Source organism: Rhizobium sp. CB2179 (assembly GCF_057653455.1).
Genome location: NZ_JBYGKR010000002.1, coordinates 1 through 456925, shown reverse-complemented (window position 1 = coordinate 456925; position 456925 = coordinate 1). Strand labels below are relative to the sequence as shown.

Sequence of the window (456925 nt, the reverse complement as noted above, 5' to 3'; positions counted from 1 at the left end):
GGAGATCGAGTGAAAGCTCCAGCCGATCGGCCTCCTCGGCGTCGATATTGAGGCCGATATCATAGGTCTTGGCGAGAACAGCCAGCGCCTTGACCTTCGGCAGCAGCTCGCTCATCACCCGGCCGGCCTGCGACCTCACGTAACGGGGATGCAGGGCCGAAAGCTTGATCGAAATGCCCGGGCCGTCATAGATGCCGCGTCCGTCCGACGCCTTGCCGATGGCGTGGATCGCCTTTTCGTAATCCCGGTAATAACGCTCGGCATCGGCGCCCGTCGTGGCCGCCTCGCCCAGCATGTCGTAGGAATAACGGAAGCCGCGCGCTTCCAGCGGCCGGGCGCGTTTCAGCGCCTCTGCGATCGTTTCACCGGTGACGAACTGCTCGCCCATCATGCGCATCGCCATATCGACGCCGCGACGGATGACCGGTTCGCCGGCGCGCGCGATCAGCCGCGTCAGCGCTGCCGAAAGGCTTCGGTCGTTGACCGTCGAGGTGAGTTTGCCGGTAACGACGAGCCCCCAGGTTGCGGCATTGACGAACATGGATTTACCGCCGCCGATGTGGGAGGTCCAGTTGCCCTCGGCGATCTTGTCGCGGATCAGCGCGTCCCGGGTTTCGGTATCGGGAATACGCAGCAGCGCTTCGGCGAGACACATCAGCGCCACGCCTTCCTGGCTGGAGAGCGAATATTCCTGCACCAGCCCTTCGACACCGGTCCCCTTGTGCTTGGCGCGCAACGCCTCGATCAGGCTGCGGGCCGTGCTGCGAATGTCATAGCGTTTTGCCTCGGAGACGCGCGCTGCCGCAACGAGCGGCGGCAGGCATTCGGTTTCCGGCCGGCGATAGGCAGCCGTAATGGCCTGGCGAAGTTCGGATTGCGGTCGGATCGGTGGGGCAAAGCCGGAAAACGGCGCGCCGTCGGTCGGATTATTGCAGGGGGCGGGGTCGATCGCTGCGTTCAACATGAAAGTACCTATCAATCGATATCTGGTTTAACGGATGAACGAGATGCCGGGCTCGTCGTCCCACTGATCATCGTCCGTGCAGGCGGGGCCGGAATATTCCGTCTCTCGCAACGGGCGGGCATCCGGTCTGTCGCGCTTGAGGGTGAGCGCCGCGGCCACGGCTCTGATCGCAAGCGGCCGGTAGTGAGCGAGCAGGTCCGGCGCCCGATCGTCATCCGCTTCTTTGTTGTGCATGAATGATCCCCGTTTTGAGCGCGGCGCCGATACCGATTTCAGCACTCTTCTGCCCGGCCCACAATCTACCACAGCCTCAAATCGCGATCTCACTTGATTTCAGCCATTTACAGGCTGTATGAACTTATTAATTCACACTTGAGAGGTCAAATGGCCGCTGAAACCGACATCTTTAGTGAATTGGACCAGTTCGACAGAAAGATCCTCGCTGCACTCGCCGAGGACGGAAGGCTGTCGATCACCGATCTGGCCGCGCGTGTCGGATTGTCGAAGACACCGTGCCAGATCCGCTTCAAAAGGTTGATCAGCGACGGATATATCGAAGGCTTCAAGGCCATCCTCAATCCGTCGAAAATGCAGCTCGACCATATTGCTTTCGTCGAGGTGAAGCTTTCCGATACCCGCGAGGACGCGCTGAAGAGCTTCAACGATGCCATCAAGAAGATCAGCGAAGTCGAAGAGTGCCATATGATCGCCGGCAGGTTCGACTATCTGCTGAAGATCCGCACCCGCGATATCGGCCGCTACCGCCGCGTCCTCGGCGAGCGCATCTCGACGCTGCCTCACGTTGCCAGCACATCGACGAATGTCGCAATGGAAACGATCAAGGAAGGCTGGGACAAGTCCGGTTCGAGTTTTTCGTGAATGTGATCATTCCGATCGTTCCGAGCATTCGCATGAAGCACTGGCTAAAGCGGTGCGGCAAGGATAGCAATCGACCCACAGGCAGTTCAGCCATCTCTGGCTTTCCGACCGCGTGTGCTCGGTTTCACCGGCACACTCTTGCCGTACTCATTCCACCATGCCGTCAAGGCTTCCATGGTGGGACCGAGGCCCCGCGCTTTTTGCGTGATCTCATATTCGACGCGCGGAGGAACCTCCGCAAAGATGGTGCGGGACACGAGGCCGTCTGCTTCGAGCTCGCGGAGCTGCGCCGTCAGCATGTGTTGGGTGATGCCGGGAATAGCCTTTCTCAGTTCGCCAAACCGGTGGACCCGCTGATGGAGCAGCCACATGATTTCCAGCTTCCATTTGCCGGAGAGCAGCGCGAATGCGCGACGCATCTCCTCATGCATATTGATTTCGCCATCGGCCATAGTCTGGTTTTCCATACTAGCTGCAAGTAATTCATCCTACTTGCAAAGATAGACCTTAGACGACATTTTCCATCCGTGCATCAGGGGGGCGAGTAAAAGGAGCGCCTCTCACATAGAAACCGACAGACTCGACGAGAGGAATGTTGCTGCGTGGGCAGCGACAGGGATGAGCTTATGCTTGAATTTTACGGATACTGGATCAGCACGGCACTTCTATCCGCGCTCTACCTCGCTTCAGCCTACATGTATGCCACAAAGAAACAGTGGGTTCGCGAGGCGCTGACGGAACTCGGATACAGCGCGAACAACCTCGTTCCGTTCATGATCATTGTTAAGGTCGTCGGCCCGATCGCGATCCTTTCGCGCGTCAGCGTGCCACTCAGCGATCTCGCCTATGCCGGCATCTTCTTTCACCTGCTGCTGTCGGGCCTCGCGCATATCGGCGTTCGAAAACCTGTCGGCGCGCTGCCGGCGGCGATCGGCCTGGCGCTGCTGATCGCCTCGTTCATGACGCAGAACGACGCTCGCAACGTCCCTTCGCCTTACGTCCAGGCTGCCGCCCTCTGACGCCTCGACGATTCCCAAGCCTTATCAAATGGAGATACACATGGGTCGACTCAATGGAAAAGTTGCCGTTATCACTGGCGCAAGCCGCGGCATTGGCCGCGCCACCGCAAAGCTGTTTGCGGCCGAAGGCGCGAAGGTCGCAATTCTTTCGCGGACATCCGAAGGCGTCGAACGCGTTGTCGATGATATCGCCGAAGCGGGCGGCACCGCCCTCGGCGTCGTCTGCGACGTCGGTGAAGCCGATCAGATCACGGCCGCGGTGGACAAGGTTGTCGCAACATATGGCCGCATCGACATTCTGGTGAACAATGCTTTCGATGGTTCTGCGGTCTCGTCGTCGGTCATCGACCTTTCGGTCGAGCAACTGCAACGGAACTTCGACACCGGGCCGATCGCGTATCTGCGTTTCATGCAGGCTTGTTATGCTCACCTGAGAGAAGGCGGAGACGGGCGGATCATCAATTTCGGTTCGATGGCCGGCACCGTGGGGTTGGCTGGTTACGCTCCGTACAACATGGCCAAGGAGGCGGTACGTGCGCTGACTCGCACGGCGGCACGCGAATGGGGTGCCGACAACATCACCGTGAACAACGTTCTGCCGATCGCGGACACCTGGGGCGCCGAGAAAAAGGATATCCCTCCCCCGACGAATGCGCTCGCTCGTTTCGGCTCGCCGGAAGACGACATTGCCCCGGTGGTGCTGTTCCTGGCCAGCAAGGATTCCCAATTCATTACGGGATACAGCCTTACCCCCGACGGCGGCGCAATCATCGACAGCGCCCGGTAACAGCCCTCGGCAACCTTCGATAAGCAAGGGGCGCAGCGTGCTGCGCCCCGTTGTCCGGCAGAGCTTCCCGACATGAGTGTTGGTTACCGATGCCGGTAGCGAAAAGCTTCGACGAAGGCCGAGAAAGCAGGGGATGGATGGCGCCGGCTGGGGTAATAGAGATGATATCCTTGGAATGTTGGCGCCCAATCCGCGAGCACTTCGTTCAGTTGACCGCTGTCACAATATTGCCGGACGAGGTCTCTCGGCACATAAGACAGCCCGGCGCCATCGAGAGCGGCATTGATCGCCGGCCCTATGTTGCTCATCACGAGCTGGCCTTCCACACGTACGCTGAACTCGCGGCCATCCTTTTCAAACTCCCAGGCATAGAGAGCGCCTGACGTCGGGAGACGCAGGTTGACGCAATTGTGGTCCGTCAAGTCATGCGGGGTCGAAGGCACGGTGCGGGCCGCAAAATATCCGGGTGATCCGACCACGGCGTAAGAGATATCGGGTCCAATGCGAACGGCCACCATGTCGCGCGCAATCGCTTCGCCGAGCCGCACGCCGGCATCGAATTGGCGCTCCACGATATTTGTGAAACCGTTGTCGACGATGAGTTCCACGGTGATATCGGGGCATTCCCGTAAAAATGCCGGCAGCCTCGAACGGAAGACCAGCTCCACGGCGTCATCGGGACATACGAGGCGGACTGTGCCCGAAGGCTTGTCGCGCAGCGCCCTGAGGGCACCGATCCCGGCAGCGATACTCTCGAAATGCGGCTGGATAGTTTCCACCAGGCGCGCACCAGCTGCCGTGGGAGCCACGTCACGCGTCGTGCGGGAGAGAAGCCGGACGCCGAGCCGCGCCTCGAGCGCGCTGATCGTATGGCTCAACGCCGAGCGAGTGACTCCCAACTTTGACGCAGCGCGCGTGAAACTCCGCTCTTGAGCCACCTCCAGAAACGCACGCATTTCCGTGAACTCGTCGCGCCGCATTGTTGAATCTCCTTCATCACGATGTTCAGATTATAGCTTCTAGTCGCGCAAAACCAGTCCGGCTATCTATCTGGCAACGGACAGGAGAACATGAATGACCGTCGAGTTGACATTGAATGAGACCTCACTGACGGCCGACACGGCGACCTCGTGGTCTGCTGTGACCTGTCTCTCGCTTCTCACTTTCCTTCTGGTGGGGTTGGAGTTTCTCCCTGTGAGCCTTCTGACCCCGATCGCCAGGGACCTCTCGGTGTCAGAGGGGCAGGCCGGATTGGCGATCACCGTGTCGGGGGGCTTCGCGGTTATCACCAGCCTTTTCGGCAACGCCTTCCTGGCGAAGATCGACCGGAAGTCTGTCGTCTTGCTTTATACGGCGGTTCTTGTTGTATCGAGCTTGGCGGTTGCCCTCGCACCCAACTTCCTTGTCTTTCTCGTCGGGCGGTCCCTGGTCGGCGTTTCGATCGGCGGCTTCTGGTCGCTGTCGACGGCTATTCTGGCACGCCTGACTTCAGACCGTGACCTGCCCAAGGCCATTGCGCTTCTTCAAGGTGGCACCGCATTCGCCCTCGTCCTTGCCGCGCCGCTCGGCAGTTTTCTTGGCGGGTTGATCGGATGGCGCGGAACCTTCTTCATCACGGTACCGATCGGAATTGCCGCGCTCGTCTGGCAACTGGTCGTCCTGCCGAGGATGCCGGCGACGTCAACCGTCTCGGTGGCCAGAATATTCGGGCTGCTGCGCAATCGCACATTCGCGATTGGAATGGCGGCGACCGCTCTCGCCTTCATCGGCCAGAACGCGCTGTCTATTTATCTTCGCCCGTTCCTCGAAGGCGTCACAGGACTGGAATTGAATGTTCTGTCCATGGTGCTTCTCGGCCTCGGTGTCGGCGGACTGGCTGGAACCTCCGTCATTGGCTTCGTCGCCCGGCGCCACCTCCTCTCCGTTCTCGTAGGCCTGCCGGCTGCTCTTTCGGTCCTTGCCCTGCTGCTGATCGCTCTCGGGCCGTTCGCGGCGGTTACCGCATCCCTGCTTGTCATGTGGGGATTTTTCTCGACGCCGATTCCGGTCGCCTGGAATACCTGGATGGCCGCTATCGTTCCCGGTGAATTGGAAGCGGCGGGTGGACTGCAGGTGGCCCTGATCCAACTTGCCATTGCCGGCGGCGCGTTGGCTGGCGGCATGCTGTTCGACACCGCGGGATGGTGGAGCACCTTCCTTCTGGCCGCCTGCCTTCTTGCCGGTTCGGCTGTCCTTGCCGCGCTCGCCGGTCGCCGTTCCTGAACCTTCAGAACCTCAAAACAGGAGATCATCATGTCCCAAGGAATCGAAAACAAAGTGGTCGTCATTACCGGGGCAAGCAGCGGGCTTGGCGAAGCCACCGCCCGTCACCTTGCCGAGCGCGGCGCTTCCGTCGTCCTCGGCGCGCGGCGTGGCGACCGCGTCGCTGCGCTGGCCGAGGAGCTGGCCGCCAAAGGCTATAGAGCCAAGGCAGTCCAAACCGACGTCACGGACCAACTTCAGGTCAAGACGCTCGTCGACACCGCCGTCAACACGTTTGGCCGCATCGACGTGATGCTGAACAACGCCGGCCTGATGCCACTTGCGCCGCTCGAACGGCTCAAAGTTGACGAGTGGGATCGCATGATCGACGTCAACATCAAAGGGGTGCTCTACGGCATCGCAGCAGCGCTTCCCCACATGAAAGCGCAGAAGTCGGGGCACATCATCAACGTGTCCTCCGTCTACGGTCACGTGGTCGATCCGGGTGCCGCCGTCTACTGCGCGACGAAATTTGCCGTGCGTGCCCTCTCGGAAGGGCTGCGGAAGGAAGTGAAGCCATTCAACATCCGCACCACGATCATTTCACCCGGCGCAGTGAGCACCGAACTCCTCGAACATATCAGCGAAAAGGACATCCAGGCGGGCACCAGGGAGTTCGTCAGCAAGATCGCCATCAGCGCGGACACGTTCGCCCGAACGGTCGCCTTCGCGGTGAACGAACCAGACGATGTCGACATCAACGAAATCCTGTTTCGACCCACGGCTCAACTTGTCTGACGCGAGGCGCGCTATCTCGATGACATCCAAGTTCATGAGCCGTCGCGCGGTGCTGGGCGGAACCTTGGCGGCCGCCGCTCTCCCTCTCGTGGCGCAAGGGCAGGACGAGCGTGGCCCGGCGGATCCCGAGGCGACAGACGTCAGGATCAGGATAGGCTTCAACAAGCTAACCCTGACCGCGACACTCTTCGACAATCCGACGGCGCGCGATCTTGCTGCCATGCTGCCCCTAAACCTCAAGATCGAGGACTACAGCTGGAACGAAAAGATCGTCCATCTGCCGCGCAAGCTGACCGAAGAAGGCAGCAGTGCTTTCGGAAACGAGCAGCCGGGCGACCTTTGCTACTTCAAACCGTGGGGTAACCTGGCCCTGTTCTACGCAGATTACCGCTGGGACGGACTGATCCGGCTCGGCCGCGTCGACAATGGCTTCGAGCCGTTGCTGGTGCGCGGCGAGTATCCGGTCCGCATAGAACGCATCTGACAAGGGCTTTATGGCCGGAGATATGAATTCGCCTTCCTCCCAAGCATGAAAGAACCCCACAGACGATAAATTTCCAGAACCAGAAAGCCGCGGCCGGCTTAAGCCGGCAGTGGCGACGCGGCGCCTCCGTCTATTTGATGATCTCGACGCAGAAATCTATAAAGGCCCTGACCTTAGCCGGAACATGCTGACGCGAGGGATAGAAGGCGTAGAGCGGGAATGTCTCGTCCGACCAGTCGGGAAAGAGGTTCACGAGCTGCCCATTGTTCAGATAATCCGCCATCCCGAGTGAGAAGACCTGCGCGATGCCTATCCCCGCAAGGCAGGTCGCCAAGGTCGTGCCGGCATCGTTGACTAAAATGCGGCTGCGGGTCTCGATCGAGACGACCTCTTCACCCCACCGAAGCTCCCATTCGAAAGGCCTTGCAGTCAGCGGGTCCTGGAACTGGATACAGGTATGCTCGCTCAAATCCTGTGGACGGCTCGGCCGACCATGTCGCTCGATATAAGCGGGAGCCGCAATCGTGATCACGCGCGTCCGCATCAACAGGCGCGAAATAAGCGACCTCTGTGCAGGCTCGCCAAAGCGCACCGCGACGTCCATGCCATCAGCAACGAGATCGCCGATCTCGTTGCGAGTGATGATCTCGATCTGGATATCCGGGTAACGATCGAGGAAGGCGCCGAGCCGCGGGCCGAGCACAAGGCGTGAGAAGTATGGGTCGACATTGACGCGCAGTCGGCCACGCGCCGCCTGTCTGGCGCCAACAGCTGTCTGCGCAGCCTCTTCGATGCCGCTCAAGAGTGGGGCCACCTGTTCGTAGAACCGCGCGCCGTCATCGGTCAGCCGCATCCTGCGTGTTGTCCGGTCTAGCAGCCGCAGACCGATCCGTCCCTCCAGTCGGGAAATGGCGCGGCTGACACCCGACGCCGATAGTCCCATTAGCTCCGCCGCCCGGGCGAAACTTCCGCTCTCGATAACGGCGGCCAGTACGCTCACGCCATTCAATAATCGTCCGTCAAACATCGCGCATCCGTGATTTTTAGTCACTAATCATGTGACAGAAGCGCGCTTCAGTCAAATGCTGCCAAAGGACATGATCAGCATAACAAACCGCCAACCTGCTGGCGGTGGAGGCAGCAAAGGAGTCTAACCATGTTTGTGATCACCGGAGTAACAGGCCAAGTCGGAGGCATTGTCGCCGCGCGTCTGCTGAAGGCGGGGGTGCCGATACGCGCCGTCGCGCGCAATGCGGAGAAAGCAGCGGAATGGAAGGACAAAGGCGCGGAACTGGCCTTGGCCGAGATGACCGACGCCGACGCGCTCACCAAGGCTTTCACCGGCGCCGACGGCGTCTTTCTGCTGATCCCGCCGACCTTCGATCCGACCCCCGGCTTTATGGAAGTGCGCGCTGTCATTGCCGCCCTGAAGACCGCGCTTCTTTCGTCTCGTCCTGCCAAGGTCGTTTGCCTCTCCACCATCGGCGCGCAGGCCAGAGAACCTAACCTCTTGAGCCAGCTCGGTCTCGTCGAACAGAAGTTATCTGCCTTGCCAATGCCGATCGCCTTTCTGCGTGCCGGCTGGTTCATGGAGAACACGGCCTGGGATATCGCGCCGGCGCGCGAGACCTGTGTCCTCTCGAGTTTCCTGCAGCCGCTCGATCAGCCCTATCCGATGGTTTCTGTCTTCGACGTCGGAGCCAAGGCGGCAGAACTGCTGCAGCACGAGTGGGTGGGCAAGCAGGTCGTCGAGTTGATGGGGCCAGAGGGCGTCACGCCCAACGATATCGCCGCTGTCTTATCGTCCATCCTCGGCAAACCCGTCCGGGCGGAGCCGGTCGCCCGCGACACCTGGGAGCAGATTTTCACCGATCAGGGCATGCAGAACCCCCTCCCGCGGATACGTATGATCGATGGCTTCAACGAAGGCTGGATCCGGTTCGAGGGCGAGCCGGTGAAGGGCACGACCACACTGGACACAGCCATGGGCCGTCTGATTTGCCCCGGCCGATAAACAGCTGAAAGGCCGTGGCGGAGAGCAGCCACGCCCTTTCTCATGCAGCCTCTGATAGGGTCGACCCCGAATTTTGAACTCAGGGACTACCCGAAGACTACCGGATTGGACGGTAGACATGCGGCCTACTGCGGTTTTTGAATTTCACAGTAGACAATGCTGCGGTTTGAGCCGGGCCAAACAGACACCTTCACATCCGCCCCGGTCACGCTTTCACTGGCGATCAAGCCCATCTCTTGTTCCGACCGCAACAGCAGCGCCCAGTTCATAAAGGTCTCCATATAGCCATCGACGTCCGTCTCCGGAGAGAAGTTGGCGAATAGGAATGTGCCGCCAGGCTTCAGCATGCTGACGCACTTCTTGGTCAGCCTTACGGCTACCGCATCTGGCAAATAGTCATAGAGACCCGCGGCATAAACGAAATCGAACATTCCCAGCGCATGCCTTCCACCGAGCAGGGATTTGACCGACCCGTTCACCGCCTCGACGGACGTCCCGGCGAAATCGCGGGCGACGGTTCCAACGCTCATCGGGTCTTGATCCAAAGCGACCCAGCGTCTGATCGCGCCGGCGCCGAGAGCGCCCGACAAGGGGCCCTCACGAAGATGCCCGGCGGCGATGGCGAGGACTTCGGTGGAACCAGGCCGGGCCGAAGCGATTTCGTCAACGCGGCGAGCCAGAATGTCTCGACGCTCCCTCACCGCGACGGATGACGAAGCATTTCGAGTGTAGGCGTAGATCGAGCGTCCCAAATTGCTCGCCGATGCGACGGCGTCCTCGATTTCAGGTCGGCCGTAGATGAAGTCGAGAAGGCGTGCGTCGCCAGAATAGCCGCGCGGTTTTTCGAACGACCAGCGGGTCAGTGGATCTTGATGAAGATAGTGAGCAACCGGATGAGATTGCGCGATCGGAACGATGACGTCCCACACCTCCGGATGATAGCGCCGCCGTATCTGATGCAAGGCTTCGGCAAGACGCTCGATGATCGCATGGGGGGGGACGCCGGATTTGAACTGACGGGTCGACACGTCAAGGCTGAGGGCAAGCTCGGCTCTGGCAACGATCAGTTGACCGGGATCTGGGGCAGCAACCCTCCTTGCGATCCGACGAATTTCGCCGGGCGCAACAAGACTTTCACCGTCCAAGACCAGGCTTTGTGCCATTTCGAGACCCCCTTGATATAGCGTTAAGCATAATCAACCTCGAAATAGGATGCGACTAGAATCCACACGGGATAAGGGTAATTCTACTCTTGCGGGTCAGATGCTACCCCTCTAACAAAGCTAAGCAATAAGACAAACCGGTTGCAGGTTGCCGAACGCGATTTTGGAGGGCGCCGAAGTATGGCTTACTTTTCAACATACTTTAGATGGTTGTCAGGCCGGGGTTATTGCATGATCGCGCCTTACGCTAATGTCCAGCACGACGAATCCACCGCCAGCTTTTCATTCGCCGAGGCCCTCAAATCTCTGAAAACTGAAAATGATGCTGTCCGAAGGCGGAGCTCACGGCATGGTCTTTGGATCGCCGTTGCCGTTTATGTGGCCTTCGCACTTCCCGACCGATGGCTGATCCCCGATGTCGCCCCTGTGACGATCGCCGCGCGATTCGTCGTTGCAACGATCGCGCTGCTGGTTTTCGAGACCCTGCGCCTGGCAAACGCGAAAACCGTCTGGCTTGACATCACATGTGCCACTGCACTTCTTGTGGGCTATGTGGGCTGGCTTTACCCGGCGATTGCCACTCGCGACGTCACCGCCATGTCATACTACATGATATTCGGCGCCATCTTCATGATGGGCGCCAACCTGTTTTTCAGTTTCCCGTTTCGGCTTTCGGTGATCACCTCGGGCCTCGTTCTATGCGCATTTTTCATTGCGATCGTGGAATTTTTTCCTTCAAGCGAGACCTACAAACTTGCCTTCGGGATGTTCTACATTTCGTGTTTTGTCTTCACGTCTTTCGTCAATTGGCGATTGAACGTGGAGCGTCGAAACGTGTTGCTGAACGCGGCGGAAGCTCGCCATCAGCATTGGGAAGCGTCCGAGCGCGGAAGGTCACTGCTCGAGCTTTCACATACCGACTACCTGACAGGCATAGGCAACAGACGCGCCCTGGATCGGAGGCTCGACGAATGCTGGGCCGCCTGGAAAGACGAACGCCGCGACTTCTCCGTGTTCCTCATCGACGTCGACTTTTTCAAACGCTTCAATGATCGCTACGGACATCAGGAAGGAGACCGATGCCTGACTGTCATCGCCAATGCGCTGAAGGCGGTTGTCGGGTCGTCGGATGGCATGATCGGCAGGTATGGTGGCGAGGAATTTATCGTGGTCCTGCCGGCTGCCCTTCCCAAGTTCGCGATGACTCTCGCCGAGAAGATCAGAATGGAAGTCGAGTCTTTGGCGATTGCTCACGACGAGCGACCAGATGATATGTCGACTGTAACCGTCAGCATCGGCGTCGCCTTCACCCGCGAGAAAGTTGGAGAGAAAGTTGAACGAATAGTCCGTGAAGCCGACCTCGCTCTCTACAATGCCAAAGCAAGTGGCCGAAACTGCATTCGCAGTTTCGATCCGTTTTTGCCTCGCCCCGACGACCATGCTGGCAAACTCGTTCCGCTGCTGGCGGCCGCCATCGATCGCAAACTGGTCTCGCTCGTGTACCAACCGATCTTCGACGTGACGAACGGGAAAGCAAGAGCTGTCGAGGCTTTGATGCGCCTCAGGATGCCGGACGGCACCGCGGTCTCGCCGAAGACATTCATTCCGGTTGCAGAACGAAGTGGCGCTATCCTCGAACTGGGCAGGTGGGCGATCGAGACGGCATGCCGGGATATACTGATGACCGATCGCATGGCGACTGTCAGCGTCAACGTGTCGCCGATACAACTGCGTTCCCCCGGCTTTGCTGCCAGTGTCGCTGATATCCTTGATCGGTGCGGGGTTTGCGGGTCGCGACTAGCCTTGGAAGTCACCGAGGGCCTGGACATGGATATGCAGTCGGAGGTGCTTAAATGCATTACCGATCTGCGGGCACTCGGCGTCGAGATCTGGCTTGACGACTTCGGCTGCGGTTTCGCGGGCCTTTCTTGGCTGAGGGCGATCGAGTTTCAGACGGTCAAAGTCGATAGAACCTTCCTGCACGACTGCTCGAACCCACGCGGTTTGACGATGCTTCAGGACATGATTGCTCTCATCCGCAATCGCGGGAATACGATCCTGGTGGAAGGCGTCGAAACTGCAGCACAATTTTCCCTTCTCAAGGATCTTCGCATCGACCGCGTCCAGGGCTTTCATATGGGAATGCCGGTTAGCGCTGAACTTCTGAACGCGGCATAACGCGACCTCACGGTTGCCAGATGGCTCAGCGCGTTGCCGATGATCGGTGCGTGGCGCATGACGCCTCTGCAAATCGCGAATTCGGCCGCCCACACGGCAAACCGCTATGAGCGCTTGTGATCGCATCGGTCGCCGGGAGGCCGGACCCCATTTCAACGAGGGCTGCGCCGCCATTGTCGGAAGTCTTGCTTTTGGAAGGATCAGGCCGTCTGATGCAGCGAGGCAATGGATCGCTGAGTCAGACGAATATTCTGCGGTTGAACCCGGGAATGAGGAGCAGAATGGATCACGTCAATAGCCCGCAATCGTCAGTGAGCGAAGAGAAGGAAGCGCGCAGGCTTCAATACCTGACCTGGGAACACATTGCGTCGGACCTCCGTCATCCCACTCACCTCGCCCGCAAGGCGGAACTCAGGCGATCATGCAGTGCGGAGCTGGCCGAGACGTCCTACATCGCTGAACATGCCGCAATCTTCACCGAAAGCCTGACGATGGGCGAGCGGTCCTGGATCGCCGGGCACGCGCTCGTTCGCGGCCATGTGATCCTCGGCGACGATTGCACCATCAATCCCTATGCCTGTGTTTCCGGCACGGTGACGTGCGGTCATGGCGTGCGGATTGCTTCGCATGCATCGATCGTCGGCTTCAATCATGGCTTCGACGATCCGACCGTTCCTATACACCGCCAGGGCGTCGTCAGCATCGGCGTCGTGATCGGCGACGATGTCTGGATCGGCGCAAATTGCGTGATCCTCGATGGCGCCACGATTGGAAACGGCGCGGTGATCGCCGCCGGCGCTGTGGTCACGGGGGACATTCCCGCCATGGCGATTGCCGGTGGCGTGCCGGCCCGGGTGCTGCGGAGCCGAGGCTCGGCGCCGAAGAAATCCGGCACTGGCGACATCGAAGATCAATTGGTCAGGCTCGGCCGGAAAGCGCAGGACCAATGGCCGGACATTCTGGCACACTGGAAAACGCAAGGGTCCTATGAATCGCTGGAAGCAGACGGCATCCGCAGACCAGCGATCCGGCATCTCTGCGATGCAATCGAGATCGCTGCCGGCTTCGGCCACCTGCCGCCCGATCTCGATGCGGCGGAGACCGTCGAGCGTCTCCAAGGTCTTCAGGACCGAGAGACCGGCCTTTTCCCGGAAAGACATTCGCGCATGCATGGCAAGGCGCTGAGGGATGATCCAACGGCGCTCTATAACGTCCTTGCGGTTGGCTATGCACTTGAACTGCTTGGTTCAGGTCCGCGCCAGCCGGTCCATGCAGTCGAGCTCGAGGCCGGGGAACTGGATGAATGGCTGAGCGCCCTGCCCTGGTCGACCCGGGCATGGCACGCCGGAAGCGTGGCCGATGCGATCGGAACTGCCATGTACTTCAATGCGAAGTATTTCGGCATCAGGCATTCACGGCAGGCGCTCTTCGAATGGCTAAGCCGCAATGCCAACAGCGTTTCGGGGTTGTGGGGTGAACCGACCGCGGCGGAAGGATGGCTTCAACCGGTGAACGGCTTTTATCGCCTGACGCGCGGCACCTACGCCCAGTTCGGCGTGGCACTTCCCCACCCGCACGCCTCACTCGAAACGGTTCATCTCAACTATCGCAACCACAAGGGCTTCGTTGCCGCAAAATACAATGCGTGCAACCTGCTCGATACGATTCATCCTCTGCTGCTGATTGCCCGGCAGACCGACTACAGACGGGCCGACGGCGAGGCGATCGCCCGCAAGGTCATCTCAAGGGCGCTGGATAGATGGCGGGATGGCGAAGGATTCCCGTTTGCCGATGGTGGTGAACCGAGCTTGCAGGGGACGGAAATGTGGCTTTCCGTCATTCACCTGGCGGCCGATTTTCTGGGACTGGCAGATCGCTTCGCCTTCGTCCCGAAAGGCGTTCACCGGACGGCAACCGTCGGGCTGGGTTTGTGACCACGCTTCGATCACCCGTGCAATGATGCCGTCAGCCAGGCGGCGGCAAGGTCGCGTGCGTTGCTTCGCTTGGCTTTGACGGGCACGATCACGTTGTAGCGATCTTCCGCCGCAAGCTCGCCGCCGTCGACCTGCACCAGGGTTCCATCCTCCAGAAAGGTCCCCACCAGCATGCGCCATCCCAAGGCAATCCCTTGGCCTGCGCGCGCGGCTGCGATGGTTTCGGTATAGTGGTTGAACCGAAGCGACGGCTTTATCTCGAGGTTGGCGCCGGTGAGCGAAAACCACTGCGCCCAGCTATACCAGGAACGATCGAGAACGTCCGTTTCGATGAATTCGTCGGCGGAGCCGAGCGGACCATTTCCGCGACGCTTGAGATGGTCGGGAGAGCAGACGGGGCAGATGACGTCGCCGTGCGAGGCGATGACGGTGCTATCGCTGAAGGGAGGCACACCATATCGAATTGCCACGTCGACTTCTCCGTCATCGAGAGCGATCGGGCTGTCCTGGGATATCACCCGCACCAGGATGCCTGGGTTCGCACGGCGAAACTCGGCCAGCCGCGGCAGCAGCCAAAAAGAAGAGAATGCAACGGTCGCCCCTATGGTCAACACGTCCTGGCTGCGCGACTGGAGTGCTTCCACGCTCTCAGCAATATCGGCAAAGCTCTTGGCCAGCGTGGCTCCGAGGTTGATGCATGCTGCCGTCGGCTCGATCGCTCGATGCTTGCGCACGAATAGGGGCTGGCCGAATTCCTCCTCCAGCAATGCAATCTGCCTGCTGACCGCCGCCTGGGTGACACCCAATTCGGTCGCAGCCGTGGTGAAGCTCTTCTTTCTGAGCACCGCCTCCAGGGTCACCAGTGCCGTCAGCGACGGGATCCGTCTTCTAAAGTGCATCACAGAACCCTTCATCGCATGATAAAAACTTATGCGAACCTAATTTTTTATGCCGTTGAAACATCGGAACTGCAAGGGCAATCTGGGGAAACTCTCGCATAAGAGGTTCTGATGCTAAACAAGCTCCCATCTTCCATTTCTGCCCTTCTCGACGCTCGTGCCAACGGTCACTCCCTGCCGGCCGGCCTTTACGTCAGGGAAGACGTGTTCGAAGCAGACATCGACGTCTTCTTCCACAATCACTGGATCTGTGTCGGTCTCGATTGCGATGTTCCCGAACCCGGTGACGCCACGGTGATCGATATCGGCAAGACGAGCCTGATCCTTCTGCGTGACGACGACGGAGAAATTCGCGTCCTGCACAATGTCTGCCGCCATCGCGGCTCCCGCCTTCTCGATCCGGGCAAGACGATCGTTTCAAAACTCGTCTGTCCCTATCACACATGGACATACGAACTGACGGGTGAGCTCAGCTACGCGCCTCACATGGGCAAGGACTTCGACAAGGAGTGCCGGAGCCTCAAGCCCGTCACGTTCAAGTCGATCGGCGGGCTGATTTATGTCTGTCTCTCCGACAATCCGCCCGAGGACATTGCTATCCTCGAACAGGCCGTGACTGAGCGCCTCGCCCCCTACGACATCCGCAACGCAAAGGTTGCCTTCCAAACGGATGTCATCGAGGATGGCAACTGGAAGCTGACGATGGAAAACAATCGCGAATGCTACCATTGCTCCGCGAACCATCCGGAGCTTTGCGTCTCCTTCGTCGATCTCGACTTCGGCTTCGACCCCGAGACGCTGAGCCCGGAGGATCGCGAACAGGCCGAGGAGCATTTCAGGCTGTATGAAGAGCGCACAAACGCGTGGGAGTCCGACGGCTTTCCCTCGGCGGCCGTCGAGCAGCTCGCCGACTGCGCCACCAACTTCCGCACCCAGCGGCTGATCATCGCAGGCGCCGGCGAATCCCAGACCCACGACGCCACCGCCGCGTCCTCCAAGCTTCTTGGGCATATGACCCGCAAGGATCTCGGCGACACGCATCTTTGGGGCCACAACAGCTGGAACCACTTCATGGGCGACCATGCCGTGGTGGCAACCGTCATCCCGCTCTCCGCAGGCAAGACGCTTGTGAGAACCAAGTGGCTGGTCCACAAGGACGCCGTCGAAGGCGTGGACTACGATCTCGACAAGCTGACGGATGTCTGGGTCGCGACGACGGACCAGGACGCCGATCTCGTCGCGCGCTCCCATGCAGGCACTCTCGACCCGGCCTATCAGCCTGGCCCCTACTCCCGCTTTTCCGAGACGAACCTCGACAAGTTCGCAAGCTGGTACATCGATCGGATGCGCGCCCATGGATACTAGGAGCCCGCAGATGCCCGTAGCCAGGGCCGCCCTTCACGACGTCTGGAATCCCGAGGAGGACGACGCGCTCATCTGCCTCGACGTCCAGCAGGAAACCCACGACGTCAAGACATTCACCTTCGCATCGCGCGAAGGCAAGCGGTTCGCGTTCAAGGCCGGGCAGTATTTTCTGTTCGACCTGGAACATAGTGGAGACGCTGAAAACAGGTGCTACAGCATCTCCTCCTCGCCGCATCGGACAAACGCCTTCTCCGTGACGGTGAAGCGCGTTCCCGGCGGAAAGATCTCCAACTGGCTTCATGACACCCTGGTTCCCGGCGCGACCGTCAAGGCGAACGGGCCGCTCGGCCACTTTGTCAGGCCCGAGACGTCGGGACGCAAGCTTCTGCTTTTGTCCGGCGGCTCCGGCATTACCCCCGTCATGTCCATTCTGCGGGAGATCGCCGACAGTTGCGAACCCGCCGACGTCGTCTTCATGCACGCCGGCCGGACGCCACAGGATCTGATCTTTCGTGACGAACTCGCCTGCATCGCCCGCAGGCTGAAAGGCCTTCGCCTCCATTTCCTCCCGGAGACCGTGGCCGGCGAGCCGTCCTGGCCCGGTCTGACCGGTCGCATTTCGAAAGATTATATGCGGTTGGCAGTTCCCGATATCGCCGAGCGAACCGTGATGTGCTGCGGCCCCGCCCCGTTCATGGCCGCCGCGCGCGGCATTGCCGCCGAGCTCGGCGTCGCCGCCTCAAACTACCTGGAGGAAAGCTTCGACGCGGCGGTCATCGACGAAGCCGAGATCCCCGCGGTTCAGGAGGCAGCTGCGAGGGTCTTTCAGGTCACCTTCTCGAAACAGGCCCGCAGCATCGAGGTAACAGGCGACCAGAGCGTGCTCTCTTGTGCCAAGAAGTCAGGCGTCAGGATCCCGTCGTCCTGTGCGAATGGCGTCTGCGGCACCTGCAAGTCGAAGCTTACGTCAGGCACGGTCGACATGAACCACAATGGCGGAATTCGTCAGAGGGAAATCGACGCCGGCTTCTTTCTGCCCTGCTGCTCCAAGCCGCTCAGCGATCTCCTCATCGAGCGCTGAGCGCCCGGTACGCCGCGTCATTCACCGACAACAGGGGCTCACTGAAATGTTGCGAGAGGAAAGCGATTCCGCCGAGTTGGCCGGCCCGGCAGTCTTCAAGGATGAGCGAAAGCAGGCATATCTCAATCCTGAGGGAGCGGATCGGCCTCTTATCAGTCCTTTGCCGGCCACGACACTCGATCGGGCTCGCCGCTATCGTCTGGGACGCCTGCGCACGAAGATGCGCGAATGGGATTGCGGCGCCCTGCTTCTCTACGATCCCGTCAACATCCGATATGCCTTCGATTCATCGAATATGAGCATCTGGACGATGCACAACGCCTCGCGCTACGCTCTGATCCTGGCCGATGGTCCGGCGATACTTTTCGAATTCGAAGGCGCCGAACACGTCAATGTCGGGCTTCCCGGCATCGACGAGATCCGGCCGGCGAAATCCTGGATATTCTTCACATCAGGCAACCTTATAGAACCCCGCCTGAAAGCCTGGACGGACGAGGTCGCGGACCTCGTGAGCCGCAATGGCGGCAACAAGCGCGTGGCCGTGGACAGGCTCGAACCCGCCGGGGCGTTCGAATTGCGGGAACGCGGCTTCACGCTCCTGGACGGTCAGGAACTGGCCGAGCGGGCGCGATCCATCAAGAGCACTGAGGAAATCGAGCTGATGAGATGGACGATCCGTGTCTGCGAAGCGGGCATGGCGCGGATGTACGAGGTGTCCGAGCCCGGCCGCACCGAAAGAGAGATCTGGGCCGAGCTTCACTTCGAAAACGCGCGCAGTGGCGGCGAGTGGCTCGAGACCAAGCTCTTGACCGCGGGCCCGAGAACAAACCCCTGGTATCAGGAATGTTCGGACTACGTGGTCAAACGCGGGGAGATGATATCCTTCGACACCGATATGATCGGACCATACGGCTATTGCGCCGATCTCTCGCGATCGTGGACAGCGGGACACGTCGCGATGAACGCCAGGCAGAAGGAACTCTACGCCGCTGCCAGGGATCAGATCGTGCACAATCTCGCAATCCTGAAACCCGGCATGACCTTTGCGGAGTTCAACGCGCTGTCGTGGCGGATTCCGGAGAAATACCAGCCTTATCGATACACGCTTGCTCTGCACGGAACCGGAATGGCGGACGAATGGCCGGGGATCCTTCTGCATCCGGATTTCGACCCCGATTTCAGCGGCATCATCGAGGAGGGCATGGTGCTTAACGTCGAAAGCCTGATTGCCGAAGCCGGATCCGAGAGCATCAAGCTGGAAACTCAGGCTCTGATCACGGCAAGGGGAGCGGAGCGGCTGGACACATTTCCGTGGGAAGAGATCTGAATAGGCCTAGAGCATGATGCCGAAAAGTGTGAGCGGTTTTCGGACGACATCATGCTCTAACTATTTAATGTAGAACAGGATTCAGCTTTTAGGCCGACCCCGCCTAAAATCATCCTGTTCTAGTGCGCTCTCGAAGCGGCTGCGCGATGCTGCGACGGCGTTTGCCCGAATGTGCGCTTGAAGGTTCTGGTGAACTGCGAGGCGTTTTCAAAGCCGACATCCAGCGCGATCTCGATCATTGGCGCCTTCGACTGGGCAAGGATCGATTTTGCCCGCTCCATGCGAACACGATTATAGGCCTTGGCGGGAGACATTCCCGTCTTGTCGATGAAGATCCTCTCCAGTTGGCGCCGTGACAGCCCAACCGTCGCGGCAAGCTTCTGAATTGAGATGCTGCCGTCGACGAACTGTTCCATCGTAATCATTGCCGCCTTGACGCGGGCGTCGTCATAGTCGTCGTAGAGCGGACGCCGGGGCTGTATATCCGCTGAAGTTCGGGCCTTTTCGATCTGAAGGACCTCCAGCGCGTTTCGTTCGGCGTCGCGGCTGATGCATTTCCTGACCAGCAACGCCGCCATGTCGGCCGAACTGCTGCCGCCTGCGCAGGATCCGCGCTGGCGATCGAGATTGAAGAGCCGATCGGAACGAACGCTGAGGTCGGGAAACCGCTCCCGAAACTCCTTGTAGTGCAGCCAGCTCACACAGCATTCGTGCCGTTTCATCAGGCCTGCCGCAGCAAGAATGAACGACCCCGTGCACACGCCGATCAGCGGCACCTTCTTGGCGTCCGCCTGCTTGAGAAAAGCGATGGTCTCCTGGTCGACAGGGTTTTCCACCGTCAGAAGGCCGCCGACGACCACGATGTAATCGAACTTCGACGGATCGACGAAATCGGACGTCGGAGCGACCTGGACACCGCAGCTCGCGGTGATCAGGTGCCGCGTGCTGCCGATCACCTGCCAGTCGGCAAGGACCCTTCCGGAACGATCCTGCTCGTCGCTGGCAAGCCGTAGCGTGTCCACGAAGAGCGCGAAAGCGGACAGCGTGAAGGATCGCGCAAGAACGAAGCCGACCTTGAGCCGGCCAGCCGACTTCGCGGCGTCGTCTGCCTGTCGATGCTGCTCGGGTCGCATAGTCATCTCCTCGCCGCTCTTACCGCACCGCCCGTCTTTTCAGACGAAAACGCGCTCATCGGATCTGAAAGCCATGCGCTAGCGGATCCCGATCGTCAACGAAAATGGTGTTGTGCCCGATGACGCGTGCCCAGCCTCCGATGCTTGGAAGAATACCGCTATAGGGCCCAATGCGTGCCTCGGCTTCGACCCGGCCCTCGAAGACGGTTCCGATCAGGCTTTCATGCCGGTATCTCGACCCGACGGTAAGCCGTCCCTTCCCATAGAGCTGGGCCATGCGGGCGGAAGTGCCGGTGCCGCCCGGCGAGCGATCGATGGCCTTGTCGCCATAGAAGACCGCGCAACGTCCATCCGAAGTGTCGTTGACGGGGCGATCACACCAGATGGCGTGATGCACGCCGCGGATCCTGGCGTCGTCGGGATGAATGGGATCGCAGATATCGGCAAGTGCTGACCTGAGCTTCTGGCTGCAACCGACGATGTCGGATGCGGTCATGCCGTCGAGCCCGCTCCAATTGTCTTGCGGTTCGATGACCGCATAATAGTTGCCGCCATAGGAGATGTCGACGCGCAGACGGCCCATTCCCGGCACGTCGACGTCGACATCAGCCTCATGAAGATAGCTCGCAACGTTGTGGAGACGAACGGATTCGACATATCCGCCCTTCTCCTCATAAGTGACGTCGACCCTTCCTGCAGGCGTCTCGATGGCAACCCGGCCGGGCTCCCGCGGCTTGACGATCCCCTCCTCGATCGCGGCGGTCACGGTGCCGATGGTGCCGGCGCCGCACATCGGCAGGCAGCCGCTCACCTCGATGAAAAGCACGGCGAAATCGCAATCTTCCCGATAGGCCGGATAAATGATCGCGCCTGACATGATGTCGTGCCCCCTTGGCTCGAACATCAGCGCCTGGCGCACCCAGTCATGGTCCCGGACAAAAATCTCCCGACGCTCACCGATCGGCGCATGCGGAAGCAGCGGACCGCCACCGGCGACGAGGCGGACGGGATTGCCGCAGGTATGCGCATCGATACAGAAGAAGCTGTTTCTCATCTTTTCATGTCCTTGCTCATCCTGCCTTCCGTGGCCTGTCACGGTCGAGCAGGCCGCGGGAAAGCCGGTCGAGCAGAAGGGCGACAGCAACGATCGCCAGGCCCGCCCGCAGGCCAAGCCCCATCTCCATGCGCGTCAGACCGCGCGTCACCTCGGCGCCGAGACCGCCGGCGCCGACGAGCCCGGCCAATACGACCATCGCCAGGGACAGAAGGATGCATTGGTTGAGCCCAACCAGGAGCGTCTGCCTGGCCAAGGGGATCTCGATCTTCCAAAGCACCGAGCTGGGAGGCGCGCCGATGGCGCTGCCGAGTTCCACAAATTCTCTCGGTATCTGGTTGAACGCCAGCGTGGTCAGGCGGAGCATCGGCGGAATGCCATAAACGATGGTGGCGATGATTGCCGGCACGCGTCCAAGGCTGAAGATCATCACCGCAGGAATGAGATAGACCCACGGCGGCACGGTCTGCATCACGTCGAGAACCGGGCGAACCATTGCCTCCAATGTCTTGTGGCGCGAGCACAGGACGCCGACCGGGAAGGCGATAAGCACGGAGATCAGAACCGCGACAGTGACCAGGGAGAGGGTCTGCATCGATGCCGTCCACAGTCCCATGAGGAGACAGAACCCCAGGCAAAGCCCCGCGAGGATCGCGGCGCGCAGACCGACGGCGACGAATGCCAGGACGACGACGATCGCGATAAGCCCATAGGGCGGCACGAACAGGAGGAGCGCCTCGAATCCGGAAAGAACCGCTTCGATCAGATAGCTGATCGCCGCAAACAGCGGATGCAGGTTGGTGTTGAGCCAATCGACTGACGGCGCCAGGAAAGCGCCGGGCGAAAACTGCAGGATGGATGGGTTCATGACTTCCTCCCCGTTCCCCAGCGAGCCGCGCTCTGGGTTATCCGGTCAAGCACCATGGTCAGTACCACGATGGCGATCGCTCCGTTGATAGAGGTCGCGATGTCGAGCGTTCTGATCGCGCCATAGATCGTTTCGCCAAGCCCGCCGGAGCCAACGATGCCGGCGATGACGACCATGCCGAAGGCCATCATCAGGCTCTGGTTTATGCCTGCCATGATGCTCGGCAGCGCAAAGGGAAGGCGGATCTTGAAAAACATCTTCGCCGGCGTCATCCCGAGCGCCTCTCCAAGTTCGATGAACTCCTTGGGCGTCATCCGGATACCGAGAGACGTCAGGCGGATCGCCGGCGGCACGGCGACGATCACCGTCGCGATCAGTGCCGTCGCCGGTCCGTAGCCGAGCAGGGCGATCGCCGGCAGCAGATAGATGTATGGCGGAAGCGTCTGGATAAGATCCAGGCCGGGCTCCATGAATCGATCGAGGGCGGGGAAAAATCCGGCGGCAATACCGATTGGGATCCCGATCGCCAGGGCGAGTGCGGTTGCGGTCAATACCAGCGCCAGCGTGCTCATCGTCTCTGGCCAGAGGCCCATGGAAAAACAAAGCGCCAGTGCTGCGCCGCTCAGCAGAGCGAACCAGACATTGACCAACCGCCAGCCGATGAGCGCCACGATCAGCGCGACCAGGTAGAAAGGCGGAAGCTGCAGGAGCCAGAGGATCCCGTCATAGAGCCCTTCGAGAAGCTGTCTGATAGAATCGAAAAGGAATTCGCCATTGTCGCTCACCCACTCGAGCGCGGCGTCCGTCCATTCGTCAAAAAGATCGGTGAAGCCTGAACTATCCATGTCAATCAGCTCCAGTTGTGGGACGCCGGCGTGAGATCGTGGGTGGAGGTTCCCTTGACGCCCATCAGCAGGCTGCGTGGCGTCACCACGCCGACGATCTGATCATTGTCGACGACCGCGATGGCATCGCGCTCCGACTGCATCGTCAATGTGATGAGTTCGTCGATATCAGCGTCCGGCGTCGTGCGCGCCAGCGACGCGATGTCGGAATGCGGCGCGCTCTGCTGGAATTCTGCGACGCTGCGCATGACGGAATGCGCCTTGATCAGATGAAGGCGGGATATGCCGGCGACGAATTCGGCGACATAGGCATCCGCCGGGTTGAGGATGATTTCCTCGGCCGTGCCGGTCTGGATGATGACGCCGTCCTTCATGATCGCAATGCGATCGCCGATCCGGATCGCCTCGTCGAGATCATGGGTAATGAAGACCGCGGACTTGCCCAAGGCTTTCGTCAGCTGCCGGAATTCGTCCTGAAGTTGACGTCGAATGAGTGGATCAAGAGCGCTGAACGGCTCATCCATCAGGATGATCTCGGGGTCGGAAGCAAGCGCGCGGGCCAGCCCGACGCGTTGCTGCATACCGCCGGACAGCTCGTTCGGATATCGGCTCACCCAGTCGGCGAGGCCGACCTTCTCGAGCGCTGCAACGGCGGTCTTGTTTCGCTCCGGCTTGGCAATTCCCTGAACCTCGAGGCCGAAGGCCGCATTTTCGAGGACCGTCCGATGCGGCAACAGAGCGACGCTTTGAAACACCATGCCGATGTTCCTGGCGCGCATCTGCCGGAGATCGACCGGCGACAGGGCGGCGAGGTCGCGTCCCTTGACGAGGACCTTGCCCGAGCTCGGCGTGATCAGCTTGTTGAGAAGGCGGATGAGCGTCGATTTTCCGCTTCCCGACAAGCCCATGATGCAGAAGATTTCGCCGCGCCGGACCTCAATGCTCGCGTCGGACACGCCGACGACGCAGTTGAACTCCTTCAGGACCTCTTTTTTGCCGAGGCCGCGCTCCTTGATCGACTTCATTGCCGCAGCGGACTTGTCACCGAAGACTTTCCAAAGGGATTGGCAGTCGATCAGGACGTCATTGATATCGGCATTTACGGTTTTCATAGCGATCCCCATCGAGCCATTCAGCGCTGGCTTCTTCATTAGGTTTCAGGGTGGCCGCCCGACGGATCGGACGGCCACGACGCGTTTAGTTCTTCTTGATGTTTTCCCAGCGCTTGATCAGGTCGGCATGCGCGCCGATCCAATCCTGCACGGCCTGGTCCATGGTCTTGCCTTCATTGACTGCGCCGTTGATGGCGGTGATGTCGGCAATCGGCACGTAGACACTGGCCATCACTTCACGCGCATGCGGGTTCTCTGCGGAGAAGCCCTTATGGCCGATCCAGTAATAGCTCTGCGGCGGCGGGAATACGCCCTTCGGATCCTTGAGGTACTTGACCTCATACTTCTGGACCATCCAGGACGGCTCCCAGATCGTCACCGCAATCCACTCCTTGCGGTCATAGGCGGACTTCAGCGCCGCCGTCATCGCGGCGGTGCTGCCCTCGACGAGCTGGAGCTTGAGACCGTAGTCCTTGACCGCGTTCGAAGTATCGCGCATCAGGCCGGCGCCCGGTTCGATACCGATGATCTTGCCGCTGAACTTGTCGGCGTTTTCGTTGAGCTGTTCCAGCGAGTCGATCGGGACATATTTAGGAACCGCGACGCCCTGATAGAGGCCGTGCGAAACGGGTGAGATCTTCTCGAGCCGGTTCTTGTTCTTGTCCCAGTAGTCTTGCGCAACATAGTCCGTCTGCGAGGTGAGGACCTGGATGTCACCCTTGGCGAGAGCGGCATAGGCGATGCCCCATTCGGAGAACTCGGTGACCTTGACCGTATAGCCGGCGTCTTCGAGAACCTTCTTGGTGATACCGGTGATGGGCGTCAGGTCCTCCCACGACATCGTGCCCATGGTGATCGTCTTTTCTTCCGCGCGAGCAGGAAGGATGCTGACCCCGATCATCGCAGCAGCGCAGAGCGCCTTCCACAAAGTCTTCATTGTTCTTACTCCTGTTTTTCGTTCCCATTGTCATTGAAGTCTGCGAGCGGGCAGTCTTCATATTGCGCGGCGAGAGATCATCCCTCGCGGCCTGCACGCAATTCCTGAAAGCGGATAACCGAATTGACCCCCAGCCACGCAAAGGGCTCGGGAGGTAATTTGCTCGGTTCCGGCTGGTTCCTGTATCGGTCGAGTTCGGGGCTACCCGCGCCGGCAGCCAGATCGGCCGCCATCATCCCTGCGAGCGTGCTCTTGACAGTGCCGAGGCCATTCTCGCAGCAGGCGGAAAAAAGCCCCTCTTCGACCTCGCCGAATGCCGGCACATGGTTTCTGCTGAGGCAGAGAGCACCCGCCCAGCTATATTCCATCGCCAGGCTTTCCAGTCCGGGAAAGCGCGCGTCGAATGACCGGCGCTGCTCGGCCGCCACGCCGGCGACCCGCTTCTCCGACACCTGGAGGCTCGGGTCGTAGGTGAACCTCGTCCTGATGACGATTCTCGAACGACCATCGGTGGTGATCTTTCGCACCGTCGCTCCCATCGGGTCTGCCGGCAGCAGCGCCCAGCGATCTGCGCCGGTGACATCGCCGCCGAACTCATTCTGGGAAAAGGCTGATGTCATCGACGCGTAGGTGAAGATGTGCATCAGCCGTCCGCGAAAATGGCCGAAGCTTTGAATATGGCCGTTCACGCCCAGAATGACCTTCGGCGCGGAAACAGATCCGCGGCCGGATTTCGCCTTCCAGGACCTGCCCTCGCGCGAAAGCTCCAGCACCGGCGAGTGCTCGTGGATGGCGACCTTTGAGCTAAGTCCGCGCGCCAGGCCGCGGATATAGTCGGCCGGCTGGATCATCACGGCGCCTGGCGTATAGAGCCCTCCGCGATAATAGCGCGAGCCGGTCATCTCCCGCATCTGATCGGCATCGAGAACGCGATGCTCCTCGCCAATCTTTTCGAGCGACTTCCTGTAGTTGTCGTTAAGCCCGAGCCCCCGCTCGGAGGCGGCCGCATTCACCTTGCCCGACGGATCGAAGGTTTCCCTGGACAAGCCGTATTCCGCCGCGACATCGGCTGCGAAGGAAATCGCCAGACGGTTCTGCCTGATCTCGTCCTTGGTCGCCTCTTCGTCGGCCACCGAATATTCGCCTGAGGACAGATTGTGCGGCACGTCGATCATGAAGCCGGAATTCCTCCCGGCCGGTCCCTTGGCGACTTCGCGAGCCTCGAGGACAACGATCTTGTCCTCAGGGCGCAGTTGCGAAAGGCGGCGCGCCGCCGACAAGCCGGCAAACCCCCCGCCGACGATTAGCCAGTCCGCGGTCATGTCGTGCTCAAGCGCTGTTGCGGGAAAGGCGCGTTCGCTGATCGCCTCCCATCCCGAAACGCCGGTGTCGATCGGCAAGCGCTTGATCACATGGCGGGTCATCGGATGGTCTCGTCGACAGAGCGTTCCGAGACATCGATCCAGATGGTCTTGAGTTCGCAGTAGTTGTCATGGGCAAAGACCGACTTGTCGCGGCCGCCGAAGCCGGACTCCTTGTAGCCGCCGAACGGCGTGCTGGCGTCGCCTTCTCCGAAGCAGTTGACGGTGACGACGCCGGCGCGGATCTCGCGCGCAAGCTTGATGGCGTTCCTCAGGCTGCCGGTATAGACGGACGCTGTCAGACCGTAATTCGTGTCATTGGCAAGAGCGATTGCTTCGGCAAGCGAATTGAAGGTGGTCACCGAAAGCACCGGCCCGAAGATCTCTTCCTGGAAAAGACGGCTGGCAGGCGTCACACCCTCGACCACTGTCGGTTCGATGAAGATGCCGCCATGCGTTTCACCACCGTGGGTGACCGTCAGCTTCTCCTTCCTGGCGTCGTCGAGGAAGGATTTCACCTTCTCGAAATGGGCCTTGCTGACAAGCGCGCCGATGCGGTTTGCGGGATCGAGCGGATCGCCCGTCTTCCATTCGCGCATATAGGCGCCGATGCGCTTCAGCAGTTCGTCCTTGACCTTGGAATGAACGATCAGACGCGACGTGGCCGAGCAGTTCTCGCCCATATTCCAGAAGGCGCCGTTGACAACCTGCTCGGCAACGAGGTCCAGGTCTTCGGCATCGTCGAGAACGACGGCGGGGTTCTTGCCGCCGCATTCGAGCACGACGCGCTTGAGGTTCGAGTCCGCTGCATAGCGCAGGAAGCGGCGGCCGGTGGGCGTCGATCCGGTGAAGGCCACCATATCGACATCCATGTGCATGCCGATCGGTTCGCCGACCTCTTTGCCGCCGCCGGTCACGACATTGAACACGCCGGCTGGAATGCCCGCTTCATGGGCAAACTCGGCGACGCGCAGCGTGGTGAGCGTCGTCTGCTCCGCAGGCTTGACGATCACCGAGCAGCCGGCAGCAAGCGCCGGGCCGATCTTCCAGGCCAGCATCAAAAGCGGAAAATTCCACGGAAGCACGCATCCGACGACGCCGACCGGCTCACGCACGATCATCGTCAGTGCGTTGGCGCCGACAGGCGCGGTGTTGTCATAAAGCTTGTCGATCAGTTCGGCGTGCCAACGGATCGTGTGAATGGTATCGGGAACATCAACCGTCTGGCATTCGCCGACCGGCTTGCCGCTATCGAGGCTCTCCATGACGGCGAGCTCGTGACGATTATCCTCGAGCAGCCTGGCGAGCTTGAGGAGCACCGCCTTGCGTTCACCTGGCGAACGCAGCCGCCAGCGGCCGTCGTCGAAGGCTTGCTTTGCCTTGGCGACGGCGGCGTCGACATCGGTGGCGTCGCATGCGGCGATCTCGGCGAGAACCTCGCCCGTCACGGGATTCGTCGAGGTGAATGTCTGCCCGGAATTGGCCGGACGAAATGCGCCGTCGATGAAGGCATTCGCTGGAAACTGAAGGCCGGCCGCGATCGCCTTGTATTCGGAGGCGGTCAAGGGTTCATGCATGATTTGCTCCCGAGGTGATCTGGGCGACCGTGCGCTTCAACGTGGCGACGACGGTCTGAAGGGTTCGCTTTTCTTCGGAGTTGAGCGGACGCAGCGGCGCGCGGACCGATCCGACATTCAGCCCGATCAATTCGCATCCGTGCTTGATCGATTGAACGAACTTCCCGCATTCCAGGAAATCCATGAGCGGCAGCATCGCCATCATGATCGCGCGGCCCTTGTCGAAATTCTTTTCGAGCACGCAGGCCTCATAGAGGGCGACATGTTCGCGCGGGAGGAAATTGGAGCCGGCGCAGACCCAGCTCTTCGCGCCCCAGGCGAAGAATTCCAGCGCCTGGTCGTCCCAGCCGCAGGACAGCGCAATATGCGGAAATTTCCGGGCAAGCAGGTGCAGATTGCCCATGTCGCCGGAGCTTTCCTTGATGGCGATCACGTTCCTGGACTTGCCGAGGCGGGAGAAATACTCCTCGCCCATCATCACGCCCATGCGGGCCGGATAGTTGTAGAGCATGATCGGCAGGTTCGCCGCGCGGTCGACGGTCAGGGCGTGGACCGCATTCTCGCGTTCGGTCGGCAGCGCGTATGGCGGTGAGGACACCAGGATCGCGTCCGCGCCGATTTCCTTGGCCGCCTTTGCGTATTCGACCGAATCTTCGGTCCGCGTGGCGCCGGTTCCGATAATGAGCGGCAGCCGCGTGCCGATGACGTCCCTCGCATAGGCGGCGAGCTCGAAACGCTCCTGGCTGCTCTGGGCGTAGTACTCGCCCGTCGAGCCGCCGACGATGATGCCGTGGACGCCCGCCTCGATCAGCGATTCGAGCACGGCGGCAAATCCAGCCCTGTCGATCTGACCATTTTGGTCGAGCGGCGTCACCGCCGGCGTATAGATCCCCTCAAACTTCACGACGATTTCTCCAGTAATTGCGTGGCGGGGCCGCCGAGGAAGGCGTCCGCCTTGAGGCCTTGCGGGGCGATGAACATTTCCATGTTCTCGCGGGACAATTCCCAGTGTTCGAAGACGAGGTCGACGACGGCATTTTCGTCGTGAGCGCCGAGCGCATCGATGAAGCTGTCATGATGGCCGACGGCCACTTGAAGCCGCCGCTTCATGTCCTCGTTCCTCGGCCGGAAGAAGGTGTGGCCGATGCGCGCGTGGTCGATGAGCAGCCGGCCGAGACTCGGCTGCAGATAGACGTTGCCCGACATTTCGCCGAAGATTTCGTGAAAGCGATTGTTCTCGAGGACCATCGCCAGAGCGTCCATGTTCTCGCTGGCGGAGCGGAACCGCTCCTGGGTCTGCTTCAGGTCTGAAAGCTGAGTAGGCTTGAAGTTCTGCACGGCGAGACGGCCGATCGCCGCGTAGATCATCGGCGCAACAAGAAAGAAATTTCGCAGGGTGGAGTGGTTCATCGGGATGACCCGCGCGCCCCTGTTCTCGCGGATGTCGATATAGCCCTCACCGGCAAGGCGACGGAATATGTCGCGGACCGGCGTCCGGGAGAGGCCGTATTTTTCGCTCAAACTGGCCTCGTCCAGATCGGCATCCGGATCCAGCTCCATCGTCAGAATCTGCCGTTTCAGATCTTCGTAGAGATTGCTCTTCGGTGTCTTCGCCATCGTCGCTCTCCGGCCGCTGGTTGCTCTACGCCGTGAAGATGGCACGCCTCCCGCGGCGAGTCAACAATTGTGTACTCTGCGTACACAATAAGTATTTCTTAAATACACAATGATGCCGAGCAAAGCGTCCTGGGTGCGCGTCAGGCGTCATTTCAAAGCGCTGTTTCAAGGATCGCCGTTGCGCGGCGGCGGCCAACGCGAAGTTTCCCAAGCGGATTATGGTGGCAAGGTCTCTGAGGATTTCTGTGCAATCGAGGCTGATGCGGTTTTTATGCGCATCAACCCTGATCATCAGGCGTCGGAAGCCTGGCCGCCGGAAGGCCGGTGCACGGCATCACGGAGTATCTCGATATCCGGATAGCGGCGGTTTTGTCGGGGAGCGCCGGCTCGGCGTTCCCCGAGCATTTCCGCTTTCTCTCAAGTCACGGAAATGCTCTCTTTTGTTTTTACGCAATCCCGGACGCAAAACCGCTGCGCACTTTTGCTGGGAATTGCTTTAGCCAATCACGCAGCCAGGACGCCGCTCTTCTTGGCCATCCAGGTTGCGATGTAGTCCATCAGGCCAGGGTTTAGGCAATCGTAAGGCTCGAGGCCGGACGTCCTCAACTGCGCCCTGACGGCATCCATCTTCGCGGGGTCGAAGCCGCTTTCGATGATCGACGACACGAAGGCCGCAAAGCCCGGCTTCGTCCAGCCACTTTCCTGAAAACGTTCCGGATGGACGAACGACAATCCCTGGAACGGATGTTCGCGCACGACCGGCCCATACATATGCACGCCGCATTCCTTGCAGGCGTGGCGCTGGATCAAGGCGGTGGAATCGACGACGGCGAGCTTGTCGCCATTCTCCTGAACTTCGACGCTTTCGGTCGGCGCAACTGCCACCACTGAAAAGACAAAGCCCTCGGGCTTCCAGCACTTCGTGCAGCCGCAGGCATGATTATGGGCGATGTCGCTCTTGATCCTGACCTTCACGGGGTTGCTGGCGCACTTGCAGACGAGCGTCCCGCCTGCGAAAGCTGCGTCAGTCGCCCGAAAGCCTGAATCCACTGCCGGATGTATGGCTATGCTGGTCATGGGTTTCTCCTCCCCTTCTGGGCCGTTTGCGATATGCCCGGCCAAGCTCTGCAATCAGTCTCCCAATCTCCGCGCGTGCCAGCGCAGATGGTCTTCCATGAATGTCGAAATGAAGAAGTAGGAGTGGCCGTAGCCTTCCTGCATGCGAAGCCGCAGGCTGATGCCAGCCGTCTCGCAGGCTTGCCTGAGCTCTTCGGGGCGCAATCCATCCTCCAGGAAGCTATCCGCCGTGCCCTGATCGACGAGGAATTCCGGGAACCGGTGCCCGTCTTCGATCAGCGAGCAGGCATCATATGCCCGCCAGGCCGTCTCATCCGATCCGAGGTATTTCTGGAATGCCGGCTTTGACCAGCCGGAGACCGAGGGATGGCTGATCGGCGCAAAAGCCGAGCAGCTGCCGAAGCGTCCGGGGTTCTTGAGCGCAATCGTGATCGCGCCGTGTCCGCCCATCGAGTGACCGAAGATGCCCTGTCGGTCCATGTCGACCGGAAACTCGGCCGCGATAAGCTTGGGCAATTCATCGACGACGTAGCTGTACATCCGATAGTTCTGTGCGAATGGCGGCTCGGTGGCGTCGAGATAGAAGCCGGCACCCTTGCCGAACTGCCAATTGCCAGGTTCGTCCGGGACGGCATCGCCCCGCGGACTGGTATCGGGGCAGACAATGATCATGCCGAGTTCTGCGGCAAGACGCCGATACTCTCCCTTTTCCATGACGTTCGCATGGGTGCAGGTCAGACCGGAAAGGTACCATAGAACCGGCAGCTTGCGTGCTTTGGCCTGCGGCGGCAGGAAGACCGCAAAGGTCATGTCGCAGTCGCAGGCGTCCGAGCGGTGGAGGTAAACGCCCTGGGTGCCGCCATGACAATTTTCGGTCGAGATCGTCTTCATGGCTCAGTACACGACCACGCCGCGGATGCTTTCGCCCTTGTGCATCAGCTCGAAACCCTTGTTGATGTCTTCGAGCGGCATGGTGTGGGTGATCATCGGATCGATCTGGATCTTGCCCTGCATGTACCAGTCGACGATCTTCGGCACATCGGTGCGCCCGCGCGCGCCGCCGAAGGCGGTGCCCATCCAGTTGCGGCCGGTGACCAGCTGGAACGGACGGGTGGAGATTTCCTGGCCGGCGCCGGCAACGCCGATGATAATCGACTTGCCCCAGCCGCGGTGCGAGGCTTCCAGCGCCTGACGCATCACCTTGGTGTTGCCGGTGCAGTCGAAGGTGTAGTCGGCCCCGCCGATCAGGTCGCCGTGGCGCTTGGTCAGGTTGACGAGATAGGGCACGATGTCGTCGCCGACCTCCTTTGGATTGACGAAGTGGGTCATGCCGAACTTTTCGCCCCATGCCTTGCGGTCAGGGTTGATATCGACGCCGATGATCATGTCAGCACCGGCAAGACGCAGACCCTGCAGCACGTTGAGGCCAATGCCGCCGAGGCCGAAGACGATCGCCGTCGCGCCCATCTCCACCTTGGCGGTGTTGATGACCGCACCGATGCCGGTGGTGACACCGCAGCCGATGTAGCAGATCTTGTCGAACGGCGCGTCGGGATTGACCTTGGCAAGGGCGATCTCCGGCAGCACGGTGAAGTTCGAAAAGGTCGAGCAGCCCATATAGTGGTGGATCTTGTCCTTGCCGATCGAGAAGCGCGAGGTGCCGTCCGGCATCACGCCCTGGCCCTGGGTTGATCGAATCGAGGTGCAGAGATTGGTCTTGCGCGAGGTGCAGGAATAGCACTCGCGGCATTCCGGCGTGTAGAGCGGAATGACATGGTCGCCCTTCTTTACCGAGGTGACGCCTGGACCGACATCGACGACGATGCCGGCGCCTTCATGGCCGAGGATCGCCGGGAAGAGGCCTTCCGGATCGGCGCCCGACAAAGTGAAATCATCGGTGTGGCAGATGCCGGTCGCCTTGACCTCCACCAGCACTTCGCCGGCCCGCGGCCCTTCCAGTTGCACGGTCATCACTTCGAGCGGTTTTCCTGCCTGAACGGCAACGGCGGCGCGAACGTCCATTTTGATATCCTTCCTCTTAAATTGAATTCTGATGCTTACATATTCGAAGGGGCCGGCTTCTCACCGATTTGCTGCTGCGTCACAGCCGAGATATCATGCTCTCGCCTTCGCGCTTTTCATTCATCTCAGGCTCATTGTCGCCAAGGGCCTATCACCTCTCCCGCTCAACCTGGCACCAGACCGCCAGCAGCGGCCGGGCTGTGCATCTTATCGCGAAGGATTCGCCGGCGTCATTCGCAAAGACCGTACCGATATCGGCAGAGAACCACTGGGAATCGCCAAGGCGGATTTCACCCGGCGAAAGCAGAATGAAGGCGCGGGGCTGCGTCTGAACATGATCGGGAAATCTTGTATAGCGATCCATATAGATCACGCCGACCCTGAGATCGGCGCGTTCCTCCATGCCGCCGGGACCGACCAAGACTGCATGGGAGTGCGTATTGCCAAAATTCAGGCTTGCGAACGGACCGGAGCGGCCGCGTCTCCAGAGCAGCTTATCGGCGAGACTCTGGAACTGGCCGGCGATCGCCTCGTATTTCCGTCCCGATTTTGCAAGATGGCCGACGGCGTCATCCAGCCCGTTGGGCGCGCCGGGAAGAGGCCCGCCCTCCGGACGCACCTTGCCGGTCTTGAGCAGTTTCTGGAGGACCTTGCCCGCGACGAAACTGGCGACGGCAGGGGCCTCGGCCGACAACATCAGCCCGCCGACATCATTGAGGAATTCCTGCAGCGGCCGAGAGCGTCTTTCCCTCCCGATGTCGTGCAGCCGTATGTATGCCGGCTTTTCGTCATCGTTCAGAAGAAGGTCGGCACCAGGTTTGATTGGACGTCCCACGACGCGCGCCACGTTCGGTCTCCCCCGCTAGAGCGCCTTTTGCAATTCCGGCAAGACATCGAAGAGATCGGCGACCAATCCGTAGTCGGCGACCTGGAAGATCGGCGCCTCCTCGTCCTTGTTGATGGCGACGATCACCTTCGAATCCTTCATCCCTGCCAGATGCTGAATGGCGCCTGAAATGCCGCAGGCGATATAGAGCTGCGGCGCCACCACCTTGCCGGTCTGACCGACCTGCCAGTCGTTCGGCGCATAACCGGCATCGACGGCCGCACGGCTTGCACCGACGGCAGCACCGAGCTTGTCGGCAAGCGGCAGGATGACCTCCCTGAACTTTTCCGCCGAGCCGAGCGCCCGGCCGCCGGAAATGATGATCTTCGCCGAGGTCAGTTCCGGACGGTCGGAGGCCGACAGCGCGTCCCTGACAAAGGTCGAAAGCCCCGGATCGGAAACCGCCGGAATTGCTTCGACGGTCGCCGAACCACCCTCCGGTGCGGAGGCGAAGGATGCGGTGCGCACGGTGATCACCTTCTTGGCATCGCTTGCCTGCACCGTCTGGATGGCGTTGCCGGCATAGATCGGCCGCTTGAAGGTATCTGACGAGATCACCTCGATGATCTCGGAGACCTGGGCGACGTCGAGAAGAGCGGCGACGCGCGGCAGAACATTCTTGCCGACCGAGGTGGCCGCAGACAGGATCGTGTCGTAGCTGCCAGCCAGCGAGACGATCAGATCGGCCAGCGGTTCGGCCAGATTGTTGGCGAGTTCGTCGCTTTCGGCCAGCAGCACCTTGGAGACGCCGGCAAGCTTGGCGGCGGCATCGGCAGCAGCCTTGGCAGCTTTGCCGGCAACGAGAATGTGGATATCGCTTGCCTGTTCCTTGGCGATCTTGGATGCTGCCGTCAGCGCCTTGGCGGTCTGATCGGACAGGCTGGCATTGTCGTGGTCAGCCAGAAGAAGAATGGTCATGATGATGGCTCCTGTTCCAGGCTGATTACAGCACGCCGGCTTCGTTTTTAAGCTTGTCGATCAGTTCGGCGACCGACTTGACCTTGACGCCGGCCTTGCGGCCCGACGGCTCCTCGGTCTTCAACACCTTGAGGCGCGGCGTGGTCGAGATGCCGAAGTCGCTTGGCGTCTTCTTGTCGAGCGGCTTCTTCTTCGCCTTCATGATATTAGGCAACGAGGCATAACGCGGTTCGTTCAAGCGCAGATCTGATGTGATCACCGCCGGCAGCTTGATCTCGATCGTCTGCAGGCCGCCATCGACTTCACGGGTCACCTGAGCCTTGCCATCACCGATCTCGATCTTCGAGGCGAACGTTGCCTGGGCGGTTCCCATCAGCGCTGCCAGCATCTGGCCGGTCTGGTTGCTGTCGTCGTCGATCGCCTGCTTGCCAACGATGATCAGCCCCGGCTGTTCGGCATCGGCGACAGCCTTCAAGATCTTGGCGACAGTGAGCGGCTCGATCTGATCGTCGGTCTCGACCAGGATCGCCCGGTCGGCGCCCATGGCAAGTGCTGTGCGCAGCGTCTCCTCGGCCTTAACAGGACCGATCGAAACGACCACCACTTCCTCGGCCTTGCCGGCTTCCTTCAGCCGCAGCGCTTCTTCCACCGAGATCTCGTCGAACGGGTTCATCGACATCTTCACATTGGCAAGCTCGACACCCGTGCCGTCCGGCTTCACCCGGATCTTCACGTTGTAGTCGACAACCCGTTTGACTGGCACGAGAATTTTCATGGGCACCCCCCCTTTATTTCCAAACTGCTGGCCGTTCGGCAAGTAATGCCCAGAAGGCGAAGAGCGGCGTGTCGAGCGACCTCATGGCATGCTTGATGTCGGGGACATTGTAGAAGGATCCGCCGATACCAGGCGAAAACCAGTCCCCTTCCCCCTGCTGGAACTCTCCCTCGGAAAGCACGAGATAGACTTCCTCGGGCGCATGATCATGATCCGGATAGCGCACGTGAGGCGCCATCAACGTCACACCGATCCACAGGTCGCTCCGCTCTTCCAATCCTCCCGGGCCGATAATCATGGCATTGGCATGCTCATCAACAAAGTTGTCGCTGGCCGTGTGGTCATACTTGGTGCGCTGACGCCATTCAAGCTTTGGCTCGATGCCTTTGAACCCGTCGATCAATCGCGTCAGCGAAGGATAGGCCGTATCGATCGAGAGCGCCACATCAAGCTGAGCGCAAACCGGCAATCGGCTTCCCTCCCCCACGCGCGCAGCCCCCGGGCGCTCCAGCGCCGCAAAAATCTGACGGATCGAGCGGCGGGCTTCCGGGGCCTTGGCGAACTCGTCGAAAGCCACGAAAGCCGCATCGAGGAAAATCTGCAGGCTTTCCTTGCGTGAACTCATGTCATCACCTCCGGAGACGATCGGCGGGCAAGCGGCCCGCGCTTGCGATCAGATATCTTTTGCGATGCGCAACCCGTCATAGACGGCGGCATGGGTGTTGCGTGCGGCGACCGCATCGCCGATCCGGAACAACTGGAACTTGCCATCAGGATTGCGAATGACGGACTGAGGTTCTCCGGAAAGAAGCTGATCATGCGACATTTCGCCGAGATTGCTCGAGCTGGGTTTCAGCTCGAAATAGAGATCATCGAGCGGAATGGTCCCATGATTGACGACGATCTGGTCGAAGCTCTGCTGCCTGGCGATCCCGCCGTAATCGCTGCCGACATGGGCGACGAGCTGGTTGCCGCTCTTCTCGACGGCTTCCAGACGGTAGGTGACGGTGAAGGTCACGTCATGCTTCTGCAGAGAGCGCATATAGGGCACCAGGTTCATGGCCATGACCTCGGGCGCGAAGGACCGGTCCGGCGTCATGATCTCGACCTTTGCGCCTGCCTTGGCAAGAAACTCTGCCGCCTGCAGGCCGGCATGGTCGCCGGCGTCGTCGAAGATCAGCACATTGGTTCCAGGCTTCACGTCGCCGGAGATGATGTCCCATGACGAGACCACCAGCTCGTTGCCGCTGGCGAGAACCTCGGTATGCGGCAAGCCGCCTGTCGCGATGATGACGACATCGGCATTCTCGGCCTCGATGGTATCGGCTTCCGCCCAGGTGTTGAAGTGGAAGGTGACGTCGTATTTCTCGCACTGGCTCATGCGCCAGTCGATGATGCTGATCATCTCCCTGCGGCGCTCGCTCTGGGCGGTGAGCCGGATCTGGCCGCCGGGATTGTTCGCCGCTTCGAAAACCACGACCTGGTGGCCGCGTTCTCCAGCGACGCGCGCCGCTTCCAGACCGGCCGGGCCGGCGCCGACGATGACGACCTTTTTCTTGGCGTCGGCCTTCGCCACGATATGCGGCATGGTCAGTTCGCGGCCGGTGGCGGCATTGTGGATACAGAAGGCGGCCCCGCCCTGGTAGATGCGATCGAGACAGTAATTGGCGCCGACGCAGGGACGAATATCGTCTTCCCGCTTTTCGATGATCTTGCGGACGATGTGCGGGTCGGTCATGTGGGCGCGGGTCATGCCGATCATGTCGACCTTGCCGGAGGCAATCGCGTGGCGCGCGGTGGCAACGTCAGGGATTTTCGCCGCATGGAAGGTCGGAAAATCGGTCGCGGCGCGAATTTCGCCAGCAAAATCGAGATGCGGTGAATTCGCCATGCCCTGGATCGGAATCACGTCGGTGAGACCCGCATCGGTATCGATGTGGCCGCGGATCACATTGAGGTAATCGATGAGGCCGCTTGCCTTCAGGCGCTTGGAGATTTCGATGCCGTCTCCCTTGCCGGTGCCGCCTGGAAGACATTCATCGGCGGTGTAGCGCACGCCCAGAATGAAGTCGTTCCCCACCCTTTGCCGGATCGCCTTGAAGACGTCGAGACAGAAGCGCAAACGATTATCGAGCGAGCCGCCATAGGGACCGTCGAGTTCGTTGGTGAGCGGCGACGTGAACTGGTCGATCAGATGGCCGTAGGCTTCCAGTTCGACACCGTCCATGCCGCCAGCCTTCATGCGCTCCGCAGCGTCGGCGAAATCCTTGATGATGCGCTCAATGTCCCAATCTTCCATCTTCTTCGGGAAGGAGCGGTGGGAAGCCTCGCGATGATGCGACGGCGCCACGACCGGCAGCCAGTCGCCCTTGTCCCAGCGCGTGCGCCGGCCGAGATGGGTGAGCTGGATCATGATCGCCGCACCCTCTTCATGCACAGCATCGGTCATTTCCCTGATCCAGGGTACGATCTCGTCCTTATAGGCGAGCAGGTTGTTGAAGACCGGCGGGCTGTCCCTCGAAACCGCAGCCGAGCCGGCCGTCATCGTCAAGGCCACGCCCCCCTTTGCCCGCTCCACCGTATAGGCGCGATACCTCTCCTTCGGCATGCCGTCTTCCGGATAGGCCGGCTCGTGGGAGGTCACGATGATACGGTTGCGCAGCGTCAGATGCTTGAGCTGATAGGGCTGAAGAAGGGGATCGTTCGACATGGGCCGTGGTTCCGGATTAAAACATCGGAGGGGACGCTAAGCATAATGTACATATGTGTCAACATTGAAAACAACTGGGTCGTTACTTTTGACACAGATGTACATTTTTCTTGTGCGCCGCTTGATAATTTGATAGGAGATCATCCATGGATCAGGCTTTGAATGACACTGGCTGGCGCGGATCACAGGAGGGATGGCTGGAAGCAGCTTACCACTCGCTGCTGGATTCCGGCGTGGATTCGGTGAAAATTCTGCCGCTGGCGAAGAAGCTCAACCTCTCGCGCACGAGCTTCTACTGGTTCTTCAAGGACCGGGAGGAACTGCTGGCCGGGCTCGTGGCGCGGTGGCGCGATAAAAACACCGGCAATATCATCAAGCAGTCCGAAGCCTACGCGGAATCGCTTGCCGAGGCGATGCTCAACGTCTTCGATTGCTGGCTCAACAATGAGCTGTTCGACGCCAGGTTCGAATTCGCCGTGCGCAGCTGGGCGCTGCAGTCCGACGAGATCCTCGCCGAGGTCCGGCAAGCCGATCAGCTTCGACTGGAAGCCCTCAAGCTGATGTTTATCCGGTTCGGGCTACCAGAAGCGACATCGGATGTCCGAGCGCGAACAACTTACCTCGTGCAGATCGGATATATCTCCATGCAAGCTAGGGAGGAACTCGCCGTCCGCATGAAACGGATTCCCGAATATATCGCGATCTACACCGGTGAAGTGCCGCAACAGAGGGAGCTCGATCGCTTCTTCTCGCGGCATGGCTACAGGCCGGGTTAGGGAAGGACGGGATGAGCGTTTCCTTGAGGATCGGTATCATTGGCGGCGGCGGCTGGCTGGGCGGAGCAATCGCCGACTCGATCCTTGATGCCGCCCTAGTCGAACCTCGAAATCTCTCCCTCTCCTATCGCAGTGAGCAGCCGCGCCGTTTCCCGAATTCTTTCTTGACCACCGACAATCAGGCGCTTGCCGACCGCTCGGACGTGATCGTTCTTTCCGTCCGTCCTGATGACTGGCGTGCTCTTGATGTCGATGCCGGCGGCAAGCTGGTCATCTCGGTCATGGCGGGCATCCGCCTGGACGCACTTTCCGAGTGCCACAACACCGGTCGCGTCGTCCGCGCTCTGCCGAACGCCGCTGCCGAAGTCGCCAAGTCCTATACGCCGTGGATTGGCGCGAGCGATGTCACCGAAGACGACCGGGCGCTCGTCCGCGCGATTTTTCAGGCATGCGGATCTGAGGACGAGGTCGCAAGGGAAAGCGACATCGATTACCTCACTGGCCTTTCCGGGTCTGGACCGGCCTTCCCGGCGCTGCTCGCCGCCGCCATGATGCGCGACGCCGTCGCTAATGGCCTGCCGGCGGAGATTGCGCGCCGCGCCGTCAACACGGTGATCACGGGCGCCGGCCGCCTGTTGGAGCGCCAAGACGAATCTCCTGACGATGTCGTTCAAACCTTTCTTGGCTATCGCGGCACCACTGCGGCGGCCATCGAAGGCATGCGCGCTGCGGGGTTCGACGCTTCGGTTGCGGAGGGACTATCGGCAGCATTCAAGAAATCGGTGAGTATGGGAGACGCTTCCTGACAACCGTTGGAGTGGGTCCTGCGGCGCCCCGCTCAGCAAAACCGGCCGCTAAACAGAGGGAACGAGAATGAAAAAACTACTCGCATCGACATGTCTGACGTTCGGCCTGATCGGCGGGGCGTCTTTCGCCAGCGCCGCCGAATGCGGCACGGTGACCATCGCCAGCATGAACTGGCAGAGTGCAGAGGTTCTCTCCAACCTCGACAAGTTCATCCTGAACGAAGGTTATGGCTGTGATGCCGAAATCACCGTCGGCGATACCGTACCGACGATTACCTCGATGGCCGAAAAGGGCCAGCCTGATATCGCGCCGGAAGCCTGGATCGACCTGCTGCCCGACGTCGTCAAGAAGGGAACGGATGAAGGCCGGATCGTCCAGGTCGGCTCTCCCTTGCCCGATGGCGGCGTCCAGGGCTGGTGGATTCCCAAATATCTGGCCGACGCTCATCCCGACATCAAGACTATCGGCGACGTGCTGAAGCATCCGGAACTCTTCCCCGCTCCTGAGGATGCGAAGAAGGGCGCCATCTATAACGGTCCGCAGGGCTGGGGCGGCACCGTGGTGACCACGCAGCTCTACAAGGCCTTTGAAGCCGATAAGGCCGGCTTCACCCTCGTCGATACCGGTTCTGCTGCCGGCCTCGATGGTTCGATCTCCAAGGCTTACGAACGCAAGGAAGGCTGGGCCGGCTATTACTGGGCACCGACCGCGCTGCTCGGCAAGTATGAAATGGTCAAGCTCGAAGCCGGCGTGCCGAACGACGCCGCCGAATGGAAGCGCTGCAACACCGTCGCCGATTGCCCCGATCCGAAGCCGAACGCATGGCCGGTCGACAAAATCGTCACCCTCGTTGCAAAGCCTTTTTCGGAAAAGGCCGGGCCGGAGGTCATGGACTACCTGACGAAGCGCTCCTGGAGCAACGACACGGTCAACAAGCTGATGGCGTGGATGACCGACAACCAGGCGACCGGCGAGGACGGTGCCAAGCACTTCCTCAAAGAAAACAAGGACCTGTGGACCAAGTGGGTCTCGCCTGAGGCAGCCACGAAGATCGAAGCTGCTCTTTAACGCCGACTACTGCGGTGCGCTTGATGCGCACCGCCTCTCGCTGCCGATAAAATCAAAAAGACTGCCACGGCTCTTTGAAGAAAAAGGGGAACCGAATGGAATGGTTTTATAAATTCCCGCATATGGATGACGATGCCCTTCGCAATCTGAAGAAGGCGATCGATGACGGTTTTCGCGCATTTACCCGCAGCTATGGCGACGCGATCGAAAGCCTCTTCTCCCCGCTGCAGCATTTCCTGATCGCCGCCGACCGCTTCATGACGCAGACGCCGTGGCCGATCATTACGGCAATCATCCTTGTCATCGCATGGTTTGGAAGCCGCAGCCTGAAGATCGTCCTCGGCTGTCTCGTCACACTGCTGTTGATCGGCTATTTCGACATGTGGGACGATACGATGCGGACGGTCTCGATGATCTTCGTCTGTACCGTGCTCTCCATCGCCATCGGCATTCCGATGGGGATATTGATGGCGCGTTCCGACCGGCTGCAGCGCGTTATCAATCCGATCCTCGACGTCATGCAGACGATGCCGAGCTTCGTCTACCTGATCCCTGTCGTCATGCTGCTCGGCATCGGCAAGGTGCCGGGACTGATCGCCGTCGTCATCTACGCCATCCCGCCGATGATAAGGCTGACCGACCTCGGTATCCGCCTGGTCGACAAGGACGTGCTCGAGGCAGCCGATGCGTTCGGAACGTCGAGCTCGCAGAAGCTGTTCAAGGTCCAGCTGCCGCTGGCGCTTCCCACCATCATGGCCGGCATCAACCAGACCATCATGATGGCGCTCGCCATGGTCGTCGTCGCTTCGATGATCGGCGTCCAGGGCCTTGGCCAGCCCGTTCTGAAGGCAATCGCCAACCAGTACTTCACCCTGGGTATTTTCAACGGCCTTGCCATCGTCGGCATTGCCATCATTTTCGACCGGGTCAGCCAGGCTTATGGCAAGCGGCTCCAGAAGCATCGGGAGATCGTCCATGGCTGATCATCGTTTCGGCGGCATCAAGATCCGCCATCTCTACAAGATCTTCGGTCCCAATCCCGGCGCTCATGTCGATGCTGTCCAAAAGGGATTGTCGAAGACCGAGCTCAACGAAAAGCACGGCCACGTGCTCGGCCTGAAAGATATCAATGTCGAGATACCCTCGGGCCGCATCCAGGTCATCATGGGCCTTTCGGGTTCGGGCAAATCGACGCTCATCCGCCACATCAACCGTCTGATCGATCCAACCGCCGGCGAAGTGCTTGTCGACGGCGTCGATGTGGTGAAAATGAACGAGACCGAATTGCGGACGTTTCGGCGCCACCAGACGGCAATGGTGTTTCAGAAGTTCGCGCTTCTGCCGCACCGGAATGTTCTCGACAACACTATCTTCGGCCGCGAAGTGCAGGGCATGGAGCGCTCGAAAGCCGTTGACGTCGCCATGGGCTGGCTGGAGCGGGTCGGCCTGAAGGGCTTCGAGAGCAAATATCCCAACCAGCTGTCGGGCGGCATGCAGCAGCGCGTCGGGCTGGCACGCGCCCTCTCGAACGATGCGCCGGTTCTGCTGATGGACGAGGCCTATTCGGCGCTCGACCCTTTGATCCGCACCGATATGCAGTCGGTCCTTCTCGACATTCAGAAGGAGATCAAGAAGACCATCGTCTTCATCACCCATGATCTCGATGAGGCCCTTCGGCTGGGCGACCAGATTGCGATCCTGCGCGATGGCGAAGTCATCCAGCAGGGCACCAGCCAGGACATCGTTCTGCGTCCGGCAGACGCCTACATCGCCAACTTCGTCAAGGAGGTCAATCGAGGCCGGGTCATCCAGGTCGATGCCATCATGACATCCCTGCATTCCGGCGCGGTCCCAGGTGGATTGACGATCGCATCAGGCACGACCGTCGAAGACGCCGTCCGGATTCTGGCATCGGAGGCGCACGACGATGCCAGGGTGGTTTCACCATCCGGGGAAGCATTGGGGCTTGTCACCTTCCGCCAGCTCGCGGGCGCGATGGTGAACTCGCACGAGGTGGCTCCCCGACGCGACAGTGCCCTCTCGGTCGCACTTTGACGCTCCAAATGCGGCCGTCTTTCTGGTTCGTTGGCGACGCCGATATCGGGCGCGTCGCCATCGCAGGAGCCTGGAAGTCAGCCGCCTGACGCTTGGGGATCACCATGTCGAAGCTCTTCCCGCGTCTGTTTTCGCCGATCGGCCTGCGCGGACACACCTTGCGCAACAGGATCGTCTTCGGAGCGCATACGGCAAACATGGCGAGCGACGGTGTACCCGGCGAACGCCACGTCGCCTATTATGCCGAGCGCGCGATCGGTGGCGCCGCGATGATCGTGGTCGAACCGATGCCGGTGCATCCCGCGGCCGTGCTGACGCGCGGAAATTTTCTTCCCGGCGACGACAGCGTGATCCCTCACTTCAGCAAGGTCACGACCGCGATCAAGGAAAACGGCGCGGTCGCGATCCAGCAGCTCTACCATGTCGGCGCGCATGGGGATTCCGACAATTCATACCACCCGCATTGGTCTCCTTCCGGCTTGCCCAGTTATCACGACAGCGATGGCTCGCATTCCATGAGCGAGGCTGAGATTTGGGAAACCATCGACGGCTTCGTGCAGGCGGCGCGGCGCTGTCGCGAGGCCGGTTTCGATGGCGTCGAAGTCTGGGCGGCCTATCTCGGCCTGATCGAGCAGTTCTGGACGCCTTGGTCGAACCGGCGAGAGGATCAATGGGGTGGTTCGCTGGAGAACCGGACCCGCTTCTCGCGGGAAATCATCAGCCGCATCCGGGCAGTGTGCGGTCAGGATTTCATCATCGGGCTTGCGATCAGCGATGAGCCCGATCATAGCGTTGCGCTGACGCGGGACGAGCTTGCCGAGATCGTCGCTCTCCATGACGAACTCGGTCTCGTCGACTATGTGACCTGCGGTTCGGGCGGCTATCTCGACTTCCACAAGCTGATGCCGACATTCCTCTACCAGGAGAAGCTCGGCGCCGAGCTTGCCGCAACGATCAGGCGATCCGTCAAACATGCGCTCGTCATTGCCGAAAGCCATATCAGAACGCCGGAGAACGGCGAAACCGTTCTTGGAGAAGGAGCGGCGGACCTTGTCTCGATCGTGCGCGGCCAGATTGCCGATCCGCATCTGGCTCGAAAAGCCGGCGAGGACCGCCCCGACGATGTTCGTGGCTGCATTTCGTGCAACCAGATGTGCTGGGGCCGGCGTTCGCGCGATTATTGGATAAGCTGCCTCATCAACCCATCGGCCGGACGGGAATATCAATGGGGCGGCGACCGCTTCGCACCGGCCGGCCAGCCGAGGACGGTGCTCGTCGTCGGCGCCGGGCCTGCTGGCCTGGAAGCCGCCCGCGCCGCCGCCGAAAGGGGCCACCGGGTCATCCTCGCGGAAGCATCCAGCCGGCTCGGCGGCAATTTCCTGCTCGCCGGCATGCAGCCTCGCCGGGCGCAGATCCTCGACCTCATCGGCTGGTACGAGCGGCAGCTGACGAAGCTCGGTGTCGATATCCGGCTCAACTCTTATGTCGAGGCATCGGATGTCGAGGCCATCGGCGCAGACGCCGTCATCCTGGCAACGGGTTCCTATTCACCCGAAACCGGCTTCCAGAAGGCTCTGCCCTCAGTTGCGACGCTGCCCGGTATCGAAAAAGGAAACGTCTTCACCGTCGAGGCCGTCATGGCGCGGCAGTCAAGGCCGGGGAAGAGAGTTCTGCTGCTGGACGAGGGCGGCGGCTGGCGCGGCTGCGGAACCGCCTGGAAGCTCGCCGAAGATGGGCACCTGGTGACGATGCTCTCGCCCGACCCGTTCATCGGCAAAGAGCTTCAGCGCACCACCGCCGACGTCCCGCTGCGCCGGACGTTGAAGACGCTGGGCGTCAAATGGCTTCTGGAGGTCAGCGTGCTGGAATGGCACGGTAATGGCGTCACCCTGCTGGATCACGATACCGGCGAGCGTTTCTTCGAGGAAGGCGACAGCCTGGTGCTCGCCACCACCAATGCGGCAGCAAATTGGTTGGGCGATGAAATGCGTTCAAACGATCGTCAGGTGGTGGAGATCGGGGACTGCGCTGCGCCGCGCCAGGCGCCTTATGCCTTCTATGAGGGCAGACGAGCGGCATTGGCGCTGTGATGGCCGGGCAGAAGATGAGAATGCCGATCGACGAGCTCCGCCAACTGGCGCTCGAAGCCTGTCTCGCCTGCGGCGGCAGCCCGGCCATGGCGAAGGCGCTTGTCGATGCAACGCTCTCGGCCGCCTGCTTCGGGCGCACTGAGCTCGGTTTTCCGCATTTCGTCGATTATCTCACCAGCCTGCGCGACGGGCGGATCAATGGCGACGCCAAGCCCCGCTTCAACCATGTGCTGCCGGCCCTGATCCAGGCCGATGCGGACGGCGGCATAGCGCAGCTCGGGTTTGATCTCATTTACGACGACTTCGTAAAGTGCGTGAAAACCTTCGGCATCTCAGTCCTTACGCAAAGAAACAGCTATACCGCCGGGGAATTGGGATACTACGTCCGGCGCCTCGCTCAGGACGGGTTGATATCCATCGCCGCTGCCAACGGACCGGCCTTGATGGCCGCCGCCGAGGGCGGCGAGCGCGTCTACTGCACCAATCCGCTCGCTTTCGGCGTGCCCATGCCGGAACCCTTGCCGCCTGTCGTCATCGACCAGGCGACGAGTGCGACGGCGTTCATAACGCTTGCCGAGGCGGCAAAGGCGCAATTGCCGATCGCTCACGGCATGGCCATCGACGAAACCGGCGCCATCACCACCGATCCTGTTAAGGCGATGCTCGGTGCTCTCCTGCCCTTCGGCGGTTACAAGGGCGGCAATATCGCCCTTATCGTCGAGATGCTTTCGGCGGGTCTTTCCGGGGCCGCGTGGTCGCTCGATGCCGGCCACTTTCTCTCGGGCGAGCACCCGGTGAATGCGGGAATGACGGTGATCGCGCTCTTTCCCGCGGCTGCGGATTCGGATTTCCCGGAGCGCGTCAAGACCCAATTGGAACGGCTGCGTTCCAAGGGAGTCCGTATCCCCGGAGACAGAGCGATGCCCGCGAGCGTCGCGGAAACCGATCATCTTGACGTCGACATAGGCGTGTTGGAAACGATCCGTCGCTTTTGCCTTCAGTGATAAAATCATTGTTCAACTGAAAGAACCAGATGCATCGCGCCCGGCGGCATCACGCCGGCTTTCATTGCGCGCAACAGGCGGCTTCAGCGGGACCGGTTCATGTACATTTTGCGCAAGATCAGTCCAGACTGCGTCACGAAAAGCCGGTTGGCCGACAATATCGGGGCCAGACAATTGCTCCATAGCTAAGGAACAGTAAGATGAAACCCGACCAAGGCCATGATGGTTTGCGGTCTAAAAGCCAAACCCATCCATCCCATGACCCCCAAAAGGATGGAAGGGATCGTACATACGCACTCCATCCCGTGCGTATGCCTGCATGCCTGTCTGCCTGCCGAAGGCCATCTTTAAGCGGTCCACTAAGAACCTTCGGCAGGCGACTGCGCATTCGCAAGAAAATGATGCCTTGCCGGCCGGCGTATCCCACTCCCGATGGGCTGCCGTATTGCGCAGGTGGAAACCGCGCGGCTTGCGCAGGCGCGCATTGTAATTTTCGAAGCCTGGAATGGTCGCCTCGATATGATCGCGGATACGATCGTGGTCGTCGGCAAGCTCTGCCCAGTCGACCACGGCGGAGCCGACCGTCGCCTGTGCAATGCCGCCAATGATGGCGACTTCCGAGAGGAGATGCGGCGAGGCCGGACGATTGATGCCGGCAGACCCATGCACCATGCTCATCGAATCCTCGACGCTTATAAGCTGGGAGTTGCCCGCCGCGTTCAGATCCATCTCAGTGCGTCCGAGGCACGGCAGGATGAAGGCCACCTCGCCGGGCATGAGATGCGAATGGTTGGGCTTGGTGGCGATGTGCACCGTCAGCTTCAGCCGCCGCAACGCCTTTTCAACGAGCGCGCTGTCGGGCGTTGCGCGGGCAAAATTGCCGCCAAGCCCGATGAAGGCCTCGGCCGAGCCATCGAGCATCGCGCCGATCGCGGCAAGGACATTGTGACCATGTTCGCGAGGAACGGTGAAGCGGAAATGCTTCTCCAGCGCATCGAGGAAATCGTCCGCCGGCTTTTCGTTGATACCGACGGTGCGGTCGCCCTGCACGTTGGAATGGCCGCGAACCGGGCAAAGGCCTGCCCCCGGCCGGCCGATATTGCCGCGCAGGAACATGAAGTTGGCGATCTCGCGGATCGTCGCCACGGAATGCAGATGCTGGGTCACGCCCATCGCCCAGGTGCAGATGACCCGCTCGGCGCTGATATAGACATCGGCTGCCCGTTCGATCTCCTGCCGGCTCAGTCCCGACTGGTCCTCGATCTCAGCCCAGTTGGTCGCCTCGACCGCTGCCCGGTATTCTGCAAAACCAGCGCAGTGTTCGACAAGAAATGCATGGTCGAGAACGGAGGGCAGACCGGCTTCGACGGCTGCGTCTTCCGCGGCCAGCACGGCCTTTGCCATCCCGCGCACCGCGGCCATGTCGCCGCCGAGCTGCGGTTGCAGATAAAGGCTGGCGATATCGGTCGAACCGCCGCGCAGCATCTCGACCTTGTCCTGCGGGTCGGAGAAGCGTTCCAGGCCGCGTTCGCGGACGGGATTGAAGACGACCACGCGCGCGCCGCGGATCGCCGCCCGGCGCAAATCGCCGAGCATCCTCGGATGGTTGGTGCCCGGGTTCTGCCCGATCACGAAGATCGCATCGGCCTCTTCGAAATCCTCCAGCAGCACGGTACCCTTGCCGACACCGACCGCCTGGCGCATGGCGATGCCGCTCGCCTCGTGGCACATGTTGGAGCAGTCGGGAAAATTGTTGGTGCCGTAGACGCGCACGAACAGCTGGTACAGGAAGGCGGCCTCGTTGCTCGCCCGGCCCGACGTGTAGAATTCCACCCGGTTGGGGCTATCGAACCCCCTCAGGATGCTGCCGATCTCGGCAAAGGCATCCGCCCACGCGACCGGCAGGTAACGGTCGCTCGCCGCATCGTAGCGCATCGGATGCGTGAGGCGGCCATTGAGTTCCAGTTCATAGTCCGTCAACTGGCGAAGCTGCGATACAGTCCTTTCCGCGAAGAAGGCGGGCGTGGCCCGTTTCTCCGTCGCCTCCCAGGCGACGGCCTTTACGCCGTTCTCGCAGAATTCGAACGACGATCCGTGCTCCGGATCGCCCCAGGCGCAGCCCGGGCAATCGAATCCATCCGGCTGGTTCGCCTTCAGCATCGTCCGCGCCCCTGAAATCGGCATGCCGCTTTGCAGCAAGCGCTTGCCGCAGCTCTTCAAAGCGCCCCAGCCCCCGGCTGCTGCCGACTTCTTACCAATGAATTTTGTGTCCATGCGCCCTGTATTGTCGAAGCGGGGAAAACATCAAGGGCGCACGCGCGATGGCTCGATAGGAAAAACCTATCAAGGATTCAATCTAACCAACGTCCTTGATGGCGTGCCGCTCCTCGGGCGAATGTGCCAGGATGCGATTGCGGCCTTGAGTCTTGGCGTCGTAGAGCGCGGCATCGGCCTCGCTCAGGAGGCGGTTCGGGTTGATCCTCAAGGTGGCTCCCGTCGCACAGGATATGCCGATGCTGGCGGTCACCCGGCCGAATTCGCTGCCAGTATGAACGATATTCTCCTGGCTTAGGAGACGCGCGAACTGTTCGGCAACGATCATCGCCCCCTTCGCACTGGTCGCAGGCAGCAGAACCACGAATTCCTCTCCGCCGTAGCGTGCGACGATGTCGGCCGGGCGGCTTACGGACTGGCGAAGACACCTGCTGACGACACGCAGGCACTGGTCTCCGGCGGGATGACCATAGGTGTCGTTATAGGCCTTGAAGCGGTCGATATCGACCATCAGAAGGCTGAGCGGCGTGTTTTTCCTGGCGCTGCCTGCGGTCTCGCGGGCGAAAGCCTCGTCGAAGGCCCGGCGGTTGACCATGCCGGTGAGCCCATCGGTCTCGGCGAGGGACTTCAGCTGCTCCGCCGACAGCCTGAGGGCGATTTCCGCCTGCTTGGTCGCCGTGATGTCGGAGACAACGGCCATCGCTGTGCCGTCTTCCGCTAACCTGGTCCGGATGCTTCGCCAGTCGCCGTTGTGAAGCTGAACCTCTTCGTCCTTGTTGCTGTGCAACGTAGCACTGACGGACCTGATCCACTCTTCGCGATCAGCGTCCGGGATGCCCGTGCGCTCGCCAGTTTCGGCAACGCGGCGAAGGATGTCGCTGATATGAGCGCCAACCACGCGGGCGTCTCCGGATAGCGGAAAGGCGGCGCGATACTGGTCATTGCAAAAAACGAGAAAACCCTTGCTGTCGTACATGGCGATGCCATCGGACATGCCGGCCATCGCATGTGACAGCAGGTTCTTGCTCTTGCGCAATTCCCGCTCTAGAGCAGTCCGCTCCGTCACGTCACGCGTGACGCCGGCCAGGCCGATCACCCGTCCCTGCCTATCCTTCAGCGGCACCTTGGAGGCGAGCAGGTATCTGTCTTCGATACGCTCGACGGAGTCGATCAGGGGCACCCCGGTGTCCATGACCTGCTGTTCGAGATAATAAAATTCTTCGGCGCGCGGCCGCGAGATAAGATTGAAATCCGACAATCCGGTCATCTCCGCCGTGGTTCTGAAACGAAAAAGGCGGATCATATTTTCATTGACGGTGATGAACCGGCTGTTTCGGTCCTTCACGTAGAGATAATCGGGCGACTGCGAAAATGCGGTCACCAGGATGCTTCGCTCCAGCTCCCATTGTTGCGTCTTCAACAGAACGAAACCACACAGCACCGTCGCCAGGCAGTTCAATACCGTCATCGGCAGACCGATGATGGCCAATACGCGGGCGTGGACCAGGGTGGGAAGCACCGCCATCAAAACAATAAGTGCGCCGCCGAGCGCGAGGCTCAGCAGCGCAACGTCTATGAGCTCGGGAGATCTCTTGCGGATCCAGACGTTGGCAGCCAGGCCGATACCGGTCGCGACAGCAATTGCGATCAGACCGTCGATCATTGCCGCGCCGCCGACCCAGAAGCGGAAGACTATCGCCAGCGACGCCGCAAAGGCGGCCGCGATCGGTCCGCCGAACATGCCCGCCAAAGCAAGCGGCGAAAAGCGGATGTCGATATAAATGCCGGGATTGACTTCGACGGCCAGCAATATGGAGCCGATGGAGGCGCCGCCGGCTATGATTCCGAAGGCGATTTTTTCCTGTGTGACCGAACGACGCTGAAATTGGATCGAGAAATGCGCCCAGAGCGAAATCGCCAGGCACACGAATGACAGGTTGCCACCGAATTGCGTCCAGATGCCATTCACTGCGTTGGATCCACCTTCCAATACATGTACCGAACCAATCATAGGGCAACACTGGTTTGAGCTTCGTTAAATCAAAGACCTATCAAGCCATATTCCTTCGCTGACGCGTCTCCCGGCCGGTCGGCAGCAATGCGATGACAGGAAAGCAGGCGTCCGCCCCGACGATTAGGTATGGGCAGAGAGGCCCGCTGCCAGATTTGGCAACATCTATGGAAAGGTCATGCTCCAGCACGGCAAGAGACATCATGTCCGCAACGCCCTGCGGTTCAACGCCTAGCAGCCGCGGCATAAGGCATATTTAACGACAGCATCGTCTGCGTCGGGACACATATCCCAATGACACAATATAGCGTTATCAGGATAAGCCTGCGCAATCGGGCCATTCGTTGCAAGCAGCCATCCCATGCCGCCAGCAGCCGCGGCTGCCGACGGCATCGTCCAACGCTTCTTCGACTACTTGCAGATCGCCGCCGCCAAGAAGCCACGCATCGCATCGCCATAGGGCGGCCGCATCATGTATTCCGCTTCCACCATCCTGCTCTGGTGATAGACGGCGCGCGGATGCGAGAAGGCGAGGAAGCCGAATTTGCCGTGATAGGAACCCATGCCCGAATGGCCGACGCCGCCGAAGGGCAGGCCTTCCGCCGTGACGTGGCTCATGCAGTCGTTGACCGTCACCCCGCCGGAGGTCGTATTGTCGAGAACGCGGGCCTCCTCCTGCTGATCCTGGCTGAAGTAATAGAGAGCGAGCGGGCGCGGCCTGGCATTGATGCGATCGATGACGTCGGCGATATCGCGATAGGGAAGGACCGGCAGCACCGGTCCAAAGATTTCTTCCTGCAGCACGCGCATCTCTTCCGTGGGATCGAGTATTAAGGTCGGAGGCATGCGGTGGGCCGATTGCTGGGAGAAATTCTCTGCCGCCGGGTTGATCTCGACGATCCTCGCGCCCTTGGCCCTGGCATCGTCGATCAGGCCCTGGATGCGGGCGTGATGGCGAGCATTGACGATCGAGGTGTAGTCAGGATTTTCCTTCAGCGCCGGATACATCGCGCCGACCGCCGCGACCGCGTGGCCGGCAAAGGCTTCGACGCTTTCCTCGGGCACATAGACATGGTCCGGCGCAAGGCAGATCTGGCCGGCGTTCAGCGTCTTGACGGTCATGACCCGGCGCGCCGCGTCGCCGAGATCGGCCGAGCGGCCGACGATGACGGGCGACTTTCCGCCGAGCTCCAGCGTCAGCGGCGTCAGGTTTTCCGCCGCCGCGCGCATGACATGATGGGCGACCGCGGTTCCGCCGGTGAAGATCAGGTGGTCGAAGGCAAGTGATGTAAAGGCCGTGCCCGTCGCCGGTCCGCCCTGAACGACTGATATTTCCGTTTCGTCGAAGGCCCCGGCAATGAGTTCCGCCATCAATTCGGCCGAAGCCGGCGTCACCTCCGACGGCTTGATCATGGCGCGATTGCCGGCGGCGAGAATGCCGGCAAGCGGCGCGAGGGCGAGCTGATAAGGGAAATTCCACGGGCTCAGGATCCCGACAATCCCCTTCGGCTGATATACCACTTCGGCCACGGCGTCCGGGAACAATGCCTCGTGCTGCTCGGGCTTCAGCCATTCGACAAGATGGGCCTTGGCATATTTGAGCGAACCGACGCAGGTGAAGACATCGAGAAGCAGGCTCGCCTCGACGCTGCGGCTGCCGAAATCCTCCGACAGGGCAGCGGCGATTGCATCCTTATGATCGACAAGAAGGGCGATGACGCGGTCGATGCGATCGATGCGGGTGTCGATGCCCGGCGGGCCATCCCTCAGGAACGACGCCCTTTGCCGGCCAAGCAGCGCCTTCATGACATCGGGGCTGGTATCGGTGGCGATTGGGGTGACGGTGTTCATTGTTTCCTCCCTTGAACGATGTCAGACGGCCGGCTGACGCACGACCGGTTTCAGCACGATGCCCTTCTCCGCATCCTCCACCGCCTGGTTGATGTCGGCGAAATCATAGAAGGTGATGAGCCTGTCGAACGGGAAGCGGCCCTGCCGATGCAGGTCGATCAACAACGGGATCAGCACGTCGGGATTGGAATCGCCCTCGACGATGCCGCGGACCCGGCGCCCGCCCGACAGGATATGGGTGAGGTCGAGCGTCAGCGTTGAGCCATGGGGCGAGGCCCCGACAATGCCGCAGGTGCCGCGCGGCGCCAGCACCCGCACGCACTGGTCGATGACGGCGGGCACGCCGGAGGCATCGATCGAATAATCGACGCCGGCGCCGGTCAGCGCCATGATCGCGGCGACCGCGTCGCTCGCCTTGCCGTTGACGATGTCGGTCGCGCCGAGTTCCGCCGCAAGTGCCAGCCGCGTCTCGTTGACGTCGACGGCGATGATCCGTGACGCGCCGACGATCCGCGCCGCCATCACGGCGGCAAGACCGACGGAGCCCATGCCGAAAACCGCGAGCACCTTTCCCGGTTCGATCTTCAGCGCGTTCATGACCGCACCGGCGCCGGTCTGGATGCCGCAGGCGAGCGGCCCGAGCAGCGCTAGGTTCGCTTCCTTCGGCACTTTCACGATATTGCGTTCATGGCACAGTGCGTGGCTGGCAAAGGAGGATTGCCCGAAAATATTACCGTGAACCCGCTCTCCCTCGCATGAGAGCCCGCTCGAACCATCGGCGCGCGCACCGAAGAAGTTGCGCGGGAAGAATTCGTGGCAATAGCTCTCCTCGTGATCGTTGCAGCTCGGGCAATGACCGCAGGAATTGAAGGTCATGACCACATGATCGCCGGGCTTGACCTTGGCAACGCCCGGCCCGACACGCTCGACGATGCCGGCGCCCTCATGACCGAGCACGACCGGCTGCGGCACCGGCAGGTGCTGGTCACGCATGACGATATCGGTGTGGCAAACCCCTGTTGCCACGACGCGAACCAGGATCTCACCCTCGCGCGGCTCCTCCAGATCGAGCCTTTCCAGCGAAAACGGCGTATGGGGCGCACGCGCCACCGCGGCATGGATCTTCATTGCTTTCCTCCTCCAGATGATCGGCTCCCAAACGGCCCGGCATGTCGGGCCTGTCCTCAGCGGCCGCGCTTGTAGGCGCCGAGCCCCGGCTGATAGGTCTTGTCGTCGAGGAACTGCTTCAGCCCCTCGTCACGCCCCTTGGTCTTGTCGAGAAACAGCATCTGCTCCAGCTTGGCGTAGATGTAATCGTCGGCGAGATCCCATGGCAGGTTGCGCACGCGCTTGTAGGTGTCCTTGGCGGCCTTCAGCGTCACCGGGTTCTTTTCGAGCAGGCTGGCGCAGATCTTGCGGACCCGGGTTTCCAGCTCCGCCAGCGGCACGGCCTCGTTGACGAGACCCATTTCCGCGGCCTTGCGCCCGCCGAACAGTTCGCCGGTCATGATGTAATAGAGAGCGTCGCGATGGCGCATCACTTCGGCGACCGCACGGGTGACGTTGCCGCCTGGCAGAATGCCCCAGTTGATTTCCGAGAGGCCGAAATTCGCCTCCTCGGCGGCGATGGCGAGATCGCAGGAAACCAGCGGCGTGAAGGCGCCGCCGAAGCACCAGCCGTTGACCATGGCGATCGTCGGCTTTTCGAAATACATCAGCCGGCCCCACCAGTTGCCGGACTGGCGCCGCGCCTTCAGCGTGACGTCACGCGGCTTGTCGTCATTGTCGCGGAAATATTCCTTCAGATCCATGCCGGCCGACCAGGATTCGCCGGCGCCGCGCAGGACGAGGACGCCGCAACGCTCGTCGCCCTCGAGCTCGTCAAGCACTTCGAGCATCCTGATATTCAGGGCCGGGTTCATCGCATTGCGCTTTTCCGGACGGTTGAGGGTCACGAAGGCGATGCCGCTGTCGAATTCGACCAGAACCGGCGATTTGTCTTCAGTCATGAGGTTACTCCATGGGTTTCGGCGTGAATGCCGGGGGCCGCGTCACAGGGCCTGTCGTTGAAGGGTTTCGTCAAAATGGAACTGGCGCAGGACATATTTCTGCACCTTGCCGGAGGCGGTGCGGGGAATGGCCTCGACGAAGAGGATGCGCGCCGGACGCTTGAAGGCGGCGAGCCTTGCCGCGCAATGGCGGGCGATCTCATCGCCCGTTGCCACGGCACCCGGCCGCAGCACGACATAGGCGAGGCCGCATTCGCCCCACCGGATGTCGGGAATGCCGACGACCGCGGCATCGAGGATAGCGGGATGACTTGCGAGTGCGGCTTCGACCTCGGCGGGATAAACATTCTCGCCGCCGCTGATGTACATGTCCTTCAGCCGGTCGACGATGCGATAAAAGCCGTTCGCTTCGCGTCGGCCGAGATCGCCGGTGCGGTACCAGCCCTCGGTGAAGGCGGCAGCGGTTTCCTGAGGCTTGTTCCAGTAGCCCGGCGTCACCGCCGGCCCGCGCAGCCAGAGTTCACCGGTCTCGCCGTCGTCAACTTCCCGGCCGTCCTCGCCGACGATGCGAATGTCGAGCAAGGGTGCCGGAAGACCGACGCTGCCGGGATTGTCCTGCACGGCGCGCCGGTCGATCGGTACGTGCAGCACCGTTCCGGCCTCGCTCATGCCGTAACCGTTGACCAGCGCAACGCCGTCGTCGAGATAGCTTTCAATCAGCGCCTGCGTCAGCGGCGCGCCGCCGACGAAGAGCGCATGCAGGCCGGCGAGCGCCGCGGCGCTGTAGGCGGGATCATTGCGCAAGGCGAGCGCGATCTGCGGCACCGCGAAATAATGGGTGACGGCACGCTGCCGGTCGGCAAGGGCTGCGAGTGTGCGCGCCGGCGTGAAGCGGTCGGAGACAACAAGCGTGCCGCCCAGCATCAATGTGGTGCGCGCGACGGCAATCAGCCCGATCGTGTGGAAGAACGGCAGGTCGCACATGGCGACGGATCCCGGCCCGATCTCTCCGACGACGGAAAAATTAATGGCGGCAAAAAAAGCGTTGCGGCGGGTGATGACGACGCCCTTCGGCTGTCCCGTCGTGCCCGAGGTGTAGAGAAGGACGCAGGCTCCATCGGCATCGGCGGACACCGGCGCGGCCGGAAGGCTCGCCTCGATCCGCGCGGCGAGACCGGCCGGGCCGTCGGCCGTCAATATCACTGCCATCTGAGCATCGGCTCCCGCAAGGCTGGCGACGGTTGCCGCAAACTCCTCGTCGTGAACGAGCAGAGCCGGGGCGCAATCGGCAAGGATCGGCCGAAGCTCGGCGGCGTTGAGGCGCCAGTTGAGCGGCACGTAGATGGCGCCGGCACGCTGGCAGGCAAAGGCAAGCACGATCGAATCCATCGAGTTGCGCGCCAGCAAGGCGACACGCGCCCCGTCGCGGCGCGCTCCGAGCACATCGCTGAGGAGGCCGGCGCAGCGGGCGATCCGCGTATCGAGCTCGGCATAGCTGAGCTGCCGGTCGGTGGCGATCTCGAACAGAGCCGGACGGTCCGGTGCGACGCGGGCGCGGTAAAGGATCGGATCATCCGTCACCAGTCCGCAATCCGCCGACGAAGCCATCCCGGAAAAGGAATGCGCCATTTCTCCTCCCATGCCCACCGCTCCCCGCAACAGGCATTCAAATTTGTATGCAACACATACTAATATCTTTTTTCTGTGATGCAAGAGGCGTTCAGCGCAAATCCGATCGTTCGAAGGGGCACAGGGAAATCCGCGGCGCTGATATTGACTAACCTGCTGATTTTGATGGTTATGACCCTGGATGAGGCGAGAACGAACGATGAGCACAAAACCACCGCAGGACGACTTCGACGGCGAAGATGCGCCCGCGACACCGGGCCTCGACGTCGGCCGGCTTGGCGATCTGCTGGGATTTCACCTGCGCATGGCGCATGTCGCAATCTATCGCAACTTCGCCGAAACCATGGAGGAGCTGGCGCTGACGCAGAAGCAGCTGGCGGTGATGGAACTCGTCGCCGGCAATCCGGGCGCATCGCAGATCGACCTTGCCAATACGCTCGGCACCGACCGGGCGACAATGATGGCCCTCGTCAACCGGCTGGCAGCCCGCGACCTGATCGAGCGCCGCCCCTCCGCGGCCGACCGCCGCCGCCAGGAACTTCATCTGACGAAGGCGGGACACGCAATGCTCGCCCAGGCGCGTGCGCTGATCGATAGGCACGAGCAGCGTTTCATCGAGCTGTTTTCGCGCGACGAACTGGATGCGCTACTGGCGGCACTGAAGCGGATATACAAGGGGAACTGAAACCCGCCTTCGCTCGGGAAACAAGCTGCATCCAAGCCTTTAGATTTCTATTGGGTAACCCTCGTGTTATGATCCCCATCCTGGCGTCGTCCGCCGTGGGTCCTGCACACGGAGACTTGTCTCATGAGCGAAGTGGACGTACTTTTTGCCTCCCTGCGACAGGCGGCTGACCCGCAGACGGTCGAGTGCATCGAAAAGGTCGTCACGCATGGCTCGGATCGCGAGCTCAACCGCATCAATGCGCTTGCTTTCGCCGATAAGCACGATCTCGATCAAGAGAAAACCATCGCCGCGTTTCTGCATGCAGCCCGGATAGGCGCATTCGAGATGACCTGGAATGTGCTTTGCCCGGGATGCGGCGGCGTTCTCGACAGCGGCGCAACCCTCAAAACCGTCGTCCACGAGACGTATCATTGCGCGCTCTGCGCGGCCGGATACGAGCCGACTCTCGACGAGATGGTCGAGGTCACGTTCACGGTCAGTCCGCGCGTGCGCAGGATTGCCGGTCACGATCCCGATCGGTTGCCGCCGCTCGAGTACTACCGCCAGATCTTCTTCAGCTCCGGCGTCGACCTGCCTGACGATCTCGAAGCGAGGTTTTCGCGCATCCAGCTGGAGATGATCGAGTTGGCTCCGGGCGAGAAGGCTTTCGTCTCCCTGCAGCTGCCGGCGCAATTCGTCATCATCTTCGATCCGGTGACACACTCGGCGCAGTTCCTCGACGTGCAGGGTGAGCCCACCGACGAACGTCAAAACCTCTCGATGATCATCAGTCGGACGCATGCGCTGAACGAAACGCTGACCCTGCGTCCTGGCTCGCTGCGGCTCACCCTCGAGAACCACACCGATCGCAGGGTGGTGCCGAATGTCTGCATCGCAGGCGACGAGCTGCACGACCTCTTGGGCCGCAGGCGGCCTTTCCTGACAGCCAAGCGTCTGCTGACGAACCAGAGCTTCCGCGACATCTATCGGACCGACACGCTCGACGTCGACCAGCGCCTCAAGATCACCAGCCTGACTTTCCTCTTCACCGATTTGAGGGGCTCGACCGCGCTTTACGAGCGCGTCGGAGATCTTGCCGCTTTCGATCTGGTGCGCGCACATTTCCGGGTTCTTCACGAGATCGTCGCCACAGAGGCCGGAGCGGTCGTCAAGACCATAGGCGATGCCGTGATGGCGACCTTCCCGAGCCCGGACCGCGCGGTGGCGGCGGCACTCAAGATGCGGGAGGCAATGCTTCGGTTAAATGCCGAACACGGCAGCGACGATCTTCTGCTGAAGATCGGCATCCATGAGGGACCATGCCTCGCAGTCAACCTGAACGACCGGCAGGACTACTTCGGCCAGACCGTCAATATCGCCTCCCGCGTCCAGGGCCTTGCCGATCCCAATGTGATCATGACGACGGAGGCGATCGTCGACGATGCCCAAGTTTCAGTGATCCTGCGCGACAGCGGCATCACATCGGCCTCCCGGATGGCGGAGCTTCAGGGCATCGGGCGCGAGGTCAGGATTTTTGCGCTGTCGTGAGCTTGGTCTTCTCTTCGACGTCAAGTGAACTTGAGCAATTTCCGCAAACGGCTGGAAGCGGGGGCAATAAGTCTTCGGCAGCTTCGCGCCTTCAAGTCGGTCGCGGTAGTTTACTGGGCTTTTCCCCGAAAGCAGACATCCGTCTCGTCCGACAGCCCTGGGCCGACAGCGGATAAGTGACCCTGGCTAGAAAGCGCCAAAAACGCTCATCGTCTCAGAGTACTATTCCATTGCTTGACAGGATGCTGACAATCACGCTCAGCGGCTCGTCAGCAGTGGTGTGCAATCCTGTCCGTCTTCAAACATGGATGGAGGAAAGCCAATGTCGACCCCGTTGCAAAAGTTTCTCATAGTGTCTGCAGCCATGATATCCGTGACTGCAATTCCCGCCGTTCTGACCGCAGACAATGCCTTCTCGTCCGCCGCCTATGCGCGCGGTGGCAGCGATGGTTCAGGTGGCGATGACCACGGTGGCGGCAGTGGCAGCGGTAATTCCGGCGGTGACGATCAAGGCGGCCGCAGCGGCGGCGACAAGTCCGGCAACGGCGATCATGGTCATCGTGGCGGCCAGGACGACTCGGCGGATGATCGTGGCGGCCAAAGCGGAGGTGATGATGACCATGGCCGAAAGCATGGACGCGATCACGCCGAGGATGGCAAAAATGGGAACCAGCCGCGCGAAAACAGGTTGCGTCCGGGAGTTGTCCTTAGTGTTTCGCGCGAGAGCCTCGCAGGGCTTCTGAACGGATCGTTGGTTGCCGTTGACCAGCTCGGCAGGCGTCTTGAAATCGAACTCGAAAACGAGCACGGCACCAACGTCGTGAAGGCCGAGGTCCATCGATCCGATGCCGTTCGCAAGCCCGGGCCGATCACGAACGTCAAAGTCGTCGCCCCTTGAGGCGGCGACATGATCAGGCTCGCTGATCGCACTAAACTCCGCCCGCCCCCGCCAGAGTTTAGTTGCTTGTGCCGCCTCGATTATATGTTCACACTGGCAGGCCAGTGAAACCGGGCTGACCATGGCTTCGATCCGCTTTCTATTGTTGGTTCTTTCAATGGCGGCAACGATCGCAGTTGCCGGCATTTCGCTTGCGACGAATGCAACCGCCCATGACGGCGCAAGCTCCTCTAGCAGCGGATCCAGCGGTAGTGGGTCTTCAAATTCGGGGCGCGGCGGAGGAGACGACCACGGGGGAGACGATCGCAGCGGACACGGAGGTGGTGAGGACGATGGCGGGGGCGACGACGGCGGTGGCCAGCAGGGCGACAACCGGGGACGCGGCGGCTCTGACGATTCCGACTACGTCCGCGATGCGGTGAAAGATGGTCGAATTCTTTCGCTCAAATCGGTTCTGCAAAAGATCGAGGCCAAGCGCTACGGCAAGGTGATCGATGTCAGCGTCCGTCGTTTCTTCTTTCGCGACGTCTATCAACTGAAAATCCGCGACGGCACGGGCGCCATTCGGACTTTACGCGTTGACGCGAAGCGGGGCACGCTTCTGGGAGACAATTGAAACAATGCGGATCCTCCTCGCGGAAGATGACAGCGGCATTGCCGGTCACGTCGCCTCCAGTCTGGAGCGTGAAGGATATCGAGTGGATGTGCTTTCGACGGGGCCGGAGGTTTGGGAGCAAGGCGAGACCGAGGATTATGCCGCTATTGTCCTGGACCTTGGATTGCCGGGGTTGGATGGCCTGTCGATTTTGAAGCGTTGGCGCAGCACGGGAGTTGAGACCCCCGTCCTCGTGTTGACCGCGCGTGGATCCTGGATGGAACGCGTCGACGGCTTCGATGCGGGCGCGGACGACTATCTGCCCAAGCCATTCCGAACCGAAGAGCTATCAGCGCGTTTGCGTGCCTTGCTGCGTCGGTCGAGAAAGAACAAGGCCGGCACGAAATCGGCCAACCGGTTCACGCTGGACGAACAGTCCAGGCGGATAACCTTCGACGGGCGCGAACTCGACCTCACTCCTCTCGAGTATCGCATGATGTCCTTGTTCATCGATAATCCCGACGTCGTCTTGAGCCCGATAGAACTGGCCAGCCAGGTACAAGGTCGTGACGACGATGCTGCGAAGAACGCAGTCGAAGCGATGATCGCCCGCCTGCGCAAGAAGACCGACAGCGAGGCGATCGAAACCCGCAGAGGATTCGGCTACGTGCTTCCGGGGAAACGGCCATGATCACATCGCTGCGCTTCAGGCTTGCGGCCGGCGCAGTTGTCGCCGTCGCCGTCGCTTTGGCGCTCGTCTGGCTTGTGCTTGGCCACCTTTTCGAGGAATATTTGGAGGACCAGTATACGCATGAAATGGCCGCCGTGGCCGATGCGCTCGGTGCGCGGCTCGTTGTCGACCAAGGGCTGCTTGCCCTAACCAGCAAGCCTCCCGACCCTCGTTTCGAGAATCCAATAGGTGGGCGCTACTGGCAGATTTCTCCGGCCGGCGATCAGCCTCCAATTCGTTCGCGCTCCCTGTGGGACGAACAACTCTCGCAAGATGCCTTCGCCAAGGAGCTTTATTGCGGTTTCCTTCAGGCCGAGGGTCCCGACGGCAGCCCTATTCTGGTGTCGATCAAGGACATGTCGATCGGCGAGGGCACAAATAAAAGGCAATTCAAAGTATATGCGGCTTTCTCCAAGGAGGAAATGGAAGCGGCACTTGAGACCTACCATCGCCCACTCAGATTGATGTTGCTGGCAACGGGGTTGCTTCTGTTGCTCGCAGCCTTTCTGCAGGGATTGATCGGCTTGAAACCCCTCGCCCGTCTCCAGCGGGAGGTGGCTGATGTTCGAGCCGGCCGCAGAGCCCATATCACCGCGAAAGGACCGAGCGAGGTCAATCCGCTCGTGAACGAGATCAATCTTCTGCTTAATGAGCGCGAAACCGCCGTAGAGCGCGCGCGAGCACGCGCAAGCGACCTGGCCCATGGATTGAAGACGCCGCTGACAGTCCTTTCCCATCTGGTCGAAGGGCTGCCGCAGGACCGGCGCGATACCGCCTTAAAGCAAATCGAACTCGTTCGCCAACGCGCAGATCGCCAGTTACAGGCCGCGAGAATGGGGGTGGAGCAAATGGCGACCACCTCCGTGCTTGGGATCGCCGGAAAGCTGGTCAACGTCCTTTCGCCGATGACCGACAGCAAGGGGATCGATTGGACCATCGATATCGACTCGGGAATGACCGTTCAGGCAGATCCGGCCGATGTTGCGGAGGCGATCGGCAATATCCTGGACAACGCCGTGCGATTCGCACACCGGCGAATATCGCTTTCCGCCTCGAACGACGGACAGAGGGTGATCGTTCGTATCGGCGACGATGGACCCGGCGTCGACACAAGGCAGCACAAGAGCATGCTGAAGCGCGGTGAGACGGATGCGGATTTCGGTCATGGCCTCGGCCTGGCGATATCAAGCGATATCGCTGCAGCCTATGGAGGTGAACTGAAGTTCGGGCAATCGCCTCTTGGCGGTTTGGAGGCTAGGTTGAGCTTGCCGGCACGAAGCCTTGAGACGGCCGGCTAGGTCCGTCACCCGCCCTAATCCGCTTTGGGCCGATCTCCGATCTAACCCAACAGGTTGAACGTCCGCTGTAATCTTGCCGCTGCTGAAGGCTGCTGGTCCGCTGTCGGCCCAAATCGGTCAATCCTTCACGCCGGGGCAACAACTGCTCCTGGCGCATTGCAGTCCTACTGCGGCTTGGGATTCCGGCAGCATGATGTGTGACTCAAGATTGGCAAGCTATTACTTTGATCAATGCCTGAGCCTAGGGCCAGTCGGCATAGCCCGAGGACAGCATGCTGTTTTCCGAACCGGCCGAAGCGCGGGCGATCTCGCGGTAGCCGGCGGGTGAAAGTCCGGTCTTGCGCTTGAAGAAATGGCTGAAATAGGTCGGGTCGCGAAAGCCGAGGCTGTCGGAGATTTCCTGGATATTGCGGGCTGATCGCTCCAATCTGAGCTTTGCCTCCTGCACCACGCGCTCATGCAGGAGCTGGATCGGCGAGCGGCCGAGCGCCCTTTGGCAGGTGGAATGCAGCCGGTCGGCCGTGACGCCCAGCTCCGCGGCATAATCGCTGATCGGCCGGTGCTGGCGGAAGCCGGCCTCGACCAGTTGCCGATATCTCTGCAGGATCGATCCCACTTCGCCCTGCCCGCGCTGCTCGTTTCTTTCGCTATCGGAACCGCGCCAAAGCGCCATCAGGATGAGCCTGATATAGGCGGATGCGACCATCCAGGAGGAGCGGGAGGGATCGCCGAGTTCCCGCACGAAGCCGGAGATCAGCGGACTGATTTCGGTAACCGTCAAGGGATCCAGTGCCTCGACCAGCTTGCGCTGTTCGGTGAAGATGCGCAGCGAATAGGATTCCACCTTGTCGCCGATCGCATCGACCATGATCTGCGGCGAAGCGCCGACCAGATGAGCCGCGGTTCCGGCTGATATCGACAGGTCGCATCGCGCCTGTGGCGGCAGGAAGGCAAGCAGCGGCCCGTGCAGCGGCCGATGTTCGCCATTGTCGAAGTGAAGTTCCCCACTCCCCTCGCCGAGCAGAAGGAAATGGTGGAAATCGGCATACAGTCCTTTTTGGAAACGGATGCGCCGGTGCGACAGTGACGGCCCGTGCCACTCGCCCCTGGCATAGTGATGAATCCCTCCGTCCGTTGCCAACGCTTTTCCTCCATTCCCGCATCAAACAATGCTGATATCACCGGATAATTACAATATTAACCCAATAAATCGCATTCCATCCGTGCCAGATCGGCGTAACCTTTTCTCCATCAGCCTTTGGGAGGAGGCACTTCAACAGATGCAGGAACGGTCAGGCGGCCCTCGTGGCGCCGCGTCCGCTCGTTTTCTCCCATGGCAACAATGCGAGCGTCATCACGTGGAAGCAACGCGTGGGGAATGGTGGAACGGTGTTTTCGGCAAAGCTGATGATCAACAACGAGGCGATGGATGCTTCCGAAGGGGGCACCTTCGAACGCAGCGATCCGTTGACCGGCGATGTCGCAACGATCGCCTCGGCAGGATCCGTTACCGACATGACGAGGGCAGCCAATGCGGCAGCAGCGGCCTTTCCGAACTGGTCGCAGACCGGCCCGGGCGAACGACGCAGGCTCCTGAATGCCGCCGCCGACATCCTGGAGGCCCGCACCCCCGAACTCGTTGCCGCCATGACCGGCGAAACCGGCGCCACCGCGCAATGGGCGGCGATCAATTGCGGGCTCGGCGCGGATATTCTTCGCGAGGCTGCGGCGATGACCACGCAAATATCCGGCGAGATCATTCCCTCCGCCATTCCGGGAAGCCTTGCCATGGCGGTCCGCCAGCCGGCAGGCGTCTGCGTCGGCATTGCCCCCTGGAATGCGCCAATTATCCTAGGCACCCGCGCCGTCGCCATGCCGCTTGCCTGCGGCAACACCGTCGTCCTCAAGGCGTCAGAACTTTGCCCGAAGACCCATGGCCTGATCGGCGACATCCTGTGTGATGCCGGCTTTCCGCGCGGCGTCGTCAATGTCGTCTCCAATGCGCCGAGCGATGCCGCCGCCGTCGTCGATGCGCTGATTGCCCATCCGGCCGTGCGCCGCATCAACTTCACCGGCTCCACCCGCGTCGGCAGGATCATTGCCGAATCCGCGGCAAGGCATCTCAAGCGCTGCCTGCTCGAACTCGGCGGCAAGGCGCCGTTCGTCGTCCTTGCCGATGCCGATATCGATGAGGCGGTGCGTGCGGCGGCCTTCGGCGCCTTCATGAACCAGGGCCAGATCTGCATGTCCACCGAGCGGATCATCCTCATGGACGAGATCGCCGACGGCTTCGTCGGCAAATTCCGGACGAAAGCCGCAACCCTCGTCGCCGGCAATCCCAAGGACGGCAACACGCCGCTCGGCACGCTGATCAACACTGAGGCCATCAGGCGTGTCCGGTCGCTCGTCGATGATGCCCTGCAAAAGGGCGCTGTCCTCGTCTGCGGCGGCCAGGTCAACGGCACGCTGATGGACGCGACCGTCATCGATCACGTGACGCCTGCCATGCGCATCTACCGCGAGGAGAGCTTCGGGCCGGTCGCGGCGATCGTCCGGGTCGGCAGCGTCGACGAGGCCGTCACGGTTGCCAACGACAACGAATACGGGCTGTCGGCCGCCGTTTTCAGCGCCGACGTCAATGCAGCGCTTGCCGTTGCCATGCGGCTCGAATCCGGCATCTGCCACATCAACGAGGCGACCGTTTCCGACGAGCCGCAAATGCCGTTCGGCGGCGTCAAATCAAGCGGCTACGGCCGCTTCGGCGGCAAGGCCGCGATCGACGAATTCACCGAGCTCAGATGGATCACCATGGCCTCGGGAAAACGGCACTACCCGATCTGAATTGAGATCGGCCGACATGAACAATGGGAACGGGCTGGGAGGCCCGATCAAGAGGGAGGAATGATTTCATGAACGGCATTTTCCGCGACGGCAAATTCAACGCGGCATCGCTGAGCCGCCGCTCTTTCATCGCATCGACCGTGGCGGGTGGTGCGGCGCTGGCGCTTTCCGGCCGCACGGCCTTTGCTCAAAGCGGTGATACGTTGAAGGTCGGCTTCATCAGCCCGCGCACCGGCCCTCTCGGCGGCTTCGGTGAGACGGACGGCTACGTGCTCGAACTGGCGCGCAAGGCGCTGGCGAACGGCCTGCAGGCGGGCGGCAAGACTTGGAAGGTTGAGATCCTCGACCAGGACACCCAATCCGATCCCTCGCGCGCCGGCCAGCTGGCGAAGGACCTGATCAACAACCAGGCGATCGACCTGATGCTTGCCGTCTCGACGCCCGAAACCATCAATCCCGTGGCTGACGCATGCGAAGCAGCCGGCATTCCCTGCCTCTCGACGGTCATGCCCTGGGAAGCCTGGTATTTCGGCCGCGGCGCCAAGCCGGGCGCGCCCTCGCCGTTCAAGTGGACCTATCATTTCGGCTTCGGTGTCGAAGAGTTCCACAAGGCCTATGTTTCGCAGTGGAACCTGATCGAGACCAACAAGAAGGTCGGCGTCATGTATCCGAACGACGCCGACGGCAATGCGATCCGCACCCATCTGGCGCCGGCGCTCGCCAAGGCCGGCTTCACCATCGTCGATCCCGGAGCCTATGAAACCGGAACCACCGACTTTACCGCGCAGATCGCTCTCTTCAGGCAGGAGGGCGTGGAGATCTTCAACTCGTTCCCGATCCCGCCCGACTTCGCCGCCTTCTGGCGTCAGGCCGCGCAGCAGGGCCTCACCCAGCAGATCAAGATCTGCCAGATCGCCAAGACCGGCCTGTTTCCGTCCGACATCGAGGCGCTCGGCGACCTCGGCCTGAACATCGGCAGCGCCGCCTACTGGCACAAGGCCTTCCCCTATAAATCCACGCTGACCGGCGTCTCCGGAACCGAACTCGCCGACGGCTATGAAACGGCAAGCGGCAAGCAGTGGACGCAGCAGCTCGGCGCCAGCCTTGCGCTTCTCGACGCCGGCTTCGATGCGCTGAAGGCGAGCACCGACGTCAAGAGCAAGGAGGCTGTGGCCAAGGCGATCAGCACGCTGAAGACCACGACCATCACCGGCAAGGTCGACTTCACCAGCGGCCCCGTCGCCAACGTCTCTCCCGGACCGATCATCGGCACGCAATGGGTGAAAGCGCCGGAGGGCTCGAAGTTCGCGCTCGACTATGTCGTCACCGAAAACGCCACCGACCCCAATGTCCCGGTCGGCGCCAAGCTCACCGCCTATAACGGGTAACTCACAGTGCTGCAGCGGGAAGCTCAAACACGGCCGGGGGGAGCCTTTCTCTCGGCCAAGGGGATCCACAAGCGGTTCGGCGCGCTGGTGGTGCTGGAGAATCTTGATTTTTCCATGGGCGATGGCGAGGCGATCGGCATTGTCGGGCCGAACGGCGCCGGCAAGACGACCCTGCTCAGCGTGCTCGCCGGCGCCTTCCCGCCGAGTGAGGGAAGCATCACCTTCGACGGCATCGACGTCACGCGCCGGACGGCGGCGGAACGCTGCCGCTCCGGGCTCGTCCGGACCCATCAGATTCCCAAGCCTTTCGGCGGCATGACCACCTTCGAAAATGTCTTCGTCGCCGCATCGCACGGCAATGCCGCAAGCCGCGACGAGGCCTATGAGCGCGTGGTGGATTCGCTTTCGCTCTGCGGCATGCTTGGAGTCGCCAACCGCCCGGCCGACACGCTTGGCCTGCTCGATCGCAAACGGCTGGAGCTTGCCCGTGCGCTTGCCACGCAGCCAAGGTTGATGCTGCTCGACGAGATCGGCGGCGGCCTGACCGATGGCGAGGCGAGCGAACTCGTCGAAACCATCCTCGAATTGCGCCGCCGCGGCATCGGCATCGTCTGGATCGAGCATATCGTTCATATCCTCCTGCAGGTGGCGGAGCGGCTGATCTGCATGGACGCCGGCAGGATCATCGCCGATGGCGAACCGAAAACGGTCATGAGCGATGCGGAGGTGGTCAAGGCCTATCTCGGAGGGACACCTGCATGAGCCTTCTCTCCATCCGCGACCTCGACGTCCGCCACGGCCTGCTTCAGGCGGTGCGCGGCGTCAGCTTCGATCTTGCCAGGGGCGAGGTGCTGGCGCTGGTCGGCGCAAATGGCGCCGGCAAGACGACGCTGCTCAGATCGATCGCCGGCGCTCATCTGCCATTCTCCGGCCGCGTCCTTCTCGACGACGAAGATCTGGCCGCCGTCCCCTCCCACAAACGGATCGCCAAGGGCATCGCCCTCGTTCCGGAAGGCCGGCGCCTGTTTTCGCAGATGACGGTGGAGGAAAACCTGCTTCTCGGAAAGAGCTCCGGCCGCAAGGGCGAGTGGAACATCGACCGGGTCCTCGACGCCTTCCCGAACCTGAAACCGCGCCGTCACGCCAAGACGGGACATCTCTCAGGCGGAGAACAGCAGGCGACCGCCATCGGCCGGGCGCTGATGAGCAATCCCGATATTCTTCTCCTGGACGAGGTCTCGCTCGGGCTTTCGCCTCTGGTCGTCGACCGCGTCTACGTCCAGCTGCACGCCTTGCTCACCTCGGGAACGACCATCGTGCTCGTCGAGCAGGATCTCGCCCGCGCCATGAGCGTCGCAAGCCGTGTCATCTGCATGCTGGAAGGACGCATCGTCCTCGACCGGCCGGCTGCGGCCGTCACGCGCGAGCACGTCACCCAGGCCTATTTCGGATTGCACCGGGCAGCCGGCGAAAGGAGCGCATCGTGATCAACACCCTGCTCCAGGGCATTCTGCTCGGCGGCTACTACGCCGTCATCGCCTGCGGCCTGTCCTTCATGTTCTCAGTGATGCGGATCATCAATCTCGCGCATGGCAGCCTCGCGGTCGCAGCCGCTTACGGGTTGTGGCTGCTGGCCGCCAAAGCCGGCATTTTACCTTTCGCCGGCCTGCTGATCGTGCTGCCCATCATGGCGGCGGCCGGCTGGCTGTTGCAGCGCTTCATTCTGGAGCGCAGCGCCCGCGGCGGCACGCTCCTGCCGATTCTCACGACCTTCGGCTTGTCGATCGTCATCGACAACCTGCTGTTCGAGCAGTTCGGCGCCGACACCCGCTCGCTCGCGCCCTTCATCGGCAACCTGTCCTATGCCTCCTGGCAACTGCCGGGCCACATCTACGTCGGCAAGCTTGCCGTCCTGATGATGGTGACGGCAGTCCTCGTTCTCGGCGGGCTGCAGTTCTTCCTGAGCCGCTTTGCGCTTGGCCGCGCGATCCGCGCCACGGCGGAAGATCCCGATACGGCGGGGCTGGTCGGCATCGATGCCCGCAGGGTAAACGCCGTTGCCACCGCGATCACCATGGTCACGGTCGGCATCGCCGGTGCTTTTCTCGGGATGCGGGCAACTTTCAGCGCCTATTCCGGCGGCCCGCAGCTTCTCTTCGCCTTCGAGGCGGCCGTCATCGGCGGAGCGGGATCGTTATGGGGCACACTTGCCGGCGGCATCGTTCTCGGTCTTGCCCAATCGCTCGGCGCGCAGTTGCATCCGCAAGGCTTCCTGATCGGCGGCCATGCCGTGTTCCTGCTGGTGCTTTTCGTCAGGCTATCCCGGTTCGGCATGCCGGTTCTCGACAAATTCGGCGCCTCTCTCAAACTGCGCATCCGTCTCCGGAGCCCGACATGAGCCCCAACGCGACCCTTGCCTCCACCGGAATATCGATTGAGCGCTGGACGAAGTCGTCGCGGGTGGCGCTCGGCTGCATGGCCGCGGTGCTCGCCCTGCTGATGTTTGCCCCCGTTGTCCTCGGCGCCGGCGCGATCGACCGGATGACGGCCCTGTTCATCTACGTGATCCTTGCCGCCATGTGGAATGCCCTTGCCGGTTTCGGCGGGCTGGTCTCGGTCGGCCAGCAGGTGTTCTTCGGCCTCGGCGCCTATTTCACCATCCGCCTGGCGGATGCGGGGCTCAATCCCTTCGTCTCGCTCTTTGCCGCCGCGGTCGTGACCGGCGCGCTGTCGATACCGCTTTCGCTGTTCATGCTGCGCCTGAAGGGCGGCGAGTTCGCAATCGGCATGTGGGTGATAGCGGAACTCGCCCACCTGCTCGTCAACCTCGACCGGCTAATCCAGGGGGAAACCGGCACCTCGCTGATCTCGCTCAACGTCTATGATGGCGCGACGCGGCGGGCAACGATCTACTGGCTCGCCTTGATAGCCATGGCCGCCCTGCTCGGTGCTCTCTTTATCCTGATGCGCAGCCGCGCCGGTGCGGCCATGCAGGCGATCCGCGACAATGAGGAGGCGGCAACCTCGGTCGGCGTGCGGGTGATCGCGACCAAGAGGCTGCTCTTCGTGCTCGCCGCCTTCGGCATCGCCGTCGCTGGAGGCCTGTGGCTGGCGACCGCCACGACCTTCCAGCCGAAGACCTATTTCAGCGTCCAATGGACGGCCTACATGATCTTCATGGTGCTGGTCGGCGGGATCGGCAAGTTCGAAGGCGCGATCCTCGGCGCCATCCTGTTCTTCGTGATCGAGACCGTCTTCGGTTCAGCCGGCGTCTGGTACCTGATCGGCCTCGGCGCCACCGCCCTGATTTTCTCGCTCTACCTGCCGCGCGGCCTTTGGGGCGAAATCGAGCGCCGCTTCGATTTTCAACTTCTGCCGGTCGGCTACCGGCTGAAATTGCCGGGTCCGCATAAAATCAAATGGGAAGAATGAGCCGGCTTGTTTCCGGACTCTCTTGCGAAAGGTGACCTTCATGCTTTTTGGTAAAACAATCCTGGTGACCGGCGTCGCTTCCGGCATCGGCGCCCGCACGGCGGCGCTGGCCGGCCAGATGGGCGCTGAGGTCATCGGCGTCGATGTGCGCGAGCCAGCGGGTGGAAGTGCCGCCTTTATCAAGGGCGATCTGTCCATGGCATCAGGCGTTGCCGAGATCGTCGCGCAGCTTCCGGTGCGCCTCGATGCGCTCGCCAATGTCGCCGGCCTTTCCGGCAACACCGGCGTCGTCTCGACGCTCGCCGTCAATTTCTACGGCCTCCGCGCCCTGTCCGAAGCCGTGGCACCCCGCCTGCGCGAAGGCGGCGCCATCGTCAACGTCGCCTCGATCGCCGGCTACGGCTGGCGCGCCAACCTCGAGCGGGCAAAGTCGCTGTCATCAATCGAAGGCTTTCCCGAGGTGGCGGCGGTTGTCGCCGAACACGGCCTCAAGGACGAGGAAGGCTACCCGCTCTCCAAGGAGCTGCTGCTGCTCTGGACCATGCGGGCAGCCCATCAGCCGCTGTTCAAAAACCGCGGCATCCGGGTCAATGCGGTCAGCCCCGGACCGGTGGAAACGCCGATCCTCAAGCAGTTCCGCGCCGTGCTCGGCGACGCCAAAGTCGATAGCGACATCACCCGCGTCGGCCGCGCCGGCACATCCGCCGATATTGCGCCGCCGGTGCTCTTCCTCTGCTCGGATGGCGCACGCTGGATCAACGGCGCCAACATTGCCGTCGACGGCGGCCTCGAAGCTTCCATCAACGCCGAAGTCCTCGGCTTCTAGTTCTTGTCCCCTGGAGACCTCCGATGAATATTTCCCTCCTCATAAACGGCGCCGACCGCGCGGCCTCCGGCGGCCGGACCTTTGATCGCATCGATCCCTTCACCGAGAAGCTCGCAAGCCGCGCCGCCGCGGCAAGCCTGGAGGATGCGGCCGCTGCCGTCGAAGCCGCCGCCGCTGCCTTCGGCGCCTGGTCGAAGACCGGCCCCGGCCAGCGCCGCGCGATCCTGATGAAGGCTGCCGATATCATGGATTCCAAAGTCGGCGAGTTTACCCGGCTGATGATCGAGGAGACCGGCTCAACCGCACCCTGGGCCGGCTTCAATGTCATGCTCGCCGCCAACATCCTGCGCGAGGCCGGCGCCATGACGACGCAGATATCAGGCGAAATCATCCCTTCCGACAAACCCGGCACGCTCGCCATGGGTGTTCGCCAGGCCGCCGGCGTCTGCCTGGCGATCGCTCCCTGGAACGCGCCGGTCATTCTCGCCACCCGCGCCATCGCCATGCCGATCGCCTGCGGCAATACCCTCGTGCTCAAGGCATCCGAACAATGCCCCGGCACGCACCGGCTGATTGCCACAGTGCTGACCGAAGCCGGCCTGCCGGCCGGCGTCATCAACGTCCTCACCAACGCGCCGGAAGATGCGCCCGAGATCGTCGCCGCGCTGATTGCCCATCCGGCCGTCAAGCGCGTGAACTTCACCGGGTCGACCAAGGTCGGCAAGATCATCGCCGAGACCTGCGGCAGGTATCTCAAACCCGCCCTTCTTGAGCTCGGCGGCAAGGCGCCGCTTGTTATCCTCGACGACGCCGATATCGACGGTGCCGTCAACGCCGCCATTTTCGGCGCCTTCATGCATCAGGGCCAGATCTGCATGTCGACGGAGCGGATCATCGTCGACGAGACGATCGCCGATCAGTTCGTCGCCAAACTGGCCGCCCGCGCCAGCCAGCTGCCGGCCGGCGACCCACGTGGCCATGTCGTTCTCGGCTCGTTGATCAGCCTCGATGCGGCGAAGAAAATGGAGGAGCTGATTGCCGATGCGACGGCCAAGGGGGCAAAACTCGTGGCCGGCGGCAAGCGCTCCGGCACCGTGGTCGAGGCGACGCTGCTCGATCACGTCACGCCCGAGATGCGAGTCTATGCGGAAGAATCCTTCGGCCCCGTGAAGCCGATCATTCGCGTTACCAGTGAGGAAGAAGCCATCCGCATCGCCAACGACACCGAATACGGCCTGTCATCCGCCGTCTTCAGCCGCAATGTCCAGCGGGCAATGGCGGTTGCGGCGCGGATCGAATCCGGCATCTGCCACATCAATGGCCCGACGGTAAACGACGAGGCGCAAATGCCCTTCGGCGGCGTCAAGGGCAGCGGCTACGGCCGCTTCGGCGGCAAGGCGGCGATCGCCGAATTCACCGACCTGCGCTGGATCACGGTCGAGGATTCCGCCCAGCACTATCCCTTCTGACCTCGACAGCGGCGAAGGGCAGATCGCGCCAATTCAAGCGATAGAGCGTCCTGTCGGACACGCGGCGCTCTATCGCAGTTGTCCCGGTCATTGCGGCCATCACCTGCCTGGACCACCACCCTCTTACTCATCGCGCTTCAGATCTTTGGGAACGATATATTTCGAACCGTCGTAACGCAGCCGGTGTTTGCCAATCGTCGTTTTATCTTCGCTCTGGCAATCACCATCCTTTCCGACCGTTGCAACGGAAGTGGTCGTTTTTTCGGCTACGACTATATCGGCAAACACGCCTTTTGCTGGTGAACCCATTGAAAGCGTGCGCGTGGTTTCATTAAACTCGCCGGCACAGGCGGTATCCCATTCTCCGTGGTTCTCGCTGACGACAATATTGTCGAGAACCGGCTTCAGCCCATCAGGGTCGACTGAGAAGAGCCATAAGGTCGTTTCGCCGAATGGATTGGCGCGCGAACTGCCTTCCAGCGTAACACGCAATCCAAAAGCCGTTTTCCGAGGAGCGAGTTGATACCGTGCGGTATCGAAGGCGACGCTTTCTACATGAATGGCATCGTCGGACATAAGTCCCTGAAGACGCAGGCGCTGCTTTACATGAAGATTGGTGCTGTCGACCACGAGCAGTTCGATGTCCCCCTCGTTTTCCGAATCCGACTGCTCTGTCATCAAGGGGACAGCAACAAGCGTCAGTTGCGGTTGAGCTGGCCAGATCCGGCAAATCACCCGACGCGGATCGCCGTCGACATTGTCGTCTGTTGGCAATGTGATGGTTGCGCCCCCAAACAGAAAAGCGTCGTCGGCGTTGTTGGCACCCGGATAGGCAAGACGGATGATGTCTGAGGCGCGGCCGGCGCATTCGTTCTGGCCCGCCGATGCCGCTGGAGCGCTGACAGCAACGCCGAGTCCGATCAGAACGATCAGTTCGAAGAATGAAGCGCGGGCGTTCGAAAGCTGCGTCAATGCAAATCCCTCCGCAAAGCCACAGGCATATTCGAAACGTGACATTTGGCAATATTGGGAGAATCGAAAAATATCAGCGGCCAAGGACCGAAGAGCATCAGTTGGCCGCGACAATGCTACAGCAATCGGAGGCGTTCATCTGTGGCCGACCGACAACCTATATTCCTAAGTTGAGTGCGATGGCTGCCTGTGCACGCACCCGATCGAGCCGCGGGCTCGAGCCTGGAACCAAAACCCTGTCACGCGTATTCGTCTAGATTGGTTTTCGAACTTATGTCGGGTGGACAAATGTCCTTGCACCTCAAACGAATCTACGAGCCGAAAGACGACAAGGACGGCACGCGCATCCTGATCGATCGGCTATGGCCGCGCGGGTTGAGCAAGAAGGATGCGGCAGTCGATATCTGGCTGAAGGATATTGCGCCAAGCCCGGCGCTGCGCCGTTGGTTTGGCCATGATCCCGCCAAATGGACCGAGTTCCAGCGCCGGTATCGGGACGAGCTGGAAAAGAACCCGTCCACCGTCGAGGAGCTGAAACGCCAGATCGGACAAGCGGAGGCAACACTTCTCTACGCTGCGAAAGACCTGCACCACAATCACGCCATCGTGCTTCAGCGCTTCCTCGGCAAAGACTGACGCGTCGGTGACCGACGCCGACGACACGCGGCCTCTCCGTGTCCGAAATTTCCGGGAACCTTTTCGCTCGATCTGCATCCAATGTTCGCTTCCCAAGGCGCATCACCGTTGCTGCCGGAAGACATTCGGCCACGACACAAGGGAGACAGATCATGTTGAAACGAATTCTCGGCGCCACCCTGATGGCGGCCTCACTCGGCACCGCTTCGATCGCCGCCGATGCCAAGCCGACCGATCCTCAGATCGCCCACATCGCCTATACGGCGGGGCAGATCGATGTCACCGCGGCAGAGCAGGCTTTGAAGAAGAGCAAGAATGCCGACGTCATAGCATTCGCCAAAACCATGGAGCGCGACCACAAGGCCGTCAATGACAAGGCGCTCGCCCTCGTCAAGAAGCTGAAGGTGACGCCCGAAGACAACGCAGTCAGCCAGTCCCTGTCGACACAGGCGACCAAGGAACTGACGACGCTGGAGGCGCTCGACGGCGCGGCGTTTGACAAGGCCTATGTCGAAAACGAAGTCGCCTATCACAAGTCGGTCAACGACGCGCTTGCCAACACCTTGATCCCGTCGGCTGAGAATAAAGAGCTCAAGTCGCTGCTGGAAACGGGCCTGACGCTATTCAAGGAGCACCAGATGCATGCCGAGCATCTGGCTTCCATGATCAAATAGGCTTGAGGAATGGGCTCGCTGATGAAATCGCTACGGCTCCCGCTGCTGTCTGCACTGCTTTGGGCGGGCAACGGGGTTGCCTCGGCGGCCGACTATCAGATCACCATCACCGGCATGAAATTCGGCTCGCCGCCTGCCGAGCTGCGTGTCGGCGATGTGATCGTCTGGCGAAACGATGATATATTCCGGCACACGGCAACCGCTCGCGACAAGAGCTTCGATATCGACCTGCCGCCGAAATCGGAAGCCCGCATGACGGTCGCCCAGGCGGGAGCGGTCGATTTTTATTGTCGCTTTCATCCCGCCATGACGGGCAAGCTGGACGTCCGGCCATAGGCCGGGCTCCAATCGAAAGACAGGCGAGCGGGGCGGAGGACTCCCTATGACAGCCATTCCAGTTACGGCCGAGCGACACCGGCAGCAGATGTCGATACTGTCCGACACCGATCTCGTGCTCTTGGCAAAAGCAGGCGACGAGCCCGCCATCCGCGCCATCGTTCAACGTCACAATCAGCGCCTGTTCCGGACGGCGCGCGCCGTCATCCGCAATGATGCGGAGGCGGAAGACGTCGTCCAGGCCGCCTACATCAAGGCATTCACCAGTCTGGCGACATTCCGGGGCGAGGCACAGCTTTCGACATGGCTGACCCGCATTACGCTCAACGAGGCGCTCAGCCGTGTGCGGGCCCGAAAGAACACCACCGGGCTTGAGGAAATCGACATGCAGACGACGGCGCCGGGTGGCGAAGTGTTACAGTTTCCGTCTTCCTTGTCCGCAACTGATCCGGAAACCGAGCTGTCCAGGAGCCAGGCGCGGCATCTCCTCGAAAACGCGGTCGACGGGCTCCCGGACGATTTTCGCGCCGTGTTCGTGCTGCGGGATGTCGAAGGCATGAGCACGGAGGAGGCCGCCTCTTACCTCGGCATAAGACCGGAAACGGCCAAGACCCGGCTGCATCGGGCGCGCAAGATGATGCGCCAGTCGATCGAAAAACAGCTCTCCGGCGCATTCTTGGCCCTCTTCCCGTTCGACGGCGTCCGTTGCGCCTTCATGGCCGACCGCGTCATCGCCGCCCTTGGCAACGGGATGTCATGATGTCTCGCACTATTGACGGGAGAAATCCTCCGGCCTTGAGTGTCTCGAGCTCTGCCCGCTTCGTCGGTCAGGTCTCCGGCGCAAGAGCAGTGGAAATTAGAAGAGCATGCTGCCGAACGTGCGGATCTCCGCTTGGACAGCTAAGGCTGTTGAACGATGACGCTGGAGAGGTCGCGGATGAGGGCCGGGCGTGTGCCCACTTCCGGCCGCACGTATGCGATCCGCTCAGCGTGAAAGGCCATGCGATGTCGTTCCGCGCCTATCCATAATTCGCAGACATATACAATTTGCGCAGGAAATAGCGCGGCGGCGGCCATTTTGTGGCGGAAAACACAGTAATTAACAGAGACTTAAGCAATCCGGATACTTCTTGCATATTAGTATGACTTATTTGACGGTGGTCTTTTTGCGCTCGGGTCTTTCATATTCACTTGCTCGGGTCTTCAAAACCCTTCGTGGTCTCGGTAGGGACAGGGGCGGCAATGTCGCGATCGTCGTTGCCCTCACCCTGGTGCCGATGATCGTCGCAGTCGGCGCGAGCTTTGACTACATCAGGACCTACAATGTCCGCCAGAGGATGCAGAGCGACCTGGACACGGCGCTGATCGCCGCAGTCAAAGAGATCGATACCGACGACGCCGTCGCTCTCAAGCAAAAGGTTTCCGACTGGTTCCACGCGCAGGTGGAAAACAGCTATACGCTTGGCGACATCAACATTGACACGTCAAACCATAAGATCACGGCGACGGCCAGCGGCACGGTTCCGACGACGCTGATGAGGATCGCCAACATCAACACCGTTCCCGTCAGCGTGGCAAGCGCCGTCAAGGGGCCGGCCACCTCCTATCTCAATGTCTATATTGTTATCGACACTTCCCCGTCGATGCTTCTGGCAGCAACAACGGCCGGCCAGGCGACCATGTATTCCGGCATCGGCTGCCAGTTCGCCTGCCACACGGGCGACGCGCACAAAATCGGCAACAAGACATACAACAACAACTATGAATACAGCACGGCCAAGAACATAAAGCTGCGCGCCGATGTCGCCGGCGACGCCGTCAAGGACGTGCTCGCCTTGATCGATACGTCCGACAGCAATCATCAACGCATCAAGGTCGGATTATATAGCCTCGGCGATACCCTTACGGAAGTTCTGGCCCCGACGCTCAGCACGGACACGGCGCGCAACCGCCTCGCGGACGCAAGCTACGGCCTCACCAGCGCGACCTCGAAGGCAGCCACCTATTTCGACGTCTCCCTGACAACGCTCAAGCAGAAAGTCGGCACGGGCGGGGACGGGACGGCCTCGAACTCGCCGCTCAAGCTGGTTCTCCTGCTGACGGACGGCGTCCAATCGCAGCGCGAATGGGTGACCGACAAGGTCACATGGTCGAACAACAAGGCAATTTCCGGGACATACTGGAACAAGGTGGCGCCGCTCAATCCAGCCTGGTGCGCCTACCTCAAAAACCAGTCCGCCACGATGGCGGTGCTCTATACCGAATACCTGCCGCTCACGTCGGATTGGGGCTACAACGCAACCGTCGGTTCGACCATGGCCAGCGCCAACTGGAATGGTACCTATGGTGGCATCATGCAAAGTGGCGTGTCGACCAGCATCACGAGACGGGATTACATCCCCTATGCGCTTTCCGACTGCGCATCGTCCAAGAGCCTGTTCCTATCAGCATCGTCATCGACCGAGATCACCGCAGGCCTGTCGGCGCTTTTCACCCAATATCTCGCATCCGTCCGGTTGACCCAATGAGGCGAGGGAAACGCTTCGCATCGTTGCGCCGCCTGTTCGGCGATCGCAAAGGGGTCGCTGCGATCGAATTTGCGATCCTGGCTCTGCCGCTCTTCATCATGATATTCGGCATTATCGAAGTGTCGCTGATGTTCTTCGTCAACTCGGCGCTGGACGCGTCCGTGCACAAGATCTCCCGAATGATCCGCACCGGCGAGGTTGCATCCTCCAAGATCACGCTGGCCGATTTCAAGACCAGAATCTGCAACGACATGCTTCTGTCGTTCAGCTGCTCCAGCGGTCTGCTGGTCAAGGTGATCGTGCTTTCCGACCTCTCGTCGGCCGCCAGCACCGACCCCATCGACGACAGCGGCAATCTCACGGTCACCGAGACCTATGACATCGGCAAAGGCAGCGATTACATCCTGGTTCAGACGTTCCTGCCATGGACAGCCGTCGTCAATTTCTTCAGCCTTTCGAGCGCCAAGCTTTCCGACGGCCGCTACCTGCTCGGATCTTCCGTTCTGTTCCGCAACGAGCCTTTCTGAGATGATCATGAAACGGAGCCTGTCCTTCATCCGCTTCGCCCGATCCCGCACCCGTCATCTCGTGCGCGACCGGTCAGCGGCTTCGGGTGTGGAATTCGCGCTGGTGTTGCCGATCCTGGTGATGCTCCTGTTCGGCACCGTCGATCTCGGCCATGCGCTCACGGTCAGCCGAAAGATAGACGAGATTGCCTCCTCCACAGGCGACATGATTTCACAGCAGGGCTCCTGGACGAAGTCCGACGTCGCCAAGCTTCTCTCTGGCGCCAGCTTCATCCTGCAGCCCTATGAGACGACAGGGCTGACGATCACCGTCGCGGTGGACGATATCGCCAAGAGCGGCAGCGCGACGGTCAACTGGTCTGCAGCACTCAACACCTCCGCCCTTAACTCCGGCGCGGCGAGTACAATCGAGGTCCCCTCGGAAATCCAGGATGATGGCGTGCAGGTGGTGCTGACCAGGGTGCAGTACACATTGACGACGCCGGTCTCGGCGTTCTTTTCAAACTTCACCGGGCAGAATGGCTACAGCTTCGATCGCCATTACTTCAATCGCCCGAGGGTCGGCGACAAGATCACTTACAAATAAGCCCCAGGCTTGTCGCAATCGCCTGGAGGCCCCACAGCTGCGACTATCATTATAGTCCTCCACGATTGATCGTCTCCAGGTCCGGCATATCGCCACCGCGTTCGACCGGCCCTTTCCAACCACGGCTTCCGCTCATCCGGCCGCAGAACCGCATGACCCCCGGATGTGACTTAGACGGCATTGACCCGGTCCCTGTCGGGTGCATAGTCGCGGGGTACTGGCTTGAAGGTGGCAACGGTCGCCTTTGTCGTGTTGTAGGCGATGTGGCTTGGCCGATGTCGCGTTGGGCCCGCTGCGGGCTGCGGAGTAATCAAATGAAAATCGACAGTATCGGCTTCGTCGGAACCGGCGCAATTACCGAGGCCATGGTTCGCGGCCTTCTGACTGAGCCGGCCTATGCCTCCGAAATTCACGTTTCTCCACGAAGCGCTCACATCGCCGCGACGCTGGCAGAAGAATTCGCCGCCGTCAGAATTGCCAAGGACAATCAGGACGTCGTCGAACGCAGCGACATGGTGTTCCTGGCGATACGGCCGCAGGTCGCCGAGGAGGTCGTGCGCGCGCTATCGTTCAGGGATGGCCAAATGGTCGTCAGCCTCGTTGCGGCGACGGAGCGCCAGGCCCTCTCCGAATGGATTGGCGCCGACGTGCATCTGGTGCAGGCGATCCCCCTGCCCTTCGTCGCCGGCCGGCAAGGCGTCACCGCCATCTATCCGCCTGATACCGCCGTCGCGGCGCTTTTCGACACGCTCGGAACGGCCGTCCAATGCCAGTCCAGAAAGGAATATGATCTTCTCGCGGCAGCGAGCGCAATGATGTCGACCTATTTCGGCATCATGGAGCAAGTTGCCGTCTGGCTGGAAAGAAGCGGCCTCGAAAAGGCGAAGGGACAGGCCTACATTGCGCCGCTCTTTGCAAGCCTCGCGCAGAAAGCGAACAGCCCCGGCAATGAACCGTTCAGCGCGCTGAGCCGCGAATTCGCGACCAAGGGAGGACTGAACGAGCAGGTTCTTTCAGACTTCGAGAAGAAGGGCGGCCTTGCCGCGCTCACCGCTGCCCTCGACGGTGTGCTTGCCCGCATCGAGGGCAAGAACTAGAACGTCGGCGGCGTGCAGGCGCTGATGACCTCGCAGGGCACCGGTCCGACGCAGCGGAAGCGGTGCGGGCGCCTGCTTTCGAAATAGTAGGCGTCACCCGCTCCAAGGATACGCCGTTCGTCGTCGACCGTCACCTCGAGCCTTCCAGAGAGCACGATCCCGCCCTCCTCCCCCTCGTGAACAAGCGGAACCTTTCCGGTATCGGCGCCCGGCTGGTAACATTCCTTGAGTATTTGCAGGCTGCGCCCGAACAGGTTTTCTCCAATCTGCCTGTAGGAAATGGCGCCCTTGCCGATCTCCACCAACTCCTCGGCCGCATAGAAGGCCTTCCTTGGACGCTCGGGCTCGAAGGCGAAGAATTCCGCCAGGCCGATGGGGATACCGTCCAGAATTCGCTTCAAAGCCCCGACCGACGGGTTGGAGGCGTTCGATTCGATCAGCGAGATCGTCGAGTTCGGCACGCCGGTGCGCTTGGCGAGCTCACGCTGGGAAAGCTTATGGGCGATGCGGAGATAGCGAAGGCGGCTGCCGATATCGACGGACATGATGCCACCCGTTTGTGTTGTCCAGAATATCTAAAATTTATGTTCCAATCCATTGAATTTCAATAGCTTGCATCAACAAAGAAAAGGACTTGTTTGAAATGGAGAAATTGCCATTCTCGGCGCCATCCCAAAGGAGGCCAGGATGGACCAGCTCAGCAAAACGAACGCGCCCGTACTCGAAAATTTCTGGATGCCGTTCACCGCGAACAGGCAATTCAAGGCCACGCCGCGGCTACTCGCAGCCGCAGAGGGCATGTACTACACCGACATCGATGGACATCAGGTGCTTGACGGCACGGCCGGGCTCTGGTGCTGCAACGCCGGCCACGGCCGCAAGAAGATCGCCCAAGCCGTCGAGCGACAGCTTGCAACCCTCGACTACGCACCGACCTTTCAGATGGGGCATCCGATCGCCTTCGACTTCGCTGCAAAACTGGCTGCGAACGCGCCGGGCGGTCCTGACGCCAAGCTCGACAGGATCTTCTTCACCGGCTCAGGCTCGGAATCGGTCGATACGGCGCTCAAGATCGCCATCGCCTATCAGCGGGCGATCGGCCAGGGCACCCGCACACGGATCATCGGGCGCGAGAAGGGATATCATGGCGTCGGGTTCGGCGGCATTTCTGTCGGCGGTCTCGTCAACAACCGGCGGGTCTTCCCGCAAATACCGGCCGACCATATGCGCCACACGCTCGACATCGGGCGCAATGCGTTTTCAAAGGGCCTCCCCGCCCACGGCGTCGAACTGGCGGACGATCTCGAGCGCCTGGTGCAGTTGCACGGCGCCGAGACCATCGCGGCTGTCATCGTCGAGCCGATGTCGGGATCAGCAGGCGTCGTCTTGCCTGCAAAGGGCTATCTGGAGAAGCTGCGCGCAACCGCCGACAAGCACGGGATTTTGCTGATCTTCGACGAGGTCATCACCGGCTTCGGGCGTCTCGGCACCCCTTTTGCGACCGACTACTTCGACGTCGTGCCCGACCTGATCACCACGGCAAAAGGCATCACCAACGGCACGATCCCGATGGGCGCGGTCTTTGCCAGCCGCAAGGTCTATGACGGCCTGATGGTCGGACCGGAAAATGCGATCGAACTCTTCCATGGCTATACCTATTCCGGCCATCCGGTCGCCTGCGCAGCCGGGCTCGCTACGCTCGAGATATACGAGGAAGAAGGCTTGCTGACGCGCGCATCCGAGCTCGCCGAATACTGGCAGGAGGCCCTTCATTCGCTGAATGGCCTGCCTCACGTCGTCGACATCCGCAATCTCGGACTGGTCGGCGCGGTCGAACTAGCTCCTCGTGAAGGAGCGCCGGGAACCCGCGCTTACGAAATCTTCGTCGACTGCTTCGAAAAGGGCCTGCTGATCCGGGTGACCGGCGACATCATCGCGCTTTCTCCGCCGCTTATCATCGAGAAAGACCAGATCGACACGATCGTCTCGATGCTCGGCGATGCCTTGAAGCGCGCAGCATAGATCCGCATCCGACGTGGTGTTCCCGTCGGCGATCGGACGTCTGGTCCATCGTCGACGAGCCATCCGGCACGCCGAGATAGAGCTCAGCGCTTCAAGGTCTGTGACGGCAATTGGCCGAAACGCTTCCTGTATTCGGCAGCAAATCGCCCCAGATGCGTAAACCCCCATCTGAGCGCGACATCGGCGACGACCTGCTTCCCGTCGGACCCGAGCAAATCTCGATGGGCGGCGGCCATCCGAAGGTCATGCAGGTAGGACATCGGGGTCGTATCCCTGAACTGCCGGAAACCCTGTTGCAAAGTCCGAACGCTGACCTTGGCTGCCATCGCGATATCGTTGAGCGAAATCGGCTCGGCGATGTGTTCCTGCATGAAGTCGATTGCCCACTTCACATGGCGTGGGGCCGGCGCCGGAGCAGTGAGCGCAAGCTCGTTCGAATAACGATTGGGGCAGGTCTCCAGAAGCAGATAGATCGCCGCGTCGCAGAGCGAGCCGGCAGCCAGCGGCGACCGCTGCAGCGGTCCGTTCCCGCTGAGGCCGCGATGGAGGCTCGAGACAATTTGCTGCAATACAAGCCCCGGACCGGTCGTCAGATCGATGTGCGGATGAAAGTCGACGTCGCCGCTGATCGTTCTGTCGAACATATGCGTGAGGTGGCTGGTGATCTTGGCCTGATCGACGAACAGGCCAAAATGACGGCGGGGGCCGAACAGGCGAGCACCCGCGGCACGACCTGCCTCAAGGATCGTGCCACGGGCGGGAACAGAATATATTTGCTCCCGCATGCCCTCGAAGGATGCGTTCCCTGTCATCGGTAGAAAAACGATCATCCTGTCGCTGGGCGCTTCCCGCCTGATCAGGATTGTGCCTTCGTAGGTACAGTCGGCGACGGTTACCTCTTCTCCGACGGTGACGAAATTGCAGTGGTATGCAATCGGCATATTGCCTTCCGCCGCAACCTTGATCGGGGAGTTTGGCGTCGACAATATTTCCGAGAGCGCATCCGGGTCCGTTCCACTGTGCGCCGTTTCCCGAAACAACATGCTCTGCATCGCCAGCTGTTGGGCGAGGCTGCCATCGTTATGTATATAAGAATTAACGGACATTCGTGACCTCGAAAGGCGATGTACACAAGTGATAATGGATTTGCGCAATCATGTTCGTCTCTTTTTTGCGTTGCCGGGCGGTGTCAACCGTAGCGGCTGATTGCGAGATCTCTCACGTCGATTTCCGGCTGGCCGCCGCTAACGAGATCGCCGATGAGCCGGGCCGAACCGGTGCTCATGGTCCAGCCGAGCGTGCCGTGACCGGTATTGAGGAAGAGGCCGGCGACCTTGGTCGCGCCGATGACCGGCGTGCCATCAGGCGTCATCGGGCGCAGGCCGGACCAGAAGGAGGCCTTGGAAACATCGCCGCCGGGGAAGAGATCGGTGACCGAATGTTCCAGTGTGCTGCGGCGAGCCAGGCCGAGATCGTTGGTGTAGCCCGATATTTCGGCCATGCCGCCGACGCGAATACGGTCACCGAGCCGGGTGATCGCGATCTTGTAGGTCTCGTCCATGACGGTCGATTCCGGCGCGCGTGACGCATCGGTGATCGGGATGGTGAGCGAATAGCCCTTGACGGGATAGACGGGCAGCCTGATGCCGAGCGGTTTCAGCAGCAGCGGCGAATAGCTGCCGAGCGCAACCACCACAGCCTCCGCGCTCATCCGCTCACGATCGGTGATGACCCCGCGCACCCGGCCGGCCTCGACATCCAGTGCCTTGATCGTCGTTCCGTAAACGAAGCGGACACCGAGGGCCTCGGCCTTAGCGGTCAGCGCATTGGTGAACTTGAAGCAGTCACCGGTTTCGTCCTTCGGCGTCAGCAGACCACCGACAATCTTGTCGCGCACATGTTTCAGCGCCGGCTCGAAGCGGATGCAGCCGTCCCGGTCCAGCACCTCATAGGGAATGCCATCGGCAGCCAGCGCCTTGACATCCTTTGCCGAGGCCTCGAGCTGCTGCTGCGTGCGGAACAGCTGCAGGGTCCCCTGCATGCGTTCATCATAGGCGATGCCGGTCTCGGCGCGAAGATCGGCCAGCGCGATGCGGCTGTAATCGGCAAGGCGCAGCATGCGGCTCTTGTTGATCGCGTAGCGCTCGGAGGTGCAGTTTGACAGCATCCTGGCCATCCAGGAAAGCATGGCCATATCGAGTTTCGGTCGCAGGACGAGCGGCGCATGTTTCATGAACAGCCACTTCATGGCCTTCATGGGAATGCCGGGTGCCGCCCATGGCGAGCAATAGCCGAAGGAGACTTCGCCGGCATTGGCAAAGCTCGTCTCCAGCGCCGGACCAGGCTGCCGGTCGGCGACCGTGACCTCATGGCCAGCCTTGGCCAGTTGATAAGCGGATGTGACGCCGACGATGCCGGCTCCTAGAACGATGACCTTCATGATGTCCCCAATGATGGAGCCGCCGGCTCTCAGCGATATTGCCTGTCGTAACGATCGCCCAGGCCCGTTAGGATTTCGTAAGAAATGGTGCCGGCATCACGGGCGATGTCCTCGAGCGTCTGATGGCGGCCAAGCACCTCGACGAGACTGCCGAAGGTCAGCGCGCCTTCGGGCAGTGCCGATATGTCGACGGTCGCGCTGTCCATCGACACGCGGCCGACGATCGGCAGGCGGATGCCCTTGAAATAGACGGCGCCGCGGTCGCTGAGGCAACGCGGCAGGCCATCGGCATAGCCGGCGGCAATAGTGGCGAGACGCGTTTCCCGTTGCGTCACATGCGCGCCGCCATAGCCGACCTTTGCACCCGCCGGCACGGTGCGCGTCTGCACGACGGCGACATCAAGGCTGACGACCGGTTCCATCGGGTTCTTCTCGCCGGCGTTCGGAGCGCCGCCATAAAGTGCGATGCCGGGACGGGCGAGCACGCCGTGATAGGCGTCGCCCAGGAAAACGCCGCCGGAATTGGCGAAGGAAATATCGAAGCCGGGAAATTCGTCGGCGATGCGGGACATCTCGGCAAACTGCTCGCCGTTCTGTTCGCTGTCCATGTCATCGGCCGACGCCAGATGGCTCATGATGAACAGGATTTCGACGTTGCTGCCGTCGCGAAGAGCCGCCGCCAGCTCTGCACGCTCTTCCCGGGGAAAACCGAGCCGCGACATGCCGGTGTCGAATTGCAGGACAGCAGGCAGGCAGCGCTTCAGAATGCGCGCAGCTGCCGACCATTGCCGCCACTGCGCCAGCGAATTGAGAACCGGGACAATGCCCATCTCGGCGCAGGCGATCTCGTTACCCGGCTGCAAACCGTTCAGCACGAAAATCTGGGCGTCATGCGCAAGGGCCGGCCGGAGCCTCAAGGCCTCGACGAACTGGGCGACGAAGAAATGCCTGCAACCTTCACTGTAAAGCGTTCTTCCGACCCGCTCGGCGCCAAGGCCATAGGCGTCGGCCTTGACGACGGCGCCGGCGCGCACCGGCGCCAGCATCGATACGAGCTTGCGATAGTTACGACCAAGGGCGGCAAGATCGATCGTCAGATAGCCGGTGGCTCCCTGCGTGGTCGTCGCAATGCGTGTGCGGGAAACCAAAATATCGCTATCCATGTCCACCCCTTTTCGATCTCAGGAGTTTATGAAAGAATGAGCGAAATTGCTGGTCATTCAGCAATTTATTATTGCATGGTTTGCCTATTATTCGCATAATCAATCGAAATTTGGAATGATCCGCCATGCCCGCACTCGACGCGATCGATCGCAACATCCTGAGACTGCTGCGTCTCGATGCCCGCATGAGCAATGCCAAGCTCGCCGCCGAGATCGGTCTTTCTCCCTCGGCCTGCCTCAGGCGCATCAAGATCATGGAAAAATCAGGCGTGATCCGCGGCTATACGGTGCTGGTCGACACCGGCAATGCGGATGAGATGATCGCCGTGATCATCAACATCACTCTCGAACGACAAACGGAGGACTATCTCGACCGCCTCGAGGCGGCGGTCCGCCGGCATCCCGAGATCCGGGAATGTTTTCTGATGACGGGCGGCTCGGACTATCTGCTGCGCGTGGAGGTTGCCAATGCCGGCGAGTTCGAGCGGATTCACAAGGAGATCCTGTCGACCTTGCCCGGTGTCCTCAGGATTCATTCCAGCTTCTCGATCCGCAATGTTCTGGCGACGCGCACGCGAGGCAGGCGCTGAACCGCGATCATCGAACCTATATCAATTCGAGTGCCGTAGCCTTGGCGACCGCGCGGTTTTATTCTCACTCAAAATCCGGGCGACTACCGCGCCAGCGTCTGCCTGATGCCGGTAATCCCGCGGCGCAGGAAGGGATCGCTGTGGATATAGAAGAACTGAACACCCTTCTCAAGCCAATGAGGCAGTTCATCGGCGGTGGCCAGCGTGCCTGCAACCTTGCCTGCTGCGCGGATCTTGTCGACCGCGACCGCGACCTTCGCCATGACCGCTTCAGGACGCGGCTCGCCGAAGGGCGGGGCCGGCGGATAGCCCATATTCTGCGAGAGATCGCCAGGTCCGATGAAGAAGACGTCTATGCCGTCGACCTTCAACATCTCATCGAGATTGTCGATGGCATCCACCGTCTCGATCATCGCCACCACCAGGCGCTTGTCGAAGTCGGACGGAAGTGCGTAGCGGACGGCATCGACGACGGCGCGCGCCTGTTTGGCCGTATCCACCATCGGGACCATGATGCCGTCAGCTCCCGCATTCAGATACCTGATGATGACCGGGCGTTCGTGCGAATGCGGCCGGACGATCGCCGCTCCGCCGACGGAACGGACGATCTGTGCAGTCATGCGCACATCGTCGAAGCTCCAGGTTCCGTGTTCGCAGTCGACGAAGACGGAATCGGCGCCGAGTTCCACCAGTCGGGCTGCCAGCCCCGACGAGGAGTGGTGCGGCGTATACATGGTGATCGCCTCGCCGGCCAACAGCCGGGCGCGCAATTTGGCTCCGTTCATCAATATCCTCCCAGTTCTATTTTTTCGGCATATCCGGCGTATCGGCCGGCGCTCCGACCCAACGCGCAATTTCGATGTCGGCCGACGTGTCCCGCATAAATGTCGGGCAGATGTGAAGTTCGGGGATCACCGCGCTCTTATTCAGACTGGCGCAGAGGACGATCGCACGGGCGACGTCATGAGGATCCATCATGACCGCACGCTCCTCCTGCAGAGGAGGTCGCGCGCGATTATCCATGATCGGCGTATTGGTCTCGCCGGGCAGGATCGTCGTCGCCCGGATCCCCTGATTGCGATAGGTGTTGTGCAGGAAGCTCATGAAGTTCTTCACGCCGGCCTTGGCCGCACCATAGGCCGCGCCACCGAGCAGGTTGGGGTTGATCACCGCGAGCGACGAGACCGTGATGATCGTTCCCTCACCGCGCGCGATCATGTCGGGAAGGACCGCCTGGGTCAGGTTGAAGACGGCCGTCAGATTGACGTTGATGGTGGAGGTCCACTCGGCCTCGCTCAGAAAACGCGCGTTCAGCACCTTGCTGGCGCTGCCGGCATTGTTCACCAGGATGTCGACGGGTCCGACGCTATCCTTGATCCACGTCACGGCCGCAAAGATCTCTTCACGCGTCTCGATATCGAGCGCGCGCGTGACGGCCTTGCCATTAGCCTCTTCGATCAAGGCCGCCACCTCGCGCAGCGGCTCGATCCGCCGTCCGGTCAGCACGACGGTGGCGCCGTCCTTTGCCAGCAGCAGGGCGGTTTCGCGACCGATGCCGGAGCCGGCTCCCGTTACCAGAGCGATTTTTCCTTGAAGAAGTCCCATGGTTTTCCCCTATTCGGCCGCAGCAGCGAGCGGGCCAGAATAGCCGTAAATTTCCTTCGCAGCCTTCGCCGTGATCAGGTTTTCGGAAAGATCCTGCTCGATGAGTGCAGGCGAACGATCGCTCGCAGGTCCCCAACCGCCGCCGCCTGGCGTCTCGACCTCGAGCCGCTGGCCGGTCTTCAGGACCACCTTGCCCTTCGGGAACTGGGGCTTGCCGTCCTTCATGACCTTTCCTGCCGATCCGCTCTGACCTTCGACGACGCCGAAGCAGGGATGGCGAACACGCTCGGAAGCGAGGTAGATGTTCATCGGGTTCTTGCCGAGGTTCCGAAGCACGACACGCTGGCCGAGACCGCCGCGATGCTTGCCGGCTCCGCCGGAGTCGGCGATCAGTTCCTTGCGCTCCGTCAAGACGGGCACGGTAACCTCGAACATCTCGATGGCCGTCACCTTGCAGTTCGAGGGGAAACTCAGCGTGTCCAGACCGTCGAGCTCCGCGCGCGCGCCTTGCCCGCCATGGAAATTCTGGACCGAGCCATATTGGGTGCCGTCATTGCGCTGACCAACGCAATTGGCAGCCCAGATCGGCGCGCCGCCGCTGTCGCCCATGACCTTCTCGGGCACCACGCCTTCGAGCGCCTTGAAGATCAGCGAAGGAATGACGTGCCCGATCAGGTTTCGCGAATTGCCCGCCGTCCAGTGCTGCGGATTGAGGATGCAGCCGAGCGGAGCCTCGTCGGTGATCGGGACGATGCAGCCTTCGTTGTTCGGCGTCTCGGGGTCGAGCAGGCACTTCAGGGCATAGACGGAATGGGCATAGCGATAATTCGTCCGGCAGTTGATCGAGTGCAGAACCTGGTCGGAGGTGCCGGTGTAGTCGACGTGGATCGAGTCGTCCTTGATGATGACCGAAGCCTTCAACGCCACGTCGACATCGTAACCGTCCAGCAGAACCTCGGCCGCGTAAGCGCCGTTCGGCCATTCCCGGATCGCCTTGCGGGTCTGCGCTTCAGAGCGGGAATGAATGGCGGTTGCCAGGCCTTCGACGTCATCCAGACCGTATTCGTCCAGGAATTTGACGAGTTCGCGGCCCATGACGTTGTTGGCAGCGATCATCGATTCGAGGTCGCCGCGCACTTCGGTCGGAAGACGGACCGACGCTTCGATGATGTCGAAGACGTCCTGGTTCGGAACGCCGGCCTTCAGCAGCTTGATAATCGGGAAGCGGATGCCTTCCTCATAGATATCGCTCGCTTCGGAATGCAGAGGGGCGCCACCGATATCGGGGAGATGGGCGATGGACCCGGCATAGGCGACGACCTTGCCGTTCTTGAAGATCGGCGTGATCATCGTGACATCGGGAAGATGGCCCGTGCCGATCTCCGGATCGTTGGTCGCCAGCACGTCGCCTTCTTCGAGCTTGTCGGCCGGGAACTTCGGCAGGAAATAGTTCTGGGCCGCGGCCGGAAGCGAGGTGATAAAGACCGGGATCGACCAGGTGCATTGCGCCAGCGCCCGCCCCTTGCTGTCCAGCAGGACGGTGACGTAATCGTGGTTCTCGCGGACGATCGGCGAGAAAGCCGTCTTGCCGAGGACGTTGTCGGCCTGGTCTGCAATGAAGATCAGGCGGTTCCACATGACCTGAAGGTTGATCGGGTCGTTGAAATCGGTGGCGGGTTTCGACATCTGAGTACCCCTTAGCGAATGTTGATCACGAGGTTGCCATGGGCATCCACATGGAAGGCGCCGCTTGGCCCGACGACCGCAGTCGATTCACGCTGCTCGACGATTGCCGGACCCTTGACCTCTTCGCCGACGGGAAGCTTGTAATGGTCGTAGACCGCAGTCTCGGTAAAGCCGCCGATCTCCTGGAAATAAACCTTGCGGCTGCCCTTCTTCGCGTCGGCAACGACGGTCTCGTGCGGCCGCGTGACCTGATCCTTTTCACCGCCGGCGCGCAGGCGCCAGGTGATGACCTCCAGCGGCGCGGCAACGGTACGGCCGAACAGTTCGCGGTACAGCTTGAAGAAGTTGCCGCGGAGCTCACTGAGGAATTCCTCCTTCGGCAGGCTCCGGTCAGGCAGAACCACGGTGATCTCATGGCCCTGGCCGACATGGCGCATGTCGACGGTGTAGCGGTTGCTGATCGTATCCTTCGGGACGCCCGCCGCCGACACGACTTCGGCGCCCTGGGCCGAGAGCTCGTCCAGCAGGCGGTTCATGGCGTCCATATTCCAGGCGTCGAGTGCCATCGGATGGCTTGCGGACAGATCGACCGCCACGGGAGCGATCAACAGGCCGATCGCCGAGCTCACGCCTGCACCGGTCGGGCAGATGATGCGGGAAATGCCGAGCTTGTGGGCGATGCCATAGGCGTGGACCGGACCGGCGCCGCCGAATGCGACCATGGGCAGTGAACGGGGGTCGACGCCGAGATCGGTCGCATGCATGGCGGCCGCCTTGCTCATGGATTCGTTGACGAGGTCATGGATGCCCCATGCGCAGCGTTCGACCGAGACCTCGAGCGAGGCGGCAAGTTTGGCCATCGCCTCGTGGGCGGCTTCCTTGGAAACTTTGAACGAGCCGCCGACGAAGGATTCGGTGCCCATATATCCGAGCAGGATGTCAGCATCCGTGACGGTCGGCTCGGTACCGCCGCGCTGGTAGGCCGCCGGTCCGGGCATCGCGCCTGCGGAGTGCGGGCCGACGTCGAGCAGACCGAGAGAGTTTTTGGCCGCAATCGAGCCGCCGCCCGCGCCGATCTCGATCATCTGGATCGACTGGATCTTCAGCGGGAAACCGGATCCCTTGCGGAAGCGCTGATAATGGGCGACTTCGAGATCGGTGCCGACATTCGGCTCACCGTCGGGGATCAGGCAAAGCTTCGCGGTCGTACCGCCCATGTCGAAGGACAATACACTCGCCTCACCGGCCGTGCGGCCGAACTCGGCAGCGGCGACGGCGCCGGCCGCCGGACCCGACTCGATCAGGCGTACCGGCAGTTCTGCAGCACGCCGGCTCGGCACCAGCCCGCCCGACGAAGTCATCCAGAGGACCTGCCGATCGATGCCCTTCGCAGCGAACTCACGCTGGAGATGTGCGACGTGGCCGGCCATCTGCGGCCTGGTATAGGCGTTGACAACCGTCGTCGACGCGCGATCGAACTCGCGCATCTCAGGGCAGACTTCTGAGGAGAGCGAGACGAAGATGTCAGGGTCTTCCTCGCGCAGCAGTGCTGCGACGCGCTGCTCGTGCTGCGGATATTTGTAGGCATGGAGAAGGCAGACGGCGACGGAGCGGATGCCCTTCTCCTTCAGTCGGCCGGCAATGTCGCGAACCGTCTCTTCCTCGAGCTCGGTCACGACAGAACCGTCGGCCGCGATACGCTCCTTGGCGCCGAAGCTGTTTGCACGGGTAACCAACGGGTCGGGATATTTGATGTTCAGGTCGTAGAGGTCGTAGCGTCCTTCGTTGCGGATACGCAGCATGTCCTGAAAGCCGTCGGTGGTGACGAACCCGGTCTCGACACCCTTGCGCTCGAGAACCGCGTTGGTGACGACGGTGGTGGCGCCCAGCACCTGCAGGTTCTCGATGGCGATGTTGCCCGCGAATTTTTCCAACAATTCGGACACACCCTGCACGACTGCTTCTGCAGGGTTCTTCGGCGTGCTCAGGACCTTGTGAAGGTGAAGGTCGCCCTTGTCGTCCAGGAGCGCGAAGTCGGTAAAGGTACCGCCCGTGTCGAAAGCCAGTTTTGCCATGTTGTCCTCGAAGCGACTGTTCGGCGCGGCAGGCGCCGCTATGCGGATCCGATGCCCGGACCCGGTGTCTGCTTGGAGGTTAGGGGAATGCCCGGCGCATTGGCTAACACAACTACCGTCTGCCGCTATAGGGTTTGCTTATGGCGGAGCGGAGAGACGCCGTCGGACTGCCGTTGCGAGGATCGGCCGTCGGCTAGGCTGGCCTGATTCCGGGATGGTGACTGCTCATGAGCTTGCCCACGACATCGAGGAGAACCGACCGCGCAGCGATGGCCGGTTCCGACAAAGGAAGATGATCGGCGACGCAGAGCGACACGGTCGCGTCGATCACCGGCTTCGTCAGCGCCCTTACCTGCGCGCCCGAAAAGATCGCTGTCTCGGTGACCACCGAAGCCGGCAGAATGGTTGATCCAAGCCCATCGAGGACCGCCGCGCTGAGGGCCGGAACGGATTCGATTTCCGAGACGACATCAGGGGTGGCTCTGGCTCTCGCCAGGGCATCGTCGATCAACCGCCTGAGCAGATGTGCCTTGCTGGGAAGAAGCAGCGGGATGTCCTGGAGGGCAGAAAGGGGAAGCGGCGCGCTGCTATCCCCGGGGAGTTCGATGCCCGGCGGCGAGACCAGGAACATTTCCTCGCGAAACAATGGCTGCAGGGTGACGCCCTTGATCGGGGCAGCGGCATAGATCAGCGCCATATCCATCTTGCCCGTCATGATCAGTTCGCTGAGGATCTGGCCGAAACTGTCATTGATGTGGACGACGATGTGGGGATGCCTCGCCTTCATCTCCTTCAGGATCGGCAGCGACAAGGCGCTTGACGAGGAATAGGTCGCAAGCCCGATCGAGACGCGGCCCGCCACCGACTTGGCGGACTGATCGATGTCGACCTGCGCCTGCTCGATCTGCTTCAACATCAATTGTGCGTGCCGATAGAGGATCAGCCCGGCCTCGGTCGGCGTAATGCCGACATTGCTGCGGATGAGGAGCTTGTGCTTGAAATGCGCCTCGAGAGCGGCAATCTGCTGCGACAGCGCCGGCTGGGCCGTCCGCAGAAGGCTTGCCGCTCGCGATACGCTGCCCGTATCGACGATCTTGACGAAGCTCTTCAGTTTTCGGAAATCGACGCTCATGGCCACCGGCTTCTTGTTTCACGAAAAAACGTAAAGCCTGCGGCCGGTGGGGCGCAAGTCCCACCGGCCTCTTTGCAGTCAATACAGGTCGGCAACGGCCCGTTCGATGCGATCGCATGCTTGCGTGATCACCTCCATCGACGTCGCGATCGAGAGGCGGAAATGCGGCGATATCCCGTAGGCGGCACCTTGCAGCGCCGCGACCCCGACGCCATCCAACAAATAAAGCACGAAATCGAGGTCGGTCTCGATTGTCTTTCCCTCGGGCGTCTTTTTGCCGATGACACCGGCGCAGTTCGGAAACAGATAGAAAGCGCCGTCAGGTACGAGACAGGAGAGGCCGGGCACGGCATTGAGCCGTGAGCACGCATAATCACGGCGCTCCTTGTAGACCTTCACGCTTTCCGAAACGAATGACTGGTCAGAAGACAGCGCATGGGCAGCAGCTGCCTGACTGACCGACGACGGGCAGGACGACATCTGCGACTGCAGCTTGTTAATGGCCGCAATCAGGGCGGCCGGACCCGCCGCGTAGCCGAGACGCCATCCGGTCATGGCGTAGGACTTTGAGACGCCATTGGTGAGCAGAACACGCTCCTTCAGTTCCGGGACGGCGGCAACCAGCGTCGTCATCGGCTCGTCCTTGAACCAGACCTGGTCGTAGATATCGTCGGAGAGCACGAAGACGTGGGGATGGCGCAGCAGCACCTTACCGAGGGCTTCGAGTTCGCTCCTGTCATATGCCGCGCCCGTCGGATTGGACGGCGCGTTGAGAACCAGCCACAAGGTCTTCGGCGTGATCGCTTTTTCCAATGCTTCCGGCGTGAGTTTGAAGCCTGCTTCCTGCGGGCATTCGACGATGACCGGCTTGCCTTCGTTGGCGATGACCATATCGGGATAGGAAACCCAGTATGGTGCGGGAATGATCACCTCTGCGTCGTTTTCCACGCTCGCCATCAGCGCCAGGAACAGAATCTGCTTGGCGCCACCGCCGACGCAGATTTCGTTGTCCGCGTAGCTGAGGCCGAGCCGGCGCTTGATATCGCCGATGATTGCCTTGCGCAGCGCCGGCGTGCCGTTGACGGCGGTATATTTCGTTTCGCCCCTGTCGATGGCTGCGTGCGCCGCGGCCTTGATGTTATCCGGCGTGTCGAAGTCCGGCTCGCCGACCGTCAGGTCGACGATATCGCGGCCGGCCGCCTTCAGTTCGCGAGCCCGGGCTGCCGCAGCCGTGCTTGGCGAAACCTTGATTCTGGACACACGCGATGCAGGCACGAAAGTGCTCATTGAGATTTCCTCGATTGTGATTCCTTGAGAGACGGGATCGCCTCAGTGGACGGCTTCGGTTTCGCCGCGCATCTTCCCGGTCAGGAACAGTTCGCCGAGTTCGTCATGGGTGATGTCTTTCGGCAGGCCGTCCCAGATGACTTTGCCAAGTCTCAGGATGACCGCGCGCTCCGCCACTTCCATGGCTTTCTTGGTGTTCTGTTCCACCAGCAGGATCGTCATGCCATCTGCGTGAAGGCGAAGTAGCTCGTCGAACACGATACCGATCGCAGCCGGCGACAGCCCGACGGAAGGCTCGTCGACCAACAGCACCTTCGGCCGCTGCAGCACCGCCATCGCCACTTCGAGCAGTTGCTGCTCGCCTCCGGACATATTGCCGGCGAGCGTCGCACGGCGTTTCTTGAGGATCGGAAAGAGGTCGTAGACGTAATCGCGGTCGGCCTTCACCTTGGCGTCGCGGAGGGTATAGGCGGCCATCTGAAGATTTTCATCGACACTCATGACGGGGAAGTTGCAGCGCCCCTGAGGCACGAAGGAAATCCCCTCGCCCAGAATGGATCTCGACTTGCTGCCGGCGATATTCTTGCCGCGCCAGTCGATGCTTCCCTGCTTGATGGTGGTCATGCCGTAGAGCGTCTTGAGAAGAGTGGACTTGCCCGCCCCGTTCGGCCCCATGAGCGCCACGAACTGTCCGGCGGGCACATCGAGATCGACGCCGTTCAGGATGTCCAGATTGCCGTAACCTGCGCGCAGGTCGCGGATCAAAAGTTGCGAGTTACCCTCCAAGATAGGCCTCCCTGACACGCTGATCCTGAATGATGTCGCCCGGCAAGCCTTCGACGAGCTTGGCTCCCTGGTCGAGCACGATGACGCGCTGGCAGATGCTCGTGACGACATCGATATTGTGTTCGATCACCAGGAAGCTCACGCCGAGCGACTTGTTGGCATAGAGGATGGTGTCGACGACGCGTTCGATGATCTTCGGATTGATGCCGGCCATCGGCTCATCCAGCAGGATGAGCCTCGGTTCGGGCATCAACATGGAGGCGAACTGGATGAGCTTCTGCTGCCCGCCCGACAGATTGCCTGCCGGCTGATGGCGCACATCCCAAAGACCCGCCATCTTGATCAGGTCGCGGGCTCGCTCCCGGAGACCACCGACGCGCTGCCGGGACATCTTCCCGAGACCGAAGGTCGAGGCGATGGACGGGAAGGTGAACATCTGACCGGCGATAACCAGGTTCTCCTCGACATCGAGCGACCGGAAAGTGACGGTCTTCTGGAAAGACCGCAGCATGCGGCCTTCCCTGGCGATGCGGTTCAAGGACCAGCCGGTGATATCCTGTCCGTCAAGGACGACCTTGCCGGTGTCCGGCTTTGCAAGGCCGGTGCTGCAATCGAAGAAGGTCGACTTGCCGGAGCCGTTCGGTCCGATCAGGCCTGCGATCTCACCTCGGTCGATGTGAATGCTGACATCGTTGACGGCCTTCACCGCACCGTAGGATTTGCTGAGGTTCTTGATCTCGAGAAGGGGAAGATGGCTGGTCATTTCGCGCCTCCGATCGCATTCCAGAAACGATTGATCAGCGGCGCGCAGCCTTTCTTGAACCAGAAGACGAGGACGAGAAGGCAGACGCCATAGGCAATCATGCGCAATTCGGGAGTGATGCGCAGCGCCTCAGTCAGCCCGACGAAGAGCAGGCTTCCGAAGACGGTGCCGGAAATCATCCCCGCCCCGCCTCCGAGCACGATGATCAGCATCGTCGTCGAATAGTACATCTGGAAGGTCAGCGGGCTGACGACCGTCAGGTAATATGCGTAGAGACAACCGCCGACCCCGGCAAACACCGCGCTGATCATGAAGACGATCAGCTTGTAGTGCCAGGTGGGAACGCCGAGAGATTCGGCGAGCGTTTCATTCTCACGGATCGCCACCATATTGCGCCCGGCCGGCGAGCGGACGATTGCCCAGACGGCGATGGTGGCAAGCGTCCCGATAATCAGCGCAAGATAGTAGAAGTTTGTCGTACCGGACACCGTGAACGAAAGCGGCCCCAGTTCGAAGTATGGTTTGGGAATGCTCGATAGGCCCATGTCGCCGCGGGTGAGCGAGATCCAGTTCTTGGCGATGGCCTGGCCGATGATCACGAAGCCCAAAGTGCACATCACGAAGGACGTCGAGCGCAGACGCAAGGCGGGAATGCCGAGCGGAACAGCAAGAGCTCCTGAGACGGCGCCTGCGGCGATGAGATTGACGTAGAACGGCGTTCCGTAGGTGACGGCGAGAAGACCTGCCGTATAGGCGCCGATACCGAAGAACGCGGCCTGGGCCAATGACAGAAGACCGGTATACCCTACAAGCAGATTGAGCCCGTGTGCCGGAAGCATGAAAATCAGGGCGATGATCAGGGAATGGGTGATGTAACGGCTGCCGATGAACGGCGCGGCGAGTGCCAGGACGACCAGGACTGCGGCGAGCGGTATGCGAAGGTCGCGCCTGCGTGCCTGTTGAGCGGTTTCCGTCAGAGACATGTCGAGTCCTCGGTAGGCGGGCGCAGCGGCTAGAAGCGCGCCTGCGTCGAAAAGAGGCCATGCGGTCGCCACATCAGCATCAGGATCAGTGTGGCGAAGCCGACGGTGTCGCGGAATTGCAGGCCGACATACGTCGCGACCAGGCTCTCGGCAACGCCAAGGATCATCGCCGCGACGAAAGTGCCGCGCACATTCCCCAAACCGCCCATGATAATGATCGGCAGCGTCTTGAACGTGATCAGCTCGCCCATGCCGCCATAGACGCTGACATTGACCGGCGCCGTCAGAACACCTGAAAGTGCTGCGAGGGCCGCCCCCAGCATGAAGGTTCGAAGCACCACCTGCGGCACATCGATGCCGACGACGCTGCAGCATTCGACGTTCTGGGAAACCGCGCGCATCGCCATTCCGAGGCGGGTGTAGCTGACCATCAGTTCGAGGCCGATGAACACCAAAAGGCAGACGACGAGAATGAGAATGCGCTGCTGGGCCAGACTGAAGCCCAGGATGGAAACCGGTTCGATATAGCCTCCGGCGAAGAACTTGTAGCCTCCGCCGAAGACAAGAATGATGGTGTTCTGCAGGATAAGCGCGATGCCGAGGGTGGCGAGCACGCCCGACTCCGCGGGCGCGCCGACCATCCGGCGCATGACGAGTTGCCCGACCACATAGGCAACGGCGACTGTCGCAAGAACGCCCACGACAATCGACGCTTCATAGGACAGGCCGAGATAGTCGATCGAAAACCAGGCCCCGAACGTGCCGAGCATGTAATACTCGCCGTGAGCAAAATTGATGGCTCTCAGCACCCCGAAAATCATGGTCATGCCGACGGCGACGATGGCGTAAACGGAACCCGTGACAATTCCATTCACAGATTGCTCAACTATGGTCGAGAGCATGGGCGTACTCCTCCCGGCAGATTAGTTGGCAGGATATTGAATGTCCGCCGTATATGCACCCTTGATGCTCGGCTTGCCGTTCTCGATCTGCAGCAGGATCATCGGCAGGCGGGCCTGGTTGTGGTCGTCGAAGGTAACCTCGCCAACCGGGCTCTTATATTTGATCTTCGAAAGTGCGTCGCGAACCTTCACCTTATCAGCGCTGCCGGCCTGCTTGATCGCGGCAGCGAGGAGATTGACGGTATCCCAGTGAACATAGGCGTGGTTATTCGGGGCTTCGTTGTAGGTGGCCGTGAACTTCTCGACGAAAGCCTTGCTTTCGGGCGAGTCGAACTGCGGAAGCCATGCGGCGGCTTCGACGGCGCCCTCAAGCGCCGACGGCGCTGATTTGATGGTCTTTTCCGTGTTGAACTCGCCATTGCCGATCAGCGTGACCTTGCCGGCTATTCCGAGTTCGATCATCTGGCGGGCGATGATGGGCGTCGTATCGGCGAGGCCGTACATGATGATCGCCTGGGCGCCATTGTCGCGGATCTTGGCGAGAACGCTGCGGAAGTCGACTTCGCCTTCCTTGTAGTAGTCTTCGCTGAGGATCTCTCCCTTGAAATCAGGCAGGTACTTCTTTGTAAAGGTGATCGCCGAGCGGCCATAGTCGCTGTCGACCGAGAGCACGGCGAACTTGGTGAAACCGCGCTGCTCTGCAGCATATTTGGCGACGATCAGCGCCCGGTTTTCATCTGTCGGATAGTTGCGATAGGTCCACTTGAAGCCGCCGACACCGGCCCGGTAGGTGATCTTCGGATTGGATGAGGCCGCATTCAGCAGGAGAACTTCGGCATCTTCCGCGACGGGCTGGATAGCGAGCGTCACCGAGCTGGAAACATCGCCGATGATGAAGTCGACGCCATCCTGGTCGATCAGACGACGGGCAGCCGAAACGCCTTCGACCGGCGTACCCTGGCTGTCGGCGTTGAGGAGTTCGATTTTCATCCCGTCGATGCCGCCGGCATCATTGATGTCTTTGACGGCGAGTTCGGCTCCATGCATCGAAAATGCGCCGTAGCGCGCATTCGGGCCGCTCATCGGCGCAACAAGTCCGAGTTTGATCGTCCCGTCCGCGGCCAGCGCGATCGCCGGCAGGCCGGAGACGGTCACGGCCAGCGAAAGGACCGCGGTAGAAATGAAAAGTGCTCTGCGGCTTACGGTAAGTTTCATGTTCCCACTCCATGTTCTCGGGTGCAAACGCTTGGGCATATGGCCCAGCGTAGTCCTGACCGCTTTCCGCGGTTCTTATCGCATCAGCCCAGCGCTGACACCGTCACAGTAGGTTCAGGGAAGTGTCGCTGGCCAACACAACTCCACTCTGCCGCTATAGCGTTTATTTATAGCCAAGCGATCGATTAGGTATTGCGGGAACGGTTCGCCGTCCCGGCCGGACGAGCCGTCAGGCGATAATGACGATGTCATCCCTCATCACTCGGATCCTGCGCTCCACTCGCGATAAGCGAGATGGATCTTTGCTCCGATCGTCGTGAAAGGCTGCGGCGGCAATGCCGTCGGGGCAGCCAGGCGCGCGTAGACGCGGCCGAGTTCGGAATCATGTCCGAGCGCCAGCTCCGCAGCCGCGATCCCTGATGCTGTCGAGTTCGACGCTCCAAGGCCGTTGCAGCCGCATGCCGCGAATACGCCACGTTCGATCTCGCCGAATGCCGGAACATGATTGCGTGTGAGCGCCATCGCACCGGCCCAGCGATGCTGCATCCCGACGCCGCCAAGGGTGGGGAAGCGTTTGGAGAACTTGCCGTCGTGGAGGCGGCCGGCTCGCCGGATCGCGGCGTCGCTGACTGCGATGCTCGGACTATAGCTGTAGCGCGAGCGTACCAGGATTCGGTCGCCGGTGCCGGTGCTGATGCGGCGGACAGTTGTTCCCATCGGCAGGGCGGGCGTGGCGGCCCACTTCCGTTCTCCACCGAGGCGCGAGGGGTCGAACGCCTCGGTGAGGGAGGCATAAGTGAATACATGGAGCAGACGCCCACGGAAGAAGCCGAAGCTCTCCGCATGTCCGTTGTTTGCCATGATGATCTTTGCCGCCTGCACGGAACCCTGCGGCGTCTTGGCGAGCCATCCTGTACCGGAGCGCTCGAACGAGAGCGCCGGCGTCCGCTCGTAAAGGGTGACTGGCTCCTTCAGGCAGTCTGCGACCCCGCGAATGTAGGCGGCGGGCTGCACGATGATCGTGCCGGGCATGAACAGACCGGAGGTGTAAACCGGCGATCCCGTTACTGCCTCGATCTCCCCGGCGCTCAGGAGCCGATGGTCTTCGCCCATGTTCGTGAGCTGCTGCGCATAGTCATCGAGGTGCTTGTCGCCTTCCGCGCTAATGGCGACACTGTATCGGCCACAGGGATCGAACACCTCCTTGCCCCAGCCATTTTCGGTCGCCATCTCGGTCGCCAGAGCGATGGCCGAGCGCTGAATGAGCACGGATTGCCTGAACCTCGCCTCCGACTCTCCGCTGAAATCGTCGGACGAGACCTCGTGCGGCAGGTCGATGATGAAGCCCGAATTCGCGGCCGCAGGCCCCTCGCCGACAATGCCCGCTTCCAGCACCGCGACCCGCGCGGTCGGGTCCAGGCGTGAGATGCGCCGCGCCGCGGAAAGGCCGGCGAAACCACCGCCGATGATCGCGACGTCGGCAATGACCGGTCCGGTCAGCGCCGGCCGTGGCGTACGGGGCGCAAGCATGGCCACCCAGCCCGAAACGCCTGCGCGTTTCGGCAGCCTGGAAGCGACGAAGACATTCCTTGCGGCCTGGGTCACGTCAGATCGCTTCCCGCTCCATGAGCGTTTCGAGGGAGCGGCGAATGGCCGGAAGCTTTTCTGGGGCAAGCCCGCGCAGCGGTTTTCGCGGAACGCCGGCCCCGTAGCCCATCAGATCTGCCGCCGCATAGACGGACTGCACGTAATCGCCTTCCCAGATCAGCCCCATAGACGGCTCCAAGATTTTCCAGAGCGCGCGAACCTCGTCCCACTTGTGCTCGGCGGCGGCCTCGACGAGGGCGACGCAGGTTTTCGGAGCGAAGTTCGCCCCACCCCAGATCAGGCCGTCGCATCCGGCATAGAGCGCATAGGGAACGAGAGGGTCAGCGCCGTTCATGACGAAACGGCCGGTGCGGATAAGTGCTGCCTGCTTTCCAAGATCGCCGCTGCTGTCCTTGACGGCACAAAAGCCGGGGATTTCGCTCAGCTTGTCGAGAAGTTCGGGCGTGACGGCGACGCCGACCGCCTGGGGAACGTTGTAGCCAATCACCGGAAGACCGGCCTTTGCAACCTCGCTGTAGAAATCGACGATGCCTAGGTCGTCGGTCGGCCCTTCGAAGAAGGGCGGTAGAACCATCACGCCTTCGGCGCCGGCGTCGCGCGCGCGGATCGTGCGTTCGACGACGTCTTCCACCAGAAGCGCGGAGGTCTGCGCAATCACCTTCGCCCGGCCATTGACGATCTGCGCTCCGCGCCGGATCAGCTCCTCGGATTCCTCCTTGGAAAGATAGACGTGCATGCCGGTGCCGGAGCTGAACAGGAAGCACCTGACGCCTGCTGAGAGATAGCGCTCGACATTGTATTCGAGCCTGCCGTAGTCGATGCGTCCGGCATCGTCGAACGGCGTGGTAATGGCAAGATTCAGGCCTGGAAACTGGAAGTCAGACATTCGTTTGGTGTCCTGCGTTAGGCTGCCGAAGGGTCGAGCCAAAGGTCCTAGAGGGTCGGCGTCTCCAGACCCTCCGGGGCCGCGTACATGGCCATGTTTCGTCGTGAAAGCTCGAGGTGAAGCCGCGCCAGTTCTCCGGCTGCGTCGGGATTGCGATTCCCGATGGCTTCGATCATCTCATCATGTTGTTGCGTGGCGAGCTCGAGTTCTTCCTGCATGCGAGGCGTGTTCGGGTGCTTGTAGAAAACCTTGCCGATGCGCGCATGGTCGATCTGCAGTCGCCGCAGGCTCGGAACCAGATAGACGTTGTGCGCCATCTCACCGATCTGGCGGTGGAACTGGTCGTTGTAGAAGACGCGCCCTTCGACGTCGCAATTGTCGACGGCCTTTCGAAATGATTGCTGAACCTGCTTCAGCACGTCGAGCTGCCCGCGAGTTCCGTTCTCGGCCGCCAGCTTGCTGGCGGTGATGTAGATCATCGGCGCAAGAAGGAAGAAGTCATGCAGCGACTGGTAGCTCATCGAACTGACGCGCGCAGCACGGTTGGCTTCCAGCTCGATATAGCCTTCGCCAGCCATCTGTCGCATCAGCTCGCGAACCGGCGGTCGGGACAACCCAAACTCCTCGCTCAGCGCCACTTCGTCCAACACCGCACCCGGCGGCAGTTCCATCGTCAGGATGCGTCTGCGAAGCGTCAGGCTTAGATTCGTTTTACGGTCGGGGTTGCCGACCTCGGAGATAATTTCATGGTCCATCTCATAATCCTTTTGGAAGACATTATGTAGACATAAGATAGACGTCAAGAATTTCTTGAGACTTCGAAATCGGTTCCTCTCGCCGACTGAGCGATAGAGCAGTTTCAGGGGAGTGAGGTTACTGCTTCACGTTGAAGCGAATGCTGCGTCGGCCGGGCGGATTCGATTGTTCATCGCCCCGCCGCGCAGGTGTCACTTCCGCAACGCGCTCTAAAAGGTGAGTTGCACCTTGCAGGCGGCTGCGCGATCGCCGGCGAGCGTGAAGGCTGCGGTGGCTTGTTCGAGCGACAGGCTGTGGCTGATGATCGGCCGCACATCGATCTTGCGGCTGGAAATCAGCTCGACGGCAGTACCGAACTCCTCGTGGAAGCGCTGCGTTCCGTGGAGTTGAAGCTCCTTGCCGACGATGGCGTTGAGAGGGATCCGGACGTCTCCCGTGACGCCGACCTGCACGATCGTTCCGCGCGGCCTGATGACGGCAATCGCGCCGCGGATGGCCGGGGCGGCGGCCGAGCATTCGAAGACGAGATCGAAATGGCCCTTTCCCGCCTCATATTCTGCAAGCGCCTGGGCATTCTTGGAAACATTGATCGTGCGGCTGGCGCCCATCGCTTTGGCCCGGTCCAGCGCCGCATCCGCGAGATCGGTCACTACGATCTCATCTGCGCCGAAATAACTGGCGACAGCAACCATCAGGGCGCCGATCGGGCCGGCTCCGGTAATGAGGACGCGTTTGCCGGCAATGTCCCCTGCGCGTGATGCCGCGTGCAGGCAGACGGAGAGCGGCTCGCTGCAGGCCGCTTCCGCCGCAGTTGTCGCAACTCCGACCGCAAAGCATTGCTTGGCCGGCACCACCAGCCATTCCCGGAACATGCCCTGCTCATGCGGAAGGCGCATCGCACTGCCCATGAAGCGCATTTCCAGGCAGTGGATCGGCATATTGTTCTCACAATATTCGCAATGCCCGCAGGGCTGGCTGGGATTGACCGCCACCAGCGTCCCGGCCTTCAGGTCGACCCCTTCGCCCGCTTGGCTCACAATCCCCGAGGCCTCGTGGCCGGGTATGATCGGCTCGCGAACCCGGACTGGGCCGAAACCGCCGTCCTGATAATAATGCAGGTCGGAGCCGCAAATCCCTGCGGCCGCCATTTTGAGAAGCACCTCGCCGGGACCAGGGGCCGCAAGCGTATCGGTCTCGATCCTCAGATCGCCCTTTTGGTAAAGCCGTGCCACACGTGTGTGCATCGTGTCCATCCTATCTCAACAGTCCAAGCTGCTGCGGCAGCCAGAGCGATATGGCGGGCACGAAGGTGATCAGGATCAGCGCCAGGAAGAGCGGCACCAGCCAGGGCAGGATCGCCATGGTCGTACGTTCGACGGAGAGTTTCGCAACCCTCGACAGTACGAAAAGCACCATGCCGAGCGGCGGGTGTAACAGGCCGATCATCAGGTTCAGCGTCATGATGAGACCGAACTGGACCGGATCGATCCCGAATTTCAGGACGATCGGCAGAAGGATCGGCACCAGGATGGTAATGGCCGCGATCGTATCCAGGAAGCAGCCGACGAAGAGCATCAGCAGGTTCACGAGGATCAGGAAAACCCATTTATTGTCGGTGATCGACAGGATCGCATCGGAGAGCAACTGGGCCGCCTGGCTCACCGTCAGCAACCATGCGAAGACCGATGCCGCAGTGACGATGAAGAGAACGGATGCCGTCGTCTCGATCGTATCGAAGCTCGCCTTGGCAAGCGTCGAGGGCGTCATCGTGCGGTAACGCACCAGACCGAGAAACAGAGACCAGAGGACAGCCGCAACCGCTGCCTCCGTCGGCGTGAACCAGCCCATCGTCATGCCGCCGATCAGGATGACGGGCGTCATCAGCGCCATGACGGCGGAAAAGCGGAAATACCAGTCGAGGGCAAGAAGCAGGGCAAGGGCAATGCCCGCCGCAACATTCATCGATACGCCCGCCTGCATCAGCAGATAGATGGCCAGCGGCACCGCCAGGACGACGACGATTTCCATCCCCGCCGACAGCAGCTGTCTGACATCAAATGGCGCGTCGGAGCCCCAGCGCTTCCAATAGGCAAAGGCGGCGACGGTGATCATCATCAGGAGCGTCATGACAATGCCGGGCAGGATGCCCGCCATGAAAAGAGCGCCGATCGAGACGTTCGCCATCATGCCGTAAATCACGAAAGGCAGCGACGGCGGGAAGATCGGGCCAAGCGTTGCCGAAGCCGCCGTCACGCCGACCGCGGCCTCGACCGGATAGCCATGATCCTTCATTGCCTTGATCTCGATCGTGCCGATACCGGCCGCATCGGCAAGCGCCGTGCCAGACATGCCCGAGAAGATCACGGAACCGATGATGTTAACCTGCGCCAGACCGCCCTTCATCCAGCCGACGAGAGCGACGGCAAAGGAATAGATGCGGCCGGTGACGCCGGCCGAGTTCATCAGATTGCCCGCCAGGATGAAGAAGGGCACGGCGAGCAGCGGGAAGCTTTCGACGCCGGCGATCATGCGCTGGGCGACGATGATATCGGGCGCCACGTCGTAAAGGACGATGTAGAGCACGGATGCGACGGCCATCGAGATGGCAACGGGCACCCCGACCAGCATCAGCACCAGAAACGAGCCAAGAAGCAGTAGCATCAGATCAATCCTCGACGGTCTGGAATTCTTCGGGGCGCTCCAAAACGGAGTAGCCGCGGCGCATATTGGCGATGAAGACGACGATCGCGCGGATCAGCATCAGCACGAAGGCGATGAGAACGCTGTAGAAAACGACGTTGCGCGGCAGGTCGACGGTGACCATCTGCTCGTCCGCGACGATATCGACGTAACGCCACATCAGGTGGCAGCCATAGGCGAAGAAGCCGATGCGAACGATATCGACGAAAGTGGCGAGCACGCGTGCCAGACCTGCCGGCATATAGTGATAGAACACATCCACCTGGATATGCCGCGAGGTGCGCACGCACATGACGGAACCGAGAAAGACGACGCCGATCAGGCAGTTGATCGCAATCTCCTCGGTCCAGGCGTAGCTGTCGTTCAGCACATAGCGCGTGAAGAACTGCAGGAAGACGCAGCCGGCCATCAGCCAGAAGACGCTCAGCGTGATCCAGTCTTCAATGGCGTAGTCCGAGACGTTTGCGGTCGGCGCGTGCCCTTCGAACTCGTGACCGATTTCTTCGGCCGTGATTTGCGTATGAATTTCTTGCGACATGATCGGCCCTGTTCCAGTTCGGAATGAAGGAGCGCGGCGCCTGCAGCAACCAACGTGTTACTGCATCCTTGCGCGTCTGAAAGACGCGCGGCGCTGTAAGGCGCCGCGCCGCGTGGGTTTACTGGATCGCGCGGATTGCTTCCCAATCGGCCTTCTCGTAGCCGAAATCCTCGAACTTGACCTTTTCCATCACGGTCTTTTCGAAATCGGCCTTGTCGACCTCGGCGACATTCAACCCTTTTTCCTTGAAGGTCGCGATGAGGCTGTTTTCCTTGCCGGCGATTGTCTTGCTCGTACGCTCGGCGGCCTCCTGCATGACCTCGCCGAAGATCTTCTTGTCCTCGTCGGAAAGGCTCGCCCACCGCGTCTTCGAGACTACGGTGTTGAGGTGATCGACGATGTGGCCGGTGAGGATGATGTTCTTCTGGACTTCGTAGAACTTCTTCGCCTCGATCGTCGTCAGCGGATTTTCCTGCGCCTCGACCGTACCGTTCTGCAAAGCGAGATAGACCTCGGCAAAGGCGATCGGCGTGGTGTTGGCGCCACAGGCGCGCGGCATGGCGAGATAGGCCGGAACGTCAGGCACGCGGATTTTCAAGCCCTGCATATCGGCGCATTTGGTGATCGGCTTGTTTGATGTCGTATGGCGCGTGCCGTAATAGCTGACGGCCGCGATGTGGTTGCCGGTCTTGTCTTCATAGCCTTTGGCAAGACGCTTGAAGACATCGCTCTTGGTATAGGCGATCAGGTGATCGGGACCGCGGAAAATGTAGGGGAAGTAAGTCACGCCGATCGGCTTGTAGTCTCGCGCCGCGAAGCTCGATCCCGAGATGATGATGTCGACGGTCCCTAGCTTGAGGCCCTGGTTGATGTCGGCTTCCTTGCCCAGCTGCGACGCCGGATAGACCTCGATCTTATAGCGCCCGTCTGTGCGCTTGTTGATCTCTTCTGCGGCCCATACGGAATCCGTGTGGAAGGGCTCTGACGTTTCATAGACATGAGCCCATTTCAGCACTGTCTGGGCCTGTGCGATCGCGCTGCTCGCCATGATTACGGCTGCAGTGCAAAGTATCGTTGCCAGTCTGCTTTTCATTGCTCTCTCCTCCCGAGCTTGGGTTAAGTCTTGGCAGTTCCTTTCGGCGGCCGCTTGTTGCGTCCGCGCTCCTCTTCCCCCGAGAACTCCTCCCCGAAGCTTTCGGAAAACCTCTTCTGTGACATGGTCAGATGGGCGCGCATGGCAGCCTTGGCGCCGGCGGCATCGCCGGCGGCGATCGCGTCGCGAATGGCCCGGTGCTCATCCAGAGCGCTGCGCCATGTCGTCGGCCCCTCGAAGTGGCTAGCGAGCCTTGCGAAATAAGGCGTCATGCGCATGTCGAACATCTCGCCCGTCACGCGGATCAATGTCGCATTCCCAATGATGGCGGCAATGCCGGTGTGGAAGGCGCGATCGGCATCGAGCACTGCGATTGCATCGTTAACCACACCACCCATGCGCGTCAGAGCTTCATCGAGCAGAGCGATATCGTCCGGCTTGGCGCGACCGGCCGCTTCTTCGGCGATGGCGCATTCGATGAGGGCCCGCGCCTGGAGCAGTTCGAAAGGCCCCTCCACTGGCTCGCGCTCGGCCCCAGCGACGGTCGCAGCATGCTGGCGCACCACATAAATGCCGGATCCCATGCGGATATTGACGAGGCCTTCGACCTCCAGGACGATCAGCGCCTCGCGGACGGTCGGGCGCGAAACCGACAGTTGCTCCGCCAGATCGCGCTCGGCCGGCAGCCGCTGGCCGACGGCAAGCTCACCGCTGGCGATCATCATACGAATCTGATCCGCGACCTGCCGATACAGGCGCCGTGATTCAACAGGCGAAAACATCGTGGCCTCCCTAGGCGGCTTCTCCTCAAGCGCGCAGCTGGTCAATTGGCCTGACCAATTAAGTTATAGGTAGCATCCCTTGGGTTGTGCGTCAATCCGCCGCATAACTGGAAAAAGATTGTTTATCCAAAGGCAGAGCACCTTGTTCTCGCCGACGAGGGGCAAGCCCCGATCGCTACTGGTGCAAAGCCTGAGGACGGCGGCAAATATACGACCAATCGACGAACGACAGGTCGGTTAACTAGAAATCCAAGGGCGCCAGCCTCCATACGACGTCGGTGGCCGCCGAGTGTGGCTCGAGAATGCTGTCCAGAAAAAGAAAGCTCCGGATCCGCCAGCTGCGATAGATTTTTCGCTTTTGAACGGTCGTATCGCACTGCTCGCGTCGTTTGGCGAGAGCACGCCGTCTCCCAGCCGCGAGCGCCATGAAGTCTGCTCGGCGATGCCGAAATTTTGAACCCGGGGTGGCCGATTGCAAGGCATTTGACCCACCGTGCCTCTTTTGCACGCGGTTCGCCGACCGGGTTTTGTACGCAATCGCACGCGTCGAGAAATTCCTTTAGCAGATGCTAAAGTCTCACCTACGGTAATCCAGCTGGGGGTCACTGGTATGGATCAATATTCCTTCCCGAGCGACGAGGATGAAATCCATCGCCACATCGTCGAGAGCGCGCTCGACTATGCGATCTTTGCCATGGATCTCGATGGCACTGTGGCGACGTGGAGTGCCGGTGCGGAAAACCTCTTCGGCTATTCGGCATCCGAGATGATCGGACAGAATGGGGTCATCATCTTTTCATTCGAGGATCAACTCGCCGGAGCGCCGCTCAAAGAGAAGCGGCTTGCGCTGACCACCGGCCGCGCCGACGACAATCGGTGGCACGTCAGAAAAGACGGCAGCATGTTCTGGGCGTCAGGGCTGATGATGCCGCTTCGCAACGACGTGGGTGGGATCTACGGCCTGGCGAAAATCGTCCGGGACCGGACCCTGACGCTTCAGCAGGACGAAGCGTTGCGCGCCAGCGAGGAACGCCTCCAGCTTATTCTTAAAAGCGCGATCGATTACGCGATCTTTTCCTTTGATCAAGATGGGCGGATCATCAGTTGGAACACCGGGGCTTGCCGCATCTTTGGATATCTGGAAGATGAGATTCTCGGTCAAGACGCACGCATTCTCTTCGTACCGGAAGACCGCACCGAGGGCCATGTGGCGCTTGACCGCGAGATGGAGACGGCGCTTGAGCGCGGCCGGGCTGAAAACGAACGATTTCATTTGCGTAAGGATGGATCCACGTTCTGGGGCAGCGGATTGACCATGCCGCTGCGCGCCCATCATCAAAGAGCCGGCTATCTCAAGGTACTTCGGGATGACACCGAGCGTCATTTTGCAGATGAGCACCAGCAAATCATGCTGCGCGAGATGAGCCATCGTGTCAAAAACAGCCTGACACTGGTCACCGCCATGCTTTCGATGCAGGCCCGCTCGGCTGAACAGCAGGAGGTGGGAGAGGCTTTGCGCGATGCCGAAGCGCGCGTCGGCACCATTGCCGAGGTACACGATCAATTGTGGCGCCAACCGAACATCGAAACGGTGGAACTGGCGGATTTTCTGTCAAGCCTGTGTCTGCGCCTGCAGCAGGCGGCATCAAAGCACACGGTTTCGGTCGACGCGGATGCGTGCGTTATCGATGCAGACCGGGCAATCCAGCTTGCCCTTCTCGTCAACGAACTGGTGACGAACGCCTTCAAGCACGCTTATTCCGATATTTCAGGCACTGTCACCGTCAGTGCGCGCGCCACCGCCGACGAAATCCGCCTTGAAATCGCCGATGATGGAAAAGGTTTCCCGGACGGATTTTCCGTCTCTAAAAATGACGGCAAGAGCTTGGGCATGAAGGTCGTGCGCGTTCTGGTGCAGCAGTTGAGGGCCGAGCTTCACATCGAGAATCGGCGGCCCGGCGCGAGTTTTCTGATCCGTCTGCCCCGGAATCCCTGACAGATTTCCCGGGCAGCCCGCAAGTTTTGTCAAAACCGCACAAAGCGCCTTCCAAATATGGATATGGCTGCTGTTTTGACGCATAAGCTGGTCATTACCGCGATCTCATAGCTGCCGGTATGAGCGCGGGCTCCCTCCCGCTGGAGAGGGGTCATGCCCGCACAGGATCAGCGTATTGTTCATAACTTGCTGTTGAAGGCTTTGCCTGCGGAGGCCTTTGACCTGCTGGCCGCCGATGCCCAAGCCGTCGAGCTGCCGTTGAGACATGTGCTGGTCGAGTCAGACCAGCCGAACGAACATGTCTGTTTCGTCGAAAGTGGTCTGGCATCGATGGTGGCGACGAACGCCGAAGACGAAGCCGTCGAGGTCGGACATATCGGATTTGAGGGCATGGCAGGACTGCATGTTGTTCTGAAGACGAATACGACACCCAATCGGACCTTCATGCAGGTCGCGGGATCCGGCCTGCTGGTCTCCGTCGAGACCTTCGGGCGGGTGCTCGCAGCGTTTCCTGCCGTCAACGATCTGTTCCTCCAATATATGCATTGCTGTGATATACAACTGGCTCAGTCGGCTCTCGCCAACGGGCGCTACAACATGCATGAGCGGCTCGCCCGCTGGCTGTTGATGTGTCACGATCGGCTGAATGGCAACGACCTGCCGCTCACGCATGAATTTCTGGCGCTGATGCTCGGCGTACGACGCTCGGGCGTGACGAACGAACTGCATGTCATCGAAGGAATGAGAGCCATTAGGTCGACCCGCGCCAACGTCAAGGTTCTCGACCGAGAAAGGCTGGAGGAGATCGCCGCCGGAAGCTACGGCATTCCGGAACGGGAATACGAGCGCTTGATCGGACTGCCGATCCGGCGTTCCGCTAGAGCATGAAGCCGAAAAGTGTGGGCGGTTTTCGGACGACATCAATTTAGAACAGGATGTCTTAGTCGGAGCTTCTGATCGTCTCTGACGAAAAGCATAGTCAGAAAAACGGTTCCCTGTTCGTCACCGATGTGTATCTTTCTCGCCGACATGTCTTTTCCCGCAAGCACTGCTGGCTCATCAGCGCTCTCGCATCTTGCACGGCTTGTTGCCTTGCGTCCTCGATCGTCGCCAGTTCGGTGCCTTCCCAGACGGCAGGCGTCGAAGTTCCTGAAACGATGACTTTGGTCTGCTCCTTAGAAAAGGACCAGTTCGCCACTCAACGGCACCAATAGTTGTCCTCTCGCCCCCTTTTGGCCGGCGCCGGATGAATTGGGGGGTCTGGCGGCGCATTTTTAATAACCGGTGTTGGGCCTTGCATGGACGGCATCGCTGGAGTTTTTCAAGTCCAAATGCATACGATATCGGACAAACACGTCGCTTTCATCCGATCCGGCACGTTTCGCGTTGGTGAATCATGCCATCGAGAAAAGAGGGCTAGCGGCCTGAAGCCGTCGTGCCGGCAGCGGTCCTGCCCGACGGACGTGCTTTGCTGAAGTTCGGCCACGCAAAACCCCCGAGGTCGGATGTCCAACTTTCGGGGGTCAGGTCACGATGGGAATTTTCGTGAGGAAGCCGATCAATTGTTGTGAGCCGCGCAGGCTTCATCCATCGGGGTGGCGTTGCTCGTACCGCCCTGTGTCTGAAGATTGGCAGAGTTATTGACCGGATTGGGGCACTTGGTCTTATCCATCTTCATCGTGCCGCTGGTCGTGGAATTCGTCGTGGTGGAATCCGTTGCCATCGGCTTTTTAGTCTTCGTGTCGCTAGTGGCGCCGCCACCCTGATCGGCTTGATTCTTGTCGATCGTTGCGCCGGCCGGCGCTGGGTTGGACTGGGCGAAAGCGGATGTGGCCATCCCGATAGCGAAGAGGGAAGCTGCTACAAGTTTCATGCGCATTGTGATGTCCTCCTTGGGGATCTTTGCGTGCTTGACCCATTCACAACCTCGTTCTTTGATCATTGTTCCGCTGCGGCCGATAAATGCACTGCCGCGTCCGACAGCCGCGACGCGGTCAACAATCGAGGTCTTTTAAGCAGGAGGATGAGCACCCATTGCTCACAAGGTAATCGGCGATTATTTCGCGTAAAGCGCCCGCGACCGCTCAAGATGCTTGAGCAGCGCCGTTTCCGAGCCATCCACATCGTTTGCTTCAAGGCGGTCGACGATCTCGTCGTGTTCGGCGAGCGTGAATTTTTCCTTGCCGGTCCAGATCAGCATCTCGGTATGATATTCCTTCAGCCAGGCAAGCATTGCTTCGCTGACGGCAATGTAGATCGGGTTGCCTGATATCTGCGCGATGCGGGTGTGAAACTCCATGTCGGCGTCGATGAACTCTTCGGCCCGGCCAAGTGACATTCGCTGGCGTTCGATGATGTTCCTGAGGTCGGCGATATCGCTTGCCGAGGACCGCTGCGCGGCCTCGCGCGCCATGCCCCGCTCGAAGAAGATGCGCGCGCTCTTCAAATATTCCAGCGAGTCCGACGATTGCGACAGCATGATCTTGGCGGTGAGATCGACCTGGCGGAATATCGATTTTGCCGTCAGCCGGAGAACCTTGGCCCGCTCGCCATGTGAAATGCTGACCAGACCTTTGTTGGCGAGGGATTGCATGGCCTCCCTGATCGCCGGCCGGCCGACGCCGAAGCGTTCCATCAGCACCCGCTCGGAAGGCATTTCGTCGCCGGGCTGGAGCTCGCCCGAGGTAATCATTCGCTCAAGTCGATCAAACACTTCGTCAGAGAGTTTCCGGCGGACGATTTGTTCGAGGGGCTGGGTCATCATATCTCGCTGGCTCAAATGTTTCCTCCTAACAGTTTCCGGGTCGAGAACAAAGCTGTCGGCGAAAATTTGCGGATCCGAAGATTCTACTTTTCATGAGTTGGAATACTCATTATACCAGATCACAAGTTGACGCCATGGTAATCTGCGTGGCGAGAGGAGCAACCGTCCGTTTCATGATAATTACCCTGACCTACCGTATCGAAACGCCCGGCAGCGTCGAGGCGATGGCGGAAAAGATCGCGAGCGACCAGTCGACCGGCACCTTCGTTCCCGTCCCCGGCGAGACCGAAGAGCTGAAATCGCGTGTCGCCGCCCGTGTGCTCGCGATCCGTCCGCTCGAAGGCGCCAGTCATCCGACTTGGCCCGAGGTCGGCCCCGGCACGCCGCTTCATCGCGCCGATGTCGACATCGCCTTTCCGCTGGACGCGATCGGGACAGACCTTGCGGCATTGATGACCATTGCAATCGGCGGCGTCTACTCCATCAAGGGCATGACCGGCATCCGCATCGTCGATATGAAGCTCCCCGACGCCTTCAAAAGCGCGCATCCGGGACCGCAGTTCGGCATCCCCGGAAGCCGCCGCCTCACCGGCGTCGAAGGCCGGCCCATCATCGGAACGATCGTCAAGCCGGCGCTTGGTCTCAGACCGCACGAAACGGCGGAACTCGTCGGCGAGCTGATCTCATCCGGCGTAGACTTCATCAAGGATGACGAAAAACTGATGAGCCCGGCCTATTCCCCGCTCAAGGACCGCGTTGCGGCGATCATGCCGCGCATTCTCGATCACGAGCAGAAGACCGGCAAGAAGGTCATGTATGCCTTCGGCATCTCGCATGCCGACCCCGACGAGATGATGCGCAACCACGACATCGTCGCCAAGGCCGCCGGCAACTGCGCCGTCGTCAACATCAACTCGATCGGCTTCGGCGGCATGAGCTTTCTGCGCAAGCGCTCCAATCTGGTGCTGCACGCGCATCGAAACGGTTGGGACGTGCTGACGCGCGACCCGGGCGCCGGCATGGACTTCAAGGTCTATCAGCAATTCTGGCGGCTGCTCGGGGTCGACCAGTTTCAGATCAACGGTATCAGCGTCAAATATTGGGAACCGGACGACAGTTTCGTCTCGTCCTTCAAGGCCGTCAGCACGCCGCTGTTTAATGCCTCCGATTGCCCGCTTCCGGTTGCCGGCTCGGGTCAGTGGGGAGGACAAGCGCCTGAGACCTACAAGCGGACCGGCCGGACAGTTGATCTTCTCTATCTCTGCGGCGGCGGCATCGTCAGCCACCCCGGCGGCCCGGCGGCCGGCGTTCGGGCCGTGCAGCAGGCTTGGCAGGCCGCGGTCGCGGACATCCCGTTGGAGACCTACGCGAAAGATCATCCGGAGCTCGCCGCTTCGATTGCCAAATTCAGCGACGGCAAGGGCGCATGACCGCGATGGATGGACCTCTCGTCAGTTATTACGGGGATGACTTTACCGGCTCCACCGATGTCATGGAGGCATTGGCATCGAACGGCGTGTCGACCGTGCTCTTCCTCGACATTCCCACGCCGGAACTGCTTGCGCGCTTCAGGGATTGCCGCGCAATCGGCGTTGCCGGGACAAGCCGAAGCGAGACCCCCGCATGGATGCAAGAGCACCTTGCGCGCGCTTTCGAGTGGCTGAATTCGCTCGGCGCTGACATCTGCCACTACAAGGTCTGCTCGACCTTCGATTCCAGCCCCGAAATCGGCAATATCGGCAAGGCGATCGAAATCGGCCGATCGGTATTCGGGCAATCCGTGGTGCCGGTCATCGTCGGCGCGCCGCAACTGAAGCGCTACACGGCATTCGGCAATCTCTTTGCAGCTTACCAGGGCCGGATCTTTCGCATCGACCGCCATCCCGTCATGAGCCGCCATCCGGTGACCCCGATGGACGAGGCGGACCTTGCGGTGCACCTGTCGAAGCAGACCCGCCTTCCCGTCCTGCTCGCCGATCTCGTCGCCATCACCGCGCCGGACGCCGATGCGCGGATCGACGAACTGGCGTCGGCTTCAGAAGGGATCCTGCTCATCGATGTCGACTCCGAGGCGACGCAGGAGGCCGCGGGTCGACAGTTGCTTCGTGCCACCGGCCGTTCGGGAAGCTTTGTCGCCGGCTCCTCGGGGGTCGAATATGCCCTGCTCAGCGCGTGGCGGCGGAGCGGCTTCATCGGCAACAGCGGCGCCGAGTTTCCCGATATCGGCCCGGTTGATCGCCTCGCCGTCGTCTCGGGCAGCGTATCGCCAACGACCGAGCGCCAGATCCGGACGGCTGTCGACAACGGCTTCGAGAGTATCGCGCTCGATCCGCTTGCACTGGTCTCGGAGCATGGCGAAGGCGCGGTGGATGCAGCGGTCGAGGCCGGCATCCAGATGCTCCGGCAAGGCAAGAGCGTCATCCTTTATACCGCGCTTGGCCCGTGCGCAGACCGCGGCGCCGACATCGACAGGGTTCCGGGCGCGCGTCATCGGCTCGGCAGCGCGCTCGGCACGATCTTGCGCCGCCTGATCGAGAGCGAAGGACTTTCACGTGCGGTCGTCGCCGGCGGCGACACGTCCAGTCACGCCCTCAGGCAGTTGAAGATCGACGCCCTGACGACGCTTCTTCCGCTGCCCCAGACGCCGGGTTCTCCGCTTTGCCTTGCGCATGGCGACCATCAGCCGACCAACGGCCTGCAGATCGCGCTTAAAGGCGGCCAGGTCGGGACGGACGAGTATTTCGTCCAGATCCGCGACGGAAGGAAGCACTGATGGTTTCCCGAGGTTTCATCGATCAAACGCGCGATCGACCGGCTTCACGCAAAAAACGTGGATCCTAGCACATTAGTAGTGATATGGTGATTGACTCATCATACCAGTATGTGATCCTATTGAGAACGGAAAAGGTGAGGAAAACATGACTAAGATTGCCCTCTTCGGCGCAGGCGGGAAAATGGGATACCGGCTTGCCAAAAATCTCAAAGGCTCGCGTTTCGAGGTCCGCCATATCGAGGTGAGCGACGCAGGCAAGACCCGTTTGAAGAACGATCTCGGTGTCGATTGCGTGCCCGTCGATGTCGGGCTCGACGGCGCTGAGGTGGTGATCCTTGCCGTGCCGGACACGGCAATCGGCAAAGTCGCGGCAGGCATCGTCGACAAGCTCACTTCAGGTACCATGGTGATCGCGCTGGACGCTGCGGCTCCCTTTGCCGGCCACCTGCCGAAGCGCGACGATCTTACCTATTTCGTCACCCATCCCTGCCATCCGCCGATCTTCAATGACGAGACGGACATGCAGGCGAAGAAGGACCACTTCGGCGGCCTCTTCGCCAAGCAGCATATCGTCTCGGCGCTGATGCAGGGTCCGGAAAGCGCCTACGCGCTCGGCGAGGAAATCGCCAAGCTGATCTGGGCCCCGGTCATGCGCTCGCACCGAGTCACGGTCGATCAGCTTGCCATGCTCGAACCGGGCTTGTCGGAAACCGTCTGCGCATCGCTGCTCGTCGTCATGCGGCAGGCCATGGACGAATGCGTGGCACGCGGCGTGCCGGAACAGGCCGCCCGCGACTTCCTGCTCGGCCATATGAACGTGCTCGGCGCGGTCATCTTCAAGGAAGTCGACGGCGTGTTCTCGGATGCCTGCAACAAGGCGATCGAGTTCGGCATCCCGGCGCTGATGCGCGACGACTGGAAAAAGGTATTCGAACCACAGGAGATCGCCGAAAGCATCCGGCGCATCACGTGAACCGGCTTGGGGAGGCAAGCCCTCCCCTCAACCGCCCCAGGGAGAAGGGGCTTCATTCACAACAGGGAGGAAAATATGAAACTGACGCGCAGACTGACACTTGCAGCTTTTGCCGGCGCACTGGCGCTTGGAACGGCTCTTCCGGCCTTTTCGGCCGATCTCATCGCCATCATCACGCCGGCGCATGACAATCCCTTCTTCAAGGCCGAAGCCGTCGGCGCCGAAGCCAAGGCGAAGGAGCTCGGCTACGAGACGCTGCTCATGACGCATGACGACGACGCCAACAAGCAGTCCGAAATGATCGACACGGCGATCGGCCGCGGCGCCAAGGCGATCATCCTCGACAATGCCGGAGCCGACGCCTCCGTCGCAGCCGTCAAGAAGGCGAAGGATGCAGGCATCCCCTCCTTCCTGATCGACCGCGAAATCAACGCGACCGGCGTTGCCGTCGCCCAGATCGTCTCGAACAACTATCAGGGCGCCCAGCTCGGGGCGCAGGAATTCGTCAAGCTGATGGGCGAGAAAGGCAATTACGTCGAGCTGGTGGGCAAGGAGTCCGACACCAATGCCGGCATCCGCTCGCAAGGCTATCACGACGTCATCGACGACTATCCGGACCTGAAGTCCGTCGCCAAGCAGTCGGCCAACTGGAGCCAGACGGAAGCCTATTCAAAGATGGAAACCATCCTCCAGGCAAATCCCGACATCAAGGGCGTCATTTCAGGCAATGACACCATGGCCATGGGCGCCATCGCCGCGCTGCAGGCGGCCGGCCGCAAGGACGTGATCGTCGTCGGCTTCGACGGTTCCAACGACGTGCGCGACTCCATCAAGTCGGGCGGCATCAAGGCAACGGTCCTGCAGCCCGCCTATGCGCAGGCTCAGCTGGCGGTGGAACAGGCAGATGCATACATAAAGAACAAGACGACGCCAAAGGAAGAGAAGCAGTTGATGGATTGCGTTCTCATCAACGCCGACAATGCCGGCAAGCTCGAAACCTTCGCCCTGACGAACTGATCAGCCGCGAATTGCGGAGGGCGCAGCGCTGCGCCCTCCGCAATGCATTTTGCAAGACGTCGAGGTTTAAAGCATGTTGAGAATGAAGGGCGCCCTGCTCGCTGCCGTCGTGGCGGCCGCCTTGCCCGGTTGCAAGATCATCAAGACGCCGACGGCTGAGGAAAAGGCTGCGGCAGCGGCCAAGACCGCCTTCGATCCGAATGCAAAGGTCGAGGCGATCTGGCAGTCCGAGGCAGTGCCCTATTTCGAAAAGCGCGCCGGCGACCTCAAGGACGTCATGCAACTGGCCACCTCCAGCCCCGACGCCGCCGGCGAGAAATACGGCAATCCCCGCAAGCAGAGCAGCTCGCCATGGACCTATGCGGTGAAGATCACCGGCAAGGTTGTCGCGGCCGATACGGCCTCGCGCGCGGCAACACTCGATGTCGACGCAGATGGCGACGGCAAGGCCGACGCCAAGGTGCAAATCGGGCCAGCGCTGCGCGGCACGGCGCTGCGCGACACGCTGGAGTTCGTCAATTTCAACGAATTCAAGAACCAGATCGAGTGGGCGCAGTTCGGCAAAGCCTTCAACGAGAAGGCCGATACGGCCTTTCTGTCAGCCATCCCGCGCGAAGGCCTCGCCGGCAAGACGGTGACCGCGATCGGCGCGTTTCCGCTGCCGAAGAGCGGCGAGCTGCCGCTCATAACACCTTCGGAACTGAAGGTCGGCCCATGACCACAGGAGAGGCAGAAAAGGACGACATCATCCTGCGCCTCGACGACGTGTCGAAGGTCTATTCTGGCATCGTCGCCGTCAAGCGCGCCAATCTCGAGCTGCGCCGCGGTGCAGTGAACGTCCTCGTCGGCGAAAACGGTGCGGGCAAGTCGACGTTGATGAAGATCATCGCCGGTGTCGAGCGTCCGACGCTCGGCCGCATCATCCTCGATGGCAAGCCCGTATCCTTCGACAGCCCGGCGCACGCGCAGGCGAATGGCATCGGCATGATCTTCCAGGAACTCAATCTCTTCGCCAACATGTCTGTCGCCGAGAATATCTTCACCACGCGTGAGATCACCCGTGGCATCCTCGGCATCGATCACAAGGCGCAGGTGCAAAAGGCCAATGCATTTTTGAAGCGTCTGGATGCCGGGATCGAGGCGGATGCGATGGTCGAGGATTTGCCGATCGGCCAGCAGCAGCTCGTCGAAATCGCCAAGGCGATGTCGTTGAATGCCCGTATCCTGATAATGGACGAGCCGACGTCGGCGCTTTCGGCGGCCGAAGTCGAGATCCTGTTCAAGGTGATCGCGGAACTGAAGGCCCAGGGTGTGGCGATCGTCTATATCTCGCACCGGCTCGAGGAGTTGATGCGGATCGGCGACTACATCACGGTGCTGCGTGACGGCCAGGTCACCGGCGAAGCGATGGTCCGCGATATCGACACGCGCTGGATCGTGCGTTCCATGATCGGCTCGGATGCCAAGGATTTTGCAAAGTCCGTGGACCACGCCGTCGGAGCCGAGGTCTTTCGCGCCGAAAACATCAGCCTGCCGCGGCCGACGGGTGGGCTTTCGGTCAACGATGTCTCCCTGTCGGTCAGGGCGGGCGAAATCCTCGGCATCTACGGCCTGATGGGTGCCGGGCGCAGCGAATTCTTCGAATGCGTGATCGGCCGTCACACACACTCGACCGGCAAGATCTTCATCGACGGCAAGCAGGTTCGTGCCCGCGACACTACGCGGCGCATCCGCCGCGGCCTTGCGCTCATTCCGGAAGACCGGCAGCGCGAAGGTCTGGTCCAGGTGCTTTCCATCGCCTCCAATCTGACACTGGCGAGCCTCGGCCGCTTCACCCGGCTCTTTCACATCGACAGGGGGGCGGAGAAAAATGCCGTTCGCGATGCAATCCGCGATCTCTCGATCAAGGCGCCGAATCCGGATTTCGAGGTGACCTCGATGTCCGGCGGCAATCAGCAGAAGGTCGTCATCGGTAAGGCATTGATGACCAATCCGAAAGTGCTTCTAATGGACGAGCCGAGCCGCGGCATCGATGTCGGCGCCAAGGCCGACGTCTTTCGCACCATGCGGCGGCTGGCGGCCAATGGGCTTGCCATTCTGTTTTCGACTTCCGACCTCGAGGAGGTCATGGCGCTTTCCGATCGCATCGCGGTCTTGAGCAACGGCCAGCTGGTCGCCGTCTTCGACCGCAACGAGGCGACGGAAGAAGCCATTATCGCGGCTTCGGCCAAGGGACACGGACATCAAGGGAAACTCGCGTCATGATGGCGGCAACATCAACCACTCTTGCGCCGAAGGGCGCCAACGGCTCGGCGCTTCTGACGCTGATGAAGCTCAGGACGTTCATCGCTCTGTTCGCCGTCATCATCTTCTTTGCGATCTTCGCGCCGAACTTCACCTCGACGGCGAACATGATCCTGATGTCGAAGCACGTGGCGCTGAACGCCTTCCTGGCCATGGGCATGACCTTCGTCATCATCACCGGCGGCATCGATCTCTCAGTCGGATCGATCGTCGGGCTTTGCGGCATGGTCGCCGGCGGCCTGATCCTTTACGGCATCGAATTGCCGATCGGCTACACCATCTTTTTCAACCTCTTCGAGATCGTGCTGATCACCTTGTCGATCGGCCTGCTCATCGGTCTGATCAACGGCCTGCTGATCACCAAGCTCAACGTTGCGCCCTTCATCGCCACGCTCGGCACACTCTATATCGCCCGCGGCCTCGCTTTGCTGTCGTCGGACGGCCAGACCTTTCCGAACCTTGTCGGCCGACCTGAATATGCGACGACCGGCTTCGATTTCTTCGGCGCGGGACGCATTCTCGGCCTGCCGGTATCGATCTGGATTCTGATCGTGCTTGCGCTGCTGGCCGCCTATGTCGCACGCTCGACGCCGATTGGCCGTCACATCTTCGCCGTCGGCGGCAATGAACGGGCCGCGCGCATGTCCGGTATCCGGGTCGATGTCGTGAAGATCTTCGTCTACATGTTCTCCGGACTGTGCGCCGCAATCGTCGGCGTCGTCATCTCGTCGGAACTGATGGCAGCCCATCCGGCAACCGGCGAAAGCTTCGAACTCAATGCGATTGCGGCAGCCGTGCTCGGCGGCACCTCGATGTCGGGCGGTCGCGGCACGATCGGCGGCACGATCATCGGCGCCTTCGTCATCGGCATCCTCTCCGACGGATTGGTGATGATGGGCGTCTCCTCCTTCTGGCAGATGGTCATCAAGGGCCTGGTCATCATCATCGCCGTCGTGGTCGATCAGGCGCAGCGCCGCCTGCAGCAGCGCGTCACCCTCATGCAGATGGCAAAGGCAGGTTGAGATGACGGAATTGAAAGGGGCTTTGATCGGTTGCGGTTTCTTTGCGGTCAACCAGCTGCATGCCTGGAACGACGTTCGAGGTGCCGGCATCGTCGCGATCTGCGACCGCGACCCGGAACGGCTGAAGATCGTCGGCGATCAGTTCGGCATCGCTCGCCGCTATGGCGATTCCGAGGCATTGTTCGCCGATGGCGGTTTTGATTTCGTCGACATTGCCACGACCGTCCAAAGCCATCGTTTTCTCGTCGAAATGGCGGCTCGGAACAAGGTGCCGTCCATCTGCCAGAAGCCGTTCGCCAAGACCTTGTCGGACGCGAAGGCGATGGTCGAGGCGTGTCGCAATGCCGGCATACCGCTGATGGTGCACGAGAACTTTCGCTGGCAGACGCCGATCCAGGCGGTGCGCAAGGCGCTGGAGACCGATGCCATCGGCACGCCCTTCTGGGGCCGCTTCTCCTTCCGTTCGGCCTACGACGTCTTTTCCGGCCAACCCTATTTGGCCGAGGGCGAACGGTTCATCATTGAAGACCTCGGCATCCATACGCTCGATATCGCCCGCTATATCCTTGGCGACGTTCGCTCGCTCACGGCCCGCACCAAGCGGGTCAATCCCAGAATCAAGGGCGAGGATGTCGCGACCATTCTGCTCGATCACGAAAACGGCGCCACGTCGGTCGTCGACGTCAGCTACGCCACCAGGCTTTCCAGGGAGCCGTTCCCCGAGACCTTGATCGAGCTCGACGGTTCTGAAGGCACGATCCGCCTGACCCAGGGTTACGGCCTCGAAATCACCAACGCCAGGGGCACCACCACCACTGACGTATCGCCGAAGTTGTTGTCATGGGCCTCGCGGCCCTGGCACAACATCCAGGAGAGCGTCCACGCGATCCAGCAGCATTGGGTCGATCAGCTGGAGCGCGGCGCGGAACATTCGACGTCAGGGGCCGACAATCTGAAAACTTTTGCGCTCGTCGAGGCCGCCTATGACAGTGCGGCCAGGGGACAGACGATCGATGTCGGAGCGATGCTGCGATGAAAGTCGATGCGTTCCAGCTCTACGGCACCCGCCTCGTTGAAACGCCGCCGGTTCGGCTGAGAGCCGGAAAACTGGAAGCCGATCTCGCCAATGGCAACCTCCGCACCATCCGCTACGATGGGACCGAGGTGCTGCGAGCGATCTCCTACCTCGTTCGCGACCCGGACTGGGGCACCTACAGCCCTGTAATTGTTGATCTCCGCATCGAGCAGAGTGACAATCGTTTCGCGGTCGCCTATCGAGCCCGCTGCGAGGGACCTGATGACACGAGGCTTGTCATTGACGTTCGCATCACCGGAAGCGCGGACCGGCTCGACTTCGAGGCCGAAGCCATCACAGAGACCGGCTTCGAGACCAATCGCTGCGGCTTCTGCATCCTGCATCCGATCGTCGGCGTAGCGGGTTCACCGGCGACGGTCGAACATGTCGACGGCCGGATAGTGGCAACCCGGTTTCCCGATGTCATCGAGCCCTGGCAGCCTTTCAAGGACATGCGCGCCATCACTCATGCGATCATGCCTGACGTTCAGGCGGAATGCCGGATGGAGGGCGACACCTTTGAAATGGAAGACCAAAGGAACTGGTCGGACGCATCCTATAAGACATATGTCAGGCCGCTCGCCCTGCCCTGGCCATACCAGATTGCCGCCAATCAGCCCGTTCGGCAAAAGACGTCGCTTGTTATCAGGGATATCGGCGGTTCGACACGGCATCCTCCAGCTGCGGCGTCAGGCGGCGCCATAAAACTCGAACTCGGGGCGCGAACCAGCACCATGCCTGATATCGGCGTGATTGTTACGCCCGAGGAAGCCGATGCGACCCTCTCGGCAAAGTCCGTGCTGTCGGAAATCGCTCCCCAGGAACTGCTCTTCCATTTCGACCCCAGTGCCGGACACGGCGTCGACGCGCTCACGCAGTTCGCCATGCTCGCCGCGGCCCATCGCGGCCGCTCGACGCTGGAGATCGCCCTTCCCTGCACATCGTCGCCGTCAAGCGAGGTGGCCGAAATCGCCCACCAGATGCGGCTGGCGGAATTCAGGCCGGATGCGATCATGATCTCGCCTTCGGTTGACCGGCAGTCGACGCCGCCCGGCAGCACATGGCCGGAATGCCCGCCTTTGGATGAAGTCTATACCGCCGCTCGCGCCGCCTTTCCCGGCATTCGCATCGGCGGGGGTATGCTGAGCTATTTCACCGAGCTCAACCGGAAGCGCGTCCCGGATGGACAGCTCGACTTCGTCAGCCACTGCACCAATCCAATCGTGCATGCCGCCGACGATCTTAGCGTCATGCAGACATTGGAAGCGCTGCCCTTCATCACACGGTCGGTGCGTGCGATCTACGGTGACAGACCCTACCGGATCGGCCCGTCGACGATCCCGATGCGACAGAATCCCTATGGCAGCCGCACGATGGATAATCCGTCGGGCGCACGCGTTCCCATGGCCAACCGCGACCCGCGTCACAATGGACGCTTCGCGGAGGCCTTCGCGCTCGGCTACGCGATACGGGTGCTGGATGCCGATCTGGAATGCCTGACGCTCTCGGCCTTGTCAGGCCCGTTCGGGTTGATCGCCGGTCCAGCCGAACCGACCGAGCAAGGCGGGCGGCGCCCGCTGTTCAACACAGTGCGGACATTGTCTCGATTGGCTGGCGCATCCTGGCAGGCATGCGTCTCCTCCTCGCCCTCCGAGGTGCTGTCTTTCGTTGCACGCGATGCTGCAGGCGCCAGGCTTCACGTCGTCAATCTGACGGGCGAAGAACGAAAGGTCGATTGCGGCGCATGCCGGCCGGCAGATTCGGGCAAAGAGTTGCTGCTCGCGCCGTTTGCGACCGTCGTCCTGCAACTGGCGGATTGACCTCCGGCGCTGCAGCCGCATTTATGCAGGCGGAGCTCGCACTGGGAGGACAGCGTGAAGACGAAGAAGCTTATCAATGCCGGCGCAGATGCCGTCGATGAAATGCTGCAAGGGGTGTTGGCGGCGCATCCGCGCCACCTCTACGCAGTGGGGGACATGCCCCGGGCGATCATTGCCAGAAACGGGCCACGCAAGGGCAAGGTCGGCTTGGTCATCGGCGGCGGATCCGGGCACGAACCGACATTTCTGGGGTTTGTCGGCAAGGGGCTGGCGGACGCGGCCGCGATCGGCAACGTCTTCGCCTCGCCACCGCCCGATCCGATCATCGCCTGCGCCAAGGCGGTCGATGGCGGCACCGGCGTCCTATTCATGTATGGCAATTATGCCGGCGACGTGATGAACTTCGACATGGCTGCCGAGATGCTGGCACTTGACGAGATCGAGGTCCGCACCGTGCTTACCACGGATGACGTGGCGTCCGCGCCTGCCGATCAGCGGGACAGGCGACGGGGCGTGGCGGGCAACGTCTTCATCTTCAAGTCCGCCGGCGCAGCCTGCGATCTTCTCTACTCGTTTGACGATGTCGAGCGTGTCGCCCGCCATGCCAATGCGCGAACCTACACGATGGGCGTCGCGCTTTCCCCCTGTTCGCTGCCCCAGACCCTCCGGCCAAACTTCCTGATCGGCGAAGGGGAGATGGAGATCGGAATGGGCATTCATGGAGAGCCTGGCGTGGCGCGTGAGCCGCTGAGGCCGGCCGACGCGGTGACCGACGAACTCATGGACAGCATTCTTCGCGAAATGAAAGCAGACCGGGGCGATCGTGTCGCCGTGCTCGTCAATTCGCTGGGTTCGACCCCGATGATGGAACTCTACATCATGATGCGGCGCGTGAAGTCCCGGCTCGACGATGCCGGGCTCGTTATCCATACATCGCTCGTCGGAAACTACTGCACCTCTCTCGAAATGGCCGGCGCGTCGATTACGGTCATGCATCTCGACGACGAGCTTCAGCGATTGATCGACCACCCCTGTGATTGCGCGATGTTTGTGAGGTAATCGATGACGTTTACGACCGAAGACCTTCAGCGCATGTTTGCCGGGATTGCCGAGGATATTGCGGCGGAGAGCGACCATCTCTGCGCGTTGGACGGCGCCATCGGCGATGGAGATCACGGCCTTGCCATGGATGCAGGCTGCCAGGCCGCAGCGAAAGCGGTCGGCGAACTCGACGCCGGGATTGCCCCGACAACCGCATTCAACGTCGGGGCTAAGGCATTCCTGAATGCGGTCGGCGCTTCGTCCGGCCCGCTATATGCCACGGCCTTCATGCGCGCCGGAGCAGCCGCCAAAGACAAGCAGACATTGAGCGATGACGATTTCCTGCGTGTCTTTGCGGCAATGGCGCAGGGAATCCAGGAACGCGGAAAGGCCGAACCCGGTGAAAAGACGATGGTTGACGCCTGGAAACCCGCGGCCGACGCAGCACTCGATGCCTGGCAGTCGGGAAAGCCCCTCCCCCAATGCTTCGAGGCGGCCGAGCGGGCAGCGCGGTCAGGCTGTGAAACGACCAGCAAGATGACGGCGACCAAGGGACGGGCTTCGCGATTGGGGGACCGCGTGATCGGGCACATCGATCCCGGCGCCGCGTCCGCCGTCATCATCATCGCCGCGATGGCCAAATTTGCTCAGCATCACGATGGTTAGCTCATCATACCAGTTGACATGTCAATGACTATCTGCAACAAGGGGCCCGGCTTTACAAGAGGAGGACGGTAATGCTGACCCTTTCTGCGAAATTGAAGACTGCGAGCATCGTTGCGATCGCCGTGGCGTCACTATCGGCCACGCCGGTTCTTGCGGAAGACATCACGCTTTGGACCCTCAACTTCGACAACAATGCCGCCAACACGGCTCTGAAAAAGGTGGCGACGGACTTCGAAGCGGCAAACCCCGGAACGCATGTCGAGATCGTTCAGCGCGCCGTCGACGAGCATAAGACCGCCTTGCGCGTCGCTGCTGGCTCCGACAAGGGACCTGACATTTATTTCAGCTGGGCGGGCCTCGGCCTCGGCGGCGAGTATGTGAAGGCCGGTCTGTCCCTGCCCCTCGACAAATACTATGCCGAGTATAAGTGGAGCGACGAATTGTTGCCCTCGGCAGCAGCTTTCGCGGACCTCTATCCCGGCGGCAAGCATGGCGTCCCCTTCACCTTCAAGGGTGAGGCCGTCTATTACAACAAGAAGCTTTTCGAACAGGCCGGCATCAAGGAAGAGCCCAAGACCTACGAGGAATTCCTTGCCGCGGCCGATAAGCTGAAGGCCGCAGGCATCCCCGCCTTCACCTTCGGCGGCACGGTCAACTGGCACGTCATGCGTCTCATGGACGTCATCCTTGAAACGAAGTGCGGTGCTGAAAAGCACGATGCGCTGAAGGCGATGACGCTGGACTGGACCAAGGAACCCTGCGCGACGGATTCATTCGCGGAGTTTGCGAAGTGGACGAAGGACTATACGCTGCAGCCGTTCATGGGCATCGACAACAAACAGTCCTACAGCCTCTTCACCGCGGGTCGTGCAGCGATGATGCTCGAAGGCGACTGGCTGGTCAGCCAGCTTAACGGCTCCGGCGCCAATCTCGACGACTACGGGATTTTCCCCTTCCCGACCAACACCGATCGTCTCTACGGTTTCGCCGAGTACAACTACATCAGCACCAAGAGCAAGAGCCCTGATGTAGCGGCGAAGTTCCTCGACTACTTCCTCTCGACGAAGGTCCAGCAGGACCTGCTCGGCCAGCTGAGTTCAACCTCCGTCAACAAGAACGTCCAATATGCCAACCAGAAGCCGCTCGAGGCGGAATGGCTGGGGATCTTCCAGAAATACGGCAAGGTCTACATGAACGGCGACCAGGCGTTCCCGCTCGACGTCACGACGGAGTACTTCCGGGTCATCAACGATGTTGCTTCCGGCAACACCGAGCCGGCCGATGCGGCCAAGCAGTTGCAGAGCTTTATCGCAAGCCGAACCTGATTCCTCCCGAGGTGCCAGTCGATCGACCCAGCTGTCGATCGACCGGCACATTCTTTCATCAGCTGGCAGCCACTTCACTGCCAGGAGGAAAGCATGTCACTTCGACAATCGACACATGATCCGCGCGTCCAAGCGCTCATCCTACTCGTGCCAGCCCTGGCGATCTATGCCGTCTTTGCCCTCTATCCGATGCTCAATGTCGTCATCCTGAGCTTCCAGAAATGGAACGGGCTGGACCCGCAGCGGCAATTTGTAGGGCTTGCAAACTACTCGGCGATTTTCACGAAGGATCCGGTCTTCTGGGTTGCGTTCCGCAATACCGTGATCTGGACCTTGATGAGCCTGATCTTCCCGCCGATGATCGGACTGCTGCTGGCGCTGAGCCTCAATCAGAAGATATTCGGCCGAAATGGCCTCAGGGCCATCTTCTATCTGCCTGTTATCATCGCGCCGATTGCCGTCGCCACCATGTGGAAGTGGATGTACGATCCGTTCTTCGGCCTTTTCAGCCAGTTGCTCACCTCGTGGGGCATGCAGGGCTGGATCAATGACTGGCTGGGCAACAGGGATATCGCCCTTTATTCGGTCTTCGTCGCCTATCTCTGGCAGACGGTCGGCTTCTCGATGGTCCTGTTTCTGGCGGGCCTGCAGAATGTCTCTCAGACGCTTGTCGAGGCAGCGCGCATCGATGGCGCCGGCCGCTGGAAGGTGTTCAAGCATGTGACATTGCCGGCCTTGCGCCCGACGATCACGATCGTTCTCGTTCTTTCCGTCATCTCCTCCCTGAAGGCTTTCGACATCGTCTACGGCCTGACGGGTGGCGGACCGGCGCAGTCTACCCAGATGCTGGCGCTCTGGGCGTTCACGCAGGCGATGCAGATCTTCGATTTCGGACGAGGTGCGGCGATTTCGGTCGTGCTGCTGCTGATCACCATGGCCGTCGTCATTCCCTATCTGAAATGGACCCAGAAGCACGAGGAGGTTGAGTCGTGACAGCAGTACCGACCGACCAGACCGCAGTGCATTTGCAGGTCGAACCATCATCGATGAAGCGGGATCCCATTCTGATCGGTCTCTGGATCACGCTTGTTATCGTGGCGCTCGTCTGGGTCGCGCCATTCGTCTTCATCGTCTTCACCTCCTTGAAGACGCCGGCGGCGGTGACCGGCACGGGCGCCTTCGTGCCGCCAACCGAGCTGGCTTTCGAAAACTACAGCGCTGCATGGAGCCGCGGCAACTTCGCAAACTCCTTCTTCAACAGCGTCATCATAACGGTCATCAAGGTGCCGCTCGGGCTGTTCCTTTCGGCGATGGCAGCCTATGCCCTTGCCAAGATCAAGCTGAAGATCACCAAGGCCCTGCTGCTGCTTGTCGTGTTCGGCACGATGATCCCCTTCCAGGTGATGCTTGCGCCGCTCTTTACCCTGGTGAATTCACTCGGCCTGATCGACACCTACCCCGGCGTCATCCTTCCCTACATCGCCTTCGGCGTTCCCTATCAGGTTTTCATCCTGCACGGTTTCTTCAAGAGCATTCCCAAGGAGCTGTCGGAAGCAGCACTGATCGACGGTGCAAGCCACTTCATCATCTTCAGACGGATCTTTCTGCCGGTGTGCCTGCCCGTGCTCGCCGCACTGCTCATCCTCGACTTCGTCTCCACCTGGAACGAATTCGCCATGGCGCTGGTGCTGCTCCAGGACCAGCACATGTGGACCTTACCGCTCGGCCTGATGTCGTTTCAGGGGCAGTTCTCGAGCAATTACGGCCAGCTCAATGCCGCCATTGTGATGACCGTCCTGCCGGCGACGATCGTCTATCTCATCTTCCAGCGTTACTTCGTCTCTGGCCTGACCTCCGGCGCCGTCAAAGGCTAGGGCCACGAAAAGCATTCCACGAGGAGAATATTCTATGTCTGATGCAACGGTCGAAAAATGGGGCGTGTTCGAGGCCTCCTTTGATGGACCCTCCAGTGGCAATCCCTATCTCGACGTGGCATTCGATGCCGTGTTCACCCATAAGAGCCGCGCAGTCCGCGTGCCGGGCTTCTATGACGGCAACGGAACTTACCGCATCCGCTTCATGCCGGACATCGAAGGCGAATGGTCGTTTCTGACCCGTTCCAGGACTGCTGCACTCGACGGCAAGACCGGCGCATTGACTGCGACCGAGCCTTCGGCCGGCAATCACGGCCCGGTTCGCGTGCGCAACAAATTCCACTTCGCCTATGCCGACGGCACCCCGTTCCTGTCCTTCGGGACGACCTGCTACGCCTGGACGCACCAGCCGCTCGACATGCAGAAGCAGACCCTCGAAACCCTCAAGAAGGCCCGCTTCAACAAGATGCGGATGGGCGTGTTTCCGAAGGATTATCCCTACAACGTCAACGAGCCGCTGCACGCCTGCTTCGAACGCGGAGCGGACGGAAAGGAAGACTTCGATCGTCCGAACCCCGCCTCGTTCCGGCACTTCGAGAAGCAGGTCGCAGCGCTCTGCCAGCTGGGGATCGAAGCCGATATCATCATTTTCCACCCCTACGACCGGTGGGGCTATGCCGACATGTCGGCGAAGCAGGATTTTCGCTATGTCGAGTATCTGGCCGCTCGTCTCGCTGCCTACCGGAATGTCTGGTGGTCGCTTGCCAATGAATATGATTTCCTCATCGATACGAAGCCGATGGAGCAGTGGGATCGCTACTTCCACATCCTGGAGGAAAACGACCCCTACCAGCACCTGCGCTCCATCCATAACGGCGACGTGACGGCGAATTTCGATCATCGCAAGCCATGGGTCACGCACACCTGCATTCAAAACCCTGACGTCAAGCGGACCCAGGAATGGCGCGATGCCTACGGCAAGCCTGTCGTCAACGACGAGCCGGAATATGAGGGCGACATCCTGCAGTCATGGGGCAACCTCAATGCGCAGGAACTCGTGCATCGCTTCTGGATCACCATGGCGCGTGGCGGCTATGCCGGTCATGGGGAAACCTATTCTCATCCCGAGGACCTGATCTGGTGGGCCAAGGGCGGGGAACTGCGCGGCGAAGCGTGGAAGCGCATCGCCTTCCTCCGCGACCTCCTGGAAGCCGATGTCAAGCACGGCCTCGAGCCGCTCGGCATCATCGGTGAGTGGCCCTGGTCCCGCGTGTCGGGCGCGCGCGACGGCGACGGCGATTTCCGTTTGATCTATTTCGGCGAGCATCAGCCGGTGATCTGGTCGACGGGCCTGCCGGTCGATAGCGATGACTACGATGTCGATCTCATCGACACCTGGGAGATGACGATCACGCCGGTCGAAAAGGTGGCGGCTCCCGTTCCGCATCCGACGCGCCATGGCTCGGTCGTGCGCGGCGGCAAGCCGGACGCGGCCTTCGGCGTGAAAATTCCGCGCAAGCCATTCCAGGCGCTGCGTGTGCGCAGGAAACGTTGAAGGATAGATCCATGTCTGGCTTGAGCATCAGAAACGTCAAGAAATCCTTCGGCACGGTCGACATCATTCATGGTGTCGACGTCGAGATCGCCGACGGTGAATTTACCATTCTCGTCGGCCCCTCCGGCTGCGGCAAGTCGACATTGCTGCGCATGATTGCCGGGCTCGAGGATATCACCGCCGGCCAGATCAGCATCGATGGTCGGGTCGTGAACAATCTGCAGCCGAAGGATCGCGATATCGCGATGGTCTTCCAGAACTATGCATTGTACCCGCAGATGACGGTCTCCCAGAACATGGGATTTGCGCTCGAGCTCGCCGGGGTCAAGCGGCCGGAAATCGAACAGAAGGTCGGTGAGGCTGCAGCAATTCTCGGATTGCAGCCGCTTCTCGATCGAAAGCCGGCGCAGCTGTCGGGCGGACAGCGGCAGCGCGTCGCCATGGGCCGCGCCATTGTTCGAGATCCGAAAGTCTTTCTCTTCGACGAGCCGCTCTCCAATCTGGATGCGAAACTGCGGGTGAAGATGAGGGCGGAGATCAAGGCTCTGCACCAGCGCCTGAAGACGACGATCGTTTACGTCACCCATGACCAGATCGAGGCCATGACCATGGCTGACAAGATCGTCGTGCTCCACGGCGGTCGGGTCGAACAGATCGGCAGCCCGCTCGAACTCTACGACCGACCGCGCAATATCTTTGTCGCCGGCTTCCTCGGTTCCCCCGCGATGAATTTTCTCGAGGGAACTCTTGAGGGCGCAGGCAACCCGGTATTGTCGCTGCCGGGTGGGTCACGCGTAACGCTTTCGCGGGCTCCAGCCAATGCCGCCAACAGACCGCTGACGCTGGGCATTCGCCCCGAAGACATCACCTTCGGTGGCGAAAACGGTGTGGATGCCGTGGTCAAGGTGGTCGAACCCACGGGATCGGAAACCCATGTCGCCGTGGAGCTCGAAGGCAGGGAACTGACATGGGTCGTTCGCGAACGTGTCGAGCTGGTGCCGGAACAGCCGGTGAAGCTTTCTTTCGAAACGGCCAAGGTTCACTTCTTCGACCGGCAGACGCAGCAGCGCCTGAACGCCTGAAGACGAAAGGCCTGGAGCAAGTCCGTCGAACGCGGAACCGGAATGTGACGGCATGCGGAGTTCTTGATCACTCCTCGCCTTCGCAGCGAATTGGCGACTTGTAATCTCTGATCTCGCCGATAGGCTGTACCTCCAAAACGAGGTAGCCAAGGCATGCACATTCGAAGAGCCGTCTCCGCCGACGCGGAGGAGCTGAGCAGTCTCTTGAACGAAATCATTCTTGCCGGCGGAACAACCGCACTCGAGACGCCGCTTTCGGCTGCCGAGTTCGCGGACTGGTTCATCGACGGCGAGTTTCCTCTGACCTGCCATGTTGCCGAGCGCGATCAGTCGCTTGTCGGCTTTCAGTCGCTGAGCTTATACGGCGATCCGCCGAAAGGCTTCGCCGACATCGCAACCTTTGCCCGCTTGAACCCAAGAACCCCCGGCGTTGGCAGCGCTCTCTTCCCCGCAACCCGAGCCGCAGCGGAAGAATTCGGGCTCGAATTCATCAATGCCACCATTCGCGCCGACAATTTCAGCGGCCTTGGCTATTACGCAAAGATGGGCTTCGAGACATATGACCGGTTGGTCCAGGTTCCGCTTCAGGACGGGACGTCGGTCGATAGGATCAAGAAGCGTTTCAGAGTAGGCGCCAGACACCACACGATACCCGACGCCTGAAACGTGTTCGACTGCGCTGAGGCCACACTTTAATGTACGGCGATGCAGTTAAATTTTGCGGCTAGCGGAATGTCAACCATATGAAGTAAAGCCGTAATTTTCACTAATGGAACAGAATTGCCATTTAACTTCCGTCATGAGTTCTCGTCCCCATTGGTCAAGCAGTCGGGGATAGAGATGGATTTGGAGCCGGAGGACGTAAAAGAGGAGCAGATCAAAGCCATACCCGGAGATTTGCCGATGCCGACTGCGCTGTTCACGGCCGACGAACTGGCGGTGATCCGCCGCGCTTACGCCCATCAGGTAGTGGCAACTGCCGCAACGACGAACCCGCGGATCGAAGCTGCCTTTGCCACCGTCCCGCGCGAGAACTTCCTCGGTGCGCCTCCATGGCAGATCGCCAATCTGGGGCGCGGATCGCCCCCTCCCCTCCTCCGACTTGGTTCTGGCCTATCAGGACGTACTGTTCGCCCTGCAGTCCGAAAAGGGCGTCAACAATGGAAGCCCGTCACTGCATGCCCGACTCTTGGCGGAACTGGACGTGCAGATCGGCAGCGATCGCATCGTCCATGTCGGTGCCGGCACCGGCTATTACAGCGCCATTCTGGCAGAGTTGGTCGGCACTTCCGGTCATGTCCATGCCGTCGATATGGATCCTGATCTGGCTGCCCACGCACAAGCAGCGCTTGCTGATCGGGCCAATGTTAGCGTCGTTAACGCCGACGGCAGTCAATGGCCACAGCACGCGGTGGATGCGATCTATGTGAATTTCGCCGTCGCGCGGCCCGCGGAACCCTGGATCGAAAGGCTGCGGCCCGGAGGGCGCCTGGTGTTGCCACTTGGCGTACCGCGCCAGGACCGACCGCCGAAAAGCGGCCGTCATGCGTCCCATGGTGCTGCTCTTCGTATCGAGCGCGGCGATTGTGGATTTGCGGCGCGTTGGATCGGCACAGCTTATTTCGTCTGCGCCAACGGTGGATTGACAACCGACGATAACGAGATCGACGCGCTGACCGCCGCCTTCAAGCGCGGCGGCATCGAGTTCGTCAAAAGCCTGCTCTGGAAGACGGAGCCGCGGATAGGGCGTTGCTGGCATATCGGCGACCAATGGGCGCTCTGCTATGACGACGTCTGAACCATCACGGCCAATTCCGCAAGACCGCCCGCCCCATCTCCGCAGGGAACCAGAGCGACGTAGCGCGCCGCGGCGGCGCGATCCGCTGGCCGCACTTCTGACCGACGACGTCGCAACGCCAAACATCCGGAGCAAAGGGCTTGGGCGGCAACACGCCCAGGGCGCCGAGCTCGGATCTGGTTATCTCGAGCTTAGTGCAGCCTCGCCGCCGGCATCCTACCCCTGCCCCGCACGAAAAGCCTATTGTCGAAATTTGCCGCCTGCCATCTGTGAGATCGGATCAAGCGCGCCAGGACCCGAGCGGCTGCCCATGCCGGCCGAGATCCAGACGAAATTGATGGCCGCGGCATGCTGAAATGCAGTGGCCAGCGCGCGCCGAATACGGCGCGTAGACAGCCGACGTGATTGACTCTAATACGCTGGCGCAACCTAACCGAGGCATCCGGCGCCTTCTCTTGGATGGCGACGCTCAGACTGACGGTGAAGATCAGCAAGTGGCCGCGATTGAGCCGGTCGGGTTGTGACGTATGACTTGCTCACCCACGATCTCAGGAGACAGCCCCTCGTGGCTCCCTTGTTGGAGGCAATACTGCGGGCACGACGCAAATCGGTGAAGCGGATACCCCCCGCCTCCCTGATCGCGGCACGTCTCACCAGGACCAGATCGACACCCATGGAAAGTGAGGATGCGCTGTCTGTCAGGCGGCGGATTGCCAGAACGACAAAAGCCCGGCGCGGGAGAGGTGCGCCGGGCTTCGATAGTGACCGACAGCCTGGGAGGAGGAGTGCTGTCCGTCGGACCGAAGCGGCTCGGAGGGGTTAAGCGCTTCAGTCCATCACGAGGTAGTGCCGCAATGCGGCAAATTCAAGCCTGGCGGCCACGCGGATATCGCAGACGAATCGGTTAGGCACTATAACCTTCCCTCGCAGGCGATAGGGCCAGGCGAGGGGTTGTCCGCGGACAACTTGCTGAGCAGCAACCCGGGCGAAGGGAGCTCTCCCGCTTTCAGCAAAGAGAAACTCCCGCTCGAAGTAGTAGTTGATGAGGGCAGCGGGGATCGTACCGCGCGTACGCCGGCAGGCGGACATGCGAGGGAAAACCCCTCACAAAAAGCCCTGGGCTTGCCCTGCCCGGCGCCTTTCACCGATCAAGAGCGTGGCGCTTATCTCCAGCTGACCGACAGCCGAACTGCGCGAGATATCGACCAAGCCGGCCGCCGGCATTGCCGCCGCCGTCATCAATCCCCGCCTGGTGCGCGACTTCGCCAGGGCCAGCCGTCGCTTGGCCAAAACTGTCCAGGAAGACGCCCGCGTCATCCTCCACTTCGCCAGAGCGATGCGGCCGGCACCGATCCCCCACTTCGACGACTGCGGCTCGCGCTTGCTGCGCGTGTCACCCGCCGCCGCCAGCTCATCGACATGGCGGTCGCCCAGAAGAGCCGCCTGGAACATCCGCCTGAGGCCGTCGCAGTGCTGATGGCGAGACCTTCGCCGCCCACAAGGCCGAGCTCGCCCGAGTCCATGCCGCCACCGCTGGGCATCGAGGCCGAGGCCGACATGGCCGAACGCCGTAATCTGCTGTTGACCGTGCCGGCCATTGGCGAGGTCAGTGCCGCTGTGCTCATCGCCGAACTGCCCATACTCGGCGCAATCGACGACAAGCAGCTCGCCGCCCTCGTCGGTGTTGCAACGATGGCTCACGACAGCGGCACCTGGACAACGCCATTTCGCCGGCGGCCGCGCCACTGTCCGATGCGCCCTCTATATGGCAACGCACTCGGCCAACCGTTGCAACCCGGTCATCAAGACCTTCCACAACAGGCTGCGCGACGCGGGCAAACCGCCCAAGGTCGCCATGCGAAAGCTCATCATCTTGATCAACACCATTCTTAGAAGGAAGACGAACCCCATCGAACCAGCCCAACAACACGGTTGCTGAGGCGCACCGCAGAGGCCCCGAAGGACGGGGCTGGCCGCCGCCGCGCCAACACGATCCACCCAGGGATTGCGACCGAAGCCCAGCCTTTGCCAAAAACTTCACCGAGCGACGGGCGACGGGCGAGCTCAATTACTGTCGCGTCAATAAGACACAATAGCAGCAAGGATGACGCCGCCACGGCCGCCTGCCATCCTTGCTGCGGATCCCTTCCGGTGAGCGCAGCTGCTGCGCCAGCAATCCGCGGTCTCGTTTCATGGGCGGGGCTCTGCTCCTCCTTAGACAGCGAGCGGCCTCTTGGTATTGCGGACCTGTCGGCACACCCACGAAGTTCTTCAGAACTCTTGGAGCGAATATGCCCACGCCTGCCCGGTAAGGCGTATGAGCCCGTTGCTCCAATGCCCGACAGAGCCATCGGGGCAGCCATAATGCCACAAGCGCATCCACCAGCAGGGCGGCATCAGAGATATTTTCACGACCGCTCAAATTCAGTTACTACGGAGATTGGTCCATGTGCAAACGACTTGACGGCTACCATGCTGATCATCCTGTTGTCCGCGGACAACGGCACGATAGGCAACACCCAACCGACAGCTAGGGTTCACGGATTCGCTCGGGCCGCGGGGTCGGCTGCCCATCGAAGGCTCGCTGTGATACGCGGTCGGCTCTTCATGCAATCGAGCAGAGAGTTTTATACGGTAGGGGAGGGCCGCCGATCATGCAGGATCCGAAGCCCAGGCCGAAGCCTTCGGGCGATCAGCCCATTGCGAACGGGTAATTGCTTGTCGACTGGCCGTCCGTCGGCGCGGGCGACACCGCGGCGACTGCAGCCGGACTGTTAGCGCCGTAAAGCGAGTATATGTGGGAACGCTAGCGTCCGGTCCGTTCCGTCCTGGAATAGACAACCGCGGCGCCCGTCGTCGATGCCCGTTACCTGATGACGTGCAGCCCCTCGCTCTCAGCAATGCGGAAGACCTGCGTTGGTCCTGACCGATATGTCAGGAGCCGATCCTGCGCATTTGAGTGGGACGCTGGAGATGCCCAGCGATCAACTGCCGGAGGAAGCGCCTTCAGTGGCGGGGGGGGGAGGGGCCGCCGATGGCACATAGCGCCAGGGTGCGGCTGGCCGACGTCTGGAGCAGCGCGCATGATGCCTCCGCCCCCTTGACGGGCAGTTGCTTTCGCGTGCCAACTTGGTCGACTGCGACGCGCGTTCTGCCGGTTGCTGAGACGCCATCAAGCAACCACCATCGAGATCGCGTCCGCAGGCGGGCAGTACCTCGGTCTCGCGACGCATTATGAGGCGCGCCCAGAGAAGGCAACGGTTTGCAGGGCGAACCCAGTATTTGCCCGTTGATAACGTAAACGGCTATTGCAGGCGATTGTCACCAGCGCTATTGTTTTATCGGGCTTGCTGCACAACGCATCGGCTTCACGGTCCGGTCGCTGACAGGCGCCGGCATCAGATAGCAACAGGTGCAACTGAGGCCCAAGTCGCACTCCTTATACGAGCTGCGCACCAATTTGCCGCCTCGCGGCCGCCAAGCCGGCCTATCGGTAAACGCGTTGAAGCGACTCCCTGCCATGGAGTAACGAAACTAAAGTCCAGCATCGCTTCCATATCAGGGAGCAGCCTCAGCAATATCAACGACTTATACTTTTTGAAACTACTTCGGATTTGTGGCTTTCGGCGATACCGAGCTCGGCCGTGGTGGAGTTTGACGAGCTGTCAACCGCTTCCAACTCCCAGCTGCCTGACCCGCCTGTGAAACGGACTGACCTCGGCGCCGGCCTAAATGTCCGCAAGAAAGCAACGGCTTGCATCCTTTAGCGGCACCCGGCGTTATCTCCGCACCAGACCGGAGATCATCCTCATGCCTGATGTGTTTCACCCCAAGAGATTCTCCATCGCGGCGGCTTTGATGGCCGCAGCGATTGGTGCACTTGTCTTGATGCAGGCACCCGAGCGCAGGGCGGTCGCCCCGCCTGAGCATACCAACCGCGCAGGTGACGATCGTGGCCGTAGCGCCAGCACGCCCGAGGCTATCCCCTTCAGCGGCCTTCGCGACGTGTTCTGGCGCGTCTTCCACGAGGTCCTCGCCGACCGGGTCACGCTGATTGCCGCGGGCGTGACTTTCTATCTGCTGCTGGCGCTCTTCCCAGCCATGGCGGCTTTGGTATCACTCTACGGGCTGGTTGCAGATCCGACCACCATATCCGAACATCTTCGCGAATTGGCCGGCCTCATGCCATCAGGCGCGTTCGATCTTATTGCCAACCAAATCAAAGAGCTCGTCGGCCGGCGTGATGCTACGCTCGGCGTGACCTTCTTCGTCGGTCTCGGCATCGCTCTTTGGAGCACGCATAGCGGCACGCTGGCGATCTTTGACGCGATGAACGTCGCCTATGAGGAAGAGGAGAAGCGGGGTCTTATCCGGTTGAACCTGATAGGCCTCTGCTTCACCTTGTGCGCGATGCTTTTGACGGTTGTCATGGTGGTGCTTGTCGGGGTCATGCCTGTTATCCTCTCCTATCTCTGGCTCGATCAATTCAAGGAGCACATGGCCCTTCTCATGCGATGGCCGCTGCTTCTGCTGGTCGTCGCGGCGGCCGTTACATCGGTCTACCGCTTCGGTCCCAGCCGCGAGCCTGCCAAGCTCCGCTGGATGACGTGGGGCGCGGTTCTGACCACGATCGCCTGGGCCGCCATGTCCCTCGGCTTTTCCTTCTATCTGGATCATTTCGCCAACTACAATGCGACATACGGCACGCTCGGCGCGCTGATCGGCTTTCTCATCTGGATCTGGCTTTCCGTGGTCATTCTAATCGTTGGAGGAGAACTGAACGCCGAACTGGAGCATCAGACTGCGAAGGACACGACGACGGGAGCGCCGCTGCCGATGGGAGCACGCGGCGCCTATGTCGCTGATACTCTCGGCGAGACCAGGAGTTGACCGCGATGATTGCTCCTCTCGTATGGTTTTGATGTATTCTGACATTTCTGCAGTCCCGACACAGGAGACGATGATGACCGCGCCGCATCCTTCCAAAACCCATATCGGCAATCATGCCCTGCATCCCGAAACACAGATGCTGAACTACGGCTACGATCCGGAACTCTCGGAAGGGGCGGTAAAGCCGCCGGTGTTCCTCACATCCACCTTCGTGTTCAAGACGGCCGAGGATGGCCGCGACTTCTTCGATTACGTGTCGGGCCGCCGCGAGCCGCCAGAGGGGAAGGGGGCGGGCCTCGTCTACTCGCGCTTCAACCATCCAAACAGCGAGATCGTCGAAGACAGGCTCGCCGTCTACGAACGAACGGAAAGCGGCGTGCTGTTTTCATCCGGCATGGCGGCGATCGCCACCACTCTGCTCGCCTTCGTCCGGCCGGGGGATGCGATCCTGCATTCGCAGCCGCTCTACGGGGGAACGGAAACTTTACTGGCGAAGACTTTTCTGAACCTCGGCGCCGCCGCCGTCGGGTTCGCCGACGGCGTCAGCGAGGGATCGGTGCAGAAGGCGGCGGCGGAGGCGATGGCCAAGGGCCGCGTCTCCGTCATCCTGATCGAGACGCCTGCCAATCCGACCAACGGCCTGGTCGATGTCGCGATGATCCGACGCGTTGCCGACATGATCGGTGCAAGACAGGGCCATATGCCGATCATCGTCTGCGACAACACCCTGCTCGGACCGGTCTTCCAGCGGCCGATCGAGCACGGCGCCGATATCTCGCTCTATTCGCTGACGAAATATGTCGGTGGTCATTCCGATCTGATCGCCGGCGCCGTTCTTGGTCGCAAGGCGGTGATCAAGCAGATCAAGGCCCTTCGCGGCGCGATCGGCACGCAGCTCGATCCGCATTCCTGCTGGATGCTCGGTCGTTCGCTGGAAACGCTGCAGCTGCGCATGGAGCGGGCAAACAGCAACGCGCGTACCGTGGCCGATTATCTGCGCGATCACCCGAAGGTCGAGAAGGTTCACTACCTGCCTTACCACGATCCGGACTCGCCGGCCGGCCGGACCTTCATCGCGCAATGCACCGGCGCGGGTTCCACCTTCTCTTTCGATATCCGCGGCGGTCAGCCCGCCTCGTTCAAATTCCTGAATGCGCTGCAGATCTTCAAGCTCGCGGTCAGCCTCGGCGGCACGGAATCGCTTGCGAGCCATCCGGCTGCCATGACGCATTCCGGCGTGCCCGCGGATGTCCGCCAGCGCATCGGCGTTCTGGAATCGACGATCCGCCTTTCGATCGGTATCGAGCATCCGGACGATCTGATCGCCGACCTGGAACTAGCGCTGCAGGCGGCCTGAGACACGCCGGGGAAATCGATGCCCGGCGACGCCGGGCATCGGGCATGGGGTCACTTGTCGTCGATCGTCAGTTCCGTCTCGTCGGTATCCAGCACGAACACCGCAAGCAGGCGCGCCGGCTTTGTCTTGCTGGCGTTTTTGCTGACGCTGTGATGATCGCCGGGAAATTCGGGAAAACTTTCGCCGGCCTTGTAAACCTTCTCTGGCCCGTCATTCACCTTGCTGGTGATCGCACCTTCGAGAACGGTGGCATAGATGAAGGCCGATGCCGGGTGCGTATGGCCGGGCGAGGAACCGCCCGGCGCATATTCGACGAGCACCCCCCGCATGCTCTTGCCGGGAACATTCGGAAGCTTCTGGTCGAAAACGACGCTTACCTTCGCGTCGCCGCCTGCGGCGTGAGCCTGAGTGCCGGCGGCAAGGACAATGGCGAGCGCCGCCGCCGAGATCATTTTTCTGAGCATGTCGGGTCTCCTGCGTTGATGGGAATGGGTCGGGCGCCCGGTATCAGGCGCTCTTTTTCTGGGGCGGCTGCCGGCTCAGCCAATCGTCGAAATGAATCTGGCCAAGCCGCGCCTTGGCCCCGGTCACGAGCGAATTATCCTCGAGTTCCACGCCGAAGTAGCGGGCGTGCGGATCCGCCACCACTTGCCGCGGATCGTTCGTCGCCTTGAAGAGACGCGTGACGATTTCGGTGAGTCGGACTTTCTCCGGCCCGCCGATCTCGATCGTACCGTTCACAGGCGTGCCGAGCGCCACCTCGGCCATGAAGTCGGCGACGTCGTCCGAGGCGATCGGCTGCACATAGGCAGGCGACAGATGCACGGTCTGGCCGACGGTACCCGACTGGGCGATGCCAGCCATGAATTCATGGAACTGGGTGGAGTGCACGATGGTATAGGGTATGCCGGAGCTCTTGATCAGCTCTTCCTGGGCCATCTTGGCGCGCATGTAGCCGCTGCCCTGCAGCCGCTCCATGCCGGCAATCGACAACGCGATATGATGCTTCACGCCGGCGGCGGCCCCTGCCTTGAGCAGATTGCGGCCCGACGTCTTGAAGAATTCCAGGACGGCCTTGTCCTCGAACGAGGGCGAGTTTGCGAGATCGAGCACCACCTGCGCCCCGGCGAGTGCTTCCGCCACGCCTTTGCCGGTGATCGTGTCCACACCCGAGTTCGGCGAAGCCGCCAACAACTCGTGCCCCTTGTTGCGCAATCTTTCCACGGTCTTTGAGCCGATGAGGCCAGTGCCGCCGATAACGACGATTTTCATGGGTAGTCTCCTTGTCCTTTACGAGAAATGTCCTCTGGTGACCTGAAGGTGAGCAGGCAACTGCTCGGCATGCCCCCGCGCCCTCGATGAGCGAAGCGACTTCATCGGGACCGTCGCCGGTGCGGCCGGTTGAAACCGATGGGCAGGAGAATGCGCCGGATCGCGGCCCCAAACTATTCTTCCTCAGTCGCTGTCACCCTATGCGAAGGCAGTAGAGAAGCTGGCTCTGCGGTCGAGGAATCCGGCCAAAATGGAGGAACATCACGTCGACAGGCATCGGCCTGACCTACCCTTGGGGCAGATGGCCGACCCGGAAAGCAAGGCGTATTCACTGGCCTGCAAGCCGAGGCTTGCGTCATCAATCCTCTCACAATGGAGATAAGAATGATCAAGCGTTTGAACTTCATGGCCCATAGAAGCAGCGGCATCGACGGCCTCGTGGCCGTTGAAGGCTGGATTGCCAAAAGCTTCGATCCGAAATTGCTCGAACTCGTCAAAGTCCGCGTTTCCCAGATGAATGGATGCGCTCACTGCCTGCACATGCACCGCCACGACGCGCTGAAGCTCGGGGAAACGGATGATCGGCTGCTGCTTTTGAACGCGTGGCCGGAGTCGCAGCTCTTCACCACTCGGGAGCGGGCCGCGCTTGCCTGGGCTGAGGCTCTCACTCAGATCGCGAAAAGCCATGCGCCGGATGATGTTTATGAAGAGGCGCACGCCAACTTCTCGGATGACGAGTTCGTGGCCCTTTCGATCGGTGTTGCGATGATCAACGCCTGGAACAGGCTGGCGATCGGATTTCGGCTTCAGCATCCGGCAGATCACAAACGCGTCGCCGCCTGACGGTCTGCGCCTTCGCCGGGTCAGGAAAGCTGAGTAGCCTCGAACATGGCGGTCAGCCCGATGCCTCCGCCGATTCCGATCATGGCCAAGGCAGTGGCGCCGGGCGCCCCGACTTCCCCGGTGTTGCGGATCAGCTGGCTGTACAGCCTGGTAACAAGGATTGCGCCGGAGGCCCCGAACGGATGGCCCAAGGCAATTGCTCCGCCGTTCCTGTTGATCGTGTCGGCCGGAATATCGAGCTGATCCAGCGATGCCAGAACCTGGGCCGCGAAGGCCTCGTTGAATTCGATGGCATCGATGTCGGAGAGCGAAAGCCCGGGCTGACGCTGCAGCAGCTTCCTGGTCGAAGCGACCGGGCCGATGCCGAGCAGATTGGGGTCTACGCCGGCAGCAGCGCTGTCGATGAAGGCAAGGCCCTTTTCGATGCCCATGCTCCTTGCCATCCCGCGGCTCATGACCAGCACCAGGCAGGCGCCGTCGTTCAGCGGGCAGGCATTGCCTGCTGTGACCGATCCATCGGCCAGGAAGACCGGCCGGAGGTTTGCGAGCGCCTCAAGAGAGGTGGAGGCGCGTGGGCATTCGTCCCGTTCGATCGGCCCGTGGCCGGTGGAAATCTCGACGATCTCGGGGCGAAAGATGCCTGCCTCGGCCGCCGCTACGGCGAGCCTATGGCTGCGCAGGGCAAATTCATCCTGTCTCTGGCGCGATATGCCGAACTGACGCGCGACGTTCTCGGCGGCAATTCCCATTTCCGGATCGCCGATCGTTTCAGGCGAAAACCGGGCGCGCCCGTAAAATCGCGGCGGCATCCCGTTCGCCTTTGGTCTTTCGACGCGCCATGGCGCGGTGCTGACGCTCTCGACGCCGCCAGCGAGAAAACACGCGCCGGCTTTCGCCTGGATCAAGCGGGCCGCCATGATGATCGCTTCCAGGCCCGAGCCGCATTGCCGGTCGATCGCAACACCCGGAACCGACATGGGCAGACCTGCTGTGAGCGCTGCCAGCCGCGCGATGTTTCCACCGCCGCCGGCGGCATTGCCCACCAGAACGTCGTCTATCGTGTCGGGTGCAATTCCCGTTTCCAAAAGGATCCGATGCATGATCGGCGCAAGCAAGTCTTCCGCCGCGACAGTCGCAAGCGATCCGAAAGCCCTACCGATCGGCGACCGGTAGGCGGCAACCACGACTGGCTGCCAATCCTCGTCAGGCTGAAAGGCGTAGGACAAGATTGTCTCCAGAAACCACGGCCCGCTCCACTTGCCCCCTCGAGATCTTCCCGCTGCTCGTCATCGGCCAGGACCTTATATGGTAGAATTGCTTGGGGATCTTGTACTTCCCGAGTATCTGCGCGCAATGATCGGCCAGGATTTTCGGGTCTATCGTCTCTCCCGAGACGACGGCGACGATCCGCTGGCCGAAATAGGCGTCCGGCAGCCCGAAGACAACGGCATCCTCTACCCCGGGGCAGGCTTTGAGCGCGCTCTCGACTTCGGCGGGATAAACGTTGTTGCCGCCTGATATCATCATGCCGCCGGCCCTGCCGATCACCCGCAGCATGCCATCGGCATCGAGTTCGCCGAGATCTCCGACCGTCGCTCCGGCTTTTGTGACCCGGAAAGCCTGACCGTCGTCGCCCCAAAGATATCCATCCGCGATCAGGTCGCTGTCGACAAAGATGGTTCCCGCCACATCGGTCCCGACGTCGTTTTCATCGGGGTCGCGAATGGAAATTCCCACGCCGGGATAGGCTTGCCCCACCCGCTCGATCGGAAAATCGATCTCGCTCCCGACAAGGGTCGAGACGGTCATGAATCCAATCTCGGACGCCCCGTAATATTCCCGGATACGCGCCTTCGGAAACAGGCGACGCATGGATTCGACCCCGTTCCTGTCAAGCTTTGCGCCGGCGGTGAGGACGTCGCGCAGGGAGGTCAGAGCGGGTTCGCCTGCCCACGCCCTTGCGATGCCGGCTATATGGGTGGGTACAGCGATTAGCCGTTCGACTTGCCAGGAGGAGAGCGTGCGTGCCACCGCGCCCGGATCCCATTTCCGGACTGAATGAAAGGTCCCCCCGGCATCAAGAGCTTCGACCAATGCATAAAGCGCCAGGCCATGAGCCAAGGCTCCCGGGCACATTGTCGACGGCGCGTCTTCGAGCTCGAAAACGACGCGTCCCCGATCGAGGCTCCGGCGCCACTGCTCCCGCGAGCGATAATAGGCCTTCGGCTCGGCGGTGGTCCCCGAGGTGAAGCCGATCAGAAAGATCTTGTCGGTATCGGCCGGCAGCTCGGCTTCACCTCCCGCCGCGGCGAGCTCGAAAGCCTCCGTTCCGGCGGGGACCACGGGAATGCCGAATCTCCGGGCAATTTCAGCGCTCGGCCCGGCATCGTCGTCGACAATCAGAACGTCAGGCGCCAGGCGCTCGATGATGCGTTCGATCCTTTCTGCCGGCATCAGCGGGTCGATGACCGCGCAGGCATTCGGGAAAGCGGTGGCCGCCGCAAAATACTCGGCAAAGCCGATATGATTGCCAAGGCTGAGGGCGGCAAGCTTCTCCACGCCGGGCAGATTGAGCATGCGGCGGTTCGAGCGGGGCAGATCCCGGAGAAACCGATAGATTGCCTTGGCGCGCAAATAGAGCTCGCCATAGCTGAGCGAATGCCCGTCGATCACCAGCGCCGGCTTGTCCGGTGTCTCCGTTGCATGTCGAAGAAGCTGCGCATGGATCGGCATGGACACCCGCTGGTTTGAACGATCGGCAATCAGCCGGGAGACAGAGCGGCTCTGGTCGCATCGGGAATCGGCGTCGGGCGGCTGTCGGAGAGGCCGACGCAGACCCAGACGAATTGCGCCGATGCGCAATGGGCGCCATCGCGCTGGCGAAAGAGTTCTATGGCAAAGGACAGGCTCGTGCGCCCGATCTTCTCCACGTCCACCTTTGCCTCGACGACATCGTCGAGATCAATCGGGCTGTGAAAGGTGATCTCCGCCTTCTTCACGTGATAGGCAACGCCGGAGGAAATGTGACGGAAATGGCTGAGAATTTGCCGTTGCCGCAGAAACTCGACGACCGCATCCTCGCAATAATCGAGATAACGGGAGTTGTGGACGTGACCATAGATGTCGATGTCTCGCATCGAGACCCGGAACGATGCTAAAGGCCTGTCGTCAACGCTCATTCGATCACCGAAATTCGACGGGGTGATCTAACCGCAGTGTGTGGGGGATGCAATGCAATATCAGGCGGTCGTGCGAAAATTCGGCCCGGCTCAGGATGTCGTCGAGCTCGAGCAGGCTGCGCTGCCGCCGCTGGCGCGCGACCAGGTGAGGGTGCGCCTGCTGGCGCGGGCGATCAATCCGTCCGATATCATCACCATCTCGGGAGCCTATAGCGGACGCACGACATTGCCTTTCGTTCCCGGCTTCGAAGCGTTCGGCGTGGTCGAACAATGCGGTGAAGAGGTTCATGGGCTTTCGCCGGGAACACGCGTGCTGCCGGTGCGTAGCGCCGGCGGCTGGCAGGAATTCAAGGATACCGATCCCGGCTGGTGCCTGCGTGTTCCTGACGAGCTCACCGACTTCGAAGCTGCGACGAGCTACGTCAATCCGATGACGGCCTGGTTGATGCTGCATGCCAAGATCGGGCTGAGGCCGGGCATGCGCATCGCTATCAATGCCGCCGCCTCTTCGATCGGAGCGATATTGATCGGTCTCGCCAACGCCGCAGGCGTGGAGCCGGTCGCCATCGTCCGTAGCGAGGGATCGCTTGAGCGCCTGCGCGGCCGGGTCGAGGCTATCATCATCGATAGAGAGGAAAGCGATCTGGTTGCCGGGCTTGCCGGCCGACACGGGCTAGACGCGGTGCTCGATTGCGTCGGAGGAGCGCGCGCCACAATCCTCGCCGATGCGCTGCGGGCGGGCGGACGCTTCTTGCACTACGGTCTGCTCTCTGGGCAGAGCATCCCGAACTCATTCTGGGCGACCCATCCCGATATTTCCTTTTCCTATGTTCACCTCCGGGAATGGGTTCATTCCGAAGCTATGGACGACGTGCAGCACGCCTATTCCAAGGTCGCGGCGCACATCGTTTCGAAGGTCATCGAGACCGAGATCCGGGAGGTGTTTCCTTTGGAAAGTGTCCGGCAAGCCCTGCAGTCCGCTCTTCCCTTCCGAACGGGCGGCAAGGTTCTGCTCGCCTGACGAACGCGGTCATTAGGCGTTATCGTGTCGTTGCCGCGCGCTAGTGATTGCCGGGTGGTTCTGCTCGGCCCATCCGATCAGGGTTTTCATGGGGATGAGGAAGGATTGCCCGAGTTCCGTCAGCTCATATTCCACGCGAGGCGGGACCTGCGGATAGACGGTGCGCCGCACGAAGCCGTCCTGCTCCAGATGCCTCAACGTCTTGGAGAGCATCTGCTTCGAGATGTCTCCGATTTCGCGCAGCAACTCGTTGAAGCGTTTCTTTCCGTCTTCCAGTGCCTCGAGGGTCAGCAGGCTCCATTGATCGCCGATACGATCGAGCACACCTCTGATCGGGCATCCTGCCACGGGCTGTTGTTTCGGCTCGTCCGTTTCCTTGAGCATGCTTACCTCGGTCATCGTCGGCTGACCTCGCCACCAAAATCTGCCTTCTTGCTCGGCATGTCGAGGTTTCATAAACCAGCTCTCATAGTCTGCTTTCTAGACTAGATCGCGACCATACCAAGGAGCTTGATGCATGACATTCGGGAAATCGCTTTTTGCACTCGTCATTTTGGCAGGCGTCGCCGCGCCGGCCGGCGCTTTTGCTGAATCGGCCTCGCGGGATTTGAAGGTCGAGGAAGCCAACCGGAAGCTGGTGGTGGAGTTCTACGACCGGTTCTTCAACAAGCACGATATCGCGGCTGCCGCCGTCGTCGCCGACGACTACCGGCAGCACAATCCTCATGTTCCCGACGGAAAGAAGCCTTTGATTTCCTTCTTCAGCGGCTTCTTCAAGGACAATGCCCAGTCGCGGGCCGAGATCGTCCGCAGCGCCGCCGATGGCGATCTGGTCTGGTTGCATGTGCGCGCGACCAACGGCGCAGACGATCCTGGCCAGGCGATCGTCGATATTTTCCGCGTCAAGGACGGCAAGATCGTCGAGCACTGGGACGTGATCCAGGCCGTTCCGAATGAGGCGGCAAACAAGAATACGATGTTCTGAGTTGGGTGGTGCCGGCTTCCGAGCTGGCCCGATTATCGGCGCTGCACGCTCGGTTCCCCGTCTTTCTCGTTGCGGCGTCCAGAACGGGCATCATCAGATCGAGAAGAACGAGATCGACAGGATGTTCGCGAAAGAGCCGCAAGGCCTCGCGCGGCTCGGTGGTGCTGATCAGCGCCGTAAAACCTTCGCGTTTGAGAATGCGCTCCAGCAGCGAGACATTGGGGGGCTCGTCGTCGACGATCAGGATCGTCGATCGGCGCACGATATCGGTGGAATCTGTCATGGACCCGATATTTCGTTGAAGCGATGCCGAACTGATATCAAGCCGCGCGGCCAAATCAAAGGCGATGCCTACGGCGGGCTTCCATCGCAACCGGTCTTGCCTCCACCACTGCAGGCGCGCGCAAGATCGACGTGGAAAGTGGCGCCGCCTTCCCCGTTGCTGAAGCCGAGCGTTCCGCCCATGGCGTCGATCAGATGTTTCGACAGCCCGAGCCCGAGACCGGTTCGATCCTGGCTGATCCGTTCCGCTCCCAGCCGATCGAACGGGGTGAAAAGCCGGGCGACGCGTTTGGCCGGAATCCGGGACCGGTATCGCTGACCTCGATACGGATACGGCCGCCATCCATCGCGCGGTGGCTGACGGTTACCCTTCCCTGGGGGCGATTGCTTGGCGCTGCGGTCACTTTCTTGCCGAACAGCAGCAGGACGGGCTCGAATATGACGAAAGAGAGGGCATGCACGGCACACCCTCTCCCTGTTCTGCGCAAGCCCTGAGTAGTCCGCGCCGGAAGCTTTGACGGCCGAGCGGGATCGGGAGTAGCATCCATACGACAGCGGCAAGGTGGTCAAGCGGCCGGTCCCGTGGAGATGCAATGATGAAGCACAAACCTTTCCTCTTGACGTTCGCGGCGCTGGCAATTGGTGTCGCGTGTCCAATTTGTGACGCCGTCGCTGCAGCTCAGCCTATTTTCTGGAACGCTTTACGGCCGGCCGATCAGCCCAAGGAGACAGTTCCGCTGTCGGGCAAGGCGGTGAGCAGCCCACAGGGCGAAACACTCGCCTGGCATGAAGAGGAGCATCCGATCGAATTGACGGGCTTCGTTCTGCCGATCGACCAGGATGGCGATCTTGTTTACGAATTCATGCTGGTGCCTTGGTCCGGAGCCTGCAGTCACATGCCGTCCCCTCCGCCCAACCAACTGGTTCGTGTCGTTCCCGAAGAGCCTTTGCATCTGGCAAGAATGTACGAGACCGTCACCGTGACGGGTAACCTGCGGCCCGGCCTGGATCAGGCGCAATTCTTCATGATCGACGGTGACCGCGTCCTCACCTACGGCTACAGCATAAGCCATGCCCAGGTAGCGACGGCAACGGCGACGACTGATCCCGATCTGCTGTCACTTTCGCCTTTCGGCATTCTGCCTCGCTAAAAGCCCAGAGACGGTGTCGCGATCGGGGCACACTCCTCATTCCCTTCCTCGGGTCAAGCCCTGGGCTTGCCCCGAGGGACTTCACGGGAATCCAGCCACCGCGCGTCTGCGCGGTGAATGAACCTTATCAAAGCAAGAAGTCTCCTGCGCCCAATGACTTGGACGCGCTGGATCCCTGTGACATCACTCGGGCAAAGCACTGAGGGCACAGGGATGACGGAGGAGGGGTAGTCGCCGCCCAATCGAGCATCAGGCGTGCCGAGAACTGGACGGTCGGGCGGTAGGTCCGGTCTCCGATGAAAAAATGCCCGGGCGCAGCCGAAACTGCCCCCGGGCGAAATGCTGTAGATCAGACGAGATCGAAACGATCGGCGCTCATAACCTTGGTCCAGGCCGCGACGAAGTCCCTCACGAACTTCTCCTTGGTATCGGCCTGGCCGTAGACTTCGGCAAAGGCGCGAAGCTGCGAGTGCGAGCCGAAGATCAGGTCGACGCGGGTGCCGGTCCACTTGGCGGCGCCAGTCTTGCGGTCGCGGCCTTCATAGACGCCTTCCTTGCCGGCGAGGGGAACCCACTGCGTGCCCATGTCGAGCAGGTTGACGAAGAAGTCGTTCGTCAACGTCTCGGGACGCGAAGTGAAGACGCCATGCTCGGGCGCGCCGGCCTTCAGCACACGCAGGCCGCCGACGAGGACGGTCATTTCCGGTCCGGTCAGCGTCAGCAACTGGGCGCGGTCGACGAGCGCTTCTTCCGGCTTCATGAACTGATGGCGCTTGCCGTTCACATAGTTGCGGAAGCCGTCGATGCGCGGCTCGAGCGCTGCGAAGGAATGCGCGTCGGTCTGGGCTTCGGAAGCATCCGTGCGGCCCGGCGTGAAGGGCACGCTGACAGCGTTGCCGCCCGCTGCCGCCGCCTTCTCGACGCCGGCTGCACCGGCGAGAACGATCAGGTCGGCGAGCGAGATCTTCTTGGCCCCGGTCTGAACTGCGTTGAAGTCCCTCTGGATGCCTTCGAGAACGCCGATGACTTTGGCGAGCTGGGCTGGCTGGTTGGCGTCCCAGTCTTTCTGCGGGGCAAGGCGGATGCGCGCGCCGTTGGCGCCGCCACGCTTGTCGGAGCCGCGGAAGGTCGAGGCCGACGCCCAGGCGGTCGAGACGAGTTCCTGCACCGTGAGGCCGGTGGCGAGAACCTTTTCCTTCAGGTCGGCAATGTCCTTGTCGTCGACAAGCGGGTGGTCGACGGCCGGGATCACATCCTGCCAGATCAGGTCTTCGGCCGGAACTTCCGGGCCGAGGTAGCGCACCTTCGGTCCCATGTCGCGGTGGGTCAGCTTGAACCAGGCGCGGGCGAAAGCGTCGGCGAACTGGTCGGGATTTTCGAGGAAGCGGCGCGAAATCTTCTCGTAAACAGGATCGAAACGCAGCGCGAGGTCGCTGGTCAGCATGGTCGGCAGGTGCCTCTTCGAGGCGTCGTAGGCATCCGGAATGGAGGCTTCAGCGTTCTTGGCCTGCCACTGATGCGCGCCGCCCGGGCTCTTGGTCAGCTCCCATTCGAAAGCGAACAGGTTTTCGAAGAAGTAGTTGCTCCACTGGGTCGGCGTCTGGGTCCAGGTCACTTCGAGGCCGCTGCCGATGGCATCGCGACCGACGCCGGTGTTAAACTTGCTGGTCCAGCCCAGACCCTGAGCTTCGAGCTCGCCGCCTTCCGGGTCGACACCGACAAACGACGGATCGCCAGCGCCATGGGTCTTGCCGAAGGTATGCCCGCCGGCGATCAGCGCCACGGTTTCTTCGTCGTTCATCGCCATACGGGCGAAGGTTTCGCGGATGTCGCGGGCGGATGCCAGCGGATCCGGGGTGCCGTTCGGGCCTTCCGGGTTGACATAGATAAGGCCCATCTGCACGGCGCCAAGCGGCTCTGCCAGTTCGCGTTCGCCACTGTAGCGTTCGTCACCCAGCCAGGTTCCCTCAGGACCCCAGTAAAGTTCTTCCGGCTCCCAGACGTCGGCGCGGCCGCCGGCGAAACCGAAGGTCTTGAAACCCATGGATTCGAGCGCGACGTTGCCGGTGAGGATCAACAGGTCAGCCCAGGAGATGCGGTTGCCGTATTTCTGCTTGATAGGCCACAGCAGGCGGCGAGCCTTGTCGAGGTTCACGTTGTCCGGCCAGCTGTTGAGTGGCGCAAAACGCTGCTGGCCAGCCCCGGCGCCGCCGCGGCCATCGGTGATGCGGTATGTGCCGGCGCTGTGCCAGGCCATGCGGATGAACAGGCCGCCATAGTGACCGAAATCGGCCGGCCACCAATCCTGCGAATCCGTCATCAACGCGTGAAGATCCTTCTTCAGGCCGTCGAGATCGAGCTTCTTGAACTCCTCCGCATAGTCGAAGGCTTGGCCGAGCGGGTCGGCGCGGCCGGAATTGTGGTGAAGAATCTGCACGTTCAACTGGTCTGGCCACCAGTCGCGGTTGGATCGGCTGCTGCGAGGCGTATTGCCGTGTGGCACAGGACATTTGCCTGCGCTGTCAGTGGGGTTGTCCATGATCGTCTCCTTCATTGCTTGATCTCTCTGCGCGTAAAAAAGATGAGCCGAGCTGGCGCCCCACTCTCCCCTTGCAGTCTTCATATCGGAAGCATGTAATAAATTTAAGTTGGATTTACTGATCGTTGCGATAAGTTGAACTTATGAAGAACCTTACCCTGAAACAGCTACGTTATTTTGAAGCACTGGCTAGAGATGGCCGCTTCCGACGTGCCGCCGACGCCTGTGCGATCTCCCAGCCGGCATTGTCAATGCAGATCAAAGAACTTGAGCAAGAGTTGGGCGGTGAGCTTTTTGAGCGCAACGCGCGTGAGGTGAAGCTGACCGCCTTCGGCCAAAGCGTCGCACTCAGGATCCGCGATATCCTGCGTGGCGTCGACGAACTGGCGGATCTGGCGCGTGCCGCGCGCGATCCTTTCCTGACGCGGCTGCGCATCGGCATCATCCCGACGATTGCGCCCTATCTGCTGCCAGCGATCATCAACGATCTGAACAGGAGCTTTGCCGGCATCCAGATCGAGGTGCGCGAGACGCAGACGTCGAAGCTGGTTCACGAGCTGGCGCAAGGCCAGCTGGACACGGCAATCGTTGCCTTGCCGGTATCCGAGCCCTCGCTGACCGAGCTCGAGCTCTTCCAGGAAGAATTCGTGCTGGTCCGGCGGCCCGAAGACGAGGGCAAGCCGGTGCCCGAACGCGAGGCGCTGCGCGAAATGCGGTTGCTGCTGCTTGAGGAAGGCCATTGCTTTCGCGATCAGGCCTTGTCGTTCTGCAAGATAGGGCCGGCCCGCCCCCGGGAGGTCATGGAAGGCAGCTCTTTATCCACCTTGGTTCAGATGGTCAGCGCCGGTATCGGCATCACCTTGATCCCGGAGATGGCCGTTCCCCTCGAAACGCGCTCGGCGCATGTTTCGATTTCGCGCTTCCAATCTCCGCAGCCGTCGCGAACGATCGGGATGATCTGGCGCCATTCGACGCCTATGGCCAAGCAGCTCGTGCAGGTTTCCGAGGCGGTTCGCCGGTCAGCCGACAGCATGCGCGAACAGTATATCGCGCGGTGATGGAGCTCACATCGCCTCGTCTCAGGATCGCCGTTTGAACGTATGCTCCGCTGCCGGAAACTGTCGCGACCGGACCTCTTCGGCATAAGCGGCGGCGGCGGCCGAAATCCTCTTGCCGAGTTCGTCGTAGCGCTTGACGAAGCGCGGGGTGAAATCGTTGAAGAGACCCAGAATGTCGTCGGAAACCAGAACCTGACCGTCGCAGGCGGAAGAAGCGCCGATACCGATGGTCGGGACGTGCATGGCGGCCGTCACCTCGCGGGCGAGCGGCTCCACCGTGCCCTCGATGACGACGGCAAAGGCGCCCGAGCCGCCGATGGCGTGGGCGTCACGGCGGATCTTCGACGTCTCGTGTTCGGAATGGCCGACGGACCGATAACCGCCTGCAGTCTGAACCTGCTGCGGCATCAGGCCTATATGGCCCATGACCGGGATCCCCCGCTTGGTCAGAAAGGCGATGGTCTCGGCCATCTCCTCGCCCCCTTCCAGCTTGACCGCATCGCAGCCGGTTTCCTGCAGGATGCGCACTGCGTTGCGGAAGGCGATCTCCTTCGATTCCTGATAACTGCCGAACGGCATGTCGACGACGACGCAGGCCTTGCCGACGCCGCGCATCACCGCCTTGCCGTGTGCGATCATCATATTGAGCGTGACGCCGATGGTGCTTTCCATGCCGTAGAGCACCATGCCGAGCGAATCCCCGACCAGCAGGAGGTCGCAATGCTCATCGAGCAGCCGCGCCATGGGCGTCGTATAGGCGGTCAGGCAGACGATCGGCTTGCCGCCTTTCATAGCTGAGATGCGCACTGGTGTAAGGCGCTTCTGAATTCCGGCCGTGCTCATCGGGTCACTCCCTTTCCCGGCAAGCTCCGCCCGCCGATAACCCTGTTGTTCCCGATCACTCGGTTGTCACCAACAACTCGGTTGTCACTGACGACCCTGTTGTCGAGAAGCCGTGTCGAGCCGAGCCGAACGAAAAGCGCCACGACGACAGGCTCTGCGATCGACGTGACCGGCTGCAGCGTCGAGGCATCCCTGACGGCGACGACCTCGGGCTTTGCCAGAGGCTCGCGGCTAAGAAACGCCGTGAGCTTTGCCTCGAGTTCCACCGGATCGGTCAAGCCGCCGGCGACCAGGCGCTCGGCCTCGTCAAGGGTCTGAGGGACGATCACCGCGGCACGCCGCTCCGCATCGCTGAGATAGACGTTGCGCGACGACAATGCGAGGCCGTCGCTATCCCTGACCGTCGGCACCGATATCACGCGCACCGGCAAGGCCAGATCGTCCACCATGCGCTTGATGATGACGACCTGCTGGTAATCCTTCTCTCCGAAATAGGCGGTCTGCGGCTGCACAATGTTGAAAAGCTTGCAGACGACAGTGGCGACGCCGGCAAAATGCCCCGGCCGCACCGCTCCTTCGAGTGCGCGCCCGAGATCGGGAACGTCGACGACAGCAAGCATCGGGCGGGGATACATGTCCTCGACGCCAGGTGAAAAAAGGAAATTGACGCCGGCTTGCCTCAGCATGGCGGCGTCGCGTTCCAGATCGCGTGGATATCTGCTGAGATCTTCCGCCGGGCCGAACTGCAGCGGATTGACGAAAATCGAGACGACGACGATGTCGTTCTCGGCGCGAGCGCGCGAGACCAGCTCCATATGACCGGCATGGAGATAGCCCATCGTCGGAACAAGGCCGACGGTCCGCCCCTGCCGCTTCAGCGCATCGAGCGTGTGGCGCAGCTCGTCAATGCTCGAGAAAACCCGCATACATCCTCCCTGGGCCGGTCACTCCATCTTGGGCGCGGATAAGAAGTGTAATCGATGCGGCAGGTCAATGCATATTCCGTGATAAAAACGATTAGATGAAACGCCAACCGATGACACCGGGCCATATCGGCCCCGGGGAGCGGCTTTTTGCCACCAGGCTCCTGTTCCGCGTCTCACCTGCTTGCAGTGGAACCGACGATGTGCGACTTCCGTTGCTCGCCCCTGTCCGTCAAGATACCATCACAGTCGGTCGCTATGGACGTAACATGGAGGACGCATGGACAAGCCCTGGAAGATCAGCCGCGGACCGATTGCGGCAACCGAGCTCGACGTGGAGAAGGCAAACGCGATCAACACGCTGTTGATCCGGCCGGTAGGCGTCCTTCCTGCCAAGGCGGGAGATCCGGTCCTGCCTTTTGCCGTCGGCCTTTTCAACGAACTCCGCCCGCTCCTGAAGCCCGATGCCGGCGTCACGACGCTCAGGCGGGCGACCGCGGCCTACGTCCACGGCCGGCGCTACTATTTCGCCAGCGCCCAGCCGGATTCCATGCGCCATGACCTTGACGGTGAACCCGTCGAACCACTGTCGCCCGAAGACCGGCTGGTCGCGCAAAACCGCTTCCTGAGCCTCAAGCAGGCTACCGGCAAAGCCGACGCGCCCGAGCAGACAGCACCGGTTCCCGCTCCGCTGTTGAGCAAAAGCGAACAGATCCGCGCAGCCCTCCTCGGCAAAAGGAACGCCGTCAGCTAGAGCCGGCTGACGGCTTTCTCATAGCAGTGTTCTATAGCGTTTCCATTTGGGGTCGGGGGCGCGGAAAACGCGCCCCCGGCTGGCGCCGGCCGAAGGGGAGGGGCAATCGGCCGGGTCAGTTCAACGGGGCTTCGCCTGATGTGATCCGCTGCTCGTTTCCGGCAAACAGGTGAACCGCATCATGGATTGGTGCAATCCTCAGCACCTCGCCGGGGGCGGCCCTGATCCGTTCCCTGAAGACACAGGTCAGCGTCTGCGTCCCCAGCCGGACGATGACGAGCGTTTCCGAACCCGTGGGCTCGACGACCACCGTCGTTACCTCGATGCCGCCTGGGTCCAACCGGATATGTTCGGGGCGAATGCCGTAGATCGCGGCATCTGCCGGACGGCGCTCACTCGGCAGGAGTAGGCCGTCGGCGGTTCGAAACCCATCTTCCGTCATGTTGCCGCTGATGAAATTCATCGCCGGGGAGCCGATGAAGCCGGCGACGAAAAGGTTGTTCGGACGATCGTACAATTCCAACGGAGAACCCGACTGCTCGATCAGCCCGTCCTTCATGACGACGATCTTGTCGGCCATGGTCATGGCTTCGATCTGGTCGTGGGTGACATAGATGGTGGTCGTCTGCAGCCGTTGATGCAATTCCTTGATCTCCGAGCGCATCTGCACCCTGAGCTTGGCGTCGAGGTTCGACAGGGGTTCATCGAAGAGGAAGACGGCCGGGTCGCGCACGATTGCCCGCCCCATCGCCACACGCTGTCTCTGGCCGCCCGACAGTTGCTTGGGGTATCTCTCCAATAGACTTTCGAGACCGAGGATCTTCGCGGCGTTGCCGACCCGCTGATCGATCTCCGTGCGCGGCATTCGTTTCAGCCGCAACGAAAACCCCATGTTCTTGGCAACGGTCATGTGCGGATAGAGCGCATAATTCTGGAACACCATCGCGATGTCCCGATCCTTGGGGGCAAGCTCGTTGACGATATGCTTGCCGATCTGGATCTGCCCCGAGGTGATACCCTCGAGGCCCGCGATCATTCTCAGAAGCGTGGATTTGCCACAGCCGGAGGGACCGACCAGAACGACGAACTCGCCGTCGCCGATATCGACCGAGACGCCTTTTATGGCTTTGAACGCGCCGTAATCCTTGCGCGCATTGTTGACCGAAACATGGGCCATTGCCGTCCTCCCGAAATCGCTGTCAAAGTCCGCTCAGGACATTTCTCAAATAATCAAGACCGAGGCGCTCGCCGTCTTTGCGGGCGGCTAAGTCCCTGCCCGGCCAGCCATAGGCGGCATCCTCGTGTTCGATCGACAACGTGCCGTCGAAACCACCCCCGCGGGCCTGGCGCAGGAACCTCGGCCAATCGATGAGGCCGAGCCCTGGCAGCTTGTATTGCCACCAGCCCTTGCCGTGATAGCCGACAGCCTGCAGGCTCTCCTTATCGATTGCCGTGTCCTTGGCATGAAGAATGGCGATGCGATCTTTCACGGCCTCCATCGCCTGATAGGGATCGACGCCAATGCGAATGAGGTGCGAGGGATCGAATTCCAGGCCGAAGCGCGGGTCCCTGATCCGCTGAAAAAGCTCCTGCCATCCTTTGGGTGTCGTTCCGATGAAATTATCCTTCGGACCCGGCCAGTTCTCGATTGCGAAGGTGAGGCCATAGGACTGTGTCTTGGCGATCAGCCCGTTGGCGAAATCGGCGAAGTCATCATAATTGGCTTCGTCGCTTGCCGTGTCGTCCCGGCCCGGGAAGATCACGAAGATCGGGACGCCCGCTTCACCGATCGCGCCGGCAAATTCGGCAGTCCTTTCGCGAAGTGCCTCGCGTTTTACGCGGTCAGCATCGAGCTGATTGCCGAAATAGGTGATCGACGACACGAAGAGGTTGCGGCTGCGTGCGAGCGCGACGGCGGCCTCCACGCGATCCGGCGTCTTGATATGGCCGCCGACATCGATTTCGATGGCGTCGAAACCGGCCGATGCGGCGAAATCCACCACTTCCTCGAAGGGGCGATCGTTGAATGTCGAAGTGTAAAAGCCGATCTTCACCAAAATCCTCCCATCTTCACTATAATCCGTAGGCCTTGCCGGCCGTTTCAACTGTTCAGGCGATCCATGTTCTTGAGTGGCGAACGTGTGCGTTGCGCAGCGTCCGCCGATGCGAGCATGAGGGCTGCTGCCATCGGCATGACCGCCGCCCCCATGGCCGAGGCATCCTCTCCGAGCGAGGCGCGATGAAGCGAGGGCAGGTTGGTGTCCTCGGCATCGAGATGCTCGTGCACATAGCGCAGCAATTCGTCGACGATGCGGATCGGCAATCGGCCGCCGACCAGGACGGCGTCGGGGTCGACGACCATGCCGATATGCTTGACGGCGACAGCCAGATGCGCGCTCATTTCCTTCAGCCACTGCGACACGAGGCGCTTGCCGTGCGCATCCAGCGTCAGGAGATCGTGGGGAACACTCACCTCGACGCCGTGTTTCGCAAGGAAATCATAGAGGAAGAACAGCGAGAATATCTCGCCGAGAAGCTGGACCTTATGGGCCTTCCCGTCCCCGCCATCGGCAATCGGCAGCCAGCCAATTTCGCCGCTGAGGCCCATGGCGCCACGATGACCGTTGCCGTCGAGCACGAGGCCGCCACCCGGGCATGGATTGATGGCGATGTAGAAGAAGCTGCTGCTTTCAGCACCCAGTCCATAATCGAGTTCGGCAAGGGCTGCGGCATTCGCTTCGTTTTCGATGAAGACGGGATGCTGCGTCAGGTTCTCAAGTGCGGCGCGCACGTCGAATGCTGTCCATTCCTGATAGGCCTTGGGCTTGCCGAGAAGCGAAATCTCGCCAAGCCAATCCGGCATCGCCAGACCGATGCCGGCGAGGCGCGCGTCGTCGATGAGCCGGCTGCGCTGGAAATGCGAAATCGCATCGGCCGTGAGCTGCAGGAATTCCGCCGGCAGAATGAAGCGTTTCTCGTGATGCACGCGGGCGCGGACGTTGCCGACGGCATCGACGGCCAGGATCGTCAGATGGTCGCGATCGATGTTGATGCCGATGGCAAAGCAGGCATCCGGATTGATTTCGAGTTCAATCGCCGGCTGACCTCTCAGCCCATGCCGCCGGCGGGCCTCCATGATCAGGCCCTCATCGAGGAGACGATCGACGATCCGGGCGATCGCCGGTTTGGTAAAACCCGTCCGCCTGGCGATTTCGGCGCGCGAAATCGGCGCCTGGCGATGAATACAGCGCAGAACGATAGCCCTGTTGTGCTCACCTGCATCTTCGACATTGGCGCCGGTCAGATCCGGGGACAGCCTGGCGCCGAGTGTCTGGTTCATGCCCGAAATCCTTCCTTGCGCATAGCCTGAACCGCTCGTCATCCCTTGACCGCGCCGCTGGTCATCGCACCGAGGATCAGCCGCTGGAGCGACAGGAAGGCGACGATCGCCGGAACGACCGCGATCAGGCAGGCGGCGGCAAGCAGTTGGATGGACGAGTCGGTTTGCATGCCGCGGAAGTTAAAGATCCCGACGCCGATCGGCATCAGATCATTTTTCGTGAGCAACAGAAAAGGCACCAGAAATTGCGACCAGCCGGCAATCACAGTGATGATGAAGACAGAGGCGATGCCCGGCGCCGATAATGGCAGAATGATGCGCCAGAACACCGAAAATCGATTGCAGCCATCGATCATGGCCGCTTCGTCGAGGCTGCGCGGGATGCCGTCGACCGAACTTTTCAGAAGCCAGGTCGCCAGCGGAACGCCAAGCGCGATATAGACCATGACGACGGCAAAATGCGTATCCAGCAGGCCGAGGCGGTTCATGTAGCGGTAGAGCGGCACCATGATGACAAGCGGCGAGATCATCTGGAAAAGCAGCAGCCCCATCATCGACACGCCCTTGCCTCGGAACTGAAAGCGGGAAAAAGCGTATGCCGCGGGCAGTGCGACGATCAGGACGCCCAGTCCGCTAAGGGCGGCAAGCTTGAGGCCGTTCCAGAGATAGATCGGAAAGTAGCTGTTGTTCAAAACGGTGATGAAATTGTCGATGGTGGGATTGTTTGGAATATATCGCGCCGCGCCGCGATAGATCTCGCGCTTGTCACGCATCGCCATCGACAGGAGATAGGTGAGGGGGCCAGCGAAGAACACGAACATTACCAGCATGAACAGATAACTCATGGCATCGCCGAGCCGCGTTCCGGTCCGTCCGTTCATTGCTCTTCCTCCTTCGGCAGGAACGACGCATAGATAAAGGCGAGCCCGAGGCTGATGATCAGCATGAGCACGGAGAGCACGCTGCCGCCGGACAGGTCGTAGTTTCTAAAGACGATATTGAAGACGTAGAGTGAGATGACCTCGGTCGCGCGCCCCGGACCGCCGCCTGTCAGCGTGATGATCGCATCGAAGGTATTCACCGTCTGGATCGTAATGAGGATCATGTTGACGAGGATTGCCGCGCGCAGTTGCGGTAGCGTGACGAAGAAAAACTGCTGCGATGCCGTCGCGCCGTCGACCTCCGCCGCTTCATAGAGCGAGGGATCGATCGACTTCAGCGCCGCATACATGACGACCATCGAAAATGCTGTGCCGCGCCATATGTTGGAGATGAGGGTGGACCACGGTGCGATTGCGGGGTCCGAGAGCCAGGCGACAACAGGCATGTGCATCAACCTGAGAATGCTGTTCAGCGCGCCATAAGGCGCTTCGGAAAAGAGCATCTGCCAGATGATGCCGCCGGCAATTCCGGGAACGACCCAGGCAACCAGCGCCGTCGTCCTCAAAATGGTGGTGCCGAACAGGCCGCGTTTTTCACCGCGGATGACCACGACGGCGACCGCAAGACCTAAAATCTGCTGGCCGATGACGCTGCCGCCGACGAAGATCAGGGTCGCCCATAAAATGTCGGGCAGCTGCGGCGAGCTCAACGCATTGGTGATCGACCCCAGCGTATAATCCTGATTGTCGCCGATCAGCGTGGCATTGGTGAATGAAAGCCTGAAAACGTCGATGACGGGGTAAAGGTAGAAGATGCCGATGACGACGATCACGGGCATGATCCAGGGCAGGGGCGCACCGGCGAAACGGCGCATGAACGTTCTGCTTTGAGGCGGGCTGTCAGCCTCGATGGCAATGGGGCTCATTGGCTTCTCTGTGCGGGGTTTCGCAATGTCGACGGCGCCTGGCGGGCAGGCGCCGTCACGGTCGGAAGCACTAGAGACGCTTGTAGGCCTCCAGCGCCGCGTTGAAGGCGGCATTCAACGCGTCTTCCGGCTTTTTGGTCCCCGAGAGCACGTCGCCCATCATGATCTGGATCTGGTTGGAGATTTCGGGATAGATCGGCACACCCGGGCGTGCCTGTCCGTCGACCAGAGCCTTGGCGAAGGTCTTGTTGGCTTCGGTAGAGAAGACCTCATATTTGTCGAACAGCGACTTCCTGGTCGGCAACTGCTGCTGCAGCGCGTTTGCCGGCCCCATATAAACCTCGCGGGCGAGGTTGGCGCACATCTCGACCTTATCCTTGTCCTTACTGAAGGAGGCGATCGTCCAACCGCCGGTGCCGGTCGAACGCTGATCGGCGCTGGGGCCGGGGATCGGCGAGAATGTCCAGTTGTTGAACTCGTCCTCGTCGAGCGTGGCCTTCAACTGCGCATATTGCCAGTTGCCGCCGATGAAGAGAGCCGTCGTCGCCGCGGCGGCCGCAGCATTCAAATCGTCATAATTCGCGATCGTGCTGACGCGCTTGGGCGCGGCACCCGAATCGACGAGATCCTTGAAATAATTCAGGGCTTTCAGGAATTTCTCCTTGTTCTCGCCTTCGCCGAATACCGGCTTGCCTGAATCGTCGACAAGCTTGCCGCCCAGCGCCCAATAATTCGCGAGCCAGTCGAACGTCGTGCCTTCCCAGCGCCCGCCATTGAAGAGGACACCTTCCATGCCCTCCTTGGTGGAGGCGAGCGCGGCCTTTTTCAGGTCGTCCCATGTCTGCGGCGCGTCCGCAACGATCGACTTGTTGCGGTAGAGCACACGAAGATCGGTATCCCACCACCAAGCGCGGACCGTCTGGTCCTTATCGGTGATGCCGCTGCGGATGAAGGGGAACAGGTCATCCACTTCCTCCTTCGAAAAATACGGCGTGAAGTCCGCAAGAACTTTATTGACCATGAACTGCGAGAGGACGAAGGAGTCGACAGCGGCGCAGTCAGGCGCGTTGCCGGCCTTGGCCTGCTCCAGCATCTTGGCCTGTTCGGTGCCGATGTCCGAGGACATGAATTGCATCTGCAATTTCCAGTCCGGATGCTTCTTGATGAAATCGACGAAGAGCTTCTGATAGCCCTCGGCGATCGCCGGATCCGAATTGTTGGGACTGTCGTTCGTCAAGCGGACGACGAGGGATTTGGGCGCATCGGCAAGGCCGATCCTGTCCTTCGTGGCAAGTTCCTGGGCAAATGACGTAGATGCTGAAAATAACATGGTGCTCAGCGCAAATGCGCTGACGGTGGCGCTCTTCATGATGGGTCTCCTCCCCATTTTGAACGGATACAGCCTGGCGGTCAGTTGACCTCTCCTCATTTCCGTGCTGCATTAATTAGATTAAGTTACTTTGATTTGATGTCAAGCCACAGCTTGTAAGGCCAGACCTGGGAGGTTGAGATGCTGGCGACAATCAACAGCAGCTAGCGCACCGTTCCGGAAAATCGAGATCGATTTCCGGAAAAGGATATGCGCCGTGAAAGTGATGGAGCGTCCCGCCGCACGCGCGGCGCATCCACCGCAATTTTCCTGAAGAAGAGCACGAGGCAATCGCGGATGGCTGCGATGGCGCGAGTGCGGTTTTGCCCGGCTGAACTGCCGCGGGAAGTTAATTCCATGGAGGATAAGATGCGTCTACTCATTCTCGGTACCGGCGGCATGGCCAACCAGCATGCCGCCAACTTCAAGGCGATTGAAGGTGTCAGCGTCGTGGGCGGCGTCGATGTCGTCCCGGAAAGGCTCGCGGCCTTTTGCACCGAACATGGCATCGCCAACCATTTCACGACCCTTGAGGAAGCTCTCGCCTGGGGCGAGTTCGACGCTGTCGCAAATGTCACGCCGGACCGCATTCACCACCCGACGACGCTACAGGCGATCGCAGCCGGCAAGCACGTCTTCTGTGAGAAACCGCTCGCCACCGATGCGATCAAGGCCATGGAGATGACCGAGGCCATCGAGCGATCGGGCAAGGTCGGCATGGTCAATTTCACCTATCGCAATTCGCCCGCCCTTCAGAAGGGCCGGCAGATGGTGCTCGCCGGCGAAATCGGGCAAGTGCGCCATGTCGAGGCGTCGCATCTGCAAAGCTGGCTGGTCGGTCGGCATTGGGGCGACTGGAAGAGCGAAAGCAAATGGCTGTGGCGGCTGAGCAAGAAGCATGGATCCAACGGCGCGCTCGGTGATATCGGAATTCACATCGTCGATTTCGCATCATACGGTTCAGGCCTTGACGTTGCTCATGTCTTCGCGCGGCTGAAGACCTTCGACAAGACGCCAGGACACAAGATCGGCGAATATGATCTCGATGCGAATGACAGTTTTACGATGAATGTCGATTTCACTGGCGGGGCAATCGGCACGATCCAGGCGACGCGCACGGCGGCCGGACAGATGGATCAGTTGCGCCTCAGGGTCTATGGCGAAACCGGCTCGATCGAGATGATCTACGACACCGGAAAATCGACGCTTCGCGCCTGTCTTGGCGAGGACGTGCACACGGCGACCTGGCGTGACGTCCCCTTCGATCCGGTCGAGACGAACTACCAGCGTTTCGTCCAGGCAGTGCGGGCGGGCAGGACCCAGGAACCCTCGTTCCGGCGGGCGGCCAATATCCAGAAAGTCCTGGACAAAGCGCTGGCCTCCGATCTCAGCCACGCCGATGAAGCGCTCGCCTGAGGCAACATGCGTCAAGCCGAGGCAGGCGGCAGCAGCAAAGTGTTGAGGAAGGGGAGGAGAGCGGCACCGAGCGCAACGCCGCCGCCGCTGAAGCTCGCAGGTTTCATCGGAGAAATCCAGGGCGTCAGTAACGGTCTCGTCGAGGTGTCGCGCCGCTCGATGGAAAGCTGATGGATCAGCGCTTCGATCACGCCCTGCGGCAGATCGCTGCCGATCATGACGACGCTCGGGGCGAGGAAACCGGCCATGGCGATGATCGGGTCGAGCAGATGGCCAGCGGCTTCCCGTATCCATTGCGACAGTAGCGGCGAGGAGATTTCCTCGCCCTTCAGCAGGCTAGTGAACGCCTGGTCGCCGATCCGTGATCGCAGGGATTCGAAACCGACGACGGTATTGAGCTGGACATTGTCGGGACCGGTCAACATTTCGCCGATGCTGCCCGCCCGGCCATGCACGCCGGAATAGGGAATACCGCGAATGAGAAAGCCGGCCTGAACGTCGTCGTCGATGATGATCATCGCAAGTCCGCCTTCCCTGCCGGAGCTTCCGATCGTGCGCTCGGCGAGAAGGCTCGCCGTACACTCGTTCTCGACATAGGGACGCGCGATCGTCGACATCGCGGCGATCTGATCGCTTTGATCCTCCGTCCAGTCGTTGGCGGCGATGCCGAGCCCGATGATCGGCAACGCGGCGTGGCGATCGACCATATCCCTGACGGCCGCATGCACCAGACCGACTTTGTCAGCGGGGTCCAGCTCGATATAGACCCGGTCATGGACCTGACCACTCAAATCGATGAGTACGGCCTCGCCACGCCTTTGGCGAAGCTTGACGCCGATCGAGAAAGCACCTTCCGGACGCAAGGCAAACTCGGTGGCGGTGGCCCCTCCGCCAAGGCCATTGCGACGGTTGGAGGTGATAAGCTTTTCCTCGGCCAATCGGCGGAGAATATTGGTAATGCCAGGGCCGGTCAGGCCGCTATGACGCCCAAGCTCCATCCGGGTCAGCGGGCCATGACGGCGGATCGCCTCCAGAATGACGCGAATATTCCGGTCGGCGATTTCACCAGACCGCAGACCAACCATTTTGGTGCGCGGGGCGCCCATGTCCGGGGTTTGAAGCCGACGCGGCCCTGACCGAAGATACCGCATGACTGTCTTTCCTAGAGCACCACCTCGGTTGTGTACTTCATCCGCGGGCTATGGGAAAGCCGGGCTTGGCAGCCGCCTTATGCAGCGTCAGACCGGAAACTACACGGCAATCGGAGCTTCACTCTATCGGTCGTTAATAGCTGCAAGGATGATCGTTGCCAAACCCATCGCGGCAGGCAGGTCTGAGCGAATAGTCGGCGCCGGTATATCCAACCGAGCCGGTCTGCATCGAGTCATTCGAGCTCGTCGTGCAGGATGACGACGATACCGCAACCACGATGACGGCTGTCGCGGTTATCAGCAATTTTTTGCGGACTTGAAGCATCCCACCCTCCCCAGCACTGCCTGAAATCTGCCATATCAGCGCAATACTCGGTCAAATAGGGCCGACCGGGGTTTCGATAACTGTTGTTGTCGATCAAGATCTCGTTATTCCGTGAAGGCCCAAGCGTTTCATTCAATAGCTCATCTTGCGCCAGCACAGCAGCGTTTCGCATCCCTTTCCAGCACCCGCGTTGAAGCGGACGATGAGATTTCCAGGTAATCGGGGTTGATATTCGCGTATCCGCGACGGGTTCCACAAACAGTTCCGCCATCGGCGAAAATCTCGACGATTCCGCAATCATGAAACAGACGAAGGTCCTTTCCGTCGGCAAGCTCCGCCACGTAATGGATCGAGCCGTCGTCCTGGGCGAGCCGGATCGAGAGAATACCTCCAGCGACGCAGACCTCGAAGGCAAGTTCGCCGCCCTGCGTTGCAACGACCTTGCTGCCTTCCAGGGCTCCGGAAAGGCGAATTTCAATGGGTGCCATTGGTAGCGAGAATTTGCCGCATTGTTTCTCGACGATAGGGTCAGCGGCAAAGTGATCGTCGACTTCGATCGTCGGCAGCATGCGCAGCCTCTTCCCGTCCTCACTCAAACTTAGAACACGTGGTAGGGACATCTCTCCGGAATAGGCTGAGCCCTCGGGCCTGCGATATTCCCAATTGAAAAGCCAGGCAAAGGCGATCTGGCGCCCTCCCGCTTCGAAACTCTGCATCGCATAATAATCGGTGCCGAAATCCAGCAATTGCATTTCCGGCATGTCGGCCACGAAGCAGTCGTCTATAAACTCGCCGATCAGGGCATAAAGGAGATTGTGGCGCCGTGTTCGTGGCTCGACATGGCCAACAAAACCCATCACCAGAACCCACTTTTCCTCCAGCCGAAAGAAATCCGGGCATTCAACCGCACGCGCGCCTTCCTGGCGGAAATTAGCCGGTGCACGGTAGAGCGGCCTGAGATATTGCCAATCGAGGCCATCGGCGGAGCCAAACAACAACACTGCGGGATCGCCTTCGATCGATGCGCCGAGTATCATGCGATAGGCGTTGGCTGCGTCATCCCACCAAACCTTTGGATCGCGGAAATCGTGCTCGACCCCATCGGGACGCTCTTCCAACACCGTCACAATGCCTTCTGCCTTGATCATCCTCCGATCCGGGCGCGCTATTTTCTGAATTTCCCGATAGCCCTCGAAAAGGTCATAGGCAGGCAGGCGCTCGGTGTAAAAGAACATCAAACTTCCATCTCGATCCCGAAAGGCGTTGCCGGAGAATGCGCCCCCTGTGGCGCCGAGACGCCACAGGTTCTGTTCTGGATGCAGAAATACCGGCATGTGAAGCCAATTGACCAGATCGCGGCTGGTCGCATGTCCCCAGTGCATCGGTCCCCAATCACTGCCGCTCGGATGGAATTGATAAAAAAGGTGCCATAGCTCGTCGATCTTGCAGAGACCTACGGGGTCGTTCATCCAATGCCGGATTGGCGAGAAATGAAGCGCAGGACGATCCGGATCGGACCGAAGCCAATTTTCAATTTCCGCGCCGGTGCGTTGAAGGATCCCTTTTTGCGAGAATTCAAACACTGTTATACCGGTCTCGTGCACGGTTTGAGGCTGATATCCATAGGCCCACAGAACAGCGTCCGGCGCATTGGTGACAATGGTGACCTCGCAAGCTTCCCTGTGGTGATATTTGAAAAACTCCGGATCGATGGCAAATGACCGAACCTGCCAAACCGTTTTCCCGTCAATGTCGATACGAAAAAAGCCGTCGCCCGCGGCCCAAAATTCCAAGTGGTATCCCGAGGGTAGGAACAGGTTTTGCTGCATCAACGGGCCATCTTGCCGGTCCATTTGGTTCGCCATGAACACAACTCCGAATAGTCACTGGATTTTCGACCGACGGCCTAACTATGTTCGGTCTAGTGAAACTCTGCCGACGATTGCCCGGGAACTGGAGTGCCCCTGAAAGCATTCACTGTTCTGTCCATCTCGACCTGTTCGACACGGCCTGAATCTAGAACTGTATTCCGCACCGAACCCCTTTGCACCCGTACTGCCGTTACCTCGAGCGCCTTCAAATTGTCCGTTGAAAGCAATGCGCCCACTTGCGTTGAAAAACACGCGCTGTTTGGTGCGTCGTTGATTTGCGACATTTCGGTTGTGGCCACGATGTGATTATTGGCGATGTAGTTCCCGCTGCCGGAAACGACATTGATGATCACAGGCTTTGCGGCGAGAGGCTTGATATATTGAGTATCGATCGTTTCTGAAATGTGGTTGGCGATGACCGAATTATTGCTGCCCTCAATGCGCAAAAGTCCGAACAGGTCATCCAGGCCGTTATCGTACTTCTGCATGGGCGCCCACGGCTCGCGATCCCGCAGGAAGTGATTTGAGGAAACCAGGTTTTCGCAGCAATTCGCAGCAAAAACCAGCATTCCGGGATAGAAGGAATGGAATCTGTTTCCTGTGATCGAGGAACGCACGACGCCGGAAAAATAGACGCTGCTGGCACCTCGGGGGAAGACGTTGTTTGAAGAGACCAGGATGCCGCCGTAATTTTCAGCGTAGACGGAATTTCCCCTATATCCGGCTCCGACAAAATTATTCGCTATCCTCGAGGCCTGGCCCATACCTTTCAATTCGATACAGTTGCCGCACTCTGCAATGAAATTATTGTCTATTGCCAGCGCATCCGCGTCATGAACAGTCACGCCATGTTCCAGATAGATAAGGCCCATCCCCGTTATTCGGAATGAGTCATTGGCGCTGCCCACATAGATTCCCGTTTTGCCATTCCTGTAGGTATTTTCCGCATCATTCTGCCCCGAACCGTCGTCCATGAAGTGCAGGCCATCAATGCAAAAATCGGCAAACTCCACAGAGCTTATGCGAGGATTGCCGGTGCGCTTGACGTAGAACGCGGCTCCGGCGGCCTCGCTGTCGGCGGCGTCCGGAGACATGTCCACACATACGCGACTTCCGCCCGGCCACACTTCGCGCCACTGTGCCAGTTCGTCAGCAGGTGTGTTGAAACGGATGCTCGAAGACGTAAAGCCATGTCCCGAGCCGACAATCTTCAGATAACTCAGGTCTATCACGACCTGGGTGACAAGACGATAATCGCCTGGCGGTATATAGATCACTGCTCCAGGCTTTCCGCCGTCATTCTGGTCGGGAACCGCTTGCCTGCTTTTAATATCCGCAATGATGCTATTGATGACCGATCCAATGTCCTCATAGGGGTTGCCTGAGGGATATTGTGTTACGTCGTAAAAGTTTTCACTTACCATGGTTCATGTCTCCGCGGCCATTTCCTACGCTACAGCGAGAGTAGACCGGTGTTCTTGATTGGCTTGTCGTGCGAAAGCCGCCTGGGGTTATGCGTTCAATCGGCTCTCTTGTTCGAGTTTGGAGCAGGATCCTGCGCACCATCACCAGATGCTGGTGCGGCTGTCCGGTTCAAAGAAATGGAGTTCGTCGGCATCGACAGCGATGCGCGCGATGTCACCTGCGCGGACTGTGCTCTTCGGAGAAAAGCGGGCTACAGCAGCCTTTTCGTTGCCGATGTCGGCGACGGCGTCCGGGTCGCCGGCATCCACCCGGGTGGCGTCGATATTCAGATGCACCATGGATTCAGAACCTAGCGCCTCGACAAGAGTAACCGGGGCCGAGATCTCGGCCGAAGAGGGCCGGATTGCGGCGTCGTTCATATGCTCGGGCCGGATACCGACAATGACCTGACGGTTGGACGCACCTTTGAGCGAGGGGCGGCCTTCGAAAACCCGGTCGGGGATTTCTAGGCTGTTGCTGCCCAGGGTCAGCGTCCTCCCATTCAGAACGGCCTCGTACAAATTCATCGAGGGCGATCCGATAAAGGCGGCGACAAAGACATTGTCAGGACGATTGTACAGGTTTTGCGGTGTGTCGACTTGCTGCAGCACACCGCCTTTCATGACAGCGACGCGGTCACCCATCGTCATCGCCTCGACCTGGTCGTGGGTCACGTAAATCGTCGTGACATTCAGTTTTCTCTGGAGACTGGCGATCTCGGCGCGCATCTGCACGCGCAGCTTGGCATCGAGGTTCGACAACGGTTCATCCATCAGGAAGGCCGCTGGTTTGCGGACGATCGCCCGTCCCATGGCGACACGCTGACGCTGGCCTCCTGAAAGGAGTGCCGGCCTGCGGTCGAGCAAAGTCGTCAGTTCGAGGATGCGGGCGGCTTCGTCTACGCGGCTGGCAATCTCGGTCTTCGGCAGGCCTGCCATCAGCAAGGGGAAGGCAATGTTCTCCCGCACTGTCTTGTGCGGGTAGAGCGCATAGGACTGAAAGACCATGGCGATGTCGCGATCCTTGGGATCGACATCGTTGACTAACCTGTCACCGATTTTGAGTTCACCGCTCGTAATGCTCTCCAGGCCAGCGATCATCCTGAGCGCCGTCGATTTCCCACATCCGGACGGGCCGACGAAAACCATGAACTCGCCATCCCTGATGTCGAAGCTCAGATCGTGCAGAGCGTGAAAGCTGTTTCCATAGACCTTGTTGATATTGCGCAGTTCTATGCCGGCCATGCCTTTGCCTCCCTCATCCCTTCACAGCGCCGAAAGTCAGGCCGCCGACGATTTGTTTTTGCAGTGCGAGCGTTACGATGATGACCGGCAGCGAGTAGAGGACGGCTGCGGCGGTCATCGCCCCCCAGGCAAGCCCGTAGACCGAATTGTATTCGGCGATGACGATCGGCGCCGTTTTGGTCGCCTCCGATGTCAACAGCAGCGCGTAGAGGAACTCGTTCCAGCTTGTAATGAAGGTAAAGAGCGCGGTGACCGCTATCCCCCCTGTCATGACCGGAAGCACGATCTTTCGAAATGCCTGGAATCGCGTGCAGCCATCCATGCGCGCCGCTTCTTCGAGCTCCTTCGGTATGCCCTCGAAGAACGCGGACATGAGCAGCAGTGCCAGTGGTACCGCAGCCGACGTGTGAGCGAGCACCAGGCCTGGAATGGTATCGAGCAGACCCAGAGACTTCAAAAGCTGGAACAGCGGCACTCCGAGCGCCACCGACGGCACCATGCGTGTCACCAGGGCGAAGAGCAGGAAAATGGTGGTGATCCGGCGCCGGTACTGCGTGGCAACGTAAGCGGCAGGCACGGCCACCGAAAGCGAGAGAGCCGTCGTCAGCACCGCGACGGTGAGGGAATTGACGAAGGCTCTCGGCAAAGTGGAGGATCGCAGCACTTCGCGGAAGTTCTCGAACGACACAACGGCCGGAAAGAAGCTTGGCGGGATCTGTTGGACATCAGCCGCGGGCTTGATGGAGGTCATCAGGAGATAGATGTAAGGCAGCGCGTAGGATAGCACCAACACGAGGGCTGCCGCGTTGATCAGGATTCCGCTGAGATTGGGGCGGGGAGCTCTACGCATGGACCGGCCTCCATATCTTCCAATAGGCGACTGCCGCCAAAAGCATCATGACGATGAGGAACAATGTTCCTGACGCGGAAGCCTCGCCGAGATCGCCGAACCGAACCATGCGCTGGTAGATGTTCATCGAGAACACTTCAGAAGCGTGACTGGGACCACCCTGCGTCTGTATCCAGATCAGGTCGAATGTCTTTGCAGCATCCACGCCCCGCACGATCACCACGACGGCGATCACCGGCCGCATGAGGGGAAGGGTGACATGCCAAAAGCGCTTGAGCGCATTCGCCCCGTCGATCCGCGCTGCCTCCAGCAGGTCTTTTGGGATGTTCGTCAGCCCGGCATAGGACACAAGGGCGACAAAGGAAGTCGTCAGCCAGATGTCGGCAAAGGAAACAGAATAGATGACGATATCTTCGCTGGACAACCATGCGATCGCGTCTGGTTCGCTTATCAGACCCAAACGGACGAGCCCGTAGTTCAGGATGCCGATATTGCCGACGAGCAGAAATCGCCAAAGTAGACCCGCGACGATGGGCGGAACCATCAGCGGCAGAGCGAAGATCGTGCGATGCCACCGCGATTGACCGGCAAGCGCCGAAAAAATCAGCGCCGCACAGAAGCCGAACGTGAACTCGAAGAACAGCGCGAAAAGCGAATACTGAACGGTCCGCAGAGCGCTTTCCATGACACGTTTCGACGTCAAGGCATCAACATAGTTCTGCAACCCGACCCATTCGCGGATATGAGGCGTGATCGTATCGACCTTGAAAAAGGAATCGAAGACCAGGAGCCCCACCGGGTAAGCGACCAGCACGCCGAGAATGGCGACTGCAGGCGCGAGCATGCAAAGTACAAATCGGTCTTCACCCGACATGTCCGTCTCCGAAAGCTAAGGGTGGGGCATATTTTGCCCCACGATGTGGAGGAATGTACGAGGCTAGTTGAGAATGTCCTCGATCGTTTCCTTGGCTTCCGTCAGGACCTCCCCGATATCTGCCTTGCAGGTGAGTGCCTGCTGGATAGCCGGCAGCACAGCTTCATCGACGATTTCCTGATATTTTTCATTGATCGGCCGGCCCTGGGTGGCAGGCGCGCTCAGCGTCTCAAGAAGTGGGGGGAAGTGCTCATAGCCGGCCTTGCCTGAATAGCTGCGATAGGCGGAATTCGTCGCGGCAAGGCCGAGCGGAGCTTCGATACCCAGGGCATTATTGGCGATGGCAAACGAGATGAATTTTTTCGCTGCATCCTTGTGCTCGGATGTCGAGGGAACGACGTTGTACCAAGGGCCAGGAACAGCTGCGATCCCGGCGTCGCCGGCCAGCATCGGCACCACGCCGACCTTGCCGCTGACCTTTGAATCCGGAGGCGTCATCTTGTAGGCGTGCGCCCAGAACTTCATCATCGCTGTTTTGCCCTGATAGAACAGGTTCTGCGCCTCGCCCCAGCCGATTTCGTTCACGTTTTCAGGAACGGAATGATCAATGCAGTGTGGCGCGATGTAGAATTCCAGTGCCTTTTTGTGCGCCTCGTTGTCGATGATGACCTGCCCGTCCTTATCGAGGATCACCCCTGGCGAACCCGCTTGCAGCACATGCGCCATCCATTCCTCTGAAAACGTGCCGATGGTGTCGGTGCCCCAGAAGTCGGTCTTTCCATCGCCGTCAGTGTCACGCGTGAAGAATTTCGCAATGTCGCGCCACTGCTGCCAGGTTTTGGGCGGCGCGAGAGGATAGCCATACTTGGCCTGAAAAGCCTCCTTTTCCTCAGCCTTATCAAACAGGTCCTTGCGATAGAACACGATCTCGGCATTGGCCCAGGCAGGCATGCCGATCAGTTTGTCACCAACCTTCGCGTCGGCAAGCAAGACAGGCGGCAGATCCGCGCGAACCGCATCGGTGAAAAGAGCCGAGAGATCCTCGACGTGGCTTGCAAACTTCGCATTCCACACGACGTCGATCGTCACGACATCGAACGCGGAAGAGCCTGAGGCGATTTCGGCTGAGAACTTGTCAAAGACACCCTGATAGGGAACGGTCGTGAAGTTCACTTTGATGCCTGTTTCGGCAGTAAACTTCTCGGCGACCGCCTTCTGCAACATTTCGCCGCCGCCCTCCACCAGAATGTTGATGGTTTCGGCATTGGCAGTGGCGGTTATGAAAACAAGCGCAAGTGCGCTGGCACCAAGCAAATTCTTCATCGATTCCTCCCATATGGCCCGCTGCACTTGCACTGAGCCCTCCTTCTTGCTGCGAAAGTAGTCTTCGTATGACGACGTTGTCAATACAGAATGACGACGTTGTCATAAAAATATGTCGACGTTGTCATGCGTCTGGTTTAAAACGAATCCGGCAAGGAGATTGGCGTACATGGTCAGCATAATCAGCGTCGCGAAAGTGGCGGGAGTTTCCAACAAAACTGTGTCTCGCGTCATTAACGGCGAACCATATGTGACCGAGGAAACTAGGGAGAGGGTCGAAAGGGCAATTCGAGACCTCGGATATGTGCCCAATATGGCCGCGCGCCAAATACGCTCAAGTCGCTCCAACACATTTGGTATCATCGCTGACTACGTGTCGACGACGCCTTATTCCGTGGATATCGTTCGCGGGATCCAGGATTGGGCCAATGCCAACGGCAAGACCATTCTGATGGCAAACACCGGCGGTGCGTCCGAACAGGAAACTAAAATTTGGAAAATGTTCCAATCGCACCGCATTGACGGTGTTCTCTACGTAACGATGTACCACCGCATCGTTGACCCCGAAATCGGCGACGTCGGCATCCCCACAGTCATGATCAACTGCCGACCAAAAACGAGCGAGCTGTTGCCGTCGATCGAACCCGATGACTATCAGGGTGCGCGAGATCTTACCCGCTATCTGCTTGAGCGGGGTCATCGAAAGATCGGCTATATCCGGCTCAATCCCATTTTATTGGGGGCGGAACTGCGCCTCGATGCTTTCCGCAAGACCACCGGAGACTTTGGCCTTTCGGAGAGTGACCTAAGTATCCGTCTAGGCATGGAAGGACCGGTAGGAGCAGAGAAGAATTACGTTTTTGCTGCCGCCACCGAGATGCTTCAACAAAGGGATCGACCGACCGCAATCATGAGCGGCAACGACGAAATGGCGATCCAAATCTACATCGCGGCCATGGCATTGGGTCTTCGGATTCCCGAGGACGTCAGTATTGTCGGCTTTGACGATTTCCGGACGGTTTCCCTGGCGCTGAGGCCGGAGCTGACCACTGCCGCTTTGCCATACTATGATCTCGGTCTGCAAGGGGCGGAATTGTTGAATAGCGTGGTGGCGGGAAGCGAAGCTTGCCCGAGCAGTCGAGTTATGTCCTGCAATTTGGTGGAGCGACTTTCGGTGTCCTCCCTGTAATCTGGCCTCATGCACGAGAGCGTCTGGTCGAGCAAGCAAGCTTTTGCAAAGACATGGCGTGACGGTGACAACCGTAAACCGGGTGCGGTTTGCTTCTTCCGGGCTTGACGCCAAATCAAAGTTACTTAATCTAAGACTCTGCAAGCCTGCTTGGAGGAGGGGCCGGGCAATCGCGATGTCGGTCGCGCCATCTTCATCTCCCCCATAACCATGACCACGACCCCAAAAGCATGACGATAAGATTGTCAGCCGTCGATTTTCAACAGGATAAGCCATGCCTCTGACCATTGCCCAGCGCCTCGATCGTCTTAAAGTTCGCATTGCCGAATTGGCTCATTGGCGGGATCGACAAAGTGCTGCGATCGACGGCTGGACTTTCGAAGGCGAGCCGATCGAACATCACCAGGATTGGCCGCACCGCCAGGGGGTGGTGCATTTTGCCGTGATCGCTGAAGCGCCGGAGGCGTGGCCTCTCGAGGATATTCGCCTGCAACTCGATCTTGGTGGCGAGAGCCTGATTACGCTGAGCTACCCCGACGGCGAGACTGAAACATTCGGTCTCGATCCTTATCATCAGGAATTCCCGGTAAAGGGCCGTCGCTTTTCGATCGCAACCGAAACCGTCGCCCGGTTTCCATTCGGCGAGCCCAATCGCGCTCCACGGCTCAACAAGGCCCGATTTATCTGGCTCGATGGTCCCGCTCATCGCATGCATCTTCTGCTGAAGCAGGTTGCCGAGGCAATCGAGGTGCTCGGCGAGCATGAAGTCGTGCCGCATCTGATGGATGCCGCCGAGCATGCGTTGCGCAGCCTCGACTGGCCGTCGGATACGGCGGCCTATATATCCCGCACATCCGGCGCCGTCATGCAGCAGAAGATCTGGGAACTGCCGGAGCTTGAGGTTAATCCGGCAGGCCTCACGGACGAGCAGAGCGGCTCGGCAGCCACGGCCTTCGAGGCTCTGACGGCGCGGTTGAAGGAGTTGCAGAAGCGTTTCCCGCCGAATGGAGAACTGTTGCTGACGGGCCATGCGCATATCGATCTCGCCTGGCTTTGGCCTTATCGCGAGACGCGGCGGAAAATGCGGCGCACCTTCAATACGGCGCTGTCGCTGATGGAGCGCTCCGACGATTTCCGCTTCAATCAATCGACCGCCCATTATTACGCGCAGATGGAAGAGGAAGACCCGGAGCTCCTCGATCGCATCAAGCAGAAGGTCGCGGAAGGAAAGTGGGAAACCGTCGGCGGCATGTGGGTCGAGCCCGACACGAACATGCCGACCGGCGAAAGCCTCGCCCGTCAGGTTCTCTATGGCCAGCGTTATTTCGAAAAGACCTTCGGCACGCGCCATACGGTCTGCTGGCTGCCAGATTGCTTCGGCTTTTCAGGCGCGCTGCCGCAAATCTTGAGGCAGGGCGGCATCGACAGCTTCTTCACGATCAAGGTCAATTGGAGCGAGACCAACCATATTCCATCCGATCTCTTCTGGTGGAAGGGTCTCGACGGCAGCCAGGTGCTGACCCATACGTTCGACAATCCCATGCAGGGTTATAACGGCTTCGTGCAAGCCGATTGCTACGTGCCGACATGGAAGAATTTCCGCGGCAAGACACAGCACGATACCTCGCTTCTGGCCGTCGGTTATGGCGACGGCGGCGGCGGCGTCACGCCCGAGATGGTCGAGCGCGAGGTGCAGCTACGCGATTTCCCGGCTATCCCGCAGGCACGCTGGGGCACCGTCAAAAGCTATTACGAACAGGCGCACCGCACCGCAGGCGAAAAGAACCTTCCGGTATGGGATGGCGAAATCTATCTCGAACTGCACCGCGCCACGCTGACATCGCAAAGCGGCGTCAAGCGCAAGCATCGCCAGGCCGAACGGGCGCTGATCACCGCCGAAACCATCTCTTCGCTGGCGCATATGCTCGGAGCAGACAGGCCGAAAAGCCTCGAAGCGGATTGGCGCGTGGTGCTGAAGAACGAATTTCACGACATTCTGCCGGGCTCGAGCATCCGTGAAGTTTATCAGGATGCCGAGCAGGAACTGGGCGGCGTCATCGAACGTGCTGGAACCGAACAGGCAAATGCCTTGCAAGCGCTGTCGGCCAAGCTGCCGAAAGGCGGGGTTGGCGATGCCCTCGTCGTCGTCAATCCGTCTCTTGCGGCCAGACCGCTCAGCGCAACGCTCTCCGACGGCACGGTCGTCGCGGCCGCCGATCTCGTCGCCCCCTTGTCCGTCGCGGTCTTTGACAAGGGCTCGCTCAAACCGGCGGGTGGGCTGAAGGCAGGCCCCGACCGTCTCGAAAACGACTACCTCGTCGTTGGCATCGGCAAGGACGGGGCGGTTTCGAGTCTCATTCACAAGGCCACGGGCCGGGAAGCGGTCGACGGCTCGGCAAATCAGCTCTGGGTCTATCCGGCCGACAAGCCGCGCAACTGGGACGCCTGGGACATCGATGCGGATTATGCCGAAAAGGCCGTCCGCCTCGAGGCGCCTGACAGTGTCACCCTCGTGGAAGACGGGCCGCACCGCGCGGCGATCCGCGTCGTTTACCGCTACCGGAATTCGAGCGTCACGCAGACCTATGTGCTGACGGCCAACGCCAGGCGGCTCGACATCGAAACGACGATCGACTGGCATGACCGCCGCACCCTGCTGCGAACCCTGAACCCGGTTGCCGCGCAGGCCCGCAAGGCGACCTTCGAATGCGCCTTCGGCATTGTCGAGCGAGCAACGCACACGAATACGTCCTGGGAGCAGGCGATGTTCGAGGCCGTCGCGCACCGCTTCGTCGATATCAGCGAGCCGGACTTCGGGGTCGCGCTGATCAACAATGCCAAATACGGCCATAGCGCCCGCGGCAACGTGATCGGCATGAGCCTTGTGCGCGGGCCGATCTATCCGGATCCGCTGGCCGACGAAGGTGAGCAGAGCTTCACCTATGCGCTGATGCCGCATGAAGGCGCCTGGCATGAAGGCGGCGTCCTCGACGAGGCGATCGATCTCAACCAACCGCTCGTCTCGGCTGAGGCCAGCGGCCTCTCCGCCGGCACTTTCGCGCCTCTTGCGATCACCGGCATCCCCGTCGCGTTCTCAGGCCTGAAGCCGGCGGAAGAGGGCGACGGCCTCATCCTGCGCCTCTATGAGCCAGCCGGCCGGCGCGGCAGGCTCGCCCTCGGGCTACCTTCCGGATGGGCAGCATCGCAGCCGCTGAACATTCTCGAAGAGCCGATGGAGCGGAAGGGACCTGCCGACATCATGCCGTTCGAAGTCAGGACCTGGAAGCTGCAGAATGGCTGATGTTCCTTTCCCGGGAGATCCCGCCTCACCGCTTCGATGCCGGGAGGCGTTGCGGGACTCACCATAGAGCAAAACCCGCTTGGTGGGACAATCTGGACAAATGGGTCATTTGAGACTATATCAGCTCCTGTAAGAACGGAGATAGTTTAATGGCTGGTTCCCATGTGCAGCTGGATCGTGCTCGTCAGGCGCAGGTCGCCGATCGTGTTGCCGCCAAAGTCGCCGATGTGCTGAAAGCCGACGCTACATTCGAGTCCGGCTCGGTTGCCCTGTCCGCCAGAATTGCGGGAGCGGCGGCGGCGGCCATTGTCGATCTTCCCGTTAGCGTACGACGCGAACTCAGCAAGCGACAGGGCGAACTTGCCCGCCGCATTCGTGGTCTGGTGGAGACCTTCAGCGATGCACCTGATGGCGGCAAGATCGCGCTTGAAATTCCGAAGGCCGTGGAACCCTCCAGGGGCGAAGGGCTTGGGAAGATCGCCACGGCGGAGGAAGGCGAGCGACTGCTGGGCGAGCTTGCGGTTGCCCGCAAGCTCGAGGATTGGGCGGGGCCGGTTGCCGGCGCAAACGAACTCCAGCGCGAATTCGGAATTGCGCGCTCCACCCTCAATCGCTGGCAGCATGCCGGCGAGGTTATCGCGCTGCTGAAAGGAACGAGGAAGCACGTCTATCCGATCGAACAATTCATCGACGGGCGTCCAGCGAAGGGCATAGGAACGATTGCCGCTCTCGTTTCCAATCAGCGGGTGGCATGGCTGTGGCTCAGCCAGCCGAATCCCATGCTGGGCGGGCGCCGGCCCATAAACCTCTTGAAACAGGATCATGCGGATGAGGTCGTCGATGCGGCCCAGACCTATTTCGCCGCGCAATGACGCTCGACAAGGCCGTCCTGCAGCGCCTCGCCGTTCGCGCCGACGTCACCGACTATGTCAGAATCATCTCGCGCGCTCACGCCGCGACGCCTCTCGGTATGGGCTTCGGCAAGACGCGGTTTTCGAGCCCGAGGGATAAGTTCCGGTTGCTCTATCTCGCTCAGGATCCCGCGACGGCGATCGCGGAGACGATCGTTCGTGACCGGTTTCAAGGCAAGGCCGAGCGATTGATACTGCGGGAAGAGTTCGACCGCTATTCGATCGCCGTTATTCGAAACCCCAAGCCGCTTTTCCTGCTCGACCTGCGCTACGAAGGCGCAAACCTGCTCGGGGTCTCGACAGATGCCGTTCGAGCCAGGGCACAGGCCAGCGGACGCCGGCTCAGTCAGGAAATCTACGATCGCACCAATGTCGACGGCATTCTCTACATGTCCCGGATCACCAACAAGCAGTGCGTTGCCGTCTATGATCGCGCTACGGCCAGCATTGAGGCCGACAGCCCCGCATGGGATCTCATCCGCTTGTCCGCGCTCGGCCCCATACTCAATGCCTTGCACCTCACGGTCATAGATAGGGGAATGATATCCAATCGGTGAGAAAAGACGTGCGGCGCTGTCGTGCCTCGGCGTTCGGCCGATTTCGATCATCGCTACAAACCTGACGCCGGTCGAAAAGCGTCGGGTCGGGCGGCAAAGTTCGCAACTACAAAGTCCACGAAAGCCCGGACTTTTGGTGAAAGCTGACGATTGGAGGGCCAGACGAGCGAGAGCGAGCCGTACGGCACCATGAAGGAGGTCAGGACGGGGACCAAACTCCCGGTTCGCATATGGGGCTCTGCGACGTAGACAGGCAGATGCGCGAGGCCCAAACCGTCCCGTGCTGCCCGCAGACCTGCATCCGTGTTGTTCAATGTAAGGCCTCTCGGCAAAGGCAACCGCTCACATGGCCGGCGGAATGCCCACGGCGCGACACGACCGCTGGATGGGTATTTGAAGTGAATGCAAGCATGCTGGGAGAGGTCATCCGGGGTCTCCGGTCGCCCATGGCGCTTGAGATAATCGGGACTTCCACAAACGACGAAATGCTGATCGCCGAGATGGCGGGCAATCAATCGTGCATCGGCAAGCTCACCGCTCCGCACGACAACATCCAGGCCCTCTGCGACCAGGTCGATGACCTTGTCTTCGAAATCGATGTCCAGTTCGATCTCCGGAAACTGCTCGGCAAAAACGGGCAGGATCGGCATGAGAAGGTGATGCCCGACAATATGCGGTACGCTGACGCGAAGGCGCCCCCTTGGGCGCTCCCGGCTTCGTGAGATTGTGGCCTCTGCGTCGTCCATGTCATCGATGATGCGTTTGTAGCGCTCGTAGAGGACCGCTCCTTCCTCGGTCAGGCTGATACTGCGCGTCGTCCGGTTGAAGAGCCGCACGCCCAGCCGGCTTTCGAGCCGCGCCACAGCCTTTCCGATCGCGGAAGGCGAAACTCCGCCAACCCTGGCGGCTGCGACATAGCTCTGCTGTTCGACGGCGTGGACGAAGGCGATAACGCTTGCGAGACTGTCCACATCAACACCCGATTGAAGATATTTTGTCCTTTATGTACATCCATGAGCCGCCATTGAGCAATATTGCGTAGGAAATATCCTTTGTCTCGATGCGCGGCCAGCCAATATCAAAGGAGTGAGCGGTATGCGGGACTATGCAAAAGAACGACCCGAGCACACGGAAAAATACGTCGGAGAGAATGACCTATTTCTGGAAATATTTCATGGGCACAGCGATCCAGGGCAGTCCGCTCGGCCGCCGTTGCTCTTTGTTCACGGCGCCTTTACCGGGAGCTGGATGTGGAGCAAATACATTTCTCATTTCACATCGGCTGGATGGAATTCTTATTGCGTCAACCTGCGAGGCCACTACAAAAGCAGGTCGATGGATTTCACAAAAATCCTGTTTGAAGATTACCTGGAAGACATCCGGCTGGTGATCTCCGAAATCGTCGAAGAATGTGGAACTCCTCCCATCGTGATCGCTTTCAGCATGGGAGGAATCCTGAGCCAGAAACTGGCGGAAGGCGTGAAGATAGCCGGGCTGGTGCTGATCGATACCAGCATTTGCAGGCAAGTGCATGCGGAGGCGCCCTATCGCGATCTCGCGTTGCGAATGCCCGGCCTCGTCGTGCCTGCTCCCGTGCGTGACGAGCAAATCAGTACCGATGAAACATTCGAGGATATTGAATTCCAGCGGAAGTACCTGTCCATGGAATCTGCAAAGGCATTCAGCGCATTCTCCTTTCATTTCGGGGCGGAGGGAATTTCCATCGAAGGTGAGAAGATCACCTGTCCCAGCCTCGTCATTTGCGCCGTCAACGACGAATCCGATGATCATCGAGGCCTGGCGACAGCACGCCACATCGGTAGCGAGTATCTAGGTCTCCAGGGTACCACACATACGGGTCTGCTTGTCGGGCAGAGGTATTACGAAGCTGTAAGCCGCATTATGGTCTGGTTGGCACGCTTTGATGGAATGCAGTAAGCCAAGGCTCAGTCCTCTAACCCAAGGCTCGCCAACAGGCGGCTGATATAGGCTTCCAGTCCGCCGACCATATCGAAGCGTGTGGGATCGCGCAGCCAGAGCATCTGAAGGCCGTCCATCACCGCGATCAGCTCGGCCGCCATTGCCCTGCCATCGATCTTGCCGTCTATCGAGCCATCGGCGACGGCCCGTTCGAAGGTCGCAGCGATGTCGTCCTGTAGCTCCGTGACGCGATTGAGAAACCATGCCTTGGCCGGGTGATCCTTCATCAGGCTCTCGGCATTCAGGATGGCGAAGGTCCTGATGACCTCGATCATTTCGGCGTTGCGGCGGAAGACCCCGACCATGCCCTTGAGCAGGCCGCGGAGATCGGAGCGATAGGGGCCGATGAAGCTTTCGCTTTCGAGATCGCGCTTGTCCAGAATGGCAAGCAGGAGATCAACCTTGGTCGGAAAATGGTGCAGCAGGCCGGGCAGCGACAGGCCGACGTCGCGGGCGACATCGCCGATGGCGGCATTCTGGTAGCCGTCTTCGGCAAAGCGTCGCATCGCAGCCGACAAGATCTCCGCGCGGCGCGCTTCGCCCTTGCGGGATCGGCGCCGTCGCTTTTCGTCCTGTCCGGCCTTCGATTCGGAAACCTCTGCCATCGTCTTTTCCGTCTGCCTCTTTTCCCCGCCCTCCATCCATACATTACGGCTCGGCAGTTGACATCTTAAAAATACCGAGTAATCGGTAGGTTTAATAACTGCCTGGTGCGTGGAGAAGTCGGCGTCGCCGCCGGATGAATTGGCACCGGGCATGCTTAGTCAGCACGTCGCAATGCCCGAATTCCATTGAAGGGGAGGTTTGCATGATCGATTCCATTCTCGACAAGATGACGCTCGAGGAGCAGGTTTCGCTGCTGTCTGGCGCCGATTTCTGGACGACTGTTCCCGTCGAGCGCCTTGATGTGCCGAAGATCAAGGTGACGGACGGGCCGAATGGGGCTCGCGGCGCGGGCTCGCTGGTCGGCGGCGTCAAGGCGACCTGCTTTCCTGTCGCCATCGCGCTCGGCGCCACCTGGAATCCCGATCTCGTCGAGCGCATGGGCGTGGCGCTTGCCCACCAGGCGAAGAGCAAGGGTGCCGCCGTGTTGCTCGCACCCACGGTGAATATCCATCGTTCCGGCCTGAACGGGCGAAATTTCGAATGTTATTCCGAGGATCCGATGCTGACCGCGGAACTGGCCGTTGCCTATATCAAGGGCGTGCAGAGCCAGGGGATCGCGGCGACGATCAAGCACTTCGCCGGCAACGAATCCGAGATCGAGCGGCAGACCATGTCTTCCAATATCGACGAGCGGACGATGCGCGAAATCTACTTTCCGCCCTTCGAACAGGCTGTCAGGCGCGCCGGCGTAATGGCCGTCATGTCTTCCTATAACCGCCTCAACGGCACCTATACCAGCGAGCATGCGTGGCTGCTGACCAAGGTGCTGCGGGAGGAATGGGGATTCGACGGGATCGTCATGTCCGACTGGTTCGGTTCGCATTCGACGGCCGAGACGATCAATGCCGGTCTTGATCTCGAAATGCCCGGTCCGGCGCGCGATCGTGGCGAGAAGCTGGTTGCCGCCGTGCGCGAAGCCAGGGTTGAAGCGGCGACCGTGCGGGCGGCGGCGCGACGGATCCTGCTTCTGCTCGAGCGGGTCGGCGCGTTCGAGAAGACGCCCGATCTCACGGAGCAGGCAGTCGACCTGCCGGAAGACCGGGTGCTGATCCGGCGTCTCGGCGCGGAAGGCGCAGTCCTTTTGAAGAACGATGGCATCCTGCCGCTTGCCAAGACGTCGCTCGACCGGATCGCCGTTATCGGACCCAACGCCGCAAGCGCCCGTGTGATGGGCGGCGGCAGCGCGCAGATCGCGGCGCATTATACGGTCAGCCCGCTCGAAGGGATTCGAGCGGCCCTTTCCAATGCCAACAGCGTCAGCCACGCCGTCGGCTGCCGCCACAACCGTCTGATCGAGGTGGCCAAGGGAAAGATCACCGTCGAATATTTCAAGGGGCGTGGTTGCCGGGGCAATCCTGTTCATGTCGAGACCGTCGACAAGGGCGAGTTCTTCTGGTTCGAGCTGCCGTCAGGGGAACTCGACCCCGCCGATTTCTCGGCGCGGATGACGATGCAATTCGTACCGGAAGAGAGCGGCGATCATGTCTTCGGCATGACCAATGCCGGACTGGCGCGGCTCTTCGTCGATGGCAGGCTCACGGTCGACGGCCATGACGGCTGGACGCGCGGCGAGAACTATTTCGGCACGGCCAATGACGAACAGCGCGGCACGGTGGCGCTCGATGCGGGCAAGGCCCATACCGTCACCGTCGAATATGACACGCCGGTGGCGACCGGGGAGGGGATCAACCTCACGGCCATTCGCTTCGGCGTCGAAAAGCCCTTGGGTGAGGCCGATATGCAGGAAGCCGTCGAGACGGCGCTAAATGCCGATGTGGCGCTTCTCTTCGTCGGCCGCGACGGCGAATGGGATACCGAGGGCTTGGACCTGCTCGACATGCGGCTTCCGGGCCGGCAGGAAGAGCTGATCGAGCGGGTTGCGGCCGTCAACGCCAACACCGTGGTCGTGCTGCAGACCGGCGGCCCCGTGGAAATGCCCTGGCTCGGCAAGGTGCGCGCCGTGCTGCAGATCTGGTATCCCGGGCAGGAGCTGGGCAACGCCGTCGCCGATGTCCTCTTCGGCGAAGTCGAGCCCGGCGGACGCCTGCCGCAGACATTCCCGAAGGCGCTTGCCGACAATTCCGCCATGACGGGCGATCCAGCCGTCTATCCGGGTAAGGATGGGCATGTGCGTTACGACGAAGGCGTCTTCGTCGGCTACCGTCACCACGATACACGCGCTGTCGAGCCGCTCTTCCCCTTCGGTTTCGGCCTTGGCTATACGCGCTTCCGCTGGGGCGAGCCGCGGCTCTCGGCCGGCGACATGGGTGCCGAAGGCGTGACTGTCAGCGTCGATCTGACCAATATCGGCGACCGGGCCGGGTCGGAACTGGTCCAGCTCTATGTGCGTTCGCCAAAGTCCAAGGTGGAGCGGCCGGACAAGGAATTGCGCGCCTTCGCAAAGCTGTCGCTCCTGCCCGGTGAGACAGGGACAGCCGAAATGAAGATCATGCCGCGCGACCTCGCTTATTACGACGTCGAGGCCGGTGCCTTTCGCGCCGAACCGGGCGCCTATCAGTTGGTCGTGGCGGCGAATGCCGCGGATATCAGGTTCGTCATCGATCTGCCGTCACCACTCGATTATGTCCTGCCAGCTTCGTATTAAACGCAGGCTGGGCCCAGCCAATAGCGGCTGGCGTGTCTGCGCCAAGCGCTGTGTGGTTCGAGCTGGATCAGGCCGCGTCAGGCTGGGTGCGGAGATTGGTAACGACGCGCCTGTTCTGGACCTTGCAAGAGCGCTCCGTGCAGTCGCGGACTTCGCGGTCGTTGCCGTAGCCCTTGGCCCACATGCGCCTGGCGTCCACGCCCTTCGAGACGAGATAGGCCATCGCCGCATCGGCGCGCTTCTGTGACAGCGTCTCCATTTTGGCTGCGGAGCCGGAATCATCGGCAAATCCCTGCAGCTTGAGCAGCCAGGACGGGTTCCTGTTGAGCCAGGCGGCTTGGTTATCCAGGGTTGCCATGGCGACGGGATCGAGTGTTGCGGAATCCTGCTTGAAGTAGATCCGGCGGCCGACATTAAGGATGAAATCCTCTTCGCTGCCCATCGCAACGTTCTCGAAACCGGGTGCTGGATCGTTGGTTTGGCCGGTCATCGGCGCCGCAGCAGGTTCTTCCACGGAGGCGATATCGGTGGTGCTGCAGGCGGCGAGCGCCAAGAGCATGGCTGCGGCGGCAAGGCGCCTCACAAATCCGGTCGGAGCAGACATCAGGGTGATATTCCTCATTCGACCGGAGTTGTTTGGCTGACCTGCGCTGCACTTTCAGCCTGGTCGGCAATATGCGGCAGAACCTGCACCGCGGTGCCGATCGGGCAACGCTGGTAAAGATCGATGGCGTCTTCGTTGAACATGCGAATACAGCCGCTCGACGCATCCTTGCCGATGCTCCACGGCTCCAGCGTGCCGTGGAAGCGATAGCCGGTGTCGACGCCGTCGCGATGCAGGTACATGGCGCGGGGACCGAGTGGATTTTTCGGTGAGCCTCCCGCCACGAATTCGGGCAGTTCGGGATGGCGCTTGCGCATCTCCGGCGGCGGCGTCCAGCGCGGCCACAGCGATTTGCTGTCGATCGTGGCGCGGCCAAACCATTTGAAGCCCTCGCGGCCGACGCCGACGCCGTAGCGGATGGCCGTCTTGTTCTCCATGATCACGTAGAGGAAATGGTGCCTCGTATCGACGACGACGGTGCCGATCGGCTCGCTGCTGAAATATTTGACGACCTGGCGGTGCCACTTCTTGTCGATCTTGGCGAAGTTGGTTCTTCGGAACGTCACGCCATTGTCGACGATGGTGCCGTCGAAAAAGGAAGACGCCGCGGCGAATGCCGGTTTCCGGACTGCACCGGCGCCAAGTAACGCCAATCCACCAAGCACAATATTTCTGCGTGTCCACGGCATCGGCAATATCCCCCTTAAAGCCAAGCAGCGAAGCGTCAGTAAATCAGATTTTTCATTTGCGACAACAGAAAATTCTTCCGCTCCTTAAAGAACGAGATCGGGTTGCCGGTCTTCCGGATAGTTTTGCTCCGATCGTTGCTCTGAAAAAATGGCGCCGCACCTGCAAACCCGCGGGCCAATTGCGCGACAGATCGCTGTCAGCGGTCCTGTCGTTTGAGATCATTCATCATTGAGATGGCAAGCCGACAGGTGCCCCGGTGCAATTTCCTTTTTCACCGGTACTTCCATACGACAGCGGTCCATCGCGAACGGGCATCTCGGATGGAAGTGACAGCCTTTCGGCGGGTTTATCGGGCTGGGGAGTTCGCCATCGACGGGCCTGAACTGCCGCTTGCCGGATTCGATGCGCGGCACCTCGGCCAGGAGCGCTTTCGTGTAAGGATGATTGGGCCGCCTGAAAACCTCCTCGACGGGCGCTTCTTCGACGATGCGGCCGAGATACATGATCGCAACGCGATCGGAAATATGTTCCACGACGCCGAGATCATGGCTGACGAACAAATAGGTCAGGTCGAGTTTGTCACGAAGTTCCATAAACAGGTTGATGACCTGGGCCTGGATGGAAACGTCGAGTGCTGCGACACTTTCGTCACAGACGAGGAATTTCGGCTGCACGGCGAGCGCGCGGGCAATATTGACGCGTTGCCGCTGGCCACCGGAAAACTGGTGCGGGTATCGCTTTTTCATCGCCGGGTCGAAACCGGCCAGCATCAAATATCTGTCGACATAGGCGTCGCGTTCCGTCGAGCGGGCAAGTCCATGTGTTCGAGGCGCCTCCCAGATAAGCTCCTCGACGGTCATGCGCGGATTGAGAGCCGCCATCGGGTTCTGGAAAATCATCTGGCTGGCGAGACCGAACTGATGCTGCTCGCCTTTCGACATGGCGCTTCTGTCCATCCCCTTCCAGAGAATTTGGCCCTGGCTTGGCGAGGTGATCCCTGCAATGGCGCGGCCGAGCGTCGACTTCCCGCAGCCACTTTCGCCGACAAGGCCGACAACCTCTCCGGGCCGGATGCTGAGGCTGACATCATCAAGCGCATGAACGATAGGCGCCGGTTTGGCGAGCTTGAGCTTGAGCGCGATCTTGGCGGCCAGGTCGGGCTTGGCTCCGAAGCGCTGCGACACGTTCCTCGCTTCGATAAGGGGCGCGGCGGTCGCCGTCATCATGCTACCTCTTTCGTTACGGGATGAATGCAGCGGAAGGAGCGATCGCCTTCCGGCATGAGTGCCGGCATGACCAGACAGCCGTCGGTTGCCCGATCACAGCGCGTACGAAAACTGCATCCCTGTGGGAGCCGGTCGATCGCCGGCGTCATGCCGCGGATCTGGTGAAGCGGCTCTCCGCGTCTGTTTTGCGAAGGAACGGACGCGATCAGACCGGCCGTGTAGGGATGGTGAGGATCGGTCAGAACCTTGCCCACTGGTCCGGTCTCCACGAGGCGGCCGGCATACATGACGGCGATCTCGTCGGCCAATCTTGAAACGATCGCCAGATCGTGGGTGATCCAGATCACCGCCGTATTTCCCTGTTCGGTGAGCTTCTGGAATTCGGAAATGATCTGGCTCTGGATCGTCACATCAAGCGCTGTTGTCGGTTCATCGGCGATGATGAGGTCCGGCTTGTGAAGAAGCGCGATGGCAATCGCCACACGCTGGCGCATTCCGCCGGAAAACTGATGCGGATAGGCGGCAAGCCTTTCTTCAGGGCTTGGTATTCCGACCAGCGCCAAAGCATCCCGCGCCCGCTGCTGGGCGGCATCCTTCGAGACCCGCTCGTGTGCCCGGACGGCTTCCACCATCTGCGTTCCGACCGTCAGGACCGGATTGAGCGTCATCATCGGATCCTGGAATACCATGGCGATCCGCTTGCCGCGCAGTTGCCGCATCTCTTCGTCTGAATATTTCGCGATGTCGGCGCCGTCGAAGATGACCCTGCCGCCGACAACCCGGCCGGGCTTATCGAGGAGCCGCATGATCGAGAAGCCGGTCACCGACTTTCCGGATCCGGATTCTCCCACAAGACCAAGGACCTTGCCGCGCTCCACGGTGAACGACACATCGTTGACGGCGCAAAGGCTGGGGCGTCCCCTGCCGCCGCCGAATTCGGTGACGAGATTGCTCACTTGCAGCAATGGGGTCATGACATGTTCCTCGGGTTGAGGACATCGCGCAGCCGGTCGCCGACGAGATTGATCGCCGCGATCGTGACCAGAAGGGCAATGCCGGGAAAGAAGCTGATCCAGTAAAGGCCCGTCAGAAGATACTGGTAGCCCGTCGAGATCAGCATGCCGAGCGAGGGTTCAGTCACGGATGCACCGAGACCGAGGAAGGACAAGGTTGCTTCGAGGCCGATTGCCCGGGCGATCTGCATCGTGGCGATGACGATGACCGGCGCAAGACAGTTCGGCAGCAGGTGCCTGAAGAGGATGCGCCATCCGGGCAGGCGCAGCATCCGGGCAGCCTCGATATATTCCTTCTCGCGCTCGACCAGAGCGGTGCCGCGGACCGTTCGGGCATAGGTCGCCCACTCGGCGATGATCAGTGCGATCACGACGTTGGGTACGCCCTTGCCGAGCACGGCGAGCATCATGAGCGCCATCAATATGGTGGGAAACGAGAGCTGCAGATCGACGAGCCGCATCATCGCGGTTTCGGTGCGCCCTCCCATGTAAGCGGCGAACAATCCGGCTGAGGTTCCGATGATGGCAGCGGCGAAAGCCGACAGAACGCCCACCAGTAGTGAGGTGCGCAGGCCATAGAGGATGCCGGACAGGATATCGCGGCCCTGGCTGTCGGTACCGAGGTGATAGACAAGCCCGGTCATGGATTCGGACCCCGGCGGCAGCCGTCCATCCATGATGTCGAGCTGCATCAAATCATAGGGATTTTGCGGAGAGATCCATGGCGCAAACAGCGCCAGGCAACAGATGATCACCAGCGTGAGGAAGGCGATCGTGGCTGCCGGAGAGCTGAAGAAATTCGCGATCCCTTTCGACAGACGACTGGGTTCGGGCGTTGGAGCGCTGGTGTCTTGCGTTTGTGGTTCGGCCATGGGGTCAAGCCTTTCCTTCCAGCCGGACCCGCGGATCCAGAAGGGTATAACAGATATCGATGATGAAATTGAGGACGACGAAGAGCAGCACCATCATCATCAGGTAGGCGACGATGACGGGGCGATCGAGAAGGTTGATCGAGTCGATGATGAGCTTGCCCATGCCCGGCCACGCAAAGATGCTTTCGGTCACGACCGAAAAGGCGATGAGTGAGCCGAACTCGAGACCGATGATGGTCACCACCGGGATCATCAGGTTCTTGAGAACGTGCACGGAAATGATCCGCCCCTCTCGTAATCCCTTGGCGCGGGCAAACTTCACATAGTCCTGGGGAAGGACCTCCTGCACGCCGGCACGGGTCAGCCGAAGAATGAGCGACGTCTTGAACAGGGCCAGGTTGAAGGCGGGCAATAGAAGGTGCCGGATGCCGTCTGCGGTCAGAAACGACCATTGTACGCCGAGCAGTTCTTGCGTCGGGCCACGGCCATTCGTCGGCAACCAGCCGAGCTCGACGGAAAAGACCATGATCAGCATGAGGCCGACCCAGAAGGTCGGAAGCGAGAAGCCCAGGATCGAGCCGCTCATGATCAGCTTGGAGGAAATCCGATTGGGGTAGAGCCCTGCGTACAGCCCAAGCGGCAGGCCGAACAGCAGCGCGATGCCGAGAGCCGTGATCGCCAGTTCGAGCGTTGCCGGGAGACGTTCGAGGATCAGATCCAGCGCCGGCCGCCCATAAACGAAGCTGTTGCCGAAGTCCCCGTGCAGAAGCCCTTGGAGAAACAGCAGATACTGTTTCCACAGCGGCTGATCCAGGCCGTAATGCGCGATGACGAGTGCCCGCTCCGCCTGATTGGCGTCCGGGTTGATGAGGATGTCGACCGGATTGCCGATCACATTGACGCCGATGAAGACGATGATCGTCATCGCGACAACGACGAACAACGCCTGTATCAATCGCCTGATGATGGATGTGACCATTGAACCTCTCCCTACAGCGCCGCGCGTCTTTTCGAGAGCCGCAAAGGACGCTGTAATTTTGAATCTAGGCGACGGAGATCGCCATCCCGTCACGCTGCGGATCGGCCGCGCCTTTCGAGATGCCGCCGTCAATCTTGATCGCGTGGACTGCGGCGAACGCGTATGTCTGCGGCGACCGCGCCACTTGGTAACCCTGCGCCCGCAACTCGTCTTCGACAGAGTGTCGAATGCGATTGCAGATGTCGATCGTGTTTGACACCCCTACGATCCTCGGCGCCGAGACCGCTTCGAGCACGGACATGTCGAAATCGATCATGTTCATCAGGCATTGCGCAACGGCGGGCGCGATATAGCTGCCGCCTGGCGCTCCGATGACGATGCTGGGCTCGCCGTCCTTGAAGACGATCGTCGGTGCCGCCGAGCTGGGACGCCGCTTGCCGGGCGCGATGGAGCCGGGCTTGCCGGGAAGCGGATTAAAGCGGCTCATCGTGCCATTGTACATGAAGCCGAGGCCGTCGGTGATCGCGCCCGAGGGACTGCCGAGGGTGTGGGTCATCGCGACGGCATTGCCGTCCTTGTCGATTACCGAGATGTGGGTGGTGTCGCGCTGCGACCCATCAAGGCGCGATACGCTGGCGATCTCGCCCGCCTTGATCGCGCCGGCATGCGCCTTTGCATGCTCTTTCGACAGCAGCTTTGCATAGGGCACGTCGACATAGGCGGGATCGCCCATATGCGCGTCCTTGTCGATCGTCATCCGCTTCATCGCTTCGAACAGGATGCGGACATGATCGGCGCTGCCATGCTGCAGCGAGCCGACGTCGAACTGCTCCATGATATGCAGGAGTTCCAGCATCGGGAAGCCCGAGCCTGGTGGAGGCGAGGTGGCGATGCGGTGGTCGTGATAGTCGCCCCAAACCGGCTCTACCTTCGACAATTCGTAACGCGCCAGGTCCTGCCGATCGATCAAGCCGCCATTTGCCTTGAAATCGCCGGCGATCTGTTCGGCCAGTTCGCCGTGATAGAAGATGTCCGAGCCGCCGCTTCGCGCGATGCGTTCGAGGGTCTCTCCCATGTCCTTGTTGACGAGCAGGTCGCCGACATTCTTGAGCGTGCCGTCGTCGTGGAAATAGACTTTCCGACCCGTTTCAGAAAAGCGCAGCTTGTCGAGCGTGTTGGCAAAACCGTCGTTCGACTGGTCCTTGGCCCAATACCACTGCATGTGGTTTCGGATCATGAAACCGTTGCAGGCAAGGCGGATGGCCGGCTTGATGAGATCGGCCCAATCGAAGGTGCCGTAGTCGCGCAACGCGGTCTCATAACCCTTGAGCGAGCCGGGGGTGCAGACGGCAAGGTAGCCGATATCGGAAATATTGCCTTCAAGCACATAGCCGAAGCCGTCGCGGCTCTGGTGCTTGATCTTGTCGAGCCACATGTCCGGCGCAGCCTTCAACGGCGCGCGCGCATAAAATTCGAGGATCTCGTGCACCCCCTTTTTCGGCATGTAGACATGCATGGAGCCGAAGCCGCCGATGCCGGCCATCTGCGGGTCGACCACGCCCTGGACAAAAGCACAGGCAAGTGCTGCGTCGATGGCATTGCCGCCGCGCTCGAGAACTTCCGCGCCGGCTTCAACGGCCTCCGGCTGAGGCGCCACGATCGTTGCATTTCTCATTTTGCGTGACGGCCCTCCAGCACCTTTGCCAGGAAGGCCTTGACGTTGCCCAGAACTTTCATCCGGTCGTGAGAGACGCCCGGAACACGATCGAACGTCACATCGACACCCGCTTTGCGGAATGAGCTCGCCAAGGCGGCAAGGCGTTCGGGCCGCGTTTTGCCGGCGTCGTTTGCGCCATCCATATAATATTTTCCACCCGGCTTGTGGGTGATTTCCCAGGTCTCCAGATCGGCGTCGCCGACGATCATATGCACCGGCACCTTGGCGAGATCTTCGGGCCGGAAGGCCTTGCCGAAGCGCGCCTCCAGATCCCGAATGCCGACCCACCAGTCACGCGTCGGATCCAGAAGGGTGACGGAACCAGGTGCGCCGATGGATGCCGCCCAGAGCTTTTCCGGATGCAGGATGGTGAAACGGTGCACGAAATGCCCGCCGCCGGAGAAGCCGAACATGGCGAATTTTGACCAGTCCTGGCGGTATTTGTCGGCCATCTCCGCGACCATGGCCAGGACGACCTGATCGTAGCGGATGTCGCCTTCCTCAAGAAACTTGTAGCCGGAACGCGCACCATCGCCGAGAACGCCAACCGGGAAGATCGGGCAAAGGATGGCGCAGTCGTTGTAGAGCCCGAATTCGGCAAAACCGTCGCGGAAGTCGATGGCCGATGTGCGCCCGGTGCCGTGGACCGCGACCAGGAGGTCGAGCTTGCGGCCATCTGCCGCCGTCGGCGGCACATAAAGCACCATATGAAGGCGAGGATCGGCCTGAGAGGCGAAGATGGCCGTCTGGCCATAGTCATAGATGGCCTTTGCCCGGGCGACGGCTTCGCCCGTTCCAAGTTCCTGCATGAGTGTCTCCTGGGAGATGAAGAAAGGGACGGCCCTGGTGCGGCCCCATGCTGCTGTTTTAAACCGCGCCGCATCGATTGGATCGATGCGGCGCACTTCAAATCTTTATTTGTCCCAAAACCGCTGCACGCTTTTGGACGACATGCATTAGTCCGCCGGCTTCACGTCATAAGCGAGCGTATATTTGTCGCCGCGCGGGGTGTAGGACACGGTCTTCTTTGCACCCAGCACGACGTTTTCGTAATGCATTGGGAGCAGCCAAAGGTTGTTGAACGTCTCGGTCGACAGCTCCTCGAGAAGGGGCGCGCGTGCAGCTTCATCGAGTGTCGAACTCGCCTTGGCCAGTACCTCGTCGATCTTCGGATCGGACACGCCGCCGCCGTTATATCTGCCGGTCCCCTTTTTCTCGTCGCGCGTCGCGACGAGCGCGACAGTCGGATTGGTGGTTTCGCCGGTGTTCACACCCCAGGAGCCGAAATAGGTGCTGTACGTGCCCTTTGAATAGGCTTCCGAATACATCGACCAGGGCAGGACCTCGACTTTCGATTTGATGCCGATGCGCGTGAACATCTGGCCGACCGCCTGCAGAACTTCGGCATCCTTGACATAACGGCCAGAGGGACCATGCAGGGTCAGGCTGAAGCCATCGGGATAACCGGCCTCGGCCAGAAGCGCCTTGGCGGCGGCCGGATCATAGCCCACCTTCTCGACTTTTTCGGAATAGCCCGCATAGCCTTGGGTGACGAATTGGTCGGCCACCGTGCCGTTCTTCTGCATGACGCGGTCGACGATTGCCGGCCGGTTGATCGACATCAGCATTGCGCGACGCACCCGTTCATCCTTGAGCGGGTTCTTGTCGAGATCGGAACCATCCGCAGCCTTCACGAAAGGCGAAACATCGCGGCTGACATCGAGGCCAAGATAGACGAAGCGGGAAGACAGGCCGTTGATGACTTGCAGATTATCGCTCGCTTCCACGCGTGCCATTCCATCGGCAGGAAGGGTTTCGACAATGTCGATCTCGTTGGAAAGAAGCGATGCCAGGCGGGCGCCGTCATCGGGCAGGAAGCGCAGCGTGACGTTCGACCAGTGCGAGGGGCCAGCGAAATAGCTGTCATTGCGCTTCAAGGTCAGGTTGCTGCCTGGCGAATAGGAGACGAAGGAATAGGCCCCGGTTCCGATTGCGCACTTGCCGTTGTCGAAATCCTGGACCGGCGCCTCCTTGCAATCGGCGCTGATAATGCGAATTCGGCTGACGGAATTCAGCAGGATCGGATCTGGAACCTTCGTCTCGACGACGATGGTATAGGGATCCGTGGCCGTGACATTGACAATATTGCGGGTGTAGGAAGCAAAGCTCTGGCTGGGCTTGTCGCGGGCACGCAGTAGCGAAGCGATGACGTCATCGGCGTTGAACTCGCTGCCGTCATGGAATTTCACGCCCTTCCGCAGCTTGAATTCCCAGTGGGTCGGGTCGACGACCTTCCATTCGGTGGCGAGTTCCGGCGCGTTTGCCGACGTTCCGGTGAGGTTTATGAGGCTGTCCCAGATATGGCGCGAGGTCGCATTGTTTGGCGCCGAACTGTCTTCATGGGGATCCAGCGTCGTCGGCGTCGTCGACATCCCGATCGTCAGCGGGGTTTCCTGTGCGGCGACCATTGCAGGAATAGCAATCGTTCCGAGCAGCCCGATCGCTGCCCGCGTCAATATTTTTGCGGCCATTTCTTCCATCCCGGTTTAGCGTTTTTGGGCCGACCTTGCTTGGCCGGTACGAGCAGGTTCCCGTCCACTCTTGACACAAATTGGTAAGGGGGCCTCAAGGGGGCTGTCAAACGGAAATCAAGCGCGTTACGATAGGTGTAACTTGAAATAATGCCAATCCTTCAGCCTTTGTCGCGGAGAAAATTCTGGTCCCATGGACAAAAGACAGCCATCAAAAAGCGATATCGTGCAATCTGTTGATGTCTGCATCGAGGTATTGCTTAATGTCGCCAAAAACCCGGATATCAGACTGACCGAGGTGGCGCAGAACCTCGGGGAAACCAAGCCGAGAATTTTGCGTATGTTACGCACACTGGAACGGCGCGGCCTGGTGCGGAAGAGCGATACGGGCACTTACCGGCTGGGGACGACTGCGATCATTCTCGGGACCGCTGCCTCGACACAGGTTGATCTGGTGCGCATAGCCAATCCTATTCTTGAAGAAGTCGGCCAGAAGGCGAACGAAACGACCCAGCTCAGGATCATCGACAATGGGGAATCCCTGTGTATTGCAAAGTTTGAACCGATGCGCGACTTGCGGGTGCAGGCGATGATCGGTCGAAGACGGCCGCTCACGGCCGGCTCGTACAAGGTGCTTCTCGCCTATCTCCACCCCCAGGTGCAGCTGCAAATGATCCCGGAGACTTTGCCGCGGCTGACCAAGCGCACGATCACGGATCGTGGCAAGCTGGTTGCTGAATTGGATAAAATCCGCCGCCAGGGATTTTGTGTGAGTTACGGTGAAGTCAGCGATCAACTCGTCTCCGTCTCGGTGCCGGTTCTGGCATTCGACGGATCCGTGATCGCCGCGGTGAATGTCGGCGCCCCGGCCTTTCGCACGCAAAAAAGCGATGTCGACCGCTTCATCGTTCTGCTGAAGGAGGCCTCCAGCAAGATATCGGCCCGGCTGGGATGGTAGAGCTTTTCGTTCTCAGCCATATCGGACCTTGTCTCTTCGGTTCGACGCCCATCAGGGCGAGCCAACGCAGCTTGTTTCGTGCCATGCCCGTTCTTTGAGCAAACTCAGTGGAAAAGATCGGGGAGTTCGGAGCGTGCGATGCGTCGCAACCTGACCGCTTCTGCCATGTCTATCGAGCGATAGGGAAACCGCAAACGGGTGCCCACGGGTCCCCAATTGCCGATCGCACTCAAAAGTTTGTCGAGAGCGGCGTTCGAATAGCCAAATTCCTGGCGAAACGGGACAATATGCGCGTCCATAAATGCGCCGATGCGTCCCTCCAGATCGAGTGCGGGGTCGATCTCGTTTCGCATGGAGACCGTCCAGGCCTGAGCGCCGCGGGGACTAAGGCAGGCCACATTGGAAAAGGAGCCTGCTGCCACACCTTCCTTGGTGCCGGTTGCCAGATGATGGCCGGGGACGAAGAGTGACAGCCCGGACAGATGCCGGCGTGCCTCGGCATACCAGGAGGCGTCGCCATCGGCGAGCTTGATGCCGATCACCTCCGGCACTGCCGCGCAGACCATGCCGAGCTCCCTTGGCGCCAGCACGCGTTTTGCATGCGGCGGATTGTAGAGGATGAGCGGAATTCTGTCGGCAGCCTCGGCCGTTCGTTTCAGGAAGTCGACCGCTTCGGCATCGGTGAGCGGCCACCAGTCCGGCAATATGACCTGAATGGCGCGCGGATCTAGCGCGGCGGCGCGACGGACGCGATTGAGCATGATCAGCGGGTCGGGCTGGCAGGCGCCGATGACGAATGGCGTTGAAGATGCCTTGCAGCGCTCGGCCAGCATTGCCTGGATGCTGTCGAACTCCGCTTCCGTCTGATTGTGGAATTCGCCGGCAGTGCCGTTCGAATAGATACCGTCGACGCCGGCATCGATGAGGATGTCGATCTCTTCGCCGAGCTTGTCGAATTCAATGCTGTCATCGGCCGCGATCGGCAGAAGCAGGCTCGCCCAGTTTCCGCTGATGGCGGGACGCGGCGTCTTCGCATTCATCTCTTGTTTCTCCGAGGGATGACGGATCAATTGAGGTCGTCGCGGATGCAGGCCTTGAAGTGGCCGGGCGCGATTTCCCGCAATTGCGGAACGGCGCCGGCGCAGGCATCGAGCGCGCTCGGACAGCGCGTGCGAAAAACACATCCGCTCGGCGGATTGGCCGGACTTGGAATATCGCCTTTCAGGATCTGCCTGTTGCGGCGGGCATCCGGATCGGGCGACGGAATCGCCGACAGAAGCGCACGCGTATAGGGATGCTGCGGTCTCGCATAGAGATCGGCACTCGGCGCGATTTCCATGATGCGGCCGAGATAGAGCACGATCACCCGGTCGCAGATATATTCGACGACGGCAAGGTCATGCGAGATGAACAGCATGGTCAGGCCAAGCTGCTGCTGCAGGTCGCGCAGCAGGTTGATCACTTGCGCCTGGATCGACACGTCGAGCGCCGAAACCGGCTCGTCGGCGACGATGAATTCCGGCGACAAGGTCAACGCACGGGCAATCCCGACGCGCTGGCGCTGGCCACCGGAAAATTCATGGGCATATCGATTGATAGCATCGGCGGGCAGGTCGACCTTTACCAAAGCCGACTGCGCCCGTTCGAGCCTGCCGCGGGCGGTGCCGATCCCCTGGATCTTCAGGCCTTCCGTCAGGATCTCGCCGATCGTCATGCGCGGCGACAGGCTGGCGAAGGGATCCTGGAAAATATACTGCATGCGCGGCCGCTGCCGCCTTAGCGCGGAGGCGGAAAGTGCCGTGAGTTCCGTCCCGTCGAAACGGACGCTGCCGGACGACGGTTCGACGAGGCGAAGGACGGAACGCCCGATCGTGGTCTTTCCGCTGCCGGATTCGCCGACAAGCCCGACGACTTCACCCTTGCCGATATCGAAGGAAATGCCCTGAAGAATGTTCAGCCGCGTGCCGCGGGAGGTATAATGTTTCGAAAGGTCGCGGACGGAAAGCAGCGGTTCGCTCATCTAGATCTCCTGCCATCTGATGCAGCGGCTTCGGTGCTGCGGATTGATCTGTTCGAGCGCGGGAACCGCCACGCGACAGGCATCGATCGCGAATTTGCAGCGCGGGGAAAAGGCGCAGCCGCTCGGCATGTTCATCAGGCTCGGGACCATGCCGGGAATGGCGGCGAGCTTTTCGCCGGCCTGTTTCATCCGTGCGGCATCGCCAAGGCGCGGCATGGAGGCGAGAAGGCCCATCGTGTAGGGATGCTTGGGATTGCGGAAGACCTCGCCGACCGGCCCTTCTTCGACGATCCGGCCGGCATACATCACCGCCACGCGATGGGCGATTTCGGCGACGACGCCGAGATTGTGGGTGACGAACAGCATGGCCATGCCGCGCTCGCGCTGCAGCTTGAGGAGCAGGTCGAGAATCTGCGCCTGGATCGTCACGTCGAGCGCCGTGGTCGGCTCATCGGCGATCAGCAGCGCCGGATCGCAGGCGAGCGCCATGGCGATCGTCGCGCGCTGCCGCATGCCGCCTGACAGTTCGTGCGGATATTGGCCGGCGCGGCGCCGGGCGTCCGGTATGCCGACGCTTTCAAGCAGCGTGACGGCTGCGTTCATCGCCGCCTTGCGGTCGCTACCGCGATGGATGCGGATCGGCTCGGCGATCTGGTCGCCGATGGTGAAGACGGGATTGAGGCTCGACATCGGCTCCTGGAACACCATGCCGATGTCGTCGCCCCTGATCCTGCGCATGCTCTCTTCGTCGAGGGAGACGAGATCGCGGACCACGCCGTTCCCCGTCGCAAGGCGGATGCTGCCTGCGGCGATCACGCCGATGTTGCGGGTGAGCAGCCGCATGACCGACAGGCTGGTGACCGACTTGCCGGAGCCGGATTCGCCGACGAGCGCAAGCGTCTCGCCAGCGGCAACGGTCAGGTCGATATTGTTGACCGCCGTGATCTCGCCACCGCGGATGCGGAAGATCGTTCGCAATCCCCTGATGTCGAGTACGGGTTCGGCGGTCTGTTCCATCAACTGGCTCAGTTCAGCAGGCCGGTTGCACGCAGGATCTCGTCGATCCGCGCCGTTTCGGCTTCGTTAAGAGAGGCACGCGGACGGGGCATGACAGCGGAATCGATGATGCCGAGGCTGCGCATGGCGGTCTTGAAGGCGCCGATGCCGGCTGCGCCGCCGCTGACACGACCCTGCGCGACCCAGACGATTTCGAACAAGCGGCAGAGACGCTGCTGTTCCTTCTTCGCGGCGATCCAGTCGCCACGTTGGGCAGCATCCCAAAGCCGGACATAGCCGTGCGGATCGACATTGGCGATGCCAGGAACGACGCCATGGGCGCCCATCAGCAGGGCGGTGTCGACGACGATCTCGGAGCCGGTCATCAGGAAGACGTCTTTTTGTTCGGCAAGGTCGAGGAGCGCATAGCGGAAGTTGCCATCGTCGCCGCTGGAATCCTTGAGGCCGATAATGGCGCCTTCCCTGGCGAGCGTGACCACGGTCTGGCGCTGCAGCTTGACGTGAACGCAGACCGGAATGTCGTAGGCGATCAGCGGAATGTCCACCGCGTCGCGGATATAACGGAAGTGGTCGAGGATCTCGGACTGGCTGGTGACCGTATAGAATGGCGCCGTCACCACGACTGCATCGGCGCCGGCCGCCTTTGCGACCTTCGCATGGGCGATGACGCGATCCGTGGTCGGATCGATGACGCCGACGATCAGCGGCACCCGGCCGTTCACCACCTTGGCCGAATGCTCGATGATTTCCCGCCGGGTCCTTTCGTCATGGAAGATCACCTCGCTCGTCGAGCCGAGCACGAATACGCCATGGCAGCCGGCGCCGATCAGATGCTCGAGCACGCGTGAATAGGATGGGTAGTCGATGGTGAGATCCGGATTGAGCGGTGTTACGACGGGAGGGACGACACCCTTGAATTTGGTCATTTTCGCTTCTTTCGATTGTCAGTTCAGTTCGGCACGCGGATCGAAGGCATCTCTGAGGCCATCGCCAATGAAGTTGATCGCCAGGACGGCAAGGATCAGCGCGGCGCCGGGGAAGAGCCATTGCCACGGATATTGTTCGAGCACGGCGGTCGAGCGGGCCGCGTTCAGCATGTTGCCCCAGCTTGCCGCCGGCGGGGCGATGCCGAGACCGAGGAAGGACAGTCCCGCCTCGAGCAGAATGGCATTGGCGATCTGTAGCGTTGCATAGACCACGAGGATATCGATCGAGTTCGGCAGGCCGTGGCGGAAGAGCAGATGGCCGATGCCGGCGCCCATGCCGCGGGCGGCCATGACGAAGTCGCGCTCACGCAATTCCAGCAGCCGCGAGCGGATCATGCGCGCAAGCAGCGGCCAGGAGAGCAGCGAGATGACCAGCACAGTCGGCCAGATGCCGGTGCCGGCAATCGACGCGAGCACAAGCAGGAAGATGACGGGTGGCAGGGTCATCACCAGATCGACGAAGCGCATCGAGACGGCGTCCGTCCAGCGTCCGGCAAGCGCCGAGGTTGCCCCAAAAAGAAACCCGATGACGGCAGAAAGCGCGGTCGATGCGACGGCGACCAGCAGCGAAATCCGGCCGCCTTCGAGCACGCGGGCGAAGACGTCGCGGCCGACGCCGTCGGCTCCGAACCAGTGCGTTGCCGTCGGCCCGCTATTCATGGCCAGAAGATCGATGTCGTTCGGCCGGAAAGCCCACCATAGGGGATAGGAGAGGATCAGCAGCAGCATTGGCGTGGCAATGCAGACGCCGGCAACAGCTGCGCGGTTGAGCAGAAACCGACTGAAGGCGCGGGAAAATGGTCCGGGGCTCCGGCGTTCGGACGAGCGTGCCAGCATGGTCAGCCCACCTTGATGCGCGGGTCGACGACCGCATAGGTGATATCAGTCAGAAGATTGACGACGATAACGCAGGCGCCGATGACGAGTGTCGCCCCCATGATGACGGGGTAGTCGCGGGTCTGCACGGCATCGACGAGCAACAGACCCATACCCGGCCAGTTGAAGACGCTCTCGATGAAGATGGCGCCGCCGATTGCAAGCCCGATGGTGGAACCGATCAGCGTCACGATCGGAAGAAGCGCATTGCGCAAGGCATGCTTGCTGATGATCCAGAACTCGCGAACGCCCTTGGCGCGGGCCGTGCGCACGTAATCCTGGGTCAGAACTTCGAGCAGCGAGGCGCGCATATAACGCATGATCAATGCGGCTTGCGCGACAGACAGAAGTGCCGCCGGCAGGATCAGATGGTGGAGGAGATCGCCCACCGAGAATTCCTCGCCCGGCGTCAGCATGCCGCCTGATGGCATCCAGTGCAGGCGGACGGAGAAAATATAAAGGCCGATCAGCGCGCTGAGGAAGGCCGGGCTGGAAATGCCGGCAAGCGCAACCACCGACAAGGACAGATCGGCAAGCGAATTGCGGCGGACGGCGCCGATCACCCCGAAAGTGATGCCTGCGACGATGGCAAAGGCAAGTGCGGTGCCCATCAACAGAACTGTCGGGCCGATCCGTGACAGCACCAGCCCCAGAACCGGCTGATCGAGACGCTTGATCGAATAGCCGAGGTTGCCCGTCACCGCCTGCTGCAACCAGCCAAGATACTGCACTGGCAAGGGCTGATCGAGGCCGAGGCTTCGGCGCAGATCGGCAAGGTCTGACGGCGACATCGGCAGGTTAGGATCGATATAGGCATCGATCGGATCGCCGGGTGTCAGGCGCAGCAGCAGGAAGATCAGCATGCTCAGGGCGACGAGCATGCCTATTCCTATGATCAGGCGTCTGAGACTGTATTGGAGCATCGGTAATCCGTCTTATCGGGCCGTCTTGTCAGGGTGGCCGAAGCCACCCTCAAGGCTTTCCCGGAAAGCGCCTATTCGGCGATCGACCATTTCTGCGGATTGGCCTGGTAGGGGCCGCCGCCCGGCGCTGGCGTCCAGACGAAATCCTTCACCTTTGTCGAGACGATGCCATAGCGGTTTGCCACCCAGAGCGTCGCCCAGGGCAGGTTGGTGTTCATCACCTTGCAGACGTCCTGGTAGGCGGCATCCCGCTTGGTGCTATCAGGCTCGGCCAAGGCGCTATCGAGCGCCTTGGTGAGGTCAGGCATGCGAACCCTGGCGACATTCGGCCCGGCCGGAGGGATCTGCTTCTCGTTGAGGCCGACATTGATGCTTCCGGCATCCGGCCCGTTCTGCAGCCCGGCATAAACCAACTGGAACTGGGCGATATCCAGCGTCGCATTGAGCACGATGCTGTTATAGGTCGGCGCATCGACGGCGCGCGGGACGATGTTGATGCCGACCTGGGCAAGCATCGCCTGGACTGCGGCAAGCACGTTGGTCGCCAGCGGCGTGGTGTAATAGGTCAGAAGGGTGATCTGCTTGCCGCCGTTGATCTGGTCCCAGCCGGCTTCCGTCAACAACTGCTTGGCCTTCTCGGGATCATAGGCATAGCTGTCGATATCAGGGGGTATCAGCTGTTCGGCGACATAGGCGCAGTTGGCAGGCTTGGCCGCACCGCCATAAAGGCTCTGGATGATGGCATCGCGATTGATCGCGTACATCACCGCCTGGCGGACGCGCACGTCCTTCCAGAGCGGGGATTCGTGGTTGAAGCCCAGGTAGTTGACGACGAAAGAGTTGCCTTCTATGACCTGGAAGTCCTTGTTGTCCTTGAAGGTCGGCACGTCGTTGGAATCGACATAGGTGAACTGGATTTCGCCGGATCTCAGCGCAGCGATTGCTGCGGCCGGGTTGGCGAAATAGCGATTGATGACGCGTTCCAGTGCGGGTTTGCCACCGCGATAATCGGTGTTTGCGGCAAGTTCGACATATTGATCCGAGACGTATTTGGTGAATTTGAACGGACCGGTGCCGATCGGAGCTGTGGACCACCAGGTGTTCTTCGTCAGCTGGTCGGCCGGGATCGAGGAGAGCGCATGCTCGGGCAGCATCATCACTTTGGTCATCGTGTCGGGAAAACTGCTGCTGGGGGCGCTGAGCTTGATGACAACAGTGTGCTCATCCGGCGTCTCGACGGACGATATGCCCTTCAGCCGGGCGGCGAGCACCGAGCCGGTTTTCGCGTCCATCGCAAGGGCCATGGTGAACTTTGCGTCCTTGGCAGTGAACGGTTTGCCGTCATGCCATTTGGCGTCCACCAGCTTGAACGTGTAGGTCATCTGGTCGGAGCTGACCTCGTAGGAGCTTGCCAGCGCGCCGACGACCTTCTGCAGCTTCTCGTCATAAGTGATCAGCGGTTCGTAATAGATGCTGAGCCAGGTGAAGCCGGCGGTCGCGGCGAGCGGATTGAAGTTGCCCTGGAAACCTCCGGGACCGACATCGAAGCCGCCCGATAGCGTGGCTGCCTGGGCCTCTATTGCAACGCCCGAAACGACAAGAGCTGGAACGGCAGCCGTCGACAGCAGGGCGCCAAGCGCAATCACGGATAATCTAGACAGTCTTTTCATGTGTTCCTCCCACGTTTGAACTTGTCTTGTTGTTGGCAATCACCCGGGCAATGCCTTCGTAGTGACGATCCAGGCGTCTGCGCGCCTCCTCCAGATCTTTTGCCTCGATCGCATCGACGATTGCGGCATGGTCGCGCCACGTTGCCATCGGATCGGCATTTTCAAGGTTGACGAAATCCGACGCCTTGTAGAAGGCGAGCCAGAAGACATCGATCAGCCGCACCAGCGTTTCATTGTCCTGGCAGCGAAACAGCAGTCGGTGGAACAGCTGGTCGTCTTCCGCAAAGGTTTCACCGCGCTCGGCCTGGGCGCGCATCCGATTGACGGTGGCGCGCAATTCGGCGATGTCCTCTTCGCCGATCACGTCGATCGTTTTGCCGATCAATCCCACTTCCAGCGTACGGCGGATTTCGAGGACCTCCTCGATCTGCCGCAGGGCGCCGCCGAGGCCGTAAGCGAGGTTGTCGAGAAGCGGCCCGAAGGAAAATGCCTTCACGAAGATACCCACGCCGCGCCGCGTATCCAGCACGCCGAGCGATTCCAACGCCTTGATGCCTTCCCTCAGCGAATTGCGGCTGACACCGAGCTGGGTGGCGAGCTCTCCCTCGGCCGGAAGCAGGGTTCCGGGCGCCAGGCCATTGTCGTCGATATAGGCGCGCAGACTTTCCTGCACGGAGACATGCAGCAGTGGCGCGCGCGTCAGCGGCTTCATCGATTTCAATGTCATGCCGGTCACTTTCCCGCATCGCCGATAAGATCGATGTTACATATCGACTTGTAGGATATCTGTCAAATGGTCAAGCTGACAGGGCTGACACCGGACCCAGATTGCGGCCTTTTAAGGCAGTCGTTTTGGAGACCACGATAGCCAAACGGCTTAGTCTGAGGCTTGGTCGACCTTTGCGGCATGGACCACCACACGGTTGCGGCCAGTCTTTTTGGCAAGGTAGAGCGCCGCATCCGCTTGGCGTTGCATGTGCTCTGCTGACACAAGCTCACTGTCTTGCATCATCGTGGCCACTCCAATGCTGACAGTGACATAAGCAACGACGCGGGAGGTCGGGTTTGGAAGAGACGCAGCTTCCACTCGGCTGCGTATCCGCTCAGCGACGACCTTGGCTTCTTGCTCATCTGAGCCTGGGAGAAAGACGAGAAATTCTTCGCCTCCGTAACGGGCGACCTGGTCCCGCTCGTCTCTCATGCTGCTCTGAATGATGCCGGCAACCTTCACCAGGCAGCGGTCGCCTTCGGCATGTCCGAGATTATCGTTGAGATGCTTGAAGTCGTCGATATCGCACATCAGCATCGCCGCGCCGCTCGTTCGTTTAAGATCCTCGCTCCAGAAATAATGGAGCGTTTCCATCATCGAGCGCCGGTTGGCGACACCCGTCAACGGATCTGTCCGTGCCAGCAATTCCAGCTGGGAATTGGCGTCGGTAAGCTCCGCGAGGCGACTTCGATCTCGTAACTCCAGCAAGAAAGTCTTCTGAGCGAAGATGGTTGCGGTACGTCGGGCAACGACGGTTGCAGCCACACCGCTTGCGAAAAACAGCGTCCCGGCCAGAGCACTGCCCACTTCGATGGCTGGATTGCGCAGTTGAAACACAAGGTAGATACCGAGGGCAGAAGCACCGATCGCCATCGCCCAACCGAGTGGAATGGGAAATATGATAATGGCAGTGACGGCCACAAAAAGCATGATGGTCAAATGCCGCTCATAAAACTCGCCACCGGTGTTAACGCCCACCATGGCGACCGACAGGAGGATGAGAAAAACAGCCGAGAGGAGGAAAACTCCCTGCACCCACAAAGCATGCGGCCGCAGGAAGGCCACCGCGGCGACAAGAGCCGCGGGGGGAAGGATAGACGCTGGCCAAAGCATCGACATGACGGTTTCAGTCGGAAGCAAGATCGCGTTGAGGCCCAACGTCAGGACGTCGAGCACGATAACCCAGACCATCCACGCGCGAATGATCTTGGCAGTCCGCGGCCAGGAGCGTTCGCCAAAAAGCCGAGCCAGTTCCCCATTGAAGCGGATATCACGCGTGCGTCCACCGAGCAGGCGCTCGACTTGCTCGACAATGGCCGGGCTCAACCTCTGCAGAGGTTTCCGCGAAGACGCCCTTACCGATCTGATAGGAGCTGTGGTTCGCTCGGTATCCATGTGTCGGATCTAGGGAGCAGACGACCGGAGGCAAGGCGGGCCGCGAATTCCGCCCCAAAAGACGATCTGCTTGCCCTAATGATTTTGTACCAGCGGACGACAGTATGTCGTAAACGTATCATATCGGGCCAAAGTCTCACTCATGCCAGACCGAATTCACGGTTCGATTCCTGTCAAGGCGGTCACTTGCCTTAGACGGCCCAGTACGGAACGTATCTCGCGTTTCTCCTGCCCTGGTCCGGATCTGCCGGTGCGATGCGGCCGAGTTTGATCGATTCCGCGATAATTGTGGAAACTGCCTGATACTCTTCGGCCGGAAGCGAGAACCGTTCCCGGAGAGTTGCGTTGCTCATGTAATCGTGAGTTAGCCAGCGCAGAATACAATGAAAGAAGCACGCCCGCATTTTCTCTGCCTTCGACATCTGGTTGAAGCCTTTTGGCGCGAACAGCACGACACGCATTGAGTTTTCGGATGAGATGAAATCGGGGGCCGGGAGATGCTCTGCCTCGATCTCAATTAGCGTCTTGTCGAGACCGCCACCGCGTTCCTCACAGAGGCCGAATGAACGCATAGTCGCTGCCAGTTTTTCGTTTCGGGAGCGTCGTTCGTCGAGGATTCGGTCGGTGCTGATCAGAGAGTTACCCGGATTGCTGACCTCGATCCGGTTATCATAGATCTCAACCACAGGACCGACGCCGGTCGCCATGAAATCCTGGTGGATGAGTGCGTTGGCAATCACTTCCCGGATAGCTGTTTCCGGGAAGTGCGGAACCATGCGTCGAACCCCGTCGATATATCGTTCGTCCTTGGGCAGGCGTTCCATCAGGAATTTCATCATGCTGGTGAAACCGACGGCGTAGCCCTTCTTGCCTTCCTGTTCGAAGTCGGATCGAGATTTATCGCGGCCGGTATATTTGACGATGCGAACGGCTTTCCCGGCGATGGAGGGAAAAGCCGTGACGTCGCGGGCCAGCATGATGGCGCCGAGGTTGGTAATGTCGAACCGGCCCTCAAGATTATCCAGAACAACCCCTCGATCCGCCATCTTGCGGGTCACCTCTTCTTGGTTCTTGGGCCTTGGCTCGCCGGTTAAATCGAACATAGGATCCGGATCCAGGAGCGCGAAAACATCTTCCGTGGTCACGTTGGATGCAGCCACGGCTGTCTCGAAGCGGCGCCTTCCGGTCGCTATCCACAGCGCCCGCTCATGCTCCGGAAACTCGGCGAGCTTTTTCTTGTTCTCCCCAATCCGGATGAATTCCACACCGCTGAACTTTACGGGCCGTTCATAGGACGGTTCGATGGCAATCACGGAATAGGCAAGGCCATCGCACGAGAAATCCAGAACCTCGATGAGGACACGCGGCTCGATCATCCGGCTCAGCCAATTTGTAAAATCCTCGTTTCCCTGCTTTAGTTTTTGCAAACGGAGTTCGGTCCCCACCCGTTCTTTCGAGCGGTCCTCCACGCCGAAGACAAGGAAAGCACGATCCCGGCCAGCCAGCATGGCTGAATTCGCGAGGCTGGAAACATACTCACCAATCTCGCGCGGATCCTTGTTATTGACCTTGAATTCCAGCCACCCAGTTTCGTTCGGCTCTTGAAGCAACCGGTTGAGCAAAGCGCATGGATCATGGATAGGCATTTCGTTTCCTCGTTTTATCCCCCTTATATCAGATTCGCCCCTATCGTCACGGTCCACTCAGGTGAGAGGGGTGAGTTTTTTCAGCAAAAACAATGCGATGGTAATAAGAAGTGAGCGACGCGTTTTATCCGCGTTTTGAATGCGGCGAGGGAGAAGCAGGTCGCCCCGATGACCTAGATACGGCGCCCGGTCTTTATCCCCCTTTTGTCGGGATCGCGATTGCTCACGCATCTAGACACGAAATAAATAGAATAAAAACAAGGTGATGATGGCTGTAATGGGGCTTGACTACTATCGCCGTTATGTCGGAAAAGCGCTGCGTATAGAGCGGCAGGGCATTCCAATCGCTATCGTGCTGCAATCCCGAATGCGTTCAAGACCTCTGTCGTTACCGTACCGGTTACCTTGAGCTTGTTGTCCTTCTGCATCTGGCTCAGCGCCGCGCGCGTGTCCTCGTCGACGACACCAGTCAGGGAGCCAGCGTAATAACCGTAGGCAGGCAACCCCGACTGCACCTGGATAACGATCCGCCTGAATTTGTTCGAGTTTCCGGGCAGTGTTTTCTCGGGTGCCATCTGCCGCGGAGCGGCGGGCGCAGGAGCGGGCGCCGGTGCAATCAGAGCTGCCGGTGGGGAATTGGTTGGCGCGGTGTAGCGAGGTGAGGTGTGCGATTAGAAGCCGAGCCTACGCAGATCCTCCGCGACGAACATCTGGCCGCTGCGATTCTTGACGCTCGGCAGCTCGGAGACTTTTGTGCGCCAGGTCTTCAGCGCGGAATGATCTTCAGGGATGGCAATGCCGGCGGCGTCCGCGAACATCAGCCCGGCAAACACTGTGATGTCGGCCATCGAGAATGCATCGCCGGCGACGAACGAACGGTCCTGCAGCACCGTATCGAAATACCTCATGCCGGCTAGCGCCTTATCGCGCTGGCGGTTGCCCAGGAAAGCCGGGGCGATCGAAGATTTTCATCAGGAATGCCTTTATCTGTCTATCGATAGATAGATTGCGATTCACAGATATCTCTTCCCTTTTTGGCCGTCAACAACTATCTATCGAGTGATAGGTACGGAACGACAATGGCAAAAACCAAGACGGATATGCGCGAGGCGGTCATGGCCGCCGCAAAAGCCACGGTGCAGTCGCATGGCTACAGTGCGCTGAGCTTTCGTGAACTCGCCAAAGAGGTCGGGATCAAAAGCGCCAGCGTGCACTATCATTTTCCGACCAAGGGCGATCTCGGCGCCGCGTTGGCGCGTCGCTATACGGAGGAGGGCGCAGCCTACCTGGCGGAGCTGCTGGCCACTTCCAACGATGCGAGTTGGTGCATGGGCAGATACGCGGCGATCTTTCGCGCTGCCCTGGCCAACGATAATCGCATGTGCCTGTGCGGCATTATGAGCGCGGAACTAGACGACCTCCCTGCGGAGGTCAGAACCGAGGTCGATCGATTCGCGCAGATGAACGTCGGATGGCTCACCCAGATCCTCTCACGCGCAAGGCCCTCGTCGGGCGAGCAAAATCTGCAGGAGTGGGCGATGGCGATTTTTGCTGCTATGGAAGGCGCGCAGCTGGTCGCACGCGGTTGCCGGGACATCGGCATCTATGACCGGACGATCCGGGCCTATCGGACCACGGGCCTCATCCCATAATTGGCCAGCGGCTCTAATGGGAGTGGCAGTTGCTCAACTGCGCGCGATGGAGTTTTGCGCAACTCCGCCAGCCGATCTAGCCGGCGAGCCACTTCAGCGGCACCTGCGGTCGAAATGCCCTCCTACTTAGTCAGTTGATACTACTGACCGCAGTCGGGTGGCAAAGGTTGCGCATGGATGGTGGATGAGGATTGCAATTTGTCGCAATTCAAAAAGCGTCCTTCCAAAACAACTAGAGGAGTTGTCAGCTGATATCACCTTCCATATATTGATAGCATGATCATCAGTGTTAAGGGGGTGCAAGCGATGGCAGCAGTTACAATACGCAATTTGTCTGAGGAGACACATCGTGCCTTGAGAGTGAGGGCAGCTCATCACGGCCGCAGTACCGAAGCAGAAATCCGTGACATCCTAGAAACAGCGGTACGGCCAGCTGAGCGCGTCATGTTGGGCTCGTTGCTAGCATCGATCGGGCGCGAAGCAGGGCTTTCCAACAACGACGTGGATAATCTGCAGCTCGTCCGAGACAAAGCGGCTGCGGAACCTATGAGTTTCGAATGATCCTGATCGATACCAACGTCATCTCGGAGCCATGGAAGCCCACACCCGATAGTCAGGTGCTGGCGTGGATCGATGCTCAAGCAGTGGAAACACTGTTCGTCTCGGCGATTACAGTAGCTGAGTTACGGTTCGGCATCGCCGCGATGCCTAGCGGAAGACGAAAGACCGTCCTCTACGATCGACTAGAAGAGGAAGTTCTACCTCTATTTTCTGGACGCGTTCTATCGTTCGACATGGCTGTGTCAAAGAGCTATTCGGAATTAATGGCGCGAGCACGCGTAGCAGGTCGGGCAATCGGTAAAGCAGATGCCTATATCGCCGCAACTGCCGCGGCGAACGGATTTATTGTCGCTACCCGCGACACTAGTCCCTTCGAAGCCGCAGGACTTAACGTTATCAACCCGTGGTACGCACCGACATAGCAGCGACAAGCGGCTGACGATTGCCGAGCCATCCCGCAATCTCGACCCATCAAGACCGGCAGGTTGGCAATTTATCTGCACGGGACGTCATGGCCCCAATTCTACGTGCAACCTGTTCGGGTGACTCGAAAGCGTGGATTCTTGCAGATTAATAGATGATTTAAATAATCATCTTATGTTGACAGGGCCAATTTCGCTCCATAGGTTCCGCCCGCATCGGTGGTGTCGGGACCAAGCAATGGCGCGTGTTTTTTTGAATGTTTCTAATAATGTATCGCGAATTTATAACGATAGCCTATTTGTCGCGACAGCGATCCTCCTGATCGGCGTTGCAGCATCGCCGGCTTTAGCTCAGAGCGCATCGACAGATGGCAGCGCGACGACGCTGGAGCCGATCGTCATTCAAGGTGCATCCTCTGATAGCAAGTCCGACCGGACGTCCGTTGCTGCCAAGAACAGTTCGGCCGCGACCAAGATCAACACGCCGCTCGTCGAGACGCCGCGTTCGGTCTCGGTGACCACGGAGAGGGAAATCGAGCAGCGTGGCGCCCAGAGCATCATCGAGGCAGTGCGCTATTCGGCCGGCGTGACAACCGGACCGAACGGGTTCGATCCGCGCTTCGACCAGATCTTCATTCGCGGCTTCAACGTTACGACGGTTGGCGACTACCGTGACAGCTTGCGTCAACCCTATATCAATTACGGCATGTTCCGCACCGATCCCTATCAGTTGCAGCGCGTCGAGGTGATCAAGGGACCAGTATCCGTTCTCTACGGCTCCGGATCGCCGGGCGGCCTCGTCAACAAGATATCGAAGCTTCCGACCGAAGAGCCGATCCACGAAGTCGGTATCTCCTACAGCACCAAGGATCGGGCTCAGGCGATGTTCGATTTCGGCGGGCCGATCAGCGAAGGAAATGACGATTTTCTCTATCGCATCGTCGGCCTTGCCCGTCACGGCGACACCAATTTCGATATTGCCGACGACCGCTATTTCCTGGCACCGTCCTTTACCTGGAAACCTGACGAGGGCACGACCTTCACGCTGTACGGTCTGGTGCAGGCCGACGAGACCGACTCCAATGTCGGCGCGATCACGACACTGGACGGCCGAATACTCGACATTAGGCAGAGCGATCCCGATTACGACTACCAGAAGGTCAAGCAGCAGCAGGTCGGCTATCAGTTCGAGCATGAATTCGACAACGGCCTGACGTTCCGGCATAACCTGCGTTACTCGCATCTCGATCTTCGCGCTCGCTACCTCGGCGTTTCCAGCTGGACCGGGACCGTCGCGCATCGCAACGCCAGCTCGATCCGGGACGAGATGAACGTCTTCCAGGTCGACAACCAGCTCGAGGCGAAGTTCGATACAGGCCCGATTGCCCACACGATGCTCTTCGGGCTCGACTACACCAATCTCCAGTCGAACTGGGGCTACGGCATCGGCGCCGTCAACCCGGCATTCGATTTCGATATCGCCAATCCGACCTATGGCGTGTCAGGCGCCACGCCGGCCTATAACTTCATCGTAGCCGATGCCGACATGCGGCAGGTCGGTGTTTACGCCATGGACCAGATCGAGGCCGGCAACTGGCGCTTCAATCTCGGCGGCCGCCAGACCTGGGTGAACCAGACGCGTGACACGACCTATACCTCTTTGGGGTTGAACGCCTCCGAAGACGTCAGCAAGAATGCCCTCTCCTGGCAGACCGGCGCGCTTTACCGCTTCGACAACGGCATCGCGCCATTCGTTTCCTATGCGACCTCTTTCGATCCCGTGACCAACCGGTCGGCATCCGGCAAGATCCTGGAGCCGACGGAGGGCGAACAATACGAACTTGGCGTGAAGTACCAGCCGCCCGGCACCGATATCCTGTTATCGGCGGTCGCCTATCACATCGTCGAAAAGAACAAGCCGGTGTTGGCCAATCCCCTGACCCTTGCCTATAACTCGCTCGGCGAGGTGACGGGAACGGGCATCGAGCTTGAAGCCCGCGCGGCAGTCGCCGATGGCCTGGATCTCATCGCAGCCTACACCTACAACCATTCCGAGGTGACCGGAGGTGGTGAAAACGAGGGCAACACGCCGGCTGTGACCCCATCGCATGTCGCAAGTCTCTGGGCCAACTATACGTTCCAGGAAATGAATCCGTTCAACGGGCTGTCGGTCGGCGCGGGTGTCCGTTACGTCAGCGAGAACTGGACGGATACCGCCAATACTTCGAAAAACCCTTCGGGTTTCTACGTCGATGCGTCCGCCGCTTATGATTTCGGCGCGGTCGACAAGAAATATGAGGGCCTGACGGCCGCCTTCAATATCCGCAACATTGCCGACGAACGCGACACTGTCTGCAATGAGGGCTTCTGCTATCTCGGCCAGGGCCGTAACATTACCGGCACCCTGAAATACCGGTGGTAAGGCACGGCAATGGAGACAAACGGGGCGCTCCAGCGCCCGACCTTGATCGCTGACCATCCTGTCGCCCACCAGACCGTCAACCTCGACGGACTGGTGGGCGACGGACCGTTCTCTTATTGCCGAGGCAAGCTGCTCGATTCCCCGCCGCAGACGGGTATCGTCGTTTCCTGCAGAGATCTTTGCGACCGGGCGATCTTCGACGAGATCATTGGCCGGTATGCGCAAAAATTTCCCCGCAGCGACCGTCGTGCGATCGTCTCGATGTGGACGCTCTACTACTTCAGCATGCTGACCATCGCCCCCAGCGTCCATTTGTTCGTGCACCACATCGGGCTGCCGCTAGAAATCGACCGCCTATCGCTCGTCTGTACCGACCAGACAGGCGAACCGGAAGCATTCTTGATGTCCGGCAGGCCCGAGGTGACGACTGACCCGGCCGGCGAGCTTCACCGGCTGATGCTCGGTCACGCCGAGCCCGTCATCGCGGCGATCGCCGCCAATGCCGGCGTCGCGCCGAAGCTTCTCTGGAACAATGTCGCGGCCTATCTCTCCTGGATTCTGAAGGAGATCGCTCATCGCCATGAGCCCCTCCTCGTCGAAGGTGGCCTGGCGCTGCTGGAAGAAGCTCAATGGCCGGGCGGCGGGCGCAACCCGATGTTCGGCATGATCCGCATTGCGCGCCAGCAATGCGGGCTCGAATTCGTGCGCCGGAAAGTCTGCTGCCTGCGCTATAACCTGCCGGGCGTCGGCGGCTGCGGCGAAGCCTGCCCGCTGCCGGAGGGGCGCCACTAGCTCCTATCGTCCACCGCGCGCAGAGACGGGTGCCCTGCGCGCCAGTTATTGCAAATGCGCGCCAAGCAGAAAATCCCGTCGTCTCAAAGCGTAGCCTCACCTACCTGGACACCAGCGAGCGGCTTGACCATGAACAGGCATGGATGGTCCTCGTGCCAGAGCTTTGCAAAGACCTCAGCCCGCACGAAGCCGTTCCGGTCATAGAAGCGCCGCGTCGCCTCGAACTGCGGTTCGTCGCGGCCGCGCGGGGCGAGCGTCTTGACCGTCAGCAGCCGCGCACCCGTTTCGTGGCCGAAACGTTCTGCCGCATCGACGAGATGGCGTCCGGCGCCGCGACCGTGATATTCGGGTCGCGTCGCAATCAGCGCGATCTCGACGGCGCCCGGCGGGTGCGGCTTCAAGGCCATCAACGCGGTCACGACATCGGCTTCGACATAGCCGAACACCGGCAGGTCTTCGATCGCCGGGGCGCCCGCTTCGATAACCTCAGGTTCTGAAAGCCAATCTGGCAAAGCCCCATGATCGATCGGCAGAGCTCCGCCTTGCCCGTCAGGATCTCTCGTCGCGGACGGCAGGACGGCGCGTGAGCGGATCGACGTTGCCCTGACGGCGATTGATGTCCAAAGCCGGGTCAATGGAGATCGATTCATTCTTGGTATCGAGACCTGATGGAGCTGCCATTTTCGCTCGCCATGGCTGCTATTTCCTTGGATTTCCAGGAACTTTAAGTCGCATGTCGTTTAATTAATCGCGGAAGTATGGATCTGCTCAGAAGATTTCAGGAAAAAGAGCGGGATCATTGTTTAGTTAATACTAAATTATTGAATCTGGCGCGAGATCTTGCATCAGCCGGCATGCCGGTCGTTCCAGACCTTCGAGGAGACCCGCATGAAGCGCCCGAGCATCAAACAAGCCCTGATCTTAAAGCTGTCGATCATCAGTCTGTTCATGGTTGGCCTGTCCTATATCTCGCTGAGCACGATTTCGACACTTCGTGCCAATACCGAGCAGATCGGGACCTTCTGGATGCAGCGGCTTGTGACGGCCCGGGAGATCAAGGATGACTTCCTCGACCTGAAATTGGTCTATGCCCAGTATCTCCTGGAGGATACAGCGGAGGAGCGGAATGTCGGACAGCAAAAAATCGATGCAGCCGGCGCCGCGCTCGACACAGTTGTTGGCGAATACGAAAAAGGCGTCCGCACCGAGCGGGGGCGCGAACTGATCAATCAGATCAAGCCGGAACTCGCCAAATATCGCGCGCTTGCAGAGCAAATGATCGCGTCTGAAAATGACGGGAAGACGCCTGAAGCAATCCGTCTCCTCAAGGAAAATATGGAGCCACAAGCCGAGCTAATGAACAAGGCGGTTGCAGATCTGGTCGCCTTCATTCTCGGCCAGGCCGAAGGTTTCGTGGCCGCGAGCGGTGCTTCCGCACAATCCGCTTTCATGCTGACGGCCACGATCGCAACGCTGGCCGTGCTTCTTGCCGTTGCCGGCATATTCTTTGCGATATCGGGCATTGCTAACCCAATCCGAAGCATCGCTTCGGCCATGAGGCGCTTGTCGGATGGCGATCTCGACAGTGATATTCCCTATGCCGGTCGCACCGACGAAGTCGGCGAAATGGCCGGCGCGGTTGAAATCTTCCGTCAGAATGCCCTAAACGTCGTCAGGCTGGAGAAGGAAGCCGCCGAATCCCGCAGCGAGAGCGAAGCAGCGCGCGCCGCAGCCCAACAGCGCGCCGAACGCGAGGCAGAACAGTTGCGCTTCGCGACCACGACATTGGGCGGAGGCCTCCGGCGGCTTGCAGCAGGCGACATTTCCTTCCAGCTTTCGGAGCAATTTGCGGCCGAATACGAAGCCTTGCGCGAAGACTTCAACGCTTCGCTCCGGCAATTGGGTGCGACCATCGGCGCCGTGCTCGAGACGGTACACAGCATCGACAATGGTACCGGTGAAATTGCATCTGCCGCGCAGGATCTTTCCAAACGCACTGAACAACAAGCTGCCTCTCTCGAGGAGACGGCTGCAGCCTTGGACGAGATCACCTCGAATGTGACGATGTCGACCAAACGCACCGACGAGGCACGCAACGTGGCCAAAGAAGCCGATATCAGTGCCCAGCGGTCGGCAACGGTCGTCTCTGAGGCGGAACAGGCCATGCGCCGCATCGAAGACAGTTCACAGCAGATTTCGAACATCATTGGTGCAATCGATGAAATCGCCTTCCAGACGAACCTCCTGGCGCTGAATGCTGGCGTTGAGGCTGCCCGTGCGGGTGAGGCGGGCAAGGGTTTTGCCGTTGTCGCCCAGGAAGTCCGTGAGCTCGCCCAGCGCGCCGCTCAAGCGGCCAAGGAGATCAAGGGCTTTATTCAAAAGTCGTCAACCGATGTGGAAAATGGCGTGAAATTGGTTCTCGAAACCGGAACGTCGCTCAAGTCGATCGGTGAATACGTCATACAGATTAACCAACTCATGGATGCGATTGCCACATCGGCGCGCGAGCAATCGATTGGACTTGCCGAGATCAACACGGCCGTCAATCAGATGGACCAAGCGACCCAGCAAAATGCAGCGATGGTCGAACAATCGACAGCTGCCGTTGCCTCATTGTCCTCCGAGGCAGGCCGGCTGCGGGATCTGGTCAATCAGTTTCAATTGGACGGCGACAGAGGCGCAGCGGACGGGCAGCGCAGCGGACGAGCCTTTGAAGGCAACAGCCCCATCCACTTGGTCGCCTCGCGGCGCGTGATACAAAGATGAAGCGCGGCGGACATCAGACTAAGTACCGTGGATATTGAACTGGCGCCTGGACGATCCTCGGCCCCTCCGCGGCGGGTTGTCCCACATCATTCCTCGCAACTTATCATGAGCGGCAGCGATATTCTCATATCCCGCCGCATCCTGTAGGGTCGCGGGATCTACGGACCTATAAGAATTCTAGAGCGATCGATGAAGAAGATCTTCAATCCGGCCTCGGTGCGCCGGCCTTTTGGGAATTACAATCACGGCCTGCTGGTGCCGCCCGGCGCAGCGCTGCTCGTCACCTCGGGCCAGCTGGGTATCGGTCTCGACGATACTGTTCCGAGCGACATCACGGCTCAGGCGGAACTCTGCTTCGAGGCGATCAAGGCGATCCTCGAAGAGGCGGAGATGAGTTTTGCCGACGTCATCCGCATTTCGGGCTTCGTCATCCGCCGGGAGGATTTCCCGGCCTATATGGCCGTGCGGGATCGCTATACGCTCGATCCGAAGCCGGTTTCCACCTTGCTCGTTATCGGCGGCTTTACCCGCTCGGAATTCCTCGTCGAGGTCGAAGTGACGGCTGCGAAAATTTTCTAGAATCGCTCCATCGCGCCTCCGACGCGGGCGAGGAATTTTGACCGCGTCTCCGGCGTGCAATTGTTCATGTCGTAATGGGCGAGGAACGTCACCGGCCTCACCGGATTGATCTGCGCCCTCAGCACGCGCTTGACGATTTTCTTTGGCGGGTTGCCGGCGGCGAAGGCCCGGAAGGGCGTTGCGCCGTAAGTCAGGACGGCTGCGAGCTTGCGGATGTGGCGCAGCCGCGATTCCACCTTGCCGTTAACCAGCTCGAAGGAGACGCCCGGCAGCCAGACGCGGTCGAAATATCCCTTCAGGATCGCCGGAAAGCCAAAATTCCAGATCGGGGTGCAGATCACCAGCCCCTCGGCCGCCTTCAACCGTTCGACGTGCGATCCCACCAGCTTCAGGTTTTCCGGATAGTCGTGATAGACGAGCCGGTCGTGGCGTGAGAGCACCGGATCGAACTGCTCTTCATAGAGGTCGCAGGCGTCCACAATATGCCCGGCCCTCTCAAGGCTCTTGACGGTCTGCCGGTAAAGCGCCTTGCCGTAACTTTCCTCGACCGGGTGAGAGTGGAGGACAAGAACCCTCATGAAGCCTCCATGACGGCTGCCAGGCCCGGGAAGAGATAGTTGTTGCCGGCGTTGAAATCGAAATCGGGATTGTCCCACGCAATCATCTTGCCGGGATTGAGCAGGCCCTTCGGATCGGTTTCCTGCTTGAAGGCGAGCTGCACCGCGTCGGTGCGCTTCATGCCGCCTTCTTCGAGCGTATAGCGGTGCGGGTTGAAGATCGGGCATCCATTGTCCTGATGGATCTTGATGATCTCCTCCAGCCGCTCTTCGGTGGTATAGCGCACCAGCGGCAGCCCGGAGCACTGGATCTGGCCGTCGAATTTGATGAATTCGAGATGACCCGGTACTTCGTCACCGAAGATTTCGACGATCTTGCGGACTTTGGCGACATGATCCGGTCCCGGATATTGCACCTGCAGATAGGTGAAGCTCGGATCGACCTTCAGCGCACGCAATGTCGTGTGGTTCCAGGCAAGCTCGTAGGCGTGCGGAATGCCGCGCATGCTTTCCACCTTGTCGGAGCGGAACATGATCTCGCCCTTCTGCGCCGCCGTGAAGGCAAGAAAGGCATCCATGGAGTGCGGCGCGATCATTAGCACGACGATCGACTGGCCCTGACGGATGTAGGGCTTGTGGCGGGCGAAATAGTCGTAAGGAATGGGAGCGGCGATCGGCGCGATCTCCTTGACCAGGATGCCGTTGCATTTCGCCAGCGCATCGGAGAAGCGCACCGCTTCCATGAAGTCGTCATAACCGACGAGCACATCGACCCAGTCATAGGCAGGTGCAAGCGGCATCTCGATCTCGGTGATGATGCCGTTGGTGCCGTAGGCGTGGCTCACCTTCTGCAGATCCCAGCCGGTGAGATCGAGCACGCGCGGCTCGGCCTCCATGGTGACGACGCGCAGGCGCAGGATGTTGCCGAGGTCGCGCAAGCCGCCCCAGGTGATCGAGCCGACGCCGCCGGAACCGCCGGCGATGAAGCCGCCGACCGTCGCCGTCTGGGCGGTGGAGGGGTGGAAGCGCAGCTCCTGGCCGGAATGGGCCTTGGTCTGCTTGTCGAGTTGGGCAAGAACGATGCCCGGTTCGCAGACGACACGGCCGGGATGGATCTCCTTGATCTTGTCCATGGCGGCAAGGTTCAGCACGATACCGCCGGAAAGCGGCATGGCCTGGCCGTAATTGCCGGTGCCGGCGCCGCGCGGCGTGACCGGCACGCCATGGGCAAAGGCGACCTTCAGCGTCCGGATAACCTCTTCCTCGGTCTTCGGCGTGACGACGAGATCGGCCGTCACATTGTCGAGCTGAGCTTTGAGTACAGGCGAATACCAGTAGAAATCCCGGCTCTTCTGGCGAACCAGCGCTGGATTGTCCTCGACGGCGATGCCTTCGAGGTCCTTTTTGATCTTTTGATAATCGGCCATGTCAGGCTCCAACGACGTTGTCGAGTTCACGGTAATCCGGCAGGCTGCGGTCGATCACCTTGCCGCGGCGAAGCACGACGCGGTCAGACTGCGGACGGGACAGGAATTCACTCCACCGCCGCGCGCTGAAGAGCACGAGATCGGCCGGATCGCCGGCGGCGATGCGGCCCTTGTCCGGCCGTCCGACGATGGCGGCGGGCGAGGTGGTGACGACGCGGGCGGCGGTATCGAGCGGATGGTCGAGATGCAGAATCCGCACGGCCTCACGGAAAACCTCCACCGGATCGAGATCACCATAAGCATAGAAGGGGTCGCGGGTATTGTCGGATGCGACCGCGGTCGCGACGCCGGCTGCGGCCAGCTCCTTGAACAGGGTGACACCGCGCCAGCGCGGGGTGCGGCCGGGATAGCGGTCCTGCAGATACATGTTGCACATCGGTAGCGCGATGACCGCGATACCCGCCTTGGCGACCAATTCGACGGTGCGCGCGGCGGTGTCTTCGTCCTGGCGGGCGAGCGAGCAGCAATGGCCGGCGGTGACCTTGCCCTCGAACCCGTTGCGCAGCACGGCCTCGGCGATTGCCTTCAGCGTCTCGGCGCCGCGATCATCCGTCTCGTCGACATGCAGATCGACATCAAGGCCATGCTCCCAGGCAGTCCTGAAGAGCGTGTCGAGCTGCCAGACCAGTTCCGGCCCCATCCTGGTGACGCCGCCAAGCAGGCCGCCGTTCTGTCGGATTGTTGTGACGAGATCGGCAAAGAAGGCGCTGTCTGCCATGGCATCCAGCGGGAAGAGAGCGACCGCCTGCAGTGCGATCCTGTCTTTCCAGGCATCCCGGATTTCGGCAAAAACCTCGAAGGAGATGCGATGCTGTGGCGCAAGCGAGTCCAGGTGCGTACGGATCAGGCTGGTGCCATGGGCATAGGCGGAGCGGAGCGAGAATTCCATCCGCCGTTTGACGTCTGCGGCCGACCAGTTTGCTTCCCGGTCGGCCCTGACGGCATCGAGCGCGCCCATGAAGCTGCCGTCGGGATTGGCCTGGCGCGGCCAGATATGGCCTTTGTCGAGATGAGTATGGATATCGGCAAAGCACGGCCACACCATGCCGTCCTTGAGATCGATCCTGGCATAATCGGCGGGTGCGGCGCCGGCCGGCCGAATGGCGGCAACCATGCCGTCGCTGATGACGATATCGACCGTGGCCAGCCCTTCGGTGACCGGCACGTCGACATGCTCGACGGTGACGGCGGGCACTGTCGCGTTGCTCAACACGAAGCGGGCCGCATTCGGCGGGGATATGAAGGAATAGGTCATCAGTTTTCCCGTTTGATGCTGCTTTCATGCCAGCGATGAAGGCTCAGCCAGGCAATGAGGGTGGTGAGGCCGAAGATCGCTACGCCAAGCATGGAGAGCATCAAGAGGGCGGCGAAGAGCCGCGGGATGTTCATCCGGTACTGCGCTTCGAGCAGACGGAAGGCGAGGCCGGAGCCGGCACCGGCGGATCCTGCGGCAAATTCGGCGACGACGGCGGCGATCAGTGCGAGGCCGCCGCCGATGCGAAGACCGGTCATGAAATAGGGTTGGGCGGCAGGCAGTTTGAGAAAGAACAGCGTCTGCCAGCGCGAGGCGCCGTAGAGCTCAAAGAGGTTGATCAGATTATGGTCGACGCTCTTCAGGCCCTGCACCATGTTCGAAAGGATCGGGAAGAACGCGACGAGGAAGGCGCAGATGAGAAGCGCGACCTGCGTGGAGGGAGCGTAGATCAGGATCAGCGGCGAGATCGCCACGATCGGCGTCACCTGCAGGATAACGGCGAGCGGATAGAAGGCGATCTCGATCCAGCGCGATTGCACCAGGAAGATTGCAAACCCCACGCCGCCAATCAGCGCCAGCATCAGCGAGATGAAGGTGATCTTGGTCGTGACCCAGAGGGCCGGCGCCAGCGTGCCCCAATCATTGATGAAGGCCGCAGCCACCGCGCCGGGACCGGGCAGGATGTATGGCGGAACGTCCGAGAGCACCACGTAAAGCTCCCAGGCGATGATGAGCACGGTGATGACGAGGAAAGGCACGGCAATGCGCAGGGCTAACTCACGCCGCCGGGCGTTCGCCGGTCGGGAGCCGGGCGGAGATGCGGCTTCTGCGGTTTCGATGCTTTCGACGCTCATCAGTGATCCTCCGATCCGCCCATCGCCTCGATCAGCGAACGAGACGCTTTTTCGCAGGCCTGCCGATATTGTTCCGAGGTTCGATAATGCGAATCCCGCTCAAGGCTGGTGGTCAGCGGAAAATCGGCATGCACGCGGCCGGGCCTCGCCTTCATCACCACGATGCGGTTCGAGAGATAAGCGGATTCAAATACCGAATGCGTCACGAAGATCACCGTAATGCCGGTCGCCTTCCACAGCCGCAGCACGTCGTCGTTGAGTTTCTGGCGGGTGATCTCGTCGAGTGCGGCGAAAGGCTCGTCCATCAGCAGCAGCTTCGGCTTGGTCACCAGCGCGCGGGCGATCGACACGCGCATCTTCATGCCGCCGGAGAGTTCGCGCGGATAGGCATCGGCGAAATCCTGGAGGCTGACGGTCGCCAGCGCTTCGGTGATCCGGCCGCGGGCTTCCGCCTTGGAGATCCCGCGCAGTTTCAGCGGCAGGTAGACGTTGCCGAAAACGGTCTTCCACGGCATCAGCGTCGGCTCTTGAAAGACGAAGCCGATATCACCTTCAGGCAGGCCCTTGGAATTGATCCGTGAACTCGGCCAGTCGATCTTGCCCGCGGTGATGTCGCCAAGGCCGGCGATGATGCGCAGCGCCGTGGACTTGCCGCAGCCGGAGGGGCCAAGCAGGCTGATGAATTCGCCACTTTCGACGGTCAACGACATGCCCGAGAGCGCTGTCGTGCCGCTGGAAAAGACCTTCGACACCGACTGCATGACGACCAGTGGCCGCTTTCTCGCCTCCTTGGAAGGCGCCGCCTTGGTTTCGGCTAGGGACATTTTCTCGCTCATTTATCGAAGGAGTGCGGTCCGCCGCCAGACGAGCGGCGGACCTGGCCTGGGAGGCTTATTTCTTCAGCGCCATTCCGGCGCCCTTGCAGACGAACTTCGTCGTGAAGGCCTTGGTATAGTCGGTGTCGGTCTTGAAGACCTTGATAGCAGTCATCTCGTCGAAGAACTTCTTGTAATGGGCGTCGGTGATGCAGCCGATGCCCTTGTCCAGGCTGTCGCCGGATTCGATGATGCCGTATTCCTTCATCTTGGTGACCGAATAGGCGATCTGGCCGTCCGTTATTTCAGGATTGTCCTTCTTGATCAGCGCGTTCGCCTTGGTGTTGTCGCCGTAGAGGTAATTGTACCAGCCCTCGATCGAGGCATCGACGAAGCGCTGCACGACGTCGGGCTTGCCATCGATCGTCGCCTGCGTGGTCGTGATCATCGTCGAATAGGGTGAGTAGCCGTTGTCGGCGAGCAGGAAGACCTTTGGCTCGAAGCCTGCCTGCTTCTGGATCTCGTAGGGTTCGGAGGTCAGGTACCCTTGCTGGGCAGACTCCTTGTCTGCGAGGAAGGGGGCGGGACTGAAGTTATAGGGCTTGTACTGCTCGTCCTTGAAGCCTTTGAAGTTGGCCTTCATCCACTCGAAATAGGTGAGATAGCCGTCCTTGCTGAGGAACAGCGTTTTCAGCTTGGCGAGGTCCTCGAACGTGTCGACGCCGTTGTCCGGATGGGCGATCAGTACCTGCGGATCCTTTTGGAAGATCGCGGCGACATCGACCAGCGGAATGCCCTGTTCGACGGCGGATATCTCGCCCTGAGGGCCGCCCATGTAGAAATCGAGCTTGCCGGAGATCAATAGGGCGCTGTTTGCAGCATTCGGGCCGCCCTGGACGATGGTGACGTCGAGGCCGTATTTTGCATAGGTGCCGTCGGCGACGGCTTGGTAGAAGCCGCCATGCTCCGCCTGGGCAAGCCAGTTCGTCCCGTAGCTCACCTTGTCGAGGGCAAGCGCCGGTGAGGCAGCCGCAAGCATCGAGGCGAGGCCGAGGCAGCTCAGGAATTGCATCTTCGTCTGTGCTTTCAACATGGTCGGCAGTTCCCCTTTTGTGGCCGAGGGAGACCTTAGTGGCTCCCTTTTGAGGGAATTTGAGCCATTGCCATGCGCTTTGAAAAGCATCAAAATTCGTGCGCATTGATGCCTTTTCGGCATCTGTCGGAAAGCTGAAAATAATTTGTGCGCCCTGCGCAAAATTTATGCATCGGAGAGACCATGCTGCACTCCAGACGCCTTCTTTACATCAACGAGATCGCCCGGTGCGGTTCGATCCGCAAGGCGGCCGCGCGCCTCAATGTTGCGTCATCGGCGGTTAACAGGCAGATTTTGGCGCTGGAGGAGGAGATCGGGGCGCCGCTTTTCGAGCGGTTGCCGCGTGGCCTGCGGCTGACGGCTGCCGGCGAACTCTGCATCGAACATATCCGGGACGTGCTGAAGAATTACGAGCGCCTGGAGGGGCGCATCCGCAGCCTCAAGATGCAGCAGGCCGGCAAGGTGCGCATGGTGACGACCGTTGGGCTTGCCGCCGGGCCGCTGCCCGAAATCATCGCGCGCTTTCTTTCAGAGCATCCGCGCGTCTTCGTCCAGCTGCGCAACGATACCGGCGGCACGACGGCCAGCCCCGTTGTATCCGGCGAGGTGGATATCGGTCTCGGCTTCAACATCCCCGCCACTCCAGGCATCCGCACGCTTGGAAATTTCGATATCCCGATCGGTGTCGTGCTGCCGCCAGGGCATCACCTGATCGGTCCCGGGCCGATCAACCTTGCCGATGTCACCCAGGAAAAACTGGTTCTGGCGCAGCCGGGGACCAGCCTGCGCGAGGTGATCAACCTTGCTTTTGCGCGCCTGCCGATCTCGGTCGAGCCGGTGCTGGAAACCAATGCATCGGAGATGCTGAAGCAGCTCGTCAAATGCGGCACGGGGCTGACGCTGCTCAATCCGCTCGACGTCATCACCGAATGCCGGCGCGGTGAACTCGTCTTCCGGCCGATCGCCGAGCCCCATGCGCGTTACCAGCAGATGAAGCTGTTTGCCCGCGCCCGCGCGCCCCTTGACGCGGCCACCAGCCTTTTCGTCGAATATCTGCTCGCCGAACTGCTCGGCCTGGTGCAGGAATTGCAGGCCAAGGGTCATATCCCACCGGATGTGAAACCGGCGGCTGAACCTATTTCACATAGAGATTCGAAAGCGGATAGGCCTTGAGATCCCGGAGCAGCTCGACAAACCCCTTGACCTGATGGCGGCAGATCGCCTCGCCCTTTTCAGCCGTGGCGATCGAGGCATCGCCGACAACGCCGAGGGGATTGAGGTCATGCGCGATCCAGGCCAGCGAATGCGGCGGCAGAGGCTGAAGAAATTTGGATTGCTGCCGCATCCCTTCGGCCTTGGAGGCAAAGTTCTGCGCCTTGTCCATGCGCACCAGCTCGGGGCGGAAGTGCAGCATCAACGATGTTTCGACATCGCCGCCGTGGATGCCGTATTTGCTCTCGTGATCGCTCACCATGCCTTCCGGATGACCGAAGCGGCCCCATTGCGTGGAGACCACCGCCATTTGCTGGCGCACGCGCAGTTCGCGCGCGACGATGCTCATGATGTCGACATTGCCGCCGTGGGAATTGACGATCACCATCTTCCGCAGCCCGGCTTCGGCAACTTTTGCGCCAATCGCCGTCCAGACGGGGATGAGCAGCTCAGCACTGAGCGACAGCGTGCCGGGGCCGTAGATGTGTTCGTTGGCCTTGCCGATCTCCTGTGTCGGAAGGACCAGGATGTCCAGATCCTCCGACCGCTGCCGCTTCAGCTCCGCCAGCATGCCGGTCGCGATGGCGACATCCGTTGCGATCGGCAGATGCGGGCCGTGCTGTTCCGTCGAGGCGATGGGCAGAACGGCAATCGTGGTCTCGGGAGAGAGGCCGGCAAAATCATATGTATTGAGCTCGTTCCAGTAAAACGGCGTGGGCATCCGGTCATCCCTTTTCGTCACCTGCTTCGATAGGGAGTAGGGAATAATGATGAGCCCGAAAAGCATCATTTTTTGCGCATGGCGCTGCTTTTTTTCGCGCGCATCGACGGGCGTTACTCCGCCGGCGCTTCCACATTCAAGCCAACTTCATTGAAGATGTGGTTCGCGGCATCTTATGACCGCGGCCCGGGGAATTCATGAGCCAGATCGATAACCGTATGCAACGGAAGGGACCTAATCAGACGGCGGAGATGCACTACCTCAGCAGACGGCGTTGACGCGCCCATGTCCAACGAGCAAGGTGGAACAGTTCATGCCAAGCCAGACACAACTGGAACTTTCCCGTCGAGATCTACTTATCTCGTCGGCCGCAGCGATTGCGGTCACCGGAGCCGTCGCGCCCGCGGCGGCGCAGTCCCCAGGAAATGACATGGCCTATACATCGAAAGTTTCCTTCACGGTTAACGGTGAGAACCGCGATCTCGAGGTCGACAACAGAACGTCGCTGCTCGACGCGTTGCGCGAGCACTTGCATCTCACAGGCACGAAGAAGGGATGCGACCACGGCCAGTGCGGTGCATGCACCGTCATGGTCGACGGCCACCGCATCAACTCCTGCCTGACGCTGGCGGTCATGCACGAAGGCGATCAAATCACCACGATCGAAGGCCTCGGCCAGCCTGGAAACCTTCATCCGATGCAGACGGCCTTCATCAAGCATGACGGCTTCCAGTGCGGCTACTGCACGCCAGGACAGATCTGTTCCTCCGTGGCGGTGCTGGAAGAGATCAAGGCGAACATACCGAGCCACGTTACCGGCGATCTTACGGCTGAGGCGGCCGTCACTGCAGCCGAGATCCGCGAGCGCATGAGCGGCAATATCTGTCGATGCGGCGCCTATTCCAACATTATCGATGCCATTTCGGAAGTCGCGGGGATAAAAGCATGAGAGCCTTCACCTACGAACGTGCCTCATCCGTCGAGACCGCTGCCAAGGCGGCAGCCTCCAATCCTGAAGCCAAATTCATCGCCGGCGGTACCAACCTCCTCGACCTGATGAAGCTCGAGATCGAAACGCCGACGCATCTGATCGACGTCAACGGTCTCGGCCTCGACAAGATCGAGCCCACGCCGGGGGGCGGGCTGCGCATCGGCGCCTTGGTCCGCAACACCGATCTTGCAGCGCACGAGACTGTTCGCCGCGACTACGGTCTGTTGTCCCGCGCCTTGGTCGCGGGTGCCTCCGGGCAACTGCGCAACAAGGCGACGACGGCCGGCAACCTCCTGCAGCGCACGCGCTGTCCCTATTTCTATGACCCGAACCAGCCGTGCAACAAGCGGCAGCCGGGCAGCGGCTGTTCGGCCATCGGCGGCTTTAGCCGCCAGCATGCCGTCGTCGGCACCAGCGAAGCTTGCATCGCCACGCATCCGAGTGACATGGCGATCGCCATGCGGGCGCTCGATGCTGTCGTGGAAACGGTCAAGGCCGACGGCAGTCGTCGCGCAATTGCGATCGCCGACTTTCATCGATTGCCCGGCGACACGCCTGATATCGAAACCGTTCTCGAGCGCGGCGAGTTCATCACGGCGGTCCTGCTGCCGCCCCCGATCGGCGGCAAGCACATCTATCGCAAGGTGCGAGACCGTGCCTCCTATGCCTTCGCACTCGTCTCGGTCGGAGCCGTGATCCAGCCGGATGGTACAGGGCGGGTCGCCGTCGGCGGCATCGCCCATAAGCCATGGCGCATCGAGGCAGCCGAAGCCGAGCTGCCGAAAGGTGCGCGCGCGGCGGCAGACGTCCTTCTTGCCGGCGCCCGTCCTACCGAACAGAACCGTTTCAAGGTCCGTCTGGTCGAGCGCACGCTCGGCGCGGTCATCGCCGAAGCAAGGGGTTGAGCCATGCAGTTCGATACACCAGCGACAACCAACCCGATCGATAATCTGAAGGTGGTCGGTCAGCCGATCCATCGGATCGACGGCCAGCTCAAGACGACCGGCCGCGCGATGTATGCCTATGAGTGGCACGATCCGAATATGCGCTACGCCTATGGTTATCCTGTCGGTGCGGCCATCGCCAAGGGCCGCATCACGTCCATGGACGTGTCCGCCGCCAAGAGGGCTCCGGGTGTGCTTGCCGTCGTGACGACGCTCGACATCGGCGAGCGGAAGAAGGGCAAGTTCAACACCGCCAAGCTTTTTGGCGGCGACGAGATTCAGCACTATCACCAGGCAATTGCGGTCGTCGTCGCCGAGACCTTCGAGCAGGCACGCGCCGCAGCCTCCCTGGTCAAGGTCGACTATGCCGAGGAAAAGGGTGTGTTCGACCTCGGCAAGGCAAAGGATTCAGCCGTCAAGCCGGATGAATCGCAGCAGCCCGATACCGCGGTCGGCGACTTCGAGGCTGCCTTCAGGTCAGCTCCCGTCACTGTTGACGCGTCCTATACGACGCCCGACCAGTCACATGCGATGATGGAGCCGCACGCATCGATCGCAGCCTGGAACGGCGAAGAGGTGACCGTCTGGACCTCCAGCCAGATGATCGACTGGTGGCGCTCCGACCTTGCGACGACGCTCGACATCGACAAGGAGAAGATCCACCTCATGTCGCCCTTCATCGGCGGCGGCTTCGGCGGCAAGCTGTTCCTGCGGGCGGATGCCGTGCTGGCCGTTGTCGGCGCGCGTGCGGCAAAGCGGCCCGTCAAGGTCGCCTTGCCCCGGCCCTTTCTCATGAACAACACCACCCATCGGCCGGCGACGATCCAGCGGATCCGCATTGGAACCGAGCGTGACGGCAAGATCACCGCCATAGCGCACGAAAGCTGGTCAGGCGACCAACCCGGCGGCCAGCTTGAGACCGCTGTCAATCAGACCCGTCTTCTCTATGCAGGGGCGAACCGGATGACCGCGATGCGTCTTGCGACACTCAACCTGCCGGAGGGCAATGCCATGCGCGCTCCGGGCGAAGCCCCCGGACTGATGGCGCTCGAAATCGCCATCGACGAGACTGCCGAAAAAGTTGGGATCGATCCTGTGCAGTTTCGGATCGTCAACGACACGCAGGTCGATCCGGAAAAGCCGCAGCGGCCTTTTTCCCAGCGCAATCTCATCGGCTGCCTCACGCTCGGTGCGGAGCGGTTTGGCTGGAGTAACCGGGGGAAGCCCGGTTCCAGGCGTGACGGCAACTGGCTGGTCGGCATGGGCGTTGCCGCCGCCTTCCGCAACAACCTCGTGCTTCCTTCAGGAGCAAGGGTAAAGCTTGACCGGGAAGGCGTCGTGACTGTCGAAACCGACATGACCGACATCGGGACCGGCAGCTACACGATCATCGCCCAGACTGCCGCCGAGATGATGGGGGTTGCGATCGACAAGGTCGCCGTCCAACTTGGCGACTCGCGTTTTCCGGTTTCTGCTGGTTCCGGCGGACAGTTCGGTGCGAACTCCTCCACGTCCGGCGTCTATGCAGCCTGTGTCAAGCTGCGTGAGGCCATCGCCAAGAAGCTCGGCTTCAACTCCGAAGACGTCATCTTCGAGAATGGCGCGGTCCGCTCGGGCAATCGTTCGGTGCCTCTTGCCGAGGCCGCCGGTCCGGAGGGTCTTGTCGGCGAGGACACCATCAAGTGGGGAGAGCTTACCGAGACGCATCAGCAATCGACATTCGGCGCACACTTCGTGGAGGTTGGCGTCGACATTGCTACGGGAGAAAGCCGTATTCGCAGGATGCTCGCAGTCTGCGCGGCGGGAAGAATCCTTAATCCGATCACCGCCCGCAGCCAGGTCATCGGCGCAATGACGATGGGGGCCGGCGGCGCACTGTCCGAGGAATTGGCGGTCGACACCCGCCGCGGCTTCTTCGTCAACCACGATCTCGCCAGCTACGAAGTGGCGGTGCATGCCGACATTCCGCACCAGGAGGTAATCTTTATGGACGAGACCGATCCGATGTCCTCGCCGATGAAGGCCAAGGGCGTCGGCGAGCTTGGCCTTTGCGGCGTCGCGGCAGCAATCGCCAACGCCGTCTATAACGCGACCGGCGTCAGGGTTCGGCACTATCCGCTGACGCTTGACAAGCTTATCGGCGGCTTGCCGGACGTGGCCTGATTATTTCGGCGGCGGTCTCGAAAGCGGACCGCCGCCACTTCCTGTAGGATTTCCGATGGATCAGACACTTGCGCCCATCACGGCGCCAATTCCCGTCAGGGCCTCGTCCACCGACGATCCGTCGGACCTGCTTCGCTTCGCGATAGACGCCCATGGTCTTGGCGTGGCGGCGCTCGCCACTCTCGTTGACATCCGGGGCGGGGCCGCGCGGGCGCTCGGCGCTCATATGGCGGTTGCCGCAGACGGGCGGTTCTGCGGCTATGTCTCCGGCGGATGCGTCGAGGCCGCCGTCGCTTCCGAAGCGCTTCTGGCAATGGCGGAAGGACGGGACCGCACGGTCAAGTTCGGCGACGGCTCTCCCTTCTTCGACATTGTCCTTCCCTGCGGCGGCGGGATCACCGTCGCAATCCATGTCCTCAAAAATGTCGGCGCTTTGCGGGAGGTTCTCGATCGTCTCGAACGGCGGCAGGCAGCCGGTCTTGCCTATTCGCCAGAACGTCAGACGCTCGAAGCGGTAGACCCACTGTCACGGGCGTGCTGGCTCGAGCGAGATTTCCTGAGCGTCTACCGTCCCCGCACCCGCGTCGTCCTGTCCGGGCGGACGATCGAAGCGCAGGCCGTCGCACGATTGGCCGAAGCTTCCGGCTACGACGTGATCGTCAGAGGACAGGGCGAGGCGGGCAGGGTCGCAGCCGACATCATCGACCCCTTCACGGCCGTCGTGCTCCTGCATCATGACCTCGACGCCGAAGCCGCCATTCTCGCGACCGCGCTTCACTCACCCGCCTTTTATATCGGCGCGCTCGGCAGCACCCGGACGCATCATCGGCGTGTCGGGCGGTTGACAGCCATGGCTTTCGGAAAGGATGATATCGGTCGCATCAAGGCGCCCATCGGGATGTTCGGCCCGACGCGAGATGCAACCTCGCTCGCCCTGTCGGTTCTGGCTGACATCGCTGCGGCAAGACTGGTGGCTTATGCGTAAGGCGTCAGTCGCGATCGTCATTCTTGCTGCCGGCAAGGCAAGCCGGATGGGTGAGGGCGGGAAGCACAAGCTGCTGGCCGAGTTCGACGGCGTGCCGCTCGTGCGGCGGTCAACATTGACCGCGCTCGCTGCCGATGCAGCCTGCGTCATTGTCGTCACGGGCCATCGCCGGAGCGAGATCGAGGCCGCGCTCGATGGGCTCGCTCTGACTTTCGTCGACAATCCCGATTACGCCAGCGGCATGGCGAGCTCGCTCATAGCAGGATTCTCATCGAGGGACGCTGACAGCGCCGACGGCATTCTCGTCATGCTCGCCGATATGCCCGGCATTTCCACGACGCATCTCGATGCCCTGATTTCCGCCTTTCGCCACGCCGGCGGCGAGGCTGTCGTGCGCGCTGTTTCGCAGGGGAAGCCCGGCAATCCTGTTATCCTGCCATGTTCTCTCAGTCAGGCAGTCCTCAGGCTTGAAGGCGATGTCGGCGCGCGCGATATCATCGCCACATCAGGCCTGCCCGTGCTCGATGTCGATGTTGGCGACGCGGCCCTGCTCGATGTCGATACGCCGGACGAGGTATTGGCGGCGGGCGGCGCAATGAATTGATCCGCGGAAAATACAGTCGGATGAGGATGATTTGACGCAACGGCTCGAGCTGGATTCTCCGCGGCTTTGAATTCGCCACTCTCAGCCGCGGATATGCCAAGCCGCCATTCTGCGGCCGATGTCATCAACGCACCGATCTGAATGCCTCTCGCAGTTCCTCACCGAAAAGTTGGGGCTGTTCCCAGGCGGCGAAGTGACCGCCCATATCGACACGGTGGTAGTAATGCAGCGTGGGATAGGCCTGCTTGCTCCAACTCTCCGGCGCCTGGTAGATCTCCTTTGGGAATACGCTGATTGCCACCGGGATCTTGATCTCTTTGGTCTTCTGGGCGTCTGAGCTGAAGTTGTTGTTGTTGTTTTCCCAATAGAACCGCGACGAGGATGCCCCAGTGTTGGTCAGCCAGTACAATGTGATGTCATTCAGCATTTCGTCCTTGGAAAAAACACGCTCGGGAATGCCCTCGCTATCGCTCCATTGCGCAAATTTTTCGTAGATCCAGGCAGCTAGGCCCGACGGCGAGTCGGAAAGCGAGTAGCCGATCGTCTGCGGACGCGTCACCATCACGGCCCCATAGGCGGCATTCCGGCCAAAAAAGGTGCTCAGGGATTCATAGGCATCCCGCTCGGGCGCCGACAGCCCTGCGGGAGCCGGGTCTCCACTGTTGACCGCCTTGGTGAGATTGCCCGGAACGGTCGCCGGCATGTTGAGATGGATACCAAGCAAACCCTTCGGTGCCTGGCGCGCCAGCGCGTCCGAGATAACGGAACCATGGTCGCCACCCTGGGAAACGTAGTGCGCGTAGCCGAGCCGCTTCATCAGGATGTCCCATGCTCGCGCAACGCGGTCGGGGCCCCAGCCAAGCTCCGTCGGCTTACCCGAAAAGCCGTAGCCGGGGATGGAAGGGATGACGACATCAAATGCGTCCTCCGCTTTACCGCCATAGGCAGTCGGATCGGTAAGAGGGCCGATCGCCTTGATGAACTCGAAGGTCGAACCCGGCCAACCATGGGTCAAAATGACCGGAAGGGCGTTGGGATGACGCGATCGCACATGGATGAACTGGATATCGACCCCGTCGATCGTCGTGATGAATTCCGGAAGTGCATTGAGCTCAGCCTCGGCTTTGCGCCAATCGTAATCAGTGCCCCAGTAACGGACCAGATCCTGGACGCGCGAAAGCTGGATGCCTTGCGAGGTGTCGCTCACGGTCTCCTTGTCTGGCCAACGCGTTTCGGCAATGCGCTTGCGCAGATCATCAAGCTGTGACTGCGGAACGTGGATCTGGAACGGGCGGATCGTTTCGTCGGCCTCGATCGGCGTCGCCGGCCCTTCCGATGTGACGTCGGCGGCACTCGCCGGCACAAGGTAACCGGCTGGGAACAGCAACATCGGTCCAACCGCCATCACCATTGCTCCGCGGGCAAGCCGGCGCCAGGCGCGAATATTGTCAAACTTCTTCATGTGGCACTCCATGTTCTTGTCGCCCAGGGCGACATTTCGTGACGGAGTGATGTCTGACGGGTCTGCGTATCTGGCATGTTTCAGGAAATGCCAAAAACGTATCAGAGTGTGGAGCGGTGGCTAGAGAGCGGCAGGAACGCGATCGTCAAGGGAACGACCCAGGCCCGATGGCGCCTGAATAGAAAATCAAACACCTCCTTGCTGCCTGCGGAGGCTGCCCAACATAGCCTTGAATCCCGCGACCGCCCGCTTCGAAACCGCCTCCGGATTCTCGGCATTGGCGATCCACAGCGCCATATGGCTGCTAGCGCCATTGATGAGGCGAGCGGCGGTTTCGGTGTCGATATCGATGATCTCGCCATCGGCCTTGAGACGGTCGAGGCTGCGGGAGAGGGCGGCGATGCAGCCGGGGGTGTTCTGCCATTGCGAGATATCGCCGAGCACAGCCGGGCCATCGCGAAACATGATACGCTGGATTTCAGGCTCAAGCGCCATTTCGATATAAGCGGAGCACTCGTCGACAAATCCCTGCCAGCGCGTGGGAGCGGCGGCCGAGACCTCGTTCAGCCGGTCCGTCATTTCCGCATCGATTTCGATGATGACGGCCTGGAGCAGGCCCGTCTTGTCACCGAAGTGGTGATAGAGGGCGCCGCGCGTCAGTCCCGCTTCGCCGGTGAAATCGTCCATCGAGGCTTCCGCGTAGCCGATCGTGCCAAAGGCACGCCGCCCGGCTGCGATCAGTTTGCCGCGGGTCTCTGCGATCATCTCCTGGCGCGGTTTGCGCATCTCTTCTCCATTGGCATACGCCGCGTATCTTTTTCATTGACATACGGAACGTATGCATTATCTAAAACACATACGCTCCGTATATAAGCGTTCTATCCGATATCTGGAAGGATCGTCCCATGTCAAATCCGTATAAACAAATATTCGCGGCACCTGGGGCCAAGGGCTTCTCCGCAGCCGGCTTTTTCGCACGCCTTCCTATCGCCATGGCGCCGATTGGCATCGTCGCCATGCTTTCCCAGGCACGTGGCGAATATTGGCTGGCAGGCGCCGTGTCGGCGACCTATGCGCTCACCAATGCTATGATTTCACCGCAGATTTCGCGAGCAGTCGACCGACTGGGCCAGACGGCAGTCGTCGTTCCAACAACCATGGTATCGGTGATGGCGTTCATCGCGCTGATCACCGCGGCCAATCAGAACTGGCCGGTGTGGACGCTATTTGCCTCTGCCTTCCTCGCGGCGGCCATGCCAAGCATTCCGGCGCTGATGCGGGCGCGCTGGACGGAACTCTTTCGCAACCGGCCCGAACTCAACACCGCCTTCGCGTTCGAAAGTGCCGCGGACGAACTGGTCTACATCGCCGGCGCCTCGCTGTCGGTCGGGCTGGCCGTCGCCCTATTCCCGGAAGCCGGCATGATAGTGAGCACAGCTTTTCTGGCGCTCGGAACGGTCGCGTTCATCGTGCAGCGCGGCACCGAGCCGAAGGTGCGTCATGTCGCCGGCGCGGCTTCGGTTGGCTCTGCGATCCGCCAGCGCCCGGTGCAGATCATCACACTCGCGCTGATCTTCGTCGGCGCGATCTTCGCAACCGCTGAGGTGAGTGTTGTCGCCATCACCAAGGAGCTTGGTCAGCCGAATGCCGCAAGCCTGGTCATCGGTGTCTATGCCCTCGGTTCCTTCCTAGTGGGTTTGACCCTCGGCGCGCTTAATCTGCGTATCCCCTTGCACCGTCAGCTGCTTATCGCTGTTGCGATCCTCGCCCTGACCTCGCTGCCGCTGCTCGTCGCCGGCAGTTCGGTAACCCTGCTTGCTGTGGCCGTCTTCGTCAGTGGCATCGCAATCTCGCCGACCTTTATTACGGCCTTCGGACTGATTGAGCGTCGCGTGCCGGAATCGGTGCTGACGGAAGGCGTCACCTGGGTAATGACCGGCATCGGCATCGGCATGGCGCTCGGCGCTTTCGTCTCCGGCTGGGTCGTCGACAGCTACGGTCCCCAGAGCGGATTCTGGGTGTCTGCAGCCGCCGGGGCCGCAACCGTCCTTATCATTGCGCTCGGTCAGCGCACCCTCTTGGGAGAGTGCAACGGCGGGGAAGATTGCGCGATGCTGGAACCGGCGCAGTAGTACGCGGGCGGTAGGCAGGAGCGACGCAGGAGGGTTCACCGCCAACGGTTCTAAACCGTTCAAGGTGAAGGCAGTGGGTCAACCCACTTTTCGGGAGAACTCACGAGCTAAGTCGAGGAATGCTCGGACGCCAGCCGATAGATTTCGGGGTCCAGGATAGTATAGACATAGCCCTGGATACGGCGGCGTCCAATCTTTCAAAACGCGCACAACGCGCCCCGCCTCTATGTCCGAGAGAATGTCCTGTTCAAAGAGATAGCCCACGCCGGCGCTTTCGATCACAGCAGTCCGCGTAAGACTGGTCTCGTCGAGTGCGATTGGCCCCCGCACGTCGATCTGCAACGACTCGCCGTCCTTTTCGAACCGCCATCGAAACAAGGAGCCGTCTGGCAGGCGAACACGAATGCACCTGTGACTGAGAAGATCCGGAGGCACCGTGGGCTTACCATGTTTCTCGAAATACTCGGGCGACCCAACCACTGCGTGTCGCTGAGGCCGGCCGAGCGAAACGGCAATCATGTCGCTGGGAACGAGGCCTTCTACCCTGACGCCCAGATCGAACCCGTCCTTGACGATATCGACCATTTTACCCTCGGTAACGATATCGACATTCATGTCGGGATAGCGGCGCAGGAACTCCAGCACGAGCGGTGAGACGATGGCGCGCGCCGCAAATGGCGCTGCGTTGATCCGTATCGTACCGGAAGGAGTCTCGCGGTGGGAGCGTACCAGATCCAGAGCAGCATGGAGATCCTGAAGCGTGGGCCCAACCTGCTGCACAAACAACCGGCCGGCATCCGTCAGCGACACACTGCGGGTGGTGCGGTTAAACAACCGCACGCCAAGTCCCGCCTCGAGCCTGCTTATCGTATGGCTCAACGCGGTCGTGGACATACCGAGATCAATGGCCGCTGCTCGAAAAGTCCCGCGCCTGGCAATTGCAATGGCCGCTTCAAGTTCCTTCAGGCTGGATAGCTCCATCGTCCCGATCTGTTCATCATCGCATGCCGGTTTATCCCACTTATTTACGCAATGGTCGAGGGATAAGTATCGGTTAGATTATGAGGAGAACACAATGGACATGCCCGGTATCATAAACACGTACTTTGAAGCAGACCGTCGCAATGACGCGGATGCGCTGCTGGACACCTTTGCGATCGAAGCCGTCGTCGAAGACGAAGGGGCGCACCATCAAGGCGTCGCCGCAATCCGCGAGTGGTGGGTGGCGGCGAAGAAGGCCACCCAATACCGTGCAGAACCCGTGGAATCCGCGATTGACGGCAACAAAGCAATCGTCCGAGCAAGGGTGAGCGGCCAGTTTCCCGGTAGCCCGGTGATGCTCACCCACGGCTTCACCCTCAAGGACGACAGGATCGTCTGGCTGGAGATCTGGTCATGACCGACTTTCTCAACCTGAGGGGCAAACGCGCACTCATTACCGCTGGAACAAAAGGTACCGGCGCTGCAACCGTCAGCCTGTTTCGGGAGCTAGGCGCAAAGGTGCTGACGACAGCGCGGGGCCGTCCGGAAAGCCTGTCGGAAGAAATGTTCGTCGAGGCGGACCTGACCACGGAAGAGGGATGTGCAATCGTCGCAGAGGCCACGCGGCGGCGCCTTGGCGGCGTCGACGTCATCGTCCATATGCTCGGTGGCTCTTCAGCGGCCGGAGGTGGATTTTCTGCACTGTCGGAAGACGACTGGCATAAGGAGCTGTCGCTCAACCTTTTTCCAGCCGTTCGCCTGGATCGGCAACTGGTTCCGGGCATGGTCGCTCAAGGAAACGGTGTGGTGGTGCATGTGACATCCATCCAGAGAGTCCTGCCGCTTCCAGAATCGACGACCGCCTATGCTGCAGCCAAGGCAGCACTTTCCACTTACAGCAAGGCGATGTCGAAGGAAGTTTCGCCCAAAGGTGTTCGTGTCGTTCGGGTGTCGCCGGGCTGGATCGAAACGGAAGCTTCGGTCCACCTTGCAGAGCGCCTGGCGAAGCAGGCCGGAACTGACCTTGAGGGGGGCAAAAAGATCATCATGGACGGGCTGGGCGGCATTCCGCTGGGGCGTCCGGCAAAGCCGGAAGAGGTCGCAAACCTGATTGCCTTCCTCGCTTCGGACCGGGCTGCATCAATCACTGGTACCGAATATACGATCGATGGAGGGACAGTGCCAACAGCCTAGGCGCCGACATACACGGCAAATCAGGCGGGTGCGTCCCACCCGCCGATCTGGGAATAGATCGCGTTGCGGAGATGGCGGACGTCGCGGTTCAGAGCGCCCAATTCCTGTGGCGTCTGGGTCGAGGCAGCAAGCAAGGTGTCGCTCAGACAACCAGCCTTGTGCTGTAAGGCCCTGCCTTCGTCGGTCAACGCAATCAACACCTGGCGCTCGTTGCTCAGGTTTCTGGTCCTGCGAAGCAGGCCGGATACTTCAAGGCGCTTTAGAAGCGGCGTCAGCGTGCTGGATTCCAGGGCAAGGGCGTTGGCAATGGCACCCACCGTTTGTCCATCTTCGCTCCATAATACGTTGAGCACGAGATACTGCGGGTACGTCAGGCGCAACTCATCGAGAAGGGGCTTGTAAGCGCGCTGGATGGCAATACCAGCTGTATAAATTGCGTAGCACAATTGGTCGTGCAGAGGGGGCGGGTCGTTATGGCGTTTGGTCATTGTGAGCTCCTGTAAACTCCATATAGCCCATGCAAGCGGGAATTTAAATATCGCGATAATAATTATCTTGACGCCCGAGCTGAAGTCTGCAAGCTTATATATATCGCGATAATAGTTATCGCTCATAGGGAAAAGCCATGACACCCAAGACCACGACTACCGTTGCCGCAATCGCAGCCGCCGCCGCATTGTCTGCCGCCATACCGGCGGACGCCGCCGACACCATTCCTCAAAACCAGTCAGTAAAAAATGTTGTTCTCGTCCATGGCGCATTTGCGGACGGCTCTGGCTGGAGGGGTGTTTACGACAATCTGACAAAGCGCGGCTATCGCGTCACCATCGTGCAGAACCCGCTGACCTCGCTGGAAGACGATGTCGCGGCCACCAAACGTGCGCTTGAGCGGCAGGACGGTCCGGTCATTCTCGTCGGACATTCCTGGGGCGGCACAGTCATCACGGAAGCGGGCATCGACGCAAAGGTTGCAGGCCTCGTCTATGTTTCTGCTCTATCCCCAGATGCTGGCGAGACAACGGCACAGCAATACGAAGGATTTGCTCCCGCATCGGAGTTCGTCATCGAGACCACCAGGGACGGCTTCGGTTATGTCAGCCCGGAAAAGTTCAAGGCTGGCTTTGCTCATGACGTCAGCGGCGCCGATGTTGCATTCATGAGGGACGCGCAGGTGCCGATCAACATGTCGGCGTTCGGCACCAAGCTCGAAAATGCTGCCTGGCGCACCAAGCCCAGCTGGGCCGTCATTGCTACCGAGGACAAGGCATTTGATCAGGCGATGCTGATCCACATGGCAGAGCGCATCAAGGCGAAGATCATCAAGGTTTCGGCAAGCCACGCCCTGTTCATGACGCAGCCGAAGGTGGTCGCGGATACCATTGATCAGGCCGCTAAGGCCGTCTCGGCGAAGAAGCAATGACAGACGCAGCCTCATCAGGATATCCGCACTGTCCCGATGACGACGAGCAGGGGCTGTCGAACCGAGCGAGGTCGGGCTAAAGCGAGCACATAAAAGGCCGCACGATCTCGGACTGGGATCCATTGCCCGCATTCGCCCCGGGGGGATCCCCAGCAAATTCGCTATTGTTGAATCCATTCACGGAGGTAGTCACGTGAAGCTGAATAGTCATGACCAAAATGCACTCGAAAATCCGCCCATTCCTCAGAGCGAGGTCGGTGATGTTTTCGACTTCATCGTCTGCGGCGCCGGGTCCAGCGGCTCCGTTGTCGCTGCGCGACTGGCAGAGAGTGGGAACGCGAATATTCTGCTGCTCGAGGCCGGCGGAGATGATGCCGCTGAGACCGTCACCAACCCTGCGCAGTGGCCACTCAATCTCGGCTCGAGCCGGGACTGGGGCTTTGTTGGACAACCGGCCCCCGGCCTGGATGGTCGACGTCTCCCTTTCAGCATGGGCAAGGGGCTCGGTGGCGGTTCGAGCATCAATGTCATGGTGTGGGCCAGAGGACACAAGGGAGATTGGGACCACTTTGCTGCTGAAGCCGGCGATGAGACGTGGGGCTACCAGTCGATCCTCGGCTACTATCGCCGGGTCGAAGACTGGCGCGGCGCTCCGGACTCAACGCGGCGCGGCGTGGGAGGACCGGCCTACGTAGCGCAGCCGCAGGCGCCCCAACCGATCGCAAAGGCGCTGTTGCGTGCGGCATCCGCTATCGGCATTCCCGTCTACGACAGCCCGAACGGTGAAATGATGGAGGGGCCAGGAGGGGCATCGATCGCTGAACTGCGGATCCGAGATGGCAAGCGGGAATCCGTGTTCGGATCCTATGTCCGTCCGCTCATGTCGCGGCCGAACCTGACGGTGCTGACCGATGCCCTGGTCACGCGTCTCATCTTCGATGGCAAGCGGGTGATTAGGGTCGAGGTTCTTGTCGATGGTCAGCGACGTCAGTTCACGGCGCGTTGCGAGACGGTGCTGTCGCTTGGCGCGATCAACACGCCGAAAGTCTTGATGCAGTAGGGTATAGGCCCGGAAGATGAGTTACAAGCTCATGGCATTCCTGTCGTTCAGCACTTACCTGGTGTTGGTCGCAATCATCAGGATCACCTCGCATTCGGCTGCACCTGGGCATATCGAAAGCCTGAAACCATCGGTGGTAGCGGCTGCGAAGCAAAACTATATTGGAAAAGCGACTCGCGTCTTGCCCAGCCGGACATTCTTCAGTGCCAGTTGGAGTTCGCCGTGCCTGCGCCGATCGAGACGGGTCTCCAAACGCCCGAACATGGCTGGACAATGTTTAGCGGTCTCGCCCAACCGCAAAGCCGTGGTCGACTACGGCTCTCCGGCCCGGATACAAATGACCCCATCCTAATCGAACCCAACTCTTTGAGTGAACCAGAAGACATGGCTGCTGCCCTGGTCGCGGTGGAGCTATGCCGGGAACTGGGAAACAGCGAAGCGTTTACGCCGCTGGTGACAGGAGAGACAGCGCCAGGCGCGCGCGATCGATCGGGAATGATTGACTTCATCCGCAGATCGGCCGTCACCTACTGGCATCAATCCTGCACAGCCAAGATGGGACGCGACAGCATGTCGGTGGTCGATAACGAGCTCAAAGTGTACGGTATTGATGGCCTTCGCATCGCAGACTCCTCGATCATGCCTCGCATCACCACCGGCAACACGATGGCGCCTTGTGTTGTCATCGGAGAGCGGGCGGCCGATCTGATCCGGGAAATGCATGGCCTTACGAGCGGAGGGTTCAATCAGCCCATATGATGAAGAGATTTATGTGCACTCGGCGGCCAGCATACGGGGCGGGCCGCCGAGCTTTTTGTAGCAACGGTTTGTATTGCGACCTCACGGCACCTGAGCCCCACTCACCGCCACATAAACCGAATAAACCGACCGCGTCGCCGCAATAAACAAACGGTTGCGTTGAGGCCCGCCGAAGGTGAGGTTGGCGACGGTCTGCGGTACCCGGATCTTGCCGATCAGTGTACCCGCCGGGTCGAAGCAGTGCACGCCATCGGCCGCACTCGACCAAAGGTTCCCGTTCACGTCCGTGCGGATGCCGTCAGGAATGCCGTTGTCGATCAGGCAGAAGACGCGGCCGTTTGCCAGCCTGATGCCGTCGATCACGTCGAAAGCGCGGATGTGGCGCGGCAGGCTTTCGTCATGGCTGGCGGCCGAATCCGCCACATAGAGGATTGTCTCGTCGGGCGAGAAGGCGAGGCCGTTCGGCTGAATGAAATCCGTGACGACTGCGGAAAGCGCCCCGGTCGTCGGATCGAGCCGGTAGACGTTGCGGGTAGCTTGCTCCGGCTCGGCGCGATAACCTTCATAGTCCGACATGATACCGTAGGTTGGGTCGGTGAACCAGATCGAGCCGTCTGATTTCACCACCACATCGTTCGGCGAATTGAGCCGGGCGCCCTCGAAACGGTCGGCAAGGACGGTGATCGAGCCGTCGATCTCGGTGCGGGTGACACGGCGCGCGCCATGTTCGCAGGAGATCAACCGTCCCAGCCTGTCGCGCGTATGGCCGTTGGTGAAGTTGGAGGGTTGGCGATAGACGGAGACGCCGCTCTCGGGCGTCCAACGCAGCATGCGCTGGTTGGGAATGTCGCTCCACAGCAGCTGGTTCGCATCGTTGAACCAGACGGGACCCTCCGCCCAGCGGCAGCCGGAATAGAGTTCGTCCAGACCGGCACTGGTCACGATCATCTGCCGGAAGCGCGGGTCGTGGATTTCGTAAATGCTGGCCTCGGCCATGGCGGTTTTCCCGTTTATCGCATGCCGGCCCGGCGACCGCCGGCGAGCATGATAACGCTGATGATGATAAGGCCGGTCATGATCAGGCGGATGCCCGCGCCGAACCCATAAGTATTGAGCATGGAGACGACCAGGAACATGAAGAGCGATGCGCCCCAGATGCCCGGTACGTTGGAATCGCCGCCGGCAACCGCCGTGCCGCCGATCACGACGACGGCGATCGACATCAGCAGATATTCCGTGCCCATGTTGAGCGCCGCGCCGCCGGAGAAACAGGCGAGCAGATAGCCTGCGACCGATGCGAGAACCGCACAGAAAAGGTAGGTGACGAGACGCGTGCCATCGACCGGTATGCCGGCCATGCGCGCTGCCGGCATGCTCTGCCCGATCGCCGAGATCCAGCGTCCGTAGATCGTCTTCTCGAGCAGGAACCAGGCCAGCAGCGAGATCAGGAATGCGACGATCGCCACATTCGGCACGCCGAGCGTGTTCGACGTGGTGAACTCCGCCAGCACGCTCGGCGGCTTGATGCGCAATCCGCGGTTCGTCCAGATCGCTGCGGACTGGACGATGAAGCTCATGGAAAGCGTGGCGATGATCGGCGGAATGCGCAGCGCCTTGATGAGCGCATAATTGCCGAGGCCGACGACAAGGCCGATGACGATGGCGACGAGAAGCCCGGGCAGGATCATGCCGTTTTCGACATTCATCAGCTTCAGCGCAACCGTGCCGGCAAGCGTCATGGTGGCGGGAACCGAGAGATCGATGTTGCCGGGGCCGAGCGTGATGACGAACATCTGGCCGATGCCGACGATGACCGAGAAAGCCGCGAAGGTGAGTGCTGCCTGCGACAGGCCAAGCGTGCTGGCGCCGAACGTCACCATGATCGTCAGGAACCAGACGACAAAGGCGGCAAGCCACGACCAGATCCAGGGTTTGCGGAACAGGCGCAGGAGCGGGGTCATCGGCGTTTCTCCCGCTTCTCCAGGCGGTTCAGCATCAGCCGAAGTGCCAGCACGATGATCAGGATCGCGCCCTGAGCCCCGATCTGCCAGTCCGGCGAAATGCGCAGGAAGGACAGGAACGAGCCGGCAAGAGTCAGTGTCAGCGCGCCGATGACGGCGCCGATCGGGGAAACGCGGCCGCCGATGAACTCGCCGCCGCCGAGGATCACGCCGGCGATCGACAGCAGCGTGTAGCGCAACGCGATATTGGCATCAGCCGAGGTCGTCAGGCCGACGAGGGCGATGCCGGCGAGCACCGCAAAGAGGCCGGCAAGACCATAGGCGGCAGCGCGCGCCCCGACAATCGACCAGCCGGCGCGCTCGACCGAACGCTGGTTACCGCCAATGCCGCGCATCAGCACGCCGAGCGACGACCGCATGACGAGAAGGTGGGCGACCAAGGCGATGACGATGCTGGCGACGATCGCCATCGGCGCCAGCGGCGGCTTGACGGTCATCAGCCAGCGCACCCAGTCCGGCGCCTGTCCGCCCGGTGCCGGCAGCAGCAGGACGGCAAGGCCACCCCAGACGAAGCTCATGCCAAGGGTCACGACAATGGACGGCAGGTTGCGTAGATAGATGACGACGCCGAGGCCCGCATAGGTTGCGATCGCGCCGGCCAGGATCAGCACGCCGATCACCGGGGCATCCCGCAGAAAGGTCGCGGTGACGCAGGCGACGAAGCTGACGAAGGCGCCCATCGAGAGATCGAGATCGTTGACCGCCATCACGATCATCTGGGCGATCGTCGCAAGCGCGATCGGCACAGCCAGGTTGAACAGCAGGTTGAGCCCGACATAGCTCATGGCGCGCGGCTGCAGCCAGAAGACGGCGGCGAGCAGCAGCGTCAGCGATAGGGCGGGAATGGCTAGACGCAGGGCGTCGGACGACAGCCGGAACGTCATGCGGCGACCCCTTCGAAGGAGGCGGCGATGATGTTCTTCTCGTTGACCGCGTCGCCGGCGAGTTCGGCCGTGATGCGGCCTTCGCGGAAGACGTAGACGCGGTCGCAGAGGCGAACCTCGTCCATCTCGGTCGAGTACCAGATGAAGGTGCGGCCGCGCGCCGCTTCCTCGCGGATGATCGCGTAGACCTCCTGCTTGGTGCCGACGTCGACACCGCGCATCGGATCGTCCATCAGGACGACAGGTGCGCGCGTCGCAAGCGCGCGGGCAAAGAGCACCTTCTGCTGGTTGCCGCCCGAAAGCGACAGGATGCGGTTGTCCATATGGGGCGTGCGGATCTCGATCCGCCGCTTCCAGTCGGCGCCCTTCGCCTCTTCTTCGCCCGCGAGGATGAGGCCGCGCCGGGAGAGGTCACCGAGCGAGGCGATGGAGAAGTTGCGCAGGATGCTCCAGAGTTCGAAGACGCCGTTGAGGCGGCGGTCGCCGGCAACGAAGGTGACGAGCGGATCGCGCTGGGGCAGCCAGTTGCTCGACTGGGCGGCATGCAGGGCAAGCAGGAGCTCGGTCTGCCCATGGCCGGCCAGACCCGCCAGTCCGATGATCTCGCCCTTGCGGGCCGCAAAGGGAAGACCCTTCGCCTGATGGGACAGAACGAGCGGAGCGATGGATTGTTCGCGGGCCGAGCGCTTGGTTTCCTCCTTCGCAACAGTGCCCATTGCTTCGACGAGGCCGTGATGGTCGAAGCCCTGCGCCGGGCGCTCGGCGACGACGCGGCCGTCCTTCATGACGACAATGCGGTCGGAGGTTTCGAGGATCTCGTGCAGGATATGAGAGATGAAGATGACGGACCCGCCCGTGGCGATGAAGCGGCGGACATGGTCGAGCATCTGCCGGGCAAGGCTTGCATCGAGCGACGAGGTCGGTTCGTCGAGGATCACCAGACGCGGCGCAATGCCGGCGTCGGAAAAGGCCATTGATATCTCGACCATCTGCCGCTCGGCGATCGAAAGATCCCCCACGGCCCGGCTGCTGTCGATGCCATGGCCGGGAAAGACGGCGTCGAGGCTCGTTTCGATGATTTGTGCGGCGCGCCTTCGCCAGCCGAAGCCTCCGAGATGGCGATGCATGATGCGCGTGTTCTCGACGATCGAAAGGTTGGGGCAGAGCGAAAGCTCCTGGAAGACGCAGCGCACACCGCGGGCACGCGCAGCGTTGATGCCATAACGCTCCAGCCGTTCGCCGTCGCTTGCCACACCTCCTTCGTGCGGTGTGAGACCGCCGTTGATGACGCTGACGATGGTGGACTTGCCGGCGCCATTGTGTCCGACAAGCCCGACGCATTCGCCCGGCATGACGCGAAGGGTCACGCCATCGAGTGCCCTGACTGCGCCGAAACTCACCTTGGCGCCATCGACGGCGATCACCGCCTTCAAAACGTCATCCATGCTGCCCGCCATGCCTGCTTGAAAAAAAATGCCGCGCGACCTTCTGCGGATGCGCGGCAGTCGCCGGGAGAATTACTTTGCGGACTCGATGACCTTGATTGCGTCTGCCTGCGTGTATTCCACGTTGGCGACGCCGCCGGCCTGGGTATTGGCGAGGTTGGTTTCGAGATTGTCCTGGTCGATGCGCAGGAAGGGCACGACGAGGTCCTTCTTGACTTCCTTACCGTCGAGGATCTGCTGGGCCACCCAGAAAGCGAGTGTGGAGACGCCTGGCGCGATGGATACGGACATGGTCTCGTAGCTCTTCGCGTCCTTCTGCTCCTTCCACCACTTCAGTTCGTCCTCGCGGTTGCCCATGATAATGATCGGCATCTTCCGGTCGGTTGCGGCAATCGCCTGTGCGGCGCCATAGCCGTCACCGCCCTGCGTTACGACGCCGGCGATGTCGGGCAGGCTCGGCAGGATGCCGGCAACAGCCTTCTGCGCCACGTCCTGCGCCCAGTCGCCGTGAACGGAGCCAACAATCTTGAACTGCGGGAACTGCTTGACACCGTCGTGGATGCCCGCCGAGATTTCGTCGTCGACGAAGACACCGGCAAGGCCGCGGATCTCGAGCAGGTTGCCGCCGTCCGGAAGTTTCTTCGATAAGTACTCGACCTCACTGCGGCCCATTTCCTTGAAGTTGACGGCGATACGCCAGGCGCAGGGTTCGGTGACGATACCATCGAAGGACACGACGGTGATCCCGGCGTCGCAGGCTTCCTTGACCGCACCGTTCAGCGCCGTCGGCGAGGCGGCGTTCAGCACGATGGCGTCATAACCCTGCAGGATCATGTTCTGGATCTGCGCGGCCTGTTCCGTCGCCTGGTTCTCGGCGGTGGTGAAAGGGTCGGCTGCGGCAACGGTGCCGGCCTTCACGGCTTCGCCCGTCACCTTGCCCCAACTCGTCAGCATGGCCTGGCGCCACGAATTGCCGGCATAGTTGTTGGAAAGGGCGATTTTCTTGGCCGATGTCTCGGCAAAGGCGGAAACGGGCATCGCGGCGCAAGCAATAGCGGCCGATGCCAGAAGCATCTTACGGATTGTCATGTCTTCCTCCCTGATGATCGCGCTGGTCGGCGGATCGCTTCACTCCTGCCGGCCCAATTGGGTCCGAGTGAAAATTGTTCTTGCACTGAGCTTCCTCCTCTCAGTAAGGGCAGGATGCGGGAGATCGACCGGCCTGTACAGGGGCAAGGCGGCAATCCGTTTGCGGGATTTGCGCAACAAGCTGCGGGTTTACGCAAGACGGCGGCGCTTCCGCGGGCGCTTACTGCGAAGGGTCGCGGCGGGTTGAGGAGCCTGCTGCCGCCTCGGGGAGGAACTGACGATGCTGCATCTCGTACCCGCAGCCATGTTCGACCATTATCTCGGCATTTCCCGGCTGCTCGCGGGCCAGCTCGACTTCCGCTCGGCTATCCGTTCCGTCGCGGCCGAGGTCGCCCATATCATCCCGCACGACCACCTCGATGTCTGCGTGCTGCTTGAGGGCGGTAACTACCACACGGCCTACGAGACGGGCATCGAGACCGCCTGGGGCGGGCTTGCCGGTGCGCCTGTTGTCAACAGCCCCATCCGCGCGCTGCTCTGGGGCGAGGTGGATTTTCTGCTGGCGGACGACGCCATGACCGACCCTCGTTTCCACTTCGAGGGCGCGTTCAAGCGGCCGATCGTCGAACAGTCGCTGAGAAGCCGCTTGCATGTGCCGATGAAGGTGCAGGGCACGATCATCGCGGCGCTTTCCTGCTCGTCGCACCGGGCGGGCGTCTATACGATGGAGGATATCGAACGCGCCCGCATCATCGCCGACCTGCTGACGCCCTATTTCTTCGCGCTGCAGGCGGCCGAGCAGGCGCAACGCTCGGCCATTGTCGAGGCAGAGGCCCGCGCCCGCGAGGAGGGCTTGCGGCAAGGTGCACTGAAATTGACCGAAGCCCTGGAGCAGGAACGCCAGCGCATCGGCATGGACCTGCACGACCAGACGCTCGCCGACCTGACGCGGCTCGCCCGCCGGATCGATCGACTGTCGCGCCACGGCGAGGTGGCGCCCGAGACGCTGGAGCCGATCTCCCGTTCCCTGCAGCATTGCATGCAGGATCTGCGGCAGATCATCGAGCAGGCAAAACCCTCCGTGCTCCAGCTCTTCGGCCTCGCCCAAGCGATCGAACATCATCTGGACCGATCGACCCGCGACAGCGGATCGGGGATCGAATGGGGCCTTGTCGACGAGACGCACGGCGCACTGGAGCGACTGGAACCGACCGTCAGCGTCGCGCTGTTTCGGATTGCCCAGGAAGCGATCAACAATGCGGTGCGCCATGCCGCGCCCCTGGCCGTTACGGTGCGGCTTGAGGCCGACGAGGAGCGGCTGTCGATCGAAATCTCCGACGACGGGACCGGGCTCACCAAGGCGCGGGGACGGATCGGCGGCGGCATCGACAATATGAAGACCCGTGCGCGGCTGATTTCGGCGCGGTTCACGACCGGCCCCGGCCACAACAATCGCGGCACTGTGGTGCGCGTCGTGCTACCGCTCGTACCGAACCACCCGGCAATCGGGCCAAACTGAGGAGAAGGGCGCAATGAAGGTTCTGATCGTCGAGGACGACCCGCTGCACCGGTCCTATCTGCACGAGGCGGTCAACGCGGCTCTGCCGGAATGCGATACGGTGATCGAGGCGGAGAATGGAACCGTCGGCGAGAAGCTCGCCCGCGACCACAAGTCGGCGCATATCGTCATGGACCTGCAGATGGCAAACCGCAACGGCATCGAGGCGGCGCGCACCATCTGGAAGGAGCGGCCGGAGACCCGCATCCTGTTCTGGTCGAATTACTCGGACGAGGCCTACGTACGGGGCGTCTCGCGCATCGTGCCGGATGGCGCCGCCTATGGCTATGTGCTGAAATCCGCCTCCGACGAGCGGCTGAAGCTTGCGCTGCGCTCGATCTTCATCGAGAGCCAGTGCGTCATCGACCGCGAGGTGCGGGGCCTGCAGCAAAAGAGCCTCGGCCAGACGAACGGCTTTACCGATTCCGAATACGAGATCCTTGTCGATATCGCGCTCGGCCTCACCGACCGGGCCATCGCCAAACGTCGGGGCCTTTCCCTGCGCAGCGTGCAGAACCGCCTGCAGCAGCTCTACGACAAGCTCGACGTCTACCAGAGCGCCGGCGACGACCACGAGGACGGCCGCTTCAATTTGCGCGCCCGCGCCGTCACCGTCGCTTTCCTGCGCAAACTCCTGAACTACAGCGCTCTGGAGCGGGCTGAGGCAGAACTGCAGGAATGGCTTGAGGGAAAGTAGTTCCGGACTTGCGCGGAATGAACGGGGATCAGAGACCTGGTGCGGCCCAGCCGTTCACGGCGCATGAGCCAGCGCGATCGCATCGGCGGCTTCCTCGCAGCGATCGCTGAGCGTGCTGGTCGCCACGCGAATATGACTGCTTGGCAGGACGGAGAATTTGCTGCCCGGGTTGACGGCGATATTGCGTGCGGCAAGCGTCACCATCGCGAATGGTTCGGAGACGACGGGCACCCAGAGGCACAGGCCCTGGCTTGGTGGTATCGGTATTCCCCGTTCGCTGAGCGCATCGGCAAGAGCGTCGCGCCTCTGCCGATAGATCTCGCGCGCCTCGGCGATAAGCTGCAAGGTTGCCGGATCGCGCAATAGCCAGGCGGCGGCACCTTGCACGATACGGCTGGTCCAGCCGGCGCTGAAGGAACGGTAAGACTGGATCTGGTCGACGATCGGCGCGGAACTCGACAGAACTGCGAGACGCAGATCCGGGCCGAGGCTTTTCGAGAGTGAGAGGATATGGATCGTCCGCTCCGCAAATCGGTCGCCGAGCGACTGCGGAGGTGCCGCCGACACGTCGCCGACGCCGTCATCCTCGATGATAAGCGTATCGCTGTCTTCCAGCACATCGCCGAGCTGATCGAGGCGGGATGAACTGACCGTAACGCCGGTCACCGAATGCAACCGCGGCTGGAACAGGAAAGCCGCCGGACGTTGCTGCAATGCTTCGCGCAGCGAATCCGGCAGCGGGCCTTCGCCGTCGCAGGCGACAGGGATGATTTTTACGCCGAGATCTTCCAGAATATCGAGCAGCCGCATCCCGGTCGGATGTTCGATCGCGACCGACGAACCCGAGGAAACCAGTGCATGCAATATCGTATAGACGGCGTTGTAACCGCCATTGGTCGCCAGAAAGGCTTCCGCCTCATAGGGCCATCGCTCTGAAACGGCGTCCTTCAACTCAGGGACGATCCGGCTGCGCTCATAGCTGTTGAGGTCATCGACGGACGCGCCATAGGCCATCGCTTCGGCGAGCCGCGGAAGAAGTGCTGCATCCGGCCCGGCTAAGGTGAGGTCGAGCACACCTGCCGCATAATTTCCCGAGCTGGCGAGGCGTTCCGGCTTGGCGACAAAGCGGTCACCGCTGACCCAGGTGCCGTTGCGCCCCCGGCCGCTGATGATCTTCTGCCGCCGCAATTCGCTCCAGGCTTCGGAGATCGTCGCCGGGCTGACATGCAATTCGTAAGCGATATCGCGGATCGCCGGCAGGCGCGTCCCAATGGGCAGGACACCGGCACGGATCAGCGCGCTCGTTTCGAGAGCGATCCCCCTGATACTGCGGTCGGCTATTTTTTCGGCAAACCAGGAGGCTTCGACCGTATCGCCCATTTTTCTCTCACTTTAAATGTTCAATAACGTAATAACATTTGTACTATGCATTTTGAACATTTAATTTGCCGCTCGTCGAGCAATTTTGTGAGTTTTTGCATGCCTGTGACGCTTCGCATCGCCCTCCGGGACTGGGATTACATGACACCGCTCGTCCTCGGAGATGTCAGTTCTTCCCGCCTCGATATCAAAGTGGATCGCGTCGGCACGCTGGTCTCCAGCCTCGCCGATGATGCGGCGCATGACGCCGCGGAAATGTCCTTCAGCCGCTATTCGCAGATGCGTCATGATGGCGATGATCGGGTTCTGGGCATGCCGAACTTCATCATGCGCGGCTTCCGCCATCGCTGCATCATCACCACCAAGGATAGTCCGATCTGCAAGCTCTCCGATCTGGCCGGCAAGAACATCGGCGTGACCGGCTGGCGCGATTCCGGAAACACCTGGACCCGTGCCGCGTTGCGCCGGGAAGGCGTCGGCGTCGAGGATGCCATGTGGTATGCCGGGCGCCTGACGGAAGCTCATCCGATCGCCGACCGGCTCGATGGTTTTGGACGGCCCGGCCGTATCGAGGCTGCTCCCGGCGAGCGTCCGATGGTCGATCTGCTGCTGGATGGCGGGCTCGATGCCGTGTTCACGCCTTTCATGCCGAAGGGTTTCTTCGATCAGGAATCGCCGCTCCGCCAGGTGCTGGATGATTTCCGCGCCGCTGAGGTCACCTACTTCCACGAGGTTGGCTATATCCCGGGCATGCATCTGATCGGCTTCAAGGCTGATATCGTCAGGGAGAATCCCTGGATCATGGATGAACTCAGCGAGCTGATCGACGAGTCCCAGCGTCTGTGGCTGGAAAAGCGTGAGAAATACGCCGACACCACGCCCTGGATGATCGACGAACTGCGCCGCTGCGCGGCCGACCTGCCGCCGAACTGGAACATCAGCGGGCTTGCCGAGAACGAGGCAATGATCGCCGATTTTGCCGAAGAACTTTACGAACAGAAAGTCATGCCGCGCCTTTTGACGCCCGCCGAGTTGTTTCCGTGGCACGCCAAGGCGCGATGAACAAGGCCTGGGGAAACTCTTCGCAGGCCTCATCGTTGAATCACGATTTTCGCAAACCAAAAAAAGGGGAATGACATGCACTCGAAACTGATCGCTTCCGCCGCCCTGCTGGGTCTGATGATGACGACTTCGGTCTTCGCTGAGGAAACGGCCATACCAAAACAGACCGTCAACGACGCGCTTCGCGCCCGCCTGCCGGAGAAGATCCGCACGGACGGCAAGATGATCTCCGTCAACAACGGTTCCTTTCCGCCCTATGAAATCGTCACCGGCACGAAATTGACCGGCGCCAGCGCCGACCTGACCGATGCGATCGGCCAGATGCTCGGCGTCGAGATCGAGCACGAAACCGTCAGTGGACTGACCGCATTGCTCGCCGGCATCAATTCCGGCCGATACCAGTTCGCCTTCGGCCCGATCGGTGACTTCAAAACCCGTGAAGAGGCCAATGATTTCGTCGACTGGGTTCAGGAATACGTGGTCTTCTCCGTCCAGAAGGGCAATCCGAAGGCCATCGGTTCGCTCGACAGCGCCTGCGGCAATCGCATTGCTGTCATGGCCGGCGGCTCCGCCGAAAAGGTGATCCAGGCCCAGGTCGAAAAGTGCAAGACGGACGGCAAGCCTGCGGTCGAAGTGCAGTCCTATACCGACCAGCCGAGCTCTATCCTGGCGGTCCGCTCCAAACGCGCCGACGCCTTCTTCTCCTCGCAGGCACCCTTGACCTATTTCGTGTCTCAGGCAAACGGCCAGTTGGAATTGAGCGGCGTCGGCCAGAAGAATGGCTTCGACGACCTCTATCAGGGCGCCGTGGTGCCGAAGGGCTCGCCGCTCGGCCCCGTTCTGCTCGACTCGATCAAGGCGTTGATGGATAACGGCGCCTATGCCGCCATCATGAAAAAGTGGGGTCTTGAGAACAACATGATCAAGCAGCCCGGTCTCAATCTTGGTGGAGCCCTGCCGAAATGAGCAATGACCGCACGACTGCCGCATCGCCGTCTGGCGGTGCGGACTTCCGGGATGTTGCCCATGCCCACAAGCCCTTTCCAACGGGCCGGCTCCTCTTGTGGGTGGCAGTGCTCCTGATTGCCGCAAACTTCCTGTGGATCGTCGCCCACAACGAGAATTTCGGCTGGCCTGTCGTCGCGGCTTATTTCTTCGATCCGACTGTTATCAACGGCCTTTACGTCAGCCTGGGCCTGACGGTGGTCGCGATGGCCATCGGCATCGTGCTCGGCCTCGGACTGGCGATCGCCCGGCTGTCGAATGACCGGCTCGCTCGGTCGCTGGCATCGCTGTTCATCTGGTTCTTTCGCGGCACGCCGCTCCTGGTGCAACTGATCTTCTGGTACAACCTCTCGACCCTCTTTCCCGAACTTTCGATCACCATTCCGTTCGGCCCGACGCTCGCCAGCTGGGAGACCAATTCGGTGATTACGCCGATGACGGCGGCGATCGTCGGCCTGGCCTTGAACGAAGCGGCCTACATGGCGGAGATCATTCGTGGCGGCCTGCTCTCGGTCGATCGTGGCCAGTTCGAGACGGCGGAAGCCTTCGGCATGACCAAGGCGAGGGCGCTGTGGCGGATTATCATTCCTCAGGCGATGCGCTCGATCGTGCCGCCGACGGGCAACCAGCTGATCAGCATGATCAAGGCAACCTCGCTCGTCAGCGTCATCGCCATGGCCGATCTGCTCTATTCCGTCCAGTCGATCTATAATCGCACCTTCGAGATCGTCCCGATGCTGCTGGTCGCGGTCCTCTGGTACTTGCTTATCACCTCCATCCTCAATCTCGGCCAGAGCTATATCGAGGCCTATTACGGCCGCAGCGAACGGCGCAACAACACCGCTGCCGCCAAATCCGAGACCCTTACCGAGGAGGCAAGCCATTGACCGGTGCCGAAATTGCAAAGCCCCTCGTCAGAGCCCGCAACGTCCACAAGTCCTTCGACCAGCTCGAAGTGCTGAAGGGGATCGACCTCGACGTCATGCCGGGTGAAGTCGTCGTCGTGCTCGGCCCGTCCGGGTCGGGAAAATCGACCTTCCTGCGCTGCATCAACCATCTCGAAGCGATCAATAAGGGGTTTATCGAAGTCGATGGCGAGCAGATCGGCTACCGTCTCCGCAAGGACCGGCTGGAAAAGCTGTCGAGCAACGGGATCGCCAGCCAGCGGCGCAAGATTGGCATGGTGTTCCAGCAATTCAATCTCTATCCGCATATGACGGTGCTGCAGAACATCGTCGAGGCCCCGATCGGCGTGCACGGCGAAAGCCGTAAGGCCGCGACCGAGAACGCCATGCGGCTTTTGGAGCGGGTCGGCCTATCGGAAAAGGCGGGTAGCTATCCGCGCCAGCTCTCCGGCGGCCAGCAGCAGCGCGTCGCCATCGCCCGCGCCCTGGCGATCAAGCCGAAGCTGATGCTGTTCGATGAGCCCACCTCGGCGCTCGACCCAGAACTCGTCGGCGAAGTGCTGGCCACCATGCGCGATCTCGCCAAACAGGGCCTGACGATGATCGTAGTGACCCACGAGATCGGTTTCGCCCGTGAGGCGGCCGATCGGGTGGTGTTCATGGACGGCGGCAATGTCGTCGAAATGGGCAAGCCCGAGGATGTCATCGGCAATCCACAACATCCCCGGACCCAGGCTTTTCTCGCCCGTTTTCTCTGACCGGTGTCAGCTCGCTGCTTCGACCCTCGGGCCGGAGCAATCGTCCTTTTCGACCAATACTGGATGTTTTCATGCCCACGCTCGACAATGCCTATGCCCGCCTTTCCGATTTCGAAGCCATGGAGGCGGAGCTGAAGGCGACCCGCCAGCACCTGCATGCCCATCCGGAACTCTCCTTCGAGGAAGCGGAAACAGCGCGTTTTGTCGCGGAAAAGCTGGAAGGCTGGGGTTATGACGTGACCCGCAATGTCGGCGGTCACGGCGTTGTCGCCCGCCTCAGCGCCGGCAAGGGTAGCAAGGGCATCGCCATCCGCGCCGATATGGATGCGCTGCCGATCGTCGAGGCAACCGGACTTGCCTATGCCAGCGGCACCCCCGGCAAGATGCACGCCTGCGGCCATGACGGCCACACGACCGTGCTGCTCGGCGCCGCCGAATATCTGGCCCGTACCCGCCGCTTCAGCGGCACGGTGACGTTGATCTTCCAGCCTGCTGAAGAGGCGAGCAAGAATAGCGGCGCTCAGGCGATGATCGCCGACGGCCTGTTCGAACGGTTCCCGTTCGACGCCATCTTCGGCCTCCACAACCATCCCGGCGCTCCGGAAGGCACCATCCTGCTGCGATCCGGCCCGATGATGGCGGCGTCGGACACCGTCGAGATTACCATCAAGGGCAAAGGCGGCCATGCCTCGCGGCCGCACCTGACCGTCGACCCCGTGGTCGTGGCATGCAACCTCGTCGTCTCGCTGCAGACGATCATCTCGCGCAACCTCGACCCGACCCAGACGGCGGTCATTACCGTTGGCACGATCCATGCCGGCGATGCCGTCAACGTCATTCCTGAGTATGCCAAGCTCGCATTGAGCGTGCGCTCCTTCGAGCCTGGCATTCGCGACCTCCTGCAGGAACGCATCACCAAGCTCGCCCGCTCGGTATCGGACGGTCATGGTGCTTCGATCGAGATCAACTACGATCGCGGCAATCCTGTCGTCGTCAATACGCCCGATGAGACAGATTTTGCCGGGATCGTCGCGGCGGAACTGGTCGGCGAAGACAAGGTCGCGACCTGCCCGCTCATTCCCGGCAGCGAGGATTTCGCACACTTTCTCGAGCACAAGCCGGGCAGCTTCCTGCGTCTCGGCAACGGCATGAATTCCGCCATCCTGCATAGTCCCAAATATGATTTCGCCGATGCCAGCCTCACGGTTGGCGCAGCCATGTGGGCAAGGCTCGCGGAACGCTACCTCCAGGATGACGCCTGAAGTCCCGGTCGCCAGCTTGACCGCGTCGCATTTGGAGCTTGCGCTTTCTGTAGCGCAAAAGGATTTTGTAGCGAGAACATCACTTCAACATCTCTCGCCGCAATCCAGGATGCGCAGCATGATTGCCAACTACAACGACGCCGGACTCGACCTGTCTTACGATCTCGAATTTTACGCATTGATGGCGGAAAGCTTCGAACGAAGCGTGGGACGCCGCCTGACGCCGGAAGGCCAGGGTGCCGAATGGCTGTATGACCACTCGCCGGCGGTGGTCCTTGCTCACAATACCGACGCCGATCCGCGCTTTATCTACGCAAACCGCGCCGCCCAGGCCTGTTTTGAATATTCATGGGACGAGTTCATCACTTTGCCATCGCGCCTTTCGGCGGAGGCACCCGATCGCGCGGAACGTGACAGGCTGTTGAATACCGTGGCGGCCAACGGCTTTATCGCCGACTACCGCGGACTTCGCATTGCCAAGTCAGGGCGGCGTTTCTATATCGAGAACGCCATCGTCTGGGAACTCGTCGACCGCATCGGATGCCGTCGCGGTCAAGCTGCGACATTCGATTCCTGGAAAGACGTGCAGGCGGATTGAGCGTCGGCTACGCGCGGATATGTTTCCGCCACTTTGCAAACCATGTCGTTTGCCATTTGGTTGCCAAAAAACCATGATTGCGTCACATAGATCGCACATCGACACTCGGCATCAAGAATTGGATCAACGCTGAATGCGCACAGCCTACGTTTTCCTTGGTGCATTTCTTGCAATTGCACAGTCCGCATATGCTGAAGTCGCATCACCGCCTGTTTTGGCGCCGCTAAAGCGACAAGCGCAGGCCGCTGAGTTGAGCGCACAATTTCTTTCGCGGTATAGCTACAAGCCCGTTCCACTCGACGACGCCTTGTCGGCCAGGATCATGGATCAGTTCATCAAGTCACTTGATCCGGACCGCATGCTCTTCCTGCAAGCGGACATCGACAAGTTCATGTCCGATCGCAGCGAGATCGACGATGCGATAGAACGGAAGGACTTGAAGATCCCGTTTGCGATTTTCAACGCCTATGAACAGCGCGTTGTCGACCGCATGAACTATGCGCGCAGCCTGCTGAAGCAGGACTTCGATTTCAGTACGCAGGAAAATTATTCGGTGCTGCGCGATAAAGCGCCGTGGTCGCAGTCGAAAGCCGAGAGCAATGAGCTTTGGCGCAAGCGCGTCAAGAGCGACTGGTTGCGGTTGAAACTCGGCGGCAAAAACGACGCGGCCATCCGCGAAACGCTCGACAAACGTTATGAGAACATACTCGAGCGCGCTTACAAGTTTAAAAGCGACGACGTTTTCCAGTCGTTCATGGATGCCTATTCAACGTCGATCGATCCGCACACGGACTATTTCGGCGCGGCCGCTTCAGCCGACTTCAATGTCTCGATGAAGCTTTCGCTGTTTGGTATCGGTGCCGTGCTGCAGGAACGCGACGACTACACGACGATCCGTGAGCTCGTGCCTGGCGGGCCGGCGCAGCTTTCCGGCAAGCTCGCGGTCGGAGACCGCATTACGGGCGTTGGTCAAGGCAAGGATGGGGCGATCAAAGAAGTGGTGGGCACGCGCCTTGATGAAGTCGTGCAGATGATACGCGGAAAAAAAGACTCCGTCGTGCGGCTGGATATCCTGCCGGCAGATGCCGGAGCAGATGGCACGCATCGCGTCATCAGCCTGGTGCGCGATAAAATCAGTCTCGACAAGCAGGCTGCCAGGAAGACTGTGCTGTCCGTGAAGGCGGGCGACGCCACGCGTAAAATCGGGATCATCACGCTGCCGGTATTCTATGAGGATTTTGAAGCCAAGCGCAAAGGTGACCAGGATTACAAAAGCGCAAGCCGCGATGTCGCCAAGCTTCTCGACGAACTGAAGGAAGAAAAGGTCGACAGCGTTCTGATTGACCTGCGCAACAATGGCGGCGGTTCATTGGACGAGGCGATTGATTTGACCGGTCTCTTCATCGGCAATGGACCGGTCGTTCAGCAACGCGGCAGCGACGGCAAGATCGAGGTCAAAAGCGCTGAGCTTGCAGCGCCTGTCTGGGCAGGCCCGATGGGTGTCCTGATCAATCGCGGCTCGGCGTCGGCTTCAGAGATTTTTGCCGCGGCCATCCAGGATTATGGTCGAGGCGTGATCGTCGGCGAACCCAGTTTCGGGAAGGGCACCGTTCAGACCGTCGTCGACCTTGACCAGATCGTCCGCAACAGCAAGCCTGAGTTCGGGGAGCTGAAAGTGACGATTGCCCAGTTTTTCCGGGTCAACGGCGGTACGACGCAGCTGCGCGGCGTGACGCCTGATATCAGCTTACCGGGACTTACCGATCCCACGAGCTTCGGCGAGACCAGTTATGACAATGCGCTGCCGTGGGCGCAGATCAAGCCCGCGAATTACACGCCCTCCGACACTGTCTCGACGTTGCTGCCGACATTGCAAAGCCGCCATGATGCGCGGGTTAGAAGCGATCCGGATTTCCAACGCTTGTTAAAAGACCTTGCCGACCTCAAGGCACAGCGCGAGAAAGGGGTTATCTCCCTCAATGAAGCGGAACGTCGCAAAGAAGCGACGGCTCGAGAGAAACGGTTCAAGGATCGAGCGCAAGTGAGCGATGGCGAGGATCCGGGTGGAGATGATGGTCTGGAGGCAGGCGAGCGCAGCCTGAGCGCTGATATTGCCATCGAGAATGCTCGCAAGAACGCAAAGGACGTCCTGCTCGATGAAGCCGCCGCCATTCTTGCCGACGAGGCGGATTTGCAGCAAGGCGGGCTAAAGGCAGCCACAAAACAAACGGGAAACACGAACGGAAAATAATCGTCGCTGACCGGCGCAACGGTTGCGCAGCTTTGCGATCACCTTGGCATAATGGGCCTGGCTTCAGTTCCCTTCAAGGCGAGGGACCCATGCAGTGTCCAATTCAGGCGCTGTGTTGGCGATTTCCGGATCGGCGTGATGACAGGCGGTCAGAAGACCTGGGGCCGCCGTTCGCGTGGTCAGGGCAGGCTCCTGTTCTGCACAGATCGACGTCGCTTTCCAGCAACGCGTTCGAAAACGGCATCCGCTGGGCGGATTTGCGGGGCTCGGCAGATCTCCCTGCAGAACGATACGCTCGCGCTGCGCACGACGCCTCGGATCCGGTGTCGGGACCGCCGACATCAGTGCCTGCGTGTAGGGATGGGCCGCAGCGCTGAAGATCGATTGCTTTGGCCCCGTTTCGATGATCTTGCCGAGATACATGACCATCACACGGTCCGAGACATGCCGCACAACGGCGAGATCATGCGCGACAAACAGCATCGCCAGATTGCGCTCGCGCCTCAATCCGGCCAGCAGGTTGATCACTTGCGCCTGCACCGAGACGTCGAGGGCCGAGACAGGCTCGTCGCAGACAAGAAGTGTCGGATTGAGCGCGAGAGCGCGGGCAATGCCAAGGCGCTGCCGCTGGCCGCCTGAGAATTCCGCGGGATAACGCTCCGCATGCTCGGCGCGCAGCCCGACGGATTCGAGCAGCTTGACCGTCTCTTCACGCCAGTTGCTCTTGGGCACGACCCCGGGGTGCAACGCCCAGGGTTCGGAAATCAGCCGGTCGACCCGCATGCGGGGATTGAGCGACTGGTAGGGGTCCTGGAAAACGACCTGCATCTTGCGGCGCAATTCATGCAGCCGCCGGCCACCGGCTGTCGTAATGTCCACACCGTCAAGCAAAGCGCTGCCGCTTGTTGCCGGTCCAAGCTTCAAGAGCGTCCGAACCAGCGAGGTTTTGCCGCAACCGCTTTCGCCGACGAGGCCGAGCGTCTCTCCACTGGCAATCTCGAAGCTGACATCGTCGACGGCGCGCACCGGTGCAGAGGAGCTACCGAAGTGCCGGGAGAGGTTTTGGACCTTGAGCAGAGGTTCGATCATACTGGTGATACCGGGAAGTGGCAGGCGGCCTGGCGGCCCGGCCCTACGGTTTCAAGAGAGGGGACGACCTCGGCACAGAGCCCTTCGGCGCGTGGACAGCGCGTTCTGAATGCGCAGCCGGAAGGCAGGGCGACAGGATTGGGCGCGGAGCCGGGGATCGGCACCAATTCGTCTTCATCCGTGTCCATGCGCGGCTGCGAGGCAAGCAATCCGACGCTGTAGGGATGGCGGGCATCTTCGAACAGTTCGAAGACGCTTGCGGTTTCGACGACGCGGCCGGCATACATGACGGCAACGCGATCGGCGAGTTCGGCGACGACGCCGAGATCATGGGTAATGAAGATCATGCCGGCATCGCTGCGTTTGCTGATAGTCTCCAGAAGATCAACCACCTGCGCCTGGATCGTCACGTCGAGCGCCGTCGTCGGCTCGTCTGCGATGATGACATCCGGTTCCAGTGCCACGGCCATGGCGATCATGATGCGTTGGCGCATGCCGCCCGAAAACTCATGCGGATATTGTCTGGCGCGGCTTTCAGGGTCGGGAATGCCGATGGCCGTCAAAAGGTCGATCACGGCTTTTTCGACACCACCTTCCGGAGTACGGCCGTGGATGTGGAACATTTCGGCGATCTGCCAACCCACGGAATAGACCGGGTTGAGCGCTGCGAGCGCATCCTGAAAGATCAGGGCGATCCGATCGCCGCAGAGATCGCGCCGCTCGTTTCGCGAGAGCTGCAACAGCTCGACACCGTCGAAACGGATCGATCCTTGATTGATTTCGCCCGGCGGGTTGGGAACGAGATCCATGATGGCCGATGCGGTCACCGACTTGCCGGAGCCGCTTTCGCCGAGCAGCGCCAGAACCTCTCCACGCTCGAGCGAGAAGGAGACGCCGTTGAGCGCCAGGATGCGGCCGGCTGCCGTATCGAAACTGACCTGCAAGTCCTTGACTTCGAGAAGAGCCATCAGCGCCTCCGGCTGACAAGTCGCCAGTGCTGCGACGGGTCATTGACGATCCGGAACCAGTTGGCGAGGAGATTGAAGGACATGGTCGTGAGCATCACAGCCAGACCGGGAAAAAAGCCCAGCCACCAGGCGGATGACAGATATCCCTGGCCCTGCGCCACCATCAGGCCCCAGCTCACCGCAGGTGGCTGGATGCCGAGGCCGAGATAGCTCAGCCCGGATTCGAACAGCATGACCATGGCGAGATTGACCGAGGCGAGCGTCAGCATTGTCGGAGCGACGCTTGGGAGAATGTGATTGCGCAATATCCAGACAGCCCCGCCGCCGAAGGCGCGCGCCGCATCAACGAAAAGCCTCTCCCGCACCTCCAGAGTTTCAGCTCTTGCGACGCGGATATAGGCCGGCATGCGGGTAACGGCGAGCACGATGATGAGGTTACCGACGCTCGGGCCGAACAGGTAGAGCCCGAAGAGCGCCACCAGCAGCGTCGGGAAACCCAGAATGATGTCGCAGATCCGCATGACAAGGTTGCCGATGATGCCACCGAAGTAACCGGCGATCACGCCGAGCAGCGTTCCGCCGATCAGGCTCGTCAGAACGGTCACCAGCGCTATGCCGATCGTCGTCGATGCCGCCTGGATGAGGCGAACGAGGAGCGGACGCCCGAGAGCGTCGGCGCCCAGCCACAACGTCCAGGACTGGCCGAAGTCGAAGGGCGGCAGGTTGCGCGCCTTTAGCGAAATGCGGTTTTCGCCCAGCAGCGATGATGCATCCGCAAGAATGGCAAGGACGACGATCAGCAGCCAAATTGTCGCTGCGACCGCCATAGGGTCACCCGCGAGCGCACGCATGAACCACAAGATGCGGCGGCTTCGGCGCTCGCGGGCAGGGAGGACGTCGGCGGAGGTGCTGGTCATTCGACCCTCACACGCGGATCGATCGATGCATAGAGCATATCGACCAGGATATTGATGACGAAGATAACGACGGCGACCGCGAAGATCGATGCCTGGACGATCGCGAAATCGCGCTTCAGGATGCCGTCGATCAGCAGCTTGCCGATGCCGGGAAACCCGAAAACAACCTCGACGACGCCACCGCCGCCGGCGAACTGGGCGGCGAGGTCACCGGTCACGGTCACCGCGGGCAGGAGGGCATTGCGCAGCGCATGCACGAAGGTAACCCGGCCGCCGCGCGCGCCCTTGGCCCGCGCAGTCCGGACAAATGTCGCGTTCAGTGCTTCGATCATCGAGCCGCGGACGATCTGCACCAGCGTCCCGAACGGTCTGGCAAAAAGACAGGCAACCGGCAGGATCCAATAGATCGGACCGCCGAAACCCGATGTCGGCAGAATGCGCAAGGTGACGGCAAATAGCAGAACGCCCATCAGCCCGAGCCAGAAATCCGGCACGCTGGCCGCTGCCTGCGACAGCACGTTGATGGCCCGGTCGATCCAACCGCCGGCATTGACAGCGGCAATCGATCCGATGATGACGGCGGCGATGAAGGCCAGGGTCAAGGCAATGGCACCGAGCGCCAGCGTGTTCGGCAGCGCCTCCAGGACAACGTCCATGGCCGGGCGGTTGTGCCAAAGCGACGTGCCGAAATCGAGGCTCAGCATATCCCCGGCCCAATCGAGGAATTGCCACGGGAGGGAACGATCGAGGCCGAGACGGACGCGCATGGCTTCGCGGGCGGCATCCGAGGCATCGACGGGCAGGTAGAGATTGACGGGATCGCCCGTCAACCGCACGAGGAAGAAGGCGGATGTCATCAATGCTGCAAGGGCGAGTGCCGCAAAGGCCGCACGTTTCAGGAAGTAGGTGAAGGACATCCGCTCTCCTCAAGGGACGTTCGGCAACCAGTCTGCGCCGTCAGCGGTAGCTGATCGATTTAAGCTTGATCTCGTTGCCGGCCTGCACATCGGGCGTGTAGGTGACGTTCTCGGCGACGCGGGCAATCGTGACCATGTGGAACAGCGGCACGATATTGACCGCATCGACGGCGATGTAGCTGAAGGCCTCCTCGAACAGTTTCTTGCGTTCGTCGCCGGTTGCCTTCGACGCGTCGGTAATCAATGTGTCGAGTTTAGCATCGGCGATGGTCGACTGGTTGCCGTCGGTGGTAAAACGGTTCGGCAGCGTGAATACGGCGTCGCCTTCGGTGTTGTCGATCTGCGTCTGCAGGATCGACGGCTGACGTTCCTTGTCCCAGGGCTTAAGAAGCTTCTTCAGCCACGGGCTTGTTTCAAGCATTTCGAGCCGGGCATTGAAACCTGCATCCGCGAGCATCGCCTGAATGGCTTCCAGGCTTTCGGACGAATTGGGATAGATGCCGATGCGGCCGTAGATGACGATTTCCTTGTCAACCGGCACGCCATCGGCTTTCGCCGCGGCGAGCAGGGACTTCGCTTTTTCGGGATCATACGTCCAGACGGGGATGTCGGGATTGAAGCCGAAGACGGACGGCGGCACCGCCTGCATCGCCTTTTGGGCATCCTGGTGGAAGATGGTGCCGACAAGTCCGTCCCGGTCGATCGCAAGATTAAGGGCTTCACGCACGCGTTTGTCGTTGAGTGGCGCAATTTCTGCGTCGATCCTCAGCAGCGAGGTTTCGGCGTTCGGGAAGGCATGATCCTGTTCCGTCGTGCCGTCCTGGGGTGCTATTTCATAGGCGATCTGCGCTTCACCGGTGGCGACCATTGCCGCGCGAACAGCGGATTCGGCGCGCCAGATGATGGTTGCGTTCTTGATCGCCGGCTTGTCGCCCCAATAGCCGTCATAGGCCACGAGGTCGACCGATTGCCCGGGCGTCCACGCTGCAAGCTTGTAAGGTCCGGTTCCGGCCGGGGAGCGCGACTTGCCGTCGTTCGGGGTCGCCGGCGAACCGATGTCCACGGCGGACATCTTGTTCGGCAGGATCGGCTCGACGATATCCGTTTTGATGAGGAGGGTGGTGGGGTTCACCGCTTCTGCATTGAACTTGACGCCCTTCAGCGTCGCAAGTCCGACTTCGCAGGCCAGTGCCGGATCCTGCGCCCGCTTGAGAGCGGCAACGACTGCACTGGCATCAAACGCCTTGCCGTCGTGGAAGGTGACGTCGTCGCGGAGCTTGAATTCCCAGGTCAGCTCGTCCACTTGCCGCCAGCTGGCGGCAAGGCTCGGGACGACCGATCCGTCGGCCGGGCTCAGATTGACCAGCGCTTCGGTGATGTTGTTGTGCAGAATGCGAGAATTGCCCGAAAGGTCGGTGTCACAGGGATCGAGCGACTTCGGTTCGTCGGTCACCACGACCGTCAGCTTATCCGAGGCAGCGTCGGCGCGAATTGCGCTGCCCGGACCCAGCAGAAATGCCAGTCCGATGCTCAGCGCACCAATTGCCTTCATCTTCTTCATGAAATCCCTCCTCCAGACCAAACGAGCGGCATCCTGTCCATCGCAGTGCCGTCTTGTGAAAACCACCCGGTTGAGCACCGCCGCAGCGGTTATCCAAATGGCTTTACTTCCTCCGCCAAGCGCGTAGTGTCAAATGTGACACTTACGCCGCCAAGCATGCTCGCTCGGTCCGGCGATGTCAATATTATAATTCTCATATGGAATTCTAAGTTCATGATTGAACCAAAGCATGGCTCACCCATCGTCGAAAAGACCGCCCACCTGCTCGAGGCAGTCGCCGATGCGAGGACGGGAATTTCCCTGGCCTCGCTGGTTGATCAGCTTGGAGTTCCGCGTTCGACCGTCTACCGGATCCTCAATTCATTGGCCGCGCATGGGCTTGTGGCGCGGGTGAATGGTGGAGCGTCCTACGAGCTGGGGCCAAAATTCGTCGAGCTTGCGCGCCGCATCTCGCCTGGCGCCGACAGGGCAACGGTGATCGAGGCGGCAAGGCCGATCCTGACGGCTGCGGCTGACCGCATTTTCGAATCCTTCAGGCTGGCCGCCCCCGAAGGCAACGAGATGATGACGATATTTGCAGCCTCCAGTCCCGGCGATTATTCGCTCTTCATCAAGGTCGGCAGTCGCTCGCCTAAACATGTCGGCGCCGCCGGCAAGCTCGCGCTTGCCTATTCAGACTACGGTGACATCGAGGCCTATTGCAGCGTCGGACTGGAGGGAAAGACGCCATATACGATTACCGATCCGGAGGCGCTAAAGGAAGCACTCGTTGAAATTCGGCGCAATGGATGCGCTGAGGACAACCAGGAATCCAACCTTGGCCTCCGGGCCTTTGCCGCGCCTGTCTTCGATTCCGAGGGTCGACTTGTGGCAACGATCAGCGTCCCGTTTATCGGTGAAGCCACCCCGGACAGGGCGCGCGCAATCAAGCGCGAGGTTGTGGAGGGTGCCGCCATCTTGACAAAGGCGATTAATGGCAAACAGCCTTTATCCAAATAAGAAACATAAAATTCTCTATTGAACTATTTTCGCGTTATGCTAGAGCTTCCACCGGACAATGGAGGATCTCATGACTGCTTTGGACCCATCAGTTTACGAAAAGCTTTTGCGGACGAATTCTGCAAGTCTCAGCACTCTGTTGCTGAAGCGTGGCCTGAAGAACACCGCGGTTCGAGGCGTGCGGCCGCTGGCGAGCGCCGGCAGGCCGATGATCGGCCCAGCCGTCACCGTACGCTACATCCCCGCGCGCGAAGATATCGACGGTTCGACTTACAGTTCGGATCCATCCAATCAACAGCGCAAGGCCATCGATACGATCCCCGACGGCCATGTTCTCGTCTTGGATTGCCGCTCCTTGGCGGAAGTCGCCGGCATTGGCGCCATGCTCGCCCGTCGTCTCGTCTATCGTGGCGCCGTCGGTCTTGTGCTCGACGGCGGCGTCCGCGATACGGCCGATATCGCGCAGTTGGGCCTCCCGACCTACTGCATGGGACCGGCAGCGCCGGCGAACCTGGTTGCCCACCACGCCTCGGACATGAACCAGCCAATCGCCTGCGGCGGCGTTGCCGTTTACCCCGATGACATCATCTTCGGCGACAGCGAAGCGGTGATCGTTATTCCGCGGGAATATGTCGACGACATTGCCGAAGAAGCCGTCGCGATGGAGGAGCAGGAAGAGTTTCTCAAGCTGGAAATCGAATCAGGCAAATCGACCTTGGGCGTATACCCGCCCAACAAGGAGACCCTGGAGCGTTATCAGGCCTGGCGCCAAGCGCGTCATATGACCGCATGACACCATTGCTTCAAAGCATTGTCTAAGGCTGCGTCTGCTCGCAGACTAACCCCTGCGTTGCTTCTTGTGAAACGCTCGACGTTGCTGCCGACATTGCAAAGCCGCCACGTGAATATTAGGGGACGAGCGCCATCCACTGGGGTTGATGCTTGACGCTCCACTCACGCGACTTCACACTTGCAGCGTCGAAGGTGAGTCGGACAGACTGTACCGTTTTTCGCATCCGTTGCTCATCTCAGGGGGAGTCGTCAGCAGAGCTGATTGGTCAACGCGCCGACCGACACCGGTTGGTCGCAAATAGGATCAAGAGTGATTGAGCTCGAACTCACAGCCGCTCCTGTTTGCTTGTGAGGTCGCGCCGTGGATAAAGTGCCATCAGCAGTCGATCCTCCTCGAGACAGCCCGCCTTGGCACCGGAATTTCTCAATGCCGAGGAACCGCTGGTCCCTGCTTTGGCCAGGGCTTTTGATATTAATTTTGCTTCTTGCAGGCACCGTCGTTTTTTACCGTGAAATCCATCACCTCGAAGATCCGGTCGGCCCCTTCGAAAATCGAACTGTCAATAAGGCTGCCCGATCATCTCGCATCGCCGCCCGCCCTGATCCAGCGGCTCCTTCTCCCCTCCCGTCGACGCCGATACCGCTGCAGCTGATCGAGGTCCCGAAGCTGGAGTTGGCAAGTCAGTTTCTGCGGATGTGGCGCGTCTCGGGGTCGAACTTTTGCGCTGCTCTTCGAGAAGCCGGCGTCGATATGAGCGAATGGAAAGCCGCATCGATGCGCAATCGCAGCTTTGAGTGTTATTTTCAGCGGATCTACGAACGCGACGAGGTGCGTCCACTCAGCTCGACCTTCGTTAAGGTTCGTGGAGATGAAATGGGCGATATTCTTGAGATCCGCGCCAAGATCATCGGGCCGACGACCGACGCCCAGGGACGTCTCTCCCCGGCCACCCTTCGCATTTTCGAGATCATCGTGAAGCAGGCGTGCTGGCGTGATTTCGAGGATACTCTTGCCTCGATCCGAAACCTTCAAAACGTTGAATCCGAACGATTCGGCTCCTATCTCAGCTTCACGCGCGAGGCCGGCGGCGCAAATATCTTCAATTTTGTTCTTGGTCTTAAGGCAACTTCAAATTCGCAGGTGAAGACCAAGTCGTATTTTTCGACTGAGCGCTGGCTCCAAATGCCCGCAGTGCTCCGGCGAGCTTCCTCCTCAGGGAGCGCTCGGGAACGTCCATATCAGCCAGCGCTCGATGACGGCGCAAGCACCCGTCACGGTCCGAGATCAAGCTGGAACTGCGGCTGAAGCCGCCGAACGCATGGACAGCCCCGGAAAAGAACATATCTTCGAAGGACCTTCCTTTCTGGAAGTCTCAAACCAAACAGCACGGGCACACATCCATGACCAAAGGCTCCGATCTTCTAGTGGCAGCGCTTGAAAACGAAGGTGTCGACCGCATTTTCGGCATTCCCGGCGAAGAGAACCTCGACGTCGTCGAATCCATCCGCAAGTCGTCGATTGAGCTCGTGCTCACCCGGCATGAACAGGCGGCGGCATTCATGGCCGCGACCTATGGCCGCCTGACTGGAAAGCCCGGCGTCTGCCTGACGACGCTCGGGCCGGGTGCCCTCAACCTCTCGACGGGTGCCGCATATGCCTTGCTCGGTGCGATGCCGATGGTGATGATCACCGGTCAGAAGGGGATCCTCTCGTCCCGCCAGGCACGTTTCCAGGTGGTCGACGTCGTCGCGTCGATGAAGCCGCTGACCAAGCTCGCAAGGCAGATCGTGTCGCCGCAGATGATCCCGACGACGGTCAGGGAGGCGTTCCGCATAGCCCAGGAGGAAAGGCCGGGTCCGGTCCATCTCGAGCTTCCGGAAGATATCGCGGCCGAGGAATGCCAGGAGGTGGCGCTGATTGCGCCGCATCAGCTCGAATTGCCGACGGCAAGCGACGCGGCTCTCGACCGCGCCGCTGCACTCATTGCCGCAGCCAAACGTCCGCTTCTGATGTTCGGGGCCGCCGCCTCTCGTCCACGCTCGACATCGGATATTGCGCAGTTTGTGATCCGTACGCGCATTCCGTTCTTTACCACCCAGATGGGGAAGGGAACGGTTCCCGGCGGAACCGAGCTTTATATGGGCACCGCCGCGCTGTCGGAGCGGGATTATGTCCATGAGGCCATCGAACAGGCCGACCTGATCATCACGATCGGCCATGATACCATCGAGAAGCCGCCGTTCATCATGGGCAAGAGCGGCCCGAAGGTCGTCCATATCGGATATCAGCCGGCGACCGTCGAGCAGGTCTATTTCCCGCAATCCGAAGTCATCGGCGACATCGGCCCCTCTCTGAAGGCGCTGGCCGATCGCCTCGAGGGCAAGCTACCAAACGCGCAAGCGCTTCTTCATCTGCGCGAGCGCATTCTCGAGCGTATCGCCGCGCGGGCGACGGAGGATCGCTTCACGCCACAGCGGCTGGTTCACGATATAAGAGAGGTGATGCCGCATGACGGCATCCTGGCGCTCGACAACGGCATGTACAAGATTTGGTTCGCGCGAAACTACCGGACGCGGATGGCGAACACGCTGCTGCTCGACAACGCTCTTGCGACGATGGGAGCCGGGCTGCCGTCTGCGATGGTTGCCTCGATGCTCTACCCGGAGCGGCGCGTCATGGCGATCTGCGGTGACGGCGGCTTCATGATGAATTCCCAGGAACTCGAGACCGCCGTCCGGCTGAAACTCAATCTCGTTGTCCTCGTGATCGAGGACAATGCCTATGGCATGATCCGCTGGAAGCAGGCGGTGGACGAGTTCCCGGATTTCGGGATGACTTTCGGCAATCCCGACTTCGTGAAATATGCCGAATCCTACGGCGCCAAGGGAACCAGGGTCGACGATATCGGCCAGTTCAAACAGGTTCTCGAAGAGGCGTTCGCCGGAGGCGGCGTCCATCTGGTGAACGTTCCTGTCGACTATTCGGAGAACGAACGCGTGCTGGTGAAGGAGCTTCGTGAACGGCTCCCCCAGATATTGGAGGCCTGAGATGCCGCTTGCCATGACGGTCTACCAGGCGTTCGACCGCGAACCGATTGCAGAGCTGCCGGCCGATGACGCGGCCGCACTCGAACGCAAGCTTCAGATCGCCGCCAACGCCTTCGCCGATCGCGACGGCTGGCTGCCCGCGCATCAGCGGATGGCGGTCCTCAGAAAGGCGTCGGCGCTTTTGGAGGAGAACCGCGATCGTTTTGCGATGATGATCGCCCGTGAAGGCGGCAAGCCGCTGACGGATGCGATCATCGAGGTGACGCGCGGGATCGACGGCCTCCTCAATGCGGCGGACGAGCTGCGCAATTTCGGCGGCAAGGAAATCCCCATGGGGCTGACTGCGGCCAGCGCCAACAGATGGGCTTTCACCACCAAGGAGCCGATCGGCGTCGTGGCGGCGATCTCGGCCTTCAACCATCCGCTCAATCTCATCATCCACCAGATCGCGCCGGCGATCACGGTCGGCTGCCCGGTTATCGTGAAGCCGGCGGCAACGACGCCGATTTCCTGCATCGAGATCGTCAAGCTGTTCTGGGAGGCAGGTCTCGATGAGCGCTGGTGCCAGACCCTCATCACCGAGGACAACGCGCTTGCCGAAGCCTTTGCAACCGATCGCCGCGTCGCGTTTTTGAGCTTCATCGGTTCCGCCAAGGTCGGCTGGTACCTCAAGGGCAAGCTGCCGCCGGGGACCCGATGCGCGCTTGAGCACGGTGGAGCGGCACCCGTCATCGTCGACCGCAGCGCCAATGTCGATGCGATCGTCGGCACCATTGTCAAAGGTGGCTATTATCACGCCGGGCAAGTCTGCGTGTCGGCCCAGCGTCTCTTCGTGCATGAAGATATTCTGGCTTCCTTCACCGAGGCTCTCGCTGCCAGGGTGGCAGCTCTGCATGTCGGCGATCCCACGCTTATGCAAACCGAGGTAGGGCCGCTCATCCTGCCACGCGAGGCAGACCGCGTCGCCGCCTGGATCAAGGAGGCGACGGACGCCGGAACCAGGCAGATCGGCGGCGGTCGGATGTCCGAGACGACACTTCTGCCTTCGGTTTTGCTGGACCCGCCTACTGAAGCGAAAGTATCCATGCTCGAGGTCTTTGGACCGCTGACCTGCGTCTACGGCTACCGCGACCTCGACGAAGCGATCGGCATTGCCAACTCGCTGCCCTATGCCTTCCAGGCGAGCGTCTTTTCCGCCGACATAGCGATTGCTCTCAGGGCGGCAAAACATTTGGATGCATCGGCCGTTCTCGTCAACGACCACACCGCGTTCCGCACCGATTGGATGCCTTTCGCCGGACGCAGACAGTCAGGATACGGCGTCGGCGGCATTCCCTGGACGATGGAAGAAATGGCCGACGACAAGATGGTGGTATTCAACCAGGTGACTTAGGGGCGGCGATCATGGGATCAACCGTTCGATTTCCATCGGCAGGTAAAACCCTTGGATAATAGACGATGCCTTCGCCGCGTGGCGGGTCACCGCGTCTGCCTAATTCTTGTAGGGCTACGGGATGGGTGTCGTGCACCGCCCAAAATTAGACAAACATTGGATAACTGCTTGCTCGGCCAGGATGGACTTGCCTCGCCCATAGCCGGGAGGCATGGTCTGCCTCGGAACAACGGAATCATGAAACTGTGGACGAGAGGTCCTTGGCCATGCTCGAAAGCTCGCGGCGCATCGCAAACATGGCTGATTAATGTTTTCCTTCCTGCACAGTTCGGACCTTCATATTGGCAAGCGATTTGGCAATCTTCCGGAGGATTTGAGAGGGCGCCTGCGCGAGGCGCGGCATGGTGTCATCGCCAGGCTTGCCAGCGCGGCACGAGAGCATGGGACGGATGTCATCCTGCTCGCCGGCGACACCTTCGATACCGAGACGCCGACGCCGGCCGTGCTTCGGCAAGCGCTTGGTGAGATGGCCCGGAATGCTTCGCTGCGCTGGGTGCTGCTTCCGGGCAATCACGATTCGCTGCTGGCGGACCAACTCTGGAGTGCGGCGCGCGGCGTGGTGCCCGACAATGTCATCCTGGCGACGGAGGCGGCGCCCCTTCCGCTTGAACCTGGTGTCATCCTGCTGCCGGCGCCTTGCACGACCAGGAGGCCGGGCCGCGACCTGACCGAATGGATGACGGGTGCTGCCACACCTGATGGCTCTATCCGCATCGGCCTCGCCCATGGCCCAATCCAGGAATTCTCGGAGGATGCCACGGCCACCAACGTGATTGCGCCGAACCGCGCGGCGCTGGCCGGCCTCGATTATATGGCTCTCGGCGATTGGCACGGATCGGTAGCGGTGGACGCCAGAACATATTACAGCGGCGCTCCCGAGCCCGACCGTTTCAAGCATGACCGGCCGGGGCAGGCGATGGTCGTTTCCATTGCCGGGCAGGGAGCGATGCCGACGACGACAGCGGTGACGACCGCCAGCTTTTCCTGGCAGACATTACAGCTTCCGCTGCTGGCATCGGAAGACGGTGTTGAAGCGCTGAAGGCCGCGCTGCCGGAACCGTTCGCGCGGCGACAAACCCTGTTGCGCGTCGCGCTGTCCGGCCGTGCCCGGTTGAACGGGCGGACGGCAATGATCAGCCTGCTGGAGCAGGTCGCGCCGGAATTTGCGCATCTGGAGATCGATACCGACCTTCTGGGGACCGACTGTGAGAGCGATGATCTCGAGACCATCGACCGAGCCGGCGCGTTGCGCGATGCTGCGGAATTGCTGCTTTCCGAAAGCCTCGACCAATCCCGCTCCGGCGATGACAGGGGCGTGGCGCGCGAGGCATTGATCCGCCTGTTTTCCTATTGCGAGGCGATTGATCGATGAAACTTAACGCTCTTCGCCTTCACAATGTCAAACGCTTCGCCGGCCGCGGCATATCCGTCGAAGGAATCGCCGACGGCGTCAATGTGCTGAGCGCCGCCAACGAACATGGCAAATCGACCTGTTTTGAGGCGCTGCATGCTCTGTTCTTCCAGCCGCACAGCGGTAATCCAAAGAGCGTGCAGATGCTGCGCCCCTATAGCGGCGGCAATCCGATCGTCGAGGCCGACATCACGATCGAAGCCGGCCGCTACCGCCTGACCAAGCAGTTCCATAGCGGACGGCGCGCCAGCGTCACCGATCTCGGCAGCGGCCGGATCGTCGCCCAGGCAGACGAGGCCGAGGCTTTCATCGGCGATCTCATTTCCGGCGGAACTGCCGGCCCGGCAGGCCTGCTCTGGGTGCGCCAGGGCATCACCGGCATCGAAAATCGTAGCAAGAGCGAGGAAGAGAACGACAAGCGGGTCCGAGAAAGCCTGCTGACTTCGGTGCAGGGAGAGGTGGAGGCGCTGACGGGCGGACGGCGCATGTCGGCGGTGCTCGAAGCCTGCGAGGATGAACTCAATCGCCTGGTCACCGCGACGCTCCGGCCAAAGACCGGAGGCCGCTTTGCCGCCGCGCTCGAGGAGCGTGACCGGCTGCAGGCGGAGGAGGCGCGGCTGGCCAAGGAGGTGGAGATGCTGCACGGCGCGCTCGATCGCCGCCGCTCAGTGCAGGCGAGACTCAGCGAACTGGAAAACTCTGATGAGGAGGCCGGCCGGAAGACCGCGATTGCCAATGCCGAGTCGGCGCTCGGAGCTGCTAAACTGCATGACAGGGAACTCAAAGCGCTCGATGCCGAGGCTGCCTTGGCCGCCAGCCGCCGCGACGACGCGCAGCAGGCATTCGACCGCTTCCACGCAGCATTGAACCGCAGCGGCGAACTCGCGCGGCGTTTCGCCTTGGCGGAAAAGGACCTTGCAAATGCAGCCGAGCGACGCACGGTATCGCTTGTTGAAAGCGAGGCTGCAACGGCGGAGGTTCAGGCGGCCGAAGAGGAGGAGCGGGTAAACCGCGAACTTCTCGCGCGGATCGAGGCAGCGCTACGTTCACGCCACGCCGCAGAGCGCTTGGCCGAGGTCCGCCTGCGTCTCGAACAGGCGGAAGCCGCGCGCCAGCAGATCGAGGATGGGGATGCGGCGCATGCATTGCTCGCCATTCCAGCCGATGCCATCGAACGGCTTGAAGCGCTGGACATCAAGATCGTCGGCTTGCGCGCAGCCGCCGAAGTCGGCCTTCCCACGCTCCGGATCGATTACCTGAAGGACGTCTCCGGATTGGTGAGCATGGACCGCCAGCCTTTGATTGGGGGCGAGGATAAGAGCTTTGCCGGGATGGCGAGGCTCGACATAGCAGGCGTCGGCACCCTGACCATCCATTCCAACCGGCAGGCCGATCACAATGGGGCGCTGGAGACCGCGGAAGCCATGCGCCAAACATTGCTTGCCAAGCTCGGTATCGACAGTCTGCGGGCGGCGCGGCAGCGCGAAATTGCCGCGCGGAACAAGCAGGAGGAACTGGTGCGGGCGCGCCAGCGGCTCGCCGATCTCGCCCCGAATGGCATTGACGCACTTCACCTCGACGCCGCACGCTTTGCCGAACTCAGCCAGGGTGCGGTCGAACTCGACGCCAACCCGGAAGAGGTGCGTGCCGGTCTCGCGGATGCGACACGGCGCATCGAACTGGCGCGCAACCGGGCGCGGGAGGCGTCAATGATGCGCACGGAAGCCGGCGAGGCCATATTGCGCGCGCAGACCGAGCACGCCAGGCTTGGCCAGGAACTCGAGGCCATCGAAGCGGTCATCGGCCCCGAGTCCGGCCGAACTGAATTGCAGCAGGACCTCGCCATAAAACTTTCCAGCGCCAGAGAGCAGGTCGATGCTGTCGAACTTCGGGCCGCGCCTTTGCGCAGGACAGGGCGGGACCTCGCAGGCGCAGAGGCCGCCCTTGCCAGGGCGCGCTCGGTCGCCGACGCCGCAGGCCGCGAAATTGCCAGGCTCCGCGAAGAGCTTGCTGATCTCGGCGGTCAGATCCGCACCCGTTCGGACAGTGCGCTGGAAGAAAACTGGTCGGAAACGCGCGATTTTCTGGCAGCGGCGCGCGAACAGGTGAAGCGTTTCGAGACGGAGGTCGGCGTGCTCGATCGCTTGCGCAAGGCGCTGACGGCGACGCGCGCGGCGGCGCGTGACCTCTATCTCAAGCCGGTCATGAGCGAACTAGCCCCGCTGCTCGGCCTGCTGTTCGACGACATCTCGATCACCTTCGACGGCGACACCTTGCTGCCGCAGATCGTGCGCCGCAACGGTCTGGACGAAGATGTCGACCGGCTGAGCGGCGGCATGCGGGAGCAGCTCTCGGTGCTGACCCGCCTCGCATTCGCCCGGCTGCTTGCCCGCGATGGCCGGCCGGCGCCTGTCATCCTCGACGATGCGCTTGTTTATTCCGACGACGACCGAATCGAGCGGATGTTCGATGCGCTGCACCGCCAATCGCGCGACCAGCAGATCCTCGTCTTCTCCTGCCGCCAGCGCGCCTTCGCCAAGCTGGGCGGCAATGTGCTCACCATGCAGCCGTGGCAGCCGGATTAGGGAGAGGTCCTGAGCCGCTGAAACTTCAATCGCAGTTGGATGAAGGTTCGGGTGCAAGCTTTCGAGGTCGTCGCTCGCCTTGGGCGCAAATGACGTTGTAGTTCATGCCCTGCGCTATTTCTTGGCGTGAGCGGCCATACGGGCATCGAGCCGCCGGCCGACGTCCTCGGCAGAAAGGCCGCGCTCGGGGTGGGCTTTCGTCTCGTCATAGGTAGGCACGACCTCGTCTCGCAGCCATTTCTCAACGGCGGCGTCGCGGGCGGCCAAGGTGCGCAGGCCGTCGCGGATGACTTCGCTCTCGGTCGCATATTCGCCGGAGCTGACTTTGGCCTTCACCATCTGCGCCATTTCCAATGGAAGGGTGATGGTGAGGGGTTGGGTTGTACGCATAGTGTGTGTCCTCGGTTATCTCCTAACAAAGTGTATGATTAAATCATACACTTTACACCTGGAGGGGTTAAGCCAATCGTAGAAACGGCTTAGTTGGGCGCGGCTCTACGCTCAGGCGAGGACGACGCCTCGCTCAAGCCATAGATAGGCGGCAGCCGTCCAGGAAAAGCCGAGGCCACCGCAGCCCTGGCCGGTGACCGGGTCGAAATATTCGGCGAAACCTTCCGTTTCGATCGCTGCGATGGTGGATTGCCGCAGCTCTTCGGCGACATCCGCGTAGCGATTGCGCTTAAGGCCGTCGATCAGCAGCCAATTGATGATCGCCCAGGCGGGGCCGCGCCAGTAGCGCTTCGGCTCCCAACTGGCGATGCCGGGTTTGGTCGTGGGGAAGGCAACCTTGAGATCCTTGGACCAGGCCTTCATTTCGGAGACCAGGGCGTCCGCAACCTGCTTGTCGAGGTCCAGCGAGAGGAGGGGGATGAAGCCGGCTTGCGTGGCGGCTTCGACATCTTCGCCGGAGATCAGGTCGCGCGAGACGAAGCGGACAAGCTCCGGCCGCCACTGGGCCATTATCGCCTTGCGGCTGCGGTCGTTGAAGGCAGCGATCTCGATCGCGTCATCGGTCCGCCCAAACAGGCGGGCAAGGTGTTCCAGATCTTCGCCCGCCTTGAGCAGGATTGCGGTCGTCTGGATCTCGGCGACCTTGAACGCCGCCTTTTCCCATTGCCGCGCCGGATCCCAGCCGCAGGCGGCATAGGTATCGACGAGATGGATGAAGCGGCGGTAATCCTCGTCGCGCGGGCGCATATCGGCATCGACATGACCGGTATCCTTGCGCACCACAGGCGTATCGGTATTGGTCGGCACTCGGGCGAGCGCGATGTCCCAGGCGGGAGAATTGTCGCTGCCGCTTTCCCAGGGATGCAGGAGTGCTATGAGCCCCGTGCCTTCAGGGTCGCGCGCCGAATACCACCAGCGATGCCATTTCAGCGCCGCCACGTAGAGGGGCAGGGTGCGCGCTTCGCCATCCTTGCCGGCGGCTTCATGCAGCTTGCGCAGCGCAATCGCAAAGACCGGCGGCTGGGTTATGCCGGAGGTCGGGATAGCGTGTCTCGTGCGCCAGACGTTCGGTCCCGGGAAGTAAGTATCGCTTGGCGCATGGAAGACGATATGCGGGATCATTCCATCAGCCCACTGGCCCTCGACCAGCCGCTCCAGCTCGCGATAGGCGCGGTCGGTATCGTAGAGCGCAAAGCCCATGGCAACGAAGGCCGAATCCCAGTTCCACTGGAACGGGTAGAGCCGGTCGGTCGGCACGGTATAGCCGCCGCGATCGTTGGCGGCGAGGATGCGCTTCGCCTGGTCGGTATGCATGTTCATGTCGGATGCTCCGGTATTCTTAGGCCAAGAGGGCCGGAAAGGACTTGCCGCTTTCGGGTGAAAGCCAGATGATGCGCTTCTGGTCGAGCTTCAGACCGATCGTGTCGCCGCTCTTTACGGTCTCCGAGGCCGGCAGGATGACGCGCACCGGCTGGTCGTGGATCGAGCCGGTCAGAAGCAGGTGCGAGCCCATCGGTTCGGCAACGCGCACCCGCATTTCGAGACCCTGCGGCAGCGGCGCGAGTTCGACGGCTTCGCCGCGCAGGCCAAGGATCACTTCATTGCCGGACCCCCGCGGCGCGACAAGCTGTACGGCGCCTGCCGCCACCTGGCTGTTTGTCACCGGCACCTTGATGAAATTCATCGGCGGGTTGCCGATGAAGCCGCCGACGAAACGTGTCGCCGGGTGGTTGTAGATCTCGACCGGATGGCCGACCTGTTCGACCACGCCGCCATGCATGACGGCGATGCGGTCGGAAAGGCCCATGGCTTCGGTCTGGTCGTGGGTGACGTAGATCGTCGTGGTGCCGGCCGATTGCAGCACCGTCTTGAGTTCGGTGCGCATTTCGAGGCGGAGCAGCGCGTCGAGGTTCGAAAGCGGCTCGTCCATCAGCAGAACCTTCGGTTCGACGGCAAGGGCGCGAGCGACCGCGACGCGCTGGCGCTGGCCGCCGGAAAGCTTGTTCGGGTAGCGGTCGAGATATTGCTCGATATGCAGGAGGCCGGCGGCCTTCTCGACCTGCGCCTTCACGCGTCCGTCGTCGGCCTTCTGCATCCGCAGTCCGAAGGCGACGTTCTCATAGACCGTCATGTGCGGAAAGACGGCGTAGTTCTGGAAGACCATCGCAAGGCCGCGATCCTTGGGAGGCAAGCCGATCACCGACTTGTCGCCGATGCGGATATCTCCCGATGTTGCGGTCTCGAGGCCGGCGATGATGCGCAGCAGCGTGGTCTTGCCGCAGCCGGACGGACCGAGCAGCGAGACGAATTCGCCGTCGTTGATCGTCAGCGAGACCTCTTTCAGCGCCTGGAAGGCTCCGAAGCTCTTGCGGATGCGGTCGATGACAATGTTGGCCATATCTCTGGTCCCGTTATTTGGAGGAAATGCCCCAGATCGCGAAGAGGTAGCGCCTGACCGCGAAGATGAAGACAACCGATGGAAGGATGAGCATCAGGCCCCCGGCAAAGCGGTAATGCATCGGGCTTTCCGAAAGCACGGTCAGCAGGTAGGAGGTCAGCGTGCGGTTGCGCACCGTCAGCACCGAGGCGGCAAAAACCTCGTTCCACGAGATGACGAAGGCAAAGACGGCGGTCGCGACGATGCCCGGCAGGGCCAAGGGTGCCACCACCTTGAAGAAGGCCTGAATGCGGGTGCAGCCGAACACCCAGGCGGCTTCCTCCAACTCCTTGGGTACCCCGAGGAAAATGCCCTGGGTGACGAGTGCGGCAAAAGGCAGCGCCAGAACCGTATGGATAAGGCCGACGCCGAGGATCGTATCGTAGAGGCCGAGCCGGATGAAGGAGACCGTCAGCGGCAAGGCCAGGATCGCCAGCGGAAAGGCGCGGGTCAGCAGCACCAGAAGGCGGTAGCTGTCCTTGCCGCGGAAATCGTAGCGGGCGAGCGCGTAACCTGCCGGCGCGCCGAGCAGGATCGAAAGCGCCACCGTGATGGCGGCTGCCCCCAGCGAATTGAGGAAGGACTGGACGACGCCTTCGGTCTTCAGAAAGAGAAAAAAGGGCTCGAGCGATATGCCGGCGGGAAGACCGGTCTTCGGCCAGACATAGACGCCCTGGCGACCACCGAGCGCCCCGAGCGCCACCAGATAGATCGGCACCAGCACCCAGGCGCAGAGGGCGGCGATGCCGCTCCACAAAAGCCAGCGCCGTGAGGAGACGAAGCTGGCGGCTTTAGGGGTGTCTGTGGTCGTGCTGATGGTATCCGTGGTCATGGCAGGCGCTCCGGATCGACCTTCAGGGCTTTGAGATAGATAAGCGTGGCGGCAAGCGAGATGATCATGATCAGCACCGCGTAGGCAGCAGCGACGCTGTAATTCTGGTTCTGGTTTTGCCAGTTGTAGGCCTCGCCGACGAGGACCGGAAAATTGCGCCCGCCGAGCGCATAGACCACCGCGAAGACCTCGAAGGCGAGCACGGTGCGCAGGATCAGCGCCGATTGCAGCGCGGGGCGGATCAGCGGCAGGGTGATGCGCCAGAAACGCGTCCACGGACCCGCGCCGAAGATTTCGGCGGCTTCCTTGAACTCCTTCGGCACCTGGTTGAGGCCGGCAACGATGATGACCATGACGATTGCCGTGCCGCGCCAGATTTCGGCAACTGCAATCGCGATGAAGAGCGCGACCGGCGTCTGGTAGGAGAGCCAGCTTGCCTGCCGGCTGATGATGCCGAGGCCGAAGAGCAGCGAATTCAGATAGCCGGTATTTTGCAGGATCGACAGCCAGACGAGACCGGCGGCGAGATCGGAAATGCCGAGCGGGATCGTCCAGATCCACAGGATCGTCTCGCGCCCGCGGCCGACCTTGGCGACCATCGTGCCCATGGCCAGCGCAAGGGCGATCTGCACCGGCACGACCGCGATCGTCAGCAGGAAGGTATTTTTCACCGAGCGGGTGAAGTTGATGTCGGTGACCATGCGCTCGGCATTCGCAAGCGACGGCGCGCCATTATCCGACACCGCCAGCCAGATCGTCTGCACCAGCGGCACGACAAACAGCAGTGCCAGGAAGGCGACGGATGGCAGGATCAGCAGATAGGGGATCCAGGGTCGGCTATTGGTCATCGGCTCCCGCCTCGACGAGCAGAGGGGTGAAAGAGCGTCCGGGCATTTCGCCCGGACGCTTGCTAAGTGGGTTTATTGAACCGGGCAGGGGCCGTCGCTCTTGGCGTCAGGCGCCCAGCAGGCAGCCTTGGTGTCGGTCATCAGCTTGGCCATCGTCGCGCCCTGGGCCTTCAGCACGTCTGCAATGGGCTCGTTCTGCAGCACGATGCGCTGGAAACTGTCCATGTAGACCTTGTTGAACTCGCCGCCCTTGTCGCCGAGGCCGACCGGAAGCAGCGAGATGACCGCGTCCTTGGAGGCCTGGGTGGCGGTGACGGCACCGGCGAGCAGGGCGACGCCGGCATCGAGATCCGGCGGCAGCTTGACGTTGAGGGTCGGGAAGAAGCCGACCTTGGAGGCGGTCAGGAGCTGCGTGTCCGGCATGGACAGGTGCTCGATGATTTTTTCTGCGCCGGCCTTGTCAGGCGCGCCCTTCGGAATGGCGAGACCGGCGACGACTGGCATGTAGCCGCGGCCCTTCGGACCGGCGGGAGCGGGGAAGACCACATAATCATCCGGTGCGGCGGAAATGGCATTCTTCAGCCGGGCGATGTGGTCCCAGGCAACCATGACTTCGCCGGCAGCGAGCGGCTCCTGCATGAAGTCGTAGCTGGTCGAGTTCGGTGTCACATAGGCCCACAGCACCTTCAGCTTCTCCCAGCCGGCGGCCGCATCGGCGCTCTGGAAAGTACGCACGACACCGCCTGTGAAGGAGGGATAGAAATAGCCCTGGAAATAACGCGCCATCAGCCCCTTCGGGCCGGCGGGGAAGCCGATCTGCGGCTGGCCGGTGGCCTCCTGCATGTTCTTGCCCCACTCGATCAGCTGATCGTAGTTCAGCGCGTTCACGTCGGCGCCATCAGGCAGGTATTGCAGCGCTTCCTTCTTGGCGGCCATCACATAGGTCGCCTGCATCCAGGGAATATACTGCTGGGTCGATTTGCCGAGCTTGCCGAGATCGAGCAGCGACTGCGGCATGCCGCTCGCTGCCAACTTCTTGGCAAGGTCATCGAGCGGCTCGAGCGTGTCCTTGTCGGCAAGCGGCGAGAGCTCGCCATGCAGCGCGCCGGCGAGGCTGACGGTGTGCTTGCCGGCCTGACGCTCGGCTTCCATGCGCACCGCAAACTGCGGTGGTTCCTCGACCACATAGTCAACCGAGCCGACGTCCTTCAGGAGTTCCTCGCGGACGACGGTCGCCTCCTCGATCGGACGAAGCTGGGTGGATACGAAAACGGTCTGGGCCAGCACCGGCGAGGCGAAGGCCAGCACCGTGGAAGCCAGAATTCCAAATGACATGATATGTTTCATCTTCTCCTCCTTCATTGTTCTTTGTTTGAGATGCACGGCTGTCTATGCCGCCTTGGCGGGACGGCGATGGCTGTCGCGATCGACGAATTCGATCGCGTGAAGCTCCTGGAGTTCTTCGGCAGGTTCGCCTGCAATGGCGCGCAGCAACAGCGAGGCGAAGCTCGCGCCGAGGTTTTCGCCGGTCATGCGCATGGTCGACAGCGGCGGGCTTGTGAAGGCGCCCATTGCCAGGTCGTCATGGCCGACAATGCTGATCTGGTTGCCGCCATCGACCTCGCGTAGCGCCCGGAGCGCTCCGATCGCCATTTCGTCGGTGGCGCAAACGAGTGCGGTCGGACGCGAGGGTTGGCGCAGAAGTTCGAGTGCGGCGAGATAACCGCCCTGTTCCAACGGCGCGCCTTCGGCGCAGAGGTCGGTGGCAAGGCCGCATTCCTCCATCGCCGCCCGCCAGCCACGGCAGCGGTCATGTGCGAAGTAATATTCCTGCGGGCCGGCGATGTGGCCGATACGGCGGTGGCCGGCAGCATGGAAGCGCAGCGTCGCGGCTCGAAAGCCGGCAAAACCGTCGCCGTCGATATAGGGATGGGACAGCAGGCTTTCCGTGCGGCCGTTGGTGACGAAGGGAATGCCGCGCGACTGCAGAAATTCGACGCGCTCGTCCTTGCGTTTGGTGCGGACGAGAAGCATGGCGTCGACGCGGCGGCCATCGACGAAGCGGCGGCAGATGTCGAGTTCGCTCTCGCCGCGCGGCACCGGCGCAATCACCAGATTGAGGCCGGCAGCGGCAAGGTGTTCGGCACAGCCGGACAACATATCGAGGAAATGCGGAGGACCGATATGGCCAGGATCGCTCGGCAGCGTGACCGCAACCAGTTCGGCGCGCTGCCTGCGGAGGCGCCTCGCCGAAGCATTCGGCCGGTAGCCGACCTTGTCGGCAGCCTCTCGAACCCGTTCGCGCGTGGCGGCCGACACATCGGCATAACCATCGAGCGCCCGCGATACCGTGGTGATCGACAGTCCCAGCGATTGCGCGAGCTGTTTGAGATTGGCCAAGATCTTCCTCCCAAATTGAGAAAAAGATTCTCCAAAACGTTTTGGGAGTCAAGCCAAAACGTTTTGGCTCCATGAGACGCGCCGGAATCCATGATTATCTTTGGATTAGCGGAAGGGCGCAAGACTCGGAAAGCGGCCAAGGATTCTCAACGCAGATTGGGAGGGACCACTATCTTGTGTATCTGGATACGCTCCGGAAGTTCGCACAGCAGTTCTGCATCTCGCGCCAGATGATGAACCTGCTCCGGATCACCTTTCGTAAACGCCGTCATCGATTGCATGTCGGCCCAGTAGGAGATCGTCGTGAACCATGTTTCATCCTTTCGATCTTCGCGTAACAATTGGACGCCGAGCGCCGTCTTAAGCAGTGGCGGAATTCCCTCAGCGCGATTGTAAGCCTCGTATTCATCGGCAAATTCCGGCTTGGTGCGGCCACGCCAGATACGGGCTATGGTTGGAACATTCGTCATGTTTTGCTCCCAGTGACACCTGAACGAAGCAAGCCGACGGCGAGGAACAATCCCGCACGAGCGGCAGGCCATCTGGAAAATGTGTCGCTCCAACCCAATGAAAAGTGCTCCCGACACGGCGGGATAACCCAAGGCTTGCTTTGGGCAGGGAGGTGGCTTCTCTCGCTCAATCGGCAAGCTTGAGTGTTGCCGTAAACTGCGTCCCTTCCAGGCGACTATATCTCGCCTCGCCATGCAGTTGATTGACGAAGGCTTTAATCAGCCGCGTCCCCATCCCGGCGCTGTCCGATCGACCATCGAATCCAATCCCGTCGTCAGCGACGGTAAGTTGGGATTCCTCTCCTTCGGTCACGTGCAGCATGACGCGAATGTTTCCGGATGCTCGGCCGTCGAACGCGTATTTCATGCTGTTGGCAATCAACTCGTTGAGCAAGAGGGCAAACGGCGTTGCCTTGTCGGCTGCAATCACGATGTCGTCGATTTCAAAGTCGACGGAAACGGCGCGGCCATGGACGTCGACGAGCGTCCTAACGAATGATGGAATGAACTCTCGAGCAGATATTCCGCTAAACTGGTCGAAGCCGTACATCTGCTCGTGAACGGCAGACATCGCAGAAATGCGCTCATTTAATTTTTGAACAGCCTCCGGTTCAAAACCCTGCAAGCGCAGCAGGGCCATCACCGTCTGCAGGTTGTTCTTCACTCGATGGTGTATCTCGCGCATGAGCGTTTTATTTGACCGCAACGCATCCGCAAGCTGCTTGGTGTGCAATGTGTCTACCTTGATCAGGTTCTGAATCCACAATGCAGCGGCCAAAGCGCCGACGAGGGCGAAAGCGACCAACAAAGCCGCGATTTTTGCATCCTCCCAAAAGGGCTGCATGATCACATGGATATCTGCCGAAGCAATGGCCACGAAAGGGGTGCGTTCGAGGATTCGGTATCCAACCAGGCGATCTTCATCATCGACTGGCGACACGGAGCGATATGTGCCTGATGTCGCCTTCCTCATATAGTCGGTAAACAGCTTGTGGTTTCGCATATCGACTGGTCCGGCAGGTTCCGGGTATCGGGCGATAAGTTGCCCGTCGCGTCTTATGAGGCTGACAATCGAGTTCTCGCCTATCGCCACCGCGTCCCATATTGGCCTTAGGATGCTCGCGTCGAAGGCAATCACGGCGACGCCGGCGAACTCGCCATTTCGTTCCAGCCTGCGGCTGAAGACGAATATCTGCCGCTGGGAAAGGCGGCTGATGATCAGCGGCGATGTATATTCGTCAGCACCGTTTCTCAGCCGAACGAAGTAGTCGCGATCCGTAACGTTGACCGGCCGGATATCGCGATCATTTGAGTAGAGCGTTTCTCCAACGGCTCCGATGACATAGGCAGTCGCCTGAGGAGGAAGGTCGTAGACGGCAGCGTCGAGATCGCGCACGCGATCCGGCCCGGGCAAAGACATACTCGGCCCCAGAGCATCATCAATTCGGTGCAGGGTCTCCCGAGCAAGGGAATTCAACCAGTTCGCGTTCGCTGCAACGATTTTGGAAGCCGCGCTGACACGCTCATCGCCCCGGCGAACAGCTGTCTCGTAACTGGAAATGAGCCAGAGCGACAAAAGGGTGGTCAGTGACAGAAACATCAGCGCGATGATCGCGAGCGATGCTTTTCCTACGGAGCCAACGTATTTATCGCCACCGATCATCTTTTAGGCCAATTTCCATTTGTGCGGCGACAGCCAGATGGTGACATTGCAACGCATTTAGAACCATATCCGATAAGCTGATTTCTGACTCTCGAAAATTATGCCGTGCTCCCGACTCGGCGCCCTCAAGAGCGCGACTGAGGATTGCATTTCATAACCGTCTTTAGAGAACGATCGTGACATCGGTCAATCTCACTCCGAGAAGGAGGTCAGAATGCTGGAGAGCTTTCGCACGCGAAGCTCGCCACGACAGGTCCCGAACCGATCATTCGGCGTTTATTCGATCAAAATCTAATCAACGGCGTAACCTGATTTGAAAGTCGGTTTGGTAGGCAGGGTCTCCTTCCGGGAAGTAACGTCATGATCCTTGAGTTGCAGAATGCCATTCTGGAAATGATTGCCAAAGGGGAACCGCTGGCAGCAACGATCGAGCAACTTTGCCTTAAGGTTGAGGCCGCCGTTCCTGGGATCATCGCTTCGGTGCTGACGTTCGACGGGAGCCGTCTCCACACACTTGCCGGACCTTCCCTGCCGCCTGACTACTCAGCGGCTGTCGACAATCTTCAAGCCGGTCCTCTTGCGGGCTCCTGTGGCGCTGCTGCCTATTTTGGAGAAGCGGTCGTTGTCACCGATATTGAGACCGATCCTCGTTGGCAGGATTTCAAGTCTCTGGTGCTTCCGCTGGGGTTGCGGGCTTGCTGGTCCAGCCCAATCAAGAGCGGCGGCCGGGTGATCGGCACCTTCGCCTTCTACTATCGAGACCGCCGCGGTCCGAAGGTCGTCGAACGGGACCTCGTCGAGGCTTGTGCCCATCTCTGCACGATCGCCATCGATCGCGAAGAGCGGGTGATGGAACGTCAGCGGCTGACATACAGCGACGCTTTGACGGGCCTGTCGAATCGCGCTCGTTTCAACCAGCTTCTCGCCGAAGAGCTGCCTCGATCCCGGCGCGCCTGGGGCATCTTGCTTGTTGACATCGACAACTTGAAACTCGTGAACGACACGTTCGGGCACGCAGCCGGCGACGCATTGATTCAAGTGGTCGCAGACCGGGTCGCCACGACAGCAGGCACCAAAAACACCTTTAGGCTCGGTGGAGATGAGTTTGCTGTCATTGTGTCGGGCGACAAAAACCTTGATCTGAAGGCGAGCGCGACCGACATCCTCACAGCACTGTCTTCTCCTTCAACCTGCGACGGTCATGTCGTCTTTCCCGCCGCGACGATTGGCGGCGCGTTGGCAGAGACGGAAACAAACCCTGACCAGACCCGCCAGAACGCCGATGTGGCGCTCTATCATGCAAAAGAACACAATCGCGGCCGATACGTGCAACACTATCCCGGCCTGGGCACCGCCCTGACCAGACGCTTCAGGGCGGTTCGGGACGTGGGCGTCGCCCTGAAAGACGATCGGATCGATGCGCATTACCAGCCGATCTTGCGCCTGGATACGCGCGAAATTGTCGGTTTCGAAGCCTTGTGTCGAATGACCACGCCTTCCGGCGAAATCATAGCCGCAGCGCATTTCCATGAGGCGACGAAAGACGCGCATATTGCTGCTGAGCTGACCGAACGGATGTTGCTGAGGGTTGCGAAAGACATCCGCAGCTGGCTCGCCCGAGGCCTTCCTCTCCAGCATGTAGGCATCAACCTGTCCGCGGCAGATTTTCGTGGCGGTAATCTGCAAGACAGGCTGTGCCGAATTTTCGGGGAAGCGGAGGTTCCCCTCAAGCACATCATCCTCGAAGTGACGGAATCGGTTTATCTCGGACAACGGGACTATGTCGTCGCGGACGAGATAAAGGCTCTTCGGTCCAAGGGCTTGCGGGTTGCCCTCGACGACTTTGGCACGGGTTACGCGTCTTTGACCCACCTGCTGACGGTGCCGGTCGACATCATCAAGATCGACAAGTCCTTCATCGACCGCATGGTGCCGGGCGATGCTGGGACCTTCATCGTTGAGGGCTTGATCGGAATAGCTCACAAGCTGGGAATCCGGGTCGTCGCAGAGGGGATTGAAACAGAACCCCAAGCTGCTCAATTGAGCCAGCTCGGCTGCAAGCTCGGGCAGGGCTATCTATTTTCGAAAGCCGTCGATCGAACGGTTGCCGCGGCCTTTTTAGAGCAGCATGGACAACGGCTCAACCAAGACAAGACCCGTGCCGGAGCCCTATAGCCTGAGCGAGGTTTTCGCGCTCGGGCCGGCCCCGGATACCTGAGACAACGCTTGAATACCAAGATCACTTTGAACGGATCAGAGATGCGAAAACGGATACATGTCAGCCAATTGCGGGTCGGAATGTATGTTGAGGACGTCGAAATTGAGGGAGAAGACAGGACACGCCGGTTCAAGCCGTTCCTGATATCGGCCACCGGTCAGGTCGAGAATTTGATGGCAAGCCGCCTCATGACTGTTGTTATCGACGTCGGAAAGGGCGCGGATGTCGATCCGGGCGGGGCACAGGACATCGACCGGGCTGCGTTTGACGCCCAGCTTCGTGCCGTGTTTTCGGCCAAGGATATCAAGCAGGCGAGGGAATGCGTCGAGGATACGAGACCGCAGATCCGTCATATGCTTGCCCATGCCAGGATCAAAGCCTCTTTCGCCAGTGATGCGGCAAGCGCAGCTGTGGAGCGGATCATGTCGGCAGCCTTCGACAATGCGGGTGCGCTGATCGCAGTCGCCAAGCTGAAGGAAAAAGATGAGCTGACGTTCCTCCACTCGCTGGCGGTTAGCGCATTGATGATCACCCTGGGGCGCAGCCTCGGTCATGGAGAAGAGGATGTGCGGGTATTGGGACTGGGTGGACTGGTTCACGATCTTGGAAAAATGGCGCTTCCGGACGACATCTTGACGAAACCCGGTAAACTGACGGCCGAGGAAATGGATCTTGTGCGCGGGCACCCTCAGCGGGGATATGAGCTGGTTTCCCATGTCGCCCATGTCCCGAAGCCGGTGCTCGACATCTGTCGCTACCACCACGAAAAGTTCGATGGCTCCGGCTATCCTGGTCGCCTCGCCGGAAAGAAGATCCCTTACGTCGCCCGGCTTGCGGCGATTTGTGACGTTTACGAAGCGCTGACCACCATCAGGCCGTATAAGCGCGCCTTCTCACAAGCAGAGGCGATCAACATGATGATGAATTCGCCGGGCCATTTCGATAGCCAGCTTCTTTCCGCATTCGTGTCAAAAATGGTGATCAGCGGCACGCTGCAATAGATCCGTCATTTGCCATACGGCGCGTCGCACCGGCCAAACGTCAATTGCAACTCCGCTCCGGATCGGCGGTCATTTCGGCAGCAGGGCCGGGGTCACAAGAACCGATCTCCATCTCGTCGGTTTGATTCCCATCAAAGCGAACATTGATGGGCATATCTTATTCGGAGAGCGACGTTCGAAACTACGAGAAGTTCTCCAGGACAGCCAGGAACGTATGCCGATCACCGTGTCCTTCGGTGAGCCGCACTCGGCCCTCGATATCGGCCAGGTGATGGTCCATTAGTTGCTGAGCCTTCGCCAGGTCCTTGGCCTTCAGCGCCGCCACGATCATTCGGTGGTGGTCTGCGCCGCAATCGTCCTTACGCTCTTCTTCGTACAAGGACATGACGAGGGACAGGCGAGCGACGATCTTCGACAGCATTTCCGTCAAGACAGGATTTCCGGCGGTTTCGGCGAGTACGATATGAAATTTGCCAGACAGAACCGTCTTGGATTTCTCATCACCATGATGATGGATGTGCTCTTCTTCGTCGGTCAGTTTTTGCAGGGCATCGAGTTGTTCGGCCGTTGCCCGTGCAATAACGAGCTCCAGCAGAAGTCCTTCAAGTTTTCGGCGGGCTTCGAACAGGTTCTTGGCCTGGGCAATGCTGGGTTCGGCAACAAAAGTGCCGCGGTTTCTCTTTCGCTCCAGGAGGTGATCACTTTCGAGAACACCGAGCGCGCCGCGTACGACCGTGCGGCTAACGCCAAAATGCTCCGCTATCGCCTCCTCCAGGATTTTCGTGCCCGGCTTTAAGGCGCCTTCACCGATAGCTGCCGCCAGCGTGGCGCGAATGCGCTCGGAGACGTCGTCGTTGTTGTCGGCGCTATCGACCGCCCCAATGGACGCGGGTGGCGCCTTGACGCTTTGACGGCGCGTCTTCCTTATTGCCTTCACCACTTCAAGCCTCGGTAATGTTTTGCGTCCAGTTACTCGTGCACCGAATATCCGTTCGTCGTAATTATTTCTATAAGAATGTTTCTGCGCAACCACTGCATTTTGATAGAAATCCCAATTGAAGGCGCCGACAAAAATATCCGCCCGCGCTATCTTCAAAGGCTAGGCTGCCTTTTGTTCTTTTGCCGGCGGGGACAAGGTAATACCCTTTTCGGCGCAAATAGCCTCGATGTGGCGGGCCGACTGCTTGATGAAACCAATCGCCTCGTCGAAACCGTAGGATTGCACCTCATAGGTCGGGTAGCCGTAGCGGCTGCTCTCATAGGCTTCCCAGTCGAGAACCGCTCCGGAGGCGACCCGCTTTTCATAGGCATCCACCATCGCCATGTAGGCCGCAAGCTCATCCGCCGTCAGGTCCGGGTGGCCAGCTCGCCAGACCGGATCGTCGATCTCGATGCACTGGCGTGGATTGGCCTTGCGAGGCTTGTCGGCGACAGACTGGGCAACCTCCAGCGATAGGTTCAGCGCGGCGTTGGCGTCGCTGAGAATGGGAAGGATCGCGGCGAAATCGACAATGCCGCCGCCAACGGGTCTGGTCTGGAAATCGAGACCACCCGGAGCGCGGCCGACATAGGCATCCTTGATATGGGTCTGTCGGATATGGGGAGCCAGGCGCTTGGCGGCGAAGACCGGATGCTCGCCCCGCTGCAGTCCGTTTGCCGTGTCGAAGACGACGCCGACGCAATCGGCGCCGACCTTCTCGATCAATCGCAGGATCTCGAAGGAGGTGATCTCGTCGTGGGTTTCGATGTTCATGTGCGCGCCATTGGCGCGCGCGACGGGCGCCAGCTTGCGGAGGACCTTTTCGATCCCGATCAACTGCTCTTCCCAGGTCACATCGGTGCGGAAGCGGTCATTGGCCAGCCGGCCGCGATATTCGCTCTTGAAATTGCCCGGAGCAACCCAGAGCTCATGGCAGCCGATCGCGGCACTTGCCTCGATCATGCGCGTGAAACCGGCAATGATATCGCCGCCGCCGGCTGCCCGCAGCGCCGGTTCCTCGGCGCTGCAATAGGGATTGATCTTGCCGATGCCGCTTTCGAGATAGAGGCCAAGGTCGTCGGCCTTCGCCCTGATGTCGCGCAGCAGGCCGCTGTCGAGATCGGGGCTCATGTCCAGCGCCGTACTGAAGAAAATGCCTGCGAGCCCAAGTTCCTTGACGTGATCGAGGCTTGCCAGAGGCCCCCGCTTCTTTGACTCGGGCAGCTTTATGCTGTCGATTCCCAATTTCATGTCATGCTCCTCTGCTGTTTCCTGATGGGGCGCGCTGCACTGGCGACCCCTTCGTTGTTGATCTCAATTCACGTCGATGGATCCGCGATCACGCCCGTCCGGGAGCACGAGGCTTCTCTGCTGTCCGGCCTTTCGGAACGAGACTCTTTTCGAGATAGTGCTGGCCTATGGATGCGACGGTCGTGATGGCGAGGTACCAGATCGAGGCGACGAACAGCAGTTCGATGACGAGGAAGTTCCGGGCGTAGATTGCCTGGGCCTGCGTCAGCAGATCCTGCATGCCGATGACCGAGACGATGGCGCTGGCCTTCAGCATGCCGATGGCCTGGTTCCCCGTCGGCGGCACGATGATACGCGTGGCCTGGGGCATGATGACGGTGAGAAAGGTCTGTGTCTTTTTCAGCCCGAGCGCCGTTGCCGCTTCGCGCTGGCCGCGATCGACTGCGACCAGGCCGCCGCGGATGATCTCCGACATGTTCGCGGCTTCATGCAGCCCGAGTGCGAGGAAGCCGGCCAGGGCCGGCGTCACCAGATCGTTGATCGAAATGGTGAAGCTTCCCATCCCGACCTGCGGGATGAAGAGGGCGATATTGAACCAGATGAAGATCTGGACAATCAACGGCACGCCGCGAAACCACCAGACGAAGCCGGCGGCGATCACCTTGAGAACCGGGTTCTGGCTCGTCGCCATCAGCGCCAGCAGGCATCCGAGTACGATGCCAAACACCATGGCGCCAGCCGTCAGTTCAAGCGTCAGCAGCACGCCGCGCAGGATCGAAGGATCCACCAGATAGCGGGGGATCTCGGACCACTGGATGCTCTGGCTCTGCCCGACGACGAGCGCAAAGAAGGCCAGCGCTGAAATCGCGATGGCACCGGTTGCGATCTGTCCCCAACGCATCGGTCTTCCGACCGATGGCGCAAGGGAGAGCGATATGGGTGACGCTTCAAACAGGGCCATCGGCGTCAATCCGCAGGCATGTTGGCGGCATCATTGACCTTGACGGTCTTCACGGCCAGCGGTCCGAGGCTCCACTTCTTCATGATGGTCTCGTAGGCGCCGGAGTCCACCATCTGCTGTAAGGCGGCAACGACGCTGTCGCGCAGCTGCGGATTGTCCTTGGCGGTCAGCATGCCGAGATAACCGACGGCAAGGCGGATATCCGGCAGCGCCTGCAGGCCCTTGCCGTTTCCGGTCTGGTGTTCGGTGGTGTAGACACTGGTGGCGTAACCGTTGACCGTGGCGTCAGCCCTCCCGGTGCGGACGGCCTGCAGCACATCCGGCATTTTCGGAATCGACATGATGTTGACCGGGGTCGCGCATTTGGCCGATGCCGCCTCGACCATCTTCGCCTGGAAGGTACCGACGGGAACGGCGACCTTCTTGCCGCACAGATCCTCCAGGCCCTTAATGGCGAGAGGATTGTCCTTGATCGTCATGATCGTCGTCGCGTCATACATATAGTCGATGACGTCGACCTGCTTTTCCAGCTCCGGATCGTCGTTGATGCCCGAGATCGAGAGGTCGAAGCGCTTCGCCAATATGGAGGGCACGATCGCCGCACCCGCCCCGACATCGGTCATCTCAACATCGACACCCAGGATGACGCCGACTGCGGCAGCAATATCGGCATCGATGCCGATCAGCTTGCCGTCTTCGCCGTGAAAGCTGATCGGCGGCGTCAGGTCGGTCGCGACCTTCAGCACGCCCGATGACTTGATGGAGGGCGGCAGCCCGTCGGCCAGTTTCTGCGTGAGGACGACACCGGGGAGCTTGGCGACATCGGCATCGGGCGTCATCTTCTCAGCGGCACCTCCGGCGGCATAAGCAGAGGCCGCGATCAAAGAGACCATCGCTCCGGCAACCCCGGCCTTCAAGATTTTATGAATGCGCATCATGTGATCCCCTTTCATTTTTGTACCGGTGCATTCTCGGGATCATCCATGCAATCGCCGTGCCACCTGCAGTGGCGCGTCAATAATTATATGATATCAATAGGATTTTTGTTGATGACGACATTTCTGATAGAGTTTCGCAATATATTTCGCATGAAGTTTCGAACATATGATGCACAATTTTTACGCTTGCCGGCCCTGCCGCATCACTTTTGACCGCCGCATTCGCTCACAAGACCCAAAAACACCTCTTCAGATGCCAAACCCCGCGCTTTTCGGCGCTTGATCGCCCGTTCAGGGGCCGTGGCTGTTTCTATCTGATGCCCATTTAATATACGAGGCTGGCGAAAATTTATACAAAAAGTAAATGCGCATTCTAAATAGAATAATTATTATTACAAACTTTCGCAAGTTTGTAAGTCACAAATATCTATTTATTTTCATAGACTTGTTATCGCCGTCAGCGGCGAAGGACAAAACTGGCACGCCGCTTGCAAGTCGTTTCTCATGAACAAGCTCGACGCAAAATTTCTCGCCGGACCGCATCTCCGTCTTGTCCCGGAGACCGCGCAGCAATCCGTGACCTCGACCCAGCACCAGGGAGGCCCTATGCCAGGCATACCGAATATGGCTGAACGCAAACGGCTCAGCGTTCAGGGCCTCACACACAGCTATGGTGGCCAGAATGCCATCAGCGATGTGGCCTTCGATATCGAGGCCGGCGAGATCGTTGCCCTGCTTGGGCCGAGCGGCTGCGGCAAGTCGACCGTGCTGCGCGCCATTGCCGGGCTGATCCAGCCGAAGACTGGCAGGATTGTGCTCGGGGAGAAGGACTTGGCCGATGTCTCGGCCCGCTCACGCGGCGTCGGCATGGTTTTCCAGAACTATGCTTTGTTTCCGCATCTGACGGTCGCTGAAAACATCGCCTATCCGCTCGCCTGCCAGAAGCTTCCTCGCGCTGAGCGCAAGGCGCGCGTCGAGGAGATGCTGTCTCTCGTCAGGCTCAAGGATTACGGCAACCGCCTGCCGCGGGAACTCTCCGGCGGTCAGCAGCAGCGCATCGCCGTCGCCCGCGCCATCGCCGGGCGCCCGTCCCTTCTTCTGCTCGACGAACCCTTCGGCGCGCTCGACCGCGCCTTGCGTTTCGATCTGCAGGTCGAGCTACTGCACCTGCAGAAGACGCTCGGCATCACGACGCTGATCGTCACGCACGACCAGGAGGAGGCTCAGAGCCTCGCAAACCGCCTGGTGCTGATGAACAAGGGCAATGTCGAGCAGATCGACACGCCGATGACCGTCTATGACCGCCCGAAGACGCTCTTCGTCAACACCTTCATCGGCCAGGCAAACCTGCTCAATGGAACGGTGCTGCGGCTCGATGCCGAGAGCACGCTGATCGGCCTTGCGAATGACCGGACCCTGCTCCTGCCGCGCCGGCTGAACTTCACCCTCGGCTCGAAGGTCACGATCACCTTCCGGCCGGAGGAAGTTCGCCTGTCGACGCAGCCGAGCGAGAGTACCCTGCCCGTTCGCATGACGGTTTCCGTGCCGCTCGGCCCTTCCCTCGTCCATGACCTTGTTCTGGAAGACGGCACGGGCCTGCGCGCTTCCGAGGTCAGAGGCCCCTCCACATTCATTCCCGAACCGGGAACGCCGCTATTTGCCGAGATCGACACCGCAAGGTGTCACGCCTTTCCGGCCGAACCGGAAATCATGAGTGAAGAAACAATTCAACAGAGGTGAACGTGATGAAGGACTTTCAGATTACCCGTCGTGGGTTCGGTTTCCTGGCGGCCGGTGTCGCCGCATCGGCCATGCTTCCGCTTTCCGCCCGCGCTGCCGGCGGAGGAGCCGTTGCCGCCACTTTCCCAGGCAGTTGGGAGGATGCTTACCGCACAGTGCTGACGCCGATGGTCAAGGATGCAGGCTATGACCTGACGATTGCCCCGGCGATGGCGCAGGACCAGCTTGCCAAGATCATGGCAAGCCCCGGCAACCCGCCCTATGACACGCTGCTGATGTCGCCCGGCCAGATGGCCGTCGCCATCGAGAAGGATCTCATCCAGAAGATCGATCCGAGCAAGCTCAAGAACTGGGGCATGCTCGATCCGTCCTTCCAGGGCGAATACGGCCCGACCGTGACTATCGAAGTCAACGGCATCGCCTACAATCCCGATCTCGTTCCGAAGCCGAAGGGTTATCGCGATCTCTTCGAAAACCCGGCCTATAGCGGCAAGGTTTCCTGGACCGGCTTTGCCTCTAACACCGCCGTCATGGCCTATACCGAGATCGCCAAGATCTTCGGTTCCGGCCCCAACGACATGGACGCCGTCTTCAAGCTGTTCAAGGATCATCCGGAGCATCTGAAGGGCGTGGTCGACAGCACCAACCACCAGATGACGCTGTTTCAGCAGGGTGAAATCGCCGTTTTCATGTGCTCGACCGGCAACGTCGCCCGCCTGAAGAGCCTCGGCCTCAACGCCGAGTTCGTCCAACCCGAAACCGGCTCGCCGGCGGCCCCCGTCAACATCCACTTGACCAAGGGCGCGGCCAATCTCGATGCGGCCTATGCCTATATGGATGCCGCGATCTCCAAGGCCGCCCAGGACCAGCTCAAGGAGCCGCCGACCGAGATGTTCCCGACCAACAAGGATGTGGCGCTGACACCTGGCATCGAAGCCTATGTCACCCGCGACCAGATCAAGACCATGGTCTATCCGGACTGGGTCGCGATCAACAAGAACCGCGACGACTGGATTCGCCAGTTCGACGCCCTCGTTGCCGGTTGAGGTGATGTGATGAAGGCGAGCGGCTTCCCATACGTCCTACCGATGCTGTTGCTTTCCGTGGCGTTCTTCGCAACGCCGCTCGCCGTCCTCGTCGGTTTCAGCTTCGCCGGTCCCGGCGGAGCGACTCTCGACCATTATGCCCGCTTCTTCGGCGACGCGTTCAATTTCCGTGTCCTCGTCAATACCGCAAGGCTCGGGCTCGAAACCGTCATCGGCACGACCTTGCTCGGCGTGCCGATCGCACTCCTCTACTGGCACGGCGGCCGAAACCTGCGGCAGGTGCTGATCTTCCTGACGCTTATTCCGATGCTGACCAGCAACGTTGTGCGCACCTTCGCCTGGATCGTCATCCTCGGACGCCAGGGGCCGATCAGCGAAGCGCTCGCTGCGCTCGGCCTGACGGGAATGCCGACCAGCCTGCTGTTTACCGAACTCGGCCTGGTCATGGCCATGTGCCAGATCGACCTCCCGCTGATCATCCTGCCGCTGATCGCCATCCTGTCACGCACGCCCGTCCAGCTGACGGAAGCCGCCCAGGTTTCCGGCGCCGGTCCCTGGCGCATCCTTGTGACCGTGCTTCTGCCGCTGATGCTGCCGGGCCTGCTGGCGGGCTGGATCCTCGTCTTTGCCAGCACCAGCAGCTCCTTCGTTACTCAGGCCGTCATCGGCGGCGCGCGCAACGTCTATGTTCCGCAGTTGATCTACCGCGAAGTCGGTACGCTGTTCGACTGGCCGCTGGCCTCGGCCATCGCCGTCGTCCTGCTGCTGTCCACCGGCTGCCTGCTGGTCGCCCTTACCACGATGTCCCGTCACAGGAGGTTGGTCGGTCATGGCTGATCGTCGCGAAAATCCCATTCCCGTCATGCTCTACAAGGCATTCGTCTACGGATTTGGCGGGCTCTGCGTCATCTATCTCGTCGCACCGATCGTGATCGCGCTGACGATGTCGTTTACCTCGGGGCAGACGTTGAAATATCCGCCGCAGGGCTTTTCGCTCAGGTGGTACGCGGCGCTGCTCGATCCCGTTCGCTCGGCAACCGAACATATCGCCGCCTGGAACTCGCTGAAGATTGCCGGCCTTGCCGTCCTCGGATCGCTGATCTTTGCGGTTCCGGCCACCATCGGCATGACGCGCATGAAGCGCAGCACCGCCGGCACCATCGAGCCGCTGCTGCTCGCCCCGCTCGTCCTGCCGAGCCTGGTCTACGGCCTCGCCGCCTTAATCGTCGCCAATTTCATCGGCTTCAAGCCGTCGCTCTGGCTGACCGTAGCAGGCCATGTCGTGGTCTTCGGGCCGCTGATGTACCGCGCCGCCTCAGTCGTCGCCGAGGGTCTCAATCCCTCGCTTGCCGAGGCATCGACGACGATGGGCGCGAGCTGGTTCAGGACACTGCGGCGCGTCACCCTGCCGCTGCTGATGCCCGGCATTCTGGCCGGGGCATTCCTCGTCTTCATCCAGTCGCTCGACAATGTGTCGGTATCGCTTTTCCTCGCCGATGCCCGAACGACCGTCTTGCCGCTGCGCATGTTCGCTTTGATCGAGGAATCCCTCGATGTGCGCGTCGCGGCAATCTCCGGAATTCTGATCGCCGTGACGCTGGTCGGACTGCTGGTTGCCCGGCGCGTTCTCGCGCCGCCGCGGCCGGCCTGAACGATCCGCCATTGACCTATGCCTGAACTTGGAAGGAACACACTGATGAACATGCGCGCAACAAACGCAGGCGGCTATCGGATGGGATCGCTGCTGGCCGATTTCCAGCCGGATTTCGATTTCTCCGCGCCGCTGCCGCTTGCTGTCGAAGAGTTCGAGGACCGCCTTCGCCGAATTCGCCGTCAGGCGATCGAAGCCGGTCATGACGCGCTGATCGTCCATGCCGGCAGCGTCGGCTGGTTCCACGCTTCGAACGCCTATCTGCGTTACATCTGCGACTGGATGCGCGAAGGCGTGCTGATCATCCCGACCGACGCCGACAAGGCGATGGTGCTTCTCTCCTTCTTCACGCAGTCCGTCCTGCTCCCGCCGGGCGGCGAGCCCGTTCTTGTCGACGAAATCTGGCAGATCGGTCCGATCGGCCGCGAATATGCCGACCGCCCCGGCGATTCCGTCATCAAGACTGCCGAAAAATGCGCCGAGGTTCTCTCCAGTCTCGGTCTCACCAAGGCCCAGATCGGCAGGATCGGCGACCGCACGTCGCTGACCTTCTGGTCTGCACTCGAGGAATTGATGCCGAAGAGCAAGTTCGTCGCCGACAACGCCATCCTCGACCGCATGCAGAAGGTCCGCTCGACGCGCGAGATCGAGATCTTCCGCGCCGCCGCCCAGCTGATCAGCATCGGCACGCAGGCTGCCTATCATGTGGCAAAATCAGGCGTGACCGACCATGAAATCCTCGCCGCCTTCACCTATGCGCAGATGGCACTCGGCGGCGAAACCGGCGACGGCTACCAGATCGGCATCAACGAATTCGGCACCCATTGCGGCAAGCCCTATGGCCACATCGTCCGCTCAGGCGACCTCATCAACCTCTACATCTCCAACGTCACCTATCGCGGCTATACCGCCCAGACCGCCCGCATGATCGCGATTGGTGACATCACCAGCCGTCAGGAGGAGGTGCTTGCCGCCTGCACCGAGGGCGTCAAGCGGGCCGAAAAGCTCATCAAGCCCGGCGCATTGATGCGCGACGTCAACAATGCTGCCTTCGAACCGATGATCGAGCGCGGCATGCTGACCTCACCCGAGGCGCGCACCATGCCCTATAACTGGTCGCCGATGGAAGACGGCGGGGCCCGCCTGATCCCCAATCAGTATGTGAAGGACATAGACTGGGAGGCGCAGGGCCGCAAACTCATGCACGTCTATCCGGCAACGCACGGACCGCACAATCCGAACCTCGGCCATTCGGTCGGCATGGCAGGCGGCCAGAACAGCTTCAACATCTCCTCACATAACTACGACAGGATGGAGGAGGGCATGGTCTTCGTGCTGCACACGCAGTGGCTGGAACCGCTGTCGGCCGGCTGCAATATCGGCGACATGTATGTCGTGACCAAGGACGGCTTTGAGAACCTCAGCCGCCATACCCCGCTTGAAACCCACCGCGTCGCTGCCGAGGCCTGAGATGACCCATCATAAACAACACACGCATTTCGATTTCGCCAAACTGACCGAGCGCGAGCGTTACAAGATCCTCATCGGCACGGTCATTCCCCGCCCGATCGCGCTGGTGACGACGGTGAGCAAGGATGGCAAGCCGAATGCCGGCCCGTTCAGCTTCTTCAACGTTCTGACCCATGATCCCGCGATTGTCGCCATCGGCGTCGAAAACTATTCCGACATGCGCTTCAAGGATACGGCCCGCAACATCCGCGAAACCGGCGAGTTTACGGTCCATATCTGCGATGACGCCCTTGTCGACCAGATGGAGGTCTGCGCCATCAAGTTCGGGCCCGAGGTCGACGAACTCTCCGAAGCCGGACTGGTAACGGTACCGGGACAGATGGTCAGAAGCCCTCGCATCCTGGCAGCGCCCGCAGCACTCGAATGCCGCCGCCACACGACCCTGCAGGTCGGCCCCGCCCGCGAAATCATCCTCGGCGAAGTGCTCGGTGTCCATGTCAGAAGCGATGCGGTCAATCCGGCGAACCTGCACATCGACCAGCAGCGAATGGATGCCGTCGGCAGAATGGGCGGCCACACCTATGCCAGGACGCGCGACCAGTTCGACATCAAGACTCTGACGAAGGAGGAGTGGGCTTTGCGCCAACAGCTTTCGAATGCGGCCACCGCTTGAGCTTGCCACCAATCCGAGATTTTCTTCACGGACCGCCTCCGATCCTAACGCCGGAATATCCAGCATCAACTCGTTCTTGTCGATCCCGCGAGCAATTTGGAGGTCGACAGTTCATATCGCATCAAGGCGCCGGAGTGGTCCTGGAGTTCACCGCTTCCCGGAAATGACGGGGTGTCGTACCCGTTCGCTCCTTGAAAATCTCGTAAAAGCGACTGCTGGAACCAAACCCGCAGTCAAAGCCGATCTGGAGGACGGGATCCTCCGTGTCCGTCAGCAGCTGCATCGCCCGGGCAATCCGGTGTCGGGTCAGGTATTCGTTGACTGATATTCCCAAAACCTTTCGGAAAGCGCTGTTGGCGGTGCTTGGATGCATTTCCGCAAGCTTGGCGAGATCGGGTACGCTAATCGGATCTGCATATCGGATATTGATGAGGTCGATCAGTAGCTCGACGTGTCGCACTGCCTGGCCGGCCAACGATGTCGGAGAGACATTGGTTGGCGAATTGTCGATTTCGGCATTGTCCAGGATCAGACGCCGTATTCGCAGTCGTACTTCCTCGACGATCAATTTCCGTCTTGCCGCACTGCCGAATTGCCATTCCTTTTCCCATCGCGGGAGTGTCAACGCATCCATCGTTTCCTGATTTGCCTGCGCCAGAAACCTCCCCTGCATGATCGACTGCCTGGCCTTTCTGTCCACCGGCAGACCCAGGAAATCGATAAGGGGAAGATAGAGACACACCAGCGGTGCGTTTTCGGCAACAGCGATCGTCTGATGCGGAATTGCGCCCCAGAATAAAACCAGGCGGCCGGCCTCAACCTGTTCCTGCCTTCCATTAAAAAGGTAGGTCATCCGGCCCGCCATCAGCAGGTTTAATTCAACGTGGTCGTGCCAGTGCGGTGCGGCCATCGCATCAGCGATGTGACGCTCGATCAGGAACTGCCCTCGGGATCCAATCCATTCGCCGCGGCTTTGGGTATGTTTCATGTGTCTGAGACTCGAATCCCGGAATTAATAGGCCTATGTCAGGAAGAAATTTCGATCTAGAAGGAGCAATAAGCAATCACAACCCTTGGGGAGATTGCAATGCCGAAGATTTGCCTGGTAGGCGCTGGTAGCACCGTTTTTGCACAGAACATTCTGGGAGACGTCCTGTCCTCGCAGAGAGGCGGCGACTACGTCATCGGCCTCTTCGATATCGATCCAGAGCGGCTGAAGACCTCAGAGATCGTCGCTCGCCGGATCTGCGAGTCGCTTAAGCTTTCAAACGTCAGGATCGACGCCACGCTCGACCGGCGGGAAGCGCTACGCGGTTCCGATTTCGTCATCCTCATGATGCAGGTCGGTGGCTACAAACCGGCGACCGTCACGGACTTCGACATTCCAAAAAAATACGGCTTGCGTCAGACGATCGCCGACACCCTTGGCATCGGCGGCATTTTCCGCGGTTTGCGGACGATACCAGTCCTTGAGGCGATCTGCCGAGACATGCAGGAGGTTTGCCCGCAGGCTCTTCTGATGCAGTACGTCAACCCGATGGCCATCAACTGCTGGGCGATCAAGGAGCTGGCCCCGGAAATCCGCACCGTCGGCTTGTGTCATAGCGTGCAGCACACAGCCGGGCATCTCGCGCAATGCCTCGGCGAGGACATTGCCGACGTGAACTATATTTCGGCCGGGATCAATCACGTCGCCTTCTTCCTGAAATATGAGAAAGTTCACAACGACGGGCGGCGGGAAGATCTTTATCCGAGACTGAACGCGCTCGCCGCCGATGGCCGCGTCCCGTCGGACGATCGGGTGCGGTTCGATGTGCTCAAACGGCTCGGCCACTTCGTCACCGAATCCAGTGAGCATTTCTCCGAGTATACCTCCTGGTACATCAAGGAGGGACGAGGGGATCTGATCGATCAGCTCAATATTCCGTTGGACGAATACATCCGGCGCTGCGAGGTGCAGATCGAAGAATGGCATGCCCTGCGCAAGGAACTGGAAGGCGACAAGCCGATCGAGGTGTGCCGCAGCAATGAATATGCCGCCGGCATCATTCATGCCGCGGTCACTGGCAACCCGGCGCTGATATACGGCAATGTCCCAAACAACGGCCTGATCGAGAATCTGCCCGATGAATGCATCGTGGAAGTGCCTTGCCATGTCGACAGAAACGGAATTCAGCCGGTCCGGGTCGGTCGAATCCCCTCTCAGCTTTCCGCCGTCATGAACTTGAGCGTTTCCGTTCAGCAGTTGACGGTCGAGGCGGCTCTGACAAAAAACCGCGAGCGCATCTACCAGGCCGCTCTGCTCGATCCGCATACGTCTGCGGAATTGTCGCCAGACCAAATCTGGAACCTTGTCGACGACCTGATCGTCGCCCACGGCGATTTGTTGCCGAGATATCAGTGAGATCCCGCGGATAAGCCAGCCACAAGCGCATCGCAGTTCATTCGTTTAGACGCGTCGTGAATTCACGGCGCGTTTTTTTCATTCCAGCGCCCTCCAATAAATCAAAAAACGTCAGAAAATTGATTGACATTGATCATTTGAAATGAAATCATGATCGAAATTGGGATCGGCCGTGAGGGAGGTTTTCGTTGAGCCAGGCAGTTGGAGTGAAGGTCGATCGACTGGATGCCATTCGCAGCCACCTCTACGCGAACGGCTTTTCGACCATTCAGGCGCTTGCCGATGCGATCGGAGCATCGCTTGCCACCGTTCGTAGAGACCTGCAGATCCTTGAGCAGGAGGGCGCCATTGATCGCGTGCATGGTGGAGCGCGCATTGCCGAAGGATCGTCGGTTGAGGTTGCATTTCAGGAGCGGGAAAAGCGCCATTTATCGGCGAAGCGGGCGATTGCCACCGCCGCCTACGACTTGCTTCATCCGCGTACGGCGATCTTTCTCGACGCGGGAACCACCGTCCTGCAGCTTGCGCGCCTCGTTCGCATCAACCCCATGCCGCTCAGGATATTCACCAACGGCCTGACGGTAGCGCAGGAATTCCTGAATATTCCGAATTTGGAAGTGGTGCTTCTCGGCGGTCAGTTGCGCAGCGAGAATGCGTCGCTTGTCGGACCTCAGGCGGAGGCAATGCTGGAAACTTTATGGTTCGACCAGCTCTTTCTTGGCGCCAGCGCCATTAGTTCCGACGGCTCGATCTACAGCGTGGACAGTGCGGAAGCGAGCCTCAACCGGCGCATGCTGGCTCGGTCGGCCAATCGTTTCGTCCTGGCCGATTCCTCGAAATTCGGAACCACGGCGACCTACAAGGTCGCGCCGCTGGACACCGCGAAAGTCATTACCGATTCCGGGCTTTCGCGGCATTGGCGTGACGAGCTTGTCAACTTCGGCGTCGACGCAACGATCGCCGATCTGAGGGCGAAAGAGTGAGCAACGAGCTGATCCTCGGCATCGACGGTGGCGGAAGCAAGGTGCTGGTTGCCCTCGCGGACAAGCGTGGCCGGATATTGCGGCGTTCCCGTGGCCATGGCGTCAATCCCATGGACAATCCGAATTGGCTCCAGGAGCTGGAGCAGCATCTCCTTCCCTTTCTCGATGAAGGAAATCTGGCGGCCGTCGCCGCGGCGCTGCCGGCCTACGGCGAGGTTGAGCGCTTGTCGGCTCTACAGCGCGATGCGATCGAGCGCCTGTTCCTAAACGTCCACCGCCGCGTCCTCAACGATGTCGACGCGGCGCACCTTGGTGCTTTTGCCGGCGAGCCGGGTATCCTCCTTCTTTCCGGCACGGGTTCAATGGCATGGGCGCGTAATTCCAAAGGCCAGTCGGCGCGCACCGGCGGCTGGGGAGACCTCATCGGTGACGAGGGCAGCAGCCATTGGATCGGGCAGAGGGCGCTCAATCTCGTCAGCCAAAGCCTGGACGGGCGTGCCCCGACAACGGCTCTCGCAAAGGCCTTGTTTGACCATCTTCGCATCGACTTGAGCAATCCGATGAATGGGCTCGGCGATTGGGCCAGCTCCCTGGCGAACCCACGAGCGGATATTGCAGCAATTTCGGCCCTCGTCGATCAGGTCGCACTTGGCGGCGATAAAGGGGCGGTCGGCTTGATCGAGCAGGCCGCCGATGAACTGGCGAAGCATCATGCGGCAATTGCCGGCCATTGTGATCCGAATGCCGACTGGACCTATGCCGGCGGTACTTTTTCGAGCCGGCTTCTTTTGCAGGCGCTTGAACGGCGAATTGGCAGGCCTCCGGCTTTGCCGAAACTTCCCCCGATTGGCGGCGCGCTCCTGGCTGCCGCCCAACTTCTCGACTGGCCGTTAGACGACGGCTGGTTCGGGCAAATCGTGGCCACGGCCGAAGGCGGTGACTGCGCATCCCAGTAATTGAGCTCAAGAATAATGAAGGATGGGAACATGCATAAATTGATCTTGCCTCTACTTGCATCGGCGGCCTTGGCAATCGCCGCACCCGCTCTGGGCCAGGACGCCAAGCCGCTTGCCGGTCAGTCGATCACGGTGCTCATGCCATCGCCGCAGGGACCGAACATCGCCTCTGACTTCGAGGCCGAAACCGGCATTCACGTCGACCTGCAGACCCTGTCGTGGGACGACATCCGCCCGAAGCTGGTGACAGCCTTGGTTGCCGGTACAGCGCCAGCGGATGTGACCGAATTCGATTGGTCCTGGACCGGTCAGTTCAGCGCGGCCGGTTGGTATATGCCGCTCAACGACGTGATCGACGCCGATACGGTGAAAGATATCGGCGTTGCCAAGATCTTCACGGTTGACGGCAAATTATTGGGAATTCCCTACACCAACGACTTCCGGGTGATGCTCGTCAACAAGAAGCATTTCGCGGATGCAGGCATCACCGAGATGCCGAAAACATTGGACGCCCTGGTCGCTGCAGCTAAGAAGATCAAGGAAAAGGGTATTGTCGAGTATCCGGTCGGCCTGCCGGTTTCAGCGACCGAAGGCGCGTCAACGAGCTGGTACCTGCTGACCAAGGCCTTCGGTGGCGAACTCTTCGACAAGGACTTCAATCCGCTCTTCACCTCGCCGGATTCGGCTGGTTACAAGGCGCTTGCTTTCGAATTGATGCTCCTCAAGGAAGGCCTGGTCGATCCGGCGTCTACCGGCCTGAAGGACAGCCAAATCAATGAGAGCATGTTCGCGCAGGGCATCACCAGCATCATGATCTCCGGCGAGCCTGGTCGTCTTGGCCAGATGAACGATCCCAAGCAGTCGAAAGTCGCCGGCCAGGTAGAGGCGATCCTCGTGCCGACGGCAAGCGGCGAAACGCGCAGTTTCGGCCTTCCGGAAGCGCTGGCTATTCCAAACGTCTCTCCCAACAAGGAGGCGGCGATTGCCTTCGTCAAATGGTTTACCAGCAAGGACTTCCAGAAGAAGAATGCCGTGAACGGCTTCCTGCCGACACGCACGTCGGCGCTTTCCGAACTCAACGAGTCCGGAAAGCTGAACAGCGGCGACGCTCTGGTGGCGCAATCGAAGACGGTTGAGCCGCTGTTCCCGCAAGGCACGCCGCCTTGGTACCCGCAATTTTCCAGCGGCGTGAACACAGCGATCAATAGCGCTGCCAAGGGACAGATGAGCGTCGACCAGGCGATGGAGGCCATCGCTTCCGCCGCCAAGCAGGCAATGGCGCAATGACAGCTTTGGCGTCCGAAGAGGCCACGAGCAAACGTGGGGTCGGCTTCAACGCCGACACCACACTCGGCTTGCTGCTGGTGTCGCCCATCGTTCTCACGATGGCAGCTTTGGTCTTCTACCCGATGGGAAGAACCGTCTGGGACAGCCTGCACAGGGTCAACCCCATGCAGGCCGGCACGCCATTCATCGGCCTGGAAAACTACAGCCGAATGCTGTCGGATGGCCAACTCGCGACGACCTGGAGCAACACGCTCATGTACGTTGTTCTGGCCGTCACCGCCGAAACGGTGTTCGGCGTTCTTGCCGCCGCTCTCATCAATCAGATCAAGGTCGGGCGGCAGTGGGTTCTCGCAGCGGTGATCTTGCCCTGGGCGCTGCCCGGCGTTGTGAATTCGGTCATTTGGCTTTGGATTTATCAACCGGGTGCGGGTCTGTTGAACGGTATTCTTTCGGCGCTCGGGCTCCCCTTCGAAAATCATGTCTGGTTCAACGATCGCACCAGCGCCATCGTCGCCGTAACGGTCGTCCATGTCTGGCGCATGATGCCTTTGACGATCGTCATCGTTCTTGCCGCGATGCAGAGCATACCTGCCCATCTCTACGAGGCTGCGCGGATCGATGGGGCCACGCGCGTTCAGATGTTTGGATGGGTAACCCTTCCGCTGGTTCGCAGTGCGATCGCTGTCGCCATGACGAACGCAACCGTGAACGCTTTCAATCTCTTCGACGAGGCCTGGGTTCTGGCGGGTGCCAGCCTCGAGACCCGGCCGGTGCTCGTCCAGATCTACCTCGAAACCTTCCAGAATCTCCGCTTCTCGTATGGCATGGCGCTATCGGTCGTGATCACTCTCGTATCTCTGCTGATTTCGCTGGTCTACGTCCTTCGTGTCTATCGCAACACACGGTTCGACTGATGAGATCCACTATTGCCTATCGAATGATGATTTGGACCGGTGTCGTCGTCCTGTTGATCTGGTCTCTGGGGCCGATCTACTGGACCATCGCGAGTTCGGTTACGCCCAGCGAAGACTTTTCGACCCGACCGATCAACTTCTTTCCGCAGCACTTTACGCTCGATCACTACTCGCGGCTGCTCGGCATCAATATCGCCCGGATCGGGGGTGTGGAGGTGTTCAAACAGTTCCGTGCCGCATTGCTCAATAGCGTGGTGACATCGATCGCCGCTACGCTGCTTTGCGTCGCGATATCCTCACTTGGGGCTTACGCGTTCACCAGGCTGCAGTTTCCCGGCCGCAAAGCGCTTTTTGTCGCCGTCGTCGCGACCCTGGCCATTCCTGCCTACGCCGTCTTGATCCCGCTCTATCAGATCATGATCAAGCTGCATCTCGTCGATACCTATCTGGGCGTCTCGCTGATCTATGTCTCGGCCTTCCTGCCCCTGTCGTTATGGCTGCTGCGGAGCGTGTTCGAAGCTCTTCCGATCTCACTGGAAGAGGCGGCACAACTCGACGGAGCCGGCCGGCTCTACATCTTCTTCAATATCGTCCTGCCGTTGGCCGGACCGGGTCTGACGGCAGCGGCAATCCTTACGTTTCTGGGTGCCTGGGGACAGTATCTCGTACCGCTCATTTTTTCGCCGCAGGCGACGAAGCCGCTAACGGTTCTGATTCCGGAATTCGTAACGAAGAACTTCATCGACTACGGCCTGATCACAGCGAGCGGCTCGATCGCCATCGTCATCCCCGCCCTCGTCGTCATCTTCCTCAACCGTTACCTCGTCAGCGGCCTGTTGGCTGGTTCAGTCAAATAATCGGAGACTTCATGAACACGACCGAAAAAGTCATTTTCGAGCAATTTCCCTACTGGGAGAAGGCGATCGGCTCGAATTCAGCTATCGAGAGCGCGGAGCTGCTCGTCTTCATCGGCTGCGGCACGTCTTTCAATCTTGCACTTTCGCTGGCAGCCTATGCCAATATGGCCGGACGAAGGGCAATCGCGGTGCCCGGCGCCGAATGGCAAAACCGGCCGTCGGCTTTCTGGCCGGAGTGGCGCAACACGCACGTCGTCGCGCTTTCCCGCAGCGGCGAGACGACAGAAACGGTCGCCGCGGCAAAGGCAAGCCGCGCCGCCGGCGCCTTCGTGACGGCGATAACCGTCGAACCGAAAAGCTCTCTGGCGAAAAATTGCGATCGGATGATCGCAGCCGAAACCCATCCGGACGAAGGGATCGTCATGACGGTATCGGCGAGCCTCATGGTCCTTCTCGGTTTGCAGATGATCGGGCAGAAGGTTCCTGCCTCCGTCGTGAATTCGGCCCGCCAGCTCGCAAGCGCTCTCGATGCGGCGCTGTCTGGAATTATCGCCGACCGGTCGCACTTCGTCTTTCTCGGTGGCGGGCCGCTCTTCGGCGTCGCCCTGGAGGGAGCGCTCAAGCTCATGGAAATGAGCCAGATCATGACCCAGGCCTTCCACCCGCTGGAATACCGGCATGGGCCGATCAGCCTCGTTGACGGGAAGACGGTTGCGGTCATGCTGTACAGCTCCGACCAGAGGGAGGCGGAGACGAAACTGGTGGGAGAACTGAGAGAAAAAGGCGCAGTCGTCATCGGTGTGGGTGGTCCAGGCGATCTGGAACTCGCCGTCGATGTCGATCTGTCGCTTGCGGGTCTCGTTGTCCTTCCGGCGCTGCAGGTCCTCGGCGAACGGGCCGCGCAGGCTCGGCAAATCGACACGGTCTCTCCCCGTCACCTGACGAAGGTCGTGACGCTCGCATGACGTCGATCGAAGAGAACCGGCAGATCGCGTTGCGAAAGCTTTTCGGTGCCCGGAACCTGCCTTTTCCCCATGGCGTCACTTCGGTCTGCTCGGCGCATCCGCTGGTCATTGAGGCAGCCCTTCGGCGGGCCGGCCTGGAGCACCGGGCTGTCCTCATCGAAGCCACCTGCAATCAGGTCAATCAGGAGGGCGGCTATACGGCGATGACGCCTGTGGACTTTCGCCGGTTCATCGAGGACATCGCCGCAGCGACTGATTTTCCGGCCGAACGCATCATCCTGGGAGGCGATCACCTCGGTCCCAACCCATGGAGAAAGTTGGCGGCCGAGGAGGCAATGCTGCGCGCTACCGCTATGGTGACGGCCTATGTCGAGGCAGGGTTTGAAAAGATTCACCTGGACACGTCGATGGGCTGTGCCGGTGAACCAACGGCGCTCGATGACGAATTGACCGCGGCGCGAGCCGCTCGATTGGCAAAGGCCGCTGAGGAGGCCGCTCTTCGTTCAGGCCGCCGTCCGCCGGTCTATATCATCGGAACCGAGGTGCCGCCTCCGGGTGGTGCAACGCACGCACTCGAAGACATCGAAATTACGCGGGCCGATGCGGCGATGAAAACGCTGGCAGTTCATCGGGCGTCGTTTGCCGAAGTAGGTTTGGCGTCGGCAATGGAGCGGGTCATTGGGATCGTGGTTCAGCCGGGCGTGGAATTTGGCAACACGGACGTGGCGCTCTACAAGCCTGAACGGGCCAAGAGCCTCATTGGTTCGCTGGACGACATGCCCGGCTTGGTTTTCGAAGCACATTCCACCGACTACCAACCGGCCGAAGCCTTGTCTGCTCTCGTTGACGGCGGCTTTGCAATCCTCAAGGTCGGGCCGGGGCTGACTTTCGCGCTGCGCGAAGCGCTATACGGTCTCGATGCGATCGCTGATGTGCTTGCCGGGAAGACGCCACGAACCGGACTGGTGACGACCATGGAAAAAATCATGGTCGAGCAGCCGGCAAGCTGGACGGGCCATTATGGCGGCAGTCCCGATGAGGAGCGACTGCAACGGCATTTCAGCTATAGTGATCGAATTCGCTATTACTGGCCGGATCCTCGCGCATCCGCCGCGGTCGGCGAATTGTTCAGCCGGCTCCCCGACGAAATTCCCGAAACTCTGATCAGCCAATATCTCGGTCGACTCTATTCCGACGTGGTGTCAAAGCGGGTCGCTCCGAAGGCCCGCGAACTCTGCCTTGCTGCGGTCGACACGGTATTGGCACCTTATTCAGCCGCCACGGCAAGCCGATGAGCAATCGACAGCCGTGTCAGACAAGCGGCTGCGTCCCGAAGCTACCAACATTCAGCCGGAGAAAGTTATGGCGTCAGTAAGTGTGGCGAATGCCCGCAAGAGCTACGGTCACTTCGAGGTTCTTCATGGGGTGGATATCGATATCCAAGACGGCGAATTCGTGATCCTGGTCGGTCCGTCCGGGTGCGGGAAGTCGACATTGTTGCGGATGATCGCCGGCCTCGAAGAGATTTCAGCTGGCCGGATATCGATCGGCAGCAAGGTCGTGAACAATGTCGCACCAAAAGAACGCGATATCGCGATGGTTTTCCAGTCCTATGCGCTCTACCCCCATCTGACAGTCGAGGCGAATATGGGTTTTTCGCTGAAGCTGGCGAAAGCACCCAAGGAACAGACCAGGCAACGTGTTCGAGCAGCCGCTGAAATTCTTGGGCTCGAACATCTGCTCGACAGATATCCGAGAAATCTGTCGGGTGGCCAACGCCAACGTGTGGCGATGGGCCGTGCCATCGTTAGAAATCCGCAAGTCTTCCTGTTTGACGAACCATTGTCGAACCTGGACGCGAAGCTGCGGGTGCAGATGCGCTCGGAAATCAAGCAACTGCATCAGCGACTGAAGACAACGACCATTTACGTCACTCACGATCAGATCGAGGCCATGACAATGGCCGATCGGATTGTTGTGATGCGGGACGGCTTCGTCGAGCAGATAGGCTCGCCGCTCGATCTCTACGACCGGCCTGCAAACCTTTTCGTGGCGGGCTTCATCGGTTCGCCGGCGATGAACCTTATTCGAGGCCAGGTCAGCACGTCAGGGCCGCTGGAGTTGATCGCGGACGGCGGAGCTAGGCTGCCGCTGCCCGAAGCAGCGCCATTGGAACGCGGCGCGCAGCTAATCTACGGCATTCGCCCTGAGCACCTTACAATCGGACAGGGTCCTGTTGCCGCTGAGGTCGTCCTCGTCGAACCCACCGGTGCCGAGATCCAGGTAACCACGAAGTTTGGTGCGGATCACCTCGTTGCGACGGTAAGAGAGCGCCTTGATCTCCACGCCGGCGACCAGATCGTCATTACCCCGGACCTCAGCAAACTGCATCTGTTCGACGCAAAAACCGAAAAACGGTTGAGGTCCATCTAATTCCGGACTGGCGGAATGTGATGTAGAGTTCAAGCTAATGACAGGTCGGAGACGAGTTCGCCAACGCTAGCGGAAGGTTCGCTGCACGTCAGCGTCCAAGGCTGCCAGCGGCGGCGATGATCTCCGCCGCGGTCGGGAAGATGGATAGGCTGTTCGGTCCGTCGAGCGCCTCGATTTGGCTCCAGCCGATGGTGCCGTCCGCATCGACCAGGAAGTGGCCGACGAGCTGGGTAGCGTGGTTCGCGAAGATCGCATGATCGGCTTCGTCAAGCTCGAAGCCGTCCTTGGCGTTGAGTGCCGTGTTGGCTTCCATCGGGTGCAGCGGTTCCGGCAGCTCGCCCGTGGGGTTGATACGTGCCGCCTGGAATTGCGCCATCGTTGCGCCATAGGGCCATTCGGGCTGCTCGCAGCTCCCTTCGGGCAGGAACTCGCCATGCGGCACACCGTAGGCCCGATGCGTGCGGCAGTCCGGGTCACATAGAAGTGTTATTGGCGTCGGCCGGTGGCGGAAATACAGGCGGGCACGTTCCACCGGCGTGTTGATGACGGCCACGGTCTCCACACCGGCGGCGCGCAGGGTCGGTTGTACGCCGGCAAGCTGTTCGAGCTGGCGCCGGCAGAACGGGCAGTGCAACCCGCGAAAGAACCCGATCACGAACGGGCGACCGCTCAAGTCGGCGAAAGAGACGGTTCCGTCGAAGTTGGCCGTGGCGAGTGCGAAGGCGGGGGCAGTTTCTCCTGGTTGCAGCGGGCGTTTCTGGTCTCCCATGGAATAATTCCTTTATCGTATCGTCCGGGTGGACAACCGAAATTTAACTATATCACTTGTCGCAAGCAGGCCCAGCGCTCGAATGTGGTTTGGCATGCCATTTGGCCCTCCGACCGGCGTCGAGAGCTTGCCGGTATCGATTGCCGCTCCTATCTTATTTAGAACAGACTAATGGAGCAACGAGATGGCGGAGCTTGTGGCCGACACTCTAATCGACACGACGATCGAGATCATTCCTCCGGAAGACACAAAAGAACAACCGGATAGTCGTGCTTGCCTTTGCTGCAAGCGCCGGCGTCGGTGGATGGACGAGGATGGATGCGGCATCTGTGAGGAATGCCTGGCCTCGTGATCGACACAAGGAGGGCACAACACGATGGCAATCCGTAGCGCCGGACTTCTGCTATACCGACGTGTTTCCAGGGACATCGAAGTGCTTCTCGTCCATCCGGGCGGTCCTTTCTGGGCTAAGAAAGACGAGGCTGCGTGGTCGATCCCGAAGGGGTTGATCGAACCTGGAGAAGGTGAGCTCGCGGCGGCAATAAGGGAAACTGCCGAAGAGCTGGGTGTAGCAGTCGATGGCAGGTTCACACCGTTGGGCGAATACCGACAACCTGGCGGAAAGATGGTTGTCGCGTGGTCGATCGAAGCCGATCCGGTACTGGACGTGAATGCGATACAGAGTTCCGAGTTTGAAATGGAATGGCCACCACGGTCAGGCCGGGTAAAGAGCTTTCCGGAGGTCGATCGCGCGGGGTGGTTTTCCCCGCGCGACGCAGCCATAAAGCTGTTGAAAGGGCAGCGACCGATGCTTGCCGACCTCCTGACGCATCTTGAATGATCGGCCCGAAATTATTGATTGAGCCGTCCGATCTCGCTTCACTCATGCGTGAGGTGCGCGGCAGCCATGAGTTGCTTCTGAAAACAGCTATCCTATCTGACAGTCACCGCCACGTCACTGAAATCGAGAAAACGGAGCTGCGATCCGCCTTGAGCACACGCGAGGAGACAATCATGAACGGCATTTCCAAAACCCTGAACGACATGACGCTCGTCGAACGCTCGAGCCTGCTCGACACCGTCGCCGACGCCTTGGAAGCAACGGCCGAGGAGGCGGAAGGGGAGGGCGACGCCCGCTTCGTCGCCAACTCCATCTGCGTCGCCAATACGATTCGCGGTCTATCCGGCGATCTCACGCCGCGCGATCTGCAGGCAGCCGAGTTACTCCTTGAGCAGGGCATCATGCTCGTCCACCAGTTCTCGAACCGGGCGAAAACGAACGGAGTAATCCACTAGCGGGGGCGAAGGCGGCCCCGTCAGCAATGCGCTCTGTCACTGTGGACGGCGGCTGATGGATTGAGATAAAGCCGTTAATCCGCGCTGGGGGATAGCGGATGCTGCCGGTCCCTGGTGAGAATGAGTGGTCTCCGCCGCGGCAAACCGTGGGAGTGGGAGATTAGCAGACACCCCAGGAAGGCTTTATTTCCAATGGATTGCCGGTTCAACGCGCAGCTGTATCGAATGGCCGATATAGCAGGGTTCACCCTTGTTCGATCAGGAGAAGCGTGATGCAGCCTGGTCGCACGGGCCTTGCCGTCTGCTTGATGGTGGCCGCCGCTTTTTTAAATAGTTTCGACGCAGTCATTGTGCGTTTGCTGGCCGGCGAGGTGCATCCATTGATGATCGGCTTTTTCCGGTCGTTTTTCGGGCTTCTTGTCGTCACGCCCTGGATCGTGTCGCGGGTCGACCTGAAATCCTCTCCCTATCGTGTTCTGCATGTCGTGCGCGCGGGTCTGAAGCTTGCCTCACTGGTCGCATTATTCGTCGCCTTTGCGCACGCGCCACTCGCCGATGCCACGGCGATCAATTTCACCATGCCCATGTTTCTCGTTCTCGGTGCGTGGCTGGTGCTCAAGGAACATGTCGGCATCTCCAGCGTGGTGGGAATTGTCGCAGGTTTTATCGGCGTCATGATCATCATTCGCCCTGGAGCGTCCGGTTTCGACCAATGGCTGCTTTTTGCGCTGGCAGGAGCGGTCTTGACGGCGGCCAGCCAGTTGATGCTGCGGCGGATGGCATTGAGGGATAGTGCCGACCGGCTGGTTGCATGGAATCTGATAGCGACGGTACCGCTTGGCCTGATCGTTATGCTGCCGGTCTGGTCGATGCCGACCTGGAGCCAACTCGGACTGCTTGCCCTCCAAGGGGCACTCGGCGCACTCAACATGACGCTGATCACGCGCGCCTTCGGTATGGCGACCGCAAGCGTTCTGGCACCGCTCGACTTTCTCCGACTGCCCGTCGTCGCCCTTATGGCCTTCTCATTTTTCGCGGAAGTTCCGGCCGTACAGACGTGGATCGGCGCGGCTGTGATCTTCGGCGCGGCCATTATTGGAACCCGCGGCATGACATGGCGACGCAAGCCGCCGCGATAAGCCCCGATCATTTTTGGGGTTCACAAAAATTCTAGATGCACTAATATTTCAGTTACAGCGACCGGTCGTCGAGCCGTGCCTGTTGCCGGAGGGGTACCACAGGTAGCACAAACGAAGACGAAAAACCGGACATCACGACCCCATGGGGTTCACTCGGGAGGAGTGGCATGAAGAGTTTCATCGGCAAACGCGCGATCGCCAGTGGCGTATCGCTCGTGGTGCTTATCGTCATCGTGTTCTTCCTGTCCCGGCTGACGGGCGATCCGACCGACCTCTATCTGCCGATCGATGCGACCACCGAAATGCGCCAGCAATTCCGTGAGATGAACGGTTTCAACGATCCGTTGATCATCCAGTTCGGCCGTTATGTCTCGGATCTTGCCCAGGGCAATTTCGGTCAGTCACTGCGGCAGGCCCGTCCGGCCATGGATGTCGTGCTGGAGGCCTTCGTCTGGACCTTCTGGCTGGCTGCCATCACCATGGTGCTGGTCACGATCGCCGCGATTGTCATCGGTTCGCTTGCGGCGTTTCGCGTCGGCGGCGTCTTCGACCGTCTTGCCACTTTCTTCTCGCTGATCGGCGCTGCGGCGCCGGATTTCTGGCTGGCCATCGTGGCGATCGTCATTTTCGCCGTTAAACTGCATGTCCTGCCGACATCGGGAACGGGAACTTTCTGGCACTGGGTCCTGCCGGTCAGCGTGCTGTTCATCCGGCCTTTCGGCCTGATCCTGCAGGTGGTCCGAGGCTCGATGATCAGTGTTCTGTCTTCCGCCTATGTGAAGACGGCCCGCGCCAAGGGGGTCCGCTCGAACTCAATCATCTTCATTCACGGACTGCGCAACGCCATGCTGCCGGTGATCACAGTCATCGGCGACCAAGCGGCCGCCATCTTGAACGGTGCCGTCGTCGTCGAGACGGTGTTTGGTTTTCCTGGAATCGGCAAGCTGATGATCGATTCCATTTTGCTTCGCGATTTCGCCGTCGTGCTGGCCGTCATCATGGTCTCGGCACTGGCGATCTTCATCATGAACCTGTTGATCGACATCGCCTATGCGCTGCTCGACCCGCGCATCCGGTATTGAGCGATGACGATGGCCGACACACAAATCCTCGCCGAGAAAAAACCAAGTGGCCCGATCGGGCGCTGGCTGACGATGCTGTGGGCGGACAAGCTCGCTTTCTTCGCGGCTCTGTTCCTCTTGATCGTTCTGCTCTGTGCGCTGTTTGGCCCGCTCCTGCTGGAAGCCATCGCCACCAAGCAGAACCTGCGGGGCCGCAACGCGCCGCCGTTCGATATCACCCGCGGAATGCTTTATGTCCTCGGCGCCGATGCGCTGGGCAGGCCGCTTCTTGCCCGCGTTATCGTGGCGGCGCAAAACACCATCCTGGTTGCCGCGGCAGCCGTGCTCGCATCATCCGTCGTCGGAACGGCGCTCGGTCTGGTCGCAGGTTACAGCCGCTCTTCTGCTGCTCAATGGATCATGCGCCTCGGCGACGTCATCATGTCCTTTCCATCGCTGCTTCTGGCGGTGATCGTGCTCTACATGCTCGAGCCCTCGGTCACCAATATCGTCCTCGTCTTGGCGATCACCCGCATTCCCATCTATCTGCGCACCACGCGCGCCGAAGTGCTGGAAGTGCGCGAGCGGATGTTCGTGCAGGCGGCGAAGGTGATGGGAGCATCGTACTGGCGCATTGTCTTCCATCACATCCTGCCGGTGATCTTCCCCACGCTGGTGACCATCGCGACGCTGGATTTCGCCTTCGTCATGCTGGCCGAATCCTCCCTGTCATTCCTTGGAATCGGCATTCAGGCGCCGGAGATCACCTGGGGTCTCATGGTTGCGCAAGGACGACCCTATCTCACCAATGCCTGGTGGCTTTCCTTCTGGCCGGGCCTTGCAATCATTCTGACGACGCTGTCGCTGAACCTTCTGTCGAATTGGCTGCGCATCGCGCTCGATCCGACACAACGCTGGCGCCTTGAAATGAGGGGCAGGAAAAATGGCTGAACATCTTTTGGAAGTGCGTGACCTCTCGGTCGAGTTCCACACCGCCAGCGGGACCGTCAAGGCGGTGCAGGATGTCAGTTGGCATCTCGATCGCGGCGAGACGCTGGCGATCCTTGGGGAAAGCGGTTCGGGCAAATCCGTGTCGGCCTCGGCGATCATGAACCTGATCGACATGCCACCCGGCAAGATCACCAGCGGCACAATCCTCCTCAATGGGCGCGACATGCTGAAAATGACGCCCGAGGAGCGGCGCTCGATCAACGGTGCCAAGATCGCCATGATCTTTCAAGACCCGCTCGCCCACCTCAATCCGGTCTATCCGGTCGGCTGGCAAATCACCGAGATGATGACGACGCATGGCCAGTCGGCGGAGCGCGCCGGCGCGAGGGCGCTCGAATTGATCGGGCGCGTCGGCATAACCGATCCGCAGGCGGCAATGCGAAAGTATCCATTCCAGTTCTCCGGCGGCCAGCGGCAACGCCTGATGATCGCCATGGCGATCGCCTGCAAGCCCGATATCCTGATCGCGGATGAACCCACCACCGCGCTTGATGTGACGGTGCAGGCGCAGGTGCTCGAACTTCTGCAGGAGTTGCAGCAGGAAACCGGCATGGGCCTGTTGCTGATCACCCACGATTTGGGCGTCGTTGCCGAGATCGCCGACCGGGTGGTGGTGATGAATTCCGGCTGCGTGGTCGAAACCGGCAATGCGGCCGAAGTCTATCGCAACCCGCAGAACGCCTATACGAAGAAGCTGATAGCTGCCGCGCCGGGGAAGGGTGCGATGGCCCAAGAGCGTGACCGGCAGGGCGAGCCGTTGTTGCGCGCCATCGGCTTGAAAAAGAGTTTCGGCGCATTCCAGGCGCTGAAGGGCGTGGATTTCGTCATCATGCCCGGCGAGACGGTTGCCGTTGTCGGCGAGAGCGGTTCCGGCAAGTCGACCCTTGCCCGGGCAATCGTTCGCCTCGATGATCCGCAGGAGGGCCAGGTTCTCTATCGCGGCAACGATCTGCTTGCGATGACCCCCAGAGAAATATTCGGGCTGCGTCGCGATTTGCAGATGGTCTTTCAGGATCCGACCCAGTCACTGAACCCGCGGATGAGCGTGTTCCGGTTGATTTCAGAGGCCTGGGTCATTCACCCGGATATCCTGCCGAAAGCGAGATGGAAGGAGAGAGTGGCCGAACTGCTGGTCAAGGTTGGCCTGAAACCGGATATGGCCGACCGGTATCCACATCAGTTTTCCGGCGGCCAGCGCCAGCGCATCGCGATTGCCCGGGCGCTGGCGATGGAGCCGAAACTGATCATCTGCGACGAGGCGGTTTCGGCGCTCGACGTGTCGATCCAGGCGCAGGTAATCGCCTTGCTTGAGGGCCTGCGTCGCGAATTCGGCCTGTCCTACCTCTTCATTGCGCACGACCTGCCGGTGGTTCGCGATTTCGCCGATCGTGTCATCGTCATGAAGGCCGGCGAGATTGTCGAGGAGGGGCCGGTCGAACAGATCTTCACCGCGCCCTCCCACCCCTACACGCAGGCACTTCTTGCCGCGAGCCTCGACCCCGATCCGGAGATCCAGGCCACCCGACGCGCCGCCCGCCAACGACAGGAAGGACTCGTTTCCGCATGAAGCCCGATGTCATCGTCGCCTATCCGCTCCGGCCCCATCAGATGGCGATCCTGGAGGAGACCTACACGCTGCACCGGCTGGATCTTGTCAAAGGCGAAGAGCGCGATGCTCTCTTGCGGGAAGCCGGCCCGATCGCTTCCGCCCTGGTCTGCAACGGCCATGTGACGATCGACGAAGCCTTGCTTTCGAAATTGCCGGCATTAAAGCTCGCCGCCTGTTCCTCGGCTGGCTACGACCAGATGGACGTCGAGGCGATGACACGGCGCGGCATCAAGCTCACCAACACATCCGAGGTGCTGTGCGACGACGTTGCTGACATGGCACTGCTTCTGATGCTGGCGGCACGCCGGCGCCTGCCGGAAGGCGATCGCTATGTGCGCTCCGGCGATTGGGGGCAGAAGGGCATGATGCCGCTGACGACATCGACGTCGGGCAAGAAGGCCGGGATCGTCGGCCTCGGCCGCATCGGGATGGCGATTGCCAAGCGATGCGAAGCTGTCGGGCTGACGGTCGGCTATTATGGAAGGACGAAGAAAGCCGGCAACGATTTTGCCTATTTCGACACGCCGGTCAAACTTGCGGACTGGGCCGATATCCTGATCGTCGCGACGCCTGGCGGGGCCTCGACCGAAGGATTGATTTCGGCGGACGTGCTGAATGCGCTCGGACCGACGGGCAGCTTCATCAACATTGCCCGGGGCACCGTGGTCGACGAGCCGGCCTTGATCAAGGCCTTGCAGGAAAAGCGGATCGCCTCGGCCGGCATCGATGTCTACCTCAACGAACCCAATCCCGATCCGCGCTTTGCAGCGCTCGACAACGTTGTGCTCTATCCCCATCATGCCAGCGGTACCGAGGAAACGCGCGACAGGATGGCGCAATTGACGGTCGACAACCTTGCCGCCTTCTTCGCAGGCAGGCCGCTGCTGACGCCGGTCAATTGATCCGGCAAACCCGCGGCGCGGCAGATCAGACGAAGTAGTCCGGGAACTCCTTCCTGAGGTCTTCCACTTTTGCGACGGTTTGGCTGAGATGTTCACGGATTGCATCGACCGCACCCTGTTCGTTGCGCGCGGCAATCGCATCGATGATGGCGTGGTGCCCATCGAGAATGCTGACGATCTTGCCCTTCTCGGGCAGATGCAGGCGACGAATGCGCTCGAGATGGCCGGATCGCTCGCGTATCAATTGGTGGAGGCTGCTGCGCTTTGCGCCTGCGAACAATGTCTGGTGAAAGAGCTCGTCGAGTTCCTGGAAGATCGCGACCTGATCGACGTCGTCGGCGACTGCCGCCTGCATCTTGATGATCGACCGGGCGCGGGTAACGACGCTCGGATCCGGATCCGGATCGGTTGCGAGGCGGCGGCAAACTTCCGTTTCCAGCGCCACGCGAAGGAAATGTGCCTCGTAAATCTGCAGGACGTCGATCCTGGTCACCACAGTGCGGGACTGCGGATAAATGCGAACCAGACCCTCCTGTTTGAGGAGCTGCAATGCGTCGCGGATGGGCGTCTGGCTGACTTCATAAGTCTCGGTGAGCTCAGTGCGCGACAGTGTGGTGTCCGGCGGCAGCTGAATAGTAATGATACGCTTTCGCAGGTCATCATAGACCCGCTGGACGGTACTGCCGGCAACGACTGGAAAGCCGGGCGCGGTCAGGCCGAATGTAGAGGCGAACTGGGAATTCATCTGAGGCGTCCTATTCGAGTCCATTCATAGCTTTGCACGACCTAATGCACAAGAACGCAAACTTGCCATTGATATATATGTCAAACTAAAATATCAGTTGGTGCAGACGCTGAAGTAAGCAAGCGAAAAGGTGGGAGAAAGCCGTGACCGCGAGGAAAACCTACGAGCAATTGCGGTCCGCCCGATGGATGCTGCCGGATGATCAACGCTCGTTCGGCCACCGGTCGCGGACGATGCAGATGGGTTACGCGCCGGAGGATTGGCAGGGAAAGCCGATCATTGCCGTGATCAACACCTGGTCCGATGCGCAGCCGTGCCACATGCATTTCCGTGAACGCGCCGAATGGGTGAAGCGGGGAATTCTTCAGTCGGGTGGGTTCCCCATGGAACTGCCCGCTCTTTCCCTTTCCGAAAACTTCGTCAAGCCGACCACGATGCTCTATCGCAATATGCTGGCGATGGAGACTGAGGAACTGCTGCGGAGCCATCCTGTCGATGGCGCCGTTCTGATGGGTGGCTGCGACAAGACCACACCAGGCCTTGTCATGGGCGCAGTCAGCATGGGCATTCCCTTCATTTATCTGCCGGCCGGCCCGATGCTTCGCGGCAACTATGCCGGCAAGACGCTGGGTTCTGGTACCGACGGCTTCAAATATTGGGACGAGCGCCGCGCCGGCACGATCACCCAGGAGGAGTGGCAGGGCATCGAAGGCGGGATCGCCCGCAGTTACGGCCATTGCATGACCATGGGCACGGCGTCGACGATGACGGCGATCGCCGAGGCTATGGGGTTGACGCTGCCGGGCGCATCCTCGATCCCGGCTGCCGACGCCAACCACCAGCGCATGTCTGCGGCCTGTGGCCGGCGCATCGTCGATATGGTGTGGGAGGATCTGACACCGGACCAGATCATCACTCCGGCGGCCGTCGACAACGCGGTCACGGTCGCCATGGCGACCGGCTGCTCCACCAATGCCATCATACACCTGATCGCCATGGCGCGGCGCGCCGGCGTCCCGCTGGAGCTCGATGATCTCGATCGCATCGGTCGTACGACGCCGGTTCTCGCCAACATCCGGCCTTCCGGTTCGACCTATCTGATGGAGGATTTCTTTTATGCCGGCGGCTTGCGCGCCCTGATGAAGCAGCTCGGCGACAAGCTGGATCCCAGCGCGATTACCGTTATGGGAAAACCCTTGGTGGATGGTCTCGACCAGGTGAAGATCTACAATGACGACGTTATCCGGCCATTGTCGAACCCGGTCTATCACGAAGGTTCGCTGGCCGTGCTCAAGGGAAACCTGTGTCCCGACGGCGCGGTCATCAAACCGGCGGCCTGCGACCCAAAATTCCATCGTCATTGTGGCCCGGCGCTGGTCGCCGACAGCTATGCGGAGATGAAGAAGATCATCGACGATCCCGACTATCCGCTGACGCCGGAGACGGTTCTCGTTCTCCGCAATGCCGGCCCACAGGGCGGACCAGGCATGCCGGAATGGGGCATGATCCCGATGCCGAAGGCGCTGTTGAAACTCGGCCTGCGCGACATGGTACGCATCTCGGACGCCCGCATGTCCGGAACCAGTTTCGGCGCCTGCGTGCTGCATGTCGCACCGGAATCTTATGTTGGCGGGCCTCTGGCGCTGCTGAGGACGGGGGACATGGTCGAGCTTGATATTCCGGCACGCAGCCTCAATATGCTGGTTTCCGAAGAAGAGATCACAGCGCGGCGGGCCGCCTGGGTGGCGCCGACGCGGCATTATGAACGCGGTTACGGCTTTATGTTCTCCGGGCATATCGAGCAGGCCGACAAAGGCTGCGACTTTGATTTCCTGACAACCGAATTCGGTGGCAAGACGCCGGAACCGGCCATCAACTGAGGCACCACGATGTTTGATCCCAATCAACGCACGATCCCCGCACAGCCGCCCAAGGCTGGCTTCGCTGCCGGTCCGTCCAAACTGGACGCCATCCGATCGGTCACCCTGTCGCTCGCTTACCTGCCTTTGGCGCGGCCGATCAGCGATGCCAAGGTGTTGACCGGCCGGCAGAAGCCGCTGACCCAGGTGGCCTTTCTATTTTGCGAGATCGTCTCCGAGGCTGGCCATAGTGGGCTTGGTTTCAGTTACTCGAAGCGGGCAGGCGGACCTGCGCTTTATGCACATGCCTGCGAGCTTGCCGACAACCTGATCGGCGAAGACCCCAACGATACCGCGCGCATCTGGGACAAGCTCTGCTGGGCCGGGGCCTCGGTCGGGCGCTCCGGCATTGCAACGCAGGCAATCGCCGCCATCGACATCTGCCTCTGGGACCTGAAGGCGAAACGCGCCGGCCTGCCGCTTGCAAAACTGCTTGGCGCGCATCGCGACAGTGTCGCCTGCTACAACACCTCCGGCGGCTTCCTGTCATCGAGCGTCGAGGAAATCCGCGATGCCATCGACCACTCGATCGCCTCCGGTATCGGCGGCATCAAGATCAAGGTCGGACAGCCGGACCCGATGATCGACCTTCGCCGGCTTGATGCGGTGACCAGCCATATCGATGGCCGTGTCCCGTTGATGGTCGATGCAAACCAGCAATGGGACCGCACGACGGCCTTGCGTTTCGGCCGGCTGGTCGAACCGCTCAACCTCGAATGGATCGAAGAGCCGCTCGATGCCTACGACGCCGAGGGCCATGCGGCACTGGCACGCGAACTCGCCACGCCGATCGCCACCGGCGAAATGCTGGCAAGCGCCGACGAACACATGGCGCTGATCCGGGCCGATGCGGTCGACTTCATTCAGCCGGATGCGCCGCGGGTCGGCGGCATCACGCCCTTTCTGCGCATCTGCACGCACGCCGAGGCGAAACGTATGCGCCTGGCCCCGCATTTCGCCATGGAAATCCATCTGCACCTGGCCGCCGCTTATGCGCATGAGCCGTGGGTAGAGCATTTCGATTGGCTGGCGCCACTGTTTAACGAACAACTCGAGATCAAGGACGGCCGGATGATCGTGCCGGCACGTCCGGGGCTCGGTTGCAGCCTGACCGGCAAAGCCCGCGACTGGACCGTGGAAACCCGCAGCTTCGGCGTCTGAATGAGAACGAGGAGAAGGAAATATGAACCCCGCAACCCGTGAAAAACTGATGGGTGTCTCCGTCGCGACGCTCTGTTCAGCACTGTTCAAGCGCGGTCTGAGAAACCAGACGATCCAGGATGTTCGGCCGGTGCAGCCAAAGGGCCGCAATATGGTCGGACCGGCCTTTACGCTGCGCTACATGCCGGCGCGCGAGGACCGCAACGCGATGAACGTCTTTCGCAACCCGAAGCATCCTCAACGGCTTGCCATCGAGACTTGCCCGGAAGGCTCTGTTCTGGTGATGGACAGCCGCAAGGATCCGCGCGCAGCCTCTGCCGGCGACATCCTGATTACCCGCCTGATGATGCGCGGCGGCGGCGGCGTCGTCACCGATGGCGGCTTCCGGGACGCCATGACGATCGGCGGCCTTGATATCCCCGCCTATCACAATCGTCCCTCCAGCCCGACGAACCTGACGCTGCACGAGGCAATCGACATCAATGTGCCGATAGGCTGTGGCGATGTGGCGGTCTTCCCGGGCGACATCATGGTCGGCGACGACGACAGCGTGATCGTCATCCCGGCTGAGATCGCCGACGAGATCGCTGATGAAGCGGTGGAGATGACCGCTTACGAAGATTTCGTCACCGAGCGCGTCAAGCAAGGTCATACGATCATTGGCCTCTACCCGGCCACTGACGAAAGCAATCTGACATTTTTTGCCGAATGGCGGAAGGTGAATGGCCGCTAAAGCGGTGCACCTTGATTACTTCACGCATCAGGACGGAGCGAGGCTCCGTCGAGGAGAAGAACAATGAGCTGGACCCCTTCAGGCAGGCATTTCATCGCCGGCGAGTGGATTGCCGGAACGACGACATTTCGGTCAGAGCCGGTGCATGGGCAGGCACATGACTTTGCTGTCGGCACAACGGAACTGGTCGACCGCGCCTGCCGCGCCGCCGAAGCTGCTTTTGCAGCGTTTTCGGCAACGACACGCGAGGAGCGCGGCATTTTCCTCGAGGCAATCGCCGAGGAGATCGACAAGCGCGGCGAGGCCGTCACCCTCATCGGAACGCAGGAAACCGGGCTTCCGGAGGGCCGGCTGAACGGCGAACGCGCTCGCACCACCGGCCAACTCAAACTGTTTGCCGACCATATCCGCAAGGGCGCGCATCTCGACGCTCGCGTCGACGCAGCCCAACCCGATCGGCAGCCGGCGCCGCGGCCCGAGATCCGTCTGGTGCAACGGCCGATCGGCCCGGTCGCCGTCTTCGGCGCTTCGAATTTTCCGCTGGCATTCTCGACGGCCGGCGGCGATACGGCAGCCGCGCTTGCCGCGGGCTGCCCGGTCGTGGTGAAGGGACATTCGGCCCATCCCGGCACAGGTGAGATCATTGCCGAGGCGATTGCAGCCGCTATCGAGCGCACTGGAATGCCGGCTGGCGTCTTCAGCCTGATCCAGGGCGGCCGTCGTGATGTCGGAACGGCGCTGGTGACCCACCCGGCCATCAAAGCCGTTGGCTTTACCGGTTCGCTTGCCGGCGGAAGGGCGCTCTTTGACCTTTGCGCCCAGCGCCCCGAGCCGATCCCCTTTTTCGGGGAACTCGGCAGCGTTAATCCGATGTTCCTGCTGCCGGCCGCTACCGCTGCCCGGGCAGAGGCGATCGGTTCAGGCTGGGCCGGTTCCCTGACGCTTGGTGCCGGCCAGTTCTGCACCAAACCCGGTATCGCCGTTGTCGTCGAAGGGCCGGAGGCAGACAAGTTCACCAGTGCCGCCAAGGCGGCTCTTGAAAAGGTGGCGCCGCAGACGATGCTGACAAAAGGCATCGCCACGGCCTATCACGAAGGTGTCGAGCGCATGCGGACAAGCAATGCCGTCGCGCCGGTTCTCGCGGCACAGAGTGCTGGCCGCGAAGCAACGCCGAACCTGTTCGAGACCAACGGCTCGGCCTGGCTTGCCGATCATTCGCTCAGCGAAGAAGTATTCGGTCCTCTCGGCCTCGTCGTGCGCGTCGGCTCGCCTGAAAAGTTGCTCACCCTTGCCGAAAGCTTTCAGGGACAGCTGACCGCGACGATCCATATGGACGACGCCGATCTGGGCCTTGCCCGCGACCTGCTGCCAATCCTCGAACGGAAAGCCGGCAGAGTGCTGGTCAACGGCTTCCCAACCGGCGTCGAGGTTGTCGATTCCATGGTGCATGGCGGACCCTACCCGGCCTCGACCAATTTCGGCGCGACCAGCGTCGGAACCATGTCGATCCGCAGGTTTCTGCGCCCCGTCGCCTATCAGAATTTCCCCGCCGACCTGTTGCCGCAAGACCTGCGCAACTGAAACCGAGGAGTACCAAATTGATTGCCCCGACGGAACTTCGCGAGATCATTCGCAACGGCCTGCTGTCCTTTCCCGTCACCCCTTTCGATGCCGAGGACCGGTTTGCCGCCAAGCCGTTTTCAGCGCATCTGGAATGGCTGTCATCCTACCCCGTTGCCGGTCTGATCGTTGCCGGCGGCACCGGTGAGTTGTTCTCGCTGACACCCGGTGAGGTGGTTGAGGTGGTAAAGGCCGCCCGCGCCGTGTCCGGCGATGCGCCGGTTATTGCCGGATGCGGCTACGGCACGCGGATTGCCTGCGACATGGCGCGCGAGATCGAGGCGGCCGGTGGCGACGGCATTCTTCTGCTGCCGCATTACCTGACCGAGGCGCCGGCAGATGGCATCGCCGCGCGTGTACGAGCCGTCTGCAAGGCCACCAATATGGGCGTTATCGTTTATAATCGTGGCCAGGCGCGGGTTTCGGCCGAGCAGCTTGCTCAGCTTGCCGACGAATGCCCAAATCTGATCGGCTTCAAGGACGGTACCGGCGATATCGATACGGTGCGCCGTGTCACGATCGCGCTCGGCGACCGCCTTTCCTATATCGGCGGCATGCCGACACACGAACTGTTTGCCCAGGCCTATCGCGGAGCCGGCATGCCGACCTATTCCTCCGCGGTCTTCAATTTCGTGCCTGAAACGGCATTGAAATTCCACAAGGCATTCCTTGCCGGTGACGACGCGGCTTGTGAACAGATGCTACGCGATTTCTACTATCCCTTTGCCCGTATTCGCGATCGCAAAGCCGGTTATGCGGTATCCGCGGTCAAGGCAGGCGTGCGGTTGCGCGGCTTTGAGGCGGGACTAGTGCGGGCGCCGCTGACGGATCTCACCGACGAGGAAGTCGAGATGATGCGCGAACTGATAGCTTCGGCCCAGTAAAAATGAAGGGTTCCAGACACGGTTGAGGGCTCCGCACTTCGGAGCGCCTGGGTTGAAGGCCGTCGTTAACTAGTATATTAGTGCACTTGTGCTTCATAGAACTATGAGGAGATAGGTGCCGGAGCACCGGAAACGGGACGCAGATCAACTGTGAGGAGCGCCAGAGGCGCATGGGAGGAGAACGAAATGAAACTACATTTGTTAGCTGCCTGCTTTTCAACAACGGTGCTCGCGCTGAGCGGCGGCACGGCTCTGGCGCAGGATGCCAAGAGCAACGTCACTGTTGTGCTTGCCGAAACCGTTGATGTCGTCGAGCCCTGTATGGCAGCGCGCCAGGACGTCGGCCGGGTCATTTCTGAAAACGTCAACGAGATGCTGGTGGAGTTCGACTACGTCAATGGCGGCCTCAAACCTCGCCTGGCGACGGAATGGTCGAAGATCGATGACGACACCTGGGAGTTCAAGCTGCGCCCGAATGTCAAATGGCACGATGGCAAGCCGTTCACCGCCAAGGATGTCCAATTCACCATCGAGCGCAACAAGAATAAGAAGCTCAGCTGTGAGACCGGCGGCAAATATTTCGGCGGCACGGAGTTCAGCTTCGAAACGCCCGATGCCAACACGATCCGCATTACAACAAAACCGGCGCAGCCGATTCTTCCGCTTCTGATGACGGTGATGGCTGTGGAATCGGCCGAGGCGACACCAGCCGACGAATTCACCCGCAAGCCGATTGGCACTGGCCCTTATACGTTCGACAAATGGGAAATCGGCCAGTCAATCGTGCTGAAACGCAATCCGGAATATTGGGGGGAGAAACCCCAGGTGGAACAGGCGACATATCTGTTCCGCTCAGACAGCGCCGTTGCAGCCGCCATGGTCGATGCTGGCGAAGCCGATATCGTTCCGGCCGTATCCGTACAGGATGCCACCAACAAGGAAACCGATTTCGCCTACCCGAATTCGGAAACGACATCGCTGCGCATCGATACGCGCGCAGCACCCCTTAACGACCGGCGCATCCGCGAAGCGATGAACCTCGCCATCGATCGTCAGGCGATGCTCGGAACGCTGTTCCCCGAACAGGCAAAGATCGCGACACAGCTCGTTGTGCCGACCACGATCGGTTACAATGCCGATATCCCCGCTTGGCCCTATGATCCCGAAAAAGCAAAGGAACTGGTCGCAGCAGCGAAAGCGGACGGCGTCCCGGTCGATCGTGAGATCCGTATCATCGGTCGCAATGGACAATATCCAAACGCAACCGAAGCGATGGAAGCGATGATGGCGATGCTTCAGGAAGTCGGCTTGAACGTAAAGCTCGACATGTATGACGTGTCCGTGTGGAACGGCTACTTCGTTGCACCCTTTGTCGCCGATTCCGGTCCGACGCTGACCCAGTCGCAGCACGACAATGCGACCGGCGACCCCGTCTTCACCGCATTCGTGAAATACGCGACCGACGGTTCCCACTCCATGGTTCGCGATCCGGCCGTTGACGCGCTGATCGCCAAGGCGACGTCTGCCACCGGCGACGAGCGCACAAAACTCTGGAAGGAGCTTTTCGCCAAGGTGAACACCGAAATCATCGCCGACATCCCGATGTTTCACATGGTCGGTTTCACCCGCGTCTCGCCGCGTCTCGACTTCAAGCCGACGATCGCGACGAATTCCGAACTGCAGCTGTCGCAGATCCGCTTCAAGTAAGCCGGTATGCCGCACTTAACCACGGGCCGCCGCAAACAGCGGCCCGTGCTTTCCATGACGTGAGGGAGAAATGCCGATGCCGCTGATTGACCGCATTGCCCTGACTCAATTCGCAAAGCAGATATTGACCCGCGCCGGCATGGAGGCCGACAAGGCCGAAACGACTGCCGCCGTCCTGGTGGAAGGCGACATGATCGGCCACGAAACCCATGGCGTCAGTCTTTTGAGCTGGTATGTCGAGGCGTTGGAAGACGGCTCGCTGGCAAAGTCCGGCAGCTATGAGATCGTCAATGACCGCGGCGCAGCCTTTGTTTGGGACGGCAAATCCCTGCCGGGCGCATGGCTGCTGACGAAGGCGATCGAGCAGGCCTGCGAACGGGTCGGCGATCATGGCGTCGTCACCGCCGCGATCCGCAACTGCCACCATACCTGCGCGCTTTCAGCCTTCATGCGGCAGGTAACCGAACGGGGCCTCATCGTACAGCTGTCGGTCTCGCATCCCGCGGCGAGCCGCGTTGCGCCCTATGGCGGCACGAAGCCGCTTCTGACGCCCAACCCTATGGCGGCCGGCTTCCCGACATCTGCGGATCCGATCCTGATCGACGTCTCGGCCTCGATCACCACCACGACCATGACGCAAAACCTGGCGAAGGCCGGCAAGAAATTTCCTGAGGCCTGGGCTTTCACTGTCGCAGGCGAGCCGACCGATGATCCGCGCGAGGTGACGGAACGGGGCGGGACGATGATGCCTCTCGGCGGCCAGTTGAAGGGGCACAAGGGTTTTGGGCTCGGACTGATCGTCGAGTTGCTGGGGCAGGGGCTTTCCGGCAAGGGACGGGCGAACACGCCATCCGGTGTCTTTTCGCAAAGCGCCTTCCTTCAGGTCATCGATCCGGCCTTTTTTGCCGGGCTCGATGCCTTTACAGCGCAGTCTGACTTTCTCGCCTCTGCCTGCCGCAGCAATCCTCCGGCGCCCTGGAACAATGGCCCCGTTCGCATGCCGGGCGACAGCGCAGCGCAAAAGCGCCGCTCGGCGTTAGAAGAGGGCGTGCCGGTCGGCGATGCAGCTTGGCAAAAGCTTTGCAAACATGCCGAGATCCTAGGCTTGCCTATTCCCGACGTCACCGCGTGAGGAACACAACTCTGCTTCGAAATTTCTTATCGGTCACCGCAACATCCGGTGTCAGGTGCAATCAGATCGGCCAGACCAATAACAGGATCGGCACGCTGACGAGCACCACAATGAGCGACAGCGGCAGACCCAGTCGGGCGTAGTCACCAAAACGATATCCGCCCGGTCCCATCACCAGCGTGTTGCACTGGTGTCCGATGGGCGTGAGGAAGTCGCTGCCGGCTCCAATTGCCACCGCCATCAGAAAGGCATCGGGCCTGAAGCCCAGCTTCTCGGCAAAGGTCGCGGCGATCGGGGCCATGACCAGAACCGTCGCTGCGTTGTTCAAAAACGGGGTTACGGCCATGGCCGCAACCAGGATGAGAGCCAAAGCACCGAAGGGCGGGAGCATTTCGGCGGTTCGCGAGAGGAGGTCCGCGATGATGTCGGTGGTTCCTGTGGTCCTGAGCGCGTCGCTGATCGGAATGAGAGCGGCCAGCATGATCAGAATGGGCGCATCGAGATGCTGATAAACTTCCCGCAAAGGAACGCATCCGGTGACCACCATCAGAAAAGCGGCGGCGAAAAACGCTGTCGCTACGGGAATGCCGCCGAAGGCTGTTGCTCCCATCGTTGCCATCAGGATAATGACGGGGATCATGCCGTTGCGGGCGTTGCCGAGCTTCATATCTCGTTCGACCAGCGGCAAACATCCCCATTCGCGTAGAAGATCCGGTAGTTTCTGCAAGTCGCCCTGCAAGACCACGACGTCGCCATTGCGGATCTTGATCTCACCCAGGCGCTCGGTGAAGCGCCTGTCGCGGCGGCTGACGGCAAGAAGGTTGAGCCCGGTATTGTGGAAGAGAGAAACGTCTTTTGCGCTGACGCCGATCAATCGGGAATGTTCGCCAACGATAGCTTCGACAGAACTGATGTCTTGGCGTGTCTCAGGCTCGTGTTTACGGTCGGACAGTTGAAGCTTGGCTTCACTGACGATCTTGTCGAGGGCGCTCTGCTCTCCCTCGATAATAAGAAGGTCGCCATCCTTGAGCACCGTGTCGGGAAGGGGCGTTCGTCTTTGGCCGTTGCCACCGATAATCGCAGTCACCATCGCATCGCCGCCCGCCGGCTTCTGGAGCCAGCTGACGGACCGCCCGATCGCCCCTGATGGCGTGGTGACCTTGGCCTCGGTCGTGTAGTTTTTGATCGCCACCGCCTCATCCATCGACGTTTCGACCCGTGATCTTTCAGGCAGCAGCTTGTAGAACAGCGCCAGAAAGACAACGCCGGCGACCGAGAGCGCCAGGCCGACAGGCGTATAGTCAAACATCATGAACGGCTGCCCGGTGATCTCCTCGCGCACCCGGGAAACGATGATGTTTGGCGACGTGCCGATCTGCGTCATAAGCCCTCCGAGCAGAGAGGCGAAAGACATCGGCATCAGGAACATCGACGGTGATACGCGCGATTTCCGGGCCATCTGCACAGCGACCGGGATCATGATCGCCAGCGCACCAATGTTTTTGATGAAAGCCGACAGGGCTGCGACAATGGCAACCAGAATGATCAGCTGCATCCGTGGCCCGCGTCGTTCGGGAGAAAATCGGCGCAAGGCGACATCCATGATCCCCGATCTGGAGATCGCCGCACTGACGACGAGCGCGCTGCCAACGATGATGACAATGTCATCGGAAAAGCCGGAAAAAGCATTCTTGGCGGGAACGATGCCGACAATGATTGCAGCGAGAAGAGAGCTCACGGCGACTATATCGTATCGATAACGACCCCACAGGAACGCGCCCATCATCAGCGCGATGATGAGAAGAGATAGCCATTGATCAGCGCGCATGTTTGCATCCCGGTGGTGGCAATTAACGTTTCAAGCAAGAGAACGATGCGGCGAGGCCGAGAAATTTTTTCTCGCCTATCCCAGCCGTTTCATCCGCTGACGGCTGGAGGAGCACCCTGATGGAACTTCCAGCCGCCAGGCGGCATTTCGCTGTCGGGGTTGCTTTCGGGAACGACCATGGCCAGTGACAAACTATCGACCTATCGGTCGAAGCGCGACTTTAAAAAAACGGATGAGCCGAGCGGTGAAAAACGCCTCTCGCGCAGCAATCGCCGTCGCTTCGTCATCCAGAAACATGATGCCACCCGGCTGCACTACGACCTGCGGCTCGAGCTGGATGGCGTCTTCAAATCCTGGGCGGTCACCAAAGGCCCGTCTCTCGACCCGCACGACAAGCGGCTGGCAGTTGAGGTCGAGGATCATCCGCTCGACTATGGCGACTTCGAAGGCACCATTCCGAAGGGCCAGTATGGCGGTGGGACGGTCATGCTCTGGGACCGGGGCTATTGGGAACCGGAAGGAAAGAAGAGCCCCGAGCAGGCCCTCGCCAAGGGTGACTTCAAGTTCACCTTGGAAGGCAAACGCCTGCACGGCAGCTTCGTGCTGGTGCGCATGCGCAATGATCGCAACGGCGGCAACCGGACAAATTGGCTGCTCATCAAACACCATGATGAGTTCTCCGTCGAAAACAAAGGCGAAGCGGTCCTCGAGGAGAACGACACCTCTGTCGCCTCCGGCCGAACCATGGAGATGATTGCCGGCGGCAAGGGACGAAAGCCCAGGCCTTTCATGATCGAGGGTGGCGACGTTCAGGCTGATGCCGTTTGGGACAGCAATCACGGACTGGCTGCCGAAGAGCGAAAAGACGACACCGGAGGCGGTCGGAAATCGAAACCGGCCACAAAGGTCGATCTGCCGGATTTCATTGCGCCGCAGCTCTGCCGGACACTGGAACGCCCTCCGGCAGGCACTGGCTGGCTTCACGAGATCAAATTCGACGGTTACCGGATCCAGATGCGAGTGCTGGATGGCGAGGCGACGCTGAAGACCAGGAAAGGGCTCGACTGGACGGCAAAATATCCGGAGATCGCCGAGGCGGCATCGACACTGCCCGATGCGATCATCGACGGCGAGATCTGCGCCCTCGACGATCATGGCGCTCCTGATTTCGCGGCTCTGCAGGCGGCCCTTTCGGAAGGCAAGACCGGCGAGCTCGTCTATTTCGCCTTCGATCTTCTCTATGAAGGTGGCGAGGATGTGCGATCGCTGCCGCTCGTCGAGCGCAAGGCGCGGCTTCAAAGCCTTCTGTCCGACGCCGGCGATGATCCGCGCGTCCGTTTCGTCGAGCATTTCGACACCGGCGGTGATGCAGTTCTCCAGTCTGCCTGCAAGCTTTCACTGGAAGGCATCGTCTCGAAAGAGGCGGATGCACCCTATCAATCCGGCCGCACCGAAAGCTGGGCGAAGTCGAAATGCCGCTCCGGCCACGAGGTGGTGATCGGCGCCTATGCCCAGACCAACGGGAAATTCCGATCCCTGCTGGTCGGCGTCTACCACGGCGACCACTTCGTCTATGTCGGCCGCGTCGGCACGGGATATGGCGCGAAGAAAGTGGAAACGCTGCTTCCGAAGTTGAAAGCGCTCGAGACGGCGAAATCGCCGTTCACCGGCATCGGCGCGCCGAAGAAGGAGGCCGAGGTCATCTGGCTAAAACCCGAGCTAGTGGCGGAAATCGAATTCGCAGGCTGGACCGCAGACGGCATTGTCCGGCAGGCGGCCTTCAAGGGACTGCGGGAAGACAAGCCGGCCAAAGAGGTCAAGGCCGAACGGCCGGCAAAGCCCGCGCAAACTGACGTGCCACAGCCGACGGTGGAGGCGAAAACCAGACCCGTCCGCAAAAAAGGCGCCAAGGCCGAGGTCATGGGGGTGCTGATCTCCAACCCGGACAAGCCGCTGTGGCCGGATGCCAATGACGGCAAAACCGTTACCAAGGAGGACCTGGCCTGCTACTACGAAGCCGTCGGTTCGTGGCTGATCGAGCACATCAAGGGACGTCCGTGTTCGATCATCCGTACACCCGACGGGATCGGCGGCGAGCAGTTTTTTCAGCGTCATGCGATGCCCGGCACCTCGAATCTTGTCGAATTGGTCAAGGTTTTCGGCGACAAAAAACCATACCTGCAGATCGACCGTATCGAAGGCCTTGCTGCCGTCGCGCAGATCGGCGCCGTCGAGCTGCATCCCTGGAATTGCGAACCGCGTCAGCCTGAGGTGCCCGGCCGGCTCGTCTTCGACCTTGATCCAGGTCCGGATGTGCCCTTCTCCGCGGTCGTTTCGGCGGCCCGCGAAATGCGGGACCGTCTCGACGCGCTGGGAATGATCAGCTTTTGCAAGACCACTGGGGGCAAGGGTCTGCACGTCGTCACTCCGCTTGCGATCAACAAACGCAAGCCGCTTTCGTGGGCCGAAGCGAAGGGATTTGCCCACGACGTCTGCCAGCAGATGGCACGCGACAATCCCGAACTCTATCTGATCAAGATGACGAAGAGCCTGAGGGATGGCCGGATCTTCCTGGACTATCTGCGCAACGATCGGATGGCGACGGCGGTTGCACCTTTGTCGCCGCGCGCCCGGCCGGGTGCCACCGTCTCGATGCCGCTGACCTGGACCCAGGTCAAATCTGATCTTGACCCGAAGCGCTTCACCATTCGCACCGTCCCGACGCTGCTGTCGAAGTCCTCTGCCTGGGAGGATTACGGCGATGGCAAGCGTCCGCTGGAGCAGGCGATCAAGCGGCTCGGCAAAGTCTCCAAAGTGGCTTGAGCGCTATCGGACTATGGACCGTCCGGCACTGTGATCAGCCGGCTTTCTCGGCGTGAATTTTCTCGGCGCGCTGATATTGCCATTCACAAAACTGCTCCAAATATCGGTGGGTAAATCGCAGCCATCATGCGTTGACAATCCTCTTTCGCTCAGGTCTACTGGTCCACTTACCGGACCAGTAGACCTGAGCGGGGAGGGGAAAAGCAATGGACGTTCGAGCGATGCTCGAAGACGTTGCGGCGCTCGGTGGAGCGCCGAAGAAGTCGATGAAAGACTTCGTTGTCCAGAAGATTGCGACCTTCATTGCCACCGGCATTCTCAAGGTAGGCGATCCGTTGCCAAGCGAACGTGAACTCGCCTCCGCACTCTCGGTCAGCCGCGAGACCGTCCGTGGGGCGATCCTTATCCTTTCCACCCATGGGATTCTCTCGGTTGTGCACGGAACGCGCACGGTGGTGGCATCGGAGGACGTCGGCGAATTGGCCGTCCAGGCTGCGCGCTATCGCGACATCGCGGCCTACAGTCTCGACAATGTTCATGAGGCTCGGCTTCTTATCGAAGCACAGGTCGTCAGGGCTGCCGCGCTCAAGATGGAGCCTGCAACTTTTGAGTATCTCCGCAAGTCGATCGCAGCGCAGGAGGCCGCCTGTGACGATCCTGTGCGTTTTTTGATATGTGACCGGGAATTTCACACCGTTATCTACCGTTCCAGCGGCAACGCGGTGCTGGCTGATATGGCCGCCGACCTCTATTCCTATCTTCTGAGCCACCGAAGGCGCGTCGTATCGCAGCCCGGAACGATCACCACGAGCATCGCCGATCACCGGTTGATCCTCGCTGGTTTGGAGACGCGGGACCCGGATGCCGCATGCACGGCCTTCGCAATCCACGAAACCCGTATTTATACGACGACCAAGTTACTCTTCTCGTAGTTCGCAAGGAGGCGAAACACGATGCATACTCTCATTATCGGGGCGGGAGGAATGATCGGCCGGAAGCTCGCAGCCACGCTGGGGCGCAGCGGGTCACTCGGCGGCGATACAATCACCCGCATGACGCTCGTGGATATCGCGCCTCCGCCGATACCCGCCGGTGTCGTTGCGCCGGTGGAAGCGCTGGCTGCCGATATTTCCGAAAGCGGCGCAGCGGAAGCCCTGGCGGCTCGCCGGGCCGATGTGATCTTCCATCTCGCCGCGATCGTTTCCGGCGAAGCCGAGCGCAATTTCGACCTCGGCTACAAGGTTAATCTCGACGGCACGCGATTGCTGTTGGAAGCGATCCGCCGGGAAGGAAGCCGCCAAGCCTATGTTCCCCGGTTCGTATTCTCCTCGTCGATCGCGGTCTATGGCTCGCCGTTTCCCGATCCCATTCCCGATGATTACGTGCTCGCACCTCTGACCAGCTACGGAGTCCAGAAGGCGATTTCCGAGCTTCTGCTTGCTGACTATTCGCGGCGCGGCTTTATCGACGGCGTCGGAATCCGGTTGCCGACCATCGTGATCCGGCCGGGTGCGCCGAATGCCGCCGCATCGGGCTTCTTTTCCGGAATCCTGCGTGAACCGCTTGCAGGCCAGCGGGCTGTTCTTCCGGTCGAGGAAACGGTCAAGCACTGGCTGGCAAGCCCGCGTTCCGCCATCAAGTTCCTGATCCATGCGGCGACGCTCGACACCGCGGCGCTGGGTGTCCGGCGCACGCTCACCATGCCGGGCGTCGCCGCCACCGTTGCCGACCAGATTGCCGCCTTACGCCGTGCTGCCGGTCCCGAGGCGGCGGAGTTGATCGATCGGCGCCGCGACGAGGTCATTGAAGGGATCGTCGCCGGATGGCCGAAGTCCTTTACGCCCGAACGGGCGACGCAACTGGGTTTCGTCGCCGAAACCACGGTGGACGAGCTGATCGAGGTCTACCTCGCCGAAGACGCTCCGGGTGCGTCCAAATGAGGTTGAGCCGCCCCATAGGAGGAGAGTGCCGCCAGGGCACACCCGCATATGCGGGATTGCCCTGGCAGAAGGACTTGAGAACATAAGGCCGCCGGCAAGAGATACGAAAATACGAATACATAGCATGTAGCGCTCGATTTCTGGGAGGAGTGGGTATGGCAGGCGTTCAATTCGCGGATGTGCGGAAATCATTCGGGACATTTCCGGTCATCAAAGGCGTGGATATCGACATTGCCGACGGGGAGTTCGTGATCCTGGTCGGCCCGTCGGGTTGTGGAAAATCCACTCTTCTGCGGATGCTGGCGGGACTTGAGAATATTTCCGGCGGCGAGATCAAGATCGGCGGGCGCGTGGTCAACACGCTGCCGCCCAAGGACCGTGACATCGCCATGGTGTTCCAGAACTATGCGCTCTATCCGCATATGACGGTACAGGAGAACATGGGTTTCTCGCTGATGCTGAACAAGGCACCGAAGGCGGAAGCCGAGAAGCGGGTGAAATATGCCGCCGGCATCCTCGGTCTCGACAAATTGCTCGACCGTTATCCGCGCCAGCTTTCCGGCGGTCAGCGCCAGCGTGTCGCCATGGGGCGGGCGATCGTCCGCGATCCGGAAGTCTTTCTGTTCGACGAACCGCTATCCAACCTCGATGCGAAGCTGCGCGTCGCCATGCGCGCCGAAATCAAGGAACTGCACCAGCGGCTGAAAACGACGACGGTCTATGTCACCCACGACCAGATCGAGGCCATGACCATGGCCGACAAGATCGTCGTCATGCATGACGGCGTCGTCGAGCAGATCGGCACACCGCTCGAGCTCTACGACAAGCCGGCCAATCTCTTCGTTGGCGGGTTTATCGGCTCGCCGGCGATGAACATGATCAAGGGCAGGCTCGATCCCGAAAACCCGACAAGTTTCAGGGCATCCGACGGCACTGCGCTCCCGGTCGCCAATCCGCCAGCCGACGCCATCGGCCGCGACCTCGTCTACGGGCTGCGCCCGGAATACATTTTACTCGATGCCAACGGGTTGCCCGGCGAAATCGTGGTGATCGAGCCGACCGGCTACGAGACGCATCTTATCCTCAGGCTCGGCGGCAGCGACCTCAGCTGCGTCTTCCGCGAACGCGTCAGCGCGCGGCCGGGCGAAACCCTGCGCGTTTCTATCGACGCCGCGCATGTTCATCTCTTCGACACCGAAACCGGGCGGAGATTGACAGACTGAGGCCGGCCGGCGGCGGCGCGGGGCGGAGGAGCCCTCTCGTCACCCGCAGACAGGCACGCATCCCCTCTCAGGGATGCAAGGACCGTCGTTCACCAAGCGGGAAGTGAACGACGGGGAGTTCGCACCCGCTTTTTAATGAGGAGGAATCTCATGAGGATCAGAAGACGTGACTTTCTTGCCGCCTCGGCTGCCGTCGCCGGCGCCGCCGGCCTCGGCATTCGGCCGACCTTCGCGCAGGCTGAACCGACCTACACGCCGGAAAGCGGCGCCAGCCTGCGGCTGCTGCGCTGGACACCTTTCGTCAAGGGCGACGAGGAGGCATGGCTTGCCAACACCAAGAAATTCACCGAAGCGACCGGCGTCGAGGTGCGCATCGACAAGGAAAGCTGGGAAGATATTCGCCCGAAGGCTGCCGTCGCGGCCAATGTCGGCTCCGGCCCGGACCTCATCATGTGCTGGTTCGACGACGCTCACCAGTATCCCGACAAGCTGGTCGACCTGACCGAACTCGCCAACTATCTCGGCAACAAATATGGCGGCTGGTACGACGGTGTGAAGGGCTATGCCGCGCGCGGCGATACCTTCATCGCCATGCCGCTGGCGGCAATCGGCAATGCGGTGGTCTATCGCGACACTCACGTGAAAGCAGCTGGCTTCAGCGAGTTCCCGAAGGACACGGCAGGCTTCCTCGAGCTTTGCAAGGCGATGAAAGCCAAGGGCACGCCGGCCGGCTTCCCGCACGGCAAGGCCGTCGGCGACGGCAACAACTACGCCCACTGGCTGCTTTGGAGCCATGGCGGCAAGATGGTCGACGAAGGCGGCAAGGTGACGATCAACAGCCCGGAAACGCTGGCGTCGATCAACTATGCCAAGGAACTCTATGCGACCTTCATTCCGGGCACGGAAAGCTGGCAGGACGTCAACAACAACCGCGCCTTCCTCGCCGGTCAGGTGTCGCTGATCGCCAACGGCGTCTCGGTCTATTACACGGCCAAGAACGACCCGAAGCTCGCCGAGATCGCCAAGGACATCCGCACGACGAATTTCCCGATCGGCCCGGTTGGCCAGAGCGTCGAGCTTTTCCAGACTAGCTCGCTGCTTCTCTTCAAGCATACGAAATATCCGGAAGCGGCGAAGGCCTACATCAAGTTCATGATGGAAGCCGACCAGATGAATGCCTGGATCCAGGGCTCAAGCGCCTATTGCTGCCAGCCGCTCAAGGCTTTCGCCAAGAACCCGATCTGGACATCCGATCCGATCCACGCGCCTTATGCACGTGCCTCGGAAAAGCTGCGTCCGAACGGCTATGCCGGCCCACTCGGTTATGCCTCGGCAGCGACCATGGCCGATTACGTTCTGGTCGACATGTATGCCGCCGCCGTCACCGGCCAGATGTCGCCCGAGGATGCGATGAAGGAAGCTGAACGGCGGGCCAACCGCTACTACCGCGTCTGAGCCGCGCTTCAAAGCAAGCGGCATGCCGGCTTCGGCATGCCGCAACGTCCTCTGGGAGTTCAAGTGCAATCTGGGAGATAAGCAATGTCGATGGTGAATCCGGAGGATAGACGCGGGCCGATCTCCTCGCTCCTGCAGAACAACAATGTGCTCGGCTTCCTGTTCATGCTGCCAGCGGCAGTGTTCCTCGTCTGCTTTCTGACCTATCCGCTGGGGCTCGGTGTCTGGCTCGGCTTCACCGATACGAGGATCGGCCGCGACGGCGTCTTCATCGGCCTGGAGAACTACCAGTTCCTGATGGACGACAGCGTCTTCTGGCTGTCGGTCTTCAACACCATTCTCTATACCTCCGTTGCCTCGGTGCTGAAATTCGCGCTCGGCCTCTGGCTGGCAATGCTGCTCAATCAGCACCTACCGTTCAAGTCCTTCTTCCGGGCGATCGTGCTGCTTCCCTGGGTCGTGCCGACGGTGCTTTCGGCGCTGGCCTTCTGGTGGATCTACGATTCCCAGTTTTCGATCATCTCCTGGTCGCTGATGCAGCTGGGGTTGATCAGCGGACCGATCAATTTTCTCGGCGACCCCATAAATGCGCGCATATCCGTCATCGTCGCCAATGTCTGGCGCGGCATTCCCTTCGTGGCGATCTCGCTGCTTGCGGGGCTGCAGACGATTCCGGCGTCGCTGCAGGAGGCCGCCTCTCTCGACGGCGCCACGAGCTGGCAACGGTTCCGCTATGTGACGCTGCCGATGTTGACGCCGATCATTGCCGTTGTGATGACCTTCTCGGTTCTCTTCACCTTTACGGATTTCCAGCTCATCTACGTGCTGACCAAGGGTGGACCGGTCAACGCGACGCATCTGATGGCGACGCTATCGTTCCAGCGCGGCATTCCGGGCGGTCAGCTCGGTGAAGGTGCGGCCATCGCAGTCGCCATGGTGCCCTTCCTGCTCGGCGCCATCATGTTTAGCTTCTTCGGCTTGCAACGGCGCAAATGGCAACAGGGCGGCCAGGATTAGGGGAGAGTGACGATGTCGATAAATTCAAACGCCGCCGATCAGGTCGTGACCGACAATGCCGAAGGTATGAGCTATCTGAACCGCCTGCCGCGGCGGATCGTGATGCTCTACCTGCCGATGGCCGTCTTCGTCGTCGTGCTGCTCTTCCCGTTCTACTGGATGGCGATCACCGCGGTGAAGCCGAACGACCAGCTGACCGACTACAGCAACTACAGCCCCTTCTGGGTGGTAGGCGCGACGCTCGATCACGTCAAATACCTGTTCTTTGAGACATCCTATCCGGGCTGGCTGTGGAACACGATGCTGGTCGCGGTCTGCTCCACCTTCCTCTCGCTGGTGGCCTCAGTCTTCGGCGCCTATGCGATCGAGCGCGTCCGCTTTACAGGCTCGCGTTCGGTTGGCCTCGTCATCTTCCTCGCCTATCTCGTGCCGCCGTCGATCCTCTTCATCCCGCTTGCCTTCATCGTCTTCAAGCTCGGGATCTATGACTCGCGGCTGGCGCTGATCTTCACCTATCCGACCTTCCTCATTCCCTTCTGCACCTGGCTGCTGATGGGCTATTTCCGCTCGATCCCATTCGAGCTGGAGGAAAGCGCGCTGGTGGACGGCGCCAATAGATGGCAGATTCTCACCAAGATCATCCTGCCGCTCGCCGTACCCGGACTGATTTCGGCTGGCATCTTCGCCTTCACGCTGTCCTGGAACGAATTCATCTATGCGCTAACCTTCATCCAGTCGTCGGAAAACAAAACCATCCCGGTCGGCGTGCTGACCGAACTGGTGCGCGGCGACGTCTTCGAATGGGGGGCACTGATGGCGGGCGCATTGTTCGGCTCGCTCCCGGTGGTCATCCTCTACTCGTTCTTCGTGGACTACTACGTCTCATCGATGACCGGGGCAGTGAAGGAGTGACATGTACCGCGGACACGCCTTGCTTCCTGCAGCATGCGACTGCTTGTTATCGCAGGAGGCGTGTCCGCCAATGGGATCAGTTGCCTGCCCATTATGTATCGAAACCTCGTCTTGGCGAGATCGAATAGTTGTAAATCGCCGCGTAGCTCGTCGATACGAGCAGCGGAAGTGCGATGGTCTTGAGTATTTCCGGTGTACCGGTCGCCGCATGGATTGCCACGAGAATGCTGGCGGAGCCGAGACAAGCAATGAGAGGCGGCGCCCAAAATCGCGCAGATCCGACGAAGCGCTTCGAAAGCCAATCGATCACAGATTTCAGGAACAGCGTCAGGCAGGCGGATATCGTCCCCTGCACAAGGCCGGCATAGAGCGGCAATGGCATGGCGTGCGCGAGATTGGCGAAAACCGCCCAGCTGCCCATTGCCAAAAAGGCGAAGAGAACATGGACAACACCACTGCGGAGAAGCCGGTGCAGCGCATTCGGCATCACAGCGACCACCCGTGGCGGACAAGATGGCGCAACAGGGTCAGAGCCTGTTCTTCATCGCGGCGCGCAATGTATCGTTGATCCGATCCTGCCAACCGGGGCCATCTTCCTGGAAAAGGGCAAGCACATCACTGTCGATCTTGAGCGAAACGAGCTCCTTGATATTCGGCAGCGCTGGCCGCTCAACAGCTTGTTCGGGCTTCTTCTTCGCGGGTTTGAACAACGCTTCGGCAGCATCCATTGGATTGACAGGTCTGCGGGGCGAGTTTGCCATCGGTATGACTTTCTATTGCCTGTCGGATCGACATATGAGCGGCATACGGGATCTCGGCTGCTTCGTCGACTATTTAGCTTGTTTTATCAGGACGATTTAGCCGACCTGCTCGACGGCCGGTCTGCTAGAGCCTTTCCGGCAGGTTCTGGATGCCAGACCTGCCGAGAATCTGACCATCAATCAGCTTTTTTGCGATACAGCAACTCATGAGCGCAGGAGATCCCTTCGTCCGCTCCGGTGTTTATGTGAGCGTCGATATATTCCAATGGACGGCACAGTTTTAGGCTTCTTCTGAAGAGCCTCTGATCGACGTTTTGACCTGCTGCAAGCGCTCAAATCTAGAGCATGATGCCGAAAAGTGCGAGCGGTTAGGTCATATCGAAGACTGCGGCATTATCCTGGACCTCGCGCAGCCCCTTGTACGAAGCATGGCGGAGATTGCCGTCATCCGTCCAGCCGCGAAACTCGATCTCAGCGATCAGCGTCGGCTGGACGAGGACGAGGCGCTTGCCATTCAGCGGAACGACCGGCCGGTTGGTCTTTAACCGGTCCAGCGTCTTTTTCAGGTATTCAGCATCCCTGGCACCGAAACCAGTTCCGACGGAGCCAACGTAAATCCAGTCGAGCCCTCGTCTGCCGGCCAGCAGTAGCCTGCCGATGCCGCCGCGGGCGGATGCGGACTGCTCATAACCGACGATCATGAAGCTCTCGCTCTGGACGCATTTGATCTTCAGCCAGTCGCCCGTGCGGCCACTGCCGTAGGGCCGGTCGCGATGCTTGGCGATGATACCTTCCAGATGATGATGGCATGCGTGCTCGAGGAGTTCTTCGGCCGGCAGCTCTATCTGCTCGGAGAGGCGGATCGTCTGATCGTCGCCGCCCGGTATCAGGTCTTCGAGCAGGTGTCGGCGTACGTCAAGCTCGGTGCCGGTCAGATCGTGTCCATCGAGATAGAGAAGGTCGAAGGCGACGAGGATCGACTCGGTCGATACTCGCTTGCCTCCCCGCCCGCCGAGCGAACGCTGCAGGGCACCAAAATCCGATCGGCCGTTATCATCGAGTACAACGGCCTCGCCGTCGAGAATGGCGGTCGTTACGCCAAGCTCTTTCGCTGCCGCGGCGATGGTGGGGAAGCGATGGGTCCAGTCATGGCCGCCACGGGTGATGACCCGCACGCCCTTCGGCTCAACGTGGATTGCCAATCGATAGCCATCCAGCTTCACCTCATAGAGCCAATCCGGCCCAATGGGCACAGTCGGCTTCAGCAGCGCGAGGCAGGGCTCGACGCGCGATGGCATTGGATCGAAGGGCAGGCTGGGCTGGTCAGGATCGCGTTTGCGGATCGGACGAGAATGCAGCGTTGAGTGAGACTCGTCGAGCAAGGGCAGTGGGCGGCGCGTGCGCTTCATGATCAAGTCTGACGCCTCCCCGAGCGGTTTTCCACTTCGACCGGCTTGCGCCGAGCACTCATGATTCTGATGACATTGCCCGGTGCCGGCCCTTGCTTTTCCCCAGCCTTGGACTTTGTCCTGCTCGGCTTTTTCATCTGCTTCTTCTTCGCTTCGATGGCAACAACGCGACTCAACCGAATCACACGGCGGATTGTTCCGAGTCGAAACGAATCTCAATTCAACGACTTAACGCGGAGATGCCTCCCGTATTCCGCGTCCCGAATTCGCTGCCGGATCTGGATCGGGTCGAGCAGTCGTCGGGTGCGGCCTCAGTGACATCGAACACACTCCTGCCCGGCATCGTCATTCTTCAGCGGGCGCTGTATTTCGCGTCGAGATCATCCATGGCCTTGACGTTGCCGGCAGAGCGGCCGTTCTCGTCGAAGGTCTGGGCAAGAAACGCGTCAGCGATCGACTTTGCAAGCTCCGTGCCGATGACCCGGGCTCCCATGGTGATGATCTGCGCATTGTTGGAAAGCGCGGCACGCTCGGCAGAATAGGTGTCGTGCGTCAGGGCGGCGCGGATGCCCGGAACCTTGTTGGCCGAGATGCAGACGCCGATGCCGGTGCCGCAAACGAGGATCGCCTTGTCGTAGGTGCCGTCGATGACGCCTGAGGCAACGCGGTCCGAGAGGTTGGCGTAGAAAGGATCTGCACCGGCGCTCGTGCGCGAGACTTCGTAGACGTCGAAGCGCTCTTTCAGATGGTCAGCCAGAATCTTGGCGAGGCCTTCGCCGGCGCTGTCTCCTGCAATGGCAAGTTTCATTGTCTTTCTCCTCAGAGTTTGGCGGCGCATTTGGCCAGGATGTCGAGGTAACCTTCGACATTCCAGGCCGAACGGCCGATGAAGAGCCCGTCGATATGCGGGCTCGAAATCAGTTCTTCGCAGTTCTGCGGGTTGACCGACCCACCATAAAGGCAGGGGATCTTCCGGCCCAGCACCGTTTCGGCAACGGCGATGATTTCAGACTGGCGGGCATCGGCATAATCCGCAGTCGCCGGAATGCCTTTCTCGCCGATCGCCCAGACCGGCTCGTAGGCGAGCAGGATTTCGGCGCTTTTCTGCGCGCCCGAAAGTTTCGAAAGCGCGCCGCGCACCTGGGTCGCGAGGATGTCGGCAGCCTTTCCGCTTTCGCGGTCGGAAAGCGTCTCGCCAATGCAGATCAGCGGAACGAGACCGTGGCGAACGGCCGCTTCAGTCTTCAGACCCACAGTCTCGTCGGTCTCACCAAAATGTTCGCGCCGTTCCGAATGACCGAGCTCGACGAGATCGAGATTGCAGTCCTTCAGCATTACCGGCGAGACTTCGCCGGTCCAGGCACCCTGGTCGGCCCAATGCATGTTCTGGGCGCCGACCTTCACCGAGGTTTTGGCAAGCATCGCCTTGACCTCGCGCACGGCAGTGAAAGACGGAATGACGAAGCGCTGGATACGCGGGTCGCGCGCGGCGTCGGCAGCTTCGAGACCGCGGGCGAAGTGTTCGGCTTCAGCAAGCGTCTTGTTCATCTTCCAGCTGGTGCCAATCCAGAAGCGCGGCTTTTCGGTCATGTCGGATCCTGCGTTGATGCGATGGTGAGCGTAATGCCCGCCTGCTCGAATTCTTCCAGGACAGCAGCATCTGGTGCGCTGTCGGTGATAATCGCGTCGAAGTCGGCCAGATCCGCCATGACATGCAGGGCGGTGTGGCCGATGCGCTGATGGTTGACCAGAAGGCAGGTCCTGGTCGACGACGCGATCATCGCCCGTTTGGCGCGCACGACGTTATCGTCCATGTGATAGGCGCGCGCGCCGCTGACGGCGGGCGTTGAAATGAAGGCGATGTCGGCCCTCAGCCGCGACAGTGCCTCCTCGGTGACGACGCCGAGATAGGCGTTGAATTTCGCCGAATAGATACCGCCAAGCGCGATCAGCGCGATGCCGGCTTCGCCTTTCAACCGCTCCATGATCGCCGCGTTGTTGGTGATCAAGGTCAGCGGCCGCTTCTGCAGCAGCATTTCGCCGAGCACGGCCGCCATCGAGCCGTCATTTACCATCACCGTCATCCCCGGTTCGACCAGTTCCAGCGCGGTCTGAGCCATAGCCAGCTTGGCTTCGTTGCCCTGGCGTTCGCGAATGCGGAAGTCGCTTTCGAACTGCGTTCCGGCGTCAATGGTCGCGCCGCCGCGAACCTTGCGCAGGACGCCGGCCTGCTCGAGATCGTCGAGATCGCGATGGATCGTCATCTTTGACACAGTGAAGCGATCGGCAAGGTCGTCGAGATCGACGGTCTTGTTTTCGACGAGCAGGTTGACGATCAACTGCTGCCGCTCTTCCCGCCTCATCCCGGTCTCCACCCTCGCTTAATGTTAAGATAACGTAGTTTTCGTGATAATCAACATTTATTCTGTGATTTTGCGATCAAAATATTGTTGTGTTTCCGTAGCTACTTCATCAGCGCCTGCGCGGTTCGCTCGTCGGTGATCAGCCCGAAAAGGCGGCGGCTATTCAGAATTGCCCGGATGGCCGACACTTTCGACTGTCCGCCCGCCAGCGCCACGAGCCGCTCTTTCTTGGTTTTGGGGAAAGACGCAGAGAGCGTGCGCGCCGTCAGCGCGGTGTCGAGGATATGGCCGTCGGCGTCGAAAAAATGTCCGAGGATTTCGCCGACGCCGCCGGCAGTGGCAATGTCGTCGATTTCACCGGGTTCGACCATCCCGGACAAAACCAGCTGCGCCTCGGCATCGACAGTGCCCAGGCCGACGAGCTTCAGGTCGGCATTATTGGCAAGGTCGAAGACCTCCTTGACGGCCCGCTGCGCCTTCAGCACTTCGCGGTCCTCGCCGGTATTGGCGAAAAAGGGAACCGGCATGACATAGGCATGGGCGCCGGTCTTTTCGGCGATGCGATGCATCACGTCATAGGGATTGGCGCCGTAATTTCGTGTCAGCCCGCCAAGCAATGAGACGAAACGCAGGTTCTTCGCGCTCACCCTCGGCATATATTGGACGGCGGCGGAAAGCGTGCGGCCATGACCAAGGCCGATGACCGTATTGTCGCCGCGCTCGATCTCGCGCTTGAGATAGCCGGCGCCGGCATGGCCGAGTGCGCGCAGTGGCAAGCCTTCCTCGCCGAGATCGGGTGCGACCTCGCAATATTGAAGCCCGAACCGTTCCGATAGCCGCATCTCCAGCTCGACACACTCGACGATATCCCCGTCGATGGTGACTTTGACGACGCCATCGGCGACCGCTCTGGCGATGAGGCGATGGGCCTTTACCGACGGCACGCCGAGGCGGCGAGCAACATCGGACTGCGTCAGACCACCGGCATAGTGAAGCCAGGCAGCACGCACGGCAAGCGTATCATCGGCGTCCGTCATCACGGCTCCTTTTCGAAGGTCATGCGGCGATTCCGCCGTATCGCAGTGCTGCCTTTTAAAGATCTCCGCCTCAGATGTTCAAGTCAGCGACGCCGGTGTCGATATGCGGCGCCCAGAAGGCGACGCTTTCGGCAATCTGCGGGATGACCTGGCGATCGTTCGGCTCGCGTTCCTTGAAGGAAAGTTCCAGGCAGATTTCATTGTCCTTCGCCCCACCTTCGGCCAGCGCCTGGAGCAGAGCTGCCGGCTGTATGCGGCCCTTGGCGTTGAATTCGGCGATAAAGGGCCGGTGCCCGCCCTTGTCCATCAAGCTCTGTTTAATGTGGATGATCGGAGATACCGGCGGGACGGCGCGTGCCCAGGCATAGGGGTCGTAGTCGTCGGGATTGGCGGAGGTGATGTCGCCATGATCGATATCCGCCATCATCCACATCGGGATAGCCATCCCGGCGCCTGTTAGACGCTCCTGCAGCGACAGGCAAGCGCCGATCGTCTCGCCGAACTCGCGGCCGATGCTCATCGGCTCCCAGAACAAGTAGGAGAGGCCTGCGGCGCGCGCATGATCGGCGACATCGGCCCAACAATCGATGGCGATCTTGATCAGTTCCTCGCGTCTGGCCGGATCGTCGAAGTCCTTATAGGTGAAGATCGCAAATTGCGTGCCGACCGAATGGCCGCCGAGATCGGCGGTGATGTCGGCAAAGGTCTTGAACCAGTCGACGTAGTAGCGGCGCACATCGGCATCCGGATGTCCGAAATGGTTGAGGCGCCCATAGGGGCCCGTCATGCCCGAGGTGACCCGCACGCCGGTGCGATTCAGTGCAGCGCTCATCGTGCGCGTCAGGCGGCTGATCACGGGCGCCTGCCAGCTCGGATTGATGAACTCGTGGGTCAGTTGAAGGTCGCGGATCCGCAGGTCATGCGCAACCGTATCGATCAGATCGTCTGGGTCGGCGAAGCGGTTCACCAGCGGATTGGTATTGAGCGAAAGGGTCAGCGGCATGGCGGCATCCTTCAGGCGGCGGCAAGGCGGGTTGAAGCAAACCACTCGCCAAAGGCCGCGCGCTCCGCTTCGTTCAGATGGAGGTAGTGTTTGGTGCGGCGATAGAGGATGTCGTCCGCCGTTTCGGCCCATTCCGTGGCGACGAGATAGCGGGCCTCGGCCTCATAGAGCTGTCCGCCGAAATGCCGTCCGAGCCCTTCTATGCCCGTCGCACCGGCAACCACATTCCTGGCGCGGGCGCCATAGAGACGGCCGTAGTGATGCACGAGCTTGCGCGGCATCCAGGGATAAATATCGCGCAGGCTGTTGGCGAAGCTCTCGTAATCGGCATTCGGAATCTCGCCGCCCGGCAGCGGCGCTTTCTCAGTCCAGTCGCCTCCCATATTCGGGAAAATATGCTTGAGACGCTGCATGCCGCGTTCGGCAAGCTCGCGGAATGTGGTGATCTTGCCGCCGAAGACGTTGAGCAGCGGAGCGCCGCCTGTCTCGTCGAGATCGAAGACATAGTCGCGGGTAACGGCGGACGGGTTGCCCTTGCCATCGTCAAACAGCGGGCGCACGCCGGAGAAGCTGTGCAGCACGTCGTGGCGACGCAGCTTTTCCTTGAAGTAGCGATTGACCGCCTTGAGCAGATACTCGATCTCCGTCTCGTCGGCGGCGACATCCTCGGCCCGGCCTTCGTAGGCGATGTCGGTCGTCCCGATCAGCGCCTTGTCGCCCTCGTAGGGATTGATGAAAATGACGCGTTTGTCGTGGTTCTGCACCAGATAGGCATTGGCGCCTGCCCAGAACTTCGGCACGATGATGTGGCTGCCCTTGACGAGGCGGACATTGCGGCCGGAGTTCGAACCGGCGACGCGATTGATGATGTCCATCACCCAGGGGCCGGCGCAGTTCACCAGACATTTGGCACGGAAGGTTCGCATCTCGCCCGTGGCGTTGCTTTTCGTGACCACGGTCCAACCGCCATTCTCGCGACGGGCCGACACGGCCGGCGAGCGGGTGAGAACCAGAGCGCCGTTTTCCGCTGCGCTGACCGCGTTCAAGGTCACGAGGCGGGCGTCGTCGACCCAGCAATCGGAATATTCAAAGCCGCGTGTGTATTGATCGAGGATCGGCGTGCCTTCCGGGTCGCGGAGCAGGTTGAGCGTGCGGGTCCCGGGCAGCTTCTTGCGGCCGCCGAGATGATCATAGAGGAAGAGGCCGAGCCGCACGAGCCATGCTGGGCGATCCTCCGGGCTATGCGGCAGGACGAAGCGCATCGGCCAGATGATATGCGGCGCGGCGTTGAGCAGCACTTCACGCTCGATCAGCGCCTCACGCACCAGGCGGAATTCGTAATATTCGAGGTAACGCAGGCCGCCATGCACCAGCTTGCCCGAGCGCGACGAGGTTCCCTGGGCTAGATCGTCCTTTTCGCACAGCACGACCTTCAGGCCGCGGCCGGCAGCATCGCGTGCTATCCCCGCGCCGTTGATGCCTCCGCCGATGACGAAGAGATCCAGGAGTTCGGGTTCGGTCATGTCATGCTCCTTCGATGCCTGCTGCATCAGAATTGCGCGCCCACCGGCGACGTCGTTGCGGCTGCGGCAAGCTTGTCCCAGGCGGGCGCCATTGCCTGGCGCACATCGGTATAGGCAGAAAAGAGCCGGTCGAACCGGTGGGCCTCGCTGGCATCCGGTGTCTCCGGATCGCCGAGCAGCGGCATCACCCAGTCGGCAATGCAATCGTCCATGCTGGAATAGACGCCGACAGCCACCGCGGCCATCATCGCCACGCCGGCCGCCCCCGTCTCCTCGCGGCGCGACTGGCGGATCGGTGCGTTAACGGCGGCCGAGAGTGAACGGCGAAGGGCGACGGAGCGTGTTGCCCCGCCTGTGACCCGCAGTTCTTCGGGCATCGCACCCATCGCCGCGTAGCAGTCGCGGGTGGCAAGACCCAACCCTTCGACCACGCTGCGCAGCAGGTCAGGGAAGCCGTGACGCATCGAAAGCCCAGTGAAGCCCGCGCGCGCATTGGCGTTGACGAAAGGCCCACGTTCGCCCGCCTCGGAAATGTAGGGGTGGTAAAGTACCGACCCCGGTCGGCTTTCTGCAAACCAGCCGTCAATGCGTGCAATGAGGTCTGCATGCAAAGCAGGCTTGCCTGCCTCGGCCATCAGATAGGCGGCGACATTAAGGATCCAGTCGATGTTGATCGTGGCGCCCATATTGGTCTGGACCTGAGTGACGATGCCGGGGATAGGCAGGGCGATCACATAGCCGGTGCCCTCGCGATTGAGCTGAACGTCGGCAACGGACTTGGCGCGCAAATGCACGCCGGTGGAGCCGATCGTCGAGCAGGCAGCGTTGCGAGCGCCGCTGCGCACACCTGCACCAAGCGCCGTCATCACCATGTCGACATAGCCGAGGCAGACCGGCGTTCCGGCAAGAAGCCCGCAGGCCTTCGCCGCCTCCGATGTCAGCGGGTGACTGATCTCGCTGCCGTCGATGATTTCGGGCAGGAGCCCGCGCCTGTGGTCAAGGCCGAGCGCGTCGATGACGACGGCATCATACTGGCGCGTCCTGAAATTGCCAAAGGTGAAACTTGCCTCCGATGGATCGGTTGCCCGCACGCCTGTTAGGTTGAGATAGAGCCAGTCCTTGCAGTGCAGTGCCGTCTCCGCCCGATCGAGAAGATCCGGCGTGAAGCGGTCCATATGGGCGAGTTGCGCACCCTGCTGGCAAGTGTTGAGGCCGGTGCCGGTCGCCTCGAAGCGGGCACGATTCTGCGTTCCGCCGGCGAGTGCCGTAACCGTCGTTGCGGCGCGCGCGTCGAGCCATAGCCAGGCATCGGCAACCGGCCTATTGGCGCGGCCGACGAGCCAGGTGCCGTCGCCCTGTCCGGTGACGGCGATGGCTGCGGTGCGTGACGCAAGATCGGGGACTTTTTCGCCGAGACCAAGCAACGCGCTGGCGCAATCGAGCCAGGTCTGATCCAGCGACTGCGTTGCCGACCCATCGTCTCCGGTGGCGTATCGGTTGCGAACGGAGGCCGTGGCGATCTGGCGGCCGGACAGATCGAAGGCGACGGCCTTGATGACCGAGGTGCCGGCATCTATGCCAATGATGATCTTCTGGGTCGATGTCATCGCAGGCCTATCTCGCCACCACCGCAAGCGCCGCGGCGGGCAATACGCGCATCAAATTCATCTGAAGTCCTCCCGATCCCTAAACTCTCTGGGATGATGCATCCGGCTGCCAACGTCGGCTCGTCCATGGGCAACGGCAAGCGCGCCGCTTTTGACAAATTCCAGACGGCGCGCAGCTGAAACCTCCCTGAGCTCGCTCGAAAAGATAACATAAAGATACCACAATGCCAGTAAGATTTTTCTAGCGATGTAATTTTTTTCATCTAAAATAGAAGAGCAAGGAGTTTGCTTGCGCGCCGTCGCGCCAGCGGGGGGCGGCATCAAAAGCGGCAGTGCACGCAATGTTTCATCTGTCGTATATTGCATTAAAAACATATGGATGGCGCCACTTTACGGCTGAGTGACAAATGTCAAAATGTCTGCATTTTCCGTCGCTTTTTGCTGCGCTGCAGCGTGATGAACAAGATGTGAGGTCGTGCATTCCAGTCGAGTTGCCGCGAAAGTGCCGTTGACAGCTGATAAAATATATAACATGATTTACGGCATAACTAACATACTTCTATCACGGAAGTGCGCTTCCTGATGGAGAATTTGCAGGCCCAGGCGGTTGGAGGAGACAGCCGCCGGTCTTGTTGAGGAGGCTTCCAATGCGAATATTCGTCCAGAGTTGCGCTCTTGCGGGTGGCCCGCCGGTTTGTGATCCGGTGCGGCGCAATGCTCCAGGCCGCCTGCGATCATCATCTCGCTAGCCCTCTCCATCTTGCCATTCCAAGCCAAAGGCCGTCCGGACATGAGTACCTCGCCCGATCATGCAGCATCAAAGCCGAGCAGCGGCAATCGCGGGCTCCTTGTCAGCGCGGCGTTGGCGGTCATCGTCGTTGCAGCGATCGCCTTCGACACGACGGTGGTCAAGATCGGCTCCGAAAACGATGTGCGCCAGCAGGCATTCTCTCCGGAAACCTTCGGCGCCGAGCAATTCCCGAAGATCAAGGCAAATGTCGAGGAGCGGGCGATTGCAGCCGCCGATCTCGCGGCCGCCATTGCCGCCGACAAGAAGGCGGCGGCCGAGAAATACGGCACTGCGACGAGCACCGGACCGGTCATTCCCGTCACGCTGACCGGCGTTTTCGGCGCCCGCAAGTCGAACACCAACGAAATGAAGATCGATGGGTTGCCTCCCGAGACGGTGGTCCGTGTCCAGACCGGCCCTGCGGTCAACGGCACGGACCTCCGCGATGCAACCGGCACCATCGAATTCGGCCAGTTTACCAACCAGATCCAGTATCAGGATGCCGGCTCGGCCATCAATAACGAGATGAAGAAGGCGGTTTTTGCGGGCCTGGATGCTGACGCCCTGGACGGAAAGCAGGCGACCGTGGTCGGCGTCTTCAAGCTCATCAACCCGAAGAACTGGCTGGTCACGCCGGTGAAGGTTGAGCTCAAATGAGCCAGCCGCAACGCAACAACGGGCCGAAAGGCGAGGTCGTCCTCGCCGCCCGCAATATCGCAAAATCCTACGGCAGCGTTCACGCCCTCAAGGGAGTGAACTTCGACATCCATCGCGGCCAGGTCACAACGCTGTTCGGAGAGAACGGCGCCGGCAAGTCGACCTTGATGAAGATCCTTTCGGGTGTGGCGCAGCCAAGCTCCGGCGAGATCATTCTCGACGGCTCACCGATCAGCTTTAGCTCATCGACCCATGCGCGCGAGTGCGGGATCTCGATCATTCACCAGGAGCTCAGCCTGGCCCCCAATCTGAGTGTCCGCGACAATATTTTCATGGGCCGGGAGATCATCAAGGGCGGTGTCGTCGACTTCGCTGAAGAGGAGCGTCAGACCCGGGCGCTGATGGAAGAGCTCGAGGAAGACATCGATCCGCTGACGCGCGTCGAGGATCTTCGCCTCGGCCAGCAGCAGATCGTCGAGATTGCACGGGCACTCTCCGTCAATTCGCGCATCCTGATCATGGACGAGCCGACCTCGGCGCTGAGCGCGACGGAGGTGGAAGTGCTCTTCAAGGTCATCCACGACCTGACGAGCCGCGGCGTGTCGATCGTCTACATATCGCATCATCTGGAAGAGGCGCTGCAGATCACCAATCACGCCGTCGTTCTGCGCGACGGAAACATGACGGCCTATGCCGAGCGCAAGGATATCGATCTCGAATGGATCGTCCGCAACATGGTCGGCGAGAATTTCGACCTTGGCAGCCCACCGGAGGATCACCCGTTCGGAAACGTCTCGCTTTCCATCGAAAACCTCAGTGTCCCCGGTCCCTCCGGCGCTGCTTATAATGCAGTCGATCGTCTGTCTCTCAAGGTGCGTGCCGGCGAAATCGTCTGCATCTACGGGCTGATGGGGGCGGGGCGCACGGAACTGCTCGAGTGCATTGCCGGACGTCTGCGCGCAAGTGGCGGACAGGTTCTGCTCGAAGGACAGGACGTCAGTGCGCTCAGCATCGCCAGGCGCATTGCCAGCGGTCTCGTGCTCGTGCCCGAAGATCGCCAGCGCGACGGCCTCGTCCAGACGATGACGGTCGGCTCCAATCTGTCGCTTGCGAGTATCCGCGCCTTCACCAAAGGGCTTTTCACCTCCGGCCATCGGGAGCGCGATCTCGTCAATGACGCGATCCGGCGGGTGCATGTGAAAACCGATGGCGGTGCGGCTTCGATCGGCTCGCTCTCCGGCGGCAACCAGCAGAAGGTCGTCATCGGCAAGATGCTGGCAACCCAGCCGAAGGTCATCCTGCTTGATGAGCCAAGCCGCGGCATCGACATCGGCGCCAAGGCGGAAGTTTTCAAATTGCTCGCGGAGCGCGCCAAGCAGGGATTGGCGGTCATCTATTCGACGTCCGAAGTCAATGAATGCCTGAGTATCGCACACCGCATCATCGTCATGCACCGCGGCAGGATATCGGCCGAGTTCGGCTCGGATGTCACCAAGGAAAAGATCATGGCCGCCTCCGGCGAAGCCGTGATCGCGCACTAGCCTGGATTATGGAGCACTGATTATGTCAGTCACGAACGTCACCGAAAAGAAATCAGTTTCCAGCGGGCCGAAGCGCAACACCAATATCGTGCGTCTCATCCTGGAGGGCCGGGCCTTCTTCGCGCTGATCGTCATCATCGCGGTCTTCTCGTTCCTGTCGCCCTATTACTTCACGCTGAACAACTTCCTGATCATGGCGTCGCACGTCGCGATCTTCGGCATTCTGGCGATCGGCATGCTGCTCGTTATCCTCAATGGCGGCATCGATCTGTCGGTCGGCTCGACACTGGGGCTTGCGGGTTGCATTGCCGGTTTCCTGATGCACGGCGTCACGCTCACCTATTTCGGCGTCATCCTCTACCCGCCGGTCTGGGCCGTCGTCGTCATCACATGTGCGCTCGGCGCGCTGGTCGGTGCGGTCAACGGCGTGCTGATCGCCTATCTCAAGGTGCCGGCCTTCGTCGCCTCGCTCGGCGTGCTCTACGTCGCCCGCGGTATCGCGCTCTTGATGACAAACGGCCTGACCTACAACAATCTCGGTGGCCGTCCGGAACTCGGCAATACCGGCTTCGACTGGCTCGGCTTCAACCGCCTCGCAGGCATTCCGATCGGCGTCATCGTGCTTGCGGTTCTCGCCATCATTTGCGGCATCGTGCTGAGCCGCACCGCCTTCGGCCGCTGGCTCTACGCCTCAGGTGGGAACGAGCGTGCTGCCGATCTCTCCGGCGTTCCGGTGAAGCGCGTGAAGATCATCGTCTATGTGCTTTCGGGCGTCTGTGCCGCAATCGCCGGCCTGGTCCTCTCCTCGCAGCTGACCTCCGCCGGCCCGACGGCAGGCACAACCTACGAGCTGACGGCGATCGCAGCCGTGGTCATCGGCGGCGCGGCGCTGACCGGCGGCCGCGGTACGGTTCGCGGCACGATGCTCGGCGCCTTCGTCATCGGTTTCCTTTCGGACGGCCTCGTGATCATCGGTGTCTCGGCCTACTGGCAGACAGTATTTACCGGCGCTGTGATCGTTCTCGCCGTCCTCATGAACAGCATCCAATACGGCCGCCGGGTCAAATCGTCCTGACGGCTGAGACCGAAACTTATCCACGACGGCAGCCTGGAGTCCAGAAAGCCGATTGGGGAAAGCAACGCCGGATCACCGGCAATAACTGAGCTCACGAATGGGAGAGAGACTATGTTTAAGAAAGGCATGCGCATACTTCTGGCCGCCGCGGCCGTAGCACCGCTTCTGGCAAGCTCGGCTTGGGCAGCGGGCATGATGACGATCATCGTCAACGATCCGTCGAATCCCTATTGGCTGACGGAAGGCAATGTCGCCAAGGCAACCGCCGAGAAGCTCGGCTATACGGCCTCGGTCAACGCCCACAAGGGTGACACCAATACCGAAAGCAACCTGATCGATACGGCGATCACCAACAAGTCGGTGGCGATTATCCTCGACCCGGCAAACGCCGACGGTTCCGTCGGTGCGGTCAAGAAGGCCGTTGCTGCCGGCATCCCGGTCATCCTCGTCAACGCCGAAATCAACCAGGAAGGCCTGGCCAAGGCGCAGCTTGTTTCCAACAACGCACAGGGCGCCGCCCTCGGCGCACAGCAATGGGTCGAAGCAATCGGCGACAAGGGCAACTATGCCGAACTGTTCGGCGCTCCGTCCGACAACAACGCGGCAACGCGGTCGAATGGCTACGAAACTGTCCTTTCGCAGTATCCGGATCTGAAGAAGGTCGCCAAGGAAGTTGCCAACTGGGACCGCACCCAGGGCCACAACAAGATGCAGTCCATGCTGCAGGCCAACCCGGATATCGTCGGCGTCATCTCGGGCAATGACGAAATGGCGCTTGGTGCGATTGCCGCACTCAAGGAAGCCGGCAAGCTCGCCAATGTGAAGGTCGGCGGCTTCGACGGTTCACCGGATGCCGTTGCTGCCATCAAGGCGGGCGAACTCCAATACACCGTCCTCCAACCGGTTGCCGTCTTTTCCGAAGAAGCGGTCAAGCAGGCCGACAATCTGATCAAGACGGGTAACACGGGTGCCAAGAGCGAGAAGCAGCTCTTCGATTGCCTGTTGATCACCAAGGACAACATCGACAAATACACTGGCCCGTTCGTCCTGTCGCAGTAAAACGGTAAAGGGCGCTCGCAAGAGCGCCCTCATTTTCATGCTCGAAGCTATGGCCGGCGGTCCAACCGCCAGTTGTGTTTCGCCTTTTTGCCTTGGCGCGGCAATCGCTGTACGAAGCTGGGATCCATTATTCAGCGACAGGGGTGACCCGTGACACAGAAGACCAGCCGGGACGACGATCTGTTGGACCAGCTCACCAGCGACAGCCGGCAGACGCGCCAGATTGCGCGCCGCCGCATGATTGCAGAAGCCGTGATGGGTGAAGGCTCGATGCGGATTGAAGACCTGACCGACCGCTTTGGGATCAGCCTGATGACGGCTCACCGCGATGTCGATGAACTCGTCAGCCGCGGCCTCTTCAGGAAGACACGCGGCATCGTCACTGCGGCGGCGACCAATCTCATCGAATCCAGCGACGTCTACCGCTCCAACCGCCAGTCGGCGGAAAAGAAGCTGATCGCCGAGGCGGCAATGCAATTCGTCGAACCGGGACAGGCGATCTTTTTCGATGACTCGACCACGGTACTTCAGATGGCGGCGCATTTGCCTTCGAAGGTACCGGTCACCGCAATTACCAATTCCCTGACCCTGATGAATGCGCTGACGGGCCTGCACGACGTGACGCTGCTCGCCCTCGGCGGCCAATATTACAATTGGTGCAATGCCTTCATGGGTCGCATGACCATCAACGAGATCAAGGCTCTCAGGGCAGATGTCGCATTCATCTCGATGTCGGCGATCAGCGATGGCACGGTGCTGCACCAGTCTCCCGAGACAGTCGATACCAAGCGCGCCATGTTCGACTGCTCCGTAAAGCGCATCCTGCTTGCCGATCATACCAAGTTCGAACGGCGTGCGCTCCACAGTTTCGCAGCACTGGATGAGTTCGACGTCGTTATCGTCGACGACAAGACCCAGCCGGTGCACATCGACCGCATGCGGTCCAGAGATATCAACGTGGTCATCGCCAAGGGCGCCGGAGGGCGCTCCTGACGGCGCCGGCCCGTTGCTCCTCGTGAGGTAAATTTAAATGCCGACACTGCTCGGGATCGATAGTGGTTTGACAGTCACCAAGGCGGTCATCTTCGATATCGACGGCACGCCGCTTGCAGCCGCCCGGCGCCGCGTCACGCAGTTCATTCCGAAGGCCCGCCATATCGAGCGTGACATGGATGACTTGTGGAACGCGACGGCCGATGCCATCCGCGAAGCGATTTCGCTCAGCGGGCGACCGGCAAGCGACATAGAGGGCATTGCCGCTACCGCACATGGAGACGGCATCTACCTGCTCGATCACGCCCAAAAGCCGCTCGGCCGGGCCATTCTTTCGCTGGACAGCCGGGCAGGGGCGATCGTCGACCGGTGGACGCAGAGCGATGTCGCCGACCTGGCGATCGAGCTGACCGGGCAGATCCCGCATGTCTCCGCTCCATCGGCCTTGCTTGCCTGGATCCGCGACATGGAGCCTGAGCGCTACAAGCGCATTGGCCATTTCTGCAGCTGCAAGGACTGGCTGCGGTTCTGCCTGACCGGGATCATCGGTACGGACCGCACCGAAGCCAGCACCTCCTTCACCAATGTCAAAACGCAGAACTACAGTGAGGACGCCCTGCGGCTGTTTGGATTGCAGGATCTCGTCCACGCCCTGCCACCAGCCTCGCGCTCCGACCAGATGGTCGGACGCGTGACCCGTGAAGCCGCGCAGCTGACGGGCCTTGCCGAAGGGACGCCTGTCGTTGCCGGTCTGCACGATGTCACCGCCTCGGCGCTCGGGGCAGGGGGCTATGCCAAGGGCGTTGTCGCGGTCATTGCCGGGACCTATTCGATCAACGAGACGCTTTCGTCGGAACCGCGTGTCGATCGGCGCTGGTTCTGCCGCAACGGGATTGCGCCCGGGATCTGGAACAGCATGTCGATCTCCCCGGCATCGACAGCCAATTACGACTGGTTTCTGGATACGCTCTGCGCTGCCGAGCGAACGAATGGCGAGGTCCAAGGCAACTCGATCCACGCCCTGCTGGCGCCCGAGATCGACGCCGCCTTCGAGCGCCCCTCGACGGCGCTCTTCCATCCCTATCTGTTCGGCTCGCCTTATGGCGCAGCCGCCAGCGCCGGTTTCTTCGGGCTCGGTGGATGGCACGACCGCGGCGACATGCTGCGCGCCGTGCTTGAAGGCATCGCTTTCAATCATCGCATCCATGTCGATGCGCTTCGCGACGGCTTTGCCTTCGATCAGGTGCGGCTCGCCGGGGGCGTCTCGCGCAATCCTGCCGTCGTGCAGATGTTTGCCGATGTGCTTGGCATGCCAGTGACGGTAACCGAGACGGATGAGGCGGCCGCCTGGGGTGCTGCGCTTTGTGCCGGCTCGGGCGTGGGTATCTTTGCCGATCCGCAGAGCGATCCGCGCGACACCGCCTCCATCGCGAAGACTTGCCGGCCGGATGCAGTGCGCAGCGCGGATTATGAAAAGCGTTATCAGGTGTTCCGCGACATTGCCGACGCGATGGTCCCCCTTTGGCCTAGGATTGCCGCGCTTGCGCCGGAGCAATCGGCAAACTGAAAAGATAGATGCCTGCTGCGGCGGGCGATTTAGGACGATGAGCATGACCTCCGATTTGCAGCAGCGCTTCTCGAATCTCGGCGAGAACGATATCGACGTTTTGATCATCGGGGCGGGCATCAACGGTGCCGGCCTGTTCCGCGACCTCTCACTACAGGGTGTCAATTGCCTGATCGTCGACAAGGCCGACTTTGGCTCCGGCACGAGCGCCACACCATCGCGGCTTATTCACGGCGGCCTGAAATATCTGGAAACGGGTGAGTTCGGACTGGTTGCGCAGTCGACGCTTGAGCGCAACCTCCTGCTCAAGAACGCGCCGCATTGCGTCGAGCCGCTGCCGACCTTCATTCCGGTCTTTTCCTGGACCCGCGGCATCTGGGCAGCGATCCGGACGCTCTTTGGGTCGAAGACGGCGCCACGCAGCCGTGGTGCGGTTCTCATCAAGATCGGGCTTCGGCTCTACGACTTCTTCGGTTCGCGCGATCAGGTCATGCCGCGCCACCGGCTGATCCTGAAGAAACAGGCGCGCAGAGAAATGCCGCATATTACCCCCGCCATCGTCGCCGGCGGCATCTATTACGACGCCAAGATCAGCAGGCCGGAGCGGCTCGTCTATGAGCTCGTGCGTGATGGTCTCGACGCGAACGCGAGAAGCCTCGCGGCAAATTTCGCGACACTGGCTACCGTTTCAGACGGGCGTTTGACCTTCCGTCAGCCCGATGGTCGCGAGTTCACCGTCGCTCCCAAGCTGGTCGTCAATGCGGCAGGTCCCTGGATCGATCAGGTCAACACTTTGCTCGGCGCTCCATCGCGGCTGATCGGCGGCACCAAGGGTTCCCATATCCTGCTTGACCATCCCGAATTGGTGCGAAGCCTCAATGGCCATATGATCTATTTCGAGGCCGACGACGGCCGCATCTGCCTGGTCTACGACTATCTCGGGCTGGCGCTGGTCGGGTCGACCGACATTCCGGCAGGTGATCCGGACAATGTCTCCTGCGAGGAGCCGGAAACAGAGTATTTCCTCGAAAGCATCCGCTCGCTGCTGCCGACGCTTCGCTTCGATCACGATCAGATCGTTTACAGCTATAGCGGCATCCGCCCGCTGCCGGCATCGGATGCGACCGCACCGGGGCTGATCAGCCGCGACCACTCCGCGCCCGTAAAGGAGCCAGAAAGCGGCAGACCGTTTCCAATCATTTCGCTGGTCGGAGGCAAGTGGACGACGTTCCGCGGCTTTGCGGAAGAGGTCGCCGACACCGTTCTCTCCCGGCTACAGCGCAGCCGCAGCCATTCGACACGCTATCTGGCGATCGGCGGCGGCAAGGCCTTTCCGGCTGATGATGAGCAGCGTCACGCCTGGATCAGCGATGCCGCGGCGCGCGGCGCTGTTGTTGCCGAGCGAGCCGACGAACTGCTCGGCCGCTACGGCACGACGGCAACGGCCCTGCTTTCTTCCCCTTCAAGCTATTCCGACGAAGAGCGCCTGACGGGTGCGCCGCATTACAGCCTCCGCGAGATCGACTGGATCGCCCGGAATGAACTCGTTGTCCACCTGTCGGACATCGTGATGCGCCGCACGACGCTTGCGATCCAGGGTCGGTTGACGCTGGAAGGCTTGCGGGAAATCGCCGGCGTTGCCGAGGCAGCGCTGGGCTGGGACGGCGAACGCTCGGCAAGCGAAATCCAGGAGGTTGTCAGCCAGCTGAGCCGTTTCCACGGCCAAACGCTGACGGGCAAGCCTGCGGCCGCCGAGCCGGAAAAGGCACCCCGCCCGGCCTCAGGCTAACCCAGTTTCAAGAGAAAGCCGGATCGAGGGAACCGGATTTATAACGCTTCGCCATTTCCGAAACGGCAAGCGGCGTGATGCGGCCCGCCATGCCGGCAGTGCCGAACTGTTCGAACCGCTCCTTGCAGAGCTTGGTCAGCGCCGTCATTGCCGGCTTCAGATATTTGCGCGGGTCGAACTCGCTTGGGTCTTCCTGCAGCACGCGGCGGATCTGACCGGTCATCGCCATTCTGCCATCGGTGTCGATATTGACCTTGCGCACGCCATTCTTGATACCGCGCTGGATTTCCTCGACCGGCACTCCCCATGTCGGCTTCATCTGGCCGCCATACTTGTTGATGATCTCCTGCAGCTCGATCGGGACCGAGGACGAGCCATGCATGACAAGATGCGTGTTCGGGAGCTTACGGTGAATTTCTTCGATGACGTTCATCGCCAGCACCGAACCGTCCGGCTTGCGGGTGAACTTGTAGGCGCCATGCGATGTGCCCATCGCGATGGCAAGCGCATCAACCTTGGTTTCACGCACGAACTTCACGGCTTCGTCTGGATCGGTCAGCAGCTGGTCGTGCGAAAGCTTGCCCTCGGCGCCGTGGCCGTCCTCGGCCTCGCCCATGCCGGTCTCGAGAGAACCGAGAACGCCGAGTTCGCCTTCCACCGAGATGCCGCCGAAATGCGCCATATCGGTCACCATCTTGGTGACGCCGACATTATAGGCCCAGTCGGCGGGCGTCTTGGCGTCGGCCTTCAGCGAACCATCCATCATCACCGAGGTGAAGCCCGCCTGGATCGCCGTCATGCAGTTGGAGGGATCATTGCCGTGATCGAGATGCACGCAGACCGGAATATGCGGATAGATTTCAACGACGGCATCCATCATATGCTTCAGCATGATGTCATGGGCGTAGGCGCGGGCTCCGCGCGACGCCTGCATGATAACCGGCGCATGACACGCGTCGGCGGCTTCCATGATGGCGAGCGCCTGCTCCATGTTGTTGATGTTGAAAGCGGGAACGCCGTAGCCTTCCTCCGCAGCATGGTCGAGCAGTTGCCTCAGCGTAATGCGTGCCATCCAAGATTCCCCCATATCGATGGTCGATCGAAACGCCGCCATCTCTTCGAAACTAGAGCCCGGGCGTGAGCCGTTCAAGCCTCTTATTTTAATAGGCAAAATGGCATAGGAGAAAGAATGTAACAAGCAATAATAACAATATCACAAACAGTATGATATTTCTTGACAGTCATTTCGCCTGCCCGAGGCCAAGTGATATTCAGGGGATGTGCTGAAGAGGCGGGCCGCCGACACGGTCCTGTGCCAGCGATGGCGAGATCTCTTCAGTCAACACCCCATGTGGACGCTACGGTTGCGGCTTGTGACCAATCGCAGACGGCCAGCATCAGCCTCGATCTAAAGCTGATGCAACCGAATGGGCGACATCCGGCAACTGGGGTCAGATAAGACCGTATTGTTCCGCCTTGTTGCGCAGGAATGGCAGGCCCTTGTCCATGACCTCTTCCATATCGCGTGCGACGGGGCGCCAGACGGCCAGGCCATAGGCGACCTCGGGCGGCATATTGATGAAGCTCTCCATCGCAAGTCCGCCCTTGAAGCCGATCGCAGCGAGCGCGGCGTAGATCGCATCCCAAGGAATATTGCCGTAGCCCGGCGTGCCTCGGTCGCTTTCGGAAAGATGGATATACTTGAGGTGGTCGCGGGCGATCAGGATGCCGTTTGCCGCACCCTTCTCCTCGATATTCATATGGTAGGTGTCGAGGTGAACGAAGACGTTGTCCGCGCCGACACGCTCCACCATATCGACGGCCTGCTGCGCCGAGTTGATCAGGTGGTTCTCATAGCGGTTCACGGCCTCGACGCCGAGCTGGACGCCGTACTTCCTCGCGTGTTTTGCGGCTGCGTCGAGCACCTTGGCGATGTTGTCATATTCGCCCTCAGTCGGCGGCAGGCCGGTGCGTTCGCCGATGCCGCCGAAGATGACGCCGGAGAGCGCCTCGGCGCTCATTTCCGCGGTCTTTTCGATCGCGACCCTCAGGTGCTCGATCGCTGCATCCGGACGGACGGAAGCCCAGGCATGTTCCGGCAGGCCGAGCGAGCAGACGGCGCGCAGCTTGTTCTTTTCAAGCAGGTCGCGGGTGTGTTTGGCATCGACGGCAGGCGCATTGAGCAGCGCGATCTCGATGAAATCCATCTTGTAGTGCACGGCTCCGGCAATCGCCTTCTCGGCGCCTGCGCGATCCCAGTTCATGGTCCACATGCTGGTGTGAACGCCGAAACCTTCCATGGTCGTATCTCCTATTTCACGATTCTGATGAACTTGGCCGAGAGCCACCGCAGCACCATCACGACGATGAGCAGGATGCCCCAGACGGCGGTGGTGAGGTGCTGGTTGGCGCCGAGCAGGTTGAGCCCCGAAGAGAGGAGCTGCAGCACGACGAGCGCCACGAAGACGGGTAGGACGCGGCCGAAGCCGCCGAAGGGGTTGATGCCGCCGAGGAAGCAGGCGAGCACGGTGATCAGCAGATAGGATTCGCCGTGGCCGACGCGCACCGAATTGAAGCGCGCAAGCATGATGATGCCGGCAACCGCAGCCATCACGCCGGAGAGCATGTAGACCAGCACCAGGACCTTGCGGGTGTTGATGCCGGAATAACGGGCAGACTCGATATTGGAGCCGATCATATAGGTGGAAAAGCCGAGCTTGGAGCGCGAGAGCAGGATGTGGCTGGCGATCACGCAGGCGATCAGGATCAATAACGGGACGGGGATGCCGAGAATGCTGCCGTGGCCGATCGGAGCGACGAAGGTGGGAAAGCCCGAGATATCGCCGCCGCGCGTCAGAAACTCGCCGAGGCCGCGCAGGAAGATCATCATCGACAGCGAAACGAGGATCGGATGGGCGCGGGTAAAGGCGATGACCAGCCCCATGACCAGGCCGCTTGCCGCGCCGACGGCGAGCGCCAGAGCCGAGCCGAGCAGGAAGGCGCCCGGGCCGGCATCGATGCCGCCATTGGCCTGCAGCGTCCAGGCGAGCGTCAGGCCGGCGATGTTGGCGGTGAAGGTGATCGCAAGGTTGAGGCCGCCGGTGAGGATCGGCATCAGCATGGCAAGCGTCAGGACGCCAAGCTCGGGAAGCTGAAAGGCGACCGATCCGAAGGTCGCGGCCGTCAGGAAATGCGGTGAGGTGAAACCGAAGACGATAAGCACGGCCGCAAGCGCGGCGAGGGGACCGGCCAAGTCGGCCCCGAAGATGGCGTTGAAGCGGGCGGCGAGCGCGTTCATCAGCTCTCTCCCCTGTCTGCGGGCCTGTCACCGGTCGATTTGCGGGTCGCAAACACCGGCACCAGATTGCCGACGCGGGCGCTCGACAAGGTGATCGCAACGAGGATGATCGCGCCGACGATCATCTTGAAGGCGAAGGGCGAGACGCCCATTAGGTTCAGGCCGTTCTGGGTGATCGAGACGAGCAGCACGCCCAGCACGCAACCGAGCACGGAGCCTTTGCCGCCGCCCAGCCGCGCGCCACCGAGCACCACTGCAGCCAGGACATCGAGCTCGCGGCCATAGAGTGCGTTCGGCACGACCTCCTGCGCATAATGCGCCTGCATGAGACCGGCGATGCCAGCCATCAATCCAAGCCAGCCGAAGGCGATGAACTGCATGGCGCCGATATTGATGCCGAAGCGGCGCGCGCCTTCTGGATTATCGCCGAAGGCATAGAGCTGCCGGCCGGTCGTCGTGCGGGTAATGAAGAACCAGGTGGCGAGCGTGCAGACGGCCATGACGACGACGGGCAGCGTGATCTCGGCCCAGCTCCCATCGGCCATTTCGCTCTCGTAGATAATGACGCGGCTCGTCAGCCAGTCGGGCAGATTGTAGATCGACACGCCCTTGGTGAAGAACATCAGCAGGCCGAAATAGACGTTGAAGGTGGCGATCGTCGCGACGATCGAGATGATCCGGAAGCGATGGATCAGGAAGGCGTTGATCATGCCAAGCACGATGCCGATGCCGGCCGCAATCAGGAAGCCGGATAGCCATCCACCCCCGCCGATCCGCTCGAGCGCAAGTGCGGTGACATATTGTACGATCGAGGCGGCGACGGCGAAGGAGATGTCGATCCCGCCTGATATCAGCACCACGAGCAGGCCGACGGCAAAGATGATGTTGACCGCGCTGATATTAAGCAGGTCGAACCCATTCCCGAGCGTGAAGAAGCGGTCGGTCGTAAAAGCCAGGACGATGCTCATCGCGATGATGACGGCAAACAGCACGAATTCCGTCGTATAGGCCAGGAACAGCTTACGCATAGACCGCCGCCTCCAGGTCCTTCAGTGTGGTCGCGCGGGGATCGTGCCAACCGGCGATGCGGCCCTTCTCCATATGGATGATCCGATCGGCGTTGAAATAGACCTCCGGCACCTCGTCCGAAATCAGGATGATCGCAAGCCCCGCTTCGGCGAGGCGGGCAACGATTTCGAAGATGCCGGCGCGCGCGCCGACATCGACGCCGACCGTCGGCGCATCGAGGATCAACACTTTTGGATCGGTGGCGAGCCATTTGGCGATCGCGACGCGCTGCTGGTTGCCGCCCGAAAGCGTCGAGATCGCATCGTCCTGCTTGCCAATCCTGATGCCGAGATCGGCGATCCAGCGCGCGGCCAGCGAGCGCTTCTTTTCCGGCGAAATGAGCCGGCCGCTCAGGATACGGTTGAGCGAGGCCATGACCAGATTGTCGGCGATGGATTGCGGTTGGTTGAGACCAAGCGAAAGGCGGTCTTCGGAGAGATAAGCGACGCCTGATGTGATCGCCTCGCGGTTGGCGGCAAAGCGCACCGGCTTTCCCTCCAGCACGATCGTTCCGGCGGCGGGCCGGCGCATGCCGAACAGCGTCAGCGCAAGTTCGGTGCGCCCTGCGCCGAGCAGGCCGGTGATCCCCAGCGTTTCGCCACGGCGCAGATCAAAGGAGATGTCCTCGAACTCGCCAGGCCGGGAAAGCTTGCTGACAGAAAGCAGGACGGGGTTCTGCGATACATCGCGGGCGCGAACGTTCTGGTCGAAGGTGCGTCCGGTCATCAGCTCGGTGATCTTAGACTGGGTCATGCCCTCCACCGGATAGACCCCGACCAGCGCGCCATCGCGCAGCACGGTGATGCGCGAGGAGATGTCCAGCACTTCCGCAAGACGATGGCTGACGAAGACCACGGCAACGCCCGAGGCCGACAGCGTGCGCACGATCGCCAGCAGATGATCGGTCTCCGACTGGGTGAGGGAGGCGGTCGGCTCATCCATGAAGACGATGCGGGCCTCTCCGACCAGCGCGCGGGCAATGGCGACGATCTGGCGCTGCGCTATGGCGAAGTCCTTGAGGGGTCTGTCGACGTCGAGGGTGACGCCGAGCCGGGCGAGTGCTTCCTCGGCTATTCCGCGGATCGCGGCATAGTTGACGAAGCGCGGGCGCGAACCGGAGAGGGTCTGGAAGGCGATATTCTCAGCCACGCTCATTTCCGGAAAGAGTGCGAGGTCCTGCCAGATGATCTGGATGCCGCGGGACTGGGCCATGGCAGGCGTCATGTGGGATATCGTCTCACCGTCGAAGACGATCTCGGCGCCGTCTGCGGGCCGATAGACGCCGGAGATCACCTTGATCAACGTGCTCTTGCCGGATCCATTCTCGCCGGCGAGGCAATGCACTTCGCCAGGCAAGACTTCGAAGGAGACGTTTTTGAGCGCCTTCACACCGCCGAATGTCATGTTGATGCCGCGAAGCGAAAGAAGCGGCTGGGCCTTCACACCATCATCCGTTGCCGTGCTCATGCCGGTTGCCTGTCCAGTCGAATGCCATGAAAGGTCAATGGTCCGGCCATGGCCGGATACCGCTCTCTTTCCCGAACGCCGGGCCGGTCGACATGGACCGGCCCGACACCCGGGGAGGGGGCCTCTTCAGAGGCCCATTGCGGCCAGGTCGTCGACCGTATCCTTGTTGATCGGCAGCAGTTGATCGACGATGATGTCGTTACCAACAGGCTTGATCACGCCGAGACCCGGAATGTCATCACCTTCCTTGACGCTCTCGCCCTTGATCAGGCGATCGGCGAGCGTGACGAAGACTTCGCCGGCCTGTTTCGGATTCCACATGAAGCCGCCCGATATCGCACCTGATTTGATCAGCTTCTGGCCCTGGCCGGGCGAGAACGGGCCGAGCACGAAGATCTTGCCCGTCTTGCGGCGTTCCTCGATAGCGCGCCCGGCGCCGATCGGACCCTGGCTGCCGAAGGCGAGGAAGCCGGTCAGATCCGGATGCGCGGCAATGAGATCGAGTGCCGTCGAGCGGCTCTTGTCGACGTCTTCCGCCACGCCGTAGCGCTCGCCGACGAGTTTCATGTCTGGGTAATTCGCCTTGATATAGGCGATTGCGGCGTCCGCCCAGGCGTTGTGGAGCGGCACGGTCAGCGAGCCGACGAAGACGGCATATTCGCCCTTGCCACCCATTTTCTCGGCGAGCAGCTTTCCATGCGCTTCACCGAAGCCGGTGGCCGATGCGAGTTCGAAATTCCAGTCGGCGCCCTTCTGCGAGGGTGATTCATGCGTAATGACCTTGATGCCGGCGGCTTGCGCCTTGGTCAGCACAGGCTCGAGCACCTTGGCATCGTTCGGAACCACACCGATAACCTTGACGCCCTGGGCGATCAGGTCTTCGATGGCGCGCACCTGCAGCGCAGGGTCGGCGCTGGTCGGGCCGATCATGAAGGCATCGACGCCTAATTTCTTGCCCTGTTCCTTGATGCCGGCCTCCATCGCATTGAACCATGGAATGCCGCCGATCTTGACGACAACGCCGACCTTCGGCGCGTCCTCTGCAAACGCGACCACCGCCCCGGCAAGCGACAGCGATGCGGCAAATGCCGCTACGATAAGTCTCCTCATCTTCACTCCTCCTCAAGGTCGCTCATGGCGAACGACGACCACCGGCCGGTTTGCGGCAGGTTGTTCCTGGTTGCTTCACGGCGAGGGAATACCCTTGCCTCCCATCCCGCCTCCTCCGGCGAACCATCTTTGCACAATCGATCTTTCTTTTTTGCACAATCGATGGTGCAATGACTATCGATCAAGGTGGGACTTTCGTCAAGAGGGGTTTGTTTCTAAGGGAACGACAGCGGAAAAGGCGAGATATGGCAGACATCAAGAAGAAGGCGACAATCTACGACCTCTCGATCCTATCGGGTGCGTCGGCTTCCACGGTAAGCGCCGTGCTGAACGGAAGCTGGCGGAAGCGGCGTATCAAGGAAGCGACGGCCCAGCTCATTCAGAACCTGGCGAACGAGCACGGCTATACGGCAAACCTGCAGGCCCGTGGCCTGCGTTCGTCCCGCTCCGGTCTCGTCGGTCTTCTGCTGCCGGTGCACGACAACCGCTATTTCTCCTCCATGGCGCAGTCTTTCGAGGCGCAGGTCAGAAGCCGTGGCCAGTGCCCCCTCGTCGTCAGTGCCTGTCGCGATCCGGAGGAGGAACGCAAGGTCGTCGAGACGCTGATCTCCTATTCGATCGATGAGCTTTTCATCGCCGGCGCAACCGATCCGGATGGCGTGCACAAGGTTTGCGAAAAGGCCGGGCTGAAGCACGTCAACATCGATCTGCCGGGCACGCTGGCGCCGTCGATCATCAGCGACAATCATGAAGGTGCGCGCATGCTGACACAGGCGATCATCGAACGCGCGCAAGAGGATGGCCCGCTTTCACCCGACGATCTGTACCTGTTCGGCGGCCGCAACGACCATGCCAGCCATGAGCGAATTCGCGGTTTCCGCGACGTAAAGCGCGCATTGCTGGGCGCGGACCCCGACGTCTGCATCCAGCCGACCGGCTATTCACCCGCCATGACGGCCCGCGCCTTCGAAGCCTTCTACGAAGGCCACGGAAAGCTGCCACGCGCATTCTTTGTCAATTCCTCGATCAATCTCGAAGGGCTGATGCGCTTCCTCGCGCTGCACCCGCACGAGACCTTCGCCGATATCATCGTCGGCTGCTATGACTACGATCCCTTCGGCTCCTTCCTGCCTTTCCCCGTCTTCATGATCCGGCAGGACAGCGAGGCAATGATCACCAAGGGGTTTGCGATCCTCGATGCGGGCCACGGCCCGCCAATCACGCATCTGGTGCGGCCGACGCTCGTCCCACCCCGCACGGCGCTGACCGGCCCGCTCGATGCGCTGAAAGATATTGAGTAATGCGTCCTGCCGCGTTTCGCTACGATCAACGATGGCGGAGGATGCTGGGCGTGCAGCTTGCACGACATAGGCGCGCCTGATGACCCTAGTGCCGCGCGGAGGTACACCCCTTCAAGAGCACTAAAACGGGCGGGGCCTCGGCTGAGTGGTACCGATTTACAACGAGTGCTTCGAGTCTTTCTCGCAACACCTGACCGGGAACTGAAATCTTGGACGGATTTGGCTGGATTAGAGCGATTCAGTTACGGTATCCGTAGAACTGCGAGCGATTTGCGCGAGCGGGACAGCTAGAGACAGCATGTCCGCATCTCCTAAAGCAGGACCTTGATGAACGCGGATATGATAGCCGCCTGGGCGGTGGAAAATGGATTCCATGCGATGGATTCCGGGAATTATTGTCGCCATGACAATGCAGGCGTGATCACGATCGAGATAAAGAGGATGTCATTCCTCCTCATCGATGAGAGGCAAGGATTGCGACCGCGTCTCATATCGCGGCTGTTCAAAGACATATCCCTCACTAGCGGGAGCAGCCGCTTGCAGGGTCTTCTTCTTGACCGCAATCCCAATCATTGAGCGCTCACGCCATTCCCCAGCCCAGCCAATTCAGGTGGCGGATTGTGGCTGACGCCGATGAGCACCGTCGCAGACATTCAACACTTTCAATATTTCTTCTTGCGAACGATCTTGTTGCCGCGGGGTCCGCTCACGACCGGTGTTCGGTCGCTGTTTTCGGCAAGCAGGCTCCGCCAGCGTTCGAGGCGATCGACGCCCAGGGCACCGCTTGCGACAGCTGCCTGGACCGCGCACCCAGGTTCATGGGCATGGGTGCAATCGCGAAAGCGGCAAAGCGGCGCCAGTTCAGTTATTTCAGCAAAGAGGGTGTCTATACCGCCGGCAACATCACTCACGTAAAGCGTTCTTATTCCCGGCGTATCGATGACCCAGCCGCCGCCTGAAATTGCATGCAGGGATCGCGCCGTGGTGGTGTGTCGGCCCTGCGCGTCATATTCGCGGATGGCGCCTGTCTTTTGCTTTGTGTCAGATTCAGGCCCGGTCATGGTGTTCACCAGCGTTGATTTTCCGACACCAGAAGATCCCACCAGCGCAACCGTCTGGCCAACGCCGCACCAGGGCCTTAACAGGGAAACGGCGTCCGCGGAGCGCCCATTCAAGGCAATGACAGGCACATCGCGTTGCAAGGTCTCGGCTTGGGCCTGGAACATGCCGGCATCCTCCGCGGTGTCAGCCTTTGTCAGCACAATCACCGGATTGCTCCCGGCCTGGTTGGCCATGGCCAGGTAACGTTCCAGCCGAGCAAGATTAAAATCGGCATTGCACGAGGTCACGATCAACAGGGTGTCGATGTTGGCGGCAACAAGTTGCTGGCCACGCCCGCCTTCCAAGCGTCGTTGAAAGACGCTTTTTCGATCGAGACGTCTGACAAGCATGTCAGTCAATGCATCGGCAAGAACCCAGTCGCCCACGGCGTAGTCACCAGTACTGGTATTGGATGGAAATTCGAGTCCGACCGGTCCGGTGACATCGATTGCCTCGATTCGTGCCCGGTGAACTGAAGCGATGCGTCGGGGGATCAAGTCCGCTTCGCTGGGCTGAACTTGGTCCGCGAAGAATTCAGACCATCCAAGCAGTTCTAGCGGTGAAGAAAGTTGGGAGCTGGTCAAATCTTGTTCCACTTTCGGTAAGGCGGCCATAAAGAGTTTTCAATGATCTTCTGCGGCCTTTCGCCTAGCTGCGTGGATGATCCCGTTTTGGCAACGAGGTTGCGTAAGCAGCAGCTTCGCCGGGGTAGGGGAAATCGTCCCCGAGCTGACGGTCGCCATCGTAGACTTTGAAGGCAGGCCCCTCAACTTCAACGATCTTATAGCCGTTCACGTATTCGATCTTCGGTGTTTTCCAGCCCATCAAAAGCTCTCCTGTCCGGTCCGAGGGTTGTGTCTGAAGATGGTGCCAAGACCTCGTACTCAGCGGTCTATGACCTATCAGGTGCTTCACGATTAGCCAACGCCAGTTCGATCCCGTTCAGACCACCGTTCGTCTGCAAATTCGACAAAGAGCCACCGCCAGGCTGGTTTACAGGTGATCAATGGGGCACGATGGCGAGGGCAACCGCCCAATCGACGTGGTCGAGCCCGCCGGCTCAGATACTTTGCCGTCAACGAACTCGGCGGCAAGCAAGTGGCCTCGCGCCCTGCGCCCGGATTTCTCCCGACCAGAACGCGCGACCGATCTTCAATCTCGCAAGGCAATCTGTTTCGACCAGCAGAGCCGGCCGTATTGCTTAGGGAGAGCACCAAGCACGCCGCTACGACGTGCTCGTTTGGGCTTTTCACTGAACCAATCGCGCGGCCGGAAAACGGCAACACAGTCCGTTACCCGTTGACGCTCCGAGCAGTCGCAGCGCTACCGCCGCCGGCAGCCCGGCGCGAAGCAAGCGCCTTGGCCGAAAAGAGCGCATAAATGATCAGTGGAAGGCAAACGAGATAGGATGTCCGGATGCCAGCATGTTCGGCAATGAAACCGAGCAGTGGCGGCGCCAGGAAAAAGACGACAAAGCTCATTTGGCCGAGGGCGGCGACGTTGAGATACGCCGCGCGATCTGTGCGTTGGGCCGCCGCCGAGACAGCGAGAGGATAGACCGCGCTGCAGCCGGCGCCCATCAAGGCAAAGCCCGCCAGCGCGACATAGGGATGCGGCGCCCCCGACACGGCGCAGATGCCGATCGCCGAAAGAACAAGCAACATCGTGGCGACGGCCCGCGCGCCAAACCGATCGACCAGCGGATCGACGAACAGGCGCGCCAGCGCCATGCAGAAGGTAAAGAGCGTCAATCCCAATCCGCCAATGAAGGGCTCGACCGAAAACACATCGCGCATATAGATCGCCGACCAGTCGATCCCGGCACCTTCGACGAGAAAGGCCGCGATGCCGATCACGCAGAGCGGCATGAGGCCCCAGGTGGGAAGCGCTACCAGCGGTGCCTTGTCTTCATGCAACGCGATCCGCGCCGGCGCATTCCGCATGCCGGAAATCGCCCAGATGCCGATGACAACAACCGTGACAAAGGTCGCGGCGAGATGGAGTTCCATCGAAATGCCCGCTTGGCGGACGACCGAGGAGACAAGTGCTGTGACGAAGAAGCCGAGGCTCCAGAAACCATGCGCCCTGTTCATCACGCCGCGTCCTAGCTGCGCTTCGATGCGGTCGATCTCAACATTGAGATTGATCTCCAGCGCCCCGGCGAGCAGCCCCTCGACGAAGAGCACACAGAACACGACCGGCGCCGCACCGATCCACGGCACCAGCGACAGCAGCGCAGACGTGCCGAGAACAGTAATGAATGCCGTCGTACGCGCGCCGAGCCGGGCGATCAAGGGCGAAGATAAAGTCAACGAAATCAGGGCGCCGATCGCAGCGCCTATCAGCGTCAACCCAAGCTCGGATTTATTGACGCCAAGTGCAACCTGCAAATCCGGCATCCTCGACAGCAGCGCCCCCAGCGACACAGCGAAGAGAAAGAAGCAGACATAGATCCGCTGCTGCGGCGCGATTTTCATGATGCAACTCCGGGGATTGACGCGTCGACGCAAAACACGCGCGTATGGACCTGGGGATGTCTATCTCACAGGGCCCAAGATCGAAACTTGTTTCTGAGGGAATGTGTCGGAGAATGTGATCTTGGGGATCGGCGCGATTTGCCGAGCCGCGGTGACGTGCGCGTGCCGCTTGATCAAGGTTGCAAACTTGCCGCCGCGATTCCGAACGCGAGCTTCGTACCGCTTGAGAGCAAGAACCATGTGCTCGTGCCGGACGAGGCCTGCATGTAACGTGTTTCAAGCCGAACTTGCTGCCTTCCTCGGTCAGGATCGGTCGATGCAGCCGCGCGCGGTTCGTGGGGCTCGATCTCGCATCGAGCCTCCCAACGATCTCCTTTGGTCCAAACCAGGTGCGTCGCTTTTCGCCGATAGAGAATGAGGAGCCAGTTTGACAAACTTTGCCAATTACAGTTAGCTTGTGCGCAGTATGGAGGCTCGAATGGCTACTATGAACGTATCTTTACCAGACCCAATGAAAGATTGGGTCGAGGCGCAAGCGAGGACCGGGCGATATTCCAATGCGAGTGACTATGTGCGCGACTTGATTCGCAGGGACCAAGCACGCAGTGATAAGATTGCTGCCATGCAGCGCTTTGTCGACGACGGTCTCAAAAGTGGTGTTGGCGGTCGCTCGAAGGACGAACTCTTTGCCTCGGCAATCGCGCGCGCGGAAACGACCCGCGGCAGCAGATAATGCGTTTTAGCCTTTCTGTCGAAGCGGAAGAGGACATCATTGCAATCGCCGAGCAAAGTGTCCGCATTTTCGGATCTGCACAAGCTAGGAGGTATCATGACGAGCTGTTCGCGGTGCTTGACCTGATTGCCGCGAATCCGCGAATGGCGCGTGAGCGAGAAGAGATTTCGCCGCACGTTAGGATCCAACCGTTCAAAGCGCATCTCGTTGTCTACCGGATCGAAGAGAACGGAGCCATTTTCGTGATCCGAATACGCCATGGACATGAAGACTGGGCCGGCGATCCTGGTTAGGCCTCGCCGCTTGCGAGCATAAGCACAGTTGCATCGGGTTCATGTAGCCAGGGCGCGTCTCAAATGAGCTGGCTTCCATAAATCATTGTTATCCCACGTGACGAGGACAATGGGTCCGCGCTCGGTTTCCTTCAATGCGAGCGCCTCTTCGCTTTCAAACCGATAGTGATGGCGAGTAGGGCGGCCGCGGGTGGTGACGCACAGGAACCCACCAATGAATGCGCCAGTGGCCTTCATCGGACCATTCTTCAGATCCAGCGTAAACCACGAACCTGGGCTTGAGCGTACCGACTGTGGCGACGGCCATCTACCCATCGCTCCCGTTTTTCATACCCGGCCCGGGCAACAACACAGACAGACGGCGGCGCAACTCATTTCTGAAAATTGCGCGTGCCTGCGCGATTTCGTGGAAGCCGATATGCGCAACAAAGCGCATGACCGTAGAGACGGAGACGCCGCAGTCGTCCGCGATTGAGGTCGTGCTACCAAAGGCCATGAGTTCCGGTTTGGCCAGGACCCTCTTCGCGACATTCTCGACACGAAGAGGGAAGGTGACCTGGCGGCAGGCGATAGCGCACTTCAGCTCTTCGAAACTTGCCGGCGGGCTGCTCAGACTGCGGATATGCTGCGGCATTTCTTGGCACACTCCGTCTTTTGCGATCCGGCCTAGAGACCGGAAAGCTGGATCGTCCTGCGCTCGGTAACCGACGTGATGCAGGCGAGCGCGATGGCAAGCGCATTGCGGGCATCTTCACCGGTCGGGCCAGTGACGGTGCCCGTCCTTATGGCCTCGACGAAGGAGGCGAGCTGGGCGGTGTAACCGTGGACAAAGTGATCCGTGTCACGCCGCCAGGTATCGTTCGAAACTCCGTTCTTGTCGTAGAGCGTCATCGAGGAACGGCGTACATCGCCCATCGTCACCATGCCCCCGGAGCCAAAGACCTCGCCGCGGATGTCGTAGCCGTACATGGCGCAGAAATTCGCCTCCGCCACAGCGATCGAACCGTTGTCGAAGCGGATGGTGACGACGGCGGTGTCGTGAAAACCCTTTCTGGCAAAGTCCGGTACCACGAGCGCATCGGCAATCGCCGTCACCTCGATCGGGGTTGCTTTCGGGTTCAGCCACAGCAGCGTGTCGAAGTCGTGGATCAGCGTCTCATAGAAGATCGTCCATAGCGGCGTCTTTTCCGGGTTGCCGTCGTAGGGACCCGGGTCTCGCGTCAACGAGCGAAGAAGTTGGACGGAACCAACTTTGCCAGCGTCGATCGCCGCACGGCCTTCAAAGAACGACTGGTCCCAACGTCGATTGAAGCCAACCTGGAGTGGCACCTTCGCAGACTTTGTGACAGCGATAGCCGCGTCTGCTTCCCCAAGCGTCAGCGCCATCGGCTTTTCGCAGAAGACCGCTTTTCCGGCCCGCGCGGCTTCCACGACGACGCTCGTGTGGAAGCGCGCCGGCGTGGCGATGATGACGCCATCGATCTCCGGATTGGCGAGAAGCTCCGACACGCTGGTATAGGCTTTCGGTGCATCGAGCGCTGCCGCCAGTTTTTCGGCAGCGCCCGGCGCCGGATCGGCGACGGCGAGCAAATTGGCATCAACCAGGCGCCGGGCGACGCTTTCGGCGTGGAACGAACCGATGCGGCCGGCACCGATGAGAGCGAGATTGACGGGACGGTGGGCGGGCATGGAAAGCTCCTGAAAATGCTGCTGTCGGATCAAAGGGAAAACGCGTCGCGGAAGCGGGAAAGAGCAAGTTCGTCATCGCCGGATGGCCAGGCTTCCATGCCGATCGTGCCCCGGTAGCCCATCTCGTTCAGGGCGCGTGCGATCGCCGGATAGTTGATTTCACCAGTGCCCGGCTCCTTGCGGCCGGGAACGTCGGCGACCTGAATTTCACCGATATGTGGAAGAGCGGTGCGGCAAAGCTCGATCAAGTTCCCTTCACCGATCTGCGCATGGTAGAGATCCAGGTTGAGCTTCAGCGACGGCCGGTTGACGGCCGCGACCAATGCAAGCGTGTCGGCGGCCTTGGCAAACGGCGTCTTTGGATGGTCAACAGCCTCGTTCAGGTTTTCGAGGACGAAGGTAACGCCTTCCTCCTCGCCGAGATCAGCGATGCGGTTTAGCGTATCGGCAGCCTTCAGCCACATGGCGCCGGTGACGACCTCGGACTTGACGACGGGCAGGCCCTGTCCGTCGAGCCCCGTGCCATGCAAGTTGAGGCGCGGGCAATTGAGTTCCTTGGCGATCGGGATCGACTGGCGCGCAGTGCGCAGCAGCTCATCGGCTCCGGCGTCATCTGCCAGCGTGCCGGTCACGTATCCTGTCATCGACGAGAAAGTGGCACCAGACTTTGCGATCGCCTCGATATCGTGTTTCGTCCAATCCCAGATTTCCGCCTGGAAGCCGAGTTCGGTGATGCGCTTCAACCGATCGAGGAGGGGCAGGGAGCGAAACACCATTTCGGCGCAGACCGCTAGCGTGAAAGGTGATGTTTTTGTAGTCGTTTTCATGATTGTTCCTCATGCAATATGTCAGATCGTGCCGCCGAGTTCGGCGGAGAGCACCTGCAGTTCCTTGCCGCCAGCCATGAGGTTCTGCAGTTCCTCAAGCGAAATCTCGCTCTTGTCGAAAGTGCCGAGCGTCTTTCCGCGATTGAGAACCGTGAAACGATTGCCGACAGCAAAGGCATGGCGAACATTGTGGGTGATGAAGATCACAGCGAGGCCCTTCTGCTGAACCTGATGGATGTACTTCAGCACCATCGAGGTTTGGGCAACGCCCAATGCGGACGTCGGCTCATCGAGGATGAGCACCTTTGCTCCGAAATAAACGGCCCGCGCGATCGCCACACATTGCCGCTCGCCGCCGGAAAGGGTGCCGACCGCCTGGTTCGGGTCGCGGATATCGATGCCGATCTTGTGCATCTCCTCGCGAGTCACCTCGCTGCAATACTTGAAATCGACATGGCGAAACGGCGGAATGCCTTTCACGGGTTCGCGTCCCATGAAGAAGTTTCGAGTGATCGACATCAAAGGGATCATCGCCAGATCCTGATAGACGGTCGCGATGCCGGCATCGAGTGCATCGCGCGGACTGGTGAATGCGACCGGCTTGCCCTCGACCAGGAAATCGCCGCCCGAGGGACGGACCACACCCGACAGCGTCTTGATGAGTGTGGATTTCCCAGCTCCATTGTCTCCAAGCAGGCAGAGCACTTCGCCCTGTGATACCTTCATCGAAACGCCCGAGAGCGCGATGACGGAGCCGTAGTGCTTGACGATATTTTTGACTTCAATGACCGGCGGAGCGGTTTCTGATTGGTTATCAGTCATGATCAGCGCTCCCCTGTCACTTTGCGGCGAATGAAATTGTTGAAGAGAACGGCCAGCAGCAGCATGGAGCCGAGGAAGACTTGGAACCAGTCCGAGTCGAACTTCGTGTAGGTCAGGCCGATCGAGACGAGACCGAAGATGATGGCGCCGAAGAAGGCGCCGATCGCCGATCCATAACCGCCGGTCAGCAGACATCCGCCAATCACGGCAGCGATGATCGCCTCGAACTCCTTCTGGAAACCGCGGCGCGCGTCCGTCGAGCCGGCATCCAGCACGGTGATAATTGCCACAAGCGCCGCGGCGCAGGCTGTGAGCGCGAAGAGCCCCGTCTTCACGCGATCGACCGGGACCCCGGAGTTTCTTGCCGCATTGGGATCGCCGCCGGCGGCAAAAACCCAGTTTCCGATCCGGGTGCGCAGAAGAACCCAGGTGGCGAGCCCGGCAATGGCGATGAACCAGACCACGGACACCGGCACGCCCGTGACTTTCGGAACGCCGTTGTCGAACTTCTCGATCAGGCCATGGGCTGCAAGCCAGCTGAAAAGATCCTGGAAGGCGACGCCTGAGAACAGGCGCTTCAAGGGACCGTCGCCGACGACCTCACCTATCCCGCGAAGCTGAGTTGAGCCGCCTGTCGCCCATTTCAGGCCAACAAGGGTTAGACCCCGCAAAATAAAGAGGAAGGCAAGCGTGACGATGAACGACGGCAGCCGTGTCCTGATCACAATCTGTCCGTTCACCGCGCCCATGGCGGCAGCAAGCAGCATCGTGATGATAATGGAAATCCAGAGCGGTTGACCGAAATTGGTCAGGGCCGCGCCGAAGATCAATCCGGCGAAGGCCACCATCGAGCCGATCGAAAGATCGAACTCGCCACCAATCATCAGCAGAGCTGCCGCAATGGCGAGAATTCCCAGCTGTGAGGCTGGGGCCAGGATCGTCATCACACCTGAAAGCGAAAACATCGAACGGTCTGCGGTAAGAAAGAAGAACGTCACCACCAGGACGAGGCCAGCAACCGCGCCGAGCTCGGGCCGACGCATCATATGTGTGAGAAAGCCCACCTGTTTGATGCGCTCGTCGGAGTTTGACGCATCTCCTATTTTTTGCTCGATCGGAGCCATGATACCTACCTCCCAATGGATGCAATTCGCCGAAGCGCCGAGGGCATTCCTCATGGCGCACGTCGTCTGTCGAACACCCTCTTCGAAAGCGGGGAGGGTGTTCGACAATCACGCCTTTCGGCAGTCGTGGATTAGCGGATGCCCTTTGCCGATAGTTCGACGACCTGGGCGGCCTTTTCCTTGGTGATCAGGTTCGGACCGGAAGGCACGTTGCCGCCGGGGATCAGGCCGTACTTGGCATAGTTTGCGAGGAAGACCACGGGCAGATAGCCCTGGAGGAACTGCTGCTGATCGATGGCGAAAGCGGCATCGCCAGCAGCGACAACCTTCAGGAAGTCTGCAGAAAGGTCGAAAGTGGCGACTTTGATCTTGCCAGTCATGCCTGCATCGGCGACGGCAGCCAGAGACGGTTCGCCGGCAGTGCTTGCGCCGAGTGCCATGATCGTGTCGATTGCGGCGTTCGAGCTCAGTGCAGCCTTCACCTTGGCCCGAACGTCCGCCGGATCGTTGGAGACGGGCAGGACCGTAACGCTGCCTGCAAAGCCGTCGGAGAAGCCCTGGCAACGCTGATCGAGGGAGACGTTGCCGACCTCCTGGTTGACGCAGATGGCAACCTTGCCGCCCATCTCCTTGAGCTTTTCACCTGCTGCCTTGCCGGCGCTGTATTCGTCCTGGCCGACATGGAGAAGCGCTCCCAGTGACTTCGAAACGTCGGAGCCGGAATTGATGGAAATGACCGGAATGCCGGCGGCGACGGCCTTCTGGATCGACGGGCCTAATGCGGACGAATCCGGGATCGAGACGATCAAGCCGGCTGGTTTCTGGTTGACGGCGGCGTCGATCAGCTGGCTCATGGCCACCATGTCGAAGGTTTCCGGCGCACGATAGTCGATGCTGACACCGGCATCCTTGGCGCCGGCGCCTACCCCGTTCTTAACAACCGACCAGAAGGGGTCGTTGGCCTGGCCGTGCGTTACGGCGATGATGTTGATATCCTGTGCGATGGCAACGCCAGATGCAGCGCCAAGTGCGCTAACCACGGCAACGCCCAGCACAATTTTACGAAGAAACGATTTCATAAAAACTCCTCCCAAAGGGTGTCCCGCGCCTCCTAGCGCGAGAACCACCAAAAACGCCTCAGACGGCGCGTCCTCCAATTTGCTACCGGGTGCACATTTTATGCTACCGGTAGCAAACGTGCATAGCTATAAGATTCTTGCTAAAAGAAATCAACCATTCATTTCGCGTTCCGGCAGAAATGGAATAAACGTTTCGAAACGGAGAGGTTCGACTGTGAAGCGAGCGACGGCGCAGAACGTGGCGATGGAGGCCGGCGTTTCAAAGTGGACGGTCATCCGCGCATTTACGCCGGGTGCCTCGATCACGGAAGCAAGCAAAGCCAAAGTGCTGGAGGCGGCAGAGCGGCTCAATTATCGGCCTAACCTGTTGGCCAGGAGCCTTGCCACCAATTCTACACATCAGGTCGCGGTTCTCGTTGATGACTTCGCAAACCCGCACAAGCTTCCGTTTCTTGAAAAGCTAACCGCCAGCCTGCAGGCGGAGGGGCTCGTGACCATGTTGATCAATATCAATCAGCACTACAGCCACGTGCATGCCATATTGAATGCCGACCAGCGGCAGGTTGATGCGATCGTGCTATTTGGCACAGCGTTTCGCGACGAGATGTTGACGGATCATAAGCTGGGACGCGGCGGGCCTCCGATGTTTGTTCTTGCTCGAGATAGCCAGATCGAAGGTGTTCCCGCCATCTCCTGCGATGCCGTCGTGGCGATTGCCGAGATCGGCGAGCACCTATTAAAACGGGGATATCGGAGACCGGGATTTATGGCCGGGGCGCTTACATTGTCTACAGCGCTTGGCAGGCGGAGAAACTTCAAGGCGTTCTGGCGAACCGCTCTCGGCGTCGAACTCGTAGAAATGTCTGCCGAGCGCTACAGCGCAGAAGCAGGCGCGCAAGCCGCCCGGGACTATTTGTCTAACGTTGCGCCGGAAGACCGGATCGATGTCCTCATGTGCGAAAACGATGCTCTCGCGTTCGGAGCGATCGATGTTGCCCGAAGCGAGTTCGGCTTACGTGTGCCGGATGATCTCGCCATTGTGGGCTTCGACAACGCTGCCCCTGCGGCATCCCCCGCATACAGCCTTACAACCTACGAGCAACCCACCGACCAGATGGTCAAAGCGGCAATAGACATGATTCTGGAAAGAGCGCCGAGGGAGACAGTTAATTTCCAAGGCAAGCTTGTGGTGAGAGATTCAGCCTGATTGATCAAGCAATAGAATAGGCCAAAACGTATTTGGGCAAAATCCTCCAGGCGGAAAACCACATCGTTCAAACAAATATCTCGAGCAAGTGAGCGCTTTAACGCGTAAGCTTGCTAAACTAGAGACACTGGGCATCTGATGAGTGGTGTCGTTGGTTAATTTCCTTACGCCGGGGCATTGTTCTCCCGATTGGAGGCGATGACATCGGCGTGCTTTGGGTTGGGGCCGAGTGCCGCGAATTGTTCGGGCAATTTATCCCGCGTTGCAGCGGCCTTTCCCTTCACGGCCTGAGCAAGGGCCTTGCGCGTCTCCTCGACGTTCCAGTCGCAGCAATAGACGGGCGTCGACGGCTGCTGGCGCCAGGAGTCGTCGAGAGACCCTGAATCGATGGGATCAAAACCGACCTCGTCCACGATGCCCATGACGATTCTTTTCTGAGCCTCGTCGTCGCCCGCAACGGCCGCTGCAATGCGATCGGGTGCACCAACCGGACGCCCGCCATCGGCAAGGGTCGCAGCCAGAATGTTGTTGAAGGCTTTGATAACGCGGCGGCCAATCTGGTTCGAAACCCAGACGCTTTCCGGCAATCCGTCGTCAATCTCGGCAATGTGCGGATCGCGCATGCCAGGATAGTAGTTGCCCGTATCGACGACCGGGACGTTGGCGGCAAGATTTGCGAATAGATCCTGCGGAAGCTCTGCAACGGCCGGGAATGGGATCGACAAGATGATCATATCAGCGCCATCCACCACGCCCTGTGCATCAACCGGGGTCGCGCCGATGTCAGCAGCGAATGCGTTGAGCTTTTCGGAGGGTTTTGAATTGGTGATCCGGACATCATGCCCTGCGGCGGCAAGCTTGCGTGCGAGGGTACCGCCGATATTGCCGGTGCCAAAGATGCCGATTTTCATAAGCTATTCCTTCCGCATTTCTGTACTAATGAAAATAGGAGTAGATAGCTAAGCAGGCAAGAACCCACCTTTTGGTGTGTTACTGCCGATTGAGGTATGTATGCGGACTGAGCACGACTGGAACTGCCAGAATCCCGAGCAGCGGAAGGTATGGGCTGCGGCGACCAGTGAGGCGCTGCGGGTTCTCGAGGGCAAGTGGAAGACTGTCATCATCTGCCAGCTCTTTGCAGCGCATGGTCCCCTCCGCTTTTCTGAGTTGGAACGGCGTGTCGACGGCGTGAACCAGAAAATGCTCATCCAACAACTGAAAGAGCTGGAGAAGGACGGAATAATCGTACGAACCGTTTATCCGGAGGTGCCCCCACGGGTAGAGTACAACTTAAGCAAACTTGGTGTTGCACTGGGTCCGGCGATGGAAGCGTTGATCGACTGGGCACTACTGCGACGCGCTGGCATGAATGGTGACTGAAGCGGCGAAGGATTGAAGTCCGCGGATCCATTTATCGAGTGGCTCGGCCAGTAGGTTCTCGTCAATCGTTCTCACGGTTCCGGCGAGTACGGGAAGAAGCACGCACCTTTGCCCCTGGCTTGCAAAATAGAATGCCAAATCAAATTCAATTGCCCCCTATGAGGGGCCACGGGTCGCAAGTAAAGACTGTTCATACTGGCGTTCGCTTCGATGCACTTTCGACCGTCATCCAGAATTTCTCTGCCAACTCCGTCATCCGGGTCCTGGATCGGATCAGTACGATCTTGACCGGCACCATCCACCGTTCGTCGCCGGCGACTGCCAGGTTCCCTTCTGGTTCCAGCTCAGAGCTGGCAAGGCTGCGCGGTATCCAGGCCACGCCTTTTCCCTCAAGTGCCAGCGCTTTCAAGACCATTGCCAAATGCGATGTGAAGACGCGCACCAGATGCAATTCGCTCTCGACCGGCGAAAGGTTGGCCGCCAGTATTCGGCCCATTCCCGATTTCTCGTCAAACGATATATGAGGGACGGGAATCTCCGGTGTACCGGGCAACTTATGGATTGGCGCGCCCTCCTTGCCTCTTCGAGCAACGGGGACAAGAACGTCGCTGGCAAGTTCCATGTACTTGAAGTCGGCTTCATGCAAACGAATTTCGCTGTCTGGATGGAAGTGGCACAGGAGAAACTGCGCCCTGCCTTCCGCCATCATCTTTTCGCACTCATTCATGTTGTCGGAAAGAAGCCGGATTGGCACTGTCGCTACCGACGAGCCCAGACTTTGCACCCAACCCGGAAAAAAGGTGAAGGATAAAGCGTGCGTCGCCGCAAACGTCAGGGTCGCAGTGGCGGATCGTTCCTGGTTCAAGTCGTGGGTAGCCCTTTCGATCCTTTGAAGAATGTCATTTGCGGCATCAAGCATAATTTCGCCAGCAGGCGTAATCCTGATGCGGTGCGTTGATCGGTCGACCAGAACGGATCCGCTCCAATCTTCAAAGGCCTTTATCCGGCGACCAAAGGCGGGCTGCGTAATATTGCGCAACTCCGCCGCCCTCGAAAAATTGAGGGTGTCGGCGAGAGCTCGCAAATCCAAAAGCCAGGCAGTATCCATCTCATCCTCTCACTTACGGCATCAATTGAAGCCGAAACGGCATTGGACGGTCAATTGCTTGTTCGCGAATGTTGCGTTGAGGAACGCCGTTGTTGGAGACGCGACGGCAATGGGAGGAAGAAATGAAGTCACCATCGATCTCGGTCACCTCGCAGGCTTCGTTACCCTTGCTGCCACGCTGCCCAGCTTTCATGCCATTCCCATCGCAGGTCTCATCCTCCTGCTCGGCGTCGATCGCTTCATGAACCTCATCGGCAACGAGGTTGCAACAATAGCCATCGCCAAGTGGGAAGGGGCTTTTGACCGGGCCACCGTCGACGCCGAACACGCGGGGACGTTCCCCGCCGGGTCACTGTTGTCGCTGACGAAGCCCAGCACTAGCCAGACATCCAAATGTTCAGAAACCGGAGATCAAAATGCGTATCGTAAACGTCTGCGAAGTTACCAAGCCCATCGCGTCGCCCATCCGCAACGCCTATATCGACTTTTCGAAGATGACGGCCAGTCTCGTTGCCGTCGTGACCGATGTCGTCAGGGACGGCCGCCGCGTCGTTGGCTATGGCTTCAACTCGAACGGCCGTTATGGCCAGGGCGGCCTGATCCGCGAACGGTTCAAGGACCGCATCCTGCAGGCAGACCCGGACAGCCTGATCAACGACGCCGGCACCAACCTCGATCCGCACAAGATCTGGTCGACCATGATGATGAATGAAAAGCCCGGCGGTCACGGCGAGCGCTCCGTGGCTGTCGGTACCATCGACATGGCCATCTGGGATGCGGTTGCGAAGATCGAAAGTAAACCTCTCTTCCGCATGCTGGCCGACATGAAGGGCCGCGAGGCGGACCCCAGGGTCTTCGTTTACGCCGCCGGCGGCTACTACTATCCCGGCAAGGACAACAGTGCGCTTCGCAAGGAGATGCGCGGCTATCTCGACCGCGGGTACAATGTCGTGAAGATGAAGATCGGTGGCGCCTCGATCGACGAGGACCGAGGCCGCATCGAATCCGTGCTGGAAGAGATCGGTTCCGAGGCGAAACTCGCGGTCGATGCGAACGGCCGCTTCGATTTGGAGACTGGCATCGCCTACGCGAAGATGCTGCGTGACTACCCGCTTTTCTGGTACGAGGAAATCGGCGATCCGCTCGACTACGCCTTGCAGGCGGCCATCTCCGAATTCTACGACGCTCCGATGGCAACCGGCGAGAACCTCTTCTCCCACCAGGATGCCCGCAACCTGCTTCGTTACGGCGGCATGCGCGCCGACCGCGACTTCCTGCAGTTCGACTGCGCCCTGTCCTACGGTCTCGTCGAATACCTCCGGACCCTCGACGTCCTGCGCCAGTTCGGTTGGTCGCCGTCCCGCTGCATCCCGCATGGCGGTCACCAGATGTCGCTCAACATCGCGGCCGGCCTCGGCCTCGGTGGCAATGAGAGCTATCCAGATCTCTTCCAGCCATACGGGGGCTTCCCGGACGGCGTAAAGGTCATCGACGGGCATATCACGATGCCTGAGCTGCCGGGCATCGGCTTCGAAGGCAAGTCCGACCTTATCAAGGTCATGCGCGAACTCGCCGAATAGTCGCGTGTTCCGGGGGACCAGGACGGTCGCGTGATCGCGATGAAGAGCATAGTCTAACGAACTTCGGTTCGCTGATCACGCGTAGGCCTGTGCAATCACTTTGTTCCATAAGCTATCTTATGCGATACATGTATGTAGCCGGGGTGGGTTCAAGGATGAAGTGCGACATCACCGATGAAACTGGGGCTGCCTCGCTCGACGAGTAAAGGAAGATAGCCGCGCATGGCGCGATATACCTCCTCTTATCCGACGATGACGTGCGGTACGAAACGCGACAAGTTGGCGGTTATACGCGAGCGATCCTCGCGGACGGCAAGGCCGCAAGCGCGATCACCGACGATCCAGCTGCCGAGCACGGCGAAGCCGCCATCGCTTTCGAAAAGCGGGGCATAGGCCTGGACGATGAAGCCTTCGTCGCCGTAGTCGCCCGGGGCGGAAATCAATTCCCGGCCATCGCGGAATATCGTGACGTTCTCGCCCTCTCGCGACAGCAGTGGTTTGCGCACATAATCGCTCAAACTGGACGCCGCCGGGTCGTCTGCGAAATAGCTAGCGAGCAGGTTGGGATGATTGGGGTGTTGCTGCCAGAGCAGAGGCAGAAGCCCTTTGTTGGAGAGCACGGCCTTCCAGGCGGGCTCGATGAAAACATCACCCGAGCGCACGAGGTCGCGGGCGAACGGCTCGCGCAGCATGAATTCCCATGGATACAGCTTGAAGCAACGGTCGATCACCCGATCCTGGAGGTCGGTGTAACGGCCCTGCGCGTCGATGCCGATCTCGCGAATGTCCAGAAGCTCGACGCGATGGCCGGCCTGCACTGCACAGTCCATCAGATAGACCGTCGTGCCGCGATCCTCCTCATTGTCGGTCATCGCCGCGAAGTGGAAGATCGGCTCCTTGGAAAATTGCTCGAACGCCTCGACGAGGCTTTCCTGCAAGGAATTGTACTGGTCCGCATCCTTGGGCAGGATACCCAAAGCCACCTGGTCGGTCAGCCAGTTGAACTGGAAATAGGCTGTCTCAAACACCGAAGTGGGAGTATCAGCGTTATATTCGAGCAACTTAACCGGGCCAGTGCCGTCATAAGCAAGATCGAACCGGCCGTAGAGGTGCCGGTCGCGACGCTGCCAGGAGCGCTGCACCACATCGCGCAGGTCCTCCGGAATAGCCAGCTTGTCGAGCGACTCTTCGCTTCTGACGATATCATCGACCAGATCCATGCACATGTCGTGCAGTTCCTGGCTCGGTTCTTCAATCCGTGTCTCGATCTCATCGAGCGTGAATGTATAGGCGGCATCGTCGAGCCAGTAAGGCTCGCCGTACATGACGTGAAACCCGAAGCCGACGGCGCGCGCCTTGTCAAGCCAATCAGGACGCGCCGGAAGGGTGATGCGCTTCATGTCAGCCGCCGAAACTGAACGACGAACGGCCCCCGAAGCCTTGACGGGCGACGGTGCGGGTGTTGACGTTGACCGGCTTGACACTCTGACGTGAGGGCGCAGTCACGGTGTCGTTGCGACCGCCCGAGCGAACAGTCGTTGTCACCGTTTGCCCCGAGCGATTGCGATAAATCGGCGTCGAGCCGTAGGAGCCACTCTCCTCCTGGCGCCGGCGATAATCGTAATAGCTGCCGATGTTGTTCAGTGCGGAAGACAGCATGTAGCCCGTCAGGAACGGTACGAAAAAGCTGCCGCCTCCGCCGGTATTGTTGGGGACGGCACTGGCCGACTGTTCCGTGCACTGGCCTGAGCCGTATTCGGCCTCGCAGGCGGCCATGCCGTTGAAGCGCGGCGCGGCGGCGAGATGGGCCCGCATGGCATCCTGATAGCCGGCCTGGCAGACCTGCCGGTCCATGCCGGAAGTCACGCATTGGTCGACGGAGGTGAACATTGTCTCCGAGGGAGTCTGATCGCCGCAACCGGACAGGGCCAGGGTCGAGGCAGCGATGGTGCCGAGGGCCAGGAAAGGTCGCTTGTGCCCGCTCTTACGTCTGCGCATCGTTCCCTCCCCTCAATAGGTCATGCAGGCGGCGTTGAGAATACCGATGACCAGCGCGATGCCGCCGCCCCATATGCCCGCGGCGATATCGCCGGCAGTGATCTTTTCATGCAGATCCGTCATGGTGAAATTCGCAATATAGTAAGCCAGGATCTGCGCCAGAATGCCGACCACCGCCCATATGATGTAATCGACTATGCTGACCGAATTGGCTGCGGCCGAAGCCAGCGGCAGGCTGAAACCAACAAGCGCGCCCAAGAATGCCGTGACGGCGGCAAGATTGCCTGCGCGAATGAGTTGGACTTCCTTCTGCGGCGTCAGGAATGTGTAGATCACCGCGAAAACGCCGTAAGCGGCAAGACCAACGGCGAAATAGCCGAGGAAGGCAGGCAGACCCGCCACGTAATCGAGCATTGAAAAAGTCCTCCGTTGAAATTGATAGGATCCCCTCAGACGCGGCGAACATCGGCCGGAGCGAGTCCATAGCCGATCAGAAATTCCACCGAGCTGCCTGCCTGGCTCTGTCCGAGATCGAGGTCGCGCTCGACATTGATCAAAAGCATCTCGCGCGTCGAGCCAAGCGGGCGATAATATAGCATGCAGGTCTGGTGAATGGAGCGCTGCGCCTCACCGTCGTCGACCTTCTCGACAAACTCCGCCAATGGGGTGCGTTCCGGGCCCTCGCCCCAGAAGCGGCTATAGAGGATGCCATCGGCATCGTATGTTGACTGACCGATCAGGCCGTCCGGCCCGGTCCAGCGGTTCCATTCGCCCTGCCCGGCAGGCACGACGCTGTCCCAGGGCTGATAAAAGCTGATGTCGTCGACATCACCCGGCTGGCCCGACGTCGACATCACCTGAATCATCCGATGGTCTTCATCGTAGTAGCGCGACAGAACCGTCGCGGCATCGAGCGAAACCTCACCGTAGGCGGCAATGATGAACGGGCCGCTCCGTGGCAGCGGCATGGCCGGCTGGCCGGCCAAAGCATCGGCTTCGAGGGAGAGGAAATCGATCTCCAACGCCCCGCCGATGGCGGCGCTCAACGGGCCAAGTTCTTTGGGTAAGGGCCTTTCGTTCTTGTCTCTGCCGAACCAGCCGATCATGATACCTCTCCCATTCGAGCCCAAGCGATGGCAGCGGGATCTAGCCGCATTCCGCTGATGTAGTAAAGGGTCTCGCCGCCCCGCATCAGCGTCTCGTCCTGGCAATTGAGGTCGGTCATGCCCTGGCTCAGCATGCCCACCAGCGTCACATTATGCTGACGCTTGAGCCTTAAAAACACGTCCCCATAGAGTAGCGGCGTTTGCAAAGGCGGCACCGGCAGGGAAAACGCCGTGTCGGTGGAAGCGGCCGACAGCAGCCGTGCGGCGATTTCCGAAGAGCCCGGATCACGGGCGGAACGCGACAGCAGCTCCTCGGCGAGCGAGCCCACCGCCTCGACGCGCGGCCGGCGTTGTTTGACCATCTGTGCCGTGCGGTCGTCGGCGAAATAGGCCACGATATGGGCATTGGGCGCGTGGTCTTCGGCAATCAGCACGGCGGCCAGCGTCTCGTCGTCATTTGCACCGCGCGCGATGATCGCGCGCGCCTGGGCCACTCCGGCCCGCACCAGAGCATCGGCATCGGCAAGCCGCTCGGTTCTGATATAGTCGGCGTAATTGCTGGCGGGATTTTCCGGCAGGTCCTTGGCAACCAGAACACTCATCGGCTCGTTGGCCTGCCGTTCGGCATGCAGCAGCCGCAGCGTCTGGTATGTCTGCCCCTCTTGCCAGCCCAGGACGATGATATGGCCGGCGCGTTCGCTGTAATCACCCAATCCGCGCATGCGATTCCTCCAGATCGTACCGATATTTGTCAACAACTTGCCAAGAACAGCGGTGAAGATGGCAATGCCGCCGGGAAGAACGAACAGGACGGCAATTAATCGGCCGGCCCCCGATTTTGGAGAAAGATCGCCATAGCCGACAGTCGTTGCCGTCACCATATAGTAATAAAGAAAGTCGACCGGATTGCCGACGAGATCGGCTTCGCCGGCCAGCATGAAGAGCAGGTAAGAAGCGACCAGGTGGATCACGAGGATAACAAAAAGGGCTGACCAGGCCAATTCGCTGAGCGAGAGATATACACGCCGCATCAATGAAGCGATAAATGGCAAGCGATTCGCCCCCGTTCCCAACGCGTACCCTAGCGAAATTTATTTAGCGCACCAGATCTTTAAGTTGCAAACCGATTACCCAAATATTTTGACGTTCCAACCGATGGAGGACTTTTTGGAGACCTGGAACCTCACCACTTTAACGCGCCTGTTCGCCGCCGATCCCGACGCACTGGGCGATGTGGATGTAGCCGTACCCGAACAGGGCGACGTCATATGCGTGACTCTTAAGGAAAAGGGCGATCTCGACGTCTTCGTCGCGGTGAGCGGGGAGCGCGACATCCTCGTCAGCGCTGTTCTGGTGCCGTGCAAGGACGTGTCCAATCGAGAAGCCTTCGAACGGATGGTGCTGAAGACCCATAAGTTCGTGCCGCTCTCCAGCTTCGGCATCACCACGATCGACGGTGAGGAATGGTATGAATTGTTCGGCTCGCTGTCAGCACGCTCGCCGGCCGAGACGGTGGTCGAGGAAGTTGCGATTCTGGCTGCCAATGCCGTCGATGCGGCACATATGATTGAAGAATGGAAAAGCGGGGAGATTGCAGCGTGAGCACCTGGGGCAAGATTTTCACCGCCATTCGCGGCGGCATTAACGAAGCAGCGGAAGCGGCCGCCGACAGCCAGTCCATGCGCGTCCTTGATCAAGAAATCCGCGACGCTGAACAGTCGCTGCGCAGTGCGCGATCCGATCTTGCCGGCATCATGGCGTCCAACAAGAGCGTCATGCGCCGACTTGACGAAAACCGCGCCAAGGAGACCAAGGATACCGACAGCGCTCGCGCTGCGATCTCCGCGGGCCGCACGGATCTCGCTCAAGGTCTGGCTCAGCGCATTGCTAGTATCCGTGCCGAAGTGCAGCGCGACCAGGAAGAGCTCGACCGGCTGCTGCCTCGCCAGCAGCAGATGCTGCGCACGATCCAGGAGACCGAAGCGCGCATTGCTCAGATGAAGCGCGAGGTGGGGAATGTCAAAGCCAATGAGTCGCTGCTGCGCGCTCAATCGGCGATCGCCCATAGCCAGTCGGGCATCAATACCCGCCTCGGTAGCGCCGTCGAAAGTCTGGAACGCATCAAGAAACGCCAGGAAATCACTGCCGGCCGCATCGAAGCCGGTGCTGAACTGGCCGCGCTGGAAAACGGCAGCGACCTCGATCGTCAACTGCGCGAGGCCGGCATTGGCAGTTCGAGCCACTCGGCCGATGACATTCTTGCACAGCTGATGGCACCGAAACATTCGGTAGAGCCCATCTTGCTGCCAGCGCCGACCAGCAAAAAAGACTGATAATCCCGGGAGCGGCAGCCCTGCCTGCCATTCCCGCGCGCGCTTACGGAATTGGAGCGCCGCGACCCCACCTCTTAAAGCAGTGGGGATCGCGGCATTTCAATCCGCTGCAAGCTGCCCTTGGCAGGCGGTGCCATCGCCGCCTGCCCGCTTGTTTGGCGTTCCGCGGCCGATACGCCGGATACGCCCGTCAGATCTTGAAATTTGTCGCGACACATGACATATAAAAAGCGACAGATGACGCAGGAGAAAGATCATGGCCGTCGCAGCAAAAGCACCCTCTTCAGCGGCAGGCGGTGGTGAACTGCAAAAAATCGAAGCATTGCTCGGCGGTTCGCGCATTCTGTCGCGTAGCCTGACCAATGCCCTCGACGCCCATGAGCTGCTCCTGCACGGCCTGCCTGCAACAGCACTGGATCATCTTGTCGGCACTCTCGTCGTCCTCGGCAAGAACGAGTCCCTCGAAAAGGCGGTGGGCATGAGCTTGCGCACCTGGCAGCGGCGGAAGGACACGCCTTCCAAGCCGCTCAGCCAGGAACAGAGCGGCCGCGCGTGGAAATTCGCCGAGATCCTCGCAAAGGCAACGGATATCTTCGGATCGCAAGCAGAAGCCGAACAATGGCTGGAGCGTCCGGCAGTCGGACTTGAGCAGCGCCGCCCGATCGATCTTCTCGGGACGCCCGCTGGTGTCGAGCTTGTCGAGGATCATCTCGATCGCCTGGAATACGGCGTCTATGCATGACCCTTTTGCCGATCGCGCTCGGCGGGACCGAGCTGGTCGCGTGGCGGCTCGATCAGGCTGTCCATGCGCCGACTTGGGATAGCGGAGAAGGCGCCTATCGGGTTGGCGGCCGCTGGAACAGCAAGGGGGTTCGCGCGGTCTACTGCTCGCTCGATCCCGCGACGGCGATCCTTGAAGTCGCGGTCCACAACGGGTTCCGGGCGCTCGACACCGTGGCGCACAGGATGACGGCAGCTGTCATTGCCGATGCTGGCGATATCCATGTTGTCGATCCGGGAAACGTGCCCAATCCCAACTGGTTGCGCCCGGGCATTCCCAGCGCCGGACAGCAGATCTTCGGAGACGATTTGCTTCGACAACATCGTTTCGTTGCGATCCCGAGCGCGGTCTCGCGGCATAGCTGGAACCTGATTTTTCTGGCAGGCGGTGCGACGGGCGCCTATGCACTGAAGTTCCAGGAGTCCTTTGCCCTCGATACGCGGCTGCATCCGCCCACGTCATGAACGTCTTGGAGCCACGGGGCTATTTGGAAGGGACCGAATTCAATGTCAAATATTGACATCGCGACCCGGATGCAGAACAATTTCAGGAATTTGATAAGGAGGGTGCTTCATGACCAGCAGCCTGCATGTAAGCTTGCCCGATGAAATGCGTGCCTTCGTCGATATGCGCGCCAACGGGAAGAGCCAGTACACGACGCCGAGCGAATATGTACGCGCCCTTATTCGCGAAGATATGGCACGCGAAGAAGATCGCCGCTATGCCATCCGCTCGCTGCTGCGGGCGGAAGAGGAATTCCGGCGCGGAGAGATGCTGCCCCTTTCCGCTCTGGATGCTATCGACGCGGAGCTGGATGAAGAACTGCGCTAGTGGCTCCTCGCGTTCTCATCCTGCCGACCGCCCTTGATAACTACCGTCTGGCAGTCCGCGAAACGGCGCGAAAATGGTCCACCGAACAGGCGAAAGCATATGGCCGCTTGCTGCGGGCGGGATTTGAAGGCATCCCCGAAGCCTACGCCCGCGTAAGGATAAAGAAAGACGAGCGCGCCGGGAATTCGCTCTTCCGGCTCCACAAGATAGAGCACCATTACGCCGTATACATCGTCGTTGACGACTCAACCTTCGTCATTGCCGCGGTCTTGCATGAGCGGATGGATATTCCCGCACAGCTGAGGACAATCGAACGATTGACCGACAGAGAGTATGAAGCGTTGATGGGACATCCTCGGCCGAAGTCCTGAGGACGGTCGGCCGCGATCACCGGCGGCGCGGCAGCAGATCGAGCAGCAAGCCGCGTTAGATAGGCGAGAGGCGCCCCGCTTACCGAGACCAAGCGGATAGTCGACGCGCAAACGCAGCACGCCATAAAAATGCTCGATCCGCCAAGTCGGCTATTCTCACTGCCTCCTAAAGCGTGTCGCGATCTTTCAGATTCGCTTGTCGCGCTTTAGCTCTTTGTTTTTACGCATGTCGTTGTCGCAAAACCGCTGCGCACTTTTGCGCGACATGCTTTAGTTGACCCCGAGAAATTGCTTCAACTCCGCTGTCTGCGGATTGGCAAAGACTTCCTCCGGCGGGCCTGCTTCATGGACTCGGCCCTGGTGCATGAAGACGACGCGGTTGCAGACGTCGCGGGCGAACTTCATCTCGTGCGTCACCATCAGGAGGGTCATTCCCTCGGCGGCGAGTTCGCGCACGACGGCCAGAACTTCGGCGACCAGTTCCGGATCGAGCGCGGAGGTGATTTCGTCGCAGAGAAGTGCTGTCGGCTGCATGGCGAGCGCGCGGGCGATGGCGACACGCTGCTGCTGGCCGCCCGAGAGCTCGTCCGGATAGGCGTCGAACCTGTGACCCAGCCCTACCCGCTCCAGCATCTTGCGGGCGGTCGCCTCGGCTTCGGCTTTCGGCGTCTTCTTGACCACGGTCTGCGACAGCATGACGTTGCCGCCGACGGTCAGGTGCGGGAAGAGGTTGAACTGCTGAAAGATCATGCCGACCTTGAGGCGCAGTGCCTTCAGATGCACTTCATCATCGAGGAGCTGCGCGCCGGCCACGGAGATGGAGCCGTCAGTGATGGTCTCCAGGCCGTTGATGCAGCGAAGCAGGGTCGATTTGCCCGAACCGCTCTTGCCGATAATGGCGATGACTTCGCCAGCCTCCACATCGAGATTGATGCCTTTCAGCACCTCGGTGGTGCCAAAGCTCTTGCGGACTTCAGTGATTTCGATGAGCGACATTGAGCTTCCTTTCCAGGATCTGGCTGCTTTTTGACAAAGGCCAGCAAAGGGCGAAGTAGATGAGAGCGACGAGCCCGTAGACGGTGAAGGGCTGGAAAGTGGCATTGGTGACGACCGTGCCGGCTTTCGACAATTCGACGAAACCGATGATCGAGGTCAGCGCCGTTCCCTTGACGATTTGAACGGAGAAACCGACCGTCGGCGGTATGGCGACCCTCAGCGCCTGCGGGAGGATGACATAACGCATCTGCTGCAACCGGCCCATGCCGAGGCTGGCGGAGGCTTCCCACTGACCCTTCACGACCGCTTCGACGCAGCCTCGCCAGATTTCGGCGAGGAAGGCAGCGCTCCACAAGATCAGCGCGAAACCCGCAGCAAGCCAGGCCGGCACGTCTATCCCGAAGAGGCCGAGACCGAAAAAGGCGATGAAGAGCTGCATCAGCAACGGCGTGCCCTGGAAGAGCTCGATATAATATTTCGCGACTGTCCTGAATGCCTTGCGCTTGCTGATGCGCAGGAACAGCAGCCCCAGCCCGACCACGCCGCCGCCGATGAACGAGACCAGCGAAAGCAGGATCGTCCAGCGGGTGGCGAGCAGCAGGTTGCGCAGGATGTCCCAGAGTGTGAACTCGATCATCGTGCTGCTCTCCTCGGGAAAATGAACCCGCCGACCACCGCCAGCAGCTGCCGAAGCAGGATCGCCAGCACAAGATAGATGGCTGTCGAGACGATGTAGGCCTCGAAGGCGCGGAAGGTTCGCGATTGTATGAAGTTCGCGGCAAAGGTCAGATCCTCGGCGGCGATCTGCGAGACGACTGATGAGCCGAGCATGACGATGACCACTTGCGACGACAGTGCCGGCCAGATGCGCTGCAGGGATGGCACGAGAACGACATGCCGGAAGGTTTCGAAGCGCGTCATGGCAAGGCTCTCGCCTGCCTCGAACTGGCCCTTCGGGGTTGCCTGGATGCCCGCGCGGATAATTTCGCAGCTATAGGCGCCGAGATTGACTACCATCGCGAGGTTGGCGGCCGTCAGTTCGGAAAGCTTGAAGCCGAGCGACGGAAGGCCGAAGAAGATGAAAAAGAGCTGGATCAGGAACGGCGTGTTGCGGATCAGTTCGACATAGGTCGCAACGACAGGCTTCAGCCAGGCCGGGCCGAGTGCACGCACCCAGGCACAGAAGATGCCGAGCGATATGCCGAGCACTCCGCCGATCGCGATAAGCTCCAGCGTGATCAGTATGCCCTTGATGATCTCAGGATAATATTCAAGCAGCCAGCCGAATTCGAAATGGTAACTCAAGGAATTGTCCCCTCTTGTGGCGACGGAGCGTCATGTCATCCCGCGCGGGCGCGGGATGACATCCGTGAGACCGGCCCTTAGAGATCCGACGGGAGATCGGCGCCGAGCCACTTCTGCGATATGGCGTTCAGCGCGCCATCGGTTTTTGCGGCGGCGATAATGCCGTTCACCTTCTCCAGAAGAGCTGCCTGTTCCTTGTTGAGACCGATGTAGCAGGGCGAGTTCTTGATGAGGAACTTCATCTCAGGGCGCTTGGGAGGATTTTTGGCGAGGATCGCAGCGGCCACGACGTTGCCGGTCGCGATGGTGTCGACCTGGCCGGACAGGAAGGCCGAGATGGTGCCGTTGTTGTCCTCGTAGCGCTTGATCGTCGCGTCGGCCGGCGCGATCTTCGTCAGCTCGAGATCTTCGACAGCGCCGCGCGTGACGCCGATGCTCTTGCCGGCGAGATCTTCCACCTTGGCGATCGAAAGATCGGCCGGTGCGAACACGCCGTTGAAGAAGGGTGCGTAGGCCGTGGTGAAATCGATCACCTTTTCGCGCTCCGCATTCTTGCCGAGGCTTGATATGACCAGATCGACTTTGTTCGTCTGCAGATAGGGAACGCGGTTGGCGCTGGTGACCGGCACGAGCTCGGTCTTGACGCCGAGCTTTTCGGCAATGAGATTGGCCACATCGATATCGTAGCCCATCGGCGCCATATCGGTGCCGACACTACCGAAGGGCGGAAAATCCTGCGGGACGGCGACACGCAGCGTACCGCGCGCCGTGATGTCGGCAAGAGCATCGGCGTAAGACGCGGAGCCGAAGCCGAAGGTTGCAGCCAGGGTCGCAATTGCGAAGAAGACTCGTCTTGTCAGCATGTTTTAGTTGCTCCTTTGAAGTTGTGGTTTTTTGGGTCTGACAGTTGGGAGACCGAGGGCACGGTCTTGCGAGGAAGTGACAGGGAACTGCGCAGTTCCGAGAGCGGATCGGGCCGTGTGGTGAGGTCGAGGCCCATTTCCACTTCGTCCAGATGTTCGATAGAGAGCTCGGCAGCTCTGACGAAATAGCCCGCTTGCATGGCCTCGAAGATGCGGCAGTGTCCGTCATGGGACTGTGCTGCATGAAATTCAGACTGATAGAGCATCGAAATGAGGATCGTCCTCGCGGTGAGATCACGGAGGATATCGACGATGATGGCGTTCCCGCTCAATTCTGCGATGCGGATGTGGAAATCGCCCATCAAATAGGTCAGGCGCTGGCGGTCGCCCGCAGCCATTGCGCTTTTTTCCTCGTTCAAATGCGCGTCGAGAGCTTCGCGTCCCTCGTTCGTCAATACGCGCATGCTGCGCAACAATCCCGCCTCGATGACGCGCCGTGCCTCATAGACCGCGATCGCCTCTTCAGCGGACGGCTCGACAACAAACCAGCCTCGTCTCGGACTGACATGCACGATACCGCGTGTTTCCAAGCGCATCATGGCTTCACGGACGCGGGTTCGAGACACGCTGAAGAGCGTTGCCAGCTGGTTTTCACTGAGACGCGTCCCAGGCCGAATCCTGGCTGAAAGAATCCCGGAGACGATCGTCTCCTCGATGGTCTTCTGCGTGGTCTCAGATGTCTGGCTATCTTGCATACAAGACAGGAAAGCAAAGCTCGTGCCAAAATTCGGCGTTCAGGACTTCCAAGATGTCTCGGATCCCTCCGCTGGAATTTGCACGCTGGGAATGCAGACTGGGCGTAATTTGAGCGCATGCCCGCAATTCCTTGCAAGCCCCAATCAGCGCCGGCCGCGCGAAACCGACGAAGCCCCTTCCCTATCGGAAGAGTCGCTTGCGGCAAGACCGGCTCGACCTATATAGTCATGTTAGTCACTATAGTCAGGATATAGCGAATGCAGAAATCACGACCAGAGGATAAAAGTTGGACCGTCGCCAGTGCGAAGGCCAAACTGTCTGAGGTTATCCAACGCGCGCAAGCAACGCCGCAAACGATCATGCGCAATGGTAAACCAAGCGTCGTCGTCGTTTCAGCCGAGGAATGGCAGCGGAAGACCGCGCGCAAGGGCACCCTCGCAGAGTTTCTGATGCAATCGCCGCTGCGGGGCGCCGATCTCGATCTCGAGCGTGAACGCGACGAACCGCGTGATCTCCAGCTGTGAGAGTTCTGCTCGACACCAATGTGCTTTCCGAGGTGACAAGGCCGCGTCCCGATGCACATGTCTTACAATGGCTGGACAGTCTCGACGAGGATCGCTCATTCATCAGCACCGTATCGATCGCGGAGATCCGGCGTGGTGTCGCATTGATGGAAAGCGGGCGAAAGCGCGACGCGCTGGCTGAATGGCTTGCCCAGGATCTGCCGCAGCGCTTCGAGCAGCGCGTCATCCCTGTGCACCAGCCGGTTGCGATAGCCTGGGGCGACCTGATGGGGCTCGCAAAGCGAAGCGGACGCGGCTTATCGTCAATGGACGGCTTAATTGGCGCCACCGCGATTGCTCACGATCTCACCCTCGCCACGCGCAATATAAAGGATTTCGAGGGCCTTGGGATCGAGCTTGTCCACCCTTGGACCGAGCGCCCGTGACGATCCACAGAGCGGACCGCCACGGGATCTTTTCGTCTAGTTGAAACTCGAGGTTTTGAGGAATTCCGCCAGCCGTTCGGTCTTCGGATGCACGAACATGTCCTTCGGATCGCCCTCCTCGCAGATGACGCCCTGGTTCATGAAGATGACGCGTGACGAAACGTCGTAGGCAAAGCGCATCTCGTGGGTGACGAGCAGCATGGTCATGCCGTCGGCGGCAAGCCCCTTGATGACCTGGAGCACTTCGCCAACCAGTTCCGGGTCGAGCGCCGAGGTCACTTCGTCGAACAGCATCAGCCTCGGCGACATGGCGATGGCACGGGCGATCGCGACGCGCTGTTGCTGGCCGCCTGAAAGCTGGCCGGGATAATGGCTCGAGCGGGCGGAAAGGCCGACACGATCGAGCCATTTTTCCGCGATGGCGCGGGCATCCGGCTTCGTCATCTTCTTCACCTTGACGAGGCCGAGCATGACATTTTCAGCGGCACTCATATGCGGGAAGAGATTGAACTGCTGAAACGCCATGCCGGTCAGCGCGCGCTGGCGTGCAATCTCCTTCTCGCTCTTGCGGCGCCGCGTTGCGCCTTCGGCGCGGTAGCCGATCTCCTCGCCGTCGAGGCTGATCGTGCCACCCTGGAATTCCTCAAGCATGTTGATGCAGCGCAGCAAGGTGGTCTTTCCCGAGCCGGACGAGCCGATGATGGAAATGACTTCGCCCTCCTCAACGGCGCAATCGACGCCCTTGAGGACTTCGTGGATGCCGTAAGTCTTACGCAGACCCTGGATGTCGAGAATGGTCTTGGCCATCGGGGGAACTCCTCAGGACGGCAGGGCGGTCTTGCGCTCGACGTATTTGCCGAAGTGCTCGATGCCGTAGTTGATGATGAAATAGAGACCACCGGCCAGGAAGTAGAACTGGAGGCTCATGAAATTGCGGGAGATGATCTCCTGCGTGCGTAGGAGAAGCTCCGCAACGCCGATGACGGAGAGCAGCGTCGAGGCTTTCACCATCTCGGCCGCCGTATTCACCCAGGCCGGCAGGCATTGGCGCATGGCCTGCGGCCACAGCACAGAGGTGAAAGTCTGGGTAAAGGTCAGGCCGATCGCCTTGGCGGCTTCGGTCTGGCCCTTCGGGATTGCCTGAAGCGCTCCGCGCACGATTTCGCCGACATGGGAGGAGCAGAAGATGGCAAGGGCGAGCACCCCGGCCGAGAACGGCCCGAGATCGAGGCCGACGGCGGCGGAGACGTAGTAGCTCGCCAGCACCAGTACGAGCACCGGCGTGCCACGGATGATATCCGTATAGGCACGCACGGCCAGCCGCAAAACAACGCCGCCATAGACGAGCGCCAAACCGACGAAAACGCCAAGTATGGAACCCGCAAGGATGGCCAGCAGGGAGATCGACACGGTCACGCCGATGCCGTTCATGATGACGTATCGGGCGATCCAGAGTTGTTCGAGAAAAGTGTGGGACATCAGGTCTATCTCGGCAGGGCCAGACTGCGCTCGACGAAGCGCATCACGGCGGCGATGAGGAAACAGGCCGCGACATAGAGCGCCGACGTCACCATCCAGGTCTCTATGACGCGGAAGCTCTCGACATTGATCTTGCGGGCAGCAAACGTCAGTTCGGGCACGGCGATGGCGGCGGCGAGCGAGGTGTCCTTGAAGAGCGAGATGATCGTCGAGGACAGTGATGGCAGCACGTTGCGCAGCATCAGCGGAGCGATGATGGAGCTGCGGATCTGCATCCCCGTCAGGCCGATGGCAAGCCCCGCTTCCGTCAACCCTCTTGGAATAGACAGCAGCCCGGCGCGGAACACTTCTGCCAGATAGGCGCCGGAATAAAGCGACAGAACCAGGACGAAGCTTTTTATCTTGTCGAGGCGCAAACCCATTTGCGGCAGCGCGAAAAAGACGAAAAGCACCAGGACGAGAATCGGCAGGTTGCGAATGACAGTGACATAAACTCGCGCCGGCACCACCGCAAAGCGGCTTTTGGAGGTCAGCGCGAAGGCCACCACAAGGCCGATCGCGGCCCCGATCAGGATCGAGATCACCGCAAGGCCGAGACTGAGCGCGAGCCCGCTCAAAAGATAATCGAAGTTGCGCCAGACGGCAGCGAAATTCAACGTGTAACCCATACGGGCCGCCCTTTCAGACCAGAGCAGGATGCCGAAAAATATGAGCGGTTTTCGGACGGCGTCATGCTTTCACTCTTTAAATGCGGAGCGGGAAACATGTCCCGCTCCGCATGGCTGTTACTTGAATTCGACCGGGAAGCCGATCTGCGGCGGCGTCAGATCTTTGCCAAACCAGGTCTTGAAGGACTTGGCGTAAAAGTCGAATTCAACGCCGGTCATGGCTTCGTGCAGGGCGGTGTTGACGAAGTTCAGCCAATCCTGATCGCCGCGCTTGACGGCGCAGGCGTAGGTCTGCGGATTCCAGCCATAGCCGGCATCTTTGTAGCGGCCCGGATTCTGCGTCATGTACCAGGCGAGCGACGACTGGTCGGTGGCGACTGCATCGGCGCGTCCCGATTCCAGCGCCTGATAGATCAGGTCGACGGAATCGTACTGATCGACGGTCGCCTCCGGCAACGCCGCATGCACCATCGCCTCGGCATAGACGTTCTGGAGAACCGAGATGGTGACGGAGGAACCGGCCGCCTTGAGGGCTGCGTAGTCGGCATATTTTCCGTCCGCCTTGAGCATCAGTCCGACACCCTCGCGATAATAGGGAATGGTGAAGGCAACCTGCTGGGCGCGCTCGCCGGTAACGGTCATGAACTGGCAGGTAATGTCGACTTTGTCGGTGGTGATGTTCGGGATGCGGGCGTCGGAGGACTGGTTCACATATTCGATCTTCTCAGGATCGCCGAAGAGCGCCTTGGCGATGATATGGCCCATGTCGACGTCAAAGCCCTGAAGCTTGTCGTCGGCGCTTTTGAAGTGCCAGGGCGCATTGGTGCTGCCGGTGCCGAGGACGAGATGGCCGCGGGCCAGCACTTCATCGAGTTTGCTGCCGTCGGCCAGCGCAGGGGTGGACAACAGAGCGGCGACGGCCAGCGACATCACGCCGGTGCGAAAGGAAATAGTCATGGCGTTCCCCTTATCATGGTTTCTATTGTTCCAGTATAATGGACGCATGTCTGTTTTACTGGAACAACGTTATCAAGTGCCATCAAGGGTGAATTGTCAATGGGCCATGCTGAAAAAACGCGCAGTGGCGCGCGTGGCGATTTTTTCGGCAGTGCAGCATTGTTCTGTTGTTTAGAGGCTCAACATCATGCCCTTCCCGCTCAGCGACCTCAGGCCATGCCGAGGGCGCAAGATGTGCTCTTTACGGCGAGCGTCTCAGGATCCGGCGCCTTACCGGTTTGCGATTGCAGCGCGGATCAGTGAACCCGCCGCCTCGCCGGCGGCTTCCATGTAGGTCGGGTCGCGATGCAACAGAACGACGGCGAACGAGCCATCGAGCAGCAGGACGATCTGCCGGGCGAGCTGCGGCGCTTCCGTCTTGATCCCGGCCGCCTCGAATGTGACCCGCAACCACGCCTCGACCCTCTTCTTGTGTTCAATCCCGACTTTCATGGCTGGATGGCCGGGCATATTGACGAGTTCCGCAGAGGTGCGCAGGAAGCCGCAGCCCTTCCATTTCGGATGGCGGGCCGCGCGGGCGAGATTGCGAAAAATGCCTTGCACCTTATCCGCCGGTTCGCCCGCCGTTTCCGCGTACCAGCGCTTGAATAGAGAGAGGTTGGGCTGATCGCGCGCCTCCAGATATGCCCCGATGAGATCGTCCTTGCTGGCGAAATGGTAGTAAAGGGTGCGTTTGGTGACGCCGGCCTCTTCAGCCACCGCATCGACGCTGACGCTTCTGATGCCCTCGTTGTAAAACAGCTTGGCGGCGGCCGAGATGATGCGTTCGCGCGTTGGAACTGCAGGTGAGATCATGCCGCTATGTATACCGACTAGTGAGTATACACAAGCATCGGGCGGCGGCATACTCTCCTGACGCAGCATACCGGAAAGGAAAACCGAATGGCCGACACTGTTTTGATCGACAGCCGCGACGGAATCGCCACGCTCACTCTCAATCGCCCGGAAAAACTCAATGCGCTAAATTACGCCTTGATAGACCGCTTGCTCGCGATCCTCGACGCCATCGAAACCGACAGATCAATCCGGGTGGTCATCCTCACCGGCTCCGGCGAGCGGGCATTCTCGGCGGGCGGCGATATCTACGAATTCTCAGAAAGCGTGGCGCAGGGCGCCGATGTCGCCATGCGCGATTTCGTCGCGCGCGGGCAGCGATTGACAGCGCGGTTGGAAGCCTACCACAAACCCGTCATCGCCGCCGTCAACGGCCTTGCCTTTGGCGGAGGCTGCGAGATCACCGAGGCAGTGCCGCTCGCCATCGCCAGCGAACGCGCCCTGTTCGCCAAGCCCGAGATCAATCTCGCAATGCCGCCGACCTTTGGCGGAACCCAGCGTTTGCCAAGGCTGGCCGGGCGTAAGCGCGCGCTCGAATTGCTATTGACGGGCGATGCATTCTCCCCGCAGCGCGCCCTCGAACTCGGCCTTGTCAACCAGCTTGTCCCGCATGACGCTCTCATGCCGGCAGCCCACGATCTCGCGCGGCGCATTCTGCGTCATTCACCGCTGGCGGCGGCGAGCATTTTGACGGCGGTGACGCGCGGCATCAACCAGAGCATTGCCGAGGGGCTGCTGATCGAAGGCGAACAATTCGCCCGCATGGCGCCAACCGCCGATCTGCGCGAAGGGCTCGACGCGTGGATCGAGCGCCGCAAGCCGAACTATCCCGGCTCGTGGTCGCTCGATTGATTGATTGTCGCCAATACTGCTGAGAATGGCTCAGCCAGCGTAATCAGAACTCTTCCCAGTCGGACTTCAGCGCGACGGAGGCCGACCCGCGCTGGATGGACGCGAGGAGCGAAGTACGAACGACTTTCAAAGGCGTCGGTGCGGCAGGGTGACGATCCGCCGGCGCAAACGAAGACCTGGATCTCGGCGCATCGTTGAAACGGAACTGTTCAAGAAGCTCGAAGAGCGCGGCAGCCTCTCGTGCGAGACCATGGCTTGCAGCCGTCTGCTCTTCGACCATTGCGGCATTCTGCTGCGTTCCCTGGTCGACGGTGTTGATGGACTGGCTGATCCCACCGAGCGCAGTCGATTGCTCGCGCGCCGCCTCCACGATCGCCGTGACGTTGGTATTGATTTCGTGAACCTGAGTGGCGATTTCCTGGAGCGCGGATCCGGCATTCGTGACAAGGGCGACGCCGTTTGCGACATGGGAACCGGACGCTGTGATCAGGCTCTTTATCTCCTTGGCAGCTTTCGCCGACCGCTGCGCCAGCTCACGAACCTCCTGGGCAACGACCGCAAACCCCTTGCCGGCCTCCCCAGCTCGTGCCGCCTCGACGCCGGCATTGAGCGCCAAAAGGTTCGTCTGGAAGGCAATCTCATCGATGACTCCGATGATATTGGAAATTTCCCGTGACGAGTTTTCAATCTGGTCCATCGCTCCGATGGCGTCACGCACCACCTGGCCGGAATGCTCGGCGTGATTTCTGGCGCGCCCCACGAGTTGACCGGCTTCCTCGGCGCGGCGGCTCGAATCCTTGACCGTCGTCGTGATTTCCTCAAGGGCGGCGGCCGTCTCCTCGACGGATGCCGCTTGCTGCTCGGTACGCTTTGCCAGGTCGTCGGCCGCTGTGCGGATTTCGTTGGAACCGGCTGAGATCGCCTTCGCATTTTCGGCAACCGTTGCCATTGCACCCTTCAACTTCTCCGAGGCGCTGTTGAAGTCGGCACGCAGCCTTTCCAGCGAAGGAATGAAAGGCTTCTGGATCACCTGCGACAGGTCACCGTCCGCAAGATTCGTCAGGCAACGGGCAAGTTGTTCGACATTTTCGACGCGCGCCGTGACATCGGTTGCGAACTTCACGACTTTGAACACTTTGCCGTTCAGGTCGAAAATCGGATTGTAGGAAGCCTGGATGTAGACCTTCCGTCCGCCCTTGCCCACGCGCATGAATTCGTCGGCGACCAGCTGACCGCTCGCAAGTCTCCGCCAGAATTCCTTATAAGCCTCCGACCTCGAGTAGTCGGCTTCACAGAACATCGAATGATGTTTGCCCTGGATTTCGGCAAGCGAATAACCTAGCGCGGACAGGAAGTTGTCGTTCGCGGTCAGGATTTCGCCGACCGGCGTGAATTCGATGATCGCCTGAGCCCGGGACAATGCGTCGATCTTGCCCGAATCCTCGGCAGACTTCAGCTTCTGCGCAGTGATGTCAGTTGCAATCTTGATAACCTTGACCGGCTTCCCGCGTCGGAACATGGGATTGTAGGATGCCTCGATCCAGACCTCGCGCCCGCCTTTTCCGACCCGCTTATATTGTTGTTGATCGAATTTCCCCGCTGACAGCTTTGTCCAGAAAGCCTTGTATTCCGCCGAGGATGCGTAGGCAGGTTCGACAAACATGCTGTGATGTTTTCCGACGATCTCCCTCAACTCGTAGCCGAGCGCCCGGCAGAAGTTTTCATTCGCGGTGAGGATCTTGCCCGATAAGTCAAACTCGATCATGGCCTGCGAATTTGATAAAGCGGCAAGAGCCGCCACAGCATTTGCACCACGACCAAGAATACTCACGCGCAATCCCCCTAGATTTCATTGCTGTTGGGCCAGCCATGTCGCAAATATTCGCTTATGCTTATTAACGGGGATTTAATTATGAATATAACGTGCAGGATATTTTCTTTTCAACCAGCGCTGCGTTGATCAGGCACATCCTGGCAAAGGCAGCCGGCCCCCTGCCCTGCCGTGGATGGCAATGCACCTCTGTCAGGCTCCCCGAGGAAGGGGGCTTGCCGCTCAACCGCTTTTCAATTGCGCCATAGCAAGCAGCGTATCGGCGCTTATCGTCGCCGAGCCGGTCAGGATCGAAAGGGCTGACGACGTGGTGCCCGTGCCGTTGGCGATGTCATACATGGCGGTGAAGCGTTTGATCAGATCGTCGACTTTGTCAGGATCCGACAGATCCTTCATGTCGATGAAATTGTCGACCATCTCGGCTTGCTTGTCGACGTCCATGTTCGAGACGTAACTGGACAGGTTGAAGGTCGTCGTAAAGAACTCGAAGAGCGCGCTGTCGCCTAGAATGTTATAGGCGCTCGATATCTCCGGCGCCTTGCGCTGGAAGTAAAGGGCAAGGCGCACGCCGGTGTTGCTATCGCCTTGGTCGTCTTCGAGCGTCAGCCTGACATAGGCGTCGATCGTCTCCAGCACATCGCCGCGCTGCTGCACAGTCCCGGTCGGATCGGCGGAAATATTGCCGTCCTGATCGAAATTGAACGCGCCGACGAGTTCGGCGAAACGATTGTCGTCCAGCTTGTTGACATAACTGTCTTCGTCGTCGAGGTCGGAAGAAAACATCTTCTCCAACTCGTCCGACGTGACATCATCAGGGTCGAGCCCCTTCGCCTCAAGCGCAAAGCTAACCAAACGATCGTCGGCCAGAAATTCGCTGGCCGTCGTGATCGTCGCCATCTGCTCGCGAAAATAGGTGATCTCGTCATTCGCTGCATCGGTCGCCTCGGTCAGTTCGTCGCGTTCGAGGTAGCGGATTTTGTTCTGCTTGTAATAGGCGGCATAGTCGTCGACGACGGACTCCGACATGGCCTGCAAGGGAACGGTGACATCACCATTGTCGTCGAAGTTGAAGGCTTTGCGAAAGGCTACGAACCGGTCGTCGTCGAGGCTGTTGACATAACTTTTCGAGTCCGCGGGATCGCTTTCGAGAATTTTCCGAACTTCGCTTCTCGAAACGCTGTCCGGGTCTATGTCATAGGCGCGCAACGCCATTTCCCACAGTTCCGGAAGATCGTCGTTGTCGTCGTCATCATCGTCATCGTTCGATACGAGGAAATCATCGATCGAGGTGACGCTGGCGATGCGTGTCGTATAGTTGTCGGTGGCATCTTCCGTGCTGGCGTTGGCGACCAGCACCTGATAATTTTCGTCGAAGGCTGCCGTGGTCGTGGCGGTCTGGTCTGAAGTCTGGGCGGTGTCGCCATCGGCAAGATCGCCGTCCTCATCGAAATTGAAGGCGTCGTGCAGGTCGGACAAGCCGATCGCGTCGGCGACGTCGGCGCTTTTCAGCGCCGCGGAAATGAAGTTGTCGGTCTCGCTATCGGTAAGCCCGTAGGCAGTTCTCAGATAGGAAACCAGTTTGTCGTCGCTCATCAACTCATCGACGGAGGTGATGTTGCCGATTTGCGCCGCGAAGTAGGTGTCATAGGCCTCCCCGGTTTCCGAGGAAGCGATCGTCGCCGAGGCCACCGCATAAGCGCTCGTGACCAGCGAGATCTGATCTTCCGACATCACGTCGCCGTCGGTCGAGCCGTCCTCGTTGAAGTTGAAGGCCTTCGCCAGGTTGACATAGACCGCGTCGTCGAGCTGGTTGACGAAACTATCGGCGTCGTCGAGATCGCTCGTCAAAACACTCTTCAGGAAGCTGGTCGAAGTATATTCGGTGCTGAGCCCGAAAGCCGTCAGCACATAGTTCTTCAGCTTCGAACTCGACAGGAGATCGTCGACCGAGGTGATCGACGAGATATTTTCTTCGAAATAGTCCGTCGCGTCCGCGATGTCGTCCGCCTCGGTGTCGAAGGACTCCTCATAAGCATCGAGCAGATTGTCCCGCTGGACGTCCGATTGCGCCGTCTTCGTCTCGCCGGCGAATTTGAAGGCGGCGGCGAATTCGGCGTAGCGGGTGTCGCTCAAGCTGTTGGCGAAGCTCGATGAATCGCTGAGGTCACTCTCCAGCACCTTCGTCATGAAGGCCTTGGCATATGTCATGTCTTCAAGGCCGTAGGCCTTCATGGCATAGGAATAGAGCTTGTAATCGCTCATGAACTCATCGACGGTCGTGACCTTGTCGATGTTTTCCTTGTAATAGGCGCTGTCGCGGGCAACCGTTGCCTGTGAAGCCACGTTCGAGAGGCTGGCGTTCAGATTTCGCGCGACCGTGAGATAGCTTACATAGGTGGAAACCAACGTCTGTCCCTTTCATAGGCACGGCGGTGCCGCGCGAAAGCCGGCCGGCAGTCACGGGTGAACATTTTCATCTCTGCGGGAATGTCGTCGCCGGTCATGGCGAAGCGCAGCCACCTACATGCGGCCGAATCAACTTAATAGAACTATATGGTTCTATAATTCATCCAATGCGGAATTGGAAGCGAAAGTCAAGGGATCGCGTTTTGCCGGACGAAAGCGCGAGGAGCGAATCTGAGCGCTTTAGGTGGCGCCGACGCCTGCGGCAAAGATGGCAATGCAGCGGCGAAGATGGGCAAACAGTTGAGCCCGGTCGGGCCAGGCCTGCGCGCGCCCTTCCGGCGGACCCATGCCGCCGAGGATCATATCCATCAGCATCCGGGCTCCGCTCGCCGTATCGTCCAGCGTCAACCTGCCTTCCGACCGGCGTTCGCTCAGCCAGTCGGCGAGATGCTGCCGGCTGGCAAGCATGCCTTCGCGCTGCAGGATATCGACAAGTTCGGGAAATTGCGCCGCTTCGCGAAAGACGAGCTGCAGGAAGCCGGTGCGATCCGCATCCTTGTCCTCATCCATATCGATCATGAAAATGCGCTCGAGGCTCGCGGCAATCGAGATATCTTCGGCAGGCCTGGGCAGATCAAGCATCAGACGTCGATGCGCGCCGACCACGGCGGCAAACAACTCTTCCTTGCTCTGAAACAGCTTATAGAGCGTCTGCTTCGAAACGCCTGCCTCGGAGGCGACGATCGCGGTCGTGCTTCCGGCATAACCGTATTTGACGAAAACGCGGCCGGCGACTTCGACGATATGCGCCCGCTTATCCTCGTCGCTGGAAACTTTCGGTCGACCGCGTTTGCGCGGCTCGTCCGCAGGTTCGTCGATAATATCCATGACGGTCTAGACCACCCTGCCGAAACGCGTGCCGACGACCTGAGAACGTAGACTACGATTTCTGAGGGGCAATTTTTTCGGTTGTGGCATTAGTGATTTCGATTTAGAGAACTTATCAGTTCTGTAATGCGTTGCATCCTCACCCTCCTAGCGATGGAGCGCTTATGACGACCATTTCCGCTGCAACATCAGTCTCTTCCTATTCCTATAGCAAGTACCCGACATCCGCGTCCGAGGAGATCCTATCCTCTAATACGGTTTCGTCGGCAAAAGCAACCAAAAGCGGGCAGCTCGATGAAGACACGTCCAGCAGCGCCGACAAACTCCTGTCCCAACTGATGACACTGTCGATGAACCGCTTCTCGGATCAGTCGGCCTCCGGCGAGGACGAGGATGGGGGCGAAGGCATGGACGTTGCCCAATTGGACAGCGATGGCGACGGCTACGTGAGTAAGGCCGAGTTCGCCGCGGCCCGACCGTCCGACGTGACGGAGGACCAGGCCAACACGCTTTTCGACAGCTTCGACAGCGAAAGCACTGGCTCGCTGTCGGTCGATGCGCTCGCCGAGGCCATGTCCGCTCAGCAGTCGCAACGCCCCGGCGGCGGCGATCTTGCATCCCTGCTCTCCGATCTCGATACCGATGGCGACGGCTCCATCAGTAAGGACGAGTTCGTCGCAGGCCGGCCGTCCGATGTGACGGAAGACCAGGCCGGCACGCTTTTCGACAGCTTCGACAGCGAAGGAGCGGGTTCGCTGTCGGTCGATGCGCTGACCGAGGCCATGTCGGCCGAGCAGTCGCAACGTTCCGAAGGACCGCCGCCGCCCGCAGAAGACGACCAGTCTCAATCCCTGCTCTCCGATCTCGATACGAATGGAGACGGGCTCGTGACATGGGACGAGTTCATGGCAGGCAAGCCCGAGGACGTCACCGAAAGCTAGGCGAGCCAGCTCTTCGATCTGCTCGACACATCCGACACCGGTTCATTGTCCGTTCAGTCCGCGGGCTGACGGCGGATACGGAGCGTCGCCATTGCAGTTGCTGGAGAAACTGCAATGAGACGATCTGAAAGCGGCCCGGCAGTGGAGCTGGCAGAGCCTTCAGCCGGGCCGCTCCTGAAATGCTGAAACGTTGGTGCGCCGCCACAGGCGCACAATACTAGCGCGCGGATGAGCCGAAGCGCCTATCGCCATCACGGGGTCAGTCCAGACAATCAGATCATCGACCGGTGTCGGCCTTGCCCGGCGCCAGCGATGTCGTGTGCCCGCAATCCGGGCCCTGGAAGCCCCTCGTCACATGGCATGTTCCCAAACCTTAAAGGATCGAGCCATGAGCATTTTTGGAAGCATGAAAACCGCCGTCTCCGGCATGAGCGCCCAGGCAAACCGGCTGAGCACGGTTTCCGACAATATCGCCAACGCGAACACCACCGGCTACAAAGCCGTTTCCACCTCCTTTTCGTCATTGGTTCTGCCGTCTTCCTCGGGCAATTATAATTCAGGCGGCGTTCAGACCTCAGTGCGCCAGGCGATTTCTCAGCAAGGCGACATTTCCTATACGACGTCGGCCTACGACCTGGCGATCTCGGGAGACGGATTCTTCATCGTGGAAAGCGCCGACGGCACGCCTGTGCTTACCCGGGCCGGCGACTTCTCGGTCGACAGCGACGGCAATCTCGTCAACGGCGCCGGTTTCACGCTGATGGGATATTCCTATGACTCCGGCGTGCCGGCGGTGGTCGTCAACGGCTTCGACGGCCTGGTACCGGTCAACGTATCCCAATCGGGCTTGAGCGCCGTCGCTTCGAGCAGCGCTTATTTCAGCGGCAACCTGAACTCCGAAGCGACCGTCGTCACGGATACGACGACGCTGCCGAGCGCCAACACGGCAAGCGTCACCGACGACACGCAGAAGATGTCGCTGGTTGCCTATGACAGCCTCGGCGGCACCGTCCAGTACGACTATTACTTCACCAAGACCGGCGTCACGACGGACGCGAGCGGCGCGGTCACCGGCAGCACCTGGGAGGTTGCCGTTTACCGCAATGCCGATGCATCCACCGGCAGCACGACGTCCTTTCCCTACTCTTCCGATGCCGTGAGCGTTGCCACGCTCTCCTTCGACGCCGATGGCCAGCTGACCTCGGCAACCGACACCGACATCGTCGATCCGGTGACGGCCAAGACGATCACCATGGATTATTCCGACTTCACCCAGCTTTCCTCCGACTTCTCGGCAACGGGCTCAGCAGACGGCCAGGCCGCAAGTGCCGTGAGTTCGGTGTCTATCGGTACGGACGGCGTGGTGTCGGTCTCCTATGCGAACGGCGCGACAAAGGCTCTCTATCAGATCCCTCTCGCGACGGTTGCCAGCCCCGACAATCTGACGCTGCTCAGCGGCAACGTCTACAGTGCCAACGGATTGTCCGGCGTCACGGTCACCGGCTTCCCGCAGACGAACGGGCTCGGCTCCATCCAGTCCGGCGCTCTCGAAAGCTCGAACGTCGATCTCGCCGGCGAACTGACGGAGATGATCGAGGCGCAGCGCAGCTATACCGCCAATTCCAAGGTGTTTCAGACCGGCTCCGATATCATGGATGTCCTCGTCAATCTGAAACGATAAGAGGGCTCCGGCATGTCGCTCACCTCCGCCTTGAACAGCGTGCAAAGTATTTTCAACAATACGGGCCAGCAAAGCAGCGTCGTCTCGACGAATATCGCCAATGTCGCAAATTCCGACTATGTGAGACGGGAGGCGTCGGTTACGACGTCTCTTTCCGGCGCTCAGGTCGTCAGCATCAGCCGGGCGCAGGAAACGGCGCTGCTTGCCCAGTATCTGCAAACGAATGCCAAGGACAGCGCCCAGCAGACGCTGGTAACCGGCCTCGAAAGCCTGAAGTCGCTGGTGGGCGGCAATGACTACGAGACCTCGCCGAGTACCTATCTCACGGCATTCCAGCAGGCGCTCCAGACGTTCTCCACATCCCCGAGCAGCACCACCGCCGCGCAATCGGCCGTGACCGCCGCGCAGGATCTTGCCAATTCGTTGAATACCGCAAGCGACGGCGTCCAGTCGATCAGAACCGAGGCGGATGCGGAGATCGCCACTCAGGTCTCCACCCTGAATACACTGCTGTCGCAGTTCGAGGCGGCCAACAATGCGGTCAAGCTGGCCACATCGACCGGCACCGATACATCCTCGGCGCTCGACGAGCGTGAAAAGCTGCTGAAGCAGATCTCCTCGATCGTCGGCGTCACCTCAACCGTGCGCGACAATAACGATATGGCGCTCTATACCTCTGATGGCACCGTGCTGTTCGAGACCATTCCCCGCACCGTCACGTTCGCTCCGACGGCAACCTACGTTGCCGGAACGGAAGGCAATTCCATCTATATCGACGGTGTTGCGCTCGACGCTGGCGAGGGATCGACGACGAGTGCCTCGGGCAGCCTGCAGGCGCTGCTGCAGCTTCGCGACGAGATCGCCCCGACATTCCAGGCCCAATTCGACGAGATCGCCAAATCGCTCGTCCAGATCTTCTCGGAAACCGACGGCAGCACGAGCGCGCCGGGACTTTTCGTGTGGACGACGGCGTCGGGCGCAACCGGGGCAACACCTGCTGCTTCCGACGATACGATAGGGATCGCCTCCACCATCTCGGTCAATCTAGCCGTCGTCACGAGCGAGGGCGGTGATGCGACAAAGCTGCGCGATGGCTCCATCAGCGGCATCACCGATCTCAACACCGCGGGAGACAGCGGCTTCTCGGACAATCTCGACGCCCTGTATCAGGCGCTGACGGAACAGCGCTCGTTCTCTTCCGACGCCGGTCTCTCCACGTCACAAAGCCTGACGGACTACGCCAGCGCCTCCATCGGCTGGCTCGAACAATATCGAAGCGATGCCACGTCGGCCTCCGAAACAACGGCTGCGGCCTTGTCACGCTCCGACGAGGCCTATTCCAACGAAACCGGCGTCAACCTCGACGAGGAACTGACGCTGCTTCTCGACATCGAACAATCCTACAAAGCGGCGACGAAGATCCTGAACGTCATCGACGAGATGTTCCAGTCGCTCCTCGACATAGCGAGCTAGTCATGAAAGCATCATTTGTCTCATCATCGGCGATGCAGAATGTTTTGCGGCTCACCATCAGCCAGTCCCAAAACAAGCTGCAGCAGGCCTCGACGGAAGCAACGACGGGAACTTACGCCGATATCGGCGTATCCCTCGGCAACGGCGCTGCAAAGTCGATCAATCTCACCAGCGCTATCGCCCAGGCTGCCTCGTTCAAGACGAGCAATGCCGTCGTCGAGTTGCGGATGGACGCATCGCAAACCGCCCTTTCGAGCCTCAAGGATGCCGGCGACAGCCTGGTCTCGAACCTGACCGCGCTCCAGGCGAGCCAGGATACGACAAGCATCGCCGTTGCCCTGCAGACGGCGGGCGCCACGATTTCGCAGTTGGTCTCGACGGCAAACACGTCGGTCAATGGCGAATTCCTGTTCGGCGGGACGAACCTCGACAGCCAGCCTCTGAGCGATCAATCCTCGGCGGTCTCGGATACGATCGTTTCGGCGCTGAACGATTATGCAACCGGTCTCGGAAAAGACGTCAACGAGTTGACAGGCGAGGAAATTGGCAGCTTCATCACGGACACGGTCGAGCCGATGTTCTCCGAGAGCGCCTGGACGGACACTTCCGACGGCTGGTCGACCGCTTCCAGCACCGACATGACGAGCCGGATCAGCGGATCGGAAACCATCACCTCGTCGACCAACGCCAATTCCGAAGGTATGCGCTATCTCGCGCTCGCCTCCGTCGTCGTCTCCGCCCTCTTCGGCCAGGATCTCAGCTCCGACGCGCAGAGCACCGTCGCATCCAAGGCAATCGTCTATGCGGCGCAGGCGACCTCCGGGATCGTGACGCAGCAAAGCGAACTCGGCCTCGCGCAGGAACGGCTCGAAAAAGCAAATGATGCGCTCGACGCTCAATCTACTCTGCTTCAGGGAAACCTCGTCGATCTCCAGGGCGTGGATACCTATGAGGCCTCGACGCTCGTCAACCAGCTGCAGACGCAATTGGAAACGGCCTACACGCTCGTTTCGAAACTCCAGGGCCTGAGCCTGGTCAACTATCTCTGACGGATTGAAAAATGCGGGAATTCAAGCAGTTGCAGATACCGGCTCTAACGAAGGAGCCCAACACGACGTGTTCCGAAATCGTGGCGGAGGCGGCCTTCGCGCTTGCCTCCGGCATCATCGATACGATCCCCTTCGTCGGCAGCAAACTCGACGAGCAACAGACGCGGGCATGGCCGCGATCGGGTGTCTTCACGGACGACGGCGTCGAGATGACGGGTACGCCCCCTGAAATATTTCAGCTTTGCGAGCTACTGGCAGCCCACATCGAGCAAGGCACGTCATTCGACGTTTTCGAGGTTTTCCACAAGATTGCGCGCATCGACCGGCTGATCGACTGGAGCCATGGCGCAGTGCTGTCACCCGAGCCGCATCCGGTAACGCATTGACAGAGTGCGCAAAATATCTTCCCAATGGCGGCGCGATCACGGCCGCGCCGCCAGGAAGCATGGCACAGGCCGGTCTTGCATATGGCTTGTCCGTTGCGGCAGTCTGGACTTTCCCATAGGGGAGACTGAGGACAATTGCCGAAGGTCTGCCGGCAATGGTCTTTCAGAGACCGAGTGTGTTCTTGATGTCGAAGCCGCGCGCGAAGCTACCCTTCTCCGAAGAGACCTTGCAGGCCATGCTGATCCGCGTGCTTCGCCCGCTGGTCAAGCTCGCACTCGCCTCCGGCTTCAACTTCATCTCGTTTTCGACCGTTCTTCGCCGCCTCTATATCGAGGTCGCAGAGAAGGAATTTGCGCTGCCGAACAAGAACCAGACGGATAGCCGCATCTCGCTTCTGACCGGCATTCACCGCAAGGACGTCAACCGGCTGCGCGGACAGGTGCTTGCGGCATCCTTCCTGACCACCGGCGTTTCGCAGACGAGCCGCATTCTCGCCAGATGGCTTGCCGATCCGTTTTATTGCGATGCGGAGGATCGGCCGAGCGCCCTGCCCCGGACCTCCACCGACGGCGGTCCGTCATTCGAGAGCCTGGTGAGCGACATCACCAAGGACGTCCACCCCCGCTCCATCCTGGACGACTGGCTGGATAAAGGCATCGTCGTTGTCGATCAGAACGGCTGGATCCAGCTCGACCTTTCATCGATCGTCCCCAATGCCGGTGACGAAGCCCGCCGGCATTATTTTACGCGCAACCTCCGTGACCATGTGCAGGCGTCGGTCATGAACCTGATGAACGAGCCTCCTCCCAACTTCGAACGCGCCGTCCATTATGACGGGATGTCGCCCGTTCTGGCGGCCCGGCTCGACGAGATCGCGCGCGCAGAAGGAATGGCGCTGCTCCTGAAACTCAACAAGATCGCCCATCAGGCCATCAAGGACGACCCCGGCGGCCACAGCCGCTGGATCGCCGGGCTCTATGTCATGACCGAGGAGAGCGAGGCCGATCTTCAGGCAGACGCCGCATCCAAGACGGAGACGGACGAATGACCCCGTCGGCGATCTCGAGAAGACAATTTCTGCTGGCCGGAATAGCGCTTCAGGTTCTCGGGCCCAAGATTGCCGCCGCGCAGCCGACGGGCACCAGCGATCATGGCATCGGCGGATCCGGACTTTCCATCCAGGGCGGCGGGGAGAACGAAGATCACGGCATCGGTGGAACGGGCATCGTCGGAACCATCCAGGGCTTTGGAAGCATCATCGTCAACAACATCCACATCCCGTTCAGTGCGACGACACCGATCGAAATCGACGGCCGGCGCGTTCGCGCGAGCGCGATGAAGGTCGGTCATGTCGCCCGGGTGCTGCTGACGGGCAAGCTTGCCGCCCGCATCACCATCGCCAGCGAAGTCCAGGGCCGCATCGACCGGATAGACAAGACCGGCATTACCATACTGGGGCAGACGATCGACACGACGGGTGTCTCCACGAAGGGCCTGCGCAAGGGCAAGCGGGTCGCCGTGTTCGGCATCCGCAAACCTGACGGTACGATCATTGCCCGGCGCATCGAGCCCCGCTCCGTTTCCGAAGGCGCCCATGTTCGCGGCATCCCCGTCAAGAGCAGCAATCGCGTCCTGCTCGGCGACCTTTCGCTTGGAAGCACGCATGGATACCTGGCCGGCAAGCAAACGCTCGTGCGCCTCAAGGCCGTCGCCGATCGATTGATCATCACGCGCATTCAGGCTGAACCCCTGGTGCCGGGCTTGAAACAAGGCATCGTCAACGTCGAGACCTTCCGGGCGACGGATAAGGACAGGCCGGGCGCGGGACCCAGAGGCTCCGCGCCTTTCGGCTCGACGCCGCCATCTCCTGATGGTCATGGCTTCGTCGATGTCGGCGTGCGGGACTCAAGCAGAATGACCGGCTTTCCCGACGGGCGCATTCCGGACGACTTCGGTTCGCGACGTCCAGGTGGCCCTTCGGATCGACCGCCTCCCGATCGTTCGCCCTTCGGCAGAGGCGGGCCGGACCGAGATTTTCCTGCTCCGGATAGAGGCGGGGCGCCACCGCAGGACGGCCCGCCTCCTGGGCCGCCGCCCCCGGGGCCGGGTCCGCACTGAAAACGCTGTCATCGGCATTGACAAATGGGAAATTTTCCCATTTATTGTTCATGCGAATTCTACTCCGGGTGATTCCAGGAAGGGTTTGCCGATTGGCTAACGTGTCCGCCCCACACCCGCTAGCCAATCGTTTGATTTTCAATCGTTCCGAGACTGTCAAACCATGTTCTTGAGTCATCGCAGGAATGGCCCATCCTGTAGGCTGGATGGCGCCATCCGAACCAAACCGTCATCGCCCAAGAGGAATCAGGAATTGTTTTTGCTGGAACGCGAACCAGACATGTCGGTGGAGATGGACGAACCGACCATCGTTGCAACCTGGGAAAACCGCGCTCAAATCATCGAAATTATGAGCAGCGCACGCACCATGAGCCAGGAATTTCAAGATCTTTGGAACAGCAGCGGCGGAACGGGCCGGCTCAGCCAGGAAAACACGGACAGATTGGTCGAGCTTCTGCGCGAGATCGGCAGCCTGAACGAAAAGCTCATGCGCTTGGCTTGAAAGGCCTCTCAGCTACGAGCGCCAAGCATGTTTCGGGAATTCAAAATGCCATGGTGAGATCAATTCAAGACCTGTGGTCGCAAAGTCCCCTAGGTTTCGCGTCGCAAGCCGACCGCCATTAACCCCCGCAATAGCGGCTATCATGCCATCCGGGAGCCGACATTCCACGCCCTCGACGGGCAGCAGGCCCTGATGTCGCCATAAGCAAGAGCTGCCTCTTCGATCAGACCGAAAATCCGCTCCGCGAAGCTCGCTGATCGGGTCGGATCTTCTGGATACCAAAAGCTATTTCCGCAATTGTCACCGTCGGTAGTGCCAATTCTGCATCATGACGGACCAGCCATGCGATCACGGCCTCGCCGGGCGACTTTTTTAGGGTTTCCGATATGACGTTGGTATCGAGAAAGATCAAAGTTCGATGCCCTTGTGCGCCTGCCTGTCCTCTTTGATAGCTGATTCAAGGTCGATGTCCGTGCCACTTTGCTGCAGAAGACGAGCATAGAAGGTCGTGGCCGCCTCGCGGCCGGCTTCCCGTATTTCATAGAATTCGAGAGCCCGCTCAACAATGTCAGCTATTGAGCGATTTTCGCGCCGAGCAAGCCGATGTGCAAGATCGCGTGCCTTCGCACTGCGCACGGAAAGTTGAGGTTCGGCCATGTCGGTTTCTTTTCATCTGCATGTAGCATCACTCCACCGGCCATCAAGATGGCAACCGATGGCTGGATACTACAAGTATTCCCGGTCCTGATTTTGTTTCGAGTTCAAGGGAATTAACCATATTTCAGTGTTCTTCCGAAATAATGTGACACGTCGATCAGGCGTCTCGAAGCAGAGAGGCCAAAAGTTATTTGGAGACAGTCTTGGCATTTACCATTGCTCGCAGTCTGGTCGCGTTCGGTGTCGCTGTTTCGGCCGGCCTTTTCATGTCGATTGGGTTACAGCAATCGGCGCTTGAACGGCTGAAAGTCAACGGGCCGGTGTACGAACAGGTCGTCTACGGCAAGGATTTGATCGCCGATATTCTGCCGCCGCCACTGTTTGTGGTGGAATCCTACATGCTGTCCTTCGAGGCGAGCAAATTTCCAGAGCTCACAGAAACCAATCTTGCCAAGATCGCAAATCTCAAGGCCGCTTACGACGACCGCCGCGCCTATTGGAAAACCACCCGGCTGCCGCAGGCGTTGAAGGACGAGCTTGAAAACGATGTCATCGCCAAAGGCGACGCATTCTGGGGGGTGATGAACCGTGAGATCATCCCGGCCCTGAATGCCAAGGATGAAGACAAGGCGCATGGTGCGATCGAGAAACTGCGCGTCGCCTTTCATTCGCACCAGGATGCGGTCGAGAAACTCGTTGCCAATTCCGACGCCTTCCTGAAGGGCGAGGAGCGCAATGCAGCCTCGGAGATCGTCACCTGGACGATCTATGCGGGTGCTGCAGGTCTCGGTTCGTTCGGGCTGTTGCTGGTGGGTCTCTATCTCCTGCGTCGCCGCGCAATCGTGCCGCTCGATGGCATGAAGGCCTATATGGGCAACCTTGCCGAAGGCGATTTTTCGACCGAAGTTCCCTATGCCAACCGGTCCGACGAGATCGGCGCCATGTCAAAGGCCGTCGCGGTATTCCGCCGCAACGCACTTGAGCGGCAGGACGCACAGAAGCGTGAGACCGCACTTCGCGATGCGGAATTCGAGCGTGAACGCAGCCAGCTGGCCGAAAGAGCAGCCGAGGAGCAGATCCGCGAAACGGTGATCGATCGGCTGACATACGGATTGGAACAACTGTCGACCGGCAATCTCGATTGCCGGATCACGACACCGTTCGCCGCCGCCTACGAGACTTTGCGCGCTAAGTTCAACGACAGTATGGACGCGCTTTGCGCTTCGATGGCGGAGATCGCCCAGACCTCCAAGCAAGTCGGTAGTTCCTCGGCCGGCATCACCGATGCAGCCGACAGTCTTGCGTCGCGCACCGAACAGCAAGCCGCAATGCTCGAAGAGGCCACAGCCGCGCTCGATGAGATGAATACCAAGGCGAAAGACGCTTCCGCTCATGCCGGCAAGGCAACCGGCATGATGGCCGAGACCCGCACCAGCGCCGAACATTCGGCAGCCGTCGTTCGCGAAGCCATCGCCGCCATGGAAAGGATCGAAGGTTCGTCCTCCCAGATCGGCGACATCGTCAATGTCATCGATGAAATCGCCTTCCAAACCAATCTTCTGGCGCTCAATGCTGGGGTTGAAGCCGCTCGTGCGGGCGAAGCGGGCAAGGGTTTCGCCGTGGTGGCGCAGGAAGTGCGCGAACTCGCTTTGCGCTCGGCGAACGCCGCCAAGGAGATCAGAGGACTGATTTCCACTTCCTCGTCTCAGGTCTCCAGCGGGGTGCAGCTTGTCAACCGCACCGGAAAAGCGCTGCTGGAAATCGAGGGGCAGGTCGAGCAGGTCGCCGGGTTGATCGCCCGCATCGTTTCGGTGTCCGCCGAGCAGGCGGTGGCGATCGGCGAGATCAACGCCTCCGTCAACGCTCTCGATCAGGTAACGCAACGCAACGCAGCCATGGCCGTCGAAACCGCCTCGGCCTGCCGGGCGCTTGGCAGCCAAACGCAGACGTTGGAAGGGGTCGTAAACCGCTTTCAGATCGACGCGGCCGCCAGCGGGTCAAGACCGCAGAAAGCGGCTTGACGTGTGATCGTCGAAACTCATTCTGTTTACCTTAGAGCATGATGCCGAAAGTGCGGGCGGTTTTCGGACGACATCATGCTCCAACTATTTAATTTAGAACAGGATTCAGATTTTAGGCCGACCGGGCCTAAAATCATCCTGTTCTAGTCGTCAACAATCGCCACGACGGCAACGCAATCGCCTGATTTAACCAACCCCGGGAAATGCCGGGCGCAGAGAATGCCGCTCATGCCGGCGCGGATCTCGCGGGGGGCCACCCCGGTCCGCCCGGTCGGATAGATGCGAGCGATCACCGCATCGTCAGTGACGGCTTCACCGAGATCAATGACCGGTTCGATCAGCCCGCCCTCTTCCGCGAAGGAGAAGCAGCGGCCGTCCGGCATGTCGAGCCAGGTCGTCGGACCGCCATCGACGGCGCCCGCGACGATCCCTGCGTGGCGCAGCACGTTCATGGTGCCGCGTTTGGCAATCGCCGCACTTTTGGCCGTGGCGGTGCCGCCACCGCCCAGTTCCGTGGTGATGAAGATCTTGCCCATGTCCTCCGCCGCGGTGTCGTACATGCCGACCGCATCGATCTCCAGCATCTTCATCGAATAGGGAGCAGCAAAGGCCGTCACGAGTTCGAAAGCTTTTTCCTGCTGTTGCTTGTTCGGTAGGATGTGGGCTGCGCAAAACGGCAGAAAATCGAGCGTCTTGCCGCCGGAATGGAAGTCGAGAACGACATCCGTCATCGGCAGAAGCACACGTTGGAAATAGTCGGCGATCTTCTCGGTCACCGTGCCGTCCGGCCGGCCCGGGAAGCTGCGGTTCATGTTGCCCCTGTCGATTGGCGAGGTTCTGGTTCCCACCAGGAATGCCGGATAATTCATCGCCGGCACGATGATGATGGTGCCATTCACCTCTTCGGCCGTCAGCGAGCGGGCAAGATCGAAGAGCGCGATCGGTCCTTCATACTCGTCGCCGTGATTGCCGCCGGTCAGAAGGGCCGTTGGCCCCTTGCCGTTCCGGATGACGGTTATCGGCACCATCACCGATCCCCAGGCGGAATCGTCGCGGCTGTAAGGCAGGCGCAAGAAGCCGTGCTGGACGCCTTCGGCGGCGAAATTGACCGTCGCGCTGATCGGCGACGGGCGCAAGCCAATCTCTGTCATGACAGCCTCAATCCTTGACCATCAGCCTGCGCGGCACGTTGGCGAAGCACTCGACACCGCTGTCGGTGATGAGGATGCTCTCGGTCGTTTCGAAACCCATGTCGTCGAGCCAGAGGCCGGTCATGAAATGGAAGGTCATACCGGGCTTCAGCTCCGTCCGGTCGCCCGGCCGCAGGCTCATGGTGCGCTCGCCCCAGTCCGGCGGATAGGAAAGGCCGATCGGGTAACCGGTGCGGTTATCCTTGACGATGCCGTATTTCTTCAGCACCGCGAAGAAGGCGTTGGCGATATCCTCGCAGGTATTGCCAGGTCTGGCGACCGCAAGACCGGCTTCCATGCCCTCCAGCGTCGCCTTTTCGGCATCGAGAAAGGCCTGCGTCGGCTTGCCGAGGAAGACGGTGCGCGACAGCGGCAGATGATAGCGGTTGTAGCAGCCGGCGATCTCGAAGAAGGTGCCCTCGCCCTTCTTCAGCCGTCGGTCGTCCCAGGTCAGGTGCGGTGCGGATGCTTCGACGCCGGACGGCAGCAGCGGCACGATCGCCGGATAATCGCCGCCGATGCCGTCGACGCCGCGGGTGCCGGCATCATAGATTTCCGCGACCAGATCGCACTTGCGCATGCCGACCTCGATCTTGTCGAAGATGCGGGCATGCATCGCCTCGACGATGCGGGCGGCATTGCGCATATAGCCGATCTCGGTCTCGCTCTTGACCGCTCGCTGCCAGTTGACGAGGGCGGTCGCGTCGACGAAGCGCGCATTCGGCAGATGCTTCTGCAGCGCCGCAAAGGCGGCTGCCGAAAACCAGTAATTGTCCATCTCGACGCCGATCGTCAGCTTGCCGAAGCCGCGCTCGGTCAGGATGCCCGAGAGGTAGTCCATGGGGTGGCGCTCGGTCGATTGCACATAGTGATCGGGATAACCGACGATATTGTCGTGCTTCAGATAGGCGGTGAACTTGGCGCCATTGGCATCCTGGCCGCGGCCGAACCAGATCGGTTCGCCTTGCGGCGGCACGATCACCGCCTGGTGCACGTAGAAGGACCAGCCGTCATAGCCGGTCAACCAGGCCATGTTCGACGGGTCGCTGACGATCAGCAGGTCTACGCCCTTCGCCTCCATGGCACGCCGTGTCTTTTCCAACCGCGCGGCATATTCGCCGAGCGAGAATTTGAGATTGGGCTGGGTCATGTTTCTTCCCTTCATTTCCGGCGCCGCGCCGGTCAGCTTTCGAACGTGGCCCCGGCATTTGCCGCACCGGCGCGGGCAAAGGCGAGGGTGGCGATGGCGGTGTCCTGGATGCCGGTCCCGGTCAGGTCCGCGATGGTGATCTGGTCGTTGCGCGTCCGTCCCGGCGTCAGGCCGGCAACGATCTGGCCGAGCTCTGCAAAGACCGCGTCGGCCGTGACCAGGCCAGCGTCGATTGCGTGATGCAACTCGCCGAGACGCCGCGTCTGCTTCAAGCTGTCGGCGACATAGACGTCGGCACCCGCAACGGCGGCCGGATCGATCTCGTTCTTGTGCTCCGCATCCGAGCCCATGGCCGTCAGATGCTGTCCGGGCTCCAACCATCCGACCTCGATGATCGGGATTTCGGAAGGCGTGGTGGTGACGATAAGGTCGGCGCCGGTCATTGCGCCTCGGGCGTCCGGTGTCGCGGTGACAGGAAACCCGAGCTTTCCGGCCAATTCCTCTGCCACGCTTTGCGCCTTGGCGGCATCGCGCGCCCATATCCTCGCTTCGCGGATCGGCCGGACCAGCGTCAGCGCCTCGAGCTGCAGCCGGGCCTGCATGCCGGCGCCGAAGATCGCGGCCACGGACGCATTTTCCCGCGACAGATGTTTCGCCGCGACGGCGCCGGCTGCTGCCGTGCGCACGTCGGTGAGATAGCCGTTGTCCAGCAGCAGCGCCTGTACCAGTCCGGTTCGGCTCGACAGCAGCACCATCATGCCGTTGGTACTCGGCAGGCCGATCTGGGGGTTGTCGAAGAAACCGGGGCTGATCTTGATCGCGAAGCCCTCGATGCCAGGCACATAGGCCGTCTTCACATCGACTTCGCCCCGATATTCCGGAATGTCGAGCCGCAGGATCGGCGGCATGGCGACAGCCTTGGTCGCAAGCGCTGCGAAAGCCTCCTCGATGCAGGCGACCGTATCTCGGTCGAGCCCGATGACTTTCCTCAATTCTGCTTCCGTCAGAATGATCATCCGGCTCATGGTCCCTCCTCGCCGTAGAGCGGCTGTGTACCGTTGATCACCCGAAGGTGCTGCTCCATGTCGACATTCGCCCCGGACAGGATCGCGACGATGGGACCTCCGCCCCTGATTTTTCCAGCAAGCAGTGCGGCGATGCCGACCGCGCCAGCGCCTTCGACGACCTGGCGTTCGCAGGCATAGGCATGGCGCATGCCCACGGCGATTTCCGCCTCGGTCAGCAAGATGACGTCGTCGAGAAGGTCTCGGCACATGGCAAAGGTCACGCGATTGTCGAGGCCGATGCCGCCGCCGAGCGAGTCGGCAAGGGTCGATACCTCCTCGACCTGCACCGGCCGTCCGGCATCGAGGCTTGCCTTCATCGCGGCACCCTTCTCCATCGTCAGGCCGATCACTTTGGTCGTCGGACTGATGCCTTTGACCGCAGCAGCAACTCCCGCCGCAAGGCCGCCGCCCGAGAGCGGCACCAGCACGATTGCCGTCTCCGGCAAGACGTCGATGATTTCGAGCCCCAGCGTTCCCTGCCCGGCCACGACATCAGGATCATCGAAGGGCGGGACCATCACCAGCCCCTCCTCGCGCACCAGCCGGTCGACCTCCTGCTGCGCTTCGTCTTGCGACCTTCCGATGATACGGACATCGGCACCGAGGCGGCGGATTTCCGAAACCTTGTTCTCCGGCACCAGCCGCGACATGCAGATGGTCGCGACGGCACCTTCCGCCTTTGCCGCATAGGCAAGTGCACGGCCGTGATTTCCGGTCGAGGCCGCGACGAAGCCGCGCGAGCGCTCCGCCGGCGACAAAGAAAGCACCGCGTTGGTCGCTCCGCGCAGCTTGAAACTGCCGGTCGTCTGATGATGTTCGAGCTTGAGATGGACAGGCGCGCCGGCCAATTCGCCAAGTGAAGCGGACTGCACCATCGATGTACAGAGCACGCGGCCGGCAATCCGGCGGGCCGCGGCGTGGATATCCTCCAGCGAAACGGGCAAGGTGCTCACCATGATCTCAGCCTTCCCGATAGGGCTTGGTCATCAATTGACCGAGTTCGGGCCGCGCCCGATCATCGCCGCAAAGCCGCAGGCAAGCCCAGGCGGTCGCGAGATTGCTAGTGACCACCGGCTTGCCGACTTCAGCCTCGATCCGGGCCGCGACCTCTGCTGCCCGCACGGCCGTACAGGAAATAAACAGCGCGTCCGACTGCGGCGCCAGCGCCTGGCGTGCGAAGGCAAGGATCTCGTCCGGCGCGATCCGCGCCATCTCGCGATCATCGGTCAGGCCGAGACAGGTGAAGCGGTCGATAGCAAAGCCAAGCTCCGCGAAATAATCCGCCATCGGCCGGCTGGTCTCGATCGTATAGGGCGTCAGCACCGAAATCCGCCTGGCGCCCAGCGCCTTCAGGCCGGTTACGGCGGCAGCCGTCGGCGTCACGACGGGAACGCCGGGTTTGGCCGCATGGATCGCCGCCTCGATGTTCCGGTCGCCGATCACCACCGAGGCGGAGGTGCAGGAATAGACGATGGCATCGAGCGCCTCGCCCGGCAGGATCAGTGCCGCGCCTTCCGTCAGCGACGGCTGCATCTTCAAGAGGTTTTCCGGCGTGACAGGATTGGCATAGTGGATGCGGCTGACATAGACGCCGAGGCGATCGCTGGCGACCATACGCTGGAAGTCGACTTCCGTTGTATGGTCCGTCGCGAGGATGACCAGGCCGATGCGCTTTTCCAGCGGCCGGTCCTCCAGCCGCGGCAGCCGGCCGGCCGGGATGATCTCGATCTCTGCGGTCATGGTCAGTCATCCATCCTGGCGTAGCGTTCTTCGAGCCAGCGTAATCCCACGACCGAGATCAGGCTGATGACGAGGAAGAAGACACCGACCAGCGTCATCGGCTCGATGTAGCGGTAGTTGCTGTTGGCGATGCTCTTTGCCTGGTTCATGAGTTCGAGCACGGTGATCGCCGAAAGCAGCGGCGTTTCCTTGAACATGGCGATGAAATAATTGGCGAGCGCCGGGATCATCGGCGGGATCGCCTGCGGCAGGATCACGTGGATCCAGGCCTGGCGCGTCGTCAAATTGGTGGCCTTGGCCGCCTCCCATTGGCCGCGCGGCACGTTCTCGATGCCGGCGCGATAGACCTCGGCGGTATAGGTCGCATAGTGAATGCCCATGCCGATGACGCCGGCGACCAGCGGCGCCAGCCGAATGCCGATATCCGGCAGCACGTAGAAGATGAAGTAGAGCTGCACCAGCAATGGCGTGCCGCGGATGAATTCCGAGACGAAAGCGACCGTCCTGGAAATGCCGGCGACCGGTGAGCGTCGCGCAATGGCGAGCCCCAGGCCGACGATCATGGCGACGGCAGCGCCGAGGATGGTCGCGAGAAGAGTGATCTTGAACCCTTCGAGAAGGGTCGGCATGATCTGCCAGACGAAGTCCCAATCCCATTCCATCTGATCAGGTCCTTATGCCGTCGAGGCTGCGCGCCATCCGTCGCTCCAGCCAGCGCATCGTCGCGGAGATCGCCGAGGCCGTGAGAAAATAGAGGATGAGGATCGTCGCGAAGGGCACCAGCGTGTTGCCGGTTTGGGCCCGCACTACCTGCGCCTGGAACGTCATATCGGTCAGCGAGATCAGCGACACGACGGCCGTGCCCTTCAAGAGTTCGATCGCATTGTTGCAGAAGGTCGGCAGCATCAGCGGCAGCGCCTGCGGCAGGATGACGTGGCGCATGCGCTGGTATCGCGAAAGGTTGAGCGCGATGCAGGCTTCCGACTGTTCGCGCCCGACGGCCTTGACGGCGCCGCGCACCACTTCCGCCGCATAGGCGCCGACATTCAGCCCGAGCGCCAACACGCCCGCCTGCAGCGGCGTCAGGGTCAAGCCCGCGAAAGGCAGTACGAAATAGACCCAGAAGAGCTGGACGAAGATCGAGGTGCCGCGGAAGAACTCGATATAGGCCGTCGCCAACGCGCGCACGGCGAAGAAGCGCGACAACCGGCCGAGGCCCGCCAGGAAGGCCATCACCAGCGCCAGCGCAGATCCCATGATCGTCAGTTCGAGCGTCACCAGGGCGCCCTCAAGGATCAGTGTCAGATAGCCGGACCATACCGACATCGGCAACTCACTTCTTCGAGCATGTCGCGCAAAACTGTGCAGCGCTTTTGCGAGAACGACATGCGTAAAAACAAGGACCTAAAGCGCGAGGTGCCAATCTGAAAGATCGCGACGCGCTTTGGAAGATCGTTCGGGGACAATCCGGCCATGTCCATGACATGGCCGGCTGCTAACCCCTTGTTACTTCGCCGCGGCGCAAAGCTTTTCGCGGCTCGTCGACATCGCCGCCTTGGCCGAGAAACCGTAGGGCTCGATGATCTTGGCGAATTCGCCGGATTCCTTCAGCTTCTTCAGCTCGACATCGAAGGCGTCGCGGAGCGCAACGTCCTGCTTGCGGAAGGCCGCGCCATCGCAATAGACCGGCGCATTGACGACGGGTGCGACGGTCTCGAGGTTCGGATCGTTCGCCTTGGCCATCAGATCGTGGATCGACAGAACCGGCAGCGAGTAGACGTCGATGCGGCCGTCCTGCAGCATCTTGATGCCGCTCTGGCCATCCGGAACGACGATGACGCGATCGCGCGGCACGCCGGCCTCAAGCGCCAGCTTCTCCTCGGTACCGCCGCCCGGCGCGCCGATCTTGGCGTCCGGATTGTCGGCGATGTCCTTGTAGCTCGTCAGCTTCAGCGGGTTGCCCTTCTTGAGCGCGAAAGCTTCGGCGTCGCAAAGGATCGGTTCGGAATAGGCGACGGCGTTGCAGCGCTCGGGCTTCATGAAGAGGCCTGCGGTGATCGCGTCGTGGCGGCCGGCCTGCAGGCCGGGGATCATTGCGCCATATTCCGAGATCGAGGCGACCACTTCCTTGACGCCCAGCTTTTCGAATATTGCGCGCGCCACATCGGGGGCCGCGCCGGAAACCTTGCCGTCGGCGCCGACGGCGGTGAACGGCGGCTCGTTGGCGATGGCGATACGCGCAAAGCCTTGCTCCTTCAACTGCTCGAGCTTGTCATCGGCGGCGGAGGCAGGCGAAGCCGCCGTGATCAGAAGCACTGACAGGCTGGCGGCGCTCAAAAGATATCGTGTTTTCATCGTTCCCAACTCCTCTGATTTTCCTTGAGTTTGTTCTTGCGGGCAATGTCTGAGGTCAGACGCGGTGCCCCGCCGCAATGATCTTGCGCAGGAAGGTCTGCGTTCTCTCCTGTTTCGGATTGCGAAAGATGTCGCCCGGCTTGCCTTCCTCGACGATTTTGCCGCGATCGAAGAACAGCACACGGTCGGCGAAATCATGGGCGAAGCCCATTTCATGCGTGACGAGAAGCATGGTCATGTCGGTCTCGGACGCGAGCCGCCGCATGACGTTCAGCACCTCCTCGACCAGTTCCGGGTCAAGCGCCGAGGTCACCTCGTCGAACAGCATGATCTTCGGCGATAGCGCCAGCGCCCTAGCAATGGCGACGCGCTGCTTTTGCCCGCCGGAAAGCTGCGCCGGGACACTTTTAGCCTTGTCGGCCAAGCCGACCATGTCGAGAAGCTCCATCGCCCGTTTTTCCGCCACGGGCCGCTTGATGCCCTTGGTCAGCATCGGCGCCAGCGTCACGTTGTCGAGCACGCATTTGTGCGGGAACAGATTGAAATGCTGAAAGACCATGCCGATCTTTTCGCGCATCCGATGCAGGTGCCGTTCGTCGGCCGGCACCAGCCCACTGCTACCAGGCATATGGTAGAGCTGTTCGCCGTCGACTTCGATATGGCCGCCGCTGATCGTCTCCAACGTCATCAGAATACGCAGGATCGTCGTCTTGCCGGAGCCGGATGGCCCGATCAGCGCCAGCTTCTCGCCCGGCATGACATTCATCGACAGGCCGTCGAGCACGGTCAGCGGGCCGTATTTCTTGACGATGTTGTCAATGCGGATGATCGGCGGAAGCATTCATGTCTCTCCCTGTTGAGACAAGCAATGTCCTAACGATGACGGCCCATCAAAATCATGTCAATTCGTAAAATAATATCATGACAATTATTCTGCATATGCTCAAACGCAAGGCATTTGCATCAGATCGCGAGCAGCAGCTCTTGCGGATTTCCCTGCGCCAATGAGGCGACGATGCCGAGCCCGGTCCGCAGCTCGCTTTCGGTCGTCGAACCGAGCGAGATGCGCACGGCCGGCGTCCAGCCCTGATCGGTGGTGTGGAACGATTTGCCGGGCGCGATCGCCACGCCGCGCAGCCTTGCCTGCGATACGAACCCGTCTTCGGTATGGTTGCCGGAGAGCGGCAGCCAGACGTGCAGGCTTTGCGGATGCGCCCGGTATGGCTGGCCGGCCAGCATCTCCGCCGCGATCGCATGCCGGCTCAAAAGGGCGCGGCGCTGCCAGTTGACCAGTTCCATCGCCGTGCCGTCGCTGACCCAGCGGGTGGCGATCTCGGCCATGGCAGGCGTCGCCATCCAGTTGGAGACGAGATGCCGGTTGGCGACGGCGGCGACATAGCGGTCAGGCGCGGTGAGATAGCCGATCCGCAAACCAGGAACGGTAATTTTCGTGAAGCTCGTAACGTAGAGTGTCCGCTCCGGCGCAAACGCGGCCATCGGCGGCGCACGATTCTCGACCATCGGGCCGAGAATATCGTTTTCGATGATCGCGATATCATGTTTGGCGGCGACAGTGGCGAGCGCCTGTCTGCGTTCCGCGCTCATCAGCGCCGCCATCGGATTGATCACCGAGGGCTGCAGGAAAATCGCCCGGATCGGTCCCTTCCGGCAGGCTTCGTCCAGCGCCTCGGGGATCATACCCTCCTCGTCGATCGCCAACCCTTCCAGATGCAGACCGAGATAGGTCGAGAGCGGAACGAGCGTATGATGGCTGATGGCTTCGGTCGCAACCGTCGAGCCGGGCGGGGCAACGCTCATCAACGCCACGGTCATGCCCGATGTCGCACCGTTCGTCACGCTGATGTTCAGCGGCGATATCTCCAGCCCGCAGCGCGCCAGCCATTCCGTGGCGACGGCGCGGTGGCGCGGAAACACCATGTTCGGCCTGAACGAAAGGGCCGAGCTGGAGGGCAGGTTTTCCGAAAGCCAGCCGAAGGCCTGCCGCAGCCTTTCCAAATGGATCTGCTCGCAGACCGGTTTCAGGATCGACAGATCGATCACCTCGCCCAGCCGTTCCGGCAGATAGGGCGGCTCCGGCTCGCGCGGCCTGGTCTGGACGAAGCTGCCGCGTCCGATCTCGCCTGATATCAGCCCCCGGCGGATCAGCTCGTCATAGGCGCGGCTGACCGTCTGCACGGAAAGATGCAGATCGTCCGCCATCTTGCGATGCGGCGGCAATTGTGTGCCGTCGGAGAGCTTGCCGTCGGTGATCGCGTTTGCGATCTGCTCGGCAAGAGAGAGATAGGCCGGCCGGCGGAGTTGCGAGGGATCGGGGCGCCACTTTGTCATGATTTCAACACTGCTGAAAATCAGTTCAATTGACAATGCCAAAATGCGCTCCCATTGTCTTTTCCCTGCGTTTGAAATGATTTCTTTCTAAAGAAAGCACCATGAAGCTCGACGCCATCGACCTGCGCATTCTCGACGCCGTCCAGCGCGACGGCCGCATCACCAAACTGGCGCTGGCCGAAAAGGCCGGGCTGTCGCCGACGCCGTGCTGGATGCGGCTGCGCAAGCTCGAAAAGGCCGGGATCATCACCGGCTATCACGCACGCATCGCGCCGCGGCGCATTGCGCCGGTCGCCAGCGTGATGATGGAAGTGACGCTCGCCAACCATCGCCAGGCGGATTTCGAGCGCTTCGAGCGGGCCATCAGCGCAATCCCGGAGATCGTCGCCTGCTGGTCTGTCGGCGGCGGCGTCGATTACATCCTGAAAATCATCGCGCCCGATATCGATGCCTATCAGCGGCTGGTCGACGGGCTTCTCGACCGCGAACTCGGCATCGACCGCTACTTCACCTACATCGTCACCAAGACGGTCAAGGAGGACACAGTCCTTCCGGTCTCGTCCTTCACTGCCACCGGCGAGGAACAGGCCGCGTCGTAGACAATCTCTCTGTCAGGCCGCCATCCTTTAGACCATCTCTCTCTTTTTGCATCAGCCAACAGACAATCTCTCGCCCGCTCCCGTGGAAGACTGACGTCAACCGCCACGAGGAGAATGGACATGACCGCCGTTTTTGCCCGCCCCGCCTATCATGACGCGCTGTCGCGGCTCGCCGACCGTCATCTCCTGCGCGATCTGGCCTATGTCGGCGGCCGGTGGATCGCCGGCAAATCAGGGAAAAGTTTCGAGGTTACGGATCCCGCCTCTTCGGCGACGCTGGCCTGGGTTGCAAGCCTTGGCGCCGATGAGACGGCGGTGGCGATCGATGCGGCGTCGGAAGCTTTCGCCGGCTGGCGCGCAATGCTGCCGCAGAGCCGCGCGGCGATCCTGCGGAAATGGTTTGAGCTAATGCTGGCTGCCAAGGAGGATCTGGCGCTGATCATGACGCTCGAACAGGGCAAGCCGCTTGCGGAATCGCGTGGCGAGATCGATTACGCCGCCTCCTTCGTCGAATGGTACGCCGAGGAAGGCAAACGGCTGAACGCCGAGAGCGTCACCAGCCATTTGCCCGGCGCGGAAATGATCGTCCGGCGCGAGGCGCTCGGCGTCGTCGGCATCGTCACGCCCTGGAATTTCCCCTCTGCGATGCTCACCCGAAAGGCTGCCGCGGCGCTGGCCGCCGGCTGCACGGTCGTCGCCCACCCCTCCTCCGAGACGCCGCTTTCGGCACTGGCGCTTGCCGAGCTCGGCGAGCGGGCCGGCATTCCCGCCGGCGTCTTCAACGTGGTCACCGGCAATGCCGCAACGATCGTCGGACGGATGTGCGCCGACAATCGCGTGCGGGCCATGAGCTTCACCGGCTCTACCGGGATCGGACGGCTGATCGCCGCCCAATGCGCGCCCACCCTGAAGCAATTGGTGATGGAACTCGGCGGCCACGCCCCGCTGATCATCTTCGATGACGCCGACATCTCAAAGGCGGTCGAGATCGCCGTCAACGCCAAGTTTGCCACATCAGGCCAGGATTGCCTTGCCGCCAACCGGATCTTCGTCCAGCGCCGGATCGCCAATGGCTTCGTCAAGGCCTTCGCAGACCGCATAGCCGAACTGAAGGTCGGTCCGGGGCTCGAGGATGGCGCCGAGATCGGCCCGCTGATGCATGAACGCGCCGTCGCCAAGGTCGAGGAACAGGTCGCCGACGCGCTGGCGCGCGGCGCGCGGCTCGTCGCCGGCGGCAAGCGTCACAAGGCCGGCCGGCTTTTCTATGAGCCGACGCTGCTGACCGATGTGCCGACGGATGCGCTGATCATGCGCGAGGAGACTTTTGGGCCTGTGGCGGCCATGACCGCCTTCGACACGGAAGACGAGGTTATCGCCCGCGCCAACGATACCGAATACGGCCTTGTCGCCTATATCGTCACGGAGAACGGTGCCCGCCAGATGCGGCTCGGCCGCGCGCTGGAATACGGCATGGTGGCGGTCAACCGCGTGAAGATCACCGGCTCTCCCATCCCCTTCGGCGGCTGGAAGCAGTCCGGCCTCGGCCGCGAGGGATCACGCCATGGGCTCGAGGCCTTCACCGAGCTCAAATATCTCTGCATCGACACGGCCGCCTGACCCCAATTCAAGCGAGACCCCATTTCAAGAAAGAGGCTACGACATGCTCGACAGAAGCAACGAACTCACCGCCTGGGACCGCGATCACTTCTTCCATCCCTCGACCCATATGGGCGGCCATGCCCGCGGCGAGACGTCGACCCGTGTCGTCGCCGGCGGCGAAGGCGTCTACATCACCGACACGACAGGACGCAAAAGCCTCGACGCCTTTGCCGGCCTCTATTGCGTCAATGTCGGCTACGGCCGCCAGAAGATCGCCGATGCGATCGCCGAACAGGCGAAGAACCTCGCCTATTACCATGCCTATGTCGGCCACGGCACGGAAGCTTCGATTACGCTGTCGAAGATGATCATCGACCGCGCCCCCGCCGGCATGAGCCGCGTCTATTTCGGCCTCTCCGGCTCGGATGCCAACGAGACCAACATCAAGCTCATCTGGTACTACAACAACATCCTCGGCCGTCCGGAAAAGAAGAAGATCATCTCGCGCTGGCGCGGTTATCACGGCTCCGGCGTCATGACCGGCAGCCTCACGGGCCTTGCCCTCTTTCACACCGCTTTCGATCTGCCGCGGGCGCCGGTGCTGCACACCGAAGCACCCTATTATTTCCGCCGCCCCGACCGGTCTATGAGCGAGGGGCAGTTCTCGCAATATTGCGCCGACAAGCTCGAGGAGATGATCATCGCCGAAGGCCCGGAAACGATCGCCGCCTTCATCGGCGAACCCATCCTCGGCACCGGCGGCATCGTGCCGCCGCCGAACGCCTACTGGCAGAAGATCCAGGCCGTGCTCGACAAATATGACATCCTGCTCGTCGCCGATGAAGTCGTCACCGGCTTCGGCCGTCTCGGCACGATGTTCGGCTCGGATCATTACGGCATGAAGCCGGACCTGATCACCATCGCCAAGGGCCTGACCTCGGCCTACGCTCCCCTTTCCGGCACGATCGTTTCGAACAAGATGTGGCAAGTCCTGGTACAGGGTTCCGACCAGCTGGGCGCAATCGGTCACGGCTGGACCTATTCCGCCCATCCGATCTGTGCTGCCGCAGGCATTGCCAATCTCGAATTGATCGATGAACTCGGCATCGTCGAGAATGCCGGCGCGACCGGCGCCTATTTCCGCTCGGAACTCGCAAAGGCCGTCGGCGGCCACCGAAACGTCGGCGAAGTCCGCGGCGACGGGCTGATGGCGGCCGTCGAATTCGTCGAGGACAAGGACGACCGCACGTTCTTCGATGCCGGCCGCAAGATCGGCCCGCAGGTCGCCTCCGCCCTCCTCGAACGCGGCGTCATCGGCCGCGCCATGCCGCAGGGCGACATCCTCGGCTTCGCCCCGCCGCTCTGCCTGACACGCGAGGAGGCCGACATCGTGGTCAAGGCCGCGGCGGACACGATCGAAACCGTCTTCAAGAACATCTGAGGGAGAAGAGTGGTATGACGATCCCGGAAAAGATGGCGGCCGTATTGCTCACTGGCCATGGCAGTTTGGACAAGCTCGTCTATAGCATGGACGTGCCCGTCCCGAGACCTGCGGACGGCGAGGTTCTGATCCGCGTCACGGCCTGCGGCATGAACAATACCGACGTCTGGGTCCGCCAAGGCGCCTATGGCACCGAGGACGATCCGTCGGCCGTCTCCACGTGGCGCAGGCAAGGCAATACGCTGACATTCCCGCGCATTCAGGGCACCGATACGGTCGGCCATATCGTCGCGGTCGGCGCCGGCGTTAATCCGGCGCGCGTCGGCGAACGCGTCATGGTCGACTTCTCGATCTATAACCGCGACGACGACAGCCTCGCCGATATCGATTACATGGGCCATGGCCGCGACGGCGGTTATGCCGAATACATGGCACTGCCGGCCGAGAACGCCCATGTCGTCGCAACCGATCTGACCGACGTCGAACTCGCCACCTTCTGCTGCGCCTATCTGACCGGCGAGCGCATGCTGGAACGGGCAAGGCTTGTCGCCGGTGAACGCGTTCTCGTGACAGGCGCCTCGGGCGGCGTCGGCTCGGCGATCATCCAGCTGGCGCGCGCCCGCGGCGCCATCCCGATCGCGGTCGCAGGTCCTGGCAAGGAGGCGGCGATGCTCGATATCGGCGCCGAGGCGGTCGTGACCCGCGGCAAGGGCGATGTGGTCGAAGCCGTCCATGCCGCCAGCCGTGGCCAGCCGATCGATGTCGTCGCCGATCTCGTCGGCGGACCGCTGTTCAACGACCTCCTGAAGATCCTGCGCCCCGAAGGCCGTTACACGACAGCCGGCGCCATCGCCGGCCCGGTCGTCCAGCTCGATTTGCGGACCATGTATCTGAAGCAGCTGGAGCTGCACGGGTCGAGCCAGGGAAGCCGCGCCGACTTTCGTCGGATCGTCGGCTATATCGAAAGCCGGAAAATCCGGCCTCTCGTCGGCGGCGTCTATCCACTATCGGAATTCCACCGCGCGCAGACCGATTTCATGGCGAAGAACTTTGTGGGCAAATTGGTCGTGGTCCCCGACGCGAGATGATCCTTGCTTTAGCGGGCGAACCTTATCGGGTTTGCAGCGTTTCACGGCCATGGGAACTGATGATGGCACCGGGCTTTCGCTGCGTCGGACTATTTCGCAGCAATGCGACGACATTCTTGCCGCGCCCTCACTGGAGGAGGCGGAACGTTCGTTCGCGCCAATAGGTCGCTGATGCCAGCCTCCGCCAGCACCAAACATCTGACCTCCATCGAACTTGGAAGAATTCGGCGCGCCGTCGCCATAGCGCGCCTGATGGATACCGCGGTCAGATTGCCTGTCATCGGCGTGCGGATCGGTGCAGACTCGATTCTCGGCCTTATCCCGGCCGTCGGAGACATTGCCGGATCCCTGATCGGTCTTTTCATCATCGATGAGGCAAGACGCCTCGGCATTCCCACCCAAAAGCTCGCACGCATGGCCGTCAATCTCGGGATCGACGCCGCCGGCGGGACGGTTCCGTTGCTCGGCGATATCTTCGACGTCTATTTCAAGTCTCATCGCCGAAACGTCGGCATCATTCTCGACCACTTTGGGATCAGCGAAGACGAGTTGAACCGGCGCATCTGAGCAAGCCGACGTCCCTTTGAGGAATTTATACGAGGCTGTCGGCGCCGGCTCCAACGAGGCCGCGCAACCGGTACCCTGGCCTTAAGACGACGAGCAACCTGCCGAGGTGGCACTGAACTGGAGCACCTTTGCTTAAAGTTCGATCAGAGCGCCGGCCGTCTTCACTGCGTGGTCAAGAACGAATTGCAGCTTGGCTGCGTGGCCAAAACCAGGCTCATCCAGCTGCCCCTTTTGCACGGCGTTTGCAAAGCGCTGGAAATTAGTGATAACCGGTTCGACGTCGATCTTACGCCAGATTGCCTTGTCGGCATCGGGACCTTCACAGGCCCTGAGCGTCGAACCTTCAGGCGTATGCACCACCTCCAGCGCGCCCTTGTCTCCATGCAGGCGCAGGCGCAATTCGTTCAGATGGCCGGTTGCCCAGCGCGTTGCGTGGATGACGCCAGCGGCACCGTTTTCGAGTTCAGCCATCATCAGGAAACTGTCGTTGGCGTCGAGATCATACTCGCCGATCCGATTTCCGGGGCTCTTGTCGAACACCTTAAGATGCGATGCGGCCGCCTTGACGTCACTTCCGGCGGCAAAAACCGCGAAGTCGAGAATATGGATACCGACATCGCCCAGCACGCCATTGGAGCCGTGCTTTGTCGACAGCCGCCAAAGCCATTGCGATTCCTTGGTCCAGTCGCCCCACGCCTTTGAGACCAGCCAGCTCTGGAGATAGGATGCTTCGAAGTGGCGGATCGCGCCGAGGCGGCCGTCCAACACCATCTTACGCGCTGCTTGCAGCGGCGCTACATTACGATAGGTAAGGTTTACCATCGTGACCTTGCCGGACGCAGCGGCAGCGTCGGCCATCTCCTTGGCTTCGCGGTAGTTAACCGCCAGCGGCTTCTCGCAGAGGACATGCTTGCCGGCGCCGAGTATCTTCATTGTCGTGGAATAATGCGCGCGATCCGGCGTGACATTGGTCACGGCGTCAAACTCTCCCCAGGCAAGAGCGTCATCAAGCGACGTGAAGGTAAGTGGGATACCATGCCTTAGCGCGAAGGCCCGTAGCCGGACCTCGTCCGTATCAACAGCAGCAACAATTTTTACGTCGGCGATTTCGGAAAAATTCATGGCATGGGTGTTTGCCCATCCTCCGGTTCCGAGAATGATCAAGCGCATTTTTGTCCTCATGGTCGTTTATCGAAATCATTAGCGCCAGAACCGTCGTCTTTCACAAGCGCCAGATGGTCTTGCCAAATGGAGAGCGACGACTGTCAGCACAGCGTTTTGCCAGGCGGACCGCATGCGTGGCGTCCCGCCCAAGGACGGTGTTTCAGTTCCTCAGCGGTAACCGGCTTCGCCGGCCTGGTGCAGTCTCGGGCCGCGTTCGACGATCGGCTCCAGTGCTTTTTCTACAGGCACATTTGGAGCATCGGTGATACCAGTCAACGACCCCTCGGGATTATAGGCCCACGTGACGCCGTTGATCAGCACCTTAAGTATCGCCTCGCCGCCCTGACGGAGAGCAACCTCTCGATACGGAAAGGGACGTTGACGATTGTCTTGGCTGCGCCCATTTCGACCCTGCCCGTCGCACAAACCGTTCCCGTGTCTCGAGGGGCCTTGCGTCATTGCGTTTACAGCACGCAGGATCGGCCTGCTTTTCTAAATCTGATCGACCGCCGGGACCTTTCCGGTCAGAAACGCCAGAGCAGCTGCGCCGACGAGGCCCGAGTTCTGGTCCAACGCCGCCAGCATTACCCTGACATCCTTGAATGACGGCATTGCCCATTGCGTGATGTAGCCTTGAATGCCGGGTTGCAGTCGGTCGAACTCGTGGGAAAGACCGCCTCCCATCACGATGATATCGGGACTGAAGATATGGATCAGGCTGGTGAAGCCGCGACCGAGAATTTCCGCTTCCTCGTCAATCAGTTGATTTGCGAGACGATCGCCATTTCTTGCTGCTGCAAAAACGCTGCGGCTATCGATGGCGCCGCCATCGCTGCCTATTGTCGTCGCGCTGGATTCCACAGCCCTGATTTGGGCGCGGCGCGCAAATGCCGTTCCGGATCCGTAGGCCTCGAAACAACCCCTGTTGCCGCAGGGGCAAAGCTCTCCGTTCGGCACGACCGACATGTGCCCAACATGGGCTGCCATGCCCTTGCGGCCGCGCACGACGCGACCATCCGACACAACGCCACCGCCAATGCCAGTGCTCACGGTGACATACACCAAATTGTCGAGCCCCTTGCCGGCTCCGAACTGCCACTCACCGATGGCAGCGGCAATCGCATCATTCTCGAGGTCGACCGGAAACGGAAACCGCTTCTGCAACTCCGCCTTCAGCGGAAAGTCGACAAAGCCGGAGAGGGTCGGGATATTCGAGGCGACACCGGCGACCGTATCGAGCGGGCCCGGAGCGGATACGCCGACGCCCACCACCGAAGCGGGGTTCGATGCTGCAAGCAGTCCGTCGGTCAGGCCGCAGATTTGGGCGAGCACGCGGTCGGGGCCCGCCAACGCATCCGTCGGTTCGGCTGCGCGCGCCAGAATCCTGCCCTGCTCGTCGACGAGGGCAGCGCGCACCTGCGTCCCACCGAGGTCGATTCCAATGGCAACCTGCTGCATGTGAAGACCATGAGTTAGAGTGCGCGCACCCATGCCATCCGCTCGTCTAGCGATGGCGCATTGAAAGCCAGGGAACCGAGGACCACCGTTTCCGCACCCGACTGGCGCAGAAGCGGCACGGTGTGCTCGCGAATACCGCCGTCGGCCGCCAGCACGATTCGATGCGCCGCACCGCAACCGGCGATGATCTGCTTTGCCTGCTGAAGCCGCGCACCAGCCTTTTCGTCGAGGCCCTGGCCCTTCACGCCAATCGCCGTGCCGAGCAGCGTCACAAAGCGCAGCCGGGAAGCATATCTCTCGACCCGTTCGACGGGGGTGTCGACCTTGAGCACCATGCCGGCAGCGACACCGCGGCGATCGAGAAGATCGAGAGCCTCGACAGCGACGCTTTCGTTTTCGACATGAAGACTGATCAGGTCGCTGCCCGCATCGGCGAACTGCTCGATCTGCGACAGGAGGATGCTGTCGGCGACCATCAGGTGAACATGGATCGGGCGCGCGGACACTTTGCGCACGCCGGCAACAAGATCGGGGAAAAACAACATGGCCGGCGCGAAATGGCCATCGGCGACATCGATGTGGAGGATGTCGACGTGAGGATCGACACGCGCCAGATCATCCGCCAGATGCACGAGATCGGCCGACCAGACCGAGAATTCGGCAATCAGGCGATCCTTCGGAAGATCGGCGATCCAGGTCTTGGAGGGGGTCGTCATTGTTTCAGAGCTCCTTCAGAAAATGGCCCATGGCAAGCCGGAAGTCGGCGACGTATTGCGGACGGCTCTCAGTCTTCGGCGTGATCTGCACGAAGCGCGCGCCGGCAATCCGCTCGACAAGAGCACGCGCATGGCTGAGAGGATGAATGCTGTCCCGATCATGGCCGATAACCAGCGTCGGTACGGTGAGATTGCCGACCTCCTCGTCGGTCACATCAGGACCATCATTGGAAATCCTGGTGAGCAGTTCGGCGGTCACATCCAAAGGCGTGCGGGAGAAAAAACCGGCAAGCGAGGCCAGATTGTCCGGCGCCTCGGCGGCGAGCCGCACGCCCACCGGCCCGGCAAGGAATGCGGTCTTTGCTTCGCCCAGTGGCAGAGTTTTCAGAAGCCGCCCGACTTCGGCGTTGGGTGCCATATTCTCCGGCGCGGATGCCGTCAGCCAGGCCGGCCTTGCTATGATCAGAGCCTTGACAAGATCGGGCCGCTTGACCGCGAGACGCAGGGCGATCGCCGCGCCCATCGAGATGCCGCCGATCACGATCGGCGGCATAAGGTTCTTTTCGATATAGGCGGCGATATCATCGCAGAAGGTCGCGATCGACAGCTGCTCCGGATTGCCGGTTTGGGAATGGCCGTGGCCGCGTGCTTCGATCGTTACCCGGCGAAAACCCGCTTCGAGCGGAAAGGCTTCGTCGGTCTGCGCCGCGTCGCCGCATAAGCCATGCTGGAAGATTATGGACGCGCCCTCGCCCGCCATATCGACATTGAGAATGGTCCCGTCGCTGGTTTCGAACGGTTCAGCCCGTCTCATCTTCCTGCCCCCACAGCTTCGCCGCCGAGACTGCTCTTCAGGAAACTCGCCGCACCGGCCGCCTCCGAAGCCGAAAGGCCATGTGTGACGAGACTGCCCTCGAAGCCGATCGCCTTGAGACGGCCGAGATAATGCGCGTAGTCGAGCACACCCTTGCCGGCGGTCGCGAAACTACCGTCCGGATTGCGATCTTTCGCATGTGCCATGACGATCCGATCGGCCAGAAGGTCGATGGCGGAAGAGACAATGTTCCGCTGCTCATCGAGCGTCGCGACCTCGAAGAGATTGGCTGGATCGAGCACGATCTTGATGCGGGGGCTCTTCAGTGCCGTAATCAGCCGATGGGCTTTCTCAGCCGAGTTGACGACATTGGCAAGCTCGGGCTCGACGCCGAGATCGACATCGTAACGCTCGGCGATCTCGATGGCCGCGCCCATCGCCTCGAGGAGATCCCGCCAGGCCTCCGGCGTGTCGTTGTCGGCATGCGCCTTCCACTGGTCGATGGGGTCGCGTGTGCCGGTGCAGAGCGTGATCAAGGTGGTCGACATGCCGGCGCAGCGCTCGGCCAGGGTCGCCAGTTTGCGAAGGCCGGCCTCGCGCACGGCGAGATCCGGATGAATCATGTTGAAGGTGCCGGAAACGGCAACGATCTCGACGCCGCTGCTACGCGCCGCTTCGCCGACTGCGCGGGCCTGGGCTTCCGTGATGATCTCCGGCATCGGCGCAAGGCCCGAGCAGGCCATATTGTATTGTGCGCAACTGAACCCGGCGCCAGCGACCGAGTTGAGAACGGTTACGGGTTCCGTTCCCTCGAAGGTCTTTGCGAAGATGCCGAGCTTCATCACACGCCACCCGTGACGTCGGACAGCGCAACCGCCTTGCCGCTTTCGGCGGAACGCGCGACGGCAACCATGGCCCGGACGGATGCCAGGCCATCATCGATATCGGCCCCTTCCATCACCGCGCCATCCAGAATGGTGCGGGCGAAGCCTTCGACCTGGCGGCGGTAGAAATGGCCGTCGGCACCGAGAACACGGTGTGTGGCGCCGTCCGCTTCCCGGAAAATGTCGACCTCACTGCTCTTGTAGTACCACGGGTTATAGGTCTTGCCCAAAATGCTGCCGTTCTTGCCATAGATCTGGAAGCCTTCGTGCCAGTCCATGCGCACCTGGACGGTGAGATCGAGATGGCCGAGTGTGCCGGAGGCAAATTCCACGTCCACGAACCAGCACCAGATACCGGCTCGCTCGGACAGACGAGCGTTGACGGAAACGATGTCGCCGGCGAAATAACGGGCCGTGTCGATCAGATGGCAACCATGGGCAAGCATATAGTAGCGCCGCAGGTCGGCCTTCGGATTGGCGGAGGGTTTCTTCGCATTGGCGCTGGTGACGATCAGGGGCTGAACCGCATCGGTCATCGGATAGCGGTGCGTGCTGTCGCAATACCATGCTTTCAGAGCGACCATCTCGCCCATTTCATCGCGGATGAAGGACTTGGCAGCCTGCAGCCCCGCGTCGAAACGCTTCATATGCCCGACCTGAAACACCTTTCCCGACGTGTCGACCACAGCCTTCAGTTCAAGGCATTCCTCGACGGTGACACCGACGGGTTTTTCGCACAGCACATGCTTGCCTGCCTGAAGGGCGCGAATGGAAGCAGGCACGTGAAAGGCGTCGGCGGTCGCGATGACCACGGCATCGAGGTCGGGATCGGCCAGCATCTTGTCGTAGTCGTCATAGGTTTTTTCCGCCCCATGGGTGATGGCCATACGTTCGCGGAGATCTTCGGCAACATCGCAAATTGCATAAAGGTCGGCATTGGCTGCCTTGGTGCAGCTCTCGAAATGCGCGGCCTGGGCAATCTGGCCCGCTCCCAATACGCCGATGCGGAGACGTCGTTCCTGTTTTGCTGGCATCGATAAGCCCTTTAAGTCGGATACTGAAGATGAACGCTGGTTTCGGCGTCGGATGGAATGCTTTCAAGACATCGAACGTCGACAACGGCTTGTGGCCGGACTGCCAGCAGCGCCTGCGGCTCTCCCTCGTCACGTCACAGCGCCATATGCGTTTGAGGGTGGAAAAAGTGCAGTTTCGCCGGGTCGATGGCCAGGTCGATCGATTGGCCTGTCTCGACCGCGCTGACCGCTTCGAACCGCGCGACGGCATTGGCGGCCCCGCTCAGGTCCTCGACGGCATCGGGGTCGCCCGAGTCGATGCGGACCGCGTCGATCTTCAAATGCACGATCAACTCGGAGCCAAGCTCCTCGATCGATTTCACGACAACCGGGATCGTCGGATGGGAGGCGCCAGATGGCAACCGGCTGTCGTAGAGGTCCTCGGGCCTGACCCCAAAGATCACATCCTTTCCCTCGAAAGCGGATAGACCGGGAGAGCGCTCGAAGGCGCCGCCGGACAAGGGGATGGAGAAGCCCGGCAGATGGATCCGTCCGCCCGCCAGACGCCCTTCGAAAAGGTTCATCGACGGCGAACCGATAAAGCCGGCGACAAATGCATTGACCGGGCGGTGATACAGAGCCTTGGGCGTATCCACCTGCTGCAGCACGCCGCCCTTCAGCACCGCGACCCGATCGCCCATGGTCAGCGCTTCAGTCTGGTCGTGCGTCACATAGATCGTCGTCACGCCCAGCTGTCTCTGCAGGCTGGCGATCTCTGCCCGCATCTGAACACGCAGCTTCGCATCGAGGTTCGAGAGCGGTTCGTCCATGAGGAATGCCGCGGGCTCGCGGACCATGGCGCGGCCCATCGCAACACGCTGGCGCTGGCCGCCGGAAAGCTGCGCGGGCTTGTTGCCCAGCAAGGGCTCCAGCTGCAGGATCTTGGCGATTTCGTGGACACGTTTGGTGCGTTCGGCCTTGTTCTTTCCGGCCAGCTTCATCGAAAAGGCAATGTTATCGAAGACGGTCATGTGCGGATAAAGCGCATAGCTCTGAAAGACCATGGCAATGTCCCGGTCCTTGGGCGCGAGATCCACGACGTCCTGGCCGCCGATGCTCAATGTTCCGCTGCTGATTTCCTCGAGCCCGGCAATCATGCGCAGAGCGGTCGATTTTCCGCATCCGGACGGCCCGACCAGAATCAGAAACTCGCCATCATGGATCGTCAGGCTCAGATCCTTGATCGCATGGTAGCTGTTTCCATAGGTCTTGCAGATTTTGTCGAGTACAACCACAGCCACGTCTCGTCCTCCCGTACCAGTCCGGATCATATCTTCAGACGGCGCTCCCCGCCGTGTCCGATCCTTTTGACAAGAAAGCTCAGGCCTGAGCTTCAAAGTCAACCAAAGAATCGATGATATTTCGCCGCAGATTACCAGCCGCTCTTAATATCTATTTGAAACGTATCATTATTTTACCAGAAATTAAAAATAAACTGCGGAATTATATTTTTTATCGCGCGTAACTTTTATGATCGAACTTGCCGCTGTTGAGAGATCGCTCAAAGTGATTCAATGACACGCCAGCCGTGAGGCTCTGCTCGGTCAGTCGATCGGTGCCGGCACCCATCGCCGCCCGCGCTCATTTTTGGCATCCCGGCATCGGCATCGGCACAGGCGCATTCTCCGCCGCCATCCATGCCAGGCACATAAGGTGATCCGGCAGGCCTCTGCGCCCTCCCCGTGCGGTCACGGAAATGGCGGCCGCCGCCGCGGCATAGGCAGTGCAATCAAGCGGGCTCTTACCCTCTGCGAGAGCAAGGGCGTAGGCACCGTGAAAACAATCCCCGGCGCCGGTCGTGTCGACCGCCTGAACTTGATAGGCCGGCACATGCCAGCGGGTGGCATCGCCTCTCTGTCGGAGGTAGGTCCCTCGTTCGCCATCAGTCAGGACAACCGCGGACCGATCCCCCGACCAGAGCTTGTCCAGGATCATCGTTGGATCACCCTCGCCGGTGTACTCCCGCCCGAAGGCAATCGGCAGCACCAGATGATCGGCAAGAGCCAGGATCCGGTCGGTCGCGGCGCCGACCGTCCATTCGATATCGGCAATCACGGCAAGGCCCATGGCGCGTGCGCGCGCCACAACGTTTTCCGAGTGTGTGGCATAACCATCGATCAACAGTACCGGGGCTTGCATCAGAACATCATCGGGCAGCGCATCCGACGTGCCGTGCAGCACATCGTCGTCATAAGCGATGAACCGGTCGCCGTCGGGACCGACCGTGATCACGGAGCGGATCGGCGCGGCATCCGCGTGGCGGGGAGCCAGCGATATATCGACACCGTCCCGCTCGAGCTCGCTGCCCGCCACGTCGGCCGTTGTCTCATTGCCGAGCCAGCCGATGAAGCCGGCCCGCCCGCCGAGCCGGGCGACGGCAACAAGGGCCGTCGCCACGTTGCCGCCATGGTCCGTGGCGCGCTTCGTCACCTTCCCCTTGCCGGCCGTCAGCCCCCGATCGACATAGATGATGTCATCGATTGCCAGGGCGCCGAAGCCCAGAACCTGGAAAGGGCGCGACACGTCTCAAGCACCGGCCGCCGCCAGTGCATCCTCCGGCGTCATCCCCTTATGAATGACGAACTTGAAGGCGCGTGCGGCCATGGTCGTATCGCCGTGACCCCAGAGGTTGCGACCGACGACCGCGCCTTTGGCTCCAGCGCGCAGTGCTTCCGACGTCTGGACGAGCGCCCCGAGCAGCGTATCGGTCTTCGGGCCGCCGGCGATCACGACCGGAATCGGGCAAGTCGCAACGGTCTCGCGGAAGGACTCGAAATCGCCGGTGTAGCCGACCTTGATCACGTCGACGCCGGCCTCGAAGCCGATGCGCACGGCGTAAGCGATTTCATCCGGGGTGAACACGATCTTGCCGCCGTCGGAGAAATCGCGGGGATAGACGTGGGCGACGACCGGCATCTCGAAGCGGGCGGCGGCGTTGACCGTATCGGTGAGCCAGCGGATATACTCTCCTTCGGTGGCGCCGCGCACGGGAATGGCGACAGCCAGAGCGTCCGCACCATAACGCACCGCGTCCTCCGGGGTCGCAATGAGCTGGCGAATACGGTCGTCGGCGGTGAAGCAACCGCCCTGAATGACGAGCGCTGCCTTTCCGGCGTATTCCGACCAGAGGTGGCGCGCCGCGCCAGGCTGGATGCTGATGTAGTCGGGGCCTCCCGCCATGACGCGTCTGAGCGCACCCGGCAGGTCGGCAAGCCCGCCCTCACGCACATTGCCATAACCGACAAAATGATCGACGGCGCCTCCGAACAAGTGACCCGATGGGTTCGAGAACAGGCGTGCGAGGCGGATTTTGGTTCCGAGACCCATGGCAAGACTTCCTTTGTGATTGCCGACTTTGTGATTGCAGGCTTGCGATTGCCGGCGCCGATGCTGGAAAAACCCTAACTCGAAAACAAACAAACATTCAATATTTCGATTTCTTTCGTTTTTACATGAATGATGAATTTTTGACGTGCATTTTCGTGGCTGAACGGCTATTTCAACAGCAGAAGCCGTAGGATGAAACAGCGAGCTTTCGTTTTTCAAAAGTCGCAGTGTCGCATAACAGCAGTCGGGATCACATATGCTTGCAGAACAGAGGCGGCAGCAGATCATGCTGGAACTTCAACGGGTCGGCCAGGCACGCACCCGCCAGCTCGCGGAATTCTTCGAGGTCTCGGAAGTGACGATCCGCTCCGATCTCGAAATCATGGACGCCAAGAAGCAGCTAATCAAAACGCATGGCGGGGCAATCGCCCTGCCGTCCGACTCTCCGGCAGCAGCCTTCGAGGAACGCATGCAACGCAATTTCGATGCGAAGCGACGCATCGCCCAGATGGCTGCGAGACAGATCATCGATAACCAGTCGATCGTCTTCGACAGCGGCTCGACGCTGCTGCAGGTCGCCATGCAGATGCCACCAGTCAACAACGTCGTGGTTGCGACAACGGCAATGAACATCGCCCAGCATCTGATGTACCGGCCAGGGCTCGACGTGCACATGATCGGCGGCCGCGTGTTTCCCAGCACCGTGAGCACGATCGTACAGGACTCCGACAAGGCGGTCGGCGGCCTCGTCGCCCACCAGGCTTTTGTCGGCGCCCACGCGATCGATCAGGCCTTCGATGTCGTCGATGTCTCCGAGGACGTGGCACGGACCAAGCGCAACCTGGTTCGCATGGCGCGGCGTGTCGTCCTCGTGGCGGATTCGAGCAAATTTGACGTCGGCGCCTCCTCCAAAGCCTTCTCGCTGTCGCGCGTCGACTTGATCATCACGGACAGCAACATGCCGCACAGCATTCGCCACAGGCTCGACAAGCTGGGCGTGGAGGTTCGCTACGCGTGACCTCCAGTCCACCGCTCCAATTTACAAGAGAGACAGGAGAGGCTCTGGCATCGACGGATAGCTTTGGCCGACGCCACGGAATACGAGATGGGCTAAAACCCCAGACGTCGAAGCGTCTCGCGGTTCGCTCGAACGGCGGCGGCAGGATCGGTTTCGGCATGGTCCGATTCTTCTTCCACCACGATCCAGCCGATAAGGTTCGGCGCATCCCGAACGGTCGAAACCACGGCAGGCACGTCGCAGACGCCTTCGCCCAGCATCGCCCAGGTCCCGCCGGCGTCGACATCCTTCAGATGCACGTAACGGATCCGGTCCCGGTGGGCCGCCAGCGTATCGCCGATCTGCTGGCCGCCACGCAGGATATGACCGGTATCCGGCACCCAACCCACCTGTGGATCCAAGAGAGCAAACAGTTGATCATAGTCGTTCCGCGTGAACAGCAGCGTGTTGTGGTGCGAGGAAGGATGGACAGCTACAGCGACGCCAGCCGACTGTCCGATCTCGGTCGCACGATTGTAGCACTCGGCCGCAATCGCGAATTTCTCATCGCGCGGACCATCCGAGACGACCGTCGCCGATCCCATCGATATCATCGCGCCGGGAAAATTCGCCGCGAAATCGACCCATCGCCGCGCCGTGTCGAGATCGGAGGCAATCTTTTCCGCCACCGTGAAGCCGCTGGCGGAGCCGAAGGCAAAGGAAACCAGCGCCAAACCGGCATCCGCCAGGGTGCGGGCAAAGTCGGCAGGCTTGAGCGCGTAGTGACCGATCATCGTATCGGTGATTTCGATACCGGCATATCCGCCGTCGGCAATGGCGCGCACCAGATCGTCCGGACCGCCGCTCCAAACTGTCCCCAGCATCTCCCAGGTGAATGTTTGACAGCCGATCTGCAGCTCAGCATTTTTCATATCGCGGTCCTGACCTATTCGTTGATGACAGCCGATACCGGAGCCGGCGGCTTCCCCGCGGGCAATCCTCAGGGGCTTCGCCGACCTTGCAAAACTCCTTCCGCCTGGGAGGCGGCCGAAGGCCGGAAAGGCGGGCTCTTCAGCGGGGATTGCGACGCCAGCGTCTTGCCATTACGTACGGTCAAATGTTAGCGTACGTCAATATATTTTATTCCTTGCGATTAAAATGTAACGTACCCCTCAACCCTTCGCACCCGCAACGGCAAAATCAGGTTCTTCGATGGCACAGACCAATGGTATGAAACTCAGGATCGGCATTGTCGGATGCGGCAACATTTCGCTCGCCTATATGCGCAACGCGCCGCTGTTTCGCGGCGTCGAAATCATCGCCTGTGCAGACCTCAACGCAGACGCCGCCAAGCGTCGCGCGGCCGAGTTCGATCTGCGCGCGGCCGACGTCGACAGCCTCATCGACGACCGGAACATCGACCTCATCCTCAACCTGACGATCCCGGCCGCGCATTTTGACGTTTCGATGCGGGCGCTGTCTGCAGGCAAGCATGTCTTCACGGAGAAGCCGCTCGGTGTCACGGCCGCCGAAGGACGCCGCTTGGTGGATGCCGCCGCCGTAAAGGGCCTCATGCTCGGCTCGGCGCCAGATACGTTTCTGGGGGCGGCCGGACGCCATGCCCGGCGGCAGATGGAAGCCGGCGCCATCGGCAAGCCGGTGACCGGGACGGCCTTCATGATGGGGCGCGGCATGGAGCACTGGCATCCGGATCCCGGCTTTTATTACCAGGCCGGCGCCGGCCCGGTCATGGATATGGGGCCTTATTATCTGACGATGATGGTCAATCTGATGGGGCCTATCCGCCGTGTGCAGGCCGTCGCCACAAGCGGGCAGGACGAGCGGCTCATCACGGCGGAGGGACCGAAGCAGGGCACCACGTTCAAGGTCGGCACGCCGACCAGCGTGCTGTCGTTGCTGGAATTCGATTGCGGTGCCACGGTCACCTTCGGCACCTCCTGGGACGTCTTTCGCCACTCCAATCACCCCATCGAACTCCACGGGACCGAAGGCTCGCTGCGCCTGCCCGACCCCGACAATTTCGGCGGCTCCGTTGCGCTCTCCAGCCGCGGCGCGCCCTGGCAGGAAACGGATACGTCAGGCAAACTCTTTGGCGCCGTCAACTGGCCGATCGCAGCGCCTGATCGTGCCAACTACCGCATGCTTGGTCTTGCCGATCTCGCACGCGCAATCATTGAGGGCCGTGCGCCGCGTGCTTCGGGCGATCTCGCTCTCCATGTGCTCGAAGTCATGGAAGCGATCCTGCGTGCCGGTGAAACCGGTGTCGCGCAGACCATTCCGGGTATTGTCGCGCAGCCAAAAGAATTGCGGGAAGACGAAGCGAGGAGTTTGCTGGCATGACACAACTGGATGAATCCGCCAAACGTGCGCTTGCATGGCCCGGCGATCCCCAAACGCCGGTCGAAAGCTGCACGCCGGCGCTGGCGCGGCAGCAATATCTGGATAGTTTCGCAGACATTCAACGGCCGCTCGAAGACGTAGCCGAGATCCTGGAAAGGCATGCGGGCGCAATCCGGTTGAAGATATGGCGCGGCCGCGCTGCGCCGCGCCAGGGCGCACCGGCCTTGCTCTATCTCCATGGCGGCGGCTTTGTCATCGGCGCGCCGGAAACCCATGAGGATATCTGCCGGACGCTTGCCAATATGGCAGGCGCCGTCGTGGTTTCGCCCGACTATCGCCTGGCCCCGGAACACCCCTTTCCCGCTGCCATTGACGACTGCGCCGCCACACTCGTCTGGATGACGGAGCAGGCGGATGCGCTCGGCATCGATCCCTTGCGAATTCTCGTCGCCGGCGATAGCGCCGGTGGCAATCTGGCCGCCGTCGTCGCCCTGTTGGCGCGGGACGGACAGGTGCCGGCTGTCATCGGACAGGTGCTGATCTATCCGGTGACCGATCAGTTGCAGACAAGCGACAGCTACTTGCGTTACCAAGAGGATTTCGGCCTGACGGCCGCGGCGATGAAATGGTTCCGAGACCACTATCTGCCGGAACCTACGAGCCGGTCGGACTGGCGAGCCTCGCCGCTGAACGTAGCGTCGCTGGCGGGCGTGGCGCCGGCGCTGGTGATCCTTGCCGGATACGACGTGCTGTTCGACGAAGGGGCCGCTTATGCCGAGCGGCTCAGCACCGAGGCGAAGGCAACGACCCGGACCTGGCCCGGACAGATCCATGGCTTCGTATCGAAGCGACGGGCTATTCCGGAAGCACAAGAGGCCCTCGAAGCCATCGCAATGGCATGGCGCGCCATGGACCCTGCGCTTACCCGTGAGGCAGGAACCCGTGCCGGCCTCAAGCCGATTCGCGCATAACCAGCGTTGCCTCGAGGATCACCTTGTTCGTCGTAGGGGTGGTTCCATCATCCTCGCTCTCGATATGCGCCAGCAAAAGCTCCACGGATTTCGCGGCGATCTCGGGCGCGTTCTGAGCCATCGTCGTCAGCGACGGGCAGGTGTATCGGCTAAGCGGGTGGTCGTCGTGCCCGGCAATGCGTACGTCGCACGCGTCGCTACGACCGATTTTCAGTCCCGAAGCGAAAGCGGCAGCCATCGCGCCGAAAGCGAAGCGGTCATTAGCGCATAGCAGCGTTTTGCCGGGAAGACCGCCTCTGGCAAGAATTCTCTGCATCTGCTCGTATCCGAGACGCTCGAATTCCCAGGAAGGTGGTGCGTCGCAATCGATGACCAGCGGAGTATGCCCTTCCCTCGCCATGGTCGCGCGGTAGCTCTCCTGCCGCTCGCCAGCATTTTCGGTCAAATGCGGAATCTCCAGGAATATCGGTGGCTCACCGGACCGGCAGAGATATTGCACAATGGCGGCCATGCTTTGCGCGTTATCGTTTCCGACATAGGGAAGGTCAGCGCCGGCAGGGTTGTCGAAGCAGACGACGGGGATTGCGCCGCTTAGTCTTTCCAGCGCGGAACGGCGTGAACCGGCGCCGAGCGGCGCCACGATCGCGCCTGCAACCTTCAGCGACAGCAAGGTCCGCACGGCCTCCGCCTCCAGCTCCGGCCGCGTGTGCGAAGAGATCTGGACGGGCCAGAATCCCTTTTCGCGCAACTCCAGCTCGATCAGCGACACGACCTGCACATAAAAGGGATCCGACATGGTCGGGACCAGAATCCCGATATTCCTGGTCCGCTTGCGATTGAGATGCCGGGCGAAAAGGTTCGGCTCGAAATGCGACTTCTTGAGAGCCGCCTCGATACGCTTGCGGGTCACCTCCTTGATCTGTGAGGGATCGTCGAAATATTTCGACAAGGTCGGACGCGATACGCCGGCGGCGGTCGCGAAGTCGTCCATCGATTTATAATTTTTCTTGGCCATTCAATTCCTTACTGGCGGGACGACGACAACTGATCGGGAATGATTTGACGCAACGGCCGATCCTCTGACGCGCCAAATCACGCATTCGGCAATTTGTACAGGTGATCTTCGTATCCTCAATCTTCGAAACCCACCACGTAAGCCGGCGTGATCCGTCACTTTTGGTGCGGGCCCTGCCCTCCCTTTCGAAAATCGAAATATTCCCTTCACTGCGACTTGCGCCGTTTGCGCCGCGTGGTTGCAAAAGGTGCTTGTTTCAGCGCCCCAAATTCGAAAATTTGCAGTGAAGACGCCGGGTTCCACGCTTTTCATTTTGTTGGATAAACTTTCATTTGTTTACGAAAGTAAAGAAAAAATGCGTCACAAGCAACACAAATGCTGTAGAAAAATACCGATGATGTCAATCAGTTTTATTATTTTTTATCAATGATTTAACGCGACACGCGCCGTGAATGCCGGCCTCCCATCTTTTCCCGATCGCAGTTCTTCATTGACAGATAGGGCCTTCAGGGAACCTACTTTGCCTACGATCTTGAGGAGGATCGATTAACTGACAATCTTTGGGAGGCACAGATGAATATCAGCAAATTCGGCGTGACGATGCGGGCTGCGGTAGCGGTATGGGCGCTCTGCGCCACATCCGCGTTTGCCGACACCACCATCGAGTTCATTCAATGGTGGGAACCCGAAATGCCGTCCGGCGCCTTGCGCGGCATTATGAACGATTTCGAAGCCAAAAATCCCGGCATCAAGGTGACGCTTGTCAGCGGTCCCTATGCCACGACGCGTGACCAGATCGTCGTCGGCGCCGCCTCGGGAACGCTCAGCGACGTGGTCGGCCTCGATGGTGCCTGGGTAAACGGGCTCGCCAAGCAGGGCGCGATCGCCTCCATGGACGAACTGATGGAGAAGGCGAAATACGACAAGAGCCAGATCACCGATATCGTCAAGGTCGATGGCAAGAGCGTGATGTTCCCGCTGGCATCCTTCGTCTACCCGGTCTTCGTGAACCTGGATATCTCCAAGGCCGCCGGCGTCGACAAGTTGCCGACGACGCGCACGGAATTCGCTGAAGCCGCGAAGAAGATGACCGACGCCTCGAAGAACCAGTACGGCTGGGTTCTGCCGCTATCGCTGCAGTCTCCGAGCGGAATCCAGAACGACGTGATGTCCTGGGTCTGGGCCTCCGGCGCCTCGATGCTGAAGGACGGCAAGCCTGACCTCGAAAATGACGCCGTCGTCGGCACGCTCGATTATCTTGCCTCGCTCAACAAGGAAGGCGTGATTTCTCCCGGCATCTTCGCCAAGAAGGAACAGGACAAGGTCGAAGAATTCGTCAACGGCCGCGTCGGCATGATGGTGGATTCCCTCGCCCATGTGAACCTCATCCGCGAGCGCAATCCGAAGCTCAACTTCGGCATCTCCGCCTTGCCGGCCACTGACGGCTACACCGGCAAGCGCGGCATGCCCTATGCCTCCTGGGGCATCGGCATCAGCGAAGGCAGCCAGCACAAGGACGAAGCCTGGAAGCTGGTCGAATACCTGATGAGCCCTGACGTCAACGGCCGTCTCGTCTCGATTGCCAACGCCTTCCCCGGCAACGTCCATGCCAAGCCGGACTTCGTGGCCTCGGACCCGATCTTCGCGGAAGCTTTCAAAATCTTCCAGAGCGGCTATCCTGCCAACGAATTCGTCGGTCTTCCGGTTGCCGAAGAGCTGATGCGCGACATGAACGTCGAAGTCCAGAAGATGTTCGACGGCGGGCAGTCAGCCAAGGACGCAGCTGCCAATACCCAAAAGGCGTGGCTCGCGAAGTTCTAAGCACGTCGCTTTCACGATCACCGGCAGCGCAGCCTTGCGCTGCCGGTGCAAGTCGTCAAATCTCGGCAGAATGGAAAGTCACAGCTCATGAATCACTCGGCTACGGCTCTGGTCGCCGCGCATGCCAAAGCGCGAAGAAAAGGATGGCTTCGTTACAGCACCTTGAGGAAGCTGGTCCCGTATTTCTACGTGTCGCCGGCGACCCTGCTGCTTGTGCTGCTGATGCTGTTCCCGATGGTGATGGTCTTCAAATATTCTCTGATGGACGGCGCCATCATGAAAAAGACCGCTGCCTTCGCAGGGCTCCAGAACTATGTGACCATCTTTGAAAATCCGGTCTTCTGGCAGTCGGTCGCGCAGACGCTTTATTTCACGATCATGAGCGTCGTCTTCCACTTCATCATCGGCCTGGCATTCGCGCTGCTGTTGAACACCAACCGCGTCGATCCGCTTATTCGCAGCATCCTGCGCGTGCTCTTCATCCTGCCCTGGCTGTTCACCGCCGTCATCATCGCCATCATCTGGCGCCTGCTGCTCGACCCGAACGGCGTCGTCAACAGCGTGCTGATGGCGCTCCATATCATCAACTTCAAGGTCGAGTGGTTTTCGTCGACGCGCACGGCCATTCACGCTTTGACCTTCGCAAACATCTGGGCGGGTTATCCGCTTTACATGGTCAGCCTGCTCGCCGGCCTCCAGGGCATTTCCAAGGAGCTTTACGAGGCGGCCGGCATCGACGGCGCCAACGGACTCCAAAAGTTCTGGTACATCACCATTCCGCAGCTGATGCCGATCATCGTCAGCATCGCGCTTCTCGATTTCATCTGGACGATGCAGGTTTTTCCGCTGGTATGGATGACGACGGGCGGCGGCCCGATCTATTCGACGGAAGTGCTCTCCACTTTCACCTACAAGCTCGCCTTCTCGCAGTATGAATTCTCGCTGGCTTCGGCGAGCGCGATGATCATCCTAATCATCTCGATGAGCGTCACCTATTTCTACATCAAACACCAGCAGCGCAGGTGACCGTCATGGCAAAGCGTTCCTTCAAAAGCTCGGTATTGCCGACCATCCTGACCTATCTCGGTCTGGCGATCGGCCTGGTTTTTTCGGCTTTTCCGATCGTGTGGATGTTTTTCAGCTCGCTGAAATCGAATACGGAAATCTTCGCCCTTCCGCCGCGACTGTTGCCGGATGATTTCACGGTGGCCGCCTATCTGACGATTTTCAACGATCCGGTGAAAGTGCGGTTCTTCATCAACAGCTACTTTGTCGCCGGCGTCGTCACCATTCTGACCCTCCTCGTCGCGATCGTGACCGCCTACGGCTTCAGCCGCTATCAGTTCCGGTTCAAGAACACCTTGAACATTTTCATCATCAGCACCCAGACCGTTCCGCCGATTACCCTTCTCATTCCCTATTTCGGAATGGTGGTCGCCTTCAGGATCTTCGATACCTATCTGGCGCTGATCCTGACCTACATGGTCTTCACACTGCCTTACGCCGTCCTGCTGATGACAGGCTATCTCAACACCCTGCCGAAAGAGCTGGACGAGGCCGTCCTGGTCGACGGCGGTTCGAGCTGGACGGCGCTCTGGCGCGTCATCGTTCCGGTCTCCATCCCCGGGATCGTCGCCACCGCGGTCTACACCTTTCTGCTCGCCTGGAACGAATTCCTCTTCGCGCTGACGCTGACAAAATCGATGGACCTCAGGACGGTTCCGATCGGCATCCAGCTTCTGATGGGCCAGCACGCCTTCGAATGGAACGAGATGATGGCGATGAGCGTGCTCGGTTCCCTTCCCCTCCTGGTCCTTTATCTGGTTGCTCAACGCTACTTCCTGGCAGGCATGACCGCCGGCTCGGTCAAAAGCTGACGAGACGTCTCAGAACCTGCGCCAGCCGCGTCCAAGATCGTTTGGGCAATATCGGCAAAGCCAAGCCCGGCGGGCTGCGAGGAGACCCATTTCGGCGCGTATTGCAATTGTGAAAGAACCGGGATGATGTTGTTGACCCCGAAAGAGTTGCGGATAAAGCCAAACATCGGTGCATCGTTTCGAGAGTCACCGACGAAGGCGGTCACGGCGGCTGTTTGATCGGGATCGATACCGAACATCTCGGTTAAAACGCGCTCGCTCATCGAGCGCTTATTGTAATCGCCGATCCACGTGTTGATGTGGATGGAGCTGATCGCGACCGTTCCGCCCATGGCTCTAATGCTGGATGCCAGATCTTCGACCTCATACGGTTCCTGACCGTGAATGTCGATTGCGACATCCGCCAGCCGGAAGACCTGGTCGTGGGCAATTCTGAACGTCCGGCTATTTTGCGAGATCAGCTCTTTGATCGTCTGCAGGTGCTGGCGCTGGCGCTCACCCTGTAGGGCGCCATCCTCCCAATAGTCGAACACCACTTCGCCGTCCTGACGGGTGACGCAATATGCGCCGCTTTCGCCGATGACGGCAGCCACAGGCCAGGCGCGGACGATATGTTCGCACCATCCGGCTGAGCCGCCCGTGACCGGCACGACGGCAATTCCCGCCCGGCTGAGATCCCAGAGAGCTTCGTAGGTTTGCGGCAGAAGCTTGCCTTCGGTGGTCAGGGTATCGTCGATGTCGGTGAACAGGTAGCGCACATCCTGTAACTCACGAGCCGATGGTGCAAGGTCTACATAGCTCATGTCATATCCTCGCTGCATGTGACCACGTCCAAGCCGCTCTCGGCGAGGGCATTGGTGGCGGCAGCTTCGCCAGGCAGCCGATCGGTGTAGAAGCGGGTGAGTTTGCTGAATGGCGCAACACGCACGGAAGCGTTGCGCGTCCACTTGCTGACGTCTGCGGCCAGAATCTGCGTTTGTGAATTCTCAAGGAGGGCATTGGTGATTTGGGCTTCGCTATAGCTGAAATCCATCAGACCGTTGAGCGGGCTCAAAGCGCCCGCGCCGACGACTGCGTAAGTCGCATAGAATTTTTCGACGAACCTGATCACATCCGTGCCCACCACGTCGCGGTCATCGTGGCGCAAAAGTCCGCCCGTCAAATGGACCTCGACGCTCGGCGCGTCGCAAAGGCTCAAGGCGACGTGGATGTTATTGGTGATCACCGTCAGACCCTGGTGATCACGCAGCGCCTCGGCGACGAACCGAACCGTGCTGCCGATCCCGAGGAACACTGTCGCGTCTGCCCCTATGTCGGCGGCGACACGCTTGGCGATCAGCCGCTTGGCCCGTCGGTTGAGCTGGGCGCGAGCATTGAGTGAGATGTTGCTGCCCGCGACCGGCAAGTCGACGCCGCCGTGGAAGCGGCGTGCGTGCCCGAGATCGCATAATGCATTGATATCACGACGGATCGTCTGCGTCGTCAGATCATACCGACGTGCCAGTTCCTCGATGTACTGAACACCTTCCGTTTCGATCAGCGCAAGGATCTCACGTTGTCGGCTCGATATGATCCGCTGCCCCATCGCCGCTCCTTACGTGAGGTAGACACTGGGGTCGTCTGTTATCACACCGGTCAAACCCACGTCCCAGAATGATGCGAGCCGCTTGGGATCGTTGCAGGTCCACGCCCGCACCGAGATGCCGCGACGCACGGCCTCCTCGAGAAACCCGATACTCAGAGCCTTGTAGTCGAGATGGATGGTCTTTGCGGGAATCGACCGAAGGGTATCCTGCCAATCCGCAGGCAGCTTGCTCCACAGCATGGCGAGTTCGTAGCTTGGATCGATCTCATACATTCCCTTCAGCGCAGCGGCATCAAAGCTTGAGATCATGATCCTGGTGTGCGCCGCCCGCGCCTTCAGATGTTGATCGACGACTTTGACCAGCTGGTCGAGTGACTTGTGATGGGCATGCTGCTTGATCTCGACATTGGCGTTGAGCCCGAGTTCGCCCAGCGCGGAAACAACGCGGGCCAGCGTCGGCAGTGGTTCGCCTTTGAATTTCGGGCTGAACCATGAGCCAGCGTCGATGGCGCCGAGATCCGACGCGGTGAGGTCGGCAAGATTTCCCTTCGACGAGGAACAGCGATCGATCGACACGTCGTGGATGACGACCGGGGTCCCGTCGGCAAGAAGTGCTACGTCGAGTTCGACCCATTCCGCGCCTTGTTCAGCGGCCGCCCGGAAAGCGGCAATGGTATTCTCGGGCGCAATGGCAGAGGCGCCTCGATGCGCCTGAACCTCACTGCGTCTCGGGCCGGATCGCGGCTCTACGGTCGTCATCGTCTCATCTCTTTCATCGTCTTCTGGGCTGGGATGGAGAAATAATAAACCGGAGTCAATCTGTGCGTTTTCCGGTATCGCTGTTGAAAGGATGCATCGCGCCGACGCGTGCGAAGACGTCGATATTGGCATTCTCGGCAAAATCCGGACGACCCGGTACGGTCAGGACGACCGTCTGCTGGCCCCCTCCCAATCGCACATGCAGATGGCTTTCTCCGCCGATTGGCTCGAGCAGCTCGACCGTTGCATTGAGACGAACGGAAGGCTCAACCGGCTTGGCAACAAGCAACGCGTCCGGGCGAAGGCCGACCATATCGGTCCCGGCGGGCAATGCCAGGGCACTTGCGCTGTCGGCTGCCCTGAGGACGTCGATCGGCACGAGATTCATAGGCGGTGAGCCGATGAAGCTGGCGACGAACAGGCTCGCCGGGCGATCGTAGACCGCCACGGGCGTGCCGACCTGTTCGACAAGTCCTCCGTTCATGACAACCAGCCGGTCGGCCAGCGTCATCGCTTCAAGCTGGTCATGGGTGACATAGATGCTGGTGGTCTTCAGGCGCCGTTGCAGCCGGCGTATTTCAACGCGCATCTGCACCCGCAATTTGGCATCGAGATTGGACAGAGGCTCATCGAACAGGAAGGCGGCCGGCTCGCGAACGATCGCCCGCCCCATCGCAACGCGCTGGCGCTGCCCGCCGGAGAGTTCGCGAGGTTTACGATCCAACATCGGCCCAATTTCGAGGATCTCGGCCGCCTCCGCCACACGGCGGTTGATTTCCGCCCGTTCGGTGCCACGATTTTTCAAACCATATTCGAGATTTCCGCGTACGGTCATATGCGGATAAAGCGCATAATTCTGAAAGACCATGGCGATATCGCGGTCGGCCGGCTCTGCCTTGTTGACATTGCGGCCGGCAATCTCGACATGGCCTTCGCTGATGGATTCCAGCCCGGCAATCATGCGAAGCAGGGTTGATTTGCCACAGCCGGAGGGGCCGACGAGGACGATGAGTTCGCCGTCTGCGACAGACAGGTTGATGCCCTTGACCGCCGGAACGGCGCCATAATTCTTCTTGACGTCGATGATATTGATCGTTGCCATTTCATTTCTCCGTTTCGACCAGGCCTTTGACAAAAAGGCGTTGCATGGCGACGATGACGAGGACGGGTGGCAGGGCGGCCAGAATGACGGCTGCCATCACAAGGTTCCAGCGCGGCTCCGCATCGGCAACCGCTGCCATGCGCTGGATTCCCATCACGACGGTATAAAAGCTCTGGTCGGTCGTTATGATGAGCGGCCACAGATATTGGTTCCAGCCGAGCACGAACAAGATGATGAAGAGCGCCGCAATGTTGGTGATCGATAGTGGGAGCAGGATATCCCGGAAGAACTTCATCGGCCCTGCGCCATCGACACGGGCAGCCTCCATGAGTTCGTCGGGAACAGTCAGAAAGAACTGACGAAACAGGAAGGTTGCCGTTGCCGATGCGATCAGCGGGATGATGAGGCCGCCGTAATTGTTCAGCATTCCGAGATCGGCGACGACTTTGTAGGTCGGCACGATGCGCACCTCGACCGGCAGCATCAGCGTGATGAAGATCATCCAAAATGCCAAGGTCCGGAACGGAAACCGGAAATAGACGATAGCAAAAGCCGAAAGGATCGAAATAGCGATCTTCCCGACGGCGACGCCAACCGCCATGATCAGCGAGTTGATCATCATCGGTCCGATCGGCGGCGCCCCCGAGCTTGTCATTCCAGATGACAGCATCGTCGAATAGTTCTCGATGATGTGGCTGCCCGGCGTTAGCGGCACGACACCTGACAAGAAGTCGTTTGGACCGTGGCTCGATGCGATGAAAGCCACGTAGACGGGAAATACAACAATCGTGACGCCGATGATGAGGACAAGATGCGCCAGGAAATTTAGGAAGGGGCGATTTTCAACCATCCTCGGGATTCCTCAATATTGCACGCGGCGTTCGATGAAGCGGAATTGGACCGCGGTCAGAGCGATGACGATCACCATGAGAATGACCGACTGCGCCGCCGACGAGCCCAAATTCAGTCCGATGAAGCCGTCGAAATAAACCTTGTAGACAAGGATCTCGGTTGCACGCGCCGGTCCGCCCTGGGTGGTCGCATGAATGATGCCGAAGGTATCGAACATCGCGTAAACGATATTGATGACGATCAGATAGAAGGTTGTCGGTGAGATCAGCGGGAACACGATCGTCCAGAAACGCTTCACAGGACCGGCTCCGTCGATCGCCCCGGCTTCCTGAAGCGAACGGGGCACCGACTGCAGCGCAGCCAAGAAGAATAAGAAATTATAGGAAATCTGCTTCCAAGTCGCCGCGATGACGATCAGGATCATAGCGTCGTCAGGATTGATCAGATGGTTCCAGTTGATCCCCATCGCCCGCAACATATAGGCGACGATGCCGATCGAGGGATTGAACATGAACCACCAAAGAATGCCGGCGATCGCGGGAGCGACGGCATAGGGCCAGATCAGCAAGGTCGAATAAATTCGAGAGGTGCGCAACACGCGCATCGCCGCTGCAGCCAGGAGCAGCGCGATCGCCGTCGATAGGACGGTCACGAGAATGGCGAAGATGAGCGTGTGGCCGAAGGCGTTGATGTAGATCGGATCGGCAAAGAGCCGGCGGTAGTTTTCGAACCAGACGAAACTCGTTTTGAAGCCGAAGGCATCCTGGCGCAGGAAAGATTGCCAGAATGCCGTCGCCGCGGGCCAGAGGAAGAATACCACGGTCACGAAAATTTGGGGTGCGATGAGCAGGTAAGGCAAAAGCTTGTTGGGAAATACGGTCCGTTTGGTTTGCATGGGCCCTCACACTGACGGATGGGAAACGGAGGCCGGTCTCTCACCAGCCCCCGTCGCGGAGCCCATTAGTTGGCGGACTGGAAATCGCGAAGCTGTTCGTTGCCTCGTGCGACCACGGAATCAACCGCTTCCTTCGCCGTCTTCTTCCCGCCCAGCAATGCTGCAAACTCATCGTCGATGATGCCACGCACCTGGACGTAGTTGCCGAACCGGATACCCTTGGAATTATCGGTAGGTGTCACCCGCGTCAGCTGCTTGATGCCGATATCTGCTCCAGGATTCTTCTCGTAATAACCCTGATCCTGGCCCAGCTTATAGGCAGCCTCGGTTATCGGCAGGTAGCCGGAGAACTGATGCCAATCGGCTTGCACTTCCGGCTTCTGCAGGTAGGTGAAGAACTTTGCGACACCCTTGTACTCCTCTTCTGGGCGACCTTTCAGCGTCCAGAGCGTGGCGCCGCCGATAATCGAATTGAGCGGCTGCGTAATGACGTCGTCATAGTAGGGAAGCGGCGCAAACCCGACCTTGAAAGCCTTTGCGTTATTGATAACGCCTGCCCGGCCGGCCGACGAGTTCATGTACATCGCGCATTCCTGCGAATAGAACATCGGAGGAGCATTATCGCCGCCGCCAGGCCCGCCGAATTTGAAGAGCCCCTCGTCCTGCCACTTCTTCAAGTTGCCCCAATGGCGGATCGTGAGATCGTTGTTGAAGGTGAACTCCGCATCCAAGCCGCCAAAGCCGTTGGCCTTGGTGGAGTAGGGCTTGTCGTGCAGAGCATTGAGGTTTTCAGTCTGAATCCAGGAGATCCAGGCGCTGGTGAAGCCGCATTTGGCTGCGCCGGACTTCATGATCGTCCGCGAAAAGGCTTCAACTTCCGCCCATGTTTTCGGCGGTGTTTCCGGATCGAGCCCCGCCTTTTTGAAGACATCCTTGTTGTAATACATGATCGGCGTCGAGGAATTGAACGGCAAGGACAGAACGTTGCCGCTGGTGTCTGAGTAATAGCCGACGACCGGAGCAATGAATTTGCTCTGGTCCCAGGCCTCGCCTTCGTCCTTCATTAACTGGTAAACAGGATAGATCGCGCCCTGTGCTGCCATCATCGTGCCGGTACCGACTTCATAGACCTGTACGATTGCAGGCTGCTGGTTGGCGCGGAACGCAGCAATGGCGCCCGTCAGCGTCTCGTCATAGGTGCCTTTGAATACCGGGACGATCTCATAGTCAGATTGAGATGCGTTAAACCCCTTGGCGATCTGTTCAAGCTTCGCGCCATTCTCGCCGCCCATTGCGTGCCACCACTGGATCTTCGTGGCCGCCATTGCCGGAACGGATAAGGATAGGCTGGTCAATCCTGCGGACAGGAAAAAAGCGATCTTGTTCATCCTCACTCCCACTTGTTGTCGGTCCATAGCCTCCCGCTACGAACGTGAGCTCGATGGTAACAGGCTAGTTTCATTTTGCAAAGATAGAATGTTCATATGAACATTTGATGACACCAACTCGCTCGGCGATCGTAAAGACCGTTGCCCGGAAGGAGTGGCCAATCGATGATACGCGCCGCGTCAGCCTTTGATGGCACGCATGATCCGGTGGAAGTCCCCGTGACATCGGTCGCTAACGGCTTTTCACGACCAACGACGTGCTCTATGACAGCTTTGTGACAGTCGATGGAGCGCAGATGCTGAACTGGTTTCGAAAACTCATGCCGCGGGAAGATCGCTTCTTCGATCTGTTCGCTCAACACGCAAAGACTGTCGTCGGTGCGGCCGAAGCCCTCGACGAACTTTTGAGCGGCACAGACATTGAAGGGCATTGTGCACGGATTGTCGCCTTGGAGAATGAAGCGGACGAGATCACCCGCGAAGTACTGCTTGCCGTGCGTCGCAGTTTTGTCACGCCGTTCGACCGTGGCGACATCAAGGATCTGATCCAGTCGATGGATGATGCGATCGACATGATGCAGAAAACGGTGAAGACCATTCGGCTATTCGAGCAGAAAAGCTTCGATCCTCTGATGCAGGAAATGGGAAAGACCATTGTCCAGGCAGCACATTTGATAGCCGAAGCCCTTCCTCTTCTCGATCGGATCAGCACGAATGCTCCCCGTCTGGCGGCGCTGGCAGAAGAAGTGACGCGCGTCGAAGGCCGGTCCGACGAGTTGCACGAGCAGGGCTTGAAGGATCTTTTCCGCCGCCACGGCGCGTCGAATGCAATGGCTTACCTCATCGGCAGCGAGATCTATGGCGAGCTTGAGAAGGTCGTTGACCGTTTCGAGGATGTCGCCAATGAGATCAGTGGCATCGTCATCGAGAACGTTTGATGGAAGCCACCCTTGCCCTTCCTCTTCTTGCCGCTCTCGTGGCTGTCGCACTCTTCTTTGATTTCCTGAACGGCCTGCACGATGCAGCCAATTCCATCGCCACAATCGTGTCGACGCGCGTGCTGCGTCCGCAATATGCTGTGCTTTGGGCGGCCTTTTTCAACTTCATAGCCTTCCTGTTCTTCGGCTTGCACGTCGCGGAAACGCTCGGAACCGGCATCATCGATCCGGCCATCGTGACTCCGCAAGTCATTTTCGCGGCGTTGATGGGCGCCATTGTCTGGAATATTGTCACCTGGGTCTTTGGTATCCCGTCGAGTTCATCGCATGCACTGGTCGGCGGTCTGGTGGGTGCTGGCCTGATGAAGACGGGATTCAGTTCGATCGTCTGGACCGGTTTGTTGAAGACGGCCGGCGCCATCGTGATGTCGCCGGCGATCGGATTTTTCCTGGCGCTTCTGCTCATTCTGATCGTGTCGTGGACTTTCGTGCGACAGACACCGTTCGCCGTTGATCGCACATTCCGGGTCTTCCAGTTTGTGTCTGCCTCCCTCTACTCCCTCGGCCATGGGGGCAACGACGCGCAGAAGACGATGGGCATCATCGCCGTGTTGCTATATTCGCAAGGGTACCTGACGGGTGGTTTCCATGTGCCGCTCTGGGTCGTTCTCTCATGCCAAAGCGCAATGGCACTCGGTACGCTTTTCGGCGGCTGGCGGATCGTCCATACGATGGGATCGAAGATCACCCGTCTCAACCCAATGCAGGGCTTTTGTGCCGAAACAGGCGGTGCATTGACACTGTTTGGCGCAACCTGGCTGGGCATCCCGGTCTCGACCACGCATACGATCACCGGCGCCATCATCGGCGTGGGCGCCGCCCGACGCCTGTCCGCCGTACGCTGGGGCTTGGCGGGCAACATCGTTGTTGCCTGGGTTGTCACACTCCCCGCCGCTGCGATCATTTCGGCGCTGTGCTACTGGCTATCGGACCTCTTCGCCTAGAACGGGATGTCGTCCGAAAACCGCTCACATTTTTCGGCATCATGCCCTATCTCTTTGTTTTCACGCAATACCGGACGCAAAACCGCTTCGCACTATTGCTGGAATTTCTCTAGCGACCACCCATCCTTGTCACCGGCGCGTCCCAACCCTGCAGCCTGTTGCAGACCTCGGCTCTGCTGGGTGCGCCGGTACGACCGCCAAACACCTGGCATTTGAGCGCCGCCGCCATGGATGAAAAGCGCATCGTCTCTTCAATCGGCAGGCCTTCCGCGACAACCAGCGCAAAAGCGCCATGGAAGATATCGCCTGCCGCGAGCGTGTCGACCGCCCTCACCTTCGGAGCGGCAAGATGAAGGACTTCGCCGCTTCGGTCATCGAACCAGAAGCAGCCACTTTCGCCCGCCGTGACGCTGATGAAGGCATGCTCGAACTTTCGTTTGAGAAGACCGACGATCTTCACCAGCTCGGCTGCTCCAGAAAGCCGTTCGGCCGCCGGTTGTGAGAACACGATGTGACTGGCCGCCGGCGCAAGCATCTCGATCACGCCATCGCCTGCAACATCGCCATCGAGAATGGCCGGCTTGCCCGCCTCTGCGGCTGCCAATAGCGTCCGCAATGCAAGCTTCGGCCACCGGACGTCAACCAGCACCGCATCGAAAGCAGAAATATCCTTTTTGGTGACCGGCTTGACCGTTTCGTGCAGGCCCGCATCGTAGAAAGGTACGATCAAACGCTCGCCTTGGTCATCCACAAGGATGGTCGAGACGGCCGAACGGGCGTCTTCGACGCGCAGCATGCCGCTCGTGTCTATGCCGCTATTGCTGAGATCGGCAATGATCCGTTCGCCGGTGGCATCATTGCCGACGGCGCCCCAGAGGCTGGCTTTGCCACCCAGCCGGGCGACTGCAAAGGCGGCGCTCGATGCCATGCCTTCGGCGATCTGGAGCATATCGTAAGGCAGAATTTTGCCCTGGCCATTCGGTAGCGAACGTACGCGAAACAAGGTGTCCATAACCGCGGCGCCGACACACAAAACGCGGCGCGCCCGACCGGGAGGTGGGTCGAAGGCAGAAGAAGAAGAAGTCGTCAAAACCGTTGTCTCACCCGCTCACTTGACGGCTCCGGCCGTCAGACCCGCCACGATCTGCCGTTGCGCAAACACCGTCAAAATCAGCACGGGCAAGGTGACGATCAACGCCGCCGCCGCCAGCGGACCCCAACTGACCTGCTCGAACGAGAGCATGTTGTAGACCGCGACGGGGAGCGTGCGCGTCTCGCGACTGGCGAGCACGATGCCGAAGACGAAATTGTTCCACGAGAAGATGACCGACAGGATGAAGGCGACGACAATGCCTGGCCTGGCGATCGGCAAGGCAACCAGCCGGAAAACCTGCCAGGGTGTTGCACCGTCGATGCTTGCAGCCTCTTCCAGTTCCATCGGCGTCGTCTCGAAATAACCGATCATGATCCACACGACGATCGGCACTGTGACGACGAGATGGATGATGATCTGCGGCAAGAGCGTGCCGAGCAGGTTCAGCCATTGGAACAGTAGGAAGAGCGGGATCAGGAACGAAAGGCCCGGCGTCATGCGCGCAATCATGATGACCATCGCAGACTTCTCGGCCTTCAGCCGCGCGATGCCATATCCGGCCGGCACGCCGATTAGTAGCGCCAGAAGTGTGGCGGCACCCGTCACCAGCACCGAATTCCAGAGATAGAGGAAGAAGTTGTTCTCTTCGAAGACCTTCAGATAGTTCGACCAGGCAAAGCGCTCCGGGATGAAGATCGGTGGATAAGCGCCGTTGTCGATTTCATATTTCAGCGACAGGGAAATCATCCAGAGGAAGAACAGGACGACCGGCGATATCATCACCAGGGCAACAAACAGCAGTCCGATGCGATCGAGCGTCTTGCGCTTCATCAGCGTGCCTCCCCGTCGGACCAGTTCGCGCGCTGCCGCAGCATCATCAGGACGAAGGCGAGCAGGACGATGAGGATGAAGAAGACAACCGCCATCGCAGATCCATAGCCAATATCGTAGTAAGCGAAAGCAGTGTTGTAGAGATAGATGTTGATCGTTTCCGACGCCGTGCCCGGGCCGCCTTGGGTCATGGCGTAGATGATGTCGAAACTTTTCACCGCATCGATGCTGCGGATCATCACGGCAATCATCAGAAATGGCGCGATCATCGGCAGCGTCAGGTAGCGAAATTTCTGCCAGACATTGGCTCCGTCGATTTCGGCACTTTCATAGGGCTCGCGCGGAACCGCCGCCAGACCACCGAGCACGATCAGCATGATAAGCGGCGTCCATTGCCACGTCTCGACCAGCACCAGCGATGGGATGACACTGTTCTGGTTATAGATCCATTCCTGCGGACCGATGCCCATGAGGGAGAGAAGATAGTTGAGGACGCCGAGCTGCGGGTGGAACATCATCGTCCAGACGAGGGCGATGGCGACCGGCGTCGCCATCATCGGCATCACGAATATGCCGCGCAGAAGGCCGCGCAGCGGAAATTGCGTATCAAAGATCAGCGCGGCGAGCGTCCCCAGGAAAAGGGGCGCCACCACGGAGAGCGTCGTATAGAGCACCGTATGCCACAGCGAGTCCCAGAAGCGCATGTCCACGACCAGGCGGGCATAGTTGTCCAGTCCCGCAAAGACCTGGGATTGGCCAAGCGTCCAGCTGTTGACGCTCATCCAAAGGGTAAACACCCATGGAAAAACGATGACGGCCGCAATGACGATGAGCGCCGGGATGACGAAAGGCCAGTAGTTGGGAGCAAACCGATCCGGTTTGCTCCTTCCTTTCGAGGTCTTGGCCACTGCGGCCGTTTCGATGCTTGTCGAGGCCATTATCCCTCGCTTTTCGCCAGGACGGGTTCGAACTGTGCCGTCGCTGCCTTCAGCTCGGTTTCGGGATCCGCGCCGCCGATCATGTTGGTGAGACCGACACCGTAAACGTCGCGGAACTCGGTGACCGGAATGATGACCGGCAGCGCGAGCTGCGAAATCTTGCCGGAACCGACGACGGCATCCAGCCAGGCGCCCGGCATCTTGACGCCTTCGCGGACCTTCGCATCCTCGAGGACGGACTGGCGGAAAGGAACGCCGGCGCCGGCCTGCAGCAGACGTGCGCCCATTTCATGCGAAATCGCCCATTGGCAGAAGAGGTACCCGGCTTCCTTCTTCTGGCTTGCCGCGACGACGCCAAGCCCGTCGCCGAAGGTGCCTGCGGCCTGTGCCTTCGGACCTTTCGGCATGATGCCGTAACCGACCTGGCCGACGACGCGCGACTTTTCCGGATTCTCGATCGGCGGCGCAAAACCGACGCCATCCAGCCACATGCCGATCTTGCCCTGCAGGAAGGCAGATTGTGCCTCAGCCCAGTTGAAGCCGGAGACGCCGGGAGGAGCGGTCTTGGTCATTAGCCTTTGGTAAAGCTTGGCCGCATCGATCGCTTCTTGCGATGTTGTGCGCAGCTTGCCATCCGGGCCGAGCGGGCTCGAACCATAGCCAAGCAGCAGCGACGTCCAGACCGGCGTATTGGCGTTCTTCAGGCCGCGGGCGACGAAGCCGTAGGTATTCGTGGAAGGATCGGTGAGCGCCTCCGCGGCACTGGCGAGTTCTTCGAATGTCGTCGGGTAGGCCAGCCCCTTCTTCTCGAACAGCGCCTTGTTCCAATAGATGATCCAGTAGTCGACCGAGAATGGAAGCGAACGCAGAACGCCGCCCGGATCTTTGGCAAAAGTCAGGCCGGCTTCGGCGAAGTCGCTTTCAACCAGAGACGGGTCAGTCAGAGAGGGGTCCTTGAGAAAACCACTGATATCGGCAAGCCAGCCGCCCTTTTCGAACTGCCGCTTCTGGACATGATAGCTCATGTGCACGACATCGAAGCTCGGCTTGCCGGAGCTCAACTCGATAGTCGTCTTCTGACGCTGCTGTTGTTCGGGCGTCGCTTCGGCATTGACCTTGATGCCGGTGAGCTCCTCGAATTCGGACAGGTACTTCAGAAGTATTTCGCTGCGCGGGCTCTTGACCAGGTTGACTTCGAGCGTCGTGCCGGCAAAGCGCTTCCAATCGACCGCAGCCGATGCCAGCCGCACGCCGAGCATGCTGCTGGCGCCCAAAGCGGCCGTACCCGCCAGAAAGCCGCGCCTCGTCGGGTTCAAAAACGATGACATGTGATTCCTCCTCCTTTTGCCGGCGATCTCCTCACCCCCGGCTGCTTATTTCCGATTATATCCTGAGCGCACGATCTCTTGCATGATTGATGTGTGCGACAAGGCTGTTGACGGCGTCCGCCGCCGATCGTCGTTCGATCGCCTCGAGCACCTTGAGGTGCTCACCCATGACAGGTCCGACGTGACCATCGATACGAAAACGGTCCTGACTGATCAGGCGCATCTTGATTGAGTTCACCCGGTAGGCGTTCGAGATGATGGTATTTCCCAAAGCATCGATAAAGGCGTCATGCATACCCCAATCGACAGCTTGTGCGTGTACTTCCAATTCGTGCGATCCATCGCCATTTCGAATGGCGTCCGCAATATCCCGATGCTGCTTCAAAAGCCCGGCGATAGTCTCGTCAGATGCAGAGCGGGTGAAAAGCGCGACCGCTTCCTTCTCCAGGAACACGCGCAGCTGGAATGCCTCGCGAATAAGGTTCAGGTCGATATGCGCAATCTGCAACCCCCGCTGGGGCACCGTCTTGATCAGCCCTTCGGCTTCGAGCCTCGGGATAAGTTCGCGGATAGCGCCAAGCGTCAGCCCCGTCAGATCGACGAGGCGACGCTGCGAAACGAACTGGCCGGGGCGCACGTCACGCGCAAGAAGGTGGCGTGTGAAGCTCTCATACGCCTTTTCCCGCAGTGTCGGCTGCTCGTCCGTTCCGTCCATCGCCTCTCCCAGAAACATCTCCGACCTATGCCGCTTTCGAGCGGAAAAGAGTGTCGAACGCAAGAGTGAGTTGCGCCTGCTCCTCGCCGGATATTGAAACGAGTGGTGGTCGAACCGTAAGCCAGATTTCATCCGACGTCAGGTGAGCGACCATCGCTTTCACGGCGGCAGTCACCGGAAATTTCAGCAATTCGGCCACGAAACCCTCGACGCGAGGATCGTCCTTGCCTTCTTCCGCCATCAGCTTGACTTCGCGAGGTACGAAATTAGCCATGCCGGAGATCGCACCCTCGCCGCCAAGCCGCACACCCTTCGCCAGGTGACGTTCGTCGCCCACCAGGATGACGAGATCGCCATGCGCCTTCAGCAGCTTTTCCGTAAAAGGCCAGTCGCCGGAGGAATCCTTGACGCCCGTAACGACATTGGGAAAGGCGGTCCGCAGTCGGCCGATTAGCGATACGCTCAGCGGAACCATGGTGACCGAGGGAATGTTGTAGACGATAATATCGCGCGCCTTGTCGCCCAGGATGGCGAAGACAGCCGAAAACCACTGGAAGACGCCGTCCTCACTCACGTTCTTGAAATAAGACGGCGGAGCAAGAAGGATATTGCGGGCTCCCTTGGAAAGCGCATGGCCGGCTTGCATCGCCGCATCCTCGGCCGCGTCGACCAGCACACCTACGATGATCTGCTTTGCGGCTAATTCGCTATCAAGCATGGAAGCGAGAACATGCTCACGTTCCTGCGTGCCGATGGAAGAACCTTCACCCGTCGTCCCGAACAGGGTCACACTCGAGCAGCCGGCCGCGAGGCTGCGCCGTGCCTGCTCGATCATCGCCTCGATCGCGATATCGCCATTGCTGTCGAACGGCGTGGCAAGAGCAACCGAGAGCCCGAATTTTTGTGTCAAATATGCTTCCTCCCAATGAACAGGTCAAATGTAGCAAACTAACATGTTAGCTGTAAAGAGGTGATTACGCACTGCTACACGTTTGTCGGGGCTGTTGCTTTCTCACGATCAACTGGCATGCCTCGCCATCGGCCCATTCGCCCGCGCGAGCGCCATCAGCATCGGTCCGATTGCAAACTCGCCCTTTTCGGTCCTTCGGGTCAGATCTCTGAGATAACCGCCGGGCGAGTTGATGTGCCCTCCCCTTTCCAGGATGCAGGCGATCACGGTGGCGGCGTTTTCCGGGCCCATGCCCGAGCAGGCTTCCTCATAGGCCGAGGGACTGACGCCGAGCATCGAACGCACGACGACGGCGGCCGACATCAGGTCTCGCCAATTACCGATGCTTCCGCCAGGCCCATAGTCGAGAATACTGGGGCAGGCCTGGAGGACGAGGCCGAGCGGGAAGGATTTCAGGCTTGCTCCGGCGCCCGGATCGGCCGCGCCCCCCGCCCTGTTGCTCATCCGGCCGGAAGGCCTTTGCTGTTTCAATCTTCGTTCGTCCGACGGCCCGGCGTTCGGGTCATTGTCGGTCGCTGCCTTTTCGCCCTGCTTCGTTTCGAAGCTTGGTTCAAATTCATAATTGGAGTCGGGATTTGAATTCTGTTTGTGATGCTCAATTTGAGACTCATTGGCGTCTATTTTTTGTGTTTTTATCCGTCTTTCCAGCATGTTGACGATCTCTGCACGCAGCATCGCCATCTCGTCGAGCAGCGGTGCCAGGTCTTCGGCGGTCGCCACCCGTGGAATCCGGGCAAGAAGCGTTCGAAACATCGCCGAAATGCCTTCCCAATCACCGGAAACCCCTTCTTCGAGCGCCGCCGTGATCAGCTTGGAAATGTCCCGCCGGCACAACGTCAGGCGTTCCCTGGTCACCCGTAACAGCTCACGGTCGGCAACCGCCTGAGCGGCCAGGCTTTCGATTTCGACAGCACGCGCCAGAAGCGGTGCGACGCTGAAGCCGAAGGCATCGCCGATCGCCCCTGCCCTGTCGCGGCGCGCATAGCGCTTTCCATTCGGGCTGTCCTTGCGCAGGATCAGGCCGGCCTCGACCAGGACAGCAAGATGCCGCCTGAGGGTCGCTGGCGTCATGCCGCGGGCGCGCAACGAAAGCTGCGCATTCGACGGGAAGACGATCAGTCCCTTTTCCTCGGAGATTTCGTCGTCAGGGTAGAAGGTCAGAAGCGCATCGAGCACGGTCAGCGCCCGATCGGTGACGCCAAGCGCTGGCCGTGCTTCGCAGATCGCCCTGAATAGCTTCCATTTGCTGCGTTTCATTCCCGGCTCGATGGTCTCGGCCAGGTGCTGGCTTGCCAGCATGCCAAGCGACATCGGCCGCCGCCCAAAGGGCGTCGTCACATATTCACTCTCCATTTGCCTTCACCTTCGTTCAGGCAAAAGAAAACCATCCACCAATTTGGTGCCTAAGACGCTTGACTGTGATTCGGGGAAATGCGATTCTCGATGTGCTTAAGATCTGAGAAGGGCTTCCACGGCGTCGTCGTTGGGGGCCTTTTTCTTTTGCGCGTTACGCTCCTCTGTCCTTGTTGAACTCCTGGAACAGGCCCTTCAGCCTTTCCTGGACGAATTGATCGAAACCGGGCGCCGTCTTGCCGTCGAAGACGAAGGTCGCACCGGATGCTGTCTTCTTGATCATGACAGGCACACCGCTGACCTCAGATTTAGCCACCGTCGGCTTCGGAGCAGTCGTCTTCTTCATTGCCAGAACGAGCGCCCGGTGAAACCGCTCGTCGCTCGAAATTTTGCGCGCGTCGTCCGCGGACAACTCCGCGATGATCTTTTCGACGTCGGCTTTCTCAAGCCGCTCCCCCAGTTCCAGCCATCGGCGGCGGCCGATATCAGGTGCTGCACCTATGGCATTGACGAGCGTCAGGGGGACCTGTCGTATGACGATCAGCATTCTCGACAGCGCCGCCTTGTCCACGCCGAGGGCCGCCATGATGACATCGCGGCCAAAGCTGCGTTCCTCGAGCCGCGATGCGAAAAGTGCGCGCTCGATGTAGGAGAGATTGGTTCGAGCGCTGTTTTCCTGTCCCTGGCTGACGACCAGCTGACCGTCGGTGAGATCGCGGACGACCGCACGCACCCTGATGCCAATTTCTCGGGTGGCAGCCAGGCGACGATGGCCGTAGGCGACCTGATAGCGTCCCCTGCTTTCGGGATGCGGGCGGACAAGAATCGGAACCTGCTGCCCATGCTCGCGGATCTGCTCGACAAGCTGCGCGAGTTCGGCCGCATCGATCGCCAATCGATCGCTGACGAAGGAAGCGTCGATCAGGCCGGGATCGAGTTCGATGATCGTCTGGCCACTGGCAAGCTGCCGTTCCAGCTCACTCGCCCGCTCCATTTTCTCGGTAATGTTGCCGAGCGTCTTGGTAATGCCGCCGACCGGCGCGGCACTGCGCTCCTGCGGCACGAATCCAGCGATCGGACGATTGTCGCGCAGTGCGACCGCGTCCGCCCTGGCCGGGTTCGGAGCGGAAATTTCGATGAGGTTCTTGCGCGCCATCTATCTATTTCCTCCCCCAGGTGGAGCGAATATGCGCCTCGATCTCGCCATTCACGAGGTTGAGGGATTCCAGTGCCCGATCGTAGGTTCCGCGTGTGAACTGCGACCGCTCGACCTCGTAAAGTGTCTGCTTGGTGACGCCGGCATCGGCGACTGCCGTCGATTTCACCATGGCATTGTGGAGCATTCGGTTGCCGAAGATTGCCCGCATGAAGCCGGTCATCTGGCTTTGCGGTCCGTCGTTCGGTTCGAACCGCGTCACGAGATAGCGCATCCAGTCATAGCTCGTACGCCCGCCGGCCTTTTCAACGACCGACATCAATTCACTCGTCATCGTCAGAAACTGCGACATCGACATGACATCCAGCATCTGCGGGTGGACCGTGATCAAGACCGAGGTTGCCGCGCAGAGCGCCGACATCGTCAGGAAGCCCAGCTGCGGCGGGCAGTCGATGACCACAACGTCGTAAAGGCTTTCGATTTCCGTAAGGACCTCGCCGATGCGGGCAAAGAACATCGTCTCGGCCGTACCCGACGCCATCGCCTTCGGGGTCTCGTGCTCGAATTCCATCAGCTCGAGATTGCCCGGAATGAGATGCAGATTGGGCGTGTAGGTGGCGCGCACGATGTCGGCGATGGGGCGCGGGTCCTCATATCGGATCGCACCGTAGATCGTTTCGCCCTCTCCGACGTCGAACTCCGGCTGATGACCGAACAAGGCGGACAAGGACGCCTGCGGATCGAGGTCGACGGCGAGCACGCGGTAGCCTCGCAGCGCCATGAACTGCGCCAGATGGGCCGCAGTGGTGGTCTTGCCCGAGCCGCCCTTGAAATTCATGACGGAGATGATCTGGAGCTTTTCGCCCGGCCTGCGGGCCGGCACATATTTCGGCGTTCCGTTTCGCTCGTCGAGGACCCGGCGAATTCGATCCATATCCGTTGCGCTATAGAGCCGCCGTCCGTTTGCGAGCGGATCGGGCCCATGGCCGTCGGCGGCTACCTGGCGGAGATACCCTTCGCCGATGCCGATAAAGCCTGCCGCTTCCGCCGGCGAAAATGTTCTGATGGTCTTTTGCGAGAGCGGGGGGAAGATTTTTGCCTGATGCTGCTGAAGTTGATAGGATAACTCCTTCGCATCCGTTGCCAGAAGCGACGGGAGGTGCTCTTGATCGTCCTGAAGAGCAAGACTCGGCTGCAT

424 protein-coding genes and 11 pseudogenes (1 of these 435 cut by a window edge) are annotated in these 456925 nt (G+C 60.5%); 197 read left to right on the top strand and 238 right to left on the bottom strand.

Annotated elements, in window-relative coordinates:
- A protein-coding gene (gene putA, locus AC244Q_RS26230; protein ID WP_128406444.1) for a trifunctional transcriptional regulator/proline dehydrogenase/L-glutamate gamma-semialdehyde dehydrogenase crosses the window boundary here: on the bottom strand, positions 1 to 964 show its 5' portion. It extends 2744 nt beyond the left edge of the window; only the first 964 of its 3708 coding nucleotides appear in the window; its start codon is at positions 962 to 964; the stop codon falls past the left edge of the window.
- A 27-nt stretch (positions 965 to 991) separates the two neighbouring features.
- Positions 992 to 1198: a hypothetical protein gene (locus AC244Q_RS26225; protein WP_003562185.1), complete on the bottom strand. Its 207-nt coding sequence runs from the start codon at positions 1196 to 1198 to the stop codon at positions 992 to 994.
- 150 nt (positions 1199 to 1348) lie between these two features.
- Between AC244Q_RS26225 and AC244Q_RS26220 the strand changes: the two genes are divergently transcribed.
- Positions 1349 to 1843: an Lrp/AsnC family transcriptional regulator gene (locus AC244Q_RS26220; RefSeq protein WP_128406445.1), complete on the top strand. Its 495-nt coding sequence runs from the start codon at positions 1349 to 1351 to the stop codon at positions 1841 to 1843.
- A gap of 86 nt (positions 1844 to 1929) precedes the next feature.
- Here the strand turns inward: AC244Q_RS26220 and AC244Q_RS26215 are convergent, their stop codons facing one another.
- The gene (locus AC244Q_RS26215; RefSeq protein WP_128406446.1) at positions 1930 to 2310 is read right to left on the bottom strand and encodes a winged helix-turn-helix transcriptional regulator; all 381 of its coding nucleotides are present in this window, start codon (positions 2308 to 2310) and stop codon (positions 1930 to 1932) included.
- A 159-nt stretch (positions 2311 to 2469) separates the two neighbouring features.
- Between AC244Q_RS26215 and AC244Q_RS26210 the strand changes: the two genes are divergently transcribed.
- Both AC244Q_RS26210 and AC244Q_RS26205 read left to right on the top strand, forming a co-directional pair.
- Entirely contained in the window at positions 2470 to 2862 is a 393-nt protein-coding gene (locus tag AC244Q_RS26210) for a DoxX family protein (RefSeq protein ID WP_113547317.1), read from the top strand.
- A gap of 40 nt (positions 2863 to 2902) precedes the next feature.
- The gene (locus AC244Q_RS26205) at positions 2903 to 3649 is read left to right on the top strand and encodes an SDR family NAD(P)-dependent oxidoreductase (RefSeq protein ID WP_128406464.1); all 747 of its coding nucleotides are present in this window, start codon (positions 2903 to 2905) and stop codon (positions 3647 to 3649) included.
- Positions 3650 to 3732: 83 nt separating this feature from the next.
- Here AC244Q_RS26205 and AC244Q_RS26200 read toward each other — a convergent pair whose 3' ends face one another.
- Entirely contained in the window at positions 3733 to 4629 is an 897-nt protein-coding gene (locus AC244Q_RS26200; protein ID WP_113547315.1) for a LysR family transcriptional regulator, read from the bottom strand.
- A gap of 94 nt (positions 4630 to 4723) precedes the next feature.
- On the opposite strand from AC244Q_RS26200, the gene AC244Q_RS26195 reads away from it, so the two are divergent.
- From AC244Q_RS26195 to AC244Q_RS26185, 3 genes are read left to right on the top strand one after another with little or no spacing between them, the layout of a single operon-like run.
- Positions 4724 to 5911, top strand: a complete 1188-nt coding sequence (locus AC244Q_RS26195; protein ID WP_128406447.1) for an MFS transporter — start codon at positions 4724 to 4726, stop codon at positions 5909 to 5911.
- 30 nt (positions 5912 to 5941) lie between these two features.
- Positions 5942 to 6688, top strand: a complete 747-nt coding sequence (locus tag AC244Q_RS26190; protein WP_128406448.1) for an SDR family oxidoreductase — start codon at positions 5942 to 5944, stop codon at positions 6686 to 6688.
- Between the two features lie 13 nt (positions 6689 to 6701).
- Positions 6702 to 7172 carry a cyclophilin-like fold protein gene (locus AC244Q_RS26185; RefSeq protein WP_113547499.1) on the top strand — a complete coding sequence of 157 codons (471 nt, stop codon included), beginning with the start codon at positions 6702 to 6704 and terminating at the stop codon, positions 7170 to 7172.
- Between the two features lie 130 nt (positions 7173 to 7302).
- Here AC244Q_RS26185 and AC244Q_RS26180 read toward each other — a convergent pair whose 3' ends face one another.
- On the bottom strand, positions 7303 to 8199 hold the full coding sequence (locus tag AC244Q_RS26180; RefSeq protein ID WP_128406449.1) for a LysR family transcriptional regulator: 897 nt from the start codon (positions 8197 to 8199) through the stop codon (positions 7303 to 7305).
- Between the two features lie 129 nt (positions 8200 to 8328).
- Here AC244Q_RS26180 and AC244Q_RS26175 point away from each other — a divergent pair, with 129 nt between their 5' ends.
- A complete protein-coding gene (locus AC244Q_RS26175; RefSeq protein ID WP_113547311.1) occupies positions 8329 to 9186 on the top strand; it encodes an NmrA family NAD(P)-binding protein in 858 nt (285 codons plus the stop codon).
- A gap of 125 nt (positions 9187 to 9311) precedes the next feature.
- On the opposite strand, the gene AC244Q_RS26170 is transcribed toward AC244Q_RS26175, so the two are convergent.
- Entirely contained in the window at positions 9312 to 10349 is a 1038-nt protein-coding gene (locus AC244Q_RS26170) for a class I SAM-dependent methyltransferase (RefSeq protein WP_113547310.1), read from the bottom strand.
- Positions 10350 to 10529: 180 nt separating this feature from the next.
- On the opposite strand from AC244Q_RS26170, the gene AC244Q_RS26165 reads away from it, so the two are divergent.
- Positions 10530 to 12527, top strand: coding sequence for a putative bifunctional diguanylate cyclase/phosphodiesterase (locus AC244Q_RS26165; protein ID WP_113547309.1), 1998 nt, complete (start codon positions 10530 to 10532; stop codon positions 12525 to 12527).
- Between the two features lie 281 nt (positions 12528 to 12808).
- Complete coding sequence (locus AC244Q_RS26160) at positions 12809 to 14461, top strand: acyltransferase (RefSeq protein WP_128406450.1); 1653 nt, start codon at positions 12809 to 12811, stop codon at positions 14459 to 14461.
- 11 nt (positions 14462 to 14472) lie between these two features.
- On the opposite strand, the gene AC244Q_RS26155 is transcribed toward AC244Q_RS26160, so the two are convergent.
- A complete protein-coding gene (locus AC244Q_RS26155) occupies positions 14473 to 15360 on the bottom strand; it encodes a LysR substrate-binding domain-containing protein (RefSeq protein WP_128406451.1) in 888 nt (295 codons plus the stop codon).
- Positions 15361 to 15471: 111 nt separating this feature from the next.
- Between AC244Q_RS26155 and AC244Q_RS26150 the strand changes: the two genes are divergently transcribed.
- Genes AC244Q_RS26150 through AC244Q_RS26140 form a run of 3 tightly spaced genes read left to right on the top strand, consistent with a single transcriptional unit; the run spans position 15472 to position 19133 of the window.
- Positions 15472 to 16725: an aromatic ring-hydroxylating oxygenase subunit alpha gene (locus AC244Q_RS26150; RefSeq protein ID WP_128406452.1), complete on the top strand. Its 1254-nt coding sequence runs from the start codon at positions 15472 to 15474 to the stop codon at positions 16723 to 16725.
- A gap of 10 nt (positions 16726 to 16735) precedes the next feature.
- On the top strand, positions 16736 to 17806 hold the full coding sequence (locus AC244Q_RS26145; protein WP_128406453.1) for an FAD-binding oxidoreductase: 1071 nt from the start codon (positions 16736 to 16738) through the stop codon (positions 17804 to 17806).
- A 46-nt stretch (positions 17807 to 17852) separates the two neighbouring features.
- Positions 17853 to 19133 carry a M24 family metallopeptidase gene (locus AC244Q_RS26140; protein ID WP_128406454.1) on the top strand — a complete coding sequence of 427 codons (1281 nt, stop codon included), beginning with the start codon at positions 17853 to 17855 and terminating at the stop codon, positions 19131 to 19133.
- 119 nt (positions 19134 to 19252) lie between these two features.
- On the opposite strand, the gene AC244Q_RS26135 is transcribed toward AC244Q_RS26140, so the two are convergent.
- The 18 genes from AC244Q_RS26135 to AC244Q_RS26050 form a co-directional block, all read right to left on the bottom strand.
- Complete coding sequence (locus AC244Q_RS26135) at positions 19253 to 20266, bottom strand: GlxA family transcriptional regulator (RefSeq protein WP_113547304.1); 1014 nt, start codon at positions 20264 to 20266, stop codon at positions 19253 to 19255.
- A 55-nt stretch (positions 20267 to 20321) separates the two neighbouring features.
- Positions 20322 to 21320, bottom strand: a complete 999-nt coding sequence (locus AC244Q_RS26130; protein WP_128406455.1) for a 4-hydroxyproline epimerase — start codon at positions 21318 to 21320, stop codon at positions 20322 to 20324.
- A gap of 16 nt (positions 21321 to 21336) precedes the next feature.
- Positions 21337 to 22188 (bottom strand): ABC transporter permease, encoded by an 852-nt coding sequence (locus AC244Q_RS26125; protein ID WP_128406456.1) that lies wholly within the window; start codon positions 22186 to 22188, stop codon positions 21337 to 21339.
- On the bottom strand, positions 22185 to 23033 hold the full coding sequence (locus tag AC244Q_RS26120) for an ABC transporter permease (protein WP_128406457.1): 849 nt from the start codon (positions 23031 to 23033) through the stop codon (positions 22185 to 22187). The genes AC244Q_RS26125 and AC244Q_RS26120 overlap by 4 nt, the downstream gene beginning before the upstream one ends.
- Before the next feature lie 5 nt (positions 23034 to 23038).
- A complete protein-coding gene (locus tag AC244Q_RS26115) occupies positions 23039 to 24145 on the bottom strand; it encodes a quaternary amine ABC transporter ATP-binding protein (RefSeq protein WP_409565900.1) in 1107 nt (368 codons plus the stop codon).
- Between the two features lie 85 nt (positions 24146 to 24230).
- Entirely contained in the window at positions 24231 to 25082 is an 852-nt protein-coding gene (locus AC244Q_RS26110; protein WP_003562208.1) for a glycine betaine ABC transporter substrate-binding protein, read from the bottom strand.
- Between the two features lie 77 nt (positions 25083 to 25159).
- Positions 25160 to 26506, bottom strand: a complete 1347-nt coding sequence (locus AC244Q_RS26105) for an NAD(P)/FAD-dependent oxidoreductase (RefSeq protein WP_113547298.1) — start codon at positions 26504 to 26506, stop codon at positions 25160 to 25162.
- Complete coding sequence (locus tag AC244Q_RS26100) at positions 26503 to 28020, bottom strand: aldehyde dehydrogenase (RefSeq protein ID WP_128406459.1); 1518 nt, start codon at positions 28018 to 28020, stop codon at positions 26503 to 26505. The genes AC244Q_RS26105 and AC244Q_RS26100 overlap by 4 nt, the downstream gene beginning before the upstream one ends.
- Positions 28013 to 28924: a dihydrodipicolinate synthase family protein gene (locus AC244Q_RS26095; protein WP_128406460.1), complete on the bottom strand. Its 912-nt coding sequence runs from the start codon at positions 28922 to 28924 to the stop codon at positions 28013 to 28015. The genes AC244Q_RS26100 and AC244Q_RS26095 overlap by 8 nt, the downstream gene beginning before the upstream one ends.
- Positions 28921 to 29637, bottom strand: a complete 717-nt coding sequence (locus AC244Q_RS26090) for a GntR family transcriptional regulator (protein ID WP_017995991.1) — start codon at positions 29635 to 29637, stop codon at positions 28921 to 28923. The genes AC244Q_RS26095 and AC244Q_RS26090 overlap by 4 nt, the downstream gene beginning before the upstream one ends.
- A gap of 504 nt (positions 29638 to 30141) precedes the next feature.
- Positions 30142 to 30714, bottom strand: a complete 573-nt coding sequence (gene gfa, locus AC244Q_RS26085; RefSeq protein WP_003562213.1) for an S-(hydroxymethyl)glutathione synthase — start codon at positions 30712 to 30714, stop codon at positions 30142 to 30144.
- A gap of 54 nt (positions 30715 to 30768) precedes the next feature.
- Positions 30769 to 31605 carry an S-formylglutathione hydrolase gene (gene fghA, locus AC244Q_RS26080; protein WP_128406461.1) on the bottom strand — a complete coding sequence of 279 codons (837 nt, stop codon included), beginning with the start codon at positions 31603 to 31605 and terminating at the stop codon, positions 30769 to 30771.
- Between the two features lie 3 nt (positions 31606 to 31608).
- Positions 31609 to 32736: an S-(hydroxymethyl)glutathione dehydrogenase/class III alcohol dehydrogenase gene (locus AC244Q_RS26075; RefSeq protein WP_017995993.1), complete on the bottom strand. Its 1128-nt coding sequence runs from the start codon at positions 32734 to 32736 to the stop codon at positions 31609 to 31611.
- A gap of 151 nt (positions 32737 to 32887) precedes the next feature.
- Entirely contained in the window at positions 32888 to 33583 is a 696-nt protein-coding gene (locus AC244Q_RS26070) for a dimethylsulfonioproprionate lyase family protein (protein ID WP_128406462.1), read from the bottom strand.
- Between the two features lie 15 nt (positions 33584 to 33598).
- A complete protein-coding gene (locus tag AC244Q_RS26065) occupies positions 33599 to 34540 on the bottom strand; it encodes an electron transfer flavoprotein subunit alpha/FixB family protein (protein ID WP_128406463.1) in 942 nt (313 codons plus the stop codon).
- Between the two features lie 25 nt (positions 34541 to 34565).
- On the bottom strand, positions 34566 to 35315 hold the full coding sequence (locus AC244Q_RS26060; RefSeq protein WP_017995996.1) for an electron transfer flavoprotein subunit beta/FixA family protein: 750 nt from the start codon (positions 35313 to 35315) through the stop codon (positions 34566 to 34568).
- A gap of 13 nt (positions 35316 to 35328) precedes the next feature.
- Positions 35329 to 35940 carry a dimethylsulfoniopropionate lyase gene (locus tag AC244Q_RS26055; RefSeq protein WP_128406584.1) on the bottom strand — a complete coding sequence of 204 codons (612 nt, stop codon included), beginning with the start codon at positions 35938 to 35940 and terminating at the stop codon, positions 35329 to 35331.
- 48 nt (positions 35941 to 35988) lie between these two features.
- On the bottom strand, positions 35989 to 38025 hold the full coding sequence (locus AC244Q_RS26050; protein WP_128406585.1) for an NADH:flavin oxidoreductase: 2037 nt from the start codon (positions 38023 to 38025) through the stop codon (positions 35989 to 35991).
- Positions 38026 to 38171: 146 nt separating this feature from the next.
- Between AC244Q_RS26050 and AC244Q_RS26045 the strand changes: the two genes are divergently transcribed.
- From AC244Q_RS26045 to AC244Q_RS26015, 7 genes are all read left to right on the top strand, one after another.
- The gene (locus AC244Q_RS26045) at positions 38172 to 38801 is read left to right on the top strand and encodes a TetR/AcrR family transcriptional regulator (RefSeq protein WP_128406586.1); all 630 of its coding nucleotides are present in this window, start codon (positions 38172 to 38174) and stop codon (positions 38799 to 38801) included.
- An 11-nt stretch (positions 38802 to 38812) separates the two neighbouring features.
- Positions 38813 to 39607: a pyrroline-5-carboxylate reductase family protein gene (locus AC244Q_RS26040; RefSeq protein WP_128406587.1), complete on the top strand. Its 795-nt coding sequence runs from the start codon at positions 38813 to 38815 to the stop codon at positions 39605 to 39607.
- 67 nt (positions 39608 to 39674) lie between these two features.
- Positions 39675 to 40676: an ABC transporter substrate-binding protein gene (locus tag AC244Q_RS26035; protein ID WP_017996001.1), complete on the top strand. Its 1002-nt coding sequence runs from the start codon at positions 39675 to 39677 to the stop codon at positions 40674 to 40676.
- Between the two features lie 95 nt (positions 40677 to 40771).
- Positions 40772 to 41659: an ABC transporter permease gene (locus AC244Q_RS26030; protein ID WP_012755274.1), complete on the top strand. Its 888-nt coding sequence runs from the start codon at positions 40772 to 40774 to the stop codon at positions 41657 to 41659.
- Positions 41652 to 42731 carry a quaternary amine ABC transporter ATP-binding protein gene (locus AC244Q_RS26025; RefSeq protein WP_128406588.1) on the top strand — a complete coding sequence of 360 codons (1080 nt, stop codon included), beginning with the start codon at positions 41652 to 41654 and terminating at the stop codon, positions 42729 to 42731. Before AC244Q_RS26030 ends, AC244Q_RS26025 begins: the two co-directional genes overlap by 8 nt.
- A 104-nt stretch (positions 42732 to 42835) precedes the next feature.
- Entirely contained in the window at positions 42836 to 44821 is a 1986-nt protein-coding gene (locus tag AC244Q_RS26020; RefSeq protein ID WP_128406589.1) for an oxidoreductase, read from the top strand.
- The gene (locus AC244Q_RS26015; protein WP_128406590.1) at positions 44821 to 45825 is read left to right on the top strand and encodes an Ldh family oxidoreductase; all 1005 of its coding nucleotides are present in this window, start codon (positions 44821 to 44823) and stop codon (positions 45823 to 45825) included. Before AC244Q_RS26020 ends, AC244Q_RS26015 begins: the two co-directional genes overlap by 1 nt.
- 387 nt (positions 45826 to 46212) lie before the next feature.
- Here the strand turns inward: AC244Q_RS26015 and AC244Q_RS26010 are convergent.
- From AC244Q_RS26010 to AC244Q_RS25985, 6 genes and pseudogenes are all read right to left on the bottom strand, one after another.
- A pseudogene (locus AC244Q_RS26010) lies at positions 46213 to 48099 on the bottom strand (FdhF/YdeP family oxidoreductase); the annotation flags it as partial.
- Positions 48100 to 48181: 82 nt separating this feature from the next.
- Positions 48182 to 50110, bottom strand: a complete 1929-nt coding sequence (locus AC244Q_RS26005; RefSeq protein WP_128406593.1) for a diguanylate cyclase — start codon at positions 50108 to 50110, stop codon at positions 48182 to 48184.
- Positions 50111 to 50521: 411 nt separating this feature from the next.
- On the bottom strand, positions 50522 to 51961 hold the full coding sequence (locus tag AC244Q_RS26000) for a coniferyl aldehyde dehydrogenase (protein ID WP_128406594.1): 1440 nt from the start codon (positions 51959 to 51961) through the stop codon (positions 50522 to 50524).
- A gap of 21 nt (positions 51962 to 51982) precedes the next feature.
- Complete coding sequence (locus AC244Q_RS25995) at positions 51983 to 53089, bottom strand: NAD(P)-dependent alcohol dehydrogenase (RefSeq protein ID WP_128406595.1); 1107 nt, start codon at positions 53087 to 53089, stop codon at positions 51983 to 51985.
- Between the two features lie 56 nt (positions 53090 to 53145).
- Entirely contained in the window at positions 53146 to 53970 is an 825-nt protein-coding gene (locus AC244Q_RS25990) for a p-hydroxycinnamoyl CoA hydratase/lyase (RefSeq protein ID WP_128406596.1), read from the bottom strand.
- Between the two features lie 42 nt (positions 53971 to 54012).
- Positions 54013 to 55599 carry an AMP-binding protein gene (locus AC244Q_RS25985; RefSeq protein WP_128406597.1) on the bottom strand — a complete coding sequence of 529 codons (1587 nt, stop codon included), beginning with the start codon at positions 55597 to 55599 and terminating at the stop codon, positions 54013 to 54015.
- A gap of 199 nt (positions 55600 to 55798) precedes the next feature.
- Here AC244Q_RS25985 and AC244Q_RS25980 point away from each other — a divergent pair, with 199 nt between their 5' ends.
- Together AC244Q_RS25980 and AC244Q_RS25975 are read left to right on the top strand one after the other, a co-directional pair.
- The gene (locus tag AC244Q_RS25980) at positions 55799 to 56284 is read left to right on the top strand and encodes a MarR family winged helix-turn-helix transcriptional regulator (protein ID WP_128406598.1); all 486 of its coding nucleotides are present in this window, start codon (positions 55799 to 55801) and stop codon (positions 56282 to 56284) included.
- Positions 56285 to 56407: 123 nt separating this feature from the next.
- Positions 56408 to 57814, top strand: a complete 1407-nt coding sequence (locus AC244Q_RS25975) for an adenylate/guanylate cyclase domain-containing protein (protein ID WP_128406599.1) — start codon at positions 56408 to 56410, stop codon at positions 57812 to 57814.
- Positions 57815 to 58265: 451 nt separating this feature from the next.
- Here the strand turns inward: AC244Q_RS25975 and AC244Q_RS25970 are convergent, their stop codons facing one another.
- Complete coding sequence (locus tag AC244Q_RS25970) at positions 58266 to 58835, bottom strand: hypothetical protein (RefSeq protein ID WP_164902315.1); 570 nt, start codon at positions 58833 to 58835, stop codon at positions 58266 to 58268.
- Here AC244Q_RS25970 and AC244Q_RS25965 point away from each other — a divergent pair.
- Genes AC244Q_RS25965 through AC244Q_RS25955 form a run of 3 tightly spaced genes read left to right on the top strand, consistent with a single transcriptional unit; the run spans position 58834 to position 61335 of the window.
- Positions 58834 to 59328, top strand: a complete 495-nt coding sequence (locus AC244Q_RS25965) for a PepSY domain-containing protein (RefSeq protein WP_128406601.1) — start codon at positions 58834 to 58836, stop codon at positions 59326 to 59328. The genes AC244Q_RS25970 and AC244Q_RS25965 overlap by 2 nt on opposite strands.
- Positions 59329 to 59332: 4 nt before the next feature.
- The gene (locus AC244Q_RS25960) at positions 59333 to 59998 is read left to right on the top strand and encodes a response regulator transcription factor (RefSeq protein WP_012755258.1); all 666 of its coding nucleotides are present in this window, start codon (positions 59333 to 59335) and stop codon (positions 59996 to 59998) included.
- On the top strand, positions 59995 to 61335 hold the full coding sequence (locus tag AC244Q_RS25955) for an ATP-binding protein (protein ID WP_012755257.1): 1341 nt from the start codon (positions 59995 to 59997) through the stop codon (positions 61333 to 61335). The genes AC244Q_RS25960 and AC244Q_RS25955 overlap by 4 nt, the downstream gene beginning before the upstream one ends.
- A gap of 241 nt (positions 61336 to 61576) precedes the next feature.
- On the opposite strand, the gene AC244Q_RS25950 is transcribed toward AC244Q_RS25955, so the two are convergent.
- Entirely contained in the window at positions 61577 to 62476 is a 900-nt protein-coding gene (locus AC244Q_RS25950) for a helix-turn-helix transcriptional regulator (protein WP_128406602.1), read from the bottom strand.
- A gap of 266 nt (positions 62477 to 62742) precedes the next feature.
- Here AC244Q_RS25950 and AC244Q_RS25945 point away from each other — a divergent pair, with 266 nt between their 5' ends.
- The 8 genes from AC244Q_RS25945 to AC244Q_RS25910 all read left to right on the top strand — a co-directional run bounded on the left by AC244Q_RS25945 (position 62743) and on the right by AC244Q_RS25910 (position 71291).
- Positions 62743 to 64176 carry an aldehyde dehydrogenase gene (locus AC244Q_RS25945; protein ID WP_206641082.1) on the top strand — a complete coding sequence of 478 codons (1434 nt, stop codon included), beginning with the start codon at positions 62743 to 62745 and terminating at the stop codon, positions 64174 to 64176.
- A gap of 68 nt (positions 64177 to 64244) precedes the next feature.
- Positions 64245 to 65564, top strand: coding sequence for an ABC transporter substrate-binding protein (locus tag AC244Q_RS25940; protein WP_128406603.1), 1320 nt, complete (start codon positions 64245 to 64247; stop codon positions 65562 to 65564).
- Between the two features lie 6 nt (positions 65565 to 65570).
- Positions 65571 to 66326, top strand: coding sequence for an ABC transporter ATP-binding protein (locus tag AC244Q_RS25935; protein WP_206641080.1), 756 nt, complete (start codon positions 65571 to 65573; stop codon positions 66324 to 66326).
- Positions 66323 to 67051 carry an ABC transporter ATP-binding protein gene (locus AC244Q_RS25930; RefSeq protein ID WP_128406604.1) on the top strand — a complete coding sequence of 243 codons (729 nt, stop codon included), beginning with the start codon at positions 66323 to 66325 and terminating at the stop codon, positions 67049 to 67051. The genes AC244Q_RS25935 and AC244Q_RS25930 overlap by 4 nt, the downstream gene beginning before the upstream one ends.
- Complete coding sequence (locus AC244Q_RS25925; protein ID WP_128406605.1) at positions 67048 to 67962, top strand: branched-chain amino acid ABC transporter permease; 915 nt, start codon at positions 67048 to 67050, stop codon at positions 67960 to 67962. The genes AC244Q_RS25930 and AC244Q_RS25925 overlap by 4 nt, the downstream gene beginning before the upstream one ends.
- Complete coding sequence (locus AC244Q_RS25920; RefSeq protein WP_128406606.1) at positions 67959 to 68996, top strand: branched-chain amino acid ABC transporter permease; 1038 nt, start codon at positions 67959 to 67961, stop codon at positions 68994 to 68996. Before AC244Q_RS25925 ends, AC244Q_RS25920 begins: the two co-directional genes overlap by 4 nt.
- 40 nt (positions 68997 to 69036) lie before the next feature.
- Entirely contained in the window at positions 69037 to 69822 is a 786-nt protein-coding gene (locus tag AC244Q_RS25915; protein WP_128406607.1) for a coniferyl-alcohol dehydrogenase, read from the top strand.
- A gap of 23 nt (positions 69823 to 69845) precedes the next feature.
- Entirely contained in the window at positions 69846 to 71291 is a 1446-nt protein-coding gene (locus AC244Q_RS25910; RefSeq protein ID WP_128406608.1) for an aldehyde dehydrogenase, read from the top strand.
- Positions 71292 to 71414: 123 nt separating this feature from the next.
- Here AC244Q_RS25910 and AC244Q_RS25905 read toward each other — a convergent pair whose 3' ends face one another.
- Complete coding sequence (locus AC244Q_RS25905) at positions 71415 to 72263, bottom strand: PA3715 family protein (RefSeq protein WP_128406609.1); 849 nt, start codon at positions 72261 to 72263, stop codon at positions 71415 to 71417.
- A gap of 288 nt (positions 72264 to 72551) precedes the next feature.
- Here AC244Q_RS25905 and AC244Q_RS25900 point away from each other — a divergent pair, with 288 nt between their 5' ends.
- The 7 genes from AC244Q_RS25900 to AC244Q_RS25870 all read left to right on the top strand — a co-directional run bounded on the left by AC244Q_RS25900 (position 72552) and on the right by AC244Q_RS25870 (position 77550).
- Positions 72552 to 72899 (top strand): DUF488 domain-containing protein, encoded by a 348-nt coding sequence (locus AC244Q_RS25900; protein WP_128406610.1) that lies wholly within the window; start codon positions 72552 to 72554, stop codon positions 72897 to 72899.
- A 152-nt stretch (positions 72900 to 73051) separates the two neighbouring features.
- Positions 73052 to 73573, top strand: a complete 522-nt coding sequence (locus tag AC244Q_RS25895) for a DUF4142 domain-containing protein (protein WP_017996026.1) — start codon at positions 73052 to 73054, stop codon at positions 73571 to 73573.
- A 9-nt stretch (positions 73574 to 73582) separates the two neighbouring features.
- Positions 73583 to 73909: a cupredoxin domain-containing protein gene (locus AC244Q_RS25890; RefSeq protein WP_003562258.1), complete on the top strand. Its 327-nt coding sequence runs from the start codon at positions 73583 to 73585 to the stop codon at positions 73907 to 73909.
- A 46-nt stretch (positions 73910 to 73955) separates the two neighbouring features.
- Positions 73956 to 74669 carry an RNA polymerase sigma factor gene (locus AC244Q_RS25885; protein ID WP_128406611.1) on the top strand — a complete coding sequence of 238 codons (714 nt, stop codon included), beginning with the start codon at positions 73956 to 73958 and terminating at the stop codon, positions 74667 to 74669.
- Positions 74670 to 75051: 382 nt separating this feature from the next.
- Positions 75052 to 76437: a TadE/TadG family type IV pilus assembly protein gene (locus AC244Q_RS25880; protein ID WP_128406612.1), complete on the top strand. Its 1386-nt coding sequence runs from the start codon at positions 75052 to 75054 to the stop codon at positions 76435 to 76437.
- Positions 76434 to 76964, top strand: coding sequence for a TadE/TadG family type IV pilus assembly protein (locus AC244Q_RS25875; RefSeq protein ID WP_017996029.1), 531 nt, complete (start codon positions 76434 to 76436; stop codon positions 76962 to 76964). Before AC244Q_RS25880 ends, AC244Q_RS25875 begins: the two co-directional genes overlap by 4 nt.
- Before the next feature lies 1 nt (position 76965).
- Positions 76966 to 77550, top strand: a complete 585-nt coding sequence (locus tag AC244Q_RS25870; protein ID WP_128406613.1) for a TadE/TadG family type IV pilus assembly protein — start codon at positions 76966 to 76968, stop codon at positions 77548 to 77550.
- A gap of 173 nt (positions 77551 to 77723) precedes the next feature.
- Here AC244Q_RS25870 and AC244Q_RS25865 read toward each other — a convergent pair.
- Positions 77724 to 77822, bottom strand: a pseudogene (locus AC244Q_RS25865) (short-chain dehydrogenase); the annotation flags it as partial.
- Between the two features lie 42 nt (positions 77823 to 77864).
- Between AC244Q_RS25865 and AC244Q_RS25860 the strand changes: the two are divergent.
- The gene (locus AC244Q_RS25860; protein ID WP_128406614.1) at positions 77865 to 78647 is read left to right on the top strand and encodes a pyrroline-5-carboxylate reductase; all 783 of its coding nucleotides are present in this window, start codon (positions 77865 to 77867) and stop codon (positions 78645 to 78647) included.
- Here AC244Q_RS25860 and AC244Q_RS25855 read toward each other — a convergent pair.
- Positions 78644 to 79192, bottom strand: coding sequence for a cupin domain-containing protein (locus AC244Q_RS25855; protein WP_128406615.1), 549 nt, complete (start codon positions 79190 to 79192; stop codon positions 78644 to 78646). The genes AC244Q_RS25860 and AC244Q_RS25855 overlap by 4 nt on opposite strands.
- A 142-nt stretch (positions 79193 to 79334) precedes the next feature.
- On the opposite strand from AC244Q_RS25855, the gene aptA reads away from it, so the two are divergent.
- Entirely contained in the window at positions 79335 to 80669 is a 1335-nt protein-coding gene (aptA, locus tag AC244Q_RS25850; protein WP_128406616.1) for an omega-aminotransferase AptA, read from the top strand.
- 83 nt (positions 80670 to 80752) lie between these two features.
- Here the strand turns inward: aptA and AC244Q_RS25845 are convergent, their stop codons facing one another.
- The 3 genes from AC244Q_RS25845 to alr all read right to left on the bottom strand — a co-directional run bounded on the left by AC244Q_RS25845 (position 80753) and on the right by alr (position 84272).
- Positions 80753 to 81775 carry a helix-turn-helix transcriptional regulator gene (locus AC244Q_RS25845; protein ID WP_128406721.1) on the bottom strand — a complete coding sequence of 341 codons (1023 nt, stop codon included), beginning with the start codon at positions 81773 to 81775 and terminating at the stop codon, positions 80753 to 80755.
- 83 nt (positions 81776 to 81858) lie between these two features.
- Complete coding sequence (locus AC244Q_RS25840; protein ID WP_128406617.1) at positions 81859 to 83109, bottom strand: D-amino acid dehydrogenase; 1251 nt, start codon at positions 83107 to 83109, stop codon at positions 81859 to 81861.
- Positions 83110 to 83138: 29 nt separating this feature from the next.
- Complete coding sequence (alr, locus tag AC244Q_RS25835; protein ID WP_128406618.1) at positions 83139 to 84272, bottom strand: alanine racemase; 1134 nt, start codon at positions 84270 to 84272, stop codon at positions 83139 to 83141.
- A gap of 125 nt (positions 84273 to 84397) precedes the next feature.
- Between alr and AC244Q_RS25830 the strand changes: the two genes are divergently transcribed.
- Positions 84398 to 84862, top strand: coding sequence for an Lrp/AsnC family transcriptional regulator (locus AC244Q_RS25830; RefSeq protein ID WP_003550368.1), 465 nt, complete (start codon positions 84398 to 84400; stop codon positions 84860 to 84862).
- Between the two features lie 83 nt (positions 84863 to 84945).
- On the opposite strand, the gene AC244Q_RS25825 is transcribed toward AC244Q_RS25830, so the two are convergent.
- The 19 genes from AC244Q_RS25825 to AC244Q_RS25735 all read right to left on the bottom strand — a co-directional run bounded on the left by AC244Q_RS25825 (position 84946) and on the right by AC244Q_RS25735 (position 105659).
- Positions 84946 to 85647: an HpcH/HpaI aldolase family protein gene (locus tag AC244Q_RS25825; protein WP_128406619.1), complete on the bottom strand. Its 702-nt coding sequence runs from the start codon at positions 85645 to 85647 to the stop codon at positions 84946 to 84948.
- A 16-nt stretch (positions 85648 to 85663) separates the two neighbouring features.
- On the bottom strand, positions 85664 to 86467 hold the full coding sequence (locus tag AC244Q_RS25820) for an SDR family oxidoreductase (protein WP_128406620.1): 804 nt from the start codon (positions 86465 to 86467) through the stop codon (positions 85664 to 85666).
- Positions 86468 to 86476: 9 nt separating this feature from the next.
- Positions 86477 to 88153: a hydantoinase B/oxoprolinase family protein gene (locus AC244Q_RS25815; protein WP_128406621.1), complete on the bottom strand. Its 1677-nt coding sequence runs from the start codon at positions 88151 to 88153 to the stop codon at positions 86477 to 86479.
- Positions 88154 to 88164: 11 nt separating this feature from the next.
- Positions 88165 to 90228 carry a hydantoinase/oxoprolinase family protein gene (locus AC244Q_RS25810; protein ID WP_128406622.1) on the bottom strand — a complete coding sequence of 688 codons (2064 nt, stop codon included), beginning with the start codon at positions 90226 to 90228 and terminating at the stop codon, positions 88165 to 88167.
- Between the two features lie 193 nt (positions 90229 to 90421).
- Positions 90422 to 91360 (bottom strand): nitrogen assimilation transcriptional regulator NAC, encoded by a 939-nt coding sequence (nac, locus tag AC244Q_RS25805; RefSeq protein ID WP_033183014.1) that lies wholly within the window; start codon positions 91358 to 91360, stop codon positions 90422 to 90424.
- A 78-nt stretch (positions 91361 to 91438) separates the two neighbouring features.
- Complete coding sequence (locus AC244Q_RS25800) at positions 91439 to 92647, bottom strand: aspartate transaminase (protein ID WP_128406623.1); 1209 nt, start codon at positions 92645 to 92647, stop codon at positions 91439 to 91441.
- A gap of 42 nt (positions 92648 to 92689) precedes the next feature.
- A complete protein-coding gene (locus AC244Q_RS25795; protein WP_113546885.1) occupies positions 92690 to 93433 on the bottom strand; it encodes a branched-chain amino acid ABC transporter ATP-binding protein in 744 nt (247 codons plus the stop codon).
- A complete protein-coding gene (locus AC244Q_RS25790; protein WP_128406624.1) occupies positions 93423 to 94196 on the bottom strand; it encodes an ABC transporter ATP-binding protein in 774 nt (257 codons plus the stop codon). Before AC244Q_RS25790 ends, AC244Q_RS25795 begins: the two co-directional genes overlap by 11 nt.
- Positions 94193 to 95179, bottom strand: coding sequence for a branched-chain amino acid ABC transporter permease (locus AC244Q_RS25785; protein ID WP_128406625.1), 987 nt, complete (start codon positions 95177 to 95179; stop codon positions 94193 to 94195). Before AC244Q_RS25785 ends, AC244Q_RS25790 begins: the two co-directional genes overlap by 4 nt.
- Positions 95180 to 95208: 29 nt before the next feature.
- A complete protein-coding gene (locus AC244Q_RS25780; RefSeq protein ID WP_128406626.1) occupies positions 95209 to 96081 on the bottom strand; it encodes a branched-chain amino acid ABC transporter permease in 873 nt (290 codons plus the stop codon).
- Positions 96082 to 96102: 21 nt separating this feature from the next.
- Positions 96103 to 97296, bottom strand: coding sequence for an ABC transporter substrate-binding protein (locus AC244Q_RS25775; protein ID WP_128406627.1), 1194 nt, complete (start codon positions 97294 to 97296; stop codon positions 96103 to 96105).
- Between the two features lie 258 nt (positions 97297 to 97554).
- Positions 97555 to 98901: an NAD(P)/FAD-dependent oxidoreductase gene (locus tag AC244Q_RS25770; RefSeq protein WP_128406628.1), complete on the bottom strand. Its 1347-nt coding sequence runs from the start codon at positions 98899 to 98901 to the stop codon at positions 97555 to 97557.
- A gap of 1 nt (position 98902) precedes the next feature.
- Positions 98903 to 99790: a dihydrodipicolinate synthase family protein gene (locus tag AC244Q_RS25765; RefSeq protein ID WP_128406629.1), complete on the bottom strand. Its 888-nt coding sequence runs from the start codon at positions 99788 to 99790 to the stop codon at positions 98903 to 98905.
- Between the two features lie 47 nt (positions 99791 to 99837).
- Positions 99838 to 100545, bottom strand: coding sequence for a GntR family transcriptional regulator (locus tag AC244Q_RS25760; RefSeq protein ID WP_128406630.1), 708 nt, complete (start codon positions 100543 to 100545; stop codon positions 99838 to 99840).
- A gap of 210 nt (positions 100546 to 100755) precedes the next feature.
- Entirely contained in the window at positions 100756 to 101790 is a 1035-nt protein-coding gene (locus AC244Q_RS25755; protein ID WP_128406631.1) for an L-idonate 5-dehydrogenase, read from the bottom strand.
- Between the two features lie 10 nt (positions 101791 to 101800).
- A complete protein-coding gene (locus tag AC244Q_RS25750; RefSeq protein ID WP_003562279.1) occupies positions 101801 to 103207 on the bottom strand; it encodes a TRAP transporter large permease in 1407 nt (468 codons plus the stop codon).
- Between the two features lie 4 nt (positions 103208 to 103211).
- Positions 103212 to 103784: a TRAP transporter small permease gene (locus tag AC244Q_RS25745; RefSeq protein ID WP_003562280.1), complete on the bottom strand. Its 573-nt coding sequence runs from the start codon at positions 103782 to 103784 to the stop codon at positions 103212 to 103214.
- A gap of 118 nt (positions 103785 to 103902) precedes the next feature.
- Complete coding sequence (locus AC244Q_RS25740) at positions 103903 to 104877, bottom strand: sialic acid TRAP transporter substrate-binding protein SiaP (protein ID WP_003562281.1); 975 nt, start codon at positions 104875 to 104877, stop codon at positions 103903 to 103905.
- Between the two features lie 23 nt (positions 104878 to 104900).
- Positions 104901 to 105659 carry a FadR/GntR family transcriptional regulator gene (locus AC244Q_RS25735; RefSeq protein ID WP_017996043.1) on the bottom strand — a complete coding sequence of 253 codons (759 nt, stop codon included), beginning with the start codon at positions 105657 to 105659 and terminating at the stop codon, positions 104901 to 104903.
- Positions 105660 to 106269: 610 nt separating this feature from the next.
- On the opposite strand from AC244Q_RS25735, the gene AC244Q_RS25730 reads away from it, so the two are divergent.
- Positions 106270 to 107655 carry a sensor histidine kinase gene (locus tag AC244Q_RS25730; protein ID WP_017996045.1) on the top strand — a complete coding sequence of 462 codons (1386 nt, stop codon included), beginning with the start codon at positions 106270 to 106272 and terminating at the stop codon, positions 107653 to 107655.
- Positions 107656 to 107808: 153 nt separating this feature from the next.
- Positions 107809 to 108543 (top strand): Crp/Fnr family transcriptional regulator, encoded by a 735-nt coding sequence (locus tag AC244Q_RS25725; RefSeq protein WP_003562284.1) that lies wholly within the window; start codon positions 107809 to 107811, stop codon positions 108541 to 108543.
- A 91-nt stretch (positions 108544 to 108634) separates the two neighbouring features.
- On the opposite strand, the gene AC244Q_RS25720 is transcribed toward AC244Q_RS25725, so the two are convergent.
- The 3 genes from AC244Q_RS25720 to AC244Q_RS25710 all read right to left on the bottom strand — a co-directional run bounded on the left by AC244Q_RS25720 (position 108635) and on the right by AC244Q_RS25710 (position 110416).
- Positions 108635 to 108736 carry a hypothetical protein gene (locus AC244Q_RS25720; protein WP_458394977.1) on the bottom strand — a complete coding sequence of 34 codons (102 nt, stop codon included), beginning with the start codon at positions 108734 to 108736 and terminating at the stop codon, positions 108635 to 108637.
- A 477-nt stretch (positions 108737 to 109213) separates the two neighbouring features.
- On the bottom strand, positions 109214 to 109534 hold the full coding sequence (locus tag AC244Q_RS25715; protein WP_003562285.1) for a hypothetical protein: 321 nt from the start codon (positions 109532 to 109534) through the stop codon (positions 109214 to 109216).
- 177 nt (positions 109535 to 109711) lie between these two features.
- Positions 109712 to 110416 carry a transcriptional regulator NanR gene (locus AC244Q_RS25710; RefSeq protein ID WP_026157568.1) on the bottom strand — a complete coding sequence of 235 codons (705 nt, stop codon included), beginning with the start codon at positions 110414 to 110416 and terminating at the stop codon, positions 109712 to 109714.
- 176 nt (positions 110417 to 110592) lie between these two features.
- On the opposite strand from AC244Q_RS25710, the gene oiaX reads away from it, so the two are divergent.
- From oiaX to AC244Q_RS25605, 21 genes and pseudogenes are all read left to right on the top strand, one after another.
- A complete protein-coding gene (oiaX, locus tag AC244Q_RS25705) occupies positions 110593 to 111849 on the top strand; it encodes a 3-oxo-isoapionate-4-phosphate decarboxylase OiaX (protein ID WP_128406632.1) in 1257 nt (418 codons plus the stop codon).
- 5 nt (positions 111850 to 111854) lie between these two features.
- Positions 111855 to 113192 carry a four-carbon acid sugar kinase family protein gene (locus tag AC244Q_RS25700; RefSeq protein ID WP_041935757.1) on the top strand — a complete coding sequence of 446 codons (1338 nt, stop codon included), beginning with the start codon at positions 111855 to 111857 and terminating at the stop codon, positions 113190 to 113192.
- A 145-nt stretch (positions 113193 to 113337) separates the two neighbouring features.
- Positions 113338 to 114165 (top strand): phosphogluconate dehydrogenase C-terminal domain-containing protein, encoded by an 828-nt coding sequence (locus AC244Q_RS25695; RefSeq protein ID WP_128406633.1) that lies wholly within the window; start codon positions 113338 to 113340, stop codon positions 114163 to 114165.
- 75 nt (positions 114166 to 114240) lie between these two features.
- A complete protein-coding gene (locus AC244Q_RS25690) occupies positions 114241 to 115182 on the top strand; it encodes a D-ribose ABC transporter substrate-binding protein (RefSeq protein ID WP_003550404.1) in 942 nt (313 codons plus the stop codon).
- Positions 115183 to 115255: 73 nt separating this feature from the next.
- Positions 115256 to 115900, top strand: a complete 645-nt coding sequence (locus AC244Q_RS25685; RefSeq protein ID WP_128406634.1) for a DUF2291 family protein — start codon at positions 115256 to 115258, stop codon at positions 115898 to 115900.
- Entirely contained in the window at positions 115897 to 117447 is a 1551-nt protein-coding gene (locus AC244Q_RS25680; RefSeq protein ID WP_003562291.1) for a sugar ABC transporter ATP-binding protein, read from the top strand. The genes AC244Q_RS25685 and AC244Q_RS25680 overlap by 4 nt, the downstream gene beginning before the upstream one ends.
- On the top strand, positions 117444 to 118508 hold the full coding sequence (locus tag AC244Q_RS25675; RefSeq protein WP_017957302.1) for an ABC transporter permease: 1065 nt from the start codon (positions 117444 to 117446) through the stop codon (positions 118506 to 118508). Before AC244Q_RS25680 ends, AC244Q_RS25675 begins: the two co-directional genes overlap by 4 nt.
- Position 118509: 1 nt before the next feature.
- On the top strand, positions 118510 to 119544 hold the full coding sequence (locus tag AC244Q_RS25670; RefSeq protein WP_128406635.1) for a Gfo/Idh/MocA family protein: 1035 nt from the start codon (positions 118510 to 118512) through the stop codon (positions 119542 to 119544).
- Positions 119541 to 121403: a D-apionate lactonase gene (apnL, locus tag AC244Q_RS25665; RefSeq protein ID WP_128406636.1), complete on the top strand. Its 1863-nt coding sequence runs from the start codon at positions 119541 to 119543 to the stop codon at positions 121401 to 121403. The genes AC244Q_RS25670 and apnL overlap by 4 nt, the downstream gene beginning before the upstream one ends.
- A gap of 54 nt (positions 121404 to 121457) precedes the next feature.
- Positions 121458 to 122462, top strand: a complete 1005-nt coding sequence (locus AC244Q_RS25660) for a dihydroxyacetone kinase subunit DhaK (protein ID WP_128406637.1) — start codon at positions 121458 to 121460, stop codon at positions 122460 to 122462.
- Positions 122463 to 122465: 3 nt separating this feature from the next.
- Complete coding sequence (gene dhaL / locus AC244Q_RS25655) at positions 122466 to 123110, top strand: dihydroxyacetone kinase subunit DhaL (RefSeq protein WP_128406638.1); 645 nt, start codon at positions 122466 to 122468, stop codon at positions 123108 to 123110.
- Between the two features lie 71 nt (positions 123111 to 123181).
- Positions 123182 to 124435 (top strand): ABC transporter substrate-binding protein, encoded by a 1254-nt coding sequence (locus AC244Q_RS25650; RefSeq protein WP_003562298.1) that lies wholly within the window; start codon positions 123182 to 123184, stop codon positions 124433 to 124435.
- A gap of 93 nt (positions 124436 to 124528) precedes the next feature.
- Positions 124529 to 125428 (top strand): carbohydrate ABC transporter permease, encoded by a 900-nt coding sequence (locus AC244Q_RS25645; RefSeq protein ID WP_003562299.1) that lies wholly within the window; start codon positions 124529 to 124531, stop codon positions 125426 to 125428.
- Positions 125425 to 126309 (top strand): carbohydrate ABC transporter permease, encoded by an 885-nt coding sequence (locus AC244Q_RS25640; RefSeq protein WP_012755221.1) that lies wholly within the window; start codon positions 125425 to 125427, stop codon positions 126307 to 126309. The genes AC244Q_RS25645 and AC244Q_RS25640 overlap by 4 nt, the downstream gene beginning before the upstream one ends.
- Before the next feature lie 34 nt (positions 126310 to 126343).
- Positions 126344 to 127864, top strand: a complete 1521-nt coding sequence (locus tag AC244Q_RS25635; RefSeq protein ID WP_003562301.1) for a DUF5060 domain-containing protein — start codon at positions 126344 to 126346, stop codon at positions 127862 to 127864.
- Positions 127865 to 127875: 11 nt separating this feature from the next.
- Positions 127876 to 128946 carry an ABC transporter ATP-binding protein gene (locus AC244Q_RS25630; protein WP_012755220.1) on the top strand — a complete coding sequence of 357 codons (1071 nt, stop codon included), beginning with the start codon at positions 127876 to 127878 and terminating at the stop codon, positions 128944 to 128946.
- A 153-nt stretch (positions 128947 to 129099) separates the two neighbouring features.
- Positions 129100 to 129609 carry a GNAT family N-acetyltransferase gene (locus AC244Q_RS25625; protein WP_003562303.1) on the top strand — a complete coding sequence of 170 codons (510 nt, stop codon included), beginning with the start codon at positions 129100 to 129102 and terminating at the stop codon, positions 129607 to 129609.
- 240 nt (positions 129610 to 129849) lie between these two features.
- Positions 129850 to 130744: pseudogene (locus AC244Q_RS25620) on the top strand (protein-L-isoaspartate O-methyltransferase family protein).
- A 1204-nt stretch (positions 130745 to 131948) separates the two neighbouring features.
- Positions 131949 to 132683: pseudogene (locus AC244Q_RS25615) on the top strand (transposase); the annotation flags it as partial.
- A 1871-nt stretch (positions 132684 to 134554) separates the two neighbouring features.
- Positions 134555 to 135634 (top strand): YihY/virulence factor BrkB family protein, encoded by a 1080-nt coding sequence (locus AC244Q_RS25610; protein ID WP_003562306.1) that lies wholly within the window; start codon positions 134555 to 134557, stop codon positions 135632 to 135634.
- A 73-nt stretch (positions 135635 to 135707) separates the two neighbouring features.
- Complete coding sequence (locus tag AC244Q_RS25605; RefSeq protein WP_012755216.1) at positions 135708 to 136991, top strand: cystathionine gamma-synthase family protein; 1284 nt, start codon at positions 135708 to 135710, stop codon at positions 136989 to 136991.
- A gap of 50 nt (positions 136992 to 137041) precedes the next feature.
- Here AC244Q_RS25605 and AC244Q_RS25600 read toward each other — a convergent pair whose 3' ends face one another.
- Positions 137042 to 137455 (bottom strand): cupin domain-containing protein, encoded by a 414-nt coding sequence (locus tag AC244Q_RS25600; RefSeq protein ID WP_003562308.1) that lies wholly within the window; start codon positions 137453 to 137455, stop codon positions 137042 to 137044.
- A gap of 43 nt (positions 137456 to 137498) precedes the next feature.
- On the bottom strand, positions 137499 to 138263 hold the full coding sequence (locus AC244Q_RS25595; protein WP_012755215.1) for an SDR family oxidoreductase: 765 nt from the start codon (positions 138261 to 138263) through the stop codon (positions 137499 to 137501).
- 384 nt (positions 138264 to 138647) lie between these two features.
- Here AC244Q_RS25595 and AC244Q_RS25590 point away from each other — a divergent pair, with 384 nt between their 5' ends.
- Positions 138648 to 139106, top strand: coding sequence for a carboxymuconolactone decarboxylase family protein (locus AC244Q_RS25590; protein ID WP_012755214.1), 459 nt, complete (start codon positions 138648 to 138650; stop codon positions 139104 to 139106).
- A gap of 20 nt (positions 139107 to 139126) precedes the next feature.
- Here AC244Q_RS25590 and AC244Q_RS25585 read toward each other — a convergent pair whose 3' ends face one another.
- From AC244Q_RS25585 to AC244Q_RS25575, 3 genes are read right to left on the bottom strand one after another with little or no spacing between them, the layout of a single operon-like run.
- The gene (locus AC244Q_RS25585; RefSeq protein ID WP_128406639.1) at positions 139127 to 140332 is read right to left on the bottom strand and encodes a thiolase family protein; all 1206 of its coding nucleotides are present in this window, start codon (positions 140330 to 140332) and stop codon (positions 139127 to 139129) included.
- Complete coding sequence (locus AC244Q_RS25580; RefSeq protein WP_128406640.1) at positions 140310 to 141839, bottom strand: class I adenylate-forming enzyme family protein; 1530 nt, start codon at positions 141837 to 141839, stop codon at positions 140310 to 140312. The genes AC244Q_RS25585 and AC244Q_RS25580 overlap by 23 nt, the downstream gene beginning before the upstream one ends.
- A 29-nt stretch (positions 141840 to 141868) precedes the next feature.
- Positions 141869 to 142285: an acyl-CoA thioesterase gene (locus tag AC244Q_RS25575; RefSeq protein ID WP_128406641.1), complete on the bottom strand. Its 417-nt coding sequence runs from the start codon at positions 142283 to 142285 to the stop codon at positions 141869 to 141871.
- A 52-nt stretch (positions 142286 to 142337) separates the two neighbouring features.
- Here AC244Q_RS25575 and AC244Q_RS25570 point away from each other — a divergent pair, with 52 nt between their 5' ends.
- Complete coding sequence (locus tag AC244Q_RS25570; protein WP_012755210.1) at positions 142338 to 143306, top strand: zinc-dependent alcohol dehydrogenase family protein; 969 nt, start codon at positions 142338 to 142340, stop codon at positions 143304 to 143306.
- A gap of 12 nt (positions 143307 to 143318) precedes the next feature.
- Here the strand turns inward: AC244Q_RS25570 and AC244Q_RS25565 are convergent, their stop codons facing one another.
- Positions 143319 to 143690 carry a winged helix-turn-helix transcriptional regulator gene (locus AC244Q_RS25565; protein ID WP_041935756.1) on the bottom strand — a complete coding sequence of 124 codons (372 nt, stop codon included), beginning with the start codon at positions 143688 to 143690 and terminating at the stop codon, positions 143319 to 143321.
- A gap of 133 nt (positions 143691 to 143823) precedes the next feature.
- Between AC244Q_RS25565 and AC244Q_RS25560 the strand changes: the two genes are divergently transcribed.
- Positions 143824 to 144291, top strand: coding sequence for a nuclear transport factor 2 family protein (locus tag AC244Q_RS25560; protein WP_012755208.1), 468 nt, complete (start codon positions 143824 to 143826; stop codon positions 144289 to 144291).
- Here the strand turns inward: AC244Q_RS25560 and AC244Q_RS25555 are convergent.
- The gene (locus tag AC244Q_RS25555) at positions 144209 to 144574 is read right to left on the bottom strand and encodes a response regulator (RefSeq protein WP_244432268.1); all 366 of its coding nucleotides are present in this window, start codon (positions 144572 to 144574) and stop codon (positions 144209 to 144211) included. The genes AC244Q_RS25560 and AC244Q_RS25555 overlap by 83 nt on opposite strands.
- A gap of 68 nt (positions 144575 to 144642) precedes the next feature.
- Positions 144643 to 145041 carry an ATP-binding protein gene (locus AC244Q_RS25550; RefSeq protein WP_244432274.1) on the bottom strand — a complete coding sequence of 133 codons (399 nt, stop codon included), beginning with the start codon at positions 145039 to 145041 and terminating at the stop codon, positions 144643 to 144645.
- Between the two features lie 125 nt (positions 145042 to 145166).
- Between AC244Q_RS25550 and AC244Q_RS25545 the strand changes: the two genes are divergently transcribed.
- Positions 145167 to 145724, top strand: a complete 558-nt coding sequence (locus tag AC244Q_RS25545; protein ID WP_128406642.1) for a DUF3299 domain-containing protein — start codon at positions 145167 to 145169, stop codon at positions 145722 to 145724.
- Positions 145725 to 146073: 349 nt separating this feature from the next.
- Here AC244Q_RS25545 and katG read toward each other — a convergent pair whose 3' ends face one another.
- Positions 146074 to 148263, bottom strand: coding sequence for a catalase/peroxidase HPI (gene katG / locus AC244Q_RS25540; protein WP_012755205.1), 2190 nt, complete (start codon positions 148261 to 148263; stop codon positions 146074 to 146076).
- Positions 148264 to 148406: 143 nt separating this feature from the next.
- On the opposite strand from katG, the gene AC244Q_RS25535 reads away from it, so the two are divergent.
- Positions 148407 to 149321, top strand: a complete 915-nt coding sequence (locus tag AC244Q_RS25535) for a hydrogen peroxide-inducible genes activator (RefSeq protein ID WP_003562320.1) — start codon at positions 148407 to 148409, stop codon at positions 149319 to 149321.
- Between the two features lie 21 nt (positions 149322 to 149342).
- Here AC244Q_RS25535 and panB read toward each other — a convergent pair whose 3' ends face one another.
- Both panB and panC read right to left on the bottom strand, forming a co-directional pair.
- Positions 149343 to 150164 (bottom strand): 3-methyl-2-oxobutanoate hydroxymethyltransferase, encoded by an 822-nt coding sequence (gene panB / locus AC244Q_RS25530; RefSeq protein WP_012755204.1) that lies wholly within the window; start codon positions 150162 to 150164, stop codon positions 149343 to 149345.
- A complete protein-coding gene (panC, locus tag AC244Q_RS25525) occupies positions 150161 to 151090 on the bottom strand; it encodes a pantoate--beta-alanine ligase (protein WP_012755203.1) in 930 nt (309 codons plus the stop codon). The genes panB and panC overlap by 4 nt, the downstream gene beginning before the upstream one ends.
- 277 nt (positions 151091 to 151367) lie before the next feature.
- Here panC and AC244Q_RS25520 point away from each other — a divergent pair, with 277 nt between their 5' ends.
- A complete protein-coding gene (locus AC244Q_RS25520) occupies positions 151368 to 151841 on the top strand; it encodes a ProQ/FINO family protein (RefSeq protein WP_012755202.1) in 474 nt (157 codons plus the stop codon).
- A 115-nt stretch (positions 151842 to 151956) separates the two neighbouring features.
- On the opposite strand, the gene AC244Q_RS25515 is transcribed toward AC244Q_RS25520, so the two are convergent.
- The 6 genes from AC244Q_RS25515 to AC244Q_RS25490 form a co-directional block, all read right to left on the bottom strand.
- Positions 151957 to 153018 (bottom strand): ABC transporter ATP-binding protein, encoded by a 1062-nt coding sequence (locus tag AC244Q_RS25515; protein ID WP_012755201.1) that lies wholly within the window; start codon positions 153016 to 153018, stop codon positions 151957 to 151959.
- A 22-nt stretch (positions 153019 to 153040) separates the two neighbouring features.
- Positions 153041 to 153895 carry a sugar phosphate isomerase/epimerase family protein gene (locus AC244Q_RS25510; protein WP_012755200.1) on the bottom strand — a complete coding sequence of 285 codons (855 nt, stop codon included), beginning with the start codon at positions 153893 to 153895 and terminating at the stop codon, positions 153041 to 153043.
- 47 nt (positions 153896 to 153942) lie between these two features.
- Complete coding sequence (locus tag AC244Q_RS25505; protein WP_003562326.1) at positions 153943 to 155181, bottom strand: ROK family transcriptional regulator; 1239 nt, start codon at positions 155179 to 155181, stop codon at positions 153943 to 153945.
- Between the two features lie 38 nt (positions 155182 to 155219).
- Complete coding sequence (locus AC244Q_RS25500) at positions 155220 to 156062, bottom strand: carbohydrate ABC transporter permease (protein WP_128406644.1); 843 nt, start codon at positions 156060 to 156062, stop codon at positions 155220 to 155222.
- Positions 156059 to 156988 (bottom strand): carbohydrate ABC transporter permease, encoded by a 930-nt coding sequence (locus AC244Q_RS25495; protein ID WP_003550501.1) that lies wholly within the window; start codon positions 156986 to 156988, stop codon positions 156059 to 156061. The genes AC244Q_RS25500 and AC244Q_RS25495 overlap by 4 nt, the downstream gene beginning before the upstream one ends.
- Before the next feature lie 70 nt (positions 156989 to 157058).
- Complete coding sequence (locus AC244Q_RS25490; protein WP_012755198.1) at positions 157059 to 158357, bottom strand: type 2 periplasmic-binding domain-containing protein; 1299 nt, start codon at positions 158355 to 158357, stop codon at positions 157059 to 157061.
- A 369-nt stretch (positions 158358 to 158726) separates the two neighbouring features.
- Here AC244Q_RS25490 and AC244Q_RS25485 point away from each other — a divergent pair, with 369 nt between their 5' ends.
- Positions 158727 to 159773: a Gfo/Idh/MocA family protein gene (locus tag AC244Q_RS25485; RefSeq protein WP_041935755.1), complete on the top strand. Its 1047-nt coding sequence runs from the start codon at positions 158727 to 158729 to the stop codon at positions 159771 to 159773.
- 11 nt (positions 159774 to 159784) lie between these two features.
- Here AC244Q_RS25485 and AC244Q_RS25480 read toward each other — a convergent pair whose 3' ends face one another.
- The 9 genes from AC244Q_RS25480 to AC244Q_RS25440 all read right to left on the bottom strand — a co-directional run bounded on the left by AC244Q_RS25480 (position 159785) and on the right by AC244Q_RS25440 (position 168875).
- Complete coding sequence (locus AC244Q_RS25480) at positions 159785 to 160924, bottom strand: ROK family transcriptional regulator (RefSeq protein WP_128406645.1); 1140 nt, start codon at positions 160922 to 160924, stop codon at positions 159785 to 159787.
- 133 nt (positions 160925 to 161057) lie between these two features.
- Positions 161058 to 161249: a hypothetical protein gene (locus tag AC244Q_RS25475; RefSeq protein ID WP_012755195.1), complete on the bottom strand. Its 192-nt coding sequence runs from the start codon at positions 161247 to 161249 to the stop codon at positions 161058 to 161060.
- Positions 161158 to 161346, bottom strand: coding sequence for a hypothetical protein (locus AC244Q_RS25470; RefSeq protein WP_164902314.1), 189 nt, complete (start codon positions 161344 to 161346; stop codon positions 161158 to 161160). The genes AC244Q_RS25475 and AC244Q_RS25470 overlap by 92 nt, the downstream gene beginning before the upstream one ends.
- 43 nt (positions 161347 to 161389) lie before the next feature.
- Positions 161390 to 163078 carry a glycoside hydrolase family protein gene (locus tag AC244Q_RS25465; RefSeq protein WP_041935754.1) on the bottom strand — a complete coding sequence of 563 codons (1689 nt, stop codon included), beginning with the start codon at positions 163076 to 163078 and terminating at the stop codon, positions 161390 to 161392.
- 92 nt (positions 163079 to 163170) lie between these two features.
- Positions 163171 to 164544, bottom strand: coding sequence for a NosD domain-containing protein (locus AC244Q_RS25460; RefSeq protein WP_012755193.1), 1374 nt, complete (start codon positions 164542 to 164544; stop codon positions 163171 to 163173).
- A gap of 141 nt (positions 164545 to 164685) precedes the next feature.
- Positions 164686 to 165828, bottom strand: a complete 1143-nt coding sequence (locus AC244Q_RS25455; RefSeq protein ID WP_012755192.1) for an ABC transporter ATP-binding protein — start codon at positions 165826 to 165828, stop codon at positions 164686 to 164688.
- Positions 165829 to 165841: 13 nt separating this feature from the next.
- A complete protein-coding gene (locus AC244Q_RS25450; protein WP_017996084.1) occupies positions 165842 to 166678 on the bottom strand; it encodes a carbohydrate ABC transporter permease in 837 nt (278 codons plus the stop codon).
- A complete protein-coding gene (locus AC244Q_RS25445) occupies positions 166671 to 167552 on the bottom strand; it encodes a carbohydrate ABC transporter permease (protein ID WP_012755190.1) in 882 nt (293 codons plus the stop codon). Before AC244Q_RS25445 ends, AC244Q_RS25450 begins: the two co-directional genes overlap by 8 nt.
- A gap of 63 nt (positions 167553 to 167615) precedes the next feature.
- A complete protein-coding gene (locus tag AC244Q_RS25440) occupies positions 167616 to 168875 on the bottom strand; it encodes an ABC transporter substrate-binding protein (RefSeq protein ID WP_012755189.1) in 1260 nt (419 codons plus the stop codon).
- A 169-nt stretch (positions 168876 to 169044) separates the two neighbouring features.
- Here AC244Q_RS25440 and AC244Q_RS25435 point away from each other — a divergent pair, with 169 nt between their 5' ends.
- The 4 genes from AC244Q_RS25435 to AC244Q_RS25420 all read left to right on the top strand — a co-directional run bounded on the left by AC244Q_RS25435 (position 169045) and on the right by AC244Q_RS25420 (position 174833).
- The gene (locus tag AC244Q_RS25435; RefSeq protein WP_012755188.1) at positions 169045 to 170064 is read left to right on the top strand and encodes a LacI family DNA-binding transcriptional regulator; all 1020 of its coding nucleotides are present in this window, start codon (positions 169045 to 169047) and stop codon (positions 170062 to 170064) included.
- Between the two features lie 274 nt (positions 170065 to 170338).
- Positions 170339 to 173365, top strand: coding sequence for an alpha-mannosidase (locus AC244Q_RS25430; protein ID WP_012755187.1), 3027 nt, complete (start codon positions 170339 to 170341; stop codon positions 173363 to 173365).
- A 149-nt stretch (positions 173366 to 173514) separates the two neighbouring features.
- Positions 173515 to 174237, top strand: a complete 723-nt coding sequence (locus tag AC244Q_RS25425; RefSeq protein WP_012755186.1) for an antitoxin Xre/MbcA/ParS-like domain-containing protein — start codon at positions 173515 to 173517, stop codon at positions 174235 to 174237.
- Positions 174234 to 174833, top strand: a complete 600-nt coding sequence (locus AC244Q_RS25420) for an RES family NAD+ phosphorylase (RefSeq protein ID WP_012755185.1) — start codon at positions 174234 to 174236, stop codon at positions 174831 to 174833. Before AC244Q_RS25425 ends, AC244Q_RS25420 begins: the two co-directional genes overlap by 4 nt.
- 53 nt (positions 174834 to 174886) lie before the next feature.
- On the opposite strand, the gene AC244Q_RS25415 is transcribed toward AC244Q_RS25420, so the two are convergent.
- Positions 174887 to 175804 (bottom strand): LysR family transcriptional regulator, encoded by a 918-nt coding sequence (locus AC244Q_RS25415; protein WP_012755184.1) that lies wholly within the window; start codon positions 175802 to 175804, stop codon positions 174887 to 174889.
- A 124-nt stretch (positions 175805 to 175928) separates the two neighbouring features.
- Here AC244Q_RS25415 and AC244Q_RS25410 point away from each other — a divergent pair, with 124 nt between their 5' ends.
- The gene (locus AC244Q_RS25410) at positions 175929 to 176771 is read left to right on the top strand and encodes an alpha/beta hydrolase (RefSeq protein ID WP_012755183.1); all 843 of its coding nucleotides are present in this window, start codon (positions 175929 to 175931) and stop codon (positions 176769 to 176771) included.
- Positions 176772 to 176779: 8 nt separating this feature from the next.
- Here the strand turns inward: AC244Q_RS25410 and AC244Q_RS25405 are convergent, their stop codons facing one another.
- Positions 176780 to 177418 (bottom strand): TetR/AcrR family transcriptional regulator, encoded by a 639-nt coding sequence (locus AC244Q_RS25405; protein WP_017996090.1) that lies wholly within the window; start codon positions 177416 to 177418, stop codon positions 176780 to 176782.
- Between the two features lie 203 nt (positions 177419 to 177621).
- On the opposite strand from AC244Q_RS25405, the gene AC244Q_RS25400 reads away from it, so the two are divergent.
- The gene (locus AC244Q_RS25400) at positions 177622 to 180084 is read left to right on the top strand and encodes a beta-glucosidase (protein ID WP_128406646.1); all 2463 of its coding nucleotides are present in this window, start codon (positions 177622 to 177624) and stop codon (positions 180082 to 180084) included.
- Positions 180085 to 180151: 67 nt separating this feature from the next.
- Here the strand turns inward: AC244Q_RS25400 and AC244Q_RS25395 are convergent, their stop codons facing one another.
- From AC244Q_RS25395 to AC244Q_RS25355, 9 genes are all read right to left on the bottom strand, one after another.
- Positions 180152 to 180688 (bottom strand): OmpA family protein, encoded by a 537-nt coding sequence (locus AC244Q_RS25395; RefSeq protein WP_041935752.1) that lies wholly within the window; start codon positions 180686 to 180688, stop codon positions 180152 to 180154.
- Positions 180689 to 180702: 14 nt separating this feature from the next.
- Positions 180703 to 181377, bottom strand: a complete 675-nt coding sequence (locus AC244Q_RS25390) for a L,D-transpeptidase (protein ID WP_128406647.1) — start codon at positions 181375 to 181377, stop codon at positions 180703 to 180705.
- 219 nt (positions 181378 to 181596) lie between these two features.
- The gene (locus AC244Q_RS25385) at positions 181597 to 182601 is read right to left on the bottom strand and encodes an ABC transporter ATP-binding protein (RefSeq protein WP_012755179.1); all 1005 of its coding nucleotides are present in this window, start codon (positions 182599 to 182601) and stop codon (positions 181597 to 181599) included.
- On the bottom strand, positions 182601 to 183578 hold the full coding sequence (locus AC244Q_RS25380; RefSeq protein ID WP_012755178.1) for an ABC transporter ATP-binding protein: 978 nt from the start codon (positions 183576 to 183578) through the stop codon (positions 182601 to 182603). The genes AC244Q_RS25385 and AC244Q_RS25380 overlap by 1 nt, the downstream gene beginning before the upstream one ends.
- On the bottom strand, positions 183575 to 184489 hold the full coding sequence (locus tag AC244Q_RS25375) for an ABC transporter permease (RefSeq protein WP_012755177.1): 915 nt from the start codon (positions 184487 to 184489) through the stop codon (positions 183575 to 183577). Before AC244Q_RS25375 ends, AC244Q_RS25380 begins: the two co-directional genes overlap by 4 nt.
- Positions 184490 to 184493: 4 nt before the next feature.
- Positions 184494 to 185468, bottom strand: a complete 975-nt coding sequence (locus AC244Q_RS25370; protein WP_128406648.1) for an ABC transporter permease — start codon at positions 185466 to 185468, stop codon at positions 184494 to 184496.
- A gap of 64 nt (positions 185469 to 185532) precedes the next feature.
- The gene (gene ggt / locus AC244Q_RS25365; protein ID WP_012755175.1) at positions 185533 to 187143 is read right to left on the bottom strand and encodes a gamma-glutamyltransferase; all 1611 of its coding nucleotides are present in this window, start codon (positions 187141 to 187143) and stop codon (positions 185533 to 185535) included.
- Positions 187140 to 187994, bottom strand: coding sequence for an alpha/beta hydrolase (locus AC244Q_RS25360; RefSeq protein ID WP_012755174.1), 855 nt, complete (start codon positions 187992 to 187994; stop codon positions 187140 to 187142). Before AC244Q_RS25360 ends, ggt begins: the two co-directional genes overlap by 4 nt.
- Before the next feature lie 147 nt (positions 187995 to 188141).
- The gene (locus AC244Q_RS25355) at positions 188142 to 189716 is read right to left on the bottom strand and encodes an ABC transporter substrate-binding protein (RefSeq protein ID WP_012755173.1); all 1575 of its coding nucleotides are present in this window, start codon (positions 189714 to 189716) and stop codon (positions 188142 to 188144) included.
- A 193-nt stretch (positions 189717 to 189909) separates the two neighbouring features.
- Between AC244Q_RS25355 and AC244Q_RS25350 the strand changes: the two genes are divergently transcribed.
- Complete coding sequence (locus AC244Q_RS25350; RefSeq protein ID WP_012755172.1) at positions 189910 to 190674, top strand: IclR family transcriptional regulator; 765 nt, start codon at positions 189910 to 189912, stop codon at positions 190672 to 190674.
- 104 nt (positions 190675 to 190778) lie between these two features.
- On the opposite strand, the gene AC244Q_RS25345 is transcribed toward AC244Q_RS25350, so the two are convergent.
- From AC244Q_RS25345 to AC244Q_RS25290, 12 genes and pseudogenes are all read right to left on the bottom strand, one after another.
- Positions 190779 to 191714, bottom strand: a complete 936-nt coding sequence (locus AC244Q_RS25345; RefSeq protein ID WP_012755171.1) for a dihydrodipicolinate synthase family protein — start codon at positions 191712 to 191714, stop codon at positions 190779 to 190781.
- A gap of 26 nt (positions 191715 to 191740) precedes the next feature.
- Positions 191741 to 192694 (bottom strand): ABC transporter ATP-binding protein, encoded by a 954-nt coding sequence (locus AC244Q_RS25340; RefSeq protein ID WP_012755170.1) that lies wholly within the window; start codon positions 192692 to 192694, stop codon positions 191741 to 191743.
- Positions 192695 to 193711: an ABC transporter ATP-binding protein gene (locus AC244Q_RS25335; protein WP_012755169.1), complete on the bottom strand. Its 1017-nt coding sequence runs from the start codon at positions 193709 to 193711 to the stop codon at positions 192695 to 192697.
- Between the two features lie 8 nt (positions 193712 to 193719).
- Complete coding sequence (locus tag AC244Q_RS25330) at positions 193720 to 194637, bottom strand: dihydrodipicolinate synthase family protein (protein WP_012755168.1); 918 nt, start codon at positions 194635 to 194637, stop codon at positions 193720 to 193722.
- Positions 194638 to 194655: 18 nt separating this feature from the next.
- Positions 194656 to 195534: an ABC transporter permease gene (locus AC244Q_RS25325; RefSeq protein ID WP_012755167.1), complete on the bottom strand. Its 879-nt coding sequence runs from the start codon at positions 195532 to 195534 to the stop codon at positions 194656 to 194658.
- A gap of 2 nt (positions 195535 to 195536) precedes the next feature.
- Positions 195537 to 196496: an ABC transporter permease gene (locus tag AC244Q_RS25320; protein ID WP_041935709.1), complete on the bottom strand. Its 960-nt coding sequence runs from the start codon at positions 196494 to 196496 to the stop codon at positions 195537 to 195539.
- Between the two features lie 71 nt (positions 196497 to 196567).
- Positions 196568 to 198166 carry an ABC transporter substrate-binding protein gene (locus AC244Q_RS25315; protein WP_128406649.1) on the bottom strand — a complete coding sequence of 533 codons (1599 nt, stop codon included), beginning with the start codon at positions 198164 to 198166 and terminating at the stop codon, positions 196568 to 196570.
- Complete coding sequence (locus AC244Q_RS25310; protein WP_012755164.1) at positions 198150 to 198893, bottom strand: FadR/GntR family transcriptional regulator; 744 nt, start codon at positions 198891 to 198893, stop codon at positions 198150 to 198152. The genes AC244Q_RS25315 and AC244Q_RS25310 overlap by 17 nt, the downstream gene beginning before the upstream one ends.
- Positions 198894 to 199043: 150 nt before the next feature.
- Positions 199044 to 200330: a GGDEF domain-containing protein gene (locus AC244Q_RS25305; protein WP_050786648.1), complete on the bottom strand. Its 1287-nt coding sequence runs from the start codon at positions 200328 to 200330 to the stop codon at positions 199044 to 199046.
- 191 nt (positions 200331 to 200521) lie between these two features.
- The gene (locus tag AC244Q_RS25300) at positions 200522 to 201976 is read right to left on the bottom strand and encodes an ATP-binding protein (protein ID WP_128406650.1); all 1455 of its coding nucleotides are present in this window, start codon (positions 201974 to 201976) and stop codon (positions 200522 to 200524) included.
- A gap of 347 nt (positions 201977 to 202323) precedes the next feature.
- A complete protein-coding gene (locus AC244Q_RS25295; RefSeq protein ID WP_487764156.1) occupies positions 202324 to 202479 on the bottom strand; it encodes a peptidoglycan-binding domain-containing protein in 156 nt (51 codons plus the stop codon).
- Between the two features lie 168 nt (positions 202480 to 202647).
- Positions 202648 to 202917, bottom strand: a pseudogene (locus tag AC244Q_RS25290) (glutathione binding-like protein); the annotation flags it as partial.
- Positions 202918 to 203055: 138 nt separating this feature from the next.
- Between AC244Q_RS25290 and AC244Q_RS25285 the strand changes: the two are divergent.
- From AC244Q_RS25285 to fhuF, 5 genes are all read left to right on the top strand, one after another.
- Positions 203056 to 203628, top strand: coding sequence for a TetR/AcrR family transcriptional regulator (locus tag AC244Q_RS25285; protein ID WP_012755160.1), 573 nt, complete (start codon positions 203056 to 203058; stop codon positions 203626 to 203628).
- A gap of 306 nt (positions 203629 to 203934) precedes the next feature.
- Positions 203935 to 204189 carry a FitA-like ribbon-helix-helix domain-containing protein gene (locus AC244Q_RS25280; RefSeq protein WP_128406651.1) on the top strand — a complete coding sequence of 85 codons (255 nt, stop codon included), beginning with the start codon at positions 203935 to 203937 and terminating at the stop codon, positions 204187 to 204189.
- Entirely contained in the window at positions 204186 to 204611 is a 426-nt protein-coding gene (locus AC244Q_RS25275) for a type II toxin-antitoxin system VapC family toxin (RefSeq protein WP_012755158.1), read from the top strand. Before AC244Q_RS25280 ends, AC244Q_RS25275 begins: the two co-directional genes overlap by 4 nt.
- A 238-nt stretch (positions 204612 to 204849) precedes the next feature.
- Positions 204850 to 207033, top strand: coding sequence for a TonB-dependent siderophore receptor (locus AC244Q_RS25270; RefSeq protein ID WP_012755157.1), 2184 nt, complete (start codon positions 204850 to 204852; stop codon positions 207031 to 207033).
- A 9-nt stretch (positions 207034 to 207042) separates the two neighbouring features.
- On the top strand, positions 207043 to 207825 hold the full coding sequence (fhuF, locus tag AC244Q_RS25265; RefSeq protein ID WP_012755156.1) for a siderophore-iron reductase FhuF: 783 nt from the start codon (positions 207043 to 207045) through the stop codon (positions 207823 to 207825).
- Positions 207826 to 207908: 83 nt separating this feature from the next.
- Here the strand turns inward: fhuF and AC244Q_RS25260 are convergent.
- Positions 207909 to 208345 (bottom strand): annotated as a pseudogene (locus AC244Q_RS25260) (GNAT family N-acetyltransferase).
- A gap of 368 nt (positions 208346 to 208713) precedes the next feature.
- Here AC244Q_RS25260 and AC244Q_RS25255 point away from each other — a divergent pair.
- Together AC244Q_RS25255 and AC244Q_RS25250 are read left to right on the top strand one after the other, a co-directional pair.
- Positions 208714 to 210591 carry a HAMP domain-containing methyl-accepting chemotaxis protein gene (locus AC244Q_RS25255; RefSeq protein ID WP_012755155.1) on the top strand — a complete coding sequence of 626 codons (1878 nt, stop codon included), beginning with the start codon at positions 208714 to 208716 and terminating at the stop codon, positions 210589 to 210591.
- A 189-nt stretch (positions 210592 to 210780) separates the two neighbouring features.
- On the top strand, positions 210781 to 211170 hold the full coding sequence (locus tag AC244Q_RS25250) for a RidA family protein (protein WP_012755154.1): 390 nt from the start codon (positions 210781 to 210783) through the stop codon (positions 211168 to 211170).
- Here AC244Q_RS25250 and AC244Q_RS25245 read toward each other — a convergent pair.
- From AC244Q_RS25245 to AC244Q_RS25220, 6 genes are all read right to left on the bottom strand, one after another.
- On the bottom strand, positions 211167 to 211748 hold the full coding sequence (locus AC244Q_RS25245; protein ID WP_128406652.1) for an NAD(P)H-dependent oxidoreductase: 582 nt from the start codon (positions 211746 to 211748) through the stop codon (positions 211167 to 211169). The genes AC244Q_RS25250 and AC244Q_RS25245 overlap by 4 nt on opposite strands.
- Positions 211745 to 213154, bottom strand: a complete 1410-nt coding sequence (locus AC244Q_RS25240) for an FAD-binding oxidoreductase (protein ID WP_128406653.1) — start codon at positions 213152 to 213154, stop codon at positions 211745 to 211747. Before AC244Q_RS25240 ends, AC244Q_RS25245 begins: the two co-directional genes overlap by 4 nt.
- 1 nt (position 213155) lies before the next feature.
- Positions 213156 to 214469, bottom strand: a complete 1314-nt coding sequence (locus tag AC244Q_RS25235; protein WP_017996125.1) for a cytosine deaminase — start codon at positions 214467 to 214469, stop codon at positions 213156 to 213158.
- The gene (locus tag AC244Q_RS25230; protein ID WP_017996126.1) at positions 214469 to 215323 is read right to left on the bottom strand and encodes an ABC transporter permease; all 855 of its coding nucleotides are present in this window, start codon (positions 215321 to 215323) and stop codon (positions 214469 to 214471) included. Before AC244Q_RS25230 ends, AC244Q_RS25235 begins: the two co-directional genes overlap by 1 nt.
- Positions 215323 to 216147 (bottom strand): ABC transporter ATP-binding protein, encoded by an 825-nt coding sequence (locus tag AC244Q_RS25225; RefSeq protein ID WP_012755149.1) that lies wholly within the window; start codon positions 216145 to 216147, stop codon positions 215323 to 215325. Before AC244Q_RS25225 ends, AC244Q_RS25230 begins: the two co-directional genes overlap by 1 nt.
- 67 nt (positions 216148 to 216214) lie before the next feature.
- Positions 216215 to 217231, bottom strand: a complete 1017-nt coding sequence (locus tag AC244Q_RS25220; protein ID WP_128406654.1) for an ABC transporter substrate-binding protein — start codon at positions 217229 to 217231, stop codon at positions 216215 to 216217.
- Between the two features lie 183 nt (positions 217232 to 217414).
- Here AC244Q_RS25220 and AC244Q_RS25215 point away from each other — a divergent pair, with 183 nt between their 5' ends.
- Complete coding sequence (locus AC244Q_RS25215) at positions 217415 to 218404, top strand: LysR family transcriptional regulator (protein ID WP_003562367.1); 990 nt, start codon at positions 217415 to 217417, stop codon at positions 218402 to 218404.
- Here the strand turns inward: AC244Q_RS25215 and AC244Q_RS25210 are convergent.
- On the bottom strand, positions 218367 to 219233 hold the full coding sequence (locus tag AC244Q_RS25210; RefSeq protein WP_012755147.1) for a creatininase family protein: 867 nt from the start codon (positions 219231 to 219233) through the stop codon (positions 218367 to 218369). The two genes, AC244Q_RS25215 and AC244Q_RS25210, sit on opposite strands and share 38 nt — an antisense overlap.
- A gap of 232 nt (positions 219234 to 219465) precedes the next feature.
- Here AC244Q_RS25210 and paoA point away from each other — a divergent pair, with 232 nt between their 5' ends.
- From paoA to AC244Q_RS25185, 5 genes are read left to right on the top strand one after another with little or no spacing between them, the layout of a single operon-like run.
- Entirely contained in the window at positions 219466 to 220113 is a 648-nt protein-coding gene (gene paoA / locus AC244Q_RS25205) for an aldehyde dehydrogenase iron-sulfur subunit PaoA (protein ID WP_128406655.1), read from the top strand.
- Complete coding sequence (locus tag AC244Q_RS25200; RefSeq protein WP_128406656.1) at positions 220110 to 221060, top strand: FAD binding domain-containing protein; 951 nt, start codon at positions 220110 to 220112, stop codon at positions 221058 to 221060. The genes paoA and AC244Q_RS25200 overlap by 4 nt, the downstream gene beginning before the upstream one ends.
- A gap of 3 nt (positions 221061 to 221063) precedes the next feature.
- Complete coding sequence (gene paoC / locus AC244Q_RS25195; RefSeq protein ID WP_128406657.1) at positions 221064 to 223262, top strand: aldehyde oxidoreductase molybdenum-binding subunit PaoC; 2199 nt, start codon at positions 221064 to 221066, stop codon at positions 223260 to 223262.
- 55 nt (positions 223263 to 223317) lie between these two features.
- On the top strand, positions 223318 to 224247 hold the full coding sequence (locus tag AC244Q_RS25190; protein ID WP_128406658.1) for an XdhC family protein: 930 nt from the start codon (positions 223318 to 223320) through the stop codon (positions 224245 to 224247).
- Positions 224240 to 224851 (top strand): nucleotidyltransferase family protein, encoded by a 612-nt coding sequence (locus tag AC244Q_RS25185; protein WP_128406659.1) that lies wholly within the window; start codon positions 224240 to 224242, stop codon positions 224849 to 224851. Before AC244Q_RS25190 ends, AC244Q_RS25185 begins: the two co-directional genes overlap by 8 nt.
- Before the next feature lie 124 nt (positions 224852 to 224975).
- Here the strand turns inward: AC244Q_RS25185 and AC244Q_RS25180 are convergent, their stop codons facing one another.
- Positions 224976 to 226313 carry an epoxide hydrolase family protein gene (locus AC244Q_RS25180; protein ID WP_128406660.1) on the bottom strand — a complete coding sequence of 446 codons (1338 nt, stop codon included), beginning with the start codon at positions 226311 to 226313 and terminating at the stop codon, positions 224976 to 224978.
- Between the two features lie 186 nt (positions 226314 to 226499).
- On the bottom strand, positions 226500 to 227099 hold the full coding sequence (locus tag AC244Q_RS25175) for a TetR/AcrR family transcriptional regulator (RefSeq protein ID WP_012755140.1): 600 nt from the start codon (positions 227097 to 227099) through the stop codon (positions 226500 to 226502).
- Between the two features lie 119 nt (positions 227100 to 227218).
- Between AC244Q_RS25175 and AC244Q_RS25170 the strand changes: the two genes are divergently transcribed.
- Complete coding sequence (locus tag AC244Q_RS25170) at positions 227219 to 228445, top strand: MFS transporter (protein WP_128406661.1); 1227 nt, start codon at positions 227219 to 227221, stop codon at positions 228443 to 228445.
- Positions 228446 to 228523: 78 nt separating this feature from the next.
- Here the strand turns inward: AC244Q_RS25170 and AC244Q_RS25165 are convergent, their stop codons facing one another.
- A complete protein-coding gene (locus AC244Q_RS25165) occupies positions 228524 to 229426 on the bottom strand; it encodes a LysR family transcriptional regulator (RefSeq protein ID WP_128406662.1) in 903 nt (300 codons plus the stop codon).
- 94 nt (positions 229427 to 229520) lie between these two features.
- Between AC244Q_RS25165 and AC244Q_RS25160 the strand changes: the two genes are divergently transcribed.
- Positions 229521 to 229844, top strand: coding sequence for a nuclear transport factor 2 family protein (locus AC244Q_RS25160; RefSeq protein ID WP_128406663.1), 324 nt, complete (start codon positions 229521 to 229523; stop codon positions 229842 to 229844).
- A complete protein-coding gene (locus AC244Q_RS25155) occupies positions 229841 to 230620 on the top strand; it encodes an SDR family oxidoreductase (RefSeq protein ID WP_017996136.1) in 780 nt (259 codons plus the stop codon). The genes AC244Q_RS25160 and AC244Q_RS25155 overlap by 4 nt, the downstream gene beginning before the upstream one ends.
- 20 nt (positions 230621 to 230640) lie before the next feature.
- Here the strand turns inward: AC244Q_RS25155 and AC244Q_RS25150 are convergent, their stop codons facing one another.
- Entirely contained in the window at positions 230641 to 231108 is a 468-nt protein-coding gene (locus AC244Q_RS25150; protein WP_003562381.1) for a MarR family winged helix-turn-helix transcriptional regulator, read from the bottom strand.
- A gap of 137 nt (positions 231109 to 231245) precedes the next feature.
- On the opposite strand from AC244Q_RS25150, the gene AC244Q_RS25145 reads away from it, so the two are divergent.
- Together AC244Q_RS25145 and AC244Q_RS25140 are read left to right on the top strand one after the other, a co-directional pair.
- Positions 231246 to 232040 carry an alpha/beta fold hydrolase gene (locus AC244Q_RS25145; RefSeq protein WP_128406664.1) on the top strand — a complete coding sequence of 265 codons (795 nt, stop codon included), beginning with the start codon at positions 231246 to 231248 and terminating at the stop codon, positions 232038 to 232040.
- A 193-nt stretch (positions 232041 to 232233) separates the two neighbouring features.
- Positions 232234 to 233859: pseudogene (locus tag AC244Q_RS25140) on the top strand (GMC family oxidoreductase).
- An 81-nt stretch (positions 233860 to 233940) separates the two neighbouring features.
- On the opposite strand, the gene AC244Q_RS25135 reads toward AC244Q_RS25140, so the two are convergent.
- The 5 genes from AC244Q_RS25135 to AC244Q_RS25115 form a co-directional block, all read right to left on the bottom strand.
- Positions 233941 to 234855, bottom strand: coding sequence for an SMP-30/gluconolactonase/LRE family protein (locus tag AC244Q_RS25135; protein WP_017996138.1), 915 nt, complete (start codon positions 234853 to 234855; stop codon positions 233941 to 233943).
- A gap of 14 nt (positions 234856 to 234869) precedes the next feature.
- A complete protein-coding gene (locus AC244Q_RS25130) occupies positions 234870 to 235820 on the bottom strand; it encodes an ABC transporter permease (RefSeq protein WP_017996139.1) in 951 nt (316 codons plus the stop codon).
- Positions 235817 to 236764 carry an ABC transporter permease gene (locus AC244Q_RS25125; protein ID WP_003550647.1) on the bottom strand — a complete coding sequence of 316 codons (948 nt, stop codon included), beginning with the start codon at positions 236762 to 236764 and terminating at the stop codon, positions 235817 to 235819. The genes AC244Q_RS25130 and AC244Q_RS25125 overlap by 4 nt, the downstream gene beginning before the upstream one ends.
- Positions 236761 to 238209: a sugar ABC transporter ATP-binding protein gene (locus AC244Q_RS25120; RefSeq protein WP_032996975.1), complete on the bottom strand. Its 1449-nt coding sequence runs from the start codon at positions 238207 to 238209 to the stop codon at positions 236761 to 236763. Before AC244Q_RS25120 ends, AC244Q_RS25125 begins: the two co-directional genes overlap by 4 nt.
- Before the next feature lie 72 nt (positions 238210 to 238281).
- Positions 238282 to 239298, bottom strand: coding sequence for an ABC transporter substrate-binding protein (locus AC244Q_RS25115; protein WP_003562388.1), 1017 nt, complete (start codon positions 239296 to 239298; stop codon positions 238282 to 238284).
- A 280-nt stretch (positions 239299 to 239578) separates the two neighbouring features.
- Between AC244Q_RS25115 and AC244Q_RS25110 the strand changes: the two genes are divergently transcribed.
- Together AC244Q_RS25110 and AC244Q_RS25105 are read left to right on the top strand one after the other, a co-directional pair.
- On the top strand, positions 239579 to 240817 hold the full coding sequence (locus tag AC244Q_RS25110; protein ID WP_128406665.1) for a GAF domain-containing sensor histidine kinase: 1239 nt from the start codon (positions 239579 to 239581) through the stop codon (positions 240815 to 240817).
- A 13-nt stretch (positions 240818 to 240830) separates the two neighbouring features.
- The gene (locus AC244Q_RS25105; protein WP_003562390.1) at positions 240831 to 241553 is read left to right on the top strand and encodes a response regulator transcription factor; all 723 of its coding nucleotides are present in this window, start codon (positions 240831 to 240833) and stop codon (positions 241551 to 241553) included.
- Between the two features lie 54 nt (positions 241554 to 241607).
- Here the strand turns inward: AC244Q_RS25105 and AC244Q_RS25100 are convergent, their stop codons facing one another.
- Positions 241608 to 242933, bottom strand: coding sequence for an aminotransferase-like domain-containing protein (locus AC244Q_RS25100; RefSeq protein WP_128406666.1), 1326 nt, complete (start codon positions 242931 to 242933; stop codon positions 241608 to 241610).
- A gap of 99 nt (positions 242934 to 243032) precedes the next feature.
- Between AC244Q_RS25100 and AC244Q_RS25095 the strand changes: the two genes are divergently transcribed.
- From AC244Q_RS25095 to AC244Q_RS25065, 7 genes are all read left to right on the top strand, one after another.
- Positions 243033 to 243995: a substrate-binding domain-containing protein gene (locus AC244Q_RS25095; protein ID WP_017996141.1), complete on the top strand. Its 963-nt coding sequence runs from the start codon at positions 243033 to 243035 to the stop codon at positions 243993 to 243995.
- A gap of 75 nt (positions 243996 to 244070) precedes the next feature.
- Positions 244071 to 244961 (top strand): ABC transporter substrate-binding protein, encoded by an 891-nt coding sequence (locus AC244Q_RS25090; protein WP_128406667.1) that lies wholly within the window; start codon positions 244071 to 244073, stop codon positions 244959 to 244961.
- Complete coding sequence (locus AC244Q_RS25085) at positions 244958 to 245887, top strand: amino acid ABC transporter permease (RefSeq protein ID WP_017996143.1); 930 nt, start codon at positions 244958 to 244960, stop codon at positions 245885 to 245887. Before AC244Q_RS25090 ends, AC244Q_RS25085 begins: the two co-directional genes overlap by 4 nt.
- Positions 245884 to 246663, top strand: coding sequence for an amino acid ABC transporter ATP-binding protein (locus AC244Q_RS25080; protein ID WP_017996144.1), 780 nt, complete (start codon positions 245884 to 245886; stop codon positions 246661 to 246663). The genes AC244Q_RS25085 and AC244Q_RS25080 overlap by 4 nt, the downstream gene beginning before the upstream one ends.
- Before the next feature lie 71 nt (positions 246664 to 246734).
- A complete protein-coding gene (locus AC244Q_RS25075) occupies positions 246735 to 247925 on the top strand; it encodes a M20 aminoacylase family protein (RefSeq protein ID WP_128406668.1) in 1191 nt (396 codons plus the stop codon).
- A gap of 118 nt (positions 247926 to 248043) precedes the next feature.
- The gene (locus AC244Q_RS25070; protein ID WP_003562398.1) at positions 248044 to 248523 is read left to right on the top strand and encodes an MEKHLA domain-containing protein; all 480 of its coding nucleotides are present in this window, start codon (positions 248044 to 248046) and stop codon (positions 248521 to 248523) included.
- A 133-nt stretch (positions 248524 to 248656) separates the two neighbouring features.
- Positions 248657 to 250774, top strand: a complete 2118-nt coding sequence (locus tag AC244Q_RS25065; protein ID WP_128406669.1) for a carboxy terminal-processing peptidase — start codon at positions 248657 to 248659, stop codon at positions 250772 to 250774.
- Between the two features lie 63 nt (positions 250775 to 250837).
- Here AC244Q_RS25065 and AC244Q_RS25060 read toward each other — a convergent pair whose 3' ends face one another.
- The 5 genes from AC244Q_RS25060 to AC244Q_RS25040 are packed head-to-tail and all read right to left on the bottom strand — an operon-like array spanning position 250838 to position 256226.
- The gene (locus AC244Q_RS25060; RefSeq protein ID WP_128406670.1) at positions 250838 to 251863 is read right to left on the bottom strand and encodes an ABC transporter ATP-binding protein; all 1026 of its coding nucleotides are present in this window, start codon (positions 251861 to 251863) and stop codon (positions 250838 to 250840) included.
- Complete coding sequence (locus tag AC244Q_RS25055) at positions 251860 to 252831, bottom strand: ABC transporter ATP-binding protein (RefSeq protein ID WP_128406671.1); 972 nt, start codon at positions 252829 to 252831, stop codon at positions 251860 to 251862. The genes AC244Q_RS25060 and AC244Q_RS25055 overlap by 4 nt, the downstream gene beginning before the upstream one ends.
- A complete protein-coding gene (locus AC244Q_RS25050) occupies positions 252831 to 253748 on the bottom strand; it encodes an ABC transporter permease (RefSeq protein WP_012755695.1) in 918 nt (305 codons plus the stop codon). Before AC244Q_RS25050 ends, AC244Q_RS25055 begins: the two co-directional genes overlap by 1 nt.
- Positions 253745 to 254665 (bottom strand): ABC transporter permease, encoded by a 921-nt coding sequence (locus AC244Q_RS25045; protein WP_003562404.1) that lies wholly within the window; start codon positions 254663 to 254665, stop codon positions 253745 to 253747. The genes AC244Q_RS25050 and AC244Q_RS25045 overlap by 4 nt, the downstream gene beginning before the upstream one ends.
- 40 nt (positions 254666 to 254705) lie before the next feature.
- Positions 254706 to 256226, bottom strand: coding sequence for an ABC transporter substrate-binding protein (locus AC244Q_RS25040; protein ID WP_128406672.1), 1521 nt, complete (start codon positions 256224 to 256226; stop codon positions 254706 to 254708).
- Between the two features lie 213 nt (positions 256227 to 256439).
- Between AC244Q_RS25040 and AC244Q_RS25035 the strand changes: the two genes are divergently transcribed.
- From AC244Q_RS25035 to AC244Q_RS25005, 7 genes are all read left to right on the top strand, one after another.
- A complete protein-coding gene (locus AC244Q_RS25035; protein WP_128406673.1) occupies positions 256440 to 257225 on the top strand; it encodes an IclR family transcriptional regulator in 786 nt (261 codons plus the stop codon).
- Between the two features lie 70 nt (positions 257226 to 257295).
- A complete protein-coding gene (locus tag AC244Q_RS25030) occupies positions 257296 to 258018 on the top strand; it encodes a ribonuclease activity regulator RraA (RefSeq protein WP_128406674.1) in 723 nt (240 codons plus the stop codon).
- 426 nt (positions 258019 to 258444) lie between these two features.
- Positions 258445 to 259323, top strand: coding sequence for a DUF6030 family protein (locus AC244Q_RS25025; protein WP_128406675.1), 879 nt, complete (start codon positions 258445 to 258447; stop codon positions 259321 to 259323).
- Between the two features lie 95 nt (positions 259324 to 259418).
- Positions 259419 to 261065: an acetolactate synthase large subunit gene (locus AC244Q_RS25020; RefSeq protein WP_003562409.1), complete on the top strand. Its 1647-nt coding sequence runs from the start codon at positions 259419 to 259421 to the stop codon at positions 261063 to 261065.
- Position 261066: 1 nt separating this feature from the next.
- Complete coding sequence (locus AC244Q_RS25015) at positions 261067 to 262458, top strand: aldehyde dehydrogenase family protein (protein WP_128406676.1); 1392 nt, start codon at positions 261067 to 261069, stop codon at positions 262456 to 262458.
- A gap of 307 nt (positions 262459 to 262765) precedes the next feature.
- Positions 262766 to 263890: a metallophosphoesterase family protein gene (locus AC244Q_RS25010; RefSeq protein WP_017996153.1), complete on the top strand. Its 1125-nt coding sequence runs from the start codon at positions 262766 to 262768 to the stop codon at positions 263888 to 263890.
- The gene (locus AC244Q_RS25005) at positions 263887 to 266514 is read left to right on the top strand and encodes an AAA family ATPase (RefSeq protein ID WP_128406677.1); all 2628 of its coding nucleotides are present in this window, start codon (positions 263887 to 263889) and stop codon (positions 266512 to 266514) included. Before AC244Q_RS25010 ends, AC244Q_RS25005 begins: the two co-directional genes overlap by 4 nt.
- A gap of 114 nt (positions 266515 to 266628) precedes the next feature.
- Here the strand turns inward: AC244Q_RS25005 and AC244Q_RS25000 are convergent, their stop codons facing one another.
- The 9 genes from AC244Q_RS25000 to AC244Q_RS24960 all read right to left on the bottom strand — a co-directional run bounded on the left by AC244Q_RS25000 (position 266629) and on the right by AC244Q_RS24960 (position 275653).
- Complete coding sequence (locus AC244Q_RS25000; RefSeq protein WP_017996155.1) at positions 266629 to 266904, bottom strand: ribbon-helix-helix domain-containing protein; 276 nt, start codon at positions 266902 to 266904, stop codon at positions 266629 to 266631.
- Positions 266905 to 267015: 111 nt separating this feature from the next.
- Positions 267016 to 268284, bottom strand: a complete 1269-nt coding sequence (locus AC244Q_RS24995) for an MGH1-like glycoside hydrolase domain-containing protein (RefSeq protein WP_003562415.1) — start codon at positions 268282 to 268284, stop codon at positions 267016 to 267018.
- Between the two features lie 19 nt (positions 268285 to 268303).
- A complete protein-coding gene (locus AC244Q_RS24990) occupies positions 268304 to 269362 on the bottom strand; it encodes an ABC transporter ATP-binding protein (RefSeq protein WP_128406678.1) in 1059 nt (352 codons plus the stop codon).
- A gap of 13 nt (positions 269363 to 269375) precedes the next feature.
- Entirely contained in the window at positions 269376 to 270233 is an 858-nt protein-coding gene (locus AC244Q_RS24985) for a carbohydrate ABC transporter permease (RefSeq protein WP_128406679.1), read from the bottom strand.
- On the bottom strand, positions 270230 to 271081 hold the full coding sequence (locus AC244Q_RS24980) for a carbohydrate ABC transporter permease (RefSeq protein ID WP_012755684.1): 852 nt from the start codon (positions 271079 to 271081) through the stop codon (positions 270230 to 270232). The genes AC244Q_RS24985 and AC244Q_RS24980 overlap by 4 nt, the downstream gene beginning before the upstream one ends.
- A gap of 72 nt (positions 271082 to 271153) precedes the next feature.
- On the bottom strand, positions 271154 to 272428 hold the full coding sequence (locus tag AC244Q_RS24975) for an ABC transporter substrate-binding protein (RefSeq protein WP_128406680.1): 1275 nt from the start codon (positions 272426 to 272428) through the stop codon (positions 271154 to 271156).
- Positions 272429 to 272470: 42 nt separating this feature from the next.
- On the bottom strand, positions 272471 to 273481 hold the full coding sequence (locus AC244Q_RS24970) for a LacI family DNA-binding transcriptional regulator (RefSeq protein WP_128406681.1): 1011 nt from the start codon (positions 273479 to 273481) through the stop codon (positions 272471 to 272473).
- Positions 273482 to 273627: 146 nt separating this feature from the next.
- Positions 273628 to 273951, bottom strand: a complete 324-nt coding sequence (locus AC244Q_RS24965; RefSeq protein WP_003562421.1) for an antibiotic biosynthesis monooxygenase family protein — start codon at positions 273949 to 273951, stop codon at positions 273628 to 273630.
- Between the two features lie 166 nt (positions 273952 to 274117).
- Positions 274118 to 275653, bottom strand: a complete 1536-nt coding sequence (locus AC244Q_RS24960) for a sensor histidine kinase (RefSeq protein WP_012755681.1) — start codon at positions 275651 to 275653, stop codon at positions 274118 to 274120.
- Between the two features lie 360 nt (positions 275654 to 276013).
- On the opposite strand from AC244Q_RS24960, the gene AC244Q_RS24955 reads away from it, so the two are divergent.
- Both AC244Q_RS24955 and AC244Q_RS24950 read left to right on the top strand, forming a co-directional pair.
- On the top strand, positions 276014 to 277828 hold the full coding sequence (locus AC244Q_RS24955; RefSeq protein WP_128406682.1) for a putative bifunctional diguanylate cyclase/phosphodiesterase: 1815 nt from the start codon (positions 276014 to 276016) through the stop codon (positions 277826 to 277828).
- 84 nt (positions 277829 to 277912) lie between these two features.
- Positions 277913 to 278872, top strand: a complete 960-nt coding sequence (locus AC244Q_RS24950) for an HD-GYP domain-containing protein (RefSeq protein WP_050563554.1) — start codon at positions 277913 to 277915, stop codon at positions 278870 to 278872.
- 181 nt (positions 278873 to 279053) lie between these two features.
- On the opposite strand, the gene AC244Q_RS24945 is transcribed toward AC244Q_RS24950, so the two are convergent.
- The 4 genes from AC244Q_RS24945 to AC244Q_RS24930 all read right to left on the bottom strand — a co-directional run bounded on the left by AC244Q_RS24945 (position 279054) and on the right by AC244Q_RS24930 (position 283001).
- Positions 279054 to 279800, bottom strand: coding sequence for a GntR family transcriptional regulator (locus AC244Q_RS24945; RefSeq protein WP_041935772.1), 747 nt, complete (start codon positions 279798 to 279800; stop codon positions 279054 to 279056).
- A gap of 171 nt (positions 279801 to 279971) precedes the next feature.
- The gene (locus tag AC244Q_RS24940) at positions 279972 to 281102 is read right to left on the bottom strand and encodes a sugar phosphate isomerase/epimerase family protein (RefSeq protein ID WP_017996159.1); all 1131 of its coding nucleotides are present in this window, start codon (positions 281100 to 281102) and stop codon (positions 279972 to 279974) included.
- Positions 281103 to 281190: 88 nt separating this feature from the next.
- On the bottom strand, positions 281191 to 282063 hold the full coding sequence (locus tag AC244Q_RS24935; protein ID WP_128406683.1) for an amino acid ABC transporter permease: 873 nt from the start codon (positions 282061 to 282063) through the stop codon (positions 281191 to 281193).
- 5 nt (positions 282064 to 282068) lie between these two features.
- On the bottom strand, positions 282069 to 283001 hold the full coding sequence (locus AC244Q_RS24930; protein WP_128406684.1) for an ABC transporter substrate-binding protein: 933 nt from the start codon (positions 282999 to 283001) through the stop codon (positions 282069 to 282071).
- A 504-nt stretch (positions 283002 to 283505) separates the two neighbouring features.
- On the opposite strand from AC244Q_RS24930, the gene AC244Q_RS24925 reads away from it, so the two are divergent.
- Genes AC244Q_RS24925 through AC244Q_RS24900 form a run of 6 tightly spaced genes read left to right on the top strand, consistent with a single transcriptional unit; the run spans position 283506 to position 289581 of the window.
- The gene (locus AC244Q_RS24925) at positions 283506 to 284741 is read left to right on the top strand and encodes an ABC transporter ATP-binding protein (RefSeq protein WP_128406685.1); all 1236 of its coding nucleotides are present in this window, start codon (positions 283506 to 283508) and stop codon (positions 284739 to 284741) included.
- 5 nt (positions 284742 to 284746) lie between these two features.
- Positions 284747 to 285787 (top strand): ABC transporter substrate-binding protein, encoded by a 1041-nt coding sequence (locus AC244Q_RS24920; RefSeq protein WP_128406686.1) that lies wholly within the window; start codon positions 284747 to 284749, stop codon positions 285785 to 285787.
- A 9-nt stretch (positions 285788 to 285796) separates the two neighbouring features.
- Positions 285797 to 286624 (top strand): ABC transporter permease, encoded by an 828-nt coding sequence (locus tag AC244Q_RS24915; protein ID WP_113545592.1) that lies wholly within the window; start codon positions 285797 to 285799, stop codon positions 286622 to 286624.
- A complete protein-coding gene (locus AC244Q_RS24910; protein WP_128406687.1) occupies positions 286617 to 287438 on the top strand; it encodes an ABC transporter permease in 822 nt (273 codons plus the stop codon). The genes AC244Q_RS24915 and AC244Q_RS24910 overlap by 8 nt, the downstream gene beginning before the upstream one ends.
- Before the next feature lie 45 nt (positions 287439 to 287483).
- Positions 287484 to 288908 (top strand): M24 family metallopeptidase, encoded by a 1425-nt coding sequence (locus AC244Q_RS24905; RefSeq protein ID WP_113545594.1) that lies wholly within the window; start codon positions 287484 to 287486, stop codon positions 288906 to 288908.
- A 1-nt stretch (position 288909) separates the two neighbouring features.
- Positions 288910 to 289581, top strand: a complete 672-nt coding sequence (locus tag AC244Q_RS24900) for a flavin reductase family protein (RefSeq protein ID WP_113545595.1) — start codon at positions 288910 to 288912, stop codon at positions 289579 to 289581.
- A gap of 121 nt (positions 289582 to 289702) precedes the next feature.
- On the opposite strand, the gene AC244Q_RS24895 is transcribed toward AC244Q_RS24900, so the two are convergent.
- Positions 289703 to 290569, bottom strand: coding sequence for a helix-turn-helix domain-containing protein (locus tag AC244Q_RS24895; protein ID WP_128406688.1), 867 nt, complete (start codon positions 290567 to 290569; stop codon positions 289703 to 289705).
- 99 nt (positions 290570 to 290668) lie between these two features.
- Between AC244Q_RS24895 and melA the strand changes: the two genes are divergently transcribed.
- The 9 genes from melA to AC244Q_RS24850 all read left to right on the top strand — a co-directional run bounded on the left by melA (position 290669) and on the right by AC244Q_RS24850 (position 300380).
- A complete protein-coding gene (gene melA, locus AC244Q_RS24890) occupies positions 290669 to 291985 on the top strand; it encodes an alpha-glucosidase/alpha-galactosidase (RefSeq protein WP_128406689.1) in 1317 nt (438 codons plus the stop codon).
- 188 nt (positions 291986 to 292173) lie between these two features.
- Positions 292174 to 292968, top strand: a complete 795-nt coding sequence (locus tag AC244Q_RS24885; protein ID WP_017996170.1) for a DeoR/GlpR family DNA-binding transcription regulator — start codon at positions 292174 to 292176, stop codon at positions 292966 to 292968.
- Positions 292965 to 293924 (top strand): N-acetylglucosamine kinase, encoded by a 960-nt coding sequence (locus AC244Q_RS24880; RefSeq protein WP_017996171.1) that lies wholly within the window; start codon positions 292965 to 292967, stop codon positions 293922 to 293924. The genes AC244Q_RS24885 and AC244Q_RS24880 overlap by 4 nt, the downstream gene beginning before the upstream one ends.
- Before the next feature lie 30 nt (positions 293925 to 293954).
- Entirely contained in the window at positions 293955 to 295211 is a 1257-nt protein-coding gene (locus tag AC244Q_RS24875; RefSeq protein WP_032996979.1) for an ABC transporter substrate-binding protein, read from the top strand.
- Positions 295208 to 296125: a carbohydrate ABC transporter permease gene (locus AC244Q_RS24870; protein ID WP_012755663.1), complete on the top strand. Its 918-nt coding sequence runs from the start codon at positions 295208 to 295210 to the stop codon at positions 296123 to 296125. Before AC244Q_RS24875 ends, AC244Q_RS24870 begins: the two co-directional genes overlap by 4 nt.
- 23 nt (positions 296126 to 296148) lie before the next feature.
- Positions 296149 to 296982 (top strand): carbohydrate ABC transporter permease, encoded by an 834-nt coding sequence (locus AC244Q_RS24865; RefSeq protein ID WP_206615923.1) that lies wholly within the window; start codon positions 296149 to 296151, stop codon positions 296980 to 296982.
- 11 nt (positions 296983 to 296993) lie between these two features.
- Complete coding sequence (locus AC244Q_RS24860) at positions 296994 to 297947, top strand: SIS domain-containing protein (protein ID WP_128406690.1); 954 nt, start codon at positions 296994 to 296996, stop codon at positions 297945 to 297947.
- The gene (locus AC244Q_RS24855; RefSeq protein WP_128406691.1) at positions 297944 to 299242 is read left to right on the top strand and encodes a D-tagatose-bisphosphate aldolase, class II, non-catalytic subunit; all 1299 of its coding nucleotides are present in this window, start codon (positions 297944 to 297946) and stop codon (positions 299240 to 299242) included. Before AC244Q_RS24860 ends, AC244Q_RS24855 begins: the two co-directional genes overlap by 4 nt.
- A 67-nt stretch (positions 299243 to 299309) precedes the next feature.
- Positions 299310 to 300380, top strand: coding sequence for an ABC transporter ATP-binding protein (locus AC244Q_RS24850; RefSeq protein WP_128406722.1), 1071 nt, complete (start codon positions 299310 to 299312; stop codon positions 300378 to 300380).
- Between the two features lie 88 nt (positions 300381 to 300468).
- Here the strand turns inward: AC244Q_RS24850 and AC244Q_RS24845 are convergent, their stop codons facing one another.
- Positions 300469 to 301149 carry a peroxiredoxin-like family protein gene (locus AC244Q_RS24845; RefSeq protein ID WP_128406692.1) on the bottom strand — a complete coding sequence of 227 codons (681 nt, stop codon included), beginning with the start codon at positions 301147 to 301149 and terminating at the stop codon, positions 300469 to 300471.
- A gap of 376 nt (positions 301150 to 301525) precedes the next feature.
- On the opposite strand from AC244Q_RS24845, the gene AC244Q_RS24840 reads away from it, so the two are divergent.
- From AC244Q_RS24840 to AC244Q_RS24810, 7 genes are all read left to right on the top strand, one after another.
- The gene (locus tag AC244Q_RS24840; protein WP_128406693.1) at positions 301526 to 301990 is read left to right on the top strand and encodes an NUDIX hydrolase; all 465 of its coding nucleotides are present in this window, start codon (positions 301526 to 301528) and stop codon (positions 301988 to 301990) included.
- A gap of 173 nt (positions 301991 to 302163) precedes the next feature.
- Positions 302164 to 302445, top strand: a complete 282-nt coding sequence (locus tag AC244Q_RS24835) for a hypothetical protein (protein WP_020487077.1) — start codon at positions 302164 to 302166, stop codon at positions 302443 to 302445.
- Positions 302446 to 302717: 272 nt separating this feature from the next.
- Positions 302718 to 303584 (top strand): DMT family transporter, encoded by an 867-nt coding sequence (locus tag AC244Q_RS24830; protein ID WP_128406694.1) that lies wholly within the window; start codon positions 302718 to 302720, stop codon positions 303582 to 303584.
- Between the two features lie 167 nt (positions 303585 to 303751).
- Entirely contained in the window at positions 303752 to 304666 is a 915-nt protein-coding gene (locus tag AC244Q_RS24825) for an ABC transporter permease (RefSeq protein WP_012755654.1), read from the top strand.
- 3 nt (positions 304667 to 304669) lie between these two features.
- On the top strand, positions 304670 to 305596 hold the full coding sequence (locus AC244Q_RS24820; RefSeq protein ID WP_017996180.1) for an ABC transporter permease: 927 nt from the start codon (positions 304670 to 304672) through the stop codon (positions 305594 to 305596).
- Complete coding sequence (locus tag AC244Q_RS24815; protein WP_128406695.1) at positions 305589 to 307223, top strand: ABC transporter ATP-binding protein; 1635 nt, start codon at positions 305589 to 305591, stop codon at positions 307221 to 307223. The genes AC244Q_RS24820 and AC244Q_RS24815 overlap by 8 nt, the downstream gene beginning before the upstream one ends.
- Entirely contained in the window at positions 307220 to 308167 is a 948-nt protein-coding gene (locus tag AC244Q_RS24810; protein ID WP_128406696.1) for a 2-hydroxyacid dehydrogenase, read from the top strand. The genes AC244Q_RS24815 and AC244Q_RS24810 overlap by 4 nt, the downstream gene beginning before the upstream one ends.
- A 25-nt stretch (positions 308168 to 308192) precedes the next feature.
- On the opposite strand, the gene AC244Q_RS24805 is transcribed toward AC244Q_RS24810, so the two are convergent.
- Positions 308193 to 308912 (bottom strand): GntR family transcriptional regulator, encoded by a 720-nt coding sequence (locus tag AC244Q_RS24805; protein WP_003562449.1) that lies wholly within the window; start codon positions 308910 to 308912, stop codon positions 308193 to 308195.
- A gap of 143 nt (positions 308913 to 309055) precedes the next feature.
- On the opposite strand from AC244Q_RS24805, the gene araD reads away from it, so the two are divergent.
- From araD to AC244Q_RS24770, 7 genes are all read left to right on the top strand, one after another.
- A complete protein-coding gene (gene araD, locus AC244Q_RS24800) occupies positions 309056 to 310792 on the top strand; it encodes an L-arabinonate dehydratase (protein ID WP_128406697.1) in 1737 nt (578 codons plus the stop codon).
- Between the two features lie 9 nt (positions 310793 to 310801).
- Positions 310802 to 311992: an L-talarate/galactarate dehydratase gene (locus tag AC244Q_RS24795; RefSeq protein WP_128406698.1), complete on the top strand. Its 1191-nt coding sequence runs from the start codon at positions 310802 to 310804 to the stop codon at positions 311990 to 311992.
- A gap of 22 nt (positions 311993 to 312014) precedes the next feature.
- The gene (locus AC244Q_RS24790; protein WP_024321447.1) at positions 312015 to 312725 is read left to right on the top strand and encodes a ribonuclease activity regulator RraA; all 711 of its coding nucleotides are present in this window, start codon (positions 312015 to 312017) and stop codon (positions 312723 to 312725) included.
- 63 nt (positions 312726 to 312788) lie between these two features.
- Complete coding sequence (locus AC244Q_RS24785) at positions 312789 to 314306, top strand: aldehyde dehydrogenase (NADP(+)) (RefSeq protein WP_128406699.1); 1518 nt, start codon at positions 312789 to 312791, stop codon at positions 314304 to 314306.
- A gap of 17 nt (positions 314307 to 314323) precedes the next feature.
- Positions 314324 to 315229: a 5-dehydro-4-deoxyglucarate dehydratase gene (locus tag AC244Q_RS24780; RefSeq protein ID WP_128406700.1), complete on the top strand. Its 906-nt coding sequence runs from the start codon at positions 314324 to 314326 to the stop codon at positions 315227 to 315229.
- 186 nt (positions 315230 to 315415) lie between these two features.
- Positions 315416 to 316936, top strand: a complete 1521-nt coding sequence (locus AC244Q_RS24775) for an ABC transporter substrate-binding protein (RefSeq protein ID WP_128406701.1) — start codon at positions 315416 to 315418, stop codon at positions 316934 to 316936.
- 70 nt (positions 316937 to 317006) lie between these two features.
- Entirely contained in the window at positions 317007 to 318068 is a 1062-nt protein-coding gene (locus AC244Q_RS24770) for an Ldh family oxidoreductase (protein WP_012755644.1), read from the top strand.
- Between the two features lie 61 nt (positions 318069 to 318129).
- Here AC244Q_RS24770 and AC244Q_RS24765 read toward each other — a convergent pair whose 3' ends face one another.
- The gene (locus AC244Q_RS24765) at positions 318130 to 319896 is read right to left on the bottom strand and encodes an SLC13 family permease (RefSeq protein WP_128406702.1); all 1767 of its coding nucleotides are present in this window, start codon (positions 319894 to 319896) and stop codon (positions 318130 to 318132) included.
- A 177-nt stretch (positions 319897 to 320073) separates the two neighbouring features.
- Between AC244Q_RS24765 and ligD (AC244Q_RS24760) the strand changes: the two genes are divergently transcribed.
- The 7 genes from ligD (AC244Q_RS24760) to AC244Q_RS24730 all read left to right on the top strand — a co-directional run bounded on the left by ligD (AC244Q_RS24760) (position 320074) and on the right by AC244Q_RS24730 (position 329266).
- Positions 320074 to 322719 carry a DNA ligase D gene (gene ligD / locus AC244Q_RS24760; protein WP_128406703.1) on the top strand — a complete coding sequence of 882 codons (2646 nt, stop codon included), beginning with the start codon at positions 320074 to 320076 and terminating at the stop codon, positions 322717 to 322719.
- Positions 322720 to 322925: 206 nt separating this feature from the next.
- Complete coding sequence (locus AC244Q_RS24755) at positions 322926 to 323651, top strand: FadR/GntR family transcriptional regulator (protein ID WP_128406704.1); 726 nt, start codon at positions 322926 to 322928, stop codon at positions 323649 to 323651.
- A gap of 21 nt (positions 323652 to 323672) precedes the next feature.
- Entirely contained in the window at positions 323673 to 324659 is a 987-nt protein-coding gene (gene denD / locus AC244Q_RS24750) for a D-erythronate dehydrogenase (RefSeq protein ID WP_128406705.1), read from the top strand.
- A 155-nt stretch (positions 324660 to 324814) separates the two neighbouring features.
- Complete coding sequence (locus tag AC244Q_RS24745; protein ID WP_003562461.1) at positions 324815 to 325882, top strand: ABC transporter ATP-binding protein; 1068 nt, start codon at positions 324815 to 324817, stop codon at positions 325880 to 325882.
- Positions 325883 to 326032: 150 nt separating this feature from the next.
- On the top strand, positions 326033 to 327337 hold the full coding sequence (locus AC244Q_RS24740; protein WP_003562462.1) for an ABC transporter substrate-binding protein: 1305 nt from the start codon (positions 326033 to 326035) through the stop codon (positions 327335 to 327337).
- A gap of 84 nt (positions 327338 to 327421) precedes the next feature.
- Positions 327422 to 328354 carry a carbohydrate ABC transporter permease gene (locus AC244Q_RS24735; protein ID WP_113545619.1) on the top strand — a complete coding sequence of 311 codons (933 nt, stop codon included), beginning with the start codon at positions 327422 to 327424 and terminating at the stop codon, positions 328352 to 328354.
- A 12-nt stretch (positions 328355 to 328366) separates the two neighbouring features.
- The gene (locus AC244Q_RS24730) at positions 328367 to 329266 is read left to right on the top strand and encodes a carbohydrate ABC transporter permease (RefSeq protein WP_012755638.1); all 900 of its coding nucleotides are present in this window, start codon (positions 328367 to 328369) and stop codon (positions 329264 to 329266) included.
- 91 nt (positions 329267 to 329357) lie between these two features.
- On the opposite strand, the gene AC244Q_RS24725 is transcribed toward AC244Q_RS24730, so the two are convergent.
- The 11 genes from AC244Q_RS24725 to AC244Q_RS24675 form a co-directional block, all read right to left on the bottom strand.
- Positions 329358 to 329753 (bottom strand): hypothetical protein, encoded by a 396-nt coding sequence (locus tag AC244Q_RS24725; RefSeq protein ID WP_012755637.1) that lies wholly within the window; start codon positions 329751 to 329753, stop codon positions 329358 to 329360.
- A gap of 40 nt (positions 329754 to 329793) precedes the next feature.
- Positions 329794 to 330027, bottom strand: a complete 234-nt coding sequence (locus AC244Q_RS24720; RefSeq protein ID WP_012755636.1) for a BrnA antitoxin family protein — start codon at positions 330025 to 330027, stop codon at positions 329794 to 329796.
- A 368-nt stretch (positions 330028 to 330395) separates the two neighbouring features.
- The gene (ligD, locus tag AC244Q_RS24715; protein ID WP_128406723.1) at positions 330396 to 331436 is read right to left on the bottom strand and encodes a non-homologous end-joining DNA ligase; all 1041 of its coding nucleotides are present in this window, start codon (positions 331434 to 331436) and stop codon (positions 330396 to 330398) included.
- Between the two features lie 352 nt (positions 331437 to 331788).
- Complete coding sequence (gene derI / locus AC244Q_RS24710) at positions 331789 to 332244, bottom strand: D-erythrulose-4-phosphate isomerase (protein ID WP_017996196.1); 456 nt, start codon at positions 332242 to 332244, stop codon at positions 331789 to 331791.
- An 11-nt stretch (positions 332245 to 332255) separates the two neighbouring features.
- Positions 332256 to 333026 (bottom strand): triose-phosphate isomerase, encoded by a 771-nt coding sequence (locus AC244Q_RS24705; RefSeq protein ID WP_017996197.1) that lies wholly within the window; start codon positions 333024 to 333026, stop codon positions 332256 to 332258.
- Positions 333023 to 333799 (bottom strand): DeoR/GlpR family DNA-binding transcription regulator, encoded by a 777-nt coding sequence (locus AC244Q_RS24700; RefSeq protein WP_128406706.1) that lies wholly within the window; start codon positions 333797 to 333799, stop codon positions 333023 to 333025. Before AC244Q_RS24700 ends, AC244Q_RS24705 begins: the two co-directional genes overlap by 4 nt.
- A 101-nt stretch (positions 333800 to 333900) precedes the next feature.
- Positions 333901 to 334836 (bottom strand): sugar-binding transcriptional regulator, encoded by a 936-nt coding sequence (locus AC244Q_RS24695; protein ID WP_128406707.1) that lies wholly within the window; start codon positions 334834 to 334836, stop codon positions 333901 to 333903.
- Between the two features lie 70 nt (positions 334837 to 334906).
- A complete protein-coding gene (locus AC244Q_RS24690; protein ID WP_128406708.1) occupies positions 334907 to 335839 on the bottom strand; it encodes a sugar phosphate isomerase/epimerase family protein in 933 nt (310 codons plus the stop codon).
- Between the two features lie 11 nt (positions 335840 to 335850).
- Positions 335851 to 337362: a glycerol-3-phosphate dehydrogenase gene (locus AC244Q_RS24685; protein WP_012755630.1), complete on the bottom strand. Its 1512-nt coding sequence runs from the start codon at positions 337360 to 337362 to the stop codon at positions 335851 to 335853.
- A 26-nt stretch (positions 337363 to 337388) separates the two neighbouring features.
- On the bottom strand, positions 337389 to 338969 hold the full coding sequence (locus AC244Q_RS24680; RefSeq protein WP_245460488.1) for an FGGY-family carbohydrate kinase: 1581 nt from the start codon (positions 338967 to 338969) through the stop codon (positions 337389 to 337391).
- Positions 338970 to 339026: 57 nt separating this feature from the next.
- Positions 339027 to 339344: a hypothetical protein gene (locus AC244Q_RS24675; RefSeq protein ID WP_157628364.1), complete on the bottom strand. Its 318-nt coding sequence runs from the start codon at positions 339342 to 339344 to the stop codon at positions 339027 to 339029.
- Between the two features lie 415 nt (positions 339345 to 339759).
- Here AC244Q_RS24675 and AC244Q_RS24670 point away from each other — a divergent pair, with 415 nt between their 5' ends.
- The 7 genes from AC244Q_RS24670 (at position 339760) to AC244Q_RS24640 (ending at position 348440) form a co-directional block, all read left to right on the top strand.
- The gene (locus AC244Q_RS24670) at positions 339760 to 340416 is read left to right on the top strand and encodes a DUF2291 domain-containing protein (protein WP_012755628.1); all 657 of its coding nucleotides are present in this window, start codon (positions 339760 to 339762) and stop codon (positions 340414 to 340416) included.
- On the top strand, positions 340413 to 341957 hold the full coding sequence (locus AC244Q_RS24665) for a sugar ABC transporter ATP-binding protein (protein ID WP_012755627.1): 1545 nt from the start codon (positions 340413 to 340415) through the stop codon (positions 341955 to 341957). Before AC244Q_RS24670 ends, AC244Q_RS24665 begins: the two co-directional genes overlap by 4 nt.
- Before the next feature lie 22 nt (positions 341958 to 341979).
- Positions 341980 to 343032 (top strand): ABC transporter permease, encoded by a 1053-nt coding sequence (locus tag AC244Q_RS24660; RefSeq protein ID WP_003562489.1) that lies wholly within the window; start codon positions 341980 to 341982, stop codon positions 343030 to 343032.
- A gap of 111 nt (positions 343033 to 343143) precedes the next feature.
- Positions 343144 to 344091, top strand: coding sequence for a D-ribose ABC transporter substrate-binding protein (locus AC244Q_RS24655; protein WP_012755626.1), 948 nt, complete (start codon positions 343144 to 343146; stop codon positions 344089 to 344091).
- A gap of 150 nt (positions 344092 to 344241) precedes the next feature.
- Positions 344242 to 345084, top strand: a complete 843-nt coding sequence (locus AC244Q_RS24650) for a DeoR/GlpR family DNA-binding transcription regulator (RefSeq protein WP_003562490.1) — start codon at positions 344242 to 344244, stop codon at positions 345082 to 345084.
- A gap of 37 nt (positions 345085 to 345121) precedes the next feature.
- Positions 345122 to 346651 (top strand): FGGY-family carbohydrate kinase, encoded by a 1530-nt coding sequence (locus AC244Q_RS24645; RefSeq protein ID WP_128406710.1) that lies wholly within the window; start codon positions 345122 to 345124, stop codon positions 346649 to 346651.
- Between the two features lie 37 nt (positions 346652 to 346688).
- The gene (locus tag AC244Q_RS24640; protein WP_128406711.1) at positions 346689 to 348440 is read left to right on the top strand and encodes a glycerol-3-phosphate dehydrogenase/oxidase; all 1752 of its coding nucleotides are present in this window, start codon (positions 346689 to 346691) and stop codon (positions 348438 to 348440) included.
- Positions 348441 to 348447: 7 nt separating this feature from the next.
- Here the strand turns inward: AC244Q_RS24640 and fba are convergent, their stop codons facing one another.
- From fba to AC244Q_RS24610, 6 genes are all read right to left on the bottom strand, one after another.
- Positions 348448 to 349512, bottom strand: a complete 1065-nt coding sequence (gene fba / locus AC244Q_RS24635; RefSeq protein WP_113545731.1) for a class II fructose-bisphosphate aldolase — start codon at positions 349510 to 349512, stop codon at positions 348448 to 348450.
- A 379-nt stretch (positions 349513 to 349891) separates the two neighbouring features.
- On the bottom strand, positions 349892 to 350740 hold the full coding sequence (locus tag AC244Q_RS24630; protein ID WP_128406712.1) for a sugar phosphate isomerase/epimerase family protein: 849 nt from the start codon (positions 350738 to 350740) through the stop codon (positions 349892 to 349894).
- 11 nt (positions 350741 to 350751) lie between these two features.
- Positions 350752 to 351738 (bottom strand): ABC transporter permease, encoded by a 987-nt coding sequence (locus tag AC244Q_RS24625; RefSeq protein ID WP_128406713.1) that lies wholly within the window; start codon positions 351736 to 351738, stop codon positions 350752 to 350754.
- On the bottom strand, positions 351738 to 352766 hold the full coding sequence (locus AC244Q_RS24620) for an ABC transporter permease (RefSeq protein ID WP_128406714.1): 1029 nt from the start codon (positions 352764 to 352766) through the stop codon (positions 351738 to 351740). The genes AC244Q_RS24625 and AC244Q_RS24620 overlap by 1 nt, the downstream gene beginning before the upstream one ends.
- Positions 352759 to 354273 carry a sugar ABC transporter ATP-binding protein gene (locus AC244Q_RS24615; protein ID WP_113545643.1) on the bottom strand — a complete coding sequence of 505 codons (1515 nt, stop codon included), beginning with the start codon at positions 354271 to 354273 and terminating at the stop codon, positions 352759 to 352761. The genes AC244Q_RS24620 and AC244Q_RS24615 overlap by 8 nt, the downstream gene beginning before the upstream one ends.
- 126 nt (positions 354274 to 354399) lie before the next feature.
- Positions 354400 to 355383 (bottom strand): autoinducer 2 ABC transporter substrate-binding protein, encoded by a 984-nt coding sequence (locus tag AC244Q_RS24610; RefSeq protein ID WP_128406715.1) that lies wholly within the window; start codon positions 355381 to 355383, stop codon positions 354400 to 354402.
- Positions 355384 to 355628: 245 nt separating this feature from the next.
- Here AC244Q_RS24610 and AC244Q_RS24605 point away from each other — a divergent pair, with 245 nt between their 5' ends.
- Both AC244Q_RS24605 and AC244Q_RS24600 read left to right on the top strand, forming a co-directional pair.
- A complete protein-coding gene (locus tag AC244Q_RS24605; protein WP_128406716.1) occupies positions 355629 to 356684 on the top strand; it encodes a LacI family DNA-binding transcriptional regulator in 1056 nt (351 codons plus the stop codon).
- Between the two features lie 327 nt (positions 356685 to 357011).
- The gene (locus AC244Q_RS24600) at positions 357012 to 357260 is read left to right on the top strand and encodes a hypothetical protein (protein WP_113545646.1); all 249 of its coding nucleotides are present in this window, start codon (positions 357012 to 357014) and stop codon (positions 357258 to 357260) included.
- A gap of 86 nt (positions 357261 to 357346) precedes the next feature.
- Here AC244Q_RS24600 and rsgA read toward each other — a convergent pair whose 3' ends face one another.
- The 3 genes from rsgA to AC244Q_RS24585 all read right to left on the bottom strand — a co-directional run bounded on the left by rsgA (position 357347) and on the right by AC244Q_RS24585 (position 360262).
- Positions 357347 to 358399 (bottom strand): ribosome small subunit-dependent GTPase A, encoded by a 1053-nt coding sequence (gene rsgA / locus AC244Q_RS24595; protein WP_128406717.1) that lies wholly within the window; start codon positions 358397 to 358399, stop codon positions 357347 to 357349.
- A 34-nt stretch (positions 358400 to 358433) separates the two neighbouring features.
- Positions 358434 to 358610 (bottom strand): hypothetical protein, encoded by a 177-nt coding sequence (locus AC244Q_RS24590; RefSeq protein ID WP_003549623.1) that lies wholly within the window; start codon positions 358608 to 358610, stop codon positions 358434 to 358436.
- 467 nt (positions 358611 to 359077) lie between these two features.
- On the bottom strand, positions 359078 to 360262 hold the full coding sequence (locus AC244Q_RS24585; protein ID WP_164049488.1) for an MFS transporter: 1185 nt from the start codon (positions 360260 to 360262) through the stop codon (positions 359078 to 359080).
- 144 nt (positions 360263 to 360406) lie between these two features.
- Here AC244Q_RS24585 and AC244Q_RS24580 point away from each other — a divergent pair.
- From AC244Q_RS24580 to AC244Q_RS24570, 3 genes and pseudogenes are all read left to right on the top strand, one after another.
- A pseudogene (locus tag AC244Q_RS24580) lies at positions 360407 to 360605 on the top strand (alpha/beta fold hydrolase); the annotation flags it as partial.
- Between the two features lie 135 nt (positions 360606 to 360740).
- Positions 360741 to 360995, top strand: coding sequence for a type II toxin-antitoxin system ParD family antitoxin (locus AC244Q_RS24575; RefSeq protein WP_128407794.1), 255 nt, complete (start codon positions 360741 to 360743; stop codon positions 360993 to 360995).
- Positions 360995 to 361288, top strand: a complete 294-nt coding sequence (locus AC244Q_RS24570; RefSeq protein WP_128407795.1) for a type II toxin-antitoxin system RelE/ParE family toxin — start codon at positions 360995 to 360997, stop codon at positions 361286 to 361288. The genes AC244Q_RS24575 and AC244Q_RS24570 overlap by 1 nt, the downstream gene beginning before the upstream one ends.
- Positions 361289 to 361595: 307 nt before the next feature.
- On the opposite strand, the gene AC244Q_RS24565 is transcribed toward AC244Q_RS24570, so the two are convergent.
- The 6 genes from AC244Q_RS24565 to AC244Q_RS24540 form a co-directional block, all read right to left on the bottom strand.
- Positions 361596 to 361922 (bottom strand): MurR/RpiR family transcriptional regulator, encoded by a 327-nt coding sequence (locus AC244Q_RS24565; protein WP_128407796.1) that lies wholly within the window; start codon positions 361920 to 361922, stop codon positions 361596 to 361598.
- Between the two features lie 32 nt (positions 361923 to 361954).
- Complete coding sequence (locus AC244Q_RS24560; protein ID WP_128407797.1) at positions 361955 to 362977, bottom strand: Gfo/Idh/MocA family oxidoreductase; 1023 nt, start codon at positions 362975 to 362977, stop codon at positions 361955 to 361957.
- 29 nt (positions 362978 to 363006) lie between these two features.
- Positions 363007 to 363804 carry a TIM barrel protein gene (locus tag AC244Q_RS24555; RefSeq protein WP_012755604.1) on the bottom strand — a complete coding sequence of 266 codons (798 nt, stop codon included), beginning with the start codon at positions 363802 to 363804 and terminating at the stop codon, positions 363007 to 363009.
- Positions 363805 to 363825: 21 nt separating this feature from the next.
- On the bottom strand, positions 363826 to 364626 hold the full coding sequence (locus AC244Q_RS24550; protein ID WP_012755603.1) for an ATP-binding cassette domain-containing protein: 801 nt from the start codon (positions 364624 to 364626) through the stop codon (positions 363826 to 363828).
- 2 nt (positions 364627 to 364628) lie between these two features.
- Positions 364629 to 365750 (bottom strand): ABC transporter permease, encoded by a 1122-nt coding sequence (locus AC244Q_RS24545; RefSeq protein WP_012755602.1) that lies wholly within the window; start codon positions 365748 to 365750, stop codon positions 364629 to 364631.
- A gap of 131 nt (positions 365751 to 365881) precedes the next feature.
- Entirely contained in the window at positions 365882 to 366829 is a 948-nt protein-coding gene (locus AC244Q_RS24540) for a sugar ABC transporter substrate-binding protein (RefSeq protein WP_128407798.1), read from the bottom strand.
- Between the two features lie 214 nt (positions 366830 to 367043).
- On the opposite strand from AC244Q_RS24540, the gene AC244Q_RS24535 reads away from it, so the two are divergent.
- Positions 367044 to 368036 carry a LacI family DNA-binding transcriptional regulator gene (locus tag AC244Q_RS24535; RefSeq protein ID WP_017996222.1) on the top strand — a complete coding sequence of 331 codons (993 nt, stop codon included), beginning with the start codon at positions 367044 to 367046 and terminating at the stop codon, positions 368034 to 368036.
- 164 nt (positions 368037 to 368200) lie between these two features.
- Here AC244Q_RS24535 and AC244Q_RS24530 read toward each other — a convergent pair whose 3' ends face one another.
- Entirely contained in the window at positions 368201 to 368947 is a 747-nt protein-coding gene (locus AC244Q_RS24530; RefSeq protein WP_017996223.1) for an NADPH-dependent F420 reductase, read from the bottom strand.
- Between the two features lie 100 nt (positions 368948 to 369047).
- Between AC244Q_RS24530 and AC244Q_RS24525 the strand changes: the two genes are divergently transcribed.
- Positions 369048 to 369416, top strand: coding sequence for a winged helix-turn-helix transcriptional regulator (locus tag AC244Q_RS24525; protein WP_017996224.1), 369 nt, complete (start codon positions 369048 to 369050; stop codon positions 369414 to 369416).
- A gap of 190 nt (positions 369417 to 369606) precedes the next feature.
- Here AC244Q_RS24525 and AC244Q_RS24520 read toward each other — a convergent pair whose 3' ends face one another.
- Both AC244Q_RS24520 and AC244Q_RS24515 read right to left on the bottom strand, forming a co-directional pair.
- Positions 369607 to 370524, bottom strand: coding sequence for a LysR substrate-binding domain-containing protein (locus tag AC244Q_RS24520; RefSeq protein WP_012755598.1), 918 nt, complete (start codon positions 370522 to 370524; stop codon positions 369607 to 369609).
- Between the two features lie 13 nt (positions 370525 to 370537).
- The gene (locus AC244Q_RS24515; RefSeq protein WP_164902384.1) at positions 370538 to 370852 is read right to left on the bottom strand and encodes a hypothetical protein; all 315 of its coding nucleotides are present in this window, start codon (positions 370850 to 370852) and stop codon (positions 370538 to 370540) included.
- Between the two features lie 88 nt (positions 370853 to 370940).
- On the opposite strand from AC244Q_RS24515, the gene AC244Q_RS24510 reads away from it, so the two are divergent.
- Positions 370941 to 372104 carry a mandelate racemase/muconate lactonizing enzyme family protein gene (locus AC244Q_RS24510; RefSeq protein ID WP_128407799.1) on the top strand — a complete coding sequence of 388 codons (1164 nt, stop codon included), beginning with the start codon at positions 370941 to 370943 and terminating at the stop codon, positions 372102 to 372104.
- Positions 372105 to 372346: 242 nt separating this feature from the next.
- On the opposite strand, the gene AC244Q_RS24505 is transcribed toward AC244Q_RS24510, so the two are convergent.
- Genes AC244Q_RS24505 through AC244Q_RS24485 form a run of 5 tightly spaced genes read right to left on the bottom strand, consistent with a single transcriptional unit; the run spans position 372347 to position 376260 of the window.
- On the bottom strand, positions 372347 to 373504 hold the full coding sequence (locus AC244Q_RS24505) for a glutathionylspermidine synthase family protein (protein ID WP_128407800.1): 1158 nt from the start codon (positions 373502 to 373504) through the stop codon (positions 372347 to 372349).
- Position 373505: 1 nt separating this feature from the next.
- Positions 373506 to 374102: a DUF1190 domain-containing protein gene (locus AC244Q_RS24500; protein ID WP_128407801.1), complete on the bottom strand. Its 597-nt coding sequence runs from the start codon at positions 374100 to 374102 to the stop codon at positions 373506 to 373508.
- Positions 374103 to 374114: 12 nt separating this feature from the next.
- Positions 374115 to 374516, bottom strand: coding sequence for a DUF350 domain-containing protein (locus AC244Q_RS24495; RefSeq protein ID WP_003550237.1), 402 nt, complete (start codon positions 374514 to 374516; stop codon positions 374115 to 374117).
- Positions 374517 to 374551: 35 nt separating this feature from the next.
- Positions 374552 to 375208 (bottom strand): YjfK family protein, encoded by a 657-nt coding sequence (locus AC244Q_RS24490; RefSeq protein ID WP_128407802.1) that lies wholly within the window; start codon positions 375206 to 375208, stop codon positions 374552 to 374554.
- A complete protein-coding gene (locus AC244Q_RS24485) occupies positions 375205 to 376260 on the bottom strand; it encodes an ion channel (RefSeq protein WP_017996233.1) in 1056 nt (351 codons plus the stop codon). Before AC244Q_RS24485 ends, AC244Q_RS24490 begins: the two co-directional genes overlap by 4 nt.
- A 103-nt stretch (positions 376261 to 376363) precedes the next feature.
- Here AC244Q_RS24485 and AC244Q_RS24480 point away from each other — a divergent pair, with 103 nt between their 5' ends.
- From AC244Q_RS24480 to AC244Q_RS24455, 6 genes are all read left to right on the top strand, one after another.
- Positions 376364 to 376810: a YjfI family protein gene (locus AC244Q_RS24480; protein WP_029871137.1), complete on the top strand. Its 447-nt coding sequence runs from the start codon at positions 376364 to 376366 to the stop codon at positions 376808 to 376810.
- Entirely contained in the window at positions 376807 to 377541 is a 735-nt protein-coding gene (locus AC244Q_RS24475; protein ID WP_017956566.1) for a PspA/IM30 family protein, read from the top strand. Before AC244Q_RS24480 ends, AC244Q_RS24475 begins: the two co-directional genes overlap by 4 nt.
- Positions 377542 to 377797: 256 nt before the next feature.
- Positions 377798 to 378283, top strand: coding sequence for a type II RES/Xre toxin-antitoxin system antitoxin (gene parS, locus AC244Q_RS24470; protein WP_012755584.1), 486 nt, complete (start codon positions 377798 to 377800; stop codon positions 378281 to 378283).
- Entirely contained in the window at positions 378280 to 378786 is a 507-nt protein-coding gene (locus tag AC244Q_RS24465) for an RES family NAD+ phosphorylase (RefSeq protein WP_017996235.1), read from the top strand. The genes parS and AC244Q_RS24465 overlap by 4 nt, the downstream gene beginning before the upstream one ends.
- A gap of 109 nt (positions 378787 to 378895) precedes the next feature.
- Positions 378896 to 379153: a ribbon-helix-helix domain-containing protein gene (locus AC244Q_RS24460; RefSeq protein WP_003550229.1), complete on the top strand. Its 258-nt coding sequence runs from the start codon at positions 378896 to 378898 to the stop codon at positions 379151 to 379153.
- Positions 379153 to 379524, top strand: coding sequence for a type II toxin-antitoxin system RelE/ParE family toxin (locus AC244Q_RS24455; RefSeq protein ID WP_017996236.1), 372 nt, complete (start codon positions 379153 to 379155; stop codon positions 379522 to 379524). Before AC244Q_RS24460 ends, AC244Q_RS24455 begins: the two co-directional genes overlap by 1 nt.
- A gap of 270 nt (positions 379525 to 379794) precedes the next feature.
- Here the strand turns inward: AC244Q_RS24455 and AC244Q_RS24450 are convergent, their stop codons facing one another.
- From AC244Q_RS24450 to AC244Q_RS24430, 5 genes are all read right to left on the bottom strand, one after another.
- Positions 379795 to 380520, bottom strand: a complete 726-nt coding sequence (locus AC244Q_RS24450) for an amino acid ABC transporter ATP-binding protein (RefSeq protein ID WP_012755581.1) — start codon at positions 380518 to 380520, stop codon at positions 379795 to 379797.
- The gene (locus tag AC244Q_RS24445) at positions 380498 to 381157 is read right to left on the bottom strand and encodes an amino acid ABC transporter permease (protein ID WP_011648875.1); all 660 of its coding nucleotides are present in this window, start codon (positions 381155 to 381157) and stop codon (positions 380498 to 380500) included. Before AC244Q_RS24445 ends, AC244Q_RS24450 begins: the two co-directional genes overlap by 23 nt.
- Positions 381154 to 381825, bottom strand: coding sequence for an amino acid ABC transporter permease (locus tag AC244Q_RS24440; protein ID WP_011648874.1), 672 nt, complete (start codon positions 381823 to 381825; stop codon positions 381154 to 381156). Before AC244Q_RS24440 ends, AC244Q_RS24445 begins: the two co-directional genes overlap by 4 nt.
- Before the next feature lie 77 nt (positions 381826 to 381902).
- Positions 381903 to 382688 carry a transporter substrate-binding domain-containing protein gene (locus AC244Q_RS24435; RefSeq protein ID WP_017996238.1) on the bottom strand — a complete coding sequence of 262 codons (786 nt, stop codon included), beginning with the start codon at positions 382686 to 382688 and terminating at the stop codon, positions 381903 to 381905.
- The gene (locus tag AC244Q_RS24430) at positions 382682 to 383443 is read right to left on the bottom strand and encodes a GntR family transcriptional regulator (protein WP_128407803.1); all 762 of its coding nucleotides are present in this window, start codon (positions 383441 to 383443) and stop codon (positions 382682 to 382684) included. The genes AC244Q_RS24435 and AC244Q_RS24430 overlap by 7 nt, the downstream gene beginning before the upstream one ends.
- A gap of 258 nt (positions 383444 to 383701) precedes the next feature.
- Here AC244Q_RS24430 and AC244Q_RS24425 point away from each other — a divergent pair, with 258 nt between their 5' ends.
- Both AC244Q_RS24425 and AC244Q_RS24420 read left to right on the top strand, forming a co-directional pair.
- Positions 383702 to 383968, top strand: coding sequence for a type II toxin-antitoxin system prevent-host-death family antitoxin (locus tag AC244Q_RS24425; RefSeq protein ID WP_128407804.1), 267 nt, complete (start codon positions 383702 to 383704; stop codon positions 383966 to 383968).
- A complete protein-coding gene (locus AC244Q_RS24420) occupies positions 383965 to 384393 on the top strand; it encodes a type II toxin-antitoxin system VapC family toxin (protein ID WP_012755577.1) in 429 nt (142 codons plus the stop codon). The genes AC244Q_RS24425 and AC244Q_RS24420 overlap by 4 nt, the downstream gene beginning before the upstream one ends.
- A 36-nt stretch (positions 384394 to 384429) precedes the next feature.
- Here the strand turns inward: AC244Q_RS24420 and AC244Q_RS24415 are convergent, their stop codons facing one another.
- The 5 genes from AC244Q_RS24415 to AC244Q_RS24395 all read right to left on the bottom strand — a co-directional run bounded on the left by AC244Q_RS24415 (position 384430) and on the right by AC244Q_RS24395 (position 388352).
- On the bottom strand, positions 384430 to 385200 hold the full coding sequence (locus tag AC244Q_RS24415) for an amino acid ABC transporter ATP-binding protein (protein WP_012755576.1): 771 nt from the start codon (positions 385198 to 385200) through the stop codon (positions 384430 to 384432).
- A 12-nt stretch (positions 385201 to 385212) separates the two neighbouring features.
- The gene (locus tag AC244Q_RS24410) at positions 385213 to 385872 is read right to left on the bottom strand and encodes an amino acid ABC transporter permease (RefSeq protein WP_011648868.1); all 660 of its coding nucleotides are present in this window, start codon (positions 385870 to 385872) and stop codon (positions 385213 to 385215) included.
- 5 nt (positions 385873 to 385877) lie between these two features.
- Positions 385878 to 386540: an amino acid ABC transporter permease gene (locus AC244Q_RS24405; RefSeq protein ID WP_017996239.1), complete on the bottom strand. Its 663-nt coding sequence runs from the start codon at positions 386538 to 386540 to the stop codon at positions 385878 to 385880.
- A 117-nt stretch (positions 386541 to 386657) separates the two neighbouring features.
- Complete coding sequence (locus AC244Q_RS24400) at positions 386658 to 387497, bottom strand: transporter substrate-binding protein (protein ID WP_012755573.1); 840 nt, start codon at positions 387495 to 387497, stop codon at positions 386658 to 386660.
- Between the two features lie 270 nt (positions 387498 to 387767).
- On the bottom strand, positions 387768 to 388352 hold the full coding sequence (locus AC244Q_RS24395; RefSeq protein ID WP_017996240.1) for a TetR/AcrR family transcriptional regulator: 585 nt from the start codon (positions 388350 to 388352) through the stop codon (positions 387768 to 387770).
- An 87-nt stretch (positions 388353 to 388439) separates the two neighbouring features.
- Between AC244Q_RS24395 and AC244Q_RS24390 the strand changes: the two genes are divergently transcribed.
- Positions 388440 to 389243: a crotonase/enoyl-CoA hydratase family protein gene (locus AC244Q_RS24390; protein ID WP_012755571.1), complete on the top strand. Its 804-nt coding sequence runs from the start codon at positions 388440 to 388442 to the stop codon at positions 389241 to 389243.
- 43 nt (positions 389244 to 389286) lie between these two features.
- Here the strand turns inward: AC244Q_RS24390 and AC244Q_RS24385 are convergent, their stop codons facing one another.
- From AC244Q_RS24385 to AC244Q_RS24375, 3 genes are all read right to left on the bottom strand, one after another.
- Complete coding sequence (locus AC244Q_RS24385) at positions 389287 to 391074, bottom strand: methyl-accepting chemotaxis protein (protein WP_128407805.1); 1788 nt, start codon at positions 391072 to 391074, stop codon at positions 389287 to 389289.
- Between the two features lie 222 nt (positions 391075 to 391296).
- Positions 391297 to 393480: a DUF1217 domain-containing protein gene (locus AC244Q_RS24380; protein ID WP_128407806.1), complete on the bottom strand. Its 2184-nt coding sequence runs from the start codon at positions 393478 to 393480 to the stop codon at positions 391297 to 391299.
- 240 nt (positions 393481 to 393720) lie between these two features.
- Entirely contained in the window at positions 393721 to 394368 is a 648-nt protein-coding gene (locus AC244Q_RS24375; RefSeq protein ID WP_003550211.1) for a TetR/AcrR family transcriptional regulator, read from the bottom strand.
- Between the two features lie 164 nt (positions 394369 to 394532).
- Between AC244Q_RS24375 and AC244Q_RS24370 the strand changes: the two are divergent.
- The 8 genes and pseudogenes from AC244Q_RS24370 (at position 394533) to AC244Q_RS24335 (ending at position 402519) form a co-directional block, all read left to right on the top strand.
- Positions 394533 to 395378 (top strand): annotated as a pseudogene (locus AC244Q_RS24370) (EF-hand domain-containing protein).
- Between the two features lie 319 nt (positions 395379 to 395697).
- Positions 395698 to 396990 carry a flagellar hook protein FlgE gene (locus AC244Q_RS24365; RefSeq protein WP_012755566.1) on the top strand — a complete coding sequence of 431 codons (1293 nt, stop codon included), beginning with the start codon at positions 395698 to 395700 and terminating at the stop codon, positions 396988 to 396990.
- 12 nt (positions 396991 to 397002) lie between these two features.
- Positions 397003 to 398463 (top strand): flagellar hook-associated protein FlgK, encoded by a 1461-nt coding sequence (gene flgK / locus AC244Q_RS24360; protein ID WP_128407807.1) that lies wholly within the window; start codon positions 397003 to 397005, stop codon positions 398461 to 398463.
- A gap of 2 nt (positions 398464 to 398465) precedes the next feature.
- Positions 398466 to 399512, top strand: coding sequence for a flagellar hook-associated family protein (locus AC244Q_RS24355; RefSeq protein ID WP_128407808.1), 1047 nt, complete (start codon positions 398466 to 398468; stop codon positions 399510 to 399512).
- Between the two features lie 11 nt (positions 399513 to 399523).
- Positions 399524 to 399898, top strand: coding sequence for a DnaT-like ssDNA-binding protein (locus AC244Q_RS24350; protein WP_113545670.1), 375 nt, complete (start codon positions 399524 to 399526; stop codon positions 399896 to 399898).
- Between the two features lie 155 nt (positions 399899 to 400053).
- Positions 400054 to 400947 (top strand): DUF6502 family protein, encoded by an 894-nt coding sequence (locus tag AC244Q_RS24345; RefSeq protein WP_113545671.1) that lies wholly within the window; start codon positions 400054 to 400056, stop codon positions 400945 to 400947.
- Positions 400944 to 402017, top strand: a complete 1074-nt coding sequence (locus tag AC244Q_RS24340) for a DUF5666 domain-containing protein (protein WP_128407809.1) — start codon at positions 400944 to 400946, stop codon at positions 402015 to 402017. Before AC244Q_RS24345 ends, AC244Q_RS24340 begins: the two co-directional genes overlap by 4 nt.
- Positions 402018 to 402270: 253 nt before the next feature.
- Positions 402271 to 402519, top strand: coding sequence for a hypothetical protein (locus AC244Q_RS24335; protein ID WP_017996251.1), 249 nt, complete (start codon positions 402271 to 402273; stop codon positions 402517 to 402519).
- Positions 402520 to 402531: 12 nt separating this feature from the next.
- Here the strand turns inward: AC244Q_RS24335 and AC244Q_RS24330 are convergent.
- Both AC244Q_RS24330 and AC244Q_RS24325 read right to left on the bottom strand, forming a co-directional pair.
- Positions 402532 to 402931 (bottom strand): annotated as a pseudogene (locus AC244Q_RS24330) (PIN domain-containing protein).
- Positions 402928 to 403176, bottom strand: a complete 249-nt coding sequence (locus AC244Q_RS24325; protein ID WP_113545673.1) for a type II toxin-antitoxin system VapB family antitoxin — start codon at positions 403174 to 403176, stop codon at positions 402928 to 402930. Before AC244Q_RS24325 ends, AC244Q_RS24330 begins: the two are co-directional and overlap by 4 nt.
- A gap of 203 nt (positions 403177 to 403379) precedes the next feature.
- On the opposite strand from AC244Q_RS24325, the gene AC244Q_RS24320 reads away from it, so the two are divergent.
- Entirely contained in the window at positions 403380 to 405197 is a 1818-nt protein-coding gene (locus AC244Q_RS24320) for a methyl-accepting chemotaxis protein (protein WP_113545674.1), read from the top strand.
- A 143-nt stretch (positions 405198 to 405340) separates the two neighbouring features.
- On the opposite strand, the gene doeB is transcribed toward AC244Q_RS24320, so the two are convergent.
- The 10 genes from doeB to ehuR form a co-directional block, all read right to left on the bottom strand.
- Positions 405341 to 406348 carry a N(2)-acetyl-L-2,4-diaminobutanoate deacetylase DoeB gene (doeB, locus tag AC244Q_RS24315; RefSeq protein ID WP_113545675.1) on the bottom strand — a complete coding sequence of 336 codons (1008 nt, stop codon included), beginning with the start codon at positions 406346 to 406348 and terminating at the stop codon, positions 405341 to 405343.
- Positions 406349 to 406355: 7 nt separating this feature from the next.
- Positions 406356 to 407537 carry an ectoine hydrolase DoeA gene (gene doeA / locus AC244Q_RS24310; protein ID WP_128407810.1) on the bottom strand — a complete coding sequence of 394 codons (1182 nt, stop codon included), beginning with the start codon at positions 407535 to 407537 and terminating at the stop codon, positions 406356 to 406358.
- 32 nt (positions 407538 to 407569) lie between these two features.
- Positions 407570 to 408562: an ectoine utilization protein EutC gene (eutC, locus tag AC244Q_RS24305; RefSeq protein WP_128407811.1), complete on the bottom strand. Its 993-nt coding sequence runs from the start codon at positions 408560 to 408562 to the stop codon at positions 407570 to 407572.
- Positions 408559 to 409560 (bottom strand): hydroxyectoine utilization dehydratase EutB, encoded by a 1002-nt coding sequence (eutB, locus tag AC244Q_RS24300; RefSeq protein WP_128407812.1) that lies wholly within the window; start codon positions 409558 to 409560, stop codon positions 408559 to 408561. The genes eutC and eutB overlap by 4 nt, the downstream gene beginning before the upstream one ends.
- Positions 409561 to 409564: 4 nt before the next feature.
- The gene (gene eutA, locus AC244Q_RS24295) at positions 409565 to 410344 is read right to left on the bottom strand and encodes an ectoine utilization protein EutA (protein WP_128407813.1); all 780 of its coding nucleotides are present in this window, start codon (positions 410342 to 410344) and stop codon (positions 409565 to 409567) included.
- A 2-nt stretch (positions 410345 to 410346) separates the two neighbouring features.
- Positions 410347 to 411006: an ectoine/hydroxyectoine ABC transporter permease subunit EhuD gene (gene ehuD / locus AC244Q_RS24290; protein WP_012755553.1), complete on the bottom strand. Its 660-nt coding sequence runs from the start codon at positions 411004 to 411006 to the stop codon at positions 410347 to 410349.
- Positions 411007 to 411010: 4 nt separating this feature from the next.
- Positions 411011 to 411670 (bottom strand): ectoine/hydroxyectoine ABC transporter permease subunit EhuC, encoded by a 660-nt coding sequence (ehuC, locus tag AC244Q_RS24285; protein WP_128407814.1) that lies wholly within the window; start codon positions 411668 to 411670, stop codon positions 411011 to 411013.
- A gap of 180 nt (positions 411671 to 411850) precedes the next feature.
- The gene (ehuB, locus tag AC244Q_RS24280; RefSeq protein WP_012755552.1) at positions 411851 to 412699 is read right to left on the bottom strand and encodes an ectoine/hydroxyectoine ABC transporter substrate-binding protein EhuB; all 849 of its coding nucleotides are present in this window, start codon (positions 412697 to 412699) and stop codon (positions 411851 to 411853) included.
- A 55-nt stretch (positions 412700 to 412754) separates the two neighbouring features.
- Positions 412755 to 413540: an ectoine/hydroxyectoine ABC transporter ATP-binding protein EhuA gene (gene ehuA / locus AC244Q_RS24275; protein ID WP_017996258.1), complete on the bottom strand. Its 786-nt coding sequence runs from the start codon at positions 413538 to 413540 to the stop codon at positions 412755 to 412757.
- 122 nt (positions 413541 to 413662) lie between these two features.
- Entirely contained in the window at positions 413663 to 415048 is a 1386-nt protein-coding gene (ehuR, locus tag AC244Q_RS24270) for a MocR-like ectoine utilization transcription factor EhuR (RefSeq protein WP_128407815.1), read from the bottom strand.
- Between the two features lie 101 nt (positions 415049 to 415149).
- Between ehuR and AC244Q_RS24265 the strand changes: the two genes are divergently transcribed.
- From AC244Q_RS24265 to AC244Q_RS24245, 5 genes are all read left to right on the top strand, one after another.
- Positions 415150 to 415647 carry an Lrp/AsnC family transcriptional regulator gene (locus tag AC244Q_RS24265; protein WP_012755549.1) on the top strand — a complete coding sequence of 166 codons (498 nt, stop codon included), beginning with the start codon at positions 415150 to 415152 and terminating at the stop codon, positions 415645 to 415647.
- A gap of 120 nt (positions 415648 to 415767) precedes the next feature.
- A complete protein-coding gene (locus AC244Q_RS24260; RefSeq protein WP_128407816.1) occupies positions 415768 to 417264 on the top strand; it encodes an NAD-dependent succinate-semialdehyde dehydrogenase in 1497 nt (498 codons plus the stop codon).
- Between the two features lie 43 nt (positions 417265 to 417307).
- The gene (locus tag AC244Q_RS24255) at positions 417308 to 418687 is read left to right on the top strand and encodes an aspartate aminotransferase family protein (protein WP_128407817.1); all 1380 of its coding nucleotides are present in this window, start codon (positions 417308 to 417310) and stop codon (positions 418685 to 418687) included.
- Positions 418688 to 418701: 14 nt separating this feature from the next.
- Complete coding sequence (locus tag AC244Q_RS24250) at positions 418702 to 419775, top strand: alcohol dehydrogenase family protein (RefSeq protein WP_128407818.1); 1074 nt, start codon at positions 418702 to 418704, stop codon at positions 419773 to 419775.
- 171 nt (positions 419776 to 419946) lie between these two features.
- Positions 419947 to 420342 carry a DUF4112 domain-containing protein gene (locus tag AC244Q_RS24245; RefSeq protein WP_012755545.1) on the top strand — a complete coding sequence of 132 codons (396 nt, stop codon included), beginning with the start codon at positions 419947 to 419949 and terminating at the stop codon, positions 420340 to 420342.
- 132 nt (positions 420343 to 420474) lie between these two features.
- Here AC244Q_RS24245 and AC244Q_RS24240 read toward each other — a convergent pair whose 3' ends face one another.
- The 10 genes and pseudogenes from AC244Q_RS24240 to AC244Q_RS24195 form a co-directional block, all read right to left on the bottom strand.
- Entirely contained in the window at positions 420475 to 421512 is a 1038-nt protein-coding gene (locus AC244Q_RS24240; protein WP_012755544.1) for a Gfo/Idh/MocA family protein, read from the bottom strand.
- A 162-nt stretch (positions 421513 to 421674) separates the two neighbouring features.
- Positions 421675 to 421836 (bottom strand): annotated as a pseudogene (locus tag AC244Q_RS24235) (ThuA domain-containing protein); the annotation flags it as partial.
- Between the two features lie 162 nt (positions 421837 to 421998).
- Positions 421999 to 422964, bottom strand: coding sequence for an ROK family protein (locus AC244Q_RS24230; protein WP_128407824.1), 966 nt, complete (start codon positions 422962 to 422964; stop codon positions 421999 to 422001).
- A gap of 14 nt (positions 422965 to 422978) precedes the next feature.
- Positions 422979 to 423680, bottom strand: a complete 702-nt coding sequence (locus tag AC244Q_RS24225; protein ID WP_012755542.1) for a ribulose-phosphate 3-epimerase — start codon at positions 423678 to 423680, stop codon at positions 422979 to 422981.
- A 4-nt stretch (positions 423681 to 423684) separates the two neighbouring features.
- A complete protein-coding gene (locus tag AC244Q_RS24220) occupies positions 423685 to 424494 on the bottom strand; it encodes an alpha/beta fold hydrolase (RefSeq protein ID WP_128407819.1) in 810 nt (269 codons plus the stop codon).
- Positions 424491 to 425336, bottom strand: a complete 846-nt coding sequence (locus AC244Q_RS24215; protein ID WP_003562554.1) for a sugar phosphate isomerase/epimerase family protein — start codon at positions 425334 to 425336, stop codon at positions 424491 to 424493. The genes AC244Q_RS24220 and AC244Q_RS24215 overlap by 4 nt, the downstream gene beginning before the upstream one ends.
- Positions 425336 to 426412 (bottom strand): Gfo/Idh/MocA family protein, encoded by a 1077-nt coding sequence (locus AC244Q_RS24210; RefSeq protein WP_128407820.1) that lies wholly within the window; start codon positions 426410 to 426412, stop codon positions 425336 to 425338. Before AC244Q_RS24210 ends, AC244Q_RS24215 begins: the two co-directional genes overlap by 1 nt.
- Positions 426413 to 426546: 134 nt before the next feature.
- Positions 426547 to 427692 (bottom strand): ABC transporter ATP-binding protein, encoded by a 1146-nt coding sequence (locus AC244Q_RS24205; RefSeq protein ID WP_012755539.1) that lies wholly within the window; start codon positions 427690 to 427692, stop codon positions 426547 to 426549.
- A 340-nt stretch (positions 427693 to 428032) separates the two neighbouring features.
- Entirely contained in the window at positions 428033 to 428974 is a 942-nt protein-coding gene (locus AC244Q_RS24200; RefSeq protein WP_128407821.1) for a PfkB family carbohydrate kinase, read from the bottom strand.
- A 3-nt stretch (positions 428975 to 428977) separates the two neighbouring features.
- The gene (locus AC244Q_RS24195; protein ID WP_003562561.1) at positions 428978 to 429778 is read right to left on the bottom strand and encodes a beta/alpha barrel domain-containing protein; all 801 of its coding nucleotides are present in this window, start codon (positions 429776 to 429778) and stop codon (positions 428978 to 428980) included.
- 256 nt (positions 429779 to 430034) lie between these two features.
- Between AC244Q_RS24195 and AC244Q_RS24190 the strand changes: the two genes are divergently transcribed.
- On the top strand, positions 430035 to 430796 hold the full coding sequence (locus tag AC244Q_RS24190) for a DeoR/GlpR family DNA-binding transcription regulator (protein ID WP_012755536.1): 762 nt from the start codon (positions 430035 to 430037) through the stop codon (positions 430794 to 430796).
- A gap of 92 nt (positions 430797 to 430888) precedes the next feature.
- Here the strand turns inward: AC244Q_RS24190 and AC244Q_RS24185 are convergent, their stop codons facing one another.
- Entirely contained in the window at positions 430889 to 431707 is an 819-nt protein-coding gene (locus AC244Q_RS24185; RefSeq protein ID WP_487764155.1) for a sugar phosphate isomerase/epimerase family protein, read from the bottom strand.
- Between the two features lie 280 nt (positions 431708 to 431987).
- Here AC244Q_RS24185 and AC244Q_RS24180 point away from each other — a divergent pair, with 280 nt between their 5' ends.
- Complete coding sequence (locus AC244Q_RS24180) at positions 431988 to 433136, top strand: Gfo/Idh/MocA family protein (protein ID WP_419424874.1); 1149 nt, start codon at positions 431988 to 431990, stop codon at positions 433134 to 433136.
- Entirely contained in the window at positions 433133 to 434107 is a 975-nt protein-coding gene (locus AC244Q_RS24175; RefSeq protein WP_128406930.1) for an alpha/beta hydrolase, read from the top strand. Before AC244Q_RS24180 ends, AC244Q_RS24175 begins: the two co-directional genes overlap by 4 nt.
- On the opposite strand, the gene AC244Q_RS24170 is transcribed toward AC244Q_RS24175, so the two are convergent.
- Entirely contained in the window at positions 434088 to 435122 is a 1035-nt protein-coding gene (locus AC244Q_RS24170) for a LacI family DNA-binding transcriptional regulator (protein WP_128406929.1), read from the bottom strand. The genes AC244Q_RS24175 and AC244Q_RS24170 overlap by 20 nt on opposite strands.
- A 573-nt stretch (positions 435123 to 435695) precedes the next feature.
- Between AC244Q_RS24170 and AC244Q_RS24165 the strand changes: the two genes are divergently transcribed.
- The 3 genes from AC244Q_RS24165 to AC244Q_RS24155 all read left to right on the top strand — a co-directional run bounded on the left by AC244Q_RS24165 (position 435696) and on the right by AC244Q_RS24155 (position 438820).
- The gene (locus AC244Q_RS24165; RefSeq protein ID WP_003562569.1) at positions 435696 to 436943 is read left to right on the top strand and encodes an ABC transporter substrate-binding protein; all 1248 of its coding nucleotides are present in this window, start codon (positions 435696 to 435698) and stop codon (positions 436941 to 436943) included.
- Between the two features lie 87 nt (positions 436944 to 437030).
- Positions 437031 to 437969: a carbohydrate ABC transporter permease gene (locus tag AC244Q_RS24160; protein ID WP_003562572.1), complete on the top strand. Its 939-nt coding sequence runs from the start codon at positions 437031 to 437033 to the stop codon at positions 437967 to 437969.
- A gap of 5 nt (positions 437970 to 437974) precedes the next feature.
- On the top strand, positions 437975 to 438820 hold the full coding sequence (locus AC244Q_RS24155) for a carbohydrate ABC transporter permease (RefSeq protein WP_003562573.1): 846 nt from the start codon (positions 437975 to 437977) through the stop codon (positions 438818 to 438820).
- On the opposite strand, the gene AC244Q_RS24150 is transcribed toward AC244Q_RS24155, so the two are convergent.
- The 8 genes from AC244Q_RS24150 to AC244Q_RS24115 all read right to left on the bottom strand — a co-directional run bounded on the left by AC244Q_RS24150 (position 438778) and on the right by AC244Q_RS24115 (position 445832).
- Positions 438778 to 439623, bottom strand: coding sequence for an HAD-IIB family hydrolase (locus tag AC244Q_RS24150; protein ID WP_003562574.1), 846 nt, complete (start codon positions 439621 to 439623; stop codon positions 438778 to 438780). The genes AC244Q_RS24155 and AC244Q_RS24150 overlap by 43 nt on opposite strands.
- On the bottom strand, positions 439620 to 440405 hold the full coding sequence (locus tag AC244Q_RS24145) for a DeoR/GlpR family DNA-binding transcription regulator (RefSeq protein WP_003562577.1): 786 nt from the start codon (positions 440403 to 440405) through the stop codon (positions 439620 to 439622). Before AC244Q_RS24145 ends, AC244Q_RS24150 begins: the two co-directional genes overlap by 4 nt.
- Before the next feature lie 9 nt (positions 440406 to 440414).
- Positions 440415 to 441164 carry a glycerophosphoryl diester phosphodiesterase gene (locus AC244Q_RS24140; RefSeq protein WP_003562579.1) on the bottom strand — a complete coding sequence of 250 codons (750 nt, stop codon included), beginning with the start codon at positions 441162 to 441164 and terminating at the stop codon, positions 440415 to 440417.
- Between the two features lie 55 nt (positions 441165 to 441219).
- On the bottom strand, positions 441220 to 442266 hold the full coding sequence (locus tag AC244Q_RS24135; RefSeq protein WP_017996273.1) for a sn-glycerol-3-phosphate import ATP-binding protein UgpC: 1047 nt from the start codon (positions 442264 to 442266) through the stop codon (positions 441220 to 441222).
- Between the two features lies 1 nt (position 442267).
- Positions 442268 to 443116, bottom strand: coding sequence for a sn-glycerol-3-phosphate ABC transporter permease UgpE (gene ugpE / locus AC244Q_RS24130; RefSeq protein WP_003562583.1), 849 nt, complete (start codon positions 443114 to 443116; stop codon positions 442268 to 442270).
- A gap of 12 nt (positions 443117 to 443128) precedes the next feature.
- Positions 443129 to 444013 carry a sn-glycerol-3-phosphate ABC transporter permease UgpA gene (gene ugpA / locus AC244Q_RS24125; protein ID WP_003562585.1) on the bottom strand — a complete coding sequence of 295 codons (885 nt, stop codon included), beginning with the start codon at positions 444011 to 444013 and terminating at the stop codon, positions 443129 to 443131.
- Between the two features lie 65 nt (positions 444014 to 444078).
- Entirely contained in the window at positions 444079 to 445401 is a 1323-nt protein-coding gene (gene ugpB, locus AC244Q_RS24120) for a sn-glycerol-3-phosphate ABC transporter substrate-binding protein UgpB (protein WP_026157588.1), read from the bottom strand.
- 92 nt (positions 445402 to 445493) lie between these two features.
- Positions 445494 to 445832, bottom strand: a complete 339-nt coding sequence (locus AC244Q_RS24115) for a hypothetical protein (RefSeq protein ID WP_245460530.1) — start codon at positions 445830 to 445832, stop codon at positions 445494 to 445496.
- On the opposite strand from AC244Q_RS24115, the gene AC244Q_RS24110 reads away from it, so the two are divergent.
- Both AC244Q_RS24110 and AC244Q_RS24105 read left to right on the top strand, forming a co-directional pair.
- A complete protein-coding gene (locus AC244Q_RS24110; RefSeq protein WP_245274062.1) occupies positions 445722 to 446339 on the top strand; it encodes a DUF47 family protein in 618 nt (205 codons plus the stop codon). The two genes, AC244Q_RS24115 and AC244Q_RS24110, sit on opposite strands and share 111 nt — an antisense overlap.
- Entirely contained in the window at positions 446339 to 447343 is a 1005-nt protein-coding gene (locus AC244Q_RS24105) for an inorganic phosphate transporter (RefSeq protein WP_128406928.1), read from the top strand. Before AC244Q_RS24110 ends, AC244Q_RS24105 begins: the two co-directional genes overlap by 1 nt.
- A gap of 109 nt (positions 447344 to 447452) precedes the next feature.
- Here AC244Q_RS24105 and AC244Q_RS24100 read toward each other — a convergent pair whose 3' ends face one another.
- The 9 genes from AC244Q_RS24100 to repA form a co-directional block, all read right to left on the bottom strand.
- Positions 447453 to 448433 (bottom strand): sugar kinase, encoded by a 981-nt coding sequence (locus AC244Q_RS24100; RefSeq protein ID WP_017996276.1) that lies wholly within the window; start codon positions 448431 to 448433, stop codon positions 447453 to 447455.
- 18 nt (positions 448434 to 448451) lie between these two features.
- The gene (locus AC244Q_RS24095; RefSeq protein ID WP_017996277.1) at positions 448452 to 449267 is read right to left on the bottom strand and encodes a carbohydrate ABC transporter permease; all 816 of its coding nucleotides are present in this window, start codon (positions 449265 to 449267) and stop codon (positions 448452 to 448454) included.
- The gene (locus tag AC244Q_RS24090) at positions 449267 to 450205 is read right to left on the bottom strand and encodes a carbohydrate ABC transporter permease (RefSeq protein ID WP_003562595.1); all 939 of its coding nucleotides are present in this window, start codon (positions 450203 to 450205) and stop codon (positions 449267 to 449269) included. Before AC244Q_RS24090 ends, AC244Q_RS24095 begins: the two co-directional genes overlap by 1 nt.
- The gene (locus AC244Q_RS24085; RefSeq protein ID WP_128406927.1) at positions 450205 to 451533 is read right to left on the bottom strand and encodes an ABC transporter substrate-binding protein; all 1329 of its coding nucleotides are present in this window, start codon (positions 451531 to 451533) and stop codon (positions 450205 to 450207) included. The genes AC244Q_RS24090 and AC244Q_RS24085 overlap by 1 nt, the downstream gene beginning before the upstream one ends.
- 55 nt (positions 451534 to 451588) lie before the next feature.
- Positions 451589 to 452266 carry a GntR family transcriptional regulator gene (locus tag AC244Q_RS24080; RefSeq protein WP_206641090.1) on the bottom strand — a complete coding sequence of 226 codons (678 nt, stop codon included), beginning with the start codon at positions 452264 to 452266 and terminating at the stop codon, positions 451589 to 451591.
- Between the two features lie 7 nt (positions 452267 to 452273).
- Positions 452274 to 453158: a dihydrodipicolinate synthase family protein gene (locus tag AC244Q_RS24075; RefSeq protein ID WP_128406925.1), complete on the bottom strand. Its 885-nt coding sequence runs from the start codon at positions 453156 to 453158 to the stop codon at positions 452274 to 452276.
- A gap of 108 nt (positions 453159 to 453266) precedes the next feature.
- Positions 453267 to 454571: a plasmid replication protein RepC gene (gene repC, locus AC244Q_RS24070; protein ID WP_128406924.1), complete on the bottom strand. Its 1305-nt coding sequence runs from the start codon at positions 454569 to 454571 to the stop codon at positions 453267 to 453269.
- 154 nt (positions 454572 to 454725) lie between these two features.
- Entirely contained in the window at positions 454726 to 455727 is a 1002-nt protein-coding gene (repB, locus tag AC244Q_RS24065; RefSeq protein ID WP_128406923.1) for a plasmid partitioning protein RepB, read from the bottom strand.
- 4 nt (positions 455728 to 455731) lie between these two features.
- Complete coding sequence (gene repA / locus AC244Q_RS24060; protein ID WP_128406922.1) at positions 455732 to 456925, bottom strand: plasmid partitioning protein RepA; 1194 nt, start codon at positions 456923 to 456925, stop codon at positions 455732 to 455734.

Bases quoted from the DNA above. Each gene is read 5' to 3' on its own strand.
- AC244Q_RS26225 (WP_003562185.1), bottom strand. From the start codon at position 1,198: ATGCACAACAAAGAAGCGGATGACGATCGGGCGCCGGACCTGCTCGCT.
- AC244Q_RS26220 (WP_128406445.1), top strand. From the start codon at position 1,349: ATGGCCGCTGAAACCGACATCTTTAGTGAATTGGACCAGTTCGACAGA.
- AC244Q_RS26215 (WP_128406446.1), bottom strand. From the start codon at position 2,310: ATGGAAAACCAGACTATGGCCGATGGCGAAATCAATATGCATGAGGAG.
- AC244Q_RS26210 (WP_113547317.1), top strand. From the start codon at position 2,470: ATGCTTGAATTTTACGGATACTGGATCAGCACGGCACTTCTATCCGCG.
- AC244Q_RS26205 (WP_128406464.1), top strand. From the start codon at position 2,903: ATGGGTCGACTCAATGGAAAAGTTGCCGTTATCACTGGCGCAAGCCGC.
- AC244Q_RS26200 (WP_113547315.1), bottom strand. From the start codon at position 4,629: ATGCGGCGCGACGAGTTCACGGAAATGCGTGCGTTTCTGGAGGTGGCT.
- AC244Q_RS26195 (WP_128406447.1), top strand. From the start codon at position 4,724: ATGACCGTCGAGTTGACATTGAATGAGACCTCACTGACGGCCGACACG.
- AC244Q_RS26190 (WP_128406448.1), top strand. From the start codon at position 5,942: ATGTCCCAAGGAATCGAAAACAAAGTGGTCGTCATTACCGGGGCAAGC.
- AC244Q_RS26180 (WP_128406449.1), bottom strand. From the start codon at position 8,199: ATGTTTGACGGACGATTATTGAATGGCGTGAGCGTACTGGCCGCCGTT.
- AC244Q_RS26175 (WP_113547311.1), top strand. From the start codon at position 8,329: ATGTTTGTGATCACCGGAGTAACAGGCCAAGTCGGAGGCATTGTCGCC.
- AC244Q_RS26170 (WP_113547310.1), bottom strand. From the start codon at position 10,349: ATGGCACAAAGCCTGGTCTTGGACGGTGAAAGTCTTGTTGCGCCCGGC.
- AC244Q_RS26165 (WP_113547309.1), top strand. From the start codon at position 10,530: ATGGCTTACTTTTCAACATACTTTAGATGGTTGTCAGGCCGGGGTTAT.
- AC244Q_RS26160 (WP_128406450.1), top strand. From the start codon at position 12,809: ATGGATCACGTCAATAGCCCGCAATCGTCAGTGAGCGAAGAGAAGGAA.
- AC244Q_RS26155 (WP_128406451.1), bottom strand. From the start codon at position 15,360: ATGCACTTTAGAAGACGGATCCCGTCGCTGACGGCACTGGTGACCCTG.
- AC244Q_RS26150 (WP_128406452.1), top strand. From the start codon at position 15,472: ATGCTAAACAAGCTCCCATCTTCCATTTCTGCCCTTCTCGACGCTCGT.
- AC244Q_RS26145 (WP_128406453.1), top strand. From the start codon at position 16,736: ATGCCCGTAGCCAGGGCCGCCCTTCACGACGTCTGGAATCCCGAGGAG.
- AC244Q_RS26140 (WP_128406454.1), top strand. From the start codon at position 17,853: ATGTTGCGAGAGGAAAGCGATTCCGCCGAGTTGGCCGGCCCGGCAGTC.
- AC244Q_RS26135 (WP_113547304.1), bottom strand. From the start codon at position 20,266: ATGCGACCCGAGCAGCATCGACAGGCAGACGACGCCGCGAAGTCGGCT.
- AC244Q_RS26130 (WP_128406455.1), bottom strand. From the start codon at position 21,320: ATGAGAAACAGCTTCTTCTGTATCGATGCGCATACCTGCGGCAATCCC.
- AC244Q_RS26125 (WP_128406456.1), bottom strand. From the start codon at position 22,188: ATGAACCCATCCATCCTGCAGTTTTCGCCCGGCGCTTTCCTGGCGCCG.
- AC244Q_RS26120 (WP_128406457.1), bottom strand. From the start codon at position 23,033: ATGGATAGTTCAGGCTTCACCGATCTTTTTGACGAATGGACGGACGCC.
- AC244Q_RS26115 (WP_409565900.1), bottom strand. From the start codon at position 24,145: ATGAAAACCGTAAATGCCGATATCAATGACGTCCTGATCGACTGCCAA.
- AC244Q_RS26110 (WP_003562208.1), bottom strand. From the start codon at position 25,082: ATGAAGACTTTGTGGAAGGCGCTCTGCGCTGCTGCGATGATCGGGGTC.
- AC244Q_RS26105 (WP_113547298.1), bottom strand. From the start codon at position 26,506: ATGACCCGCCATGTGATCAAGCGCTTGCCGATCGACACCGGCGTTTCG.
- AC244Q_RS26100 (WP_128406459.1), bottom strand. From the start codon at position 28,020: ATGCATGAACCCTTGACCGCCTCCGAATACAAGGCGATCGCGGCCGGC.
- AC244Q_RS26090 (WP_017995991.1), bottom strand. From the start codon at position 29,637: ATGGCGAAGACACCGAAGAGCAATCTCTACGAAGATCTGAAACGGCAG.
- gfa (WP_003562213.1), bottom strand. From the start codon at position 30,714: ATGACCAGCATAGCCATACATCCGGCAGTGGATTCAGGCTTTCGGGCG.
- fghA (WP_128406461.1), bottom strand. From the start codon at position 31,605: ATGAAGACGATCTCGACCGAAAATTGTCATGGCGGCACCCAGGGCGTT.
- AC244Q_RS26075 (WP_017995993.1), bottom strand. From the start codon at position 32,736: ATGGACGTTCGCGCCGCCGTTGCCGTTCAGGCAGGAAAACCGCTCGAA.
- AC244Q_RS26065 (WP_128406463.1), bottom strand. From the start codon at position 34,540: ATGACCATTCTTCTTCTGGCTGACCACGACAATGCCAGCCTGTCCGAT.
- AC244Q_RS26060 (WP_017995996.1), bottom strand. From the start codon at position 35,315: ATGAAAATTCTCGTGCCAGTCAAACGGGTTGTCGACTACAACGTGAAG.
- AC244Q_RS26055 (WP_128406584.1), bottom strand. From the start codon at position 35,940: ATGAGTTCACGCAAGGAAAGCCTGCAGATTTTCCTCGATGCGGCTTTC.
- AC244Q_RS26050 (WP_128406585.1), bottom strand. From the start codon at position 38,025: ATGTCGAACGATCCCCTTCTTCAGCCCTATCAGCTCAAGCATCTGACG.
- AC244Q_RS26045 (WP_128406586.1), top strand. From the start codon at position 38,172: ATGGATCAGGCTTTGAATGACACTGGCTGGCGCGGATCACAGGAGGGA.
- AC244Q_RS26040 (WP_128406587.1), top strand. From the start codon at position 38,813: ATGAGCGTTTCCTTGAGGATCGGTATCATTGGCGGCGGCGGCTGGCTG.
- AC244Q_RS26035 (WP_017996001.1), top strand. From the start codon at position 39,675: ATGAAAAAACTACTCGCATCGACATGTCTGACGTTCGGCCTGATCGGC.
- AC244Q_RS26030 (WP_012755274.1), top strand. From the start codon at position 40,772: ATGGAATGGTTTTATAAATTCCCGCATATGGATGACGATGCCCTTCGC.
- AC244Q_RS26025 (WP_128406588.1), top strand. From the start codon at position 41,652: ATGGCTGATCATCGTTTCGGCGGCATCAAGATCCGCCATCTCTACAAG.
- AC244Q_RS26020 (WP_128406589.1), top strand. From the start codon at position 42,836: ATGTCGAAGCTCTTCCCGCGTCTGTTTTCGCCGATCGGCCTGCGCGGA.
- AC244Q_RS26015 (WP_128406590.1), top strand. From the start codon at position 44,821: ATGGCCGGGCAGAAGATGAGAATGCCGATCGACGAGCTCCGCCAACTG.
- AC244Q_RS26005 (WP_128406593.1), bottom strand. From the start codon at position 50,110: ATGATTGGTTCGGTACATGTATTGGAAGGTGGATCCAACGCAGTGAAT.
- AC244Q_RS26000 (WP_128406594.1), bottom strand. From the start codon at position 51,961: ATGAACACCGTCACCCCAATCGCCACCGATACCAGCCCCGATGTCATG.
- AC244Q_RS25995 (WP_128406595.1), bottom strand. From the start codon at position 53,089: ATGAAGATCCATGCCGCGGTGGCGCGTGCGCCCCATACGCCGTTTTCG.
- AC244Q_RS25990 (WP_128406596.1), bottom strand. From the start codon at position 53,970: ATGACTGAAGACAAATCGCCGGTTCTGGTCGAATTCGACAGCGGCATC.
- AC244Q_RS25985 (WP_128406597.1), bottom strand. From the start codon at position 55,599: ATGGCGCATTCCTTTTCCGGGATGGCTTCGTCGGCGGATTGCGGACTG.
- AC244Q_RS25980 (WP_128406598.1), top strand. From the start codon at position 55,799: ATGAGCACAAAACCACCGCAGGACGACTTCGACGGCGAAGATGCGCCC.
- AC244Q_RS25975 (WP_128406599.1), top strand. From the start codon at position 56,408: ATGAGCGAAGTGGACGTACTTTTTGCCTCCCTGCGACAGGCGGCTGAC.
- AC244Q_RS25965 (WP_128406601.1), top strand. From the start codon at position 58,834: ATGGCTTCGATCCGCTTTCTATTGTTGGTTCTTTCAATGGCGGCAACG.
- AC244Q_RS25970 (WP_164902315.1), bottom strand. From the start codon at position 58,835: ATGGTCAGCCCGGTTTCACTGGCCTGCCAGTGTGAACATATAATCGAG.
- AC244Q_RS25960 (WP_012755258.1), top strand. From the start codon at position 59,333: ATGCGGATCCTCCTCGCGGAAGATGACAGCGGCATTGCCGGTCACGTC.
- AC244Q_RS25955 (WP_012755257.1), top strand. From the start codon at position 59,995: ATGATCACATCGCTGCGCTTCAGGCTTGCGGCCGGCGCAGTTGTCGCC.
- AC244Q_RS25945 (WP_206641082.1), top strand. From the start codon at position 62,743: ATGATCAACAACGAGGCGATGGATGCTTCCGAAGGGGGCACCTTCGAA.
- AC244Q_RS25940 (WP_128406603.1), top strand. From the start codon at position 64,245: ATGAACGGCATTTTCCGCGACGGCAAATTCAACGCGGCATCGCTGAGC.
- AC244Q_RS25930 (WP_128406604.1), top strand. From the start codon at position 66,323: ATGAGCCTTCTCTCCATCCGCGACCTCGACGTCCGCCACGGCCTGCTT.
- AC244Q_RS25920 (WP_128406606.1), top strand. From the start codon at position 67,959: ATGAGCCCCAACGCGACCCTTGCCTCCACCGGAATATCGATTGAGCGC.
- AC244Q_RS25915 (WP_128406607.1), top strand. From the start codon at position 69,037: ATGCTTTTTGGTAAAACAATCCTGGTGACCGGCGTCGCTTCCGGCATC.
- AC244Q_RS25910 (WP_128406608.1), top strand. From the start codon at position 69,846: ATGAATATTTCCCTCCTCATAAACGGCGCCGACCGCGCGGCCTCCGGC.
- AC244Q_RS25900 (WP_128406610.1), top strand. From the start codon at position 72,552: ATGTCCTTGCACCTCAAACGAATCTACGAGCCGAAAGACGACAAGGAC.
- AC244Q_RS25895 (WP_017996026.1), top strand. From the start codon at position 73,052: ATGTTGAAACGAATTCTCGGCGCCACCCTGATGGCGGCCTCACTCGGC.
- AC244Q_RS25890 (WP_003562258.1), top strand. From the start codon at position 73,583: ATGGGCTCGCTGATGAAATCGCTACGGCTCCCGCTGCTGTCTGCACTG.
- AC244Q_RS25885 (WP_128406611.1), top strand. From the start codon at position 73,956: ATGACAGCCATTCCAGTTACGGCCGAGCGACACCGGCAGCAGATGTCG.
- AC244Q_RS25880 (WP_128406612.1), top strand. From the start codon at position 75,052: ATGACTTATTTGACGGTGGTCTTTTTGCGCTCGGGTCTTTCATATTCA.
- AC244Q_RS25875 (WP_017996029.1), top strand. From the start codon at position 76,434: ATGAGGCGAGGGAAACGCTTCGCATCGTTGCGCCGCCTGTTCGGCGAT.
- AC244Q_RS25870 (WP_128406613.1), top strand. From the start codon at position 76,966: ATGATCATGAAACGGAGCCTGTCCTTCATCCGCTTCGCCCGATCCCGC.
- AC244Q_RS25860 (WP_128406614.1), top strand. From the start codon at position 77,865: ATGAAAATCGACAGTATCGGCTTCGTCGGAACCGGCGCAATTACCGAG.
- AC244Q_RS25855 (WP_128406615.1), bottom strand. From the start codon at position 79,192: ATGTCCGTCGATATCGGCAGCCGCCTTCGCTATCTCCGCATCGCCCAT.
- aptA (WP_128406616.1), top strand. From the start codon at position 79,335: ATGGACCAGCTCAGCAAAACGAACGCGCCCGTACTCGAAAATTTCTGG.
- AC244Q_RS25845 (WP_128406721.1), bottom strand. From the start codon at position 81,775: ATGTCCGTTAATTCTTATATACATAACGATGGCAGCCTCGCCCAACAG.
- AC244Q_RS25840 (WP_128406617.1), bottom strand. From the start codon at position 83,109: ATGAAGGTCATCGTTCTAGGAGCCGGCATCGTCGGCGTCACATCCGCT.
- alr (WP_128406618.1), bottom strand. From the start codon at position 84,272: ATGGATAGCGATATTTTGGTTTCCCGCACACGCATTGCGACGACCACG.
- AC244Q_RS25830 (WP_003550368.1), top strand. From the start codon at position 84,398: ATGCCCGCACTCGACGCGATCGATCGCAACATCCTGAGACTGCTGCGT.
- AC244Q_RS25825 (WP_128406619.1), bottom strand. From the start codon at position 85,647: ATGAACGGAGCCAAATTGCGCGCCCGGCTGTTGGCCGGCGAGGCGATC.
- AC244Q_RS25820 (WP_128406620.1), bottom strand. From the start codon at position 86,467: ATGGGACTTCTTCAAGGAAAAATCGCTCTGGTAACGGGAGCCGGCTCC.
- AC244Q_RS25815 (WP_128406621.1), bottom strand. From the start codon at position 88,153: ATGTCGAAACCCGCCACCGATTTCAACGACCCGATCAACCTTCAGGTC.
- AC244Q_RS25810 (WP_128406622.1), bottom strand. From the start codon at position 90,228: ATGGCAAAACTGGCTTTCGACACGGGCGGTACCTTTACCGACTTCGCG.
- nac (WP_033183014.1), bottom strand. From the start codon at position 91,360: ATGAGCGTCGATTTCCGAAAACTGAAGAGCTTCGTCAAGATCGTCGAT.
- AC244Q_RS25800 (WP_128406623.1), bottom strand. From the start codon at position 92,647: ATGAGCACTTTCGTGCCTGCATCGCGTGTGTCCAGAATCAAGGTTTCG.
- AC244Q_RS25790 (WP_128406624.1), bottom strand. From the start codon at position 94,196: ATGACCAGCCATCTTCCCCTTCTCGAGATCAAGAACCTCAGCAAATCC.
- AC244Q_RS25785 (WP_128406625.1), bottom strand. From the start codon at position 95,179: ATGTCTCTGACGGAAACCGCTCAACAGGCACGCAGGCGCGACCTTCGC.
- AC244Q_RS25780 (WP_128406626.1), bottom strand. From the start codon at position 96,081: ATGCTCTCGACCATAGTTGAGCAATCTGTGAATGGAATTGTCACGGGT.
- AC244Q_RS25775 (WP_128406627.1), bottom strand. From the start codon at position 97,296: ATGAAACTTACCGTAAGCCGCAGAGCACTTTTCATTTCTACCGCGGTC.
- AC244Q_RS25765 (WP_128406629.1), bottom strand. From the start codon at position 99,790: ATGTCTGACTTCCAGTTTCCAGGCCTGAATCTTGCCATTACCACGCCG.
- AC244Q_RS25760 (WP_128406630.1), bottom strand. From the start codon at position 100,545: ATGGACCATGAAATTATCTCCGAGGTCGGCAACCCCGACCGTAAAACG.
- AC244Q_RS25755 (WP_128406631.1), bottom strand. From the start codon at position 101,790: ATGCACACACGTGTGGCACGGCTTTACCAAAAGGGCGATCTGAGGATC.
- AC244Q_RS25750 (WP_003562279.1), bottom strand. From the start codon at position 103,207: ATGCTACTGCTTCTTGGCTCGTTTCTGGTGCTGATGCTGGTCGGGGTG.
- AC244Q_RS25745 (WP_003562280.1), bottom strand. From the start codon at position 103,784: ATGTCGCAAGAAATTCATACGCAAATCACGGCCGAAGAAATCGGTCAC.
- AC244Q_RS25740 (WP_003562281.1), bottom strand. From the start codon at position 104,877: ATGAAAAGCAGACTGGCAACGATACTTTGCACTGCAGCCGTAATCATG.
- AC244Q_RS25735 (WP_017996043.1), bottom strand. From the start codon at position 105,659: ATGTTTTCGCCTGTTGAATCACGGCGCCTGTATCGGCAGGTCGCGGAT.
- AC244Q_RS25730 (WP_017996045.1), top strand. From the start codon at position 106,270: ATGGATCAATATTCCTTCCCGAGCGACGAGGATGAAATCCATCGCCAC.
- AC244Q_RS25725 (WP_003562284.1), top strand. From the start codon at position 107,809: ATGCCCGCACAGGATCAGCGTATTGTTCATAACTTGCTGTTGAAGGCT.
- AC244Q_RS25715 (WP_003562285.1), bottom strand. From the start codon at position 109,534: ATGCGCATGAAACTTGTAGCAGCTTCCCTCTTCGCTATCGGGATGGCC.
- AC244Q_RS25710 (WP_026157568.1), bottom strand. From the start codon at position 110,416: ATGACCCAGCCCCTCGAACAAATCGTCCGCCGGAAACTCTCTGACGAA.
- oiaX (WP_128406632.1), top strand. From the start codon at position 110,593: ATGATAATTACCCTGACCTACCGTATCGAAACGCCCGGCAGCGTCGAG.
- AC244Q_RS25700 (WP_041935757.1), top strand. From the start codon at position 111,855: ATGGATGGACCTCTCGTCAGTTATTACGGGGATGACTTTACCGGCTCC.
- AC244Q_RS25695 (WP_128406633.1), top strand. From the start codon at position 113,338: ATGACTAAGATTGCCCTCTTCGGCGCAGGCGGGAAAATGGGATACCGG.
- AC244Q_RS25690 (WP_003550404.1), top strand. From the start codon at position 114,241: ATGAAACTGACGCGCAGACTGACACTTGCAGCTTTTGCCGGCGCACTG.
- AC244Q_RS25685 (WP_128406634.1), top strand. From the start codon at position 115,256: ATGTTGAGAATGAAGGGCGCCCTGCTCGCTGCCGTCGTGGCGGCCGCC.
- AC244Q_RS25680 (WP_003562291.1), top strand. From the start codon at position 115,897: ATGACCACAGGAGAGGCAGAAAAGGACGACATCATCCTGCGCCTCGAC.
- AC244Q_RS25675 (WP_017957302.1), top strand. From the start codon at position 117,444: ATGATGGCGGCAACATCAACCACTCTTGCGCCGAAGGGCGCCAACGGC.
- AC244Q_RS25670 (WP_128406635.1), top strand. From the start codon at position 118,510: ATGACGGAATTGAAAGGGGCTTTGATCGGTTGCGGTTTCTTTGCGGTC.
- apnL (WP_128406636.1), top strand. From the start codon at position 119,541: ATGAAAGTCGATGCGTTCCAGCTCTACGGCACCCGCCTCGTTGAAACG.
- dhaL (WP_128406638.1), top strand. From the start codon at position 122,466: ATGACGTTTACGACCGAAGACCTTCAGCGCATGTTTGCCGGGATTGCC.
- AC244Q_RS25650 (WP_003562298.1), top strand. From the start codon at position 123,182: ATGCTGACCCTTTCTGCGAAATTGAAGACTGCGAGCATCGTTGCGATC.
- AC244Q_RS25645 (WP_003562299.1), top strand. From the start codon at position 124,529: ATGTCACTTCGACAATCGACACATGATCCGCGCGTCCAAGCGCTCATC.
- AC244Q_RS25635 (WP_003562301.1), top strand. From the start codon at position 126,344: ATGTCTGATGCAACGGTCGAAAAATGGGGCGTGTTCGAGGCCTCCTTT.
- AC244Q_RS25630 (WP_012755220.1), top strand. From the start codon at position 127,876: ATGTCTGGCTTGAGCATCAGAAACGTCAAGAAATCCTTCGGCACGGTC.
- AC244Q_RS25625 (WP_003562303.1), top strand. From the start codon at position 129,100: ATGCACATTCGAAGAGCCGTCTCCGCCGACGCGGAGGAGCTGAGCAGT.
- AC244Q_RS25610 (WP_003562306.1), top strand. From the start codon at position 134,555: ATGCCTGATGTGTTTCACCCCAAGAGATTCTCCATCGCGGCGGCTTTG.
- AC244Q_RS25605 (WP_012755216.1), top strand. From the start codon at position 135,708: ATGACCGCGCCGCATCCTTCCAAAACCCATATCGGCAATCATGCCCTG.
- AC244Q_RS25600 (WP_003562308.1), bottom strand. From the start codon at position 137,455: ATGCTCAGAAAAATGATCTCGGCGGCGGCGCTCGCCATTGTCCTTGCC.
- AC244Q_RS25595 (WP_012755215.1), bottom strand. From the start codon at position 138,263: ATGAAAATCGTCGTTATCGGCGGCACTGGCCTCATCGGCTCAAAGACC.
- AC244Q_RS25590 (WP_012755214.1), top strand. From the start codon at position 138,648: ATGATCAAGCGTTTGAACTTCATGGCCCATAGAAGCAGCGGCATCGAC.
- AC244Q_RS25580 (WP_128406640.1), bottom strand. From the start codon at position 141,839: ATGCCGATCCATGCGCAGCTTCTTCGACATGCAACGGAGACACCGGAC.
- AC244Q_RS25575 (WP_128406641.1), bottom strand. From the start codon at position 142,285: ATGAGCGTTGACGACAGGCCTTTAGCATCGTTCCGGGTCTCGATGCGA.
- AC244Q_RS25570 (WP_012755210.1), top strand. From the start codon at position 142,338: ATGCAATATCAGGCGGTCGTGCGAAAATTCGGCCCGGCTCAGGATGTC.
- AC244Q_RS25565 (WP_041935756.1), bottom strand. From the start codon at position 143,690: ATGCTCAAGGAAACGGACGAGCCGAAACAACAGCCCGTGGCAGGATGC.
- AC244Q_RS25560 (WP_012755208.1), top strand. From the start codon at position 143,824: ATGACATTCGGGAAATCGCTTTTTGCACTCGTCATTTTGGCAGGCGTC.
- AC244Q_RS25555 (WP_244432268.1), bottom strand. From the start codon at position 144,574: ATGACAGATTCCACCGATATCGTGCGCCGATCGACGATCCTGATCGTC.
- AC244Q_RS25545 (WP_128406642.1), top strand. From the start codon at position 145,167: ATGATGAAGCACAAACCTTTCCTCTTGACGTTCGCGGCGCTGGCAATT.
- katG (WP_012755205.1), bottom strand. From the start codon at position 148,263: ATGGACAACCCCACTGACAGCGCAGGCAAATGTCCTGTGCCACACGGC.
- AC244Q_RS25535 (WP_003562320.1), top strand. From the start codon at position 148,407: ATGAAGAACCTTACCCTGAAACAGCTACGTTATTTTGAAGCACTGGCT.
- panB (WP_012755204.1), bottom strand. From the start codon at position 150,164: ATGAGCACGGCCGGAATTCAGAAGCGCCTTACACCAGTGCGCATCTCA.
- panC (WP_012755203.1), bottom strand. From the start codon at position 151,090: ATGCGGGTTTTCTCGAGCATTGACGAGCTGCGCCACACGCTCGATGCG.
- AC244Q_RS25520 (WP_012755202.1), top strand. From the start codon at position 151,368: ATGGACAAGCCCTGGAAGATCAGCCGCGGACCGATTGCGGCAACCGAG.
- AC244Q_RS25515 (WP_012755201.1), bottom strand. From the start codon at position 153,018: ATGGCCCATGTTTCGGTCAACAATGCGCGCAAGGATTACGGCGCGTTC.
- AC244Q_RS25505 (WP_003562326.1), bottom strand. From the start codon at position 155,181: ATGAACCAGACACTCGGCGCCAGGCTGTCCCCGGATCTGACCGGCGCC.
- AC244Q_RS25500 (WP_128406644.1), bottom strand. From the start codon at position 156,062: ATGAACGGACGGACCGGAACGCGGCTCGGCGATGCCATGAGTTATCTG.
- AC244Q_RS25495 (WP_003550501.1), bottom strand. From the start codon at position 156,988: ATGAGCCCCATTGCCATCGAGGCTGACAGCCCGCCTCAAAGCAGAACG.
- AC244Q_RS25490 (WP_012755198.1), bottom strand. From the start codon at position 158,357: ATGAAGAGCGCCACCGTCAGCGCATTTGCGCTGAGCACCATGTTATTT.
- AC244Q_RS25485 (WP_041935755.1), top strand. From the start codon at position 158,727: ATGCGTCTACTCATTCTCGGTACCGGCGGCATGGCCAACCAGCATGCC.
- AC244Q_RS25480 (WP_128406645.1), bottom strand. From the start codon at position 160,924: ATGCGGTATCTTCGGTCAGGGCCGCGTCGGCTTCAAACCCCGGACATG.
- AC244Q_RS25475 (WP_012755195.1), bottom strand. From the start codon at position 161,249: ATGCTTCAAGTCCGCAAAAAATTGCTGATAACCGCGACAGCCGTCATC.
- AC244Q_RS25465 (WP_041935754.1), bottom strand. From the start codon at position 163,078: ATGCAGCAAAACCTGTTCCTACCCTCGGGATACCACTTGGAATTTTGG.
- AC244Q_RS25460 (WP_012755193.1), bottom strand. From the start codon at position 164,544: ATGGTAAGTGAAAACTTTTACGACGTAACACAATATCCCTCAGGCAAC.
- AC244Q_RS25455 (WP_012755192.1), bottom strand. From the start codon at position 165,828: ATGGCCGGCATAGAACTGCGCAATATCAACAAGGTCTATGGAAACAGC.
- AC244Q_RS25450 (WP_017996084.1), bottom strand. From the start codon at position 166,678: ATGCGTAGAGCTCCCCGCCCCAATCTCAGCGGAATCCTGATCAACGCG.
- AC244Q_RS25445 (WP_012755190.1), bottom strand. From the start codon at position 167,552: ATGTCGGGTGAAGACCGATTTGTACTTTGCATGCTCGCGCCTGCAGTC.
- AC244Q_RS25440 (WP_012755189.1), bottom strand. From the start codon at position 168,875: ATGAAGAATTTGCTTGGTGCCAGCGCACTTGCGCTTGTTTTCATAACC.
- AC244Q_RS25435 (WP_012755188.1), top strand. From the start codon at position 169,045: ATGGTCAGCATAATCAGCGTCGCGAAAGTGGCGGGAGTTTCCAACAAA.
- AC244Q_RS25430 (WP_012755187.1), top strand. From the start codon at position 170,339: ATGCCTCTGACCATTGCCCAGCGCCTCGATCGTCTTAAAGTTCGCATT.
- AC244Q_RS25425 (WP_012755186.1), top strand. From the start codon at position 173,515: ATGGCTGGTTCCCATGTGCAGCTGGATCGTGCTCGTCAGGCGCAGGTC.
- AC244Q_RS25420 (WP_012755185.1), top strand. From the start codon at position 174,234: ATGACGCTCGACAAGGCCGTCCTGCAGCGCCTCGCCGTTCGCGCCGAC.
- AC244Q_RS25410 (WP_012755183.1), top strand. From the start codon at position 175,929: ATGCGGGACTATGCAAAAGAACGACCCGAGCACACGGAAAAATACGTC.
- AC244Q_RS25405 (WP_017996090.1), bottom strand. From the start codon at position 177,418: ATGGCAGAGGTTTCCGAATCGAAGGCCGGACAGGACGAAAAGCGACGG.
- AC244Q_RS25400 (WP_128406646.1), top strand. From the start codon at position 177,622: ATGATCGATTCCATTCTCGACAAGATGACGCTCGAGGAGCAGGTTTCG.
- AC244Q_RS25395 (WP_041935752.1), bottom strand. From the start codon at position 180,688: ATGTCTGCTCCGACCGGATTTGTGAGGCGCCTTGCCGCCGCAGCCATG.
- AC244Q_RS25390 (WP_128406647.1), bottom strand. From the start codon at position 181,377: ATGCCGTGGACACGCAGAAATATTGTGCTTGGTGGATTGGCGTTACTT.
- AC244Q_RS25385 (WP_012755179.1), bottom strand. From the start codon at position 182,601: ATGACGGCGACCGCCGCGCCCCTTATCGAAGCGAGGAACGTGTCGCAG.
- AC244Q_RS25380 (WP_012755178.1), bottom strand. From the start codon at position 183,578: ATGACCCCATTGCTGCAAGTGAGCAATCTCGTCACCGAATTCGGCGGC.
- AC244Q_RS25375 (WP_012755177.1), bottom strand. From the start codon at position 184,489: ATGGCCGAACCACAAACGCAAGACACCAGCGCTCCAACGCCCGAACCC.
- AC244Q_RS25370 (WP_128406648.1), bottom strand. From the start codon at position 185,468: ATGGTCACATCCATCATCAGGCGATTGATACAGGCGTTGTTCGTCGTT.
- ggt (WP_012755175.1), bottom strand. From the start codon at position 187,143: ATGAGAAATGCAACGATCGTGGCGCCTCAGCCGGAGGCCGTTGAAGCC.
- AC244Q_RS25360 (WP_012755174.1), bottom strand. From the start codon at position 187,994: ATGCAGGAACTTGGAACGGGCGAAGCCGTCGCCCGGGCAAAGGCCATC.
- AC244Q_RS25355 (WP_012755173.1), bottom strand. From the start codon at position 189,716: ATGGCCGCAAAAATATTGACGCGGGCAGCGATCGGGCTGCTCGGAACG.
- AC244Q_RS25350 (WP_012755172.1), top strand. From the start codon at position 189,910: ATGGACAAAAGACAGCCATCAAAAAGCGATATCGTGCAATCTGTTGAT.
- AC244Q_RS25345 (WP_012755171.1), bottom strand. From the start codon at position 191,714: ATGAATGCGAAGACGCCGCGTCCCGCCATCAGCGGAAACTGGGCGAGC.
- AC244Q_RS25340 (WP_012755170.1), bottom strand. From the start codon at position 192,694: ATGAGCGAACCGCTGCTTTCCGTCCGCGACCTTTCGAAACATTATACC.
- AC244Q_RS25335 (WP_012755169.1), bottom strand. From the start codon at position 193,711: ATGGAACAGACCGCCGAACCCGTACTCGACATCAGGGGATTGCGAACG.
- AC244Q_RS25330 (WP_012755168.1), bottom strand. From the start codon at position 194,637: ATGACCAAATTCAAGGGTGTCGTCCCTCCCGTCGTAACACCGCTCAAT.
- AC244Q_RS25325 (WP_012755167.1), bottom strand. From the start codon at position 195,534: ATGCTGGCACGCTCGTCCGAACGCCGGAGCCCCGGACCATTTTCCCGC.
- AC244Q_RS25320 (WP_041935709.1), bottom strand. From the start codon at position 196,496: ATGCTCCAATACAGTCTCAGACGCCTGATCATAGGAATAGGCATGCTC.
- AC244Q_RS25315 (WP_128406649.1), bottom strand. From the start codon at position 198,166: ATGAAAAGACTGTCTAGATTATCCGTGATTGCGCTTGGCGCCCTGCTG.
- AC244Q_RS25310 (WP_012755164.1), bottom strand. From the start codon at position 198,893: ATGACATTGAAATCGATGAAGCCGCTGACGCGCGCGCCACTGCTGCAT.
- AC244Q_RS25305 (WP_050786648.1), bottom strand. From the start codon at position 200,330: ATGGATACCGAGCGAACCACAGCTCCTATCAGATCGGTAAGGGCGTCT.
- AC244Q_RS25300 (WP_128406650.1), bottom strand. From the start codon at position 201,976: ATGCCTATCCATGATCCATGCGCTTTGCTCAACCGGTTGCTTCAAGAG.
- AC244Q_RS25285 (WP_012755160.1), top strand. From the start codon at position 203,056: ATGGCAAAAACCAAGACGGATATGCGCGAGGCGGTCATGGCCGCCGCA.
- AC244Q_RS25280 (WP_128406651.1), top strand. From the start codon at position 203,935: ATGGCAGCAGTTACAATACGCAATTTGTCTGAGGAGACACATCGTGCC.
- AC244Q_RS25275 (WP_012755158.1), top strand. From the start codon at position 204,186: ATGATCCTGATCGATACCAACGTCATCTCGGAGCCATGGAAGCCCACA.
- AC244Q_RS25270 (WP_012755157.1), top strand. From the start codon at position 204,850: ATGGCGCGTGTTTTTTTGAATGTTTCTAATAATGTATCGCGAATTTAT.
- fhuF (WP_012755156.1), top strand. From the start codon at position 207,043: ATGGAGACAAACGGGGCGCTCCAGCGCCCGACCTTGATCGCTGACCAT.
- AC244Q_RS25255 (WP_012755155.1), top strand. From the start codon at position 208,714: ATGAAGCGCCCGAGCATCAAACAAGCCCTGATCTTAAAGCTGTCGATC.
- AC244Q_RS25250 (WP_012755154.1), top strand. From the start codon at position 210,781: ATGAAGAAGATCTTCAATCCGGCCTCGGTGCGCCGGCCTTTTGGGAAT.
- AC244Q_RS25245 (WP_128406652.1), bottom strand. From the start codon at position 211,748: ATGAGGGTTCTTGTCCTCCACTCTCACCCGGTCGAGGAAAGTTACGGC.
- AC244Q_RS25240 (WP_128406653.1), bottom strand. From the start codon at position 213,154: ATGGCCGATTATCAAAAGATCAAAAAGGACCTCGAAGGCATCGCCGTC.
- AC244Q_RS25235 (WP_017996125.1), bottom strand. From the start codon at position 214,469: ATGACCTATTCCTTCATATCCCCGCCGAATGCGGCCCGCTTCGTGTTG.
- AC244Q_RS25230 (WP_017996126.1), bottom strand. From the start codon at position 215,323: ATGAGCGTCGAAAGCATCGAAACCGCAGAAGCCGCATCTCCGCCCGGC.
- AC244Q_RS25225 (WP_012755149.1), bottom strand. From the start codon at position 216,147: ATGTCCCTAGCCGAAACCAAGGCGGCGCCTTCCAAGGAGGCGAGAAAG.
- AC244Q_RS25220 (WP_128406654.1), bottom strand. From the start codon at position 217,231: ATGTTGAAAGCACAGACGAAGATGCAATTCCTGAGCTGCCTCGGCCTC.
- AC244Q_RS25215 (WP_003562367.1), top strand. From the start codon at position 217,415: ATGCTGCACTCCAGACGCCTTCTTTACATCAACGAGATCGCCCGGTGC.
- AC244Q_RS25210 (WP_012755147.1), bottom strand. From the start codon at position 219,233: ATGATGCTTTTCGGGCTCATCATTATTCCCTACTCCCTATCGAAGCAG.
- AC244Q_RS25200 (WP_128406656.1), top strand. From the start codon at position 220,110: ATGAGAGCCTTCACCTACGAACGTGCCTCATCCGTCGAGACCGCTGCC.
- paoC (WP_128406657.1), top strand. From the start codon at position 221,064: ATGCAGTTCGATACACCAGCGACAACCAACCCGATCGATAATCTGAAG.
- AC244Q_RS25190 (WP_128406658.1), top strand. From the start codon at position 223,318: ATGGATCAGACACTTGCGCCCATCACGGCGCCAATTCCCGTCAGGGCC.
- AC244Q_RS25185 (WP_128406659.1), top strand. From the start codon at position 224,240: ATGCGTAAGGCGTCAGTCGCGATCGTCATTCTTGCTGCCGGCAAGGCA.
- AC244Q_RS25180 (WP_128406660.1), bottom strand. From the start codon at position 226,313: ATGAAGAAGTTTGACAATATTCGCGCCTGGCGCCGGCTTGCCCGCGGA.
- AC244Q_RS25175 (WP_012755140.1), bottom strand. From the start codon at position 227,099: ATGCGCAAACCGCGCCAGGAGATGATCGCAGAGACCCGCGGCAAACTG.
- AC244Q_RS25170 (WP_128406661.1), top strand. From the start codon at position 227,219: ATGTCAAATCCGTATAAACAAATATTCGCGGCACCTGGGGCCAAGGGC.
- AC244Q_RS25165 (WP_128406662.1), bottom strand. From the start codon at position 229,426: ATGGAGCTATCCAGCCTGAAGGAACTTGAAGCGGCCATTGCAATTGCC.
- AC244Q_RS25160 (WP_128406663.1), top strand. From the start codon at position 229,521: ATGGACATGCCCGGTATCATAAACACGTACTTTGAAGCAGACCGTCGC.
- AC244Q_RS25155 (WP_017996136.1), top strand. From the start codon at position 229,841: ATGACCGACTTTCTCAACCTGAGGGGCAAACGCGCACTCATTACCGCT.
- AC244Q_RS25150 (WP_003562381.1), bottom strand. From the start codon at position 231,108: ATGACCAAACGCCATAACGACCCGCCCCCTCTGCACGACCAATTGTGC.
- AC244Q_RS25145 (WP_128406664.1), top strand. From the start codon at position 231,246: ATGACACCCAAGACCACGACTACCGTTGCCGCAATCGCAGCCGCCGCC.
- AC244Q_RS25135 (WP_017996138.1), bottom strand. From the start codon at position 234,855: ATGGCCGAGGCCAGCATTTACGAAATCCACGACCCGCGCTTCCGGCAG.
- AC244Q_RS25130 (WP_017996139.1), bottom strand. From the start codon at position 235,820: ATGACCCCGCTCCTGCGCCTGTTCCGCAAACCCTGGATCTGGTCGTGG.
- AC244Q_RS25125 (WP_003550647.1), bottom strand. From the start codon at position 236,764: ATGACGTTCCGGCTGTCGTCCGACGCCCTGCGTCTAGCCATTCCCGCC.
- AC244Q_RS25120 (WP_032996975.1), bottom strand. From the start codon at position 238,209: ATGGATGACGTTTTGAAGGCGGTGATCGCCGTCGATGGCGCCAAGGTG.
- AC244Q_RS25115 (WP_003562388.1), bottom strand. From the start codon at position 239,298: ATGACAATCCGTAAGATGCTTCTGGCATCGGCCGCTATTGCTTGCGCC.
- AC244Q_RS25110 (WP_128406665.1), top strand. From the start codon at position 239,579: ATGCTGCATCTCGTACCCGCAGCCATGTTCGACCATTATCTCGGCATT.
- AC244Q_RS25105 (WP_003562390.1), top strand. From the start codon at position 240,831: ATGAAGGTTCTGATCGTCGAGGACGACCCGCTGCACCGGTCCTATCTG.
- AC244Q_RS25100 (WP_128406666.1), bottom strand. From the start codon at position 242,933: ATGGGCGATACGGTCGAAGCCTCCTGGTTTGCCGAAAAAATAGCCGAC.
- AC244Q_RS25095 (WP_017996141.1), top strand. From the start codon at position 243,033: ATGCCTGTGACGCTTCGCATCGCCCTCCGGGACTGGGATTACATGACA.
- AC244Q_RS25090 (WP_128406667.1), top strand. From the start codon at position 244,071: ATGCACTCGAAACTGATCGCTTCCGCCGCCCTGCTGGGTCTGATGATG.
- AC244Q_RS25085 (WP_017996143.1), top strand. From the start codon at position 244,958: ATGAGCAATGACCGCACGACTGCCGCATCGCCGTCTGGCGGTGCGGAC.
- AC244Q_RS25075 (WP_128406668.1), top strand. From the start codon at position 246,735: ATGCCCACGCTCGACAATGCCTATGCCCGCCTTTCCGATTTCGAAGCC.
- AC244Q_RS25070 (WP_003562398.1), top strand. From the start codon at position 248,044: ATGATTGCCAACTACAACGACGCCGGACTCGACCTGTCTTACGATCTC.
- AC244Q_RS25065 (WP_128406669.1), top strand. From the start codon at position 248,657: ATGCGCACAGCCTACGTTTTCCTTGGTGCATTTCTTGCAATTGCACAG.
- AC244Q_RS25060 (WP_128406670.1), bottom strand. From the start codon at position 251,863: ATGATCGAACCTCTGCTCAAGGTCCAAAACCTCTCCCGGCACTTCGGT.
- AC244Q_RS25055 (WP_128406671.1), bottom strand. From the start codon at position 252,831: ATGGCTCTTCTCGAAGTCAAGGACTTGCAGGTCAGTTTCGATACGGCA.
- AC244Q_RS25050 (WP_012755695.1), bottom strand. From the start codon at position 253,748: ATGACCAGCACCTCCGCCGACGTCCTCCCTGCCCGCGAGCGCCGAAGC.
- AC244Q_RS25045 (WP_003562404.1), bottom strand. From the start codon at position 254,665: ATGTCCTTCACCTACTTCCTGAAACGTGCGGCCTTTGCGGCACTCGCC.
- AC244Q_RS25040 (WP_128406672.1), bottom strand. From the start codon at position 256,226: ATGAAGAAGATGAAGGCAATTGGTGCGCTGAGCATCGGACTGGCATTT.
- AC244Q_RS25035 (WP_128406673.1), top strand. From the start codon at position 256,440: ATGATTGAACCAAAGCATGGCTCACCCATCGTCGAAAAGACCGCCCAC.
- AC244Q_RS25030 (WP_128406674.1), top strand. From the start codon at position 257,296: ATGACTGCTTTGGACCCATCAGTTTACGAAAAGCTTTTGCGGACGAAT.
- AC244Q_RS25025 (WP_128406675.1), top strand. From the start codon at position 258,445: ATGCCGAGGAACCGCTGGTCCCTGCTTTGGCCAGGGCTTTTGATATTA.
- AC244Q_RS25020 (WP_003562409.1), top strand. From the start codon at position 259,419: ATGACCAAAGGCTCCGATCTTCTAGTGGCAGCGCTTGAAAACGAAGGT.
- AC244Q_RS25015 (WP_128406676.1), top strand. From the start codon at position 261,067: ATGCCGCTTGCCATGACGGTCTACCAGGCGTTCGACCGCGAACCGATT.
- AC244Q_RS25010 (WP_017996153.1), top strand. From the start codon at position 262,766: ATGTTTTCCTTCCTGCACAGTTCGGACCTTCATATTGGCAAGCGATTT.
- AC244Q_RS25005 (WP_128406677.1), top strand. From the start codon at position 263,887: ATGAAACTTAACGCTCTTCGCCTTCACAATGTCAAACGCTTCGCCGGC.
- AC244Q_RS25000 (WP_017996155.1), bottom strand. From the start codon at position 266,904: ATGCGTACAACCCAACCCCTCACCATCACCCTTCCATTGGAAATGGCG.
- AC244Q_RS24995 (WP_003562415.1), bottom strand. From the start codon at position 268,284: ATGAACATGCATACCGACCAGGCGAAGCGCATCCTCGCCGCCAACGAT.
- AC244Q_RS24990 (WP_128406678.1), bottom strand. From the start codon at position 269,362: ATGGCCAACATTGTCATCGACCGCATCCGCAAGAGCTTCGGAGCCTTC.
- AC244Q_RS24985 (WP_128406679.1), bottom strand. From the start codon at position 270,233: ATGACCACGGATACCATCAGCACGACCACAGACACCCCTAAAGCCGCC.
- AC244Q_RS24980 (WP_012755684.1), bottom strand. From the start codon at position 271,081: ATGACCAATAGCCGACCCTGGATCCCCTATCTGCTGATCCTGCCATCC.
- AC244Q_RS24975 (WP_128406680.1), bottom strand. From the start codon at position 272,428: ATGAAACATATCATGTCATTTGGAATTCTGGCTTCCACGGTGCTGGCC.
- AC244Q_RS24965 (WP_003562421.1), bottom strand. From the start codon at position 273,951: ATGACGAATGTTCCAACCATAGCCCGTATCTGGCGTGGCCGCACCAAG.
- AC244Q_RS24960 (WP_012755681.1), bottom strand. From the start codon at position 275,653: ATGATCGGTGGCGATAAATACGTTGGCTCCGTAGGAAAAGCATCGCTC.
- AC244Q_RS24955 (WP_128406682.1), top strand. From the start codon at position 276,014: ATGATCCTTGAGTTGCAGAATGCCATTCTGGAAATGATTGCCAAAGGG.
- AC244Q_RS24950 (WP_050563554.1), top strand. From the start codon at position 277,913: ATGCGAAAACGGATACATGTCAGCCAATTGCGGGTCGGAATGTATGTT.
- AC244Q_RS24940 (WP_017996159.1), bottom strand. From the start codon at position 281,102: ATGAAATTGGGAATCGACAGCATAAAGCTGCCCGAGTCAAAGAAGCGG.
- AC244Q_RS24935 (WP_128406683.1), bottom strand. From the start codon at position 282,063: ATGGCCCTGTTTGAAGCGTCACCCATATCGCTCTCCCTTGCGCCATCG.
- AC244Q_RS24930 (WP_128406684.1), bottom strand. From the start codon at position 283,001: ATGATGCGCATTCATAAAATCTTGAAGGCCGGGGTTGCCGGAGCGATG.
- AC244Q_RS24925 (WP_128406685.1), top strand. From the start codon at position 283,506: ATGAACAAGCTCGACGCAAAATTTCTCGCCGGACCGCATCTCCGTCTT.
- AC244Q_RS24920 (WP_128406686.1), top strand. From the start codon at position 284,747: ATGAAGGACTTTCAGATTACCCGTCGTGGGTTCGGTTTCCTGGCGGCC.
- AC244Q_RS24915 (WP_113545592.1), top strand. From the start codon at position 285,797: ATGAAGGCGAGCGGCTTCCCATACGTCCTACCGATGCTGTTGCTTTCC.
- AC244Q_RS24910 (WP_128406687.1), top strand. From the start codon at position 286,617: ATGGCTGATCGTCGCGAAAATCCCATTCCCGTCATGCTCTACAAGGCA.
- AC244Q_RS24905 (WP_113545594.1), top strand. From the start codon at position 287,484: ATGAACATGCGCGCAACAAACGCAGGCGGCTATCGGATGGGATCGCTG.
- AC244Q_RS24900 (WP_113545595.1), top strand. From the start codon at position 288,910: ATGACCCATCATAAACAACACACGCATTTCGATTTCGCCAAACTGACC.
- AC244Q_RS24895 (WP_128406688.1), bottom strand. From the start codon at position 290,569: ATGAAACATACCCAAAGCCGCGGCGAATGGATTGGATCCCGAGGGCAG.
- melA (WP_128406689.1), top strand. From the start codon at position 290,669: ATGCCGAAGATTTGCCTGGTAGGCGCTGGTAGCACCGTTTTTGCACAG.
- AC244Q_RS24875 (WP_032996979.1), top strand. From the start codon at position 293,955: ATGCATAAATTGATCTTGCCTCTACTTGCATCGGCGGCCTTGGCAATC.
- AC244Q_RS24870 (WP_012755663.1), top strand. From the start codon at position 295,208: ATGACAGCTTTGGCGTCCGAAGAGGCCACGAGCAAACGTGGGGTCGGC.
- AC244Q_RS24865 (WP_206615923.1), top strand. From the start codon at position 296,149: ATGATGATTTGGACCGGTGTCGTCGTCCTGTTGATCTGGTCTCTGGGG.
- AC244Q_RS24860 (WP_128406690.1), top strand. From the start codon at position 296,994: ATGAACACGACCGAAAAAGTCATTTTCGAGCAATTTCCCTACTGGGAG.
- AC244Q_RS24855 (WP_128406691.1), top strand. From the start codon at position 297,944: ATGACGTCGATCGAAGAGAACCGGCAGATCGCGTTGCGAAAGCTTTTC.
- AC244Q_RS24850 (WP_128406722.1), top strand. From the start codon at position 299,310: ATGGCGTCAGTAAGTGTGGCGAATGCCCGCAAGAGCTACGGTCACTTC.
- AC244Q_RS24845 (WP_128406692.1), bottom strand. From the start codon at position 301,149: ATGGGAGACCAGAAACGCCCGCTGCAACCAGGAGAAACTGCCCCCGCC.
- AC244Q_RS24840 (WP_128406693.1), top strand. From the start codon at position 301,526: ATGGCAATCCGTAGCGCCGGACTTCTGCTATACCGACGTGTTTCCAGG.
- AC244Q_RS24835 (WP_020487077.1), top strand. From the start codon at position 302,164: ATGAACGGCATTTCCAAAACCCTGAACGACATGACGCTCGTCGAACGC.
- AC244Q_RS24830 (WP_128406694.1), top strand. From the start codon at position 302,718: ATGCAGCCTGGTCGCACGGGCCTTGCCGTCTGCTTGATGGTGGCCGCC.
- AC244Q_RS24825 (WP_012755654.1), top strand. From the start codon at position 303,752: ATGAAGAGTTTCATCGGCAAACGCGCGATCGCCAGTGGCGTATCGCTC.
- AC244Q_RS24820 (WP_017996180.1), top strand. From the start codon at position 304,670: ATGACGATGGCCGACACACAAATCCTCGCCGAGAAAAAACCAAGTGGC.
- AC244Q_RS24815 (WP_128406695.1), top strand. From the start codon at position 305,589: ATGGCTGAACATCTTTTGGAAGTGCGTGACCTCTCGGTCGAGTTCCAC.
- AC244Q_RS24810 (WP_128406696.1), top strand. From the start codon at position 307,220: ATGAAGCCCGATGTCATCGTCGCCTATCCGCTCCGGCCCCATCAGATG.
- AC244Q_RS24805 (WP_003562449.1), bottom strand. From the start codon at position 308,912: ATGAATTCCCAGTTCGCCTCTACATTCGGCCTGACCGCGCCCGGCTTT.
- AC244Q_RS24795 (WP_128406698.1), top strand. From the start codon at position 310,802: ATGTTTGATCCCAATCAACGCACGATCCCCGCACAGCCGCCCAAGGCT.
- AC244Q_RS24790 (WP_024321447.1), top strand. From the start codon at position 312,015: ATGAACCCCGCAACCCGTGAAAAACTGATGGGTGTCTCCGTCGCGACG.
- AC244Q_RS24785 (WP_128406699.1), top strand. From the start codon at position 312,789: ATGAGCTGGACCCCTTCAGGCAGGCATTTCATCGCCGGCGAGTGGATT.
- AC244Q_RS24775 (WP_128406701.1), top strand. From the start codon at position 315,416: ATGAAACTACATTTGTTAGCTGCCTGCTTTTCAACAACGGTGCTCGCG.
- AC244Q_RS24770 (WP_012755644.1), top strand. From the start codon at position 317,007: ATGCCGATGCCGCTGATTGACCGCATTGCCCTGACTCAATTCGCAAAG.
- AC244Q_RS24765 (WP_128406702.1), bottom strand. From the start codon at position 319,896: ATGCGCGCTGATCAATGGCTATCTCTTCTCATCATCGCGCTGATGATG.
- ligD (WP_128406703.1), top strand. From the start codon at position 320,074: ATGGCCAGTGACAAACTATCGACCTATCGGTCGAAGCGCGACTTTAAA.
- AC244Q_RS24755 (WP_128406704.1), top strand. From the start codon at position 322,926: ATGGACGTTCGAGCGATGCTCGAAGACGTTGCGGCGCTCGGTGGAGCG.
- denD (WP_128406705.1), top strand. From the start codon at position 323,673: ATGCATACTCTCATTATCGGGGCGGGAGGAATGATCGGCCGGAAGCTC.
- AC244Q_RS24745 (WP_003562461.1), top strand. From the start codon at position 324,815: ATGGCAGGCGTTCAATTCGCGGATGTGCGGAAATCATTCGGGACATTT.
- AC244Q_RS24740 (WP_003562462.1), top strand. From the start codon at position 326,033: ATGAGGATCAGAAGACGTGACTTTCTTGCCGCCTCGGCTGCCGTCGCC.
- AC244Q_RS24735 (WP_113545619.1), top strand. From the start codon at position 327,422: ATGTCGATGGTGAATCCGGAGGATAGACGCGGGCCGATCTCCTCGCTC.
- AC244Q_RS24730 (WP_012755638.1), top strand. From the start codon at position 328,367: ATGTCGATAAATTCAAACGCCGCCGATCAGGTCGTGACCGACAATGCC.
- AC244Q_RS24725 (WP_012755637.1), bottom strand. From the start codon at position 329,753: ATGCCGAATGCGCTGCACCGGCTTCTCCGCAGTGGTGTTGTCCATGTT.
- AC244Q_RS24720 (WP_012755636.1), bottom strand. From the start codon at position 330,027: ATGGCAAACTCGCCCCGCAGACCTGTCAATCCAATGGATGCTGCCGAA.
- ligD (WP_128406723.1), bottom strand. From the start codon at position 331,436: ATGAAGCGCACGCGCCGCCCACTGCCCTTGCTCGACGAGTCTCACTCA.
- derI (WP_017996196.1), bottom strand. From the start codon at position 332,244: ATGAAACTTGCCATTGCAGGAGACAGCGCCGGCGAAGGCCTCGCCAAG.
- AC244Q_RS24705 (WP_017996197.1), bottom strand. From the start codon at position 333,026: ATGACCGAAAAGCCGCGCTTCTGGATTGGCACCAGCTGGAAGATGAAC.
- AC244Q_RS24700 (WP_128406706.1), bottom strand. From the start codon at position 333,799: ATGAGGCGGGAAGAGCGGCAGCAGTTGATCGTCAACCTGCTCGTCGAA.
- AC244Q_RS24695 (WP_128406707.1), bottom strand. From the start codon at position 334,836: ATGACGGACGCCGATGATACGCTTGCCGTGCGTGCTGCCTGGCTTCAC.
- AC244Q_RS24690 (WP_128406708.1), bottom strand. From the start codon at position 335,839: ATGCCGCTGACCCTTTCGCTCAATACCAATCCGCTGGTGAACCGCTTC.
- AC244Q_RS24685 (WP_012755630.1), bottom strand. From the start codon at position 337,362: ATGACCGAACCCGAACTCCTGGATCTCTTCGTCATCGGCGGAGGCATC.
- AC244Q_RS24680 (WP_245460488.1), bottom strand. From the start codon at position 338,969: ATGACATCGACCCAGAAGATCATCATTGGCATAGATGCCGGCACCTCG.
- AC244Q_RS24675 (WP_157628364.1), bottom strand. From the start codon at position 339,344: ATGTTTTTAATGCAATATACGACAGATGAAACATTGCGTGCACTGCCG.
- AC244Q_RS24670 (WP_012755628.1), top strand. From the start codon at position 339,760: ATGAGTACCTCGCCCGATCATGCAGCATCAAAGCCGAGCAGCGGCAAT.
- AC244Q_RS24665 (WP_012755627.1), top strand. From the start codon at position 340,413: ATGAGCCAGCCGCAACGCAACAACGGGCCGAAAGGCGAGGTCGTCCTC.
- AC244Q_RS24660 (WP_003562489.1), top strand. From the start codon at position 341,980: ATGTCAGTCACGAACGTCACCGAAAAGAAATCAGTTTCCAGCGGGCCG.
- AC244Q_RS24655 (WP_012755626.1), top strand. From the start codon at position 343,144: ATGTTTAAGAAAGGCATGCGCATACTTCTGGCCGCCGCGGCCGTAGCA.
- AC244Q_RS24645 (WP_128406710.1), top strand. From the start codon at position 345,122: ATGCCGACACTGCTCGGGATCGATAGTGGTTTGACAGTCACCAAGGCG.
- AC244Q_RS24640 (WP_128406711.1), top strand. From the start codon at position 346,689: ATGAGCATGACCTCCGATTTGCAGCAGCGCTTCTCGAATCTCGGCGAG.
- fba (WP_113545731.1), bottom strand. From the start codon at position 349,512: ATGGCACGCATTACGCTGAGGCAACTGCTCGACCATGCTGCGGAGGAA.
- AC244Q_RS24630 (WP_128406712.1), bottom strand. From the start codon at position 350,740: ATGGAAGGTTTCGGCGTTCACACCAGCATGTGGACCATGAACTGGGAT.
- AC244Q_RS24625 (WP_128406713.1), bottom strand. From the start codon at position 351,738: ATGAACGCGCTCGCCGCCCGCTTCAACGCCATCTTCGGGGCCGACTTG.
- AC244Q_RS24620 (WP_128406714.1), bottom strand. From the start codon at position 352,766: ATGCGTAAGCTGTTCCTGGCCTATACGACGGAATTCGTGCTGTTTGCC.
- AC244Q_RS24615 (WP_113545643.1), bottom strand. From the start codon at position 354,273: ATGAGCACGGCAACGGATGATGGTGTGAAGGCCCAGCCGCTTCTTTCG.
- AC244Q_RS24610 (WP_128406715.1), bottom strand. From the start codon at position 355,383: ATGAGGAGACTTATCGTAGCGGCATTTGCCGCATCGCTGTCGCTTGCC.
- AC244Q_RS24605 (WP_128406716.1), top strand. From the start codon at position 355,629: ATGGCAGACATCAAGAAGAAGGCGACAATCTACGACCTCTCGATCCTA.
- AC244Q_RS24600 (WP_113545646.1), top strand. From the start codon at position 357,012: ATGAACGCGGATATGATAGCCGCCTGGGCGGTGGAAAATGGATTCCAT.
- rsgA (WP_128406717.1), bottom strand. From the start codon at position 358,399: ATGGCCGCCTTACCGAAAGTGGAACAAGATTTGACCAGCTCCCAACTT.
- AC244Q_RS24590 (WP_003549623.1), bottom strand. From the start codon at position 358,610: ATGGGCTGGAAAACACCGAAGATCGAATACGTGAACGGCTATAAGATC.
- AC244Q_RS24585 (WP_164049488.1), bottom strand. From the start codon at position 360,262: ATGAAAATCGCGCCGCAGCAGCGGATCTATGTCTGCTTCTTTCTCTTC.
- AC244Q_RS24575 (WP_128407794.1), top strand. From the start codon at position 360,741: ATGGCTACTATGAACGTATCTTTACCAGACCCAATGAAAGATTGGGTC.
- AC244Q_RS24570 (WP_128407795.1), top strand. From the start codon at position 360,995: ATGCGTTTTAGCCTTTCTGTCGAAGCGGAAGAGGACATCATTGCAATC.
- AC244Q_RS24565 (WP_128407796.1), bottom strand. From the start codon at position 361,922: ATGCCGCAGCATATCCGCAGTCTGAGCAGCCCGCCGGCAAGTTTCGAA.
- AC244Q_RS24560 (WP_128407797.1), bottom strand. From the start codon at position 362,977: ATGCCCGCCCACCGTCCCGTCAATCTCGCTCTCATCGGTGCCGGCCGC.
- AC244Q_RS24555 (WP_012755604.1), bottom strand. From the start codon at position 363,804: ATGAAAACGACTACAAAAACATCACCTTTCACGCTAGCGGTCTGCGCC.
- AC244Q_RS24550 (WP_012755603.1), bottom strand. From the start codon at position 364,626: ATGACTGATAACCAATCAGAAACCGCTCCGCCGGTCATTGAAGTCAAA.
- AC244Q_RS24545 (WP_012755602.1), bottom strand. From the start codon at position 365,750: ATGGCTCCGATCGAGCAAAAAATAGGAGATGCGTCAAACTCCGACGAG.
- AC244Q_RS24540 (WP_128407798.1), bottom strand. From the start codon at position 366,829: ATGAAATCGTTTCTTCGTAAAATTGTGCTGGGCGTTGCCGTGGTTAGC.
- AC244Q_RS24530 (WP_017996223.1), bottom strand. From the start codon at position 368,947: ATGAAAATCGGCATCTTTGGCACCGGCAATATCGGCGGTACCCTCGCA.
- AC244Q_RS24525 (WP_017996224.1), top strand. From the start codon at position 369,048: ATGCGGACTGAGCACGACTGGAACTGCCAGAATCCCGAGCAGCGGAAG.
- AC244Q_RS24520 (WP_012755598.1), bottom strand. From the start codon at position 370,524: ATGGATACTGCCTGGCTTTTGGATTTGCGAGCTCTCGCCGACACCCTC.
- AC244Q_RS24510 (WP_128407799.1), top strand. From the start codon at position 370,941: ATGCGTATCGTAAACGTCTGCGAAGTTACCAAGCCCATCGCGTCGCCC.
- AC244Q_RS24505 (WP_128407800.1), bottom strand. From the start codon at position 373,504: ATGAAGCGCATCACCCTTCCGGCGCGTCCTGATTGGCTTGACAAGGCG.
- AC244Q_RS24500 (WP_128407801.1), bottom strand. From the start codon at position 374,102: ATGCGCAGACGTAAGAGCGGGCACAAGCGACCTTTCCTGGCCCTCGGC.
- AC244Q_RS24495 (WP_003550237.1), bottom strand. From the start codon at position 374,516: ATGCTCGATTACGTGGCGGGTCTGCCTGCCTTCCTCGGCTATTTCGCC.
- AC244Q_RS24490 (WP_128407802.1), bottom strand. From the start codon at position 375,208: ATGATCGGCTGGTTCGGCAGAGACAAGAACGAAAGGCCCTTACCCAAA.
- AC244Q_RS24480 (WP_029871137.1), top strand. From the start codon at position 376,364: ATGGAGGACTTTTTGGAGACCTGGAACCTCACCACTTTAACGCGCCTG.
- parS (WP_012755584.1), top strand. From the start codon at position 377,798: ATGGCCGTCGCAGCAAAAGCACCCTCTTCAGCGGCAGGCGGTGGTGAA.
- AC244Q_RS24465 (WP_017996235.1), top strand. From the start codon at position 378,280: ATGACCCTTTTGCCGATCGCGCTCGGCGGGACCGAGCTGGTCGCGTGG.
- AC244Q_RS24460 (WP_003550229.1), top strand. From the start codon at position 378,896: ATGACCAGCAGCCTGCATGTAAGCTTGCCCGATGAAATGCGTGCCTTC.
- AC244Q_RS24450 (WP_012755581.1), bottom strand. From the start codon at position 380,520: ATGTCGCTCATCGAAATCACTGAAGTCCGCAAGAGCTTTGGCACCACC.
- AC244Q_RS24445 (WP_011648875.1), bottom strand. From the start codon at position 381,157: ATGATCGAGTTCACACTCTGGGACATCCTGCGCAACCTGCTGCTCGCC.
- AC244Q_RS24435 (WP_017996238.1), bottom strand. From the start codon at position 382,688: ATGCTGACAAGACGAGTCTTCTTCGCAATTGCGACCCTGGCTGCAACC.
- AC244Q_RS24430 (WP_128407803.1), bottom strand. From the start codon at position 383,443: ATGCAAGATAGCCAGACATCTGAGACCACGCAGAAGACCATCGAGGAG.
- AC244Q_RS24425 (WP_128407804.1), top strand. From the start codon at position 383,702: ATGCAGAAATCACGACCAGAGGATAAAAGTTGGACCGTCGCCAGTGCG.
- AC244Q_RS24415 (WP_012755576.1), bottom strand. From the start codon at position 385,200: ATGGCCAAGACCATTCTCGACATCCAGGGTCTGCGTAAGACTTACGGC.
- AC244Q_RS24410 (WP_011648868.1), bottom strand. From the start codon at position 385,872: ATGTCCCACACTTTTCTCGAACAACTCTGGATCGCCCGATACGTCATC.
- AC244Q_RS24405 (WP_017996239.1), bottom strand. From the start codon at position 386,540: ATGGGTTACACGTTGAATTTCGCTGCCGTCTGGCGCAACTTCGATTAT.
- AC244Q_RS24400 (WP_012755573.1), bottom strand. From the start codon at position 387,497: ATGACTATTTCCTTTCGCACCGGCGTGATGTCGCTGGCCGTCGCCGCT.
- AC244Q_RS24395 (WP_017996240.1), bottom strand. From the start codon at position 388,352: ATGATCTCACCTGCAGTTCCAACGCGCGAACGCATCATCTCGGCCGCC.
- AC244Q_RS24390 (WP_012755571.1), top strand. From the start codon at position 388,440: ATGGCCGACACTGTTTTGATCGACAGCCGCGACGGAATCGCCACGCTC.
- AC244Q_RS24375 (WP_003550211.1), bottom strand. From the start codon at position 394,368: ATGGATATTATCGACGAACCTGCGGACGAGCCGCGCAAACGCGGTCGA.
- AC244Q_RS24365 (WP_012755566.1), top strand. From the start codon at position 395,698: ATGAGCATTTTTGGAAGCATGAAAACCGCCGTCTCCGGCATGAGCGCC.
- flgK (WP_128407807.1), top strand. From the start codon at position 397,003: ATGTCGCTCACCTCCGCCTTGAACAGCGTGCAAAGTATTTTCAACAAT.
- AC244Q_RS24355 (WP_128407808.1), top strand. From the start codon at position 398,466: ATGAAAGCATCATTTGTCTCATCATCGGCGATGCAGAATGTTTTGCGG.
- AC244Q_RS24350 (WP_113545670.1), top strand. From the start codon at position 399,524: ATGCGGGAATTCAAGCAGTTGCAGATACCGGCTCTAACGAAGGAGCCC.
- AC244Q_RS24345 (WP_113545671.1), top strand. From the start codon at position 400,054: ATGGTCTTTCAGAGACCGAGTGTGTTCTTGATGTCGAAGCCGCGCGCG.
- AC244Q_RS24340 (WP_128407809.1), top strand. From the start codon at position 400,944: ATGACCCCGTCGGCGATCTCGAGAAGACAATTTCTGCTGGCCGGAATA.
- AC244Q_RS24325 (WP_113545673.1), bottom strand. From the start codon at position 403,176: ATGGCCGAACCTCAACTTTCCGTGCGCAGTGCGAAGGCACGCGATCTT.
- doeB (WP_113545675.1), bottom strand. From the start codon at position 406,348: ATGACAGAGATTGGCTTGCGCCCGTCGCCGATCAGCGCGACGGTCAAT.
- doeA (WP_128407810.1), bottom strand. From the start codon at position 407,537: ATGACCCAGCCCAATCTCAAATTCTCGCTCGGCGAATATGCCGCGCGG.
- eutC (WP_128407811.1), bottom strand. From the start codon at position 408,562: ATGAGCCGGATGATCATTCTGACGGAAGCAGAATTGAGGAAAGTCATC.
- eutB (WP_128407812.1), bottom strand. From the start codon at position 409,560: ATGGTGAGCACCTTGCCCGTTTCGCTGGAGGATATCCACGCCGCGGCC.
- eutA (WP_128407813.1), bottom strand. From the start codon at position 410,344: ATGACCGCAGAGATCGAGATCATCCCGGCCGGCCGGCTGCCGCGGCTG.
- ehuD (WP_012755553.1), bottom strand. From the start codon at position 411,006: ATGGAATGGGATTGGGACTTCGTCTGGCAGATCATGCCGACCCTTCTC.
- ehuC (WP_128407814.1), bottom strand. From the start codon at position 411,670: ATGTCGGTATGGTCCGGCTATCTGACACTGATCCTTGAGGGCGCCCTG.
- ehuB (WP_012755552.1), bottom strand. From the start codon at position 412,699: ATGAAAACACGATATCTTTTGAGCGCCGCCAGCCTGTCAGTGCTTCTG.
- ehuA (WP_017996258.1), bottom strand. From the start codon at position 413,540: ATGCTTCCGCCGATCATCCGCATTGACAACATCGTCAAGAAATACGGC.
- ehuR (WP_128407815.1), bottom strand. From the start codon at position 415,048: ATGACAAAGTGGCGCCCCGATCCCTCGCAACTCCGCCGGCCGGCCTAT.
- AC244Q_RS24265 (WP_012755549.1), top strand. From the start codon at position 415,150: ATGAAGCTCGACGCCATCGACCTGCGCATTCTCGACGCCGTCCAGCGC.
- AC244Q_RS24260 (WP_128407816.1), top strand. From the start codon at position 415,768: ATGACCGCCGTTTTTGCCCGCCCCGCCTATCATGACGCGCTGTCGCGG.
- AC244Q_RS24255 (WP_128407817.1), top strand. From the start codon at position 417,308: ATGCTCGACAGAAGCAACGAACTCACCGCCTGGGACCGCGATCACTTC.
- AC244Q_RS24250 (WP_128407818.1), top strand. From the start codon at position 418,702: ATGACGATCCCGGAAAAGATGGCGGCCGTATTGCTCACTGGCCATGGC.
- AC244Q_RS24245 (WP_012755545.1), top strand. From the start codon at position 419,947: ATGCCAGCCTCCGCCAGCACCAAACATCTGACCTCCATCGAACTTGGA.
- AC244Q_RS24240 (WP_012755544.1), bottom strand. From the start codon at position 421,512: ATGCGCTTGATCATTCTCGGAACCGGAGGATGGGCAAACACCCATGCC.
- AC244Q_RS24230 (WP_128407824.1), bottom strand. From the start codon at position 422,964: ATGCAGCAGGTTGCCATTGGAATCGACCTCGGTGGGACGCAGGTGCGC.
- AC244Q_RS24225 (WP_012755542.1), bottom strand. From the start codon at position 423,680: ATGACGACCCCCTCCAAGACCTGGATCGCCGATCTTCCGAAGGATCGC.
- AC244Q_RS24220 (WP_128407819.1), bottom strand. From the start codon at position 424,494: ATGAGACGGGCTGAACCGTTCGAAACCAGCGACGGGACCATTCTCAAT.
- AC244Q_RS24215 (WP_003562554.1), bottom strand. From the start codon at position 425,336: ATGAAGCTCGGCATCTTCGCAAAGACCTTCGAGGGAACGGAACCCGTA.
- AC244Q_RS24210 (WP_128407820.1), bottom strand. From the start codon at position 426,412: ATGCCAGCAAAACAGGAACGACGTCTCCGCATCGGCGTATTGGGAGCG.
- AC244Q_RS24195 (WP_003562561.1), bottom strand. From the start codon at position 429,778: ATGGGTCTCGGAACCAAAATCCGCCTCGCACGCCTGTTCTCGAACCCA.
- AC244Q_RS24190 (WP_012755536.1), top strand. From the start codon at position 430,035: ATGCTTGCAGAACAGAGGCGGCAGCAGATCATGCTGGAACTTCAACGG.
- AC244Q_RS24185 (WP_487764155.1), bottom strand. From the start codon at position 431,707: ATGAAAAATGCTGAGCTGCAGATCGGCTGTCAAACATTCACCTGGGAG.
- AC244Q_RS24180 (WP_419424874.1), top strand. From the start codon at position 431,988: ATGGCACAGACCAATGGTATGAAACTCAGGATCGGCATTGTCGGATGC.
- AC244Q_RS24175 (WP_128406930.1), top strand. From the start codon at position 433,133: ATGACACAACTGGATGAATCCGCCAAACGTGCGCTTGCATGGCCCGGC.
- AC244Q_RS24170 (WP_128406929.1), bottom strand. From the start codon at position 435,122: ATGGCCAAGAAAAATTATAAATCGATGGACGACTTCGCGACCGCCGCC.
- AC244Q_RS24165 (WP_003562569.1), top strand. From the start codon at position 435,696: ATGAATATCAGCAAATTCGGCGTGACGATGCGGGCTGCGGTAGCGGTA.
- AC244Q_RS24160 (WP_003562572.1), top strand. From the start codon at position 437,031: ATGAATCACTCGGCTACGGCTCTGGTCGCCGCGCATGCCAAAGCGCGA.
- AC244Q_RS24155 (WP_003562573.1), top strand. From the start codon at position 437,975: ATGGCAAAGCGTTCCTTCAAAAGCTCGGTATTGCCGACCATCCTGACC.
- AC244Q_RS24150 (WP_003562574.1), bottom strand. From the start codon at position 439,623: ATGAGCTATGTAGACCTTGCACCATCGGCTCGTGAGTTACAGGATGTG.
- AC244Q_RS24145 (WP_003562577.1), bottom strand. From the start codon at position 440,405: ATGGGGCAGCGGATCATATCGAGCCGACAACGTGAGATCCTTGCGCTG.
- AC244Q_RS24140 (WP_003562579.1), bottom strand. From the start codon at position 441,164: ATGACGACCGTAGAGCCGCGATCCGGCCCGAGACGCAGTGAGGTTCAG.
- AC244Q_RS24135 (WP_017996273.1), bottom strand. From the start codon at position 442,266: ATGGCAACGATCAATATCATCGACGTCAAGAAGAATTATGGCGCCGTT.
- ugpE (WP_003562583.1), bottom strand. From the start codon at position 443,116: ATGGTTGAAAATCGCCCCTTCCTAAATTTCCTGGCGCATCTTGTCCTC.
- ugpA (WP_003562585.1), bottom strand. From the start codon at position 444,013: ATGCAAACCAAACGGACCGTATTTCCCAACAAGCTTTTGCCTTACCTG.
- ugpB (WP_026157588.1), bottom strand. From the start codon at position 445,401: ATGAACAAGATCGCTTTTTTCCTGTCCGCAGGATTGACCAGCCTATCC.
- AC244Q_RS24110 (WP_245274062.1), top strand. From the start codon at position 445,722: ATGCCGCGGGAAGATCGCTTCTTCGATCTGTTCGCTCAACACGCAAAG.
- AC244Q_RS24115 (WP_245460530.1), bottom strand. From the start codon at position 445,832: ATGCCCTTCAATGTCTGTGCCGCTCAAAAGTTCGTCGAGGGCTTCGGC.
- AC244Q_RS24105 (WP_128406928.1), top strand. From the start codon at position 446,339: ATGGAAGCCACCCTTGCCCTTCCTCTTCTTGCCGCTCTCGTGGCTGTC.
- AC244Q_RS24095 (WP_017996277.1), bottom strand. From the start codon at position 449,267: ATGAAGCGCAAGACGCTCGATCGCATCGGACTGCTGTTTGTTGCCCTG.
- AC244Q_RS24090 (WP_003562595.1), bottom strand. From the start codon at position 450,205: ATGGCCTCGACAAGCATCGAAACGGCCGCAGTGGCCAAGACCTCGAAA.
- AC244Q_RS24085 (WP_128406927.1), bottom strand. From the start codon at position 451,533: ATGTCATCGTTTTTGAACCCGACGAGGCGCGGCTTTCTGGCGGGTACG.
- AC244Q_RS24080 (WP_206641090.1), bottom strand. From the start codon at position 452,266: ATGTTTCTGGGAGAGGCGATGGACGGAACGGACGAGCAGCCGACACTG.
- repC (WP_128406924.1), bottom strand. From the start codon at position 454,571: ATGGAGAGTGAATATGTGACGACGCCCTTTGGGCGGCGGCCGATGTCG.
- repB (WP_128406923.1), bottom strand. From the start codon at position 455,727: ATGGCGCGCAAGAACCTCATCGAAATTTCCGCTCCGAACCCGGCCAGG.
- repA (WP_128406922.1), bottom strand. From the start codon at position 456,925: ATGCAGCCGAGTCTTGCTCTTCAGGACGATCAAGAGCACCTCCCGTCG.